Source organism: Tumebacillus lipolyticus (assembly GCF_042682745.1).
GTDB classification, from domain to species: Bacteria; Bacillota; Bacilli; order Tumebacillales; family Tumebacillaceae; genus Tumebacillus_A; species Tumebacillus_A lipolyticus.
In genome coordinates, this window is sequence record NZ_JBHUIO010000002.1 from 973,065 (window position 1) to 1,376,953 (window position 403,889).

A 403,889-nucleotide genomic window follows, 5' to 3' on the forward strand; every position below is an offset into this window, starting at 1 on the left:
TGTACAACATTCGTAACCTTCACGATTTTTCTGACCACGATTTCGCCGCATTAGTGCCTCCCCCCCTGCTCGAAACAGCAATCCTCTTTTTGGTATGTAGTGATTTCGTGTATAATAAGTGGGAGAGTACATAAGGAAAGGTCGTGACCACGTCATGAAAAAAGCGATTATCGAGCTCGAAAAAGGCGGCGTGATGGAGTTTGAAATGTTTGATCAACACGCTCCAGGCACCGTTGGTAACTTTGAAAAACTGTCGAACGAAGGCTTCTATGACGGCCTGGCGTTCCACCGCGTCATCCCGGGCTTCGTCGCTCAAGGCGGCTGCCCGCACGGAACTGGCACCGGCGGCCCTGGCTACACCATCAAGTGCGAAGTCGTCGACAACCCGAACCAACATAAGCGCGGTGCGCTCTCCATGGCACACGCAGGCCGCAACACCGGCGGTTCCCAGTTCTTCATCGTCCATGATCGCAACTCGACCGCTCACCTCGACGGCAACCATACCGTATTCGGTCAAATCATCTCTGGCGAAGAGTTTATCGACAGCATCGCACAAGGCGATAAGATGAAGAGCGTAAAAGTGGTAGAAGCGTAAGCATGAAAATGAACCCCTGATCGAGAGGATCGGGGGTTTTTCTATCTGCTACCCACGCTTTACATCGCGCGCAGTGCTCGCACTTTGGCTACCTTACGCTTGTGCGCATGCAATTTGGCTACTTTCCAACAGCGATCACAAAGGATAAACCCTTTTGTCAAAAATGTCGTGCTCGCAGCATTCGATTGGCTGTTGCGGAAGGATAAAATAGACCTCACTCGGTAGCGATCGTCGCATGACCCTCTCGCGATGCACAGATCGTCTCTTTTCTCCCGCCTGTACGCGATCACGAGCTTCTCTCACTTAAAAACCAGGTATAGTGCAAAAACATATGCTCCGAGTCTCGCGAACCGACTACAAAATAGCGCAGATACAAGTCGCGCCCTCGATACTCTCCCACCTCCAACAACTTTTTCTTATTGCCCTGTCCATTCGGATCATCAAAGTTGAAGAACGTAAGCCGGACATCCTGTTCATCCAGCTCCTCATACTCCACCGCCGTCTCAGCGTTTCGCTTGTCTTGAAAGCGCAATCGAACGGTCAACTCGCCTGCTCCGTCATCGAAAGCAAAAACAGCCGTCTCCCCATGCAATACATGCATCGACCCGCTCTCCAACACCTCCAGCCCATCAACCGTCAAAAGCATGCAACCATTCGCCCCTTTCTCCCAATCTATCACTCTCGTAAGGTTATTCCCCGCTCCTGCTATGTATGACAACCTTACACCGTTTGCAATGGAGGAACATTTTCACGTAAAATAGGAATAATTCCTATTTTTGAGGAGATGAGCGATGATGTTGACGACGATCCCTGTTTACATATTGACCGGATACCTGGGCGCGGGTAAAACCACGCTGCTGAAGACGCTGTTGCGCCAGATCAAGGAAGATGGCCGGACACCTGCGGTGCTGATGAACGAGTTTGGTTCGGAGAGCGTCGACACCCTGTTGCTACAGAACTCGGCAGTTCCTGTGCTTGACCTGTTGGAAGGATGTGTCTGCTGTACCTTGCGCGGCAGTCTCTCCTCGACACTGCTCCAGATGGTCGAGCAGTACAAGCCAGATGTGATCTTCTTGGAGACGACGGGGGTCGCCTCTCCGGTCGATCTCGTCGAAGCGTTTCTTGAGCCGGAGCTTGAAGAGCGAGTCAAGCTGGCGGGCATCTACACGCTGGTGAGCGCCAAGCGCTTCCCGCTCGATCTCTCGCCGCATGCGCTCGATGCGAACGAGCGGACGATGGTCCAGCAAGTCCAATATGCGGATGCGCTCCTCGTCTCCAAAGCGGACCTGGTATCGGAGGAGCGGATGGAGTCTTTGCAAAAGGTGCTGACCGAGTTGAACGGCAACGCCCCGCTGTACCGTGTACTGAAAGGCAATGTGGATGTTTCAGCCTTGCTCGCAACGCCTACTGCTTTGAAACAACAACGGGTGCAGAAGCCAAAAAGCTTCACTCGCCGCCAAGCGGGACAAGTGAAGCCAGAGTTGCGCGAGCGAACCAGTTTTGGCAACTTGCAAACGATGACCTATGAGCTGGAGGTACCTGTCGACAAAGAGAAGTTTATGAACTTCCTGCGCTCTTTACCTCCAACGATTCTGCGCGCCAAAGGCTTTTTTAAGGATGCAGAGCATGGGATGCTTTATGAGTTTCACTACGAACCGGGCGCTCCGATGGCAGCGATCGTCGATGTGGACGGGAACGGAAGAGCGTTTGCTGTGTTTATCGGGGAGCGATTGGACGTTGAGGGGCTGGGTCGAGAGTTGAAGGGTTGTGGGGGATGATGAAAAGGGAATCCTTTCTGACATGTTAGTTCGGAAAGGGTTCCTTTTTATTTGCTTTGCTCCTGACTGAAAAGATGTCACGGAAGGACTAAACGACCAATGATTTGGTAGAGCATGAACATCAAATAAAAATTCAATCAGACCATGTTATCTGCTCAGACAACAACTTTCAAAAAAGGAAATATTGAAAGGAAATCATCGAAAAGTTAATCTAATTAGGCACGCAAGCCGATGAATATTTTGTAGTAACCATTGTTTTACTTATAATAAATGCAAGACGTTTCTAAAAGTTATCAAAAATAATCTGTCTACTAGAGGGGTGCGTCATATGACTTCCCAAAATAATAACGGTATTTTCGAAGAGTTACTAGTTTATAGAAAATCCTATCCTCCCAATGCTCATACAACACCTCTACATCCGAATGATTATGCAAACGCTCTAATCCAACACGTATCCAAAGAGGTCGGAAATCGAATTGCTCAATTAGCTATGGAAGGTCGATTTGAGGATATCCAAAAGTTAATCGAACCATTTCTGGATCAGAAGGATTCGCTGACAAGTTACTTCGAAATGCCTTTCAAAGCGATTCACTATAGTTACCTAAATCGTTTTATACCTAATTACTCGAATATGTTCCTGACCGCTCCGAACCTGATAACCAATTATGGGATTGGTAAACAAAATTTGTACAAGACCATTAAGCATGAAATGCAATCTGCAGATGGTGCAGACTTTATGGTCAGTTTTATTCGCTGGAAAGGTCTACAACTTCTACTTCAATCTTTTGATGAATTATTGAAACATCGCAAGCCCATTCGTGTACTAACATCAACGTATTTGAATTATACCGAACCTAAAGCACTTCAAAGACTTTTCGAGCTAGAGAATGTCGAGGTTAAGATTTTCAATTCAGGTAATAAATCGTTCCACACTAAGGCATATCTTTTTAGTCGCGATTCAAAATTAAACACAGGCATCATCGGCTCCTCAAATATCTCACGTGCTGCTTTTGTAGACGGTTATGAGTGGAATGTAAAATTGCCTGATGTACCCCATATTCCTGTTTACGCTCAAGCATCGCAATTATTTGAAGAAATGTGGAGTGATCCTAAAGCAATTCCATTATCCAAGGAACTACTTGAGGACTACAAAATCACGTACGAAGCAAAAAAAATTGGCGAACCAAAGAGACCATCTTTCGTTCCCATTAACGGATTGGGTACCGTTGCAGAGTCGAAAACAGAATATGGGTCGAACCAGCAAAGAAAAATTGAACCAAACTTTATGCAACAAGAGGCCTTAACCTCACTCCAACACACTCGTGAAGAGGGCTATCAAAAAGGTGTTGTCATCGCCGCAACAGGGACTGGTAAAACATATCTTTCTGCTTTTGACGTTCATTCATTCGATCCAGAGAAATTGCTTTTTCTCGCCCATCGAGATGAACTATTAAGCAATGCACAAAAAACGTTTGCCGAAGTTTTCGGCACACAAGATAAGATGGGCAAATTAACAGGCACAGACAAAGACTGGGAGAAAGCATTTTTATTTAGTACTGTCCAAACGATGCATCGAGAAGAAACTCTTTATCAATTTTCAAGGGACCATTTCGATTACATCATTGTCGACGAGTTTCATCATGCGCACGCAACTACCTACCAAAAAATCCTTGAGTACTTTAGGCCTAAATTTTTGCTAGGATTAACTGCCACTCCCGAAAGAATGGATGGTCGAGATGTTCTTGCTTTATGCGACTTTAATGTAGTGTATGAGATACGATTACATAAAGCTTTGGAGCTGGAACTCCTTGCACCTTTTCATTACTTTGGACTTCACGACCCTACGGTCGACTACAATGAGATCAGTATGCAAAACGGGTACTTTGTAGAAAAATCACTTGTAAAAGCTCTGAATACGAACAATCGAGTCGACTACATTATCGAAATGATTGAAAAATACGGATATGATGGTGATCGGCTAATCTCTCTTGGCTTTTGCAGCTCAATTGAACACGCAAGCTTTATGACAAAAGAGTTTAATAAAAGAGGGTATAGTTCCACTTTCCTAACTGGGGAAGATTCGCCAAAAGTTAGGCAAGAGACGGTTGCCCGCTTGCAAAATGAGGACGACTCGCTTCAGGTGATTTTCACAGTAGACATTTTTAATGAGGGAATTGATATTCCTGAGCTAAACCTACTGCTTTTTTTACGTCCCACCGAATCCGCAACAGTTTTTATTCAACAACTCGGTCGTGGATTACGGAAAACGGACAGCAAACAATTTGTAACCATCCTTGATTTCATTGGAAACTACAGAAAATCTTTTGTTGTTCCTCTTGCATTAACAGGTCAAACAAATCATCATGCGTTCGACCGAGATTCATTGCGTAAAGCGATTGAAACCGATTTTTCAGAACTACCCGACGGTTGCAACGTTGAGCTAGAGGAAATATCCCGTTTGCAGATCATGGACAAATTAGATCAAATTCGGATGGATAGTGTGAAAATGCTATCAGATTTGTATATGCAGTTCAGGAAGGAACTGGGACGCACTCCTGAAATTAATGACTTTCTATATCATGAGCAAGCGCCAAGCCTTTTCTACTTCATTAGAAAGTTCGGATCATGGGTTGAGACAAAGGAAAAAATGAACGATTTAAATGAGTTCGATTCCTCTCTGCTACTTAATCAAACCAAGCTTGAATTTGTTCGATCCCTTGAAAAGATGCTGCCAATCAAATGGCCATACGAATATCTGATTTTAGACTTGGCACTGCGTAATGATGTCGTCGATGAATCTTTGGTATTATCGGAACTGCAAAACCGATTTCATATTCACGCTTCTGCCGAAAGACATAGTTCATTCATTCATCGGGCTATGATTCGTCTGTCTGATCACTGTGGAATAACCAACAAATCTCTGATAAAAATGAGAGAGCGACAATTTTCTTTAGATCCTGAGAAAAAAGCATTTTTAAGTGAGGATCACTACAGAAAATACATTGTAGAACGAGTGGAGTTTGGACTTACAGAGTTCCGTCGTACCCATCGTACAGAACTTGCTTTTAATAATCAGCACGGTATCTCACTCTACCAAAACTACACAAGAAACGATCTACAGTTCCTATTTCAATCAGAGGCGAAAGAAGGATCATGGCGCGAGGGAGTCAGTCGTGTAGGTGACCATTATTTGTTATTCATCAATCTTAATAAGGATGAAGACGTCAAAGATCACTTACGGTACCATGATTATTTCATCGATAACCAGCATTTTCACTGGCAAAGTCAAACAAGCACATCTCACTCATCACCAAGAGGAAAGGATTTTATCAATAGCAAAGAGAGAGGGAAACACATTCATCTCTTCGTCAGGAAATTCGAAAAGATGTATGGTATGTCCCTCCCCTTTATGTATCTTGGCGAAGTCGAGTATGTCCGAAGCCACGGAGACAAACCTATGAATATAACCTGGCGTCTCTCTGCTCCCTTGCCACAAGATATCTTTAATGATTTTCTTATTCGATAAGAAAACTAAAGAATATCTTCATTCAGAAGTCGATCTAATGTCGGCAAATCTGCAGGAGCCCAATTAAGTGAACTCAACTTATCTTTCGGAAGCCATGTGAGCGTTTCATGCTCACTGGCTTTCGGTTCACCTTCTACTACTTTTGCCAAATAGGTGATCAATCGAACTACCACATTAGTGTACTCGTATGTCGCATCAGCAACCAGATCTCCTACCTCAATACCGCAGTCTAACTCTTCTTTGATCTCTCTCATTAAGGAATCTTTCGGATCTTCGCCTTTCTCAATTTTCCCTCCCGGGAATTCCCATAATCCAGGAAGCGACATATCTTGAGAACGAAGCGCACATAATACTTCGTTATTTTCATTCACAATAACTGCGCCAACCACATCAACTTTTTTCAAAATAGCAATCCCCTCTCTGACTCATTCGAAGTATCTTCTTATTTGTATCACACTTGCCACTCTAATTCCATTTGCTCAAACGACTCCCTATCCTGCTCGTCCTTTGCTAAACTGGTATTCAGGTATATGATCAGGAGGCCCCCCTACATGGACACAATCACACACACCCTTTTCGGAATCGTGCTCTACCGTTCCATAAACAAGCAAGACGTGCCACCTAAGCTGCGCCACTCCTTCCTGTTCACCTCGCTGGTCGGAAGCCAGATCCCCGACATCGACGTGATCTCCCAGTTTTGGGACACGACGGGGCAGTATCTGATGTGGCACCGTGGGCTGACCCACTCGCTCTTCTTGGTGCCGATCTGGGCACTTCTGCTCTCCCTGGTCTGCTCTCTGCTCTGGCGGACCAAGGACAGGCGCATCTTCTACCTCGGCCTGCTCGCCGTCTTCATACACGATACGAGCGACATATTCAACGCGTGGGGCACCGGCTATTTCGAGCCGCTGTTTAACACGCGGCTCACCTTTGGCACGATCCCGATCGTCGACCTGGCCGTCTGGGCGATCATCCTCGGCGCCTTCCTCTTCGCCAAGCTTCGCAAGCAGGTTGCCGCGCACAAAGTGTTCAAAGCGGCCGGATGCCTGATCGCAGCTCACTTCCTGATCCAATCGGTGCAAGGCTATGCGATCTATCAATCGGTCGAAGATCGCTATGAGCAGGTCGCCCTCTCTGCCAGCTTCGTCCCCTGGCACTATCAGGTGATCGGCAAGCGCGGCGACGTGGTGGAAATCTCCGATGCGACCGTCTGGGGTGACCCGGAGCTGGTTCAGACGCTACCTACCGCGACGAACGCGGACCTCGACACTCTGTTCAGCCAAAACCCTGCTGCCAAGACGCTGCTGCAGTGGTCGCCTTTTGTGGTCGTGGTCGACGACGAGACGCGCCTCGGCATCTATGATCCGCGCTTCTTCCGCGACGGGCAGTCGTTTCTGTTCGAGTACATCGAGAAACTCCCCAACTAACGACCAAGACGAGCCCACAGCAGGCTCGTCTTTTTTATATACTGGTACTAGAGGTGATGATCCACATGACAGCAAAATCTGCCCTGCTCGTCGGTGCGAGCGGTCTGGTCGGCGGCGAGTTGCTGCGCCAACTGCTCGACAGCGATCGATACAAAAAAGTGACGCTTTTCGTCCGCCAACCGCTCCCGCACGATCATCCGAAGCTTGAACAAATCGTCGTCGATTTTGAAAACCTCACCGCTTATCGCGAGCACGTTCAAGTCGACGACCTGTTCTGCTGCCTCGGCACGACGATCAAAAAGGCGCGATCGAAAGAAGCGTTTCGCCGTGTTGACTATGCCTATCCGTTGCAGTTGGCGCAGATCGCGAACGAACAGGGAGTAAAAAACTTCCTCCTCATCACGGCGATGGGTGCAAACGCCGCGTCGAACATCTTCTACAGCCGAGTGAAAGGCGAAGTGGAGGCTGACATCCGCTCTCTCAATCTGCCTGCTCTGCACATCTTCCGCCCGTCCCTGTTGCTCGGCGAGCGCAACGAGTTTCGCTTCGGTGAGCAGGTCGGCGCGGTGTTCTCCAAGCTGCTCGCTCCGCTGATGCCGCGCAAATACAGACCGATTCAAGGCAAAACGGTAGCTGCAGCGATGATCCGTGCCGCGCAATCAGAGCAAAGCGGCACGCAGATCTATCCCTCCGATCGCATCGCCGCTTTCGCTTCCCCGCGCAACTGAGCGCATAAAAAGCCGAATCGCATGCCCGATGCGAAGCTCGGCTTTTTCTTTTTCCCTGACCTCCTCCCATCGAGTTGAACCACCTGAACACCTCGTTGGCGATGGTAAATTTGGTCAAATCCCCCTCCTTCACCGCAATCTTCTTCTCCCACCAACATTTACACCGACTGCGCACGTTTACATATGCCCCGCGAGTTGTTAGGATGAGTTTTGCTCCAAATCATTCGCTTCACCCCGAGAGGAGAATCTCCATATATGGCAAAGAATCGCATCAAGTTGATCACATCCGCTCTTACCACAGCAGCTCTCGTCAGCACGCTGGTCGCTCCCGCGCTGGCAAGTGACAAAGCTCCGTTTCAAGACATCTCCGGAAGCTATGCAGAAGAAGCGATCACCTTTCTGAATGCGCATGGCATTCTAAACGGTGTCGATGAGAAAACGTTTGCTCCGAACGGTCTGATGAACCGTGAACAGTTTGCCACGATGCTGGTCCTCACCAAAGAGGTCGAGCTACAATCGACTGGCGACTTGCAGTTTGCAGATAACCGTGCCGGCGCTTGGTACCACGACTTTGTGCAAACGGCTGCCAACGAGAAGATCATGAGCGGTGAAGGCGGCGGTCTCTTTGGCATCGGCAAGCCGATGAAGCGGGAAGAGGCGATCGTCGCGATCCTCAACATGCTCGGCATGGAGCAGCTTGTCGATCCGAACGCAACTCCCGATTTTAAAGATGCGGTAGACATCGCACCGTGGGCAAAAGGGTATGTGGCGCTCGCGCAAAAGCTCGGCATCGTCGTCGGAACGGGTGAAGGGTTTCAACCGAAGGTGAAAACCACCCGCGCGATGGGCGCACAGATGCTCTATCTCTCGTTGAAAGAGTACGCCAATCATGCGACGATGATCGGCTTTGATTTTCAAGGGTTCGATAAGATGATCGCCGGACAGGAGTCGACGTTCACCATCTCGGCGCTTGCGATCAACGTGCCGCAAGAGCTGTCCCTGCGCTACAAAGCGACCCTCACTGGTGAAAACGGCACCCCGCTCGCCAACCAAACGATCTCCTACGAGTCGCCACTCGGCTGGCAGACGTTTACCACCGACGAGAACGGCGTTGCCTATTTTGGACCGGCTGAAGGGTTCAAGCCGGCGGAGATCGACCTGGAGAAAGGCATCTCGACCCAGTTTAAAACGAAGATCGCAAACGCTGGCAACTACAGCTTACAAGTTTCGTTCGTGCAGGCGTCCGATCTGCAACCGTTCGGCAGAGCTTTTGAGCAGCGCTTCACGGTCGCACCCGCGCAAAACTAAACAATGACTCCTCGCCCGCCCTTGAACTTCAAGGGTGGGTTTTTTCTTCGCTTCATGCTACTCTTAAAGCATTGACTATTTTTTGTGATGCGGAGGATGAACATGAAACAACCTGTACGTATTGCCCTCTTGCAGATGGACATCGCGCTGGGCGATCCGACTGCCAACTTTGCCAAAGCGGCAGATTGGATCGAACAGGCCGCTCAATCTGGCACCGATCTGATCGTCTTGCCCGAGATGTGGAACACCGCCTACTCGCTGGACAACATCCGCGAGATCGCCGACCAGAACGGCGCGAAGACGCGCGAGGTGATCGGCGCGCTCGCCGCCAAGCACGGGGTGAACATTCTCGCAGGCTCTGTCGCCGACGTCCGCGGCGAAGCGGTTTACAACACCACCTATCTGTTCGACCGCACAGGCGCTGTCTGCGGGGAGTATTCGAAAACGCACCTGTTCCGCCTGATGGACGAGGAAAAATATTTGCACGCTGGCGATCAGGTCGGACGATTTGCCCTCGACGATGTGCAGATCGGATCGATCATCTGCTATGACCTGCGCTTCCCTGAACTGACTCGCACACTTTCGCTCTCCGGTGCGCAGGTGGTCTTCGTGCCCGCCCAGTGGCCGCATCCGCGCTTGAACCATTGGCGTCACCTGCAGATCGCACGTGCTATTGAAAACCAGATGTTTGTCGTCTCCTGCAACCGCGTCGGCCGCGCCGGCGACACCGAATTTTTCGGCCATTCGATGGTGATCGACCCGTGGGGAGAGATCCTGTTGGAGACGGATGACACCGAAGGGATTCATCATGTGCAGATCGACCTCGGCGTCGTTCCGGAGATTCGCAGCCGCATTCCGATCTTCGAAGACCGCCGTCCTGAACTGTATCGTTTGAAATAGGCGATTCCCGCAGCGGAGTTCACGATGTGGCCGTCAAAGCGATCGACGAACACGCGGTGCTCATTCATCAATAAAAAGCGCAAAAAGAGCGCAAAGGTTTGTTCGCTTACGACCTTGCGCTCTTTTTGTGTTGGATGGGGGTTTCGCTCTTGGCGCGGCTTGCGTCCCTACATAAGGTTGTGCCACTCCTTGTTCTTGGCGATCTCCTGGTAGCATTCCGGGCAGAGTTGGCCTGCCGTGTCGATGTAGTTGCTGCGCTTGTAGGTCGGGGTTTCCGATTCGGTATCGGTTTCCGCTTGGCAGAGCACACAGGCGTCATGATGTTCAGACATGGGTAAGACCTCCCTTTCATATCATTAAATGTTATTACCGATTATACCGAAATCTCAATGAAAAACAAGCGGAATTTTCTGAACATTATGAGAAGATTTCGGTAACTTTTTGTGAAAACCCTCGTTCCGCCCGCATCTATACTATTTGCCAGCCAGCTCCTAAGTATGTAAGAAAACTTGGCGACGCCAAGCCTTTGGCGTAGAAGGAGCGATGGTTGCACATCTACAAACGAAAAGCATCCGTAATTCCTTCCGAAATCGGATGTTCTCATTTGGGTACATAGCTGCGCCCTCTCCCCTGAAGTGACAGGGCGCACAGGTTCAGATACACTATTTATTTCTTCTCGGCAATCTCAGCTTTCACATCAGCCAAGAACTGATCTACCAGTTGCGATCCCAGATCTCCTGCGCCACGCTTTCGCACAGACAGTGCGCCGTCTGCCACTTCTTTTTCGCCGATCACCAGCATGTATGGGATTTTTGCCAGTTGAGCTTCGCGAATTTTGTAACCCACCTTTTCATTGCGTGCATCCAGCTCTACACGTATCCCAGCCTGCTGCATTTTGTCCTTTACCTCTTGGGCATAGGCGACATGCACCTCATTGATCGTCATCAGGCGAACCTGAACAGGAGCCAGCCAAGTCGGGAACGCACCCGCGTAATGTTCGATCAGAATCGCGATAAAACGCTCCATGGAACCATACATCACGCGATGCAGAATGACTGGGCGATGTTTCTCATTGTCCTGCCCGATATAGCTCAGATCAAATTTCTCCGGCATCTGGAAATCGAGTTGGATTGATCCGCACTGATGGCGGCGTTTCAGAGCATCTGTGATCTGGAAGTCAATTTTGGGACCGTAGAAAGCACCGTCGCCTTCGTTAATTTCGTACGGCATGCCCAGTTCATCCAACACGCTTTTCAAAGAGTTTTCCGCAACCTCCCACAGCTCGTCAGATCCCATGGAATCCTCTGGACGTGTAGACAGATTTACAGAGTAAGAGAAGTCGAGCACCTTGTAAACACTATCGATCAAACGAATCATCGACTTGATTTCCGCTTGAATCTGGTCTGGGCGAGCAAACACATGCGCATCATCCTGGCAGAACGTACGCACCCTGGTCATCCCGCTCAACGCCCCTGAATACTCGTGACGGTGAACCTGACCGAACTCCGAGTAGCGTATTGGCAGATCTCGATAAGAGTGCATCTTATTTTTGTAAATCAGCATATGTCCCGGACAGTTCATTGGCTTTAACGCAAACTTTGTATTGTCCACTTCAGAGAAATACATATTTTCATGGTAATGATCCCAGTGTCCAGATTGTTCCCAGATGCGCTGGTTCATCATGAAAGGCGTACGCACTTCTGTAAAGCCTGCTCGCTCTTGAAGCTGACGCGAGAATACCTCCAATTGATTGCGCAGCGTTATCCCGTGCGGCAGATAAAACGGCATTCCTGGCGCCTCTTCCGAAAACATGAACAGCTCCAGTTCTTTTCCCAACTTACGATGATCGCGTTTCTTTGCCTCTTCGATAAAGTGCAGATACTCATCCTGATCTGCTTTTTTCGGCCAAGCTGTGCCGTATACGCGTTGCAGCATCTGGTTTTCAGAATTACCGCGCCAGTAAGCACCGGCTACGCTCATCAGCTTGAACGCTTTAATTCGTCCCGTTGATGGCAGATGAGGGCCGCGACACAAGTCAAAGAATTCTCCCTGCTCGTAGATTGTAATCGGTGCATCCTCGGGAAGATCGCGAATCAGCTCCAGTTTCAGATGGTCGTTCAGATCTTGGAAAATCGTGAACGCTTCCTCGCGTGTTACTTCTTTGCGGCGAATCGGCAGATCTTCCTCGACCACTTTCTCCATCTCAGCTTCCAATTTACTTAAATCTTCTGGGGAAAGGCTAACCGGGATCTCCATATCGTAGTAAAAACCATCTTCAATCACCGGACCGATCCCCAGCTTCACTTCATTTCCAAAAACGCGCTTGACCGCTTGGGCCAAAAGATGCGCGGTGCTGTGACGGTATACTTCCAGACCTTCTGCTGTATCTAAGGTGACGATGGCTACCTGAGCGTCTTGTTCAATCGATGCGTTCAGATCAACTACTTTGCCGTCCAATTTTCCGGCTACCGCTTTTTTCTTGAGACTGGGACTGATCGTCGCCGCGACATCCTCGATTGTACTTCCCGCTGCAAATTCCCGAACAGCTCCGTCTGGTAAAGTAACTTTTACTTGTGCCACTTGGTTCCTTCCTCTCTTTTAAAAATAAAAAAACACCCATCCCAAAAGGGACGAGTGTTATAACTCGTGGTACCACCCTACTTCAGATCAACAGTTGTTGATCCCTCGTAAAAAGATAACGGCTTAGCCGGCATGTCGTTACTGATGGAGCACCCATGTTCCCGACAGCTACTCAAAGGGGGTAGAGATATACGTGCACGTAGCAGGCTCCCAGCCTAGGCCTACTTCTCTGTAACGGCAGATGTAAACTCCATATCCTTCTCACAGTATTTCGAAACGCTATTTTAGTTATGTATTATAGTGAGCAGGTTTTAGTAAGTCAAGCGATTTTCCGTTTGTTAGGCAAAATGGACGAGAGCAACGAACCAATAGACGAGACGAAAAAAGGGCTGATCAAGGTCAGCCCTTTCGTTAGATCATCCCTTTGAGTCGTGCCAACAGGATGCCGTGCGACAGCTCCGGGTCGCACCACGTCCCGTTTTCAATCGCCGCAAACACCGACTCCACCTCGTGGAACTCGACGCTGATCGACTCGTCCGCATCCAAGTTCTGCTCACGCTGTTCCAAGATATCGCGGGTGAAGAACAGGTGGGTTCTGCTGTCGACCAAGCAGGCATAGCTGTTGGCGGTGCCAAGAAAGTGGAGCTCCCCGCAGATCAATCCGGTCTCTTCGAGCAACTCGCGGCGCGCCGCCTGCTCATAGCTCTCTCCCTCGTCGATCTTGCCGCCAGGAAGCTCGTAGGAGATGCTGTCGATCGCCTTTCGATACTGGGCGATCACAACCAGTTTTCCCGCACAGAGCGCGACGACCGTCGCATAGTTGGGGTGCTTATGGCGCAGGTACAGCCCGTTGTGCTCATCGCTGTACACTTCATACTTGTGATTCTCATATACGAGCGGAGTGCTCATCGCTTGAAAACCTCCTCGTTTCGAGACGTTCCGAAAAGGCCGGAGGTTATCTCGTCAGATCTTTCATCACATCGGCTGCTGTCTGGATGCCTTGTCCGATGCAATCGGGGATGCCAAGCCCGGTAAAGCCAGCTCCAGCAAAGTGGATGCCTGGCAGGTCAGCTTTTGCCTGCTCGACAAAGCTCTGGACGCGATCGAGGTGCCCGACCGTGTACTGCGGCATCGAGCGCCGCCAGCGACTGACCAGCGAGAACATCGGTTCTGCGGTGACGCCCATCGTCTCCTGCAGATCCTTTTGCACACGGCGGATGATCTCCTCATCCGGCTGGTCGACGATCGCTTCGTCACCGCCGCGCCCGACGTAGAAACGCATCAGCACGCGACCATCCTGTGCAGTGTGCAACCATTTGGCAGACGTCCAAGTGGCGGCCGTGATCGTACGGCCTTCTTTTTTCGGAACGACAAACCCGCTTGCATCCAGTGGGAAATCGATCACGCCCTGCTCAAACGCGAACACGACGGTCGCCACCGAGACGTAGGGGATCTGGGTCAACTGCGCTTTCGGTGCAAAGGAGTCGGGCAGGAGTTTGGCCGCCTCAAAGGTCGGCGTGGTCAGCACGACCGCATCCGCTTCGAGATCGTCGCCATTTTGCAAGCGGACGTGATAGCCGCCCCCGTCCCGCGCCTCGATCTTTTCTACCGCCGTTTGTTTGCGTACTTCCGTCTGTTGGAAGGACGCTTCGATGCTTTCGATCAGGCGGCGCAGTCCTGTGCGGAAGGTGAGAAACACGCTGTTCGGCAGCTTGCGCGACGCCTCGCCCTGCTCCTGCTTGGCAGGGGCGGTCGCTTGTACCTTCGCCTGTTTCGCCTGTGCGACCATCCCGCGGATCAAGCTGCCGTGCTTCTGTTCGAGCTGCTCATACTGTGGGAAGGTGGCGCGCATCGACAGCTTGCGCAAGTCGCCCGCATAGATGCCAGCCAACAGCGGTTCGGCGAGGCGATCGACCACTTCCGATCCCAGTCGACGCTCCAAAAAGGCGCCGAGCGACTGATCGCCTTGGTGTTCGCTCTTCGGCTTGATCAGGTCGAGGCCGGCGCGCAGCTTCCCGCCGAATGACAGCAAGCTGGTGGTCGCAAACGGCATAAACTGTGTCGGCACTCCGATGTTCAAGCCTTGCGGAATGCGGTGCAGCTTGTCCTGGTACAAGATGTAGGTCTTGCGCGCATTCGGGTTGGTGCCGACCAGCTCATCATCGATGCCAAGCTCGCGACAGAGGTTGACAGCCGCCACCTTGCGTGCGAGGAAGGAGTCAGGTCCCGCTTCGATCACAAATCCGTCGCGATGGATCGTCTGCACTTTGCCGCCGAGCTTATCATCCGCTTCACAGAGGCAGATGCGCAGGTCGATGCCTTTTTCGCGAGCGCTCTTTTCAAGGTAATAGGCGGTGCTAAGTCCTGTGATGCCCCCACCGATCACCACAACCGTTTTCACCTGTTGTTCCATCTGCTTCATCCCTTTTTGGCTTGTTCGAGCACGGCGGTCGCCACCGCTTTCAAGAACAGCGGCTCGTCGTTCGGGCTGGCGACGCGCACCAGCTTCATGCCGAGTTCGTCAGCCAGTTGTTTCGCTTCGATGTCGATATCATATTGCACTTCCAGATGATCCGAAACAAATCCGACCGGGCAGACGACCAACGCCTGCACACCCTGTTCATGCTGCGTGCGAATCACGTCCAAGATGTCTGGGCCAAGCCACGGCTCCGGGGTGCGGCCAGCGCTCTGCCAGCCGGTGAACCATTCATGATGCCCAATCTGCTCCGTGACCGCTCTCCCCGTCTCTTCGATCTGTTCAGGGTACGGATCGCCAAGCTGCATGATGCGCTCCGGAAGCGAGTGGGCGGTGAAGACGACCGGCACCGAAGCGCTTTCATCAGCGGGAAACTGCGCCAACGCGCTCGCCACCCGGGCTGCTGTCGATTCGACAAACAGCGGCTGCAGATGCCAGCTTTCCACATAGCTGATTCGCGCAGGCCCGCCCCACTTTTCCCGCGCCTCTTCTGCGCTTTTGATGTAGGTGCCGATGCTCATCGTCGAGTAATGTGGCGCCCAGACGACACCAACCGCCTCTTCGATGCCATCTTCGACCATCTTCTGCACCGTTTCTTCAATAAATGGATGCGCGTGCTTCATTCCGGTGTACACGCGGTACTGCACATCTTGATCCAGCTCGTTCAGCGTGCGCTCAAGGCCTGCCGCCTGGGCTGCCGTGATCTCGTTGAGCGGTGAGAGACCGCCGATCGCCTCATAGCGCTCGGTCAGCTCTTGCAGTTGCGCAGACTCCGGCTTGCGACCGCGACGGATGTGCGTGTAATACGGCTCGATCTCCTCGACGGAGGACGGGGTGCCGTACGCCATCGCTAAGATTCCGATCACCCGCTTGCTCATCCACGCAGCCTCCCTGCCGAATACTCGTGGATGAACGCGGTCAAGCGGGTCACCACATCTTCTGGCACTTCTGGGAACAGGCCGTGACCGAGGTTGAACACATAGCCGCCGCCATGTTGCAGGCCGAGGTCGATGATGCGCTTCACCTCTTCTTGCAACACTTCAAACGGTGCCAGCAGGTAGACCGGATCGAGGTTGCCCTGCAGTGCGAAGCTGTTGCCGACGCGCTCGCTCGCCAGGTTCAGCGGCACGCGCCAATCCACGCCGATCACGTCGATCGGCAGCTCTTTCCACAGGTTGAGCAGATGGCCGGTGTTCACACCGAAGTAGATCTTCGGCACCGGAACGTCGCGCAGCCCTTCGAAGATGCGCTTCATCACCGGAAACACATAATGTTCGTAGTCGCGCGGGGACAGTGCGCCGATCCACGAGTCGAAGATCTGAATCGCCTGCGCACCTGCTGCCACTTGCGCTTTCATATAGGTCACGACCATCTCGCCCAGCTTGTCCATCAGCGCAAACCAGACTTCGGGCGCTCCATACATCATGCGCTTCGTCTTGTGGTAGTCGCGCGACGGACGGCCTTCCACCATGTAGGAAGCGAGCGTAAACGGAGCGCCAGCGAAGCAGATCAGCGGCACTTTCAGCTCTTTGCGCAAGATGCGAATCGTCTCCATCGTGTTCGGCAGATCTGCTTCCGGCTCGATCGGGCGCAGGCGCTCAACGTCTGCCAGCTCGCGAATCGGATTGTCGATCACCGGACCGATGCCAGCCACGATGTCCACATCGACGCCCATCGGCTTGACCGGGATCATGATGTCCGAGTAGAGGATCGCCGCATCAACATTGTGATCGCGCACCGGGGAGATCGTGACTTCAGCGCACAGATCGGGAATCTCGCAGATCTGCATCAGCGAGTGCTTCTCTTTGATCTTGCGGTAAGACGCTTGGTAACGCCCAGCTTGACGCATGTACCAGACAGGCACATGGTCGACTTTTTCATTGCGAATCGCTCGCAGGAACGTATCGTGATAGGTCATGTTTGTCACCCTGTTCATCAGTGATATGTATAGGTAGATTCAGCATAATTTGGTCATTGTCATTCTAGCGCACTAGGCAAGGAGAATCAAATGAAGGAATTGTGTCACAAAAAAACAGGCACTGCTGAACAGATCAGAGTGCCTGCTTGAACATGGTAGAATGCGTCGATTAGTAGCGCTCTACCACAAGTTTTGCTTGCGTGAATTGCAACAGGTAGTCGTAACCGCCCGCTTTGGAGTCGGTACCCGACATGTTGAAGCCGCCAAACGGTTGAACACCGACCAGCGCGCCGGTGATCTTGCGGTTGAAGTACAGGTTGCCGACGTGGAACTGCTCACGAGCTTTCGCCAGGTTGAAGCGGTCGTTGGAGAACACGCCACCTGTCAGACCAAACTCGGTGCCGTTGGCGATCGCCAGCGCATCGTCAAAGTCTTTCGCTTTGATCACAGCGAGCACCGGACCAAAGATCTCCTCTTGCGCGATGCGCGCGTTGCGGTCGATGTCAGCGATGACGGTCGGCTGGATGAAGAAGCCGTTGCCTTCCGCTTTCTCGCCGCCGACCATCAGACGGCCTTCGCCTTTGCCGATCTCGATGTAGTTCAAGATGTTGTTGTAAGCAGACTCGTCGACGACCGGGCCGAGGGATACGCCATATTCGTGCGCTTGGCCTACGGTCAGCTTCTTGGTCAGCTCGACCACTTCTGCCAGCACATCATCATAGATCTCTTCATGCAGGATCGCGCGGGAGCACGCGGAGCACTTTTGGCCGGAGAAGCCGAAAGCGGACGTGACGATCGCTTGTGCCGCCTCTTTTACATCGACGCCCTTGTCGACGACGAGCGCATCCTTGCCGCCCATCTCCGCGATGACGCGCTTGAGCCAGATTTGGCCCGGATGAACTTTTGCTGCGCGCTCGTAGATGCGGATCCCGACTTCCTTCGAACCGGTGAAGGAGATGAAGCGGGTCTTCGGATGGTCGACCAAGTAGTCGCCGATGACCGCGCCGGAGCCCGGAACGTAGTTGACAACGCCAGCCGGCAGACCTGCTTCTTCGAGCAGCTCAACAAACTTCGCCGCGATGACCGGAGTCGGAGTCGCCGGCTTCAGGACGACCGTGTTACCAGCTACGATCGCAGCTGCGGTCATGCCTGCCATGATCGCCAGCGGGAAGTTCCACGGCGGGATGACGATGCCGACGCCCAGCGGAATGTAGGACAGCTCGTTGTCTTCCCCTTCGAGACGGGTCAAGTTTTGGTCTTCGGAGAGGCGAACCATCTCGCGCGCATAAAATTCGAGGAAGTCGATCGCTTCTGCAGTATCCGCATCCGCCTCGCCCCAGTTCTTACCTGCTTCATATACCAGCCATGCGGAAAACTCATCCTTGCGACGGCGCATGATCGCCGATGCGCGCAACAGGACGCGAGCGCGCTCTTTCGCCGGTACGTTTTTCCACCATGCGAATGCGGACAGCGCTGCTTGCATCGCGTCTTCCGCCTGCGATTGGTCAGCTTTGGCGACGCGTCCGATCACTTGGTCTTTGTTTGACGGGTTGATCGAGACCGACTTTCCTTCGGTGGAAATTCGCTTGCCGTCGATAAAGAGGTCATAGTCGCGACCGAGTTGGGAAGCGACCAGTTCAAGAGCAGCCTCCATCTGTTGCTTGCGCTCAGGTTGGCTAAAATCGCTAAATGGTTCGTTTTTGAAAACGTTAACTCCCATCCTCAATTCCCCCATATGTATGTATTGTTGGTTTCATGCCATTAACAATTGTACCGAAGATGGGTAGGGGAAGCAAGTTCTTGCTTTCCCCCGTTGACGCAATTTAGAAGAGGATCGGATAGGGGTAGGGCGGGTACGGAAAGACCGGCGGAATGACGGGCGGAAGCAAGGGCGGCACGAGACCTACAGGCGGAAACAGCGGCGGGATCGGCGGCGGAAAGAACCGGACAAGTCGATATTCGATCTCGTTGCCCGCCCCGTCGATCATCGTGCGGGACAACGGAAGCTTCGAAAAGACGATCGGCGGAACTGCGCCTGGCGCTGTGGTGATCACCGGGCCCGGATAGACGCTGCGCGGGTCTTGGTAGGAGTTCACAGAAACGGTCCCCTTTCGTTGGAAAAATCACGGCTTCCATATCCTATGAAACGAAGCGCCACACGGTCCATCCGCCTAAAAAATCGGTCGACACAGATTCGACAAATCTTGCTTTACTCGTCCCAATTTGTGCTATACTGATAAAGGACATTTGTCTACTATGATTTCTTACATAAATCTTTTTAACCTTTGGGAAAAGTGGGGCGATTTTTTTGTCACTGAGCCGTAAGATCGTACTCTCAGTCGCCGGCAACAAGCTGGTGAGCGGCTTTATCAAAAAATACGGCATGAAAATGGGGGCAGCCCGCTTCGTAGCAGGTGAAACGCTGAAAGAAGCGATCGATCAGGTTCGCTTGCTGAACAAGGACGGCCTTGTGGTCACGCTCGATCATCTGGGCGAGTTTGTCTTTGAGGAGAGCGAAGCGCTGGCTTCGACGCAAGCCTGCTTGGACGTGCTGGACGCGATTCACGAAAGTGGTGTGACCTCCAACCTGTCCTTGAAGATGACCTCGCTCGGTCTCGACCTGAGCAAGGAGATGTGCCTGAAGCACATGCGAATGATCTTGGACAAAGCTCGAGAGTATGACAATTTCGTTCGGATCGACATGGAGGATTATGCTCATATCGATGTGACGATGGAGATCTTCGACGAGCTGAAGCGCGAGTATGGCAAGCACGTCGGCCTGGTCATCCAAGCCTACCTGTTCCGCACGGTGGAAGATATGAAACGCTTGGAGAGCGAGTACGAGCACTGCAACCTGCGTCTCGTCAAAGGCGCCTACATGGAATCCCCGAGCGTCGCGTTCCCAAACAAGGCGGATGTGGATCAGAATTACTTGAAGATCATCGACATGCACCTGCTCTCCGGTCACTTTTCGGCGGTGGCAACGCATGATGACATGGTCATCCAGCACACGAAAGAGTTTGTCAAGCAACACAACATCTCCCACGATCAGTTCGAGTTCCAGATGCTCTACGGCGTCCGTCCGGAGACACAGCGCGCACTGGTCAAAGAAGGGTACGCGATGCGCGTCTACGTCCCTTACGGCAATGACTGGTACGGCTACTTCTCTCGCCGTATCGCAGAGCGTCCTGCCAACGCGTTCTTCATCCTGAAGAACATGTTCCGCAAATAGCAGCTGGGTCGCAACTGAAAAATAGAGAGCCTGTCCTCCGTGGACAGGCTCTTTTTGTTGCAGCTGCACAACTGCTCTTCTCTTGCTTCGCACAGGAAGGCCGCTCGCCTCACCTTTCTTCCTGCGCGAGGATCAGTTCGACCGCATCGACGAGGGTGGGGGCGCGGTGATCCGCCTTGACGACCGCATCATCCTTCGTGCCCGGCGGTCCGATATAGATCGTCGTCACGCCCGCCTTCTGCCCAGCCAGCACATCTGTCTCGCGGTCGCCGACCATGTAGCTCTGCGCGAGGTCGACCTGATGGTTGGAGGCGAGATCGAGAATCATCTTCGCCTCCGGTTTGCGGCAGGCACAGCCAGCTTTCGGCTTATGCGGACAATAGGCGATCTCATCGAGGATCGCGCCATCTCGCTTCAGTTCCCGCTCCAGCTTGTCATGCACCGCGTGCAGATGCTCCTCTTGCATAAATCCTAAGCCGACGCCCCCCTGATTGGTCACGACGAACACTTTGTAGCCCGCATCATTTAGCCTTTTGATCGCCTTGCCAACTCCCGGAAACAAGATCAGGTCATCCGGTGTGTTCACATACCGCACATGATCGTTGATCACACCATCGCGATCGAGAAAGACCGCCTTGTTTGCCATCGACACCAGCCTCCTTCCGCCCGTAGTTTCCCCCGCCCGCAGATGCGTAGTCTCACCGTCGCTTGGGCACGCTATGGCTGACAGATTCGACCAAAGGAGGAAAGAACGCCAGATGGCCACACGCAGAAAACGTTTGATCGTCGCCTCCCTCGCGCTCGCCATGCTCCTCAACCCCTTGAGCGCTTCAGCTGAGCAGGAGAAGCTGAGCGCGAGCGAGCATCGCCAGCTGCAGGAGCTCACCCAGCAGAGCGGCGGCACGCTCCAGATCCAGTGGGATCAAAAGCGCGGCACTCCGAGCTACATCTCCGGTACCCTTTCCAAACCGCTGCGCGGAGAGCCGATCCAACAGGCGTTAAAGTTTCTCGACAGCATCAAAGCGCTCTATCATTTTGATTCTGCGAAAAAAACGTTCCAGCTAAAAAGCGTTCACACAGATGAGCTCGGGATGAAGCATGTTCGACTCACCCACATCTGCAACAGCATTCCCGTCTGGGGCGATGAGCTGATCGTTCACATCGACAAAAATGGGGTGGTGCGCTCCGTCAACGGTGAATTTACGCCCGATCTGACAAAAAATACGGAGCGACTCCGCCAGCCGAAGCTCAATTCGGACGATGCGATCAAACGGGCGCTCGAAGATGTGCTGCCCAAGCAGGTAGAGGGCAAGCCGACAGCCGCGCTCTACTATTTTCCCTACCCAGAACCTGATGTGGTGACGCTCGCCTATGTGGTGACCATCCTCGACATGAGCGTTCCTGCAGAGTGGAAAGTGTTTGTCGATGCGATCTCCGGCGATGTGGTGCACAAATATAACAACATCAAGTTTAAGAAATGATCGGCGATACAAGCCTGGCCGAAGAAGACCAGCATCCTCGCGCCGGTCTTCTTTGCTGTGCGCGCTTGTGATCGACGCTTATCTTACGCATCAACACTTCAGATGCAAAACACAGATCAGACCAACCGCTTGTCCAAAAAGACGCGATCATAGCGAAGCCCGAACCGTTCGACCTCTTCGCGGCGGTACTCGTGAAAGCCGTTCCTTTTATAGAAAGCGACCAATGTGGTCAAGAGGCTTGAGGTGAACAGCGTCAACCTTCCGTTTCCTTCCTCGCGCGCGATCTGCTCAGCCCGCTCGATCAACAGCGTTCCCAGACTCTTCCCCTGCTGATCGGGCAACACGCCGAGCATGCGCAGCATCACCGCCCGCTCTCCCTCTTCTTGAATCTCCTCCAACAAGACGGCTGCCACACAGCGGCCGTCCTCAAGACCGAGCAGCCAGCGGTTCCCAGCTGCCAGCTCCTTTTCGATCATCGGTGCGCCCCAAAAAGATGTATCCTGCTCGTAGGACTCTTCATATACGTCTAAGTTCCGATAAAGTTTGCGCCATGACTCTTTGATCACCAGCGCGATTTCATCCAATAGCTGATCACTCAGCTGAGCAGACCGCTCGATCACCCGATATTCCATTCTGTGACACATCCTTTTGCAGTTGAATTCGTTTGAAGTAGATGGGATGTAACCACTCGTTCACGTTGATCTCCAAGCTGATCCCCGTGCATTCGCACGCGATCACGATCACGCTCCCGAGCGAGTATGTCAAGATCTTAATCTTACCACAGTCCTCCTCGATCAACGCTTTCAGTTTGCGCACCATGCCGTCGCGCACAGCCTGCCGAATCGCAAAAAGCTTTGACGATTGATCGCTCGACGTGTAGATTGAGCAGCGCATGAACGTAACTCCGCGAATACTTTCTATATTTTCCACCTTCGTATCACGTATAAAGTGTTTGATCAGGGAATATCAGGAAATAAAAAAAGTCCTCAAGAAAGAGGACATCTCACAGCAAACCTTCGGTCAGCACATAGGCCAACCTGTCTGCTCGGCGAGAAACTTCCTCTTCTTCAGGACTTTTCGAGCGCAAAAGACTTTTCAAGCTGATCAGGCTTGCAAAGCTCAGTTGCTAGTTGCGGTTGCCATCCTTGTTGTCCGGCTCGGTCAACCGCGTGCAGATGTCATCTGCACGCGGCAGCTTGTCGTCAACAGATCGGCCGCCATAACGCTCTTCCATATAATAGCGGGTCAGCTCCTCCATCGATTCGATCCGATCAGGCTGAACTTTGGCGATCTGCTCCACATATTCATTGGCCGTCTGGCCGATCCCTCGTTCGAAGCCTGCCTTCTTCATCGCGAACAGGAAGCGGCGGTAGGTCTTGCGCATCTCGGTGAGCGGTCCGAGCGCGCGCACCTCTTGTCGCTCTGCGCGGGCAGGCTTCTCCGCATGGATAAACTCGCGCATCTCGACGATGCCATCTGCCGCCCGCAGCTGCTGGGCCCGCTTCATGTTCCTGTAGAAATACCAGATCAGGCAGAGGAAGAGAACGGCGAAGATGACGAAGAGCGTGGTCTCATTAAAGATGTGCGATCCGTCGTCGACAAATTCAAATCGATCCGGCTCCGGCTGGGACTCTTTCATCCCGTCGATCGCCTGCTCGATCCCCTCCGCATCCTTATGACCTTTGAGCCAGTTGACCAAATACTCGACCACATAGCCCACCGCATAAAAGACGGGGAGCAAAAGTTTCGACAGCGCATCGATCGCCCATTTGAACACCGGGACGCCGAGCGAGTTAAAGATCCAACCGGCAAACACGACGACCCCGACGAAGATCAAGGGCAAGTTGTTTTGCAGCTTTTCCATCTTGGAAGCTGTGCCTTTCATCCCTCGCTGCATCTTCGATGCCATCGACAGTGCGGTCATGCGCAGGAAGAGGAAGAGGACGAAAAACGGCACCATCTGCGCCTGCCAAGCGGGATCTTTTTGAAAGAGAATCGCCCATACGATAAAGAAAACGATCAATTGCAGATCCAACTTATATTGGTCGAGCAACGATTGACGGATATATCTCATATCATCGACAGTCTGGCTCATCCGAAAGATCATAAACGCGCTCAATCCCGCATAGATGAGCAGCGGCACGAGCAATCTGGAGGAATCGATCCAGACCATCCCAGCCACCCCAAGCCCGAGCACCACGGTGCCTGCGATCAAAAAGGTGCGTCGCTCCGCCATGTTGTTGCGCCGATAGACGAAAAAAGCGAGCAGAAGGAGTGCGACCGCCGCCCCGGCAAAAGCAGGAACGTAGCGAGTGCCTTCTGTCAGCAAGCCGCACAGGATGATAAACATGGTCGTCATCGCAAACGCTTGGCTGGATAAGCTAAACCAGATCACGTTTCGCAGCGCTCTGTTCATGCTGACTCCTCCTTCCCTTTGCCCTCCTCATCCAACTGATCCACTTCTGTCGCTTCCACCAACAGCGGCACGACCGGAATCGAAGGCGACAGACCGTGCAGTTGGTCGGCGATGCGCTCCAGCGCGATCAGGATCAGCCGATGGCCGTCTGCGCGCAACAGCTCCACTTCCAGCGCGATCTTGTCATCCCAGTACGGGGTGAACAGCACCAGGGTCGAGCGGTTGTGCAGACGAATCCGCACACTCTGCAAAAGCTCGTAGAACGTGGTGTTCGGCTTGTACGACAGGTCGCCGAGCGCGGAGAGCATCGAATCTAACTGCCCGGGCAGATTGGAGATCGGGACGGTGAGCGGGCCTGCTCCCGACCAGGAGGCGTTGCTGTACAATCCGTACGGAAACGATTCCGCTTCTGCCAGCTGGAACAGCTTGGCTGCTGCCCGGCATTGCGCTTCGACCACCTCTTTGATCGTCCCCCACCAGAACGTCTTGAAGAACTGCACATTCATCACCACATAAAAGTCGGTCTCCGAGGTGGTGTCAAACTGTTTGACCATCAGCTCCCCCGCTCGGGCGGTCGCCCGCCAGTGGATCATCTTGTAGGGATCGCCCCGCATGTAAGAGCGGATGCCGATCAGTCGCGAGCTGTCCTCCTGATACCAGCGCAACACCGACTTCTCGCCGACCAGCTCCTGCAGGCGCAGGTCGAGGTCGAACTCCTCCGCAACGCGCGGGCGCACCATGATCCGCCCAAACCAGTGCAACTCTTCAAACAAACCTTTCAGCCCGATGCCATCGCCATACTGAATCTCCGCTTTCGACAGGCGGTGCGTGCCCCGCTTGACGAGGATCTTGTGCATCCGCTGCACGCGTTGACGCGGCAGCAGGAAGGTGCGATAGGAGATCTCCTCCCGCCACTCCTCTCCCTCTTTCACGCGCAGCGAGGAGGGCAGTCCCATCAAAAATTCTACCCACGGGATCGGCAGCCACGAACTGTTTTCCAGCACGGTCCACACTTCGATCTCCTCCCCGTCATAGATCACCTCCTGGTCGATTCGCAACGTCAGCTTGATCTTACCAGCCGCGTATCGCTCCCACACTTTGGAATAGCCGTAGACCACGGCGACCAGCGCGACGACCCAGATCAGCGCACTCATCTGGCCGCCTGAGCCGCATCATCTTCGACCGGCACGGTGGAGTCGTTTAAGATCTCATCCAACAGATCGCGCGCCGTCTTTTGTTTTAATCGCATCGACGAATCGAGGACCAGCCGATGCGTGAGCACTTTTGGTGCCAGGTATTTGATGTCATCAGGAATGACGTAGTCGCGCCCGCGAATCACAGCCAGCGCTTGAGCGGCCGCCCCCAGCGCGATCAGCCCGCGCGGCGAGACCCCGATTGCGATGCCGTCCCACTCGCGCGTCTTGCGGACCAGCTGAATCAGGTAGTCCTCTACCTCTTGGGTCATCTTGACCTGCCGCACCGCATTTTGCACCTCGATCACATCTTCCGGCGAGACGACCGCTTCGATCTGCAACGCTTTTGCATCTTGGCGGGAGAGGCGGAAGATCCTGCGCTCCTCTTCGTGAGAGGGATAGCCGAGCGAAATCCGCATCAGAAAGCGGTCGAGCTGCGCTTCTGGCAAGGGGAACGTGCCGTGCGACTCGATCGGGTTTTGCGTCGCCATCACGAAGAAAGGACGCTCAAGGGCGCGCGTGACGCCATCTGTGGTGATCTGCCCTTCTGCCATCGCTTCGAGCAAGGATGACTGCGTGCGGGGAATCGCGCGATTGATCTCATCGGCCAACACCAGCTGAGCGAACAGCGGTCCTTCGCGGAACTCGAACTCGCCCGACTTCTGATTGAACACGGTCGTGCCGATCACATCGGAAGGCAGCAGGTCGGGCGTGCATTGGACGCGTGAGAAATCGGCGCCGATGCTCGCTGCAAGCGCCTTCGCCAACACCGTTTTGCCCACGCCGGGCACGTCCTCCAACAGGATGTGTCCGCCCGAAAACAGACCGACGAGCAACAGGTTGATCGTCTCTTCCTGGCCGACGATCACTCGACCGACCTCTTTTCGAATCCGTTGTGCAACTTCATAATTTTTTTCTGTAGTCATTTGACGGAACCCCCTCAAGTATCTGGATACTTCTATCTGTTTGGATTATACAAAATTAAGCGAATATTCCGCCACCATATTTTCCATTTTGTTACTCAAACGTTATCTAACGTCATCATTCCGCAAAAAAGGGCGGCATTTTTGGCCGCCCTCCTGTTGTGCGGTCGAAAACTCTAGCGCAGACCGCTCATCTGTTCCAGCTGCAAAAGAATCGCCATGATGTCTTCTTCTCCATGTCCGTTCGCTTTGGCGGCGACAAACGTCTGATGGGCTGCTGCTGTCGCGGGCAAAGCGGTTTCGCTCTTGCGGGCCGCTTCGAGAGCCAGCCCAAAATCTTTCTCCATGTGCTTGAGCGCAAAAGCTGCCTGATACTGATCTGCCAAGATGTTTTGCGTTTTGAGCGCGACGATCGGTGACGCACAGGCGGTTGTGCCGATCATCTCCAGCAGCGTCGCGCGATCGAGCCCCGCTTTCGCTCCGAGCACCAGCGCTTCGGAGAGGCCTTGCAAGCTGATGCCGAGCAGCATGTTGATCGCCAGCTTCGCGCTCGCTCCTGCCCCGTTCGGGCCGAAGTAGAACGCTTTTTTCCCGAGCACCTCAAAGATCGGCACGTGCTGATCGAACGAGTTGCGATCACCGCCGACGAGGATGACCAGCGTCCCATCGGTGGCCGGTTTGACCGAACCTGAGACGGGCGCATCGAGGAACTGAACCCCTTTTTCCAAAAGCTGCGCCGCCGCGTTGCGCGACATGTCTGGTGCGACCGTGCTCATGTCGATCACCGTCTGTCCTGCGCGAACGCCTGCCAACACGCCAGACTCGCCTGCCAACACCGCCTGAAGCGCATCAGCATCGGACACCATCGTGATGACCAGCTCAACCTGTTCGGCCAGCTCTTTCGGGGAGCTGGCCAGCTTCGCCCCCTGCTCGACCAAAGGAGCTGCATTGCCCGCCGTGCGGTTGTACACCGTGACCTCATATCCTGCCTTCAGCAGGTTGCTGACCATCGGTCGACCCATGTTGCCGAGGCCGATCCAGCCAATCGTTGGTTTCATCTCAGTTCGTACCTCCCGGATAGACAGGCTGTCGCAACATCGGCATCAGATTGCGCTTGTGGGCGCTGAGCTTGTACAGGCGATCGATCTTCGCGATCGTCTCCAGGTCGCCTTCTCCCGTGCAGAGGTACGTGTCCAGATCGCGATAGGTGAGGCCGAGCTCCGCTTCGTCTGTGTGACCCTCCCACAGGTCGGCACTCGGCGGCTTGATCAGCAACGGTTCTGGCATGCTGAGGTGCTTGGCCAGCAGATAGATCTCCGCTTTGACCAGATCGCCGAGCACCGAAAAATCACCAGCCGCATCGCCATATTTCGTCTCATAGCCGACCGCCGTCTCCGACCAGTTGCATGTATTGGCGACGCGATAGCCGAGCAAGGCTGCCATCCAATATTCGGCGTTCTTGCGAAAGCGCGGCTTGAGGTTGCCCTTGACCAGCGGGTTGTCCTGTCCAATCTGCAGCTCTGCTGGCAGCGCGTCCGCACAGCGGGTCATCTCGATGTGGAACTGGTTGACGATCGCGGAGAAGTCGACTTCTAGCAGCCTGATTCCATATGTATCGGCGACAAGCTTGGCATCTCGATGGTGCACAGAGCTCGATTCTGCGCCCATCCACAGGGCGACCACGCGCTCTGAGCCCAATGCGCGAGCAGCGAGCGCGGCTGTCACAGCCGAGTCGATCCCACCGGACAGGCCGAGCACGACGCCCTGCCCACCTGTGCCGATCACCTGCTCGCGAACGAACGCTTCTCGCTTGCCGATCTCTTCTTGTATTCTCACTTCAAACTGCTGTAGGTGCTGCTCCATGCGCAAACTCATCTTCTGCACTGTCTCCTTTACGCAAACGTGTTGGCTTTATTGTATCACAGTGCAACAAAAATGGCTGTCGCATTTACGACAGCCATCTGCGGGCCACAAGCCCATCGCGAGGTGAAAAAAGGATGATGAGCAAAAACTGCAGACCGGCGACAGACACCATCGCACCGGCGATCGAAGCGTTGAGCGCAGCCGCCAGATAATAGCCGAGCACCGCAGACAACACCCCGAAGAGCATCGACAGCAGAAGCATCGCGACCAAGCGATCGGTCAAAAGATAGTTAGCAAAAAAATCATTGTTTCCCACATCTAAAAAAGTTTCCTTATAACAACTTTGGTATATGATGTGTTTGTTGGGCACAGTCACTACTTTTCAAAAAAAACCGCCGACCCTTTCAGGCCAGCGGTTTTGTCTGTTCGATTAGTCTTCCCACTTAACGGATTCGGTCGGGCAGCCGTCTTTCGCATCGAGAGCGTCAGACAGGAACTCTTCCGGAACATCAACGTAGCCTTCAAGGCCGCCTTCCAGCTTTACGAATGCGTAGCCGTCGTCATCAGACTCGTATACATCCGGGCAAGTGCTGTAGCAAGCACCGCAAGCGATGCAGGTATCTTTGTCAACAAAAGTTTTAGCCATGACAATACACACTCCTTCTTATCTTCTGTGGTAGATTATAAACCAAATCTGAGCAACGTGCAATCCAAACCAACACAGAAATCCCCTTTCCTAGTGTGTCACAAATAGGCAGGAGTGAAACCTAGTAAGGAGTAGGTCTTGAAAACTTCTATTTTCAGCATTTTTTAGCAGTTTCGGAGTGTGTAGTTGTAGTATAACACATAATACAGAGATTGAGAATCATTTTCAACGAAAAAATTTGTCCATCCCCCTTCCACTTTTCTACAAGTCTTGGTTTGTCCAAGCGTTCAAGCGGTAGGTCCCATCCTTGAGCACTTCCACCTCATACGTGGAGATGTGCGCACCGTACAATTGATCTTCCAGATGTTTCTGAACGATCTGCCAGGCCCATCTGTTGATCTTCGTAAACGTTGCCTCTGCCGTCCCCGCGAACTGTCCCTTATAGCCGCCTTTGGCAATCAGCATCACTTTTTTTGCGCCGCTCGCTCCCTGCTCCTTGTAAAACTCTGCTGTCAACGCCTTGGCCAGCGGCAGCGAATAGCCTTTCTTCCGCAGTCGCTCGGTCACTTCTGCAAGCGACGACACATCTTGTACCACCCCATCGTCGCTGGTTGGCAGCACATAGCCTGCTTTCGGTTCGGTCAGACGAGTGAGCTTTTCACGAATTTCCTGCTTCGTCTCCTCATCCGTTTTGACCGCATCCTGCGGTGGATTGGACGTTTCGCCTCCCACCTGCGCTTTCGTCTCCTGTGGTGGTGTTGGTGGTGTTGGTGGTGTCACAGGCTGTTCGACCTGTTGTGAACATCCGACGAACAGCAGGGACGCCACCGACAAGGCGAGGATATTGATGCGCATGATCCAGCCCCCTTCTGTTTTTAGTACATACTTATGCAAGGCTGTACAAAAAAGAGTACATGCACATCAAAAGAGACCACAGCTCGAAAGCGGCAGTCTCTTCATCATGTTTCGTATCGGTCATCGATGCATCTGCAGGCGTTTGATCGTCTGCCATTGATCAAAATTGTGGTGCTTCCCTGCCGTCTGCCCATTTTCTTGGTTCGGTTGATCGGCGAGCGCCGGGGTTGCGGGCGCGAGGAGCAGGACAAAAGCGGCGAGCGGCAACAGTCTTTTTTTCATCGGCGTCATCCTCCGGATGGTTTCTGCTCTTAGCATGCCCAACATCGCATGACAAAAAACACCATCCTCTTCCCTATCAGGGGAGAGCTTTCACCTTGACCTGATCGCCGAGACGCACGTCTCCTGTACTGGAGCGAATCACCTGAAACTCGTAGCTCGATCGCTCGACGAGGATCGCGCCACTCTGATCTTTGCGCTCCACACGGACCATGATCTTGAGCAGGTCATCCCTGCGCTCCATCAGATAGACCTCACCAAAATTGTGGATCGCACCTTTCGCTTTCTGATCGGCCAGATAGGCGATCGCCTTCCGCTCGATCAGTTCGGCGTTGTGCGGCTGGATCACCCGCGAGATCTGTGTCGGCTGCCAAAAACCATCGCTCGACTCCTTCAACAGGATCTGATATTTGTGATCATCCTGCGTGACGGTCACCACGCTCAGCTCGTTCGATTGGGAGACGATCGCAGTCGGTGCAAAGCCCAACTCCTTGAGCGAGTGCACGACCACCTGATAAGGATCTTTCGCCCACGTCTGGCTGCTCGGGTCCGCCTTGTGCGCATTGGTGATCGCCCGGCTGATGTTCAGATCGAGCGGGCCGGAGATCGGCGTGAGGTTGACCTTCGCCCTTTCGATCACATTCCCCTGTTCGTCTGTGAACGTGACCGTCTTCTCGCCACCGCCCTGATCGCCGAGACCTGCGATCCCATAGATGCGAACATCGCTCCCGTCCCGCTTCTCCACCTGTCGATCTGGGGCGACGACGACCGTCACGTTGTCACCATCCACCTTCACATCGGTCGGCCTGGAGTCGACCGTCACGACGACAACCCCGTTCTGCGCCGAGCTGAGGGTGGCATCGCCCACCTTGGTCGCCTCGACTTTGACCCCCGTCTGATCCCGCACTTTGTCCAGCTCGTTCTTCGAGACGGCGACGACCTGTACAGCAGGCTTTTCCTTGACCGTCTCCTGCGTGATCAGCTTCGTCTCCGGGCGATTGCCTTCCGCTGTGATCGCCAGCCGCTCCTCCGGTGCCGGCTGTTGCACGACCGGACTCTGCTCCACTTCGATGTTCTCCGGTCGGCTGGGGCTGAACAGACCCCAGAAGTCAGACAGGCTGACCGCCAGAACCAGCGCTGCGGCCGCCGTGATCCCCGGCCAGAAAAACCGGGGCAGCCTACGCTTTTTCTCCAACACCTGTGGTAAATCTGGCTCCATCAGCTTCACAAAGCTCTTCTCTGGCATCGCTTTCGGCAGGTTGCCAAACAGGTCTGCCAATCGTTTATAATCTTCCCATTCCCGGCGGCAATCGTCACATGAAGCGATGTGCGACTTCAAAAGCACAAGCTCTTGTGAAGTGAGATCCCCGTCGATCTCGCGCTGAATCAGCTCGCGAAAGCTATCATGCGTCATCTTGATCACCTCCATAGAACAGCGTTTTCAGCTTCTCTCGTCCTCGAAACAGTCGCGTCTTCACCTGCGCTTCTGTCAGTTCCAAAACTTCTGCAATCTCCAAATAGGACATCTCATGAACATGGCGCAACACGACCACCTCCCGATAATTGCTCGGCAGGGCGGCGATCGCCTTCTGCAGATGTTCCTCTGTCAGCTTCCATTCGATCTGCTGTTCGACCGACGATTCGCTCGACTGCATCGCTTCGTCCAGTTCCACGACGGTCAACCGCTTCTTGCGGAGCTGTTGACGGAACGTGTTGACGACGACGCGGTGAATCCAGCCGCGCAGCGACCCTTGTCCTTGGTACTGTCCTAGCGAACGGCAGACTTTCCAAAGGCTTTCTTGCGTGATGTCTTCGGCGTCCGCCTTTTTGCCGGTCAGGTAGTATGCCGTCTGATAGATAAACGGTTCGACCGTACGCAAAAACCGGGACAGCGCATCCGGGCTACTGAGCGCGTCTGCCACGATATCCTTATCTTGCATACGTCTTCCTCCTCATATAGTACGATGTCTCAACTCGGATAAAAGTTTCGCTTGATGTATCAATTCCGCACGACCGATCGTTCTCCTGCCAAGTTATAACAATGCAAAAACCCTCCGGTCGAAAACGCGGAGGGTCATCTATCGCTCGATCAATGCAATTGTTGGTTCGATTCGGCAAGCAGCTCTTGAATGCGCTTCGTCTCCGCGTCAACCGGGTTGTAGCCGGTTGGGCGAATCACTTCCCAGCGTGGAAAGAGCTCCCGCCGCACCATCTGCCCGTGCGTCAGATGTTCAGGCTGCATCCGAAACAGCTGATGCAGCGCCGATTCGTCGAAGTGACTAGGCGTTCGTTCCGGCGGCAGCTTGCTCATGCGCCACCCCAGGTGACCAGATCATCCGCTTCGCTGTCGCTCGCCGCTTCACGATCATACCCGCCCACTCGCATCAGCGTGACCAGCAGTTCGGCCAGGTCGTGCGTCGCCGAGTTCGGATTGTCTGTCGGGTGATCGAGCGGCAGCCGGCGCTCCCCTCTGATCACATACGTTTCCCTTCCGGCATGACCGACCGGCGTCAGCAGCGAGATCGAGTGTACATGACCTGTTCCCTGCACATCGCGCACGATCTCTTCGTCTCGACGCTTGTTCAAGTTCGGCACATGAACCAAAAAGGAGATGTGCACCTCTTCGCCCGCCTGTTCGATGTCCAGATCGCACCACGGGCTGGACTCATCGAGCAGATCGAGGCGCGAGCGGATCAGCGTGCTCAAGTCGCCGCTCACCGAGCCGAGCGGCATCTCCAGCCGAGAGCGAACGATGGTGACAGGGGCCAGCTCATCGAGGATATCGATCATCATCTTGACCCAAGTTTCATACATGAAAGAAAGCTCCCCCTTTTCAACCCAGATAGGTATAGCCTCAGTATCTTTCTTGGCGATCCCCTCTATGCGAAGAAATGGGCGGGACTTTCTGGATCGACTGCGATCCGATCTATTTGCGGCTGTGCACCAACTTGAAACGCTCTTTGCGCAGTTTGCGCTCCGTGTCCTCCTGATTGCTGATCAGCTGATCGGCTCGCCCGCGCAACAGCTCTCTGATTCCGTCGATCTGCTCGACAGCGACTGTCAAGTCTACAAACGACCGAATAAACTTGCCAGTCTCAAGCTTCAGAACCTCATGGCGCTGTTCGGCGATCCGTTTTGTCAGCTCTTGCAGCTCTGTGATCTGCTGTTCGACGCTCTGTTTCATCGCGGCACCCTTCCCCAGTCTCCGATCTTTCCTGTTAGCGTACGACGATTCCGCCTGTCGATCAATCCTCTATTATTTCCAGAGCGAGGAGCGGCGCAGCGACCCTGCTCCCTCGCGCAACTCCTCCACCCCGAGCCAAGATCTGATCGTCAGCGCGCGACCATCTGTCGTGCACTCGACAGCGCCCGCTCGATCGGTGCGCCAGATGTGCGCACCTTTCTGCTCCAAGCGCTCGATGGTGGAAGGAGCGGGATGACCGTAGCTGTTGCGCGCACCGACAGACAAGATCGCATGGTCGAGCGAGAAGTTGATATCTCGATCTGTTCGGCTTCCATGATGTGGAACTTTGAGGACGTCCACATGAGGAAGCGTTGTGCTGTACCCTTCCGCATCGCCGGTGAAGAGAAACGTCCGCTCCTTGTACTGCAGGGAGAAGACGAGCGAGTTCTCATTGCTGTCGTCCTCGCTGCTGAGCTGACGCTTGGGCGGGTTCCAGAAGGTGATGCGCAAGCGATCCTCCAGACTGATCGACCAGCCTGCTCTCGGCTCATAGATCGGGATCTGCCGCGCTCCGATCTCGCGCAACAGGTCTTGGAAAAACGGGCTTGGATCTTGCCGATTGGACAGCCAGACCTGACCGATCGAAAAGTGCTGCAGGACCGCTTTCATCCCTTTGATGTGGTCTTCATCCGCATGCGTGAGCACGAGCACATCGATCCTGTCGATGCCGTAGGAGGAAAGCGCCGGGACGACGATGCGCGCCCCGACATCGAAATCGCTCTTTGCAAAGCTGGGAATGCCGCCGCTGTCGACCAGCATCACCTGCCCGCTCGGCGTTCTGATCAGCGCCGCATCGCCCTGCCCCACATCGAGAAACAGGACGGACAGCTGTTGCGGGACAAGCTGGGGCAGCAAGTGCGTCAGGAGGAGGAAGATCGAGAGCAGCGCCACGGCTGGTTTGCGCCAAGCAGCATACCAGGTGGCGAGCTTCGCCGATCCGGGAAAGCTTCGGCAGGCAACGCCACACCAGCCTGCGTAGTAGCAGCAGAGCCACCATGCTGCAGGCGCACGATAATGCTGCGCGAACCACGCTTCCCTCCCTGCGAAGAGCAGCGGCTGCAGCAGCATGTCGAGCAACATCCTGGCCGCACAGGCGGGAAGGAAGCCCGCAAGCGGATGGAGCAGGCCGAGCAGAATCGTCAGGACGGAGAGCGGCAACAGCAGGATGAGAATCGGCACGATCAAGAGGTTGGCAAAAAAGGAGATCGGGGTGAAGGTGGGGGTTACTGTGAGGACGAGCGGGACGGAGAGCAGCTCCGCCGCCAGCGTGATCGCGAAGAGCGACGCCAGCCGGTCGGGGAGCGCGTGAAACAGGTGGCGCAATGGGGCTGTCAGCGTGAAGAGTCCGAGCGTCAGGATCATCGTCAGCTGAAAGCCGAGGTCTTGGAGCGAAAGCGGATTGATCAGCAGGGCGATCCATCCGGCAAGCGCCCACGAGGTGAGCAGGTCGCTGTCCCGGCTGACGATGCGCGAGATGCACCAGACGACAGCCATCACACATGCTCTGACGACAGAAGGGCCGCCTGCGGTGACCCCACCGTAGAGCAGAACGAGCACGATGCCGAGCGCAAAGCGCTTGCGCTCCGAGATGTTCAATCGTTTCAGCAGGGCGAGAAAGGGCACCAGCAGCATCGCCACATTTGCACCCGATACGGCCAAGATGTGCACCACCCCCATCACCCGAAACGAGTCGATCGTCTCCTCGTCGATCTCAGAGGTGATGCCAAACAGCAGCCCGGCGATCACATCGCCCCCTTCACCAGGGAAATGTTGCGCGACGACACCGATCAGTTTCTGTCGGAGCGGCACGAGCAGCCGTCCGTGCAAGCCTCGATCCGCTCTGCCGATCTTCTGATGCGCCTGAGCGGACAACGAATAGTGGATGCCAAGCCGCCCGTAGTAGGCGCGGGCATCAAACCCGCCCGGATTTTTCGGTGGCGACAGGCGCTCCAACACGCCTTCGATTCGCAGGAGGTCGCCATCGTCGACCTTTTGCTCTCGGCTCTGTTTCAGACGGACGACCGCGCGCTCCCCTCCTGCGCTCCGCAAGTGAAAGCTCCACGTTCCCCCTTTCCATGTCGGCTCTGAGACCACCGTCCCTTCGATCGTCACCTGCTGCCCGACATACGCTTCGAGCGACGGTCGATGCGCCCACTCGTAGCTGCTCGCATAAAAGGTGCCGACAGCAAACGCCAGCACGAGCAACCACTTCCTGGTGACGAGCAGCATGCAGAAGCTGACAACCACGACGATCCAGGAATGGCCTGCCATCGCGATTCCGAAAGCAAAAAAGAGACCTAGCGTAAACACTGGTCGGCGCATTGTAGTTCCTCTCCGCTTCCTCTTGAGCTTCCTCTCGATGATTCGTTTGAGAATGTGTGTAGATCGATCTGTGGACCCTCATGCTTGCGCGTTGCAGCGAGGGAAATGGTGGAGTGTGAGGGGGAAAATGAAGGGGTTCGGTTGTGGAAACTGCAAGCTGTCACGCGGCAGCTCCAAGTCTGCCCGCGCAGCTCGTCGATCATTCCACATAGACTTTGTCGCGCAGCCCGTCGATCAGCTTTTTGCTGATCCCGGAGATTTGCTTCAGATCATCGACCTGAAAAAAGCGTCCATGCGTTTGCCGATGCTCCACGATCGCTTGGGCGCGAATCGAGCCGATGCCCGGCAGCGTGTCCAACTGTTCGGCGGTGGCCGTGTTGAGGTTGAGCTTGCCCGCCTGCTGCGGTGGCTGCGGCTGGGTCGCTTGCGCAGACGCCGCTTCGGACGGCACGACGATCTGGCCGCCATCCTCGATCACCTGTGCGAGATTGATCCCTGCTAAATCTGCGCCTTCTGTGGAACCGCCTGCCGCCTGAATCGCGTCGACGACGCGGGAATCGGTCGGCAGCTGGTAGACGCCAGGATGGTGAACTTCCCCTTTGACATGGACTTTGATCTTGTCCAGCACAGGGGTGCGCTGCATGTTTTGTTCCAGTTCGATGCCCGCCTCCTTTGCCGTTCCCTGCTTGCCACCATACAGATACACACTGCCGGCGAGCAGGATGCCGAATAGAAACACCAAGAGAATCAGTCGCTCTTTCTTCTGCATGCGCATCGATCGCGCCTCCTCTCCAACAGAGTTCCCGACTACAGTTCGCTTTGCAGGAATTGTTTTCCTCCCCCTAGACAAAGGTAGTCACCAACTGACAAAAAATTACCTGCATCCTCCTCACCGCTCCCGCCAACCCTACCGATAACCGATCAATGCTGAGGAGGTCTCCGAGATGTTTTTTGAAAAGTTTGTGCCCAGCCTCCACCTGCACTCGATCTACGACATTCAGTTGGATCAACTGCAAGCGCGAGGGATCAAAGGCGTGATCACCAACCTCGACAACACGCTCGTCGAGCTGAACAGCTCCAAGCTGACAGCAGACTTGACCGGCTGGCTGCGCGCGATTCATCAGCACGGCATGAAAGTGGTGATCGTCTCCAACAACCGAGAGCTTCGCGTCGCCTCGTTCGCCCGCCCGCTCGGCATCCCGTTCGTCTACGAAGCGCGCAAGCCTTGGGGGCATCCGTTCGACAGAGCGCTGCGACTGCTGCACACCACTTCCCGCGACACGGTGGTGATCGGAGATCAACTGCTGACCGACATCGTCGGCGGCAACCGATTCGGATTTTATACGATCTGGGTGGATCCGATCTCCGCCAAAGAGGATTGGCGCACGAAGATCAATCGCTTTTTCGAGCGCATTCTGTACCGCTACCTGAAGCGCAAAGGGTATATGCCGTGGGACGATCGCTTGTAAGCGCTGTCCAGATGGTGTAGAATGGTATGTGCCATTGATAGGGAAAGTGAGGATTAGAGATGCTGACATCGAGCATGGAGGATTACCTTGAAAAAATCTATGAGCTGATGAAAGACAAAGGGTATGCCCGCGTCTCAGACATCGCCTCCTCGCTGTCTGTACAGCCGTCCTCCGTCACCAAGATGATTCAGAAGTTGGACGAGAAGAAGTTGGTCACCTATGAGAAGTACCGCGGGATCGTGCTCACTCCAAGAGGGGAGCAGCTCGGCAAGCTGATGAAACAGCGCCACAAGATGCTGGAAGAGTTTTTGCGCATCCTCGGCGTCTCAGAGGAGACGATTCAAAACGATGTGGAGGGCATCGAGCATCACGTTTCGCCTTCCACAATGGATGCGTTAAACAACCTCGTGCTGTTCTTCCACCAAAACCAAGAATGTCTGGATGAATTTAACGAGTTCTGCATCGAACTCGAAGAGCTCAAACAGGTAGATCGCGATAAAAAATGACCCTGGACTTCGATCCAGGGTTTTTTCGTCTGGACACACGCCTAGACCTTTTGCATAATAAAGTGGTTACAAGGAAAGGAGTGAGAGGATGAACCGGAAGATCAGAGTCGGAGTTGTCTTTGGCGGCAAATCTGGCGAACATGAGGTATCCATCCAATCTGCTCGATCTGTCATCGAGAATTTAGACCCAGCAAAATTTGACGTACTGCCGATCGGCATCGATAAGAAAGGAACGTGGCACGTAGGCCTCGGCGCCTACAATGCGCTGGGAGCGCCGATTCCCACGCAGCTGCTCACAGACGAGGTAGAAGCGGAAGCGGTCACCGAGCTCACCCCGCTCGCGCAGGGCGCGATCATGCCCCTGTCATCTGTCGGTGACATCGATGTGATTTTACCCATTCTGCACGGTCCGTTTGGTGAAGATGGAACGGTGCAGGGTTTGTTTGAACTGTTGAACCTCCCCTATGTCGGAGCTGGCGTGCTCGCCTCTTCTGTCGGCATGGACAAAGCGATGATGAAAAAGGTGTTTGCCGAAGAAGGACTGAAGCAGGCGCGCTATGAAGTGGTGTTGCGCTCTCGCTTTGAGCGCGAGCCGGAGCTTGTCACCGAGCGGGTGGAAGCTTCGATCGGCTATCCGTGCTTCATCAAGCCGGCCAACCTCGGCTCCTCTGTCGGCATTTCGAAAGCGAAAAACAGAGAGGAGCTGCATCTCGCCCTGCAGCTCGCTGCAAAATATGACCGCAAGATCATCATCGAAGAGGCGGTCGACGGTCGCGAGATCGAAGTCGCCGTGCTCGGCAACGAGGAACCGGCAGCTTCTGTCGCTGGCGAGATCGTCTCGTCGAGCGAAGATTTTTATGACTATCAAGCGAAATATTTGGATGGCGAATCGGTGATGATCATTCCTGCCGATCTGACACCTGAACAGTCTGACGAGGTGCGCCAACTGGCGATCCAAGCGTTCCTAGCGATCGACGGTTCCGGCCTCTCCCGCGTCGATTTTTTCCTCTGCCGCAAAACCGGACAGTTCTTGATCAATGAGATCAACACGTTCCCCGGCTTCACCATCTTCTCGATGTATCCGAAGCTTTGGGAAGTCACCGGCCTCCCCTACGACCAACTGCTGGAAAAGCTGATTGAACTGGCGATCGAACGCCACGAAGATAAAAATAGAGAGCGGTAAGCAACCGACAAAAAAACCGGGCTGGAATGCATCTTCCAGCCCGGTTTTTTACGTATATAAGATCACAGACCCAAGAAATGTTGAATGACTTTCCCCTCTGTCGAATACAGGGTGCCATCAAGGCTCAAGACATGGTGACCGAGATCGCCGCTGAGCTCGATCGCATCATATGGATGCGGCAAGCTTGCGGTCGATGCGAACGCCGCTTGGGCGGCAGGAATCTGCACGCTCGAATATTTGCCTTCGCCGACCAGCTTGGCGACCAGCTTGATCACGTTCAGGTAGCGCGTCGACGAACCTCCCGCCGCCGCCGCTTCGCGTGCTGCCGCATCGAGCTCCGCGTGGCCAGCGCCGCGCAGGTACTCACCGATCGCCGCCTGCAAGCGATCGAGATCATCATCTTGACGCAGCGCTGCCGGATAAGCGTCCACCTTGCCCGCTGCGATCACCACGCGCAGATCGGGTCGCTCTTGCAGCAGCGATACCGCCCCGTTTAACGCTGCGAGCAATCGAGCGTCCGCCTTCCGATCAGGTTGAGCTGCTGTGACCGCCTGTTGTGCGACATCAGCTTTTGCGAGCGGCTGCTCCGCCTGAACAGCTTGATCGGCTGGCAGCGATGCTTGGGCACCCCGCTCGTTCAACAGCGCCGCCAGCTGCTGATACTCGCTCTCCCCGATCTCGTACAGCCCGCCCTTGACCTGCGGAGTGAACTTCTGTCCGGTCAGCTCCTGCAGCTCCTCGCGTGTAATCCCGTCCTGCTTGTTCTCCAATGCAACCGTATAGGTAAATGGAACATGATAGAAAAACTCACCCGTCTGTCCTGGGTAAGTCATCTCTTCTTCAATGACAACCGGCTCTGACACGCGGCCAATCGCAAACACAGCATTGGAGCCGCCGTTGGCCTTCGTCTCCAGCAACAGAACAGGACGAGTCGTCTGGCTGAGTTCCTGTGCTTTGTTCGCTTCTTTGAACGAAATGCGATCGAACAAAGCGTCCCCCTTCTTGCGCCAGACTTGTTTGATGTAATAGGTGTTCGATTCACTCATCTCTGCGTATTCCTCCCGACTTTGATTCCATAGCCTACACTATTTCTCTATCTGACTACAAATTCCTTCAGGTAAATTTCTCCCGACCAAAAGAAGAGCCCTTGCAGAATCGCTCTGCAGGGGCTTCCTCCCAACTAGCCGATCACCAGATTGACCAGTTTGCTCGGCACCACGATCACCTTTTTGATCGTCTTGCCCTCGATCAGCGCATGAACCTTTTCCGATTCGATGACCGCCTTTTCGACCTCTTCGCGAGTGGCGCTCGCCGGGAAGACGATCTTGTCGCGAACTTTCCCGTTGATCTGCACCACATATTCGATCTCATCGAGCACGAGCGCCGACTGATCGTACACAGGCCACGCAACTTCGATCAGCGACTTCGCCTTGCCCATCGCTTCCCACAGTTCGGACGCGATGTGCGGTGCGGCCGGATAGAGCAGGCGAACGGCCGTTTCGATCGCTTCCGCCTTCAGCGCCGCATTCGCCTGTTCCGGATACGAATAGATCGCGTTGACCAGCTCCATGATCGCCGAGATGGCGGTGTTGAACTGATAGCGCTCCCCGATGTCCTCGGTGACCTTTTTGATCGCCGCATGCATCGCCATGCGCATCTTTTTCTCCGCATCGCCCGCAATGTTTGGCGTGCCACCCCGTCTGATGATCGCCATGTTCGACTCGACCATCCGCCAGACGCGCCCCAAGAAGCGATGCGCGCCCTCGATGCCTTGATCGCTCCACTCCAAGTCGCGATCCGGCGGAGCTGCGAACAGCATGAACACGCGAGCCGTATCGGCACCATATTTTGCGATGATGTCTTCCGGCGAGACGACATTGCCTTTCGACTTGGACATCTTCGCGCCGTTGAGCACGACCATGCCTTGCGTCAGCAGGCTTTCGAACGGTTCTGTAAAGTTGACCATCCCCGCGTCATACAGCACTTTGGTGAAGAAGCGGGAGTACAGCAGGTGCAAGACCGCATGCTCGATGCCCCCGATATATTTGTCGACCGGCAGCCAGTTGTTGACCGCCTCTGTGTCGAAAACTTTCGTCTCATCCTGTGCGGAGATGTAGCGCAGGTAGTACCAAGAGGAGTCGATAAACGTATCCATCGTATCTGTCTCGCGAGTCGCATGTCCGCCGCAGGACGGGCAGGTCGTGTTGACAAACTCATCGTTGGTCGCGAGCGGCGACTTGCCTTTCACCCCGAAGTCAACCTGTTCTGGCAACAGGACGGGCAGCTGATCTTTCGGCACCGGAACTGTTCCGCAAGCGGAGCACTGGATCATCGGGATCGGCGCCCCCCAGTAGCGTTGACGCGAGATCAACCAGTCGCGCAGGCGGAACGAGGTGGTCATCGAGCCCGCGCCCATCCCGGACAGTTTTTCCACGATCTTGACCAGCGCCTCGCGGTTGTGCAGGCCATCGAACTCGCCCGAGTTGACCATCGTGCCATCCTCGGTGATCGCAGCGTTCAGCTCGCCGATCTCGCCCGCGGCAGGCTGGATGACGACTTGCTTCGGCAGCTGGTACTTGCTGGCAAATTCGAAGTCGCGCTCATCGTGCGCCGGCACGCCCATCACCGCACCTGTCCCGTAATCGGGCAGCACGTAGTTGGCGATCCAGATCGGCACTTGCTCCCCGGTCAGCGGATGAACGGCGAACGCATCGATCGAGACGCCCTGCTTCTCCGCATCGGTGGAGGTGCGCTCGATCTCCGACGCCTTGCGCACCGCGTCGACAAACGCCTTGATCTCCTGCTCGCGCGGCGTTCCGGCGATCAGCTTGCCGACCAGCTCATGCTCCGGTGCGAGCACCAGATAGGAGACTCCGAACAGCGTGTCCGGTCTGGTGGTGAAGACGGTGACCGTCTCGTCCGTTCCGGCGATCGCGAAGGTGACGTCTGCGCCTGTGCTCTTGCCGATCCAGTTGCGCTGCATCGTCTTGACTTTGTCCGGCCAGCCAGGCAGGTTGTCAAGATCGTCCAGCAGGCGATCCGCATAGTCGGTGATGCGGAAGAACCATTGCTCCAGATCCTTTTTCACCACTTCGGTGCCACAGCGCCAGCAACCGCCATCTTCTACCTGCTCGTTGGCCAGCACCGTCGAGCATTCGGGACACCAGTTGACCGCCGCCTTCTTCTTGTATGCGAGGTCTCGTTCATAGAACAGCTGGAACAGCCACTGCGTCCATCTGTAGTAGTCTGGCGAACAGGTGGCAAGCTCGCGGGACCAGTCGTAGGAGATGCCCAGTTCCTTTTGCTGTTTTTTCATAAAGTCGATGTTCTCGTAGGTGGAGACGTTCGGATGAACACCATGCTTGATCGCATAGTTCTCCGCCGGCATCCCAAACGCATCCCAGCCCATCGGGTGCAGCACGTTGTATCCTTGCTGCTTTTTGAAGCGGGCAACCACATCGCCGATCGTGTAGACCCTAACGTGGCCCATATGCAGGCGCCCCGACGGATAGGGGAATTGCTCCAGCGTGTAATAGTACGGTTTGTTCGGGTCGCTTCCTGTCGCAAAAGCGCGCGTCTCTTCCCAATGAGTTTGCCACTTTTGTTCGATCTGTGCAGGTTCATAGCGTCGTTCGCTCATGAGGAAAACCTCCTTTGATGATGGAAGTAGCGCAAGAGTGCGGAGACATAATAAAACCTCCCACCCCCAGCGCTCGGTTCGCTAGGGACGAGAGGTTGAGTAAACATTCCCGTGGTACCACCCTAATTCAGCACCTGTCACAAACGGAGGACAGGAGCTCTCATTACGTCCGATAACGTGGACGAAACGGCAACGAGTACTCGATTCCCCGCTGCGGCTCTGAGGCGAGTTCATTCGACAAATCTTTACCGACTCTCACCGACCGTCGGCTCTCTGAAAAGTCGGTCGAATTACTGCTCCTCTTCAACGCCAGCTCATCTAACATGATGTGCAACTTGTTGTTAGTAGTATACGCATTTGAAAAACGTTTTGTCAACACGAACAATCAGATCATTTTGTGTTTTCTCAGGAGACATAAGTCCGTTCATTGCGCATCTCTGTGAATGGAATAGGTGTCCTTTAGCAATCGCCATTTTGACTCCAGCGTGCTGCCATGCACGAGGCAGGAGATCCCAGCCAGCTTAAGCTGGGTGACAAGATGCAGTTTTGCAGCAAGGCTGCGAACATCTTCATACCAGACTTCCCGTTTTTCTCCGTCCTCATTCCTGTAGTGAAACATCGGCGACATCGCTCGATCATCCCAGCAGATCTGCTTCGGCTGCAGGACTTCATCGTCACAGTGACCATGCAAGATCAAGGTCGGCAACCGATCGAGTCGATAGGGGATCGGCCAATCATAACCGAAAAACGGGAGTCCGAGCAGCAATTTTTGCCGGGGGACGACGGTCAGCGCATAGCGCAGTGACCGCTCGATCAGATGCAGGGGCGCGACCGCCATCGGCGGACCTTCCAACCTCCCGAACACTTCGTCCGCCTTCCAGACGAGGCGATCGACATGCTGACAGAGAAACTGCAGATCATAAGCGCCGAAGCGCAGATGCTCAGGGTTATCCTCCGCATGCGCTGGCACGCTGAGGTAGAGCTTGCAATCGATCCGTTTGAGCCGCAGGGACAGTTCACGGACAAAGCCATTGAACAGCGGCCGGAGTTGCGGGCTCATCTCCGGCATCTCCAGATGCAGCCCGATCAAACCGTTCTCGCTGATCTTCGACCGCAGCGCCGAAAAAAAGGCGCGCCTGCTCGGCAGATGGCTGAGCAATCGGTCGACACAGTCCCCATCGGCCATCGTGAGCAGGAGCAACCCGCACGTCTGCGCTCTGCTCAGCTCCTCGACCAACTGCGGCGAGAGGAAGGGCGGCATGCGCAGAGCACCGTCCTCCTCCGCCAGCGCATAGGCGATCGAAACGGAGGAGATGCTGTCTTTCGCCTCTTCTAGCGTCTGCAGATCATGCGCCTCTTCCTGCACTTCCCAGCGCATGTGCACTTCCATCCTGTGCTTCGCAAACAGCGGCACTGGCAAGGTGAGCCGCTGACCAGGCACGACCGTTTCGGCTGTGATCAGATTGGAGGCCAACACCATCTTCTCCGGCATGTGAAATCGGTTAGCGATTTTGCGTAAGGTGTCGCCCGCGCGAATCGGATAGGTCAGCAAGGTGGTGGGAACTGGCGACGGTACGAGCAGGGAACAGCCAGACACCAAGCTGTCATCCAGCCAGCCATTGAGCTGTTCGATCTCCGCACCGCTCACCCCGTACGCACGGCCGATGCTCGCGATCGTCTCCCCCGCTTTGACGAGGTGCACAAACATATCTGGCCCTTCACCTTCTCTCCCGTGGAGTACCATAAGGTATTCGATCCACAAAAGATGGGTGAAAGCGCAGCTCGTCCAAGCTGTGCGCCCCCCTGCCGCAACAAAAAACCGCTCGATCGCTCAAGCGGTTCCCCTCTCTGCTGCCAAAGCGTGCAAGCTTCCCCGCAGGATCGCCTCGCCTGCAACAGGACGAATGATGCGACCACTAGGGTGCAGCCAGCAAAAAAGCGCCCGAATCGTTCGGGCGCTCTGCCTATCTCGCGAGAAAAAAGTAGCGTTCTGTCGATTCTGTTGGCACGTCCCAACCAAAGTCAGCATATACTTGTACTGTTTGAAAGCCTGCATCGGTCAAAAGTTGCTCGACTGTCGACCGCTCATAGGCACGCTGGACGTGACGCTCGTGAAATCTTCGATACAGCTGCTCTTCCTCATCCTCGATCGCAAAAAACGTGATGTCATACTCGACGGTCGCCGTCTCCTGCTCATAGCGACTCTGCCACAGGTAGGTCACTTCTTCGCCCACCTCATAAAATACATTTTGACCGAGCTTTTCACGCAGTTTGTAGATCGTATGCATGTCGAAGAGAAACATTCCTCCCGGCCGCAACTGCGATTTTACTCGCGCGAACGCTTGGCCGAGCGAATCTTCGTCGAGAATGTAGTTGAGCCCGTCGCAAAAGGCGATCGCCACGTCGCATTTCTCAGGCAGGATCAGCTCGCGAACATCTTGGCAAAGAAAGCGAAGCCGAGGAGAATGCGCCTGTAGCTTCGCTTCCGCCTGTGCGAGCATGTCCTCCGACAGATCGACGCCGGTCACCTTATACCCTCGCTCATGCAGCATCAGCGAGATCGTCCCTGTACCGCAGCCAAGATCGGCGATATGTCGCGGCGACAGACCGTTTCTGGTCAGCGCCTCTTCCAAAAAAACCATCCAGGACTGGTACGGTGCATCTGCCATCAGCTGGTCGTAAAACAGGGCAAACTCTCCGTAACTGCCTTGATTTTGATCGCTCACTTCGAAAAACCTTCCTTATACGAGGCTCAGCTGTTTCGCGTCCCCCCAGACGCGCTCCAGGTTGTAAAACTCTCGTTCTTCTTGGCGGAACACATGAACCACAACATCACCAAAGTCAAGCAAAACCCAACGCGCTTCGTCATACCCTTCCATCGATTTGATGACATAACCTTGTTTGGCAAGTTTATCGCGCACGCCATTTGCGATTGCTTGTACTTGAGTGTTGGAATTCCCGCTGCAGATGATAAAATAGTCGGCGATCACCGAAAGTCCTTGAATGTCGAGGACCACCACATCGTTCGCTTTTTTATCTGCCACAGCGTCCGCAGCAGTATACGCCAATTCCAATACTCGATCGCTCATTTGCATGCCTCCTAATCAAAAGTGGGACTACAGGTAGTACATCATATTCGATGCGTTCCGTTAAAGTGTCCGCCTGTCCGAAACTGTGCGCCAGAGGTCGTTGCGCGCATAGATCGTCAGCGGAAAGATCGGCTTGTTCTTGTCGAGCAGGAAGCGAATCGTGTTATCGAACGCAGAAGCCAATGCCAGATCAAGATCTGCCTTCGCTTTTTCCCGCAGTTCCTCCACAGCCGGAAAAGATCGGCCCGCTTCGATGTAGTCTGCCAAACAAACCACTTTTTCAAGCTGTGACATCCCGATCCGGCCGGAGGTGTGATAGCGAATCGCGTCTGCGATCTCCTTGTCGTCAATGCCGAACACATCGGACAGCATCGAAGCTGCGATCGGGCCGTGCAGCATCTCCGCCACATCGAAAAACTCAGGGTTCACGCCCCGCTCCTTCGCCACTTCATACCACCGATCGACCGGCCACTCGCGCACATAATCGTGAATCCATCCAGCGATGCGCGCTTTTTTTGGATCGACACCAAAACGGCTCGCCAGCTCCTCTGCCGCTTCCACCACGCCGCAGACATGTTGAAAGCGGCGCGGACTTAGCGTTTCGCGAATCAGCTCTTTAATCTCCAATTCGTTCATATAGGCTGTTCTCCTTACTGTACCGTATGACCTTAGAGGGAACGAGATGCTCAACAGATAGATTCTTCAACATTCGCTCACGGATCCACGTGGAGGAGATGTTCAACCCCGGGATGTCCACATAGCGAACGCGATCGCTCAGATCTGTGCGCAAGGCGAGCACCGTTTCGGCGCTGGTCGTCAGGTCAAAGCCGGGGCGTGTCACCGCCAAGATGGTCGCGATCTCCAAGATGCGATCGACAGCGCGCCATTTCGGCAGGATCTGCAGATTGTCCGCCCCGATGATCAAAAACAGTTCCGCCTGCGGATAGAGCTGCTGAAAATGCTCAAGGGTGTCGACCGTAAACGAGGGACCCGGTCTGGTCAGCTCCCAATCGCACGCTTCGAACTTCGGCGCACCTTCGATCGCCAAGCGCACCATCGCCAGGCGATCCTTTCCCTCGCGGATCGATCTGCCCACTTTCAGCGGGTTCACCCCTGCCGGCATGAACAGCACCTTGTCCAGCCCCGCTTGCTCAAGCGACACTTGCGCTGCGACGAGGTGCCCGATATGCACCGGGTCGAAGGTGCCGCCGAAGATGCCAAGGCGCATCGTCAGCACCTCCTCCTCATTTTCCAGTTCAGATCCAACTAGTTCGGCAATTGGATCTGCTTGTCCTCCGCAGACTCCTTGTAGAGAACGACCGTCTTGCCGATCAGTTGGACGAGCTCAGCGCCTGAGCGCTCAGCAAGTGCTCTGGCCACCACATCTTTCTCCTCTTCGCAGTTTTGCAAGATGGAGATTTTGATCAGTTCATGCGTTTCAAAAGTCAGGTTGATCTGCTCGATCATGTTGTCAGAAACGCCACCTTTGCCCACCTGTGTCACCGGATTGAGGTGATGTGCGAGCGAGCGCAAGTAGCGCTTTTGTTTCCCAGTCAGCATACTATTTCATACTCCTTCACAGTCTGTCGCTTACTATTAAAGATTGAGTATAGCACGTCTACAAGCAGGTTTCCACCGTTCGCCTCATCACATCCACCGGAGCGTCCACTCCGGTCCAGTGAGCAAACGCGTGTGCACCTTGGTGGATAAACATCCCAAGCCCGCCGACGGTGATGCAACCGCGCGCCTTCGCCTCCTGCAACAAGCGCGTGTGCAGCGGATTGTAGATCAGGTCGCTCACCACCTGCCCAGGGCGCAATCGCTCCACTTGAATCGGCAACGCACCATCATCAGGGTGCATGCCCACCGGGGTGGTGTTGATGATCAGATCGTACGCGTCGAGCTGTGCGGCCGCCGCTTCCCAAGAGAGGGCAGCCGATCGAGTGAGCGCCTGGAGCTCATCGACCAACCCTGCCGCCTTTTCTGCTGTGCGCGCTGCGACCACCAGCTCGGAAGTCCCCCGCAGTGCGAGCTGCACGGTGACCGCGCGGGCTGCACCGCCCGCGCCCAACACCAGCACGCGCTGTCCGCTGACATTGAATCCAGTCTCCTCCTCCAGAGCGGAGAGATATCCGATCCCGTCTGTGTTGTAGCCGGTCAACACGCCTTGATCATTGACGACCGTGTTCACCGCCCCGATCAATTCTGCCTCCCTGCTCAGCCGATCCAAGTAGGGGATGATCGCCACCTTGTGCGGGATCGTCACATTCACGCCGCGCATCCGGAGGGTGCGAATCGATTCGACTGCGCTCTGCAACCTCTTCGGCTCCACATCGAATGCCAGATAGGAGTAGTCGAGCGAGAGGTGCGCAAACGCCGCATTGTGCATCTGCGGGGACTTGGAGTGCGCGACCGGATGCCCAAAAAGTCCAACCAAGCGAGTTGCGCTGGTAGGCATGTCCATCTCCCCTTTTCCTTCAGTGTAAAGCAAAGAAAGCGTAAAGCAAAGAAAAAAGACCCGCAACATCGGGCCTTCCGCTCATTTTCGAAATTCCATCTGCACCAGCATGCCGCCTTCCCGCAAGGCGAAAGTCAGGTCGTACAGCTGATAGTCGAGCAGTTCAGGCTCTTCTTCGCGAACCTCCTGCACCGCTCGGCGCAGTTTGCTCATCAGCTGCTCTAGGCGCAACCCTTCCCCTTCCGATCGGGCCACTACATATCGCTTGACCAATCGGCGGCGCTCTGTCGTCATCGTCTCCACCTACATCCCCTCGCCCCTATATCATCTGTATCTAAAATGTATGGGGGCGAAAGGGGAAATATGACTGCTGAGCGCGGAAAGGCTTAGATCAGGGCGCGTCTCGTATGCACTTCGACGCCTCTTGGCGCGTGGACGACCACCGTTGTGTAATGCATCCCGCGCACGGTGATCCAACCGAGCCCGGAGATCACGATGTCTTGGGGATGTCCCGACTTGAGCGTGATCTTGTGCGGCACCAGCTCCCGCAGATGATCGGGACATTTTTCACACGGTGGCACCAGCAGGGTGCCGAGGTGTTTGCTGTAGATCTCGTCTGCGTTCTCAAGCTTCGTGCGATGAACGCTCAACTGGTTGGCCGAATAGATCGTAAACCCTTGCTTCTCACCTGCCAGATAATCAAAACGGCACAGCCCGCCGAAGAACAGCGTCTGCTTGTCGTTCAATTGATACGTTTTCGGATTGATGTACGTCTCCGGCGTGATCGTGCGCAGACATTTCGGGCAGACCAGATCGGTCAGCCGATGCGTCGTCATGATCCCCGGCGTATCGATGATCGAACCGCTGTGACCGGGCAAGTCCATCTTAATCGTCGAGAGCGTCGTACCAGGATAGCGGGAGGTGGTGATCTCCGCCCCTTCCTCCTGTCCGTAGAGGTTGAGCAACCCGTTGATCAGGGTCGATTTCCCCACATTGGCGGTGCCGACCACGTAGACGTCACGATTCCCCACGCGCTCTTCGATCGCTTCTTTCACAAATTCGATGTTGATTCGCTTCTTCGCGGAGATGAGGATCGTGTCTGCAACCTTGACTCCCTGCTTCTCCACCTCTTTTTGCAACCAATGCTCCACCTTTTCAAAGTTGGTGACTTTCGGCAGCAAGTCCGCTTTGTTGGCGACGAGGATGATCGGATTTTGGCCCACATATCTGTTGATCTCTTTCACCCAAGAGCCGGCGAAATCGAACAGATCGACCACTTTCACGACCAATGCTGGCCGCTTGCCGATGTCGCGAAGAATCTTTTGAAAGCCTGCGTTGTCGAGCGTGACCGGCGCGACATCGCTGTAATGTTTGATCCGATAGCATCGCTGACAAACCGGATATTCTCGTTCGATCACCGAGTTTAACGGGGCATACCCCGGCTGCTCTTTCTCTTCTGTCTGGATGCCAATGCCGCAGCCAGTACAAATCAAATCCATCTCGGACATCTGTTCATTCACTCCCAAGGAATCATTCCGCGGCGGCGCAGGATCGAGAAGGCGATGCGCTCCATCATCCGCAACACTTTCGTGCCGATCCACTCTTTCTCTGCCACCGGCATGACGAGGATCGTATACATGTTCATCCGGTTGCCACCGAGCACGTCGGTGAACAGCTGATCGCCGATCATCACCGTCTCCTCGCGCCGGGTGCCCAGCATGTCGAGCGCGCGCAGAAAAGGAGCGCGCTTCGGCTTGCGCGCACGACCGATAAAGGGGATGTTCAACGGCTTGGAAAACCGCTCCACCCGATGATCTTTGTTGTTCGAAACGATGCACACTTTGATCCCGCGCGTATCGCGCACATGGTCGAGCCATTCGATCAGCTTAGGCGTGGCATCCGGTTCATCCCAGCGAACCAACGTGTTGTCAAGGTCGGTGATGATCGCCTTCACCCCGCGCTGTTCCAGCTGATCGAGATCGATGTCGAAAACCGATTCTACATAGAGATCGGGTATCAATTGAGTCAACATTTTCTTTTCACCTCAAAAGGTATCCGGTTGTACTAGCATTCCTTTCATCTGTAGAGAATATCACAGATGGAAACGTTTCAACAATTTGTTAACACAGTGATCGTGCAGTTCCCTATCGCTTTGCCTTAGGCAATAGTACCATGAAACATCAGGATGTATTACATTATTTTTCCCAAGCCCAAACGGATCGACAAGCGATCAGGAATAGAGACGATCTCGCGCTCCATATGCATAATCAAACCTCTAGGAGCAAAGGAGGGATTCCTGTAGGTCGCATCGATCTAACTGGCAGCGTTCACCTGCTCGATCTGCTGTTGGAAAACCAGATCGCACGCTGCGCAGCAAACCAGCTCAAACGTCGCATAGCGGTAAAAAGGTCGTACATCGTTCGCATCGCAGATCAGTAAGCGCGCCATACATGCGCTTAGATCCTAATGGCACCTACGGCTGGCTGGAACAGTACGAATCGATCTTAGACGAGCATCCTCATCTGGTCGAATGGGAGGAATCATGAGAAATGAAAAAACCTCTGTTCCCGGCTCGAGGGTAGGACAGAGGTTTTTTCGTATGTTTCTTTACTGTTGTATTGATGTAATTAGACAGAAGTAGATAAATTCCTTTTCGACATCTCTGGTAATTTTTGAGGAATCCACACTTTATTGTCAAAGGAATCGATCAGATTAGAGGTATGAACGTGCGCCGATATAGCGCGCGCCCCAATAGCCGCCACTTAGCGTGTCCACCTTCACTCCGTACGTCGAGTCGGCCGAGATAAACTGACCATTGCCGAGATAGATCCCGACATGAGTCGCCCCTGGGCCATACGTGGAGAAAAAGACCAGATCGCCCGCTTTGGGAGAGGTCGTCTGCGTGCCGCCTTTGTACATATCGGTGGAGATGCGCGGCAGATGCACGCCTTGCTGTGCCATCACATAGGAGACATATCCAGAGCAGTCAAAGCCGCTCGGCGTGTTGCCCGCCCATTTGTAAGGCACTCCCACATATTTCATCGCAGTCTCGACCACCTGAGGGGTGGCGGGACGGAGCTTCGCCGCCGCTTGGTCGATCAGCGGACCGGTCGTGGCACCGACCTTACCATTTTGCTCCAATCCGTGAGCAGCCTGAAATTTCTTGACTGCAGTCGCCGTGATCTCCCCATAGTAGCCGGTGTTTTCCGGATAGGAGAAGTATCCGAGCAGTCGCAGATCCTGTTGAAGCTTCGTCACATTCGAACCGGTGGAGCCGATCACGAGCATATGATCCCCATACGCATCCGGCGCCGCTTGAACTGCAGACGCCGCCACTGGAGACGCGATCATGATCATCGCAAGCATGCAAACTCTCAGCTGACGTTTCATAAAATGATTGACCTCCCGCAAGGCCTCCGAGGTTAGTTGACGGGTTCGGGTCGAGAGCAACCCTCCGCCAGATGGCGGTTCACCCCAAAATTCTAAAATATCCCCCGTACTGAAAATTTTTCAGATTCGGCCAAAACTCAACAAAAAAAATTCTATCATACGAATTGTCAGATTTCAATAAAAACAAGAGTGTCATCTCTGACAAAACTGTGATCATGTCTCTGTTTGACACCGATCAGCGAGCGGTCGCCGCATAGAGCAGTCGCCCGATGTCCCCCATCAGCTGATGCGCGTCTTTGCGCTCGGCGATCTCTTTGCCAAAGACGGAGACGGCAAACGTATTGCGCGGGAAATAAAGCAATCCCATATCATGGTCGGTGCCGTTGATCCAGCCGGTCTTATGCGCACACTCCCAGAGCGGTAGTTCACCGATCGGCCCATCCTGTGTCGGCAGTTGGCTGGGCAGACCTTCGTTATGCTTTTGCATCTTCATGATCTTGATCATCTCCGAACAGGCTCGCCAGGAGACCACTTTTCCGGTTGCGATCAGCTTCAACAGCTCGGTCATCTCGCGAGGAGTGATCGTGTTGTAATGTTCAACCTTTGCCGGAATCACCGAAAGCTTGTTATAAAAGCGGCTGTTTTGCAGCCCCCACTCGGCCATCGCCGCCTGAATCGCCTCCGTGCCGATCTGATCGATCAGAACGTTGGTCGCCGTGTTGTCGCTGTCGATGATCATCAGCACCGTGTAATCATAGATCGGCAGTTGCAGGCCGGGGCTTACGTTTTGCAAAAGACCTGAGCCTGGCACCATGTCTTCCGCCCGCAAAGCAAGCGTATCGGAAAAGCTGAATTTGCCTTTCGCAACCTGATCGAATACGGCCGCCATGATCGGTACTTTGATGATGCTCGCCGCGTAAAACCACTCATCCGCTTGCGATTGAAACTCGCTTTGCGATTCGAAATGATAGATCGACACCCCGTACGTTCCCTTCGCGTCATCGATCATCTTTTGCAACGCAGGCTGTAATTCTGTCAGCATTTCCTTCACTCCTCTCCCCTTTTCCTTTCGGCAGCGGAGCGACTTCATCCTGCTTTTGGTCGATCGGTCGCTTTTTGACCGATTTTTGACTAGAGTTCATATGATTCTGTCGATTATACTTATTTCATTGGAGGTGTTTTGCATGGAAGTTTCCAGCGTCTCACAAGCGGTCAATCTGTGGGCTCTGAAACAGGCGATGAACATGGGCCAGTCCCAAGCTCCCGCCCAGCTGCAGATCGTCAACCAACTGGCATCCCTCGACCCGATGCGCGGTCAGATGATCGACATTCGGGTCTGACAGCAGCAGAAAGCCTGTCGCTCTTCAGGAGCGACAGGCTTTCTGCGTTTTCGATACCCTACCATTTGAAAAGGTGTATTCAGACGAGGGGAGTACCCGTATGTCCAGGTTCTCCCACCGCCGACTCTAAGATCTGTTCCTCTGTAGAAGCTCTGCGATGTGCTGCACCTGAGGAGCGCGAATGATCGAATGGTGCGTCGCTCGCACCTCAACCGTTCCGATGTTTGTCAAAACTGCTTCCCACCCGTTGTGCTCCCGCCGCTCTCGACTCATAGAACTGTCTGCCCGAAACAGCATGACCGGTCTGTCATACCCTTTCGGACTGTACCTGCGCAGGGCGCGAAGGTTGGCACGGAAGACGGCGATCCAAGGTTTGATCTGCTCCAGCTTATATTCGGCTGGGATCAACTCCAACTCGGCGAGCTGTTCAAGAAGGAATCGCAAGCGTTCGCCCTCCGTTTGTAACATGTTGTATTGAGCGAGCTTCTCAGAGGAAATCTGTTTGCCGTATCGACTCGCAAGATCGTGTGCAAACATGGCGAGCTCATCCATTTCTGACTTATCTTCTCGCAACTGCGAATCGATCAAGATCACCGACTCCACCTCTTCACCTGCCTGTTCGAGCTGCCTTGCCATCTCGATGGCGACAACCCCGCCGAACGACCACCCGCCAACACAGTACGGACCGTATGGTTGCACCTCCTGCATCGCTTGCACATATCGAGCGGCGAAATCTTCTACCCGATCGAGCGGTTCACATTCTCCCTCCAAACCGGGAGATTGGAACGCATAGACAGGCTGGTCGTCGCCAAGCGCTTTCGCCAATTCGAGGTAGCAGATCGCATGTCCGCCGATCGGATGGACGAAGAAAATCGGCGTGCGCGCGCCGCTTGCTCGAAGCGTCAGCAAAGGTGTCACTCGATTGGGTGACTCTCCTTTTCGCAACAGAGAGGCGAGCTGTTCGATCGTTCCGCTCCGGATCAGGTCGGTCAGCGATAGTCTCTGCTCCAACCGCACTTCGATCTCCCTGAGCATCTGCAGCGCTAACAGCGAATGTCCGCCAAGCTCGAAAAAGTTATCGGCCACCCCGATGTTCGACCTTCCAAGCACAGCTTCCCAAATGCGAACCAGCTGCATCTCCAAGCGGTCGCGCGGAGCCCCATCCTGCTCCTCGCGCTTCACCTCGGCAGTCGGAGTCGGCAGCGCTTTGTGATCGATCTTGCCGTTTGAGGTGAGCGGGATCTCCTCCAGCCAGACGAAGTCGGAAGGAATCATATACTCGGTGAGGAAACGCTTGAGAAACGCCCTGATCTCCCGCACTGCCACCCGCTTCTCGCTCGCCACCAGATAGGCGACCAAACGGTGGTTCCTAAGCCCTTCCTCGCGGACGACCACCAGCGCCTCTCGCACCGCCGGGTGCTGATACAACGTCGCTTCCACCTCACCGGGCTCGATCCGAAACCCTCTGATCTTCACTTGACTGTCGATCCGCCCGACATATTCGATCACACCGTCCGCTCGGAAGCGTGCCAAGTCTCCCGTTCGGTACATCCGCGCATTCGCCTCCGCTCGGAACGGATCGGGCAGGAAGCGCTCCCTCTGAAGCTCCTCTCGATTTCGATAACCTTTGGCGACACCCTGACCGCCGATGTAGATCTCGCCGATCACGCCGATCGGCACCGGCTCTTGCCGCCCGTCGAGGATGTACATCGCCATGTTGGCGATCGGGCGCCCGATCGGAATCGCGCCGCCTCGCCCCTCTTCGTCCACCTCGTGCACGCAGCAGCCGACGACCGTCTCCGTCGGGCCGTACTCGTTGATCAGCATCGTCTTCGAAGCCCGCTCCTGCCACGGGGCGATATGCTCCGGCATCAGCGCTTCGCCGCCGATGACCAGCACGCGCACCAGCCCCTGTAGCTCCTCACCTTCTAGCTCTCGGTTCAACAGCTGCAGGTGGGCAGGCGTCAATTTCACCAATGAGAAATCCTGTCTCGTCAACAGCAGCTCGCCAAGCGCTCCCGCCCCGTTCGACTCCTGTGGCGTGAACACCACTTTCTTGCCCGTCAACAGCGGGGGGAACAAAGAGGTGATCGGCATGTCAAACGCGACGGACGAATGCACGATCGACCCCACCCCTTCCTGCAGTCGATAGGCGTCGACCGCCCACAGCAGGTAGTTTGTCAAACCGCGATGCTCGATCATCGTCCCTTTTGGCTGTCCGGTCGATCCGGACGTGTAGATCAGGTAGGCGAGGCTCAACAGATCGGCAGAGCGCGCCAAGTTGTCCGCGCGCTGCCTTGCGATCGCTTCCGCCTGCTCGTCCAGCACGATCTGCTGCAGCGCGCTCACCTGCATTCGATCGCGCAGAGAGGAGGTCGTCAACACCAGCATCGCGCCCGCATCCTGCAACATGAAGGACATCCGCTCCGGAGGTGTCGAAGGATCGAGCGGCAAGTAGGCGCCGCCCGCCTTGAACACCGCTAAGAAAGCGGCCATCATCTCAAGCGATCGATCGAGGTAGATGCAGACGATCGCATCCGGTCCGACACCGTAGCTCTTCAGCAGATGCGCCAACCGATTGGCTTGCTCATTTAGCTCGCGGTAGGTCCAGCTCACCGCGCCCAGTTCGACCGCCACCGCATCGGGTGTCTTTTCCACCTGCGCTTCAAACAGGTGGTGAAAAGGTGCTGCGCCATCATGAACCAGTCTCGTATCGTTCCAGTCGAGGAGCAGACTCGCTCGTTCGCGATCACTGAGCAACGAATACTCGGCGATCGATCGTTCCGGGTTGCGCACGATCTCGTGCAACAGGTTGCAGAAATGGTCTGCCATTCGATAAATGGTGCTCGTCTCGAACAGATCGGTGTTGTATTCAAACGTCGCCGCGAGCTCGTCGCGCTCCTCTTGCACAAACAGCGTCAAGTCAAATTTGGCTGTGCCAAACGATACGTCGAGCGGTTCGATCAAAAGCTCTTCCAGCTCCACCATCTGCGTCGCATAGTTTTGCAGGACAAGCATCGCTTGAAACAGCGGCGTTCTGCTCGTATCGCGGTTGGGCTGCAGCTCTTCGACCAGCTTCTCAAAAGGCACATCTTGGTTCGCGTACGCCTCAAGCGCGATCTCCCGCACTCGCCGAAGCACCTCGTTGAACGTCGGCGCTCCCGACAGATCGACTCTCATCGCCAGCGTGTTGAGAAAACAGCCGATCAGCCCTTCCGTCTCTTGTTGTTGGCGACCTGCGATCGGAGTGCCGACCACCACATCCTCCTGCCCCGTATAGCGGAAGAGCAGCGTTTGAAACGCCCCGAGCAATGTCATGAACAGGGAAACACCGCTTTCGTTGCTCAAGCGATTCATTCCCATTGTCAACTCCTTCGACAGCACAAAGCGCATCACCGCCCCCCGTTGCGTCTGCACCGTCGGGCGCGGATGATCGGTCGGCAACTGCAAGGCCGGCACCTCGCCGCCCAAGCGCTTTTTCCAATAGGCGAGTTGCTCCTGCAAGGTGTCGTGGCGCATCCACCGCCTCTGCCAGACAGCATAATCTGCATATTGCAACGGAAGCGGTGCGAGCGGTGACACCATGCCTGCCGCAAACGATCTGTACAGCCGGCTCAGCTCATCGAGAAAAATGCCCATCGACCAGCCATCGGAGATGATATGGTGCATGTTGACGATCAGCACATGCTCCTCATCTGCAAGCTTGATCAACCTCCCTCTGAGAAGCGGTCCCTGCTCCAGATCGAACGGGCGGTTTGCCTCCTCGGAAAACAGGCGAGCCACCTCCGCTTCCCCATCTGGCAGATCGCACAGGTCGTGCAGGGGTAACGATGTGTGAAAATGCCCTTCTGTCACCACCTGCACCACCACATCCTCGCGTTCTGCAAACACGGTGCGGAGCACTTCATGCCGCGAGACGATCTCTCCAATCGCTCGCTCCAACTCGCCCTCCCTCAGCGATCCTTTAAGGCGCACGGCAAACGGCATGCTGTATGCCGTCCGATCGCCGACGATTCGGTCGAGCACCCAGAGGCGCTGCTGAGCAAAGGAGAGCGGCAACGGCTCCTCGCGCGACGCACAGGTGATCGCAGGCAGGCTTGGGTGCCCCTCACGCTCTTGCAGTTGCTCTACCTGCGCTGCCAGCGAAGCGACAGTCGGTGCTTCAAAGAGCAGTTTCAGTGGTACCTGCACGCCAAACGAACGACCGATCCGCGAAGCGACCTGTGTCGCCAACAGCGAATGACCCCCCAGTTCAAAAAAGTTGTCTTCAGCACCCACTTGGTCGGCGCGAAGAACTTCTGACCATATCTGCGCGATTCTCACTTCTGACGAAGTGCGCGGCAGTTTGTACACCCGCTCCAGCTGCTGGCCGAAATCTGGCGCAGGAAGTTGGCCGACATCCAGCTTGAGGCTCGGCGTAAGCGGCATGCGCTTGAGCATCACGCATGCGGACGGCACCATGTGATCTGGAAGCTTTTGTTGAAGGAACGACTTCCACTCTTTTCGCAAGTCGGTCGCATCCTGTTTTGCCACAAGATAAGCGATCAACCGTGGATCTCCCGGCACATCTTCGCGCAAGAGCACCGCCGCCTGACTGACGCCCGGATGTTCGAGGAGAGCCGCTTCAATCTCACCGAGCTCAATCCGTATCCCGCGCAGTTTTACCTGATGATCGGAGCGACCAACATATTCGATCAGGCCATCTTCACGATAGCGTACCAAGTCGCCCGTCCTGTACAACCGCGCCTGCGAATCAAGCTGAAAGGGGTCGGGAATAAATTTCTCTTCTGTCAGGTCAGGACGATTCCAATACCCTCTCGCCACACCCGCTCCTCCGATGTGCAACTCGCCGACCACGCCAAACGGAACGGGACGGGATTTGCGATCGAGCACATAGGCGAACACATTTTGAATCGGACGACCGATCGGAACAAATCCTCGCGCGTCATCCTTCTCACAAGCCCAAGCGGTCGCGTTGATCGTCGTCTCTGTCGGCCCGTAACGGTTGACCAAATTTGCAGAGAGACGTCGGAAAAAGCGTTGCTGAACTTCATCGCTGAGCTTTTCACCCCCGCTGAACACCAGACGAAGTGTAGAACAGCGCTCGATGTCCGGCTCTTCGAGAAACAGAGTGAGGACAGAAGGCACAAAATGCATCACGCTGATCTGCTCTTCGACGACCAGTTGGGTGAGATAAGAGACATCCCGATGGCCGTCCGGTCGGGCGATGACCAGACGCGCCCCTTTCGTCAGCGGCCAGAAAATCTCAAAGACAGATGCGTCAAACGAGATCGGAGCTTTGTGCAACACGGTGTCCTGCTCTGTCAATCGGTACACATCTCGCGACAGGAGTTCGTTGACCACCGAACGGTGTTCGATCATCACGCCCTTCGGCCGCCCTGTCGAGCCTGACGTATACATCAGATAGGCCAATCGGTCAGGAGAGGAGAACCGCTCTAACTGCGCGTGCGGATGTTGTCCGATTCGCGCCTCTTCCTGATCGAGACAAAGCACCGAATGGACGAAGCGCGGCAGCCGCTCCGCAAGTGGAGCGGTGGTCAGCAACATGTGGGGATTGGCATCCTCTAACATATCGGCAAGCCGAGCGGACGGATAGGATGGGTCGAGTGGCAGGTAGGCTGCCCCCGCCTTCCAAACCCCGAGCATCGCAGAGATCAGTTCGACAGATCGCTCCAAACAGAGCGCCACCACGCTCTCCTTGCTGACCCCGCTCGACCGGAGTTCAAATGCCAGCCGATTGGCCCGCTCCTCCAGCTCGCGATAGGTGACAGATCGCCCTTCAAACGTGATCGCCACCGCATCAGGCGTGCGGATCACTTGCTCTTCAAACAGCTCGTGCACACAGAGAGCGGGCAACTCCGATCGCGATCCGCTCCCCGCCCTGAGCAGTTTCTGTCGCTCTTCCTCTGAAAGCAACGGCAATTCGGACAACGGGCACTCAGGAGCGGCAGCGATCCCTTGCAACAGATTTTGAAAATGACCGATCATGCGGCAGATCGTCGAGGCGTCAAAAAGATCGGTGTTATATTGGAAACTACCGGACACGACCTCTCCTCGCTCCTCAAGAGAGAGGGTTAGATCAAACTTGGCGGTGCTGATCTGCGGCGGCGTCGATTCCGCATGCAATCCGACGAGGCTCAGCTCATGCATCGGTTGACTTTGAAGCAGGAACATCACTTGGAAGAATGGCGCTCTGCTCAAATCCCGCTCCGGCTGTAGCTCCTGCACCAGCATCTCAAATGGCACATCTTGATGCTCGTACGCTTCGAGTGCCGTTTTCCGAACTCTCTCGATCAGCTCAAGAAAGGAAGGATCTCCAGACAGGTCGTTGCGCATGACCAGCGTGTTGACAAAAAAGCCGATCAAATTTTCGATCTCTCGACGCTGCCGTCCCGCGATTGACGTTCCGACCGAGATGTCTTCGTCGCCTGAATAGCGGGACAGGAGAATATTGAATGCGGCCAGCAACGTCATGAACAGGGTGGCACCCAAACGATGGCTGAGCGATCGGAGCGACTCGCTCACCTCGTTCGACAGCTCAAAGCGTTCTGTTGCTCCCAAGTGACGATTTTGAGCTGGGCGAGGGCGATCGGTCGGCAATCGAAGCACCGTCCGTTCTCCACCAAGCTGCTCTTTCCAATAGTCCAACTGCGCTTGCAATACGTCACCCGTCAGCCAGTTGCGCTGCCAGACCGCATAATCGGCATATTGGATCGCAAGCTCCGGCAACGGCGAGGGCAAGCCAGCCCTGTACGCTTCATAGAGTGCAGCAAACTCTTGGATGAACACGCCCATCGACCAGCCGTCGGAGACGATGTGGTGCATGTTCAGGAGCAACACATGATCGTCCTGATTCAATCTCAACAGGGTAAAGCGCACCAGGGGACCTTCCTGCAGATCGAACGGACGCACCGCTTCCGCCTGCATGTGTCGTCTCATCTCAAGCTCCTGCTGTTTCGCAGAGAGCCCGCCTATTTCGAGGATCGGCAAAGGTTGCCATACAGGCTCTGCGATCACCTGCATCGGCTGGTCGTCCACCTCGGCAAACGTCGTGCGCAAGATCTCATGTCGCCTGATGATCTCGCTTAGGCTTCGCTCCATCTCCGCCTGTTGCAAAGCGCCTTTCAACCGCACCGCAAACGGCATGTTGTAGACGGCAGTGTCTGGCAGCAGTCGGTCGACTACCCACAGGCGCTGTTGGGCGAAAGAGAGAGGGACTGGTTTCCCTCGATCAATCTGCGTGATCGGCGTCGCCACAGCTCGCCCTTCGCTTCGTTTCATCTGCTCGACACGTATAGCCAACTCTTCTGCGCTCGATGTTTCAAAGAGCGCCCGCAACTGAATCTCCACGCCGCATTCTGACTGCAGGCGGGAAACAACCTGCGTCGCCAAAAGCGAATGTCCGCCCAGATCGAAGAAATTGTCCTGCATGCTGATCTGCGGCACTCGCAGCACGTCCGCCCAGATCGAGGCGATCTTCTCTTCAAGCTCTGTGCGCGGCGCGATGTAATGAGCGTCTGCTCCCATCTGCAAATCATCCGGTATGGGGAGCCTGCGCCGATCCACCTTTCCATTTGGGTTCAGCGGCAGTTCATCCAGTTGAACGAAGGCGGACGGGATCATGTAGTCGGGCAACCGCTCCTTGAGGAATGCGCGAATCTCGCTCCGCTCCACCTCCGCCTGCTCCTGCACCACCAGATAGGCGACCAGTCGCTTGTCCCCCGGCACATCTTCCCGCACCATCGCACAGCTGTCCTGCACCGCCGGGTGCTGACCGATCATCGTTTCGATCTCCCCGAGCTCGATGCGGAACCCACGGATCTTCACTTGGCTGTCGATCCGTCCGAGGAAGTCGATCGTTGCATCCGGCAGATAGCGCACCAGATCGCCCGACTGGTACAGGCGCTCTCCTTCTGCAAAGGGGCTTTCGATAAACGTCTTGGCGGTCAGCTCCGGCTGGTTGAGGTACTCGCGGGCAAGTCCCGCCCCCCCGATGTACAGCTCGCCTGCCACCCCGATCGGAACGGGTTGCAGATGACGATCCAGCACGTAGACGGTCGTGTTTGAGATCGGTCGGCCGATCGGCACAGAACCTTCGAGATCGCTCGCAGACGTCACTTGATAGCATGTGGTGAACGTCGTGTTCTCCGTCGGCCCATACCCGTTGATCAAGCGGCAGTTCGGCCAGCGCTCGGCCACCTTTTTCACGTGCGTCACCGACAGCACATCCCCGCCAGCGAGCAGTTGACGGACACCCCCCAAGTCGTCCAGATGCTCGTCCACCATCTGGTGGAACAGCCCGGCTGTCAGCCACAGCGTGCTGACCTGATGCTCGCAGATCACATCGCGCAGCTCCGACAGCGACAGTTGCCCCGCTGGGCAGAGAACAAGGCGGGCGCCGTTTAGCAGACTGCCCCAGATCTCAAACGTCGAGAGGTCGAAAGCGACCGGCGCGAATTGCAGGAACACTTCGTCGGGTGAAAAGCTTACATAGTCGGTCTCCTTCACCAAGCGGACGACGCCGCGATGCGGCACACAGACACCCTTCGGCCGTCCGGTCGAGCCGGACGTGTAGAGCACGTAGGCCAAGTGGTCGAGCGTGATCGCACAGGTCGGCTCCGTTACGCTCTCTGCTCCGATCCGCTCTGCATCGCGGTCGAAGAGCACCACGTGCGCAGGGTGGGGCGGCAGTTGCTCCGCAAACTCCTGGTTGGTCAACAGCGTGTGAATGTTCGCGTCTTCCAACTGATAGAGAATCCGCTCCACCGGGTCGTTCTGGTTGATCGGGACATAGACGCCACCCGCCTTCAAGATGGCCAGCAGACCGATGATCAGGGAAAGCGACCGCTCGGTGGTGATGCCGACAAACGTCTCCGCACCCACGCCCTGTTGCTGCAGATAGTGGGCGAGCTGGTTGGCGTGGGCGTTCAGCTCGCGATAGGTCATCTGCTGCTCTTTGTAAACGACCGCCACCACGTCTGGCGTGCGCGCCGCCTGCTGCTCAAACAGCTGATGCAAACAGAGCGAGTCTGGCAAGGGCACCTCCGTCCGATTCCACTCCACCACGACCTGCTGAAACTCTGCGTCTGACAGCATCTGTAGCTTCATGACGCTCTGCTCCGGATGTGACGTGATCGATTCGATCAAGCGTATGAAATGATCGCTCATCCGCTTGATCGTCGATCGGTTGAACAGATCGGTGTTGTACTCAAAAGAAGCTTGAAGAACCCCTTCTTCTTCTCGCATCAACAGCGACAGGTCAAATTTGGCGATCTGACCCTCATACTCGACAGGCTGGATCGTAAGTTCGGGGAGTTCGATGGTGGTCATCGGCGCATTTTGCAAGGCGAACAGCACTTGAAACAGAGGGGACCGACTGGGATCTCGCTTCGGCTGCATCTCCTCGACCAGCTTTTCGAACGGCAGATCCTGATGCGCATACGCCCCGAGGGCGACCTTTTTGACACGGCTGAGCAGTTCGAGAAACGAAGGCTGTCCCGACAGATCGGTGCGCAACACCAGCGTGTTGACAAAAAAGCCGATCAGCTCTTCCGTCTCTCTGCGCGTCCTACCTGCGATCGCAGTGCCGACACAGATGTCCTCCTGTCCGCTATAGCGGGAGAGGAATGTTTGAAATGCTCCGAGCAACGTCATGAACAGGGTAACCCCCTGCTGCTGGCTGAGCTGATGTAGCGCATCGGTCAACCGACTTGGGAGTGTAAACGGTTCGATCGCGCCCACATGCGTCTGCACAGGAGGACGAGGATGATCGGTCGGCAGTTGCAAGACGGGCAATTCACCGTTCAACTGCTCTCTCCAGTAGGCGATCTGTCCTGCTAGTCCCTCTCCTGTCAACGTGTCCCGCTGCCAAGCCGCATAGTCCACATATTGAATCGCAAGCTCGGGAAGCAAAGAGGGTTCCCCTTTGACAGACGATTGATAGAGAGCTGCAAACTCGTTGACGAATACGCCCATCGACCAACCGTCGGAGATGATGTGGTGCATGTTCAGGAGCAGAACATGATCGTTCTGATTCAATCTCAAAAGCGTAAAGCGCACCAGAGGGCCTTCCTGCAGATCGAACGGCCGCGCCGCTTCCGCCTGCAGGTGTCGTCTCATCTCAAGCTCCTGCTGATTCGCAGAGAGCCCACCTATTTCGAGGATCGGCAATGGTTGCCATGCAGGCTCTGCGATCACCTGCACCGGCTGGCCGCCCACCTCGGCAAACGTCGTGCGCAAGATCTCATGTCGCCTGATGATCTCGCTTAAGCTCCGCTCCATCTCCGCTTGTCGCAAGACGCCTTGCAGTCGCACCGCGAACGGCATGTTGTAGACGGCAGTGTCTGACAGCAGTCGATCGACGACCCACAGGCGCTGTTGGGCAAAGGAGAGCGGGAGTGGAGCATTGCGAGAGGTGCGGACGATCGCAGGCAAGCTCCGATTTGTCTCCTGCTTTTGCAGGCGCTCCACCCGTGTGGCGAGGGAGGCGACGGTCGGCGCTTCAAAGAGCACCTTCAGCTGCATCTGCACATCAAATGTGCGGTCGATCCGCGAAACGACCTGCGTCGCAAGCAGCGAATGTCCGCCCAGCTCGAAGAAATTGTCCTGCATGCTGACCTGCGGCACTCGCAGCACTTCTGCCCAGATCGAGGCGATCTTCTCTTCGAGCTCTGTGCGCGGCGCGATATAGTGAGCGTCTGCTCCCATCTGCAAATCATCCGGTACGGGGATCTTGCGCCGATCCACCTTGCCGTTTGGGTTCAGCGGCAGTTCATCCAGTTGAACGAAGGCGGACGGGATCATGTAGTCGGGCAACCGCTCCTTGAGGAATGCGCGAATCTCGCTCCGCTCCACCTCCGCCTGCACCACCAGATAGGCGACCAGTCGCTTGTCCCCCGGCACATCTTCCCGCACCATCGCACAGCTGTCCTGCACCATCGGGTGCTGACCGATCATCGCTTCGATCTCCCCGAGCTCAATGCGGAACCCGCGGATCTTCACTTGGCTGTCAATCCGCCCGACATACTCGATCACGCCGTCCGCCCGGTTTCGCGCTAGGTCTCCCGTCCGATACATCCTCGCATGTTCCTCCGCTCGGAACGGATCGGGCAGGAAACACTCCGCCTCTAGCTCCTCTCGGTTTCGATACCCTCTCGCAACGCCTAGGCCGCCGATATAGATCTCCCCTACCACGCCGATCGGCACCGGCTGCTGGTGTCCGTCGAGGATATACATCGCCATGTTGGCGATCGGTCGCCCGATCGGAATCACGCCCTCGCTGTCCCCTTCGCTCACCTCATGCACGCAGCAGCCGACGACCGTCTCCGTCGGACCGTACTCGTTGATCAGCATCGTCTTCGGCGCTCGCTCCTGCCACGGTGCGACCTGCTCCGGCATCAGCGCTTCGCCGCCAATGACCAGCGTGCGCACCAGCCCCTGCCAGTCCTCGCCTTCCAATTCTCGGTTTACCAGCTGCAGGTGGGCCGGCGTCAGCTTGACCAGCGAGAAATCCTGTCTCGTTAGCAGCAGTTGACAAAGTGCCTCCACCCCGTTCGCTTCCGGTGGGGTGAACACCACTTTCTTGCCCGTCAACAGCGGCGGGAACAGGGAGGTGATCGGCATGTCAAACGCGACTGAAGAATGCACGATCGACCCGACCCCTCCCTGCAAACGATAGGCGTCGACCGCCCACAGCAGGTAGTTGGTCAAGCCCCGATGCTCGATCATCGTCCCCTTTGGCTGTCCGGTCGAACCGGACGTGTAGATCAGGTAGGCGAGGTTCTTCGGTTCGGCAGCAGGTGCCAGATTATCTGCGCGCTGCCCTGCGATCACGTCCGCCTGCTCGTCCAAAACGATCTGCGGCAGATCGCTCTCCGGCATTCGGTCGCGCAGCGAGGAGGTCGTCAACACCAGCATCGCTCCCGCATCCTGCAACAGGAACGACATTCGCTCTGGAGGCGTCGAAGGATCGAGCGGCAGGTAGGCGCCTCCCGCCTTGAACACCGCCAAGAAAGCAGCCATCATCTCAAGCGATCGGTCGAGGAGGAGGCAGACGATCACATCCGGTCCGACGCCATAGCTCTTCAGCAGATGTGCCATCCGATTGGCATGCTCGTTCAGCTCGCGGTAGGTCCAGCTCACCGCGCCCAGCTCGACCGCCACCGCATCGGGCGTGCGCGCCGCCTGCTCGGTGAACAGCTGATGGACGCACACCTCCGGGTAAGGTGTTGCGGTATCATTCCAGTCGACGAGCATCGTTTCTCGCTCATGCTCATCGAGCAATCGGATGTCATCGATCAGCACGTCCGGATCCTCGGCCACCCGCTCCACCAGCCGCAAAAAATGTTGTCCGATTCGCTCGATCGTCGCTTTCTCAAAAAGGGCGGTGCTATACTCCAACTTTCCGACCACCCTGTCCTGCTCTTCTGTCATCAACAGGCTGAGGTCGAACTTGGCCGTGTCGGTGCTCCAAGGATGAAACTCCATCGTCAACCCGCTCAGCTCCACCGAGGTGTCGAGCGCATTGTTCAGAGCAAACATCGTTTGAAAGAGAACCGATCGATTGAGCTGCCGATCAGGCGCCAATTCGGCCACCAGCGTTTCAAATGGCAGATCCTGATGCGCATACGCCTCCAGGCAGACATCGCGAACTTGGCGAACAAACTCGCGAAAGGGAAGTTCTGATGACAGGCTGTTGCGAATGACCAGTGTGTTGACAAAAAAACCGACCAGCCCTTCGATTTCTTCTCGGTTGCGGTTGGCGACTGGCGTGCCGATCAGCAGTTCGCGTTGTCCGCTATAGCGATACAATAGGGCATGAAAGGCAGCCAAAAGCGTCATAAAAAGCGTTCCGCCCTCTTGGCGCGAAAACTCTTTTAACTTCTCGATCTGCCGCTTGGGGATTGTGAGCGCTTCGCTTGCACCTTGATAGCTGGTCACCTTCGGACGCGGATGGTCGGTCGGCAGCATGAGCACAGGAAGCTCTCCTGCCAACTGTCGCTTCCAATAGTCGAGCTGTTTTTGTAGCGCCGGACCTTCGAGCCACTTCCGCTGCCAGGCCGCATAATCGGCATACTGAATCTCCAGCGGAGCGAGCGGTGACGGCTGTCCGCTAGAAAACGCTTGATACAACATCCCGATCTCTCGGATCAACACGTTGGTCGACCAGCCATCACATGCGATGTGATGCATGTTCAGCAAGAGGAGAAATTGTCGCTCTTCAAGCTGCCACACGGTCGCTCTCAACAACAGATCCTCTGTCAAATCGAACGGGCGGGACACCGCTTCGCTCATCTGGCGCTCACAGACGGCTCGCACCTCATCTGGGGGGAGCGATCGAAGGTCGATGCGTTCAATTTGAATGGATCGTGAAGGGGCGATGGTCAAAGCAGGAATGCCGTTTGCGGCAGAAAAGTTGGTGCGCAAGACCTCATGTCGATCCAACACTTCATTCAAGCACATTTCCAATCGATCAAGATCAACGTCGCCCTGTAAAGCAACTGAAAAAGGCGTGTTGTAGATCGGAAGGCCCGGCTCAAACTGCTCAAACAACCAGAGCCGTTGTTGAGCGAAGGATAAAACTGCTTCTTCTTGCGGCTCGCGTCGGGGAATCCGTTTCTTCGCTTGCAACTTTTGCTCCAAAAACGCGCGCTTCTCCGGGGAGAGCGTCGCCAATTTTGCATGCAAATCCTTTTTCGTACTCATGGAACACCTCCAAGGGAAGAAGGGGAGCGCAGCCGCTTTCAGCTGCTCACCTCCCCTTCATGATCACACATCGTTCGCCTATTCCGCTTCGTCCCCGCCGAGCAGGAGCAGCGCCTCTTCATCAGACAGCCCTTCCAACTCCTCAAGCAACGCTTTCATCTCATCGTCTTCGCCAAGATCGACTTGTGATTGAACTGCAGCCGCCAACCCTTCTACCGTCGATGCTTCAAACAGAGTGCGCAAGGGCAGCTCGATCGAAAAGCGCTTGCGAAGCAACGAGATCAGACGGGTGGCCAAGATTGACTCGCCACCGACTTCAAAAAAGTTGTCGGTCAAGCTCACCGGGTCATAGCTGAGAACACTCTGCCAGATCTCCGCCACCGCTCGCTGCACTTCCGTCTCCGGAGCTTTGTATTCACGCTCTTCTTGTTGGATGGAGGGAGTCGGCAATCGCTTGCGATCCACTTTGCCGTTGAGCGTCATCGGGAATTCTTCGAGCATGATGAAAAAGGACGGCACCATATGTTCAGGCACCGATTTCCGCATGTAGTCGCGCAGTTCTGCTGTGGACAGCAAACTTTCTGGCGCGAGCGTCAGATAGGCGACCAGTCGACTGTTGCCCCTGTCATCCCGATGCGCAGTCGCAACAACTTGCAAAACATCCGGATGATGATTGATCACCGCTTCGACTTCACCAAGCTCGATGCGGAAGCCGCGGATCTTTACCTGATGATCGATGCGACCGAGGAACTCCAAAACTCCATCGTTGCGCAAGCGCACCAGGTCGCCGGAGCGATAAAGACGCGCGCCCGGAACCTGTGAAAAAGGGTCCGCTTGGAACGCCCGATTCGTTTTTTCCTCATCGTTCAAGTACCCTCTTCCCACGCAGATGCCGCCGTAGCACAGCTCCCCTGGCACGCCAAAAGGTACAGGCTGCATCGCTCGATCGAGCACGTACAAGGTGCAGTTGGCAATCACTTCCCCGATCGGCATCACCGTCACTTCCTCTGCCGGCGGACCGGAGATCACATAGTGCGTCACATCATCTGAACACTCGGTAGCACCGCAAGCGTTGATCATCCGAATCTGCGGGAAAAGCTGGAACCAGAGTCGGCACAAGGCGGGAGGCAACGCCTCCCCGCTGACAAAGAGCCATCTGAGCTGCGCAAATGTTGGGCGCGCCTCGCGGAACAGCGAAATCGACTCAAGCGTCGCTTGCAAGACGGTCGGCACCGTCTCCCAGATGGTGATTCCAGCCTCGTCCATCTCCCCGAGCAGACGAACAGGATCTGTCTCCGCCTCATCGGGCAAGATCACCGTCTTGCCACCGACGAGCAAGGCGACGAGCAGCTGCCAGACGGATACATCAAAACACTGGGAAGCATTTTGGGCGACGACGTCCTCCTCGGTCAAGCGGAGCACTTCCATTTTTGCATACAGATGGTTGACCATTCCGATATGTTCAACCATCGCGCCCTTCGGAAGCCCGGTCGATCCGGACGTGTAGATCACATAGGCCAAATCGGTCGGTGTTATCGCTCGATCGACAAACGCTTCATCCATCTGGGCGATCCGCTCTTGATCACGATCCAAACTGACGATCTTCATCCCATCTTGCACCACTCGGTCGGACAGCTCTTCGGAGGTCAACAAGACCGCCATGTTGGAATGGCTCGCCATATAGCGAAGCCGATCGTTCGGATACTTCGGATCGAGCGGAATGTAAACAGCCCCCAGCTTGAAGATCGCGATCATCGAGATGGCCCAATCGATGTTGCGCTCGCCGAGATGTCCGACAAACATGCCCGGTGCGATGCCAAGCGTCAGCAGATAGTTTGCCAAGCGATTCGATCGGCGCTCCAGCTCCTCATAGCGAATGCTCTTCTCGCGGCAGATCAATGCGGTGCGCGCAGGCGTCTTGTCAGCTTGTGTGCGGAAGAGCTCTGGGAAGCAACGATCCAAAGGATAATCTGCTCGCTTTCGATCGTCCTCGCCAAGAAGCAGGCGCAGCTCTTCCTCTGCGAGCAAACGGTGCGCTTCATGCTTGGAGGTAGGGGATTTTACCATCGCTTCTAACGTCTTCGCGTAATATTCAGCGATGTAGCCCACCTGCTCACGACACAGGTCTTCCGGGTAGTAGTCGAGCACGCAGAGCAGTTGTGACGACTGTGGATCGACCGAAAACTGGGTGGTCAGCGGCACGTAGGCCGACTCGCGGTGCCAACCGTCCAGAATTTCGATCTCCCCGCTCTCGGTCACACCTTGATAAACATGAAAGTGCGTGTAGTTGAAAATCGTCTCGAACAGCCGCTGACCGCCGCTAAACTGCCTTTGCAAATCGACGAGCGGATAGCGGCGATGAGGAAGCGACTCGCGCTCCTTTTCGAACGTCTGACGCACGAGCTCCTCCCACGTAGATCCGGCGAGATGCAATCGAAACGGCATGGTGTTCACCATCGCGCCGAGCACTTTTTCGCCATCTTCCTCCTCTGGACGCCCACCGCTGACAATCCCTGTCACCACATCGTCTTGACCGCTCAAGAGGCTGACAACCTTGAGATGTGCGGCCAACACGACGTCCTTTAGGGGGACAGACAGCGAGCGCGACAAGGAGAGCAATCCTTCCGACACCTCCTGGGAGATCGGCACGATCACGCGGTCCTCTTTATCGGACGCGAACGTTGCATTCGGCCCCGTCCAGCGCGGGATGCGAGTCGTCAAAACATCGTGGAGCTCCCTTTCCCAAAACGCTTGCGATTCGGGCGACCGTTTGGTCTGCAGCTCCCTCTGCACAAAGCGACTAAACTTTGCCTTCAGCATCGGCTCTTCTGGTGCGTCATGATCTTTCAGCACTTTGAGATATTCGGTAAACAGCCCGGTCATCGTCGAAGCGGCACTCCAACCGTCTAGCAATGGTTCGCACATCGTAAATTGGAAAGTCTCGTCGCTTAAGCGGTGAGCGTGGAAGCGGATCAGCCCTGGTTGCGACCAGTCAAATCGCCTGCGCTCTTCCTCGTAGACAAACTCCTTGATCGCATGTTCTTGCTCGGCCGAATGCAGATGGCGCAAATCGTAAACAGCGAGCGTCACTTCTGCACGAATGTGCACCAACTGCAAGGGCATGCTGAACGTCGACAGATCAAACGAAGTACGGAAGATCTCATGTCGCTTGACCATTCGGCGAATCGCTTCACGAAACGCCGGCTCATGAAACGGTCCGCGCAGTCGATAGGTGCCCAAGTACGCTTTGTACACCTCGGAAGACTCGCTATGGAAAAAGTATGACATTTGGATCGCGGGCACCGGGTAGGCATCTTCGATCCCCTCCGGAAGCTGTGCTCGATCCTGATCAGAAATCAGTTCAAACGGCGCGATCGGCTCCACGCGCTCTTCTGGCTGATGCGACGTTTTGATCGAGCAGGCGAGCTCTCGCACCGTCTGGTGCTGATAGATCTGCTCAAGCGAAACGTCGAGCTTCTGATCTTTCGCGAGCGATGCGACTTTAATACTGCGTATCGAATCGCCGCCCAGAAGGAAAAAGTTATCATCCGCTCCGATCGGATGGACATCCAAGACCCGCTCCCAGATCGAGATCAACACTTCCTCCTCAAAAGAGCTGGGCGGTGCATATCGGGCTCGCTCAAACGCGAACAGATCTGGGGCCGGCAGCGATTTGCGATCCACCTTGCCGTTTGCGGTAAGCGGAATCTCATCGATCAAGACAAAGGAATGCGGAACCATATGATCTGGTAGCCGATTGCCCAAAAAGGTGCGCAGCTCTCGTACTGTGGGCGGCTGCTTGTGCTTTGCCACCACGTAGGCCACCAGTTTTTTCTCATCAGGATCATCCTCGCGCACCATCGCCACCGCTTCGTCGACTTCCTCATGTTGAATCAGCGCCGATTCGATTTCACCGAGCTCGATCCGATAGCCGCGGAGCTTCACCTGATGGTCGATCCGCCCCCAATATTCGAGATCGCCATTCGCCAGATAGCGCGCCAAGTCACCAGAGCGATAGAGGAGCTCGCCTGACAGAGCTGGCAAGGTGACAAAGCGATCGCTCGTCAGTTCCGGACGATTGAAATACCCTCTCGTCACGCCCGCACCTCCGATGTACATCTCGCCGGGCACACCGATCGGCACCTGCTGCTGATTGCGATCGAGCAAGAGGACTTGCAAATCGGGAATCGCGCTGCCGATCACACTGCTCGCCCGATGCGCATCAGCAGCTCGCAGCGGTCGATAAGTAACATGGACGGTCGTCTCGGTGATCCCATACATGTTGATCAATTGCGGCTTGCTGTCACCATGACGCGCAAACCAGGGCTGCAAGCTTTGCACGTCCAGCGCCTCTCCCCCAAAGACCACATAGCGAAGGTCGATCTCCCCGCCAGAGCCTGACTGCTCCTCCACGCGCATCAGCTGACGAAACGCAGAAGGCGTCTGGTTGAGCACAGTAACGCGCTCGTTTTGCAACAGGCGATAAAACTCCTCCGGCGTTCGGCTGACCCAATAGGGGACGACCACCAACTTGCCGCCGAAAAGTAGCGCCCCCCACATCTCCCAGACGGAAAAGTCGAACGCATAGGAGTGAAACAAGGTCCACACATCATGATGATCAAATTGAAACCACGCATCCGTCTCGGTGAACAGGCGCACCACATTTCGATGGGTGACCATCACGCCCTTCGGATTGCCGGTCGAACCTGACGTATAGATCACATACGCCAGCCGATCGGGGCTCCGTTCCCCTTCTATATTCGCATCGTTCAGCGCGTCGATCTGCACCCAATCCCGATCGATGCAGATCGTCTGCACATCTGCACGCGAAAGCTTGCCGAGCATCCGTTCCTGCGTCAAGACCAGCTCCGCCTGCGAATCATCCAGCATGTACTGCAATCGCTCCATCGGGTAGGCCGGATCGAGTGGCAGATAGGCACCGCCCGCCTTTAGAATCGCCACGATGCCGACCAGCAGATCTACGGAGCGCTCCATGCTGATGCCGACCAGCATCCCATCGCTGACCCCGCGCTGCCGGAGATAGCGAGCCAATCGGTTGGCTCGGCTGTTCAATTCCCCATAGGTGAGACTTTGATTCTCAAACGTCACCGCATGTGCATCTGGACGTTCCATAGCTCGTTGCTCAAAAATGGTGCACAGCGTCTCATCGACCTTTTCCGACTTTGCGAGGGCACGCCATGCGGACAATTGCACGATTTCAGCATCGGTGATCAGTCGCAGGCTCGAAACTGATCGATTCGAATCCGCAGCGATGTCGGCGAGCAGCGTCTGCCAATGACCCATCATCCGACATATGGTCGCCTCTGCAAACAGTGCGGTATCGTACTGAAATTTCACCAGCAGTTCGCCATCCGATTCAGCAACCGTGACCGTCAGATCGAACAGAGACGATTTTTCTTCGAGCGTACGCGAACGCAAGAGGAGGTCGTCCAAATGTCCTGTCGCCCCCTCACAGCCCAGGGCAAACGGGGCCAACATCTGCCGCTGCGCTCCGACGTTCTGCATGACAAACGCCGTCTGAAACAGCGGGGATCGGCTCGGATCTCGCTCAATCCGCATCTTTTCCACCAGCAGGTCGAACGGATAGTCCTGATGGGCCAGCGCTTCCACCACCGTCTTGCGCACTTGCGACAGGAAGGTTGAAAAGGTCGGCTGATTCGAAAAATCGAATCGCAGCGGCAACGCATTGGTCAAGTAGCCGACCAGCTCCGCATGAGACGATCTGCTTCTGCCCGCCATATAGGTGCCGACGATCAAATCTTCTTGCTCCGAATAGCGATGCATCAAAACACCATAGGCGCCCAAAAGCAGTTGGTACAGCGTCACCTCCTGCTCATGCGCCGTTTGTTTCAACCTCGCGGTCAGCCCGGCGCCGACGCGCACATGCAGCGATGCACCGCTTTGTTTCCGTTCGGCAGGGCGCGGAAAGTCGAGCGGAATGTGCAGTGCTGGCAGCTCGCCCGACAGCTTCTCCTGCCAATAGGCAAGCTTGCGATTTCCCGCATCGGAAGCGACGAAAGCGTGCTGCCAATTGATAAAGGAGATCGCGGAAGCACTCTCCTCGACCGCTGTTGCCGCATGCCCCGACCTCAACTGCGCGTACAGAGCGGAGAGATCGCGGAACAGCAGATTGAACGACCAGAAATCGACCACGATGTGATGAAGTGCCCACAGCATCACCACTTCCTGATCGGAGCGACGGAACAGGTGGATGCGCATCGACCGACCCTTTTCCAAATCGAACGGTCTGTCCGCTTCCTCTTGCAAGCGCGCATTTAGCCGCTCGTCGCCCCACGTCGCCGCCTCTTCAACCTGGAACGAGACCTCCTGCTCGTTGTGAACGCGCTGAAGCAGCTGTCCCTCACGCTCAAAGAACGAAGTGCGAAGCGCAGGATGACGATCAACCAGCGCTTGAAACGCCCCCTGTAGCGCTCGCTCGTCAACCGCTCCCTCCAAGTGAAACGCACGGGAAATGTTGTAAGCTGGACTTTGCGGGAAGCGCTTGTACCAAAACCACAATCCTTGTTGAGCGCGGGACATCTCACATTCTGACAGCCGATCGTGATCGCATTCGCTCTCATCTGATGTGGAAGCATCTGACCCCTCGATCAGTTGATCGATCAGCGTTGCCAACTCGATCAGATGAATGCCCTCCAGCAAGCGGCTCGAATCGATGTCGATCCCGAAATCGCGCTCGATGTCATGTTGCAATTGCACAGCCATCAGCGAATCGAGACCGAGACTGCTCAGCGACAAAGCGGGGTCCAGCTTGGCGGGCAATATTTTGAGCACATGTGCTGCCTGATGGCGCAGATAGGCAAGCAAACGGGAATGGCGCTCCTCGACAGACAACGACCGCAATTCAGCGCGACTCATCAGGAGCGGTTCCGACAAAAATGACTCCTCCATCTCCCTGTCAAAAGCGTTGTGCACATCGCTCCCGATCAGGACAAGCGAACCGTTCAAGTAGCCCTCCCGACAAGCATGGCGCTGCACCTTTCCGCTCGAAGTCATCGGAATGCCGCCAAACTTGAGCAACAAAACCGCATACACTTGAACGCCATGCGCTTCTGCCACCAGCTGACGGATTGCGCTCGCAATTTCATCCACTTGGACGTTGCGATGATGGCGATCGACCTCTTGCGCCACCACCAGCCGCTCCTCTCCCTCGACCGTCACCGAAAAGGCGGAACCCGCCCCCTTTCGCAGTGCCAGATGAGCGTTTTCCACCGTCGCTTCAATGTCTTGCGGGTAGTGATTGCGACCACGAATGATGATCAAGTCTTTGATTCTGCCGGTCACGAAGAGCTGTCCGCCCTTGAGGAAGCCTAGATCGCCCGTCCGCAAAAAAGGTCCGTCCCCGTTTGACAAGCACGCACGAAACGTCGCCTCCGATTGTTCAGGGCGCCCGAAGTATCCTTGCGCAACGCTCGCTCCTGCCACCCAGATCTCACCGATCTCATCAGGGGCGCATTCGACGCCGCTTTCTGCATGCACGATTCGCACATCCTGACCGACTGCGACTTCACCGCAGCCGACCAACTCTCGCGCTTCCGACTCTGTCCGATCGCTCGCCTCTTCGATCCGATTTTGCGTCAGCGCATCGGCAGCGAACTTTTGGGCGACCGGCGATGATAACCCTTTTGCCCCCGAGACGAGCAGCGTTCCTTCCGCCAATCCATAGCAGGGGTAAAATGCATCGTCAGCAAATCCTGCGGCGGAAAATGCATCTGCAAACCGCTTCATCGTCTCGGCTCGAATCGGTTCCGCTCCGTTAAACGCAATGCGCCAACTGCTCAGATCGAGTGACGCCCGCTGCGCTTCGGTGCTCTTTTCCACCGCAAGATCGTACGCAAAATTAGGTGCGCCGCTCACCGTCGCTTTCGTTTTAGCGATCATCTCCAGCCAGCGGAGCGGACGCTGAATAAAATCGGCCGGCGCCATCAGGGTGACCGAAAACCCTGCCAGCACAGGCTGGAGCAGGCCACCGATCAACCCCATATCATGGTAGGGCGGCAACCAGATCACCCCATGATCGTCCGCGTCGGTGCCAAACGATCGTTGAATCAATGCGGAGTTGTGGAGCAAGTTGCCATGCGTCACCATCACGCCTTTTGGAGCGGAGGTGGAGCCTGATGTATATTGGAGAAAGGCAAGGCTCTCCCCGCCAATGTGCGGAGAATTCCAACTATCTTCCATACCTTCCGCATCGCCTGTCAGCAGCCAATCCAAATTGGACAAGCTGTCCGCTTTGGCTAAATGCACTTGAAACCTTTGGAACGATTCTTTCGTTGTCAGCGCAAATCGCGCCTGCGAATCCGCCACGATCGTCTGCAAGCGTGGCAACAAGCGGCTCGAAGTGGGTGGATAGGCTGGCACAGCAACCGCGCCAGCAAAGAGACAGCCAAAGAAGGCGGTCAGATAGTCCAGACCGGGAGGAAAAAGCAACAGTACTCGCTCCCCTGCCGCCCCCTTTTCTTGCAGGTAAGCGGCGATGGAGCGAGCGCGGCGCTCCGCCTCCCCCCAAGTCAGTTCTTCAAACATCTCCTCACCGTCACGGCTAAAACGGTAGGCCAACTGCTCAGGTTGACTTTCAGCCCGAGCGCGAAGAAGCTCGACAAAAGATGCTGTCTCTGTGAAGGACACCGATTGTTTCAGGTTCATCTTCTCCATCTCCTTTGACGATCGCTAGTCTGGATGCAGCACGAGCAGGTGCGCTCCAGCTCTGTATTGTTCTTTGTTGAACTGTTGCGAGGCGGGGGAATTTTCAACAAAAAGACCGGATTGATCATCATACCAGCGGCTGAGCGGATCACCAGACTGTCCGGGAGCATTGAGGTCGAGCGCTGACATGTCCTGCAGGTCGACGACCATGCGCCAGGGAGCTGCTTGCAACACCGTGCCGCTCTCTCGCTGAAACGTCATCAGACAGACTGTCGTGTTGCTGCCCCCGATCGGAAAATGACGCCTCGGATCGATCAGCTTTCCGAGCAGGGAAACCTGACGCCCGATCGGGTGTTGAGGATCGAAGCGGTGAAACGCACCCCATCTCCACTTCGAGGTTAGCTCGCCGAACTTCTGTACCAACTGGTCTACCGCGATCTTGAAACTCTCCTGCACGAGCGCCTCAAAACCGCCCGCCGCAAGCACCCATCCGTTTTCGAGTCCGCTTGCCGCTTTCAGCAACGTTTCGTCAGTCACGTTGATGCGGTCGACCATTTTTCGAAACAAGGACGTGCCCATCTTCGGTTCAAACATCCGTTTGCTGATCTGCCACCAAAAGAAATGGTAGACCAGCGGTGCAGCCGCATCCTGATCATCATAAAAATTCCAATCTTCCAGCAAGCGAACGGATCGCTGCTCCACTTCTGTCCATTCGGCCCGCTTTAGGACGGGCAACAGGTGGGGCAACAGTCGACGCGCCTGCAAGTTCAAAATATCGCCTTGCATGCGCGACATCTCCTGCAAACTGAAAGGTTGCTCTTCGCTCAGCATCTCTTCGATGCGCCAAGCTCTGTACGGTGCGTCCCAAGAACGGGTCAGCAGATAAGGATACTGCTCCTCAACAATCTGCTGATTGGCCGCCACAATAAAGCCCGATTCTGGATTGACCAGCTCGGGGAGTTCCTCAAATGGGATGAACCCTGTCCATTCATATTGGTTTGTCCAACCAGGAACCGGGTGCTCCCCCTCCCCATCCTGACGAATGGGGATGCTCCCGCCGACTCGACAGGCGATCGTCCCATCGCTCCCAGCGAACAAAAAGGTGAGAACTGGCGAGCGATACTCTCGCAGTGCCTCGCGAAATGTGTTCCAGTCGGTTGCGCAGTTGATCGCAAAAAACGCTTCCAAATCGGCAGAGGGGAGCAAAGCGGACCACTGCAAAGCTAACACCTCTTCCGCTTGCCCCTCCTCAGCGACGATCACATCTGATACCACCGGTCCGTGCCGAGTGGTGTACACCGCAAACACTACATCCGCTTTTCCCTTCACTCGGATGATCTCGCGCCTCACCTCTGCATGCTCCCAATGTTGCTCATATTGAAACTGTGCCGGGTCGGAAGGGTGCCTCCGTTCCACAAACAGGTCTTGTACATCCGCTCGGCTGTTGGTCACGCCCCATGCGATCTGCTCGTTGTGGCCAATTAAAATGCCTGGCACCCCCGGCAGAGAGACGCCGATCACGTTGAGTTTCTCCAACTCCCCTTCCACGATCAGATGGGTCTGGTACCAAGTGGAGGGCGTCTGCAGATCGATGTGCGGGTCGTTGGCCAGCAAGGGCTTTCCCGAAACGGTTCGCTCTCCCGCCACGACCCAGCCGTTTGAACCTTTCGTCACATCGCCCGCTGTGGTGAGCAGATCGAGCAGTTCCTCTGCCAACGCATCGCTTTCGAGTGCGCCCTTCACCTCCTGCTCTGACCGAGCGCCCACAGGTACACCTGCCTGCCACTTGCCTCTCGGGATGGTCAGCGGACCATCTTCCGGATAGGCGGGCCTGATTTCTCGTCGCAGCTCTTCACCAACGCGCTTGCCGACCTCATGATGAAACAGTTCATTCCCCATGTTTTGCGACAGGCTATACGAGAGCAACCTACCGATGCACAGGACTTCAAAAGGCGTCCACTCCTGTGGTTCATAGCCGAGCAAAGCAAACTCGATCGGCAATCTGCCATTTTTCTTCGCGTCTGCAACATATGCGTTTACACCCGCACAATAGCTCTCCAGATGCTGCAAGGTGTTGGCAGAGTAGGCCGCGATCGATCGCTCCGCCGCCTTGTGCATGGAAAGTGTGCGAAAGAGTCGGTCCGATTGCTCCAATCCTGCCCCCAATACTTCTGCCAACCGCCCAGAGACCATTCGAAAACTCATGTCCATCTGCCACAGCCGATCTTGGGCGGTCACATATCCCTGCGCCATGTACACATCGTGGAGCGACTGCGCCTCGATGTGCGGAACTCCACGCCAATCCCGGTAGATGCTGACCTTTGAGCGAAGACCCTCCAAATGCAAGATTTTACGTGACGGGCGCCTCGCAAGTCGCTGGTGCAGGCCGCGGCTCACTCGCTTTGCCACCGACAACACCCCAAACCTTGCAAAGCTCAACAATCTTTTTTGCTTACTCCCCTTCAAAAAGCTCTCCTCCTCTTCCTCACCTTCATGCGGATGAAACGCTGGAGACTGCTCGTTGCCGTTCCCGCTTGGCATAGACCGACTGCCCGCGCCAGAAGAAGAGAGTGCTCACCAGCGCGATCGAGCCAAACATGATGAACATGATGCTGCCGCCAAAGCTTCCCAGCACCATCCCGCCAATCCAAGGTCCCATAAAGTTCCCAAGTTCGGTAAATGTCTGCGTGCCATAATAGGTGCCGCGCATCCCCTCTGGTGTAATTCGATCGAGCAGCACATATTCGGAAGGGATGATGAAGATCTCGCCGATTGTAAAGATCACCATCGACATGATGAAGAGAACCCATCCGGTCGAGAAAGCAAACCCGAGATCGCCGAGCGCAAACAGCAAAGCACCGAGCACGACGCCGAACAGCGGGGTGCGTTTCTCAATCCATTTCGCCAGCGGTATCTGGCAGACGATCACGACAAACGCGTTGATGCTGAGCAGCGTGGAGAACATGAGAATTCCATTCGTAAACTCTCGCTCCAGATGCTGTCCAAGCGTGACCGACATCTGTCCATGCACCATGATGCCAAGCGTTCCGCCGAGCACAAACCAGCGCAACACCCGATCCTGCACCACCACTTTTAAGACTTCTTTCAGCTTGAAGGACTCCCCGCGCGTCTGGGTGATCTCGCCGACTTTAAAGCGGCGCATCAGCATGAGCAAGAAGAGTGGGTAGACAAAATAGACGATCGCTGCGATCAAAAAGGTCTGCGAACTTCCCGACAACCCGGCCAGCGCGCCAAGCATCGGACCCATCACGAAACCGATGTTTACCGTCCAGTAGCGCAAAGAGAAGATGCGCATTCTTCTTGACTCTTCGGTCAAGTCTGCCATCAGCGCTTTCGAAACAGGTGCGAAGAACGAGCCGCTCAGCCCATTTGTGACAGACAACACCGCTAACAACCACGGAGTTGTCGTGTATGTGAAGCCGACAAATGACAACGAGATGCCGAGCAGAGCGAAAACCACCACTTTTTTGCGCCCTACAAAGTCGGATAGCGCCCCCCCGATAAACCCGCCAAATGTACCGGCAAGCGGACCTAAGCCGATAATGCTGCCGATCACACCAGGGCTCAGCTCTGTGTTTTGCGTCAGGTAGATGGCCAGAAAGGGAAAGCTCATCGAGCGCGCGATCGTCGTGATGATCGTTCCGATCAATAATGTGTAAACGACCGGGTGAAAGCCACCAAAATAGCTACTTTTAAATCGCTGGAGAAACATTGCCAACACCACCTCTTATCAATAGATCAAGGAGATAAAGTATTCATTTATTTTTTCATTTCATACCATTCTATACCTATTATTTTTATTTTTCAATGATAATAATTATATTATCTTCTAAATATCGTACTTGACAGTTTGCCAAAGACTGTCCTGCTCTCCTCTGCAACAAAAAAACCAGCACCCATTGGATGCTGGTTGTCAAATCTTGATTCATGACTCGCACTTCTCGCACGCGTCCTTCTCTTTTCTCATCGCCCGCAAGCGGTGTTCACTACCTTCTCTTCACAGCTCCGGCCCGTTCGCGGCGCTGGATCTGCGGTGTCTCGATGCGCTCCGCCGCTTCGATCGCCATCGCCAGCTCTGCGATCGTCGTCTTTTCAAACAGCTCCCGCAGCGACAACTCCACTTGGAACTCAAGCTGCACGCTGGCGATCAGCTGTGTTGCCAAGAGCGAATGACCGCCGATCTCAAAGAAGTTGTCGTGGATGCCGATCTGCTCGACCTGCAAGAACTTCGACCACAGCTCGGCCAGCTTCTGCTCGGTCGGCGTGCTGGGCGCCACATACTCCCTTTCTTTGCCCGCACTGGAAAAGTCGGGCTCTGGCAGCGCCTTTCTGTCGATCTTGCCGTTTGGCGTGAGCGGCAAGGCGTCGAGCTGGAGGAAGGCGGCTGGCATCATGTGGCTGGGCAGGTGCTCGCTGAGCAGCGCTCGCAGTTCGGGCACCAGCTCCTCCTGCGGAGCGGAGGCGACCAGATAGGCGATCAACCGCTTGTCGTCCGGGTTGATCTCCTTGACGATCACGACCGCTTCCCGCACGGACGGGTGGCCGATCAGCTGCGCTTCGATCTCGCCGAGTTCGACGCGGAAGCCGCGAATCTTCACCTGGCTGTCCATCCGCCCGAGGAACATGATGTTGCCGTCTGGCAGCCGGCGGGCCAAGTCTCCCGTCCGATACATCCGAGCGTCCGCCTGCTCCGCGAACGGATCGGCGACAAATCGCTCGGCGGTCAGCTCCGGCCGGTTCAGATAGCCGCGCACCACCAGGTCACCACCGATGCAAAGCTCACCGGCGATGCCGTTTGGCACCAGCTGTCCGTGCGCGTCGAGCAGGTAGATCGCCGTGTTTGCCATCGGCTTGCCGATCGGCGTCTGCCGCTCTTCAGCATGCTCCGGATCGATCTGGTAGGCGGTCGCAAAGATCGTCGTCTCCGTCGGCCCGTAGCCGTTAAAGATCGCAAGTCCCGGAACGCGCTTGGCGATCGTCGCCAGCAGTTTTTCAGAAAGCGGCTCCACGCCGACCAGCAAGCGGTGCAGCGAAAGCGCCCCGTTCCCCGCTTCCAGCCAAGAAGCGAGGTCTTTCACCATGTACGGCGGCAGGTAGGCGGAGGTGATCTCCTGCTCAACCAGCCATCCGATAAACGTCTCGCTGTCATAGCGCACCTCATCGGATGCCAGGCAGACGGCCGCCCCGTACAGCAGCGCCGTAAACATCTCATAGACGGAGACGTCAAATCCAAAGCTCGTCCAGACGCTGCTCCGATCGCCCACCTGCAACGGTTTGCGGTTGTGCATGTCGGTCAGCAGGCTGACCACCCCGCGGTGCGGCACCAGCACGCCCTTCGGCTTGCCGGTCGTGCCGGACGTGTAGATGATGTAGGCCAAGCCTGTCGAATCGGTGCCTGCGTCGAGGTCAGCTGCCGAACAGCCGCTCCAAGCTGGGTTCGCTTGGTCGACCGCCAGCACCTGCCTGCCCGCTGCCGACAGTCGCTCTGTCAGCGCGCTCTTGGTGAGCACGACCGGCGCCTGCGCATCTTCCAGCATGAACTGCATGCGCTCGTTCGGGTAGGTCGGATCGAGCGGCAGGTACGCGCCGCCCGCCTTCAGCACCGCCAGGATGCTGACCAGCCATTCGTGCGAGCGCTCCATGAAGATGCCGATCGGCACGTCAGGGCCTGCTCCAAGCGTCAGCAGGTGGTGCGCCAAACGGTTCGCCTGCTCATTCAGCTCGCGATAGGTCCGCACCTGATCCTCATACACGACAGCGGTCGCGTCTGGCGTCTTGGCGACCTGCCGCTCGAACAGGCTGTGCAGCGTCGCCTCGCGATCATAGTCGCCCGCCTGATAGCTGCCGGCCAGCACGGCGAGGTGCTCCGCTTCGGACAGGAAGGCCAGCTCATCGATGCGCTGATCCGGATCGGATACGATCGCGGCGAGCAGGTTGCAGAAGTGCACGCCCATCCGCTCGATCGTTTCCGCCGCGAACAGGTCGGTGCTGTATTCGAATTCTGCCTGCAAGCGATCGCCATCTTCGACCAGCGTCAAGGTGAGGTCAAACTTGGCCGTCCCGCTCTCAAGCGGCTCTGGTGTCAGCGTCAAGCCCTGTACGTCCAGCTTCCCTTTCGGCGCGTTTTGCAGCGTGAACATCACTTGGAACAGCGGCGATTGGTTCAGGTTGCGCTCCGGTTGCAGCACTTCGACCAGCTTCTCAAACGGCACCTCTTGATGCACATACGCTTCGAGCGCCGTCTGGCGAACGCGAGCCAGCAGTTCGCGGAATGTCGGCGCACCCGACAGATCGGTGCGCAACACCAGCGTGTTGACGAACAGGCCGATCATCCCTTCCAGCTCTTCGCGCATCCGCCCTGCGATCGGCGAGCCGACCAAGATGTCCTCCTGACGGCTGTAGCGATGGAGCAGGAGGTTGAAGGCGGACAGCAGCGTCATGTACAGCGTCGCACCTTCGGCACTGCTCAGCGCGCTCAGCTTTTCGGTCAGCCCGCTGTCGAGCGAGAAGTTCGTCTGCGCACCGCGCAGCGTCGGCAGGTCAGGGCGCGGATAGTCGGTCGGCAATTGGAGCAGCGGCAGCTTGCCGCCCAACTTTTGCTTCCAATATTGCAACTGACCCTGCAGCACATCCCCTTGCAACCATTCTCGCTGCCAAGCAGAGTAGTCAACATACTGCAGCGGCAACGCCGGGAGCTGCTGTTCAGCCGAGCCGGCCGCATAGCCGCGATAGAGCTCGACCATCTCGTCGACGAGGATGCCCATCGACCATTCGTCGGTGACGATATGATGCATCGTCAACAACAGCAGGTGCTCGTCAGGGCGAATTCGGAGCAGTGTAGCGCGCACCAGCGGACCTTGCGCGAGATCGAACGGTTTTCGCGCCTCCTCGATCGCCAGCGCCTTCATCTGCTCTTCGCGAGTTTGCTCCGGCAGATCTTGGAGATCGAGCGTCGACATCTCCAGCGTCAGATCGCTTTGAATGATCTGGATCGGCTGCCCTTCCTCGCTGACAAACACGGTGCGCAGCGATTCGTGTCGCTCGACCAGCGCGCGGAAACTCTTCGCCAAAGCTACCGCGTCCAGCTCACCCTGCAGTCGCAAGGAGACCGGAATGTTGTAGGCGGAAGAGGCCGGGTCGAACTGATCGAGGAACCACAAGCGCTCCTGCGCAAAGGAGAGCGGAAGCTGCCCCTCGCGTCCTACTGCGGTGATCGGCAGCACCTTCAGCACCGGCTCACCTTGTCTGTTCGCTTCGATCAGCGCCGCGAGCTCCGCGATCGTCGGCGCGTCAAACAAGCTTTTTAGCGGCATCTGAACGGACAGCTGCTGGTTGAGGCGCGACATCGCGCGCGTCGCCAACAGCGAGTGACCGCCCAGCACGAAGAAATTGTCACGTACCCCCACCTTCTCCAGATCGAGCACGTCGCGCCAGATGCCGGTCAGCGCCAGCTCCAGCGGCGAGGACGGCGGAACGTAGCTCGCCTCTGAGGTCAGGTCGATGCCCTCAGGCGTTGGCAACGCTTTGCGATCCACCTTCCCGTTCGGGGTGAGCGGCAGCGCGTCCAACCGCACGAATGCGGAAGGCACCATGTAGTCGGGCAAGCTTTTTCGCAAGAAGCTGCGCAGTTCCCCCAGCTCGGGCAGCTCGTCCGCCAGACAGACGGCGTAGGCGATCAGCGCATTGTTGCGGCTGATGACGACCGCTTGGCGGATCGCATCGTGCGTTTCCAGCTTCGTTTCAATCTCCCCGAGCTCGATGCGGTGTCCGCGCACTTTGACTTGATGGTCGAGGCGACCGAGGAACTTGACCGTTCCATCTGGCGAGTAGCTTGCCAGATCGCCCGTCTTGTAGAGCTTTCCTTCTGCAAACGGATTGTTGAGGAAGCGCTCCTCCGTCAAGTCGGGGCGATTCAAGTACCCGCGCGCAACGCTCGCACCGCCGATGTAGAGTTCACCCGCCACGCCAACCGGCACCGGTTGGAAGTGGTTGTCGAGGATGTAGAGCTTGTAATTGGCGAGCGGCCTGCCGAGCGGGATCGGAGCTTGCTCAACCTCCCGCACTTCCTGCACCGTCGCCCAGACGGTCGCTTCGGTCGGGCCGTACATGTTGAACAGCTGCGCATCGGTGCACGCTCGCAGCTGGCGAGCCAAGGCGAGCGGCAACTCTTCACCGCCGAGCAGGATCTTCTGCAGCTTCTGCAGCCCTGCGCCGCTCTGCTCACTGGCGAGGAGCATGCTCATCAGCGAAGGGGTGCATTGCAGCATCGTCACCTGATGGCGATCTGCTTGCGCCCAGAAGGAATAGGAGCTTGTGCTCATGCCCGCTTCGATCACTTCCTGTTCGGAGAGCAGGACGACTTGCGTTCCTCGCGTCAACGTCCAGAACAGCTCCAGCACCGAGATGTCAAAGCCGATCGAGGTGACGGCGAGCATCACATCCTGTTCGGCAAGGCGGATGCGCTCGTCCATCGCCGCCATGAAATTGACGACGTTTCTGTGTTCGATCATCACGCCTTTTGGCTTCCCGGTGGAACCGGAAGTGAAGATGACGTACGCTAGATGCTCCGGTTTCGCCTGGCTGACCGGATTGCTCAGGATCTCGACCTGCTCGCCCTCGGACAGCATGATCAGTTCCGCCTCGTGTGGCGGCAGCGCATCGGCAAGCGATGCTTGTGTCAAGATCACCGCCAGCTTCGCGTCCTCGATCATGTGCTGCAAGCGGTCTTGCGGATAGCTCGGATCGAGCGGCAGATAGGCACCGCCAGCTTTCAGCGTGGCGAGAAGTGCGACCACCATCTCCAAAGAGCGATCGAGGAAGATCCCGACCAGCTGGTCCGTTCCTACGCCGTGCGCCTGCAGCTGGTGCGCCAGCTGGTTGGCTCGGTTGTTCAGCTCGCGGAAGGTCAAACGCTCCGCCTCAAACACGACTGCTGTCGCCTCTGGGGTGCGCTCCACCTGCTCTTCGAACAGCTGGTGGATCAGCAGGTCTTCACGATGATCGACCTGCGTATCGTTCCACTCGAACAGCATCTGCTCCTGCTCCTCAACTGAGGCGAGCGGCAGTTCATGGAGCTTTTGTCCAGGATCTGCCACGATCGCCCGCAACAGGTTGTCAAAATGGGCGATCATCTGTTCGATCGTGCTCTCATCGTACAGATCGGTGTTGTACTCCCAGCTGGTGAGCAGCCCGTGATCCGTCTCGCGCACCAGCAGCGTGATATCGAATTTGGCGGTGCCATCGTCGAGCATCTCCGACTCGATCTCAAGGCCCGGCATCGACAGCGACACCGATGTGCTCTGCATGATGAACATCACTTGGAACAGCAGGGAGAACGACATGTTGCGATCAGGCTTCAGCTCTTGAACGAGCTTCTCAAACGGCAGCTCTTGGTTGGCAAACGCATCGAGGGTGGTCAAGCGCACCTGCTGCAACAGCTCGCGGAACGTCATCTCGCTGGTCACCTGGTTGCGCAGCACCAACGTGTTGATGAAGACGCCGATCAGATCTTCCACCTCGCGACGCTTGCGGTTCGCCATCGGCGTGCCGACCATGATGTCCGTCTGTCCGGAGTAGCGCGCCAAAAAGGTGTTGAACGCGGACAGCAGCGTCATGTAGAGCGTCGTGCCCTCGCGAGTGCTCAACTGCTGCAGCTCTTCGCTAAACTCGGGGGACAGCAGGTGCATCTTCATCGCGCCATTGTAAGTTTGATAGACGGGGCGCGGTCTGTCGGTCGGCAACATCAGCGTCTCCAACTGGCCGCTCATCCGCTCTTTCCAGTAGCTCAGCTGCCCGTCGAGCAAGCCTTCCTCGTTGTTTTTCTCCAGCCAGTGCGCATAGTCCCCATACTGGATGGCAAGCGGTGAGAGCGGCGATGGCTCGCCGTGGTAAAACGCGCTGTAGAGAGCGCCGATCTCGCGGATCAGCAGGCCGAGCGACCAGCCGTCCGCCACGATGTGATGGATGATCAGCGCCAGCACATGCTCTTCCTCGCCCAGGCGGAACACGGTGGCGCGGATCAGCGGGCCTTGATGCAGATCGAACGGCTCGCGGGCGAGCTGGCTCACCAAGCGGTTCGCTTCCTCATTGCGATCGGAGGCGTCATGGGAGGAGATGTCCTCTTCGGCGATCGCGATGCGAAGCTCCGGAAGGATCTCGGCGATCGGCTGACCGTCGACCGTCTTGACGATGGTGCGCAGCGTCTCATGGCGGGAGATGATCTCATTGATGCTCTTGGTCAACAGGTCGAGGTTGAGCTTCCCTTTCATCCGCACGGCGGTCGGGATGTTGTAGACCGGCTCGCCTGGTGCCAACTGTTCCATAAACCAGATGCGCTCCTGCGAGGAGGACAGCGTATGCCTTCCTTCTGGGCGCGGGGTGATCACCGCTTCCATCTGCGTGGGCACTTCGCCCTTCTCTGCGATCTTCTCCTGCACCGTCACCGCCAGCTCCGCTGCGGTCAGCGCTTCGAACAGCGCGCTGAGCGGCAGTTCGATCTCATATTCACCCCGCAGGCGGGAGATCAGCTGCATGCCGATCAGCGAGTTGCCGCCGAGCTGGAAGAAGTTGTCGTGCACACCAACGCCGTCGATGCCGAGCAGCTCTTGATACATCCTGACGATGGTCGCCTCCTGCTCGTTGGTTGGCGTGGCAAAAGGAGTCGACAGATGCGGGCGCGCATGCAGTTGTAGCGAGCCCTCCTCCTCCTCCTGATGTTGATCTGCGACAGACGCAACAGGTGTGACGGAGCGAACCGATTTCGCTTCGATCCAATAACGCTTGCGCTCAAACGGATAGGTTGGCAACGGCACGCGCAGTCGTCGCTCTTGCTGGTGCATCCCTTGCCACTCCATCGTGCCACCCGAAATCCAGAGCTGCCCGATCGACCCGAGCAAGAACTGGAGATCGCCTCGCTTCTCATAGGAGGGGCGAAGGGTCGGCAGCGCGATCAATCCCGCCTGTTGCCCTTGCAGCGCAAAGCTGCAGAGCGTCTGCCCAGGACCTACCTCTAGCAGCACGAGCTCTTCGTCTTGGCAAAGCGCTTGCAAGCCGTCCGCCAAGCGAACCGTCTGGCAGAGATGACGCGCCCAGTACATCGGGTCGGAAGCCTGTTCTGCTGTGATCCATTCACCTGTCACGTTGGACACGAACGGGATGCGCGGCGCGTTCGGGCGGAAGCTGCCGATCAGCTCTGCAAAGCGATCGACGATCGGCTCCATCATCTGCGAATGAAACGCATGCGAGTTTTGGACGCGCATACAAGCGATCCCTTGCGCCAACAGCTGTTGTTCCAGCTCGTCCATCGCGTCCGCTTCGCCAGATACGACACAGTGATGAGGGGTGTTGATCGCAGCGAGCGACAGTCGATCACCGAGCAGCGGCAGGATGTCAGCCGCGCTCATCGACACGCCGAGCATAGCACCTGCAGGCAACTGTTGAATCAGCTGTGCGCGCTTGGCGACGATCGTCAGCGCATCTTCTAACGAGAAGACGCCGGCGAGACATGCAGCCACATATTCACCCAACGAGTATCCGATCATCGCCTTCGGGCGAATCCCCCATTCGAGCAGCAGTTGCGCCAGCGCATACTCGATCACAAACAGCGCGGGATGAAGGTACTCCGTTCTCGCCAGCGGATCGTTCTCCGATTGGGTCTCGCCGTCTCTGCGGAGCAGCTTGCGCAGATCGAACGCCTGATCCGTTCCGCCATCTGCCGTCACGCTCACCGGCTCGACGCTCGCCTCCGGATACAGGAGGTCGCGCAGGTCGATGTTGATCTGCGGCTTCAACAGCTCGCAACAGGTGTCGACATGCGTTTTAAAGGTCGGTTCTGTCCGATACAGCTCTTGTGCCATGTTGACATACTGATCGCCTGTGCCGGGGAAGAGGAAGGCGATCGAACGATCATCGCGCTTCGACTGACCGCTCTGCATCCGGCGCGGATGCAGCGAGCTGAGCACTTCCAGCGCATCTTCGCGGTCTGTGACGACAAAAGTGCGACGATGTTCAAAGGCGCGACGACCGACTTGCAGGGTATAGGCGATATCGTCCAGCGCTTGCTCCGGGTGGTGCAGCAGGTGCTCCTTTAAGTTGGCGGTCGCCGTTTCCAGCGCCGTGGCCGTCTTCGCTGACAACACCAAGAGCTGAGCGCCCCGCGCAGAAGGGGTGCTCACCTGCTGCGGTGCCTCCTCCAGGATCGCGTGGACGTTGTTTCCGCCCAAGCCAAACGAAGAGACGCCGGCACGGCGGGGCGAATCGCCTCGCTGCCATTGCTTCAGCTCGGTATTGACGTAAAACGGCGAGGATCTCCAATCCACTTTTGGCGTGGGAGCCTCAAAGTGCAGGCTGGGCGGCAGTTGCTGATGATAGAGGGCGAGCACCGTCTTCATAAAGCCTGCCGCTCCTGCCGCCGCATCGAGATGTCCGATATTCGATTTGACGGAGCCGATCGCACAGAAGTTGGTCGCATCTGTCTGCGTCCGGTACGCTTGCGTCAGCGCCGTCAGCTCGATCGGGTCGCCGAGCGGCGTCGCAGTGCCATGCCCCTCGACGTAGGAGACGCTCTCCGGGTGGACGTCTGCCGCATCCAACGCCTTGGCGATCACCTGCGCTTGACCTTCGACGCTCGGAGCGGTGTAGCCGACCTTCTGCGAGCCGTCGTTGTTGACAGCCGAACCTTTGACAACCGCCATGATGTGATCGCCATCGCGAAGGGCGTCATCAAGGCGCTTGAGCACGACCACCCCAGTTCCGCTGCCCGGCACCGTCCCCTGTGCGTTCGCATCGAAGGCGCGACAGTGTCCGTCGGGCGACATGATGCCGCCTTCCACATGATGATAGCCGGTCTTCTGCGGCACTCCGACCGAGATGCCCCCAGCGATCGCCATGTCGCAATCGCCATTTCGCAAATTTTGGCTGGCGAGATGAATCGACAGCAGGGCGGTCGAACAGGCGGACGCCACCCCGTGGCTGACCCCTTTGAGGTTGAGCTTGTAGGCGACGCGGGCTGCCAGATGATCATTTTCATTGCCCAGCGCGACAGTCAGCTCACCGACCGATGCGATCAGCTCTTGGTTGGGCAGCAGGTTGAACATCAGATAGCGGCTGAGCCCAGTGCCCGCGAAGACGGAAATGACACCCTCGTAGTTTTCCGAGTCGTACCCTGCCACTTCCAGGGCTTCCCAAGCGGTCTCCAAAAAGATCCGGTGCTGCGGGTCCATCACTTCCGCTTCCCGCGGGTTGATCCCGAAGAAGCCAGCATCAAACCATTCGATGTCCTCCAAGATGCCGGCCGCTCGCACATAGTTCGACGCCTCGACAGCTTTTGGATCATGTCCGACTTCGAGCAACTCCTCTTTGCTGAACTGCTCGATCGACTCCACTCCATCGCGAAGATTGTGCCAGAATTCCTCCACGTTTTTCGCACCTGGAAAACGTCCGGCCATCCCGATGACCGCGATGTCTGTTCGCGATCGATCGCTCACGTTTTGCTGCGGCTTGACGCGAGGTTGCTTCGACTCGCTCGGTTGGCTGTTGCCGAAAAGGTGGTTTGCCAGCATGCTCACCGTCGGGTACTTGAACATTTCGACGACAGAAAGCCCGATATCATAGCGCTCCTTCAGCTGGCGATGAACTTGGATGAGCAATAGCGAATGTCCGCCCAAGTCAAAAAAGTTGTCGTTGAGTCCCACCTTCTTCACGCCGAGCACCTCTTGCCAGATCAGGGCGATCTCCCGCTCCAATTCGCTTTGCGGCGGCAGGTAGGTTTCCTGCACCGCCTCTTCCACCTTCAGTTCGAGCAGCGCCCGGCGATCGACCTTGCCGTTTGGCGACAGGGGAAGCGCAGCGAGGAAGGAGAACGTGTTCGGCACCATATAGCTGGGCAGCTTTTCCAGCAGAAAACGGCGCAGTTCTTTGGCGGTCACTGTCTGTTTTGCCACGATGAACGCGCTCAGCGCATCCCCCTTTTGCAACACCACCGCCTCTTTTACGCTCGGATGTTCGACGAGCGGCGATTCAACCTCGCCGAGCTCGATGCGGTAACCGCGAATTTTCACCTGATCATCGAGCCGCCCGCGATACTCGATCACACCGTCTGAAGCGAGCCGCACCAGATCGCCCGTCTTGTAGAGCTTCCCTTCGCCAAACGGGTTGGCGATAAAGCGCGAAGCTGTCAGCTCTTCGCGGTTGTGATAGCCGCGCGCCAAGCAGACCCCGGCGACGTGCAGCTCTCCCGTCGCGCCGAGCGGCACCGGATTGAGGTGAGCGTCGAGCACGTAGAGCTTCGTGTTGGCGAGCGGACGGCCGATCGGGATCGTCGGGCGCTCGCTATGCTGCTCACAGCGCCAGTAGCTGACGTCGATCGTCGCTTCGGTCGGTCCGTACAGATTGTGCAACTGCGCGTGGGGCAAGCGCGAATAGAATCGGTCTCGCTGCTCCGGCAACATCGCCTCACCGCCACAATAGACGTGTCGAAGGGACTTGCATCGCTCTACCCCTTTTTCTTCTAGGAAGATCTGGAACATCGACGGAACAAAATGCACGGTGGTCACCTGCTGCTCGATGATCAGATCGCGCAGATAGGCGCTGTCTTTGTGCCCGTCTGCTCGTGCCACGACCAGCGTGGAACCTGCAGCGAGCGTCCAGAAGAGCTCCCAGACGGAGACGTCGAAGGAGATCGGCGTTTTCTGCAGCACGCGATCCGCCTCGGTCAGCCCGTACTCTTCCTGCCGCCACAGCATGTGGTTGACAGCCGCTCGGTGCGTGATCATCGCGCCCTTCGGCTGACCGGTCGACCCGGACGTGTAGAGCATGTACGCCAGATGATCAGGCGTGATCTCCGCTTCCAGATCGCTCGCTTCCTCCGCGGCGTAACTGTCTCCATCTACGCAAATCACCGCAGCTTGCTGCTCAGAAATGCGCTCTGCGAGCTGCCCGTGCGTCAACAGCACGCGCACCTGCGAATCTGCTAACAGGCAGTCGACCCGCTCGGCAGGCAGGGCAGGATCGATCGGCACATACGCACCGCCCGCTTTTAACACCCCGCACACGGCGACGACCAGCTCGATCGAGCGCTCCATGAAGATGCCGACGAATGAATCGCCGCGCACCCCTTCTCGCCGCAAGCGAGCAGCCAAGCGGTTGGCCCGCTCGTTCAACTCTCGGTAGGAGATCGATTCCCCTTCGAACACGACTGCCGCGCGGTCTGGTGTCCGCTCCGCCTGACGCTCGAAAAACTGATGGAGCAGCATGTCTTGCGGGTAGTCCCGCTCCGTTCGATTCAAGCGATCGACCACCAGCTCATACTCATCAGCTGACAACAAAGGCAACGCCGAGACAGAGGCGCTCGGATCGTGCACAATCCCCTGCAAAAGAACTTCGAAGTTGCTCGCCATCCGCTCGATCGTCTCGCGATCGAACAGGTCGGTCTTATATTCCCATTTGCAGACCAGCCCGTCTGCCTCTTCGACCATCTCCAAGAGCAAATCATACTTGGCTGCTCGCGTCTCCTGTTCGAGCAGTCGCATCGAGAGCCCGGGCAGTTCAATTTTTGCAAGGGGCGAATTTAAGGTGAACATCGTCTGAAACAGCGGCGACACGTTCATATGCCGCTCCGGCTGCAATTCCTGCACCAGCTTTTCAAACGGCACTTCCTGATGTCGATATGCTTGCAGCGCCGTCAACCGCACCTGAACCAGAAAATCTTCAAACGATGGATTGTTTGCCAGATTCCCGCGCAAAACCAGATTGTTGACGAAAAATCCGATCAGCGGTTCCACCTCTTGGAGATACCTTCCCGCGATCGGGGAACCGACCAGCACATCTTCCTGTCCAGAATAGCGCGACAAAAATACCTGATAGGCTGCCAACAGCGTCATGAACAGGGTGGCCTGCTCCTTGCGGCCCACCTCCTTGAGCTGCTCGGTCAGCTCCTTCGAAAGCTGCCTCTTCACCGCACCTCCGCGATCGGTCAGCGCCAGATGGCGCGGGCGATCGAACGGAAGTTGCAAGAGGGGCAACTCTCCGGCCAGCCTGTCCCGCCAATAGTCGATCGACTGCGCGAGCTCTTCGCCGCGCATCGCCTCATGCTGCCACTCCGAAAAGTCCGCATATTGAAAAGGCAGCTCCGGAAGCGGTGAGCGCTTTCCTTCAACGAATGCGCCATAGAGCGCAGACAGTTCCTCGATCAAAATCCCTGTCGACCAACCGTCGGAGATAATATGATGCATCGTGATCAAGAGCAGGTGCTCACGCTCGGCGAGCTTTAACAAGGTCGTACGCAAAAGCGACCCGCGCTCCAGATCGAACGGACGAACCGCTTCCTCCGCGACCAGCTTCTCCGCCCGTTCGCGGCGCATCGCTTCTGGCAGCTGGTGAAGTTCGATCACAGGCAGTTCTTGCACCCGCTGTTCGGAGACCAGCTGAACAGGTTGACCCTCCCGTAATCCGAACGTGGTGCGCAACGATTCGTGCCGGTTCACAATCTCAGCTAAGGCACGCTTTAGCGCCTCCACCTGAAGCTCGCCTTCCAACAATAGCGCAGCCGGCATCAGATAGGCCGGGCTCCCAGCTAACAGCTGATCGGCCACCCACAGCCGCTGCTGGGAGAACGATACTGGAAATGCGTACAGATCTGTCATTTCACACTCATTCCTCTCGACAACTTATGATGAACTTCAATGGATAAGCTATATTTATCATTTTTACTTATTACACGCAAAATCGCAAGTGTGCGCCACAAAAAAGCAAGAGGCCGCTCTTTTAGAAAGAGCGCCTCTTGCACAGATGCAGGAAACGGCGTTTACTATTTAATTATTTTGCCTAGCGCTTGTTTTTGGTGCCGGTCCGTTCACGGCGTTGAATCAGCGGAGCCTCGATCTTTTCTGCCACCTCGATCGCTGCGGCCAGTTCGGCGATCGTCGTCTTCTCAAACAGATCGCGCAGCGGCAGATCCACTTCAAACTCGATCTGCACGCGAGAGATCAGCTGGGTCGCCAAGAGCGAATGTCCGCCGAGTTGGAAGAAGTTGTCGTAGATCGAAATCTCCTCTCGATGCAACAGCTCCGACCAGATCGTCGCCAGCCGCTCTTCCGTCTCGGTGCGCGGGGCGACATACTCTCGCTCCGCCCTTCCACCAGCAGGCTCAGGCAGTGCGCGGCGATCGATTTTGCCATTCGGAGAGAGCGGCAGTTGCTCAAGCCACATGTAGTGCACAGGCACCATGTAGCCAGGCAAGCGCTCTTTCAGATAGCTGTGCAACAGCTCCGCTCTGCTCTCCTCGCCGATGTAGTAGGCGACAAGCTCGTCCTCCCACACGTTCAACACCGACTTCTCAACGGCCGGATGTTCGTTGAGCACCGCTTCGATCTCGCTCAGCTCCACGCGGAAGCCGCGCAGTTTGACCTGATGGTCGATGCGCCCTAAATACTGCACCGTTCCATCCACGAGCCAGCGCGCGAGGTCGCCCGCCTTGTACATCCGCTCGCCTGGCACGAACGGATTGTCCACGAAGCGCTCCGCCGTCAGATCGGGGCGATTGTAATAGCCTCGACCCACTCCGAAGCCGCCGATGTACAGTTCGCCGACGATGCCGATCGGCTGTGGGTTCAGCTGCGCATCCAAGATGTACATCCGCGTGTTCGACATCGGACGCCCGATCGGCACCGTGCCCGACAGGCGCGGGTCGTACTCCCCTGGGATCGCTTCAAAGTTGCTCGAATCGATCGTCGTCTCGGTGATGCCGTAGCAGTTGACGATCCGCAGCTGCGACCCATAGCGCTCAAGCAGCGTCACACAGTCGGTGCTGGCAAACGCGTCCGCGCCGACCATCAGCAGTTTGAGGTGATCGAGCGGCCACCCGTTTTGCCAGATGTGATCCATCAGCGGCACGACCAGACCTGGCGTGGCGTTGAGCAGATCGATTCGCTCCGCTTGCAGCAAGCGATACAGCCCGTTCAGATCCAGCCTCGTCTCCGTCGGACAGATCACCAGCGCCCCTCCGGTGAAGAGGGAGAAGATGATGTCGGCGACAAAGACGTCGAAGGAAAGCGAGGCGATCTGCACAGTTCGCACCGGGTACGCATCCATGCCGTACATCCCTCTCCAGCTCATGCTGACGCTGTACAGCGTGTCATGTTGGATCATGACGCCTTTGGGCACGCCGGTCGTGCCGGAGGTGAAGATGATGTAGGCCAGATGATGCGGCTCGACCCCGCTGTTCGGGTTGGTGGTCGGCTCTGCCGCCCGCTCGCGTCTGACCTCGTCGATCGACAGGATGCGAGCTGACGTTTGCACCTCCAGCTCCTGATCGGTCAGCATCAGTTGCGGACTGCAGACGCCGAGCATCGTCGCGATGCGCTCGCTCGGATACTCCGGGTCGATCGGCACGTACGCTCCGCCCGCCTTGAGCACCCCGAGCACCGCGACGATCATCTCCTCGCTTCGTCCCAAGCACAGCGCGACGAGCGACTCTGGCACCACACCTTGCTTCTGCAGATAGTGCGCCAACTGGTTCGCCCTCTCGTTCAGCTGACGATAGGTCAAGCGCTCTTCTCCATAGACCAGCGCTTCCGCATCTGGCGTACGCTCCGCTTGCGCTTCGAAGAGCTGATGGAAGCACTTCACCTCTGCAGACGGCGCTTTGGCATCCGCCCACTCCTGCAGCAGTTGCCGCTCCTCAGACTCGGTCAGCAGGCGCAGGTCGAACAGTTGCGCTTGCGGGCGCTCGACGATCGCTTGCAACAGCGTGACAAAATGTCCAGCCATCCGCTCGACCGTCTCCGCTGCGAACAGGTCGGTGTTGTACTCAAGCTCTGCCTGCAGGCGCTCCCCATCCTCGACCACCGTCAAGGTGAGGTCAAACTTGGCCGTCCCGCTGTCGAGCGGCTCTGGCGTCAGCGTCAAGCCCTGCACGTCCAGCTTCCCTTTCGGTGCGTTTTGCAGGGCAAACATCACCTGGAACAGCGGCGACTGGTTCAAGTTGCGATCCGGTTGCAGCTCTTCGACCAGCTTCTCAAACGGCACCTCTTGATGCGCGTAAGCTTCGAGCGCCGTCTGTCGCACGCGAGCCAGCAGTTCGCGGAATGTCGGCGCGCCCGACAGATCGGTGCGCAACACCAGCGTGTTGACGAACAGGCCGATCATCCCTTCCAGCTCTTCGCGCATCCGCCCTGCGATCGGCGAGCCGATCAGGATGTCCTCCTGACCGCTGTAGCGATGGAGCAGGAGGTTGAAGGCGGACAGGAGCGTCATGTACAGCGTCGCGCCTTCTGCACTGCTCAGCGCGTTCAGCTTCGCGGCGAGCACAGGCTCGATCGCAAACGGCTGGCTGGCTCCGCGGTTGTTCGGAACAGCAGGGCGCAGATAGTCGGTCGGCAGTTGGATCTGCGGCAGCTCGCCGCTCAGCTTTTGCTTCCAGTACTGCAATTGGCTTTGCAACACTTCCCCTTGCAACCAATTTCTCTGCCACGCGGAGTAGTCCGCATATTGAACGGGAAGCTCCGGCAGATTGGGCAACGCGCCTGCGGCGTACCCGCTGTACAGCTCGACCATCTCGTCGACCAAGATCCCCATCGACCATTCGTCAGTGACGATATGGTGCATCGCAAGCACCAGCAGATGCTCATCAGGACGGCAGCGCAGCAAGGTCGCGCGCACCAGCGGGCCGTAGGACAGGTCGAACGGCCGCCCCGCTTCGCGGATCGCCAGCGCTCGCACCTGCTCTTCGCGAGCGTGCTCTGGCAACTCCTGCAAGTCGTGCAACGTCAGCTCAAGCTCATGCTGATGGTGGATGATCTGTTGCGGCTGGCCGTTAGCACGGTCAAACGTAGTGCGCAGCGACTCGTGGCGCCGCACGATCTCTTGGAAGCTCGACACCAACGCCTCGCGATCGAGCGTCCCTTTCAGGCGCAGCGAGACTGCGATGTTGTAGGCGGCAGATCCCGGATCGAACTGATCGAGGAACCATAAGCGCTCCTGTGCGAACGACAGCGGCAAGCTCTGTTCGCGCGACACCGGGAAGACGGGTGGCACATGCGGTGTGTGCTCATCTTGCTCCCCTGCCATGATCAGCTCTGCCAGCTCGGCGATCGTCGGCGATTCGAACAGGCTCCGCAGCGGCAACCGGACAGAAAACGCCTGATTGATCCGCGACATCGCCCGCGTTGCTAAGAGCGAGTGCCCGCCGAGATCGAAAAAGTTATCGTGAACCCCGATCGAGGCAAAACCGAAGACGGAGGTAAAGATTTCGGCCAACTCCGCTTCCAGCGGAGTGCGCGGCGCGAGAAAGACCGGCTTGATCGACGATCGCTCCTCCTCTGCCGGAAGTTGAATCTGGCGCTTGGCGAACAGGCGCTTCGCCTCATCCTCTGCAAACGGGTGCAGATGGGCGAGCTGCGCATTCGGCGCTTCGACAATGTGTTCGAGCAAGGTCTGGAAGTGCTCCGCCATGCGAACGATCGTCGACCGATCGAACAGATCGGTGTTGTATTCGATCTCCCCTCTGATGCCTTCCGCACTGTCCGCCATGACGAACTGCAGGTCGAACTGTGCCGAATTTTTCTTCACGCCGAGGCGGGTGAGCTTCATCCCAGCCGCCTCCATCGACATCCCCGGCAGTTGCATGCCGACGTTCGGTTGGAAGTCTTGGCCGGCACGCGGCGTGTTTTGCTGCAGCGTGAACATCGTCTGGAACAGCGGAGTGTGGCTCAAGCTGCGCTTCGGTGCGACCTTTTCGACCAGTTTTTCGAACGGCACGTCCTGATGTGCATAGGCGTCAAGCGCCGTCTGGCGCACCTTGTGCAACAGATCGTGGAAGGTCATTTTCGAGTCGATGCCATCGGTGCGCAACACCAGCGTGTTGACGAAGAAGCCGATCAACTCCTCGATCTCTTTGCGCTGACGGTTGGCGATCGGGGAGCCGACCAAGATGTCCGATTGACCAGAATACAGGTGCAGCAGCGTTTTGTAAGCTGCCAACAAGGTCATGTACAGCGTGGTGCCCTCTCGCTGGCAGAGCGCATGAACCCGCTTCGACAGCGCGATCGGCAGGTGCAGGGCGAAGCGACTGCCCTTGTGCGAGCGAACCGCCTGCCGCGGGCGATCGGTCGGAAGTTGCAAGACGGGCAGATCCCCTTGCAGCTTGTCCACCCAATAGTCGAGCTGTTCGGTCAAGCTGTCCCCAGCCAACCATTCACGTTGCCAGACCGCGTAATCGGAGAATTGGATCTCCATCGCCGGAAGCGTCGGCTCTGCTCCTGTCGCATACGCCTCATAGTGCATCTGCAGCTCGTAGAAGAAGACGCCCATCGACCACGCATCGGTGATGATGTGGTGGAATACCGGTGTGGCAATATAGTGATCCTCGTCGATCTTGACCACCTTCAATCGCATCAGCAACTCCGAGCTGAGATCGAACGGCTTGTTGGTGACCGCTTCGGTGATCAGCGTCGCCTGCGCCTCGCGCTCCTCGCTCGGCAGATGCGTCAGATCGATCACATCGAGCTCGTAGCGGAACGACTCTGTCGGTTCGACCACCTGCATCGCCTGACCATCGCGATCGGCAAAGGTGGTGCGCAGGATGTCGTGACGCTCGAACATCGTCTGCAGGCTTCGCTCGACCGCTTGGAGGTCGAGCGGGCCGATGATGCGCATGATCTCCGGCACGTTGTGCGCAACGTTGCCTGGATCGAGCTGTTCGAGGAACCAGAGGCGTTCCTGCGAGTAGGAGGCGAGCCGCTCCCGTTCGCGCGAGCCCGGCTCGATCGGCGTTCCTGCCGATTCTGCCGCGCCGCTTCTCTCCGCAACCGCAGCTGCCAGCTCGCGGATAGTCGGTCGGTTGAACACGTCGCGCAGCGCGATGTTCAGTTTCAGATCGGATACCAAGCGGGAGACCAGCTGCGTCGCCAGCAGCGAATGTCCGCCCAGCGTGAAGAAATTGTCGTGTACCCCCACTTTTTCCACGCGCAGCACGTCGCTCCAGATCGTGGTCAGCGCCAGTTCGAGCGGAGTGGACGGCGGTACGTAGTTCTGCTGTTGCGCTTGCCCAATCCCCTCAGGTGTCGGCAGCGCCTTGCGATCGATTTTGCCGTTCGGGGTGAGCGGCATGGCGTCAAGCTGCACAAAGGCGGAGGGCACCATGTAATCGGGCAGATGCTCCCGCAGATAATCGCGCAGCTCGGTCGCCTCCGGCAGATCAGCTCCTGCGCTCACCGCATAGGCGACGAGCATGTTGTCGCGGGCGACGACGACCGCTTCTCGAATCTCCTCATGCGCTGACAACCGCGTCTCGATCTCGCCGAGCTCGATGCGATGTCCCCGCACTTTGACCTGATGATCGAGACGGCCGAGGAATTTTACCGAACTGTCGCCGAGATAACAGGCGAGGTCACCCGTCTTGTACAGCCTGCCTTCGCCAAACGGATTGGCGATAAAGCGCTCCTCCGTCAGCTCCGGTCGGCCCAGATAGCCGCGGGTGACACCTGCGCCACCGATGTGCAGCTCTCCGGCCACTCCGATCGGAACGGGCTGCAGGTGCTGATCCAAGATGTAGAGCGAGTAAGAATCGATCGGTCTGCCGAGCGGGATCGCGCTGACGCCGCCCAAGTCTGTCACCTCGTAGACGGTCGCCCAGACGGTCGCTTCGGTCGGACCGTACATGTTGAACAGACGAGCGGAGGTGTGCTGCTTGATCTGTTGCGCCAGCGCAAGCGGCATCGCTTCGCCGCCGAGCAAAATTTTCTGAACGCCTTCCAGCATGGAGAATCCTGCTTCGTTGGCAGTGATCATCCCCATCAGCGAAGGGGTGCACTGCAACATCGTCGCACGATGGCGCCTCGCTTGATTGCGCAGGGAGTGATCGCTATAGCTCACCCCTACCTCCAGCACTTCCTGTTCGGACATCAGGACGACCGACGCGCCCCGCGAGAGCGTCCAGAACAGTTCGAGCACGGAGATGTCAAACCCGATCGAGGTGACGGCGAGCATCGTGTCAGACTGCTCACAGCCGATCGCTCCATCCATCCCGGTGAAAAAGTGGAAGGCGTTGCGATGCTCGACCAAAACGCCTTTTGGCTTGCCCGTCGAACCTGATGTGTAGATGATGTACGCCGCATGCTCCGGCATGACAGCAGTCGTCAGGTTAGGCAGCGTTTCCCCAGGCTCATCTCCCGTCACGCACAGCACGCGAGCGCCATCGGTCGGCAGTCGATCTTGCAAAGCCGGCTGGGTCAGGATGACTTTGGGACTCGCATCCTCCACCATGAAGGCGACGCGATCTGACGGATAGCTCGGATCGAGCGGCAGGTAGCAGCCTCCCGCCTTCAGCGCCGCCAGCAGCGCGACCATCATTTCCAGCGATCGCTCCATGTAGATCCCGACAGGCTGATCTGGGCCGATCCCAAACGTTTGCAATTGCACCGCCAAGCGGTTGGCACGGTCGTTCAGCTCGCGGAAGGTCATCTGCTGCTCTTCAAAGATCACAGCAGTCCGATCGGGCGTGCGCTCCACCTGTCGCTCAAACAGCTGGTGGATGCAGAGCTCTTCCCGGTCTGCATCTCCCGTCCGATTCCATTCGATCAACATCTGCTGCCGCTCCGCTTCGCCAAGCAACGGCAGTGTGCAGATCGGTTGTTCCGGCTGTTCCACGATACCCCACAGCAGCGTTTCGAAGTGTGCGATCATCCGCGTGATCGTCGACGCATCAAAAAGGTCGGTGTTGTATTCCCACTCCCCATACAGCCCTCTTTCCGTCTCGCGCATCTGCAGGGTGATGTCAAACTTGGCCGTGCCAGAATCGAGCTCTTTCGCCTGCAGAGCAAGCCCTGGCAACGAGAGCGACATCGGAGCGTTCAGCATGTTGAACATCGCTTGGAACAGCGGCGAGTAAGCGGTGTTCCGCTCCGGTTGCAGCTCCTCGACCAATTTTTCAAACGGGACATCCTGATGAGCGAACGCATCGAGCGTCGTTCGCTTCACCTGCTGAAGCAGCTGACGGAAGTTCTGCTCACCTGTCACTTCGCTCCGCAGCACCAATGTGTTGATGAACACGCCGATCAGCGGTTCAACCTCACGACGGTTGCGGTTGGCGATCGGGGAGCCTACGAGGATGTCAGTCTGTCCGGTGTAGCGAGCGAGCAACGCTTGGAAGGCGCTGACCAGCGTCATGTACAGCGTCGCTCCCTCTTGCGCGCTCAGGCTATGCAGCGCTTCGGTCAAGCGGTTGGACAGCAGAAACGTCTCGGTCGCCCCATTGTATGTCTGGTTGACCGGGCGCGGGCGATCGGTCGGCAGCGCCAGCGGCTCCAGCGAGCCGCCCAACTGCGCTCTCCAATAGTTCAGATGTTCGTCCAGCGCGGCCTGATGCTCCAAAGAGCGTTGCCAGCAAGCGAAGTCCCCATATTGAATCGGGAGCTCCGCAAGCGTCGAGCGCCTTTCTTCAACCTGTGCGGCGTAAAACTCGGCGATCTCCCCGATCATCACGCCGAGCGACCAGCCGTCAGCGATGATATGGTGAATGATCAGGACGAGCTGGTGCACATCCTCGTTGAAGCGAATCGCCGTCGCCCGAAGCAGCGGCCCACGCTCCAAGTCGAACGGCCGGCGCGCCTCGATCGTCGCGATGCCTTTCGCTTCCGCTTCTTGCTCGCTTTCGCTCAGGTGTGAGATGTCTGCCAGCTCCAGGGAAATGGTGAGCTCAGCCGCAAATTGGACGACCGGCCTGCCCCCCACCAATCGATAGGTGGTGCGCAGCGCTTCGTGGCGGGCGATCACCTCGTTCACGCTCTTTGCCAACACGTCCAGATCGAGCTTGCCTGTAAGCTCGACAGCGATCGGGATGTTGTAGGCGGCACCGCCTGGCTCCAACTGCTCCATCACCCAGATCCGCTCTTGGGCGAACGTGAGCGGCACCACTTCGTCGTTGCGGCGCGGAAGCTGCCGCTCTTGCTCACCAGCTGGATCTGCGCTCTGCGGCGCTTTGCTCGCGATAAAGCTGGCCAGCTCGGCTGCCGTCTCCGACTCAAACAGCGCGCTGAGCGGCAGTTCGATCGCAAAGGAGCTGCGCAGGCGAGAGATCAGCTGCGTACCGAGCAGGGAGTTGCCACCCAGCTGGAAGAAGCTGTCATGAATGCCGACGCCTTGAATGCCGAGCAGGTCTTGGAACAGCCCGACGATCACCCGCTCGTTGTCGTTTGTCGGCTCGACAAACGAGTTCTGCAAGTTCGGGCGCAGATGACCGACCGAGCGATTCCCCGGTTCCTGCGCAAGCACAGGCAGCTCGGCTGCCGGAGATTTCATCGGCAACTGCTTCGCTTCGATCCAGTATCGCTTCCGCTCAAACGGATAGGTCGGCAACGGCACCCGCAGGCGCTGCTCATGCTGATACATGCCCTGCCAGTTCAGCGATACACCTGCCAGCCAGAGCCCGGCGATAGCAGCTTGTAAAAATTGGGTGTCGCTGCGCTTCTCGTAGGAAGGGCGCACGGTCGGCACGACGATCCGGTTCGCCTGCTGTTGCAGTGCGTACCCGCTCAGCGTCTGACCGGGGCCGATCTCGACCAGCACCAGCTCAGGATCTGCACACAGCTCGCGCACCCCTTCGGCAAAACGAACGGTCTGGCAGAGGTGTCGCGCCCAGTAGCTCGGGTCGGTCGCCTCTTCAGCGGTGATCCACGTGCCGGTGACGTTGGAGAGGAACGGCGTGTGCGGCGCTTGCGGGCGATAGCTTCTGACCAGTTGCTCAAATCGCTCGGCGATCGGCTCCATCATCTGCGAGTGGAAGGCGTGAGACGACTGCACGCGCAGGCAGGCGACACCTTGTTCCAGCAACGTGCGCTCCAACTCTGCCACCGCATCTGGCGCGCCCGAAACGACGCACTGCGACGCGGTGTTGACCGTCGCAACAGACAGTCGCGCATCGAGCAGCGGACGAATCGACTCCTCGCCCATCGGCACGGCGAGCATCGCCCCCTGTGGAAGCTCTTGGATCATCTGGGCGCGCTTGGCGACGAGCGCAAGCGCATCCTCCAGCGAAAAGACTCCGGCAACGCAGGCTGCCACATACTCGCCAAGCGAATAACCGATCAGCGATTGCGGGCGGACTCCCCATTCCAGCAGGAGCTGCGTCACCGCATATTCGATCACAAACAGCGCCGGATGAGCATATTCGGTGCGGGAGAGCAGGTCGGTTCGCGAGTCGGTCGCCCCATCTCGCCGCAGCATCTTCCGCAGGTCGAACGCTTGCTCCGCTCGATCTTGCGGTTCCTGTTCAGCAGCCGGATATAAAATGCTGCGCAAGTCGATCTCCATGTGGGTCTGCAACCATTTGAAGCAGTGATCCACATGCTTTTGGAATGTCGGCTCCGTCCGATACAGCTCAGACGCCATCTGCACATAGTGGTCGCCCGTGCCGGCGAACAGGAAGGCGACAGGGCGTGGCCCTTTTTCCGAACGATACCCTTGCAGGATGCGGCGCGGGTGCATCTCCTCCAGCGCTTGCACCGCATCTTCTCGATCCGATACGATCAGCGCGCGGCGATGTTCGAACGGACGGCGACCGACCTGCAGCGTGTAGGCGATATCTGCCAGCGATTGCTCAGGATGCAGGCGCAGATGATCTTTCAGTTGGGACGTCGCCGCTGCGAGCGCCCCTTCTGTCTTGGCTGACAACAGGAGCAATTGAGCAGGACGGGCTGATGCGCTGCTCGTCTGCAGCGGAGCTTCTTCGAGCACCACGTGCGCGTTGTTGCCGCCGAGGCCGAAGGAAGAGACGCCTGCGCGGCGCGGCTCCTCGCCTCTGCCCCACTCGGTCAACCTGCTGTTGACAAAGAAGGGAGAGGATTGCCAATCGATCTTCGGATTGGGCGCTTGGAAGTGCAAGCTGGGCGGCAACTGCTCATGGTAGAGCGAGAGCACCGCTTTCATAAAACCGGCTGCACCTGCTGCGGCGTCCAGATGTCCGATGTTCGATTTGACCGAGCCGATCGCACAGTAGTTCGTCGCGGTCGTGCGCGCGCGGTACGCTTGGGTCAGCGCGGTGAGCTCGATCGGATCGCCGAGCGGCGTTGCGGTGCCGTGCGCTTCCACGTAGGACACCGTCTCTGGATGGACGTCTGCCATCTCCAGCGCCTCGCTGATCACCGCCGATTGCCCTTCGACGCTCGGAGCGGTATAGCCGACTTTTTGTGAACCGTCGTTGTTGACCGCCGAGCCTTTGACCACCGCCATGATGTGATCACCATCGCGCAGCGCGTCCTCAAGCCGTTTGAGCACGACCACGCCGGTTCCGCTCCCCGGCACTGTGCCCTCCGCATCCGCATCGAATGTGCGACAATGCCCATCGGGTGAAGAGATGCCGCCCTCGACGTAAAAATAGCCGTTCTTTTGCGGCACCGCGACGGAGACACCGCCTGCGAGCGCCATCTCGCACTCTCCGTTTTGCAAGCTTTGGCAGGCGAGATGGATCGAAACCAAAGCGGTCGAACAAGCGGTCGAGACGCCGAGGCTCGCCCCTTTGAGGTTGAGCTTGTACGCGATGCGCGCCGCCAGATGATCGGTGCCGTTGCCGATCAGAATCGGCAGCTGCCCCATCGAAGCGAGAATGTCGCGGTTGGGCACCAAGTTGAACAGGAGATAGTGGCTGAGCCCCGTGCCGGCGAAGACGGAGATCGCTCCCTCATACGACTCCGAATCATATCCGGCCCGCTCCAGCGCCTGCCATGCCGTCTCCAAGAAGATGCGGTGCTGCGGGTCCATGATCTCCGCCTCGCGCGGATTGATGCCAAAAAAGTCGGCGTCAAACCATTCGATATCTTCCAGCACACCTGCCGCTTTTACATAGTTGGGCGCTTGGAGCATCTGCAGATCGTGCCCTTCTGCCAACAGCTCCTCCTCGGTGAAATGGGTGATCGACTCCACCCCTTCGCGCAGGTTTTGCCAAAATTGATCCACATCTTGCGCGCCAGGAAAGCGTCCCGCCATTCCGATGACCGCGATGTCCGTTCGGTCATTGCCCCTCGCTGCCTTGCGCAGCTTGGCGCGGACGAGCTTGTCCTCACCGCCTGCCACACTTTGACTGCTCAGCGCGTCAGACAGCTGGCTGACCGTCGGATATTGGAACATCTGCACGACTGTGATCTCAAAATCGAACTGCTCTTGCAGCTTGCGATGCACTTGCATCAGCGCGATCGAGTGGCCGCCCAGATCGAAGAAATTGTCATGCAGTCCGACCTTCTCGATGTTGAGCACCTCTTGCCAGACGGAGGCGATCGCGCGTTCCAACTCGCTTTGCGGCGGTAGGTATTCCTTTTGTTCTGCCGCGCTCGAATCGAGCGCCAACAGCGCTTTGCGGTCCGCCTTGCCATTTGGCGTGATCGGCAGCTCCGGCAGGAAAGTGAACGTGTTCGGCACCATGTAGCTCGGCAATTTTTCTTGCAGGAACGGCCGCAGCACTTTTGCCGTCGCCCGCTCATCCCCGACCACAAAGGCGATCAGGCGATCCGCTTTCGGCATCACCACCGCTTCGCGAACGCCCTCATGTTGCCCGAGCAGCGCTTCGATCTCGCCGAGCTCGATGCGGAAGCCGCGAATTTTCACCTGATGGTCGAGTCTCCCTAAGTATTCGATCACACCGTCCGGCATGAGGCGCACAAGGTCGCCCGTCTTGTACAGCCTGCCTGCCGCAAACGGGTTCTCGATAAACTTCTCCGCCGAAAGCTCTGGGCGATTGTGATAGCCGCGCGCAAGTCCCACACCGCCGATGTGCAGTTCGCCCGCCACCCCGATCGGCACCGGCTGCAACTCCGCATCGAGGACATAGAGCTTTGTGTTGGCGATCGGACGACCGATCGGAACGGTCAAGCGGTCGCTATCACGCTCACAAGCCCAGTAGGTCACATCGATCGAAGCTTCGGTCGGTCCGTAGAGGTTGTGCAGTTCGACGTGCGGCAGACGCGCATAGCATCTCTTTTGCAGTTCCAGCGGCAACGCTTCGCCGCTGCAGAAGACGCGAAGCAGCGACTGGCAGCGCTCCACCCCTTTTTCTTCGACGAAGATCTGAAACATCGAGGGAACAAAGTGCAGGGTGGTGACCCCTTGCTCAATGATCAGATCGCGCAGGTAGGCCGCATCTTTATGCCCTTCCGGACGCGCCAAAACCATGCCCGCCCCGAAGAGCAGCGGCCAGAAAAATTCCCAGACGGATACGTCGAACGACATCGGCGTCTTTTGCAACACGATGTCGCGCTCGGTCAGCCGATATTCCTCCTGCATCCAGATCAGCCGGTTGACGATGCCCTTGTGCGGGATCATCGCGCCCTTTGGCAGCCCGGTCGAGCCTGACGTATAGATCATGTAGGCGAGATGGTCGGAGCTGATCGCAACTTGCGGATTCTCCGCGCTTTCCTGTGAGAAATCCTCTGTGTCCACACAGATCACCTTCGCCCCCTGCACGGCGAGTTCGGAAAGAATCGCCTGCTGGGTCAACAGCACGCCCACCTGCGCATCTTCCAACAGGAAGGACACGCGCTCAGCGGGGAGCGTCGGGTCGATCGGCACATAGGCACCGCCCGCCTTGAGCACCGCATAGAGCGAGACGATCAGTTCGAGCGAGCGCTCCATGCAGACGCCGACAAAGCGATCCGGCTCCACGCCCTGCTTGATCAGGGCGGCTGCCAGCCGGTTGGCGCGCTCGTTCAACTCCCGATAGGTCAGCGTCTCCCCTTCATAGCGGACGGCGATCTGATCGGGCGTTTTGGCGACCTGTTGCTCAAACAGCTCGTGCAGCAAGGTGTGGAGCGGATATTCCTGATCGGTCTGGTTCCAGCCCTCGATCACCTGCAGCTTTTCTTTTTCGGTCAGCAGGGGAAGTGCGGAGATGTTGGCGCTAGAGTCTGTTGCGATCGCCTGCAACAGCACCTCAAAGTTGTCTGCCATCCGCTCGATCGTCTCCCGATCGAACAGGTCAGATTTATACTCCCACAGACAGACGAGCCCCTCATCCTCTTCGGCGATCTCCAAGAGCAGATCGAATTTGGCCGCTTTGCTCTCCCGCTCTTGAAAGGTCATCGAAAGCCCGAGCATATCAAACTCGGCGAGCGGAGTGTTCAGCGCAAACATCGTCTGAAACAGCGGGGTCACATTGACATTCCGCTCCGGCTGCAGTTCTTTGACCAGCATCTCGAAGGGAATTTTTTGATGCGAATAGGCGTCGAGCGCCGTCTGTCGAACCTGTTGCAAAAACTGTGAAAACGTGGGGTTGTCAGCCAGATCGGCCCGAAACACCAGATTGTTCACAAAAAAGCCGATCAGGCTTTCCACCTCTTCTAGATAGCGCCCGGCGATCGGCGATCCGACCAGCACGTCCGTCTGTCCAGAATAGCGATGCAACAGCACCTGATAGGCGGCGAGCAGCGTCATGAACAGAGTGGCTCGCTCCTGGCGCCCCGTCTCTTTCAGCTGCTCGGTCAGCCGTTTGGAGATCTTCGTTTTCAAAAGTGATCCGCTGTCGGTCAATTGCGCGGATCGTGGGCGATCGGTCGGCAGCTGGAGCACCGCGAGATCCCCCGCCAACTTCTCCCGCCAATAGGACAGCTCTTCCTCCAGAAACTCCTCTTGCATCGCCTCATGTTGCCACTGCGAAAAGTCCGCATATTGAAATTCCAGTTCGGGAAGCGGTGAAGGCTGACCTTGAACGTATGCTCCGTAGAGCGCTGACAGCTCATTGATCAAGAGGGCGATCGACCAACCGTCCGAAATGATATGATGCATCGTGATCAACAGCAGATGTTCGCGCTCAGAAAGCTTCAGCAAAGTAGAGCGCAAGAGCGGGCCTTCCTCCAGATCGAACGGTCGCACCGCTTCCTCTGCCACCAGCCGATCTGCTTCCGCTTGGCGAGTCGCTTCTGGCAGCAGATGCAACTCCACCACCACCAGCTCATGCTCGCGCTCCGAGCAGATCTTTTGCACAGGTTGTCCATCCTGCATCCCAAAGGTGGTGCGAAGCGATTCATGGCGGTTCACAATCTCCGCGAGCGCTCGCTTCAGCGCCTCCACCTGTACCTCCCCTTCCATCTTGAGCGCTGCCGATATGTGATATGCCGAGCTTCCGGGCATTAACCTATCCAAAAACCACAGCCGCTGCTGGGAGAACGATACAGGAAAAACGTATACGTCTGCCATTTCATCCCTCTTCCCTTCATCAGTTCAAATAACATCCTGAAATGTGTTCTAATTTTTTGCTTTTCAACAGATATGATTTCATTTTATATTTTTACTACGAATCCGACAATCTAAAATCAACCTCTTCTCGCGCCGATCATCGCTGAACCTCCTTCCGCACTTCGTCCTGTCCAGAGAAGTTGCTCATCAGCAATTCAGATCGGCAGATTCAACGCGAACCCAGTCACGGCAGGCGTTGAAAGCTGCAAGCTTTTCCAGCTTGGCCTGCTGTACAAGACCGCTGAAGATCCCTTCGTCCGATCACCCTCCATATATTCCCTACAATTCGATATGGTCACTTGGAAATCTGAACGGTTTGATAAAAATCAGCATCTTATCTGCCGAAAAGTTAGACATGAGCAGGAATGATTTAGCCCCTCGACTCGACAAGAGCGAAAAATAGGGGAGCGCTCGCGCTCATGCGTTAAAAAGATATTGCGGACAGCGAAAAAACAACCGACCGCTCACCGGGGAGCGGTCGATTGCCTCCTCACCTTGCCACATATTCTTGAAGAAACGTCACTTTTTCTAGCTGCAAACTTCACATTCTAACTGCAAACTTCGCAGGCAGATCGCGTCACCACAGCAGCAGTCAGGCGGGCTTCCCTACTTTCTCCTGCCTGCGCGCACCCGTTCTTGGCGCTGTATCGTCGGTTGATCGCTCGTCGCTGCCGCTTCGATCAGGGCGGCCAGCTCGGCGACCGTCGTTTTTTCGAACATGTCGCGCAACGGCAATTCAACCTGAAACTCCTTTTGAACGCGCACGACCAGCTGCGTCGCCAACAGCGAATGCCCGCCGATGTGGAAGAAGTTGTCGTGGACGGAGATCGTCTCCCTGCGCAACATTTCTGACCAGATTTCGACCAGCCGCGCTTCGATCGGCGTGCGCGGGTCGACGTGCTCCATGCGCTCATCAGAAGCTGCTGGCGCGGGCAACGCCCGGCGGTCGACCTTGCCGTTCGGCTGAAGCGGCAGTTGCGGCAGACCGATAAACTGACCTGGCACCATGTAGGGCGGCAACGTCACACGCAAGAAGCTCTGCAGTTCGGACGAATCTGGCAGCGCATCCCCTTCCGCCACCACATAGGCGATCAGCGCATCCTCTCTGGTGATGATGATCGCCTCGCGGATCTGTTCATGTTGCGTCAACCTCGATTCGATCTCACCCGGCTCGATCCTGAATCCGCGCACTTTGAGCTGATCGTCGATGCGCCCCCCATATTTGACCGATCCGTCTGGCAGATAGGCGGCGAGGTCGCCCGTCTTGTACAACCTCCCCTCGCTGAACGGATTGTCCAGAAAGCGCGATTCGTTCAGCTCTTGGCGGCCCCGATACCCTCTGCTGACCCCTTTTCCGCCGATGTGCAGTTCACCGACCACCCCGACCGGAACCGGCTGCAGATGCGAATCGAGGATGTACAGTTCGCAGTTGGCCATCGGGCGGCCGAGCGGAATCGATCCCTCGCCCACCTCGGTCACCTCATAGCTGGTGGCGCAGACGGTCGTTTCGGTCGGCCCGTAGAGGTTGAACAGGCGAGCGGACGTGCTCTGCAAGAGGAGAGCGGCCAGCGCTGGGGGCAGCGCCTCGCCTCCTGTCATCACTTTTTCCAATCTCCCCAAGCTGGCGAGCCCTTCAGCGCTCGATGCGAGCATCGCCAAGAACAGCGGTGTGCCGAACATCATCGTCACACGATGCTGCTGCAGCTGCGCACAGAACGAGTAGGGGCTCGTGCTGACCGCCGCTTCGACGATCTCCGCTTCGGAGAGCAGCACGACTTTCGCCCCTCTCGTCAGCGTCCAAAACAGCTCGATGATCGACACGTCGAAGCTGATCGATCCGACGGCGAGCAAGCTGTCATCCGGCGTGCATCCAACGCTAAGGTCCAGACCTGTGAGCAGGTTGACCGCGTTTCGATGCTCGACCATCACGCCTTTGGGAAGCCCGGTCGAGCCGGACGTGTAGATCATGTAGGCGAGATGGTGCGGCTGAACATCGCTCACCAGATTGGGATGCTGATCATCCAACCGCTCAGCATCCACGTACAACACAGGAATGTCGAGGGACGGCCAGTCCTGTTCGATCGCAGCTCGGGTCAGGATCGCTTTCGGTTTCGCATCTTGCACCATCAGCGCGAGCCGATCTTGCGGATAGGCCGGATCGAGCGGCAGGTAGGCACCGCCTGCCTTGTGCACCGCAAGCAAAGAGATGATCAGTTCGAGCGAGCGCCCCATGTAGATGCCGACCAGATCGTCCGGTCGAACTCCTCGCTGTTGCAACTGGCTGGCGAGGTCGTTGGCACGGCTGTTCAGCTCGCCAAAGGTCAGCTCCCGATCCTCGAAGACGATCGCCGTCTCATCGGACCGTCGCTCCGCCTGCTCCTCGAACAGATGGTGCAGACATGCGTCCTCACGAAGCGCTGCCTGCGTGCTGTTCCAGCCTTCGAGCAGCAATTTCCGCTCAGCGGGGTCGAGGAGCTGAATGTCCTGCCAAAGCTGATCTGGCTGCTCGACGATGCTTTCGAGCAAGATCCTGAAATGATCATTGATCCGCGCGATCGTCTGCTCGTCGAAAAGGTCGGTGTTGTACTCCCACTCCCCGATCAGAGCGCCCTCCCGTTCGGTCATCTGGAGGATGAGATCATACTTGGCTGTGCCCGAATGCAACTCTCTCGTCTGCAAGCTCAAGTCGCCTGGCATCGTCAGCCGAAGCGGAGCGTTCAACAGGTTGAACATCGTTTGAAACAGCGGCGAATGGCTCATGTCGCGATCTGGCTGCAGCTCGGCGACCAACCGCTCAAACGGCAAGTCTTGATGGGCAAAAGCGTCGAGCGACGTTTGGCGCACCTGATGCAACAGGTCGCGGAACGTCATGCCTTCCTGCAGCGTGCTTCTGATCACCAGCGTGTTGACAAACGCCCCGATCAACCCTTCCGTCTCGCGAAGCCCCCGTCCGGCGATCGGCGATCCGACAAGAATGTCCGCTTGCCCCGAATAGCGAGCGAGCAGTGTTTGGTAAGCGCTCAACAGCGTCATGAAGAGCGTGGCGCCCTCCTGCTCGCCCAGCCGCTTCAAGCGATCGGTGAGCCCGGCAGACAAGTCAAATCGCTTCCGTGCACCCTGGAAGGTCTGAACGGCCGGTCGCGGTCGATCGGTCGGCAACGCGAGCGGTTCTACCACCCCGCCCAACTGCTGCTTCCAATAGGCCAGCTGCAGATCGAGCTGCGCCTGCCCCCGCTCCGACTTTTGCCAATCGGCGTAATCACCATATTGTATCGGCAGTGCTGGCAGCGGCGATCGCTCTCCTTCGGCGAAGGCGGTGTAGAGCGTCGCCAGCTCCTCGATCAGCACGCCGAGCGACCAACCGTCGGCGACGAGATGGTGGATGACCAGCACCAGCAGATGCTCCTCGGCTGTAAAGCGGATCGCGGTTGCCCGCAGGAGCGGATCTGACTCCAGATCGAACGGCCGCTTCGCCAACGAGTCTGCAAGCAGACTTGCCTCCCTGCTCCGCTCGACGTCAGATAGCTGGCTGTAGTCGACCAGATCGAGTGCGAGCGTCCGCACCGATTCGTATTGGACGATCGGCTCGCCCTCCCCGGAGTGGATCGTGGAGCGCAACACCTCATGCCGGGCGACCACTTCGTTCAGACTTTTCGCCAAAATGTCCAGATCGAGCGGCCCGCTCAGCTCAACAGCTGCCGGAATGTTGTAGACCGCCTGATCGGGAGCCAATCGCTCCATGATCCAGATGCGCTCTTGCGAGAAGGAGAGCGGACTCGTCGATCCAGGTCGGCGTGCGATGCGCTGCTCCTGCTGTTGGGCGCTCTCTCGTGCGACCTGTTTGCCAAGTTCGGCTGCCGTCTCCGCTTCGAAGATGACGCGCAGGGGCAAGTTCACGCCGAACGCACCGCGCAGGCGGGAGATCAGCTGTGTGCCCATCAAAGAGTTGCCGCCAAGCTGGAAGAAGCTATCATAGATTCCGACCTGATCGATGCCGAGCAGCTCCTCGAAGATGCTGACGATCGCCCGTTCCTGCTCGGTGGTCGGCGCGACAAACTGCGTGGACAAGCGCGGTCGCTGATGTCCCGCTTGCAGCTTGCCTCCCGCGCCGTTCGAATCAGATTGTTCGGAGGTGACAGGCTGGGACAGATGCGGTTGCTTCGCTTCGATCCAATAGCGCTTGCGTTCGAACGGATAGGTGGGCAGGGGCACGCGAAGTCGCTTTTCCTGACGGTGCAAACCCTGCCAGTCGACCGCAGCCCCCGCGAGCCAAAGCTGTCCGATCGCGCTGAACAAAAACTGCAGATCGCCACGCTGTTCATAAAATGGGCGCAAAGTTGGCAAGGCGACACGGTCAGCCTGCGATTGCAAAGCAAAGCTGGTCAGCGTCTGACCTGGGCCGACTTCGAGCAAAAGCAGATCTGGATTTTCACACAGCGCCTGTAACCCGCTGGCAAACTGAACCGTTTCACAAAGGTGGCGCGTCCAGTAGTTTGGATCTGTCGCCTGTTCCGCTGTGATCCAAGTGCCCGTCACGTTGGAGACGAACGGAATCTGCGGCGCTTTCGGCGCAAAGCTTTTGACCAGCTCCGCAAACTGTTCTGCGATCGGCTCCATCATCTGCGAGTGGAAGGCGTGGGACGATCGCACAGGCAGGCAGGCGATGCCCTGTGCGAGCAGGCTCTGCTCCAATTCGGCAACCGCCTCCTGCTCGCCTGAGACGACACAATGATTGGCCGTGTTGACAGTCGAAATCGCCAGGCGATCGGACAGCAGCGGGCGCAGCGACGCCTCGCTGATCGGCACGGCGAGCATCGCACCGCGCGGGAGCTGTTCGATCAGTTGAGCCCGCTTGGCGACGAGCGCCAGCGCATCCTCCAGCGAAAAGACGCCTGCGACGCAAGCTGCCACATACTCGCCCAACGAATAGCCGATCATCGCCTGTGGCGCGATGCCCCATTCCAGCAAAAGCTTGCTAAGCGCATACTCGATCACAAACAGCGCAGGGTGCGCATATTCGGTGCGAGCGAGCTTTTCTGCGCGAGGATTGGTCTCGCGGTCACGGCGCAGCATCTGGCGCAGATCGAACGCAGCGCCCGACGAGCCTTTGCCTTCCTTCTCGGTCACACCTTGTGCGGATGCTGAGCCCTCTGCCGAATCAGCCCCCCGCTCTGCGGTGACATGTTCGAACAGAATGTCGCGCAAATCCACACCGAGATGCGGTCGCAACAGCTCACAGCAGCTGTCGACCTGCGCTTGGAAGATCGGTTCGGTCTTGTACAGCTCAGACCCCATCTCCAGATAGTGGTCTCCCGTCCCGCTGAACAGGAATGCGACGGGGCGCGAACGATGATCATCCGCATCGACATACCCTTGCAGGAGGCGGCGCGGATGACGCGCATCGAGCACCTCGATCGCATCGCTCCTGTCGCTTACGACCAGCGCGCGACGGTGCGGAAACTCGCGACGGCCGATCTGCAACGTATAGGCAACATCGGCCAGCTCCTGTTCGGTGCGCTGTGCCAAATGCGCTTTCAGCCGCGCGGTGGCAGCCGCGAGCGCCGTCTCCGTCTTCGCCGAGATCAACAGCAACTGCGCCGATCGACGAGAGGGCGTTGCCGCTTGGAGCGGCGCCTCTTCAAGGATCGCATGCGCGTTGATGCCCCCGAGTCCGAAGGAGGACACGCCAGCTCGCCGGGGAATGGCGCCCCGATTCCACTCCTTCAGCTCCGTATTGACGTAGAAGGGGGAGCGCTGCCAGTCGATCTTTCGATTGGGCGTTTTAAAATGCAAGCTCGGCGGCAGCTGCTGATGGTGCAGCGCGAGCACCGTCTTGATAAATCCTGCCGCGCCCGCAGCCGCATCGAGATGGCCGATGTTGCTCTTCACCGAGCCGATCGCACAAAAGCGCTCTGCCGACGAATGCGTGCGAAACGCCTGACTCAACGCGGTCAGCTCGATCGGGTCGCCGAGCGGCGTGGCGGTGCCGTGCGCCTCGACATAGGCGATCGTCTCCGGCTCCACCTGAGCGCGCTCCAGCGCTTTTAAGATCACCTTCTTCTGCCCTTCGACGCTCGGTGCGGTGTACCCGACCTTTCCCGAACCGTCGTTGTTGACTGCCGAACCTTTGACCACCGCCAGGATGTGGTCGCCGTCCGCCAGCGCATCCTCCAGCCGCTTGAGCACGACGATTCCGATCCCGCTGCCGGGGACGGTGCCCTGCGCCTCCTCATCAAAGGCGCGACAGTGACCATCTGGTGACGCGATGCCGCCCTCCACATGAAAATAGCCGTTCTTCTGCGGCACCCCGATGCCGACGCCGCCGGCCAGCGCCATATCGCAGTCGCCGTTGCGCAGACTGCGGCAGGCGAGATGGATCGCCACCATCCCGGTCGAACAGGTGGCCGAAACGCCGTGGCTCATGCCCTTCAAATCGAGCTTGTACGCAGCGCGGGCGACCATATGATCCGACCCGTTGCCGATCAGCACCGTGTGCTCGCCGACCGAAGCGGAGAGGTGCCGATTGGGCACCAGGTTGAGCAGCAGATAGCGGCTCAACCCCGCCCCCGCGAAGATGGAGATCTCCCCTTCGTATCGCTCCGTATCGTATCCGGCTCCTTCCAGCGCCTGCCACGCGGTTTCCAAAAAGATGCGATGCTGCGGGTCCATCACTTCCGCCTCGCGCGGATTGATTCCAAAAAAGTCAGCATCAAACCATTCGATGTCGTCGAGCATGCCGGCCGCCTTGACAAAGTTGGGCTGTGCGAGCACATCCGGATCATGTCCCAGCTCCAACAGCTCTTCATCGGAGAACTGTCTGATCGACTCCACGCCCGCCTGCAGGTTGCGCCAAAACGCATCCACATCTTCCGCCCCCGGAAAGCGGCCTGCCATGCTGATGACGGCGATGTCCCCCTCTGTGCGATCCTGCGCGTCACGGCGCACTGCGCTCAGCTGTGGTCTGCTCTCTTCCCGACGTGTGCCCACCTCGTGAAAATGAGCGGCCAGCTGGCTGATCGTCGGATATTGAAACAGCTCGACAACGCTCGTCTCAAACGGATACGCTTCCTGCAGCCGGCGGTGAACATGCATCAGCGCAAGCGAGTGGCCGCCCAGTTCAAAGAAGTTGTCATGCAACCCCACCCGCTCGACGGCGAGCACCTCTTGCCAGATCGCGGCGATCCCCTTTTCCAACTCACTCTGCGGCGGCACATAGGAATCGTCAGAGACTGCGCTTTTCGTTTCCAGCTTCTGCAGCGCTCGGCGATCCGCTTTGCCGTTTGGCGTCAGCGGCAAGCGCGAAAGAAAGGCAAAGCTGCTCGGCACCATATAGCTCGGCAACTTCCCCTGCAGATCGCGGCGCAAGTCTTGTGCACTCAGCCTCTCATCGCCGACCACATAAGCGGCGAGCGCATTCTCCTTCGGCATGACCACCGCCTCCGTCACGCCCGGATACTGAGTGAGCAACGCTTCGATCTCGCCGAGCTCGACGCGGAAGCCGCGAACTTTCACCTGATGATCGAGACGGCCCAGATATTCGAACACGCCGTTTGGCATTAGGCGCAACAGATCGCCCGATTTGTACAGCTTGCCTTCACCAAACGGATTGGGGATGAACTTCTCTTCCGTCAATTCCTTGCGATTGTGATATCCGTATGACAGCTGCACACCGCCGATGTGCAACTCGCCCGCCGCTCCGAACGGCAAAGGCTGCAGGTGCTTGTCCAGCACGTACAGCTTCGTATTGTCGATGTGGCGTCCCACCGGCACGGTCGCGCCAACGCTCTCCCGTTCACAGACCCAGTAGGTGACGTCGACCGCCGCCTCCGTCGGGCCGTACAGGTTGTGAACCTCCACATGCGGCAGGCGGCTGAAGATGCGCGCGGTCAGATCGGTCGGCAGCGCTTCCCCGCCGCAGAGGATGCGCCGGAGCGACGTGCAGTCTTCGATCCCTTTTTGCTCCGCAAAGATCTGGAGCATCGAAGGGACAAAGTGCAGGGTGGTCACGCGCTGCTCGATGATCACATCGCGCAGATAGGCGCTGTCCTTGTGACCTTCTGAGCGCGCCATGACGATGCTCGCACCGACAAAGAGCGCCCAGAACAGCTCCCAGACCGAGGCGTCAAACGAGACGGGCGTCTTTTGCAAGATGCGATCCGACTCGGTGAGCCGATACGTATGTTGTCGCCAGAGGATCTGGTTGACGATCGCCTTGTGTGGGAGCATCGCCCCTTTCGGCTGCCCGGTCGAACCGGACGTATAGATCATGTAGGCGAGATGATCTGTCGTCATCGGCACTAGCGGATTGTCGGCGCTCTCCGCCGAAAAATCTTCCCGATCCAAAACGATCACCTGCGCCTCGGTCGCAGGCAGCCTGTCGAGCAGATGCGCTTGGGTCAGCAGCACGCCCACCTGCGCATCCTGAAGCATATAGGCCACCCGCTCCAGCGGGTTGGTCGGATCGATCGGCACATAGGCGCCGCCCGCTTTGACCACACCGTACACGGCGACCAGCATGTCGATCGAGCGCTCCATCGACACGCCGACAAACGTGTTCGGGCGCACGCCCAGCTTGAGCAAGCGCGACGCTACCCGGTTCGCCCGCTCATTAAACTCGCGATAGGTCACCTGCTCCCCTTCAAACAGCACCGCCACCCGATCGGGCGTCCGCTCCACCTGCGCTTCAAACAGCTGGTGCAACGTTTGATCCGGGTACGATCGCTCCGTTTCATTCCAAACTTCGACCACCTGCTGCCGCTCCCATTCGGTCAACAGCGGAAGTTTGGAGATCACCATCTCTGGCTCGGCCACAATTCCTTCGAGCAGCACTTCAAAGTTGGCGGTGAGCCGCTCGATCGTCGTTCGATCGAACAGGTCGGTCTTGTACCGCCAGATCAGGACAAGCCCCTCCTGCTCTTCGATCGCCTCAAGCGACAGATCATATTTGACAGACCGTATCTCCTGCTCGACCATGCGCATCGCAAGCCCTGGCATCTCAAACTTCTCCAGCGGATCGTTCAGCACGAGCAACGTCTGAAACAGCGGGGACACGTTCAGATTTCGGTTCGGCTGCAACTCCTTGACCAGCAGTTCGAACGGCACTTCTGCATGCTGATACGCTTCGAGCGCCGTCTGCCTGACCTGTGCGAGCAGCTTCACAAACGAGGGATCGCCGCTCAGATCGGTGCGCAATACCAGATTGTTCAGGAAAAAGCCGATCAGCTCTTGCACATCCTCCTGATTGCGCCCTGCGATCGGCGTTCCGACCAGCACATCATCCTGTCCCGAATAGCGATGCAACAGGACCTGATAGGCGGCGAGCAACGTCATAAACAGGGTCGCCTGCGCGTGGCGGCCCGTCTCCTTCAGGCGTTCGGTCAGCGATTTCGACAGCTGGGCGATCACCGTGTCCCCGCGATCGGTGAGCTGTTGCGGGCGCGGGCGGTCTGTCGGCAACAGCAGCTGCGGCAGTTCGCCCGACAGTCGCTCCCGCCAATAGGACAGCTGTTCCTCCCACACCCCCGACTGCCAATCATCCTGTTGCCATTGCGAATAATCTGCATATTGAACGGCCAGCGGAGGCAATGGAGACTCCTCCTCCCCCGCTGCAAAAACTGTATAGAGCACCGAAAGCTCTTTGATTAAAATTCCGGTCGACCAGCCGTCCGCCACGATGTGATGCATGACGATCACCAGCAGGTGCTCCTGTTCGTCAAGCGTGATCAGCGTCGTGCGCACCAGCGGGCCCTGCTTCAGATCGAACGTTCGCTCAAGCTCTTCGGTGACCAAGCGCTGCGCATGCTCTCTACGCTCCGCTTCCGGCACGTCCTGTACATCGATCACCACCAGTTCCTGCTTCTGCTCGACATGCACCTTTTGCATCAGGTCGCCGTCGAGCAAACCAAACGAGGTGCGCAGCACTTCATGCCGGTCGACAATCTCCGAAAGTGCCCGTTTCAGCGCATCCAGATGCAGTTCTCCTGCGATCGATAGCACAGCGGGCATATGATAGGCAGAACTTCCTGGCACGACCTGATCGGCCACCCAAATCCTCTGCTGTGAAAACGAAACTGGAAACGCATACAATACTGCCATCTCGATCTCCGCCTCTCGAAATCTTATCTGTTAAATGAAAGTCCATTATTTATATTTTAGGGTTTCAGAAGACAAAAAAGCAACCGACCGACCCGGCGAACGGGTGGCGATTGCTTTAGATGTTGATTTTTTTCGAGCAGATTTCAGATTGCTTTTGTCAAAATTCGTGAAGCAGGTGGGCCAGCGCGAGATCGATCAGCTTTTCAGCTCGACGCTAGTTCTTTTTTTCATCCTCATACCAGGGGTTCACGTGAACCAAAACCTCATGGACATTCTCATCTGTCTCCATGATCTTGTGCTTGATCTGGCGGGAGATGTCATGACCCTCTTGCACGCTAAGGCTGCCTAAGATGCCGACTCGAACGTCGACCAAAATATAATGACCATGCTCGCGCGCCCGCAAGCGGTCGATTCGCTCCACCCCGTCGACCGTCGAGATCAGCAGGCTGTATTCATCCAGCTTTTCCTGCGGCAGATTCTTCTCCATCAGCGTATCGAACGATTCCTTGCCCATGTTGACCGCCAATTTCATCACCAGGATCGCGACGACGATTCCGGCGAGCGGATCCCCATATTCGGTATACGGAATGTCGTAATGTTTCCCCAAGATCGCGGCGCCGATCCCGACAACTGCGGCAAGCGACGCATACACATCTGCCAGATGGTCGTAAGCTGTGGCGATCAGGCCCTTGCTGTTGATCTTCTTGCCCTCGCGCATCGTGTAGATGTAGAGCCAATGCTTCCAGATATAGGAGATCACTGCCGCGATCAGGGCGATCAGGTGCGCTTCCGGAGCCGGCTCAAACAGAGTTTCAACCGATTTGTATCCGATCCAGAGCGCTGCTACCGCCATGATTCCAGCGACCAGCACGGCGGCGATCACCTCCGCTTTGCCATGACCGTATGGATGATCGTCGTCCGCCGGTTTTTTCGAAATTCGCATCGCGACAAACGCCGAGACGGACGCGATAAAATCACCCGCATTATGAATGCCATCCGCGATGAGCACCTGACTGTTGAAGAGGAACCCCACTATGATTTTGAGCAGTGTAAGCAAGAAGTTGCTCACGATACTGAGCCAAGCTGCGATCGTTTCTTTATTCATCATGTTTCCCCTTCCCTACTTTATTTCCCTAGGGAAACTAAAAAGGGCTCTGACCGAATTTCGGTCAAAGCCCATCATTTTATCGTGATCCCTAGTTATTCTCTCCATCATCACTCACCACTTTCAAAGACAACCAATTTTTATTGTAGCGCATTGTGGTCATCGTGTCCACGGCTTGTGCTTTTTTATATCGCCAAAAAAAGTGACCGTTTTCCTCTCGAAATTGTCTAAATCGCCGATTAGTTAGACTCGCTCTCCAACTGTCGTTGCTGCATAAAAAGACCGATTGCCCTCCGAGATCATCCGATCACTTGCAAACGGTCGATAAGAGTATGCGATCAGAAACAGCGATTCACGTTCCGATCAATCCTCATCGTTCGATTGGAAAAAGATCAGCACATATTTGATCAGCTCAAACAGCGCCATCAAGGCGGCCGCTACATAGGTGAGCGCCGCCGCGCCAAGCACTTTGTTCACACCCTGCTCTTCGTCTTGGCGAATGAATCCTTCTGACACCATCAGCGCCTTCGCCCTTGCGCTCGCATTGAACTCGACGGGAAGCGTGATCAGTTGGAACGCAACGGCAACCGAGAAGAACAGGATGCCCAGCCCAATCAAGCTCGTCGCGTGAAAGAAAAAGCCTCCGAGCAGGAGAAACGGTGCCACTCCTGAGGCAAGGTTGGTGATCGGAAACAGACGATGTCTGGTGACCAGCATCGGATAGGACACTTTGTGCTGAATCGCATGCCCCACCTCATGACAAGCAACCGATAGCGCTGAGATCGAAGTTCCGTAGTAAACCGGCTCCGACAACCGGACGACTCGCTGGATCGGGTCATAGTGGTCGGACAGCGTTCCCGGCACAAGTTCGACCGGTACGCTGGTCAACCCTTGGCGGTTCAACAACTCGCGAGCCGCCTGCTCACCCGTCATGCCAGAAGACGCGTGAACTTCAGACCACTTCTTGAAGTTCCCCTTTACCTTAAACTGTGCCCAAAGCGATAAGCCGAAAGCGATTAGGACAATAAAGTCCATCGGATGAAAAAACATCAGGTATCCACCTCTTCTTTCTCAAGGTATCGTCCTTGTATATCTGACAGCCACATGGTTGTTTCGCTGACTTCTACCGATGTGGATGATCATGAGTTTGACCAATATTCTGCTTACCTTTTTCGATTAATAAGTGGATCATGAACGGCTGGCAGCAACATTACGCCAGCCAGATCGTCTTCTTTCCCATTAGTATTTTCATGCTCTGAGCTGCGAAATATGCCCGTTACCCTTGTACGTGGTTACTAAGATAACGCTCTTATGAGACGAGTGGATGAAAAAGGCAACCGACCGCTCAGGTACTGAGTAGGCGATTGCTCAACTGCACTTCGTTGATCACATCATCGGTGTCTGTGCATGAAGAACATCGATCAATGTAATTTCGTTGCCTTCATAATATTGTACGTTCTCTACAGCTTTGGGAACAGTTCAAGCTCAAACTGATCCTCGACCGCGCCATCCTCCTTGTAATACGTCACCTTCTCGATCTCTTGCTTAAGAAGCTGGTTCTTCTTCCGTTGAGTCGTATACGTCTAGAATATACCGAACCAGAGGGATAATGTTGGCCTTTACCTCCTCGGTCTTTTCTTGACGACCAAACTCATCGATCAGGGCCTTGTGCTTTTCCTTCAGCTCCGAAAGCTGTTTGGCGATCGCCTGGTTTCGTTCCATAAAAGTCTAAACGTCGTATACTCCGCGCTCGACAAGCGTGTTCAGGTTGTCTTTCTGTTGTTGTGTGACTGCGATCTCTTCCTCAAGATCCGCGAGTAGTTTGGTTGGAAGGTTTTTTTGCTTCTTTTGCTTCTTTTGCTTCTGGCTTTTGAGTTGCTTCTCCAGTTTTGAATAGTTGATTTTATATTGATCGTACCAGTCTCTGAGAGATTCGATCAATTTCCGCTCAACAAATGCAAACTGGCTGCTTCGGATACAGCCCTTGGTTGGGCAGATCAGATGAGGAGCTTGTTTATTGTAGGGGCGTCTTTGCATTTTCGAGTTGCAGATCCTGCACCGAATCAGTCCGCTAAGTGGATTTTGCGGCTTTTTGTTTTGTTGGTACTCTCGATTACTCCTGTCGTTCATGATTTCCTGAGCAGCCGCAAACACTTCCTGATCGATCAGCGGTTCGTGCTTCCCTTCCCGCTCCAACCACTCCTCACGAGGCCGATCTACACTTTTGATTATGCGGTATCTCCCCGTCTCGGTGCGTCGGCGTACCGTTTATCGGATAATGGGATGATTTCTAAAAAACTATTACAGGGCTTAATAGATAGTTAGTTTTGAATTTCTTGTTGACGATGCGGGAACGGGACTATGATCGCGCTAGAGATGTGTGATCGAACCGGAGATTCGCCGCCGACTTCCTTCAGATTCCGCCTCACGGCAGACACCCTTGCCTTACTGTTGCCTTCGCCATACGGGACTCGCACCCTATAGACAGCGCCCATGCTGGGCGCACGGAAAAAAGCCATCCCGGCGTGTACCGAAATGGCTTTTCGAGTTTCGTCTGCGTCCTATCCGGCGATCTTCACATGATATTTCAAATTATCGAACAACCGGTCAAAATCGGTCGCAGAATCCATTAATAGTACGTTACCATCTCCGCCCACCAACACATACTCGGGGACTTTTCGAATATAGTAATTTTCAAAAATTTCATCAGATCGCAACAAATGGATTCCTCCCGGAAGTTCAAACGACGGCCCATCAGCATCGGTTCCTGTGATCACAATGATGCGCAAACTTTTCATGCTCGTCGCTAGTACGGATAGCTCCGGCAGTACTCGCTTACATACATTGCATGACTCACGGACAAATAGCAACATAGTTGGTCTTCCTTGAAGATCTGACAGCTTAATCAGGTTGCCATGCTGATCTTTTTCCCGAAACATCGGTGCCTGTTGGCCAATGCCTATTTTCAAATACTCAACTTCGGGTTGAATGAGTCGAAAGCGATTGAGAAAGCCAGCCACCAACTTAGCAAGGAAGTAGATCACCACCATCTGAGCGATCATAAATACCCATAACAGGATTATTGAAATTGTTACAAACGTATCCATCTAACCCCTCCTCACCATTTCCAACATCCCCTTATTCATTTCATCCATCCGCCTCCATACCTCATACAGTTTCATCGCAGTTGTACAGGTCATCAGTGTAAGTAATGCAACGAGATGGAGTTGTAGCACTTGGATCGACAGAACCTCCGACCATTCAGCACCTGCCAATACAGCATCCAAACAGCCGAGCGACACAGGAACTGTGATCAACCATCCTGATACGAAGGCTAGTAAAACATTTCGCACAACTAGACTCCAAGACAGATGGTGATCGCCCATCACACCGCCGCAACCGCAAGAGATCTCACGCCTTCCACGCCACATATTCACGCTGATCGCAGTTGCATACAACAGCAAGAGTACGGTCACTATTCCAAGCGCTGCCTGTCGAAACAGCCCCAGTAAAAGTAGTACGCTGACGAGGAGTTGAAACCATACATCCACCTTGGCAAATACACTCGCCATCCTGCTGGGCAAAATCTTATATGCCATGATGATTCCAGTGTGTTCCTCCAGCTTCTTAAAGTTCGACCAACCTGTACTCATGAAGATCATTCCGATCACCACAGACCCATAAAACGCAATTTCCTCCATCTTCACACCTCCACATAGTCCTGTTTATCCGTAAACCACTGTGCTTGCATACGATACATCCGTGCATATTCACCATCAAGCATAGTCAACTCAAGATGTGTCCCCATCTCAGCCACTCTGCCGTCTTTCATCACGATGATTCGGTCAGCCATTCTGGCAGCGGCCATTCGGTGAGAAATGAAGATCGTAGTTTTGTTTTGCGTCAACTGTTGAAACTGTCGGAACACTTCCATTTCCGCATCTGGGTCGAGCGCAGCCGTTGGCTCGTCGAGCACCATGATCTGCCCGCTCGCGAACATCGCCCGAGCCAATGCGATTTTTTGCCATTGCCCACCTGACAAGTCTTCTCCGTCTGCCAAAAATCGCCCCAGCATGGTGTCGTACCCTTTTTCAAAACGCTGCACAAACGAAGCCGCACCGGTCTGCACAGATGCGGCTTCCATACGCTCACTCTCAGAGATTTTCTCAATATCTCCAAATACGATATTCTCACGAATCGTATAAGCGTACTTCATAAAATCTTGGAAAATGACCGTAATGTTTTTGTAAATCTCCTGATTCGCCAATTCGTCACTGGGAGATTGATCGAAGTAAATCTGCCCACCCGAAACGGGATATAAACCCATCAAACATTTGACTAGAGTGGTCTTCCCCGATCCATTTTCACCTACGATCGCCACCTTCTCCCCTGCGTGAATCATAAATGATACCTCTCGCAACGTATCCCGCTCACTGTTTACATAGCGGTATGATACATTGTCGAAGCAAATCCCCTGCTCTAAAGGAACGGGAAATGGGCGTGTTCCTTTCTGTTTGTCATGTCCAGGAACCTCATATTCAAGAAATCGGAAAAAGTCCCCAATAAACAATGATTCCTGATAAATCGAGGCAAACAGTCCGGCAGTCTGATTAATCGCACCTTGTGTGCCCTGGACGGCTTGACCAACAGCGACAAAGTCTCCGATCTTCAAAGAGGTCGTCCGAATCAGCCAGACAATGATCCCGGCCGCCCCTCCATAAAACAGTGCAGTCACCGCATCTAGGCCAATATTAGCAGAATGCTGTCTTCGGGAAAGTTTGATGACTTCCTTTATATTCTTTATATACTTTTCAGACCATCGCCTGCGCAGATGCTCGCCCAACGAAAACAATCTAATTTCTTTCGCAGACTGACGATCCCATAACAAACTAGCCGTATATTTCGCATCCCTTGCCATCGGCGTTTGCTGGTAAATTAAATGAAACCGTTCGACCCCAAACTTCGACTGGACAAGCAAAATCGGCACGGCAGCCAAACTGCTAAGCAGGACCAAGCTCCAGTGAATACTGAACAAGAATGTCAAATAGGAAAATAAGGTAATTAATGACTTCCCAATTAGAAAAAGATTACTCACCGGAGAAAGGAAACGTGTTCCCTGATTCCCACTGATGCGGTTAAGATGATGATAAAAGTCCGGCAAATCAAAATATGTAAGTGGAACAGAAATCGTTTTTCCAATCATTGCATTCTGCAGGTGATGATCCAAGCGAAACTCAAACGTCTGGTCGATCAAACGTTGCACATTTTGCAACAACGAAGCGCTAACGGTAATGGCGAACTGCAGAATTAACAGCCACAATGCCTGCGAATAGGCTTGTGGCTGATATTGTATCAAACCTGCCACAGTGTTGATCAGTTCTTTCATCACCCACAGCGTAGCAATAGGAACTATTCCGAGTAGCATCATGAACAGCACCGAAGCAGTTACCCACATCTTCCCATGCTGCCACACAAAGCGCATCGCTTTCCCTAAATCGGTAAATAGTATCGTCATCACCTACTCGTATATGATGAAGAGAGGAAACCACCAAAATGATGGCCTCCTCTTACCACAAATATTACTGGCCTGGCAGACAACACATGCCTTGATCCACTTTAGAGCAGACAGTCCCTACAACTTCGTCACGTCCTACCAAGAATTTTCGACCACGTGATCCAGATAGGCTGTTGCAGTAGGAATCATAGTAGCATTCCATGTTGTATTCCACTCGGTCGCATCTAGCTTCAGGTTGTATACCGAGCATCTTCGAGAGTTTTTCAAGCATTTCTTTCACCTCCTTTCAATGGAGAAATACTACGGGAGTCTCCATAAATGCGAACTGATGTATTTTCGAGCCCCTTTGACCTCTACAACCTTTCCATCAGCTTCTACCACTATAAACGTAGGGGAGGACACAATGCCCATCTGTCGGCGAACAGAATCTGAAAGACGAAGCTGAGGCACCGTTGCACCATATCTTTCCGTAAATATCTGATACTCCTCGTCGTCCCCTGTCACCAAGCAAATGAACGGAACAGTGTGCTCCCCTCCGTGAAAGTACAAGACTTCCTCCAACTGTTTAAAACAGGACGAACAGGCTGGCGAAATAACCATGAACACAGCTCTTCTTCGTTGCAAGTTCTTCGGAAGATTCACATACCTCTCAAACATTTGCCCTAATAAGACCGGCTGTTCCTCCTTGCCGTCGTTCGAGTTCATTACATTCCTTGGTAAAAACGAAAGTTCATACTTCAAGATACGAAGCAGCCGTCCATTCATCCATAGCCATGCAATAGCTGCTAGTGCAAAAGCAACCATTAAATATTCTAACATTCTCCACCTCGCAATGAATGATCAGCTAGATTTCTAGAAGTTCATTGCATTTATAAATGATAATACTTTATAACATTTTTTATTATAACTCTATTTTCATTCAAAATCAATATTTATATAAAAATCTGTTCTGTTTTTATTTTTATACATATGAAAATATAGTGGAAGTAGGCACATCCTCAGTCATTCGGGAATCCATTCGTCCAGTCTCTGGAGTGTGCCATTCATCAAATCTGCAATTCCACACGCTACGTATCCGCCAAGGATTTGAAGAAGGTATCAGCGGATCTAAAACCGATCTACACAGCAGCGACCGAAGAGATGGCGTGAGCCGAGTTGGATCAGTTCGAGGTGAAATGGTACAAATAATACCCCTGACCGTCCGTTCTTGGCGAGCGAAATGGGAGGAACTCTCTACCTTTTTCAAGTACTCTCCCGAGATCCGCAAGATCATTTACACCACCAATATCATCGAAAGTTATCACCGCCAACTGCGTAAGGCGACCAAAAGCAAAAGCATCTTTCCCAGCGACGAGTCACTGCTCAAGATGCTTTATCTGGCCACGATGGATGTCGTACGCAAATGGACGGTACGGGTGCAGCACTGGGGCCAAACCCTCCCACAGCTCGCCATCCACTTCCCGGATCGTGTTGATCTCGAACTTCAATAGTTACGAATTTCGGTAGTTTACACAAAATTATTGACAGACTCCAAATGCGACACGGCTTACACCCTGATCCTCCAGTTGTATGATGTACCTCTGGTCATCTTTTAAATGATTCACAGTCATGATGAAGTGCACCAACTCCCCTTCGTACGCCTACATTACCCATCCTTTCTCATCCTGAAACGACACTTGGGTAGGCAAAGTTTCCTTTGCGACAACCTCCGTTTCATTCATGAATGTCTCATAGCTGATGAGCACGGCAATACAGACCACCAAGGCTCCGATTGACACGTTTCTCTTGAGATTTGACGTGACAACTCCTCTTTTCCTTATTACAAGTGCGAACTCCGGAAAGGTACATGTTAAAAATTTTAAAAATCCAAGTTTTCACGCCTAATATCTTTGTAAAAAACACCGCCCACACATGTTTTCGCGGGCGGTGACAACTATCTGATTCGTTTTATGGGTCAATCCTCACGCTTCGGCCGCAGCTCATGCAGCAGCTTCGTCAGTGCCCGCTTTTCAATCCGCGACACATACGAACGCGAAATCCCCAGCTCCTCCGCGATCTCACGCTGGGTCTTCTCCTCCCCGTCTGGCAGTCCGAAACGTCCGCGAATCACCTCTTGCTCTCGCTCGTCAAGGAGGTTCATCCGAGAGTAGATCTTCATCTTCTCCAGCTTCAATTGAACTTCGTCGATCACATCGTCGGTGTCGGTACCGAGGACATCGATCAGCGTGATTTCGTTGCCCTCCTTGTCCGTGCCGATCGGATCGTGCAAAGAAACATCTTTGCGCGTCTTTTTCAGCGACCTTAGGTGCATGAGGATTTCATTCTCGATACAACGAGCCGCATACGTCGCCAACTTCGTCCCTTTGTTGACCGAATAGCTTTCGATCGCTTTGATCAACCCGATCGTGCCGATCGAGATCAAGTCTTCGCTGTCTTCTCCGGTGTTTTCGAACTTTTTGACGATGTGGGCGACTAGACGCAAATTGTGTTCCACAAGCACGTTGCGTGCATTTTCATCTCCGTCAGCCATCCGCAGCAGATTCTTTCGCTCATCCTCTTCCGAAAGGGGTTGCGGGAACGCATTATTCTTGATGTACGATACGAAGAGCGTAATCTCCCTCAACAACAACGCAACCGCAGTCAAAAACCCAGGCATCAGTCTGTCACCTCCCACTTAGGTTCACCGATTCCGCTTCCGCTCGGCGAGTGTGATTCAATATATGTGAGGGTGCTCGTTCACTGTGCCTGTACTTGGTGCATCAAAGCTGAAGAAAGCTCATTCTTCCCCCAACTCTATTGGAAGAACTCATCTTCGACGCTCTCTCTGACGAAGTGGTTGCTAAGGGTACGTCTCACCGAAACGGGAGCATGCACAAACTGACATCCCCCATCCGCGACTACTCACCACATGCACATCTTAAATTACGCGAGGACTGCTACCGCATGTGTAAGGAGTGTAACCCTGATGCGAATCGATGAACTGCTGGCTATTATTTGTCCCCTCTTGTCAAATTCAAACTTGCCATTGGCATCTGTCTACATACATAGAATTCGAGCTATTAAGGCGAATGTACGAAAAGATACGTGGAAAAGAAATAAGCCGCTCTGGATTCGAAACGAATCGCAGAACGACTTCACCAATTTGCATCATCAGTACGAGCAAAGACAGTGCATTAATTCGCAACCACGATATGAGTCACAATAATATGTTGCAGTATAACCCCAATTGGAGCACTCCTCAACATCGTAGGCACAATACGAATACGGAAATTCCGGTGCAACAACGGAATCAGTTACACCAATCATTTTCGAAAAAAAATTGGACATCACAGTCACCTCCTTTTTATGTAATTATTTTATAATAATTATTATATTATTTCAAGTTAAAATTTAAAAACAATACGAGTGTCATATTGATTGCACAGATTTTGAACGATCTGTCTCAAAGATGGGAATATCGCTAGAACTTCTTTACAGACTCCATGATATCCGCCAAGAAGCTCCTCAAACTGTACCCGTTGAAGCTTCTAATCAGCGGAAACTTGAAATCCTAGATGGTCGGTCCGACAAAAGATGCATGACTTGTCCTGAGCGAAATTGCTCGCCTTGAAGAGCTTAATGATTTAAAATCGTAATAACTAATATCAAAAAAGGAGATCCTTTTCTTATGCAGAAGAAAATTCCCAAATTACTCCTAACACTTCCGTTGGTCGCTCTCTTAACAGGTTGCGGTTCCTCTGCTCCTCCTGATGTCGAGATTCATGTTCAACAGCAACCGATTCCTGTTGTCCAAGGCTCCTATTGCTGGTCAGACAAATGTGTCGATAAAATTGACTACGTAAGTTTGCTGAAGGAAACCAACTACAACACACCTACTGTATCTACAGGCTCAAAACTTTCCTTCGACTTTGCCGCTCAGCCGAAGAAAGATGTTGCACTCCATCTGGTTCAGAATCATGAACTTACAGAAGTAGATATTCAGCAGAACTCGTTCACAGTTCCAAAACAGACTGGTACGTATCTTTATGTTCTAAGCGGCAGGTGGAATCAGGGAAGCTCCGATTATGTGTTCCAAATCAAAGTTCAATAAGCAAAGGCTACTCTCTTGCAATCTTTGCTTATCAAAGTCTTGGTGACTTTGAGAGTGCGCTATAGCGGTTTCAAAACGATGCAATCGACTCCTACTACCTGATGACTCAAGGGGGATTTAATAATGAAGGTAAGGATTAGTGCCGTTGTTTTGTTGCTTGCATTAGGATTTTTCACACAGTCAATCGACACTGCTTCTGTCGCGATCTGAGATACTCCCGATCCGCACAGAATGAGCAAGCTTTTTAACTAATCGCACCTTCGAGGTGCATTTTTATGTGGATCATGATGGAAATCAATAGGGATAACTGTCTCAAATTTGATTCCAAAATCATTAGGAAAAATGCTCTTGAAGAGCCCAGCACCTATTTTATCCTCCCCCCTGCTCGCAGGGTCTTCCTTCCACCCAAAAAGCCTGAGTTTGGTTGATACCGAACTCAGGCTTTTATCTGCGATCTTTAATGCCACCTTCACCATTTTCATCCTCACGATTGGGAAACCGCTCTATCATTCCAATCTTTGCTCGACCCTTCCGAAATCATTTCAACAAATCTTGTAAAACAATTGGAGTCTCGCTATAATCGTAGAAATATCTCCCCCCTTATCTGAAAAGGTGAAAAAGATGCTCTCATTTACCAGATTGATCAAGTGCAAGCCCCCGATTCCGTAATCCCCCTTTAATCGAGTTGAGATTCGAACGATAAGGGGGTTTCGCTGTGAAAAGAAAAATCTCAACACCATCATTGTTGCTGTTCATCATCCTTGTGGGTTTCCCACAAATTAGTGAAACGATTTACACACCTTCGCTGCCGGATATCGCCAACTCCTTACAGGCGAGCAGCAACGCGATCCAACTGACGCTGAGCATTTACTTCTTAGGTTTCGCTCTCGGTGTCTTTTGCTGGGGAAGGCTTTCCGATTCTATCGGACGACGACCCGCCTTGCTCTGGGGGATCTTCGTCTATGGAGCCGGAAGCATCGGGTGCTTCCTGTCCGATTCGGCCGAATGGCTGCTGGTGTGCCGATTCATTCAAGCTTTTGGCGCGAGTGCCGGCTCTGTGGTCACACAGACCATTCTGCGCGAGAGCATCGACGGAGCCAAACGTCACGCTGTGTTTGCGCAGATCTCTGCAGCGCTTGCCTTCACTCCGGCAGTCGGGCCTTTACTTGGCGGTTGGATTGATCAGACTCTCGGTTTTCGAGCTGTTTTTCTCACTCTCGTAGTGATGAGCGTTGCGATTTTTATGTACACGTTCGTTTCGTTACCTGAGACAAGGGTGCGCAAAACCTCAAACATCAACACACTTGCTGTGGCGAAGCGACTCATTTCGGATCGGAGAGTATGGGCATTTGGTTTCCTCATCGGCACAACCAATGGCATACTTTTTAGCTACTACGGAGAAGCTCCTTTCATTTTTATTGAGTTTTTCCAGATGCGACCTGGGATGTATGGGTTTTTCGGTATTTTTGTAGCGCTGTCTTCCATATTGGGAGCAATGCTGTCAAAAAAACTGTTGACCAGATTCTCAGCGGAAAAGATCATCCTTTTTGGCTCGATGGTGACAACTGTGGGAGCCATATGCCTCACAGGTCTTGCTCTTTATGGGATGAGCCCTTCCACGCCATTTTTAGCTTTGCTGGTAGCTTGCATCTTTCTCCTCTTGCTCGGGATTGGGATGGCGATTCCGAACTGCCTAAGTTTAGCGCTCGTCCACTATGGCGATGTCCTGGGCACTGCCGGCGCCATTTTCGGCTTGGGTTACTACATCGTTGTCAGCCTGATTACCAGTGGCATGAGTTACCTGCACAACGATTCATTGGTCACGATGCCGATGTACTTTCTCGTGTTGGCGGTACTCATGACCTTGGTGAGCCAAATGATTGTGCGGCATGAAACTAGATAATCTGTTCCCGTGAACAGAGTATGGTTGTAACGTGGAATGTCCGTTTCGTGGTACTCGTTTTCATGTATCAGAAGCAGTGCAATGAAGCCTGTAGCGTCCATAAATGCATTGAGAAGCCGATTTTCTGTTTACAGAAAATCGGCTTCTTCAAGAGTAAATGAAACATCGCCTTTGCCTTCCCCAGATGTGTGTGATTCCATAGGACAAGAAGCTATCCACTTTCCCTACTTCGATGGGAACGCTGATCCTTCCCCAACCTCCCACGTTACCGCCGGCTTGTTCATCTGCACAGGCACCTGCAGTTCTTGTCCTGCGGCGAGCAATAGCTCTTTGCAGAAGTAGTAACTCTTGTGCAGAACCAGTTTGCCATCGTCGAACTGCTGCAAGCTGATGTCATGCAATTGCCATTGATCGCCTTCCGTTTGGGCGAGCACAACGATGACCTCGCGTCCCCAAAGTGTGCGCAGGGTCGCTTGCAGGCTGAGCTCGGCGAAACCTTTCATCGAACCGCTGTACATGTCGTCTTTGTTGTACTCTTGGAAGCCAGGCGCTGCGTCGCTGTGCATCTGCTCGCTCATCAAAGGAAGCATACCCGTCAGGTCGCCAGTGTTAAGCGCGTGGATGATCTGCTCGACGATCGCTTTCCGATCTCCTGAGGCAGATGTAGCCGTGGCAGCAGTCTGGCCGTCTTGCTGCAGCAGTTTCACGTTTGCCCGCGCGCGATGCAGAGTCGCGTACACGGAACCAACGGTGGCGTGGATCATGCCTGCGACTTCAGGTGCGGTAAATTGGAACACTTCGATCAGGAGAAATACGACCAACTGCTTGGGCGGCAACTGCTGGATCAGGGACTCCAGGGCCTCCTTAACTTCCAGCGTGTCGGGCTGCTCGGGGGCAGTCAGTTCTGGCTCTTCTGAATCATCCAGTTGTAGCTTATTTTTGCGGCATTGGTCGATCCATGCATTGCTGGCGATGCGGAACAGATATGCTTTGGGCACCAACGGATGCCACAGCTGAGCGAGCGAAGCAAACGCTTTTAGCATCGTCTCTTGAAACAAATCCTCTCCATCCCAAGGCGAGCCAGTCAACATCTTGCAGTATCGCCACAAGTCAGTGCGGTATTGCTCAATCACCTGTTCAAATTGGTTGCGCAGTTCGCGCGATGCGGCGAGCAAAGAATCTGTCATGCGTATTTCCTCCGATCTCATGATGTGGTCTACACCATATAAAACGAGAAAATAGACCAAATCCATACTGTGCTCCTAAAAAATCTTACTTATGCGCAATATAATTACTTGTGGGCGGTAAAATCGAATGCAGTTGAGAACAGCACCGATGTTATCAGCCTCTTCTTTGGATCGGATGATGCGAACTGAAACCAAATAAACTGGCGCCTGTAGATTACAGCCGCCAGTTTTCTGCTTAGACCAGTTTACCCAATAGGGTCTTGACCAACCAATCTACTTCATTCATTGTTCTCGATTGCTTCTTCCAATACTCCATCCAAAGAGAAAGCAGATGACCGCTAACACAGTGATCAGGTGTGAAGTCCTTACCTCCAAACCCTTGCTCGTAAAGTAATCATTGAGGAAATACTCAACTAGAAAAGTGGTCAAAATCAAACACAGCATCGGGAGAATTTTAGAAAAATACCTTTTGGTCACCACTTCGATTCCCCTCCACTTCAATCGCAGATTCTCCAACAATCACTTACAATAAAACCTCTTATTTCCTGCATTCTTCCAGATATGCTTTCTATCCTATCTTTCGAAAACCTCTCTTAGCTACAAAATTAACATACATAAAATGATCGCTACTATGAATAATATACCTCCCGACAAGAAGGTATCTCCATTTACTTTTCGTATATCTCAATAGATCACGGACACAATTTTTTCGCTAGATTGATTGAGCCTACTGAACATACAGCGACTTTTATCACCTTCAGGCACTGCCATACCTCCTTTCATGAATTCGATTTTTCACCACCCAGCCGATCCCCAACACACAAAAAAGGAACGGCAACCAGCCGCTCCCTTGCTCAATAGGCTTCCATGCCCTCCTCTTCCACCTGTAGCCGCTTTTTCTAACGGACAGAGCACTCAGCCCTCATCCAAACCACTAAGCGCTACAATCTAACGCTGACCCTCTCCCTCCCACTTGTACACCTTGCCTCTTCTCAATACCCCTTGCCTCTTGATCCGCATTTCTCACGAAACCTCAAAACAACCACGACTTCGCCTGCGATCTACTACGCCCCCGCCCACATCACCTACTCCTTCGGCAACGCCTTCAAAATCTGCAACCCGATCTGTTCGGTCACGCGGCTGCCTGTCGTCGATTCGGTCATGACGACGATCACATATTTCGGCTGTTCGACCGGGGCGAATCCGGCAAACCAGTGATGGTTCGCGTTCGGATCACCTGTCTGCGCAGTGCCCGTCTTCCCTGCGACCGAGACGGGAGCTTGGGCGAGCAGGTGCGCAGTGCCCGCATCGGAGGAGACGACTTCGCTCATCCACTGCTTCAGCTGAAAAGCGGCCTGTCGCTCGATCACCTGCTTGCGCTCCGCCAGCTCAAAGTCTTTATACAGCAACCCATCAGGCGTGTGAAACGACTGCACAAGGCGCGGCTCGCGGGCAAGTCCGCCGTTCGCCACCGTCGCCATCAGGTGTGCCGCCTGCAAGGGGGTCATCCGCACATCCTCCTGGCCGATCCCCGTGTTCGCGAGGAAGCGATCGGACGAGCCCTCTTTTAAGAAAATGCTCCCCGGATCTTCCCCGTAAAACGATGACTTCTCCCCGCTCTTCATGCCGACCGCGGCGCCTAAGCCAAATTTTTTCGCGTACGTTTCGATCGTCTCCCGTCCCAGCTTCATCGCGATCTGGGCGAACGCGACGTTGCATGATTCGGCGAACGCTTCTTCTGCTGTGATCTTGCCATGCTTGCTCCAGCAGTTCAACCTGCCATCGCCGATGTCGAGGTAGCCTGGACAGTCAAATTGATCGTCTGCCGAGATCACTCCCGTCTCCAGCGCCGCTTGGGCGATGACCGCTTTGAAGATCGAGCCGGGGAAGTAGGCGGTCACCGCGCGATTGACCGGATATTGACCTCCTTCGAGCGGCTTGGTCTGGTCATAGTTGGGACGGGAGGCCATCGCCAGCACATCTTCTGTCTGCGCATCGAGGATGACGACCGCCCCCTTCTCCACATGGTAGCGATCCATCGCCTGTTCGACAGAGCTCTGGAGATCGTGGTCGAGCGTCGTTTTGATCGAGAGGGCATGGTTCTCCTCAGTCGATTCGCGGATGCCCAGCCCGTTGATCGGGCGGTCGCTGTTGTCCGAATAGTAGGCGAGGGTGTGCGCGATGCCCAAGCCCCGCAGCTCCTCTTGAAACTGAAATTCGAGACCCATCTTCCCGATCTTTTCATTCAGCGGGTATTTCCCACCCCACGTCTCGGCCACAAGATTGGGATCTTCCCCTAAGAAGCCGATCGCATGCCGGGCGAGCGACAGATCGTCATAGCGCACTTTGACCTCTTTGGCATAGATGCCGGTCAGTTCGAGCTTGCGCACCGCTTCGACCTGCTCTGCGGTCAGGTTGACCATGCGCAGCTTGCCGCTCATGTCGGGGAGGCGCAGCAGGAACGGCTCCACTTTTTCTTGCAGCGTGGTCAGCAGGTACTCAGTGTTCGTGTTCAACAGCAAGGCGAGATCGTTGATCTTCCCGCGGTCGAGATGCGCTTGCCAGACCGGCAGGACGACCACCCCGTTCAGAACGCTTCCGGTCAGCGATGCGCCCGTTCGATCGAGGATGTCCCCGCGTCCCGAATCGAGCTCAAACTTCTCCCGCCGCTGCTCGATCGCCGAGGCGACCAGGTCGTGCCCTTGCATGTTGTGCGGGGCGGCCACCTGAATATAAAACAGGCGCCCACCCAAGGCGAGGATCGCACAGGTGCTCAAGGTGAGCAGGATGGCCGTGCGGCGCTGTATTTTGCGATGCATGATTTCCATGGCGGTGTCACCTTCCTTATCTCCTTCCAGTGTGACCGCCGCGAGAAATCTCTAAACTGTCGCAAAACAAAAAGAAACAACCCGAAGATCGGGTTGTTCAAGTGGTGAGCACACATTTGACGATGTCGTTCACTTTGGCGACGAGGATGTCGATCGCCACGCGGTTCTGTCCACCTTCAGGGATGATCAGATCCGCATATTTTTTCGTCGGTTCGATAAACTGCATATGCATCGGGCGAACGATCCCCATATACTGCTCGACGACCGATTCGATCGAGCGCCCACGCTCTTTGATGTCGCGCAGGATGCGGCGGATGATCCGCACGTCCGCATCGGTGTCGACGAAGATCTTGATATCCATCAGATCGCGCAATCGCTCATCTTCGAGCACCATGATCCCTTCCAACACCACCACTTGCTTCGGTTCCACGCGTTCGGTGTAGGTGGAGCGCGTGTGCTCCGCAAAGTTGTAGATCGGCTTGTCGATCCCCTCACCGTTCAACAGCGTGTGCAGATGTGCGAGCAGCAGGTCGTTGTCAAACGCGTTCGGGTGATCATAGTTGGTCAGCACGCGCTCCGCCATCGACAGGTGCGTCTGGTCTTTGTAATAGTTGTCCTGCTCGATCAGAACGATGTTCTCCGGATCGATGTTGCGTGTGATCTCACGGGCGACCGAAGTTTTGCCAGAACCTGTCCCCCCTGCGATCCCTATCAGCACCGGTCTGTGCATCTGTTCGTACCCCTTTCCTCCGCCCTGCAGACCGCTCGATCAGGTCTGGCAGATGCGGCGCTCTCTACTTTTTCACCGAAAGGGACACTCCATCCCCTAGCGGAAGAAATGTCGTCTCATAGCCTGGATGATGTGCGAGCAACTCGTTATATTCTCGCAGGCGACCGACCATCGTGCGCAGCTTGTGCTTCACCTGCTCCTGCCCGCTGACCATCCCTTGAAAGAGGATGTTGTCAGACAGCAGGACGCCACCGCGCTCAAGATGAGGGTCGATCAACTCTAAAAACTTCGGATATTGCCCTTTTGCCGCATCGAGAAATATAAAATCGAACATGCCGAGCGACTCGATCAGTTCGAGCGCATCGCCTTCGACCAGAGAAATCCGCTCGGTCAGTCCGGCGCGCTCAAAATTGGTTCGCGCTTCCTCCGCGCGCACCGGGTCGCGCTCAAGCGTGGTGATCTCCGCCTCGCAAGCCTGTCCCATCACGATCGCCGAATACCCGATCGCCGTCCCAAGCTCCAAGATTCGGCGGGGCTTTGCGATCTTGAGCAGCACTTGCAGCAGGCTGACCGTCTCCAAATCTAAGATCGGGATATACCCTTCCTCCGCACGGCGTTCGATCTCCTGCAGGAGCGGCTCGCGCTGTGGAGCCAAGCTGCGCAGGTAGGTCACCAATGTTGGGTCGATCATCATGTCAAAGCTCCTTTTTCGTACACAAACAGGTTCATGTTATCATAAAACCCATTCTCCTGCATAGGGAAAATGGGTTCTGACGCTCTGCATAACTCTGCCATCCTGTAGTGTAACCAGATGGCGAAAAAATAGGTCGGCGCGCACTTACTGACTTTTCGCGATGTTTTGCTGATGCTCCGCAAAGGTGGTCGCAAAATAGTGCTCACCCGAACCATCGTTTTTCGTCACATAAAAAAAGTAGTTGTGCTCCTCCGGGAACAGCGCAGCGCGAACCGCATCCTGACCGGATGTCGAGATCGGTCCTGGCGGCAGTCCATCGATCAGATAGGTGTTGTAGGGCGATTCCACCTTCAGATCTTCGTACAGCAGCAACTCTTTCGTCTTGCCGAGCGCGTACTGGACGGTCGCATCGATCTGCAGCTTCATCGGCGGGTTGCCTTTGATCCGATTTTCGATGACGCCTGCGATCAGCGGTCGTTCCTTCGCCACGCGCGCTTCCCGCTCGATCAGCGAAGCGATCGTCAGCGTTTGGTGCAAGGTCAGATTTTTCTTTTTCATCTGCTCTTGCCACTCGGGGGTCAACAGCTGTTCGGTCTGCTTGAGCATCAGGTCGATCACCTGGTGGGGCGTCGCACTTTGGAACGTCTCGTACGTATCCGGGAACAGATAGCCCTCAAGACGATGCTTCATGCCTTCCACCTGTGGAATGTCTTTTAAAAATGCGTACTCAAACTGTCCATTTTGCACTTCATCTAAAAACGCCTGCTTGTCGACGATCTTCTGTTCGGCTAAGCTGTCGGCGATCTGCTCGATCGTCAACCCTTCCGGCACGGTAAACTTGGTCGTGCCATACTTGGCATCCCCATCGACCAGAACGTGGACGATCTCCTCCATCGTCATCCCGGGCTGAAGGTAGTATTTTCCCGCCTTCAGTTGGCTTGAAGTCCCTTCATAGGCGAGATACCACTTGAAAAAGTTCGCGTTTTTGATCAGTTCTTTCTCCTGCAGCATCACGCCGATCTCATAGGGCGATGCTCCAGTCGGAATCTCGACATCGACAGCAGGACCGCTTTCCTTCGGCGGTTGAAACTGTGTCTCCACATAGAAAATGCCTCCCCCGATCAACAGGATGCAAGCGGCGAAGATCAGCCACCACTTGTTCCCGCGCGACGGCGCCTGTTCGGGCAGCTTCGGGGATTGTTTGTTGGTCATGAAAACCCTGCACCTCCACTCATTCCCCACTATTATACTGAAATCATGAAAAGCGGAAAAGCCCACACCTGTATCGGCATGAGCTTTCTGACGCTATTCTGACTGTTGGTTGATGTTTGACGCAAGCGCTTCATACCCTTCTGCCATCACTTGCCCCACCTGTGCCGCCTGCTCAGCGCTCAGCGAATCGATCCCTTCTCGACTCACCTGATCTGCCAGTCCCAACTGTTCAAGTGCCTGTGCTTGCACTTCTGCAAGATGCAGATCGACCTGGTTGGGATGATAGAGGTTGCCAGCCCGCTCTTCTTGGCTCATGCATGTCCACCTCCCTCTCGCTAGCGTACCCCGAGCGATGTTAAGGCAATCTGGAAATGAAAAACAGGCGCCCGAAAGGGACGCCTGCCACCATTATGACTGAAGATCTTCGTCGCTGCCGCCTTGCTCTTCGTAAAGCAGAGTGTCATACGCTTCTGCCACCCGATCCCACTCCGCATCATCTTCGATGTAGGCGAGGAGATCGCTGCCATCCTGATCTTTTTCCAGGCGCAAAATGACCGCTTCTTCGTCCTGTGCGTCGATCGGTTGGAGGATCGCATACATCTGCTCCTCCACTTCCAGCATCTCCAGCACTTCAAACTCGTGCTCGCCACCCTCTTCGTCGGTCAGAGTGATTCGTTGATTGAGATCCGTTTCGCTCATCTGTAGCACCTACTTCCCATTTTGTTGTCGATCTAAATAGTTCTGCAGGATGATCGCCGCCGCCATTTTGTCGACGACCTGCTTGCGCTTCTTACGACTCACATCCGCTGATACAAGCATACGCTCGGCAGCCATCGTTGATAACCGCTCGTCCCACAATACAACCGGCAAGTGGAAGGTCGTTTCTAGTATCTCGGCAAACTGTTGGCTCAATTCGCCCCGCGGACCGATCGTCCCATTCATATTTTTCGGCAGACCGAGCACGATCGTGCTCACCTCATACTTTTCGATCAGTTCCTTGAGGCGCGCTAAATCATCCTCTAATGTCTTGCGCGTGATCGTCTCCACGCCTTGTGCTGTCCAGCCCATCGCATCGCTGACCGCGATGCCGATGCGCACATCTCCATAGTCGATCCCGAGCACTCTCGTAACGTTCATCCTCGATCCCTCATATAGGCGCGCACCAGTTCTTCGATCAGTTCATCCCGCTCCAGGCTGCGGATCAGGTTGCGCGCATTGTTGTGGTTGGTAATATACGCCGGGTCTCCAGAGATCAGGTAGCCGGAGATCTGGTTGATCGGGTTGTACCCTTTGACCCGCAAAGCTTCAAACGCGATCAAGAGCGCCCGTCTCGCCTCGCTGTCTTCCTCGCGCCCGCTGAACTTGATCGTGCGGTCAAACGACATTTGCAACACCTCATCACGACTTCTTGATTTGCCTCTACAGGCAAGTATTACCGCTATCATGAATCGGGACAATTATACGTCAATGCTTCATGTAGTGCAACACCACGTGCTGAACGATCACCTTTCCTACCGCCACCAGCGGGATCGCGAGGATCAGACCGACGATGCCAAACACCTCGCCGCCAAGCAGCAGAGCGAAGATGATCAGCATCGGATGCAGCTTGAGCGAGCGCCCGATCAGGTAGGGCCCGACCAAGTTGCCTTCCAGCTGTTGGATGATCAGGTTGACGATCAACACTTTCAGCGCCATCAGCGGCGATACGGTAAAGGCGAGCAAGATCGCGGGCGCCGCCCCGAAAAAAGGGCCGATGTAGGGGATGATGTTGGTGATCGCGACGATCAGCGACAGGATGATCGCATAGGGCATCCCGACGATCAGATAGCCGACATACGCCATGCCCCCCACCACCATCGCGATCAACAGCTGTCCCCTGATATAGTTGCCGAGCGCCTCGTCGATCGAGCGCGAGAGTCGGATGATCGCCTGTCGGTTCCGGCGGGGGAAGAAGGTGACGACCGCTCGCTCGATCAGCTTGAGGTCTTTGAGCATGTAGAACACCAGAAACGGTATGACAAACCAAGAGATCGCCCCCTCGATCGTGTGGCCGGCCGATTCGAGCGTCTTGGTGATCAGCGCCGTCACTCTGCCCTCCAGGTTGCCGAGATTTTCGTCCACCGCTTTTCGCACCGCATCTGGCAGTCGCTTCTTGTCTTCGTTAAAGCTGTCCATCCATCTGTCCGCCTGTTCGACCAACTTCGGCAGATGCTCGCTCAAGTCGCGCAGCTGATCGATAAACAGCGGGATCGCTTTGAGCAGAAGCACCGTGAGCAACAGAAAGAACAGGACGTAGATGATCAGGATGCTCGCTCCTCGCGGCACTCCGCGCTGGTGCAGGCGGGTGACCAGCGGATGCAGCAGGTAGGCGATGATCACCGAGATCAAAAATGGGGTCAACACGGCGCTTACGATCATCCAGATGTCCATTACGACATCGCGCAGCTCGTAGAGCAGATAGATGCATGCGAGCGCAAGCAAGGAGAGCACGAGCACCTGCAGCGCACGCCCCTGTTGCCGAAAATCCATGATCAGGCCACCTCCTGCATCGGTCAGGTACGCTTAGCCTTCCCAAAAATAGCAAAAAGCCCTCCAACTGGAGAGCTTTTTGCCGTTGCAAAGTTGCTTACCAAAGCGAGATCGCGATGTCTGCCAAGGTGAAGACAAACGCGACAGAGGCCACATACGAGTTGACCGTAAAAAATGCGACATCGATGCGGCTCATATCGTGCGGCGAGATGATCCGATGCTCATACCACAGGAGCAGGGCGACTGCCGCAACGCCGATCCAATAGACGATGCCAAGATCGACATACAGTGGGACCAGCGCGAACAGCACGATGGTCAGCACATGCATCAGGCGCGAAAGGAGCAGTCCTCCGCCGATGCCAAAGCGGACAGGGATCGAATGCAGGCCGTGCCGCTTGTCAAACTCGACATCTTGACAGGCGTAGATGATGTCAAAGGCGGCGATCCAGACCGCGACAGCACCTGCGAGCAACAGCGCCGGGATGTCGATCTGTCCGGTCACCGCGATCCACCCGCCGAGCGGGGCGAACGAATCGGCAAGCCCGAGCACCAGATGGCACGCCCAGGTAAAGCGCTTGCAGTACGGGTAGAGGACGAGCACGAAGACGGCCAGCGGCAAGAGCTTGAAGCAGAGCGGGTTCAGCATGTACGCTGAGACGCCGAGCAACGCCAGCGAGCCGATGATGAACAGCCACGCCTCGACGCTCTTGATCGCACCGCGCGGGATCTCCCGACTGGCCGTGCGCGGATTTCTCGCATCGATCGCCGCATCGATCACCCGGTTCAGCCCCATCGCAGCGCTGCGTGCGCCGACCATCGCCAAGGTCACCCAGACGAACGTCATCAGGCTCGGCCAAGCGTTTGACGTGTAGTACGAAGCCATCACCATGCCGATATAGGCGTACGGCAGAGCAAAGATCGTATGTTCAAATTTGATCATCTCCAGAAAGAGACGAATCTTAGACATGAGAAAGCCCCCTATAAGATCACATAACATACCTCTCTATTACAGCGATCAAACGGGGGGCTTGTCAACCCATTTATGACTTCTATCCCTTGATCAATTCAGTTTCCACCTGTTTGATCAGCTCTTTGCCAAGGTACATGCGAATCGCATTTTCCATCTCGACCATGTTGATGTTCGTGTTGCGACAAGGCCCTTCGGGCCGTTTGTTGGCGATGGCGATGACCGGGACGGCCGCCTTGACATCTTGCACGCCAGCCATCAGATCGCGCTCACAGGCGACGGCGATCACACCTTTTGGCGCTTTTTCGGCAAGCAGCTGTCGCGCCATCTGGCCGCCCGCGCAGATGTGAAAATCGATATCGTACTTGGCGGTCACCGCCTTGATCTGATCGCGCGTCTCTTTGTCCAGACAGCGCGGCAACAGGATCAACAGCTCGTCGCGCTCGATCTGAGCCTGATTGACAGCGGTCAGCCGATTGCCCACCTGCAGGATCGAATTGGCCATCCGATCTTTGGAGATGCCAAACAGGCTGGAAACTTTCACCGTCCAGGGGATGATGTTGGAGAGCGCGATGTGCCGCCCTTTGAAAAAGGGAACGAAGTTTTTGCCGGTCAACACGGTCAACCCGACCAGCGCAAACATCAGATCGATCGCGCACAGCACACCGCCAGACCCCATCACGATGGTGCGCATCAACCACTCGGGCAGCTCCATCAGGCGAGGCTGAACCAAGAAGTACACCAGCCATGCTCCGACATTGAGCAGCACGAGCGTGCACGAGGTAAACCCGAGAAACACCCACGGCGTGGTCTCCAGATCCCCGTTGTTTTCCTCCACTTGCCCAGACCAACCGTCCCACGTATCCCCCAGCTTTCGAGGCGCCACCTTCGTTTCTTCCGCTTCTGCTGTCGTCGTTTCAATGTTTGCCATCCGTATCCCTCCTACCACGCATTTCCATAGCACTAGCATGCCCGAAGCGCTGGCAAGTTATTACATCGATGGAACCAACCGGGCGAATGTCGCATATCGTGTGAGCAGTGTACATGTCGAAGGAGGGAGCGACTACGGTGCATCTCTATCACGTAAAACCTGGGGATACGCTGCAGAGCGTCGCGCATCAACACCGCATCACGACAGCTGCACTCCGCGCGTTCAACAGCCTTCCCCAAGCATCGTACCTGTTGCCAGGGCATGCGCTTCTCATTCCCTCTCGATTGACCGCCTCCGATCTCGCCGATGATGTCGACTCGGGCGCGGACAGCTACGCGACCTATGTCGCCACAGACACGGACAGCTACGCGACCTATCGGGTGCAAGCGGGTGATACGCTTCGCTCGATCGGCGAGCGCTTTCGCGTGCCGCTGACCTGGATTGCGCTGTGCAACCACCTGAGCGATCGCAGTTTGGAAGCGGGAGAGCTGCTCTTGATCCCTGCGAGCTCCTCGCAAGCGCGCGGGACGAAAAAAAAACTGGGTCTGCTCTGCTTGTCGCCATCTCGGCTGCCAGAGGACACCTCCCGCCCGATCACCTTTCAGGGCCGCTCAGGGCTGCGCGTCGACGCGGCGGGCAATCTGCACCTCCCAGCGCTCCCCGACCGTCAGGACGGTGACGAGAAGCTCCTCCTGCTCTGCTCGCTGGATGGTGCGGCAAACATCTTGGCAGATGTCGCCAAAGCGATCCTGACCAGCGAAGAGGCGCAAGCGCGCCTGCTCGACCGTCTGGGCACCTGCTTGCGCCTCGCAGACGCACATGGCGTGATCTTCGACTGGCAGTCGGTGCGCCGCGAAGACGAGCCTGCCTATCTGCGATTCGTCAAGGAGGCGGGGCGCAGGCTCCGTCCGATCGGTCACCGCACAGGCCTTCTGCTCTTTGCCTCCTCCACCTGTTTCAGACGAGCCTCGCTGCTGGCTGAGCTCGGACGGCAGATCGACCTCCTGCTTGTCGAACCGGTCGCCAACAGCTCGGCCGAATCGCCGCCCCCGCCGCTGATCGGGACGGAGGACACCCGCCGCGCCCTGCAGACAGCGACGGCGACGTTTCCAGCGGAGAAGACCTGGTTGGTGCTGCGACCGTCAGCAGTGTTCGTCCAGCGAGGGCAAGCGGTGCAACATCTCTCACAGCAACAAGCGATTGACGTCGCCTACCTCCACGGGTCGCCCTTGATCCGGGATGAGGCAAGCGAGCTAACGTGGTATCGCTTTCCGAACATAGAGGAGGGACACTCCGTGTGGCTCGAAGACATTCAAAGTTTCGTCCGCAAGCTGGAGATCTTGGAGCAGATGAAACTGCAAGGGATCGCACTCTGGGAAGTGGGCGGATATTTTCCCGATGCTTGGCGCTATCTCTACGAACAGTATGAGGTGCTGATGGACGAAGCGGAAGGACACAAATAAGAAAGCTCTGTCTCTCCTAGAAGAGACAGAGCTTTCTGTTGTGAGCTACGCTTGCGAAAGTCCGAGAACCTGTTCGATCTTCGGCTGCAGCTTCTCAAAACCGCGGTCGCCCGCCGTGCGGAAGAACAGTTTGCCTTCTTTGTCAAACAGGAAGAATGCGGGAACGTACTCGTTTTGATACGCTTCTGCAATCTTGTGCAGGTTGTCGATCGCGACAGGATGCGTGATCCCGTACTTCGCGATGTCTTCCTTTACCTTCTCGATGTCGGTGTCCGCTTCATAGCGGGGAAAGTGAATCCCGACCATCTGCAGACCGTGCTCTTTGTACTGATCGCGATATTTGATGAGATCGTTCATCGTCTCGTGGCAGATATGACAAGATACCGCCCAGAAGTGAACGAGCACATACTTATCGGACAGATCGGTCGGAAGCTGATCCTGATGGAACCATTCTGTAGCTCCTGCGAGCTCCGGACGTTCCGATCCTAGGCGCATCGGCATGAGAGATTACCTCTTTCCGATTAGAGAGTCGATTGACCCGGTTTCCAGTTCGCCGGGCACAGACCGCCAGTTTGCAACGCTTCCAGAACGCGCAGCGTCTCATCGACAGAACGGCCAACGTTCAGGCTGTTGATCGTCGCATGTTGAACAAGACCTTCCGGATCGATGATGAAGAGACCGCGCAGCGCGATGCCTTTATCTTCGAGCAGCACGCCGAAAGCGCGAGCGCATTCTTTGGTGATGTCAGCAGCCAGCGGGTAGTTCAGCTCGCCCAGGCCGTTTTTCTCGCGCGGAGTGTTGATCCATGCGCGGTGGGAATGGATGGAGTCTACCGAAACGCCGAGGATTTCAGCGTCCAGATCTGCGAACTCCTGAGCGCGATCGCTCATCGCGGTGATCTCAGTCGGGCAAACGAAAGTGAAGTCGAGCGGATAGAAGAAGAGAACCAACCACTTGCCACGGTAGTCGTCAAGAGTTACCGAAACATCGAGGGTCTCCAAGTTTTTAGTGGAGAGCATGTTAAAGTTAGGTGCTTTGGATCCAACCAACGGCATAAAAATACCTCCTCTGGATATGTATGCTACGACATTATTGTAGACATACCTACCTGATTTCGCAAGGACTCGCGACTCAATTTGTAATCTTGATTACTGGAATCTGCCCGTCCTCTCACAAATTCTCTCGTTTTCTTCGTTTTTAATCAGCTTGGATCTGATGGTGTTGCGCAGGTGCTTTCACATGCCGAGTTGCAGGTCGGTCGCATCCAGTTGCAGGGCGGGCAGATCATCGTAGGCGATCAGCGACCCGTCCTCTTCCACCTGGTACAGCTTGACCTCTTCGCCAGAGACGCAAAACTCCATGAAGCATCCCCAGCAGTAAAACTGGTTGGTGCCGATCTTTCCAATATCACGGCAGTTGCAGTGCGGGCAGCGAGTCATCGAGGCGTACCTCCTTATAATTCCTCCGCCAGCTCCGTGTCGGTCGGAACCAGCAAAGTATCTTGCCCGACCATGATCGCCGGGTGAGCAGGCAAGACTTTTCGACCCTCTTTCAGATCGGTCAAAAAACCTTCCGATACCTCATACCCCGCTATTGTATACAGTTCTTGATCCAAGTAAACATCTGCCACCGTTCCCAGATAGTTGCCATCTTGAGTCAGCACCTCTTTGCCGACCATCTGAACATCGCCTTGGATCAGGCTGCGAACCAGACCGGTCTCATCGCGAAACTCCTCGATCGCATCCTGCTTCTCGATCGTGACCGCATCTTGCCCAACTCCGTGCAACTTCTCTTTCGGCACGATCTTGCTGGCAGAGAGCATCGTCCCTTTGGCGAGCAGCAGCGAATGGACCCCCCCATCGGAAGAGAAGAGCACATCCCGAACTTCGCCGACATGCTCTCCGCCCGTCAGTTCGACGACAGGCAGTCCGATCAGGTCTCTCGCTCTTCGCATACAAAACCTCCTCTCGCAGCCTAGCGTCGTGACAAGCGCTCCACAACTTGCACCACTTTTTGCGCCGCTTCTGCCACCTCTTCTCTCGTATTCTGTCCCGAAAAGGAGAAACGAACCGCAGCGCGCACAGACTGCTCTGCAAGCCCCATCGCCATCAGCACATGAGAGGGCAACAGCGAGCCTGACGTGCAGGCGGAACCGCTCGCCGCCATGATGCCCAACATGTCGAGGTTCATCAGCAGGCGCTCTGCCGATACGCCCGGAATGGTCAGATTTAAGATCGAAGGCACCGAGTCGGGTGCGGAGTTGACCACCAGCTGATCCACCCCTGCTCGCAGAGCGGAAAGCATCGTTTCCCGCAGCGCTTGCAAATGCTCCCAGCTCGCTTCGCGACTGCCTGCCGCTCGTTCGATCGCCACGCCCAGACCGACGATGCCCGGCAGATTTTCGGTGCCCGCCCGACGATTGAACTCCTGAGCGCCGCCATGCTGCGTCGGCTTCCAATGCGTTCCGCGCCGAACGAACAGAGCTCCGACCCCTTTGGGGCCGTGCAACTTGTGGCCCGAGATCGACAGCAGGTCGATCGACATCCGCTCCACATCCAGTTCGAGCAAGCCCACAGCTTGCACCGCATCGGTGTGAAAGAGCACGCTCTTTCGCTTGGCCAACTCTCCGATCTCCGCGATCGGTTGAATCGCGCCCGTCTCGTTGTTGACCGCCATCACCGAGATCAGGATAGTGTCTTCGCGCATCGCCTGTTCGATCGCCTCCACCCGCACGATCCCATCGCTTTCCGGCGCGATGTAGGTGACCTCATAGCCGATCTCCTCCAGATATTCGAAAGCGTGCAAGACCGCATGATGTTCGATCTTGGTCGTGATCAAGTGCTTGCCGCGGTCGCGATAGCCAAGCGCTGTGCCGATGATCGCCGCGTTGTCCGCCTCTGTGCCGCCGCTGGTGAAGACGATCTCGTTCGGCTTGGCGTTGATCGCGGACGCCACCTGTTCTCTGGCGCGCTCGATCGCACCTTTCGCCTGTCGCCCAGACGCGTGAACGCTCGACGGATTGCCGTAGACTTGGCTGTAATAGGGCATCATCGCTTGCAGCACCTCGTCCGCGACGGGCGTTGTGGCTGCGTTATCAAGATAGATCACTGTAGCTCCTCCTCGCTAGCACAGATGACAAAGGGTATGTGGATTCCACATACCCGCTTTGCTCCGGAAAATTAGATATAGAACATGATGTTGTCTTTGCCAAACCGCTTTTTGTCGATCAGGTCGAGCAAAGTCGTACCGTCGAGCACTTCGTTGATCGAGCTGCGCACCTTTTCCCACAGTTCGGCCAGCTCTTCCTCCGGATCATCCACGATCGTGATCGGACCTTCCAGCACGCGAATGATATCGCCGACGGTGATCTCATGCGGCGCTTTGGCCAACACATACCCGCCGTACGCCCCGCGGATCGAGCGAACCAGACCGGCGTTGCGCAGCGGTGCGATCAGCTGTTCCAAATAATGCTCGGAGAGCGATTGGCGCTCTGCGACCGATTTTAATGATACCGGGCCTTCCCCGAAAAACATGCCCAAGTCGATCATCAAAGTGATTCCATAACGTCCTTTAGTCGATAATTTCATGATTGCATATCTCCTCTCTACAAGCGGGCTTCCTCTCCCGCACTCCTGCACAGAACACGATCATAAAGTCTGCCTGACCAGGAGAACAGGTCAGCACCGTTCCCACACAAACTGCCGATCGATCGCTGTGAGAACCTCTCTAAGCGCTGGCCAGATCGGCAGGTGATAGATATTCTGAATCTCGAATGCAAGGCGAATCGGATAATGGTCAGAACTCGCTTAGTGTTTGTTTCTGCCATCCTACCCTATCCTCCGTTTCGCCTGCCTTTCCAGTTGGCGAGCCGCTCGGAGATGATCTGCTCATATCCGTTGCGGGTCGGCGCGTACAGGTTCATCCCGGTCAACTCTGCCGGCAAGTATGGCTGTTCCACATAATTCCCCGGGAAATCGTGCGGGTACTGATACCCTTTGCCATGTCCCAAACGAGCCGCGCCTTTATAATGCGCATCGCGCAGATGGAGCGGCACTTCGAGCGAGCCTCCCTCATGAATCACTTGCAGCGCTTTGTTGATGCCGAGATAGGATGCGTTCGACTTCGGCGCAGTCGCCAGATAGGTGACCGCCTGGGCCAAGATGATCCTTCCCTCCGGCATCCCGATCATCTCCAGCGCCTGCATCGCCGAGACGGCAACCTGCAAGGCGCGAGGGTCAGCATTTCCGATATCTTCTGAGGCGGAGATGATGATCCGGCGAGCGATAAACTTCGGGTCCTCCCCCGCATCGATCATCTTTGCCAACCAGTAGAGCGCCGCATCCGGATCGGAGCCGCGGATCGACTTGATGAAAGCGGAGACGGTGTCATAGTGCGCATCCGCGTTTTTGTCATAGCGCACCACGCGGCGCTGAATCGATTCGGCCGCCTCTTCGACCGTGACATGGATCACCCCTTGCGCGTCGGGCGGCGTGGAGAGGACGGCAAGCTCAAGCGCGTTGTACATCCTGCGCGCATCGCCGTCCGCATAGCGCGCGAGATGCCTGATCGCCTCTTCCTCCATCTGAACGTTCAAATGACCCAGACCGCGATTGGGCAGGGAGAGCGCCCGCTCGGCCATCCGGATCAGATCTTCCTCGCGATGCGATTGCAGACGGAAGAGCTGAGAACGCGACAGCAGCGCGGGATTCACCTCGAAGAAAGGGTTTTCTGTCGTCGCACCGATCAGCAGGATCAGCCCTTCCTCCACATGCGGCAACAGGGCGTCCTGTTGCGCCTTGTTAAAGCGATGGATCTCATCGACGAAGAGAACGGTGCGCTGGCTGTACATCGCCAGCGCATTTTTCGCCTCCTCGACCACTTTCCGAATGTCGCCGATGCCCGCCGTGACCGCATTGATCGAGCGAAACATCGACTTGGTGTGCCCGGCGATAATTTTCGCGATCGTCGTCTTGCCCGTTCCGGGCGGCCCGAAAAAGATCAGCGAGGTGAGCTTGTCCGCCTCGATCGCACGGCGCAACAGCTTGCCATGTCCGATGATCTCCTCCTGACCGATCAATTCCTCCAAGTTTTGCGGGCGCATTCGAGCGGCGAGCGGCGCGTTCTGCTTCTGCTCCTCCTGCGCTTGATATCCGAACAGATCCACAGCTATGCCACACCTCGCACGACGCGATGGATGATGGCCAGCGCCTCCTGCACCTGCGCTCGATCGACATCTTTATGCGTGACAAACCGCACCAGCCCCGGCCCAAAATCGGCACACCACACGCCCTCTGTGCGCAGTCGATCCACCAACTCGACCGAGCTGATGCCCGTCTTGGTCACGTCGATGATGACGATGTTCGTCTCCACCGTGCTGACATCGAGCTGAACGCTGTCGATCTCCGCCAAGCCGGTCGCCAGAATCTTGGCGTTCTGATGATCTTCTGCCAACCGCTCGACCATCTGAGTCAGCGCGATCAGTGCGGGTGCTGCGATCACGCCGACTTGGCGCATGCCGCCCCCCATGCGCTTGCGGATATAGCGAGCGCGCTCGATCACCTCTTGGCTGCCCGCCAAGATCGAGCCGACCGGAGCGGAGAGCCCTTTTGATAAGCAGACCTGCACGGTGTCCACATGCTGGGTGAACGCAGGCGCTTTGTGACCAGATGCGACCACCGCGTTGAACAGCCGTGCGCCATCCATGTGGATCGGAATCTGGTGCTCGTGGGCGATGCTCGCCAGCTCGCGCAGATGATCGAGCCCGAGGATCGTTCCGCCCGCCTTGTTGTGCGTGTTTTCCACGCAGATCAGTCCGGTGCGCGGGTGGTGAATGTTCGGCTCGCGAATCGCCTCGCGCACGTCCGCCAAGCTCATCGCGCCGCGCACGCCTGGCAATGTCTGCGTCTGCACCCCCGCGTAGACAGCATGGCCAGCCCCTTCGTACAGATAGATGTGCGATTGCTGTTCCAGGATGATCTCATCGCCCGGGCGGGTCAGCGTTTGAATGGCGATCTGATTGCCGAGCGTGCCAGAGGAGACGTACAGCGCAGCCTCCTTGCCAAGCATCTCGGCGGCCGTCTCCTCCAATCGATTCACCGTAGGATCATCGCCAAACACATCATCCCCAACTTCAGCATCGTACATCGCTTTGCGCATCTCAGCGGTCGGCTTAGTGACCGTATCGCTTCGCAAATCTATCGGCATTTCGCACACTCCATTTCCGAGAAAATTACTCTGATTTTATTATAAAGGAATGAACCGAAAAAGCCACCTCTTTTCATAAAAAAAGCCACCCCGTCTAAGGATGGCTTGACTGTACTCACGATGCGGTAACCTTTTCTTTCATCAGGCGGCTGACCACCTGAAGCGCCTGTTGAATCTCTTCGCGGTTGACATCTTTATGTGTGACGAAGCGGATCGACCCCGGTGCCAACATGCCGCCCAACACCCCTTCATGGTAGCAGGCGACCAGCAGATCCATCTCGGTCATACCTTCTTTCGAAACTTTAAAATAGACCATGTTCGTATCGATCTGGCTCGCGTCGATGTCGATCCCTTCGATGTTGGCAAGACCTTCGGCCAGAAACTTCGCATTGGCATGATCTTCTGCCAGACGATCGACCATCTCGTTGAGCGCCACCACCATCGGCGCTGCGACGATGCCCGCTTGGCGCAGCGTCCCGCCCAAGCGCTTGCGCCAGTGGCGCGCCGTGTTGATCGTCTCCGCATCGCCAGCCAAGATCGAGCCGACCGGTGCGCCGAGACCTTTGGTGAAGCAGACCTGAACGGTGTCCACATATTGAGTGATCTCACTTGCTGGAATCCCGCTGGCGATCGCTGCGTTAAACACGCGCGCTCCGTCCATATGCATCCGAATGCCCTTTTCTTGCGCGATCTCCCGCAATGCTTTCAGGTTGTCCTGCGGCACGATGCAACCCCCGTGGAAGTTGTGCGTGTTCTCCACACAGATCATCGCCGTCTTCGGGTAGTGCGGATCGATGAACGGGCGGATCGCAGCCCGCACATCGTCCGGGTTCATCACGCCGCGCTTGCCGGGGACTTGACGAGGTTGCACGCCTGCCAACACCGCATGCGCCGCCCCCTCCAGCATCACGATGTGCGACTCCGCTTCGACGATGATCTCATCACCGCGACCGGTCTGCGAGAGGATCGCCACCTGATTGCCCTGTGTTCCAGATGTGACAAGAATCGCCGCTTCCTTGCCCAAGCGTTCCGCTGCCATCTCTTCAAGCTTCAGCACAGTCGGGTCTTCGCGCGGGTTGTCATCCCCCACTTCCGCCTCGTACATCGCTTTTCGCATCGCCTCTGTCGGCTTGGTTACGGTATCACTGCGCATATCGATTCTCATCGTCTCCAAAACTCCTTTGCCGGAAAATTTAATCTATTTTTGTTACACCTATTATATCGGAAATACGATTAAAAACATATAGTAAAATGAAAAATGAGTGATGGTATTTACCATCACTCAAACTATCACTATAAAACAGTCAAAATCTGCGGACCATCTGCGGTGATTGCGAGCGTATGCTCATACTGCGTGGTCAGCGACCCATCTGCGGTGCGCACCGTCCAACCGTCCTTCTGATCCAGTGTGACCTGATACTTGCCGATGTTGATCATCGGCTCGATGGTGAAGACCATCCCTTCGCGCAGGCGCGGGCCGCGTCCTGCCGGACCATAGTGGGGCACCTGCGGCTCTTCGTGCATCTTGCGCCCGATCCCATGACCGATATAGTCGCGCACCACCGAATAGCCGAACCCTTCCGCATAGACTTGGATCGCGTGCGAGATGTCGCCGATGCGGTTGCCGACCACCGCTTGCTCGATCCCTTTGAACAGGCTGTCGTGCGTGACCTGCAACAGCCGGTTCGCCTCCTCCGACACCTCACCGACCGCATAGCTCCACGCCGAGTCTGCATGCAGACCGTCGAGCAGCGCAACCATGTCGATCGTGACGATATCGCCCTCTTTCAACACATATTTGGAAGGAAAACCGTGGCAGACCACATCGTTGACTGAAGCGCATGTTGCATATTGGTAGCCGTTGTAGCCGATCTGTGCGGGCACGGCGTTTCTGCTGCGCATGTGAGCATCGACAACATCGTTGATCTCCATCGTCGTGATGCCCGGTCGGATGATCTTGGCGACCTCGCGATGACATTCGGCGACGATGCGACCCGCCTCGCGCATCACTTCGATCTCAGCTTGACTTTTTAGTTCGATCACTCATAACACTTCCCCGTTTTTGATTTACTACTCGTAACTATACCATATGCGAAGAAGCAGAAAAACCCGACTCGCTCAGGAGTCAGGTTTCGCATGCATGGAAGTCAAAGAACCCCTCGCAGCCGTGTTACTAGTGTTTTGAACCCGCTCGCGCAGGTGGGTTGCAAGTTCTGATCTCGGTAATCCGCCTCGGCTCGCATGCCAGCGGCTCGCACGCCCATCAGCGACTCTCGTGCATCCCTTGTTGATACTGTTGGATCAAAACTGAAAAGCAATCACCAACATTGGAGGGTCCTTTGAATTAACAAATTGAAACTTCTTGACTCGATGTTAGCACAAGCGGTGATTAATTGCAAGAAAATTCAATTAGTGCCGGAGAACTATTTTTTTCCTACTGCCGATTTACAGCTTTTCGCTGTCGGACAACGCTTTCCCACCCAGAGCGATATGCAGCGTTTCCAACTGCTCGGTGACGACTGGCGACGGCGCTTCGGTCATCAGATCGGATGCGGAAGACGTTTTCGGGAAGGCGATGGTGTCGCGCAGCGATTGGCGGCCCGCCATGATCATGATCATCCGGTCGAGGCCGAGCGCGATGCCGCCGTGTGGCGGTGTGCCGTACTCGAACGCGTCGAGCAGGAAGCCGAACTGCTCTTGCGCCTCTTCGGCCGAAAAGCCGAGCGCTTGGAACATCTGCTCTTGGATCTCTCGGCGGTAGATCCGCATCGAGCCGCCGCCGAGCTCATATCCGTTCAGCGCGAGATCGTACGCTTTGGCGCGCACATGGGCCGGATCGGTCGCAAGCTCCGGCAGATCCTCTTCCATCGGCATCGTGAACGGATGGTGGGCCGCCACATAGCGGTTCGCCTCTTCATCATGTTCGAGCAGCGGGAACTCGGTCACCCAGATGAACTTGAACTGGCTTTCATCGATCAGGTTGAGCTCTTTGCCCAGCTTGCTGCGCAGTGCGCCGAGCGAGTCGGCGACCACTTTTTTGCTGTCTGCCGCAAAGAGGAGCAAGTCGCCTTTTTCGGCGCCCGCCTTGCTGATGATCGCGCTCATCTCCTCTTCGGAGAAGAACTTGGCGATCGGCGATTTCACGCCCTCTTCCTGCACGGCGATCCACGCCATCCCTTTTGCGCCATAGCGCTTGACGAACGCTTCGAGCTCGTCGATCTGCTTGCGGGAATAGATCGCGCATCCTGGGGCGACCAAGCATTTGACTTCGCCGCCGTTTTCGATCGCCATGTTGAACACTTTGAACCCACAGCCGCGCACTTGCTCTGTCAGATCTTGCAGCTCAAGGCCGAAGCGAATGTCCGGCTTGTCCGAACCGAAGCGGGCCATCGCATCCTGATAGGTGATGCGCGGGAACGGACGAGGTATCTCCACATCGATCGTCGCTTGGAACAGGCCGACCATCATCTCTTCGATCATCGCTTGGAATTGCGCCATCGACATGAACGACTGCTCGATGTCCACCTGCGTAAACTCCGGCTGGCGGTCGGCGCGCAAATCTTCGTCGCGGAAGCAACGAGCGATCTGATAGTAGCGCTCAAAGCCGGACACCATCAGCAGCTGCTTGAACAGCTGCGGAGATTGCGGCAGCGCGTAAAACTCGCCCGGATGCACGCGGGATGGCACGAGGTAGTCGCGCGCTCCCTCCGGCGTCGACTTGGTGAGGATCGGCGTCTCCACCTCGATAAACGCGTTTTGATCCAAGAAGTTGCGCATGTGCGTGGTCACCTTGGAGCGCAGCAGGAAGATCTTTTGCATCTCCGGGCGGCGCAGGTCGAGATAGCGATATTTCAAGCGCAGGTTTTCATCCACATCGACGTTGTCCTGAATGTAGAACGGCGTGTTTTTCGCCGCGTTGAGGATCTCGATCTTCTCGACCTTCACCTCGATCTCCCCGGTTGGAATCTTGCTGTTGATCGCACCCGCTTCGCGAAGTGCCACCGTGCCTTCCAGCGCGATCACATATTCGTTGCGCAGCTTATCCCCTTGCGCCATCAGCGCATCGCTGTCCGCTTGCTCGCCCGGTTGAAACACCGCTTGCACGAAGCCTGAGCGGTCGCGCAGGTCGATAAAGATCAGGTTGCCCAGATCGCGGCGGCGCTGCACCCAGCCGGTGAGAACCACCTTTTGACCCGCATGCTCTTTGCGCAGTTCGCCCGCTTGGTGCGTGCGATACAATGTTTGTTGTTCACTCATCGTTTGTCCCTCCCGTATTGACTACCGCTTGCTCTGTACGACTTCGATCAGTTCGGAGAGCGCGACGGTCGTCTGCTCCCCCGTCTCCATATCCTTGAGGTTGGCCACTCCTTGTGCCAGCTCGTCATCGCCGAGGATGACCACCTGCCGCGCTTTCAGGCGATCGGCCGCTTTCATCTGCGCCTTCATGCTCTTGCCGAGATAGTCTTTGTCGGCGATCAGGCCGGCACGGCGCATCTCGTGCAACAGCTTGACCGAATGCTTTTGCGCCGCTTCGCCGAGGGCGACGAAGAAGATGTCGATGCCTTTGGCGATCGGAAGTTCTACGTTCTGGTTGGCAAGCGCGATCATGACGCGCTCGATGCCGACCGCAAAGCCGATGCCCGGCATCTCCGGTCCGCCGAGCTGTTCGACGAGCCCGTTGTAGCGACCCCCGCCGGAGAGCGTGGAGCCGTTTTCGATAAACTCAAACGCCGTCTGCGTGTAGTAGTCGAGTCCGCGCACCATGCGCGGGTTGACAGTAAACGGGATGCCAAACGATTCGAGATAGGAGCAGACCGCTTGGAAATGGGTGCGATCCTCTTCTGACAGATGATCGAGCATCTCCGGCGCGCCCTGTGTGAGCTCCTTGCACGTTTCGTTTTTGCAATCGAGGATGCGCATCGGATTGCGATCATAGCGGCTTTGGCAGTCTTTGCACAGCTGCTCTTTGACCGGCGACAGGTGCTCGCGCAGGATGTCGCGATACGCTGTCCGGCTTTGCGCAGAGCCGACCGAGTTGATCTCCAAGCTGATGTCGGTCAGGCCGAGCTCGGTAAAGAAGGTCATCGCCAGCGCGATCACTTCCGCATCGATGCTCGGGTCGTTCACGCCGAGCACCTCAGCGCCAAACTGATGAAACTGACGATAGCGGCCCGACTGCGGACGCTCATAGCGAAACATCGGTCCCATGTAATACAGCTTGGTCGGCTGCGGCTGCGCGTAGAGCTTGCTTTCCACAAAGGAGCGCACCACCGACGCGGTGCCTTCTGGACGCAGGGTCAACGAGCGCTCCCCGCGGTCTTGAAAGGTGTACATCTCCTTTTCGACGATGTCTGTCGTCTCGCCGACACCGCGCGCGAACAGCTCGGTGTGCTCAAAGATCGGAGTCCGAACTTCTGCTACGTTGAAGCGACGGCAGACCTCGCGTGCTGTCTGCTCGATCAGATGCCATCTCTCCACATCTCCGGGGAGAATGTCGTTTGTGCCACGTGGGCGGTTGATTAACATTTTGGATCTGCCTCCTCCAAATAATCAGCAAAATAAAAAGCCCCCGCCCCTAAGCGAACATCGCTTAGGGACGAGAGCTGTGACTTCCCGTGGTACCACCCTATTTGAAGTTGCAGATGCAACTTCCACTCGCCGGGTAACGTCCGGTCACGCCTCCCTGCTACCGATCATGCACGCACGATTTTCGCAAGGGGTCCTCCAGGGTGTCTTTCATCAAGGGTGCGCTAGAGAGACACTTTCAGCCGCGGTGTCTCCTCTCTGACTAGGCCAGTCCTTCACTACTGGGCCCTTTCATCGGATCTCGTTTCGATTGAATTAAGAGTAATCTTACTCAGCGCAAGTTCGTCTGTCAAGTTTATTTTGTCCACTTTTGCGAAGTATTATCAGCGGCAACAGCCCGAGCGCCACCATCGCACCACCGCCCAGCGCAAAGCAGGCGGTGACGGAGAGCGATGCGAGCACCGGGCCTGCGATCGCCACCCCGATCGATTCGGAGCCGAACGATGCGGTCGCCCAGATGCTCTGGCAAGAAGACATGCGCCCAAGCGGCATCTTCTGCTGAATGATCGTCGTCACCGGAATGTCGGTCAAAAAATGGGCGCATCCGATGATGCCGACCGCCAGACAGGCGATCAGCAGCTGTGGCGAAAGGGCGAGCAATCCGAACATGATCCCGTAGACCGACCAGCCGATCCCGACCATCGTCAAGATGTGCAGGCGCGCCAGCTTTTTCATCAGGGCGGCAGACGCGAACATGCCGACCGAGAAGCAGGCCATCAACAGCCCGTAGGTGTCGCCTTCGCCACCTAGCCTTTCGCCTGCGAGCAAGGGCAGGCCGACCTTGATCATGCCAGCAGACGCGACCAGCCCGAGCGAAGAGAGCAGGATCGAAAACGTGACCGCCCGCTCCTTGCGGATCTCCTTGCCCGCCATCAGCAGATCGGCAAAGATCGTCTGATCGCTGCGCTCCGAACGCTCCGCATGCTCTGCTCGCTCCGCTCGTTTCAGCGCGATCTGCCAGACGGTCCACAGCGACAGGAAGAAGCTGATGCAATTGATCCAGAGCATCCACTCCACCTGTTCAGCAGCCATCAGCACGCCGCCGAGCAGCATGCCCCCCACCTTGCAGATGCGCTTAGCGCTCTCCGAGAGCGAGTTGGCGAGCAACAGCTCTTCACGGCGCACGATCTGCGGCAGGACGGCGCGCAGCGAGGGGTGGAAAAAGGCGCGGGCCGATGTGAGCACCACCGCCACCAGACAGACTTCCCAAAGCGTCAGCCCCCCTGCCAGGTAGCGCAACACCAGATAGAGCATCGCAGCTCCCCGCAGCGCGTCGGTCACGATCATCGTCAGCCGACGGTTCCAGCGGTCTGCAAATGCGCCTGCGATCAGCCCGAGCACGAGAAACGGCACCGTCTGGCAGAGCACCAGCATCCCGATCGCCGCCGGGGAACCTGTCATCCGATAGACCAGCCAGACGATGCCGACCTCATAGATCGCATCGCCCAGCTGTGAGAGCAATTGCCCGGAGAAGAGCAGCCTGTAGTTGCGGTTTTTCAGCAGATCCGAATAGCTAGCGGACAAAGCGCTTCACTCCTGGCAAGCGGCGCAGCTCGTCTTTGCTGACCCCTTTTTGCAAGATCATCAGCGCGCCGAACACTGCCGCCCCCACCGATCCTGCCAAGATCAGCACGATCAGGTTTTCCACGCGCGGCCACGGGATGATCACGTCGAGCGGAATCTTCGTGATCGTCCAGACGACGCCCCCCATCACCAGCGAGGCGAACAGCGGCTTGATGATCAGCGATCGGTAGGACATCGGAATTTCGGCCAGCCGTCGCACCGCCGCGAAGTTGAGGCCGGAAGACAGGATGTAGCCGATCACCGCAGCGATCCCCGCCCCCAAGATGCCAAACTTCGGAACGAGCAGCAGCAACAGCACAAGCTTGAGGCCAAGCCCGGCAAACATGTTGCGGATCGGCAAGTACATAAAGCCCATCGCCTGCAAAATATAGCAACAGACCAGCTCATAGGAGGAGAAGATCGCCATCCAGGAGATCGCCGCGATCGTATCCGCTCCCTTCAGGTCGGTAAACAGGGCGATGTCGATCGGCCCTGCCAACACGTAGAGCCCGACTGCAGTCGGAAAGGCGAAGAGCGAAGTCAAGCGAAACGCGGTGATCACACGATCGTTTCGCAGCTTGATGTTCTTCTGGGCGATCGCCTCCGAGATGGCGGGCATCAGCGAGAGACCGACGGCGACGGCGAGCGACAGCGGAAGCGCGATCAGGCGCAGCGCCCGCGCCGTGTAGACGCCAAACTCGGAGGTGGCGACCTCCTTGGTCCAATCAAAACCGAACATCAGCAAATTGGTGATCGTAAACGAATCCATCATCTGAGAGAGCGGAAGCACGATCGAGGACAGCGAGATCGGAATCGAAATTTTTAAGATTTTGCGCAGCACCACTTTGTTCGGCACGGTGGATGGTCGGATGTACTTCTTGCGGTTTTCCCGCCGCTGCTTGACCACATGTCTGCCGAGATAGAACAGGGAGGCCAGCGCGCCGAGCACAGAGGAGAACGTCGCGACAGCTGCGACCGTCCTCGGCTCCGCGTTCAGGCTGACGGAGATGTAGACCCCGACCAAGATCACCGTCACCCGCACCAGCTGTTCGACCACCTGTGAATTGCCTGAGATCGCCATCGATTGATGGCCTTGTATATACCCGCGCATCGCGGCGAGCAGCGGCACGATCAACAGCGCAAACGCCAGAGCGCGGATCGCCGTCGAGCTGTTGTAGTCGCCCATCATCACCCCGATGGTGCCGCCGAGCAGCATCAGCAGCACGAAGACGACGACGCCCGCCACCGCTAAAAACCGCGCCCCCACACGGTACAGCTGATCGGCGCCCGCAAAGTCGCGCAATGCGCTTCTCTCCGCGACCAGCTTGGAGATCGCGAGCGGAATGCCAGCGGTCGCGAGCGTCAGCATCACCACATAGATCGCATAGGCGTTCTGGTACAACCCCATTGCGTAATCCTTCGCCATATTCTGAAACGGTACGATGTATACAACCCCGAGAATCTTCGAGATCAAACCAGCTGCAGCCAAAGACAGAGCGCCGGCTGCCAAACCCTTTTTTGCTGACATAAACGGTCCCCTACTCGTCCAGTATTTTGCCTACCTTCCACTGTAACACAAAAGAAAACCCCGTTCCATCACGAACGGGGCATCGCGGTCTCGGTAAACAGTTCGCGGAGTTTCGCAAGCTTTTTGTGGGTCGTCGCGTCAACAGAGTCCACGTACGCTTTCGGCTCTTTCGCGTTGTAGATGTGACCGAGAAACTCGCCTTTTTTATACAGCTTGGTCGAAGCGCCGCCGCCAAGCCCGATGATCGTCTGGCGCTCCTCCATGATCGCGATGTTGTAGACCGAATCTTTCCCCGGCATCGCATAGCCGACGTTTTCCAGGTTGCCCAAGATGTCCTTCTGGCGATACACGTAGTAGGGGTGGTAGCCGAGCCCGCTTGCCCAATCGGCCGTCTCCGCCATCATCTGCCGAACGACCTGCGTGTGCGGAATCTCGTACGCATCCTTCTCTTTCGTCACATTGGACGTGCGCTTAAAGGACATCGTGTGCACCGTGACCGAATCGGGCATCAGCGCTTCGATGCGCTCCCTCGTATGGCGGACATCGTCGACCGTCTCCCCCGGCAGTCCGAGGATCATGTCCATGTTGATGTTCTCAAATCCGGCCTCTCTGACCAGATGAAACCGCTTGTCGACGATGTTTGGCGTGTGTCCGCGGCCGATCACCTTCAGCGTCTCCGCTTTGAACGTCTGCGGATTGACCGAGACGCGGTTGACTCCGTATTTGCGCATCACCTCGACGCGCTCCGGCGTGATCGTGTCCGGGCGGCCCGCTTCGACCGTAAACTCGCGCCATCTGTCCGCATCGGGGATCTGGCGGTAGAGCGCTTCAAAGACGCGGGTCAGCTCTTTCGCCTGCAGGGAGGTCGGCGTGCCGCCGCCGAGGTAGACGCTGGTCACGCCGATCGACTCCTCCTGCAAAAATTGGCCGATCGCTGCAAACTCGCGCTCCAGCGCATCGAGGAAAGCGGGCGCATAGGTCGCCTTGTCCTCCATCGAATAGGCGGGAAACGTGCAGTACGCGCAGTGTGTCGGACAGAACGGAATCCCGATGTAGAGCGAGACCTGCTTGTCGATCTGATAGAGATCGGGCACCGCGCGCAGCTGCACGTCGGCGATCTGAAGCAACAGGTCGATGCGCTCCTGCGAGATCAAATACTGGTCGCGCATGATCGCGCGAATCTGGTCGAAGCTCGTCCCCGCTTCGATCAGGTTGTGGACGAGCTTCAGCGGTCGCACGCCGGTCAGGATTCCCCACGGTTGCCCCTGTCCGGTCAACCGTTCGAGCACTTCGTGCAAGACGAAGAGCACCGCTTGCTTGCTCCGCTTCTTGCGCTGCGCCTCCACCGGCGGTTCTACCACCCGCCCCTGCACGCACTCTTCGCGCTGCCCGCTTCGGCGGTCGTACAGTTCTGCGCGAGCGACCACATAGTCGTCTCGCTGCTCGATCAGGGATAGCTTTATATGGAGTAACGCTTCCTCCTGCTCGTCGAAGACCACCACTGCATCTTCTAAAAACAGGTGGGTCAGCCGCTCTGTTTCACGTTGGTAGTTCAGGTTGCCAAGATCGATGCGAATCTGCATGGATCGTCACCTCCAGATACCAGTGTACCCATCCCCCCTCGCACCGTCCACTATTTTTGCATCTTTGCCCGCAGATGCTGCACCTCGCGGGAGGTCAGCGAAAATTCGGTCGCCAGCTCCACATCTTCCATGTACTGCGACTTTTGCAAAAAATCGTGAAAATCGACGTTCATCAGCCGCCGATTCGTAAAGGTCGCTACTTGTTGATGGATCGTTTTCCGCATGGATGTGCCCTCCTCGACTGTCGCTTTTTGCCTGTCTTTAGTCTTCCCTGTCGCTTTCGAATCTAACGGTGTCGAAGGGGAGGATTTTAGAAAAAAGGTCGCGAAATGATCGTCAAAGTCAGCGAGTAGAGGGGGCCGAGGAAGTGATGAAAAAACGAAATCAACTGCTCGTGCTGGTGCTTTTGTTCACGCTGATCCTCTCCTTGGCCGCCTTTGCGGAAGAGGGGCGATTTCTGAAAGTCACCGCCTATGGGGTCAACATTCGCGCCGGAGCGGGGACCGATACGGATGTGATCGGGAGGGCAGACTTTGGCGACTCCTTTGAAGTGCTGCAAGTGGCCGATGACTGGTATCAGGTGCGCTTGGCCAAAGGGGAAGTTGGGTGGATTCACGCATCGCTCGTCCAAGAAGGCGCGAGGTTTGCTGCTGCCGATCGGTCGATCGAAGAGGTGGAGGCCAAAGAGCCGGGCGTAAACGTCAGGGGTGGCGCTTCGACCTCTTTTGAAGTGGTGACCACGATCGGGCCGGGCACGCGCTATCTGCTGCTGCAAAAGAGCGGTGATTGGGTGCAGATCCGCCTGCCCGATGAGCGCACCGGCTGGGTCGCCGCCTGGTTGGTCAACCTGTCGGAGAACAAGGTGAAATCGACAGCGAGCTCCGAGCGACAGCAGGCGACCGTCATCGCAAGCCAGCTCAACGTGCGTCGAGCAGCGTCGCTCAGCTCCGAGGTGATCGGCACGTTGCAACAAAATGAGATCGTGCAGGTGCGCACCGTTCGGGAGGAAGGATGGCTTCAGATCGAATACGGGGAAGGCGTCGGGTACATTGCTTCCGAATATGTGCGGCTGCCCGGACAGAGCGTTCAAAGCGCGACCACCTCCCCGCTCGACAGCTCACAGCCGACGCTGACCTTAAAGGCACAGGTCAATCTGCGCACCGGGCCGGGCACCAATTTTCCGGTGATCGAGACGGCGCGCACCGGCAGTCAGTTTTCCATCCTCGCCAAGTCGGGCGCTTGGTATCAGATCGCAGCGGGCAGTGAGCAGAAAGCTTGGGTGGCCGGCTGGCTGGTCGAAGTGAACGGATCGCTGAGCGGCATTCGCGAGGAGCAGCCGACGCTCGACAGCAGCTTGCGGGGAACGACGATCGTCTTGGATGCGGGCCACGGGGGGATCGATGTCGGGGCGATCGGTCGAGCGAGCGGGGCGTTCGAAAAGGATCTCAACCTGTCGCTCGCGCAGATGCTGGCGAACAAGCTGATCACGACAGGCGCTCATGTGGTGATGACGCGGGCAGACGACCGCTTCCTCTCCCTGCAAGGGCGCGTTGAGATCGCCGAGGACAATCGGGCAGACCTGTTCGTCTCGCTTCATTACAACACGCACCAAGATCCTTCGCTGTCCGGATCGATCACCTTTTACCACAGCGAAGCAGGCGAAGACCGGCGAGCGGCAGAGCGGGTGCAGCAGGAGTTGGTCAGATCGCTCGGCCTGCCCGACTTGGGCGCAAGATTTGGCGATTATTATGTGCTGCGGGAAAACCAGACGCCGGCGATCCTCGTGGAAACCGCCTTTTTGACCCATGTGGAAGATGAGCGCCATGCGACCGATCTCGCCGCGCAGGAGAAGGCGGCCGAAGGGATCTTTCGCGGAATCGTAGCTGTGTTCGAGGAATAGCAGCGTTCGAGGGGGTGCTGTATTTGAGGGGTCGATCAGATAAAAAAACGTCCTGCCTCGGTGGAGGTCAGGACGTTTTGCTTGCGTTCGCCTTACTTGTCGAGATTAGCAAGCTGTTCGAGGAACAGCGGATTGAGCACCTTGATGTACGTGCCCTTCATCCCGAGCGAGCGGGATTCGATCACACCTGCCGACTCCAGCTTGCGGATCGCGTTGACGATCACCGAACGGGTGATGCCGACGCGGTCAGCGATCTTCGATGCGACGAGCAGACCTTCGGAGCCTTCCAGCTCTTTGAAGATGTGTTGGATCGCCTCCTGCTCGGAGAAGGACAGCGATTCGAGCGCCATCATCACCATCGCGCGCTGGCGAGCCTTTTCATGAATCTCCTCTTGCTCGGCGCGGATGATCTCCATGCCGACCACAGTGGCGCCGTACTCGGAGAGGATCAGGTCCTCATCGGTAAACTGCTTGTTCAGGCGAGCCAGCACCAAGGTGCCAAGTCGCGAACCGCCGCCGATGATCGGAACGATCGTGATGTTCTTCCGCTTGAACACTTCGTTCTCCTCGGTGGAGAAGACGTAAAACGCCTCTTTCGTCTCGACGTTCTTCTGCGTCTCGGTGATCTTGAGCAGCGTTTCATTAAAGTCGCCAGGGAAGCGCTGTTCGACCGTCATGATCTGGTTCCATTCGAGGGTGAGCTCATACTCAGCCAGTCCAAAACCGAGGATCTTGCCTGTATTCGATACGACATAGACGTTCGAATCCACCATGTCGCTGAGCAGTTTCGCCAGCTCCATAAAGTCCACGCCATTGATGGCCGATTTCTGCAAAAGACGGTTAAAACGCTGTATTTTTTCCAACAAAACCATGGGTTCACCCGCTATCTTATATTCTTAGATTTTCGCTAATACTATGCGATTTTGATTGATTCTTAACTGAGCAACAACTATACAGTAGTCGAAGTTGTGCGCATTTTCAAGCATACAACATAAAAACTACGAAAATATCATAGAACTGTAACAATTCGCCCTCGTTCTCCAAGATTGCCCATTTTGACAAAGTTCATACCTGCAAAATTCTGCTTGCGAAAAGTTTGACACTTTTACGAAGAAAATTCTGATAATTCGCGAATCCTGTTCAAATATATCAGGTATTGGAACTTTTTGCAATCTAATTGTGGAAAAACCATGAAAAAAACGATGATTCTGCGATCATCGCTCTTTTAAAGGATGAGGAAAGTCCTCATAGACTATGTAAGATCATAGCACAAGTATTATATTGGACTGAAATCATGTTGTCAACATTTTTTTCTATACTTATAATACTCGCAGTGGATATGATGCGGGGAGGACAACAGATGGGTCGCAGAATGAGAGGATTGTGGTTGGCAGGGGCATTCGGGCTGTTGCTCCTGCTGACCGAACTGTTTTTGGTGCGGGCAGAACAGCACGCTTCCCTGCCGATCGCCGTGCTGCCGGAGCAAGCGAAGATGACCGCAGCAAAATGGCTTGGCGATGTGCGGATGACCGTCCGCCAGGAAGAGAATCTGGACGTCTCGCGCTACTTGCACCAGCAGGGCTTGACAGATCAGCTGCGGGCAACGCTTGCGACAGACATGCCGCTCTTGGTCTGGAAGGTGACCAGCAGGGACGCAGAAGCATCGATCAACAGGCAGAGCGGGCGCATCGAAGGGCTGCGCGGAATCACCATCGCGCAAGGAGAAGAATTGCGCACCCGCAGAGCAGATGCGGTTCGCGAGATCCTGGAGCAGACGTTCGGTCAGAAAAGCCTCGTGCTCACGTCGATCGACGAGCAGGAGCGAGGCAGAGCGCTGCTCACCTTCCACACCAGCTTTTCGGTCGACAGCCTGACCGATCGGGTCGAGGCGGAGGTGGTGGACGATCGACTGGTCGCCTTCACCCATCGACTGCAGGCACCTCTGCCAACCGATCGGACGAGCTCACCGATCGCCGAGACGGTGCAAAGATGGGCTGGGTGGTTCCAGCTGGCCGTGCTGATCTTGCCGCTGGTCGGGATGTGGCGCTTGATGCGCGGGGACGGCGGCGCTCGTCGCTGGTACGGGGAGCTCGCCTTGAGCGGCGCGGTCGCGATCGCCTTCTGGCTCAAAGGGCTGTCTGCCGACTACCTGCTCCAAGGGGTCGTCTACGGCGCGATCGTCTTTGGGGTCTTGGCGATTGTAAAGGAGTCGAAGTGGCCTGCAGATAACAAGCGCCAATCTGCCAGATCGCTGCACGATCAAATTCTGGCTGGCTACTGCATCTTCGGAGTGCTCACAGGGTGCAGCGTGCTGTTCAGCTGGGGAGCCGACCTGCTTGGCGCTTGGTCGTCCGACCTGCAGGCGCAAGAGGCGGTGGCGCTCGCCCCTCTGCCGTTCCTGTTGCCGCTCATCGCTGCCGGAACGGCAGCCGTCTACGAGGAGCTAGTCTATCGGAAGCTCGGCGACCTGTGGCTGAGCCGCCTGTTCAAGCCGGGAGCTGTCGTCGCGCTGCTCTGCTCGCTGATCTGGTCGACCGCCCACCTCCAGTATGGCGTGTGGCCGTGGTATCTGCGGATCATCGAACTCGGATTGATCATCGGCCCGCTGCTGTTCTTCCTCTATCGGCGATACGGGTTGGTCGCGGTGATCACAGGCCATTTCCTGTACAACGCCTGTCTGATCAGCCTCGCTGTGACAAGCGCTTTTGGCAATGGTTGGAGCTTCGTCTGGCTGGCCGCTCCCCTCCTGTTGCTCTGCTGGAAAAGAAAGGGACCCCTCGCTTAGAGGAGTCCCTTTTCTGCTATTTCGCTTGGCGCACCAAGATCTTTCCGGGATGATCGGCGATCGCTTCGCCGACGATCGAAGCGGCGTGGATGCCGCGCTCCTGCAGCTTGGCGAGCAGCTCCTCCGCCTGGTCAGGCGGGATGGCGAGCAACAGTCCCCCGGAGGTGACCGCATCGCAGAGGATGATCTGCGTCGTCTCATCCACGCCTTCGTCGTAGATCGCATCGTCTTTCACCCAGTCGATGTTGCGAACCGTGCCGCCGGGGAACACTTTCTGTTCCACCAGATCGCGCGTGCCCGGCAAGAGCGGCACCTGCGATGCGTACAGCACGATGCCGACTTGAGCGCCGCGCGCCATCTCCAGCGCATGTCCTGCCAAACCGAATCCGGTGACATCTGTGCAGGCGTGCACGGTAAACTCTTTCGCCGTCTCAGCCGGCACTCTGTTCAGGGCGGCCATCGTCTGCTCCACCAGCGCGATCAGCTCTGCAGACGCTTTGCCTCGCTTGATCGCCGTGGTGACGATTCCCACGCCGATCGGCTTGGTCAAGATCAGCACATCGCCCGGCTTGGCACCGGCGTTCGTCCACACCCGATCGGGGTGCACGATTCCGGTCACCGCCATGCCGTACTTCGGGTCGCGGTCATCGATCGAATGACCGCCGACGATCATGGCACCCGCTTCCCGCGCTTTGTCCGCACCGCCGCGCAGGATTTCGGCCAAGATCTTCTTGTCGAGCGTCGCGATGGGAAACCCGACAATATTTAAGGCGGTGAGCGGCGTACCGCCCATCGCGTATACGTCAGACAAAGCGTTGGCAGCTGCGATCGCACCGAACATGTAGGGATCGTCCACCACCGGAGTGAAATAGTCGACCGTCTGGACGAGCGCCGTCTCGTCGTTCAGCCTGTATACACCAGCATCGTCCGATGTGTCGATCCCGACGATCAGGTTCGCATCGGGCACTTCATTTCTAGGCAGATGGCACAAAACTTGTGCCAGGTCGGCTGGGCCGATTTTGCAGCCTCAGCCGGCCTTTTCGGTCAGCAGCGTCAATCGCACTTGCTCGCTGGGCAGCACCGCATCACCCGATCCTTGCGAAGGCGTCACGGACGCTGTCGATAACTCTTTCGATCTCTCTTGGGAAGATTGTTCGGACATCGAAATGCATGGCCTCCTTTCTCATCGTCGTCATCACCGGCAAGCGGACATGACGAAGTTCCTGTTCCAATCTGGTGAGCGAAAACTGATCGGTTCGCACCGCCACCCGCAGGGTGGGCAGCTCTTCGGTCGGCAACGAGCCTCCGCCAACCTGAGACAGGCCTGGCTCGATCGCCACCTCTGCCCGATCGCTAAACACGGTGCGAAGACCCTCGCACAGACGCTCCGCCTCTTGCTCCATCGAGTCTGGGGTCCGCAGCAGCATCCACAGCGTCGGGTTCTCGCGCTTTGCCAGCTCATCGTCCAGATATAGTCGCAACGTGGCTTCCAGAGCGGCCAGCGTCAGCTTGTCCACGCGAAGAGCTCGCGTCAGTTGGTTTTTCTTTAATCGCTGGATATATTCCTGCTTCCCGACGATAATTCCCGCCTGTGTCGCACCGAGCAGCTTATCGCCGGAGAACGAGCAGAGATCGACACCCGCCTGCACCGTCTCTCGCACCGTCGGCTCATCTCCGATGCTGTGCGCTTGCAGATCGAACAGCGACCCGCTGCCGAGATCCTCATAGACGGGGATGTTGTGCGCATGGGCCAGCGCCACCAAGTCGGACATCTGCGGTTGGTAGGTAAAGCCGACCACGCGGAAGTTGCTGGTGTGCACGCGCATGATCAGCGCCGTGTCTTCGGCGATCGCTCGCTCATAGTCGCTCTCGCGCGTCTTGTTCGTCGTGCCGACCTCGACCAGCTGGGCACCGCTCGCCTGCATCACCTCGGAGACGCGAAACGATCCGCCGATCTCCACCAGCTGCCCGCGAGAGATGATCACGCTCTTCCCTTTCGCCATCTCGGTCAGCACCAGCAGGACGGCAGCCGCGTTGTTGTTGACGACAAGCGCCGCCTCGGCGCCAGTCAGGTCACAGATCAGCCGCTCCACATGCTGGTAGCGGGACCCGCGCTCCCCCGTGCTCAGATCCAGCTCCAGATTGGTATATCCTCTGGCAGTCGCCTCGATCGCCTCGATCGCAGCCTCGGCGAGCGGAGCCCGCCCCAAGTTGGTGTGCAGCACGACGCCCGTCGCGTTGATCACCGCCCGGTAGTTCAGATCGAACTGCCGATTCACTCGCTCGGCCACGCGGTCTGCCAACAGATCGAGGTCTGCCTCCACCGCCTGATCCCCTTGCAGGATCTTGGCCCGCACCTCGGCGATCACATCGCCGCAAGCGCTCGACACCAGCTTGTGCCCACGCCGGTCGGCCAGCTGCTTGCACAGCGGGTGGGAAAGCAACAGATGAACGGCTGGCAGACGGCGCAATCGCTCCGCTTCGCTCTTTTCGATTCGCATAACGCCCCTCCCCATCTCAGTTCCATGCTACCATCTTACCTGATCCTGACAGGTTTTAAAACGCAAAACAGCGCATCCCCCACCTGCCAATCAGGTATGACGGCTCCTGATTTTTTTGGTACGATAGGAAATGGTAAAAGAAAGGTGGAGATTCTAGGTGACTACACATGATCGTTCCACATCGGAACGTTACTATGAAGAAGCGCAACAGGTGATCGTCGGCGGCGTCAACTCGCCCTCTCGCTCCTACAAAGCGGTCGGCGGCGGTGCGCCTGTGTTTATGGAGCGCGGCGAAGGCGCCTACCTGTACGATGTGGACGGCAACCGCTACATCGACTATCTGGCCGCCTACGGTCCGCTGATTCACGGACATGGCAACAAACACGTGGCAGAAGCGATCTCTTGCGCCGCTCACAACGGTGTTCTGTACGGAACGCCGACCAAGCTGGAGATTGAGCTGGCGACGATGCTCCAAGCGGCGATTCCATCGCTTGAGAAAGTTCGCTTCGTCAACTCGGGAACGGAAGCGGTGATGACCTGCATCCGCGTCGCCCGCGCGTATACGGGCCGCACGAAGATCATGAAGTTTGCCGGCTGTTACCACGGCCATTCTGACCTCGTGCTCGTCGCAGCAGGCTCTGGGCCTTCGACGCTCGGCATCCCCGATTCGGCGGGCATCCCCCAGTCGATCGCAGACGATATGATCACCGTGCCGTTCAACGACCTGTCAGCTTTTGAAGCGGCGCTGGAAAAGTGGGGCGATCAGACGGCTGCCGTCTTGGTCGAGCCGATCGTCGGCAACTTCGGCATCGTCGCACCCGAGTCTGGATTCCTGAAAGGGATCAACGATCTCGCGCACAAACATGGCGTGCTGGTCGTCTACGATGAGGTGATCACCGCCTTCCGCTTCCAATATGGCGGCGCACAAAATCTGCTCGGAGTGACACCCGACATGACGGCGCTCGGCAAGATCATCGGCGGCGGTTTGCCGATCGGCGCATACGGCGGCCGCGTCGACATCATGGAGCAGGTCGCACCGCTCGGCCCTGCTTACCAAGCGGGCACGATGGCGGGCAACCCAGCCTCGATCGCCGCAGGGATCGCCTGCCTCGAAGAGCTGCAAAAGCCGGGCACCTATGAGCGGATGGGCGATCTGGGCCGATTGCTCGCCGAGGGTCTGCTGCAATCGGCGCGCAAATATGGGCACAAGGTGACGCTCAATCGCATCGGCGGCGCGTTCGCCCTGTACTTCACCGAGCAGCCGGTGACAAATTATGAGGATGCGCAAGCGGCAGACGGTGAGAAGTTCGCCCGCTTTTTCCACCTGTTGCTCGACGAGGGAATTCTGCTTGCACCCTCCAAGTATGAAGCTTGGTTTGTCTCCACAGCGCATACGCCGGAGGACATCGCCTTCACGCTGGTCGCTGCCGACCGCGCTTTTTCCAAACTGTAGACGTCAAAAGCACCGCTGCCGAGATCTTCCCGATCTGTCAGCGGTGCTTTTTCGTGTCAGATGCAATTCGATCAAAAAGAAGGCACCGCCTCGGGGGTGCCTTCATCAGTTCTCGCTTACAGAACGCCGGACAGTTCACTCAGCAGATCGTTTTTGGACTTGTAGCCCACGATCGTCTTCACAACCTCGCCCTTTTGGAACACGAGCATGGTCGGGATGGACATCACGCCGAACTTCTGCGTGGTCACTTGGTTTTCGTCGATGTTCAGCTTGCCGATCGCCAGCTTGCCAGCCGTCTCGGAAGCAACATCTTCGAGAACGGGAGCGAGCATGCGGCACGGGCCACACCAAGTTGCCCAGAAATCGACGAGGATCGGAGTTTCCGAATCCTTGATCGACTGTTCAAAGTTTGCATCGGTGATCGTCAAGATTGCTTCAGATGCCATGGGTTCATACCTCCGTACAAAAAGGAAATTATACTGCGACTACTTCTCTGATCTCAGGAACAGATGCGCGGATCGTGCGCTCGATGCCCATCTTCAGGGTCATCGTGCTCATCGGGCAACCGCCGCAAGCGCCAGTCATGCGGATTTGCGCGATGCCAGTCTCACCGTCTACTTCAACCAGTTCAGCATCGCCGCCGTCCGCTTGCAGACCTGGGCGAATCTTGTCGAGTGCTTCTTGAACGCGTGTGCGAAGATCTTCCATCGTGAATGCCTCCATTTCGTTCTTCCAATTGTCATTCTGTGCATACGCAACTAGTATAGGCGGAAGAAATACCGCTCATTCGATGCGCCGCACCTTGTTTTTATTTTACCCTAGTATAGAAAACGTGGGAAGGATTGTATGTGACCTGTGTTACATCTCTTTTTCTATTCTATTCGCACCGAACGCGATTGTTCACCGTTTTCCTTCCCATTCCTCATAAAATTGTTCCAAGAAAGCTTCCATCACCTGATGTCGCCCCTCCGCCATCCGCTTGGCATACGGCGTGTTCATCAGCTCTTTGAGCTTGAGCAGCTTTTCATAAAAATGGTTGATCGCGGTCGACTTGCCCTTGCGGTACTCCTCGCGGGTCATGGCGGTGCGCGGCTTCAGATGCGGATCGTGCGCCAGCTGTCCCTTTGCCCCCGAATAGGCGAACGTGCGGGCGATTCCGACCGCCCCGAGCGCATCGAGACGATCCGCATCCTGCACGACCGCACCTTCCAGCGTGCGCATGCCTGAACGGTCGCCCCCTTTGAACGACATCGTCGAGATGATCTCCATCACGTGCTCGATCACCGCTTCGTCTGCGCCCTGTCGCGCCAGCCATCCCCGCACCTTGGCCAATCCGACCGCTTCGCTCTCGTTCAGCTTCTCATCGGCGATGTCGTGCAGGAGCGCCGCCAACTCGACGACCAAAAGGTCGGCACCCTCCGCTTCGCCAATTTTTTTGGCCGTCTGCCACACTCGATAGATATGCCAGTAATCATGACCTGAGCTATCCTGCCCCAATTCTTCCTGCACATACCGCTCGGCTGCTAAGATGATCTCTCTTTGCTTCATCGCTCTTCCTCCTGCGTGCGTCTGCTGTGATTTCGTCTCCGATCGCGAGCGCTCTCCGCTACCAGTTTACCAGTTTTTGTGCAGGGTGCAACATTCACTGCCGCCGAAGAACGACAGCGGTCATTCCCCCTCCCCGCTCGCCTCCGCGTCCTTGTCTCCTTCCCCCTCCTCATCTTTCAGCTTGGGCAGGGTGATCGACGGCAGCGGCATCTGCTGGCTCGACGTGGTGGAACCGACCGTCTCCCCTTTGGCGTTAAACACCATCTGCGGCACATCGCCGACCAAAAAGAGATAGGCGATCGGCACTTTCGTCCGCACTTCTGACGGGGTGGTCGCAAACGGGACGATCACCGACGTATGGACATCGATATCAAGATAGAGGATGTGCACCGTCTGGTTGATCCCCTCCTCCTTCGTCTCCCATCCGATCTCCGACTTGACGTTGCCGACCGGCTCGATCGTCACCGGGATGTCTGGGCCAAACTGGGACAGAAAGGGCGAGCCGACCGCCTGCCCGACCGGGATGTACATCTTTTTCTCCTGCAGGTTCTGCAAGACGCCCTGAATGCTTTTCGTCACTTCGTTTTGAATGCGCGACGCTTCGACCATATTAAAGTATCCGGCCGTCACCTTGCCGCCGCTATTCGTCTTCAAATCGATCAGCTTGCTGTAGTTCGTCTCCTCGGAGATCCGCTCGACGATCGAGTTGTTGATCGCCTCTGTCGCGATGTGCCGCGAGTTCTCCTCCGCCACTTTGATAAAGGTGGGACGCAGGTTGTGCTCCACAAAATAGATGCTCTGCAAGATGAAGAACACGAACAGGACGAGCAGGGAGAACAGGATCAAGCGCCAGTTGAGTCGCTTCTTCGCACCTCTGATCTTCATCGCCATCCCGCTTCCTCCTCTCCTCGTACTCATCTCTATGCGGACGATCATCAAACAATCCATTGACACATCCCTTTCAAAGGTGATAGTATCAGTCCAACAACATAAGGAACTCTTATCCAGAGAGGCGGAGGGAACTGGCCCTGTGAAGCCTCGGCAACCTTTTTGATCAGGTGCTAATTCCAGCAAAGCAATTCGCTTTGGCAGATAAGAGAGGACTCGTAGGAAAACGTACACTACCCTCTTCTTGGCAGCCGAGAAGAGGTTTTTTTATGCCCGAATCAGAGGAGGAACCACCAGTATGAGCTCAGTGCCGATACAGACCCAACTCACCCGCAAGATCCTCATCCTCGATGGAGCGATGGGAACGATGCTACAGCAGGAAAACTTGACCCCCGACGACTTTGGCGGCGACGAATTAGACGGGTGCAACGAGAATCTCGTCCTGACGCGTCCCGATGTGATTCAGAAAATTCATGAAGCATACTTAGAAGCGGGCGCCGACATCATCGAGACCAACACGTTCGGCGCTACCTCGCTCGTGCTGGCCGAATACGATCTCGCCGCCAAGACGGACGAGATCAACCGCGAGGCTGTTCGACTCGCCAGAGCGGCGGTCGCCAACTACTCGACACCAGAATGGCCGCGCTATGTGGCCGGCGCGATCGGTCCGACGACCAAGTCGCTGTCGGTGACCGGAGGGGTCACGTTCGACGAGTTGGTCGCGACCTATTATCAACAGGCGCGAGCGCTGGTGGAGGCGGGCGCAGACGTGCTGCTCTTGGAGACGATCCAGGACACGCTGAACGTCAAGGCGGCCAGCATCGGCGTGCGCCGCGCCTTCGAGGAGCTCGGGCAGGAACTTCCGGTGATGATCTCCGGCACGATCGAGCCGATGGGCACGACGCTCGCCGGGCAGAACATCGAATCGTTCTACATCTCCTTGGAGCACCTGCGCCCGATCTCGATCGGCCTGAACTGCGCGACCGGACCGGAGTTTATGCGCGATCATCTGCGCTCCCTGTCGGAGCTCGCCCAGTGTGCCGTCTCCTGCTATCCGAACGCCGGGCTGCCCGACGAGGACGGTCACTACCATGAGACGCCGCAAGGGTTGGCCAAAAAGCTGCGCGGCTTTGCGGAAAAGGGCTGGCTGAACATCGCCGGGGGCTGTTGTGGCACCACGCCCGCCCACATCCGCGCGCTTCACGAAGAGTTGAGCACCGTGACCCCGCGCACCGCGCAACAGTCGCACGCGCCTGCCGTCTCCGGCATCGAGACGGTGTTTGTCGAGCCGGACAACCGTCCGCTGATCGTCGGCGAGCGAACCAACGTGCTCGGCTCGCGCAAGTTTCGCAACCTGATCGTCGAAGGCAAATATGAGGAAGCGTCCGAGGTTGCCCGCGCCCAGGTGAAGAAAGGTGCTCACGTGATCGACGTCTGTCTGCAGGACCCGGACAGAGACGAGCATCAGGACATGGAGTCGTTCCTCAACTTCGTAACCAAAAAGATCAAGACGCCGCTGATGATCGACTCGACCGATCCGACCGTCTTCGATCTGGCGCTCAAACATGTGCAAGGCAAAGCGATCCTCAACTCGATCAACCTAGAGGATGGCGAAGAGAAGTTTGCCGAGGTCGTTCCGTTGATCAAGCGCTATGGCGCCGCTGTGGTCGTCGGCACGATCGACGAGCAGGGCATGGCGGTCACTCGCGAACGCAAGCTGGAAGTGGCCAAGCGCTCCTACGATCTGCTGGTCGGCAAATACGGAATGAATCCTCAAGATCTGATCTTCGACCCGCTGGTCTTCCCCTGCGGCACTGGCGATGAGCAGTACATCGGGTCCGCCCCCGAGACGATCGAGGGCATTCGCCTGATCAAAGAAGCGCTGCCCGAATGTCAGACGATCCTCGGGGTCTCCAACGTTTCTTTCGGCTTGCCGGGCGCCGGCCGCGAAGTGCTGAACGCGGTGTTCCTCTATCACTGCACCAAGGCGGGGCTCGACTATGCGATCGTCAACTCCGAGAAGCTGGAGCGCTACGCCTCGATCCCGGAAGAAGAGCGCAAGATGTCTGAGGAGTTGCTCTTCCAGATCGACGATGAGAAATTGGCCCGCTTCACCGCGTTCTACCGCGAGAAAAAGGTGACGACGACCGTCGCCGTCTCCACGATGACGCTTGAAGAGCGGCTGGCCAACTACGTGGTGGAGGGGAGCAAAGAGGGGCTGATCCCAGACCTCGAAGCGGCGCTCGCCACCTATGCGCCGCTCGACATCATCAACGGGCCGCTGATGACGGGGATGGAAGAGGTAGGTCGGCTGTTCAACCTGAACGAGCTGATCGTCGCCGAAGTCCTGCAGAGCGCCGAGGTGATGAAAGCGGCCGTCGCGTTCCTCGAACCGTTTATGGAGAAGCAAGACGGTTCGCGAAAAGGAAAGATTCTGCTCGCCACCGTCAAAGGCGATGTGCACGACATCGGGAAAAACCTGGTCGAGATCATCCTGTCCAACAACGGATTTGAAGTGGTCAACCTCGGCATCAAAGTTCCGCCCGATCAGCTGATCAAAGCTTGTCGCGAAGAGCGTCCCGATGCGATCGGCCTCTCCGGTCTGCTCGTCAAGTCGGCCCAACAGATGGTGATCACCGCCCAGGACCTGCGAGCAGCAGGCATCGACGTCCCCCTGCTCGTCGGGGGCGCTGCGCTGACCCGGAAGTTTACGTCCAACCGCATCATGCCGGAGTACCGCGGGCTTGTGCTCTATGCGAAAGACGCGATGGACGGGCTCGACCTGGCCAACCGCCTGACCAAGCCGGAAGAGCGCGAACTGTTGGCCCAGAAGCAATTGGAAGCGCAGGATGCGCAGAGCTTGACGACGGCCGAACCGGAAGTGTCGAGCGAGCCGCTCACGAAGGAGGTGCGCTCCTCGATCCAGCATGTAGGACCGGTGCTTCCCGCACCAGACTTTGAGCGCCACGTGTTGCGCGACTATCCGATCTCCCACCTGCACCCCTACCTGAACATGAGGATGCTGCTCGGCAAGCATCTCGGGCTGAAGGGCAATGTGGAGCAGCTGCTCGCAAGCGGTGATCCGAAAGCGACAGAGCTGCAGGCGGTGGTCGAGGAGCTGTTGGCGCTGGCCAAGTCGGAGGGCATCATCCGTCCTCAGGGCATGTACCGCTTCTTCCCTGCCCAATCGGCAGGCGACGAGATTCGCATCTATGACCCAGCAGACACTTCAAAAGTGTTGGAGACGTTCCGCTTTCCGCGTCAGCAACAGGAGCCTCATCTGTGCCTGAGCGATTTTCTCCGCCCGGTGGAGAGCGGTGAGATGGATGCGGTCGGCTTCCTCGTCGTCACCGCTGGGGAAGGCATTCATCGCCTGGCGAACGAGTGGAAAGAAGCGGGCAACTATCTCCGCTCACACTGCCTGCAAGCGCTCGCCCTCGAACTGGCAGAAGCGTTTGCGGAGCGCGTGCATCATATGATGCGCGACGCTTGGGGCATTTCAGATGCGCCCGACATGACGATGCAGGAGCGGTTTGGCGCTCGCTACCAAGGCATCCGAGTATCGTTCGGCTATCCAGCCTGTCCCAACTTGGAAGATCAAGCGCCGCTCTTCCGCCTGCTTCGCCCGCAGGACATCGGCGTTGAGCTGACAGAGGGATGCATGATGGACCCGGAAGCGAGCGTTTCGGCGATGGTCTTCTCCCACCCGCAAGCGCGGTATTTTAACGCGTAATGATCGACTCAAAACAACACAAGGCACTCCCTCGTTATTGCGAAGGAGTGCCTTGTTTCATTCTCGCGCCTGCCTCTCCTTTATCCCGAACGCTTCACATACAGAGCGACAAAAGAGTGACCGCTTCACTGATCGACTTGTATGATGCGAACAACGATGGGATGGATACACGAAGTTATGCTTTCTCTGATCTTTACAAGGCGATGTATGCGAATTATAATAGCAACTTCAGTGAATATTGGACAAAGTGGAAATTCTTGGGTTCCGACTATAATGCGAGATATTCGCTAAGTCAAAATTCGGTCAACTATTACTAGTCAATCGTTCGGAGGTGCGGTATGAAAAGTCGAAATCGTATGATTTTATGGGGAGTAGGCGTTCTATTCATCGGAGTTCTGTTGATCGTCTTTACGACCTATAACCAAAAATCTAGACCCGTTGTACCGCCAACACCTCCTGAGTTCTTCAAGCTGCAAGCGGCGATGCAGAATTCGGTAGTAACAGAAGGAAAAGCTGATGGAACGATTCAAGTTATTTTGCAGTTGCTCCAACCGACTGAAAAAGAGATTGTACTGAACGCGAGCCTATCAAGTGATCAGATTGATCCCATCGAGGAGAAACGTTTATATCAGGGGATGATGGACCCGATGCAAAGTTTGCAGTTCAGTTTCCCATTTGAGGATCTCCCCATCGGCAAATACAAACTGTATGTGCAAGCTCTCTCTAATTTCTCAGACGTGCAAAGATGGGGTGGAGATCATACCTATTACTTCCAAGTTACTGACAATAATGTCGTAACGGGATGGTGACCGTTTCTTCCAGTAGGCGCAAGAACAAAACAAGGCACTCCCTCGATCTAGCGAAGGAGTGCCTTGTTTTGTTCTACCCCCTGCCTCTCCCCCATCCCGAACGAGCGGAAGGCAGTAGCAGGTGCAGGTGAGGAGTATCCGTTCCCGCTCAGTAGTTCTGACTTGCGAACATCTGTTGCTGGAAGGCCGGCTGCTGCGCACTCGGCTGGCCATACGCTTGGAGCATCGAGTTCATCGTGTGGTTCGCCAATTGCGGCACCTGATAGTAGCCTTTGTAATTGGCGAACTGGAACAGTTCGTACGCCATCTCCTGACAGGTGTTCGCAGATGTTGCATGGAACTGGCGAAGGGCTGGATTGGCACTTTCCAGCGCGGCGTTCATGCAGGTGAGCGCCCCCAGCTTGTGCACGTTGAGCGCGACAGAGGCGATCGCCTGGTCGGAGAGGCGAGTCGTCTGCGGATTGGGCGGTTGAAACTGCGGATTGTGCAGACCGATCTGCAGCTGCTCATAGACGTTCGTCTGCGGCGTATGCGGTACGCTTGGCTGATAGCCGTGGCTGATCAACACGTTGACGCCCTGCTGATAACACTGCACCATGCGACGTTGCTGGTTGCTCAAAATATCGCGAAGGTGCGCATCTTGACACATGTTGATCAAGACGCCGTACAGTTCGATGTTCGTACACTCGGCGGACAGTGTCTCCTGTGTCGCTAAAAACTCATGTGCGCCATAGCGCATCCCCTGTTGTTGTCCCTGTTGTTGTCCCTGTGATTGACCTTGTTGCTGAAAGCGGTTCATTCTTGGAAAGCACCTCCAAACAGATTCGACCCTTTCCTAGAATGCCAGATCTCACCCTTCCTTATGCGAATAAAAAACACCTTGTGCCGATCGAATCGACACAAGGTGTTCGCGATTACTTCGTCGCCTTTTTGCCTGCGGTCAAGCGCAGGAACTCTTCCGCATCGGCCACGGTGATATCGACTGCGCCCTGCCAGAACTCCGGCTGGGTCAGGTCGACGCCGAGGTGCTTTTTCGCCAGCTCCTCGACAGTCATGCTCGCCGTGTCGCGGAGCAGCGCCACATATTTGTCCGCAAAGGACGATCCTTCCTGAAGCGCCAGCGCATAGACGCCTGTCGAGAACAGGTATCCGAACGTGTAGGGGAAGTTGTAGAACGGCACCGTCGTCGAATAGAAATGCAGTTTCGATGCCCAGAAGCGCGGATGGTACAGTTCGAGCGAATCGCGATACGCCTTCTTCTGCGCCTCCACCATCAGCTCGTTCAGTCGCTCTGCGCTGACCAGCCCTTTTTTGCGCTCATCATAGAAGTTGTTTTCGAACATGAAGCGCGAATGGATGTCCATGTACATCGCGATCGAACCGGACACCTTCTCCTCAAGCAGCGCGATCTTCTCGTCATCAGACTTCGCATTGCGCACCGCGGCCGACGTGACCAGCGTTTCAGCAAACGTCGAAGCGGTCTCCGCCACGTTCATCGCGTACAGGCGGGAGAAGTACGGCATGTCGCCCATCACATGCGAATGGTAGGCATGGCCGAGCTCATGCGCCAGCGTCGAAACGGCGCCCATCGAGTCATCGTAGGTCATGAAGATGCGGGTCTCATTTTTGCCGGGGAACGACGTGCAGAATCCACCTGGGCGTTTGCCAGGGCGATCTTCCGCCTCGATCCAACGGTTCTCAAACGCCTTTCTGGCGAACTCCGCAAAGTCGGGCGAGAACTGTTCGAACTGGTCGACGATAAATTGCGCTCCCTCGTCGTACGTATAGGAGGTGTTCGAAGAGGAGGTCGGCGCGTACAGGTCGTAGTAGCTCAGCTTCTCAACGCCGATCAGCTCCGCTTTGCGTTCGAGGAACTTGACGAACACGTCTTTGTTCTTGTCGATCACATCCCACATCACATCGAGCGTAGCCCGAGACATGCGGTTGATGTCACACGGCTCCTTCAAGATCGAATCCCAGCCGCGCGACTTGTACAGCGCCCAGCGGAAGCCGCCGAGATGGTTCAAATTGCTGGCAAAGAGCTCTTCGCTCGCCGCAAACGCTTCTTCCCAAGCGGCAAACGCCTTTTCGCGCACCGCGCGGTCAGGCGTGCCGGAGTACATGTTCTGCGCCTGCCCGACCGACAGTTCCTTCACTTCGCCGTCCATCTCCACCTTGATCGCCATGCGGCCGATCAGCGTGTTGTACAGCGTGCCCCACGCCTGATAGCCATCGACGCCGAGAACGCCAGCCAGAGCTTCCATCTCCGGTGCCATCTTCTCCTTGGCGCGCAGGCGGCGCTCCTCCAGCCAGAAGGCGAAAGGCTGTACCGCCTCAGATGCCAGCAGCTGTTGCCATGCGCTCTCCTCGGCGTCCAAGATCTGCTTGTCGAGCACAGTCATCGCCGCGCCGAGCGCAGCAGACAGCTTGGTGATGCGACCACTCACGATCTTCGCCTGCAGGTCTTTCACATCTTGCGCCAACAGGCAGCTGGCAAAGCTGGTCGCATAGCGCAGCGCAGAGTTAACTTCCTGCGTGGTCGCCAGAACTTCAATCCACGCTTCAACGCTGTCCGACTTCTGAAGCGATGCGATCTTTGCAGGCAATGCTTCGATCCGCCCCTCGACCTGATCGAGGTGGGCAACAAGCGCCGGAGACTCCGAACCGCCTGCAAAAATCGGTTCCAAGTTCCATGTTGGATTCAATTTTTCCATCAAAAAAACCTCACTTTGTTGGCTATGTAATTCTTCTTCTCATCATAACACAGTTCACCGCACAGGCGATCATGAATCTGCATACTTTTCAAATAATTCCCTGTTAACACGTTCAGCACCGCCGCTTTCCGCCCAGCCAGCTCCCTGTTGATCAGACGAGCAGCAGCTCCTTCTCCTCCTCAAGCGACAGCGGCAGCAGCACATCGATCGTCGTGCCAACGCCGACCGTGCTGTGAATCTCCAACTGTCCGCCGTGGTCTTCGATGATTTTGTGTGACACCATCAGCCCGAGCCCGGTGCCCTTTTCTTTCGTCGTAAAAAACGGATCGCCGACCTTATGCAATTGCTCTTCGGGAATGCCACACCCTTGATCGATAAAGCGGATGCGCAGCAGCCCTTCCTCCTCTTGCCTGAGCTCGATGATCAGATCCCCTCCGTCTGGCATCGCTTCGATCGCATTTTTCAACAGGTTGATCAACACCTGCTTGATCTGGTTTTCCTCGATCTCGATCTGATCGATTCCAGCCGCGATCGTGGGAAGGATGCGCACATTCTGCAAGATCGCCTGTGGTTCGAGCAGCGTGATGATCGCAAGCAGCATCTGTTCTACGTTGCACGAGCGAAACATCGAGGGGCTCGGCTTCGCTAACAGCAGGAACTCATCGACGATCAGATTGACTCGGTCGAGCTCGGAGAGGATCACTTGATAATATTGCACATCTCGCTGCGCCCCCTCCTGCAACAGCTGGGTGAATCCTTTGATCGCCGTCAGCGGATTGCGAATCTCATGGGCGATGCCAGCTGCCAGCTGACCGACTGCGGACAGCTTGTCGGAGCGATGCACGAGCTCCTCCGCGCGCTTTTGCTCCGAGATGTCTTTGGCGATCAGATAGGCGCCGTCGATCTGATCGTCGATCAGCACCGGCACGTTGGTGATCTGCAGGTTGAGCAACGCACCGCTCGGCTGTTGCAGGCAAATCTCATAGGTCGGCGTCGCCCCGGCGATCGCCTGCTGAAAAAAGCGCTCCATCAGCTCCACCTGCTCCTGCTGCAAGATCGGAGAGAGCGATCGAAAGGAGCGGTCGAGCAGTTGATCGCGACGATCGTTAAGCAGCCGCTCTGCCGCTCGGTTGACGTCGAGCATCCGACCGTTCAGATCAAACAGGCAGACGGCGAATGGACTGTGCGCAAACAGCGATTGAAAGCGCTGATCGGACCGTTTGGCGATCATCAGCGCCTGTCGACGATCGAGCAGCGCCCCGAGCAGGACGAGAAGTTGAATCATGATCGCCCCGATCCCGATCGAGACGGAGAGCATCTCCGCATCGCGGATCAAGCGCGACTCTGGAACGAACTGCTCGATTTGGACGACGACCTTTCCATACATCCACCCGTAATGCAACAGGCTGACCGACAAGCCGAGCGAAATCGCCACGATCAGTCGCCCCCAAAAGCGTGGCGCACACCGCCTTCCACCGATTCGCTTGCTCAAATAGACGGCCGCATAGGTCGCGATCAAAGCGATCAGAACAGAAAAAGCTATCAAAGACAGGTCGTACATGCTGAGCTCCTCTTGCATAGAACCGATCCTCCACTACGATCCAGATTAGAACTATTCCCCTATTCTCCAAAACACAGATCAACACCTCCTTATTTTTAAAATCATGATTAATAACGAAAGAAATATAAACTCGATCTTTCAACAAGAATCACCTCGCACAAGCGCGATCTTGCAAAGCGCTTCCCTGCTGTCTTTCGTCAAAAATATCTGCCTTTGTCAAACATGCAGGAGTTATTGAAGCCGCCAAGAACATTGATTGTATGTACTGATCATGCTGAGGAGGTAATTTTGATGGCGATAGGTTTTATCAACGGACAGTGGATTCCGGTCGAACAGGCGGTGCTCCCGATCGATGAGCGCGGTCATAACTTTGGTGATGGCGTGTACGAAGTGATCCGCGTTTACCAAGGCGTCCCCTTTAAAATGCGCGAGCATCTTGAGCGGCTGCTGAAAAGTGCAGAAGCGATTCTGCTCAAGCTCCCCTACACGATCGAGGAGTTAGAAGCGCTGATCGCAGAGGGGCTGGCCAAGACGGAGCTGCAAGAAGCTGCTGTCTACATGCAGATCACGCGCGGGATCGCCACACGCGTGCACCTGTTCCCAGATGTTCCAGCTTCGACGACCATGACGATTCGCCCGGCTGCAGACATTCCATCCAACGTGCGAGAGGCGGGCATCAACGTTACCCTGGTCGAGGACGAGCGCTGGAAAAACTGCTACATCAAGTCGCTCAACCTGCTTCCGAATGTGATCGCGAAGCAAAAGGCGAAAGATCAAGGCTTCTACGAGGCTGTCTTCGTTCGTGACGGCATCGTGCTGGAAGGGTCGAGCTGCAACATCTTTTTGGTCAAAGATGGCGTGTTGATCACCCCGCCTGCCAACCGTTTCATCCTGCATGGGATCACGCGTGCCACCTTGCTCGACATCGCAAGCAGCCTGCAGATCCCAGTCGAGGAGAAAGAGTTCGGGCCGGACTTGCTCCTGTCGGCCGATGAAGCGTTCCTGACCTCCACTTCGATGGAAGTGATGCCGATCATCGCAGTTGACAACCAGCCGATCGGCACTGGCAAGCCGGGGGAGATCTCCCTGAAACTGCACGCCCACTATCGCGACAGCTACAAACGAGTCGGTGTGTGAACAGCTTGAACAAACGACTGCGCGATTACGGCCTGACGATCGGCTCGCTGCCGACCGGGCCGAACAATTCGATCACCGACGTGACGGGCGTCAAGGTGGGACATTGCACGCTCGATGATGGGCCGATCAAGACGGGCGTGACGGCGATCCTGCCCCACGCTGGCAATCTCTTCACAGACAAGGTGATGGCCGTCTCGCATGTGATCAACGGGTTCGGCAAGACGACAGGCACGATTCAGATCGAGGAGCTGGGCACGATCGAGACGCCGATCTTGCTGACCAACACGCTGTCTGTCGGACAGGCGAGCGACGCGCTCGTCCAGTACATGCTCGAACAGAATCCTGACATCGGCCTGACGACAGGTACGGTCAACCCGGTGGTCGGGGAGTGCAACGATGGATATTTAAACGATATCCGCGGCCAGCACGTGCGGGCAGAACATGTGCTGACCGCGCTGTCTAGCGCAGACAGTTCATTTGCTGAAGGCGCGGTCGGCGCTGGCACAGGCATGAGCTGCTATGGGGTAAAAGGGGGGATCGGCTCCTCCTCCCGCACGATCGAACTGGATGGCACCACCTACACGCTCGGCGTGCTCGTCCTGTCCAATTTCGGGCTGCAACAGGATCTGGTGATCGACGGGATGCGAGTTGGCGAGCAGATCGCCCAGATTGAGCGCACCAGCCGCTCCGCATCAGATCGGACCGCCGCCGTGCCGTTGACAGAGGAGCGGGAAAAAGGATCGATCATCTTCGTGCTCGCCACCGACCTGCCGCTGACCGAACGACAGCTGAAGCGGATCTGCAAGCGCTGTGCGGTCGGCCTTTCCCGAACCGGCTCCTTCATCGGCAATGGCAGCGGCGATGTGGTGATCGGCTTCTCCACAGCCAACCGCGTCCAGCATGAGCCGACCGCCTCGATCGTCCCGCTGCGGATGGTTCATGAAACGAGTATCGACTTGGCGTTTCGAGCCTGTGCAGAAGCGTCAGAAGAGGCGATCTTAAACTCGATGGTCGCAGCCAAGACGACCGTAGGGCGCGACGGGCATCTGCGGGTCGGCCTGCAGGAGTACCTGGAAGAGATTCTCGAACAAACAAGAGCCTGATTGGTATCAGGCTCTTGTTTCGTGTCACACTATCAGCAAAGACATGCGCAAGGAGACGACATCATGAATCTACATAACGAATATCAAAGCAAACTACGCACCGCAGAAGCGGCGATCGAGCTGATCGAGCCGGGCGACGACATCATCGCGCCGATCGCCGCTGGCGAGCCACCGCTTTTGCTCAAGACGCTCCCGCAAAATACTAGACTGCGCGGCAACCGATTGTACCAGATGCTCTCGCCCAATCCAGCCCTGGAGATCGAGCGCGAGCGCGTGCAGATCGTCTCGATGTTCCTCGGTGCGAGCGACCGCCCCGGGTTTCGCAGAGGGGAGATCGACCTGCTGCCCAACCATTTTTCGGACGTGCCCGCCCTGCTCGAACAGATCACCAGCAACCGGGCGCTGATCATCGCCGTCTCACCGATGGACGAGAACGGCAATTTCTCATTGGGCACCAACTGCGACTACATCAGCTCGCTGCTCGACAAATCGAAGCTGATCTTGCTGGAAGTGAACGAAAACATGCCGCGGACGTGCGGCGACAACTCGATTCACCTCTCGCAAGCGACCGCCGTGGTCGAACACCATGTGGAGCTGCCCCTCCTCGCCGAGCCGGTCATCTCCGCCGACGATGAAAAGATCGGCCGGCAGATCGCTGAGATCATCCGCGATGGCGACAATCTGCAGATCGGCTTCGGCGCGATTCCTAGCGCGGTGATGAGCTTTCTGCAAGGCCACAAAAACCTCGGCATCTTCACCGAGATGCTGCCCGACGCCGTCGTCGATCTGTACAAAGCGGGCATCATCACCAACAGCAACAAAACGCTGCACCCGGGCAAGATGACCACCACCTTCGCCTTGGGCAGCCGCAAACTATACGATTTTCTGCACGAGAATCAAGATGTGCTGTTTCTTCCGGTCACCTGGACGAACGACATCCGCATCATCGCGCAGATCGAGCAGTTGGTGTCGATCAACGCTACGGTGGAGGTCGATTTTCTCGGCCAGTGCAACTCGGAGACGATCGGGGGCAACTACTATTCTTCCACAGGCGGGCAGTCAGACTTTGCGAAAGGGGCTCGCCTGGCCAAAGATGGGCGCGGCATCATCTGCCTGCACTCCACCGCCAAAGGTGGCACGATCTCCAAAATTGTGCCGACGCTTCCGCCAGGCGCGGTCGCCTCGACCTCCAAAAACGATGTGGACATGATCGTCACCGAATTTGGTGTCGCCTCGCTGAAAGGGAAAACGATCCGCGAGCGCACCTGCGCCCTGATCGACATCGCCCATCCGAAGTTTCGCGAAGTGCTGGAGTTTCAAGCGCGAAAAATGGGCTACCTGGTCTGATCGCCAGTGCAAAAGGGAAGCTACCTGTCAGCGCTCGCTTTTGCCCGATCGAAAAAAGAGAGCATCCTGCGCGGACGCTCTCTTTTTCTATGTGGTGAGACGCTCCAGAATCCGCCGTTTTTTATACAGCATCATGCCGGTCTCCGCCACATCTTCGATCGTTTTTTTATTCAGAAATGCGCCGAAGAGAATCCCGGCGATCGGAATCAGTTGGAACAGCTTTTTCCAGCCCAGATTGTCGGTCATCGTCAGCACCACCTCGCGCCAGCCTTGCAGCTGTGCGATCACCTGATCGCGCTTGGCCGGTTCGCTGTAGGCGGCGAGCTCTTCGAGAATCGCCTTTTTGCCGACGATGTCAGACGAGGAGAACTGCAAACATTTGATGATGAACAGCCGCTCTTCTCTGCTGCTCGGATCATACCCATAGGAGATCGCCATCTCCTGCAGCACTTTTAGCGAAAGGCCGAGCAAGAGCGGAATGTCGATCGCCAGCGTAAAAATTCCACCGATCCCGGTCGTCGCCCCTTGCCATTTGGCAAAGTTGGAGCGGGTGGTTCGCAATTCGCCTGCCACCCGATCCATCGTGCCTATCGGCAAAGTGGCGATCTCCTCCGTTGTTAACGATCTGTCGGTCACCTTTTCAAATCGCTTGCAGATGCTGTCCGGCTGGATCAGATATTGGCCGCCCGTATCCACGTAGGACATCATCTCATCGAGCGCTTGCCCCATCTTCTCGCGCAAAAAGCGCGGGGTCAGCTTGTCCAACAGCACGAAGGGCAGCCGCCCGATCTTCTCCCAAAACCACAGGTCTTTCTGTTCGCTCTCCCACGCCTCCACCTGTTGCAAGAGCAGCGTCAGTTCAGCTTTTGATTCCACGGCAGTCTACCCCCTCCCGCTCTATTTTCGCCGATTTGCCCGCGCTTGTCTTCTCTCGCGCAAAGATTGGCGGGTATCCGCCCGATTTTTGCCCGAATCGACGATCGAGGTGTCGTGCGTGCCGGCGATAAATTGGGCGAGGGAGCGCACCGTCGGGTATTGAAACAGCTGCACGACAGCAAGTTGCACGTCTAACTGCTCCTGCAGCATGCGGTGGAGCTGGACGATCATGATCGATTGGCCACCGAGTTCAAAGAAGTTGTCGTGCACGCCCACCTTCTCGACGCGCAACACTTCCTGCCACAAGCTGGCGATCCGCTTCTCCAGGTCGCTCTGCGGGGCGACATAGACGTGGCCGAGCTCGGGGCGCTCGCCCTCCGGCTTGGGCAGGGCGTTCCGATCGACCTTGCCGTTCGGTGTGAGCGGCAACTTGTCGAGGAAGAGGAACAGCGACGGCACCATGTACTCAGGCAGCATTTCCTGTAAAAAGAGGCGCAGGTCTCCGCTCGACGGCGCTTCCCCCTCGACGACCAGATAGGCGGCGAGCATGCGGTTATCCGGCGCGGTGACGACCGCCTCCTTGACTGCCCGATGCTTGGTCAGCGCGCTCTCAATCTCGCCGAGCTCGATGCGGAACCCGCGCAGTTTGACTTGGTGATCGAGGCGGCCGAGAAACTTGACGGTGCCATCTGCCAGCCAGCAGGCGAGATCGCCCGTCTTGTACAGTCGACCTTCGCTGTATGGGTTGTCGAGAAAGCGCTCCGCCGTCAGCTCCTCCCGCCCCAGATACCCGCGGGCGACCCCGGCACCGCCGATGTGCAGTTCTCCGGCGACGCCGATCGGCACCGGGTTGAGCTGCGGGTCAAGGACGTAAAACTTCGCATTAGCAAGTGGGCGTCCGAGCGGGATGATCCCTGCTGCCGCCTCGACTTCCTGCACGCTCGTCCAGACGGTCGCCTCGGTCGGGCCGTACATGTTGAACAGGCGAGCGGGCAGGTCGCGCTTGATCTCGGCAGCCAGCGCGGTCGGCATCGCTTCACCGCCGAGCATGATCTTCTGCAAAGCTTGCAAGGCGGGACGTGCCGCTTCGTTCCCCAGCAGCATGCCCATCAGCGAAGGGGTACATTGCAGCAGGGTGGCCCCTTGCTGCAGATCGCCGTTCAGGACGGCCGCCTCCGACAAGAGGATCACTTTGCAGCCGTTGACCAGCGTCCAGAAGAGCTCAAGCACGGAGATGTCAAAGCCGATCGAGGTGACGGCCGCCACCGCGTCGCCCGCCTGACAGCCGATCCGCTCATCCATGCCGGCAAAAAAATTGACCACGTTGCGATGTTCGACCAGCACGCCTTTTGGCTTGCCGGTCGAGCCTGACGTGTAGATCACATAGGCGGTGTTCTGCGCGGTGACCGCAGCGACTGTGCGCTCATGCTCGCCAGCCACCGCCCGCTCAAACTCCGCCCCCCGCACATAGATGCTGTCCAGAGCAAAGAGCGGCTGCCCGAACTCGATCGGCCCCTGCAGATGGTTCGCTTCATCTGCTAACAAAATGCGCACCTGTGCGTCTTCCAGCATAAAGGCGAGCCGCTCCGCCGGATAGCTCGGGTCGAGCGGCAGATAGGCGCCGCCCGCTTTTAAAATGCCGAGCAGCGCGACGATCATCGCTGGCGTTCGCGCCATGCAGACGCCGACGATTCCCTCCGCCCCCACGCCAAAGCGCTGCAGTTCGGAGGCGAGCAGGTTGGCTCGTTCCTCAAGCTCGGCGAACGTGATCGCCTCACCTGCAAACTCGATCGCCACCGCTTCGGGCGTTCGCTGCACCTGCTCGGCAAACAGCTGATGGATCACCGCCTCTTCGCGATAGGGGGCTGCTGTGCGGTTCCAATCGAACAGCAACCGCTCGCGCTCGCCTGCCGAAAGCATCGGCAAGGCGGCGATCTTTTCACCAGGGTTTTCCCCGATCGAGCGCAACAGATGTTCAAAATGTGCGATCAGCCGCTCGATCGTCTCCGGCTGGAACAGGTCGGTGCTGTATTCGACAGTCCCTGCGATGCGATCTTCCGTCTCGGTCAGATACAGCGAGAGGTCAAACTTGGACGTGCCCGTATCCACCTGCATCGTCCGCATCGACAGACCTGGCAGGTCTGCACCGCTGCCCGGAGTGTTTTGCAGGACGAACAGCACTTGAAACAAGGGCGATCGGCTGAGATCCCGCTCTGGGGACACCTCTTCCACCAAGCGCTCGAACGGCACGTCCTGATGGGCGTACGCTTCGAACGCCGAGTCGCGCACCCGCGCCAAAACGTCCAGAAATGTCGGCTGGCCGGACAGGTCGGTGCGCACCGCCAGCGTGTTGACGAACAGGCCGATCAGACCTTCGATCTCCTCGCGCGTGCGGTTGGCGATCGGTGTGCCGACGATCAGATCCTCTTGGCCGGTGTAGCGGTGGAGCAACACGTTGAACGCGGCGAGCAGCGTCATGAACAGGGACACGCCCTCGCGCTGGCTGAGCGCTCTGATCTGCTCGGTCACTTCCCGATCCAGCTCGATCTCAGCAAACGTCCCCTTCAGCGACTGAATGCTCGGTCGAATCCCATCGGTCGGCAGGTCGAGCACCGGCAGCGGCCCCTGAAGCTTCTGCTTCCAATAGAGCAGCTGCTCGTCCAACACGCCACTGTCCAAATATTCTTTTTGCCAGTCCGCATAGTCTGCATACTGGATCGGCAGCTCGGGCAATCGATCAGGCTCGCCCTTCAGCTGGCCCGCGTAGAGCAGGCCGAGCTCCTGCATCAGCACCCCCATCGACCAGCCGTCGGAGATGATATGATGCATCGTCAGCAGCAGCACATGCTCCTCTTCCGCCAGCTTGAGCAGGATGGTGCGCAGAAGCGGAGCGGTGTGCAGCTCAAACGGCTGGCGCGACACTTCCTGTGCCAAGCGCTGCACTTCCGCCTCTCGCTCCGCTGCGAGCAGCCCGCTCAGATCGATCAGCGGCACCTCCTGCTCGACAGCCGGATCGATCACCTGCATCAGCTCACCGTCCACTTCTCGAAACGATGTTTGCAGCGTTTCATGACGGCGCGCGATGGTGCGCAAGCTGTCGACCAGAGCCTGTCGCTCCAACCGCCCCTTCATTCGCACCGCGCCGGAGATGTTGTACGCCGCTCGATCCGGTACAAATTTATCTAGAAACCACATTCTTTGCTGCGCATAGGACAGCGGAAAGAGGTAGACGCCCGTTGATGTCATGTTGATCGCTCCTTATGCGGCCGTGTTGTTCGGCTGTTTTTTTGACGAAAGTGCAACGGTGCGAGCGACAGCCCAGATCGTCGCGGCGATCACCGCGCCCTGACAGACCCAGATCGTCTGCGACATGGTAAGCCCCTTCATGATCAGCGGTACCAACACAAACCCGCTGGCAAAACCGAGTCGGTTGAGCAGCGCAGATACACCGAACACGCGCCCGCGCACCTTGTTGTCACACTTCTGCATCAAAACGCTAAACGTCGTGCCGCACACCGCTTCGCTCACCCCGACCAGAAAGACGACCGGGAAGATCAACCACGGATTTTCACTCGACAAAAAGGTGATAAAACCGAGCCCGGCGATCACGGTGGAGCCGTAATAGAACCCGTGCAGATGGTTTTTGACAATCTCGCGACGCGCGATCAAAAAGGAGGCGATGACGCTCCCGATGCCCCAAGTGCCCCAGATAAAGCCATACATCTTGGCCTGTCCGCTCGGATCGAGCGCTTCTGCGAGCAGCGGAATCCCGACATTGTGGCCGCTCGCGCCTGCCGTCTGCACCAGGTAGACGGTAAAGACGGTGAGCAACATCGGCTGCAGCCACAGATAGCGCTTCACCTCGCGCAAGTCTTCGATGATCGAGGCGATCTTGCCTTTCGCTTGAGCAGTGTGCTCCGCAAGCTTCGGCGCGGAGCTCTCCCATTTCATCATCAGCAGCGCGATCGCTGACAGCACAAAGGAGAGCGCGTCGAACGCCAACACGGTCTTAAACCCGAACGTTTCGGTGACCACGCCGGAGGAGAAAAAGCCGATGACCATCGCGATCGAGCTCAGGCGCATGATCAGCGCATTGACTTCCAACACCCGGTCCTCGCCAAAGATCTGCGGAACTTCGGCAGAAAAGGCGACTTGGAAGAACGAGGCGAGGAAGCCGACGCAGAAGGAGATGATCAGGATCATCACCGGATCGGGAAAGGGAATCAGCACCAAGATCAGCGCGGCGCGAGCAAAGTCGGTAAACAGCATGATCTTCTTGCGATCAAACCGATCGGCGAGCACTCCCGAATAGAGAGAGGACAGCAATCCTCCGAGAACGCGAATCCCCAGGCAGGCGGAGAGCCAAAGCGCGCTGCCGTTTGTGGCGACGAAGATCATCGAGTTGACGACGATCATGTCCATCATCGTGCCGAGATGGGAAAACGCGTTCACATAGAGGTAAAACTTACGGTTCATGATCTAACTCCCTTCTCAGCATCTAGGATCGCTTGCGCCACCCTCCCGACATTCGGAGCTTGCAACAGGCTGAAATGATCGCCGGGAACCGCTTGTGTCCAAAGCGTTTTGCTCGCCAGCGCTCGCCATCCTTCCACGTTTTCGGCGTCTTCCGCATGCAGGAGCATCAGATCACCCGCATAGGCGGTCGCCCGATAGGCGGCGTACGCTTGACGATTGGCACAGAAGACGCGGAACAGCCGCTCAAACTGCGCGGCGTTCAGCTCGGCCGGCACCAGCCCTCTGCGCTGTGCCGCTAGGAACGCTTGCGGCAGATCGGAAAGCGACAGCGCTTCCTCCGCACCGACCAGCTGTGCCAGATCTGCACCTTGCTGTCCGGCGATATCTGCAAAAAAGGCGGCCAGCAGATCCTCTTCTTTCAGTTCCTGCTGCTGCAGCGCCGGATAGGAATCGAGCAGCAGCAGCGGGGCGACCTCCTCCCCTTGCGCTTGCAATCGCTTTGCCATCTCCACGGCGACCACACCGCCGAACGACCAGCCGCCGAGCTGATAAGGCCCCGATTGTTGCACAGAGGCGATCGCTGTCAAATAGTGTGTCGCCATGCTCTCCACAGAGGTGAGCAGCTCCTCGCCAGGCTCCAGGCCGGACGATTGAAGTGCGTACAGCGGCCGATCCTCGCCGAGCTCTTTGGCGAGCGCCGCATAGCAGAACACGCTTCCACCGATCGGATGCACCAAGAACAGCGGAGACCGCTCCCCTTTCGGCTGCAGGCAGACGAGCGACGAAACGGTCGATCTCCCCTCGCTCAGCAGCTCTTCTGCCAGCCCTTCGATCGTCGGGCTGTGGAACAGGGCGGACATCGGCAGCGCCTTCGCAAACGCCGCTTCGACCTGAGCTAACATGCGCACCGCGAGCAGAGAGTGCCCGCCCAGCTCAAAGAAGTTGTCCTGCACGCCGACCTCTTGCACAGTGAGCAGTTCCTGCCAGATCCGGACGAGCGTTTGCTCGGCCGGGTTGCGCGGTGCGAGATACGCCTGCTCGCGGACTCCGCTGCCCTCCGGTTCGGGCAGGGCGAAGCTGTCCACTTTTCCATTTGGCGTCAGCGGCAATCGCTCTAACAGCACGAAGGCGGACGGGATCATGTACTCGGGCAGTCGCTCCTTCAGCAGGAGGCGCAGATCGCTCGCCTTCAGCTGGTGCGAGCCGATCGCCACATAGGCGACCAACCGCTTGTCGCCGGCGGCGATCTCTCGAACTTGCACATAGGCGGCCACGACTGACGGATGCTTCAAGATCGCCTCTTCGATCTCCCCCTGCTCGATGCGGAAACCGCGCACCTTGATCTGGCGGTCGATGCGGCCCAAATATTCTAAGCTGCCATCGGCGAGCCAGCGAACCGAATCGCCTGTCGCATACATCCGCGCAGTCGGATCGTCGGAGAACGGATTGGCGATAAACTTTTCTGCTGTCAATGCTTCCTGCCCCAGATAGCCGCGCGCAAGGCCATCGCCGCTCAAGAAGAGCTGGCCTGGCACCCCGATCGGCACGAGTTGCCTATGTTGATCCAATACATACCCGGTCGTGTTCGGAAGCGGTCTGCCGATCACCGGCGGCGTATCTGCATCGCGGTCGATCAGCGCATAGGTCGAATAGGTGGTATCTTCGGACGGTCCATAGAGGTTGTACACCTTTTCGACATGCGGAAGCTGATACAATTTTTCCACCAGGTGCAGCGGCAGCGCTTCTCCGGCCAGGTTTACCGTGCGCACCGATCGCGGGACTCCGCCCGTGCGCAAAAGCTCGGCGATCGCCGAGGGGACGGTGTTGATCAGCGTGACTTCCTCCCGCGCGGGGAGCTGCGGCAGATGGAGTGCGTTTTCGGCGAGGATCACGCGTCCGCCCGCTGCCAGCGTCACAAACAGCTCGTAGATCGAAAGGTCAAAGCAGATCGAAGTGGAGAACAGCACGCCGGCTAGCTCTGCGGGCGAATATTCTGCCAGCGCCCAGCGAATCATCGTCACCGCACTGCGATGTTCGATCGCCACCCCTTTTGGCCGTCCGGTCGAGCCGGACGTGTAGATCACATAGGCCAACTGGCGGGCGTTTGCGATCGAGATCGGGCGATCGGCCGTCCCCGCCTCCGCAAGCGGCAGATAGAGTGCGCGTCCGCGATGCTCGGGCAGTTGACGATGCAATCGCTCCGTCGTCAGCAGCACAGACAGCTTCGCATCCTCCATCGTGTACAGCACGCGATCTTTTGGATAGGCAGGGTCGAGCGGCACATAGGCGCCCCCCGCTTTCAGCACGCCGAGGATGCTGACCACCATCTCGATGCCGCGCTCCAGATAGATGCCGACGAGCGACTCCGGACCGATCCCTTCCGCCTGCAACCTGCTGGCCACCGCGTTGGCGCGCATGTCCAGCTCTCGATAGGTCAAGCGCGCCGCGCCTGCGATCAGCGCGATGCGCTCCGGGTGTTGCTCTGCCGTGCGTTCGAACAGGTGGTGCATGCAGACATCTTCTGGCACACCGCCTGTCAGCTCGTGGAAGTCGTTCAGCAGTTGCCCCTGCTCCCGCTCGCTCAGGAATGGCACTTCGCCGACCGGAAGATGCGGCGCTTGCACCAGCTCGGTCAACAAGGCGATGTAATGGTCTGCCATCCGCTCGATCGTGCTCGCTTCGAACAGGTCGCTGCTGTACTCAAAATGCGCCTGCACCTCGCTCGCCCGCTCGGCGATGTAGAGCGACAGATCGCACTTGCTCCCTCCTGTGTCGAGCACGATGCTCTCCGCGGTCAGCCCGCCGAAGCTCGCTTGCGAGCGGGGCTTGTTCTGCATGGAGAACATCACCTGGAACAGCGGTGTATGGCTCATGCTGCGCTTGGGCTGCAGCTCTTCGACCAGCTTTTCGAACGGGACATCCTGATAGGTGAACGCGTCGAGCGAAGTGCTCTTCACCTGCTTGAGCAGTTGGTCAAACGTCAGGTTCTCCCCGAGGTTGGCGCGGATCACCAGCGTGTTGACAAAAAAGCCGATCAGGTTTTCAACCTCGCTGCGATTGCGGCCAGCGATCGGGGTGCCGACCAGCAGATCGGTCTGTCCGGTATAGCGGTACAACAGCACTTGAAACGCGCTGAGCAACACCATGTTCAGCGTGATGCCCTGCTCGCGCCAGCTCATCCCTTCCAAGCGACCGACCAGCTCGGATGGCAGGTCGAAATGCCAGCGTCGACCTAAGCCCGTCCGCACCGCTGGGCGCGGGTGGTCACCGGGCAGTTCGAGGATCGGCAATTCCCCCCCGAGCTGTTGCTTCCAGTAATCCACCTGTTTTTGCATCGCCTCGCCCTTCATCCACTCGCGCTGCCAATGCGCGAAATCGTGGTACTGGATTTCCAGCGGCGGCAGGTCCTGACCTGCATACAGCGCACAGAGCTCCGTGACGAACAGCTCGTTTGACCAACCGTCTGTGATGATGTGATGCAAGGTGATCAAACAGATGTGCTCTTCATCGTGCAGGCGGAGCAGCACCGTTCGAAGCAGCGAATCGCGCTGCAGATCGAACGGCTTGCGAGCCTCTTGGCTCATCAAGCGCTGCGCTTCACTCTCCTGCAACTCTTGCGGCAGGCGAGACAGGTCGAGGATCGGCAGCGCAGACTGCACCTCTTGGCGGATCACCTGTTCTGCCTCCCCGTTCACTTCGCGGAAATTGGTGCGCAGCGACTCGTGCCGCTCGACGACGGCGAGCAGCGCCTGTTGAAGCTGCGGCAGGTTCAAGCGCCCTTTGAGCCGCACGGCGGACGAGAGCGAGTAGGCGGTCGACTCGGGCATCAGCTTGTCGAGCACCCAGAGCCTGCTTTGCGCGAACGACAGCGGGTTTTTCTTGCCGCGGCGAAGCATCATCATCGTCGAGATCTGCATCTCTTCACTCGTCTCAATCCAGGCGGACATCCCCGCCACCGTCGGATTTTCAAACAGTTCGCGCAGAGGGATATCGCGCTTGAACTCGCGGTTGAGCCGCGTGATCACCTGCGTCGCTAACAGCGAGTGCCCACCGAGGTCGAAAAAGTTGTCCTCCACACCGACCTGCGGCACGCTCAGCACCTCGCTCCAAACTTCTGCCACCTTCGCTTCCGTCCCGGTGCGAGGCGCGACAAAACTGGAGCGATCGACCTGCGACCAGTCGGGCGCAGGCAACCCCAAGCGGTTGATCTTGCCGCTCGGCGTCAGCGGCATCCGCTCAAGATACACGGCGAGCGTCGGCACCATGTAGTCGGGCAGCCGCTCCAACAGCCAGCTTTTGACCTCCGCATAGGAGACGTCAGGCTGCTCGGGCACGAGGTAGGCGACCAATCGCTTCTCGGCGAGGATCACCGCCGCCTCTCGCACGAGCGGATGCTGGCGGACGACCGCCTCCACCTCGCCGAGCTCCACGCGGAATCCGCGAATTTTCACCTGATAGTCGGCGCGGCCCATAAATTCGAGATTACCATCCGGCTGAAAGCGGCAGAGGTCGCCCGTCTTGTAGATGCGAGCGCCCGCTTCCTGCGAAAACGGATGGGGGATAAATCGCTCATCTGTCAGGTCGGGGCGGCCGAGATATCCTGCGGCGAGCGGAGTTCCCCCGATGTACAGCTCCCCGCTCACGCCGATCGGCACCGGGCGCAGCTCGCGGTCGAGCACGTACAGCTCCGCGTTGGCGATCGGCTTGCCGATCGAAGGGAGCGTCGGCCAGCCGGCCGGATCTCCTTCCAGCTTGTAGGAGGAGACGACATGGCTCTCCGTCGGTCCATACTGGTTGTACACGACCACACCTTCCATCGCCGACAGCCAGGCCGCGATGTGACGGGTGATCTGCAACTGCTCACCTGCAGTCACCACTTCGAGCAGCTGAGTGGCCGCGCTCGACGTCTCCGCAGCTTCGGCGAGATGCTGCATCGCGATAAACGGCATGAACGCCCGCTCGATCTTCTCCTCCGCCAGATAGTGAAGCAGTCGATGCGAGTCGCGCCGCAAGCTTTCATCCAGCACATAGAGCGTCCCACCGGAAGCGAGGGTGGTGAACACCTCTTGAAAGCCGACATCAAAATTGATCGAATAAAACATCGTCGTTCGGCGCGGGCCGCCGTGCACAAAATCTTGCAGCTGCCACAGATGCAGGTTGCAGAGCGCGCGATGCCCCATCGCCACGCCTTTTGGACGGCCGGTAGAACCTGATGTGAAGATCAAAAAGGCAAGATCGTCAGGTGTTGCACCCGCCTGCACGTTTTCCGTGCTGTAGCGATCGAAGGCGGACAGGTCGTCGATCAGCACGAGCTGGGCCTGATGTGGCGGAAGCTCGTCGATCAACCCTGCCTCGGTCAAGATCACCGGCGCTTGCGTGTCTTCGATCATAAAGGCGAGGCGATCCTTCGGATAGGCCGGGTCGAGCGGCAGGTACGGCCCTCCCGCTTTCAAAATTGCCAACAGTCCGACAATCATCTCAGCAGATCGGTTGAGGCAGAGGCCGACCGGAACGTTCGCTCCCACGCCAAGCTCGCGCAGTCGGTGCGCCAACCGGTTGGCCTGCTCGTTCAGCTCGCGGTAGGTGTAGGCCTGCTGATGGAACACGAGCGCGATCCGGTCTGGCGTTTGTTCGGCTTGTCGTTCGAACAGCTGATGCGTGCAGAGAGACGCTTCGTCGTAGATCACCGCCGTGTCGTTCCACTCGACGAGCAGTTGCTGCCGCTCCTCAGCGGGGACGAGTTGCAACTCGCCGATCGTCTGCGCAGGATCGGCTGCGATGCTCGTCAAAAGCGTCTCCAGATGGAGCAGCAACCGCTCGATCGTCGCTCGATCGAACAGGTCGGTGTTGTACATCAAAAGCCCGGTCAATCCTTCGTCGCTCTCCGACAACCACAGCATCTGATCATATTTGACCGCCTCTTGATCGGACCACACCGGCAGGAAGCGCAGGCCCCCCACATCGACTTGGGTGGTGTTGACCATCGGCTGGAGCAAAAACAGCACCTGAAACAGCGGCGTGTATCCCATGTTTCGCTCCGGCTGCACCGCTTCGATCACCTTTTCAAACGGCACATCCTGATTGGAAAACGCTTCGAGCGCCGTCGCTTTGACCGAGCGAAGCAGGTCGGTAAACGGCAGATTCCCGCTCAGCTCAGAGCGCAGCACCAGCGTGTTGACAAAGTTGCCGACCACATTTTCGATCTCGACGCGATTTCGTCCGGCCACCGCCGTCCCGACCAGCAGTTCTTCCTGCGCGGTGTAGCGGTAAAGCAGCGCTTTGTAGGCGGCGATCAGCAGCATGAACATTGTCACGCCTTCCGCTTCGCAGATCTTCTGCAAGCGAACTTGCAACGAGAGCGGATAGGAGATCGGCAGCTGCGAGCCCTTGGTGGTCATCATCGCCGGGCGCGGGCGGTCGGTCGGCAGCTGCAGGACGGGCAGCGGCGCTTTTAGCTGCTCCTGCCAATAGTTCAACTGCTGCTGCGACGCTTCCCCTGTCATCCACTCGTTCTGCCAATGCGCATAATCGGCAAACTGGATCTCCTGCTCCGGCAGCTCGACCCGATTCCCCTCCGCAAACGCTTTGTAAAACATCATCACTTCGCGCAGGATCACATCGATCGACCAGCCGTCCGCGATGATGTGGTGCAAGGTCATCAGCATCAGGTGCTCTTCGTCTGCAAACTTTAACACCGAACAGCGGATCAGCGGGTCTGCTGTCAGATCGAACGGCTTTCTCGCCTCTTCTCCGCTCAACCGATCCATCGTCGATTCTCGCTCCGCTGGCGGCACTTCGGTCAAATCGATCACAGTCAGGGGGACGATCAGCTCTTGGTGAACGATCTGCTTCGGCTGATCATCGATCAAGCGCACGTTGGTGCGCAGCGCTTCATGTCGCTTGACCACCTCGCAGAAGCTGCGCTGCATCGCCTCCAGATGCAACCGCCCGCTCAAGCGCACCGCATACGGGATGTTGTCAGAAGCGTCCGCTGGCTGAAACTGATGGAAAAACCACAGCCGTTGTTGCCCGATCGACAGGTTGGCAGGCCCCGCTTCGTTGCGCTTCGGGATGCCTTGTTTGACCGGGATGTTCAGCTGTCCCTTTAAACGTCGCTCCAGCAGGGCGCGCTTCTCGGCCGACAGGTTGGACTTGCGTTGTGTGACATCCTGTTTGTTCGACATCGCAGATTCCTCCGTGAAAAGGAAAAGGAACGAAGCTCCATCAGGAAGCTTCGATTCCTCCATTCCTCGCCAATTTAACCGATTTGAACGTTCACATACTCTGGGAACGGCTGAAGACGGGTGAGATCGTTTTCGAAGATGATCAGGTCACCCTGCTTGTCCACCTCTTTAAAATCTGCAAACTTGTAGGTGATGTACATCATCCGGTTGCGATCTGTCTGCAAAAACTCTGCCTGCAACCGCTTGCCAGCCGCCTTTGCCGATTGCAAAATGTGGTTGATCAAAATCGATCCGACCCCGCGGGACATCACCCGGCAAGAGAGCAGCAGCAGCTTGATCTTCCAGACTTCCTCGCCCGTCTCCACCAGCGCCAGCCCAATCTTGCCGTACGTGCCATACTTGTCTTCGAGGCCGGCGATCAAGAGCAGGTGGTCATCCGATTGGCGGAACTCATCGAGCTCATCGTAGTTGTACGTATAGCCTGTCGTGTTCAGCTGGTTGGTGCGCTGGGTCAGCTCCTCCGCGCGCTTCAGGTCTTCCTCTTTGGCAGGATCGATCGTAAAGGTCATATCCAGCGAAGCCAAAAACTCATCGGTCGGTCCGACAAACTCCTCTTCCACCTTCTTGCGCTCGATGTCTGCCATGTACATCTGACGACGCTTTTTCGAATCGTCGGTGATAAAGCGCGGGATCATCACATCGAGGTCTAACATCCCGTCCAGGTTGAGCGCGTCGAGGCACAACACCTGCGGATGGTTGAACGCAACCTCCTCGCGCTCGAACGGCTGGTCATCCACAAAGGCGAACGTGTCGATGCCGATGTTGATCAGCTTGGCGATCTGCTCGCACGAGGACGCTTTCGAATTCCAGTTGATCTGCGGGTAGAGAAAGTAATCGGCGATGCCGAACTCTTCCAGCTTGCGCATCGCATCGTCATGGTTGTTCTTCGACGCGATCGATTGCAGGATACCGCGCTCGTCGAGCTCCTTGATGATCTCGACCACATCCGCTTTCAGAATGACGTTTTCATCTTCGAGCAGCACCCCGTCCCAGACGGTGTTGTCCAGATCCCAAACCACGCATTTGATCGTCTTTTTGTCGTCTTTCTTCTTGACTTTTTGCGTTGCTTCCATCCACGATCTCCTCCAATTCTCTTCGATTTAAAGGCGCTTGGTCAGGTGTTAGGCAGCTTTCTTCTCGACGAGCGTTGCGATCGCATCCACCGTGCGGAAGTTGGCCAAATCGAGGTCTTCATTCTCCACGCGAATGCCGAACTCACCTTCGACAAACATCACCAGCTGCATCGCAAAGAGAGAGTTGACAAAGCCGAGTGCAAAGATATCTTCGTCATCCTTCAAATCGTGGTTTTTAAAATGACGGGAAAGAAATTCGCGGATTTTTACTTTGTTTGCTTCCATGGTTGAAAACCTCCTAGTTTTGTTCTTGCAGATTGGCAACTTCTTCATCGCTCATCGCTTCGAGCTCGGCGATCATGATATCTTCGACCACGATCGCCATTTCGGCGACGGTGTTGGCCTCAAATAGCACGCGCAGGGGCAGGTCGACTTGGAAGGTTGTGCGCAGGCGCGAAACCACTTGGGTGCCGAGCAGCGAGTTGCCACCGAGTTGGAAAAAGTTATCATGAATCCCGATCTGTTCGATGCCGAGCAGATCCTGTAAGATCTCGGCGACCATCTCTTCAAGCTCGTTCGTCGGCTCCACATACGCGTTTTTCAAGTTCGGGCGCGGATGTCGGGCTCCACTGCCGGCCGTAACGGTCGCGCTTGCCGCCCGCTCCCCCTGCTGGTGGATAAATCTCTCCACGCTCAGGTTCAGATCTTGATTGGACAGCACCAGCGGCAAGACGGGATCGATCGACAGCGCTCTGTTCAGCGCTTGCGCGACCTCATCCGCTTCCAAGCGGTCGAAGGCGAGGCTGATCCACGGCGTATCGCTGCGCTGCCCGATCTGCTCGACCGCGCTGTCCATGTAGAGGTGGCCAGCAGCAGGTCCGACAAACCCCCATCCGCCGAGCACTGTCGCCAGCGTCGAGACGATGAACACAAAGTCGAGCTCGTGGCCTGCAAGCGCTCGCTCCAGCGCGTGCAACCCGTGCACTCGGCCGGCAAAATGAGCTTCCAAGTCCGATTCGGTCGTCTCTGCGATCACCGAGATCGTGTTCGCATCGGCGGCGGCCGCCGCATGGAGCACACCGTCTAACTTGCCGAATCGGGACTTGGTGACCTCCACCGCTCGCTTGATCGCCTCCTGATCGGCGACGTCCGCTTGCAGAAAGAGCACCTCCGCCCCCTGGGCTTCGAGCTCCAGTGCTGCCGACAGGTACTGCACCGTCTTTTCATCTGTCGCACCGCTGTCGATCCGCGCTTGCCACTCTTCGCGAGCGGGCAGATCTTGGCGGGTGACGATGGCCAGCTTTGCTTCTGGTGTTGCGGCGAGCGCTTGGGCGAGCTGCCTGCCCATGATGCCGAAGCCGGTCAGCAGGTAGACGCCGCCATCGCGCAGGCGCGGCTCGCCCGCGGCGCTGACAGACTGGTAGGACTCGATCCATCGCTTGTTGTCGCGGTAGGCGACGAGTCGTTCCTTCTGCTCGCCGAGCAGGTCGCAGGCCAGCGTTTCGATCAGGCGAGCTTCCGCTTTTGTCCCCGGCTTGGGCAGCAGGATGTCGTACGTGCTGGTTCTGACGCTCTGCATCTCTTGTGGCAGGACGCGTGGCACGGCGAGCAGCGTCGTCTTGACCGGATGCACCTCATCGCGGCTCTCCACTTGGAACAGCCCGTTGGAGATCGTCACCAGCTCAAGCGGCGCTGTCAGCTCCAGCTTGGCAAGCGCCTTCGCCACCTGCAGGAGCGAGTAGAGACCTATTTGTTGCGCCTCCTCGAAGGATGGCTCCGACTCGGTCAGGCTCCACAGGTGCAAGATGTGCGTCGGCAGCTCCTCCCGGTGCAGTATCGCTTCCATCTCTTCGCGGGTCACGGCCAGCTCCGCCTCATGTCCTCTCGATCGGAACGAACGGATCAGCCCTTCGGTGAAGGAAGAGGAATCGCCGAGCACGAGCAGGCGTTTCGCCGCTCCTGCCTGTTCCGCAACCGGCGGGAGCGCCTGTTTCCAAGTTGGCGTATAGAACCGCTCTGCCACCTCGCGCACCGTCGCTTGCGAGGAGGCTTCAAGGATCGGCGCCGGAGTGGCGACAGAAGCTGCCTGCGCATCCACCCAGTAGCGCTGGCGATCCCACGCATAGGTCGGGAGCGGAACGCGCAGGCGGTCTTCCCCTTCGCTCATCTGCGCAAAATCGACCTCGACTCCAGACAGCCACAGGTTGGCCAGCGTGTTCAGCAGAAACGCCGTGTCAGACTGACCATCATAGGACGCTCTGATCGTCGGCAGCACGGTCAGACCGCCTTTCGCTTGCAGCGCAAACGAGGAGAGCGTAGTGCCTGGCCCGACTTCGAGCAGCGCGATGTTTTCCTCTTGGACGAGCTGAGCGATCCCCTCTGCGAAGCACACCGTCTGGCAGAGGTGCTTCACCCAATACTCCGGATCGACCGCTTCCTCCGCTTCGATCCAAGCGCCCGTCACGTTCGAGACGAACGGGATCTCTGGCGCTTGTAGGTTGAACGATGCGATCAGCGCTTTAAACTCCTGTGCGATCGGCTCCATCATCTTCGAGTGGAACGCGTGCGTGGAAGCGACGCGGATCGAAGTGATGCCCTTTTCGCGCAACGCTGTTTCCAGCGCTGTCACCGCTTCGATCGTGCCGGAGACGACCAGATGTTCTGCCGTGTTGATCGTCGCGATCTGCACCTGGTCGGAGAGCATCGGTCTGATCGCTTCTGCCGCGAGCGGCACGGCGAGCATCGCGCCGTTTGGCAGGTCCCCGATCAGCTGTGCCCGCTTGGCGACCAGCTTGAGCGCATCTTCCAGCGAGAACACACCAGCGACTGTCGCCGCCACATATTCGCCTAACGAGTAGCCGATCAGCGAGGATGGTTTGATGCCCCAGGCGATCAGCAGCTCGGCCAGCGCATATTCGATCGCAAAGACGATCGGGTGCAGATATTCGGTCTTGTTCAGTTCGAGCGATGTTGGGTCATTTGCGGATGCGTCGCGGCGAAGCATTCTCCGCAGGTCGAGGCCCTGCGTCTTCATCGCCTGCGGCGCTGCGTCCGCTGCGGGGAACAGCACCTCGTGCAGATCGCGGCCGACGAACTTCTTCAGCGCGTCGAAGCAGCTGTCCAAGCGCTCTTTAAACACCGCTTCCGTTTGATACAGCTCCTGCACCATGTTCACATACTGATCGCCGACACCCGGAAACAGAAAGGCTACCGGACGGTTTTCCGCATCGTTGACCGCGGTGAGCAATCGCCGCGGATCGCGAGTCTTTAGCGTGTTGGCGGCATCGATCGCATCGGTTGCCACCACAGCGCGTCGATGATGGAACGCTTTGCGGCCGACCTGAAGCGTATAGGCCACATCGGCGATGTTCTGCTCAGGATGCTGTTGCAGGTGGGTGGCCAAATTGTCTGTCATCCGCTCAAGCGACGCTTCGCTCTTCGCCGAAAGGACGAACAGCTGGCTCGTGCGCGCAGACGAACCGCTCGTGCGCTCAGGGAACTCTTCGAGCACCACGTGCGCGTTCGTTCCACCGATGCCAAACGAGGAGACGCCCGCTCGGCGCGGCGTGTCTGTCGCCGTCCACTCTTTCAACTCTGTATTCACATAAAACGGGCTGTTGTCCCAGTCATCAAACTTCGGATTCGGCTTTTCAAAATAGAGGCTCGGGACGAGCTCTTTGTTTTTCAGCTGGAAGATCGTCTTGATCAGTCCGGTGACGCCTGCCGCCGCATCTGTGTGACCGACATTTGTCTTCACCGATCCGATCGCGCAGAACTTCGCCTCTTCTGTCGCATCGCGAAACACCTGTGTCAGCGCCGCGACCTCGATCGGATCGCCCAGCTCTGTCGCCGTGCCGTGCGTCTCGACATAGGAGATCGTATCCGCTTCGATGTCGGCGATCGCCAAAGCTTCAGAGATGGCAGACGATTGACCGTTGATGCTCGGAGCGGTGTAGCCGACCTTCTGCTCCCCGTCATTGTTGACCGCCGACCCTTTGATCACCGCATAGATCGTATCGCCATCGGCGAGCGCATCCTCAATTCGCTTCAGCACGACGATCCCGACGCCAGACCCTTGCGTGCTGCCCTGCGCCTGTTCGTCAAACGCACGACAATGGCCATCGGGCGACATCACGCTTCCTTTGGTGTAGGTGTAGCCGGTCTTCGGATGGATCACCGACACACCGCCTGCCATCGCCATGTCGCATTCGCCGTTGAGCAGCGCTTGTGCTGCCATGTGCACCGCGACCAACGAGGTCGAGCAGGCCGTTTGAACGTTGACGCTCGCCCCTTTTAAATTCAGCTTGTAGGAGGCGCGAGTGGTCAGAAAGTCCTTCTCGTTCCCCATCATGATCTGCAGTTCCCCAACGCCTGCGATCGCCGCGCGATTCGGCAGCAAGTTCAGCAGCAGGTAGCGGTTCATCGCCTGTCCGCCATAGATGGAGATCGCACCCGGATAGGTGTCCGGGTTGTAGCCCGCGTTCTCCAGCGCTTCCCAACACGCTTCGAGGAAGAAGCGATGGTTCGGATCGAGGATCTCCGCCTCGCGCGGGTTGAAGCCGAAGAAGTTGGCGTCAAACTGGTCGACATCCTTCAGGATCGCTGCCGCCTTGACATAGTTTGGCTGCGCGATCATCTCCGGATCGTGTCCCGCTGCGATCAGCTCTTCATCGGTGAAAAACTGTACCAGTTCCTTTCCCTGCCGCAGATGCTGCCAGAACTCTTCCAGATTGTTCGAGTCCGGATAGCGGCCCGCAAGGCCGACAACCGCTATTTCATCGACGCGGTCAGAATAATCTTGATGGCTCATCTTGCCAATCCCCCTACTCTCTTCGATTCTTCGCCCGCGCCGCTCGTCTCGCCTTTAGATCCTTCCGGCGATCGGCGCGAACTTGCCCCTGTTTGACAGACAGCTCTTCCTCTTCTTCTCCGAGGAATCGGGCGAGCGCTCCGACCGTCGGGTACTGGAACAACTGGACGACCGAGATCTCGCGGTCGAGCTGTTCCTTCAGCTTGCGGTGCACCTGCAGGATCAAAAGCGATCCGCCGCCCAGTTCGAAGAAGTTGTCGTTGACGCCGACGCGGCTGACTCCGAGCACCTCCTGCCAGATCTCCGCGACCAGTTGCTCCAGCTCACCGCTCGGCGCGATGAAGGCGACGCCCAACTCGGGCCGCTCGTCGTCCGGCTTGGGCAATTCGCTGCGGTTCACCTTCCCGTTTGGCGTCAGCGGCATCTCGTCGAGGATGACAAAGGCGGACGGGATCATGTAGTCGGGCAAGCTCTGTCCGAGGTGTTTGCGCAGGTCGCCTGTCGACGGCGCGTCTGGACTGACCGTCACATAGGCGGCCAGATATTTGACCCCAGGCGTTTCCTCGCGGGCGATGACTGCCGCCTCCCGCACGCCCGGCGCTTTGACCAGCACGTTCTCGATCTCGCCCACCTCGATGCGGTAGCCGCGAATCTTGACCTGTCCGTCTGCGCGCCCGAGAAACTGCAGGTTGCCATCTGGCAGATAGCGAACGATGTCGCCCGTTCTGTACATCCGCTCCCCCGGACGAAACGCGTTGGGCAAAAAGCGCTCGGCGGTCAACTCCTCACGCCCGAGATAGCCGCGTCCAACACCCTTCCCGCCGACATACAGCTCGCCTGGCACCCCGATCGGAACCGGCTGCATCAGTGCATCCAAGACATAAGATTGCGTGTTCATAAGCGGCCGTCCGATCGGCACATCTCCATCTGGCAGCGCTTCGTCATACACGGTCGCCGTCACCGTCGTTTCGGTCGGCCCGTATGCGTTGTACAGCGTGTTGTGCTCGCTGGCGACTTCTCGCCAGGCGCGGATCATCGAGGGCATCGCCCGCTCGCCGCCTGTGACCACCAGCCGAAGCGCCGGTGGCAAAGTCAGCTTTTGCTCCGCAAGATCTTGGAGAAAAGCGTGCAGGTAAGCGGTCGGCGGATTGAACTTGGTGATCTTCTGCTCCGCCAGCCAGTCGAGGAACTGGTCGCTGGCCATGATCGACTTGCCGGGTCGAAGCACGAGCGTCGCCCCGGCGGCGAGCGTCGGAGAGATCTCCTCCATCGAAACGTCGAAGGAGATCGAGGCGAACTGAACGATCCGATCGCTCGGGTTCACCTGATAGTGATCGATGATCGCATGATGATGGGCGACTGCGTTTTTGTGCTCCAGCATCGCGCCTTTCGGGGCGCCCGTCGAGCCCGATGTGTAGATCACGTAGGCGAGATTGTCTTCTGTCGCATCGCTGATCGGTTTGTCGGTCGGACATGCTGCGATCAGCTCCGCATCTCGATCGAAGCACACGGTCGTCGCGCTCGTCTCCGGCAGGTTGGGCAACAGGTGCTCGTGGGTCAGCAAGACGGCCACCTTCGCATCTGTCAGCAGATACTTGAGGCGCTCCACCGGATAGTCCGGATCGAGCGGCAGGTAGGCCCCGCCCGCCTTCTGAACGCCGATCATACCGACGATCAGATCGATCGATCGATCGACGCACAGGCCGACCAAGCTCTCCGGCCCCACACCGAGCCCTTGCAGATAGTGGGCAAGCTGGTTGGCACGAGCGTTCAACTCAGCATAGGTCAGCGTCTGATCGAGGTGCTCGACAGCCGTCTTGTCTGGACGAACTGCCACCTGCTGTTCGAACAGCTGATGCATGAGGCCGGTCGGAAACTCGATCTGCTTTTGGTTGAACGTTTCGACGACCTGCTTTCGCTCCGCTTCGGTGAGCAGCGGGAGGCTGGCCAAGCGCTCATCCGGCCGCTCGACCACCCCGTGCAGCAAGGTGATCAAGTGCGTGATCATCCGCTCGATCGTCGTCTGATCGAACAGGTCGGAGCTGTATTCGAAGCGACCTGCGAGGCCCCGTTTGCTCTCGGTCAGACCGAGCGTCAGATCGAAGCTGGCCGATCCTGTGTCGGCGACCATCTCCTCCAGCTGCAAGCCGGTCAGCGACAGGTTTTCCACCGACGCGTTCTGCAGGTTGAACATCACCTGGAACAGCGGCGTATGGCTCAAGTTGCGCTCAGGTGCAAGCTCGTCGACCAGCTTTTCAAACGGGACGTCCTGATTGGCATACGCTTCAAACGAGGTGTCCTTCACCCGCTGCAGCAACTCGCGGAAGCTGATGTCTCCTTGCAGCTCAGTGCGCATGACCAACGTGTTGACAAAAAAGCCGATCAAAGGCTCGATCTCCTCGCGCGTACGCCCGGCGATCGGCGTGCCGATGAGCAGATCGCTCTGCCCGGTGTAGCGAAAGAGCAGCGTTTTGAAGGCGGCGAGCAACGTCATGAACAGCGACACGCCTTCCTTTTGGCTCAGCGCTTTCAGCTTTTCCGTCAGATCGCTCGGCACGAGGAAGCTTTCGATTCCACCTGCGTAAGACTGAACGGCAGGTCGATTGCGATCGGTCGGCAATTGCAGGACGGGGAGCTTGCCGCCGAGCTTCTGCCGCCAATAGGTCAACTGCTCTTCGAGGACGCCGCTCTCCAAATACTCTTTCTGCCAGTCGGTGAAGTCTGCATACTGGATCGCAAGCTCTGGCAGCACCGCCTCCACGCCTTCCAGTTCGGCGTTGTAGAGCAGGGACAGCTCTTGGATCAGCACGCCCATCGACCAGCCGTCGGAGATGATATGGTGCATCGTCATCAGCAGGACATGTTCCTCGTCGCCAAGCTGCAGCAGCGTGAGGCGAAGCAGCGGCGCCTGTTGCAAAATGAACGGTTTTCTCGATTGGACAGCGATCTGCTCGCTCACCTGCACTCGCTGCTCCTCCGCGGGGAGATCGCGCAGGTCGAGCAGCGGCAGGTCGATCGTCACCAGCGGGTCGATCACCTGCATCGGCTCGCCGTCCACCTCGCGAAACGAGGTGTGCAGCGTCTCATGGCGAGCGGCGATCGCGCGCAGGCTGCTGTGCAGCGCCTCACGGTGCAAGCGCCCGGTCAGCCTGACCGCAGTCGAGATGTTGTAAGCGGGATTCCCTGGCAGAAACTGGTCAAGAAACCACAATCGCTGTTGGGCAAAGGAGAGGGGGAAGAGATAGACCCCCTCCTCCTGCACCTGAAGATCATCGGGTGAATCGGTCAAAAGAAACATCTCCTTTTGCTCATTACTTGCTCCGCTCATCTCCAACTGTTCCTACAGCTTTCTTCGCTCCCGCGTCAGCCGCTTCATCGCAGGCGGCTTGGGCGCAGAGGTCGCCTTTTGCTGCAGCCCTTCGACCATCGAGGACAGCTCGGCGATCGTCGCGACTTCAAACAGGGAACGCACCGGCAGTTCGACCGAGAAGACATTGCGCACGCGGGTGACCAGCTGCGTCGCCAACAGCGAGTGGCCGCCCAAGTCGAAAAAGTTATCATGGATGCCGACTTTCTCAACGCCGAGCACGTTCGCCCAGATCTCCGCCATCTGCTCTTCGATCTCGCTGCGCGGCGCCACATATTCGACAGCGGCGCCCTGCACCGGCACAGGCAGCGCTTTGCGATCCACCTTGCCGTTGGTGGTCAGCGGAATCGCCTCCAGCGTGACAAAGGCGCTGGGAATCATGTAGATCGGGAGTTTTCCTTTCAGATCGGCCCGCAGTTCGGCGCTGGTCAGGCTTGCTTCGCCATTTGGCACCACGTAGGCTGCCAAATATTTGTTGCCTTGATCAACGCGTGCGATCACCACCGCTTGCAGCACTTTTTCATGTGCGATCAAGGCAGCTTCGATTTCGCCCAGCTCGATGCGATAGCCGCGAACTTTCACCTGATGATCGATCCGGCTGATATATTCGATGTTGCCGTCCGGCAGGTAGCGCACCACATCGCCCGTGCGATACAGACGCTTGTCCGGTGCGAACGGATGCGAGACGAAGCGCTCCTCGTTCAGCTCCGGACGATTCAGATAGCCGCGTGCAAGTCCGATCCCGCCGACATACAGTTCGCCAGGCACGCCGATCGGAACCGGCTGTCGATTGCGGTCGAGGATGAACAGCTCGGTGTTCTGCACAGCGGAGCCGATCGGCAGGTTGCGCGCTCCCACCTTGGCCGGATCGAACGAGTACAGCGTCGAGCAGATCGAAGCTTCGGTCGGACCGTACCCGTTGATGATAAACATCTCCGGGAGTCGTTCGCTGATCGCCAGCACATGCGGTTCGTGCACCGATTCGACACCGATCAAAATCCTGCGCAGCGCCATCTGCCTCGGCTGCTCGTCCAACCATTGGATCAGATCCTTCACCACGAACGGTGGGATGAAGCCGCTTTGAATCGCGTTGTCTTCCAACCACTTGAAGTAGGCATGGCTGTCGCTGCGATCGACATCTGGCAAGATGTGCAGCTCGCCACCCTCCATAAAGCAGGAGAAGATCTCCAGCACAGACAGGTCAAACCCATAGTTTGCCCACAGGGCGAACGGTGCGCCCGGCGCAAGCGGCTTGCGACCGACAAAATCGCTCAGCATGTTGACGACGCCTCGATGCTTGACCAGCGCGCCTTTTGGCAACCCGGTCGTCCCCGACGTGTAGAGCATATAGCCCAGATCATCTGGCGTGATGCTCTGCGGCAAGTTCGCTGCGCTCTCCTCGCCAAACTCGCCTTCCGCTGCGTCGAGCATCACTTTGCACACATCCGCATCGGCAAACAGCTCGGCCAGATGTTGCTGCGTCAACAGGACGCGCGGCGATGAATCAGCGAGAATGAAGCCAAGACGCTCTTTCGGATGCGCCGGATCGAGCGGAACATACGCGCCGCCCGCTTTCAAGGTCGCAAGGATCGCCACGATCAACGACTCGGAGCGCTCCATGCAGATTCCGACAAACACGTCTGGCCCTACGCCCTGCTTCTGCAGGAAATGTGCCAAGCGGTTGGCTCGCCCATTCAGCTCGGCGTAGCTCAAACGTCGATCCTGATAGACCACTGCGGTCGTCTCCGGCTGTCTGCTCACCCACGTTTCAAACAGGCCGTGCAGCGTCGCCTCGCTCGGATAGACAGCATTGGTCCGATTCCACATGTCGAGCAGCAGCGCCCGCTCCGCTTCGGGGAGGATCGGCAGGTCGATCAGCTTTTGCTCAGGTGCGGCGACCGCGCCTGCCAGCAGCGTCGCATAGTGTGCGAGCATTCGTTCGATCGTCGACGACTCGTACAGATCGGTGTTGTATTCCAGCTTGAGGGTGATGCCCGACTCCGTCTCTTGCGCCTGCAAGGTCAGATCGAACTTGGCGGTCGCGCTGTCGCCCTCGATCGCCTGCACCAGCAAGCCTTCCAACTGCGGATCGACCTGTTGGTTCTGCAGGACAAACATCACTTGGAACAGCGGGGTGTGGCTCAAATCCCGCTCCGGTTGCAGACGATCGAGCAGCCGTTCGAACGGCACGTCTTGATGGGCGAACGCATCGAGCGCCGTGTCGCGGACGCGGTGCAACAGCTTGTTAAACGACAGTTCGCCATCTTCCAACTGGGTGCAGATGACCAACGTGTTGACGAAGAAGCCGATCAGCTGCTCCAATTCCTCGCGGTTGCGTCCTGCGGTCGGCGTGCCGACTAAGATGTCATCCTGCCCGGTGTAGCGGTAGAGCATCGTTTTAAACGCTGCGAGCAGCGTCATGTACAGCGTGACTCCCTCCAAGCGCGACAGGTGGTTGATCCCCTCGCTCAGCTCTTTGGACAGCTGCAAACTGCAAGCAGCACCGTTGAACGTTTTGACAGCCGGACGCGGCTTGTCGGTCGGCAGCTGCAAGACGGCCAGATCGCCGCCGAGCTGCTGCTCCCAATAGGCCATCTGCCGATCGAAGAGGCTCTCCAGCCCTTTTTGCCACTGTGCGTAATCCGCATAGTGAATCGGCAGCTCGGCAAACGGTACCGGCTGTTCTGCCGTATACGCCGAGTAAAAAGCGGTCAGCTCGCGAACCAGAACGCCGAGCGACCAGCCGTCTGCCACCAGATGGTGCATGGTGAGCAGGAGCACATGATCTTCCTCGCCCAGCACGAGCAGCGTCGCTCTGATCAGCGGAGCGATGCTCAGATCGAACGGCTTGCGCGCTTCCGCATCGGTGAGGCGCACCGCCTCCGCTTCCCGTTCCGCTGCTGGCACCCCTTGCAGATCGATCACCGCAAACGGCATCGACAGACCGTGCTCGATCACCTGCTCCGGCTGACCGTCACGCGTGCGGAAGCTCGTTCGCAGCGCTTCATGGCGGTCGAGAATGCTCTGCAAGCTCCGCTGAAGCGCGGAGATGTCCAGACGTCCGGTCAAGCGCAGTCCGCCCGGAATGTTGTACGTGGCCGTCCCGCTCTGCAGCTCTTCGAAGAACCAGAGGCGCTCCTGCGCATAGGACAAGGGGAGCTTGTCAGCGCGAACGGAAGCTGCGATCGGCGGAATGTCTGTCTGCGCGGTCTGCTCGATCAGCTGTGCGAGACGCTCCACCGTCGGCGCTTCAAAGATGCTGCGCAGGGAGAGCTCCGTCTGGAACGCGTTCCCGATGCGCGAGACCACCTGAATCGCCAAGAGCGAATGCCCGCCGAGGTCAAAGAAATTGTCTGTCACGCTCACTTGCGTAAGCCCTAACAGCTCGGCGAAAATATCGGCCAACTTCGCTTCCGCCTCGTTGCGCGGCGCGACATATTCGCCAACGTTTCGCACGACGTCTGGACGAGGCAGTGCGCGTCGATCCACCTTGCCGTTTGGCAGCAGCGGAAAGCTGTCCAGCAGGACGAAGGCGGACGGCACCATGTAGTCGGGCAGGATGCGCTGCGCATGTGCGCGCAAGTCGTCCTCCGCAAGCTCCGCTTTCGCCACCACGTAGGCGACGAGGCGTTGATCGCCCGCCGCGGTCAGCGCGACGACGACCACCTCAGTCACCAGCTCGTGGCGACTGAGAACCGACTCGATTTCACCAAGTTCGATGCGGTAGCCGCGCAGTTTGACCTGATCGTCAAGACGACCGAGGTAGCCGAGGCTGCCGTCTGGCAACCAGCGCACCAAGTCACCCGTCTTGTACAAGCGACCGTAGAGGCTGTCAACAAACCGTTCGGCTGTCAGATCAGGTCGACCCACATAGCCGCGCGCAAGCCCTGCACCTCCGATGTACAGCTCGCCCGCCACACCGATCGGGGTCGGCTGACCGCTCGCATCCAGCACGTATGTTTTGGCGTTGGCGATCGGCCGTCCGATCGGGATCAGCGCCGTGTTCGGCTCGCTCGTCCACGCGGTCGTGTCGATACACGCTTCGGTCGGTCCGTACAGGTTGACCAGCTTCGCCTGCGCCTTCTGTGCGTGGAACAGATCGACCAGTTGGGCTGACAACGCCTCGCCGCCACAGAACACATAGCGAAGGGCAGACTGCCGTTCCAACAGCTTCTCCCGCAAGAGGACATAGAGCAAGGAAGGGACGAGCTGCAAGATCGTCACACCGTGTTTGACCATCGCATCGACCAAGTAGGCAGCATCCTGATGCCCGCCCGGTCTGGCGAGGATCAGCTGTCCGCCAGACAAAAGCGGCGCCCAGAACTCCCAGACGGATGCGTCAAATCCGAACGGCGTTTTTTGCAACACCCGATCGCTTGCGTCGATACCGTAGCTGGCGATCATCCACAGCATGTGATTGCAGATCGCGCGGTGTGTGAGCATCGCACCTTTTGGACGTCCGGTCGAGCCGGAAGTGAAGATCACATAGGCGAGATGTTCCATCTCGGTCAAATCGCGCAGATTCTCCACCATTTCCCCGGAAATATCGACTCGATCGACTGCGATCACATTCTGTGCGGAAAACTCCAGCCGATCCTGCAGATGCGCTTGTGTCAGCAACACTTCCGGCTTCGCATCTTCGACGATAAAGGTCAGCCGCTCTTGTGGATAGCTCGGATCGAGCGGCACATACGCCCCGCCCGCCTTCAGCGTCGCCAGCAGGGCGACCACCATCTCCACCGAGCGCTCCATGCAGATGCCGACCAGCGCATCCGGCCTGACACCCGACCTTTGCAGCAGGTGTGCCAGACGGTTTGCCGCCTCGTTCAGCTGGCGATAGGTGCGCACTTCCTCTTCAAACCGCACGGCGATCGCATCGGGAGTTCGCTCCACCTGTTCCTCAAACATTCGATGCAGCGGAGCTTTCGTGCCAAAATCGACATCTGTCTCGTTCCAATCATGAAGCACTCGCTTCTGCTCCTCTGCCGAAAGCAGGTTCACCTCGCCGACCGCGATCTTTGGATCGCGCACCAGCTCCTGCAGCAGCGTGGCAAAATGTGTCGCCATCCGCTCCATCGTCGTCCGATCGAACATGTTGATGTCATATTCGAACGATGTGACAAACTCGCCGTTCACCTCTGCCATCATCAGGGTGAGATCAAACTGTGCGGAGCGACGCTCCAGCGCTCTTGAGGTGAGCGGCAGGTCGCCGAGCAACATCTGCGCTCCCGCATCGTTGAGGGCGAACCCGGTCAGGCCATCCTGATCGAGATGCGACTTTTGCAAGACGAACATCGCCTGGAAGATCGGTGAGTAGCTCTGGTCGCGCTTGGGTGCCAGCTTTTCGACCAGCAAGGGGAACGGATAGTCCTGATGGGCGAGTGCGCCGCGCACCTTCTGCGTCGAAGCTCGCAACAGCTCCGCAAACGGAAGGTCGCCTGACAGGTCGGCGCGAAGCACCACCGGATTGACAAAATAACCGACCGAATCTGCATATTTCGCCTTGCTGCGACCGACTGTCGGCGTGCCGACCAAGATGTCATCCTGGCCGGTATAGCGATGAAGCAGCACTTGAAACGCGGTCAGCAAAGTGGTGAAGACGGTCGTACCCTGCGCTTGCGAAAGCTCTTTGATCTGCGCGGTCAACGCGCTCCCCAGCTTCTGCGAACAGGTGGCGCCGAGATACGACTTTTCGCTCGGGCGGGGACGGTCGGTCGGCAAGTTCAACACAGGAAGTTCCCCTGCCAACTCGCCCTGCCAGTAGGACAGCAGCTCCTCTCCCGTCCGGCCTGTGACCAACTGCGCCTGCCAGTCGGCAAAATCTCCGTAGGCGGTGCCGGGCGCCGGAAGCGTCTGCCCCGCATAGAGGGCGGACAGCTCCTTCACGATCAGACCGAGCGACCAGAAGTCGACGATCAGGTGGTGCAGCGTGAGCAACAGCAGATGCTCTCCGCTCGGGCGCGCGTACAGATGCACGCGGATCAGCGGACCGCGCTCCAGATCGAACTGCAAGTCCACCGCGTCGGTCATCCGCTCCTGCACGAGCTCCTCGCTCCAGGCGGTCGCATCTTCCACCATCAGCGGTACAGAAAGCTGCGGGTGCACCAGCTGGATCGGCTCGCCGTCTCGCTCGACAAACGTGGTGCGCAACAGCGGGTGACGCTCGACCAATGTGGCGAGCGACTCGCGCAATTTTTCCAGATCGAGCCCCGCGCCGACGGTCACCGCGCTGGCGATGTGATAGGCGGTGTTGCTCGGCTGTAGCCGCTGCAGGAAGTACAGCGCCCGCTGCCCGTGTGACAGTCGATACTCGCCCGGCAGCATCGCGGTCGTCTCTTCCGGCGCACCGATCTCCTGCTCATCAAACTGCTGCAGCACATCGGCGGCGAGCGTCTGCACGCTCGGCCCTTCGAGCAGTGCGGACAGCGGCAGGTCAACGCCCAAGCTCTCTTCGATCTCATGCTTGAGCTCGACTGCGGTCAGCGAGTCGAGTCCCAGCGTCCCCAGCGGCTTGTCCAAGCCGACCTGTGCGACCGACACTTTTAACGACTCGGCAGCCCGGCGCTGCAAAAACGATTCGAGCAGGCCCTTGCGCATCTCGCCATCTGCCGCAAACAGCTCCGCTCGGCTCAGCTGGATGTCGGACGAATCGTCTGACAATTCATCCACCACCGAACTGTTCAACACATCTGTCTTCAGCGCTTGCAGGCCGCCGTGCAAGAAGCGGTCTTTGCAGGCATGGCGCTGAATCTTCCCCGAAGAGGTCTTGGGGATGCTCGCCGGCTTGAGCAACACGATGCCGTACACCTGCAGTTCGTGCGCTTCTGCCACCGCAAGGCGCACAGCAGACACCACTTCGTCCAGATCGGCTTTGCGGTAGGCGCGCTCCACTTCGGCTGTGATCACCAGCCGCTCCTCCTCATCCGCCTCGACCGAGAAGGCGGCGAGGTTGCCCGTCGCGATCGCCGGGTGGCACTCCTGCACCGTAAACTCGATGTCCTGCGGATAATGGTTGCGCCCGCGGATGATGATCAGATCTTTCATCCGCCCGGTCACGTACAGTTCCCCATCTTTTAAAAACCCGAGATCTCCCGTGCGCAAAAAGGGTCCCTCACCCGTTTCGGACAGCCTGGCGCCAAACGTCTCCTGCGACTGTTCAGGGCGCTTCCAATAGCCTTGTGCCACCGAAGAGCCTGCTACCCAGATCTCCCCGACCTGCGTTTCCGCACAGACGGCAAACGTCTCCTGATTGACCACCACCACCTGCTGCGCGAGCGATCTGCCGGAGGAGACCAGCGTGCGAGCATCAGCGCCTTCCGCGGTGACGACTGCGACGTTTTGCTCCAGCAGATCGGCGTCAAACGCATGGGTGATCGGCAGTTCCGCCTTATTGCCTCCTGTGACGAACAGCGTCCCTTCCGCCAGACCGTAGCACGGGTAGAACGCCTCCTTGCGAAAGCCGCAGGGTGCAAAATATTCGGCAAAGCGATCCAACGTCTCTTTTCGCACCGGCTCAGCACCGGTGAAGGCGACGCTCCAAGCGGAGAGGTCGAGCTGATCGCGCTGTTCAGGCGTGATCTTGTCGAGGCAGAGCTCGTAGGCGAAGTTCGGCCCGCCGGAGACGGAAGCGCCGGTGCGCGAGATCGTCTGCAACCAGAGCAGCGGACGCTGCACAAACGCGACCGGAGCCATCAAGGTGGTGAAGAATCCTGCATAGATCGGCTGCAAAACCCCGCCGATCAAGCCCATATCATGATAGGGAGGCAGCCAGATCACCGCGCGATCTCGATCGGACGTCTCAAAGCTGCTCTGGATCAATTCCAAGTTGGCCAGCAGGTTGCCATGTGTCAGCATGACCCCTTTCGGCGCCGAGGTCGAGCCGGACGTGTACTGCAGAAATGCCAGCGTATCGCTGTCGATCTCAGGCATCTGCCAGCTATCTGCCAGCTCATCGCCGATCAGATCGGTGTTGACCCACTCCAGTTGGCTCAAGCCTTCCGCATCGCCAAATCGCTTCTCGATGCCTGCCATCACCGCAGTCGCCGTCAAGGCGAACTTCGCTTCCGAATCTTTGACGACCGCCTGCAGGCGATCCAAATTCCCGTTTTGTCGCGGCGGATACGCCGGAACGGCCAGCACGTCCGCATACAGACAGCCGAAGAATGCGATGATGTACGGAAGCCCCGGCTGGTAGAGCAACAGCGCTCGCTCTCCTGCCGCCCCCGCCGCCTGAAGCGCAGCTCCGACAGCGCGCGCCTTGCGATCCAGCTCTTCAAACGTGATCCGCTCTTCCAACTCATCAGTCAAAAAGGCAAATGCGTCTCGGCCTGCATATTCTTGCGTTCTCGCTCGCAATAAATCGACCAACGTCGCAACTTCTGTCCTATTTACACCCATCTTTCGTATCCCCCAATCTGGTACTACTTTCAGAACGTTCAACCAGATTTAAATCCGCAAAATCTCATAAAGGTATATTTCTTCATCTATAAGTGTTCCCCTTCCTAACAAACATAAATTTTCTAAGCATCTTCACTCCAGATTTTAGTTTTACATAGTAAAAACCTGATTCCGCTTGATGCGAAACCAGGTTTACCCAACAGATTATTTTGGCTGTAAGACGAGCGTCCGTTCGCCATTTTCCTTCACGTCTTGCTCGGTAAAATGCATCGTCTTGTAACGCCCTTCCAGCCACATTTCGGTCTGATCCTGATAATGATCGCTGCCGAGCTGCGCAGAGGCGCCCATCGTCAGAACATCTTTCGCCCCATCGATCTTATTCATATCGATGACGAAGCGCCACGGAGCGCCGAGCACGATGCTAAACGGCTTTCCTCGCGAGTAGCTGGCCGCCCCGACGGTGACATTGCTGCCGCCGTATGCGTACGGGCCGTTGTTGTACAGCAGATTGAGCGGTTTGATGCTGCCGAGCGGATGCGCGAGCGTGATCGTGTGCACCTTGCCCCACTGCCACTTTTCCGGATTCTTGCCCAGCTCATCTTTCATCCACGCCACCGCTTGCTTGAAGGAATCGACGATCGCCTTTTCCTTCGTGTCATCAGTTCCCTGGAACCATTTCGGATTCGGATCGCGCAGGATCATCTCCAAGCCGTAGCTCGGCAGAGATGTGCGGTTGAAATGGTAGAAATACTCTTCGGTCAAGTGCGGTTCATAAAAGCGTGTGAACATCTTGTTGTACATCGAATGGTAGACCACCGGGCCTGCGAGCTCCGGATCGTCGATCGGATCTTTGAACCATTCCTTGAGCACGTCGAACGCCTTCTGCTCCGTCTCGTTCAGCTCGGCCGAGGAGAGCGCAGAGATGAACACCTGCGCGTGCTGCTTCGCTTGCAAGTTCGCCCAGTCAGACTGCATGCGCTCCATATCTTCGAGCGACAGCTTGTCCTTCTCCTCAAGCATCTGCCCGATGCGAATCGCGCGGTAGGGAAGGTCGTAGTCGTAGGTGATGTGATAGGGATAGGTATCATCGACGACCTTGTTGTTCGCCGAGGCGATATACCCTTTTTCCGGATTGAACGTGTGCGGCAGCTCTTCCCACGGGATGTAGCCTTGCCACTCGTTCTCGCTGGTCCAACCTGGCACCGGCGTCAGTCCATCGCTCTTCGGTCTGATCGGGATCGAGCCCATCGCATGGTAGGCGATGTTGCCTTCAACGTCCGCGTAGACCACATTTTGTGAAGGCGCTTGAAACAGCTTCATCGCCGCTTCGAACTCTTTGTAGTTGGTCGCTCGATCGAAGCCGAGCATCGCCGTGATCTCGTCGGTCGCATCGTGCGCCGTCCAGCGCAGGGCGAGCGGCTGTCCCACTTCGACCGCCGTGCGAATCGTCTGCGCCGGCGCTTGGTCGGCCGACTTGTACGAATCGAGCATGTTGGTGATCACCGGACCGTGACGGGTGATCACCACCTCCGTCTTCACCGGTTCTCCGCCCTTCACTTTGATCTCCTCTTCGATCACGCGGGCATCATACCATTTCCCGTCATATTCGAACTGATGCGGATTGTTCGGGTTTTGCTTCTCGATGAACAGGTCTTGCACATCGGGCGCGAGGTTGGTGAAGCCCCAAGCCACCTTGTCATTGTGCCCGACGATCACGCCCGGAACGCCCGGGAAGATCGCGCCTGTCACATTGTATTTGCCAGGCAACACGAGGTGGTTCTGATAGAAGGTCGACGGTGCGCCGAGGCCGAGGTGCATATCGTTTGCGAGCAACGGTTTGCCCGACTCGGTCTTCTTGCCCGACACGACCCAGTTGTTGCTGCCCAAGCCTTCGCCGGGCAACACTTGCGGGCCACCATGATCGAGCGCCGCCAAAATGTTGTCCAGCGCCTCCTGGGAGATGGCAACTTGTGCGCGCTCAACAGGGGTCGCCTGCTCCTGCTCCGACTTGTTGAGGATCGTCGGATCTGTGGGCTGGTAGTCGTACAAGAGCGACCTCAGCTTCGCTTCGTCCAACTTCGGCAGCGCCACGCCCATGAACAGCTCGTTGCGCATGTTGGTGCCGAGCTCCCACGCCATGTACTTGCCGATCGACAGCGAATCGAGCGGCGTCCACGGCTCCGGTTTAAAGCCGAGCATCGTATATTCGACAGGCAGGTTGTCCGCATGATCTTCCAGATAGGAGTTGACCCCGTCGGCGAACGCCTGCAGAGCTTTCATCGTCTCCGGGTTGACTTTGGACATCCCCTCTTCTGCCGCGCGTCTAAAGCCGATCGTGCGGTTAAACGCGTCGATCTTCACCATGCTGTCGCCCATGATCTCCGCCAGTCGTCCACCGATGCTTCGGCGCGACAGCTCCAGCTGAAACATGCGATCCTGAGCTTGTACATAACCTTGGGCGAAGAACAGATCATTTTCTGTCTCCGCATAGATGTGCGGCACACCGTACTGATCGCGCACGATGCGAACCGGCTTTTCCACCTTCGTCGTAAGTTCGCCTTCCACTGTCGGCAATGCGCTCTGCACCAGATAGTAGCTGCCCCCACCGGCAGCCAGCACGAGCAAGAGCACGAGCGACAGGGAGACGATCAATATTTTCTTAAACAAAAGAAAGCCCCCTCACTACTCATAAAAGGTTTACGATTCGATTGAGCTCAGCGGTCACGTCGAGCAAGAGCTCTTTGCGGATCGTCAGATTGTTTAGAAAGAAGTGGTTGCCCTCGAACATCTTCAGCTTGAACGCTTCGGTGGTATGATCGCGCCATGCATCGTGGTTCGCTTCTGGGATGTCCACATCGCCCGTGCCCCCATAGCAGTGAATGGGAATTGGAAACGGGCTTTCCTCCTGATACTGATACGTCTCGTTCACCGCAAAGTCTGCGCGGAGGATCGGCAAGAGCAGCTCCATCAGCTCCTCGTTTTGCAAGACCGCTTCCGGGGTGCCGTTTAGCTTGCGCAAGCGCTGGATGAACTGGTCGTGCGGCAGTTGATGCACCGGATCGCGATCGATCTTGCGATGCGGCGCAGACTTTCCGGAGACGAACAGGTGCACCGGCTCAAGACCAAGCTTTTGCCTGCGCAGTTCGCGGGTCAGCTCAAAGGCGATCAATGCGCCCATCGAGTGGCCGAAAAATACGAACGGACGATCCATGTGCGGCTTGAGAGCTTCGACCAGCTCTTTGACCATCGGATCGATGTGGGTGAACGGCTGTTCGAGCAGTCTGCTCTCCCGCCCAGGCAGTTGCACCGGACAGACATCGATCGTCGATGGCAGTTCCTCCTGCCAACCTCGATAGATCGCCGCGCTTCCGCCCGCGTACGGAAAACAGAACATCTTCAGTCGGGCATTCGGCTTCTGTTTCTGGCGTGCCACCCACTTATCAGTCGTACGCATCGTCATCTGCAATTCTCCTCTTTCAGTGTGCGTTTTGCTGTTTATTCACTTGATTCAGGAACAACAGTAATTATTTCTATATTCAACTATTTCGATATTGAACTACACAACCCTTCATGAAAAGCATAACTTTTCTCGAACCTTTTCAATGTAATTTCCGTCAAATGTGAAAAGGGGCTAAGGAGGAAATATTTTGAAAAACAGATGGATCAGCTGGTCGATCATGCTCTGCCTACTCGTGGTCGGAATCATTTTTACGGTTGAAAGAATGAATGGTAGCGGAGGGTTGCAAACCATTCGAACGGAAGATGAGGTGGTGAACAATGTGGGATACGATCGCCCGGAAAAGGTGATCCAGTTTTTATCAAACGTAGATCAAGGCAAGAAAGATCAAATCCGGTTGACCAACTATACGATCGAAGGAGATCCGATCATCACCGAGATGATCTATGATGGGAAGGTCATTCATTTCAAATACGATACGAGAAAAGATGCTTTTGGGACTCAAAAACTTTACGAGAAAACATGTGAAGCCAAATTCACCAAAAAGGTCGGCCCAAAATCTGAATCATACCTGCTGGGAAATTGTGATGGTGCGCGAGGGATGGTTGAAATCTTCCACTTGCCGATCAAGTAGAGCACAACTCGCACTTCTGTAACTACTATGTGAAAAATGTATTGAAGTGAAACATAAGTGTAAAATAGAAATAGCAGGAAACGGATCAACTTGCATAGAATAAAAACCACAAACTTCCAAAGGAGGGATCATATTGCTGGTCGTCTATTTGATCATCATCGGCGTGCTCGTTCTCTTCTTGCTCATCGACAATTATCTCGAAGTGCTCTGGGAAAACTTTCATGTTTATGGAGCGTATATGTTCGTTCGCGAAGAGAACAAAGAACATGTGTCCGAATCGATCTTCGGCGAACAGATCTCCTCAGCAAACATTAGCCATCAGATTAAACAGAATATTTTAAAAAACAAATAGAAGCCCCGATCGGGGCTTCTATTTTTGTGCTGTCAGTCACGCTTGCGGCGCGCCGATCGCGAGAGTGCGACGATCTCCGGCTTGGCAGAGCCATCGATCCGCTCCGCCTGCTCGATCATCTGCGCAAGGCCGCCCAACGTTGGGTCGTCAAACAGGTTGCGCACTTCCAGCGAGATCTGAAAATCGCTCTGCACCTGCGCGATCATCTGCATCGCCAGGAGCGAGTGACCGCCGATCTCAAAGAAGTTGTCGTGGATGCCGATCTGCTCGACCTGCAGGAACTTCGACCACAGCTCGGCCAGCTTCTGCTCGGTCGGCGTGCTGGGCGCCACATACTCTCTTTCTTTGCTCGCGCTGGAAAAGTCGGGCGCTGGCAGCGCCTTTCTGTCGATCTTGCCGTTTGGCGTGAGCGGCAAGGCGTCGAGCAGGAAGAAGGCGGCTGGCATCATCTGGCTGGGCAGGTGCTCGCTGAGCTGCTTGCGCAATTCGGGCACCAGCTCCTCCTGCGGAGCGGAGGCGACCAGGTAGGCGACCAACCGCTTGTCGTCCGGGTTGATCTCCTTGACGATGACCACCGCTTCCCGCACGGACGGGTGGCCGATCAGCTGCGCTTCGATCTCGCCGAGCTCGACGCGGAAGCCGCGAATCTTCACCTGGCTGTCCATCCGCCCGAGGAACATGATGTTGCCGTCTGGCAGGCGGCGGGCCAAGTCTCCCGTCCGATACATCCGAGCGTCCGCCTGCTCCGCGAACGGATCGGCGACAAACCGCTCGGCGGTCAGCTCCGGTCGGTTCAGATAGCCGCGCACCACCATCTCCCCCCCGATGTATACCTCACCGGCAATGCCGTTTGGCACCAGCTGCCTGTTCGCATCGAGCAGGTAGATCGGAGTGTTGGCGACCTGCTTGCCGATCGGCGTCTGCCGCTCCGGCGCATACTCCGCATCCACCTGATAGAAGGTCGCAAAGATCGTCGTCTCCGTCGGTCCGTAGCCGTTGAAGATCGTAAGCCCCGGAACGCGCTTGGCGATCGTCGCCAGCAGTTTTTCAGAAAGCGGCTCCACGCCGACCAGCAAGCTGTGCAGCGGAAGCGCCCGATTTTCTTTTTCCAGCCACGTAGCGAGGTCTTTCACCATGAACGGCGGCAGGTAGGCGGAGGTGATCTGGTGCTCGATCAGCCACCCGATAAACTTTTCGCTATCATAGCGCACCGCATCGGGTGCGGGGCAGACGGCCGCCCCGTACAGCAGCGCCGTAAACATCTCATAGACCGAGACGTCAAACCCGAAGCTCGTCCAGACGCTGCTCCGATCGCCCACCTGCAAGGGCTTGCGGTTGTGCATGTCGGTCAGCAGGCTGATCACCCCGCGATGCGGAACCAGCACGCCCTTCGGCTTGCCGGTCGTACCGGACGTGTAGATGATATAGGCCAAGCCTGTCGACCCTGTGCCCGCGTTGATGTCACTCGCCTGACAATCGCTCCATGCTGGGTTCGCTTGGTCGATCGCCAGCACCTGTCTGCCCGCTGCCGACAGCCGCTTTGCAAGCGCGCTCTGGGTGAGCACCACCGGCGCCTGCGCATCTTCCAGCATGAACTGCAAGCGCTCGTTCGGGTAGGTCGGATCGAGCGGCACATACGCGCTGCCCGTCTTCAGCACCGCCAAGATGCTGACCAGCAGTTCGTGCGAGCGCTCCATGAAGATGCCGATCGGCACGTCAGGGCCTGCTCCGAGCGTCAGCAGGTGGTGCCCCAAGCGGTTCGCCCGCTCGTTCAGCTCGCGATAGGTCAGCACCTGATCCCCATCCACGACAGCGGTCGCGTCTGGCGTCTTGGCGACCTGCCGCTCGAACAGGCTGTGCAGCGTCGCCTCGCGATCATAGTCGCCCGCCTGATAGCTGCCGGCCAGCACGGCGAGGCGCTCCGCTTCGGACAGGAAGGCCAGCTCGTCGATGCGCCGATCCGGATCGGCTGCGATCGCGGCGAGCAGGTTGCAGTAGTGCACGCCCATCCGCTCGATCGTCTGCGCATCGAACAGGTCGGTGTTGTACTCGAAAACGCCTTCGAGCCCGTGCTCATCTTCTGTCAAAAAGAGCGAAAGATCGAACTTGGCCGTCTTGCTCTCGATGCCCATCATCTTGACGGTCATCCCGCTCAACGAAACTTCTGGCATCGGCGCGTTTTGCAGGACGAACATCGCTTGGATCAGCGGGGAGACGTTCACATCGCGGTCAGGCTGCACCTCTTCGACCAGTTTGACAAACGGCATATCCTGATGTTCGTACGCGTCGAGCGCCATCTGCCGCACGCGGCGGAGCAGCTCGCGAAATGTCGGTCGACCGGAGAGGTCTGTGCGCAGCACGAGCGTGTTGGCGAGAAACCCGATCAACCCTTCCAGCTCCGGCCTGCCCCGGTTGGCGATCGGCGTGCCGAGGATCAGATCTTCCTGCCCGGAGTAGCGATGCAAAAGCGATTTGTACGACGCGAGCAACGTCATGTACAGCGACGCCTCTTCCTGTTGACCGAGCGAGAGGATCTGCTGCTTCAGCCCTTTGTCGATGCGAAACTTGTGCATCTTGCCGCGCATCGTCTTCACCGTCGGATGCGGACGATCTGCCGGAAGCTGAAGCACCGGCAGCTCTCCCCCTAACTGATCGACCCAATAGTTGCGCAGCTTCTCATACGTTTCACCACGCATGATCTCACGCTGCCAAGCGGCAAAGTCTGCATACTGAATCGGCAGGGCGGGGAGCGGTGCATCTTTTCCGCTCAAAAATGCCTCATAGAGCGCTGCGACCTCGCCGGTGAACACGCCCATCGACCAGCCGTCTGAGACGATGTGGTGGATGGTCAGACACATCGTGTAATCGCGCGGGCTCGTCTTGATCAACACGGCGCGAATCAGCGGCTCGCCATCCAGTTGAAACGGCTTGACCGACTCTTCGGTGAGCAGGTGATCCACCTCCGATTCGCGTGCCTGCTCATCCAATTCGGTCATATCGACCACCTGCAGCGCAAACTCGCCGGCGTTGTCGATCTGTTGCACCGGTTGCCCGTTCACCGTCAAGAAGCGGGTGCGCAGCGCTTCGTGTCGATCGATGATCGCCGCGAAGCAGCGCTCCAGCACCTGGATGTTCAACTCACCTGCAAATTGCACGGCTGCTGAGATGTTGTAGGACGGATCGCTCGCGTCCAACTGATAGAGGAACCACAGCCGCTGTTGGGCAAACGACAGCTCAGGCTCGGCGGATGGGTCGCGGGGGCTGATCGATTCGATCGCCTCCAGACCATACCCTTCTTCCTCCAGCAACAGCGCCAACAGCTCATCCGCTTCGCTTTGAAATCCCATCTTCCGTCTACCCCCTGACCTTTTTCTTCGCTTCGAGCATCGCACTTCTCTCTTCTTCTGTCATGTTGGCGAGCTTTTTCCGCAACCGCGCGATCGCTTGCGCTTGGCCCGGCTTCGCTTCATACTCGGTCAGCAGTTCGGCAAGACCTGCGACTGTGGTCACGGAGAACAGCTTGGTGACAGGCACTTCGATCTGGAACATCTCCCGAACGCGTCCGATCATCTGCATCGCGTTTAACGACTGTCCGCCCAGTTCAAAGAAATTGCTCTCCACGCCCACCTTCGGCAAGTTGAGCACCTCCACCCAGATGCCTGCCAGCAACTCCTCCAGCTCATTGCGCGGCGCGACAAAATCGCGCTCGTACACCGCCTGATCCGCTTCTGGCACCGGCAATGCTCGGCGATCGAGCTTGCCGTTTGGCGAAAGCGGGAAGCGATCGAGGAACAGATAGGCGGTCGGAATCATCGCATCGGGCAGGAGCGGCTTCAAATACTCGCGCAGCTCTTGGCTTGCGGTCACATCCCCGATCAGATAGGCGACCAGTCGCTTTTGACCTGGCACATCCTCGCGGACGATCACCGACGCCTCTCGGATCGCCGGATGCAGGTGCAGAGCACCTTCCACTTCCCCCGTCTCGATCCGCACGCCGCTGATCTTCACCTGATTGTCGATCCGACCCTGATATTCGAGCGTGCCGTCTGGCAACCAGCGGACGATGTCGCCCGTCCGATACAGTCGCCCACCCTCTTGATGGAAGCGATCTTGTATAAAGCGCTCTGCGTTGAGCTCAGGGCGATTGAGGTAACCTCTCGTCACACCTGTACCCCCGATGTACAGCTCGCCGTACACGCCCACCGGCACAGGATTATGGTGGCTGTCGAGCACATAGACGCGCGTGTTGAAGATCGGACGCCCGATCGGGACCACCTGGCTGCCATCCCCGCTGGTGAAGGTGTGGACGGTGGAATAGACGGTCGCCTCCGCCGGGCCGTAGATGTTGTGCAGCAGCACATGCGGCATGCGCTCGAAGATGCGCTCTTTCAGCGAGCGCGAGACCGCCTCACCGCCGAGCACCAGATGTTTGAGCGAGGTGACCTCCTCGATTCCAGACGTCTCGATCAGCAGATGCATCACCGAGGGGATCATCTGGATGAGCGTGACGTTTTTCTCCTTCATCTCGCGGATCAGATAGTTCATGTCATAATGCCCGCCCGGTTCGGCGAGCAGGATGGAAGCGCCCGACAGCAGAGGTGCATAATACTCCAGGACAGTTCCGTCAAATCCGATCAGCGACTTGAAGAAAAACACGTCGCTCTGCTCGATGCCGAAGCTCTCGTTTAGGTGCAGCATCGTGTTGACCAGCGAGCGATGCTCGATCATCGCCCCTTTCGGTCGACCGGTCGAGCCCGATGTGTACATCACATAGGCCAAGCTGTGTTCGCTGACCTGCGCCTCCGGCTTCGTCGCAGGCTCTGCTGCGATCTGTGCCCACTGGCTGTCCACCGCGATCTCTTCCGCCCCGTGTGCGGGCAGCGTGCCGAGCATCGCCTGCTGGGTCAGCACGCAGGTCATCTTCGCATCTTCGATCATCGAAGCGAGCCGCTCCTCCGGATAGCTCGGCTCCAGCATGATATGCGCGCCGCCCGCCTTCAGCACGGCGAGCATGGAGATGATCATCTCAAACGCGCGCTCCATGTGGATGCCGACGAACGATTCGTGCGCGACACCGCGCTTTTGCAAATGGTGAGCCAGACGGTTGGCACGCTCGTCCAACTCGCGATAGGTCATGCGCTCCTCACCGCAGATCACCGCAGTCGCCTCTGGCGTCTTCGCCGCCTGCGCTTCAAACAGCTCGTGCATGATCGGACGCGCTGGCAGCGGGTGCGCCGTGTCATTCCACTCGACCAGCATCTGCTGCTCTTCCGCCGGTGTGAACAGCGGCATGTCGACCACCTTCAGCTCCGGGTTCTCAATCACCGCGAGGATCAGGTTGAGCCAGTGGCGATTGATCTGCTCGATCGTCTCTTTGCGGAACATCGCCGGCGCGTATTCGAAGAAGCCGGTGATCCCCTCCTCCACTTCCATCAGCCCGATCGTCAGGTCGTACTTCGCCGTCTCCGCATCGGTCAGCTCATATTTCAGCTCCAGATGCGGCAATTCCAGCTTGTCTTCCATCACGTCCACATAGACGAAGCACGCTTGGAAGATCGGGTTGCGCGACGCATCGCGCGGCGGCTTCAGCTCATCGAGCAACAGGCCGAAGGGAATGTCGTTGTTCGCATAGGCGGCCAACGATACATCTTTGACGCGGCGGAGCAACTCGGTGAAGGTCATGTCAGCTTCCACCTGCGTTCTCAGCACGACAGAGGTCAGGAAGTAGCCGATCACCCCTTCCATCTCCCCGCGGTTGCGGTTGGCAAACGGGGTGCCGACCAGCAGATCCTCTTGTCCCGTATAGCGATAGAGCAGCGCATAGTAGACGGCGAGCAAGGTCATGAAGGCGGAAGCGCCTTCCTTTTTCCCGATCTCCTTCAGGCGATTGGCCACATCCATCGGGATGTCGAGAAACACCCGCGCCCCTTTAAAATCCTGCTGTGCGGGGCGGGGGTAATCGGTCGGGATGTTCAAGACGAAGTCGGAGCCGTCAAGCGTCCGCTTCCAGTAGTCGACTAGGTTGTCTTTCACCGCTCCGGTCAGGTAGCTTCGCTGCCACTCCGAAAAGTCGGCGTAGGAGATCTGCGGCTCGGGCAAGAGCGACGGCTGACCGTTCAAAAACGCTTTGTAGTGCGCCATCATCTCATGGAAGAAGATCGAGAACGTGACGCGGTCGGTGACGATATGGTGGACGGTCAAGACGAACAGCCACTCGTCCTCATGCTTCCGAATCAGGTTGGTGCGCACCAGCGGCGGCACTTCCAGATCGAACGGAACTTGAATGTATTCGGACATCGCCTGCTTGGCCGCCTCTTCCCGCTCCGCTCGCGGCAGATGCGTCAGGTCAAGCAGCTCCATCGGCACGAACAGCTGATCGTGCACCAGCTGCATCGGCTGGCCGTCCAGCATCTCAAACGTGGTCCGCCACGCTTCATGACGGCGCACGATCTCGTTGAAGCTTTGCTCGAACACCGCTTGATCTAACGTCCCCTTCATGTTGATCGCACCATAGACGTTGTAGGTCGGCTCATCCGGGTTCATCATGTGGAAAAACCACAGGCGCTCCTGGTCGATCGCCAGCGGGCTCGGATTTTTATGACCGCGCTGTGGAATCTTGTCCTGTTTTTTCATCAGCTTTTCCGCGCTCAGGTTTTTTGCCTTTGCACGCTTCTCAAAGATGGCACGCTGCTCGGGAGTGAGCGCCGCCAAACGTTCGGACAGACTGTTTTTCATCAGAAGACCTCCTCGCCACCCTACCGCGTGTACTTTTCTTTCAATTGACCCAGATAGTTCATGCTGCTCATCACCGAATCGATGTCGATACCAAAGTCGATCAGACAGGCGACCTCGTCAACCCCGATGTCGATCAGATCCTCGATCAGGCCTGAACATTTTTCCACCGTTCCAAACAGGCTGCTCTCCGCAAAATATTTATCGAACGCATAGGAGACGATCGCATCCTGATCCGCTTCGGAAAATTCCTCATAGTTGCTCATCACATTTTTCTGCTGTTTGATGAACGTTTTCAGGTAGTCTTTCAGCGGATCGCGCACTTTGTCTTTGATCTCTTCGTTGGTCTCCCCGACACAGCTGTGCAGCATGACCGTGATTTTGCCCTGCTCCGGGTCATAGCCGTTTTTCGCCAGCGTCTCGCGATAGATCTTGATCTTTTCCTCAAACTCGTCGAGCGTCTGATTGGTCAGCCCGGTCAGGATGTGACAGCCCGTCTCCGCCGCTTTGATGTACGTGTCGATCGCGCCGTTGGTGGCGACCCAGATCTCCAGTTCATCCTGCAAGGGGCGCGGCAGGATCTTCACCTGTTGTTCCCCTCCGTCGATACCGATCATCGTGACCGTCTCGCCCGCCCAGAGCTTGCGGATCGTCTTGATGTTCTCGATCATCACCTCTTTGCGCTGGTCGTAATACGCCCGCGTCGGCGTCGGCGCGATCAAAAAGTCGGACGGATGCCAACCTGAGGCGAACGACACCGCTGTGCGCCCGCCTGAGAGGTTATCGACGACCGCCCACTCTTCGACAAAGCGGATCGGATGATGCAGCGGGAGGGCGACCGAACCTGCGCGGATCTGAATGTTTTCGGTGATCATCGCCAAGGCGGCAGACAGGACGGACGGGTTGGGATACAGCCCGCCAAAATCTTCAAAATGGCGCTCCGGCGTCCAGACCGCTTTGAAGCCGTGGCTGTCCGCATAGCGAACCGAATCGATCAGCATGCGGTACTTGTCCGGCTCTTCGGTCGAGCCGTCGCCGGAGAAGAAGAAGATGGAGAACTCCATCCCCTTCTCCGTCAGCCGCGGGCGCTGCTTCTTGGCGGCGGCAGGTTGGCCGCCAGCAAACGATTGCATCATCTGCTCCGGGATGGCGTTCTGCTCCTTGGCCGCCGTGACGACCGCAGTGTTCATCCCCTTCTCTTTCATTCGCTTCTCTAAGATGGCGCGCTGTTCCGGTGTGAGGTTGCGCAACCGATCGTTCAGACTGCTCATTCGATGCCCTCCTCCGCAAGCTCCGCTTCGATGTCATCTTCGGTCAGACCTTCGATCTCGGCGAGCAGCGCTTCCAGCTCGTCGAGCTCCTCCGGCTGCAGCTGATGATCGGAGATATACTGCGCCAGCTCTGCCACGCTGGCAGATTCGAACAGGGCGCTCATCGGCAGGTCGATCTCAAACTCGTTGCGGATGCGCGTCACCAACTGCACGCCGAGCAGCGAGTTCCCGCCGAGGTCGAAGAAGTTGTCATAGATCGATACTTGATCGACGCCGAACAGATCTTGCCAGATCGCGGTCACCCGCACCTCCACATCGTTTCGCGGGGCGACAAAGGGCCGGTTCGCATCGACGGTGCGCGATCCTTTCAAGCCCTCCAAATACGAGGAGGCGTTCAGCGAGTTGGTCTCTTCGATCACCGTCTGCAGATCTTGCGTTGAAACGATGCAGTGGTTCAGCCCGCTCTGCAGCGCCCGGGCAAACGCCTCGATCCCATCCTCGGCGGAGATGCCGTAGAGATTCTGCATCTGCTGCAGCTGTGCCACCATCTCCGGCAAGATCGGCTGGCCTTGCAGCAGGTTGTCAAATTGCCACATGCCCCAGTCGATCGCCAGCGTATGGATGCCGCTGTCCGCCTGGTGGGCGCGGGCAAACGCATCGAGGAAGGCGTTGGCTGCCGTGTTGTCCACTTGGCCAAAACCGCCCGTGACCGACAGCATCCGCGAGAACAGCGCCAAGAAGTCGAGCTCCATGCCGGTCAGCGCTTCTGCCAAAGCGAGCGTGCCCTGCACTTTCGGGGCGAACACGCTCTCCATCGCCTCTTTCGACTTGAGTTGAATCAACCCGGAGCCCATCAGCTCTTCCGCATGGAACACACCGTGGATCGCGCCAAACTTTTCGCGCGCCGCTTCCAGCACCTCGCGCAGTGCGCACGCATCGGTGATGTCCACGCTGTGGTAGGCAAGCTCTGCCACCTTGCCGAGCGCAAGCAGCTTCTCGATCTGCTGGGCGGTCACATCCTCCTCCGACCGATTGGCGGCAAGGTATGTCTGCCAGTCTGCGCTCGCCGGGAAATCGGGGCGGCCGACCAGCACCAGCTTCGCCTCGTAGCGGCTGGCGAGATGGTTCGCCAGGTGGATCGCCACCTCTCCGGTCGCTCCGGTCAACAGGTAGACGCCCCGCTCGCGAATGCGCAGCCCTTCGCCCTGCTCCGCTTCCAGCTTGACTCGTTCGAACGATTGGACGAAGCGGTGAGCACCGCGATAGGCGATCACCGACTCTTCGGCGATCGGGGTGGCGATCTCCGCCAGCAGGCGGTCGATCAGCTTGCTCGCCTTGGACAGCTCGATGTCGATCAGGCGGGTGGTGATGTTGGCAAACTCCTGCGGGATCACTTTGACCGCCCCAAGGAGGGTCGCCCGCTCCGGTGCAACGATCGGCTCGCTCGTCACCTCGTGCAAAGCGTTGGTGATGACGGAGAGATGGAAAGATTCGGCGCGGTTTTGTTCGCCGAGCGCCTGAACCAGGTTGATCAGCGCATAGAAGCCCCGATCCTGCGCCGTTTGATACGCCTGTGCCCCCTCGGTCAGCGACCAGAGATGCACGATGCGCGTCGGGACTTGCTCCCCTGCGATCAGCTCGTTCAGCAGTTCGCTGTACGCGCTGCGCTCCTGCGGATCGAGCGTGTACGCCCCTTCCTCCAGCCGCGCGAACTGATCGCCGAGCGAGACGGAGATCACCTGATGCCCGCGCTGTTTCAATCTCTCCGCCAGCGTGGCGCCGACGCCGAGCTCATCCTGCAAGAGCAGATAGACTTCTGCGCCGTTCGCCTTGCCAGCTCGCGGTGCGGTCTGCTTCCAAGCGGGGATGTGGAACCAGTCGGCGAGGTTGGCAAGTCGCCCGACCGGGCGCTGCCGGTCGCGGGCTCGCTTGTTCAGCTCAACAAAATAGCGCTGTTTTTCAAACGGATAGGTGGGCAGGTGCAAGCGTTGGCGCTCAGGGCGCGCATCCAGCTTGTCCAGATCGAGATCGACGCCCTGCAGCCAGAGCTGTCCAAGCGCTGTCGTGAAGAACAGAGCGTCAGACTGCGCCTCGTCGCGATGCCGCGTGGAAGACAGCACGACCGCATCCGACTCGGTGCCTTGCAAAGACTGCTTGACGACAGTGCCGAGCGATCGCCCAGGGCCCACTTCGAGCAGAATGCGACCCGGCTGTTTGACCAGCTCTGCCACGTTGTCGCCGAAGCGCACCGCTTGGCGCAAGTGACGCACATAGTACATCGGATCTGTCGCCTCTTCTGCTGTGATCCAAGTCCCAGACAGGTTGGAAAGGTACGGCATGTTGGGCGCAGAAAGGGCAACCTGACCAACTTCGGCAGCAAACTGGTCGAGCATCGGCTCCATCATCGCCGAGTGAAACGCATGGGACGTGTCGAGCCGCTTAAAGTGAAGCTCCTCGCTCTGCAAGCGCGCTTCCAACTGTTCGATCACCGCAGTCGGGCCGGCGACGACTGTCGAGTGAGGCCCGTTGACGCCTGCGATCGACAGCTCCTCCCCGATCATCGCGGCCACATCCGCTTCGGGGAGCGGGATGGCGAGCATCGAGCCGGGCACCATCGCCTGCATCAGGCGACCGCGGGCTGCGACGAGCGGAAGCGCCTGCTCAAGCGTCATCACGCCTGCGAGCACAGCGGCCACATATTCGCCGATCGAATGGCCGATCATCGCATCGGGCCGCACACCGTGGAACAGCCAGAGCTGTGCCAGCGCGTATTCGAACAGGAAGAGCGAGGGCTGCGTGTACTGAGTTTGGTTGAGCAGTTCCCCCGCCTCCTCTTCACTGCCTGCGGGCGGGAAGAACAGATCGCGCAGGTCGAGGCCGAGATGCGGCTTCAACAGCTGCGCACCGCGGTCGATCTCCTGCTTGAACAGAGGTTCTGTCTCGTACAGCTCCTGTCCCATGCGCGCATACTGCGAGCCTTGACCGGAGAAGAGGAAGGCGACAGACGGCGTCCGGTTGCTGCTCAGCGAATGGCTGTGCACCCGCTTTGGATCGAGCTCGCGCAGCGCCTGCACCGCATCTGCCGCCCGATCGGCGACGACGATGCGGCGATGCGCATGCGCAGCCCGGCCTGACCGCAAGGTGTGGGCCACATCGGACAGGTTGATCTCGGCGTTTTGCTCCAGATGAGCTGCCAGATTTTCGGTCGCTCTGTCCAGCGCAGATGCGCTCTTGGCGGAGAGAACGAGCAGGTTGCGCTCCTCCGCCGCTTTAGACGGCGCGATCGCCGGCGCCTCTTCGAGGATCAGGTGCGCGTTGGTGCCGCCGATCCCAAACGATGAAACACCTGCGCGGCGGGGCATGCCGGCCGGAACGCTCCAGTCGCGCAGCTCTTGGTTGACGAAGAACGGCGAGCTTGGAAAGTCGATCTTCGGGTTGGGCGACGTGTAGTGCAAGCTCGGAGGAATCTGTTTGTTCGAAAGCGCGAGCACCGTCTTGATCAGGCCGGTCACGCCTGCAGCCGCATCGAGGTGACCGACGTTCGTCTTGACCGAGCCGATCGCGCAATAGCCCGCCTTGTCGGTGCTCATCCGAAACGCCTGCGTCAGGGCGGTGACCTCGATCGGATCGCCGATCGCAGTCCCGGTGCCGTGCGCCTCGACGTAGGTGATCGTCTCCGGATCGACGTCTGCCAGCGCGATCGCCTGTGAGATCACATGCTCTTGGCGATCCACGCTCGGTGCGGTATAGCCGACTTTGTTCGATCCATCGTTGTTGATCGCCGAAGCTCTGATCACCGCATAGATCGAGTCGCCATCCTCAAGCGCATCTTCCAAGCGCTTCAGCAGCACGATGCCGCCGCCGTTGCCGACTACCATCCCGGCCGACTGCTCGTCAAAGGCGCGACAATGCCCATCTGGCGAAAAGATGCCGCCCTCCTGCCACAGATAGCCCGCATTTTGCGGAAACTTGACCGACACGCCGCCTGCGAGCGCCATGTCCGACTCGTAGGTGAGCAAGCTCTGGCAGGCGAGGTGCACCGCCACGAGCGATGTGGAGCAGGCGGTCTGCACCGTCACCGCCGGTCCTTGCAGGTTCAGCTTGTAGGCGACGCGGGTCGCCAAAAAGTCGTGATCGTTGCCGATCCCCGCCTGATAGGAGCCGACCGCGCTGATGATCTCCGGGTTGGAGAGCAGATTTTGCAGATAGGTATTGCGCCCGACACCGCCGAAGACAGCCACTCGGCCCGCATAGGAGCGCCCCTCATATCCGCCATCTTCGAGCGCCTCATGCGCGCATTCGAGAAAGATGCGCTGCTGCGGGTCGGTCGTCTCCGCCTCGCGTTTGATCATGTCAAAAAAGGCGGCGTCGAACAGCTCTGCATCCTCAAGCGGCGCTCCCGCCTGCACGTAGTTCGCATCTTCGCGGTCGAGGTTCGATTCCTCGACCTCCTCATCGGCAAAAGGGCGGATCGACTCCACGCCATCCTTTAGGTTCTGCCAAAACTCGCGCGTGTTCTTCGCCCCTGGAAAGCGGCCCGACATGCCGATGATCGCAATCCCTTGCAACTCTTGAAACTCGCTCATCCTCTTACTTCCTCCTATCTTTTAGCAGCTGTTTGCGCCTGTTCAAAGCGTCGCGCTGCTTGCTCGCTTCATCTCGGATCTCCTGTATAGAAGGCTTTTCTGCTACATCCTGCGTCAAATATTTGACCAGGGCTGCGATGGTCGGATATTTGAACATCTCGACCACAGAAAACTGTCGCTGCAACTTCGCTTGCAGCTCTTCATGCACTCTGCTCATCAGCAGCGAATGGCCGCCGAGGTCAAAAAAGTTGTCATGCACGCCCACCTGCGCAACGCCCAGCACGCTCTGCCAGATGGCAGATACTTGACGCTCCAGCTCGGAAGTCGGCGCCACATACGCGTTTGCAAGGTCGCGCGCCCCGTCCGGTGCGGGCAATGCCTGACGGTCGATCTTGCCGTTTGGCGTTAGCGGAAAGGCTGGCAGCAGGACAAAGGCGGACGGGATCATGTAGTCGGGCAGCGACTCTTTTAACGTCTGCCGCAAGTCTGACGCTTGCAGGGCATGCCCTTCTTTTGCGGTGACATAGGCGACGATGCGCTTCTGTCCCGGCTGATCCTCGCGCACGAGCACCACGCCGGTCTCCACGCCAATAGTGCCGGTCAACCGCGCTTCCACCTCTTCCAACTCGATGCGGAACCCGCGCACTTTCACTTGGTTGTCGATCCGCCCGAGATACTCCAGCTCGCCATCCTGCCGCCAGCGCACCAGATCGCCGGAGCGGTAGAGCCGCCGATCGGGGTCGGCCGCAAACGGATGGGGGACGAATTTCTCGCGGGTCAGCTCCGGGCGGTTGAGATAGCCGCGGGCAAGCCCCGCTCCACCGATGTAGAGCTCGCCCGACACGCCGATCGGCACCGGTTGACCCTGCGGATCGAACACGTAGACCTCAACATTTTGATTCGGGCGGCCGATGTGAACCTTCGACTCTGGAGTCAGCACCGCGTGGGTGGTGCAGACTGTGTTTTCGGTCGGCCCGTAGCCGTTCACAAAGCGCCTGCCCCCCACCGCCCAGCGATCGACGATCTCTTTGGAGCAGGGCTCGCCGGCCGATACGACAGTGAGCAGGTCGGGCAACCGCTCGCTCGGCAGCATCGCCAGCACCGAGGGCGGCAAGGTCACGTGGTTGACCCGCTTTTCGGTCAGCAGCCCGATCAGCCCAGGCCCCGGTATCCGCTCGTTCGCGCTGGCGAGGATCAGCGTTCCGCCTGTGGTCAGCACGGTGAACACCTCTGCGACAGACGCGTCAAAGGAGAAGGAGGCAAACTGCAGCAGGCGCGTCTGTTCGCCGATCTCGTAGGCGCGATGCAGGACATGCATCAGGTTGAACAGCCCGCCATGTTCGAGCAACACCCCTTTCGGCCTGCCTGTCGAACCGGACGTGTAGATCACATAGGCGAGATGCGCCGGTTCAACTGCCACGGCTAGGTTGTCATCGCTCTCCTTGGCGATCTGCTCCGCTTCCTGATCGAGCAAGATCGCCCGCGCTCGGTGCGGGGGCAGCTTGGCGGCCAGATGCTGTTCGATCACAACCACCGAGACGTTCGCATCCTCCAGCATGAAGGCAAGCCGCTCCTGCGGATAGGACGGGTCGAGCGGCAGGTAGGCTCCTCCCGCCTTCAAGATGGCGAGCATGCTGATCACCATCTCCAACCCGGGCTCGATGCAGAGCCCAACCAGCGTCTCCGGCATGACACCCGCCTTTTTTAAATAGCCTGCCAGCCGGTTGGCTCGCCGATTGAGCTCCGCATAGGTCATCGTCGCAGTTCCATGCTCCAGCGCAATGCGATGCGGATGGTCCGCCGATACGCGTTCGACAATCTGATGGACGGGAAGCGGCCTGCCATAATCGGCGCTGGCGTGGTTCCACTCGGTCAGCAGCGTCTGCGCTTCTCGTTCGGAGAGCAGCTGCATTTCGCAAAGCTTCCGCTCCGGCGCGCCGATCAGCCCGCGCAGGAGGGTGGTGTAATGACCGCTCATCCGCTCGACCGTCGCCAAGTCGAACAGATCGGCATTGTATTCGAACGATGCTGCGAGCTCCTCATGCGCTTCGGCGAGCGTCAGGATCAGGTCATACTGCACGCTGTTCTGCTCGATCGACATCGATTCGAGCGGCAGATCTCCCGACAGCTGCGCCTTTAGCCCGCTGATCGCAAACGCGGTCAGCCCTTCCTGATCGAGCAGATGCGACTTTTGCAGGACGAAAAATGTTTGAAAGAGCGGCGAGATGCTCGGATCGCGCTTCGGCTGCAGCTTTTCCACCAGCAGGGCGAACGGATAGTCCTGATGATCGAGCGCCCCGAGCACCGTCTGGCGCATCTGCGCAGCAAAGTCGGCAAACGTCAGCTCGGGGTGCAGCTGGCCGCGCAAGACGATCGGATTGACAAAATAGCCGAGTGTCGAAGCATCGCGGGCAGACGTTCGCCCAGCTGCTGGCGAGCCGACCAAGATGTCCTCCTGCCCGGTGTAGCGGAAGAGCAGCACTTGATAAGCGGCGAGCAAGAGCGTATAAAGCGTGAGATTGTGCGCTTTTGCGTACGCTTTGACCTGCTCTGTCAACTCTGTTCCCAACCGGAACGGGTGTACATCTCCGCGGAACGATTGAACTGGCGGCCGCGGGCGGTCGGTCGGCAGATTGAGCACGGGCAGTTGGCCGGACAGCCGATCTTGCCAATAGCGCCACAGCCGCTCCCCTTTTGCCCCCTGCAGCAGTTCCGCTTGCCGCTGCACGTACTCCGCATAGCGGTCAGGCTCGCCAACCGCCGGCACCTGTTCTCCGCGAGCATGCGCTGCGTAAAGCTCGCGCAGCTCGCGAACGAGCAGGCCGAGCGACCAGAAATCGGTGATGATGTGGTGCATGGTCAGCACCAGCACATGGTCTAAACGCGTGCGTGAGAAAACGGAAACCCGCCACAGCGGCCCCGCTTCCAGATCGAACGACAAGTTCGCCTCTGCCACCAGACGCTGCTTGAGCTGATCTTCACTCCAGGCGGACGCATCCACAGCGGCAAAAGCAAACTGCTGCTCTGTTCGCACCGCTTGGCGCGGATCGCCTGCGCTACGCACGATCGAAGTGCGAAGCTGCGGATGGCGCAGGGCAAGCGTGGTGAAAGCTGCCTGTAAGGCGGCAAGGTTCAGTTCGGCCGGCACGCGCACCGCGCGAGACACGTTGTACGCTGCGCTCTCTGCGGCGAAGCGCTGCATGAACCACAAGGAGCGCTGCCCGTAGGAGAGCGGAGCGTCCGCTCCTGTTGCACCAACCGCTCGGCTCGGCACGATCTCCGTCGCGGTCTCCAGCTGAAGCATGACCTCCGCCGCAAGCTCGGTGATGCTCGGGCCGTCGAGCAGAAGCGTCAGCGAGAGTTCCGTGCCAAACGTCTCCTCCACTTCGTTTTTCAACTCGATCGCCATCAGCGAGTCGAGCCCCATCTCATGGAGCGATCGGCTGCAGTCGATCGCTGCTGCGCTCACTTTCAGCACGTCTGCCGCCTTTGCTTGCAGATGGCGCTCCAGGGCGATCAGCTTCTCGCTCTCCCCCAGACTGCGGAGCGCTTCGATGTCGAGCTGCCCAAGATCAGAGCCTGCTTCCTGTTCGCGATCGGTGCGCACCGACCGTTGGTCGCGCACATCGGAAGCGAGCACTTCCAGCGTCCCTTCGAGGAAGCGCTGACGGCAAGCATGGCGCTGAATCTTGCCGCTCGACGTCTTGGGGATGCTGGCCGGCTTGATCAGGACGACGCCGTGCACCTGGAGACCGTGCTGCTCTGACACCTGTTTGCGAATGCTGGTCACCACATCTTCCAGATTGCCTTTGCGGAACGCTCGCTCCACCTCGGTCACGATGACGAGGCGCTCCTCGCCCTCCACCTCGACTGAGAAAGCGGCACCAGCACCTGTCGGGATCGCTCGGTGCGATTCGGACACGGTGAACTCGATGTCCTGCGGGTAGTGGTTGCGACCGCGGATGAGGATCATATCTTTTAATCGTCCGGTGACAAACAGCTCGCCGTCGAAGAGGAACCCGAGATCGCCAGTTCGCAAAAACGGTCCTTCTCCAGAAGCTAGATGCGCGTCAAAAACTTCTACCGTCTTTTCCGGCGCTTCCCAATAGCCTTGGGCGATGCTCGGACCGCCCACCCAGATTTCGCCGACCTCCTCCTCCGCACAGACCGCTTTCGTCTCCGGATGCACGATGCGAACGCTCTGATCGGTGCGATCGGGACTGCCGCAGCCGACGAGCACGTTCGAGTGGTCTGCGCCGTCTGCCACAACGCGCACCTTGTTTTGTTTCAGCTCTTCCGCATCGAAGGAGCGGATGATCGGCAGTTGCTGCTTGAGGCCGCCGGTGACAAAAAGAGTCGCCTCGGCCAGACCGTAACAGGGGTAAAACGCCTCCTGTCTGAACCCGCAAGGAGCAAAATATTCGCTAAAGCGCGCAAGCGTCTCCTGGCGGATCGGTTCCGCCCCGCTAAACGCCGTCTCCCAGGTCGAGAGGTCGAGCGCGTCCCGCTGTTCCGGCGTGATCTTTTGCAGGCAAAGATCGTAAGCGAAATTGGGACCGCCGCCGAGCGTCGCGCCGAGGCGGGAAATCGTCTCCAACCAGCGCAACGGCTTTTGAATGAAGGCGACTGGCGGCATCAGCGTCATCTCGTAGCCGCCGAACAGCGGTTGCAGCACCCCGCCGATCAGCCCCATATCATGAAAGGGTGGCAGCCACAGCACGCCTTTGGTGCCCGGAACGATTCCGAAGCTGTTGTGGATCAGCCCGAGGTTGTGCATCAGGTTGCCGTGGCTTAACATTACACCTTTCGGAGCTGAAGTTGAGCCTGACGTATACTGGAGAAAGGCGAGCGTCGAGCTGTCGATCTGCGGTGCCCGCCACGCGCTGGCAAGACCTGCGTCGATGCTGTCTGTCGCCAGCAGGCGGAGCGTCTGCAGGGCGGGTGTTTCTGTGGAGCGACGCTCGATGCTGGTCAATATTTCATCGGTGGTCAGCGCGATCGTCGCCCTTGCGTCGCTGGCCACAGCAACAAGCCGATTCAGATTGCCATTTTGACGGGGCGGATAGGCGGGAACTGCGACCACGCCGCCATAGAGGCAGCCAAAAAAAGCGACCGCATAGTCTGGCCCGGGCGGATACAAGAGCAGGGCGCGCTCCCCAGCTGCGCCGATCTGTTGCAAATAGGCACCTAGCGCGCGCGCTTTTTGATCGAGCAAGGCGTACGAATACTCCAGTTCTTGCTCTTCAATCAGAAAGCGGTACGAAAGTTGGCCGGGTTGCTCCTGCGCTCTGTAGCGCAGAAGGTCCACTAGCGTCGCAGACTTTACCGGCGTTTCGAGCATGAGTTCTTCCTCCAGTCATGAAATGTTCATTGTTTTTTAAACCACTGTACTAAATCGATTCAGTTTCAATCTGTAATTCCATATTCGATAATATCAGTAACAATCCTGCTTATTTTTGTAGAGTTGTATCGAGAATGATTTATTACGATTTTATAAATATTGAGGAAATTTACGAATATTAAAGAAAAGGTTGTGCGAACAGGTTGGAGAATTAGAAATTGGTGAGGTGATGTTCGATGAATCGATTTCATTGCTGTGCGACCTGCCAGCATTACGAAGTGAGCAAAGCGGATGGCAAACAGGTGAGCCGATGTGCCCGCTTAGGATTTGCCACCGATCCCAAGTATCAATTCAACTGCTGGAACCCGAAGCAACATGTGCGAAGGCTGATGGAGAAAGAAGGGCTCGCCGCGCCGGGCGATGCTCCTACACCGTGAGCGATCCACACGAGGCGCACAACTCCGCTCGTGCAGAGCGGCGCTTGTCCGCCCTCGACGATCGTCGATCTGCCGAGATCGCTTCTTCGCCGCATCGCTGCATCGAACGGATCGAGATCGCAGTTTACACGAGCTGACCTCTCCCGCAGATCAGCTCACACTCGTCCATACAAAAAACGCCCTTGTCACCGATCGCCTCGTTTTGAACGGGCGATCGGTGCAAGGGCGTTTCTCGTTTCTGTCCGCTTCCGAAGAACAGCTTCCGTTTTTTAACAACTGCTACAGCTTTTTAACCCCGGTTGCTCAGCTGAAAGCGCAGCGGTCAAGCGTTGCGGGAGACGACCTGAAACGCTTCCTGCATCGACTTGGCGAGCGCTTCCACCTGTCCGCGTCTTAACATCGTGAAATGATCGCCCGCCACCTGCCGCACGTCCACGTTTGGCAACAGGTCGTCCCAGCCAAGCGTCGGAGCGAGCGGATGCAGGGCGCTCTTCTCGCTGAGGAACAGCGCGGTCGCCAGATCTGTCACGCCGTCCGGTTGATAGCAGGCGAGCGCTGCTCGATTCGCCTTGAACACGCTGTAGAGCCGATTCAATCGCTCCAAGCCGAGCCCGGAGGAGAGATGGCGATCCAAGCTCTTCAGCCCTTCCAGCTCATCCGCAGCGTCGAGCTCCGCCAGCTCTTCAGGAAGCGGGACATTGCCCAACTGCCCGGCGAGGTCGACAGCAAAGGCGGACAGCGCATCCCCTTCCTCTGTCATCAGCGTCGGAGCAAAACTGTCGATCAACAGCAGCGTGGACACTTCGCGCCCTCGTGCCTGCAATTGGCGAGCCATCGCATAGGCGACCGCCCCGCCGAACGACCAGCCGGCGAGTCGGAACGCACCTTCTTGCTGAACGGCGATGATCGCTTGCACATAGTCGGCTGCCATCTGATCGATGCTCGCGATCGGCGCTTCCCCCGCCTCAAGCCCACGCGCTTGTAGCGCATAGAGCGGTTCCTCACCATCCCACGCGTCGGCCAACTCCAGATAGGACAGGGCGCTGCCACCGATCGCATGGACGAAGAAGATCGGCGTCCCCTCCCCTTTTTTCAACTGGACGAGCGGCGAATCGCTCGCCTGCCCATCTTCGCGCAACGCACGGGCGATGCCTGCTACTGTCGCCTGTTGGAACAGGGAGGAGAGCGCAAGTTCGCGGCCGAACTGTTGGCGAATCTGCGCGGTCAGGCGCACCGCCAGCAGCGAATGGCCGCCGAGCGCAAAGAAATTGTCGTTCACCCCGACCTGTGCCAGGCCGAGCAGATCGGCAAAGATCTGGGACACCGAAAGCTCGATCGCATCCCGCGGGGCCACATATTCTGCCGCAAGCGCTGCGCGTTGCTCCGCAGGAGCAGGAAGCGCTCGCCGGTCGATCTTGCCGTTTGCTGTGATCGGCAGCGCGTCGAGCACGACGATCGCGGACGGCACCATGAAGGCGGGAAGCTGTGCCAGCAGGTGTTCGCGCAGCTCTTCAGCGCCGAGTTGCGCCGCGTCCCCTGCCACATATCCCACCAAACGGGGGTCGCCCGGCAGATCTTCGCGCAGGAGCACCGTCGCGTCGCGAACGAGCGGATGGTTCCGCAGCACCGCCTCCACCTCACCGAGCTCGATGCGGAAGCCGCGCAGTTTTACCTGATCATCGATCCTGCCGAGGAATTCGAGGTTGCCGTCTGGCAGCCAGCGCACGCGGTCGCCCGTCTTGTACATCCGCTCGCCGCCGATCTGCAGGAATTTTTCGCTCGTCAGCTCCGGCCGGTTGAGATAGCCTCGCGCCAAGCTGATGCCCGCCAGATACAGTTCGCCCGGCACGCCGATCGGCACCTGTTGCATCCGCTCGTCGAGCACGTACAACCTCGCGTTTTGGATCGGATAGCCGAGCAGGCCGCTGCGATCGCCAGCGCTTGCTTGCATGCTCGTAACGGCGACTGTCGCCTCTGTCGGCCCGTATTCGATAAACAGGTCGTGCGCGCTGGCAAAGCGTTCGATCAGCTCTTGTCCGATCGCTTCGCCGCCGGCGACGATCGTGCGCAAGAGCGGCAGTTCGTACGGCGGGAGCATCGCCAGCGCCGCGGGTGACAGGCAGATGGCGGTGATTCGCTCCGCTCGCAATTGGTCGATCAACTCAGGCCCTGGCAATCGATGTTCAGCAAAGCAGACGGTCGCGCCGGTCACCAAAGGAACGAGCAGATCACAGGCGGACGCATCGAAGGAGAAGGAGATATATTTTAACACGCGATCCCCCTGCTTCCATCCGAAGCGACGCTGATGATCTTCCACGAAGTTCACCGCGCCGCGATGCATCAACATCGTGCCTTTCGGTTGACCTGTCGAGCCTGACGTATAGATCACATAGGCGAGGCTGTCAGGAGTCGCACCACCGTTCACCGGCTCTTCGCTGACGGCAGACCAATCCCCGTCGAGCAACAGCACATCCTGATCGCCAACGGGCAAACTCGGACGCAGCAGTTCGGTCGTCAGCAGCCAGCTCGCCTGCGAATCGTCCAGCATGTAGCGCAGGCGGTCGCTCGGGTAGGTCGGGTCGAGCGGCAGATAGGCACCGCCCGCTTTCAGCACCGCCAGCACTCCGATCGCCATCTCCGGCGTGCGCTCTGTCGCGATCGCCACCAGCCGATCCGGTCCGACGCCTTTCGCTTGCAGGGCGTTCGCGATCCGATTGGCGCGCAGATCCAGCTCGCGATAGGTCAGCGTCATCCCTTGATGCTCGACTGCGATCGCATCTGGCGTCCGCTCCACCTGCGCCTCGAACAGCTGGTGCAAGCATGCGTCTGCCGAGTAGGGAGCATCTGTCGCTCGCCAGCTGGCGAGCAGGCTCCGCTCGCGTTCGGTCAACAGCGACAGTTCGGACAGCGAGCGGTCAGGATCGCTCACCACCTCTGTCAGCACCACGTTCAGCCGTTCGACCAGCCGCTGCACCGTCTCCTCATCGAACAGGTCGGTGTTGTACTGCACATGGCCGCGCAGACCATCGCCCGCCTCAAAGAACGAGAAGGTCAGGTCGAACAGCGAGGTTCCTTTTTCGATCGGAAGCGATGTCAAGCTGAGACCCGGCAGTTCGAGGTCGCCCCGCGGCGCATTTTGCAGCGCGAACATCACTTGGAACAGCGCCGGATAGCTCATGTCGCGATCTGGCTGAACCTCCCGAACCAAGCGCTCAAACGGCAAATCTTGATGCGCGTACGCACCGAGCGTCGTCTCGCGCACCCGCGCCACCAGCTCGCGGAAGCTCGGATCGCCCGACAGATCGGTCCGCAGCGCCAACGTGTTGACGAAAAAGCCGATCATCGCCTCTGTCTCCTGGCGCGTCCTTCCGGCGATCGGCGTTCCGATCACCAGATCTTCCTGCCCGGACGTGCGGGCGAGCATGGTGGAGAAGGCTGCCAGCAATGTCATGAACAGGGTTGCGCTCTCGCTGTGGCTCAGCTCTTTCAGCGCGGGCAACAGCCCATCGCCGAGCTCCACTTCCAGCAGCGTGCCATTGTATGTCTGCACCGCCGCTCGCGGTCGATCTGTCGGCAGCTGCAGCACGAACGGCGCATCTGCCAACTGCTCGCGCCAATAGTCAAGCTGTCGCGCAAGCTCCTCACCCTGCAACCATTTCCGCTGCCAGCTCGCATAGTCTGCATACTGGATGGCAAGCGGCGGGAGCGGGGATGGCTCCGCTTTCGCAAACGCCGAGTAGAGCGTCGACCACTCCTCGATAAAAATCCCCATCGACCATCCATCGGAGACGATGTGATGCATCGTCAGCAGCAGGATGTGCTCCTCTTCCGCCAACTTCAAAAGCGTCGCCCGCACCAGATGCTCGCGCGTCAGGTCGAACGGTCTGTCCCCTTCTTCCATCGCGGTGAGCAGCGCCTGCATCTCGCGCTCAACGGCGGACAGCTCGGTCAGATCGATCTTTTCGAACGGCATTTCCGCCTCCTGCAAGATCTGCTGTTCCGCCTCCCCGTCCACCGTCAGGAACACGGTGCGGAGAACTTCATGGCGATGCACGATCTCATCGAACGCCCGCTTGAGCGCTTCAGCATCTAAACGCCCGGTGAGCCGAAGCGCGATCGGCATATTGTAGGTCGAGCTCGCTCCCTGAAACTGCTCAAAAAACCATAAGCGCTCCTGGGCGAATGACAGCGGGAGCCGTTCGGTGCGCGGGGCAGTGGTGATCGGCACAAGATGGGTCGCCCCCTCTTCACGCAGCTTTTGCCCAACGCGGGCTGCCAATCCCTCCACCGTCGGCGCCTCGAACAGATCGCGCAGCGGCAGTTCGACGCGCACCAGCTGAGTCAGATGCGCCATCACTTGCGTCGCCAACAGCGAGTGGCCGCCCAGCTCGAAGAAATTGTCGTACACGCCGACCTGATCCAGTCGAAGCACGTTTCGCCAGACGGTGGCGACCGCATCTTCCAGCGTCGTGCGCGGCAGGACGACCTCCGCGTCCCCGCTGCTGAAGACGGGAGCGGGCAAGGCGCTGCGATCCACTTTGCGGTTGACCGTCAGCGGAAACTCGTCGAGGATGACGAACAGCGCGGGCACCATAAATTCGGGCAGTGTCGATTTCAGATGATGGCGCAGGTCGGCGATCTGCGGCGCTTCTGCCCCGCCGGTCGCCACATAGCCGACCAGCCGCTTGTCGCCCGTCTCATCCTGATGGGCGATGACGACCGCGTCGATCACCTGCTGATGTTGGCGCAGCGCCGATTCGATCTCTCCGAGCTCCACGCGGAAGCCGCGAATTTTCACTTGGCTGTCGACCCGTCCCAAATACTCGACCGAACCGTCTGGCAACCAGCGCGCCAGATCGCCCGTCTTGTACACGCGCCCATACTCGCTGTCGACAAACTTTTCTGCCGTCAGATCGGGGCGCTGCAGGTAGCCTCGCGCCACTCCGACACCGCCGACGTGCAACTCGCCGGGCACGCCGATCGGCACCGGTTGCATCAGGCTGTCCAAAATGTACACTTCTGTGTTCGGCAGCACTTGGCCGATCGAGGGATGCTCGCTTCCGACACACTCCGCAAACGTCACCGCGACGGTGATCTCAGTCGGCCCATACACGTTGAGGAAGCGGCGTCCTGCCTGCTCCCAATGCTGGACAACCTCTTGGGACAGCATCTCGCCGCCTGCGATCACCCGCTTCAGCTCCGGCAGATCATCGCTCGGCAAGATGGCGAGCACTGAAGGTGTGCAATGGATGGTGGTGATCCGTTTGTCGCGCATGATGCGCTGCAGGTGCGGCCCTGGCAGCAGATCATCCTGCCGGATCATCACCACCGTTCCTCCTGTCAACAGCGTCGGGTAGATGTCGATCACCGAAGCGTCGAAGGAGAACGAGGGGAACTGCAGCACCCGATCGCTCTCGTCCATCCCCAGCTTTTCGATCATCGCTTGGACGAAGTTGAGCAGTCCGCGATGGCGGATCATCACCCCTTTGGGTCGCCCGGTCGAACCGGAGGTGAAGATCGAGTAGGCCAGCTGTTCGGAGGAGATCGCGCCGGTCAGGTTGGTGCTCGGCGCATCTGCCAGCTCGTCTCGATCGAGCAAAATTTGATGCGCGGTGTGCGGCAGTCTGTCCGCCAGCCACGATTGGGTGAGCAGAACGTCAGCCTGACTGTCTTCCAGCATGAATTCGATCCGCTCTTTCGGATAGGTCGGATCGATCGGCACATAAGCGCCGCCCGCTTTCAGTACGCCGAGCAAGCCGACGATCATCTCCAGCCCCCGCTCGACCGCCACGCCGACCAGCTTCTCCGCTCCGACGCCGATCTGCTGCAGTCGATGCGCGAGGCGATTCGCCCGCTCGTTCAGCTGGCGGTAGGTCAGGTGATCCCCAGCAAACTCCACCGCCGGATGGTCGGGCGTGCGCATCGCCTGCTCTTCGAACAGATGATGGACAGACACCCCTTCTGGTCGTGCAACTTTTGGCCCTTGAAACTTATGCAGGACAAGCTGCTTCTCTTCTGCCGTCAAGATCGGCGCAGCGTACACCGATCGATCCGGCTCTGCGACCAGCCCTTCCAAGAGCAAGGAGAAACGCTCGACCAACTGCTCCATCGTCCGCTCTTCGAACAGATCGGTGTTGTAGGTCAGATTGCCTGCCAGCCCATCCTCCACCTCGTAAAGCGACAGGGTCAGGTCGAACATCGACGTCACTTTTTGCACCGGGAAGTCGGTCAGCGTGAGCCCTGGCAATTCGAGCGCCTCTCGCGGCGCGTTCTGCAAGGCGAACATCACTTGGAACAGCGGTGCATAGCTCAGGTCGCGCTCCGCCTGCACTTCCCGCACGAGGCGTTCAAACGGCAGATCTTGGTGCGCATAGGCGCCGAGCGTCGTTTCGCGAACGCGAGTCAACAGCTCGTGGAAGCTCGGATCTCCAGACAGGTCGGTGCGCAGCGCGAGCGTGTTGACAAAAAATCCGATCAGCCCATCTGTCTCCTGGCGTGTGCGCCCGGCGATCGGGGAACCGACGATCAGATCCTGCTGCCCGGTCATCCGGCTGAGCAGGACGTTGAAGGCGGCAAGCAACGTCATGAACAGCGTGGTCCCCGCCTGCTGGCTCAACTCCTGCAAGCGCGGCAGCAGCCCTTTTGCCACCAACACCTCGCGCAACGCCCCGTTGTGCGTCTGCACGGTCGGCCGCGGCTTGTCGGTCGGCAAGCGCAGGATGAACGGCGCTTGGCGCAACTGCTCTTTCCAATAGCTGACCTGCGCTTCCAGCACTTCGCCTTGGAACCACTCCCGCTGCCAGTTGGCATAATCGACATACTGGATCGGCAACGGCACAAGCGGTGACGACTCCCCGTTTGCATAGGCGGCATAGAGCGTGGACAGCTCATGCACCAACACGCCCATCGACCAGCCGTCTGAGATGATGTGATGCATCGTCAGCAGCAGGATATGATCCTCATCAGAAAGGCGCAACAGCTTCGCCCGCAGCAGTGCGCCCGCTGTCAGATCGAACGGTTGCTCACCTTCCTCCACCGCTTCCAGCGCGGCCTGAATCTCGGCGATCTCCGGCATCAGCGACAGATCGACCACGGTGAACGGCATCTTCCCTTCACTTGCGATCTCCTGTCTCGCTTCGCCTTGCACCGAGAGGAACGCCGTGCGCAACACTTCATGTCGGCTGACGATCTCATCGAACGCCTGCCGAAGCGCCGGCTCGTTCAAGCGCCCGTTCAGGCGCAGGGCAAACGGCATGTTATAGGTGGACGTGTGGCGGTGATACTGTTCAAAAAACCACAGGCGCTCCTGGGCAAACGACAGCGGAAGCACGCCGTCTCGCGGCACCGGCAAGATCGGCAACACGCTCGATACGCCCTCTTCTCGCCGCTTTTTCTCGATCGCTGCTGCCAGCCCTTCTACCGTCGGCGATTCGAACAGGGTGCGCAGCGGCAGTTCGACAGACAGCGCGGTCGCCAGGTGTGCCATCACCTGCGTCGCCAGCAGCGAATGGCCGCCGAGTTCGAAAAATTGATCCTGTACGCCAACTTGGGGCACGCGCAACACTTTTTGCCACACTTCCGCCACAGCCGCTTCGATCGGCGTGCGGGGCAAGAGCGTCTCCTGTCCGCCGCTTTGCGAGCGGTCAGGTGCGGGCAGCGCATCGCGATCCACCTTTCCATTGACGGACAAGGGGAACGCGTCCAACATCACGTACAGGGCGGGTACCATAAACTCTGGCAGCGCTTGGGTCAGATAGCTGCGCAGCTCGCTGGTCGAAGGCGGGTTCTGCTCATCGATCACAAGATAGCCGACCAGCTGTTGATCGCCCGTCTCTTCTCGGCGAGCGATGACCAGCGCCTCCTGCACCGCCGGGTGCTGGCGCAGAATCGCCTCGATCTCTCCCAGTTCGATGCGGAAGCCGCGAACTTTCACCTGCTGGTCGATCCGTCCCAAATATTCGATCGTGCCATTTGGCAGCCAGCGTGCTAAGTCGCCCGTCTTGTACAAGCGCCCATAGGAGCTCTCCACAAACTTTTCGGCGGTCAGCTCCGGTCGATTCAGATAGCCGCGAGCCAAGCTGACCCCGCCGACGTGCAGTTCGCCCGCCACCCCGATCGGCACCGGTTGCATCTGCGGGTCGAGGAGGTGAATCTCCACATTGGGCAGGGGACGACCGATCGTCGGCGCGCGTTCACCGGTGCAGAGCTCGCTGGTCACGATGACAGTCGTCTCCGTCGGACCGTACACGTTGTAAAAGCGCCTGCCCGCCTGTTGCCAACGCCTGAACACCGCGTCGGGCAGCACCTCGCCGCCGGCGAGCACCGTCGTCAGCTCGGGCAGATCTTCACAGGGTAGCAACGCTAGCATCGACGGCGTGCCGAACAGCTGGTTGATGCGCAGTTCCCGCAGCAGCGCCTGCAGTTGCGGGCCAGGGATCAGGTCGCCGCGATTGACCATGACGACCGTACCGCCTGCGATCAGCGTCGGGAAGATGTCGATCACCGAGGCGTCGAACGAGAAAGAGGCGAATTGCAAGACGCGAACTCCCTCGCCGATCGTAAGCTCCGCGACCAACGACTGGGCAAAGTTGACCAGCCCGCGATGGGGCACCAATACCCCTTTCGGTCGTCCGGTCGAGCCAGAGGTGTAGATCACGTAGGCGAGATCGGACGGGCTTGCGCTTTCGAGCAGATCGTCCGCCCGCTCCGCTTCGAACAGCTCTTGATCCAAGCGGATGAGCAGAGCGTTCCCCTGCGGCAAGTCGGGTGCAAGCTCTGACAAGGTCAGCAACACCTCGATCTGCGCGTCCTCCAACATGTAGGCGATCCGCTCCTGCGGATAGGCAGGATCGATCGGCACATAGGCACCGCCCGCCTTCAGCACGCCGAGCAGGCCGACGATCATCTCAATCCCCCGCTCGACGGCGATCCCCACCAGCTTGTCCCGCCCGACGCCGAGCGCTCGCAAGCGATGCGCAAGCCGGTTGGCGCGCTCGTTCAGCTCGCGGTAGGTCAGCGCAGTCGAACCGTGCTCGACCGCCACCCGATCGGGTGTGCGAACCACCTGCGCTTCGAACAGGCGCGTGGCTGGCAGATCGTCGCGGAACGGCACTTTCTGGCCTTGAAACGAAGCGAAGACCTGCTGTTCCTCTGCGAGCAACAGCGGCAGGTCGAACACCGGACGGTCTGGCGCTTCGACCATGCGTTCGATCAGCACCTGATAATGCCGCATCATCTGGTCGATCGTCTCCCCGTCGAACAGGTCGGTGTTGTACTCGACAAAGCCGATCAGCCCGCCGTTCTCCTCCTGCAGCGACACGGTGATATCAAACTTGGCGGTGCCTCGCTCCAGAGGGAAATCGCTCCAGGTCAGCCCAGACAGGCTCAGATCGTCCATCGGCGCATTTTGCAGCGCGAACATCACCTGGAACAAGGGCGGATGGCTCATATCCCGCTCCGGTCGCAGCTCCTTCACCAAGCGCTCAAAGGGCAGGTCTTGGTGTGCGTACGCCGCAAGCGTTACCTCCCGCACCCGGTGCAGAAGTTCGAAAAAGCTCGGATGGCCAGAAAGATCGGTGCGCAGGACGAGCGTGTTGACAAAAAATCCGATCAGCCCATGCGTCTCAGGGCGAGTGCGCCCGGCGATCGGCGATCCGATCGAGATGTCATCCTGACCGGAATAGCGTGCCATCAGCACGTTGAACGCCGCGAGCAGCGACATGAACAGCGTCGTGCCCTCCGCTTGGCTGCACGCCTTCAACCGCTCGGTGATCGCTTTATCGAGGACGATCTCGCGCGTCGAACCGACGAACGTCTGCACAGCAGGGCGCGGTCGATCGGTCGGCAAGCGCAGCAGGGACGGAGCGCCTTGCAGCTTTTGTTTCCAATAGGATAGCTGGCTGTCGAGCACCTCGCCTTGCAACCACTCGCGCTGCCAGCTGGCAAAGTCAGCATATTGCAGCGGGAGCTCCGGAAGCGGTGACTCCGCTCCGCTGCGAAATGCGCCGTACAGCTTGGACAGCTCATCGATCAAAACGCCCATCGACCAACCGTCGGAGATGATGTGATGCATCGTCAGGAGCAAAAGATGCTCCTCCGCTGCCAGCTTGAGCAGTTGAGTGCGCACCAGCGCATCGCGCGTTAGATCGAACGGTTTGTTTCCTTCTTCCACCGCCGCAAGCGCCGCCTGAAGCTCTGCCGATTCGAAAGGCATGTCGGTCAGATCGATCTGTTCAAACGGCATCTCCCGCTCGTCGGCGATCACCTGCTCCGGCTGGCCGTTCACCACGACAAACGTGGTTCGCAGCGTCTCATGCCGAGCCATCAGCTGGTCAAAACTGCGCTTGAGCGCCTCGACATCCAGTTGGCCCGACAAGCGAAGCGCCATCGGGATGTTGTAGGCGGCCGACTCGGTGTTCAGCTGTTCCAAGAACCACAGCCGCTCCTGGGCAAACGACAGGGGAAGCCGCTCGTTGCGATCGACCGGCTGCAAGGTGGTCTGCTCGCTTGGCGTTTTCTGCAGTCCTTCGATGATCTTGGCCAGCTCTTCGATCGTCGGCGATTCGAACAGCGCGCGCAGCGGCAGTTCGACCCCGAGCGCGCTGAGGATCGCTCCGGTCACCTGGGTCGCCAAGAGCGAATGCCCGCCGAGCGAGAAAAAGTTGTCTGTCACGCCCACCCCTTCGAGGCGGAGCACTTTTTTCCAGATGGAGACGAGCTCCGCTTCCACCTGCGTGCGGGCCGAGACGATCTCTTCCGCGCCTGCCGCATGTTCTCGCGTTGGCGCAGGCAGTCCGCGGCGGTTGATCTTGCCGTTCGGCGTCACCGGCAGCGCGTCCAAGCAGACAAAGTAGGCGGGCAGCATGAACGCGGGCAGTTCCCCCTGTAAAAAGAGGCGAAGTTCATGCGGTGTCGGCACACCCTGTCCGGCGACATAGGCGATGATCTGCCCATCGTTCGCCAGAGCTGCCGCCTGCTTGATGCTCGCATGGCTCAGCAGAGCAGCTTCGATCTCGCCGAGCTCGATCCGGAAGCCGCGAATTTTCACCTGCTGATCTAAGCGGCCCAAATATTGCAGGTTGCCATCGGGCAGCCAGCGGGCTTTGTCACCCGTCTTGTACAGCCTGCCAAACGGGCTCTCGATAAACTTTTCGCTCGTCAGGTCAGGACGGCGCAAATACCCGCGCCCCACCCCGGTTCCTGCCGCGTGCAGCTGACCGGGCATCCCGATCGGCAACGGCTGCAACCGCTCATCTAACACATAGACGCGCATGTTGGCCAGCGGCCTGCCGATCGGCGGCATGCTCAGCGCTGCTGACGTTTGAGCCGGCATTTCGAAGATCGTGGTGAGGACGGTCGCCTCCGACGGCCCGTAGCCGTTGACCACGCGAAAAGGCAGGTCGGGCCGCGGGTAGATTTTCAGCGCCTCGCCGCCTGTGGTCAACTGCTGCAGCGCAGTCTCCGCCGGCCAGCGCTGTTGCATCAGCGCTTCGGTGAGCGCCGTCGTCGCGAAGCTTTTCGTCACCGCCTGCTCGACCATCCAGTCCTTGAGCTGCTCTGGGGCGAGCATCACCTCCCGCTCCGGCTGGAAGATGGCGCATCCGGTGATCAAGGAGGGGAACAGATCGAGGATGGTGACGTCAAAGCCTGGCCCGGTCAGGTGTGTCGTGCGGTCGTCCGCAGTCAGGCCCGCATCGTTTTTGTACCAATGCGCGAAGTTGAGCAAGCTTTTGTGCAGCAGCTCCACGCCTTTCGGTGTGCCGGTCGAACCGGACGTGTAGAGCACGCAGGCGAGGTGATCAGGCTGGTTGCGAACGAGGAGATCGTCTGCGCTTTCCTTTTCGAACAAATGCGCGTCCGCATCGACACAGACGGTCAAGCAATCCGCTCCTCCCACCTGGTCGCGCAGGCTCTCCGCCGTCAGCACCACGTCAGCTCCGGCGTCCTCGATCATAAAGCGAATCCGCTCCGGCGGGTAGTTTGGATCGATCATCAGGAAAGCGCCGCCCGCCTTCCAGATCGCGAGGTAAGCGCCAACCTGTTCGGGCGAGCGCTCCAAGCAGACGCCGACCACCCGCTCAGGCCCAACCCCTTGCGCCTGGAGAAAGCGAGCGAGCCGATTGGCAAACGAGTTCAATTCCCCATAGCTCCACCGCTTGTGCGGCGCCGCGATCGCCAGCGCTTCGGAGCGCTCCTTCGCCTGTTCTTCTACGTAGTCGAGCAACTGTTTGTCGAGCGGGAATTCCACTTCGGTTCGATTCCACTCCTCGATCACGCGCTGCTGTTCAGCGCGAGGCAGCAGCGGGATCTCCCACAGCTGCTGATCACCCTTGCTGGCCACCGCCTGCAACATCACAGACAGCTGATCGAGCATCTGGCGAACGGTCTGCAGCTCATAGCGAGTCGTCTCATACATCAGGCGCAAGATCAGTTGGCGGCCAGGGATACCGGTCAAGGTCAGCGGAAAGGAAGTCTGCTCCTCCGAAGTGCCATCGATGATCTTCAAGCTCTGCGGCTCCCCGCTCTCCGCCCCCTCCTCATCGAGGAAATTCTCGAAGACGAACAGCGTTTCAAACAGCGACAGACCGCGCGGCACTTCGCTCCACTCCTGCACTTTCGACAGCGGGCTGTGCTCAAACTGTCGCGCTTCTAGCTGTGCGGACTGCAGCGCTTGCAGCCACGGCCCAAGCTCCGCTTCGAGCGGAACGCGCGCTCGCACCGGCAGCGTGTTGATGAACATGCCCGCCATCGACTCGACGCCCTGCAGCTCGGCAGGGCGGCCAGACACCGTGCAGCCAAAAACGACCTCTTCCTCCCCGGAAGCCCGCCCGAGATAGAGCGCCCAAATGCCTTGAAACACAGTGTTCAGCGTCACCTGATGTTGCCGTGCCAACCGCTGCAATCCTGCTTGCACCTCGGCGGGCAAGGCGATCTCCTCGACCGCATAGCGCTGCTCGCCCGGCGCGAGCGTCCGCGCTCCGTAGTCGAGCGGCAGCGGTGTCGGCTCGGAAAACCCTTGCAGCGCCTCGCGCCAAAACGATTCTGCTCGCGCCATATCCTGCCCTTGCAGCCAGGCGAGATAATCTCGAAACGGCCGGGCGGGGCGCAGGTTGAGCTCACGGCCGGCACGATACGCCTCATAATGCTGCCAGACTTCTTGCAACACCAACTGCAGCGACCAGCCGTCGAGCAGCAGGTGATGAAACGTCCAGACGAAGCGGTGCGTCCGCTCCCCCAATCGAATGAGGGAGAGCCGCATCACCGGAGCTTCTGTAAACTGGAAGGGGAGGTGCCGATCTTGCTGGAAAAACGCTTGCAAGTCGCGCTCCTGCTCCGCTGCTGAAAGCGATCGCCAATCGAGTTCCTGCAGCGGAAGTTCGACCGTTCGATACACCACCTGCAGCGGTTTTTCTAACTCTTGCCAATAAAAGGCTGTGCGCAAGATCGGATGTCGCTCCATCACCTGTTGAAACGCGCGGACAAACGCCGCTCGATTCAATTCGCCTTCCAACGTCATGTTCAACTGTACCGCGTACACGCCCGAGTCGGGCGCGTACAGCGTATGGAACAGCATCCCTTGCTGTAATGGGGTCAGCTCGTATAGCGACTCGATGTTTTCGCGCTTCATTGTGCGCCTCCCAGCTTGCCGAGCGTGCTCAAAAATTTATCGAGATCCTGCTGATTGATGTTCGCCTCTGGGAAGTCGGATGGTGTAAAGCCCCCCGCGTTCGGATCGAGGCAATGCTGAATCAGCGCGCGCAGCTCGTCCACAAAATCTTGGGCGACCCGCTCGACCGTCTCGCGATGGTGGATGCTGGTGGAGAACTCCCAGCACACTTCCAGCTCGCCGTTGATCACGGTGGCGGAGAGCTGCAAGCTGTGCGGGCGGCTGCCGCTCAGCGCGCGCGGCGATCCGATCGCCTCTTTGGCAAAGCCGAACAGCGCGTCACCTGAGACTTGCTGATCGAACTGACCGAGGTAGTTGAACGAAACGTCAGCTTGCGGCAACGCTTGCAAGCGCTGCGCCACATCTCCCTGTTTGCACAGGCGGCGGAGCACGCCATAGCCGATCCCTTTGTTCGGGATGGCGCGCAGTTGCTCTTTGACCCGCTTCAGCTGTTCGCCCGGATGCTTGTCCAACCCGAGATCGACCAAGACCGGATAGATCGAAGTGAAGAAGCCGACGGTGCGCGAATGATCGACATCCTCCATCAGATCTTCCCGTCCATGCGCCTCGATGTTGACCAGCAGTCGGCGCTCCTGCGTCCAGTTGGCAAACGATTTGGCCAGCGCGGTGAGCAGCACATCGTTGATCTGCGTGTGGTACGCCTTCGGAACTTCCTGCAGCAGTTGCTGCGTCTCCGCTTTGGAGAGCGTGACATAGACGTTGTTGACAGACGACTCGACATTCTCGCCCGCCAGATCGGTCGGCAGCCCTTTGACCTGCTGCCAGCGCTCATCCAGCCAGTACGGCGCCTCTTGCATCGCTCGCTCGCTCTGCGCATACTCGTGCAAACGCTCCGCCCAATAGCGGTAGGAAGTGGTCTTCGGCGGCAGGGAGACCTTTTGGCCGGAGACGAGCTGCGTGTAGACGGTGCGGACATCTTCGATCAGCAGTCGCCAGGAAATGCCGTCGATCACGATGTGGTGCAGGGCGAACAGCAGACGTCCCGTATGCGCAGGGCCGAAATCGAAGTAGGCGAAGCGCACCAGCGGACCGTCGGTCAAGCTGAGGCTCGCTTGCAGTTCGGTCGCCGCCTCCTCCAGCGCAGATGCGTGCTGTTCCTGCGGCAGATGGCTCAGATCGATGCTGACAAACGGCACATCATCGCTCAGGTCGGCGTTGTATTGCGTCCAACCGTCCTCCTCGCGCACAAAGCGCATGCGCAGCGCGTCATGATGTTTCATCAGCTCATGCAACGACTCTTTCAGCAGATCGAGGTCGACCCGCTGGCGCACTTCCAACAAAAACGGCATGTTCCAATAGTGCGGTTCTGGCAGGTTTTGATCGAGCAGCCAATGCTGCATCGGCGTCAGCGGCGCAGAGCCTGTCACCACGCCCTGCTCGCTTTGCACGACAGCCGCTTTGCCCGCGACTGCGGCGAGCTCGGCGATCGTCTGATATTTGAACATATCTTTTGGCGTCAAGCGCAATCCGGCTTGTCCGGCGCGGGTGATGATCTGAATCGACAGGATCGAATCGCCGCCAAGATCGAAGAAGTTGTCATAAATGCCCACCTGCTCCAAGCGGAGCACCTCCGCGAAGATGGTGGAAAGCACCGCTTCTACCTCGTTGGTCGGCATCGCATCGGTCGCTGTCAGCGACTGCAGGTCTGGCGCCGGCAGCTTTTTGCGATCCACCTTGCCGTTTGCGGTCAGCTCGATCTGATCGACCAGCACAAACAGGGCGGGCACCATATACTCGGGTAGGCGCTCTTTCAAGAAGTGGCGGAGGTCTGCCGAGGTGATCGACCCTTCCGCCTTCGGAACCACATAGCCGACCAGTCGCTTATGCCCCGGTTCGTCCTCGCGGTCGATCACCACCGCGGCGCGCACGTCCGGGTGCTTGGCGACCACCGCTTCGATCTCGCCCAGCTCGATGCGGAAACCGCGAATCTTCACCTGCTGGTCGATTCTCCCGAGGTATTCGAGCTCCCCGCTCGACAGGTAGCGACCCAGGTCGCCGGAGCGGTAGAGGCGCACCGTCTTGCCGTCGATCTCCTTTTGCACAAAGCGCTCGCTCGTCAGCTCGGCACGGTTTAAGTAGCCACGAGCGAGACCGGCACCGCCGACGCAGATCTCGCCAGGCACGCCGATCGGCACCGGCTGGCCGTACGCATCGAACAGAAAGACTTGCAGATCGCCGATCGGTCGACCGATCACAGATGCGGAGGAGTTCAGGTCATCGCGGTACAGCGGGCGGTAGGTGACATGGACGGTCGTCTCGGTGATGCCGTACATGTTGACCAGCTGCGGCTTCGAATCGCCATGTCGATCAAACCAGCTGCTGAGCCCTTGGATCTCTAACGCCTCACCGCCGAAGATCACATAGCGCAGTCGCAGGTCGGGGGATTGACCCACTCGCTCCTCTGCGTGCGTCAGCTGGCGGAACGCAGATGGCGTTTGGTTGAGCACCGTGACGCCCTCGCGGACGAGCAGCTCGTAAAACGCATCCGGCTCGCGGGAGATGAGGTAGGGCACCACGACCAGCTTGCCACCGTAGAGCAGCCCGCCCCACAATTCCCAGACGGAAAAGTCGAACGCATAGGAGTGGAACATCGTCCAGACATCCTGTTCCTGAAAGCGATACAGATGTTCCGTTTCCCCGAACAGGCGAATCACGTTGCGGTGCGGCACGAGAACCCCTTTTGGCGTTCCGGTCGAGCCGGACGTGTAGATCACATAGGCGAGCGTGTCGCCGTCCGCACCGCTCGCCAAGTCTTCCGCACTCTCCGCTGCGATCTCCGCCGCATCGCGATCGAGGCAGACCACTTTCGCGCTGTGTGGCGGCAAGTTGTCCAGCAGCCCTTCCTCCGTCACCAGCACAGCAGCTTGCGAGTCTTCCAGCATGAAGGCGATGCGATCTGACGGATAGGTCGGATCGAGCGGAACGTACGCACCGCCCGCCTTGAGAATCCCCAAGATGCTGACCACCATCCGCTCCGAACGCTCCACGCAAAGCCCGACCAGCGTCTCCGGCCCTACGCCCGAGCGGCGCAGATGGTGTGCCAAGCGGTTGGCGCGAGCGTTCAGCTCCGCATAGGTGAGCGCCCTGTTTTCATACGTGACAGCCACGCGATCGGGAGACGCTTTGACGCGCTGTTCGAACAGCTGATGCAGAGCGGGGGAAACCTCCTGTGCACCCGACTCCTGCCACTCGCCAAACAGCTGTTTGCGCTCGGCTGCGCTCATCATCGCCAACTCAGAGATCTTCAAGTCGGGCTGTTCCACAATCTCGTGCAGCAGGTTCATATAATGGTCGGCCATCCGCACGATCGTGCTGTGCTCAAACAGGTCGGCCCGATATTCGAACAGGCTCAGCCCGCCATCGTTTTCCACGATCGCAAGCGTCAGATCATACTTGGCCGTCTGGTTGTCGATCCATTCTCCATCCACTTCGATGCCCGGCAGGGTGAACTTTTCCTCCGGCACATCGACATAGACGAACACCGCCTGATAGATCGGGTTGCGGCTCGCATCTCGCTCCGGCTTGATGTCGTCCAAGATCAGACCGAACGGCGTGGTCTTGTAGTCATAGGCGCCGAAGGATGTGTTTTTCACGCGGCGCAACACTTCGCGGAAGGACAGATCGCCGGTGATCTCGGTGCGCAGCGGAATCGTCGTCAAGAAATAGCCGAAGATGTTCTCCGTCTCCACTTTGTCGCGGTTGGCGAGCGGCGTGCCGACGATGATGTCCGGTTGCCCCGTATAGCGATAGAGCAAAACTTTGAACGCTGCCATCGCGATCATGTTCGCCGTCGCATTCTCTTGACGAGCCAGCGCCTTCAGCCGGTTGAACAGCTCCTGGGGAATCACAAAGTTGTGGCGCGCCCCCTTGTAGTCCTGATCCGCTTGGCGCGGATAATCGGTCGGCAGATCGAGGACGAGCGATGCCCCTTCCAGATGCTTGCGCCAGTAGCTCAGCTGCTTCTCCAGCTCCGCGCCCTGAATCGTCTGGCGCTGATGCTCCGCATAGTCCGCATATTGGATCGGGAGCGGCGCGTGCTCCGGCTCTTCCCCGTTCAGATAGGCGGTGTAGTTGACCTTCAGCTCATGGAAGAACATCGAGAAGGTCACGCGGTCCATCACGATATGGTGGACGGAGAAGACGAAGACGGTGTCCGTATCTGACATCCGAATCAGCATCGCGCGCAGCAGCGGGCCGTTTTCCAGATCGAACAGGCGGTTGGACTCGCGGAACTTCTCCGCTTCCATCGCCTCTTCGCGCTCCGCCGCTGGGAGATGGCGCAGGTCGATCACCGTCAGCTTGATCTCCACCTTCGGCTGAACGATCTGTACGACTTGGCCCTCCTGCATCCTAAACGTGGTGCGCCACGCCTCATGGCGGGCGACGATCGTGTTAAAGGCGCGCTCTAACGCCTCGATGTGCAAAATGCCGTGGAAGCGCAACGCGGTGTACACGTTGTAGGTCGATTTGTCCGGTTCCATCTGCTGGAAAAACCACAGGCGCTCTTGGTCGTAGGACAGCGGGCTCGGACGGTCGTGCCCACGCGGCGGAATCGTCTCCTCCTCTTTTTGCTCTTGCGGAAGTTCGATACCCATCTTTTTGAGCTGGGCTTCAAACACCTTGCGCTGCTCTGGCGACAAGGATTTGATGCGTTCCTGTAAGTCCTTCATGTCCGAACCCCCTAGACGGTTTGTTTGACGCGATATCGATCTTTCAATTCGTTCAGATGCGTGAGACCTTCTAACACCGTCTGGTGTTCGAGCCCAAAATCGACGAGGCAAGCGACTTCGGTGACGCCGACCTCGATCAGGTTGTTGATCAGGTTTTCACACTTGTCGACCGTGCCGAGCAACGTGCTCTCTTCAAAATAGCGCTCATAGGCGAAGGAGACCAACGCGTCTTTGTCCGCTTCGGTGGCGAGGTCGAAATCGCTCTTGAAGTTGTCCTGTTGGCGCAGGAAGGTGCGCAGGTAGTTGGTCAGCGGTTTGCGCGCCTGCTCTTTGACCACGCTGTTGTCTGTGCCGAGGAAGGTGTGCAGCATGACGGACACCTTGCCCTTCGCCGGGTCGTGGCCCGCCTTTTCCCGCGCCTCCCGATAGAGCTTGATCTTCTGTTCCAGCTCATGAAGCGGCTGGTTGACCAGACCGGTCAGGATGTGCCCGCCCATCTCGCCCGCTTTGATCAGCGTTTCGGGCGCTCCCTGGGAGGCGAACCAAAATTCGAGCTCCGGTTGGATCGGGCGAGGCAGCATGCGCGTCTGCACAGGCTCGCCGTCGATCCCCTCCATCGTGACCGTCTCGCCTTTCCAGAGGCGCTGAATGATGTCGAGCGAATCGATCATCTCATTGCGCCTGTTTTTGTAATACGCGGGCGTCGGCTTCGGCGCGAGAATAAAGTCGTTCGGATGCCAGCCGGATGCTGCGCAGATGGCGATGCGCCCGCCGGAGAGGTTGTCGACGACCGACCACTCTTCGGCGACGCGGATCGGATGGTGCAGCGGCACCGCGACCGAGCCTGCGCGCAGTTCGATCTCCTTCGTCATCATCGCAAGCGCTGCGGAGAGCACCGCCGGATTCGGGTAGAGCCCGCCAAAATCTTGGAAATGGCGCTCTGGCGTCCAGACGGCCGCATAGTCGTGCTCATCACCATGTTTGGCGCAATCGAGCAACAGCTTGTACTTGTCGCGGCTGGCCGTGCTGCCATCGCCGGAGAAAAAGTACAGGGAGAAGTCCATACCCTTGTTCGGATCGCGCTCTTTCTTCTCCAATCCTGTACCTTTGAAGGCGGGGGAGGCTCCCTCACCGCTAATCGAGACGGCCATGTTGCCATCCTCTTTTTTGACCAATGCGTCGAGTCCTTGCTTTTTCAACTGCTTTTCCAGCAGGGCGCGCTGTTCGGGTGACAGGGCGGCGAGTCGTTTATTCAGATCGTTCATCTGGACTTCACTCCTTACTTCGTCTCTTCTTCCAACATTTTGGCGAGCAGTTCATCGCCAGACATGCCTTCGATCTGCTTGAGCAACTCATCGAGCGCATCGAGCTTCTCCTGCCCGAGTTGGTTGGCCTCGACCATCTGTGCGAGCGATTCGATCGTCGGCGATTCGAAGATCGTGTTGATCGGAAACTCCATGCCGAACTGTTTGCGCATCCGGGTGACCAGTTGGATCGCCACGAGCGAGTTGCCGCCCAGATCGAAGAAGTCTGCATGAACGCTCGGCTGCTTGACGCCGAACAGCTCCGACCAGAAGCCGGCGATCACCGATTCGAGGTCGCTTCGAGGTGCCACATAATCGGCAGCCTGATCGGCGTTCGCAAGCGCCGCCTGACGCGACTCTTCCAACGCTTGCAGGAAGCCTGCCGCGGTGAAGCTCTTCGAGGCGAGCAGCACTTGGTGGAAATCCTGCGTGGAGACGACCGTCTGCGGCAGTCGGTAGGCGAGCGCGCGGGAGAGCGCCTCCATCCCTTCCTCCACCGTCATGCCGAACGTCTCGCGCGCCGCTCGCAGCTGTTGGTGAAGCTCAGCGACGCCTGCCAGCTGTTGCTCTTGCCAGTCATCCCACTGCCAGATCCCCCAGTTGATCGAATAAGCATCCGGTCGAGCGCTGGCGAACGCGTCGAGAAATGTTCCGGCCGCACAGTTGTCAGACTGGCCGAACCCGCCCGTCGCGGCGACCGTCGAGTTGAACAGCAGGAAAAAGTCGAGCGTGCGATCGGCGAGCGCCTCGGCTAACACGAGTGCGCCCTTTACCTTGCGATCTAAGACCGAGGCGATCGTCTCCTTCGTCTTCAGCTGCAGCATCCCGGTGCCGCGCGGATCTTCCGCATGAACCACCGCTGTGATCTCCCCGAAGTGATCGGTCGCCAGCTGAACGACCTGCTGGATCTGTTCGAGGTCGGTGATGTCCGCGCGGAAAGACATCCGATCGGATGCGATCTGCAACGCTTGCGGTTGTGCCGAGCTGTTGCTCGCCTCCCCGTCTGACAGTCCCGCGCCGCCTTCGATCAGGACGAGCTTGCTCTCGGCAGTCTGCGCCAGATAGTCGGCGACCGCTCTGCCGTTTGGCGTATCAGCGCCACTGATCAGAACGACCCCCTGTTTGCGAATGGATACGTCTCGCTTCGGCAGACGCACTTCCTCATAGACTTGCACGAAGCGCAAGCCCTGACGGTAGGCGACGATCGTCTCTTCGCTCTCCGCCGACAGCTCTTCGATCAGGTCGATCGACCGCGTCTGCTCGTCGATGTCGATGCTCAGGGTGGTCACACCGCCGATCTCCTGCGGGATGACTTTGCTCAAGCCGAGCACGGTGGCGCGAGCGGGAGCGATCACCCGCTCTGCCAACACCTCTTGCAAGCGGTTGGTGATGACGCCCAGCTGGATCGATCCGCTGAGATTTTGCTCGCCCAACGCTTGCGCCAAGCACAGCAAGGAGTAAAATCCGTTCGCTTGCGCCCGCTCATACTCCAGCTCCTCCGCTGCGGTCACAGCAAACAGGTGCGCAATTTGCTCCGGCGCTCGACCTGCCTCGACCAGCTCATCGAGCAGGCGGCTGTAATCTTCGCGCTCCGCCGGGCGCACCGTATAGGCCTCCTCCGCCGTCTTGGCAAAAGAGTCGCCTGCCGACACTGTCACCACGCTGCTTCCCGATTCGGCAAGCGACGCTGCCATCGCAGTTCCGACACCTGTGTCGTCGATGAACAGCAGCCAGTTTTGATTCGCTTTCTCCTGAGCGGGCAGCAAGCGCGATCTCTTCCACGTCGGCGCGTAGAACCAATCGGCGATGTCCGCTCGCTTGCGCTCCACCTTGACCTGAGTCGGCTGCTGAAGCTCCATCCAGTAGCGCTTGCGCTCGAACGGATAGGTCGGCAGCGACAGCCGCATCCGCTGCTCGCCCTCGTACAGCTTCGACCAGTCGAGGGGCAACCCGGAGATCCAGAGCTTGCCGAATGCGGTCAGCAGGCACGAAACATCGGACACCTGCTCATCGCGATGGCGCATCGAGGACAGGAGCACCTCTTGGGCACCTTCTGTCGCCACCTGTTGGCGGGTCAGGCTGATCAGCGAACGCCCTGGTCCCGCTTCGAGGAACACGCGACCCGGCTCTTGGAGCAGTTCCCGCACATTGTCAGCAAAGCGCACCGTGCCGCGCAGATGGCGCACCCAGTAGAGGGGGTCGGTCGCCTCCGCTGCGGTGATCCACGTGCCAGACACGTTGGAGAGGTAGTCCAGCTGCGGCGAATGCAGTTCGACCGTCCGCACCTGCTCTTCAAACGCGGCTAAGATCGGGTCCATCATCGCCGAGTGGAACGCATGTGAGGTGACCAAGCGACGGCATTCCACACCGTTTGCTGCCAGCTTCGCTTCCAGCGCGACCACCGCGTCAGTCTCGCCAGCTACCACACAGGCGCGGGGGCCGTTGACAGCTGCCAGCGATAGGCGCTCCTCCAGCAGTTCCATCACCTCTTGCTCGGGCAGCGGAACGGCCAGCATCGTGCCGCTCGGCAACCCTTGCATCAGCTTGCCGCGCACCGCGACCAGCTTCAGCGCATCCTCGGCAGACATCACGCCCGCAAGGACTGCTGCCACATACTCGCCGATCGAATGGCCGAGCATCGCCTGCGGTCGCACGCCCAGCTCCATCCACAGCGAGGCGAGCGCATATTCGATCACAAACAGCGCGGGCTGCGTGATAAACGTTTGGCTCAGCCGCTCGCTCGCCGCGTCGGACGCACCTGCTGGCGGATACAGCACCTCTCGCAGATCGAGCCCGAGGTGCGGCACGAGGTAGGCGGAGCAGAAATCGACCGTTTCGCGGAACACAGACTCTTCGCGATACAGGTCAAGCCCCATGTTCACATGCTGCGCACCCTGACCGGGGAAGAGGAAGACGACAGAGCGGTCGCGAGTTTCCGACTCGCCGGTCACCACCCGCTTGCTCACTTGCGCTCGCAGCGCCTCCACCGCATCCGCATGGCCCTGCACCGCCACGATGCGACGGTGGCGGAACGCCCGGCGCCCCGTCTGCAGCGTATGCGCCACATCGGCCAGCTCCACATCTTGTCGTTCGCTCAGATAGGCGGCGATGTTTTGCGTGGCCGTCTCCAGCGCTGTCGCCGTCTTGGCGGAGAGCACCAGAAGTTGCCACGCTCTGGACGCAGAGGCAGACCTGTCGAGGACAGGCGCTTCCTCCAGCACCAGATGCGCGTTTGTACCTCCCATGCCAAACGAGGAGATGCCCGCACGCAGAGGTTGATCGTCCGCGCTCCACGCTCGGTGCTCCGTGTTCACATAGAACGGTGAGGATTCGAGCGCGAGCTTGGCGTTCGCCCGATCAAAGTGCAAGCTTGGCACCAGCTGCTTGTGCTTGAGCATCAGCGCCGTCTTGATCAGCCCGCTGACACCGGCAGCCGCATCGAGGTGTCCGATGTTCGTCTTCAGCGAGCCGAGCGCACAATAGCCCACGCGGTCGGTGCTCTCTCGGTACGCCTGCGTCAAGGCCATGATCTCGATCGGGTCGCCGAGCTGCGTCCCCGTGCCGTGCGTCTCGATGTAGGAGATCGAATCCGGCTCCACGCCTGCGACAGCCAGCGCATCGAAGATCACCTGCGCCTGCCCGTCGACGCTCGGCGCGGTAAACCCGATCTTGCTCGCCCCGTCGTTGTTGACCGCCGAGCCTCTGATCACCGCATAGATCTGATCGCCATCTGCCAGCGCGTCCTCCAACCGCTTCAAGATGACGACGCCGACACCGTCGCCGCCAACCGTGCCTTGCGCCTGCTCATCAAACGCTCGGCAATGTCCATCTGGGGAGAGAATACCACCTTCCTGATAGAGATAGCCCTCCGGCTGCAGCAGCTTGATCGCCACACCGCCAGCCATCGCCATGTCGCACTCGTGCATCAGCAGATGCTGGCACGCCTGATGCACGGCGACCAGCGAGGTGGAGCAAGCGCTCTGCACCGTCATCGCCGGCCCGGTCAGGTTCAGCTTGTAGGCGACCCGCGTCGCGAGGAAGTCATACGAGGTGGACAAGGTCGCCTGAAGCGCGCCGATCTGTCCGAACAGCGGCTGATTGCCATAGAGGTGGTAGGAAAAACTGTTGTGCCCCACACCGCCGTACACCCCGATGCGCCCCTGATATTGCTCCGCATCATAGCCTGCGCTTTCCAGCGCCTCCCAAGCGACTTCGAGAAACAGCCGGTGTTGCGGGTCGGTCACTTCCGCCTCTTTTGCCGTGTAGTCGAAAAAGTTGGCATCGAACAGCTCGCGATCCTGCAGCAGACCGCCCCGTTTCACATAGTGAGGATCTTGCAAGAGGTCAGGATCAACACCTGCCGCTTTCAGTTCCTCATCGCTAAACTGAGTGAGCGTCTCATCGCCGTTTTTCAGATGCTCCCAAAACTGGTCGATGTTGTTGCTGCCCGGAAAGCGTCCGGACATCCCGACGATCGCGATCCCTTCCAGCTCCAGATTGTCCTTCTCGTGGCTCATCTGTTACTTCCCCCTGCCTTTTGATAGTTGCTTGCGGCGGTTGATCACATCTTTTTTCGAGCTGGCTCGCGTTTGCGACTCTTCCGCTCGCGCAGAATTGTTCGCCACTCCCTTGCTCTCTGTCAACCATTTGGTCAGCGTGTAGACGGTCGTGTGACGGAACAGCTCGACGATCGAAAACTGCGCGTCCAGCTTTTCCTGCAATCTTTCATGCACTTTGATCAGGAGCAATGAATGCCCGCCGAGGTCGAAGAAATTATCATGAATCCCGATGCGCTCCACCTGCAAGACGTCCTGCCAGATGGCGAGCACATGCTCCTCCGCCTCTGTGCGCGGCGCCGCATACTCGTCGTCGCTCTGTGCGCTGCCCGATGGCCGCGGCAACGCCTGACGATCCAGCTTGCCGTTGACGGTCAGCGGCATCGCTTCCAGCGTGACGATCGCCGAGGGAAGCATGTATTCGGGCAAGCTTTCTTTCAGCTTCCCGCGCAGCTCCTGCACCGAGAATGAATCTGCCCGTTTGGGCACCACATAGGCGACGATCCGCTTGTCTCCCGGCTCCTCTTCACGCACGATGGCGACCGCATCCAAAACGTCTTCCCGCGTCGCGATCGCCTGTTCGATCTCGCCGAGCTCGATCCGAAAGCCGCGCACTTTCACCTGGCTGTCGAGCCGTCCGATATACTCGATCGAACCGTCTGGCAGACGGCGCACCAGATCGCCCGTCCGATAGAGCATCCCTTCGCCAAACGGGTGTTGCAAAAAGCGCTCCGCCGTAAGCTCTGGCCGGTTTAAATACCCTCTCGCCACACCGTCTCCGCCGAGATACAGCTCGCCTGGCACGCCGATCGGCAACAGCTGCAGCTGCCCGTCCAGCACATAGGCTGTCGTGTTGGCGATCGGCCTGCCGATCGGGATGTTGGTCGTATCCTCCTCAATCTCCTCGATGAGATGGTAGGTGGCGAACGTCGTGCTCTCCGTCGGGCCGTAGCCGTTTAACAAGCGCTTGGGGCGACCTCCGCGGATCGCTGCCCGAACCCAGCGCGGATCGAGCGCTTCGCCGCCGACCAGCAGATGGCGCAGCTCTGAGAAAGCGTCAGGCACCGCTGCCACGATCTGGTTGAACAGCGCGGCCGTCACGAACATCGCGGTGACCCCGTGCTCCTTGATCGCTCCGGCAAACGCTTTTGGCGTCAGCGCCATCTCTTTCGTCACGCCGACCAGCTTGCCGCCGTTGATCAGCGCGCCCCAGACTTCGAATGTGGCCGCATCGAACGAGGAGTTGGACACCTGCCCCACCACGTCCGTCTCGTCTAACTGCACGTAGTCGGTGTTGCACACCAATCGGTTGACCGCTCGGTGTGGCACAAGTACCCCTTTGGGGGTTCCGGTCGAGCCTGACGTGTACACCACGTAGGCGAGGTGAGTCGCTTCGGTCAAGCTGATCAGATTCTGATCGCTCTCCCGCTCGATCTCCGCAAGATCGCTGTCGAGGCAGATCAGCCTCCTCGCGCGCTGCGGCAGCCCCGCCGTCAGATGCGATTGCGTGACGATCACCTGCAGGTCTGCATCGTCCGCCATGAAGGCGAGCCGCTCCGCCGGATAGGCAGGATCGAGCGGCACATAGGCACCGCCCGCTTTTAAAATGCCGAGCATGCCGACCACCATCTCGTGCGACCGCTCCACACACAGCCCGACCAGCACATCTGGTGCCACGCCCTGTTTGCGCAACAGGTGCGCCAGACGGTTCGCTCGACCGTTCAGTTCCGCATAGGTCAGCTCCGTCCCGTCAAACAGGGTCGCCACCGCATCCGGCCGGACTGCTGCCTGCCGTTCGACCAGCTGATGAATGCAGAGGTCGCGCGGGTACTCCGTTCTCGTCTCGTTCCAAGCGAAGAGCGCCTGGTCTCGTTCCGCATCTGTGATCAGCGGCAGGTGGGACAGCGGGAGGTGTGGATGCGTCAGGACGCTTTCCAACAGCGTTTGCAAATGGTCGGCCATCCGCGCCACCGTCGCCTCGGCGAACAGATCGCGATTGTACTCAAAGTTGCCTTTGATCCCGTCCGGCCCATCCTCCACATACAGGGTCAGGTCAAATTTGGCTGTCCCGTTCAACACCTCGCCGTGCGTAAGCGACAGGCCGCTAAACTTTCGCTCCTCGTGCGGGGATTCAAGAAAGTTGAACATCACCTGAAACAGCGGGCTCCTGCTCGGATCGCGCACCGGCTGCAGGTGCTCGACCAGCTTGTCAAACGGCAGCTCCTGATGCGACAGAGCTTCTGTCGTCATCCCCTTGACGCGATGCAACAGCTCAGCAAACGTCGGATCTTCCGTCAGGTCAGCGCGCAGCACCAACGTGTTGACGAAAAAGCCGATCAGCCCTTCCGTCTCGCGCAGATTGCGACCTGCCACCGGCGCTCCGATCAGCAGATCGGACTGCCCCGTATAGCGGTAGAGCAGCGCGGCGAAAGCGCCAAACATCGTCATGAACAGCGTGGCACCCACGCCCTGACTCCAGCTTTTCAGCTCCGTCGCAAGTACGCTCGGCAGCGAAAACGAGCGGTTGCCGCCCCGATAGGATGGCAAGAGCGGACGGGGTTGGTCGGTCGGCAGGTCGAGCACGACCGGCGCTCCGGCGAGCGACGTTTGCCAGTAGCTGAGCTGTTTTTGAAACTCCTCGCCCTGCAGCCACTCCTGTTGCCAGTGCGCATAGTCGCTGTACTGCAGAGGAAGTTCTGCGAGCGGCGACGGTCTGTGCTCAACAAACGCCTCATACAGCGTGGTCAGCTCTTGGAACAGCACGCCCATCGACCAGCCGTCGAACACGATGTGGTGCAGGGTGAGCAACAGCGTGTGCTCGCGCTCCCCCGTCTGCACCAGCGTCGCTCGCATCAGGGGGCCTGCGCTCAGATCGAACGGCCGCTGCGCTTCTTGCAGCGCCAGCCGATCCAGCTCTTCCTTCGACAGCATCAGGCGCTCGATCTGCACCGCCTGCCGCGCTTGCACGATCTGTTGCACCTCGCCGTCCTGTCTGCGAAACACGGTGCGCAAGATCTCGTGGCGCTCGACGATCTCATTCAGCGCAGCTTCCAGCGCCGTCAGCTGCAGGTCTCCGCGCAGATCGATCTTGTAGGGCATGTTGTACGTCGTGCTGCCCGATTCCATCCGATCGAGAAACCACAGCCGCTGCTGGCTCGATGACAGGTTGGCTGGCCCTTGCTCCGCTCGCTTTTCAATGCGAGCGAGGCTGACGGCGACCATCCCTTCCTCCTGCAGCATCTTTTCCAGCAAGGCGCGCTTCTCTTTCGACATCGAAAATTTTGAAAAACGGCTCATCTCTTTGCCTCCATCATCATTTGCGCTTCTTCTTCTGACATCTCCGACAATTGGAGCAGAAGCTCCGCCGTTTTCTCAAGGCGCTGACTTGCTTCCTGATCGCCTTGCATCGCGCTTGCCAGACCTGCCACGGTCGGCGCGTCAAACAGCGCTTTGATCGCCACATCCACCTCTAGCACCTCGCGAATCTGCGAGATGATCTGCATCCCGAGCAACGAATGACCGCCGAGCGCAAAAAAGTTGCTCGTCACGCCGACTTGCTCAAGTTCGAGCGCTTCAGCAAAGATCACCGCCAGCACCGTCTCCACCGCAGTTCGCGGTTGGACGAACTCGTCTTCCCCTTCGGTGATCACCGGCTGCGGCAACGCCTTTCGGTCGACCTTGCCGTTTGCAGTCTGCGGCAGCGCATCCAGCCGCACAAACTGGGCGGGCACCATATAGTCGGGCAGACGGTTCTTCACAAACGCCCGCAGCTCTTCATCCGCCACGCTCGCTCGCTCCACCAGATAGCCGATGACGCGGCTGTCGTGCACGGTGACGACCGCTTCGCCGATCGCCGGGTGCGCAGTCAGCGCCCCCTCGATCTCGCCGAGCTCGATCCGGAAGCCGCGCAGCTTCACTTGGCTGTCGATCCGCCCCGCATAATGCAGCAGACCATCTGCCGACTTGCGCACGAGGTCGCCCGTCTTGTACAGTCGGCCAAACTGGGTCTCCACAAATCGCTCCGCCGTGAGCTCGGGGCGATGCAGGTAGCCGAGCGCAAGGCCAGCTCCCCCGATGTGCAGCTCACCGGGCACGCCGTACGGCACGAGCTCCTGATGTTCATCCAGCACGTAGGTGTGAACGTTGGCGATCGGACGCCCGATCGGCACCGCGACCGCCTCCGCGCGTGGACAGCGATAAAAAGTGGCATCGATGCACGCTTCGGTCGGCCCGTAGAGGTTGACCAGCTCCGCTTCCATCAGCGAATAGAAGCGAGCGACCAGCTCTGGCGACAGCGCCTCGCCGCCGCAAAACACTCGCTTGAGGCTGTGGCAGTCGGTGAAGCTCGATTCGGACAGCAACATCGAGAGCATCGTCGGCACGACCTGCAAGACAGTCACTTTTTCCTCTTGAATCACCTGCGCCAGGTACCGCCCGTCGAGGTGGCCGAGCGGTTCGGCCAACACCAAGCGCCCGCCGGCGAGCAGCGGCGCGTAAAACTCCCAGACGGATGCATCGAACGAGAAGGACGTCTTCTGCAAAACCGCATCCTCGCAGCCCAGCGGAAACTCATCCTGCATCCACAGCATGTGGTTGCAGATCGCACCGTGCGGCACGACCACCCCTTTCGGCTGACCTGTCGAACCGGAGGTGTAGATCACGTAGGCCGGATCGGTAGCTGCCACCTCGACTTCGCAGTCGGAGCGATCATCGCTTGCGCTGATCGACGCAACCGCATCGAGCTCGACCAACTGCGCGCTCGCTGCTGCAAACAGGTGGCGCAACTCCGCTCCGGTGAGCAACACGCTCGCCTGCGAATCTTCCAGCATGAAGAGCAGGCGCTCCTGCGGATACTCAGGGTCGAGCGGCAGGTAGGCCGCCCCCGCCTTTAGCACTGCGAGCAGGCTTACGACCATCGCGACCGACCGCTCCAAACAGACGCCGACGACCGAACCGACGCTGACGCCTCGCCGTCTCAGCTCGCGCGCCATCAGATCGGCACGCTCGCTCAACTGGCGATAGGTCAATCGCTGTTCTCCGGCGACCAGAGCGATCGCGTCAGGTGTGCGCGCAGCTTGTGACTCGAACAGCCGGAAGAGCGATCGCGATCGCTCACCATACTCGCGTCCGGTCTGCTGCCGCTCTGCCAACAGCTGCTCGCGCTCCTCTTCGCCGAGCAGTGGCAGCTGCGCGACCGACCGCTCTGGCGCTTCGACGATCCCAGCGAGCAGGGTAAGGTAGTGGCCCATCAGCCGCTCGATCGTCCGCTCGTCAAACAGGTCGCTGCTGTATTCGAACACGGCGGCCAGACCGTCCGTCTCCTGCATCAGCAGCAGGGAGAGGTCAAACTTGGCCGTCCCGTTGTCCAGCTCGACCAGCTCCTGCACGAGCCCAGGCAGCGTGATCGCCTGCTTCGGCGTGCTTTCGAACACGAACATCGTTTGGAAAAACGGCGAATGCGAGCCATCGCGCTCAGGCTGAAGCTCGGCGACGAGCGTGTCGAACGGCACATCCTGATGAGCGAACGCGCCGAGCGCAGTCTCCCGCACTCGTGCGAGCAGCTCCCGAAACGGCATCTCCCCCGCCACCTGCGTCCGCAGCACCAGCGTGTTGACGAAAAAGCCGATCAGCCCTTCCACTTCCGCTCGGTTGCGCCCTGAGATCGGGGTGCCGACGATCACATCTCGCAACTCCGCATAGCGGTGCAGCAGCGCCTTGAACGCCGAAAGCATCGTCATGTACAGCGTGGCGCCCTCTTGCCGGCTCAGCTCCTTCAGCGCTTCGACCAGCTGGCTCGGCAACATCATCCGCTTGCTGCCGCCGCGAAACGAGTTCACCGCCGGCCGGGGCCGATCTGACGGCAGCTGCAGCACAGGCAGTTCTCCGCTGAGCTGCTCTTTCCAATAGGCGATCTGCGCTTCCAGCACGCCATCGGACAGCCAGCTTTGCTGCCAGCTCGTATAATCGCCATATTGAACGGGCAGCTCGTCCAACGGAGCGGGCTTCCGCTCGACAAACGACGCATAGAGGGTGGCAAACTCGCGGCGCAACACTTCGAGCGACCAGCCGTCCGAGACGATGTGGTGCATGTTGAGCAACAGCACATGCTCCTCCGCCCGCTCCTGCAGGAGCGTCGCCCGAAACAGCGGCCCGGCTGTCAGATCGAACGGCTCGCCAGCCGCTTCCTGCAACTGCTGCCAAGTCTCGCATCGGGTCAAGCGCACAGGCTCTGCTTCTCGCACCACCTGCACAGCATGACCATCCACTTCCGCAAACACCGTCCTGAGCGCCTGATGACGCCTGACCACTTCGGTCAGCGCATCTGTCACCGCATCGTGGTCAAGCTTCCCCTTCAAACGCATCGCAAGCGGCAGGTTGTACAGCGAGCTTCCCGCCTCCAGCCGATCTAAAAACCACAGCCGCCGCTGGGCGAACGATGCGGGCACCGGCTCGGTTCGATCGGCAGGCGGAAGCCCGCTCAGCGGGAGGCCATCCTTTGTTGCGTCTCGCTTTTTCTCCGCAGCAAAATCGTTTGCATCGCTCGCAGGAGCGGCGGAGACAGCGTGCGCCAAGCTGCGCACCGATCGCGCTTCCAGCACATCGCGGAGCGTCACCTCCACGCCGAGCTCGCTCCGAATCCGCGAAAGGATCTGCGTCGCCAAAAGCGAGTGTCCGCCCAGCTCATAAAAGTCATCGTGCACGCCGACTCGCTCCAGCCGGAACACTTGCGCCCAGATCGTTGCGATCGCCTCCTCCACCCTGCCTTGCGGGGCGACATAAGCTTCGGAGAGCGAAGATCGACTTGGATCGGGGGCGGGCAATCGCCGCTTGTCCACTTTGCCGTTTGGCGTGAGCGGAAGCGCATCCAAGCGGACAAACGCGGCCGGAATCATATAGGCTGGCAGCCGTTCCGCCAAAAAGGCACGCCACTCGGCAACCTGGAAGCGCTCCTCTGCCAGAACCAGATAGGCGACAAGCTGCTTGTCCCCTGGGCGATCCTCCCGAACTGCGACCACGCATTCCTGCACCGCCTGATGCTGGCTCAGGGCAGCTTCGATCTCCCCGACCTCGATGCGGTAGCCGCGAATTTTGACCTGGCTGTCGATCCGACCTAAAAACTGCAGATTGCCGTCTGGCAGGTAGCGAACCAGATCGCCCGTTCTGTACAGCCGTTCGCCCGGCACGAACGGGCTCGGCAGGAAAGCTGCTGCTGTCAGCTCATCTCGCTTCCAATAACCTCTCGCCAGCCCGTCACCACCCGCGTATAGCTCGCCGGGCACTCCGATCGGAACGGGTTGCATCCCCGCATCCAGCACATACGCTTTCGTGTTGCTGATCGGGCGGCCGATCAGCACAGACGACCCGACATCCTCGACCGATCGCATCGCGTAACAGCAGGTGAAAGTCGTGTTCTCCGTCGGGCCATATCCGTTGATCAGGCAGACGCCCTCCAGCTCGCGAAGCGCCTTTTGCACATGAGCAGGAGACAATACATCGCCGCCCGCCAGCAGGTAGCGCACACCGCGCAGATCGTCCAAGCGATGCTCGACCATCTGATGAAAAAGACCTGCCGTCAGCCAGAGCACGCTCACGCCGTGCGCCTTGATCGCGCGTCCGATCTCCTCCAGCGAGGAAGCGCCGTGCGGCAGCAGGACTACGCGCGCACCGTTCAGCAGCGCCCCCCAGATCTCCAGCGTCGCCGCATCGAAAGACACGGCGGCCGCCTGCAAAAACACTTGCTCCGGCCCAAAGGGCAGATAGTTCGCATCGCGCACCAGCCGGATGACGCCGCGCTGGGGGATCATCACCCCTTTGGGCAAGCCGGTCGAGCCGGACGTGTACATCACATAGGCCAGATTATCAGCGGTGGTGACGCACGCCAGGTTGGACGCTTCCCCCTCAGGCAGCTCATCGAGGCACACCACCTGCGCGTCATGCGCCGGCAGAGCGTCTTGCAGCTGCGATCGGGTGACCAGCGCGCGCACCTCCGTATCGGCGAGCATGAACGCCAAGCGCTCCTGCGGATAGCTGAGATCGAACGGCACATACGCCCCGCCCGCCTTGAGGATGCCGAGCAACCCCACCACGAGATCGACCGACCGCTCCACACAGATGCCGACGAGCACGTCCGGACCGACCCCGCTGCTCCGCAAGCGCCTCGCCAGCCGGTTGGCGCGCAGATTGAGCTCCTGATAGGTCAGCTGCAGATCTGCATCGACCACCGCAACGCGATCGGGAAACAGCACCACCTGCTCTTCAAACAGCTCCGGAATCGACATTTCCCGCGGGTAGTCGCTCGCGGTCAGGTTCCAGGTCACCACCAGCTGTTCGCGCTCCTGCTCCGAAAGCCACAGCGCAGACAAGCTCTCTTTCCATCTGGCGCTCATCAGGCTCGACTTGCCCGCAGAGAGCTCCGACTCATAGCCAGCTGCTGTCATCAGCAACAGATCGCGCAGTCGATCATGCGCCTGCAGCGGCAACGCCAGATCGAGTCGATATTCCGCCTCGCCCACTCGGAACAAGCACGCTTGCAGACGGTCAGCCATCCGCCCGCTTGCGACGATCTGTTCACGCTTTTTATTTTGTTCATCAGCTGACAGTTCACGCAGGTCCAGTGTGGTCAGCACCATTCTTTCATCTGGCAACAGCTGGCACTCCAAGGCAGCCTTATGCAGATTTGTCTGAAAACAATCGAGGTGGAGAAAGCCCTTGAGCAACATCGTCACAGGAAGGATCAAGCGAGGTGTGAGAGATGAGTGAGAGAAGGACAATTGAGAGAGTTCAACAGGAGTAAACATTCTAAGCTCGACCCTCTTTCAATCGAAATAATCAACTGCCAGCAGTTTGATTGCTTGCAGTTTGATAGAATCATCAATACTTTTTCAGTGAATCTGATCCACGAAGATTGCGCTATCTTTAGCATACTTCACTTATTTATTAAATAACAGAATTGTAGCACATACGACGAAGCTTATCAATTAACATTTCGTTATCATTTGAAAAGATAAAATCAGACTAAATGAAAAGCAGGAACAGCTCAATAGCTGCTCCTGCTCGCTCTTTTCATTATTTCGGATGCGGATCGCCCACCAAAAAGCGACAGGTGATCGAAAATCCCCACTCTTTCAACTTGGCTTCCGCTTCGGCGATCCGCTCGTCGAGCGCATCCTGCCCCGGCTTGAACAGAAAGCCTCCGACCGTTCCGCTGTGCGCCACCTGCAGGCCGAGGGAACCGATCTGCATCGTCAATTTTTGCAGGTCTGCAAAGCGCAGTTTGGGCAGGTAGTGCTGGTTGATCTCCGAGCTCTCCGTCGCGACCTGCCCGACCAGGCTCGCATCCTGAAGCTGCACGGCGCGGCGCATGATATCGCGCAGCTTGACAAACCGGTCGATCTCTTCGAGGTTGTAGTTGGCAGGTTCGAACGCGAGCGTATCCACCCCGTTCGAATGGGGCTCCGTGTTAAAACCGAGCACTTCAAACGATGGGAAGGGCCCGCCAAAATCTTCGATCACAACACCGTCGCGCTGGGCGAACAGAACCGCTTGGTCGATAAACATGATCGAATCGGCAGCAGTCTCCGATTCGACCGCCAGCGCCCCGATCTGCTCCTCTGGCAGCTCGATCTCCAGCGCATCTGCCACCGCCATGATCGCAGCCACCACGTCGCCCGTCGATGACCCGAGCCCCCAGCCTTCCGGGATGTCGCTCTCCACGATCAGCCGCCCGCCGACCTGCTGTGCTCGCAGGTTGGAAAGCGTCACCTCAACCGCCCGCAACGCCTTTTTCTTAAACTCCGGTTCGACGACCAACCGCCCGCTTCGATCGGGGATAAAATGCGCTCCCGCCTGATAGCGATCACAGGGCAGCGTGACCAATCCGCGCCGCAAAGAGCCATCCGACCGATAGAACATCCCTTGCAAGATCTCCCCGTGATGGCAGATCGCTAGCCCATAGCCCGCCTTTGTATAAGTTTTTTGCCCCGCACTTGCCAAATCCACAAACCGCGCATCCCGCATACTCTACCTCCACCGCAGACTTGGTCTTCCGCTACACGATCCTGCTCCACTGTTAATCTATTCCATACGATCGAGTGATCTCGATATGTATTTTATTATTGAGTAATTGAAAAATAGTTTCTCTCATATATATATTACACTAACTTTATACTTGTAAAGCTAATATTGGAACATTTTTAGTGAATCATTTCAACATTTTTAGAATTCTGAAACGTTTCGCGCGCATTTTCGACTATAATACTAGAAAGGGGGATCGTTCATGTCACAACCCAACAACGCCAATCCGATTCAACCGAATGAACGGATGTTGGAACTGGATGTGCTTCGCGGATTTGCCATCTTCGGCATTCTGATCGTCAACATGCAATTTTTCTCCACAGCATTTCAATATCTGAGTCGCGTGCGAGCCAACATGTGGACCGAAGAGGGGGACAAGCTGGCCAAGCTGTTGATCGACAGCTTCGCATCCGGCAATTTCTACACGATGTTTTCCTTTCTTTTCGGCATCGGCATGATCATCTTTCTCGATCGCGCCCGCGCGAAAGGAATCAGGGCGGTACCGCTCTTTTTGCGCCGGGTCACCATCTTGCTCTTGATCGGTCTCGTTCATGCGCTGCTGATCTGGTACGGGGACATTCTGGTCGAGTATGCGGTGCTCTCCTTTTTCCTCATCCTGTTCGCCCGAGCAAAGCCTCGGCTCGTGCTCGCTTCCGCCTTTTTCTTTCTCCTGCTTCGCCCGGTCTTGACCTACTTCGGCGCCTATCAGAAGATCACCGTGCCGCTTTACAGCGCATCGGGGCTCGGCAACCAACTTTGTGACGTTAACGGGCTGCTCGATCGGGCCAACGCAGCGTATCAGTATGGCACATACGGAGATCAGGTCGGGCAACGGCTCGTCGATTTTGTCTATCAATACGGCACGTTCTGGGCGCTCTTCCCCGTCGTGTTCGCCATGTTCCTCTTTGGCGTCTATGCGGCGAAGAAACGCATCTTTCACGATGTGGAAGGCAACATCAAGCTGATTCGCCTCGTCTGGCTCGGCTCCTTGATCGTGGCGTTGCTCACCACGTTCTTCAAATCGGATCTGACAGCGGTCAACACGATCTCGTTCAAATACGTCTACAGCCAATGGTTTCTCTCGCTGCGCAATCCGGCGATCTGCTTCTTCTATGTGACCTCGATCATTCAGCTGCTGCGACTGCCCGCCTTGCGAGCTGCCAGCCTGCCGATCGCGACGGTCGGGCGGATGGCACTGTCCAACTACCTCGCCTCTTCGCTGATCTGCACCACGCTGTTCTACTCCTTTGGATTCGGCCTGTTCAACAAGGTGGGGCCAGGCACCGGGCTGTTGATCAGCTTGCTGATCTATCCGCTGCTGGTCGTGTTTTCGATCCTCTGGCTCAGGCATTTCCGCTACGGCCCTGTCGAATGGATCTGGCGAACGCTCACCTATGGCAAGCTGCAAAGCATGCGGCTTCCGGCGAGCAAAGCGACCTCAACAGCTGCCGAATAAGCTCCTTTTAACACCATTAGGAAGAAAAACTGATAAGTCCTTTGCATTTGATTATAACATGAAATGAATAAAATAGGTCTCACTTTCAATTTATTCTTCTTATTATTTTCAACAGTTGATCGTTTCGATCCAAACGTTGAAAACACATCGGCAATCCGAATCGAAAAAGCCCGACCTCTCGCGACAAGCGAAGAGGTCGGGCCTTTTTATGCCTCAAAGTACAGCTGCCGAATCTGATCTGCCACTTCCCCGATCCGATCGGCCACCTGCGGGATCGAAAAGCCGATATAGATCGGAGAGGCGATAAACCTCGGCATGATCTTCACACAGATCTGCTCATGAAAGCGGTAGAAGAACAGGTTGTACGAATTGCACGCTCGATGAAAATTGTGCATCAGATAATGGGCGGCGATCTGAACATAGTCGGCCATCACGTCGACCTTTTCCCCGTCTTTCAAGATGGCGTTCAGCTCGTAAAATCCGACGCGCGGCGCCGTCGAGATGTTCAGTTCAACCCCTGGCTCTCCTGCGATCAACAGCCCTTGAAACTGCTCCTCCTGCACGTCAGCCAGATAATCGATCTGCTTGAGTCCCACGATCTGCATGTGCGGATGGCGGATCGTTCCGCCAGATTGCGGCCCGTGGCTTTTGAACATCACAACAGAGCGAAACTCGCCGCTGCGCTCCATCTGGTCCCACTCGCGCAGGGCAAAGCGCATCAGGCGATGCAGATGATCTTTGCGATATGTAGAAAACTCAGCCAAACACTCGTCCGTTTCGATCAACACAGTCTGCAGCGTATCCTGGAGGACAGGATACTTGTTTTTCAGCAACAGAAGCGGGCCATCCTCTGCTAAGATATCGGTCAATGACTCTCGCGCACAGAACGGGCAGGCCGTCTCTCGATTGATGATGCTCTCCGGCTTTTGCTGCCCGATATTCATCACAAATTGCAAATGCGTGTCTGTCGAATAGGACATCTCGATCCACCCGATTCCCTCTTTTCCCTTCATTCTACCCTGTCCCTCCCGCTCGGACAAGCCTCGTTGCCCGGTCGGTAAACATTTGGTGTCGAGATGAATATCCAGATAGGAGCCTCGACTGCACAGCGAAAGGGAGGGGATGAGACGTGCTGACTGTGACGACCGACAAGACGCACTATCGGCTCGGCGAGCCTGTTCAAATCACGCTGACGCTCTCCAATCGGAGCGATCAGCAAGTCGTTTGCTATTTTAACACTGCACAGCGATATGATATCGTGGTGAGCCAAGCAGGGCGCGAAGTCTGGCGTTGGTCAAACGACCGCTCCTTCGCACAGGTGACCGGCAGTTTGACCCTGAGCCCCGGTCAATCGGTCGAATACACGGAGCGGTGGAACGGGCAGGACAATCAAGGAACTCCCGTCACACCTGGCACCTACACGATCACCGCGCAGATCACTTCGATCGGTCGGTCTGCCCATTTTGCCCAAGAGGACGATCGATCGTCTCCGTTGCATTAAGCTGAGGAAACATCGCGCCCGCTGTTCCTCACAGCTCGCCAGCGCCCTGTTGCAGGCGGCTCGCCAGCGTCGCCCGTGTGACCACCTCGTCGATCTGCTCTTCCTGCGCGCTCTGCAGGTCGGCACGATCTACACCCAGGTAATAGGAGAGAAAAGCGGTCGTGCGCACCAGATATTCATTCGTCTCTTTCAAATAAGTGCCGACATGCTGCTCGGCGGGTGAGATCCAAAGCACCGTGTTCCGCGAACCGGACGCTTCTGCCAGCTGCCTGCTCTCCTCTGCTGGGATGATGTCATCCCCTGCCGCGTGAATCAAAAACACACCCCGATCGCGAACATTTTGGATCGATTCGATCGGCTGTACCGTTTGGGGCTCGATCCCGGTCAACAGGCTGGTCTCCCAAAGCGCCAACTGCGGCATAAACCCGATGTCGGCGATCGGGTGCAATTTCGGCAGGTTGCCCGCTAAATATTCGCTCAGATCGGTGAAGGCGGAGTCGGCGATGACCGCTTTCACCTCCGGCACTTCTGGCGCCACATCTAAGGCGGTAGCAGCCCCCATCGAAAACCCGACCAGTCCGATCTGCTGATAGCCGAGCGATTTTACATATTCGATCGCACCGATCAGATCCTGTTTTTCATAATAGCCGAGCGAAGTCATCGTGCCGTCCGACTCGCCCGCCCCGCGAAAATCGAACATCAGCGACGCGATATCGCGCCGGTGCAAGACGTTCGCCATATGCAAGGCCACATTGGCGCTCGCCCTGTTTTCCGAATAGCCGTGCGCAAAAATCACGATGCGCTCCTGCTGCTCCGCTGCCGGAATCAACCAGCCTTTTAACGTGATGTCCTGCTCTTGGCTGGAAAAAGAAACATCTTGGTAGTCGAGATAAAACGCTTTCGGCGACCCCTCGACCCGTTTCTTTTCCGGATGCAAATAGCTCCAGCCGATATATCCGACGCTTGCGCACGGCAGCAGGACGAACAGCATCACCATCAAAAAGGACAGCCAGATCCAGACTCGCCTTTTTCGCTTCATCTCGCTCCTCCCCTTTCTATACATCCATTTATCTCCAAGCTTCAGCAAAAAAAAACAAGCGGATGTCTGAACATTCCAGACATCCGCTTGTCGTCACGTGCAAAGCGACTCGCCGTCCTAACAGCCGCAGCCGCCAGCAGCACCGCCAGCGCCGTACCCAAACGGGACGACGAGGATAAACAATACGAAGATGATCAGAAACACAACCGCCCATCGGGTGTATGCACCGAACGCACCATCCATCAAAGATACCCCCTCTCTGCTCTACTAAGATACGGAACAGCGCGGGGTCAAGACACGGACACCCGTCCCGCCTCAGCAAAAACGGGCAGACAAAAGGTGAAGGCAGTTTGCCTTCACCTTTTGTCGAGCACAAGCTAGATCTGCTGACCTGGCTCGCCTGCACCATCCTCTTGCCGGTATTCGTCATACGCGACCAGCACGAGGCCGAGCTGCGACTCCAATCGGTTGATCGCCTGATGCTGTTCCTGAGTCAGATGGGCTAGTTGGTTCGTCATGTCGATCCCTCCTTTGCGAGTGACTCAACATGTAGTTTGCACTAGCTCGTCTCCGTTATGACTTCCTTTTGCGCGTGGTGCGCGAAAGGGGCTTGATCTCGGTCAACTGCACCTGACCGCTCTCCAGAAACTGTTTCGCTCGCGCTTCCAGATCGCCCGCGTCGCTGGCGAGGCGCGTCAATTCTGCTTCGAGCTGCAAGATCGTCGCCAGATCGAACAGCCGATACATCGGGATCTCCTGGGCGAAGACGCCGTTGATTTGAGTCGCCAGCTGTGTCGCCCGCAGCGAATGCCCGCCGATCTCAAAGAAATTGGCGTTCAGCGATACTCGCTCCAAGCCGAGCAGCTCGCAATAAAAGCGTGCGAGCACCTCCTGGACCGCATTTTGCGGCGCGAAGTCCTCCGCTTCATTCATCTGTCCATCAGGCATCGGCAGCGCTTTGCGATCGAGCTTGCCGTTCGGTGTCAGCGGCAGTTGCTCAAGCATCACAAACGCGGTCGGAACCATAAAATTGGGCAGGCGCTCGCCCACAAAGGCGCGCAGATCGCCGCTGGTCGGCAATTCTCCCGCTCTGGGCACCACATATCCGACCAATCGAAGATCGCCTTGCGGGTCGGGCACTGCCGCCGCCGTCGCTTCCTTCAACTGCGGATGGGAGGTGAGCACCGCCTCCACCTCGCCAAGCTCGATGCGGAAACCGCGCACTTTCACCTGCTGGTCCAGCCTGCCTTCATATTCGATCTGACCATCGCGCCTTCTGCGCACCTGATCTCCCGTCCGATACATGCTGCCCTCGCCGCGGAAGCGATTCGCCAAAAAGCGCTCCGCCGTGAGCTCAGGGCGTTGCCAATAGCCTCGCGCCACACCTGCTCCCCCGATGTACAGCTCGCCGAACACGCCGTCAGGAACCGGTTGACCGTGAGCGTCGAGCACATAGAATTCCGTGTTGAGGATCGGGCTGCCGATCGGTACCGCTCCCTTTTCGCCCTTGACCACCTCATAGATGGACGACCAGACGGTCGTCTCTGTCGGCCCGTACATGTTGAACAGGCGACAGGACAGCTTTTCCTGCAAGCGCTCCACCAACGATCGGCTCAGCGCTTCACCGCCGAGCATCAGCAGGCGCAAGCTTTGCAGCGCACCTGCTGCCGCCTCCTGTTCAAGCGCCATCTTCATCAGCGAGGGCGTCCCTTGCAACAGCGTCGCCCCGTGCTTTTTCGCCTGCTGGAGCAGATCGGCCGGGCTTTCGACGATCACCGTCTTGATGCCTCGGGTCAGCGTCCAGAACAGCTCCAGCACGGAGATATCGAACGCATAGCTGTTCGAAGTCAACAGCACATCTTCCGGCTGATGACCGATGCGCTCATCAATGCCGCAGAAGAAGTTGGCAAGGTTTCCGTGTTCGACCATCACCCCTTTGGGCTTGCCGGTCGAGCCTGAGGTGTAGATCAGGTAGGCGAGATCGCTCAGGCTCGCCTCCACCTGCAGATCGGACTCGTCATCCCCCGCTGCGAGCAGATCGTTCGCATCGAGCGCGATGACCGCCAGATCGTCGAGCGCAGGCAAGCGCATCTGCAGCTTTTTAAGCGTCACCACCGCCGCCACCTGCGCGTCGTGCAGCACGCTGAACACCCGCTCGTCCGGATAAGCAGGATCGAGCGGAACATAGGCGGCACCCGACTTTAAGATGCCGATCAGCCCGACGATCATCTCAAGCGATCGCTCGACAAAGATCCCCACCCGCTGCGAAGGGCCGATTCCATGCTCGGCTCGCAACAGATGGGCCACCCGATTGGCGCGCCTGTTCAGCTCGCGATAGGTCAGCTCCTGCTCTTGGAAGACGACCGCCACCCGATCGGGAGTGCGCGCTACCTGTCGCGCAAACAGCTCCTGCACACAGAGGTTTTGCTCAGCGGGCAGAACTGCGCTCGTCGCCTTCCAGCCGGCCAGCACCTGCTGGCGCTCGCCTTCGGTCAACAGGGGCAGATCGGCCACCTTCCGCTCCGGATTCGCCACCAGACCGGCGAGCAGCAGCAGATAGTGTTCGGCCATCCGCTCGATCGTCTCGCCATGAAAGAGGTCGGTCGCATATTCGAAGAGCAGTTCAGAACCAGCCTCCGATTCGGACAGGGTGATCGAAAGGTCGCACTTGGCCGTCTGACCGTCAAATTCGACCGGCTCCAAGATCAGCCCTTCCGCTTCTTGCAGACCTCCCGCCCCTTCGACATAGGTGAACATCGCCTGAAAGATCGGGCTTCTGCTCAGGTCGCGCTTCGGCTTGATCTCCTCCAGCAGCAGGCCGAATGGCATCTCCCCGTGGGAAAAGGCACCGGAGCTCGCCTCTTTTGTCCGCTCAAGCAGTTCCGTGCCGCTCATCTCCCCCGCCACTTGAGTTCGAATCACCAGCGTGTTCAAGAAGTAGCCGAACACCATCTGCGTCTGCTCTTGCTTGCGGAGCGTGACCGGCGTTCCGACCAGCACGTCTTCCTGACCGGTGTAGCGATGAAGCAGCGCTTGGTAGGCGGCGAGCGTGACCATGAAGGGAGAAAGGCCCGATTTGCCTCCGAGCGCCTTCACCTCCGCCATCAGCTTGGCGGACACCTGTCTTGTGATCCTCCCCCCGCGATAGGTCTGCACAGCAGGACGCGGCTCGTCTGTCGGCAGGTTGAGCACAAACTCGCTGCCCGCCAGTCGGTTCTGCCAATAGGAGACCAGATTCTCCAAGACCGCTCCTTGCAAGCGCTCCCGCTGCCACTCCGCAAAGTCGGAGTATTGAAGCGTCAGAGGTGGCAGAGCCACACCCTGATAGTGCATCAACAGCTCGTTAAAAAAGATCCCGAGCGACACATGATCGCTTGCGATATGGTGGACGATCAGCAAAAACAGATGCTCTTGGTCGCCCGTCTGCCAGCAGGCAACGCGAAGCAACGGCCCTTGGCGCAGATCGAAGGGAACTTTGACGCTCGCCAGCACCTCTTGCAGCGTCTCTTCTTCCGAACGCCCCCGTCGATCGTTCAGTTGGAGCGGGACCGTCGCTTCTGCGCTGATGACCGCTCGCGGCTCTCCTGCAAACTGCTCAAACGAGGTGCGCAGCGATTCGTGCCGCCGCACGATCTCGTTTACGCTTCGCTCCAAGCGCGGGAGATCGAGCTCCCCTTTGATCTTGACCAAGCTGTACATGTTGTAAGCCGGGTCGTCAGGCTCCATCTGTTGGAACACCCAGATGCGCTCCTGATCGACAGACAGCTGGGCAGGGCCCTCTTCCTCCCGGGGCACGATCACCGGTTCGACTTTGGCGAGCTTCGTGCTGTCGATATTTTTCTCTTGCAGTTTCTTTTCTAATAGCGCGCGCTGCTCTGGCGAAAGCGCGGCTAATCGATCGCTCAAGCTTTTCATCACAACTGCGCCTCCTCGACCTGGAGCAACAGATCGGACAGCTTCTGCTCCGGTTTGCTCAATACAGACTCCAACAGCCGTTCCATGCTCTGCACGATCTGATCGATCGTCTCCTGTTCGAACAGATCCCCGTTGAACTCCCAAAAACCTTTCGGCTCCTCGTTCGCATCGAGCACCGCAAAGACGATATCATATTTCGATGTCGAGCCGTCGATATCCAGATCGACGATCGACAGCGGCATGCCTTCGAGCACCTGCACAGTCGGAACATCCACATGGACAAACATCGCTTGGAAGATCGGGTGGCGGCTCTCATCGGGCGGCAACTCCATCAGATCGACGAGCAGGCCGAAGGGGATGTCCGCATGTTTGTGCACCGCCACATTGACCTCCTTCACTTTGTGGAGCAGGTCGGTAAAGGTCATCTCGCCGGTTACATCGAGGCGGAAGACGATCGGGGTCAGGAAATAGCCGACCGTGCTTTTGATCTCCAGGCGAGAGCGATTGAGATACGGCGTGCCGACCACGATGTCCTCCTGCTTTGAGAAGAGGTGCAACAGCGCATCATAGGCGGCGAGCAACACCATAAACGGCGTCACGCCTTCTCGCTTCGCCAGCTCATTGATGCCGCGGAACAGGTCGCTCCGCAGGCGAAAATGTTTTCGCTTGCCCACAAAGCTCATCTGCGCGGGGCGCGGGTGGTCGGTCGGCAGGTCGAGCTTGAGCGATGCCCCTGCGAGCTGACCTTTCCAAAAGGAGGTCAGCTCGGCGAGCACCTCCCCTTGCAGATGGTTCACCTGCCACTCCGCCCAGTCTGCATACTGGACATCTGGCAGCGGAAGGTGGATCGGCTGCTCGGTGACGATGCTCATATAGAGCTGCAAAAGCTCCTTGTCGGTGACCATGTAGGTGATTCGGTCGGTGATCAGGTGATGCGTCACCCAGAGCTTGATGTGCTCCTCATCATCGATCTGCAGGAGCAAGATGCGAAACAGCGGCGGCTCCGCAAGATCGAACGGGATGCGCGTCCGCTCCCACATCAGGCGATCTGCCTCCTTGCGGCGCTCCTCCTGGGGCAGGTGGCGCAGATCGATCCGCTCCATCGTCACGTCAAGCTCGGGCAGGACGACCTGCATCGGCTTGCCCTCGATCGCCCGAAAGGCGGTGCGCCACGCTTCATGGCGGCGCACGATCTCCCGGTAGGCGTTCTCCAGCGCATCAGGATCGAGCGGCCCCTTGATGTGCTGAGCGTTGTAATTGTTGTGACGCGGGTCCTCAGGCGTCTGTTGGTAGCTGTCCCACAAGCGCATCTGGTCGATCGACAGCGGGCTCGGGCCGTCATGGCCGCGCTTGGGGATGCTGTCTTTTTGTGCGTCTGCAATCGGCGGCACCGCAATGCCCTTTTGCTTTAAGGCGAGCTCAAGCAACTTGCGCTTCTCAGGCGGAAGAGCTGCCAAACGCTTTGCAATATCATCCATCTCGAATCCTCCTCGCAGCCTACTGATCTCCGTTTAATCGAGCGGCGACCTCTTCCAGATCGAGGTCTTCGATCTCTCCGAGCAGGCGCTCTAGCTCATCGAGCTCCTCCTGCGCCAATCCGGTCTGCGAGACGCGCTCCGCAAGACCGGCGATGGTCGGCGCTTGGAAGAACTCATCCATCGGCAGCTCGACCATAAACTCCTGACGAATCCTCGCCACCAGTTGAATGGCGAGCAGCGAGTTGCCACCCAGCTCAAAGAAATTGTCGAGCACCGACACTTGACCGACACCGAACAGCTCGCCGAGGATGCCTGCAATCTTCTCTTCTGTCTCGTTGCGAGGTGCAACGTAGTCCGCATCTCCCTCTTTGCGAAGCGATGCGTCCGCACCGCCTTGCGCAAGCGCCCCCATCGTGTACGCCTGCTGGTTCTCCAAGACCGCTTGCAGGTCTTGCGTCGAGATGATCACCTGCGACAGGCTGCTGTTCAGCACAGCTGTCAGCGCCGCCATGCCCTCGCTCTGCGTCATCCCGTTCTCTTCGCGCATCTGCTTCATGTGCGCGAACACGTTCGGATTGCCCACCATCTGCTCTTCCTGCCAGGTCTCCCACTTCCAAATGCTGAAGTCGAGCGAAAACGCCCGTCTGCCGCTCGCCGTCTTCGTGCGGGCAAGCGTGTCGAGGAAGAGGCTGGCAGCCGCGTTTTCCAGAGCGCCCAAGCCACCTGTCTGCCCAAAGGTGGAGGAGAACAGGACGAACAGTTCGAGCTCGAACTCCTGAAGCGCAGCATCGAGGACGAGCGCTCCTCGCACCTTCTGGTCGATCGCTTGGTGAATCACCTCAGGGGTCTTAAATTGCATCATGCCCATCCCTCTGTTCTCCACCGCGTGGAATGCACCGTCGATCGCGCCGAAATGAGCGTGTGCCTGCGCGACCGCCGCCTGCATCTCCGCGAGGTCGGTGAGGTCTGCAACCAGATAGAGAATGTCTGAACGGTCGCCAAACCGGGCTTGGAGCAACTCCTGCCCAGCTGCCGAACCGATCAGCACGAGCTTCGCCCCCACCTGCTGTTGCAGATGGTCGGCCAGATACAAGCCGGTGTCCGCGTCCGCACCGGTGATCAGGTAGACAGCACCTTCGCGCAGTCGCCGTCCGCGAGTGACAGACTTGGACAGGCTGAGCTGTTCGAACGTCTGCACAAAGCGTGATTGCCCGCGGTAGGCGATGTTGTCAGCCCCCGATGCACACAGCAGCTCTTCCGCCACCAGATCGGCACAGCCTTCCGCAAGCGGCGCGCTCCGATCAGGCAAGTGCAGGTCGACCGTCCTGACCGAGATCGCCGGATACTCCTGCGGGATCACTTTGCACGCGCCGAGCAAGGTGGCGCGCTCCGGCGCGAACAGTTCACCGCCGACCACCTCTTGGAGGTTGTTGGTGATGACAGTCAGGTCGATCGGCGCGGCCAGCCCTTGATCGGTGATCGCCTGCGCGAGATAGAGCAGACCGTGCAGACCGTGCTCCTGCGCCGCTTCCAATCGTTCGAGCGCCGTATCGCTCTCATCCTGATCGGTCAGGCTGCCAAAGTGAACGATCCGCTCCGGCGACTTGCCCGCTTGCGCCAACTCCTTGAACAGCTCGCCATACTCAGCTCTGTTTCTCAGGTCGATGCCATAGAGGTTCTCCTCAAGGCGCGAGAGATGATCATCCGCCACGACCGATACGACCTCGTGCCCAGCTGCGGTCAGGCGCTCGACCACCTTTTTGGCAAAGCTTGCATCATCCTGAAAGACCAGCCAGCGCTTCGGCTCTTCGATCGCTTCGCCAGACAGGAATCCCTGCTTCCAGACCGGGGCGTAGTACCAGTCTGCCACATCCCGATTTTTTGCCAGCGACCGCTTGGTCACCCCTGGCAGACTCGGCTTCAACAGGTATGGTTTGCGCTCAAACGGGTAGGTTGGCAGGGGAACGCGCAGGCGCGCTTCGCCTTCGCCGTACAGCCCGTTCCAGTCGATGGCAACACCTGACGCCCAAAGCTGACCGAGCGCCCGCAACCATGTCGCGCGGTCGTGCAGTTCCTCGCTGCGAGGGGGCAGCGTGACGATCGTCTCCGCCTTGGTCTGAAGCGCTGTCGCCACCTGTTTGACCATCTTGCCGAGCGCATGTCCCGGCCCCACTTCCAGATAGAGGCGCGACTCTGACTGCAGCAGCTCTTTGACCCCGTCTGCAAAGCGAACCGCCTCGCGCAGATGGGTGACCCAATAGTTCGGGTCGCAGGCGAGCTCCGCCGTGATCCAGCCACCGCTCACGTTGGAGAGATAGGGGAGCTCCGGTGCGCCCAACGTCACCGCGCTCACCCGCTCGAAGAATCGCTCCAAGATCTCATCCATCATCGCTGAGTGGAACGCATGCGAAGTTTCCAGCTGGCGCGAGGAGATCTGATGACCTTCCAACAGCTGCTCAAACTTGGCCACCGCTTCCTTGCTGCCAGACACCACGCAGGAGTTCGGACCGTTGACCGCCGCAAGCGATAGGTCGGACGGCAAGAGTTCGCGGATCGCCGCTTCCGCGGCGATCACCGCGAGCATCGATCCTGCTGGCAGATCCTGCATCAGCGCTCCGCGTGCGGCTACCAGCTGCAGCGCGTCTTCGAACGAAAACACTCCGGCCAGACAGGCGGCCACATATTCGCCGATCGAATGACCGATCATCGCCGCAGGCGAGATTCCCTTCGACAGCCAGAGCTGAGCCAGCGCATATTCGATCACAAACAGCGCGGGCTGAGTCAAGCGCGTCTGCTTGAGCAGTTCGCGCGCGCTCGCCTCCTCCCCGTGCGGCGGATAGAGCACACCGCGCAGATCGAGCCCGAGCGCAGGTTGCAGCAGCTCCGCCCCGCGATCGACATGCTGGCGGAACACCGCTTCCTCCTGGTAAAGATCGCGACCCATGTTCACATCTTGCGCACCCTGTCCGGGGAAAAGGAAGACGACAGATGGCTCGATCTCCTCAGCACCCGCTGCCAGAACGCCTGTCCCCGCCAGCGCCGCTTTCTCCGCGGCAAGGGCCTGAATCGCCTCCTGATGGTCGCGAGCGACGACAAAACGGCGATGGGAGAACTCTTTGCGCCCGTTTTGCAGCGTATAGGCCACATCGGCCAGCGCCTGTTCCGGGTGTGCAGACAGATGTGCTTGCAGGTTGGCGCTCGCACGCTCCAGCGCGCCCTCCGTCTTCGCCGACAGCACGAGCAGATGATGATCTGCAGACTGCCCAGCCGACGCGACTGCCGGCGCTTCTTCCAGCACGACGTGCGCGTTGGTGCCACCGATGCCAAACGAGGAGACGCCCGCGCGGCGTGGGCCTTGCGCCTTCCACTCCTGCAACGTGTGATTCACATAGAAGGGAGACGTTTCGAACGGAATGCCCGGATTGCCCTTTTCAAAATGAAGCGAAGGCGGCAGCTGCCTGTGCTTGAGCGCCATCACCGTCTTGATCAGACCGGCCACCCCAGCGGCAGCGTCGGCGTGGCCGATGTTCGATTTTACCGAGCCGAGCGCACAGAAACCCTCCCGATCGGTCTTGTTGCGAAACACTTGCGTCAGCGCGGCCACTTCGATCGGATCGCCGAGGACGGTCGCCGTCCCGTGCGCTTCCACATAGCCGATGCTGTCAGGCTCGACGCCTGCCATCAGCTGCGCTTGGGCGATCGCCTTGGCTTGCCCGTCGGTGCTCGGCGCCGTGTAGCCCACTTTGAGCGCACCGTCGTTGTTGATCGCCGTCCCTTTGATCACCGCATGGATCGTATCGCCATCGGCCAGCGCATCTTCCAGCCGCTTCAGGATGACGACGCCAACCCCTTCGCCCGGCACCGTCCCTTTCGCCTGCGCATCGAACGTGCGGCAGTGACCGTCTGGAGACATGATGCCGCCATCCTGATAGAGATAGCCCTGTCGCTGCGGCAACGATACCGCCACACCGCCTGCCAGCGCCATATCGCACTCGTACATCAGCAGGCTGGTGCACGCTTGATGCACGGCGACCAACCCGGTCGAGCAGGCGGTGAGCACCGTCGTGGCCGGCCCGGTCAGGTTGAGCTTGTACGACACGCGCGTCGCCAAAAAGTCGCGCGACACGCCCATCAGCGCTTGCAGCGGCCCCATCGCCGCCACCACGTCCTGATTGGCTGCCAGATACATCGTCTCGTGGCGGTTGCTCGCCGCCCCGCCAAAGACGCCGACCGCGCCCGCATAGCGCTCCGCATCATATCCCGCATGCTCAAGCGCCGCCCATGCTGTCTCCAAAAAGAGGCGTTGCTGCGGATCGGTGATCTCCGCCTCGCGCGGTGTATAGCCGAAGAAATCAGCATCGAAGCGGTCTGCCCCTTCGAGCACCCCACCGCGCTTGACATAGTTTGGATGGGCGAGCAGCTTCTCGTCGACCAGCGCTGCCTTCAACTCCTCATCCGTAAATGTGGAGATCGACTCCACGCCATTTTTCAAGTTCTCCCAAAATGAATCCACATCGTCAGCACCGGGAAAACGCCCCGCCATGCCGATAATCGCAATCCCTTCCATCAACGCATCGCTCATCGCTTATGATCTCCTGCCCTTCATCATCTGTTTGCGTCGCTCCAACATCTCTTTTTGCTTCTCTACGCGAGTCTCGACCTGCTCAAACGACGGCTGTTCGGTCGTCGTCTGGGCCAAAAAGGTCGCCAGCGTGTGAATCGTCGGGTGCCTGAACAGTTCGACCACCGTCACCTCTTGGTCGGGAAACTGTTCGCTAAGCCGTTTGTGCAGCTGCAAGATCAACATCGAGTCGCCGCCCAAATCGAAAAAGTTATCATGAATGCCGACCTGCTCGATGCGGAGGAGATCGGACCACACCCCGACCAATTGCCGCTCGATCTCATTTTGTGGCGCTTGATACCCCTCATCGCTTTCCAGCGTCGTGACCGGCGAGGGAAGCGATTTGCGATCGACCTTGCCGTTTGGCATCAGCGGCAAGCTCGCAAGCGCCATAAACGCCGATGGCACCATGTAGTCGGGCAGCTTGTCGCGCAGGAAGCTCCGCCACTGGGCGGCCCCGCTGGTCGCCCCCTCCTGGGGAACGACATAGGCGGCCAAGCGCCTGCCGCCCGGCATGTCATCGCGCGGCGTGACGACCGCCTCGCGGACGTCCGGATGCGAGGAGAGCGCCGATTCGACCTCGCCGAGCTCGATCCGAAAGCCTCTGATCTTCACCTGATCGTCCAAGCGGCCTAAAAACTCGACCGTCCCGTCGGGCAGTTGTCGAGCGAGGTCGCCCGTCTTGTACAAGCGTCCGTACTCGCTGTCCACAAAGCGCTGGGCCGTCAGATCATCGCGCTGCAAATACCCGACCGCAAGCGTTCTGCCCCCGATGAAGAGCTCCCCTTTGACCCCGAGCGGCACCGGCCGCATCTGCGCATCGAGGATCAGCAGGATCACGCCGGGGATCGGATAGCCGAGCGAAGGCAGCTGCGGCCAGCGTTCCGTATTTCCTTCCAAACGCAGGCTGGTCACCACGTGCGTCTCGGTCGGACCGTACTGGTTGTAGAGCACACAATGCGGGTGACGATCGAAAAAGGCGCGGACTTTCGGGGTGATCTGCAGCTGTTCGCCCGCTGTCATCACCTCTTGGAGCTCCGGCAGATGCATGCCTTTTTCCACCGCGACTTCCAGCACGTGCTGGAGCACCACAAACGGCATGAACATCCGCTCCACCCGCATATCGCGCACGATGCTCGGCAACAGCGACAGGTTTTTGCGCTCCGCATCGGAGAGCAACACCAGCGTCCCACCTGCGCTCAGCGTCGAAAAGATCTCTTGGAATGAGACATCAAAATTGAGCGAGGTAAACTGCAGAGTGCGCCCTTCCGGTGCACGCGAATCGCCCTTCTGCCAACCAATCAGGTGCACGACCGCTCCACCGCGCATCGCCACCCCTTTCGGCACGCCGGTCGAGCCGGACGTGTACAGCACATAGGCCAGATGGTCGGCAGTCACCGTCAGCGGCAGGTTGTCAGCAGCGACCGTATCCCAGAGGCGATGATCGCGCTCGACGTCGACCACCGTCGCGACAGACGCCTCCCACTCCCTGCCGCTCATGTTGGTCACCAGAATCGAAAGGCCCGACTCCTGCACGATGCGCTCCAGGCGCTCTCGTGGATACTGCGGGTCGAGCGGCACATAGCAGCTCCCCGCCTTTAAGATCGCCAGCAGCACGATGATCATCTCCGGCGAGCGCTCCATCGAGATCCCGATCGGCACATCTGGCCCCGCCCCGATCGTCTGCAGATATCTCGCCAACCGGTTCGCCTCTTCGTTGACTTCGCGATAGGTGAGCGATCGCTGATCGAACATCAGAGCGATCCGCTCCGGCGTCTTCGCCACCTGTTCTTCCACCATCACCTGCACCAGCCGAATCTCCTGCTCCTCGCCGATCGAGCCGATCACCGCCTCCGCCCGCTCCGCCGTGGAGAGCAGGTCGATCGCTCCGATCGGCAAGCTCGGCTCATCCATCGCAGCTCGCAACAGCGTTTGAAAATGTCCGATCATCTGGCGCACCGTCGATTCATCGAACAGATCGGTGTTGTACTCCCACGTTCCGACCAGCCGATCCTCCGCCTCTGCCATCGACAACAACAGGTCAAATTTGGAGGTGGTGCTCTCCTGCTCCAGCGGTTCCAGCACGATCTCGGGCAACTTCACCGTCTCCAAGTGCGCATTCTGCAAAACGAACATCGCTTGGAACAGCGGAGAAGCGCTCACATTTCGCTCCGGCTGCAGCTCCTTGACCAGCATCTCAAACGGCACATCTTGATGCGCGTAGGCGCGCAGGGAAGTCTGGCGCATCTGCGCCACCAATTCGGTAAAGTTCACATCGCCAGACAGATCACATCGCAACACGAGCGTATTGACAAAAAAGCCGATCATCGCTTCGAGCTCTTCGCGGTTGCGCCCGGCGATCGGAGTGCCCACACAGAGGTCTTCCTGCCCAGAATAGCGGTGCAGCAAGGCGGCAAATCCGCTGATCAGCGTCATGAACAGCGAGGCGTGCTGCTGATGGCTGAACGCTTTCAGATCGGCTGTCAGCGCTTGATCCATTTCGAAATGAGCCAGCGCTCCCCGATAGGTCTGCACCGGCGGGCGCGGTCGATCGGTCGGAAGTTCTAAGAGCGGCAGTTCGCCGCCGAGCTGCCCCTTCCAATAGTCGAGCTGCTCCTGCAAGACCGCGCCGGTCAGCCATTCCCGCTGCCACGCCGCATAATCTGCATACTGCACCGGCAAGCTCGGCAGCTCGCCGCCCGCATAGAGCGCCGTCAGCTCGCGAATGAACACGCCTGCCGACCAGCCGTCAAACACGATGTGATGAAAGCTGAGCATCAGCACATGCTCGACTGCGCTTCGCTTGACCAGCAAAGCTCGCATCAGCGGCCCCTTCTGCAGATCGAACGGACGCTCCGCCTCTTCCTGCACGAGCCGCTTCAGCTCGCCCCCTTTTTCCGCCTCTGGCAGGCCGCTCAGGTCGATCAGAGTCAACCGCTTCCACGCGGCAGGCGCAATCGATTGCATCGGCTGCCCGTCGCGCTCCAGAAACGTGGTTCGCAGCGCCTCATGCCTGCTGACGATCTGCTCGATGCTTCGCTCAAGGGCGTCCACGTCGAGCAATCCGGTCAGGCGCACCGCATACGGCATGTTGTACGCCGTCTTGTCGCTCATGATCTGATCCATCACATACAGCCGCTGTTGCGCAAACGAGAGCGCCAGATCTTCATCGCGCGGCACGGTGACGATCGGCTGTGCCTGCGATGCGGAAGAGGTGTGCATCAAGTTTTCCACCTGCAGTGCCAGGTCGGCGACCCGCGGCGATTCGAACAGCACGTCGAGCGGCAGTTGAACGCCGAAGGAGGACCGGATTCTCGACATCGCCTGCGCGCCGAGCAACGAGTGGCCTCCGCGCTCGAAAAAGTCGTCGTGGATTCCGACTCGCTCGACGCGCAGCAGCTCGGCAAAGATCGCGGCGATCCGCTCCTGCACAGGCGTTTGTGGCGCCGCATATTCGCGAGCTTCTGCCCGCGCTTGGCGCAGTTCATGCCGCACCAGCCCGACGGGCACCTCTTCTCCCGGCAGCTGTTGCCAGCCGGTGTCTGGCGCTTCTGCGATGCCGTAGAGCAATGTCGTGAAGTGTCCGGCCATCCGCTCCACCGTCTCCTGCTCATAGAGGTCTGCGCTGTACTCCAACAGGCAGTGGAGTTGCCCGCCCTTTTCGGTCACATCGAGCAGCAGGTCAAATTTCGCCCGATGGCGCGCAAGCTCCACTTCCTCCGTGACGAGGCCCGGCAGTACCAGCTGTTGACCTGCGTCGCTCTGCAGCGAGAACATCACCTGAAAGACGGGTGAAACGCTCAGGTCGCGCGTCGGTTGCAGCTCCTCGACCAACCGTTCAAAAGGAAGCTCCTGATTCGCATAGACGGTGAGCGCCGTCCGTCTTACATCCTGCAAGAGCGCCGCGAAGCTCAGCTCGTCAGGCAGCTGGGTGCGGATCACGACCGAATTGACAAAAAGTCCGACGATCGACTCCACCTCTTCCAGCGTCCGCCCAGCGACCGGCGTTCCGACCAGCACGTCCCGCTCCCCCGAATAGCGCGCGAGCAACACGTTAAAGGCGGTGAGCAGCATCATGAACATCGTCGCGCCTTCTCGCTGAGCCACCTGGCGCAGCGCTGCTGTCAGGTCGACCGGCAGTGCAAACGAAACGGCGCCGCCGCGCCCGCTCGGGTGAGCCGGACGCTGATGATCGGTCGGCAACGGCAGATAGAACTTATGTCCATCGAGCGCCTGCTGCCAAAAGGCGAGTTGCTCCTGACATTCCTCCCCTTCCATCCACTCCTGCTGATAGGTGGCAAACTCCACATACTGCAACTCCAGCGGTGGCAGCGCCGACTCCTCCCCGCTGGCATACTGCCCATAAAGCGCAGACAGCTCACGAGCGATCAACCCGTTCGACCAGCCGTCCGACACGATGTGATGCAAGACGAACAACAGCACATGCTCGTTTGGTTGAAGCTGAAACAAAGTGGCTCGAAACGACAGCTCCTGCTCCAAACGAAAGGGTCGCTCACACTCCGCACGAATCAGCTCCGCGACCTGTTGCTCGCGCTCCGTTTGCGGCTGCTGTTGCAAATCAACTCTCGAAAGCGACCAGTCCACCTGCTCGCGGACGATCTGCATCGGCCGACCGTCCACCTCCCGAAATGTCGTCCGCAAAGTTTCATGCCTGCGAACGATCTCCAGCAATGCACGATCTAATGCATTCGCATCCAATTCTCCCGACATTCGCAGCGCAAACGGCATATGATATGCCGCATTCCCCGGCGTAAGTTGATCTAAGAACCAAAGCCTGCGCTGAGCATACGACGCGGGAAATGCATATACACTCATCCTAAATCGCCCTTTCAATATTGGTATCATTAAGAGTTACGAATTTATCTGTTAATTATATTCGTTCTTAGGCCTGATAACCCTTGTAAAGAGAGCATAAAAAAACAACTTACTTTGCTCGAACAACAACTTCTCACTTTTAAGCCGGAATTGTAACGCTCAGGCTAGACCGCGACTTATTTTTACTAAATAAACATATATTCATTGATGATAAGGACATTCTACCTATTACAATTTCATTTGTATTCACTTACTATATGACTGATTAGAGGAATACCGCCTTTATCCATCTAATATATGGAAATGTGAAAGCAGAAAAGGAGAGATAACGATGCGGCACAAGCGATATGCCTATCTGACCCTTGCCTTGGCAGCAGTCTTCACCTGTCTGCCCAGCACGGCAGCCGAGGCGGCATCCAAGCGGATCTGGGGAGTTCCCGTCTATGGGCAATACCCAGAGCTTCCTGCAGGATGCGAAGCAACAGCTGTTGCGATGATCATGAATTGGGCGGGTTCTAACGTCTCCAAGTCGACCGTCGCGGCCGCCATCCCGCGCCAACCGATGATGTGGCGCACCGATAGCTGGCTCTACGGGGGCGATCCGCATGTCGGGTTTGTCGGCGATCCGTTCGTCAAGGAGGGAAGCTTTGGCGTTTTCGCCGAACCGATGGTTCAGGTTGTCGACCGCTACCTGCCCGGCCGCGGCGTCGATCTGAGCGGCAAGACGTTCGATGAGCTGTTGCGCGTCGTCGACAGCAACCAACCGGTGGCCGCTTGGGTGACCAACTATCTGACCGAGCCGACGATCAACGCCAATTGGCGCACCCGCTATGGCCGATCGATCACCTGGCGCTCGCCTGAGCATGTGATGACGATCGTCGGATACAACGACAAGGAGATCATCGTCAACGACCCGGCCAACGGCACCGTTCGCACCTACGCGCGCGATCGCTTCCGCTACATCTGGGAGACGATGGGACGACATGCGCTGACCATCGCGCATCAGCCACAGCCCAAATTTACCGTCTATCAATATAGCCGGGCGCTGCAAGAGTTCCCCACCTATGAACAGGGCGTCGCCTATGCAAAAAAGTGGGATCATTCAAAAGTGGTCGAAAAAAGCACGGGGGATACGAAATGGGATAACTATCCGACCCGCGTTTTCCAATACAGCACCTATTTGAACGACTTTGCCTCTCAGACGGGCGCGATCGGCTATGCGAAAGGATGGGATCACGCAAAGGTGGTGGACGTCTCCACCGGCAAGGTGATCTGGAACAACTGGCCGCTCCACGTCTATCAGGGGAGCCGATTGATCAAAACATACCCGTGGTACGAGACGGACGCGGCGATCTCCTATGGCAAGCTGTACGCCAATTCCCGTGTCGTCGACAGCTGCACGCTCAACGTGCTGTGGAAGCTTTAGGGCGACCGCGCTGCCACAATCATCCGAAATTCGTGTCACGGCGAAAGTTCTGCGCTATAATGGCTCATACATACATCTAGTTTGAGGTGAAAGAGTCATGAAAAAGCTCGTCTTGACTGGCGGAGGATCGGCCGGGCACGTCACGGGGAACCTTGCGCTGCTGTCGACCTTGAAGCAAGCCGGTTGGGAAATCGAATACATCGGATCAAAAGATGGCATCGAAAGCACGATCATCGCCGAGACCGGCCTGCCCTATCACAGCATCGCCGTCGGCAAACTGCGCCGCTACTTCGATCTGAAAAACTTCAAAGACCCGTTTCGCGTCCTGCAAGGCACTTTTCAAGCGTTTCGTCTGCTGCGCAAAATCAAGCCCAAGGCCGTTTTTTCCAAAGGGGGCTTCGTCGCCGTCCCCGTGGTGATCGCCGCCTGGATCAATCGGATTCCGGTGGTCATCCACGAGTCTGACTTGACCCCTGGCTTGGCAAACAAGCTCTCCGTTCCGTTTGCGAACAAAGTGTGCGTCACCTTCCCGGAGACGGTGCAACATCTCGACCGGCAAAAGGCGAACCACACAGGCTCGCCGATTCGCAGCGAGATCTTGCGGGGCTCAGCGGAGGCAGGCCGCGCATTTTGCGGCTTCACCACCGACAAGCCGATCATCCTCGCGATGGGCGGCTCGCTCGGATCGGTCGCGATCAACAACGCGCTGCGCCAAAACTTGGACGCCCTGCTGCAACAGTTTCAGATCGTCCATCTCTGCGGCAAAGACAACCTCGACCCGCGATTGGAAGGCTTGTCCGGCTACCGGCAGTTCGAGTATGTCAGCCATGAGCTGCCCGACCTGTTTGCGATGACCGACCTGTTCATCTCCCGCGCTGGATCGAACGCGATCTTCGAGTTTCTGGCGCTGAAGAAGCCCAACTTGCTCATCCCGCTCACCAGAGCGCAGAGCCGCGGCGATCAGATTTTGAACGCCCGCTCTTTCGAAAAGCAGGGGTACAGCCACGTGCTCTTCGAAGAGGATCTCACGTCCGCATCGCTGCTGGCGGCGGTGCGCGAAACTCACGACAACAGAGAGCGCTACATCGCCGCGATGGAGCAGAGCACGAGCGGTCACGCGGTCGAGCAGATCGTCAGCCTGATTCAACAGGTCGCCAAAAAATAGGCCGCAAAAATAAAAGAGAGTGCCAAACGCATGCGCGTCGGTGCTCTCTTCTTTTGCGCTTGCGGATCGCAGCGGTGCTCACCGTCGCACAGAGGCGGCTTCACTTTTGGTGCCAATTGGCTCTTTTCAACTTTCTGTCGATTGATTATAAAGAGAGGAGAAGAGTTTGTAGAACGGAGGAACGGGATGACTATGCGGCGCAAAACACTGTATCACACCGTCACGCAACAGCTGCGCTACCAGATCTTGAGCGGAGAGTGGCCGATCGGCAGCAAGCTGCCTCCCGAGCGCAGATTGGCGGAGGAGTGGGGCGTCTCGCGCAACACGATCGTCCACGCCTATGCCGACTTGGAGGCCGAAGGGTTGATCTTTTCCAAAGTTGGCAGCGGTCGCTATGTACAGCCTTTGCCGCCGCCGTCCGCCCTGCAGCCGCTCGATTGGAAAGACCAGCTGCACGGGGGAGCCAACCTCACCTTGCCCTGCTTGATGACAGAGTTGCACTCTCTGGTCGGCGCTCGATCGGCGATCAACTTCGCATTTGGCGAGGGCGGCAATCACACCTGTCTGAAGAGCGAGTTCGCCAAAGGGATCGATCCGCAAAAAATTCTCGAAACTTCAGAAGCGGACTACCTGTTCCCCGTGCAAGGTCATCTTGAGCTGCGCCAGTGGATCACCGAATGGATGGGCTGTCAACAGATCACCTCGCCCTCGCAGGTGATGATCACCAGCGGATCGCAGGAAGCTCTGCAGATGACCACGGCGATCCTCGCCCAGCCGGGCGACTCGATCGCCGTCGAGATGCCGACCTACTTCGGCGCGTTGCATCTGTTTCAATCGCTCGGCCTGCACCTGATCCCGATCCCGGTCGATCAGGAGGGGATGCGCGTCGACGTGCTGGAAGGCATCCTCTCCCGCTCCCGTCCGCGCTTTATCTACACGGTGCCCACCTTTCACAACCCGACTGGCACCACGCTCTCTGAAGCGCGCCGCAGTCAGCTGCTCGCGCTCAGCGACAAGCACGGCATTCCGATCGTCGAAGATGATGCGTATCGCCACCTGCACTTCGATCAGGAGCCGCCGCCACCGCTGAAGGCGCTTGATCGCGGGGGAAATGTCATCTACATCAACACGTTCTCCAAAGTGCTGTTCCCCGGCCTCCGCCTCGGTTTTGTGGCGGCCAACCGCCCGTTTATGGAGCGGCTGATGCGCTACAAGGAGCTGTCGATCTCCACCAACACGTTCGTGCAGCACGCCCTGTGGTCCTATCTGCAAAAAGGATCGTTCGAAGCGCATCTCGATCGGGCGCGCAAGGTATACCAACGCCAAGCGACCGTGATGGAAAAGCACCTGCGCAACTTGCTGCCTAAAGGCATCTCCTACGCGATGCCCACCGGCGGCTTCTACTTTTGGGTCTCCCTGCCGGAGCAGGTCAGCCCCCAAGAGCTGCTCGGTCGCGCGATCATGCAAAACGTCGTCTTCGCGACGGGCGACATGTTTCTCTCCCGTCAGACCGAACAGCCGTACATCAGGCTCTGCTACAGCCATGAGACCGAGTCGGGAATTGAAAAGGGGATGCAGATCCTCTCCTCCCTGCTCTAACCAAGAAGGACCGATGCTCCGCTGAGCATCGGTCCTTTTCTGCGATCAGGAGATCAGTGCCATCTCGACCGCTTTTTTTGCATGCAAGTAGGTGGTATCGAACAGCGGTACGGATGCATCTTCCGCCCGCACCAGCAGCGGAATCTCGGTGCAGCCCAAGATGATGCCTTCCGCCCCCTGCTGCTCGGCCAACTGCGACATGATCTGGCGGTAGCGATCGCGAGACCCTTCGGTGAACACCCCTTGGCACAGCTCGTCAAAGATGATGTTGTGCACGCACTGCCGCTCTTCCACGCTCGGCACGATCACGTCCACACCGTGTTTGTTCAGGCGCTCGCGATAAAAGTCCTGCTCCATCGTGTAGAGCGTGCCGAGCAGCGCCGCTTTTCGCACACCTTTTTCCTGCATCGCCTCTGCTGTCACATCGGCGATGTGCACGAGCGGAATGTTGATCCCCGCCTCGATCTCCGGTGCGAGCGTGTGCATCGTGTTGGTGCAGATCAACAGCAGCTCGGCGCCGCTAGCTTCCATTTTCCGAGCCGCATCGAGCAGGATGGCGGTCGCCTTGTCCCATTCGCCCGCCTTCTGACAGGCTACGATCTCATCAAAGTTAAAGCTGTGCATGATCACTTTTGCCGAGTGCAAGCCACCCAGCTTCTCACGCACCAGCTGGTTGAGCAACTGGTAATATACGGCGGTCGATTCCCAGCTCATGCCGCCAAGCAATCCGATCGTCTTCATCTTGATCCCCCATCTCTCTATGATCATGCTCTCATCATACGGAGTGGGCGAGCGATTCAAAAGAGCCAATTGGCCGCTTGGACAAAGCCACCTTCAAGATCGCTTCATTTTTTTCGCAACATTTTAAAGATTTTGCTAGAAAAACCCAGATCATGCCCTTATACTGGAGAAAGCGAATCTGAAGAGGAGGGATGACCGATGCGAAAGGAACGTCCGGCTGAGAAAGGGTCAATTTTGCATCAAACACATCTACGTTGGAGGAGGTTTCATGAATGACATTTCATGAAGCATTGCAAACCCATTTGAAAGCGCTGACCGAGAAAGATCTGACAAACTTTTTGCCCACCGTGCATGAGGAGAACCTCTCGCTGATCCTGCCGACAGGATCCTATCTGAACAACCGCCAAGAGTTCGAATCGTTTCATCAGGGCTGGTTTTCCGATCCCGATTGGTCGATGCACTATGAAGTGGTCAAGACGGTCGTCACAGCTGAGATGGGACTGGCATTGCTGAACGTGCTGTACAACGATCTCGACCCGCAGGGTCAACCTTACGAGAAGCGTTACTACCTCACGCTCGTCTTTCAGAAACAGGGCGAGGACTGGCTGCTCGTCCACGACCAGAACACATTTCAAAACTGATCGGATAAAAAGGCTCTCCCAGAGATGGGAGAGCCTTTTTATCCGAGCAACACCCGATCGCTCGACAGCTTCACACCGCGGATTCGTTCAAACTCGGCGAGCAGGTCGGGCACGGACAGCTTTTGTTTTTGCAGATCGGGCAGATCGAGAATGATGCGCCCCTGATCCATCATCAGCAGCCGGTTGCCCAGGTCGATCGCCTGCTGCATGTTGTGCGTGACCATCAGCGCGGTCAGCTTTTTCTGCTCGACGATCCGTTTGGTCAGATCGGTGATCGATTGCGCGCGCGCCGGGTCGAGCGCCGCCGTATGCTCATCGAGCAGCAGCACAGCCGGATCGGTAAACGAGGCCATCAGCAGGCTCAGCGCTTGGCGCTCACCGCCGGAGAGCAGGCCGACCTTCGCCGTCAGCCGATGTTCGAGACCGAGGTTGAGCTCAGCCAACCGTTCGTAAAACAGCTGCTTGCGCTGCTTGCTCACGCCGATTCGCAGCGTGCGTCGTCTGCTGCGCGAATAGGCGATCGCCATGTTTTCTTCGATCGTCAGCGTTGGTGCGGTGCCCGCCATCGGGTCTTGAAAGACGCGACCGATCTTCTGGGCGCGCTTGTGCGCTGGAAGCGACGTGAAGCTCTTGCCCTCGATCTCGATCGTCCCCTGATCTGGCGCGATCGCGCCCGAGATGATGTTCATCAGCGTCGATTTTCCCGCGCCGTTGCTGCCGATGATCGTGACAAAATCGCCGGCGCGCAAGGTGAGGTCGATGCTGTCCAGCGCGACCTTCTGATCGGGCGAACCTGGATTGAACAGTTTGCGAATGCCCTCAAGCTTTAACATGTCGATTCCCTCCCGACCGCTTTTGTTTCCCGATGCTTCGCTTCCACGATTGCAAAGTTTTCGGCGAGACCAGCGCCGCGATGACGATCAGCGCGGTGATCAGCTTCAGGTCGGAAGGATTGACCCCGATCCGCAGCGCAAAGGCGACGATCAGCTTGTACAGGATCGCCCCACCGATCACCGCAGCGGTCGCACGAGCGACCGTCGAGCGGCCGAAGACCGCTTCCCCGATGATCACCGAGGCGAGCCCGATCACGATCATCCCGATGCCCATCGATACGTCGGCAAACCCTTGGTACTGCGCCATCCACGCGCCGGCCAGCGCGACGAGACCGTTGGAGAGCGCAAGGCCGATCACCTTCGCCAGATCTGTATTGGCACCAAAGCTGCCGATCATCTGCTCATTATCGCCTGTCGCGCGCAGCGACAGCCCCGTCTCGGTGCGCAAAAACCAATCCATCCCCAGCTTGAAACAGATGACCAACACCGCCAAGACGGCCATCAGCGCCAGGTCGCCAAGCCACGGCTCAAGCGCTGTGTTCACCTGCGTCACCAGCGTCTCCTCGCTGAGCAAGGGCACATTGGCGCGCCCCATGATGCGCAGGTTGACCGAGTACAGGGCGATCATCGTCAAGATCCCCGCCAGCAACGCGTTGATCTTGCCCTTCGTGTGCAACAGCCCGGTGATGCTGCCGGCCAAACAGCCGACCACGAAGGCAGCTCCTGTCGCCACCAGCGGATGATTGCCAGAAGCGATCAGCGTGGCTGCAGTCGCACCGCCAGCCGTAAAGCTGCCATCCACCGTCAAGTCTGGAAAGTTGAGCACTCGAAACGTCAGGTATACGCCGAGCGCCAAAAGTGCAAAGATAAGACCAGATTCTACAGAGCCGAGCATTGCCCAAATCATCTTCGAGACCTCATTTCTCTTCTGGATTCGAACCGCCAAGCAGCTTGGCAGCTTGCTTCATCTGTTCGGTGATCGCAATCCCTTGCGCCGCCGCCGTCCGCTCATTGATCGCCAGCGTCAACTCGCCGGGGATGCCGACCGGAAGATCTTTTGGCTGTTTGCCATTTTTCAAAATCTCCACCGCCATCCGTCCGGTCTGCTTGCCGAGCTGATGATAATCGACCACATATCCGGCAAACCCTCCGCGCTGCAGCGAATCTGACTCGCTGACGAACAGGGGGAGCTTTTGCTCATCGGCCACCTTGATCATCGATTCTAACGCCGTTACCACCGTGTTGTCTTTCGGCACGAAGAGCAGGTCGCATCTCCCGACCAGCGAATCGACCGCCTGCTTGACTTCCGAGCTGTTCGAAACGCTGACTTCCACCGCGCGCAGCCCTGACGCCGCAAGCGCTTGCCTGACCTCCTGCACGGAGACCACCGAGTTTTGTTCCCCCGAATTGTAGACGATGCCCACCGCTTTTGCCTGCGGGAAAAATTCGCGCATCGACTGCACCATCCGCTTTGCCGCTTCTGGATGCGTATCCGAAGTGCCGGTCACATTGCGGCTTGGATTGTCCAAGCTTTTGACCAGCTTCGCCCCGAGAGGATCGGTGACCGCCGTAAACAGCACCGGAATGTCTTTGATCGCCATCGCCGCAGCTTGTGTGCTCGGCGTCGAGATCGCAAAGACGAGATCTTCCCCCTCCATCGCGAACTTCTGGGCGATCATCGCGTTGTTGGAAAGGTCCCCCTGTGCGTTTTGCACATCGAGTTCCAAATTGACCCCTTCGCGGTAGCCCGCTTCCTGCAGCGCCTCGACAAATCCAGCTCGCGTCGCATCGAGCGATGGGTGTTCGATCAGCTGTGTGATTCCCACCTTGACGACTCCCCCTCCGCTTCCCGGAGCAGAGCAGGCGGTCAGCATCAGCAAACTCCCCGTCATCAGCAACAACTTCTTCCACACGTCCCTAACCTCCATTCCTCAATCTCACCGTTCGCTTTAGCGCTTAAAAGCACATATGCATAAAAGCGTTGAAGTGATCATATTGAAAAAGAATCTTTCTGTCAACAGGTAAACGAAATATCCGCAACAATTCCACTACTCAAAAAATTTGATCGATCCGCTCTCCACGTTTGGATGAAAGTCTGCTTGCTCACAGCGAAAGAACCCCCTTCCGTCGATCGAACACGATCTGTAGAAAAGGGGTTCTTTCGCTGTTCAGATCAGATTGCAACTCAGTGCGGAAGTGCCGGCCTCGTCTGCATTTGGAGCAGTTCCGATACGGTGACAAATCGGTACCCCTCCTGCTCCAGTTTGATCAAAATCTGTTCTAAAGCTGCGACAGTCTGCGAGCGGTTGCCTCCCGTATCATGAAACAGCACGATTCCTCCATTGTGCGCATTTTTGACCACCCGATCGACAATCCGGCGAACGCCCGGGTTGCTCCAATCGCGCGTGTCCTGATTCCAGGACCACATGACGACAATATAGCCTGCCGCTTTCGCCGTATTCACAACCTTTTCGTTATAAACACCGCCAGGCGGACGAAAGATGTTGAGCTTTTTGCCAGACACCGCCTTGATGATCTTGTGCGCCTTCTCGATCTCCCCCAGCAGGTTTTGCTCAGAGATCTGGCGCATCCCCGGGTGTCCGTATGTATGATTGGCTAGCTCATGCCCTTCCAACACCTCTCGCTTCGCAACGTCCGGATATTGCTCGACCCGCGATCCGAGCACAAAAAAAGTTGCCTTCGCCCGATGCTGCTTGAGCAAATCTAAGATCTGCGGCGTGTACACAGGGTCGGGCCCATCGTCGAAAGTCAAGGCGATCACTTTTTGTTCTGTCGCCACTTCCCACACCACATCGCCGCGTTTTTCATAGTAAAAACGCCCCTTGTCTTCAGCATGAACGAAGTTCATGCCCGAGATGAACAAGATGATCAAACAGCAACTGAACAAGAGAAATCTTCCAACTACGCCTCTTATCGTCATACCCTCCCTCCATCGCCATCGGTAGTATGCCCAATCGATGTGGAAAGATTGATCCTTGACAGGAAGAAGAAAGGAAGAATATTATATAACCAACGGTTAGTAACCAATGGTTATGAATCACGAAACCTGCGGAAGGAGTGTTTCCCCCATGCCGAGCAATCGAAAAGAACTGCGTGCCGAAGAAACGAAACGGGCGATACTATCCGCTTCCAGACAACTTTTTACCGAGCGCGGATTCGATGCGGTCACGATGCGCGAGATCGCCAAAGCGGCCGGATGTTCACATACGACGATTTATATTTATTTCAAAGACAAAGAGGCGTTGCTGCACCAACTGGCGATGAGCCCGCTGCAAACTCTGCAGCAGCAGATCGAGTCTGAGCTGATCGACGAAACGACCTCCCCCGATCGGCGGTTGCAGCGCATCGCCCATCTGTTCCTCACCTTTTGCTTCACCAACCGCAACCTGTACAAGATCCTCTTCCTGACCAAAGCGACGCGCGTCGATCTGGAAGAGCCGGAGCTTGAGGTGCAAAAATTGCGCAATCAGCTGTTCGCCTTGCTGCAGCGATCGGTGCAGGCAACCTTGCCACCCGCGCAGAACGCTGACCAAGCGCTAGCCTACACGCGCATCCTCTTCTATATGCTGCACGGAATCATCAGCACCTATCTACACTCTGATGAACCATATGACATGCTGATCGCTCGATTGGCACCGACATTCGAGCTTGCGGTCGAAGTGGTGCTGACAGGAATCAAACAAACGGTTGAACAAGGAGTTGAGGAAAAATGAAAATCGAACAAATTTCCGAACACATCTGGAGCATTCAAACTTGGCTGTTGATTCCGGTGCGCGTCTGGGCAGTCCTTGAGGAAGATGGTGTCACGCTGGTCGATGCTGGCATCCCGTCGATGGCAAATGGAATTCTTAAACACATTGAGCGCATGCATCGGGCACCGCTGAAACGAATCCTGCTCACGCACGGCCATTCTGATCATGTCGGCTCTGTCAAACGGATCGTCGAGCGCACAGCTGCACCTGTGTTCGCCCATGCGAAAGAGATTCCGTACCTGCAAGGGGATGCGCTCTATCCTCGCCGCAAAAAATTGGAGCAAAACATCCGCAAAGGATTGACCCAGCCGCTCGCTGAACAGGAGGACGGCACGCTGCAGCCGGTCGGCAGTCTGCAACCCTATTTCACTCCCGGTCATTCGCCCGGCCATGTGGTCTACTACCATGCAGAGGATCGCGTTCTGCTCTCCGGCGATCTGTGGACTTCCAAGCGCGGGAAGCTGCACCGGCCGATGCCGATGTTCACCGCCGATCTGGCAGAAGCGGTGCGCAGTTCGCAGATCCTTCGTCAGATCAGCCCGCAGCGCGTCGAAGTGTGTCATGGCGGCCCCGTCTTTCAGCCCGCCGATCAGTTGGACGAATACATCCGCACGACGACAGCAGCCTATTCGCTCCCAGCGATTGCAAAAGGACTGGCTTTGTAAAACTGTGCGTGCACAGCAAAAGGGATTGGCCGGTACTGTACCGGCCAACCCCTTTTCCACGTTATTGTGCGACCTGCTTGGTCGAGAGATGGTTCAAATCCACATGCTTCCCTCGCATCGCGACGATGCCGAGCAGCACGCAGAGGAACAGCAGCCCCCCGCCTGCCGCATAGCTCGCCTTCGCACCGATCACTTCTGCCAGCCACCCGACACCACCATAGGTGATCGGGATCGCCATACTGAAGCCGAGCGATGACAAGCTGTTGACACGCCCTCGCATTCCGGAAGGCGTCATCGTCTGGATCATCGTTCCCAGCGGAATGCTCGAAACCATCACCCCGAGCCCCAACACGACATTTCCGATGCAGGCGACAAGCAGGTTCGGTGCGATCGAGACGAGCAACATGCCCACGCCTTCTGTCGCCAGCCCCGCCGTAAACCAGAGCCCGATCCGCTTCGGAGCGACTGCGCCTACGAAGAGCCCGCCTGCCAGCAATCCGATCGCGATCGCCGCATCAAAGATTCCCAAAGCTTCCGCATTCTGCTGCAAATCCTCTTTGATATACATGGCGGGCAAAACGTTGGTCGGGCCGAGCGCGATGTTGGACAGCGTACCGATGACGATCAAGAGCAGCAGAACCCGAAAGTTCAAGATCCAGCGGAATCCTTCTCCGACATCGGCAAAAATAGATTTTCTGGCACTCGCTTCCGCCGGTGCATCGAACAGCTTTAGATTCGGAATCAGTTGAATAAAGACTAAAGAGATCAAAAACGTCACCGCATTGATCGTGATCGAGCCGGTCGCTCCCATCCAGGCGACAAGCACACCGCCGACAGCCGACCCGAGCAGACGAGTCACTTGCCGCGAGGAGCTGAACAGCGAGTTCGCTTGGATCAGGTGATCCGATCCGACAAGATCGGGAAGCATCGCACCTCGCGCCATCCCGAACAGCAGATTCGACAGCGAGAGGCCGATGGTGATCACATATAATTGCCAGATCGCGAACCAATCGAACGCGAACAAAAGCGCGAGCGCTCCCAGCAGCAGAGCTCGAAACAGGTCGGAAAGCTGCATCAACAGCTTGCGGTTGAAACGATCCACAATCGCACCGAGCAGCATGCCAAACAATACCTCCGGAAGAAATCCGGCGACAAAGATCAGTCCGACGAGGACGGAAGAGCCAGTCTCCACAAAGACAAACCACATCAGCGCGATGTTGTAGATCGAATCGCCCATATAGGAGATGGTCTGTCCTAACCAAAGGTTGCGCAACGGTGCGTTGCGCAACAGCAGATCACGCATGATACAAAACCCCTTCTACAACGCCATTCATGGCAGACGAATGATGAGCAGATCTCCCGTCAACAAACGCTTCGCGCAAAAAGTGATGGCGAATGCTGTGAGCGATCAACTTTCGAATTGAATCATGATCAGACTCCTGCCTGCCCGCCAAACAAGCTTGTACGGTCCGTCCCTCTGCAAACGATGCGAGAAAGTCGAGCATCTCCTGTGGAAACGGATAGGCCATCCCATCTGTCCGAATAAAGTATTGCCGCCTCGCACCTGCATGTTGGCTCGCTTCTCGTGTGAACTTCTGCATGCGCTCCTGCAAAATCGAAGCGGTGAGACCGTTCTTTTCGGAGAGCGCCTCTCGGTGCCATTCTGACAGCTGTTTTTCTGACAACAACGAATCGACCGGATATTCGCCAAAGTCCTCGGCGATCCGACCGTTGAGCACCCACACTGCGTCGCTCTCATCCGCTAGCCCATTTTCATAAGGCCGCAGAGCGCGGAGAATGTTCGTGCCGTATCGGTCATGATAAAACATCGTATGGCCCGTATCGACTCCGCCGACGAAAGGCCGATTGAAATCGGAGGCTGACAGCCCTCGCTTGGCATTTTCAAGCTTGGTGGTCTCATCAGCTGAGAGCGAGTTCCCCGCGACGGTGAAGGACAGGCTCCGCACGATCGTTTCATTTTGGTTCGCGCTGACATCTTCCACCTGAAAGCGCTCCGGCTCTTTGGCGACGATCGCACCTGGCGTGAGCGTAAATTCGCCCAGCCCGCCAAACGTCCAGTTACTGCGTGAATTTTTCAAAAAATCTACCGACTGCATCGCATCTTCGAACGTCTCCGTGGGGAAGCCGGTAAAGCCCATCATCTGCACCCCGATGCCAGCATCAGCAAAGTTTTGCATCGTCTCCTTGATCTGTTCCACCTTCGTTCCTTTGTTGATCAGATCGAGGATGCGTTGATTGCCCGATTCGTAGCCGACAGAAATATCGGTGCAACCCGCCTGTTTCAAAGTTTGACAGCGCTCAGGTGACCAGTAGGTCTCCAAGCGAATTTCGGCTCCCCAGCGAATGTCGAGGCGCTCCGCTTCAGGAATCGAGACGATCTTCTCCGACAGTTTTAAGAGCAGGCTCGGCGCGAGAACATCGACTGAGAAATATATATATTTATGCCCTTGTGCAGCGATCGCTTGCAAGTCCTCGTAGATCTTGTCGACCGGATTTTGACGCCACGGTGATGTCGGGGATTCGAAATTTAACCCGTAATCACAGAATGTGCATTTGTTCCAGTAACACCCGCGCGATGGCGAGTAGTACACATACGAGTACGGCGCGAGGTACTTTTCCCAAGACAGCTTTTGATAATCGGGGGTTGGCAGATCGACGATCGGAAAATACTGGATCTCCGGTTCGCCCACCCCGAATCCGTATTTCGGGTGGAAAAGAACATTCGGAATCGGTGCATCGAACGCAAAACCTGTTTCGACCCCGCGCAAAAGCGTCAGAAATGCTTGTTCGCCCTCGCCTACCACACAAGCGTCCGCAACATCGAAAATGTCAAAGAAATCGCTTTTCTGATTCAAATATTTCCAGACGTCTGCCACTTCGGTGCCGCCGAATAAGATCTTGATCTCCGGGCAGTGCTTTCGCACGATTCGAGCGATCGACAAGGCGAAAGGCAGTTGGGCGCAATATGTAATATTAACCCCCAACACCCGATATCCTTCCTTTACAATTTGAGCGATCAGTTCATTCTGCACATAGTCGAGAAATGGTGCCGCGATGCGATCGCACACTTCGTGATCTGCCATATCGCTTGTGCTCAGCAGATTGAACATGTGCCGCACAGGTAGGGTGAATCCGGGGAACTGCCCTGGATAGGCGAGCAGCGACAAGATGTTCAACCAGCGGTGCAATACCTCGCCCGCATATCGATATTGGCGATAATCGAAGAAGCGATCCTGATCGCGCATGATGTGGATCGCATTATGTACATGCATTTCTTCGATTCCTTCCGATCGCCACAGGAGATTCAGCTCAAGCTGTTCCAGTCCGTTCAGCTCCGGCTGAGCAAGCAGTTGCGCACGCCTCTTGGCACAATGAGATTTAATCTTCGCAAACTGATCGGGGCGCATCGTGTACAGCAGCGATTCGATGTTTACGTCGATGATATCGATCTGCTCAAACCCATGTTTCCTCGCATACGTCTCAAGGTAGCAGAGGCTGTGATAACCAGAAGTCGGGTCGGTGATCGGCGGATAAACGAGTAACGCTTTCATCAGTGAAGCCTCCTTTTGTGGGGGATGGAAAGGAATGCCTTCTCGTGAAATGAACGAAAAGGCATCCTCTTTACGATTGCTAGTTTTGGTTGTTGTTGTTGTTGTTCGTGTCAAAAATCTCACGATGCTGCTCAGCTGTGATCGTCTCGACCGCTTCCAACAATTGTGATAGTTCCATCGTAATTCCCCTCCCCTTGTTAGGATCTGAATTAGGGTGGTGACGCTCTGCGTCCTCACGTATCTAATTATATAAAAATTTTATAATGAAGTAAACAGATTGTTCCGTTTGTTGATCTACAAATTTATTATATTAAGTAACTATATGAGTAAATCATCCTAACTAAACAAACCACTTATCATCATTCCATTCGCCATTCGCCATTCGCCATTCGCCATTCGCCATTCGCCATTCGCCATTCGCCATTCGCCATTCGCCATTCGCCATTCGCCATTCGCCATTCGCCATGCATCGCCCGCTTGTCAGCTCAGCTGTTGAACGCAAAAGACCCCGCCTGTCGAAAGCGGGATCTATCGGTCTTCATCTGTGGATCGCTTAGTTACAATGCAGTTCAAACTGGTAGATGATGTAGTTCCACTGGTCGTACACATACGCGTTTGCCGTTCCGCCGGGGATCAGGCAGGTCACCCATCCAGTTCGCGGATGAAACGTCCAATCACCGCTTTGTTTGATCACATCATACGAATATCCATTTTGATAGGGCAGGTAGTAAGGCACATTTGCCGTTACCCCTTTCACGATGACTGGATATTCTGGCTCGATCAACACATGTCCGATCGCAGTTTGCTCACTTTCACTCGCCGCCAAAGCTCCTTGAGCACCTACCGCAAGTGAAGCCAATAGGGCGATTGGAAAGAGGAAACTAGATACCTTCATAAAATAACCACCTTTTATTATTTTAAAATAAAGATATCATATCTCCCAGAATTTGTTCTTGTCGATAACAAAGATCGCTCATCGCCATCCCTAATGAAGTCCATCACTATCCGAATTTGACCGTAATCTGCCTACTGATCGAAAGGCTGTCCCCCATCCGTCAGCTTGATCACATCGATTCCGCGCTTTCCGTTCATGTCATCCCTTCTTCTCTCCCAGGCATCTCGAAATCGCGCTCACTCCGTTCGATCTGAGAGCAAAACAGACCCGACCATTTTCTCGCAGAGAGGAATTGACAACACCTCCTCCGCGCATATATGATTGTCTCTAACGCGAAGAGCTGGAAGAGTCATCCGCATGCGACATCCACAGAGAGCTGTCCCTTGGCTGTGAGGACGGTGATGATCTGCCGATGAGAGACACCCAGTGAGCGCCGCATGAAAAGTGCGGCCGGTCCTCCCACCGTTATCGGGACTCATGAGTGGTCGCCATGCGAGCAGTAGGGCGACAATGAGGGTGGCACCGCGAGTAGAACCTCGTCCCTTTTTCCGAAGGGATGAGGTTTTTTTGTTGGCAATTATCGTATTGAGAGGAGGTGGTCAAGATGGACGACGGCGATGATGATGACGATTTCAACATGATGAGGAGGAGCTCCGATGAGAATTTTATCAACCGAACTTCCGCAACACGTAGGCAATCAGATCATGATCTCCGGCTGGGTACACAGCATTCGCCAGCTTGGCCACCTTGCGTTCGTCCATCTGCGCGACCGCAGCGGCATCGTCCAGATCGTCTTGGAAGGTGAGCTGGCAACGCTTGCGCTCACCCCAGAGTCGGTGATCACCGTGCACGGGCAGGTCGTCCAGTCCAAATATGGCGCAGAACTGCACGGCACACAGGTTGAGGTGCTATCGCCCGCACAGGCTCCCTTGCCGATCGAAGTGAACAAAAAAGAGATCCCAGCCAGCTTGGACACGATCCTCAACCACCGCGCGCTCGCACTGCGCAATCCGAAAGTCCACGCGACCTTCACCATTCAGTCGGTGCTCGCTGGAGCATTTCGTGATTTTTTCTCCGCGCGCGGGTTCACACAGATCTTTACACCGAAGATCGTAGCGTCTGGCACAGAGGGCGGTTCCAACCTGTTCGCCATCCAATATTTTGAGAAACAGGCCTACCTCGCCCAATCTCCACAGTTTTACAAACAGATGATGGTCGGGGCCGGCTATGAGCGCGTGTTTGAGATCGCGCCCGTGTATCGTGCAGAAGAGCACAACACGTCGCGCCATCTGAACGAATACACGTCGCTCGACGTTGAAATGGGATTCATCCGGTCGTTCGAAGAGCTGATGGACTTGGAGACAGAACTGTTGCAGTATCTGTTTCACCGAGTGGCTGAGACTTGTCCCGAGGAGCTCGCCCTGCTTGGCGCAGAAGTTCCAGTGATTGAGCAGATTCCCCGACTGACCGTCCAGCAGGCGCAACAAATCCTGCTCGAACAGTACAGCAAAACTTCCCCGGAGGGCGACCTCGACCCTGAAGGCGAGCGCTTGATCTGCCAATACTATGCTGATCAAGGCAAGCCAGCACTTGTTTTTCTAACGCACTATCCGCGTGAAGTTCGCCCGATGTACGCGATGCCTGCACCCGATCATCCGGCGTTGACCGCCTCTTTCGACTTGCTGTTTAACGGGTTGGAGATCACGACGGGAGGGCAGCGGATTCATCGGCTGGAAATGTTGGAAGAATCGATGCGGAGTCGCAGCTTGAACCTGGAGGCGTTTGCAGATTATCTCAATCTGTTTCGCTATGGGATGCCGCCACATGGAGGATTTGCGATCGGCTTGGAGCGCTTGACCGCTCGCCTGTTAGGGCACAACAACGTGCGAGAAGCGACCGCATTTCCTCGGGACCGCAATCGTCTGACCCCGTAATACAGAAACTGCGCGATCGCAGTCGGGCACTCTCAGACCGCGATCGCGAGCGGATCATCACTTCAGGAAAGAAGCGGGTCGCAGCTGTGCATCCCTGCTCTTTCCTGAAGATCACCCGCTAGTGACAGTCTTTTGACAGAAAAAAAGCACCCGATCCGGGTGCTATCCTTTCTGTTCTTTGCGCCTTCGCAACATGATGATCAACTCCACTAACATCGCCAGCACGACGATGCTGATGGCGACCTTCCCGACGATCTCCCCACGATACAGATAGGCGATCAGGAGGAAAACGATCTGCACGAGCATCATGATCGCATCGCTTTTCCCATATTTCCGTTTCCACAGTCCATAAAATGTAAAAATAATGCCCACAGCACCGATCACAAACAGCAGGATGTTTTCCATCTGTCACCTCTCGCTTCGATGCGACTTCTCCAAGCGCTCACGACCGCACTAAGCGGTCACCTCGATCGGCTCCGCCACCTCATAGATCGCCCTGCTCGGCAGCTCGATCATCGTCAACTTGTTCCCATAGACGCTTCCCGTGTCGATAAACAGCTGATCAAACACTTGCTCCACTTCATCGACCGACGTGTGCCCGTGGACGATCAATTTCCCTAGCCCACATTCTTCGCGATGCCGAATCCAGATGAGATCATATTCGAGCTGTTCTTCCATCGGAATGCCGGGACGCACTCCTGCGTGAACGAAGATATACTGAGCCGTTTCGTGATAGAGTTTCAGATTGTCGCGCATCCAGCAGGCATGCTCAACATACAGCTCCTCTTCATCGGCGTATGATTGGAGAGTAGCTGCTCCTCCGTTGATCTGCTCCCACTTCTGGCGCTTCTCCTCCGCCATCTGTCCGAGGCTGTCGATCATCATCTGATCATGATTGCCCTTCAGTGCCAGCGCGCCATCTCGCTCGACCAGTTCGATCACCTTTTCGATCACCTGTCGCGATTTCGGCCCGCGATCGATATAATCTCCCAAGAGGATGAGCTGATCTTGCGCTGGGTCATAGCTTGCCTTGTCCAGCAGTTCGATAAACTGATCGTACTGCCCGTGGATATCACTACAAACGAGTAGTCGCTTTTCCATTCTGTCTCCCTCCTCCGCTGTAGTCAAAGAAGCTCGCCACATTTGTGATGAGCTTCATCAGTAAGAATCCTCTAGCAATCTGTCAGCTTGAAACGATTCAATCGAATGAAGTTTATCAAAATTATACCGAGTGGAATCATGATCGTAAAGTCGGCTTGCCAATCTGCACCATCTGTCCCGACTTCATTCTCAACCACAGAGACGAAAAACGCCGAAAACCGCACCTGACCGCTCGAAAACATACGAAAAAACCCACTCCGGCGAACGCGGAGTGAGAATGGGGGCGGGATCGAATCGATCGTCTGAACGACTAGATAAACCGTCTTCTGCTCAGCGTCAATGCAAGCAATAGAGCAAATGGGATGAAGAAAAGGGATCTTGGAAAAAACGGTCGAAAAAACACAGTTTCACTGTTCTGAATCGTCAGCTTATCTGCATGCTCCGCTTCCAAATCGTTGTTCCCACTCACCACACCTGTTGATTGAGGCACGGCGAGCACGATCCCATCAGGTCGCACTTCTTGCAAGATTCCAGTTTGGACGCCATAGGGTGTATGGCAGTCTACCATTTTTCCGAGGAGTGCACGCGCGTTCACTGGCACATTTCTCACCTCCTCTACCTAGGTGCTTCAGCATGCGGGAGCTTGTATGTTCTGTGATCGATTGGCTGTCCAATTTTAGCTCGCTCACCGTTCTTCATGCATCTTATGCAAGTCCAAACGGAAAGTAACCTGCACAACTCCTCATAGTCTCGTTGAAGCTCCTATGGTACGATAAAGGTCATCCAGCAAAAGGAGGGGCTGACTTGAACCGAACACAACTTCAACCGAATGATCGTCCGGGCATTCGCAGTTCGTTTTTCCTGCTGAACCTCGTGTTGCTCGCGCTTGCAATCGCGATCTTTCTCACAAATGAGTACCTGATCAAAACGTACACGACCAACAATTTCGTCCACGGACACCTAAACGATATCCTGATCATTTGGGTATATATTCCGTTTCTCAACGTGCTGCTCTCCTGCTTACCGTTTTTCCGCAGATTTCAGATCAAATCCCTGCTTGCCTGCACCTTGTTGACCTTGCTTACCGGAATCGTCTGGGAATATCTGATTCCGCTCTTTTTCGCCAACGGTACGAGCGATCCGATCGATCTGCTCATGTATCTGCTCGGCGGCATCACGATATGGCTGATTTTGCGCACGCTTGCGAACCCTCGGCGCTAAAGGCTGTGGTTCGCTTCGTGTACAAATGCCCACTTCCCGATCGCCGCTATTCTGATCGGTTGCCGCCCTGCGCGATGATCGAAAACGACCCCATTCACACGAATGGGGTCGTTGCTATTTTCCGTTTGGGGCGAACAAGAAACCATTCCGTATAAGGACTATACGCATCCACAGTGAGTAAACTCGCAGAAACCGTTGTCGCGACAGTAGTATTCTGCAAAGTAATTCCAATCTGCGCATGACCTTGTGTTGGCATCACACATGTAATAGCCTTCCGGTTCAACAACACCGATCATTTTCGAAAAAAGTTTAGCGATCATTCTATCACCTCCTTCTGTATATACACAATATCACAGGATCGTTAACAATTCAATGAAAAAATAAATAAAAAGTACATATTCATCTATATTAATTAAATGTTGTAATATAGCTCCACATGGTATCACCTTCGCGAAACGGTACCTTTCCCCGGTGTTCTCACCTATTTCAATTAAAAAAACCGCTTGCTTAGATCGAAAAGATCTACAAGCGGTCCATTCCTTTTTCTTCGCTGAAAAACGATAGTTCTAATTTCGTTCTGCAGCAGGTTTTAGAGTCAAAGCGATTCGCTATGGTTGAGCTGGCAAATCGATCAGCATGAAGTGAGCACCGCTTTCAGCTGCGAGATCGAGCTTGGTCACATCGCTGATCCGCGCTGCGTCTCGCTTGCCCATCGATTCGCCGTTCAGCGTCAATTCGCCTTCGATCACAAACAGGTAGATCAAACGGCCAGGCGCTTGTTCAAACGTGAGCGACCGCTTCTCTCCCAGCTTGGAGAGATAGATCGTCAAGTCCTGATGAATCAGGGCGACTTGCTCAGAGGACGGCCGGTTGGAAACGACGGGCAACAGCCGATCGTTCATCGCTTCCACATCATAGGCGAGCTGTTCATAGGAAGGCTCCAACCCTCGTGTGCTCGGCAGAAACCACAGTTGCAAGAAGCTGAGCTCCTCCGTCGCTGACGGGTTAACTTCAGAATGAACGATCCCAGTGCCGGCAGTCATCCGTTGCACCTCACCAGGGCGGAGAATTTCGGTATTCCCCATGCTGTCTTGGTGTTGCAACTCGCCTTGGAGGACGATCGAGACGATCTCCATCTCATGGTGTGGGTGTTCGCCAAATCCGTTGCCAGGTTGCACGACATCATCGTTGAACACGCGAAGCGGGCCGAATAATTTATTGTCTGGATCATAATACTCTGCAAAGGAAAAGCTGAAGTTGCTTTTCAACCAGCCGTGATCGGCGGTAAAACGGGATGCTGCTGGGTAGATCTCGATCATCGAAATCCCCTCCTTTTTCTAAAGCATTTCCATCAGGCTTAGAACAATACGTAAGCGCCAGGACCGATCAGAGCGACACCAACCGCGATTGCAATCAGCACCAAGTTGTATTCAATACCGTTCGCAGTCACCCACAGACCGTTTTTGCCGTGGACGGTGATGATCGCGACCAACATGGTGATGATGATCAACGCGGCGCCGACCGGCGTAAAGACGCCTGCAGCGAACAGCGCTCCGCCGATCAGTTCGGCAAGGCCAGCCACCAGAGCTGCCAGCACGCCCGGTTTCACACCGATCGATTCCAGCCAGCCACCTGTGCCTTTCAGCCCATAGCCACCAAACCAGCCAAACAGTTTTTGCGCACCGTGCCCCATGAAGAGCAATCCTACAACGAGACGAATGATCAAAAGTCCAAGATTCATGATAAAGTACCTTCCCCTCAGTTATTTTTTGTTCGTTAGTTACTTTATGTAAGTATATTACGATAGGTAACCCAAGATGTCAACAAAAACAAAAAAGCCAATTCCTGTTACGGAATTGGCTGACCAACGATGTGATTCAATTTTCTTTCTTCATGCCGACCCAAGCTTCGGACCACTTTTCAAGATCGCGAATGATCGATTCTAAGGCGCGGCCTTTATCTGTCAACGCGTATTCAACTCGCACCGGAACTTCCGGAAACATCTCGCGGGTGACAATGCCCTCCTCCTCCAGATCTTTGAGCCGCTCAGACAATAACCGCCCACTGATCGGAAGCGCATTCTGTATCTCACCAAACCGTTGAGGGCCGGAAAGGAGTTGGTAGATGATAAAACCGTTCCAACGTTTGCTAAGTAGTTGCATCCCTTTTTCAAACTTTGGACAGAGCTCTGCATGGGCCATAACTATCACCTCAACGTAAAAACCAAGGAGTGAGCTTGCTCCTTGGTTTTTGCTATATTATATCACACAAATGGAAGTTAGCTTCGTATTCGAATCTTGCGTGAGCTTTCCTTCTTTCGCAAATGATGTGTACAGAATCCACTTCCTCACTTTACAACTATGTTACTATAGATATACCCTTCTCATAAAAAGGAAATTGCAATCGATCCGATCAGCTTTACAATCGTCTTTCCTCCCTCAAAACTACCACCTATTCGACTGGTCGGACAGGTTTGTAAAACTTGATGAGTCAATCGTACACTCGATCACACTGAATCCAGAGCTGGATTCCCACCAAACGTCCTAGTAGGAGGATCCAAATGTCTGAGAATCACAATAATACGGGACTTTTTCCCGACAGACATCGTCTCAATCTGCGAGACGAATGTGAAAACTGCTTTGGCCTGTGCTGTGTCGCCCTGCCCTTCGCAGCTTCGAGCGACTTCGCGATCGACAAAAATGCCGGTCAGCCCTGCCGCAACCTGCAAGCCGACTTCCGCTGCGGCGTTCACACCACCCTCAGAAAGCGTGGCTTTCGAGGTTGTACAGTCTATGAGTGCTTCGGCGCAGGGCAAAAGGTTGCCCGCGTCACCTTTGATGGGCAAGATTGGAGACAAGTCCCCGAGTCTGCGCAGCAGATGTTCGAGGTGTTCCCCATCATGCGACAACTCCATGAGCTCCTCTGGTATCTGACCGAAGCGCTGACGCTGCAGCCAGCCCGTTCGATCCACGACGAGCTGAAGGTTGCGCTTGACGAGACAGAACGCCTCACACACCTCCGTCCCGACGCACTTCTGCAACTGGACGTGACGGCACACCGAGCGGACATCAATGCTCTGCTGCTGCGGACAAGCGAACTTGTGCGAGCAGAAGCCAAGCGCCAGCAGTCAGGCGCGCGAGGGCGTCAGAAAACATACGGCCGAGGGGCTGACCTCATCGGGGCCAAGCTTCGCGGCGCCGACCTTCGGGGCGCCAACTTGAGAGGAGCGTACCTGATCGCTGCTGACCTCCGAGATGCCGATCTGAGAATGGCCGACCTCATCGGGGCCGATTTCCGAGATGCTGATCTCCGTGGTGCCGACCTCACCGGAAGCATCTTTCTCACACAGTCTCAACTCAACGCGGCGAAAGGCGATGCTGCTACGAAGTTACCGCCGGCTTTCGCGCGCCCGACACATTGGTCGGGGAGCAACAAGCAGCAAGCCTCTTGGGATTCCCATCGTATGCCGTAGAAGGAAGTTACATGGCGCTGAGTGAGACCGATCAGATGCGCTAGTTAAGTAGCCCCTGCCTTTTAAGCAATGGAAAATCGCGCTTGGAGGATTGCTCATATGAAACAGAACAAATATGATGATCTCGATTTTTTCGAGAAATACAGTCGGATGCCTCGTTCAACCGATGGACTGAAAGCTGCTGGCGAATGGCACGCTCTCCGCGAGTTGCTTCCCGATCTGCGTGATAAACGAGTTCTCGATCTTGGTTGTGGGTTCGGCTGGCACTGCCGGTATGCGCGTGAACAACAAGCAAGGTCTGTCGTGGGTGTTGATCTTTCGGAAAAAATGTTAGAGCGCGCCCGAGAGATGACCGACGACTTCGCGATCGAATATCGTCGGCTGGCGATTGAAGACATCGACTTTCCCGAAAATGATTTCGACGTGGTAATCAGCTCACTTGCGCTTCATTATGTCGAGCGCTTCGACATCGTCTGCCAGAAAATTTATCGCTGCCTTGCACCGGGTGGTACGTTTGTGCTCTCCTTCGAACACCCGGTCTTCACTGCGATCGCTGCGCAAGACTGGCATTATGGCCCACAGGGTGAGCGATTGCATTGGCCTGTCGACAACTACCAGAATGAAGGCCCAAGGCTGGCAAGATTTCTGGACAATGATGTTGTCAAATATCACCGCACAGTCGCCACCCATATCAATGCGCTACTCGATTCTGGCTTCAGGATTACGAAGCTTTCCGAACCTCAACCTACTCAAGAGGTGCTTGCAAAATATCCCGAAATGCGCGATGAAACTCGTCGTCCCATCTTTCTCTTGATCTCAGCGATCAAAAATGGTTGATGTGTTGCATGATAACTCCTCAATGCCTTTAACGTTGTGTCCGATTGCATCGTGACGAGCGGGGAGAAGACTTGCTGAGCAACTTGCTGCTCAGTCATCGGAGCTTACTTCTTACCAAAAGGCCATTCCGCCAAGGATGGCCTTTTCCAATTGTTTAGTTGACATCCTCATCTGACCGATGCATCTTGCGCTTCTTCGCTTCCAGTCGCTCCGATTTCATAACCTTCCAGTTCCAGCTCAAGACTTGGCGGATCACTTCAAAAATGGTAAGTGAACCGTCCACTGTCCCTCAGCGGTCAGTCCGCTCTTGGCTCAGGCTGGAAGAGAACAGCTCCTGAGCGCTTGGGCTGAGCTTCGGGTACATGATCGTCACGCGGCGCTGCTGACCATTTTCCCGAAACACCACCACGACGCCAGACCCCTTTACTTCCTTTGCCTCGATCAGCAAATTGTGCTCGCGAAGCTCATTCAACAGTTTTACCTTTTCATTTTCCACCTGCTCCTCAAGCATTTGCAGCAGGATCATTTTTCGCAGGAGAGCGGTTGCTCGCATACTCACACCTCGAACATACGTTCTGTTTTTGTTAGTATACTCCGCCACGCGGCAGATATGCAAAGGGGATTTATGGCAGTTGAACTATGGTGCAACGTGCATGGGTCACGAGTCGCTCTTCACCACAAGATCGCAGAAGTCAATTTTTCAACAAAGGATTTTTCTTTCACATCAAGAATTTGAATTTATAAACATTTCAAATTGGCCTCATCAAAGGAGGACGCGATTGTGGAAGTTTCTCCCTCTCTACAAAATGTTTCTCTCGTCGAGCAAAATACGAAAGACACATCGAAGCATTCACAAAAAACAAGCCAGGCAGTAGCCCCTTATTCGGCTGGACACATCTTGCAATTGCAAAAAGCGCTCGGCAACCGAGCTGTTGTGCATCTGTTGAGTGCGCAGATGCGCTCAAAGCAAGCTGTGCAGCTCAAGATCGGGCATGATGGCACCTCCTTTACCACCGATGGAAAGAGACCCGGATGGCGAAGCTTTTTGAAAAAGAGCACAGCGGATGAACTGAAAGTCTCTGCCTCCAGCAATTTTGCCAAATTGGGATACGACCGCGCCCATCGAATTCCTTTTTCTGCCATCGAGCATTTGCTCTGTGATTTCTGTAACGGCGATGCGACAGAAAGGGAATTTACCGAGCTGACCGATGCGATGTATGATGGTGGCGACGAGGAATACGAAAACATGAACAGTGCGCGTGACACGCTGATCGAATCTATTAAGGCGGGAGCTACGCCTTCCAATATCAGATTGGAAGCGAACTTTTTGCTCGGGTTACTGAACAGCGCGACCAAGAATGTATCGCCTGGCGATGCCTCTGAGAACCGCGGAATCCAAGACCGCGCAGACTATGGTTATGTTGCTTCACCTGGTGGTACAACGTTTGATCTTTCCCCACGAAGCGCCGATCTCCACTCTGCGTGGTCTAGCTGGGATCGGGAGCCAGAATTGCCGATGACACCGGGCGGCGAGCACGTGCGCTCTTCGCAGATCAGTTCGGAGCAACAGCAAAGCGGCACTGCCGTCTCGTTGGATCAGATCAACGACTTATAGCCTGATCTCCTGTAAGTTGAAGGTGTGTTGACAGCATGAGCCGCACCATTCAGCGGTGTCACGCGTCATGACGACTCTTCAGCCCCCGATCGACGACTTTTCCGCCCCCGTTCAATGCTAGGCGTTGAGGCCGTTCAATTTGTGATGAACTTCGCAATAATCTCCTGGAGAAAAGAGTAGAAGAATGTGAGCAGAAAGCAAGAAAAAGGGCTCGTCGCGCATTTTCGAGGTTGACCTCAAAGCGCGTCGAGCCCTTGTTATATTTAGGCTGACGGGAGTGCTTGGGAGTCGAATCCCCCCACCGCATCTACCGACCGCACATCGTTTTCAAGACTGCATGCGTATGCGATAGCTCGATACTTCTTATGTGCTTTACAGCTCCCGCCCCGATCATCCTACGTTGTAGGAGTCTGTTGGACGCTTGTTCTCTCTGGAGATCGAACTGTGAGCAAAAGTTGAGGTAAACACCGATCCTTTTTCTTTGCTCTTGCGAACAGCCTTGCGACCAACACCTCTTCTTAATACCTTCGACTCTTTGATAACAGGAAAATAACGAAGTATCTCCACCCATTTCTTATACATTAGAAAATTCATAATTATAGCACTTTAAAAAATCCTTCATATCATAGTGACTGATCACCAGAAGACGGTCATACTTGAGAGGGGAATCATAAAGCTGTGCTTGACCCCCTATTTCGAGCTATTGGCCGCAAAAAGGCACAAGCATCCATTCGCCAAAGACATTCTCCAGCAGGGTACAAAGGAACATGCTGCCATTTCCCCCACTACATGATTCGCATCGCTGCGGTTCGTTATGACGCAGCGACCATTGGAGAAAGTAAGCTGAGTCATTTTTTTCAATGTAACAAAACTATCACTATAATTTTAGCTGATTTTTTGGCATTATAGATGAATATGGCTGTATCGTAAAAAACTGCCTATTTTGTTCGCAATTTGTAGTCGAGGCACACAAGAGGAATAGTATACCTTTATAGGATCGTCCTTCAGCTCTCGTACCGCCGGATGACTTTCTGCCACTCCGACTCCGATCGAGTTGGTATACGATGATAACAATACGATGGTCCGTTACTCCGCAAAGAGAAATAAATCGAGACCAATTCGGGTTACGGAATTAACCACGTGAGGAGAGAGCTAACGGAATGATAGATGCGACTTTAAACTTTCTAAAAGACTTTGGCGCTTGGGGATTGTTTTTCCATTCTTTTATCGATGCGATCATTTTCCCTGTTCCCGCCTTTTTCACTCAGGTGTCCCTGAGCATGATCAATCCTTCCAACGCTCTTTGGCTGGCAACGGTCGGGTTTTTCGGCTGTTTATTAGGTACCCCGATCGGATATTGGATCGGCAAAGTGGCAGGAAGGTCATTTCTGAAAAAAATACTCAAAAAAAGCTGGGTCGATTCTGCCACGGAGATGTTTAACCGTCATGGGGCAGCAGCGATATTACTAGGGGCATTCACACCCATTCCCTTCAAGATCTTCACCATCCTTTCCGGGAGCGCCAATTACTCGCTCTGGAAATTGATCGGGTACGCAGCGATCGGACGTGCTGCCAAATTTTACACCGTCGGGGCATTGTTCTATTGCTACGGCACATTTGCGGACAAGGTGATCGATAAATATTTTACCCTCATCTTTTTAGGGATCTTCATCATACTTGCCGTTGGCTGGTTCCTGATCAGCAAGCTTCGAAGCAGAAAGAACACAAAATCAAAAGATGGCGGAGAATCCAACCCTTCCTAGGCGATCAATATTTGCGCAGACCGAAGTTGCCGATATACAAAAAAGCCCCGCCATTCAGCGGGGCGATGCGTCGATTCAACTCTTCAGTCCCAGCCCATGTGGGGTCGCTATAACGAACGTATCATTTGACAAGAGAGGGTCATAAATCCGTTCATTACTGAACTCATTAAAAAGCAGTGGCAGTCTAGGAACCAGAAAGTCCTAGACTTGCCACTGCTTTTATTCTGCGATCGTAATTCGTTAGCGTAACGTTCATGTATCAGGTGCTAGTATGATCAGCCGAGTTGTATTGGTAAGCGAACTACTGCTCCCGCCCTTGCGGCAAACGCACTTCAAACAGCGTGCGAATGACACTGCTTTCGGCCGAAATCGTGCCTTGATGCTGCGCTACAATATTTTTGGCGATGAACAAGCCGAGGCCGGTGCCCTCTTCACGATGAGTTCGTGCCTTGTCGCCAGTGAAAAACATATCGAAAATATGAGGCAGTTCCTCCTGTGGAATGCAATTTCCGTAATTGATGATTTGAATCACCGCATCTTCGTCTTCAAGATGACAATGAATATCGATATACTGACCGTCTTGGCCATAGCGAATGGCGTTCGTCAGAAGATTTTCAAATACGCGTGCCAGCAGCTCCCCATCCCCCCGAATCGTCAAATGAGGAGTGATGTCCAATCGGGTGGTCAAGTTATTTTTCTCAAGCAAAGGGTACAACTCCTCGTTTAATTGGATGAGGAGCTCGTGTAGATCGATCGGTTGGATCTCAAGCGTAAGTTTGCCGTAGTTCATTCGGGTGATTTCGAACAGTTCGTCAATCAGCTTCTCCAGGCGTTGTGACTTGGTGAATGCAATGCTCGTATAGTGTTTGATTTGTTCCTTCGTCAGCTCGTCGCCCTGAAGAATGAAATCCAGATAACCTAATACAGAAGTGAGCGGGGTGCGCAGATCATGGGCCAAATTCAAGACCAACTGCTCCTTGCTGTTTTCTGCAAAATCGCCTCTTTCCATCGCTTGCTGCAATTTTTCACTCGCCAGATTGATGTCTCTCGCAATGAGTCCAAACTCGTCGTTAGATCGAATGAGCAAACGACCATTGAAGTCGCCGTTCGCCAGGCGATGAATTCCGCGCGAAATCTCATCGAAATAAGCTACATACTGCTTGGTGAAGAGCAAGAAAAACAAGATCGAGAGCGGGATAAAGATAAGCAGAAAGAAGTTGATATCCCCGATATCTTTGATAAAGTAGCGAAATTTAGTCAACGGATCCTCGAACTTCGTCGTATGATAATAGAGCCGGAGAACCGTATAGAGCGCAAAGGTAATCAGGCCGGAACAGAGCATACTCAAGCCGAACAGCAGAATCATGTTAAACCGAAAGCCTCGGATTTTTTTAGCCATTGAACGAATACCCTACTCCCCAGACGGTCTTGATCAATTTGTTTTTATTCATATCTTCGCCGAGCTTTTTCCGCAATGTGCGAATGTGCACCATCACCGTATTGCCTCCTTCGTAGTAAGTCTCGCCCCACACGTGTTCGAAAATATTCTCAGAGCTGTAGACCTTCTTCGGATGACTGGCCAGCAGGCACAAAATATCAAATTCTTTCGGAGTCAGCTTAATCGGGTTGCCATATAGAAATACGGTTCGTTGTTCCGGATAGATGACCAAGCCGCCCCGCTCCAAAACCGAGCTGTTCGCCGGCGCCAATTGATTGAATTGCATCGAACGCCGCAGCTGCGCATTCACGCGAGCGACCAATTCCATCGGGTTGAACGGTTTGGTCACATAATCATCCGCTCCCTGTACCAGCCCTGCAATTTTATCGAGGTCGGTCGTTTTGGCGCTTAAAAAGATGATCGGCAGATGATGCTGCTCCCGAATTCGTCGCGTCACCTCGTAGCCGTCCAGCTTGGGCATCATAATATCCAAAATTGCCAAATCGATAGGATGTGTCATCATCGCAGCTACAGCTTCCTGCCCGTCAGCCACTTTTATGCAGCGGTAGCCTTCTTTTTGCAAATGCAGTTCGACCAAATCGGCGATTTCTGTCTCATCGTCAGCTATCAAAATGGTGATCGGCTTCATTCGTTCCCCCTGTAAAACGTCAGTATCCTGCTATTATATCTGATTTATTTCAAATTCGGTTGATCGTACACGGTCACGATGACACCATCTATATTATTGCCTGAAATTTCATAGCGGCCATTCGCTGGGACATGGATCGTTGTATCTGTGGAAACAGGGTAGTAAAAGACTTCATAAGCATGATGATCTACTGTAGCCGTGACGGTCTTCTGTTCTTTCAAGAATTTCAAATACTCCTCTAAAACGAAGCCCTTTTTCTGCATGATCGCACTGTGCGGCAGCCCAACATAGCGAAAATGCCACGGCTCATATCGAATGCCGGTGATCGCCTCTTTGTTCTGCGGATAGCGTAAAACGAAGCCGTATCTCCATGCATTTTGGATCAGCCACTTTCCTTCCGGCGCACGATTCATATCGCCTTGCGTTGATCCGATATCGATCGACAGGCCGAGATTATGTTCGCTATAACCTGCCGGCATCGCATATTCGGCTCCCATCTGCTGATACAGTTGATCTTGTTCTTGATCGTCCCGATAACCGCTGCTGATTAAAAAATGGTTGACCCCTTTTTGTTCCGCAGCTCTGATCATGGTTGAAAATTTCTCCAACAAGCTGGGCGACAGCTGAATCGTATTGTCCAGCATACCGAATCCCTGCACAAGCTCCTGGTGTTGAGACAGATTGATCGCTTCCGACTCTTCACCCCCCGCAGGTACAGGATGATCTTTGTTGACAAGCAGTAGATCACCTTTGTAAATCTGGTCTTTCGTAACTTTTATCGTAGGCTCGTCCTTCTGGGAAACTTCCGTCTGGACTTGAACATCTACTTTCGGTTGTTTGACGTCTTCCAGTTTGTCTTGAGCAATTCCATATCCAATCAGCAAAAGGATCGCAAGCCAAAAAAGCCGCTTCTTCATCGTTCGTTTCCTCCTATCGGTTCATCGAACTTCAGGATAAGGAAAACTTCTAAAGAAGAAGTGGGGTGAATGATAAAATTTTTCTTAAATCACTGCATCATTGTGGAGATTCGATCATTCCTCTACGGAGCTCTGCTGAGCAATCTCTGGTGAGAACATAAAAAGTCCCGCCATTCTAGCGAGGCTTTGCATCGGTACGACTCTTCAGCCCTCGCGTAACGTTGAGGGGCTATGTTCAACAGCAAGAAGAGTGAAACATGAAGAATCGAGATGAACTTCGATATGATCTTTCATCGAAAAGGTATCAAACGGGTAGCAGCATGCACAAAAAAGGGCTCGTGGCGCATGGTCGAGAATCGACCTCAACATGCCACGAGCCCTTGCTGTATCTAAGTTGGCGGGAGTGCGTGGGAATCGAACCCACCCAGCCGGGTCCACCGGCCGCACATAGTTTTGAAGACTAGGAAGGACACCAGTACCCCATCCACCCCCGAAAAAGTATGAACCTCATTATACCCTATTTTCTCAGGAGTTCAAACGCCCGACTTGTAGAGCGCGTCAGATGTTCAAACTTTTTAGCTCGCCTTCCAAAAATCCACTCTTCATAAAGCAACTTTCCCTGCCCCCTGTCGACCTCCCCTTCGATCATCGCGCAACCTATCTGCGCCGAACTCCTCCCCCCTGATAATAATCTCCCCCTCTTAGCAACCAGTCTCGAAGCTTGCCCGCTTTCAACTGTCCACCAAAAGGGGGAGTCGATCAATTTGTTCGAAGTGCTCGCATCATTTTAGCGCTTGCTGACTAGTAGCGAGCACGTTTTGCACCTCTTCTGCGAAGATCTCTTCCAAGCGATCGATCTGTGCTTGTTCAAACTGACGAGTGCAGTAATGCACTTGCAGGGTCAACTCTCCACCCTGCACGGCACCGACCAAGTTCAGCTTGTACTGCGCTTCCTGTTCCATCGGCTGCTCCAAATGGCCCGCCCGTCCAGCACGCCAAGCGGTATCGATGTCTGTTGCGTCCCGCAGTTCGCCTTGGTAGTTGAACAGAATCTGCGGATCGCGGTAGCTCCCCATCTGTTCCCGAACGCTCCGATCATCGCTCAGGTAACGCAACATGTTGAAAGATGCCCCGCCATGCGGCAACGATTGCAGCAGTCTGCGGGCATTGAGAATTGTTCGCTCGATCGGCTCCCTCGCCACCACCTGCAAGCAGAACGGGTACGTGTTGATAAAATATCCGACCGTTCGGCTCAGATCGAGCGGCCGATCTTGACCCAACTCATCGCGTCCGTGTCCGTTGATCGCAAAGCAGACCTGTTCCCGTGAAAGCCAGCTGGAAAGAACGCGCGCAACCACTCCTGTCAGCACCTCTTTGATGGTGACGCCGAGCTCCGCTGGTACGTTTGTGCGCAGCCTGTCTGTGTCGGCCGCCTGCACCTTGATCAGGCGAATGGACATGTCGGCGTTTGTGCTGCGCTGACCATCGGCAGTTTCAAACTCAACTCGCCCTGCCTCGATCTTCTCCAAGAACGGCTCCCAAAAGCGAGCGACGCCTTCCCCCTGCTCCGAGTTGATCAAGTGGTGACAGGATGCGACCCACTCTCGATAGGAAGAGCCGCTTTCGTCAAAAATTGCGCGCTCTCCCTCCGCCAAGCGCTCATACGTCTCGATCAAATCTTGCATCAGAATCGCACCGCTCACGCTGTCGCTGTACAGGTGGGAGACGATCCACAGCACGCGGTGTCGTCCTGCTCCAAGGTCGAACAGCGCCGCGCGGTTCATCAGCTCCTCGCCGAACTTGATCCCTTTCGCAAGTTCCAACTCTACGCGATCATACTCAGCCTCCTGGGCGCTCGTCTCCCGCATGTCGGAGAGGTCAAAGCGGTGCAACTCGACTTTCGCTTTTTCCGCAGGCAAGAGAATTTGCTTGATCTGCCCCGCCTCACTGTGATAGGTCGCGCGCAACATCTCATGGTGTTCATGCAGCAGTTGCAACGCTTGCAGCAGCAGTTCCGCCTTAATGTTCTGCTTTTCGATCACGATCGGCAGGAAATAAAACTCGGGGTTCATCTTCGAATCGAACAGCCATCTCTGGATGTGGGACAGCGGGACTTCGCCTGCAATCTGCCGCACTTTTTTACCCGAGCTGATCGATTCGGTCGCTTCCCGCATTCGCTCTTCCACAAATGCCACCTGAGCGCCAAACACAGCATGAGCGTACAGATCGCTCAGCTGAAGGCGCAGGCGAAACGCTCTGTTCAGACGCGACTGCACTTGAATCATGTTGAGCGATTCCCCGCCAAGGGTCAGGAAATTGTCGTCCGCCGCAAATTCGCCAATCCCCAAGACTTCGCGCCAGATCGCCCGCATGCGTTCCTCAGTCGTTTGTGTCTGCGTCATCGCTTCTGCTTGGACGGTTGCAGGTTGAACTGGCAACATCGAGGTAGGCAGCTCCCGTTTTACCTGCTTGACTGGCTCATTCTGCTCGACCCAGCAGGAGCTGAGATCAAACGCATAGGTCGGCCCGTGGACGCGGCGACGCTGCCACTCGCGGTCGAACGCGTGCCAATCGATTTCGACACCACGTTCCCACAATCTCCCAATACTCGCTTGGATCGTTTTCCATGCGTGCTCTTTGCGACTTAGCGACGGCACGGCCAACACTTTCTCATCTTGCGCCTGCGACTCGATCAGCGCGGTCAGCACCGGATGAGGCCCGATTTCAAGAAAAATAGCATTTCCCTCCTGCAGGATCCTCTCCACGCCTTTTCCAAACTGCACCGTCTCCCGAAGATGACGACACCAATAGTCTGCATCCAAGGTCACCTCTTGCATGAGTTCCCCGCTCAGGTTGGAGAGGAGGGGAAGCCGCAGTGGAAAAAAGGTGATCGTCTCCTGCATGAAGCGCGTAAACGGCTCCAAGATCGATTCGGTCAACACCGTGTGATAGGCGGTCGAGATCGGCAACAGGCGATGAACAACACCGTCTTGCGTCAAGCGAGCATCCAACGATTCGATCGCTTCTCTGCGCCCGCCGAGCACAACCTGCTGGGGACTGTTGACGATCGCAAGCGATAGATCTGTTGGAAACTGGTCGAGATAGAACTGCACCCGTTCAGGACTCGCACTGATCGCGATCATCCCCGCGCTTTCGACGCCCTCTTGGATCAAAGCTCCGCGCTTGCTGACGATCAACAGCGCATCCTGAAGCGACAAGCCTCCCGCGATGCAGGCTGCCACATATTCGCCGAGCGAGTGGCCGAACACGCAGTCCGGCCGAATCCCCCACGACATCCAGAGTTGTGACAGCGCGTATTCGATGATAAACATCGCCACCGGGCTGATCTGCACCTCGTCTAAGGCAGCGCGATGAGCTGGGTTAAACAGATACTCGCGAAATGGCAACGGGTACAGCCGATCAACGATCGCAAAACAGTCTTCACAAGCCTGACGAAAGACTGCTGACGTTTCATAGAATGTCTGACCCATGCCGACAAACTGCGAGCCTTGACCGCTGAAGAGAAAGACGATCTTCTGTCGTCCTTCCCTCACCGTTTCCACATCCCCCGCTGCCATCGCTTGACGGCACAGTTCTTTTAACTCTGCACGACTCTCTGCGATCAGCGCCAGCCGATGGTCGAACGGTTCGCGACCGACGTGTAACGTATAGGCAAGATCGCCGAGCGATTGGTCAGGCTCCACCTTGAGGTGGGTCAAAAGTTTCCCAGCTGCTTGGCGGACCGCTTGCCGACTTCGCGCCGAGAGGGTGAACAGATGATGCGACCGCTCTTTTCGATCGTTCATGCGAAAACACCTCCTGCTGATTCGATGATCATGTTTGGCGCGGAGCTTCTTCTAAGATCACATGGGCGTTCGTGCCGCCGATGCCAAACGCGCTGACTCCGGCGCGAAGCGGTCCTCGATCTCGCGACCACCGCTTGTGCTCCGTGTTGACATAGAAAGGGCTGTCCTCCAAACCACAGGCTGGATTCGGCTTGGTGTAATGCAGGCTCGGAACCAGCTCGCCATGCTTCATGCAGAGCGCCACTTTGATCAGCCCGGCCAATCCTGCCGCAGCATCGGTGTGCCCGATGTTGCTCTTCACCGAGCCGATGGCGCAGAATCGCTTGTCCTCCTGCGGGCCGAACGCCGCTTTGAGCGCCGCGATCTCGATCGGGTCGCCCAGATGCGTGCCTGTGCCGTGCGCTTCGATGTAGGTGATCGATCGCGGGTCGACTCCGGCGCTATGCTGCGCTTTGGCGATCACATCCGCCTGCCCCTGCTGGCTTGGCGCCGTATAGCCGATCTTCTGATTTCCATCATTGTTCAGCGCCGATCCTTTGATCACCGCATAGATCGGGTCACCATCCCGCTTTGCATCGCTGAGGCGCTTGAGCAACACGACGCCGACACCGTTTCCAAACACGGTACCACCCGCCGCTTGGTCAAACGCTCGGCAGTGCCCATCTGGAGAGGTGATGAAGCCGGGCTCGTATACATAGCCGACCTTTTGTGGCGTCTGCACCGATACGCCGCCAGCCAGCGCATAGTCGGTCTGCCCGGTCAACAGGCTTTGACAGGCCAGGTGCACAGCGGTCAGCGATGTTGAGCACGCCGAATCGACGACGACGCTCTCCCCTTTCAGGTTGAGCTTGTACGACAGCCGCGTCGCAATAAATTTGCCGTTGGTCAGAAGTTCCGATTGGAAATCATCTGCCGCTCCCTCACCCACCTCTTGCAAACCATACTGCGTATCGGAAACGCCGACATAGACAGAGGTGGCGCTGTTGATCTCGCTCACACGGTAGCCCGCATTTTCGATCGCCTCCCACGCGGTGAGCATGAACAGCCGTTGCTGAGGATCTGTATGGCTCGCCTCTTGGTGCGTCATCTGGAAGAAGTCAGGATCGAACAGGTCGATGTCGTCCAGATACCCGTCGCGCAGCACATAGCGCTCGCGGATGTCCTCCTCCAACTCTTCCCACGCAAACGGCAAGTCTTCAAGCGCCACGTCGCGGATCAGCTCTTTTCCTCTGCGGAGATTATGCCAATATTCATAAGGGGTGACGGCGCCGGGAAAGCGAAGTCCGATCCCGATGATCGCGACCGCATCATCCTGCGCGGGGTGTGACGCTTCTCGCTCCGCCGAAGCATAGCTCGTCACCGCGCTCGCTTCTGTCCGATCCAAAGCGGCTGCCAGCTTGCGCACCGTCGTGTGCATCAACAGGTCGAGGATCGGCAGTTTGACGTCCAGCTTTTGCTCAAGTTGATTCTGCACGTTCATCAGAAGCAACGAGTGTCCGCCGATGTCAAAAAAGTTGTCGTCCAAGCGGATCGCTTCTCTTGCACAGTCTAAAACGTCCGCCCAGATCGCCGCGATCTCCTCTTGTCGAGATGTTTGGTTGGCTCCAGTCGAGTCGGCCGCCGACGCAAGTCTGCTCTCTGCACCTTGCGCAGCGTTCAGTCGAGACAGCGCTTGGCGATCCACTTTCCCGGCGGGGGACAGCGGCATCTCCGCAAGTCGGGTCAGGCGAGCGGGCACCATGAACGCGGGCAGTTTCGCTGCCAGCCAGCCGCGCAGATCAGGTTGGCCTTCATTCGTCTGGGTCGTATAGAAGCCATGCAGTGCTTGGCTGCCGTCTGGGCCTCGTTCGACGACCACGACGGCGTGCTGAACAGCGGGGGAGGCGATCATTGCCGCTTCGACCTCGCCAAGCTCGATGCGGAACCCGCGCACTTTCACCTGGTTGTCCACGCGGCCCACGATCTCAAGCGTTCCGTCTGGCAGCAGACGTCCGCGGTCGCCCGTCCTGTAGATCTGCTCATGAACGAATCGGCCAAATCGCTTCTGGAACGGATTGGGCACGAATGCGTCTGCCGTTTTTGCAGGCTGGTTCAGATAACCTGTCGACATCGCCAGCGTCTCGATGCAGACTTCGCCGATCACGTTGATCGGGCTGAGCGTATTGCGGCTGTTGACCACGTACATCCTGTAGTTGGCGAGCGGCGTTCCGACCGGCACATTCATCGCGCCTGCAGCAAGCTCGCTTGGGATCTCGTATGCTGAACAGTAGACGGTCGTTTCGGTCGGGCCACAGGCGTTTACAAGCTGCAGATCGCAGCCAAACTTGCGCTGCCATTTTCGAATCGCATCGCTCGGCAAGATTTCGCCCGCGATCTGGATCATCCGCAAGGAGGACAGCTTAGCGCGGTCCGCTTCCGACAGATAGGTCGTCAGATGAGTGAAGAAGGTGACCGTCAGGATCACACAGGTCGCTTTGCACCGTTCAACTTCGCGGGCAAACTCTTCGGCAGACAGCCTTCCCGCTTTGGACAAGAGGTGGACGCGCCCTCCGAGCAGAAGCCCTACATACGTGTCCCAGACAGACACGTCGAAGCTATAGGAGGAAAATTCGAGCATCACATCGTCCGGCCCGAAGCCGTATCGATCTCGTCCCCACTCGACGAGGTTGAGGACGCCGCGCTGTGCGATCTGCACGCCTTTTGGCTGACCTGTCGAACCGGACGTATAGATGACGTACGCCAGATCGTCCGCTGTGCTCAGGACAGGCAGGTCGTGCGTCTCGGGAACTTCAATCGCCGCTTCGAGCAACAGGATTTCTGTCTGCCGCTCGCTCCCCGCCTCTCTGACCAGCAGATCAACCAGTCGGTTCGCGTTCGCTCGATCGGTCAGCAGGTAAGGGCTTTGGCTGTCAGCGATCATATAGCGGATGCGCTCTTCCGGGTACTCTGCATCGATCGGCACATAGACACCGCCCGCTTTCAGAACGCCGAGCATCGCCACCACCGTCTCGATGCTTCGATCGAGGATGATGCTGACAAAGTCGCCGCTTCGAATGCCCCGGCTGACCAGCAGATGAGCGACTTGGTTGGATCGCTCGTTCAGCTCGGCATAGGTCAGAGCGCCATGCTCCGAGCTGAGCGCAATTTTAGATCGATCAGCAGCAGCCGCTTCGTAAAACCGCTCGACGATGGTGCGGTCAAGATCGTAGTCCCGCACCGTATCGTTAAACTGCGCATAGATCGAGCGGTCTTCGGCTGTCAACAGCTCGACGTGCGCAAGCGGCGTGGTCAACCGTTTGACAAAGGCGTGCAAGATCTCCTGATACAGGGCGGAAAAACGAGCGATGCTCTCCGGCAGGAACAGGTCGGTGTTGTATTCGAAGGCCAGCCAGAGACTGTCAACGCCGTCCATCGCGAACAGGGAGAGATCCACTTTGGCGGTCGTATGCGGCAAGTCCCGTTCGACGCTTTCGAAGTGAAGCGCGCCCGCTTTTTCTGATGACGATTCTGAGTTGGATTCTGCCTTGTAGGTGAACATCGTCGAATAGATCGGCGAGCGGCTCGCATCTCGCTCCGGATTGATTTTCAACACCAGCCGATCGAACGAGTACGCTTGGTGCTCGTACGCTCTCAGAAACTGATCTTTGACGCGGTGAAGCAGCTCTTGCAGCGTCGCGATGCCCCTTGTGCGCGTGCGCACCGCCAACATGTTGACGAAAAAGCCGATCACGCTTTCCAGCGCTTGGTCGGTGCGGCCTGCGACCGGCGTGCCGACGATCAGATCCTCCTCATCGGTCAGCTGTTGCAAGAGCATCACAAAGGCGGCGAACATCAGCTGGTACATCGAAACGTCTTCGCGCTTCGCAACTTCGCGCAGCTTTTCTGCCAGCTCACAAGACAAGCTCGCCTGATGCATCGCGCCGTTAAAGGTCATCACATCGGGGCGCGGGAAATCGGTCGGCAAGTTTAACACGGGAAGCGGCTTGGCGAGTTCCTCGATCCAGAACGATTCATGAGCTTCCATCTCCCCGTCCTGCCAGGCCGCATAGTCGACATAGCGCACCGTCTGCTCCGGCAAAGCTGGCAGATGCCCGTTTTGCAAGGAGGTGTACACGTCGACCAACTCGCCGAACAGCAGGTCGTGACTCCAGCCGTCATAGACGATGTGATGGATGTTCAGGTAGAACCTGAACTCGCCTGCTCCCAGCTTGAACAGAATCGACTTCACCAGAGGCCCCGTCGTCAAATCGAACGGACGGGCGTTGATCCGCTCCAGCTTCATGTCGAGATATTCGGCTTGCTCCTGCGCATCAAGACCGCTGAGATCGCGGAATTCAAACGGGAAGACCACATCTGACAGCACGCGCTGACACGGCTCGCCGTCCACTTCGAAAAAGATGGTGCGCAGTGATTCGTGTCGATCCATCAAGCATTGCAAGGCCGTTTTGAAAATCGTCACATCGAGCGCCCCCTGATGGGCGACCATCGTCGGCACCTCGTAGACGCGGCTGCTCGGATCGATCCGATATAAAAACCAGAGCCGCTTCTGCGCGTGAGACAGCGGGTAGTGCGCTCGCTCCGGCAAGCGCGGAATCGATGCGGATCGACCGATCGATCGAGAAGCGGACAGGCTTTCCAAGTGATCGGCCATCGCTTTAAGCGTCGGGTTCAGGAAGACGTCTTTCATCAGCAGCGTAAGCCCGAGCTCCTTTTTCACCCGATTGAGGAACTGGATGGCGAGCAAGGAGTGTCCGCCGAGATCGAAGAAATGATCGTCGACAGAAATCTGCTCGCGGTGGAAGATGCCCGCCCAGATCGAGGCGATCTGGCGCTCGATCGGAGTTGTCGGTGCGACCATCTCCCGCCGCTCGTCACCTCGCTGCAAAACCAGTTCGCGCAACGCTTTCCGATCGATCTTCCCGCTTGGCAACAGCGGCATCGCTTCCAGCAGGATGATCTGAGATGGGATCAAGTAGGCGGGGAGCTGCTGTTGCAGATGAGCGCGCACATCTTCTGCTGTTACCGCACCGCCTCCAGCGGTGCAAAACGCCCTCAGCTCGGTCTGCCCCGCCACATCCTCGCTGACGACGACGGCGGTCGCCCTCACCGACCGGTGTTGGAGCAGGCACGCTTCGATCTCGCCGATCTCGATCCGGTGTCCACGCACCTTCACCTGCCCATCGCGGCGCCCGATAAACTCGATCTCCCCACTCGGCAACAGGCGCACCGTATCGCCCGTTTTGTAAATGCGCACCTCAGGCCTTGCTGGATGTTGCAGGAACGCCTCAGCCGTCCTCTCCGGCTGGTTGAGATAGCCGCGCGCCAATCCGACCCCTTCGATGTACAGCTCGCCTGGCACGTTGACTGGGCAAGGTTGCAGATGCTGATTCAAGATGTGAACGGCCGTATTGGCGATCGGGCGGCCGATCGGCACGGTCGTCCAGTTCGGATCGACAAGCTCCCGCAGGTGGTAGGAGGTCGCAAAGACGGTCACCTCGGTCGGCCCGTATGCGTTGACGATCTCGACCTGCGTCCCAAACCGCGCTTGGAATTGGCGCACGCTCTCCGCATGAAGCGCCTCCCCAGCGAGCACGATGCATTTGAGCGTACGGAAAGGGCGGATGTCCTCTGGCAGATGGCAGGCGAACTGATGGAAGATCGCAGGTGGCAGGAAGCAGATCGTCGCCGAAACGCGCTGTACCGCTTCTCCAAACGCCTCTACCGACTGGCGCTCCAGATCGGAGAGGATGTGCAGGTGCGACCCGTTAAGCAGGGCGCTGTAGATCTCCCAGACGGACACATCGAAGCTGTGCGCCGAAAATTGGACCCAGGTCTCCCGCTCCGCAAACGGGTATCGCTCCCTCGTCCACGCCGCCAGATTCACCACCCCGCGGTGTGGAACCACCGTCCCCTTTGGCAGGCCGGTCGAGCCTGACGTGTAGATCAGATAGGCGGGGTCGTCAGGCCCGCTCGTCTCCTGCTGCTCTTCTCCGCTCCACGCGGCTGGCGCTTCTGACAGGCACAGCGTCAAGAGCGATCCGCTGGGCACGCTCGTGCGCAAATGCTCGTCTGCCAGCACGATCACCGCGCCGCTATCTTCGAGCATGTAGCGAATGCGCGCAGGCGGGTAGGTCGGATCGATCGGCACATAGGCGCCGCCCGCTTTCAGCACGGAGAGCATCGCGATGACCACATCGCGACTGCGCTCCATCAGGATGCCGACCACTCGGCCCTTTTTGACCCCTTTGTCCTGCAGAAGGCGCGCCATCCGGCTCGTCCGCTCGTGCAAGTCCGCATAGGTCAGCACACCGCTTTTTCCATCGGAGAGCGCGGGGCTATCCGGGGTGGCGGAAGCTTGACGTGCGAACGCCTCTTGAATCGTCGAGGTTGGCAGCGCGATGGCGCCGGTGTCGTTGATCCGCTCATACAAAGCTCGGTCTTCGGGAAGCGACAGGTCGATTCGGGCGAACGACTCGCTCGTTTTGGCGGCGATCGCTTCCACCGCCAGCAGGAAGAGCGCTTGGAATCGCGCAGCCGTCTCGCGCTTGAACAGGTCGCTGTTGTACTCAAAGCGCAACCGGATGCGCTCACCAGCATCGACCGCCAAGAGCGACAGATCAAACTTGGCCACTTTGTACGGCAGCAGCCCCTCCTCCGCGCGGAACTGTAAGCGGCGCTCCGCCGATTCTCCGCTCTCCTCTGTGAGCAGGGTGAACATCGTGGAGAACAGCGGAGAACGGCTCGTATCGCGCTCTGGGTTCAATTTTTCGATCAGCAGGTCGAACGGGTAGTCCCGATGTTCATGCGCGCTTAAAAACTGTGCCTTCACCTTCTGCAACAGCTGCTTGGGCGAGTGAATCCCCTCCCAGCGCAGGCGCAGAGAGAGCGTGTTCAAGAAGATGCCGACCACGCTTTCCAGCTCTGCGTGGTCATGTCCGTCGACCGGTGTGCCGACGATGATGTCCTCATCGCCAGTCAGCTGGTGCAAGAGCAGGAAGTAAGCGGCAAACAGCGCCATGTACAGCGAGACACCCTCTTGCTTGCACAGCGCGCGCAAGCTCGCGGTCAACCTTTCGGACAACGCGCTCTCCAAGAGGTCGCCATGGAACATCATCACCTCGGGGCGCTGAAAATCGGTCGGCAGATCGAGCACCGGAAGCGGCTTCGAAAAAACGTCCAACCAATACTGCTCCTGCTCTTGCCAAGCACCTGCTCGCAGCTGTTCGTTCTGCCAGGCGGCATACTCCACATAGCGGATCTGTCCCACATCGCGCTGTGCGCTCGCTCCCCTTGGCAGCTCTTCGTACAGGTCTGCCAGATCGCGGAACAATGTCTCTAAGCTCCAGCCGTCGACCACGATATGGTGGATGTTCAAGTAGAAGATGTGATCATCTGTTCCCCGCTTGAACAGGATCGTCCTCAGCAAAGGGCCATCCGCAAGGTCGAACGGCCGTTCTTCCATCGCCTCGACCAAGGCGCGAATCATTGCTGTTTGCTCATCGGTCGCAAGCGAGCTCAGGTCGTGGAACTCCAGCTGGAACGCGACCTGCTCCAGCACCTTTTGGCGGGGGAGATCATCCACTTCGCGAAACACCGTCCGCAGGACATCATGGCGCTCGATCAGCAGTTGCAGCGCTCGCTCGAACTGCGCGACATCGACTTCTGCCTCGATTCGCTTGACGAGCGGAACATCGTACACGCGGCTCTCCGCATGGAACTTGTCGAGGATGTACATCCGCGTCTGCGCAGGGGAGAGCTCATAGTGTTCCTGCTCTGGCAAGCGCATGATCTCCGCCCGCCTGCTCCTGCGTTCCTCAGCGACCTGTTTGTCCAGATAGCTCGCCAAGTCGCGCAGCGTGGCATGTTGGAACACGTCTTTCAAGTCGATCGTCATGCCCATTTCCTTGCCGATGCGGTTGAGCACCTGAATCGCCAACAGCGAGTGTCCGCCCAGATCGAAAAAGTGGTCGTTGACCGACACCGCTTCCCGCTGCAACACCCGCTCCCAGATCCCTGCCAACAACGCTTCCGTCTCGGTCGATGGGGCGACAAACTCGCGCGCTTCTTCCAATTCATCAGACTGCGCCATCTGTTCGAGCAGTTTGCGATCCACCTTCCCGTTCGGCGTCAGCGGCATCTCGCTCAGCCTGACCAGACGGGCGGGCACCATATAGTTCGGAAGCTGCACACCGATAAACTCCTTGAGCTCTTCCTGCTCCACATCCTCTCGCCAAGCGGTGTAGAAGCCGAACAGCATGTTGTTGCCATCTCGGCCCTTCTTGACGATGACAGCGACCATCTCCGTGTCCGGGTGCTGAGAAAACACCTCTTCGATCTCGCCCAGCTCGATGCGATAGCCGCGCACTTTCACTTGGTTGTCCACTCGTCCGAGACACTCGATCGTGCCGTCCGCCAAAATGCGGCCCAAGTCGCCCGTCCGGTACAGGCGATCTCCTCCCGGTTGACCAGGAAGGCTGTTGGGAATAAACTGCTCCGCCGTCTTCTCCGGCTTGTTGTGATACCCGTCTGCAAGCTGCAGACCTCCGAGGATGATCTCCCCCTTCACGCCGACCGGGCAGATCTTTCCTGCGCGGTTGAACACATAGACTTGGGAGTTGGCGATCGGTGTGCCGACATGCACAAAATCGAGCGGCCCTTCGATCAGGAACGCTGTCGAGTCGACCGCCGCTTCTGTCGCGCCATAAAGGTTGCCGATGCGAACGCCCGTCGGATACATCTCATACCATTGGTTGACCAGCTTGCTCGGCAGCGGCTCCCCTGACACGATAAAATCGCGCAGTTTGAGCGGTGGGCGCTCCGCCTCTGGCAGGCTGAGCAGATGTGCGACCAAAATGCTGAGCAAGGAGGGGACAAACTGCATGTAGGTGACATCGTAGCGCACCATCTGTTCGACCAGACGCTCCGGATCGGTGTAGACCGAATTGGGCAGAATCAGCAGCTTCGCCCCGTAGCGCAGCGGCCAGAAAAACTCGATGATCGAATCGTCAAAGCAGTGCGTCGTGCGCTGGATCACACAGTCTTCCGCCGTCGCTTGAAAGACAGACTGGTGCCAGAGGATGCGGTTGACGATCGCCTCGTGGCGGATGACCACGCCCTTCGGCTTCCCTGTCGAGCCGGACGTGTAGATCAGGTAGGCCACGTCGCTCGGCTCGTTGACCCGCTCTGGACTGCGCGAGGGCGAGCGCTCCACATCGCTCCACGAGTAAGATTTGACACCCGCACCGATGGTTTCTTCCACCGCGCCGCGCGCATCCAGATAGAGCACGGTCGCAAGCGGCAATCCTTCCCCGCTTGCGATCTCCCGAATCTGCTCCGCATAGGCCCGCTTGGTCAACAGCACGGGAGATGAGGAGTCGGTCAGCATGTACTGAATGCGGTTGATCGGGTAGTCTGGGTCGATCGGCACATAGGCTGCCCCCGCTTTCAATACCCCGTAGAGCGCCACCATCAGCTCGAACGAGCGCTCCATCTGCACACCGATCAGCTGGTTGCGCTGTACCCCCTGCGCTCGCAAAAAGTGAGCGAGGCGGTTGGCGCGCGCCTCCAGCTCGCCATAAGTCATCTCCTTCCCTTCGCAGAGCAGCGCAATCCGATTCGGATGCGCCTTTGCATATCGGCCAAACTCTTCGTGCAACAGCTGATCGAGATCAAAATCGACTGCGGTGTCGTTCATGCTGGCATAGACGGCTCGGTCCCACTCGGTCATGATCTCCATCCGATCGAGCGGCATCTCAAGATCATCGCCAAACGCGGTCAGCATCATCACCATCCTTTCGGCAAAGCGATTCACCGTCTCTTCGCCGAACAGATCGGTGTTGTACTCCAAATTGAGCAGCAGCTGTCCGCCTTTCTCCCCTGCATACAACGAGAGATCGAACTTGCTGGTCTTCGTTTCAAAATCGACACCGACCAGCCACTCTGTGCGTTCATCCACCTGCTGCCTGTTTTCGTGCCAGCCGAACACGGTGGAAAAGATCGGCGGACGGCTCATGTCGCGATCGGGGTTCAATTTCTCCACCAGCAGATCGAACGGATACGACTGATGCTCAAAGGCGAGCAGCGATTGACGCTTCACTTCGCGCACCAGCTCAAGCGGCGTTGTGATCGCTTCGGAGAATTGCACGCGAATCGCCAGCGTGTTGGCCACAAAGCCGATCAACGGCTCCAGCGCCTTCATCGTGCGCCCGGCGATCGGCAGGCCGATGATGATGTCCTCTTCTTGTGACAGATGGCGCATCAAAGCGAAGTAGGCGGCGAGCACCAGCATGTTCATCGACACTTCTTCTCGCTTCGCCACTCGTTGCAAGCGTTCATACTGTTCCGTTTGCAAAGCGGTCAACAGGTTGCTCCCATGAAATGTCTGCCGTTTCGGTCGCTCAAAATCGGTCGGCAACTCCAGCAGAGGGAGCGGTTTGGAAAGCGTCCGCAGCCAGTAGGACTCCGCTTCCCTCCACACGCCTGTCGCCACCTGCTGTTCGGTCCACTCCGCATAGTCCACATATTGCAAATCGTTCGGTGGCAACGCACCCTCTTGCCCATTGAGGAAAGCGCGGTACAGGGTCATCCACTCTTGAAACAGCAGGCTGCTGCTCCATCCATCGGTGATGATATGATGCATGTTCACATGCAGGTAGGCGCGCTCTTCTGCCAATTTGAACAGCAACACGCGCAGGAGCGGCCCGCTGGTCAGATCGAAGGGAGAACGGTTCGCCGCCTCGACCTCCCGATCGATTCGCTCTTGCTGACGCTCCGCTTCCCATCCGCTCAGATCGACATACTGCGCTTGTACATCGCTCTTCTCCTGCACCACTTGGCGCGGCACACCCTCCAGATCGACAAAGGTGGTGCGCAACACGGAGTGGCGTTCGATCAGCGCCGACAGCGCCAGTTCAAAGGCGCTCCGCTCAACTCGCTCCTTCACGATCAGGCTGAGCGGCACATGATACACGGTGCTGGTCGGATCGAACTTGTACAGAAACCAGAGACGCTTTTGCGCATGGGACAGCGCATAGTGATCTTTCGGCAGCGCGCGCTGAATCACCATCTCTTCAGCGGTCGCTCCCAGATCGAGCAACCCGGCTACCCGTTTGGCAAACTGCTCCAAGTTGGCCGCAACAAACAGGTCTTTGACCTCCACCTTCACGCCAAACTGTTGCTGCACTCGATTGAGCACCTGCATGGCGAGCAGCGAGTGACCCCCGAGCATAAAAAAGTTATCGTACAATCCGACGCGCGGCACCCCGAGCAGCTCTGCCCAGATGTTGGCCACCTGCTCTTCCGTCTCGCCGCTCGGCGCGACATACTCCTCCGGCGCCTCCTCAAAACGGATCTCAGGTGCGGGCAACTGCTTGCGATCCACTTTGCCGTTCTGGTTGAGCGGCATCTCGTCGAGGAAGACGATCGCCGACGGCACCATGTAGTCGGGGAGTTTTTGCTGTAGGAAGGCGCGCAGCTGTTCGACCTCTCGCTCCTCACCACGCCCTGTCACCACATAGGCGGCCAGGCGCTTATCCCCTGCGCTCGCCTCAAAGGCGATCACGACCGCCTCCTCCACCGCTTCGTGTGCGACCAGCGCCGTCTCGATCTCCCCGAGCTCAATTCGGAAGCCGCGAATTTTTACCTGATGGTCGATTCGCCCCATGAACTCGATCATCCCGGCTGCCGACAGCCGCACCAAGTCGCCCGTCTTATACCAGCGCTGACCGTCGATCACAACGTAGCGCTCGGCGGTCAGCTCTTCCTGACGATAGTAGCCGCGCGTCACACCTGGCCCGCCTACATAAAGTTCGCCTGGCACTCCGCGCGGGACGAGCTGTTGCTTCGAATCAGAGATGCGCAGCGATGCATGATTCATCCTCCCCCCGATCAGCGAGCGATCCGACCTTTCGTCGCGAGGCACCAGGTAGTGCGTGCAGATGATCGTGCCTTCTGTCGGCCCGTACAGCACATGAATCTCTGTCCGTCTGAAAACGGCATACATCGCGTCGAGCAGATCGGGCGCTACTGTGTCACCCCCGATAAAGATCGTGCGCAGCCGATCGAATCGCGACCTGTCGATAGCTCCGCTTTCGATGTGATCGACGATCTGGCGCATCAAGCTCGGCACCGCATGAAACATCGTATATCCTTCCAGATCGGAGACGAGCGCAGACAGATCGAGCAAACGCTCCTTCGTCATCAAGGCGGAAGTTCCGCCTGCGATCAGCGGATTTAAAAGCTCAAAGTATGCGATGTCAAACGTGAACGACGCGATCCACGGCAACACATCCTCCTGCGAAAACGCAAAATGCGCTTGGCTCGACAGCAGAGTCGCGATCAGGTTGCGATGTTCGACCATGACCGCCTTCGGACGGCCGGTCGAGCCTGACGTATAGATCAGATAGGACAGATTGTCGGGTCGTACCTGCGATCGCACATTTTGATCGGGTCGCTTTGCAATCTGATCATGATCCGCATCGAGAAGCACGACCTGTGCCTGATGCGACGGCAAGATGAATGACAGAGCGCTTGTCGTCACCAAAAACGGCAAGTTCGCATCTTCCAAAATCAGCGACAACCGCTCTTGCGGATGGGTGGGATCGAGCGGGACGAACGCGCCGCCCGCTTTCAGAACGCCTAGGATCGCGATCGGCAAGTCGAACGTGCGCTCCAAGCAGAGGCCGACCAACGCTTCAGGACCTACGCCCAGCTTCTGCAGATGGCTCGCCAATCGGTTTGCCCGGCCGTTCAGCTCCTCATAGGTCATCTGGCGATCGCCATCGATCAAGGCGACCGCATGCGGCGTCTTCATCACCTGCTCTTCAAACAGATGTTGTATGCATATCGCTGGATCATCGCCAGCTGTGCAGTCCCACTCTCTTTTTAGCTGCTCCGTCTCTTCAGCAGACAACAGCGGTAGTTCCCAAAGGCGAGCGTTCGGGTTGTCCACGATCCCTGCCAGCAACGCGGAGAAGTTACCAGCCAATCGCTCGATCGTCGAATCATCGAACAGGTCGGTGTTGTACTCCAAGCGCCCGACCAGCCTGCCGTCCATCTCTGTCATCGACAGCGCCAGATCAAACTTCGCCGATCCATTGTCGATCTCCACCGGCTGCACGAGCAGGTCGTCCAGTTGAAACTCCCAAGTCGGGGTCAGCTGAAACGAGACTTGAAAGAGTGGCATGTAGCTCAAGTTGCGGTCCGGCTGCAGCGTCTCCACCAGCTTTTCAAACGGATACTCCTGGTTGATGTTCGCATCGATCACCGTCGTGCGCACGCGATCGAGCAATTGACGAAACGTCAGATCGCCCGACAGATCGGTTCGCAGCACCAGCATGTTGACAAAAAAGCCGATCAGCCGCTCAATCTCCTTCCGGTTGCGGTTGCTGCTCGGGGTGCCGACCAGCAGATCGTCCTGCCCGGTCAAACGCTGTAGCCACGTGTTAAAGGCTGCGAGCAGCGTCATGAACAAGGTGGTGTTCTCCGCCCTGCTCAGCAGACGCAAGCGCTCGGTGAGACTCTCCGGCACATGCAGCAGATAGATGGCACCGCGGTGCCGATTGACCCGCGGACGAGGGCGGTCTGTCGGCAGCTGCATCACCGGCAGATGACCGGACAACCGCTTGTGCCAGTACTCAAACTGCATCTGCATCGCGTCGCTTTTTATCCACTGCTGTTGCCAATGGGCAAAGTCTGCATATTGGATGTCAAGTTCGGCGAGCGGTGACGGTCGTCCCCGCACAAATGCCCGATAGAGCGGCGCCAACTCTTCTGCGAACACGCCCATCGACCAACCATCGCCGACGATATGATGAATGTTCAGAAACAGGATGTGCTCCTGCTCACCCAAGCGCAGCAGGGCAAAGCGAATCGGCAAATCCTGTGCCAGTTCGAACGGACGACGCGCTTCTTCTTGTAACCAGTTGCGCACCAGCAGTTCGCGAGACTCCGCCGAGGCAGATGAGAAATCGAACAGGTGAAGCGGCTCCTCCTCCCAACCTGCAAGGCGCTGCATCGGCATTCCGTCCACTTCGACAAAGCGCGTCCGAAGCGCCTGATGGCGGCGCACGATCTCCTGCAAGCTCCGCTCAAGCGCTCGTTCGTTCAGCATCCCGTCGATGCGCAGAGCAAACGGCATGTTATAAACATAGTCCCCCTCGGTCAGCCGATCGAAAAACCAGAGCCGCTGCTGGGCGAACGATGCGGGCATACGTCCCTCTCGCTCCACAGGGAGGATTGGCAAGGCTGCCTGCCCCTGCGCGCCTCTCCGCGCCTGTTCGATCCGCAGAGCAAGCTCTGCTACACTCGGCGCTTCGAAGAGCGAGCGAAGTTTGATCTCGACGCCAAACCGATCTTGCACTCGTGTCAGCAGTTGCATCGCCAACAGCGAATGGCCGCCGAGATCGAAAAAGCTCGCCTCGATGCTCACCGGCTCGACCCGAAGCACCTGCTCGTACAGGCTGACCAACAGCTTCTCACTCTCGTTGCGCGGCGGCACATGCGTCAGATCGAACGCATGTTGTGAAAAATCGGGGGCGGGCAGGGCATGCGTATCCACCTTGCCGTTTGCGGTCAGCGGCAAGGCGGGCAGCGATAAAAATACGGACGGGATCATATGCTCGGGCAGCTTGGCTCGCAAACTGTGCCGAATCTCCTGCATCAGCGCATCTCGAAACACAGTCTGGCGCGGGATGTTCGCATACTGATGCCAATCTTTTGGCTGTCCATTCGAAGCCTTGCTCTTCGAGATGGCAGTCAACTGCACATCTGTGACGCCATGCCGTGTAAACACCACATCAAAACTGCCCGCAGCATCTGTCGTAAGCCAGCTGACATCAGGCTCATAGGGCAGGCCATCACAGAGCGCCCACAATTCCTCGGGGAACACCCCGACATGCTCGTCAGCAAGCGCTCGCAACTCCCCTACCGTGCTCGGCATCACGCCTTGATCGATCAGGGAAAGCATGCGAGCTTCCTTTGCGATGCGCCCATTCGGAACCTGTTTGATACCGATCCTGTCCGGCTCCACCGCGACGAGCATCCTGCGCACCTCCGCAAGCGTCAAGCCGTCCGCTCGCCAGTCGAGCCAGAGCATGTCCACCCGCTCTTCCGCTCGCTCGCCGATGTGAAGCGTCACATCATAGCGAAACATCGTCATCTCGTTGATCGCATTCCCCCGCTTGGGACGAACCTCCACCTGGCAGATCTGCGGCAAATGCTTCTGCAACGCCAGAAAAAACTGCGGATCGATCAGCAGTTCACGCTCATTTTTCATCGCGAGCCTCGCGCGGCGAACCACGTCAGCAAGGGGCGCAGCATCCTCCTCCTGAAACAGTTCGACCGCCAGATGAAACGCCCCCAGCAGTGCATGGCTGCGCACATCTCCGACGAAGACCGTTCCTCGATCTCCAACCGCGCTGACTGCGCGCTCAAGGACGCCCACAAAATACTCGACGGTCGGAAAATATTGAATGACCGAATTCATGATCACCATGTCAAACTGATCGGCAAAGTCGGGGAGCTCGTCCGCCCGGCTGTGGAGCAACTGCACATGCGGCAGGTCGAACCGCTTGAGATCGCGCTGCAACTTTTGCACCCCCGACTGGGAGATGTCGGTGCCGAGATAAGATTCGCTAAGCGGTGCCACACGATAGAGAATCATGCCTGATCCTGAACCGATCTCAAGCACTCGACCTGAGTCGTTATCTAAAATTCGCCCGATCGTGTGGTCGAGCCACTCGCGCATCTCTTCGGTAGGGATCTGCTTTTTCCGCAGGCTGCAATGCCAGCCGACCAGATGAAACGTCGGGTCGTACTCCGCGGTTTCCTCTTCATAAAAGTCGTCAAACAGCGTCTCCCACTGCTCCGTCTTCTGCCCTTGCTCATCGGGCACCACATAGGCGACCAGACGTCTATCGCCCGTTTCATCCTCATGGGCGATGACCGAACATTCCTTCACCGCAGGAAGCTCACCAAGCACCGCTTCGATCTCCCCAAGCTCGATGCGAAATCCCCGAATCTTCACCTGATTGTCGATCCTGCCCAAAAAGTCCAGCCTGCCGTCAGCCAGAATCCGCACCAAGTCGCCCGTCCTGTACATCTTCGCACCCGTCTTGGCGAACGGATTGGGCACAAAGCGCTCCGCCGTCAACTCTGGACGGTTCAGATACGCGGTCGCCAATCCATCCCCGCCGATGTACAGCTCACCTGGCACCCCGATCGGGACAGGTTGCAGCTTTTGATCCAACACATAGACGGTCGTGTTGGCGATCGGCTTGCCGATCGGCACAGACTGCTCCAACAAGCTGGCACCGTCCATCGGGCAGCAGGTCGTAAAGGTGGTGCTTTCTGTCGGGCCGTAGACGTGGAAAAATCGCCAATCGGTCAATCTTTGAAACAGGTCACGCACATGTCGAATGGACATCTGCTCGCCGCCGACCAACAGTTGACGCACGCTCCCCAAAGTTTCCCAATGGTGATCTGCCATCTTGTGGAACAGGGCGGTGGTCAAAAACATCGTCGAGATTTGATACTTGCTGATCACGTCGCCCAGCTCTTCTAACGACAGCTTGTCGGCGGGGCAGACGACCAAGCGTGCCCCGTTTAACAGCGCACCCCATATTTCAAAAGTTGCCGCATCAAACGAGATCGGCGCGTACTGAAGAAATACTTCATCAGCGCTCAAGCTCACATAGTCGGTCTCTTTGACCAGCCGAACCACCCCGCGCTGCGGCACGCAGACGCCTTTCGGTTTGCCAGTCGATCCAGACGTGTAGATGACATAGGCCAGATCGTCGGTCCTCGCCACAGAGGGGAGATTTTCCTCGCTCGCATCCGCATGCTCCGCCAGCGTCTCCTCCAGCAGAACGATCTGCACGTCCCCGATCGGGAGCTTGTCCAACAGCGCACGCTGCGTCAGGAGCACCGACACTTGAGAATCTTCGAACAGATATTGCAATCGCTCTTCCGGATAGTTGGCGTCAAACGGCACATATGCGCCACCCGCCTTGACGATCGCAAGCAGCCCGATCACCATCTCGACCGACCGTTCCGCACAGATGCCGACCAACACATCCCGCCCGACGCCAAGCTGTTTTAACCGTTGGGCCAGACGGTTAGCTTGACCGTTCAGCTCGCCGTAGGTCAGAGATTGGCTTTCGAAAACGACAGCGATCTCATCGGGCACCTGTTGTGCCTGCTCCTCAAACAGTTGTTTCATGCTCCGTTCCGGATAGTGAGTCTCTGTCCGATTCCACTCCACGAGCAGTCTGTTTTTTTCATCGTCTGTTAGCAGCGGCAGTTCTGAGAGACCGCTTGTCGGCTGCTCGGCGATGCCCCGCAACAAGGTCAGGTAATGACCGGCCATCCGCTCGATCGACTCCGCCTTCCACAGAGCAGCCTGATAGGTAAACTGTCCGATCAGGCCGGAGGGACCCTCCTCGATCATCAGATGCAGTTCACAATCATCTTTCGTTGCGATGCCAAAAGAGGCGGCATTCATCTCAAACGCCGCCTGAACGCGCACCTTTCTCACGTCGTCAGGATCGGTCATCGCTTTATCAAAATCGGACCAGCTTGATACTTTCCATTCGTCAGAACGAACTTCTGCTCGCTGAACAAGACGGATCAGCTCCCCTACCGAATGAATATCCGACAGGTCAACTCGCACCAAGCAAGGGCGTCTTTCATCCTGAGCGCCCGATCGGGAGGAACCGATCAGGATGTCTTTCTGCCCCGTATATCGGTGAAGCAAGAGGCAGAATCCAGCCATCAGTGACGTTTCGATCGTTTTGTCAGCATCCTGGATGATCGCTTCAAGCTGTGCGCTCAACTCCCTTGCAACACCGAACTGATAGACAGCGCGCCGCTCGTTCGTAGCAGCATGGCGCGGGTGATCTGTCGGCATTTGGAGAACGGGCAGCGTATCCGCCTGTGACAAGTCAAGTTTGTTCATGTTTCAAGTTCCCTCCTCAGGTAAGCTCGATCTTCTCGATCATCATGACTCGTTTTGAAAACCAATTTCCGTGTAAAAAAGGGACTAATTTCCACAGGTAAACGTGACAATACCAACATTATATCAACACATTATTTCTGTCAATTTATATCATTTTATTTTTATAACATAGAAAAAGTAACATTTTACCCTCCCGCTTGTACGCTCCACGCGCATCCCAACTAAAAAAACGGTAAAACCGCAGCAGCATCTTGAGCCGCACCAAAATGAAAAAAGCGCTTGGCCCAAGGAAGGCTCATAGCGCTTTTTTCACATGAAGGGGTACATCCAAGCACCTTTGAAAATCGGTTTTTACAAAAAATGTATGACTTTTGCAGCGCCGCCTAAGGAACAGGCTTATTTTTCAACCCGCACCATTCGCCAGTAGCACAAGATGGCGCACAGCTCTAACAAAGCGATCAAAATTCCCATCGGCAGAGCGCTGTCAGATCCTGCGATTCCGACGAGCGGAGCGACGATCCCACCGATGATAAAGGTGAGCACGCCGAGCAAACCGGATGCGGTGCCCGCCGATTGGCCTTGACTTTGCATCGCCAGCGAAAAGCTGGTCGCACCGACGATCCCAACGCTTGAGACGACGAAGAACAACGGGATCAGCACGGCGAGCAGGCTCGCTTCGAGCAGCAGAGCGATCAGCAGCGTGACGCCCCCCAGTGCGGCGATAATAAGTCCGCTGATCAGCAGCGCGGTGTCGCTCACCTTCCCAGAAAGCCGTCCGGTCACCTGGCCTGCGATGATGATGCCTACGCCGTTCATCGCGAAGATCATCGAGTAGGTCTGCGCAGACACCTCGTAGATGCCTTGCAGAACGAACGGAGAGCCGGAGATATAGGCGAACATCGCCCCTGTCACCAGACCGGATGACAGCGCATACCCCATAAATTTACGGTCTTTGAGCAGCCCGCGGAAGATGATCCACGTGTTGGCAAGACCGCCCGGTGTACGCTTTTCGGGCGGAAGCGTCTCCGGCAGGCGAATCGATACGAGCACCAACATCAGCGCCCCGATCAGCGCGAGCACGATAAACACGCCTTCCCAAGTGGTGAACCGCATCAGCTGTCCGCCGAAGATCGGCGCTAAGATCGGAGCGGCACCGTTGATCAGCATCAACAGCGTGACAAACTTGGTCAGCTCCGACCCCGAATAGAGATCGCGTACGATCGCGCGGGAGATGACGATGCCCGCCGCCCCTGCCAACCCTTGAATGAAGCGCAAGATCACCAACCCCCAGATCGAAGGAGCCAGCGCGCAGAGCAACGAAGCTGCTGCATAGGCGATCAACCCGATCACCAGCGGCTTGCGACGACCGCGGACATCGCTGAGCGGGCCCACGAACAGCTGCCCGAGCGCAAGCCCGAGCAGGCAGGCGGTCAAGCTGAGCTGCGCCATCGAGGCGGTCGTGTGCATGTCGTCCGCGAGAATTGGCAGAGCGGGTAAATACATATCGAGTGACAAGGGTCCGAAAGCGGACAGAGCTCCCAAGATGACCGCCATCCAAAAACGGCCCGTTCGCGCTGGCGCCTTGGAAGTGGTCTTACGTTCGTTCATCGATGATCAAAACCCCTTTTCCTAGAAATGACTTCTCCCGATCAAAAGGTAACTAGCACGTGCTGCACCGATATTTCGAAGTCCGTTAGTTCTAAAGTAGCAGAACATCGATCATAGTCAAGCTGTTTCGGTCGCTCCTCCCGCGATGGGTTTCTTTCCCACGACGAAGCCCCATCGAGAACCTAAGCTCGATGGGGCTTCCTTTGCTTATTGTGAAACGGTGAGGGCGAGCAAGCTTTCGACCTCGGTTGCAAACAACCGCTCCAATCGATCGAGAGCGACCTTGTCGAACTGTCGTGCCGAATAGTTCGCCTGCACGACCCACTCCCCTTGTTGGATGCTGCTGACCAGAATCAGCGAATAGGGGGTTGGCCGTTCCATCGGCTGTTCGACATTGCCATGAAATCCAGCGCTCCACCTTGCATCGGAGCTGCCAGCCGCGTGAATCTCCCCTTGGTGGTTGAACAGAATCTGCGGTTCGCGATACCTGCTCATCCGCTCGCCGAGCGAACCGTTTTCGCTCAGGTAGCGCAACATGTTGAACGTGGCACCGCCATGCGGCATCGCTTGTAAGCGATCGCCCGCCTTGCGGATCGTCTGCTCGATCGATTCGCCAGCCGCCACCGACAGAGCGAATGGATGCGTATTGACAAAATACCCCACCGTGCGGCTGAGATCGAGCATCGCCTCACCGCCCAGCTCATCGCGACCATGACCGTTGATCGCAAAACTGATCAGCTCCTCGTCACTCCAGATCGAGAGCACGCGAGCGACAATTCCGGTCAGCACGTCTTTGAGCTGGACATCGAGATCGGCCGGGACGGTGGAACGAAGCTTCGCGGTGCTCGGTCCGTCCAATCGGAACTCACGGACGCGCATGTCCGCTTGGGTGCTCAGCTCCTGCTGTGGATCGACCAACCGCCTGCTGGCAGACTCGATCTCTTCCAACACCGGCTCCCAGAAGCGATCCAACTCGGCACTCTGTTCAGAGTCGATATACGCTTGGCAAGCGTCGACCCACTCCTGATAGGAGGAGCTGCTATCCGCAGAGGTCGCTTGCTCGCCCCGATCCAACGATTCATACGCTTCAATAAAATCTTCAATCAGGATCGCACCGGACACTCGATCGCTGTACAGATGCGAGACGACCCACAGCAGACGGTATCGATCCGCCCCAAGATCGAAGAGCGCCGCGCGATTCATCAGCCCCTGATCGAAGGTGATGCTTTTGGCAAGCTCCAGCTCCAATCGCAAATATTCAGCATCTTGTGCCTCTCCGTCCGCAAATGAAGAGAGGTCGTAGCGCAGCAGTTCGATCTGCACATCTTGCATCGGCAAGATCACCTGTCTGATCTGCTTCCCCTCTCGATGATAGGTGGCGCGCAGCATATCATGGCGCTCATGCAGCGCATCGAGCGCACGTTGCACCACATCCCCGCGGATGTGCGTCGCCTCAAGGCTGATCGGAAGGAAGTAGAACTCCGGGTCGAGCACCGAGTCGAAAACCCACCGCTGAATGTGCGACAGCTGCACTTCGCCCTCGACCGCGCGCTCTTTTTTGACAGGCAACTCGCGACCCGCCTCCGTTGCCTTTTGCTCGATGAAGCGGACAAGATCGTCAAACTGCGCATGGCGATAGAGGTCGCTCAACTGGAGGCGGAGTTGAAACGCTTTGTTCAAGCGCGACTGTACCTGAATCATGTTCAGCGATTCGCCACCGAGCGTTAAAAAGTTGTCATCGCCCGCAATCTCTCGAACGCCTAGCACTTCGCGCCAGATGATGCGCACCCACTCTTCTGGCGATCGCGTCACCATCGCCTCATCCGTTGTCGAATCGGTCGACATCGGCTCGCGCACATCCGCTTCCGCCCCGCGCCTTTGCTTGCTGTATTCCGCCTGCTGCTCGATCCAGCAGGATTTGAGATCGAAGCCGTAAGTCGGGCCGTGCACGCGTCGGTACGAGTATTCTTTGTCGACCGCTTGCCAATCGATGTTCGCCCCATCGCACCAGATGCGCCCGAGGCTGTCCTGAATCGTTTTCCACTGCGGCTCTTTGCGGTTCAGCGAAGGCACGGCGATCAGGCTGTCATCTGTCGCCATCGTTCCGATCAGCGCGGTGAGCACCGGATGGGGCCCCATCTCGATAAAGACGTTCGCTCCATCCGCAAAAAGCGCTTCCGCCGATGCGGCAAACTGCACCGTCTCCGCCAGATGGCGGCACCAATAGTCTGCTTGCAGCGCCCTGCCTTGCACCATCTCGCCATCCAGATTGCTGACGAGCGGAATCTGCAGCGGGTGAAGTTCGATCTCCCGTTCCACAAACTGTCGGAACGGCTCGACGATCGGCTCAGACAGCATCGTGTGTGTCGCAGTGGACATCTTCACACGGCGATGCATCACATCATCCTGCTCCAAGCGGGCGGCCAGCAGATCGATCTGCTCCCTTCGACCGCCGATCACAAACTGCTGCGGCGAGTTGATCGTCGCGATCGCCACATCGTTCGGATAGAGCGCGACATACTGCTCCACCTGCTCACGCGTGCTGCTGATCGAGAGCATCGCGGTGTCTTTGATCCCCTCATAGATCAGCTGTCCTCGCTTGGCTACCAGTCGCAGCGCATCCCGCAGCGTCAGACCTCCCGCGATGCAGGCGGCGACATACTCGCCTAGACTGTGGCCAAACACATAGTCTGGACGAACGCCCCACGACATCCAAAGCTGCGCCAGCGCATACTCGACGATAAACAGCGCGACAGAGGTCACATGAAATTGATCGAGTTCCGCTCGGTAGGCAGGGTCGAACATGTACTCCTGCATCGTCCGTGGAAAAAGCGGGTTGGCGATCGCAAAGCATTCCTCACACGCCGTTTTGAAAACGGACGACGTTTGATACAGGGTTTGTCCCATCCCTGTGTATTGCGAGCCCTGCCCGCTGAATAGAAAGACGATCTTGCGCTCCTGCTCTCGCGTCCTGCCCGAGAGCTGCTCTGCCAGCTGTTGCTGGCAGAGCGCCTTCAGTTCCTCCCTGTCTTGCGCGACCAACGTCACCCGATGGTCAAAGGCAACCCGTCCGACGTGCAGCGTATGCGCGAGGTCGCCCAGCTGCTGATCCGGTTCGTAATCGAGATGGTGCAAGAGCTTCTCGACAGCGTTTCGCGCCGCCTGCCGACTGTGCCCAGAGAGGGTGAACAGATGATGCGTTCGTTCCCTTCCAATCGTGTTCACGCGAACACCTCCTGTATGTCTGATCCTTATTTGAGCGGCGCTTCTTCCATGATCACATGAGCGTTCGTTCCGCCGATGCCAAACGCGCTGACCCCCGCCCGAAGCGGTCCGTTTTTCCGCAACCACCGCTTGTGCTCGGTGTTGACGTAGAACGGGCTGTGTTCAAAACCGCAGGCTGGATTGGGGCTGTTAAAGTGCAGGCTCGGCACCAACTCGCCATACTTCATGCACAGCGCCACTTTGATCAGACCTGCTAAGCCTGCCGCAGCATCCGTATGCCCGATGTTGCTCTTGACCGACCCGATCGCGCAGTAGTGCGCCTCTTGCTGGTGACCGAACGCATGCTTCAGCGCCGCCAGCTCGATCGGATCGCCAAGGTTGGTGCCCGTGCCGTGCGCTTCGATATAGGTGATCGTCGACGGATCGACGCCTGCGATGCGCTGCGCTCTGGCGATCACTTCCGCTTGGCCCTGCTGGCTCGGTGCGGTATAGCCGATCTTGGCATGCCCGTCATTGTTGAGCGCCGACCCTTTGATCACCGCATAGATCGGGTCGCCGTCGCGCTTGGCGTCAGCGAGGCGTTTGAGCAGAACGACCCCCACGCCGTTGCCCGGCACGGTGCCCTCAGCAGACTGATCGAACGCTCGGCAATGCCCATCCGGCGAGAGGATAAAGCCCGGCTCGTACAGATAGCCCACCTTTTGCGGCGTCTGCACCGAGATTCCGCCCGCCAGCGCATAGTCTGACTGCCCGGAAAGCAAGCTTTGGCAGGCGAGATGGACAGCTGTCAGCGAGGAGGAGCAGGCAGAGTCGACGACGACGCTCTCTCCGCGCAGATCCAATTTGTACGACAGGCGCGTCGCCGTAAACTTGCGATTGGTCAGGATGTCGGAGCTGAATTCATCCGGCACGCCCGCACCTGCCGCTCCCCTTCCATATCGGGTGTCAGACACCCCGGCAAAGACAGATGTGGTCGCGTTGATCTCCGGCAGTCGATAGCCCGCGTTTTCGATCGCCTCCCAGGAGCAGAGCATGAACAGGCGCTGTTGCGGGTCTGTCTGGCTCGCTTCCCGATCGGTCATCTGGAAAAGCGCCGGATCGAACTGGTCGATCTCCTCCAGCCATCCTTCGCGCAGGACATAGCGGCTTCGCTCCGCTTCGTCCAGCTCGGCAAAAGAGTCGGGCAGGCTTTCCAGCGGAACATCGCGGATCAGCTCTTTCCCCTCGCGCAAGTTCTGCCAATATTCATACGGGTTCTTCGCCCCAGGGAAGCGCAAGCCGATGCCGATGATCGCCACCGCGTCTTCCTCAGCGCGCGCCGGAGTTGGCAGCGTGGGCGAGCGATCTTCTGGCTCGACCGATGCATCGTCGCCAAGCGCCACCGCGAGCTCGCGCACCGTGGTGTGCTGGAACAGTTCGAGGATCGGCAGCTTGATGTCCAGCTGCTGCTGCAACGCTTTCTGCACTTTCGTCAGCAGCAGAGAATGCCCACCGATGTCAAAAAAGTTGTCATCCGAGCCGATCTCGCTGCGGTCGCACTCCAATACGTCCGCCCAGATCGCCGCGATCTGCTCTTGGAGCTTCGAGGTGCTGACCTGCGCCTGCCCAGTGTCAACAGATCGCCCGATCGGCGATCCTGTTGGCACAGCATGCGAGCGTGCGCTGAGCGATCGACGATCCACTTTGCCGGTCGGTGAGAGCGGCATGCTGGCGAGCTGGGTCAGGCGAGCAGGCACCATCCAACTCGGCAGCGCTTGGCCGAGGAAGCTTCGCAAGTCGAGCTCCCCCGCTCCCCCGGCGCTCGTGTAAAACCCGTGGAGCGCGTTGCTGCCATCTGGCGCTTGTTCCACGATCACGCCTGCCAGCTCAACAGCAGGATGGCGCAAGATCGCCGCTTCGATTTCACCGATCTCGATGCGGTACCCGCGCACCTTCACCTGGTCGTCAATCCGTCCGACCACCTCCAGCGTACCGTCTGGCAACAGGCGACCGCGATCTCCCGACCGGTAGACTTTGCTGTTTACAGCCGGGCCAAATCGGTCGCGGAACGGATGGTCGACAAACGATCTGGCCGACGTTTCCGGCTGGTTCAGATAGCCTTTTGACATCGCGACCGACTCGATGATGATCTCGCCTGGCACGTTGACCGGACAGAGCGTTCCGTGCGGGCCGACCACGAAGAGCTTGTAGTTGGCCAGCGGCTTCCCGATCGGTACGCGGAGCATTTCATCGGGGATCTTGCTTACGATCTCGTGTGTCGCGCAGTAGACGGTGGTCTCGGTCGGCCCGCAGACGTTGATCACCTGCACCTCCGTCCCGAACTTCCGCTGCCACTTGCGCAACACATCCCCGGTCAGCAGTTCGCCCCCGACATGCATCATCCGCAGCGTTTTGAGCTTGGAAACGTCTTCTGCGCTCAGATGATCGGCCAAGTGTTTGAAGAACGTGACCATCAGCATCACGCAGGTCGCTTTGCTGTGTTGCACTTCTTCGGCAAACTTCGCTGCCGAGAGCCGCCCTTCTTTTGACAGCAGATGGACGCGCCCGCCGAGCAGCAGCCCGACAAACGTGTCCCAGACGGATGCATCGAAGCTGAACGAAGAAAATTCGAGCATCACATCATCCGCTCCGAAGCGGTAGTGCTCCTGCGCCCACAGGACGAGGTTGATCACACCGCGGTGGGCCATCTGCGCCCCTTTCGGCTGTCCGGTCGACCCGGAGGTGTAGATCAGATAGGCCAGATCGTCCGCTTCGCTCTGTGGCGGCAGATCGCTCGTATCAGCGAGGGCGCTCGCCTCCTCGATCTGCAAGATCTGCACGCGCAGCTCAGGCTCCGTTTCCAGCAATGTCTGCAACTGATCTGCATGCGCAAGATCGGTCAGCAGATAGGGCGCCCGACAATCGCCGAGCATATAGCGGATGCGCGCTTCCGGATAGTCTGGATCGATCGGCACGTAGACGCCGCCCGCTTTCAGCACGCCGAGCAGCGCGATGACCGTCTCGATGCTCCGCTCCATGACGATGCTGACGAACTGCCCGCGCACAAGCCCCCGCTCGCGCAACAGATGGGCCACCTGATTGGAGCGCTCGTTCAGCTCCCGATAGGTGAGTTCGCCATGCTCCGAGGAGAGGGCGATCTTCGATCCGTGCAGATGAGCCGAGCGGTAGAACATCTCCGGCAGCGTTCGGTCGAGATCATACGCTCTGTTCGTATCGTTCAGTCGCGCGTACAGTTCAACATCTTTCGCCGTCAGCAATTCGAGCTCGCCGAGCGGCGCTGTCAATCGATCCGCATAGGCTGCCAGCACTTGCTGATACAGAGCGGCAAACTGTTCGACCGTCTCCGCTGCAAACAGGTCGGTGTTATATTCGAACGCGATCTCCATGCCTGCCGCCTGCTCGATCGCAAACAGCGAGAGATCCACCTTCGCACTCTTGTGTTCCATCTCTGCCGATAAGTTGACAAATCGCAACTGCTCATTCCCAACCGCCTCTTCATCCCCCGCATGCAACGTGAACATGGTCGAGAAGATCGGCGAGCGGCTCGCATCGCGATCCGGGTTCACTTTTTCCACCAGCAGGTCGAACGAGTACGCCTGGTGCTCATAGGCGCGAAGAAACCGCTCTTTCACTTCGGCCAGCACATCTTGCAGTGTTGAAACGCTCTCCGTGCGCGTGCGGATCGCCAACATGTTGACGAAGAAGCCGACCAAAGGTTCGATGCTTTCATCGATGCGCCCGGCGACCGGCGTGCCGACGATGATGTCATCCGCATGAGTCAGCCGGTTCAACAGCGTGACGTAGGCGGCGAACATCAGCATAAACATCGAGGTCTCTTCCCGTTTTGCCACCTCGCGCAACTTCACTTCCAACTCGCGCGGCAAGGCGATCTTCTGCAGGGCTCCGTGAAACGTCATCACCTCTGGGCGCGGGAAGTCGGTCGGCAGTTCTAGCACCGGCAGCGGCTTGTTCAGCTCCTCCAGCCAAAATAGCTCGTGCGCTCGCCAGCTGCCCGCCGCAAGCTCGCGGTTCTGCCATGCTGCATACTCCACATAGCGCACGTCAAGCGGCGTCCATTCTGGCGTGTCTCCGCCCAAGAGCGCCTGATACGCTTCAGCCAGGTCGGAGAACAGCACCTCATAGCTCCATCCGTCATAGACGATGTGGTGAATGTTCAAGTAGAGCTGGTATTCTTCTTCCCCGCGCTTGAACAGGATCGCGCGCACCAACGGGCCGCTGGTGAGATCGAACGGATCGGCGTTGATCTCTTCCACCTTCAACCGCAAAAACTCATCCTGCATCGGTCGATCGAGCGCGCTCAGGTCGCGATAGGCGAGCGGAATCTCCCGATCGATCACTTTCTGGCGCGGCTCGCCCTCCCGTTCGAACACGATCGTGCGAAGCGATTCATGCCGTTGCACCACGAGCTGCCAAGCGGCTGCAAACGTCGCCACTTCTAACGAACCATAGTGGGCGACCATCGTCGGCACATCATAGACGCGGTTGTGCGGGTCGATCTGGTAGATAAACCAAAGGCGCTTTTGCGCATGCGAGAGCTGATAATCCTCCTGTTCAGGCAAGCGCTGAATCGCTTTTTGCAGCCCCGCCTGCTCCTCGCCTGACAGCGAGGCGAGGTGGGCGGCCATCTCACGCAGCGATCCGTACAGGAAGACATCTTTCATTTCGATCGGCAGCCCAAGCCCTCGCTTCACACGGTTCAAAAACTGGATCGCCAACAGCGAATGCCCGCCCAGCTCGAAGAAATGGTCATGTCTGGAGATTTGCTCGCGGTGGAAGATGCCCGACCAGATGGCAGCCACCTTCTGCTCCCACTCCGTCTCCGGCGCAACATATGCTTGCGCTGGCGCTTCCTCACAGGTCAAGGCGAGCTCCATCAGCGCTTTGCGATCCACCTTGCCGTTTGCAAGCATCGGCAGCTCCGCAAGCTCCACCAGCTGTGACGGAATCATATAGGCGGGCAATTTTTCTTCCAGGCTGCTGCGCAAGTCGCGCGCAGAAGTGCCCAGCTCGCTCGGCACGTAGAAAGCGACCAAGTCGTTGCGACCTGACTCGTCGGGTCGCACCACCACCATCGCCGAGCGGACGGCCGGCTGTTGCAACAGCGCTTCTTCAATCTCGCCCAATTCGACGCGGTAGCCGCGCACTTTCACCTGCGAGTCGCGGCGACCGATAAACTGAATCTCGCCGCTCCGCAGCAGGCGCACGATGTCGCCCGTCTTGTACATCCGCTGTTCCGCATGATGCGGATGGCGGAGGAACGCCTCTTCCGTTCGCTCCGGTTGATTCAAATACCCTTTTGCCAAGCCCACCCCTTCGATGTACAGCTCGCCAGGCACATTGATCGGGCAGAGCTGGAAGTGTTTGTTTCGCACCGAGACTTGCATGTTGGCCAGCGGGCGCCCGATCGGCACAGACGATCCTTCTGGATCGAGCTGCTCACAGATGCGATAGATCGTCGTGAAGACGGTCGCTTCGGTCGGGCCGTACATGTGTGCCAACTCGATCTCCGTTCCGAAACGCTCTTGCCACAGGCGCACGCTTTCCGCTTGGATCGCCTCGCCCCCAAAGAAGATCGACCTAAACTTCGTCTCCGCAAAATCGTCTGGGAGCGCCATCGCAAACTCGCGGAAGATCGCAGTCGGCAAGAAGACCAGCTTCGCATCTGTGCGCTTCACCGCCTCGGCGAACAGCTCTGCCGATTGGCGCTCGCGCTCCGAGAGCACGTACAGGTGGGAGCCGTGCAACAGCGCAGCATAGATCTCCCAGACGGAGCCGTCAAAGCTGTGCGTCGCATAGTTTAAGAACGTCTTGCGATCTTCCTCCGCATACTGCTCTTTGGTCCACTGCGCCAGGCTGACCACACCGCGATGGCTGATCATCGTGCCTTTGGGCAGACCGGTCGAACCGGACGTGTAGATCATGTACGCCAGATCGTCGGGCGACATCTGCACCTCTATCGGTTCGGCGCTCGTGCTGATCGGGATCTCTTTCAGCTCAAAGCTGTCGATCTGCAGCGATTGCAATCGATCGCGCAGATGCGATTCGGTCAACACCAGTTGCGCCGCGCTGTCGTTTAGCACATACTCGATTCGCTCCTGCGGATAGTTCGGGTCGATCGGCACATAGGCGGCTCCCGCTTTCATCACACCGAGCATGGCGATGACCACATCTCGGCTGCGCTCCATCATGATCAGCACCGCGCTGCCGACGCCGACGCCTCGCTCGCGCAAGAAATGTGCCACTCGGTTCGACTGCGCCTGCAGTTGCTCATAGCTGATCGCATCGTGCTCCTCATCGGACAGCGCGGGTCGCTCCGGCGTCGCCGCCGCTTGCAGCGCAAACGCTTGATGAATCGTCAGCTCCGGGTAGGGTAGAGCTGTATCATTTAGGCGCTCATACGCCAACCGATCTTCAGCGGACAGCAGGTCGAGCTCACCGATGTCAGCCTGATACTGTGTCGCCATTCCCTTCAGCGCTTGCAAGAAGATCGCATGGAAGCGCTCCACCGACTCGCGGGCAAAAAGGTCGGTGTTGTATTCGAGGCGCAGTTTGATCGCATCGGCCGTATCGACCGCCAGCAGGATCAGGTCAAAGCGCGCGACATCGAACTTCAGCAGCCCGTCTTCCGCCTGGAATTTTAGCGCGTTGCCCGCCGTCTCCACTTCCCCTTCTGTCAGCAGGGCGAACATCGTCGAGAACAGCGGCGTGCGGGACGTGTCGCGCTCCGGGTTCAGCTTTTCGATCAACAGGTCGAACGGGTAGGACTGGTGCTCATGCGCCGCCAGAAATTCGCGCTTCACCTGCTGCAAGAGGTCTTGCGGCGTCTGTACGCCTTCCCATCTGACGCGAATCGCCAGCGTGTTGAGGAAGAAGCCGACGATCTCCTCCAGCGCCTTCTGGTTGCGCCCGGAGACGGGAGTGCCGACGATCAGATCTTCATCGCCGGTCAGCTGGTGCAAGAGCAGGAAGAAACCTGCCATCAGCGCCATGTACATCGAGACATCTTCGCGTTTGCACAGGGTGCGCAACCGCTCCACAAGCTCTGCTGGCAATGCGCTTTCGATCAGCGCCCCATTGGCTGTCATCTCTGCTGGACGCTCATAGTCGGTCGGCAGATGCAGCACCGGATGAGGCTTGGCCAGTTGGTTGAGCCAGTACGATTCATGCTCCTGCCAACTGCCAGCTTCCAGCTCCGCATGCTGCCATGCTGCATAGTCCACATAGCGCATCCCATCCGCTTTCGCCGGTGGCACCTCTCCCCGAAGCAGTGCTTCATACAAATTGGACAGGTCGCGGAACAGCACGTCGAAGCTCCAGCCGTCGATGATGATGTGATGGATGTTCAAGTAGAGCGAATGCTCCTCTTGCGCTCGCTTGAACAGGAGCGCCCGCACCAGCGGCCCCCGCTCCAGGTCGAACGGCACCTCCTCTTTCGCCTCGACAATCTGGCGAATCGCGTCTTGCTGCTCTGATCCTGTGAGCGAAGCTAGATCATGCATGTCGAGCGGGATCTCCATCTGCTCGCTGATCGCTTGGCGAGGTAGATCATCGACCTCAAAGAACACGGTTCGCAGCGCATCATGGCGCCGTACCAACAGTTCGAACGCCCGCCGGAGCAGTTGCTCGTCCAGCATCCCGCGCATCGTCTTGACGATCTGCACATTGTACAGCTTGCTGCTCTGGTGAAATTTGTACAGGATGTACATCCGCTTTTGCGCATGGGACAGCTCATAGTCGGAGCGGTCGGCCACGCGGGCGATCTCCACCGCCTCACCCGCTTTCCCCGCTGCGAGCAACCGATCGAGGTGCGCCGCCATGTCTTGCAACATCGCGAACTGAAACACATCTTTGAGCGGGAGGGTCACACCGAACTGCTTGTCGATGCGGTTGAGCACTTGGATCGCCAGCAGCGAATGTCCGCCCAGATCGAAGAAGTGATCGCTTGCGGAGACCGCTTCTCGCTGCAGGACGGCGCCCCAGATCTGACAGAGCGACTCTTCGGTCGGTGTGGAGGGAGCGACAAACTCCTGCTCCTCCTCCCACTGCTCCGACTGCGCCATCTGTTCCAACAGCTTGCGATCCACTTTGCCGTTCGGCGTCAGCGGCATCTCGTCCAGCTGGATCAGCTTGGCCGGCACCATGTAGTTGGGCAACTGCACACCGATAAACTCTTTCAGCTCCGCCTGTTCCAGATCAGCAGATGTCGCCGAGTAGAACCCGACCAGCATGTTGTTGCCATCTCGCCCCTTTTTGACGATCACGGCGACCATCTCCGTGTCTGGGTGCTGGGAGAACACCTCTTCGATCTCGCCGAGCTCGATGCGGTACCCGCGCACTTTTACCTGATTGTCGACGCGCCCCGAGCATTCGATGGTGCCATCTGGCAAGATCCGCCCCAAGTCGCCCGTCTTGTACAGGCGCGCTCCGCCCGGCTGTCCGGGCAGGTGGTTGGGAATGAACTGCTCTGCCGTCTTCTCCGGCTTGTTGTGGTAGCCTTCTGCCAGCTGCAGCCCGCCGAGGATGATCTCCCCTTTGACGCCGATCGGACAGAGCTTGCCACGGCGGTTGAACACGTACACCTGCGAGTTGGCGATCGGTACGCCAACATGGACGAACTGCAGCGGCCCGGTGATGAAAAACGCTGTCGAGTCGACCGCTGCCTCTGTCGCACCGTACAGATTCCCGATCCGCGCACCGTTCGGGTACATCTCATACCACTGGTTGACCAGCTTGCTCGGGAGCGGTTCCCCGGAGACGATAAAGTCGCGCAGCTTGAGCGCTGGACGCTCCGCCTCCGGCAGTCCGAGCAGATAGGCGACCAGGATCGAGAGCAGCGACGGCACAAACTGCATGTAGGTCACATCGTGACTCACCATCTGCTCGACCAGCCGCTCCGGGTCGGTGTAGACCGCGTTTGGCAGGATCAACAGGCGCGCTCCATAGCGCAGCGGCCAGAAAAATTCGATGATCGAATCGTCGAAGCAGTGCGTCGTCCGCTGAATCACGCAGTCTTCTGGCGTCGTCTGAAAGGCAGATTGGTGCCAGAGGATGCGGTTGACGATCGCTTCGTGGCGGATGACCACGCCTTTCGGTTTTCCGGTCGACCCGGAGGTGTAGATCAGATAGGCCACATCGCTGTTCTCGTTGATCGCCTCAGGCGTCGTCGAAGGATATTCCAGCACATCGCGCCACGAATAGGAGCCGACTCCCTCGCCGAGCGATTCCTGCACCGCTTCATGCGCATCCATGTACAGGACGGTGGTCAGCGGCAGCTCTTCGCCTTGGGCGATCTCGCCGATCTGCTCCGCATAGGCAAGCTTGGTGATCAGCACGGGGGACGACGAGTCGGTCAGCATGTACTGCACGCGCGAAGTCGGATAGTCGGGGTCGATCGGCACATAGGCGGCGCCCGCCTTCAAGACGCCGTAGAGCGCAATCATCAGCTCAAACGAACGCTCCATCTGAATCCCGATCAGCTGATTGCGGGAAACGCCCTGTGCGCGCAGGAAGTGCGCAAGCGAGTTGGATCGCGCGTGCAGTTCGCCATATGTCATCGTCTCGCCTTCATAGATCAAGGCGATGCGATCCGGATGTTCGTCCGCATAGCGGCAAAACTCTTCGTGCAACAGCTGGTTTAGATCCCAATCGACATCTGTGTCGTTCATCTGCGCATAGACGGCCAGATCCCAATCGGTCAGGATCTGCAGCTCGTCGAGCTGAACGTCAAGATCCCCGCCGAACGCTTCCAACATCTGCACCATCATCTCGCCAAAGCGACCGATCGTCTCCGCCTTGAACAGGTCGGTGTTGTACTCGAAGTTCAGCAGCAGCTGGCCGTCCTTCTCGCCAGCATACAGCGACAGGTCGAACTTGCTCGTCCGCGTCTGAAAATCGACACCGAACAGCCAGGTGGCGCGCTCGTCCAGTTCCAACAGCCCCTCGTGATAGCCAAACACGGTCGAGAAGATCGGCGGGCGGCTCATGTCGCGCTCCGGATTGATTTTTTCCACCAGCAGATCGAACGGGTAGGACTGATGTTGGTACGCGGTGAGCGACTGGCGTTTTACCTCTTCCAACAGCTGGCGAACGGTGGTCACCTCGTCGCCAAAGCGAACGCGGATCGCCAGCGTGTTTGCCAAAAATCCGACCAGCGGTTCAAGCGCTTCCATCGTGCGACCGGCGATCGGCATGCCGATGATGATGTCCTCCTCTTTGGACAGGTGGCGCATCAGCCCAAAGTAGGCGGCGAACAGCAGCATGTTCATCGACACTTGCTCCGCTTTCGCCACCTGCTGCAAGCGCTGGTGCAGCGTTTCCGGCAGCGCGGTCAGCCTTGTCGAGCCTGCGAACGTCTGCTGTTTCGGGCGCTCATGATCGAGCGGCAGTTCGAGCAGCGGCAACGGTTTGGCGAGCGTCTTCAGCCAGTGCTCCTCCGCGCTCGACCAAGCGCCGCGCTCCGCCTCCCGCTCGGTCCACTCCGCATAGTCCACATAACGCAGCGTCTGAGCAGCGAGCTCCGCCGTTTGCCCAGCCAATTCGGCGCGGTAGAGCGTCAGCAGCTCTTTGAACAGGATATTCGTGCTCCAGCCGTCGGTGATGATGTGATGGAGGTTGAGATGCACGTGAGCCTGTTCGACTCCCAGCTTGAACAGCATGACGCGCATCAGCGGCCCTGCTGTCAGGTCGAACGGCTCGTCGTTGCAGGCATGCTCGGCGCGCTCGATATGCGCTTGCTGCTCCGCTTTGTTCAGCGCGGTCAGATCTTCGTACCGCACCCCGATCGAGCTGCTCGGCTGAACGACTTGGCGCGGGACTCCCTCCACCTCGACAAAGCGGGTGCGCAAGATCGCATGTCGCTCGATCAGCTTGGTCACCGCTGCTTCAAATGCGGGCAGTTCCACCTGCTCGTTCAAAATCAAGCTCAGCGGCACATGATACACGTTGGTGCTCGGATCGAGCTTGTACAGCACCCACAGGCGTTTTTGCGCATGCGACAGCGCGTAGTGCTCCTGAATCGCCGCTTGCGGGATCTCCGCCCCCACCTCGTCCAACAGGTTGGCGCCAAGCTCGGCGACGCGGGCGGTGAACCGCTCAAGCGTCGAGGCGCCGAACAGGTCTTGCACTTCCGCTTTCACGCCGAACTGCTTGTGTACGCGGTTGAGCACCTGCATCGCCAGCAGCGAATGTCCGCCCCGCTCGAAGAAATTGTCGGTCATCCCCACTTGTGACGTGCCGAGCAGTTCCGCCCAGATGTCTGCCATCTGCTCTTCAAGAGCGGTGCGCGGCGCGACATATTCCATATCGGAGTCGAACGATTCTGGTGCGGGCAAACGCTTGCGATCAACCTTGCCATTTGTGGTGAGCGGCAGTTCGTCCAGCAGGAGCAACGCGGACGGTATCATGTAAGTGGGCAGCTTTTCGCTCAGGTAGTCGCGCAGCTCGCCAGCTGTGTGCGCACTATCTTTCGCCAGCGCCACATAAGCGACCAAGCGCTTGTCACCTACTCGATCCTCGCGCGCGAGGACGGCAGCCGCTTCGACCGCCTCATGCTGTGTCAGGATGCCTTCGATCTCCCCAAGCTCGATGCGGAAGCCGCGAATCTTCACCTGATCGTCGATGCGACCGACAAAATCGAGGTTGCCATCTGCCATCCAGCGCACGAGATCTCCCGTCTTGTACAGCCGCGCAGCCGCATCTGCGGAGAACGGATCGGCGATAAATTTCTCCTCGGTCAGCTCAGGACGGTTCAGATAGCCGCGAGCCAAGCCGTCGCCTCCGATGTGCAGCTCGCCAGGAACACCGACCGGAACCGGTTGCAGGTGATCGTCCAACACATAGACGGTCGTGTTGCCGATCGGACCGCCGATCGGCACCGCACCTACGATCTGCTCGACGCCTTGCATCGAATAGGCGGTCGTAAACGTCGTGCTTTCTGTCGGTCCATATACATTGAACAGCGTGACATCTGGCAGCTGACGCAACACTTTGTTCACATGCGAAGGCGAGATCACTTCACCACCGGTGAGCAGGTGGCGCAGGCAGGACAGGTCGTTCAGTCGGTGCTCGACCATCTGATGGAACAGGCCGGCCGTCAAAAAGAGCGTGGACACCCCCTGGTTTTGCAACACCTCGCCCAAGCGATCGAGCGTCAGCGCCCCAGCAGGGAAAACGACCAGCTTCGCACCGTTCAGCAGAGCGCCCCAGATTTCAAACGTCGCCGCATCGAACGAGATCGGCGCAACATGCAAAAACACTTCATCTTCCGCAAAGCGGAGATAGTCGGTTCCTTTGACCAGCCGAACCACACCGCGATGGTTGATCATCACGCCCTTTGGCATGCCGGTCGAGCCGGACGTGTAGTTGAGATAGGCGAGATGATCTGGCGTGATCGCGAGAATTGGGTTTTCGTCGCTTTCCTGTGCGATCAGCATCTGGTCGCGATCGAAGCAGATCACCGAAAGCGAGTGCGCTGGCAGTGCGGACAGCATCGCCTCTTGGGTCAGCAAGATGCTCACCGCGCTGTCTTTGATCAGGAAGGACAGCCGCTCTTCTGGATAGGAGGCGTCAAACGGCACATAAGCTCCCCCCGCCTTGACGATCCCGAGCACCGCGACGATCAACTCCACGGAGCGCTCCATGCACAGCCCGACGAAAGAGTCGGCACCCACACCTCGTCTGATCAGCAGGTGCGCCACGCGGTTTGCCTGGCTGTTCAGCTCGCGGTAGGTCAGACTCTGATCGCCATAGCTCACAGCGATCGCATCTGGAGTTGCCTGCACTTGCGCTGCGAACAGCTGCGGGATCGTCAGATGTTTCGGATAGTCGGTCTCCGTCCTGTCACCAAGCTGCAGAACGCTGTCCCGCTCCGCAGCGGTGAGCAACGGCAACTGCCAGAGCAAGGCGTCCGGCTGGGCGACGATTCCTTCCAGCAAGGTGATGAAATGAAGGGCCATGCGGGAAATCGTTGCTGCATCGAAGATGTCGGTGTTGTATTCGAAACGCCCGACCAGCTTGTCCCCATGATCGCGAATCGGCAGATAGAGATCAAATTTCGCAGTGCCGTTGTGCACATCCCACTGCTCGATCGTCACATCTTCGAGCGCAAACGGTGCGGGCGGCTCGATTTGGAACATCGCCTGAACGAGCGGTGAGAAGCTCTGGTCACGCCCTGGTTGGAGTTCTGCGACCACCTTTTCAAACGGCACATCCTGATGCGCGTACGCATCGAGCGCCGTTTCTCGCACTCGTTTGACCAGCTCGCGGAAGGAGAGCTCGCCCGACAGATCGCTGCGCAGCACCACCGTGTTGACGAAGCAACCGATCAAGCTTTCTAGCTCAGGTCGCGGCCGGCCTGCGACTGGCGATCCGACGGCGATGTCGTCCGCGCCCGACAAGCGATACAGCAATGTTTTAAAGGCGGCGAGCAACGTCATGTTCAGCGTGACGCCCTCTCGGCGCGAGAAGGTGCGCAGCGCTTCTGTCAGGCGATCTGACAGCTCAAACGCATGCACGGCGCCCGCCAAGCTCGGCACTGCCGGCCGAGGGCGATCGGTCGGCAATTGCAGCGCTTGCATCCCGGCCAATCGCTCTTTCCAATAGCGGAGCTGTCGGTCGATCAGGTCGGCGGTCAGATGTTGGCGTTGCCAGCGTGCGAAGTCAGCATATTGGATCGACATGTCCTCAAGCGGCGATAGACTGCCTTCTAAAAAGGCACTGTAGATCGCCGACAGTTCGCCAGCGAACACCTCCATCGACCAGCCGTCCAGGACGATGTGATGCAGGTTGAGCAAAAGCACATATTCGTCTCGATCGATCAGGAGCAGAGCGGCGCGGATCAGTGAATCTTCATCCAGTTGAAAGGGGCGCTTCGCTTCCGCTTCCGCAAGCTCGATCGCACGGTCGATGCGCTCTTCTGCCGGCCACTCTTGCAGATCGATCACATCGAACGGCAACGACCAGAGCGGTTCGATCTTCTGCATCGGCACACCGTCCACGTTGAGGAACGAAGTTCGAAGCGCTTCGTGGCGCGTGACCAGTTCGTTCAACGACCATTCGAGCGCATCCGGGTAGAGATCACCTGTGAGGTGCAGGGCGAAGGACAGGTTGTACGACGGGTTGCCCGGCTGATACTGATTTAAAAACCACATCCGCTGCTGCGAGAAGGACAGCGGCGCCACAGCGCTTCGCTCCGTTGCTGTCACCTGATGGATCGCGAGGCTCGTTCCGCTCGCTTGCATGCTTGCGATTCGCTCCGCCATCAACGTTACTGACGGTGCTTCGAACAGGTCGCGCAACGACAGATCGATCCTGAACGCAGCGCGGAGCCGCGAGATCGCTTGTGTCGCCAGCAGCGAATGGCCACCCAGTCCGAAGAAGTCATCCGCCAGCCCGACTCGCTGATAGCCGAGCACGCCGGCAAACAGCTCGCCCACCAGCTCTTCGATCGGCGTGCGCGACCGCTCCGCCTCTTCGCTCGAAGGTTGCTGTGGCTCCGGCAACGATTTGCGGTCGATCTTCCCGTTTGGCGTCAGCGGGATCGACTCGATCCGGATGAGCGCAGCTGGCACCATATATTCGGGCAACCGATCGCGCACATACGCGCGCAGCTCGGGGAGCGGAGTTGGGACGCCGCTGTCGCTCGGCACGAGATAGGCGAGCAAGCGCTTGTCTCCCGCCGCATATTCGCGAACGATGACCACCGCGTCTTGCACCGCCGCATGCGCTTTTAGCACCTCTTCGATCTCAGCGAGTTCGATGCGGTAGCCGCGCACTTTTACCTGCTGATCGATCCGTCCGAAAAATTCTATGTTGCCGTCCGGCAGATAGCGCACGCGATCTCCGGTGCGGTACAGGCGCTCGCCTGGCACCTGCGAAAACGGATGCATCACAAAACGATCTGCCGTCATCTCCGGCAGATGTAGATAGCCGGCAGCCAAGCCAGGTCCGCCCACATACAGCTCGCCGGCCACACCGATCGGCACCGGCTGGAGCTGCTGATCGAGCACGTAGAGCTCCGTGTTGGCGATCGGGCGTCCGATGCGAGCCGTCTCCGCCAGCTCGTCCGCACTCGGCATGCGATAGACGCTTGCAAGCATCGTCACCTCGGTCGGCCCGTAGCAGTTGGAGATCGCGCAGTTCGGCAAGGCGCGCAGCGCCCGTCGCGCATGAGGAACGGACAGCGCATCACCGCCGGTCAACAGCTGACGGACATGCACCAACCGATCCAGATGTTCGTCCACCATCTGGTTGAACAGACCGGCCGTCAGATGCAAGACGGTCAGGCGCGTCGATTCCACCAGTTGGCTCAACTCGACCAAATCGATCTTGCTCGGCGGATAGACGAGCAGTGCCGCCCCGTTTAGCAGGCTGCCCCAGATCTCGAAGGTCGCCGCGTCAAAAGAGATCGGCGCGATCTGCAAGAAAAGATCTTCGCTCGATGCGGTAAAAAAGTTGGTCTCCTTCACCAAGCGCACAACGCCGCGATGCTTGATGCAGATCCCCTTCGGTCTGCCGGTCGTGCCAGATGTGTAGATCACATAGACCAGATCGTCTGCTGTCGTCTCCGTCTGCAGATCGTCTGTCCGCTCTTGGGCAAGCAGCTCGCGATCCGCATCGAGGCGCACCACATGCGTCGCCTGCTCCGGAAGCTTGTCCAAAAGGTGATCTTGTGCCACCAGAATGTCGAGCTCCGTATCTTGCATCATGAAAGCTAAGCGCTCAGTCGGATATTCTGCATCGAGCGGCACATACGCCCCGCCCGCCTTGACGATGCCCAGCAGGCCGACCACCAGCTCCACCGAGCGCTCCACACAGATTCCAACCAGCACGTTCGGGCCGACGCCAAGCTTGCGCAGATGATGGGCCAAGCGGTTAGCACGAGCGTTCAGTTCTGCATAGCTGACCACCTGATCCAAAAAGCGCACCGCCACACCATCCGGCTGAAGTTTTGCCTGCTCTTCGAAAAGCGTTTTGAGCGTGCTGTTCTGCGGATATGCGCTCGCCGTTCGGTTCCACTCCACCAGCAGTTGGCTGCGCTCTTGCTCAGAAAGCATCGGCAAGCGCGAAACTTCCGCGTTCGCATCGGAAGCGGCAGCTGCGAGCAGCTGGTTAAAGTGACCGATCATCCGCTCGATCGTCGACGATTCGAACAGTTCAGCCTGATATTCGAACGACACGGTCATACCAACCGACTCGTCAGCAATCGTCACGAGCAGCTCAAAGCTTTCTGGAACATCTGCAGTTTGATCTGTCTTCCACCAGACGGGAAGCATTTCTACTTCCACACCGTTAGAAAATATATCATGCGCACGCTTTGCGTTTAGTAGCGCCGCTGTCGTGCGGGTGACCGACTCGACAAATGTCAGCTCCCCGGCATACGCTACTGGGAGTGCCAACCTCTCTCCGCCATGCAAAGCTCCGATCACAAATTCCTCTTGGCCTGCATATCGAGCCAACAGCGTCTGGAACGCGGTCAGCAACAGGCTGATCCGATCCACTTGTAAAGTCCTGCACAGACGATCCAATCGATCGCACAGCACAGACGTCAGAATCTCACGCCGTAGGATGTGCGTCTGACCTCGCCCTGTCTGACGAGCTCGATCGACCGGCAATTGCAACGGAGAAAAGCTCTCGTCCAACCTGCTTTTCTCAACAGTTTCTCGCGTCATTCCTTCCCCTCCATCGAAGCTCATCTGCTTTAATATTGATTAGTCATACTAAAATAGTTATCACATTAGAATAGGACTGTCAAATCTTGAAATTTATATTTAATTACCACTTGGATAAACAAGAATTTTCAATAAATAATTTCTCTTCCCTCGCTTCAGGCAGATCGTTCACCCTTTTTGCCAAGAAATTAAAAAGACCTCGTAGTAGCGATCTGCTAAAACGAGGTCTTTTCGATGATCGAACCGTTTCCTGTACTGCGATCACACCTTGGTAACCGGACAACACAAAAACTCTCGATTTCATCTTGATCTTGGCGTGCTTTACAGCCGCTTGATAAAATGGTAGTGCGTATGCCCGGTGGGAAAGTTGTCAACCTGACCAAACTTCTGATAACCCTGCTTTTGGTAAAATTCGGGCGCTTGAAAGGAAAACGTATCGAGCTCGATCAGGCGCGCGCCCTTCTCTTTGGCGATCGCTTCCATCTCTTGGAGCAAGCGGCTTCCCCATCCTCGTCCGCGCATCTGCTCGTCCACCCAGAAGATCTCAATCTTCAAGCGATGCCAGAACAGATGGGCGACAATCCCACCTACGATCTGGTTCGATTCATCGCGAAGCACCAAAGAAAAGTTTTCTTCCGCCCCGTTTTGATCCGCTTCTGCAACATGCTGGTTGTTATAGGCGACCAGATTGCGGATCACTTCACGCGCCGCCTCTTTGTCCCACTTTGTTTCCAGCGAAATTTTCGACAGCTCTGACATCGCGCATCCCTTCCTTCTCTTCACTCGCTGTTTCCGCCGCAAGCGCAGCATCCTGTCGATCGGTTTAGCGCCTGTTCAACGGTGATTTTCATTATAGACACACCCTCCACAGCCAGCAAGGAGATCTGATGATCAATCGCCACACTTCGTTTGATCGATTCGCCCTCTATTCGGTATAATCCCAATATAGATCGTAAACTGTAAACTGATTCTCGCCTCTGTGATACGAGAGAAAGGAGAGTAGGGTATTCATGAACGAAAAGCGATATTTTACTCTTGCAGAAGCAAACGCACTGGTTTCGGAGTTAGAGCCGCTGTTGCGCGACCTGCAAGCGATGAAGTGCGAGATCCAGCGCAAATATCAAAAGCTTCAAGAAGCCAAATTGGCGGTGGTCGGGGCAGCAATCGTTCCTGACGATCTGTTTTTTACGGAAGAGGCGGAACTTGAGTTCCTCGTCTTCAGCGCCAACTCGCTGTTGCGGCAAATTCAAAGCACCGGCGTGGAGATCAAGGACATCGATACGGGGCTCTGTGATTTTTATTCGATTCAAAACGGAGAAGAAGTTCTGCTTTGCTGGCGGCTTGGCGAACCGGAGATTCTCTACTGGCACGGTGTCTATGAAGGATTTATCGGCCGAAAACCTTTGGACTGATCAGCTGTACAGCCGGGCCTCCCGTTTGGAAGCCCGGCTTTTTCATCAATTGCGGGCAGCTTTGATCTTCAGCTTGCTGATGCGCCCAACCGGAATTTTCACTTGCGAAACGCGAATGCCTTCATGTTTCAACTCCTCGACATGCAGGTGGCGAAAATAGACAAAATCAACCTCCACCGAGTCTTTGCGACCATCCAGCAGCTCTTGTAACCCCAGTCGCAACGCATCGTCCAGATACAGCTCCACCTTCAACTCATTGATCTTCGTCTTGCCCGTCCGATCTGCCACCCTTCCTCCTCCTTCGTCATCCTGTCTCCTTTCTACCATACGTACACCGAGCGACAATAAAAAAGACCGCCGATTTCGGCAGTCCGATCTTGATGCAAATAGGAATTGATTAAAAGGTGCGCTTGCTCTCCAGCAGCAGCGTGACCGGGCCGTCATTGACCAGCTCGACATCCATCATCGCGCCGAACTCGCCCGTCTCCACCTGCACACCGCAGTTGCGCGCTCGATCATTAAAAGCTTCATATAGTTGATTGGCGACATCCGGCTTGGCAGCGTCCATAAAGTTGGGACGTCGACCTTTGCGACAATCGCCATAAAGTGTAAACTGTGATACGGACAGCAGCGCTCCACCGATGTCCTTGACCGATCGATTCATCTTGCCAGCTTCATCTTCGAAGACGCGCAGGTTGATCACCTTGTCCACCAGATACTCCACATCCTGCATCGTGTCATCATGAGTGACACCGACGAGCAGAACGAAACCGCGGCCAATCTCCCCGGTCGTACGCCCTTCGACGGTGACTTTGCCGGAGGAAACCCGCTGTACGACGATCCTCATCTCTCTTTCCCCCTACTGCATGATCCGGCGCACGGTGTAGATGTCCTTGACCCGTTTGATGCGCTCCACGACCAGATGAAGATGATCGACATTATGAATGTTGATCGTCAGCGAAATCGTCGCGATCTTGCGCTTGTCCGCCCGTCCAGAGACGGCGGTGATGTCTGTCTTCGTCTCCGCAACAGCCATCATCACCTCGTTGATCAGGCCGCGACGATCCAGGCCGGTGACCTCGATCTCCACGCTGTAGGAGACGGTCGATGCGCTCTCCCACTCCACCTCGATCAGTCGGTTCTCATCATCCTGTTCGACCACATGTAAGTTCGGACAGTTTTTGCGGTGGACCGACACCCCGCGACCTTTGGTCACGAAGCCCTGAATTTCATCGCCAGGCACAGGATTGCAACAGCGAGAAAAGCGAATCAGCATGTTGTCGATGCCTTTGACCCGCACGCCGAGGTTGCTCTTCTTCAGCTTTTTCGGCTCCTGCTTCACCTCGGGAATCTTCTCGATCTCCGCAGGCGGCATCTCGCGCTTGATCTTTTCCACCAAGCGGGTGATCACCTGATGCGCCGAAAACCCGCCATAACCGACAGCAGCCAGCAGATCATCGATCTTTTGGAAATTGAACTTGTTGGCCACTTCTTCGATGTTTTTGTCTGTTAACCACTCAAGGTTCAAGTTGTGTTTGCGCGCTTCCTTCTCGATGTTCTCACGGCCTTTGGCCACGTTTTCATCGCGCTTTTCCTTCTTGAACCACTGGCGGATTTTCGACTTGGCTTGTGACGACTTGACCACTTTGATCCAGTCGAAGCTTGGCCCATACGAATGCTTGCTCGTCATCACCTCGACGATATCGCCCGTCTTCAACTTGTAATCGAGCGGGACGATCTTGCCGTTGATCTTCGCTCCGATCGTCCGGTTGCCAACATCTGTGTGGATGCGATAGGCAAAGTCGATCGGGACAGAGCCTGCTGGCAACTGAAAGACATCGCCTTTTGGGGTGAAGACGAACACTTCATCAGCAAACAGGTCAAATTTTAGCGTTTCCATAAACTCTTGCGCATCTTTGAAATCCTGCTGCCATTCGAGGATTTCGCGGAACCAAGCCAGCTTTTGCTGGAACGATGCGTCTTTCGCCTGCGCGCCGCCTGCAGGTGCGCCCGACTCTTTCGACGTCGCGCCCTGCGCGTTCGCCTGCTCCTTGTACAGCCAATGGGCCGCGATGCCATACTCGGCAGTGCGGTGCATCTCCCAAGTGCGGATCTGGATCTCCAGCGGCTCTCCGCGCGGTCCGATCACAGTCGTGTGCAGAGACTGATACATGTTCGCTTTCGGCATGGCGATAAAATCTTTGAAGCGGCCTGGCATCGGCTTCCACATCGTGTGCACGATGCCCAAAATCGCATAGCAGTCTTTGATCGAGTCGACGATGATGCGAACGGCAAGCAGGTCGTAGATCTCGTTGAACTGCTTGTTGAAGTTGACCATCTTCCGATAGATCGAATACAGGTGCTTGGCGCGCCCGGAGATCTCCGCCTTCAGATCGAGCTCATTAAACTTGACCCGCAGTCCGGCGATGACCTCCTGCACATACTCTTCGCGCTCCTGACGCTTCTTCGCCATCAGGTTGACGATGCGGTAGTATTGCTGTGGGTTCATGTAGCGAAGCGCGATGTCTTCCAGCTCCCACTTGATCGTCGAGATGCCCAGGCGGTGGGCGAGCGGTGCGTAGATCTCCAACGTCTCCGTCGCCGTCTTCACCTGCTTTTCGACCGGCTGATGCTTCAGCGTGCGCATGTTGTGCAAGCGATCGGCCAGCTTGATCAGGATGACGCGAATGTCCTTAGCCATCGCCATGAACATCTTGCGCAGATTTTCCGCCTGAGCTTCCTCTTTGGAGTTGAACTTGATGCGCTCAAGCTTAGTGACGCCGTCCACCAGCGCCGCAACTTCCGAACCGAACTGCGCGAGAAGCTCCTCTTCTGTGACGTTCGTATCTTCGACGACGTCGTGCAGAAGAGCTGCCGAGAGGGTGACCGCATCCAGTTCGAGGCCGGCGAGAATCTCGGCGACAGCGACCGGATGCATGATGTACGGCTCGCCCGAAGAGCGCGTCTGGCCTTTGTGCGCTCGCTCGGACATCTCATAGGCGCGACGAACCATCGCCACATCCGCTTCCGAAAGATAGTTGCTGATCTTCTCGATCAACCGCCCTATGCCCACGAGATCGCCCCCTCCCAAAGATTTGTCGGTGCTAGTACTGGACGAGCGAGAAGACGTCATACCCTTCCAGTTTCTCCCGTCCGTTTAGATAGGTCAGTTCGACCAAGAAACAGATGCCGACCACTTCTGCGCCGAGCTGTTCGATCAGCTTGATCGCCGCTTTGATCGTTCCGCCGGTCGCCAGCAGGTCGTCCGCCAAGATCACGCGCTGACCGGGTTGCACCGCATCTTTATGAATCTCAAGCGAATCCTTGCCATATTCGAGCGCGTAGTCGACCGACAGCGTTTCATGTGGCAGCTTGCCCGGCTTTCGGATCGGGACAAAGCCTTTGGACAGCCCATAGGCCATCGGCGCTGCCAGCAAAAACCCGCGAGATTCTGGGCCTGCGATGACATCAGCATCGCGCTGTGCAGCAAAATCTTTAAACTGCTCGATCGCCGCACGGAACGCTTCTCCATCCTTGAGCAGGGTGGTGATATCTTTAAACCGGATTCCCGGAGAGGGAAAATCGGGGATTACTCGGATCGTGTCTTTAAAGTTCATCAGTTTGTCCTCCTACTTTCGCGCTTGTATTCGTTGCGCGAGCCATTCTCTCATAGTTTCAGCAGAAGCGGTGAGCATCAGATCCCCCACTTGGCGCAGGGCGAGCTCCCGCCTCCTCAGCTCCTGATAATAGACCGAATCGGATAAAGGCCGCTTGGGAGCGTCACGTATCACATCATACGTCTCATCCTCGCAAATCGCAAACCCTAAATCAGCAAAAACTTGCAAGATGTGCGTCAAGCTGTTGTGGTTGAGCGGGCTTTGCATCTGTGCGAGCAGTTCTGTCACCGTGCCTCGCCCAACCTGGCGCAAAATCCGGTAGGCGTACGCGAACGCTTCACGCTCAGGCAGTTGGTCGAACAGCGATTGTTTGAGCCAGATCTCATCCGACTGCCCTTGGATGAAATAGAGGCTTTGGGTTGGAATCAGCCCGTCCAGCGAGCGCTCAAACGTTTCCACCTGCAGCGGCAGATCATAGTAGACGATGCAAGCGGTCGGCTCATCCTCCCCCGCCACATGCAACCATTCGCCAGAAGGCTGCACATGATACAACCGATACTTGCCTTCATTCCAAGGATATCCAAACAGCCGTTTTTCGATCTCTTCCACGTTGCTTTTTTGAAAGCAGAGCACCGTCAGCGCTTCCTTGTGCACCTCAAGCCAGGCGAACTTATCGCGACAGCCCCGCGCGTCGAACGACTGCAGCGGGCATGGCTGCCAATCGCCGAGCACCAGCTGCAGACTCTGTCGCCCGCGCCACTCGTTGATCGCAAGCTCGCCGGCGATATCGACAGTCGCCAACCCGTCGAGCAAGCGCTGATCCTCGCTGCGGCGAAAGGCGATGCAATCGAGTTGCCGCCCCGACTTGCGCACCCGCACCTGCAGATGAGCCGCATCCTTGCCGACCGCACGCGTGCTCTCCAGCGCCAGACCGCGCAGCGCGAAGCGCGGCGAAGGATTGCCGAAGCCGAACGGTGCGAGCGCCTGCATCTGCTCGACGAGCGATAGATCGACCTCCAGCAGGTCGACTTCCATGTCGATCTCAAGCGCTGGGATCAGATCCTCTGCGGTCAGCACTTCCTCCGCAATCTCGTTGAGCCGCTCCCGCAGGCGATCGAGGTTCTCCTCCGCAAGCGACAGCCCTGCCGCCATCTTGTGCCCGCCATAATGGCCGAGCAGATCGGCACAGCGGGTGAGCGCCTGATATAAGTCAAATCCGGCGATGCTGCGAGCAGACGCTTTGCACGACGTTTCACCGATCGAAAAGACCAGCGTGGGTCGATGATAGCGTTCGACTAGGCGCGATGCCACGATGCCGATCACGCCTTCGTTCCAACCGCGGTTCGCCACGACGAGCACGCGGCCGTCAAGCCACGACGGGTTCGCATCGACCAGTTCGATCGCTTCCGCAAAGATCATCTCGCACAGCTCTTGGCGTTCGCGGTTGCGCTCCTCTAAAAATTGTGCCAACTTTTCTGCCTGAAGCGGATCCTCGCAGGTCAGCAACTCTACCGCATAGGTCGCCGAGTCGAGTCGTCCGCTCGCATTGATCCGCGGGCCAAACGAAAAGCCGATATGTCCAGCTGTGATCTTTTTATCCTCCAGACCTGCCGCTTCGATCAGCGCCTTGATGCCAAGCCGCGGGGATTCGTTCATCGCTTGCAAGCCGAACGCCGTGATCAGGCGGTTCTCATCCTGCAGCGGGGCTAAGTCGGCCACAGTGCCCAGCGCGGCGAGATCGAAAAACTCGTGCGGCAAGCGTCCATACAGCGCCTGCACCAGCTTGAACACGACGCCAACGCCTGCCAGCATCCGATCGGGATACTGACATCCGGGCTGCTTCGGGTTGAGGATCGCATATGCATCTGGCAGAACCTCTGGCGGCGTATGGTGATCGGTGATGATCAGGTCAAGGCCGAGGCGATTGGCGAGCGCCACCTGCTCGACTGCCGAGATCCCGTTGTCGACGGTGATCACCAAGCGATAGCCGTCAGCGCTCGCCTGTTCGATCGCCGGCCCGTTCAGCCCATACCCTTCCGAAAAGCGGTCAGGAATATAGTAATCAACTCGGGCGCCAAGCTCGCGCAAGGCCAGGTACAGCACGGAGGTCGCAGTCGCTCCGTCCGCATCATAGTCGCCATAGACCATCACCTGCTCCTGCTGCTCGATCGCCCGCCGAATCCGTTCCACCGTCTTGTCCATATCTTTCATCAAGTGTGGGTCGTAGAAGTTTTGAAGAGACGGTTTCAAAAAACGCTGCGCTTCCTCTCTGGATCGAACGCCTCGGCGCCACAACAACCGAGCGAGAATCGTCGAGACGCCCATCGCCTCAGCAAACTCCTGCACGTCCGTCTCTGCCGCATCCGACATCACCCAGCGTTTCCTCAGTTGCATAGTAAAAAATCCTTTCTCTCATGACAGATACATGTAACTTTCATTATACTTCTCCGCTCAAAAGCTAGCAAGAAAGCCGCAGGGTTCTCCCCGCGGCTTTTGAAAGTTGTACACAACTATGCTTTTTTCAGCTCGCGACTCTTCCACGTCACCCACAGCTGAGAGGCGATGAAGATGGACGAGTATGCGCCGGTGACCAGACCGATCAGGAGTGCCAGCGAGAAGTGCTTGATCGCTTCTCCCCCCATCAAAAAGAGCATACCGGCCGAGAACACGACCGTCAGGACGGTGTTGATCGAGCGCGCCATCGTCTGCCAGATCGAGTCGTTGACCAGTTTCTCCAGATCAGCAACCGTCTTGACCTTGTAGTGCTTCAAGTTCTCGCGAATGCGGTCGAAGATGACGATCGTATCGTGAATCGAGTACCCGACGATCGTCAGAATCGCCGCGATGAAGGTGATGTCGATCTCCAGTCGCAACAGGGCGAACAGCGAGACGACGACGAGCACCACCTGCAGGACGGACAGAACGCCAGAGATCGCAAAGCGATACTCGAAGCGGAACGCCATGTAGAGGATGATCCCGATCGAAGCGTACAAGATCGCCCAGATCGCCTTCTCTGCCAGCTCGCGCGCGACGACCGGGTCGATCGAGGAGATCTGCGGATCTGCGTTCGGATACTTGCTCAGCAGATAATCAGAAATCTGCTTCTCCTCTTCGGGCGTGATCTTCTCCGCGATGCGGATGACCGCGCCTTCCCCTTCCTGGATCTGTTGTACAGATGAGACTTCGACCGTCTTGACGTTGTCTTGCAGCTCGCGGGCGAGCACATCCTCATCAAACGATTGACCGACCGTAAATTGCACCCTCGATCCCGCTTGGAAGTCCGTGCCTAAGTTCAGCCCCATCACGAGCATGATCACGATCCCCACCACCGAGATCAGGAGGGAGAACGCGTAATACCATTTGCGGTTTTTTACGATGTCAAATCTCACTTCGAAGTCCCCCCTCGCTTACTCGGAGCAGCCAGCCACCAAGGATTTTTGATGATGTTGGAACGCACGAGCAGCTGCAACATCAGACGAGAGATCAGGACTGCGGTGATGAACGTCACGAGGACGGAGATGATATGCGCGACCGCAAAGCTCTTGATCGCACCAGTACCGAACCAGTACATCAGGATGCCGGCGATGATCGAGGTGATGTTCGCATCGATGATCGTCGGCATCGAGCGCTTCTTGCCCATGATCACAGCGGAGAGCATCGACTTGCCGTGGCGGAACTCGTCTTTCATCCGCTCGATCGCGATGATGTTCACGTCGACCGCCATCCCGATCCCGAGCACCAGGGCGGCAAGTCCTGGCAGCGTCAAGGTGACGCCCAAGAAATCCACGATCGCAAACAGCAGGTAGGTGTACATCACCAGCGCGATCATCGCGATCAGACCTGGCAAGCGATAGACGACGACCATGAACACGAAGATCAGCGCATAGGCGATCAAGCCGGCCCACAGCGTTTTGGTCAGCGCCGATTCACCTAAAGACGGCGAGACGGAGAACGAGGAGATCTCTTTCATCGGAAACGGCAGCGAACCTGCGTTCAGGTAGTTCGCCATCTGCATGGCTTCCTTCGCATCAGATTGTCCGATGACCGCCTTCCCGTTGTAAATGACATCGTCAATTACTGGGTTTTGCAACATTTGACCGTCCAAAACGATCGCCATGTTCTGCTTATAGTACTTCTCGGTTATTTCTTTAAATTTCTGTGCTTCCTTAAATTCGATTGCAACTTGTGGGCGACCTGTCTGCGAGTTTGTTTCATACTTCGCATTGGCCTTCAAATCTTTCCCCGTTGCGAGGACAGTCTTTTGGTCAGGGCCAACAAACTCCAACTGAGCCGATTGGACGAGCAACTTTTTGGCGTCATCCTGGTTGAATACGCCGGCAAGTTGAACACGAATCCGGTTGGTGCCTTCCTTTTGCAACACCGGCTCCGCAATTCCGGCCGAGTCAATTCTTTTTTCAATGGCTTTGATTGTCGCGCTGATCCCTTCCGGCGTGACCTTTTCATCTGGTGTATCTTGTACTTCGTACAGTACGTCAAAGCCGCCCTTCAGATCGAGTCCGAGCGTGATGCCGCCCCAGATTCCTTTGTAGGTAGGAATCGCGAGGGCAAAAAACAGGACCACGATCAACAGGAAGCCAACGAAACGACTCCACTTGATCATGACAATCCTCCCATTATTCGTTGGAATAGCTCTCTTAGTATAGCCCTTCTCCTATTAAATGGTCAATGAAGAATGGGGAGGAGCAAAACGGTTGCGAAAGCGAAATAGGGCTATTAACTTTTAAACGCGACCGCCTTCTCTCCACATCCTCCAGCCCTACAGCCGCTCTGTGATCGCTCGATCATCATTTCAACGACCGAACTGTCCATTCAATCATACCTGTGCGAAAAAAGACCTCTCCAGATCGAGGGAGAGGAAGATTCCGAAACTTGTCACTCTTTTAACGAGCGCATCATCAACCAGTTCATAAAGATGTGCGCTTTCAAAGTAAGAATGTCATTGACGAGCTTGTGCAGGGGAGGAAAGCTGTCTTGCTTGTACTTGCTGGACACGCAGGCCCACACGTCCTCGCCAGTCACCTGTTCATAGCCGAGCAGGTTCAGCTCTTCCGCTTTGCTGATGCACATGTTTCGCACGACCTCTTCCAAATGATCCTCTTCCCTGTCAGGCGCTTCTCGTTCCTCGCTCATCTTGCGCCCTCCTCCCCCGATATTCTTAAAGAGCTTGTGTGTCTATTCGTTTTGCACAATTTCGCGAAGCTCTGTCCGAAATCCTGCTTGTTGGACTACTCCCTGCCCGTCAGGCATAGAAGTTAGAAAAGACAACCTGTCCGGAGAAGGAGCGAGACCATTGAGCAAACAATCCTTTTTAAAAGGGGCTGTCATCCTCGTCGCCGCAAGCCTGATCACCCGCGTCCTCGGCTTCGTCTACAAGATCTTTCTCTCTCGTCTGATCGGGGCTGAAGGAATCGGCCTGTTCTATACTGTCTTTCCCATTTTGATGTTCCTGATCACCCTGACGACAGCAGGTCTGCCTGTCGCGATCTCCAAACTGGTCGCCGAAGCGTTGGTCGAAGAGGATACGAAGCGCGTCAAGCGCATCGTCAGCGTCTCGATGAAGGCGGTGGTCACGCTCTCGCTGATCTTCACCACCCTCCTGCTCTTCTTGGCGCCAGTGATCACCGATCACATTCTGACCGACACGCGCGCTTACTACACGCTGCTCGCGATGTCTCCGATCATCCTGATCATCGCCATCTCGTCGATTTTGCGCGGCTATTTTCAAGGGTTGCAAAACATGACGCCCAACGCGATCGCTTCGATCGTCGAGCAGTTGGCCCGCATCGCCACCGTTTTGTTTTTCGCCACCTATCTGTTGCCCTACGGCCTTGAGTATGCGGCCGCCGGCGCGATGATCGGCATGGTGATCGGGGAGTTGGTCGGCCTGCTCTACCTCGTGTTCAAATACTACACAGCGTTTTCGCTCAAAAAGATGCATGACGGCTCGCCGAACAAGCCGCTGGAGCCCTTTCGGAAGATGCTCTCCTCAGTGCTGGAGATCGCCCTGCCGATCACCATGTCCCGCATCGTCGGGTCGATCGCCTACACTTTGGAGCCGATCCTCGTCACCCGCTGTCTGGTGATGATCGGTCTGACGGCTGCGGTGGCGACCACTCAGTACGGCCAATACTCAGGGATGGCGATCTCGCTGTTGTACCTGCCGACCGTCTTCACCTACTCGTTGCAGACGACGCTCGTCCCGGCGATCTCCGAAGCGGTGGCAGCCGGCGCTCATTCGATCGTTCAGCGCCGCCTGTACCAGACATTTCGCCTGACCGCGATGATCGGCTTTCCCACCTCCGCCCTGCTCTCCCTGTATGCGAACGAACTGTCAAACGCCATCTTCCACGACCGGGCGGTCGGCCCGATCTTGGCGATCATGGCGCCTGTCGGTTTCCTCCTCTATCTGCAGGGCCCGCTCTCCGGCATCCTGCAAGGGTTAAACCGCGCGGGGGAGGCGATGCGCAATTCGATCATCGGATCGATCGTCAAGCTTGTGATCATCTACTACCTCGTCTCCGATCCGCGGTTTGGCATCTCAGGTGTCGCCTGGTCGGTGGTCATCTCAGTCACCGTCGTCACCATCCTGCACTTTCTATCGGTGACGCGCTTGCTCGGATTTTATGTCAATCTGGTGGACACGTTCAAGCTGATCATCGCATCCTCGCTGCTCTGCGTCTGGCTGCTCGAATTTCGCCGTTGGTTTCCCACGCTATCTGACAGCTCGCTCGTCCTGCTCGGCTCGCTGTCCGGCTTTGTCATCTATTTTCTGTTGCTCAATCTGATGGGAGCCCTCACCTTGCACACGATCGCCAAGCTGCCTCGCGTCGGGCCGACGCTCGCGGGGATCTTGCGCGCCGTTCCGTTTTTGCGCTAGGGGCGTCCGCTCTGCTACCGATCAAGCCGATCAAGCCGATCAAGCCGATCAAGCCGATCAAATGCAGCTGATCATTCGAACGGATCGACAAACAGGCTCCCCTGATTGTCGATCGCGCAATAAAACACCTGCTGGAACTGTTGATACCCTTGCTTTCGCAGCTCCCGTTTCAGCCAATCACGATCCTTGCCCAGCCGTTCCAGGTTGGTGTCCATCACCGTGCCGTCGACGACCAAAGGCAGCGGCAACCCCGTTTTCGGCACGATGATCCCGAGGTCTTCCGGCGTGACCGGCCGCTTGCTCGCTTTCGCAAAGACGCTCAGCTTCCCTGACGTCTCCAGAATGGCAAACTCAACATCGGAGACGGTCGCCACATCCTTTTCCCTCAGCTGTGTCATCAGATCGCTCATCGAATAGCGAGTGCGGCGCATCTCATCTTCACGAATCTTCCCGTTGGCGATCAGCAAGGTCGGCCTTCCTTCGAGCAGACTGCGCAGGGAGATCGACTTTAAGGTCAGATAGGACATCAGCACCTGCAAGAGCACCAGCGTGACGATGATAAACAGCCCGGTGGAGATCGTCATGTCCGTATCGGCTAACGACATCGCCGAAACTTCGGCGATCATGATCGAGATCACCAGGTCGAAGATCGACAGCTTGCCGATCTCTCGCTTCCCCATCAGCCGCATCGAAGCGAGGGTGACAAAATAGAACAGGATGATCCGCAAGATCAGCCCGCCGAAATATTCCACCGCTACCTCACACCTTTCGCACTCGCCTCATTTCTCGTTAGTATGAACAGAAGCACCCCTCCATACCCGGAGAGGTGCTTCTGTTCAAGCTTTCGTTCAAGCTTGTGTCTGCTCGTGTTCGATCCAGTTGGTCGACAAGTGCAAAAACGTTTCGGCGATCTTCGACACCAACTGCTGACCATCTGGCACATCGTCAGGGTAGACGATCACCTCAGAGCGGGACATGACCTTGACCAGCACGTTGTCCCCCACGCGAAACTTATGACTGGAGATCGCCGCTTGCAGACGATGTTGAATCCGCTGGGCATCCTCTTGATCGACGCGCGGCACCAGCAGCAAAAATTCATCGCCGCCATAGCGAGCCGCGATCTCCTCGTTGCGGACATTCTCCTTGATCAACAAGGCGATCTCACGCAATACTTTGTTCCCGACTTCAAAGCCAAAGGTGCGGTTGATCTTATCAAATTCGACGATGTTGATAAAGAGCAAGGCGAACGGCTGATCGCTTTCCTTGCTCTGCTGCAAATGTTCCTCGACCAACTTGATCCGCAAGTAATGGTAGGTGTAGAGACCGGTCAGCTTATCGACAAACAGATGGGCGTCAAATTCTGGCGTATAGACGGCCACCTTGTCCCGCCCGCGCTGCTTGGCTCCCCAATACATCGCTTGATCCGCTTTCTCCAGCAGCTCCTGCTCGTTCTGATCATGGTCTGGATAGGCGGCGACGCCAGCCGAGACGGTCACCCCTTGCACCACATAGCCTTGATATTCGAGTCGCGCAAAGGAGATCGCTTTGCGGATCTCCTCGACGATCGACCGCGCTTCGTCAAGCGGTGCGTCGAGCAGGAGAGCAAATTCCTCACCGCCATAGCGCGCCACCACCCCACGGCTCCCCACTTCCTTCTGGATCACCTGCGCCGTTTGACGCAGCACCTCATCGCCGACCACATGCCCGTACGTATCGTTATATTTTTTGAAATGATCGATATCGAGGATGGCGATCGACATCGGCAACGCATCCGCTTTTGCCAGTGCAAACTTTCGCGAAAGCTCCTGATAAAAGAAGCGATAGTTGTAGAGCCCTGTGCCAGGATCGCGCAAAGTCGCCTCCTGTAGCTCTCGGTACAGGTTGGCGTTGTCGATCAACACGCCAACCTGAGCGGCCAAGACGGCGATCAGCTCAACCTGCTCCACCGTGTAGGCATACGGGCGCGACCCAAAGCAGGTGAGCACGCCGACCACCTTGTCGCGGGCAAGCAGCGGCACGGCGAGAAAGGAGCGAAACCCTTCATACTGGTCGTGGACGCGCTTGTCTTTCAACATGTCGGGCACCGACTGGGTCTGCTTGGTCTGCACCGCTTGCGAGATGACTTTCGCCTTCACCAGATAGAACCCGTCCTTTGGCATCACGATCGGATGTTGCATCCCTTCGATCCAGATCGGCATCACCCGCTCGCCTTCAATCATCCAGACGGCTGCCGACACGGTGGGAGTGAGCTGTCTGACAAACTCGGTGATCTGACGAGAGATCAGCTTCAGATCAAACTCGCTCTGCAAGCGATTGACCACTTCGTGCGCCTTGTGAATCATCTTGATCTTTCGATAGAGCTTCAGCACCTGTCCAAACAGGACCAGCGGGATGAAGGTGAGCAAAAAGATGGACGAAAACCCGTGAAACACCAGCATCAGCACCGCGAACGGCAAGGCGATCAAGTAGTTGAGCGAATCGTTGACAAACAGCTTCATCGCTTCCTGCCACGTGACTTCGTCTCTGCGCAAGATGAACAGCGCCTGCACAAACAGGTGGTTCATCACCATGTAGATCAGCGTGATCGGGAGGAGCATCAGAAAATCGAACGTTTGCAGCCCATCCTGAAAAAAAGACCATTCTCCCACATACCAGCGCAAGGCCGATTCGGCCACAAACACAGCGATCGCGTGCTGCGCCCCATTAAAGACATGCAGCAAAGTCCCTCGCTTGCTGCGCTTGATCAACGGTGTGACCATCACAGCGAGCGCAACGAACGGTGCTGCCACATGAGGTCCGAACAGGATCATCGTACCGAGCGTCACACCATATGTCAGCGACCCATATCCGCGTCCAAGCGGAATCTGAATCGATTCCACCAAAAGGAAAAGCAGCAGAAGTGGTATCAGTCGAGGTTGGAGGAACGATTCATAATGATTCAGCGCTGAGGTCAGGATCAACAGGGCGGCCAAAAGCACCACCGCATATTGATACAGTTTGACCCTCGACAATCTCACATCCAACTACTCCTCTCCTACCTCACAAATTCATCTGAGTAAAAACTAGTTCACGATGCGATCGAAGATTCCTTCTTCGCCAGTCGAGAGTGTTTGCAGATTCATAACAAAACAGCCCCCTGCAGCGAGCGGGGGCTGTGCCAAGGACTGCGATCGTTGCCACGTTGATTGCTGCGGATAGAACGCGAAGCCTGCAAGTCGCTTCCTACAACTTCGGTCACTTTCCATCATGTCCTGTCGTACGAGCGAATATACATAGAACGAATATTTTGGATCAGGAGGTGCTCCATCTATGAAAAGCAAACCACTTGCCGATTATGCGCCAAACTTTGGCGGAATGCCTGTGCTTTACGGTCTGGTCGCTTCGTTTATCACCGCGTTTATTTCCATTCTGCTCACCACGTTCGTCATGGGCTGGACGTCGGTAGCCGAGGCCAATCTTTCGTCGATCACCTATGTGCTGAACATGATCTCTGTGCTCGTCGGCTCGATGATGGCGGCGAAGCAGGCTGGCAATCGAGGTTGGTACTACGGAGGGCTGACCGGTCTCTGCTATGCGATTCTGATCACGCTGCTCGGGCTGATCGTCGTCAGCGGTCCCGCTTTCTCCTTCAACACGATCGTGCAGGACATCCTGATGGCCTTGGTCGGTGGATTCGGCGGCATGATCGGGGTCAACCTGCGAAAATAGCGCACATACCGGAGAATGTAGAAAAGCCCCCTCGACTGAGGAGGCTTTTTATGTACCTGGCAGAATTCTAGCAGAACTAGTCTGCCTTGACGATCTGGTTGATCGCCGAACGTTCAAATACGACCTTGTTGTTCTCGTTGAGGCGCAGGGTGACCGTCTTATCGTCGATCGCTTCGACAGTGCCGTGCACGCCGCCGATGGTGATCACGCGATCCTCGCGCTTGACAGCATCTAACATCGCCACACGCTCGCGCTGGCGCTTCTGCTGCGGGCGAATGATGAACAGCCAGAACACCACGAAGATCAGCAAAATGGGAGCTAATTGGGCCAATAGTTCCATTCTCTTTTATCCCTCCAATCTTTCTATCATTACATATTATAGCCGTAAGACTCATAAAATGCATGCTTATACTCCAAAAGTCTGTCTTCGTCGATCGCCTGTCTAATATTTTCCATCATTTTTACCAGGAAATGCACATTATGGATGGAAGTCAGCCGGATGCCGAACACCTCATCGCATTTGATCAGATGGCGGATATAGGCGCGGCTGTAGTTTTTGCAGGTATAGCAATCGCAGTTCGGATCGATCGGACCGAACTCTTTCGCATAGGTCGCGTTGCGAACGACCACCTTGCCGACAGACGTCATGCAGGTTCCGTTGCGAGCGATCCGCGTCGGCAGCACGCAGTCGAACATGTCGATGCCGCGAATCACACCTTCGAACAGGTCGTCGGGCGAACCGACGCCCATCAGATAGCGCGGTTTGTCCTTCGGCATCAGCGGGGTCGTGTATTCGAGCACTTCGTTCATGATCTCCTTGGGCTCGCCGACCGACAGGCCGCCGACCGCATAGCCCGGGAAGTCGAGCTCCAGCAGCTCTTCTGCGCTCTGTCTGCGCAGCTCTTTGTCCATCCCGCCCTGAATGATGCCGAAGAGCGCCTGCTCATCTGGACGCGCATGCGCCGCCTTGCAGCGCTTCGCCCAGCGCGTGGTGCGCTCCAGCGAGTCTTTCAGGTACTGGCGATCTGCTGGATAGGGAGGGCATTCATCGAACGCCATGATGATGTCAGCGCCGAGCGCGTTTTCGATCTCGATCGCCTTTTCCGGCGAAAGGAACAGCTTCTCACCGTTCAGATGGTTGCGGAAGTGCACGCCTTCCTCGGTGATCTTGCGCAGATCGGAGAGCGAGAAGACCTGAAAGCCGCCGCTGTCGGTGAGAATCGGGCGATCCCAGTTCATAAACTTGTGCAGGCCGCCCGCCTCTTTGACGATCTCATGGCCAGGCCGCAACCACAGATGATATGTATTGCTCAAGATGATCTGCGCCCCGACCTCTTTCAGCTCTTCCGGGCTCATCGTCTTGACGGTCGCCAGCGTTCCGACCGGCATGAAGATCGGGGTTTCGATCACACCGTGCGGTGTGTGCAGACGCCCGCGGCGGGCACCCGTATGTTTTTCCGTTTTCAATAGCTCATAGCGAATTGCTGACATGTTGCTGTACATCCCCCTCAATAAATAAACATCGCGTCTCCAAACGAGAAGAAGCGGTAGCCTGCGCGAACAGCCTCTTCATAGGCGTGCAACACCTGCTCTCGTCCGGCCAGCGCCGAGACGAGCATCACAAGCGACGATTTCGGCAAGTGAAAATTGGTGATCAGCGCGTCGACCACACGGAACGTGACGCCCGGATAGATAAAGATGTCCGTCCAGCCGCTCGCCGCCTTCCATTCGCCGCGTCCGACCGTCTCCAGCGTCCGGCAGGCGGTGGTGCCGACGGCGATCACACGATGCCCCTGCGCTTTCACTTCGGAGATCAGATCGGCCGTCTCCTGAGGTAGATCATACCATTCGGCGTGCATCTTGTGCTCATCGATCGTCTCTGCCGCCACCGGGCGGAATGTGCCCAGCCCTACGTGCAGCGTGACAAAGCCGATGCGCACCCCCTTGTCTGCGATCTGCTGGAGAAACTCCTCCGTAAAGTGCAGGCCTGCCGTCGGTGCTGCTGCCGACCCTCGATGCTTGCTGAAGACCGTCTGATAGCGCTCCTTGTCATCGAGCTGTGCGGTGATGTAGGGAGGCAGCGGCATTTGACCGAGCTGATCGAGAATCTCGTAGAAAAGGCCTTCATAGGAAAAGCGGACGATCCGTCCGCCCTCCTCCGTCGTATCGAGCACTTCAGCGGTCAGCAACCCATCGCCAAATGTGACCTCCGCACCTGGGCGCAGCTTCTTGCCCGGGCGCACCAGCACTTCCCAAACGCTCGGTTCAAGCTCTTTTAACAGCAGGAATTCGATCTTGGCACCCGTATCAGATTTGACCCCGAATAGACGCGCTGGCAACACGCGCGTGTCGTTCAAGATCAGCGCATCCCCCGGTTGCAGATAGTCGAGCAGGTCTTGGAAGCGATGATGCCCGATCTCGCCTGTGCGCTTGTTCAGCGTCATCAGCCGCGAGGATGTGCGCTCCTCAAGCGGGTGCTGAGCGATCAGCTCTTCTGGCAGTTCAAAATCAAATTGATCAACACGCATGCTCTGGTTCACCTTTCAAGTCTATTTCTCGTTGCCCGTCATTGTTTGTCGGTCAAGGAAACTCCTGGATAATAGTGTTTCAAAATCTTGTCGTACGTATACCCGTTCACCGCGGCGCCGTTCGCGCCCCACTGCGACATTCCGAGCGCGTGACCCCAACCTCCACCGTGGAAGATGTACGACTGGTTCTTCGTCACGACGCGGCTCTGCCCACCTGCGCCGAGCAAAACGAACTGCTCATTGGAACCGTTGATCGCCTTCGTCGCGGCGCCGGATGCGGAGACCACGTGCAGCTCCTTGCCCTGTAGCTTGGCGTTCGGATACTCGCTGACCGTACCGCCAGCGCCTTGCACCGAATATGTGCCCTGCTGTTCGATCGTCGCCCGCGTGCTCCACAGGTCGTTAAACAGATAGCGATAATAGTCTGCGTTCGGCACGGTGATCGCCTTGCCGTTTGCGCTGACCTCAAGCATATGCTGGCCCTGCCCGTATTTGGAAACGCGCAAATCGTAGACGGGACCAGAGACGGTCGGATATCCGCCGCGCTGATTTTGATTGATCATGTTCATCATCTCGTTCGGAGAGAAAGGGCCTTTCTGCCAATTGTACGTGTTGTACTCGATCTCCTCGTCCAAGATGACCACGCGAGTTCCTTTGCTCGCATTCATCAGGATGCTCGCATAGTAGTTCGGCACCGGACGGACCGCCTGCGCGTCCGCATTGACCACTCCGGTGGCAAATCCGGCCGCGTTGTTCCCGCCTTTGGTCACGCCGCTCGCTCGCATCCAGCCGATCATGCCGTTTGGCAACTGCACGCGGTAGCAGAGCGGCTCCCGACGCGCCGCTTCCTGATCCCACGGACTCTCGACCGCCTTGAGATAATCGATGCCCTGGCTTCCCCAGATCTCCGCCACATCTCCCGAATAGCCACCGTGGTTGGACGAATAGAGCGCTTCGATCAAGGCGCCATTTTTCATCAGCACCTGACCCATCGTCTCCTCGACCGCCCGGTTGGTGTCCTGCGCCTCGCGACCATAGCCGCGGTACGCCTGATCCCATACATCGTCCGAGATGTCGGCGACTCCCCAGCGGTTGCCGCCGATCTTGCGCACCGCATAGGTGCGCGCAGCCACCGCCTGCGCCTTGAGCGCTTCGAGCGGCCAGCCTGATGCCATCTCTTGCGGCAAGACGCCGTACAGGTACTCATCGAGCGGCACATAGTTGATCACGTGCGGCTTCTCATTGTAGCCCTGAATCAAGATCGCGCCTCGATATTCGCGCGCCTTTTCCATCACCTTCATCACCGCAGGGGTGCCTGTCGGGACAAACGCCGTCTCCGCGACGGATGAATTCTGAATAAAATGGGGGATCTCCATCCCGGAATAGGCGCTCCGCTTGATCATCAGGTAGTCGGCAGGCGCATAATCCGCCTTGCCATATCCCCCGCCCAACCGAGCGTTTAAGCTGTCCAGCTCCGCAGCTGATCCCTCATTGCCGATCCACACTTCCCACGAACCGTCTTTGCGCACGAGCGGGTAGGCGTCAAACCCTTTGCCGCGCAGTTCGCTCGCCTTCGCCTCCGCCGCGCTCTGACCGGCCAGCTTGCCGGTCGTCAGGCGATTGTAACCGCGAACTTGAGGGGAGCCGATGCTGGCAAGCCTCGCCTTGGCAGCGTCCGCCTGCGTCCGATATTCATAGTAGCCGCTGATCACCTGATAGCGCTTCTGTCCGGAACGAGTCTCGACAAAGATGTCATATGAGAGTCCAAGCCCATCGATGCGATCTGCCACGCCTTGAGCTTCCCCCAAGGTGCCATACTCGCCGACCTGCACAAAATAGTTATCCAAAGAGTCCTTCACCACGCCTTGCGCCGTATAGCGGGCTGTGAACTTACCACCCGTATAAAAGCCCACCTGCAAGCCGCCTCGGCCCTGCAAGGTCACAGTGTCGGTCGTCGTGTTAAACGTACTGTTCTTCATCATCAGCCCCACACGAATCGGGGTCGAACCGCTCACCGCTTCTGCGGATTGCATCATCGGCGTCTGAATCAAGCCGCCTGCCATCGTGACAGCGACCAGACAGACGGAAACCTTTTTCCAAGCAGCATAGATTTTCGAGGTGCTCATGATCGTCTCCTCACAATAGAAATCTGGTTCTTGCATTGCACGTTAAGGTACTATCGTTCGACATTTGGTGCGCTTTTCCTGCCCTCTGTCCAAAAGCTTGCCAGATTCGTCCCGCTCGAAAGCGGCAGTTTGGAAGAATTAAATTGTTTGAGAAGATGATAGACACTGAGCTGTCAATAAGTCTATAATACTAATGTAAAATCTAAATTTTCAGGGAGACGGTGCTGCATGCGATTAGCCCCCGTATCACTGAGTCTGGCAGATGCGGTTCTCGCCAAGCCAGTGCTCGATGAAAAAGGTATGATCCTCGTCGGTGCTGGGGTCAAGCTCTCCGAACGCATGATCACGCGTTTGAAACAGCTTGGAGTCTCCAGCCTTTATATTGAAGATAAGCGTACAGACGACATCGTGATCGTCGATGCGGTGTCTGATGAAACCCGCAGACATGCGGTCAACACCGTTTACAACTCGATGTTGCAGATGATCGATTCGGAGCGAGGCGCTCGTCGCGCTTCCCGCCCGCAGATCGGACGCGAAGTATCGAAAGTGTTCCAAGACATCCTCGCCGATTTGAAAGCGAACTCGACCGGCCTGATCAACCTGGCGAGCATCTTTACGGTGGACGGCTACCTCTATCATCACTCGGTCAATGTCGCCATCCTCTCCACCGCTGTCGGCCTGGCCAAAGGCTATGGGCAAAAGGAGATCACCGAGATCGGCATCGGCGCTCTGCTGCATGATATCGGCTGTACAAAAGTTCCACAGGAAATCCTCAACAAGCCTGGCCGCTACTCCGATCTCGAATATGAGATGATGAAGAAGCACTCCGAGTGGGGATTTGAGATGTTGCGCGAACAGGATGGCATCTCACTGCTGTCTGCGCACATCGCCTATCAGCACCATGAGCGCCTCGACGGCTCTGGATACCCCCGCGGATTGCAGGGCGAGGAGATTCACGAGTATTCGCGGATCGTCGGCATGTGCGACGTATATGAAGCGCTGACCTCCAAGCGCTTTCATCGAGATGCTTTCTTGCCGCATGAAGCGCTGGAATTTATCTTGGGCGGCGGCACCGGGCTGTTCGACCTGTCATTGGTGCGCCTGTTTGCGAAAAACGTCGCCGTCTACCCGATCGGCATGACGGTCAAGCTCAACACAGATGAGACGGCCGTCGTGGTCAGCCTCAACCCCGAATACCCGCAGCGCCCGGTCGTTCGTCTGCTCAGCGACGAATATGGCCGTCGCTTGGACAGCCCCTACGATATCGACCTGACCAAAGAGCTCACGATGATGATCGTCAGCTATAACGAATGACGAGACAAAACCCCGAAGCGAACGCTTCGGGGTTTGTCTTGACCACAAGCAAAAACTAACGCCTCTGCTCTTTTTGGTCGTTGTTCTTGCGATCTTGATTATTGGGCGGGTCAACCTTGCTCTTCTTGTCGTTCCCACCCTGATTGCGTGACGTTCCTTGCTTCCACTCGCCCGCTCTGCCATCCCACTTCTTCGGCTGAGGGGACTGTGTCTTCCAATCCTTTTCACGCTGTTGCTTCTGATCGCCTTTTTCCAGATTGTTCTTGTTGCTGTTCTTCCACTCCTGCTGTTTGCCAACCTGCCACTCTTGCTTGCCGTTCTGCTTCGAACTTTTTTGCTCCTGCTGGCGGTTGTTCACATTGCTCGGAACGACGTTCGGCACTCCCTGTGACGTCCCTTTCGCCTTGTCTTTCACTTGGCGGTTCCAGTCGTCCAGTTGCTTGCCGCCCTTGAGGTCGCGCAACACCTCGCCAAGCTTTTGACCGCGCTGATCGACCAACTTGCTGATCGACTTGTTTTTCATCTCTTCAAGATCGACCTGAATCCCGCTTTGCATCGCTGCCAAGTAGAGCGCATATTTGCCTGCAGACAGGCCTGCGCTCTGTGCGGATTCGCGCACATCTTTGGAGACGACGATGCCGCCTACCTCCACCTGGTCGCCAGCGCTCTTCATGATCGATTCCACATGTGCGACCAGCTCGCTCTCCACCTTGTTCAAGTTGAGATCTTCAGTCAGCAAATCATCTGCCACCGCCGGAGATGCAGTGATGATCACTTCCGTCTTCTCCTTGAGGTATCCTCGCGAGCGAGCGATTTCGGCCAGCTTCCCAACCGCATCTTCAACCGCCATGCTCTTGAGCGTCTGCCCTTCGAGAATCTCCTTCGCCTCATCGTTCAACGGAACTGCTGCGACCACCCGTCTGTGATTGTCAATCGAAAGTTCAATGCTCGGATTGATGTCAACCGTCACATACGCATATGCGGTTGGCTCCGAAAAGAGCGCGGTGCTCGTCCAAACGCTCGCAGCGAGCAATACGGTTGCGGCGATCACGCCCGTACGCTTCCAAGCCGTGTTCCAAGTTCGCTTGTACCAGGGGAGCGGCGTCAGGTTGCGAGCGCTCGCACTTCGGTTCACCACCGCTTCCGGAACATCGATCTCCTGCCCCACGACCATCCCGTCCGCCCACGGAATTTTTAAAAACTGGCGATCCTTCGTCATCACGATGACCAGATCGCCTGCCACTTGCATGACAATCCCTTTCCTCTGCATCAACGGCCCCCCTTACGTAAAACCGTACGAACTACATCTACACGATGTAGTCTTGCAACATATCAAATTCGCCGATCAGAATGATCGAGACGGCGATGATATACTTTCGCTGTCGCTCGATCGTCTTGCGGCTGACTCTGACATGTTTCATCAATGATTTGAGCGGCAGCGATTTCTTCGTCATCAGGTAGTCGCAAAACTCCTGTTGCGAGGCGATCACCTTGGCGACCTCCATCGCGTTCTCACGAGCGTCCTGATGCTTGGGCGACAGATCGACCAGCTCTTCCATCGAGATATCAAACTCCATCAACAGTTGGGCAAACTTGAGGATTTCGTCTCGTCTGGCCTCGCTCTCGATCGATCTTTGGTGTTCTTCGACAGACTTTTGCACCTCGACATAGTTGATCACGTTCTCCTCTTCATCCTGCACTTCAAAGTCGGAAAACGGCACATCGCGATGCTTGGCCTGCTTCGAGCGAAAATAGTCGATCAAACGCCGTTTGATCACCGTGTCAGCAAAGCTGAGAAAACTGGTGCCACGATCCAAGTCGAAACGTTCGATCGCCTCATTAAATGCGGCAAGCGCAATGCTGAACTCATCATCCTGTCCACGGCGAATATACCGTCCCGTCGCTTGGGAGGCGCTTTTTGCTACAAAAGGAATGTACTCCCGCAGCAATTGGTTCCTTGCCTCTTCATTCCCGTCGCGTGCCTTCATCAACAACTGATTGAGATCTGATGTCTCCTCCGATTTTTTGCGTCGGAACGGTAAAATCCCCACCCATTCCACCTCGCTTGTTATAGGATTCGTACACCTTGTTGCTTTTGAGGGCATCGAAAGAAACTTCAACAAATCTGTTGTGGAATCGTCACTCCGGATAGCTCAGTCCAAAATGGTGATACCCGTGTGGCGAGACGATTCTGCCTCTAGGTGTACGTTGAATAAACCCGATCTGCAGCAGGTATGGCTCATATAGATCTTCGATCGTATCCGATTCCTCGCCGATCGTAGCGGAGATCGTGTCCAGCCCGACCGGTCCGCCGCCAAACTTCTCGATGATCGTCAGCAACAGCTTGTGATCGACCTCATCAAGCCCTTTGCTGTCCACCTGAATGAGCCGGAGCGCATGATCGGCCAACTCTGCTGTGATCACTCCGTCGCCTCGCACCATCGCAAAGTCGCGCACTCGCTTGAGCAGTCTGTTGGCGATCCGCGGAGTTCCTCGCGATCGCTTCGCCAGCTCCGCCGCACCATCCGGCACGATCGGCACGCCCAGAATCTCCGCTGTGCGCGAGATGATTTTTTGCAAGTCAGATTCATCATAATATTCGAGGTGGCAGACGACGCCAAACCGATCGCGCAGTGGAAGCGAGAGCATCCCCGCGCGGGTGGTGGCTCCGACGAGAGTAAATGGCGGCAGATCGAGGCGCACAGAGCGCGCTGCCGGCCCTTTGCCGATGATGATATCAAGGGCGAAATCCTCCATCGCCGGGTAGAGCACTTCCTCGACGCTTCTGTTCAAGCGATGAATCTCATCGATAAAGAGCACATCGCCTTCCTGGAGATTGGTCAAAAGCGCAGCCAAGTCGCCCGGTCGTTCGATCGCAGGTCCAGAGGTCACGCGGACATGGACGCCCATCTCGTTGGCGATGATGTTGGATAGCGTCGTCTTGCCGAGGCCGGGGGGGCCATACAACAGCACATGATCGAGCGCTTCCCTGCGCATCTTCGCCGCTTCAATATATACTTTCATGTTGTCACGCACTTTGCGTTGCCCGATCATCTCGTGCAAATAACGCGGGCGCAGTGTTTCCTGATCGCCATCTTCGTGCAGTGGCTGCGAGGTCACGAACCGATCTTCCACGAAATCTCTCTCCTTATTGGCGCATCATTTGCTTCAGAGCGAGCTTAATCAGGCTTTCGAGAGGAGCACCTTCAGTAATCTCATCCGCAAGGCTGCGGACAGCCTCATGCGCTTCTTTTTCAGTATAGCCAAGACTTCTCAACGCTTCATGCAACTCGACGCCCAGGCCTTTTGGAGCAGTCGCCTTGGCGAGCGCCTGATGATCGGCAAGCGGCGCAACTTGCAAAAGTCCTGCTAGATCGTCCAGTTTCTCCTTGAGATCTAGGATCAATCGCTGTGCCGTCTTCTTGCCGATCCCTGGCAGCTTGGTCAGGTAGTTGACATCCTCTGCGCGAATGGCAAAGATCAGCTGGTCGGGAGTGCCCGCGCCGAGAATCGCCAGTGCTACTTTCGGCCCAATCCCGTTCACCTGGTTGAGCCTTGTGAACAGTTCGCGCTCTTCTCTCGTGCGAAACCCGTATAAAAGGTGAGCGTCTTCCCGAACATGATGGTAGGTGAACAGGCGATGTTTCTCCCCTTCTTTCAACTGAAACGCTGTCGTTCCTGTCACAAACACCCGATAGCCGACTCCGTTCACATCGACGACGAGATGATCGAGTTCCGCAATCGCGATCGTTCCTTCCACAAATGCGATCAATGCCCCATCTTCCTTTCCACAATGCTTTTCAGCGGAGCTGTGTGCGCATGGGTGATCGCCACCGCCAACGCATCTGCCGCATCATCAGGCTTGGGAGGTTTGGCGAGCCCGAGCAACATGCGGACCATCTCTTGAATCTGCTTCTTCTCCGCCTTGCCGTATCCGACGACAGATTGTTTGACTTGCATCGGGGTATATTCGGCGACTGCAAGCCCTGCTTCGCGAGCGGCGAGCAACACCACCCCGCGCGCTTGTGCCACATCGAGCGCAGTTGTCACACTCTTGGCGAAAAAAATCTGTTCGATCGCCAGCTGATCCGGCTGATGCCTGCTGATGATCTCGCGAATCGCGCCATATATTTCGACCAGCCGATCGGGAATCGGCGTGTTCGGTTTCGTCTCCACACATCCGTACTCCACAGGTTTTAATCGGTTGCCGATCAGATCGACCACTCCGAACCCGGTTCTCCCGTATCCGGGGTCGATTCCAAGTATCCGCATGCTGGCAATTCCTCCTTCTAAGTTCGGTAGGAATGTATTCGATGCCGAACATACATTTCCTTTTTAACATAGAACCATGCAGAAAGCTATGGCAGTATCAGGTAGACATAATGTTTTTGCATCTATTTTCTTTCTCTCGATCCTCTCATTTTGCACCAAGATTTGGATCTCCTTTTTTTCAAATATTTTCTAATGAAGTTGAAACTTTTGATCCGCTTCATCCGTCTATATAAGTGAAGCGACTTTTGAAAGGGGCGATGGTGTCTTGGTTGCTGAGGTGATCGCTTTAGTTCTGTTAGTAGGGGCTCTCGGTTTTGGGTTGACGATGATCGCATCGATCGAAGAGGAGAATATCAGCGACGACTCAGACCAGGTCACCAACGTGTGATAGACAGGATGACCGCGCAGGTTTTCCAGCGTGAAAGTGTTGCGCGACAGCATCAAATGAAAGAAAACGCCAGGGAATCTTCGGGGACATGCCCTAGATTCTCTGGCGTTTTTTGTTTCTTGAGATGATCGATCCAGACTCACTCCACCCCTACTCTTCTTTCCAATAGATACAAGCTCCCCCCGAAGAACAGGAGGCACAGCAGCAGGATGACAAGAGATGTCAGATTGCTAGAAAGAGCTAAGATCGATGCGAACAACCCGACAAGGAAGATGAAAAATGTCATCAACAGAGAATGCTTGCGGAAGTATTTCCCGAGAAATGAGCCCAAGCTTCCCCAAAATAGCAGCAGGCACACCAAGATCAAGAGCAGAGAGATCAGCAGATTGGACAACGCCAAGATCGATGCGGTCAACCCGACAAGAAAGATAAAAAATGTCATCAAGAGCGAGTACCGTTTGAAGCATTTCCCGAGCAATGAACTGAAGAAACATAAAAAGATCAGACAGGTGGTGAAGAGAAGCAACCCTCCGACAAACAGAATGTTCGACCAATTGAAAGCGATCAGCGGTTCGGCACGAAACAGCAGCCCTTCACTCAACCAGTTTTGAATGCTCAAACCGATCAGCATGATCGCAGCGATCAGCAGCGCCTCCACGAAGATCGAGATGTATTTGGCGAGCAGCAGTTGGGCTCGCGATACGGGGAGCGACAACAGATGATAGATCGTGCGATGTTTCCATTCTTCCCGCCACACTGAGAAGCAGTTCAGCAAAGGAATGAGCAGCACAGCAACAAAAACGGCGATATTCAGAGACAGCACAAACTGGAGCCCATCTTGCGGAATGTTGAAGAGAGCAGGCAGAAGAGCAAGCACTGCGTTTAGGAGCACGATCGTTCCCAGCGTGACGAAGATCGTATTTCTGCGATTTCGCAAGTCTGTTTTTACTAAACGTCTAAAGGCGAGCATGATGATACACCTCTTTCAAGATTTCGAGCAATGACTTGCTTTCCGCCAGTTTTAAAGTCTCCACATTTCCTTTGAGCAAGAGCTTTCCATCGTCTAAAAACAAAATTTCATCGAGCAGGGCTTCCACTTCTGACACTTCATGCGTCGCGATCAGGATCGTTTGCTCTTCTTCTAAAAAATCTTCCATGATCGCATGGGCGATCTGCTCTCTCGCAAAAGGATCAATTCCGGAAAACGGCTCATCTAAAAGCAAATATTTCGCTTGTCTGCTCAAAACCAAAAGTAATTTGATCTTGGCCCTCGTGCCTTTCGAAGCCACTTTGATCAACGAATCTCGCTTCAAGTGTAAATAATCGAGCAGATGATCCGCCTTTTTCCCATCCCAATCTGGATAAAGATCTTGCATATAGCGCATGATGTCAGATAGTTTCATCCAAGGGTACCAAGCATCGAGATCGGGGAGAAAAGCGAGCCGCTCTCTCGTCGAACGACAGGGTGATTTCCCGTCGATGGTGATCTTTCCACGATCCAAATGCAAAAGTCCAGCCATCGCTTTCAGCATCGTCGATTTCCCAGCGCCGTTCGCTCCTACCAGCCCGACGATCTGTCCGGCCTCGACAGAAAATGATAGATCATCTAAGGCGATCTTGCTTCCGAACATTTTTGCAGCTTGCTCGACTTTGATCATCTTGACGCTCCCCTTTCCAGATACTTTTTCATCGCCGCTAAGATTTCGCGATCCGATTTGCCGAACGATCGCAGCGTTTCGATACTTTGGCTAACAGCATGATGCAACGCTTCTTCCCGCAAGGATTCGAGCAGTTCCACATCGCTCGTCATAAAGCTCCCCTGCCCTCTCGCAGTGACGATCAACCTCATCTCCTCCATCTCCCGATACGCCCGTTGAATGGTATTTGGATTGACCCCCAGCTGTTTGGCAAGCTCGCGTCGTGAAGGGATCTCTTGGCCTAATTTATAGGTGCCATTGATGAACTTCAATTTGATGTCTGCAATAATTTGGGTATAGATCGGTTCCTTTTGATTAAATTCCATCGCGTCCTCCATGTTGAAAAACCGTGTTACTGTATTAGACATCTAATACAGTAACACGGTGACTTTTTCCTGTCAAACCACAGATCAGCAAGAAGAGATAGAGCTACAGCAGAGATCCATTGATCATCTTGATAAAGCATTTAGGGGATTCGGTGAATTTATCGGTGAATCCAGCTGTTCAATTAACAAAACAGCAGCACGGCAATTTTTTCATATCAAACTTTAGCAGCTTTGCGCCTTTGCGAGAATCGACCTGAAATCGACAAGGTCGCTTTAGCAAAAAATAAACAGACCCAAGCGATCTTCTGCGCGATCGCTTGGGTCTGCCGTCGAGGCACGATCTGTCTATCGAAGCTTGGCAAGCCGTCTCTCCTCCTGAGCGGCCGCCCAGCGCAGGCGAGTGAACAGCGCCTTTTTGTCGCCGCTCTTGCCAAACTCGTACCATTCGCGAACCACGAGCGAAGGATAGTTCATCAGGACATCCAACACGCGTCGATTGTCTTGACAAAGCGGCATCCTGCGGTCATACCGCTCGACGATCTCTTCGATCAATCCCGGCTCATATCCGTTCACATAGAGCGCATGATTGATCATCTGATAGAGGTCGTGCACCCGAACGTCTGTCCCCGCGAGATCAAAGTCGATGATGGCAGCCGATCCGCCCTGCCAGATAAAATTGTGCGGGGCCGGATCGCGATGACAGAGCACGCCTCGCCTTCGATCTCGCTCCAACGCCTGCAGACTCGGTTCTGCCAAGTCGCTGACCGCCTGCAGCGCCCGCTCTTCAAAAGGGCGCCACAGATCGCGCAACGAGGTCGCGCGCAACGAGGCTGCCCGCGCCCGCTCCAAGCGGTGGCGATACTTATCGGAAAGCGAAGGCACGCGCAGCAAAGACGGCCGTTCCACCTGTTTCGTGATCGACACGCGGTGCAGCTCGGCCAGCGCTTCGGCGGCCGCCAAGCGCTCCTTGCCGCCCTGCAGCGACACATGTCTGCCGCGAAGCCACGGCTGCAGCGTCCACAGCGAGCCTCGATGTTCGAAATAGGTGCTGTTCGCTCTCGTCTTTAAAAAGGGGGCGATCTCGACACCCGCGCAGATGACCGCATCGAGCGCTTGGCCGAGCGCATCGAGCCGTCGTTTCATCCCTTCGCCTTGATAGCGCTTGAGAATCATCGCCCCACCGCTCGTATGAATCCCCGTCACGGTCCGAAGTTTGACTCCGTGTGAAAATGAAAGGCCGTATGCCCGTTCCAGTTCTGGCAGCAATCCTTCTGTCAGCAGCGTCCCAAGGCATTCCCTCCCATCGCAAGAAAAAAGGGAAGCCGGACGGGCCCCCCATCTCCTGACATCAATCTTCCTCGCGATAGAACGTCTTCGGCATCATCCCCATCCCACCGCCATGCATCACATTCATGTGCTGTTGCAGCACCAATTCATGATGCGGGTGGTACATCGGGTGCACATGGTGCATGTGCATGTGACCGCATTTGCAATGCTTTTTCGGACGGCAGCACTTGTGATGCTTTTTGCACTTATGCTTTTTCTTCTTGTACGAGACCGGGATGTACATCATCATCGGATAGTGATGAGCCGGCTGTGGCATCTGCACCTGTTGCACCTGCACATTCTCTTCATGCGGCGCATAGTTCATATGCGGAGCGTACTGAATGTTCATCTCGATCGGAGAGATCGGAGCCGGTTGCGGTGGAACTACCACCGGGGCGGTGATCATCGGTTTTTCCACAGGCGTCATCTCCTTAGGTAGAGTCAAAATTTCCTTCGGCATCATCGGCTGACCTGCGAACGGAGCGGTGAGCTGCTCCTTGCTCATCGGAGCGGTGAACTGCTCCTTGCTCATCGGAGCGGTGAGCTGTTCTTTGCTCATCGGAGCAGAATGTCCGGGGTTGCTGTGCTTGGGCTTTAGTCCCGCGGACGGGATATTGAGAACTTGACCGGAGTAGATCGCATCAGGATTGGAAACTTGTGGATTCGCAGCTTTTAACTGGTCAAGAGTTACCCCCACTTGCTTGGCGATTTTGAACATGCTATCGCCATGTTTAACCACATATTTCCACAGCCCTCCCCATTTCGGAACAGAGGGATAGGCAGGTGCGGAAACGCTCGGTTGGGATGGTGCGGCAGGAAGCGGCGTGTCACCTACGGATGCTGGAGTACCATGAGTTTGAACAGACGGGCTAGGCGGTTGGATCGCGATGCTCGTGCTCGCTTCCTCATTCCCTGTCATCGCGTTGCCAGAAACCGCTCCGCCCGACCCCATCGCATGATCGGGGATCGTGACCAGCGTGCCGACATCGATCTGATCGGGGTTGGCAATCTGCTTGTTCGCAGCGATCAACTCATCGAGAGTAACTCCAAACTTTTTTGAAATTTTCCATAGGGAGTCTCCCTTTTGGACGGTGTAAACCTTCAATCCGGTCGACCTCCTTAGTCGTATGTCACTGGCAGTATATGCGCCTGCCCGCCATGTGTCCTTGTTCCGAGAAAATTGGGCTGGTCTGTCAGCGCAGAAAAAAAGAGCGTCCGCCATCGGACGGACCGCTCAAGAATCTTTGAGAAACGACTTCAACTCTTCGACCAGATAGATCGTGATCTGTCCCCGCGAGACGTCGAGAATCCCCGCTTTTTTCAGCTGGCTCATCATCCGGTTGACCCCTTCTCTCGTCGATCCGATCATCTTGGCCAACTCCTGATGCGACAGCGCGAGATCGAGCACAACTCCATGCGGCGTCTGCCTTCCATACTCCTCATAGAGCCTGAGCAGCGTGGAGATCAACGCGCCCCATTTATCCTGCAGGGCCAGATCGCGCATCTGCGCTTGCGTCTGCAGCAGACGCTCTCCCAGCAGGCGGATGATCGCGATCGACAGGTCCGGATTTTCCCGAACGAGCGCTTCCAGCTCCCCGTGCGGGATCATCCAGATCTCAGCCGCTTCGATCGCCTGCGCTGTCGCCGGATAGGGCTGATCCAAAAACAGCATCGCAGCCCCGATCGGCTCACCGCCTTGGCGGATATACAGGATGATCTCTCGCCCTTCTGGCGTCGTTTTGGTCAGCCTCACCTTTCCTGTGCGCACCACATACATCGCCACATATGGATCGCCCTCAAAAAAGAGGATCTCCCCACGCTTGACCCGCTTCAGCTGCGCGATGCTATAGATCAGCTGCAAAAACTCGTCTGACAGATCGCGAAACAAACTGATGCCGCGCAACTCTTTCCACATCTTTTGACCTCCACACGTTCTGAAAAATAGGGCTATTCTTCCTTCGAATACTTCGAGTATACTTAAAAGATAAATTCTGCTGTAGAATCGAGGTGACCTCTCATGAACTGGCTTCAAAAAATCTATCAGCGCTACGACCAGACGATTTGGATTCGAGCACTTGGCGGAGTATTGACCACCATCGCTACCTTTATGCTCCGTCCTTTTCTGGCCTTGTATCTCTATGATAAGCTGGATGGCGACCTCTTTGTCACCACCCTGATCGTCGCGCTGCAGCCTGGGACCTCGATCATCGCGTCCCTTTATGCGGGAGGTTTCTCCGATCGCTATGGACGCAAACCGGTGATGGTGATCTCGCTGCTGATCTCCGTGCTGACGATGGCCGGCTTCGCCTTCGCCGAATCGCTGATCGCTTTTGCGATCCTCTCGATCATCAACGGGATCGGCTCTTCCCTGTTCGCCCCAGCCGCCAACGCGCAGATCGCCGACGTGGTGCCGGAGGAGCGGCGCGCCGAAGTGTTCGCGCTGATGCACACCTCGTTTAATGTAGGCGTTGCGATCGGTCCGCTGGTCGGCGTCTTGATGTACAAGCTCAATCCGGGCTACGTCTTCCTCTTCTCAGCAGCTGTGATGACGCTCTATGCCCTTTTGATTTTGACGAAAATTCCTGAAACCCTGCCGGAAGAAGTTCGGGAGAAGATGCGCCATGCGAAAGGCACCAACAAACAAGCGCTGCCGAGGATGCGATTTAAAGAGCATAAGCTGCTTTGGTGGGTGACGATCGGCATCCTGCCTTTCACCTTGCTCTATTCGCAGGTGGAGATCATCTTGCCACAGCATTTAAAGTCCAACTTCTCCAACTATGTGGAGACGTTCGCTTTGCTGATGACATTTAACGGCATTCTGGTGATGTGCTTCCAGATTCTCACCGCTCGCATCGCTGAAAAATTTCCGATGCACCGCGTGATGTCTGTCGGTCTGTTGCTCTGTGCTGTCACCTCGTTCGGTTATGGCTGGTCGTACATGCTCGCGCTGCTCTTGCTGACCGAGTTTATCTTTACGATCGGTGAGATGCTGCTGATGCCACAGGCGCAAAAGGCGGTCTCGATCCTCGCGCCGATCGAGTTGCGCGCTCGCTACTTTGCTGTCTACGGGCTGAGTTGGAACTTGACGCGCACGTTCGGGCCATTCCTCGGCGCGTTCGGCTTCTCCTATTTCGGAGGCCAGCACTGGTTTTCGATCATCTCCCTGCTCTTGGTAGCTGCTGCCATCTTCCTGCATCAGCTCGTCTATCGCTCGATCTACCTGCCGCGACAATCTTCGCTTTCCGCTTAAATATTGCTTAGAGAACCCACCGCTGGTGGGTTCTCTTTCATTAAACAGAATATTTAATCTTTATAAAATCCTCTATCCATTCTGTCACTTCTTCTTGTATACTGTCGGAATACAGACTTGGAGGTGACGGGATGAATGTTGTGCAGAAGTTGATCGGCCGCTATGATACGGCGATCTGGATTCGCGTCATCGGAACTATTTTGACTACGTTTGCAGGTTTTATGATTCGTCCTTTTCTTGCGCTCTACCTGTTTGACAAACTAGAGGGGAACTTGCTGCTCACCGCGGTGATCGTCGGCTTGCAGCCGCTGACCAGCATGATCGCCGGCATCTTCTCCGGCAGTTTGGCCGACCGTTACGGTCGCAAGCCGATGATGGTCGCTTCGCTGGTCATTCAGTCGGTCACGATGTTCGGTTATATTTTCGCCGAGTCGCTGCTTGAGTTTTCTGTGCTGACGATTATCAACGGGTTGGGTCAGTCGCTGTTCTGGCCAGCTGCATCCGCGCAGATCACCGACCTGGTGCCGGAGGAGAAGCGCTCCGAAGTGTTCGCTGTGATGCATACCGCCTTGAACGTCGGCGCGGCGCTCGGCCCGCTGATCGGGGTGATGATCTACAAGGTCAACCCGGGCATCGCCTTTGGTCTCTGTGCGATCGCCGAGCTGATCTATATGATCCTGCTGATCTGGAAAGTTCCAGAAACGCTGCCGAAAGAGCTGCGCGAGCGAGCTCGCAAAGCCAGCAAGGGTGAAAAAGGCGGCTTGCCGAAGCTGAAGCTTCGCCACGCGAGCATGCTGATCTGGATCACGATCGCGATGGTGCCCTGTTCGCTCCTTTATTCGCAAGTAGAATCGATATTGCCTCAACATTTGAAAGTCAATTTTGACGATTATTTGGACGCATTTGCCACATTGCTCGCGATCAACGGGACGATGGTCGTCGCCACCCAGATCTTGATCGCAAAGTTCGCAGATCGGTTCCCGATCCGCAACGTGATCTTTGTCGCCTTTCTCTTTCTCGCCGCGACCGCTTTCGGATACGGGTGGGGCACGGCGTTTTGGGTGCTGATCTTAGCAGAGATCTCCTTTACGATCGGCGAGATGTTAAACGGGCCACAGATCCAAAAGGCGGTTTCGATCATCGCACCACCGGAGCTTCGCGGACGCTATTTTGCGATCTTCGGCGCTCATTGGGGGGTGACCGGGACCGTGGCACCGATTATCGGTGCGCTCACCTTTCAAGCGTACGGCGGTGGCGTCTGGTTCTCCGTCGTCGGCGTGCTGCTGATCATCGCAGCGTTCGCCCATTACTTTCTGCTCGGTCGAGCGCTTGGGAAAAAGCCCTCGGTGCAGACTGCCGCACAGACGAGCTGATCATACAAAAAAGTTGAGTCGCTATCGACTCAACTTTTTTTGTGCGTTGCGGTAGATCAGATAGACTAAAGCAAGAAAGATCGCATAGATGGCGACGACGACCAACAGGTTGCGCCAAGAGGTTAACGCCTGATCACCCACCGTCGCAAAAACGATCATCGTCGGCAATTTCCCCAGCGCCGTCGCCGTCAGAAAGATCCAAAGCGGGGTTCGCACCAGCCCCGAATAGATGTTGACCACCGCAGCCGGAATGATCGGAATCAACCGAGCGAACAGAATCGCCAAAAAGGAGTTGCGCTCAAACAGCTTGGTCAGCCGTTCGATTTGTTGATGGCGTTGTAGATAGCCGCTCATCTGCTCTGCAAACAGCCTTCGCGCGAAGAAAAACATGATCAGTGCGGCTGTCGTCGAGGCGCTCCAAACGATCAGCCCGCCGACGACAGGCCCATAGATCGCTCCGGTGACAGCGCCGATCAGCCCATATGGAAACACAGGTACCAAAGCGAACAGAATGGCCAGTCCGAAGACCAGCCAAGGCATGTCCGCCCCTTTGTCCATCGCATCCAGCAGGATATCTTGCTTCCATACGAGCAACAGGATCAGCAGCAAATATCCGCAGAGCGCGATCAGTTTTTTTGCAATCGATCTATTCAAGAAAAGGCCATCTCCTGTCACCATCGACAAGCACCTTGCGACCGACAGCGGGAAGCGCTGCTACTTCATTCCGCTCACTTCGATGCTGCCGCGATGCGTTTCCACATCGATCAGATGCTTACCCTCGCCATTTTTTATCGAAAAGTTGTTGACGATTCCTCTCGATTGAATCTGCAGCAGATCGCCGGTCACCTTCCCTGCCGATGTCTTCAATCGAAATGTCGCATCGACGTTCTGAGGCAGCAACAGTTCGATGCTTCCGTTATGCGTCATCACACGCCAGTCGCCAGCGACGTCACACTTATTTTTCACGCGAACGGAGCCGTTGTGCGTATGCAGGATGGCGTTCTGCTGACAATTTTCAACCACGATCTTGCCATTGTGCGTCTCCGCCTTCAGGTTGCCCGTCACATTTTCCACCCGCAAGGAGCCGTTGCGGGAGAGCAGGTGCAACCGCCCATCCACATGTCTAGCATCCACGCTTCCATGGCGAGTGTCCAATTCTACATGTGCGACCACCGTCTCCAGCTCAATGCTTCCGTTTGCCGTCTCCGCCGTCAAACGATCCGCTTTGATCCCCTTCAGCTGCAAGGAACCATGATGCGAGCGCACTTTGACCGACCCGTTCTCGCTTTTCACATGCGAGATATCGACCGACCCGTTATGCGTATGGGCATCGAGCGCACCGACAATATCCTGCGCCTCGATCGAACCGTTATGGCTGATCAGCTCAACCTTGCAGACGCTTCTCGGCAAGATCAGATCAACGCTCACGCTGATCGACGATCCGGAAAACAGCTGTGTGCATTCAAGCTGTTCAAAGAGTATCGTATCGCCTCGCTGCTCCAATGTCCAGAAGCGTTCCACATCTGACATGTCGCGAATATCCTCTGCCAGTTCTCCTTTGACGACCACGCGGACGAGAGCTCGTACCGTCTCCTGTTCCGCTTGCTTGATCCGAATGCGCCCGTTGTGGACTTTTACGCGCGCCTTGTGCGCATCCCCTTCGAGTGAACGGGTGACCTCTTGCGAACCTTCAAATTTTGCTCTGGAGCCGAGCAGGAAACTAAACATTGGTAAAATCCCCCTCATCTGTGGCTTGTTGACTAGATCGTACCATAATCTCGTAACAAAAAGACTCGGTCTATAGACCGAGTCTTCATCCACCTGCAGAAGTTTTCTGTCCGCTTAGAATGCGGGAACGATAGCGCCTTTATAGTTTTGCTCGATAAACTTTTTCAGATCGTCAGAGTTGAGCGCCTTGACCAATTTTTGCAGCGCCTCTTTGTCCTTATCTGCGGTGCGAACGGCGAGTACGTTCGCATACGGAGAGTCTTTGTCTTCGAGGAACAGCGCGTCTTTCGTCGGTACCAGCTTCGCCTCCAGCGCATAGTTGGTGTTGATCACCGCAAGGTCAACCTCTGGCAGCACGCGCGGCAGCATCGCAGCTTCCAACTCTTTAAATTGGTACTCTTGCTTGTTTTCCACGATATCTTTGATCGTGCCAGCGATGCCGACGCCCTCTTTCAGCTTGATCAAACCGTTTTTCTCAAGCAATGCCAAGACGCGGCCAACTTGCGTCACATCGTTCGGGATGGCGATCTGTGCGCCTTTCGGAAGCTCTTCCACTTTTTTATATTTCTGCGAGTAGGCGCCCATCGGCTCGATGTGCACGCTGGCAATATGAGTCAGATCCAGATTGTGCTTTTTCGCGAAATCCTCTAGGTAGGGGATGTGCTGGAAAAAGTTCGCATCCAGCTGGCCTTCGCCAAGCTGCAGGTTGGGCTGCACATAGTCGGTGAACGGAACGATCTCCAGCTTGACGCCTTCCTGTTCCAGCTTCGGTGCAACTTGCTTGAGAATTTCTTCGTGCGGCACAGGTGACGCGCCCACTTTTAAGGTGACCACTTTCGAACCATCTTTCGCACCAGATGTGCCATCTTCTTTCGCGTTGTCTGTGCCGCATCCGATCAGAGAGGCGGTGAGCAGGAGGGTCATCGCGCCGAGCAACAATTTTTTCATGATTGAATCATCCTTTCTGGATTGGGTTTTATTTTCGTCTGAAGTAGGCGACAAGCTTGTCACCGAACAGCTGAAACACTTGAACTAACAGGATCATGATGATCGTGGCGACGATCGTCACATCGTTTTGGAAGCGCTGATAGCCGTAGCGAAGCGCGAGGTCGCCGAGACCTCCACCGCCGATCGCGCCTGACATCGCCGAGTAGCCGACCAGCGTGACCAAGGTGATCGTCAGGCCTGCGAGAATGCCCGGTCGAGCTTCCGGGATCAACACCCGGGTGATGATCTGCAAGGTCGAAGCGCCCATCGACTGGGCCATCTCGATCACACCCCGATCCACTTCACGCAGAGAAGTTTCGACAAGCCGCGCGAAAAAGGGGGCGGTGCCGATCACCAGCGGCGGAATCGCAGCTGACACGCCGATCGATGTGCCGACCAGCAGTTTGGTAAACGGAATGATCAAGATCAGCAAGATGATAAAGGGTATCGAACGAAAAACGTTGATCACCGTAGACAGCACTTGATAGGCAAATCGATTGTGCAGGAGCTGGCCTGGGGCGGTCAGGTAGACCAAGACTCCGAGCGGGAGACCGATCAGCGCGGTAAACAGCGTGGCGATCCCGACCATGTACAGCGTTTCGAGCAGCGTTTTCCAGATCTCCGGCCATACCACATTGGGGAACAGCTCGATCAATAGCGCCTCCATCACCCGATCACCTCCACGTCGAGCCCTCGCGCCTGCATCGTCGCTACAGCTCGGTCAACATCCGCCCTGATGCCGCTCAGCTCCAGCTCCAGCTGTCCGTACGGGGTATCTTTCATTCGCGAGATCGTGCCATGCAGGATGTTAAATGCGACCGACTCTCGCTGTAACACCTCAAACATGATCGGCTGGAAGGTCACTTCGCCCAGAAACGTCACCCGCACGATACATCGCGTCTCCTTTCCGGTCGCTTGCGAAGAGAAATTTTGGCGGAGCAGCCCATCCGACCATTCAAAGCGGCTGACCTGCGCGACAAACTCTTGGGTAATTTCCTGTTGCGGCCGCAGAAACACTTCTGCCACCTTGCCCGCTTCGACGATCTCCCCATTGTCGATGACAGCCACCCGATCACAGATCTCCTGGATGACCTGCATTTCGTGTGTGATCAAGATGATGGTGATGCCCGTCTTCCGGTTGATGTCTGCCAGCAGGCGCAAGATCGACTGCGTCGTCATCGGATCGAGCGCTGATGTCGCTTCATCGCAGAGCAAAACTTTTGGATCGTTCGCCAGCGCTCTGGCAATCCCGACGCGCTGCTTCTGCCCGCCTGAAAGCTGGCTCGGATACTTTTTCGCATGTTCGGAAAGTCCGACCAGTTTCAGCAGTTCATTCACTCTGCTGTCCACTTCCGCTTTTGACTTTTTGGCGAGTCGAAGGGGAAACGCTACGTTTTCAAAGATCGTGCTCGAAGAGATCAGATTAAAATGTTGGAAGATCATGCCGATGTCTTGGCGCGCCTTTTGCAGCTCGCGTTTGCTCAGCGTGGTCAGATCGACTCCGTCGATGATCACAGAGCCTTGCGTGGGGCGTTCAAGCAGGTTGATACAGCGGATCAAAGTGGATTTGCCCGCACCGCTGTGGCCGATCACTCCAAATATTTCACCCTGTTCGATCGTGATATCGATTCGTTTGAGAGCGGTGACCGCTTTCTTGTTTACAACGTAGTCCTTGCGAAGATTTTGCAACTTGATCATGGTCTCGCTCTCCTCCTGTCTTCGTAGAATTCTTACCATTTTCATAAAAAACGTCATAAAAAACGTCATAAAAAAATGCCCTTCCGCAAACGAAGGACACAAGGCGATCAACTCTTGCATCTTTCATCTGCCGAAACAACGTTTCGCAGGAATTGGCACCATTTCAGCTCGTTGCCACACGAACTGACGGTTGCCGGGTTTCACAGGGCCAGACCCTCCACCTCTCTTGATGAAAGCACGAAAGTATTAAGTTATCAGATCGGGATTCTTGGTTTAGTGCTGGACTATGAATTGGAGTATAGCACGTTGTTTCTTCTGGTGTCAACAACCCTATGAGAAAAAGTATTGCACATTTGGTAGTTTCCTTTGCCTGCACCAATCTTTGCTTCGTGTAGAGCGGAGATCGATCGGTGACAATAGAATCGCGGGTTGATCACATCTCCGCCAATCTGACGTGCTGAGGAGGCTGACACATTGAAAAAGTTTACTGCCCTCGCAGGTGTACTTTTGCTCTCGTCATCCCTGCTCGCTGCTTGTACGCCAAATGCTGCTCCGAACGTGAAAGATCGAGTCGGCAGCTATAGTACGGACCGTGGTGGCCGTATTATGGACAACAACAGAATCGGCGTTCGCAACACCCCATATGACCAAGACCGCCTGGGGGTCAGAGACAACATCGGGCCGGATCGAGGCCCGAACGTGTTGACCAATGATGCTCGCACTCGACAGGATGCTGCCTTCCGCAATATGCGCACCGACCAGTCGTTGAAAGCGCGGGTGGAATCGATCCCTGGCATCCGCACTGCTCACGTGCTGGTTGCGGGCAACGTTGCCTATGTCGGTATCAACCAAGGCACCGCTTTGCGCGGTGACGGCAACCGCGCCGGCACGCTCACCCGTGACATGCCGCCGATGGCAGCTCGCGATCAAACGATGCACGACGTGAACCGCAACATCCGCGGCGGCACTGTGACACCGTACGGCGATGGGCGCAACATCGGATTGAGCGGCTTGACGCCCCAAACGCCTACCACTCCGAGCAACTATGGGACAAACATCATGGGAGCGACTGATGGGACGCGGAATCTGAATCGGGCAGGCACGTACACCGCACCGGCTCAGTCTGATGTTTCCAACGATGTGAAACAGCGTGTCGTCGCCGCTGTCAAGCAGGCGAACCCGTCGATCACGACCGTCTACGTGTCGGCAAACCCAGGGCTGTATAACCGGATGGACGCGTTTGTTCGCGATACAGTCTCAGGTCATCCGATCCGTGGACTTGGCGATCTTGGCGATATGTTGCGTCGTATGTTCCCCACCACCGGAGGAACTGGAGTCGGCACCGCTGGCACTCCGGGCACTCCTGGTCCAACGACAGGCGGCACCGCACCTGGTGTCACCAACGTGACGCGCTAGCAAGCATGATCAGAGTGATGAACCTCGTCTGCGGACGAGGTTTTTCTTTGCCTTTGCCGTTTTTCATTTCCGCTGCCTTTGCTCAGAAAAACCTCTGCTCGACGAGCAGAGGTTAAAGGGTTTGATCGATATCGGGAAAGCTACAAGGCTACATCAGATCACGGCGTTCCAGCTGAAAGTCGCCGACATGCTCATCTTGATAGTTCATCGTAAAGGAGATGCATTCCGCATCTGTCTCCGAAAACTCTCGCGCCAAGCATCGCGCAACATCTGTCGTCTCATCCTCATCCATATCGCTCCACAGGTCGACTCTCCCCGACACATTGCTGCCGATCTCGTCAACTGAGACGAGTCCATACGTGCGATGCTCTTCATCGTGCAGCTGATATTTTGTGTGCTCGCCATCTTGAAAGACGACAGACAGGTGAAAAGGCTCCTCATCAGCAAGCGCACCATCGATGATGTATCCCTGATCATCATCGTAGAGCAAGTCAGCTTCTTCGGCTGCTGTGATCTGGAAGTCTTCTTCGAAGCCTTCCGCTTCGTAAATGTCTTCCTCGTCTAACAACAGATCTGCATTTTCCTCATCTGCGATGTCGATCGGCTCCATCTCCACGATCGATGAAATATCCCCATACATCATCACGACTGAGCTATCTTGGACATTCAGTGCGGAGCCGAGATGATGGATGTAGGTGCGCACTTCGTCGGTGACGTGCTCCAGCTGCTCCTCATCCACACGGCGGGTGTCGATCTGAATCGTGCCAGTCATGCTGTCACCTTCCCTGTAGATGAGATACAGGTCTCCTGCCCACTCACCGTTGAAATAGATGCTCGTTGTCTCGCCACCGATTGTGCGCAGTTCTGGCTTCATCACAACGTCCATTTGATCTCCTCCCTTTTGACAAAGAGTCGTAACTAGTATGTGATCACGGAGATCAAACTACGTTGGTAATGATAGCAATCTCGCCTCGCTCGGTGGCGTCCTAGTGGATGAGCCGTAGAAAATAAAAAAACTCGATTCTAGGAATCGAGTTCAAAAAGACGATTGGAGCGGAAGACGGGATTCGAACCCGCGACCCTCGCCTTGGCAAGGCGATGCTCTACCCCTGAGCCACTTCCGCATACAGGATGTATGCGTCCAACGTTGCGACAGGACGTCGCGCCCTTAGTTGGACTACCTTTTTGCAATACACCGCGTCCAACGTTGCGACACATAATTAAATGGTTGCGGGGACAGGACTCGAACCTGCGACCTTCGGGTTATGAGCCCGACGAGCTGCCAACTGCTCCACCCCGCGACGACAATATGTTGGAGTTCCCGCATTGCGAAACTACTCGCTTCGCTCAATCAGGCCTCACAGATAAAACATTGAAAATGGTGGAGGTTGACGGGATCGAACCGCCGACCCTCTGCTTGTAAGGCAGATGCTCTCCCAGCTGAGCTAAACCTCCGCGTGAATGGCGTGCCCTGAGAGATTCGAACTCCCGGCCTTTTGATTCGTAGTCAAACGCTCTATCCAGCTGAGCTAAGGGCACGTATTGAATTAAAGTGGTGAGCCATGAAGGACTCGAACCTTCGACCCACTGATTAAAAGTCAGTTGCTCTACCAACTGAGCTAATGGCTCATGAAAACTGGCTGGGGAGGAAGGGATCGAACCTTCGCATGACGGAGTCAAAGTCCGTTGCCTTACCGCTTGGCGACTCCCCAATCTTGGGGCGACCGATGGGAATCGAACCCACGAGTGCCAGAGCCACAATCTGGTGCGTTAACCACTTCGCCACGGCCGCCATGATGGTGGAGAGAGAAGGATTCGAACCTTCGAAGCTTTCGCAACGGATTTACAGTCCGCCCCATTTGGCCACTTTGGTATCTCTCCACAAGTACAATTTTCGATTCACTGTTGCGCCGCTCTGCAAGCGACAGGTCTTATCTTATCATGGTCGTCCACACATCTCAACTTGGCTTCACCTACAAACTGAATCAAAACGATCCATGACGGCGTATTGGGCGGGCAAATCAACTCGATACTGCTTATCTTAGCATAATACTCACGTTTCTATACCTCTACAGATTAGATCCTGCTAAAAGAAAACATGCAACTCGATCACCAGGATCGAGTTGCATGTTTTCCACTTATCATACGACAAAAGCTGATCACTTGTGAGAATTTGACCATTGGTAGCAATTCATTCTCATCGCAGTTCACTCACTCGTAGCCATTCACTCACTCGTAGCCATTCACTCACTCATAGCCATCCACTCTCGTAGCCATTCACTCACGCAAAAAAATAAAACCCGATCTGGATGTCTCCAGATCGGGTTTTTCTTGGTGCGGTCGAGAAGACTCGAACTTCCACGGGTAACCCCACACGCCCCTCAAGCGTGCGCGTCTGCCATTCCGCCACGACCGCAATATTTAATAAAGTGTTCCCTGAAAACCGGATGCGAATGTGAGTCGAAGAAAAAGAACTTAGGATAAGCCCTCGACCGATT

The 403,889-nt window shown here is 57.0% G+C and carries 233 protein-coding genes, 10 tRNA genes, 1 other RNA gene, 1 pseudogene, 3 riboswitches and 4 other annotated features; of the genes and pseudogenes, 50 read left to right on the forward strand and 195 right to left on the reverse strand.

The window, feature by feature from the left end:
* Positions 1-154: 154 nt before the first annotated feature.
* Complete coding sequence (locus tag ACFSOY_RS03850; protein WP_386044201.1) at positions 155-595, forward strand: peptidylprolyl isomerase; 441 nt, start codon at positions 155-157, stop codon at positions 593-595.
* Between the two features lie 286 nt (positions 596-881).
* Here ACFSOY_RS03850 and ACFSOY_RS03855 read toward each other — a convergent pair whose 3' ends face one another.
* Complete coding sequence (locus ACFSOY_RS03855; RefSeq protein WP_386044202.1) at positions 882-1,241, reverse strand: DUF6864 domain-containing function; 360 nt, start codon at positions 1,239-1,241, stop codon at positions 882-884.
* Between the two features lie 148 nt (positions 1,242-1,389).
* Here ACFSOY_RS03855 and ACFSOY_RS03860 point away from each other — a divergent pair, with 148 nt between their 5' ends.
* Positions 1,390-2,373: a CobW family GTP-binding protein gene (locus ACFSOY_RS03860; protein WP_386044203.1), complete on the forward strand. Its 984-nt coding sequence runs from the start codon at positions 1,390-1,392 to the stop codon at positions 2,371-2,373.
* 328 nt (positions 2,374-2,701) lie between these two features.
* Positions 2,702-5,899 carry a DUF3427 domain-containing protein gene (locus ACFSOY_RS03865; RefSeq protein ID WP_386044204.1) on the forward strand — a complete coding sequence of 1,066 codons (3,198 nt, stop codon included), beginning with the start codon at positions 2,702-2,704 and terminating at the stop codon, positions 5,897-5,899.
* A gap of 5 nt (positions 5,900-5,904) precedes the next feature.
* On the opposite strand, the gene ACFSOY_RS03870 is transcribed toward ACFSOY_RS03865, so the two are convergent.
* Positions 5,905-6,306 carry a (deoxy)nucleoside triphosphate pyrophosphohydrolase gene (locus ACFSOY_RS03870; RefSeq protein ID WP_386044481.1) on the reverse strand — a complete coding sequence of 134 codons (402 nt, stop codon included), beginning with the start codon at positions 6,304-6,306 and terminating at the stop codon, positions 5,905-5,907.
* Between the two features lie 144 nt (positions 6,307-6,450).
* On the opposite strand from ACFSOY_RS03870, the gene ACFSOY_RS03875 reads away from it, so the two are divergent.
* From ACFSOY_RS03875 to ACFSOY_RS03890, 4 genes are all read left to right on the forward strand, one after another.
* Entirely contained in the window at positions 6,451-7,326 is an 876-nt protein-coding gene (locus tag ACFSOY_RS03875; RefSeq protein WP_386044205.1) for a metal-dependent hydrolase, read from the forward strand.
* A 65-nt stretch (positions 7,327-7,391) separates the two neighbouring features.
* A complete protein-coding gene (locus ACFSOY_RS03880) occupies positions 7,392-8,054 on the forward strand; it encodes an oxidoreductase (RefSeq protein ID WP_386044206.1) in 663 nt (220 codons plus the stop codon).
* Between the two features lie 255 nt (positions 8,055-8,309).
* Entirely contained in the window at positions 8,310-9,362 is a 1,053-nt protein-coding gene (locus ACFSOY_RS03885; protein ID WP_386044207.1) for an S-layer homology domain-containing protein, read from the forward strand.
* A 102-nt stretch (positions 9,363-9,464) separates the two neighbouring features.
* Positions 9,465-10,262 (forward strand): carbon-nitrogen family hydrolase, encoded by a 798-nt coding sequence (locus ACFSOY_RS03890; RefSeq protein ID WP_386044208.1) that lies wholly within the window; start codon positions 9,465-9,467, stop codon positions 10,260-10,262.
* A 167-nt stretch (positions 10,263-10,429) separates the two neighbouring features.
* Here the strand turns inward: ACFSOY_RS03890 and ACFSOY_RS03895 are convergent, their stop codons facing one another.
* The 8 genes from ACFSOY_RS03895 to ACFSOY_RS03930 form a co-directional block, all read right to left on the reverse strand.
* Entirely contained in the window at positions 10,430-10,594 is a 165-nt protein-coding gene (locus ACFSOY_RS03895) for a hypothetical protein (protein WP_386044209.1), read from the reverse strand.
* Between the two features lie 334 nt (positions 10,595-10,928).
* Positions 10,929-12,842 (reverse strand): threonine--tRNA ligase, encoded by a 1,914-nt coding sequence (gene thrS, locus ACFSOY_RS03900; RefSeq protein ID WP_386044210.1) that lies wholly within the window; start codon positions 12,840-12,842, stop codon positions 10,929-10,931.
* A 43-nt stretch (positions 12,843-12,885) separates the two neighbouring features.
* Positions 12,886-13,116: a binding site (T-box leader), on the reverse strand.
* A 137-nt stretch (positions 13,117-13,253) separates the two neighbouring features.
* A complete protein-coding gene (locus ACFSOY_RS03905) occupies positions 13,254-13,751 on the reverse strand; it encodes an NUDIX hydrolase (RefSeq protein ID WP_386044211.1) in 498 nt (165 codons plus the stop codon).
* A gap of 46 nt (positions 13,752-13,797) precedes the next feature.
* Positions 13,798-15,255 carry a protoporphyrinogen oxidase gene (hemY, locus tag ACFSOY_RS03910; protein WP_386044212.1) on the reverse strand — a complete coding sequence of 486 codons (1,458 nt, stop codon included), beginning with the start codon at positions 15,253-15,255 and terminating at the stop codon, positions 13,798-13,800.
* Positions 15,256-15,260: 5 nt separating this feature from the next.
* The gene (gene hemH / locus ACFSOY_RS03915) at positions 15,261-16,196 is read right to left on the reverse strand and encodes a ferrochelatase (protein WP_386044213.1); all 936 of its coding nucleotides are present in this window, start codon (positions 16,194-16,196) and stop codon (positions 15,261-15,263) included.
* Positions 16,193-17,236 (reverse strand): uroporphyrinogen decarboxylase, encoded by a 1,044-nt coding sequence (gene hemE, locus ACFSOY_RS03920; protein ID WP_386044214.1) that lies wholly within the window; start codon positions 17,234-17,236, stop codon positions 16,193-16,195. The genes hemH and hemE overlap by 4 nt, the downstream gene beginning before the upstream one ends.
* Before the next feature lie 169 nt (positions 17,237-17,405).
* A complete protein-coding gene (pruA, locus tag ACFSOY_RS03925) occupies positions 17,406-18,956 on the reverse strand; it encodes an L-glutamate gamma-semialdehyde dehydrogenase (protein WP_386044215.1) in 1,551 nt (516 codons plus the stop codon).
* Positions 18,957-19,059: 103 nt separating this feature from the next.
* Complete coding sequence (locus ACFSOY_RS03930) at positions 19,060-19,332, reverse strand: hypothetical protein (RefSeq protein WP_386044216.1); 273 nt, start codon at positions 19,330-19,332, stop codon at positions 19,060-19,062.
* Positions 19,333-19,544: 212 nt separating this feature from the next.
* On the opposite strand from ACFSOY_RS03930, the gene ACFSOY_RS03935 reads away from it, so the two are divergent.
* Positions 19,545-20,468 (forward strand): proline dehydrogenase family protein, encoded by a 924-nt coding sequence (locus tag ACFSOY_RS03935; RefSeq protein ID WP_386044217.1) that lies wholly within the window; start codon positions 19,545-19,547, stop codon positions 20,466-20,468.
* 109 nt (positions 20,469-20,577) lie between these two features.
* On the opposite strand, the gene ACFSOY_RS03940 is transcribed toward ACFSOY_RS03935, so the two are convergent.
* Positions 20,578-21,114 (reverse strand): D-glycero-alpha-D-manno-heptose-1,7-bisphosphate 7-phosphatase, encoded by a 537-nt coding sequence (locus ACFSOY_RS03940; protein ID WP_386044218.1) that lies wholly within the window; start codon positions 21,112-21,114, stop codon positions 20,578-20,580.
* A gap of 112 nt (positions 21,115-21,226) precedes the next feature.
* Between ACFSOY_RS03940 and ACFSOY_RS03945 the strand changes: the two genes are divergently transcribed.
* Positions 21,227-21,949: a hypothetical protein gene (locus tag ACFSOY_RS03945; protein WP_386044219.1), complete on the forward strand. Its 723-nt coding sequence runs from the start codon at positions 21,227-21,229 to the stop codon at positions 21,947-21,949.
* 116 nt (positions 21,950-22,065) lie between these two features.
* Here ACFSOY_RS03945 and ACFSOY_RS03950 read toward each other — a convergent pair whose 3' ends face one another.
* The 18 genes from ACFSOY_RS03950 to ACFSOY_RS04035 form a co-directional block, all read right to left on the reverse strand.
* The gene (locus ACFSOY_RS03950; RefSeq protein WP_386044220.1) at positions 22,066-22,581 is read right to left on the reverse strand and encodes a GNAT family N-acetyltransferase; all 516 of its coding nucleotides are present in this window, start codon (positions 22,579-22,581) and stop codon (positions 22,066-22,068) included.
* A complete protein-coding gene (locus ACFSOY_RS03955) occupies positions 22,541-22,843 on the reverse strand; it encodes a hypothetical protein (protein WP_386044221.1) in 303 nt (100 codons plus the stop codon). Before ACFSOY_RS03955 ends, ACFSOY_RS03950 begins: the two co-directional genes overlap by 41 nt.
* A 232-nt stretch (positions 22,844-23,075) precedes the next feature.
* Positions 23,076-24,365, reverse strand: coding sequence for a DUF4129 domain-containing protein (locus tag ACFSOY_RS03960; protein WP_386044222.1), 1,290 nt, complete (start codon positions 24,363-24,365; stop codon positions 23,076-23,078).
* Complete coding sequence (locus ACFSOY_RS03965; protein ID WP_386044223.1) at positions 24,362-25,519, reverse strand: DUF58 domain-containing protein; 1,158 nt, start codon at positions 25,517-25,519, stop codon at positions 24,362-24,364. Before ACFSOY_RS03965 ends, ACFSOY_RS03960 begins: the two co-directional genes overlap by 4 nt.
* Positions 25,516-26,484, reverse strand: coding sequence for an AAA family ATPase (locus ACFSOY_RS03970; RefSeq protein ID WP_386044224.1), 969 nt, complete (start codon positions 26,482-26,484; stop codon positions 25,516-25,518). The genes ACFSOY_RS03965 and ACFSOY_RS03970 overlap by 4 nt, the downstream gene beginning before the upstream one ends.
* A gap of 173 nt (positions 26,485-26,657) precedes the next feature.
* Positions 26,658-27,539: an NAD(P)-dependent oxidoreductase gene (locus ACFSOY_RS03975; protein ID WP_386044225.1), complete on the reverse strand. Its 882-nt coding sequence runs from the start codon at positions 27,537-27,539 to the stop codon at positions 26,658-26,660.
* 1 nt (position 27,540) lies between these two features.
* Positions 27,541-28,356 carry an NAD(+) synthase gene (nadE, locus tag ACFSOY_RS03980; RefSeq protein WP_386044226.1) on the reverse strand — a complete coding sequence of 272 codons (816 nt, stop codon included), beginning with the start codon at positions 28,354-28,356 and terminating at the stop codon, positions 27,541-27,543.
* A gap of 73 nt (positions 28,357-28,429) precedes the next feature.
* Complete coding sequence (locus ACFSOY_RS03985; RefSeq protein ID WP_386044227.1) at positions 28,430-28,660, reverse strand: ABC transporter permease family protein; 231 nt, start codon at positions 28,658-28,660, stop codon at positions 28,430-28,432.
* 114 nt (positions 28,661-28,774) lie between these two features.
* Positions 28,775-28,990, reverse strand: a complete 216-nt coding sequence (locus tag ACFSOY_RS03990) for a ferredoxin (RefSeq protein ID WP_386044228.1) — start codon at positions 28,988-28,990, stop codon at positions 28,775-28,777.
* Between the two features lie 261 nt (positions 28,991-29,251).
* Positions 29,252-29,845: a hypothetical protein gene (locus tag ACFSOY_RS03995; protein ID WP_386044229.1), complete on the reverse strand. Its 594-nt coding sequence runs from the start codon at positions 29,843-29,845 to the stop codon at positions 29,252-29,254.
* A gap of 120 nt (positions 29,846-29,965) precedes the next feature.
* The gene (locus tag ACFSOY_RS04000; RefSeq protein WP_386044230.1) at positions 29,966-30,127 is read right to left on the reverse strand and encodes a hypothetical protein; all 162 of its coding nucleotides are present in this window, start codon (positions 30,125-30,127) and stop codon (positions 29,966-29,968) included.
* 76 nt (positions 30,128-30,203) lie between these two features.
* Entirely contained in the window at positions 30,204-31,538 is a 1,335-nt protein-coding gene (locus ACFSOY_RS04005; protein WP_386044231.1) for an anti-sigma factor family protein, read from the reverse strand.
* The gene (locus ACFSOY_RS04010; RefSeq protein ID WP_386044232.1) at positions 31,528-32,064 is read right to left on the reverse strand and encodes an RNA polymerase sigma factor; all 537 of its coding nucleotides are present in this window, start codon (positions 32,062-32,064) and stop codon (positions 31,528-31,530) included. The genes ACFSOY_RS04005 and ACFSOY_RS04010 overlap by 11 nt, the downstream gene beginning before the upstream one ends.
* A 149-nt stretch (positions 32,065-32,213) precedes the next feature.
* The gene (locus ACFSOY_RS04015) at positions 32,214-32,435 is read right to left on the reverse strand and encodes a hypothetical protein (protein WP_386044233.1); all 222 of its coding nucleotides are present in this window, start codon (positions 32,433-32,435) and stop codon (positions 32,214-32,216) included.
* On the reverse strand, positions 32,432-32,938 hold the full coding sequence (locus tag ACFSOY_RS04020) for a hypothetical protein (RefSeq protein ID WP_386044234.1): 507 nt from the start codon (positions 32,936-32,938) through the stop codon (positions 32,432-32,434). Before ACFSOY_RS04020 ends, ACFSOY_RS04015 begins: the two co-directional genes overlap by 4 nt.
* Before the next feature lie 112 nt (positions 32,939-33,050).
* Positions 33,051-33,308, reverse strand: coding sequence for a hypothetical protein (locus ACFSOY_RS04025; RefSeq protein WP_386044235.1), 258 nt, complete (start codon positions 33,306-33,308; stop codon positions 33,051-33,053).
* Between the two features lie 72 nt (positions 33,309-33,380).
* The gene (locus ACFSOY_RS04030; RefSeq protein WP_386044236.1) at positions 33,381-35,690 is read right to left on the reverse strand and encodes a DNA internalization-related competence protein ComEC/Rec2; all 2,310 of its coding nucleotides are present in this window, start codon (positions 35,688-35,690) and stop codon (positions 33,381-33,383) included.
* A 199-nt stretch (positions 35,691-35,889) separates the two neighbouring features.
* Positions 35,890-36,465, reverse strand: a complete 576-nt coding sequence (locus ACFSOY_RS04035) for a helix-hairpin-helix domain-containing protein (RefSeq protein WP_386044237.1) — start codon at positions 36,463-36,465, stop codon at positions 35,890-35,892.
* Between the two features lie 169 nt (positions 36,466-36,634).
* Here ACFSOY_RS04035 and ACFSOY_RS04040 point away from each other — a divergent pair, with 169 nt between their 5' ends.
* The 3 genes from ACFSOY_RS04040 (at position 36,635) to ACFSOY_RS04050 (ending at position 38,848) form a co-directional block, all read left to right on the forward strand.
* A complete protein-coding gene (locus ACFSOY_RS04040) occupies positions 36,635-37,159 on the forward strand; it encodes a YqeG family HAD IIIA-type phosphatase (protein WP_386044238.1) in 525 nt (174 codons plus the stop codon).
* 59 nt (positions 37,160-37,218) lie between these two features.
* Positions 37,219-37,665: a transcriptional regulator MntR gene (gene mntR, locus ACFSOY_RS04045; protein ID WP_386044239.1), complete on the forward strand. Its 447-nt coding sequence runs from the start codon at positions 37,219-37,221 to the stop codon at positions 37,663-37,665.
* A gap of 88 nt (positions 37,666-37,753) precedes the next feature.
* Positions 37,754-38,848 (forward strand): D-alanine--D-alanine ligase, encoded by a 1,095-nt coding sequence (locus ACFSOY_RS04050; protein WP_386044240.1) that lies wholly within the window; start codon positions 37,754-37,756, stop codon positions 38,846-38,848.
* A gap of 62 nt (positions 38,849-38,910) precedes the next feature.
* Here ACFSOY_RS04050 and ACFSOY_RS04055 read toward each other — a convergent pair whose 3' ends face one another.
* From ACFSOY_RS04055 to ACFSOY_RS04125, 15 genes are all read right to left on the reverse strand, one after another.
* Positions 38,911-39,894 carry a hypothetical protein gene (locus ACFSOY_RS04055; protein WP_386044241.1) on the reverse strand — a complete coding sequence of 328 codons (984 nt, stop codon included), beginning with the start codon at positions 39,892-39,894 and terminating at the stop codon, positions 38,911-38,913.
* A gap of 134 nt (positions 39,895-40,028) precedes the next feature.
* Positions 40,029-42,488 (reverse strand): leucine--tRNA ligase, encoded by a 2,460-nt coding sequence (gene leuS / locus ACFSOY_RS04060; RefSeq protein ID WP_386044242.1) that lies wholly within the window; start codon positions 42,486-42,488, stop codon positions 40,029-40,031.
* An 80-nt stretch (positions 42,489-42,568) separates the two neighbouring features.
* Positions 42,569-42,804 (reverse strand) — a binding site (T-box leader).
* A 108-nt stretch (positions 42,805-42,912) separates the two neighbouring features.
* A complete protein-coding gene (locus tag ACFSOY_RS04065) occupies positions 42,913-44,196 on the reverse strand; it encodes a LysM peptidoglycan-binding domain-containing protein (protein WP_386044243.1) in 1,284 nt (427 codons plus the stop codon).
* A 256-nt stretch (positions 44,197-44,452) separates the two neighbouring features.
* Entirely contained in the window at positions 44,453-45,214 is a 762-nt protein-coding gene (locus tag ACFSOY_RS04070; RefSeq protein ID WP_386044244.1) for a class I SAM-dependent DNA methyltransferase, read from the reverse strand.
* A 15-nt stretch (positions 45,215-45,229) separates the two neighbouring features.
* A complete protein-coding gene (gene rsfS / locus ACFSOY_RS04075; protein ID WP_386044245.1) occupies positions 45,230-45,577 on the reverse strand; it encodes a ribosome silencing factor in 348 nt (115 codons plus the stop codon).
* A 60-nt stretch (positions 45,578-45,637) separates the two neighbouring features.
* Positions 45,638-46,213: a bis(5'-nucleosyl)-tetraphosphatase (symmetrical) YqeK gene (gene yqeK, locus ACFSOY_RS04080; protein WP_386044246.1), complete on the reverse strand. Its 576-nt coding sequence runs from the start codon at positions 46,211-46,213 to the stop codon at positions 45,638-45,640.
* On the reverse strand, positions 46,194-46,805 hold the full coding sequence (nadD, locus tag ACFSOY_RS04085) for a nicotinate-nucleotide adenylyltransferase (RefSeq protein WP_386044247.1): 612 nt from the start codon (positions 46,803-46,805) through the stop codon (positions 46,194-46,196). Before nadD ends, yqeK begins: the two co-directional genes overlap by 20 nt.
* Positions 46,806-46,843: 38 nt before the next feature.
* The gene (gene yhbY, locus ACFSOY_RS04090; RefSeq protein WP_386044248.1) at positions 46,844-47,137 is read right to left on the reverse strand and encodes a ribosome assembly RNA-binding protein YhbY; all 294 of its coding nucleotides are present in this window, start codon (positions 47,135-47,137) and stop codon (positions 46,844-46,846) included.
* Between the two features lie 58 nt (positions 47,138-47,195).
* The gene (gene aroE / locus ACFSOY_RS04095; RefSeq protein ID WP_386044249.1) at positions 47,196-48,035 is read right to left on the reverse strand and encodes a shikimate dehydrogenase; all 840 of its coding nucleotides are present in this window, start codon (positions 48,033-48,035) and stop codon (positions 47,196-47,198) included.
* 81 nt (positions 48,036-48,116) lie between these two features.
* Positions 48,117-48,338, reverse strand: a complete 222-nt coding sequence (locus ACFSOY_RS04100) for a hypothetical protein (protein WP_386044250.1) — start codon at positions 48,336-48,338, stop codon at positions 48,117-48,119.
* 83 nt (positions 48,339-48,421) lie between these two features.
* Complete coding sequence (gene yqeH / locus ACFSOY_RS04105; RefSeq protein WP_386044251.1) at positions 48,422-49,543, reverse strand: ribosome biogenesis GTPase YqeH; 1,122 nt, start codon at positions 49,541-49,543, stop codon at positions 48,422-48,424.
* An 8-nt stretch (positions 49,544-49,551) separates the two neighbouring features.
* Positions 49,552-50,067: a YqeG family HAD IIIA-type phosphatase gene (locus tag ACFSOY_RS04110; protein ID WP_386044252.1), complete on the reverse strand. Its 516-nt coding sequence runs from the start codon at positions 50,065-50,067 to the stop codon at positions 49,552-49,554.
* A 281-nt stretch (positions 50,068-50,348) separates the two neighbouring features.
* Complete coding sequence (locus ACFSOY_RS04115; protein ID WP_386044253.1) at positions 50,349-50,483, reverse strand: hypothetical protein; 135 nt, start codon at positions 50,481-50,483, stop codon at positions 50,349-50,351.
* Between the two features lie 264 nt (positions 50,484-50,747).
* Positions 50,748-51,425 carry a C40 family peptidase gene (locus ACFSOY_RS04120; protein WP_386044254.1) on the reverse strand — a complete coding sequence of 226 codons (678 nt, stop codon included), beginning with the start codon at positions 51,423-51,425 and terminating at the stop codon, positions 50,748-50,750.
* A 7-nt stretch (positions 51,426-51,432) separates the two neighbouring features.
* A riboswitch (cyclic di-AMP (ydaO/yuaA leader) is annotated at positions 51,433-51,567 on the reverse strand.
* A gap of 93 nt (positions 51,568-51,660) precedes the next feature.
* The gene (locus tag ACFSOY_RS04125; protein WP_386044255.1) at positions 51,661-52,467 is read right to left on the reverse strand and encodes a serine hydrolase; all 807 of its coding nucleotides are present in this window, start codon (positions 52,465-52,467) and stop codon (positions 51,661-51,663) included.
* A 142-nt stretch (positions 52,468-52,609) separates the two neighbouring features.
* On the opposite strand from ACFSOY_RS04125, the gene ACFSOY_RS04130 reads away from it, so the two are divergent.
* Positions 52,610-52,765: a putative motility protein gene (locus tag ACFSOY_RS04130; protein WP_386044256.1), complete on the forward strand. Its 156-nt coding sequence runs from the start codon at positions 52,610-52,612 to the stop codon at positions 52,763-52,765.
* Positions 52,766-52,891: 126 nt separating this feature from the next.
* On the opposite strand, the gene ACFSOY_RS04135 is transcribed toward ACFSOY_RS04130, so the two are convergent.
* The 14 genes from ACFSOY_RS04135 to ACFSOY_RS04200 form a co-directional block, all read right to left on the reverse strand.
* Entirely contained in the window at positions 52,892-66,490 is a 13,599-nt protein-coding gene (locus ACFSOY_RS04135) for a non-ribosomal peptide synthetase (RefSeq protein WP_386044257.1), read from the reverse strand.
* A 78-nt stretch (positions 66,491-66,568) separates the two neighbouring features.
* Positions 66,569-75,175, reverse strand: a complete 8,607-nt coding sequence (locus tag ACFSOY_RS04140; protein WP_386044258.1) for an amino acid adenylation domain-containing protein — start codon at positions 75,173-75,175, stop codon at positions 66,569-66,571.
* 24 nt (positions 75,176-75,199) lie between these two features.
* Positions 75,200-77,584 carry a penicillin acylase family protein gene (locus ACFSOY_RS04145; protein WP_386044259.1) on the reverse strand — a complete coding sequence of 795 codons (2,385 nt, stop codon included), beginning with the start codon at positions 77,582-77,584 and terminating at the stop codon, positions 75,200-75,202.
* 82 nt (positions 77,585-77,666) lie between these two features.
* Entirely contained in the window at positions 77,667-78,908 is a 1,242-nt protein-coding gene (locus tag ACFSOY_RS04150) for an MDR family MFS transporter (protein WP_386044260.1), read from the reverse strand.
* Positions 78,909-79,182: 274 nt separating this feature from the next.
* A complete protein-coding gene (locus tag ACFSOY_RS04155; protein WP_386044261.1) occupies positions 79,183-91,836 on the reverse strand; it encodes an amino acid adenylation domain-containing protein in 12,654 nt (4,217 codons plus the stop codon).
* A gap of 181 nt (positions 91,837-92,017) precedes the next feature.
* Entirely contained in the window at positions 92,018-106,369 is a 14,352-nt protein-coding gene (locus ACFSOY_RS04160) for an amino acid adenylation domain-containing protein (RefSeq protein ID WP_386044262.1), read from the reverse strand.
* A gap of 645 nt (positions 106,370-107,014) precedes the next feature.
* Positions 107,015-116,503, reverse strand: coding sequence for an amino acid adenylation domain-containing protein (locus ACFSOY_RS04165; protein WP_386044263.1), 9,489 nt, complete (start codon positions 116,501-116,503; stop codon positions 107,015-107,017).
* A 214-nt stretch (positions 116,504-116,717) separates the two neighbouring features.
* Positions 116,718-117,611 (reverse strand): cation diffusion facilitator family transporter, encoded by an 894-nt coding sequence (locus tag ACFSOY_RS04170; RefSeq protein ID WP_386044264.1) that lies wholly within the window; start codon positions 117,609-117,611, stop codon positions 116,718-116,720.
* Positions 117,612-117,971: 360 nt separating this feature from the next.
* Positions 117,972-118,658, reverse strand: coding sequence for a zinc metallopeptidase (locus tag ACFSOY_RS04175; protein WP_386044265.1), 687 nt, complete (start codon positions 118,656-118,658; stop codon positions 117,972-117,974).
* Between the two features lie 495 nt (positions 118,659-119,153).
* On the reverse strand, positions 119,154-119,330 hold the full coding sequence (locus ACFSOY_RS04180; protein WP_386044266.1) for a hypothetical protein: 177 nt from the start codon (positions 119,328-119,330) through the stop codon (positions 119,154-119,156).
* 6 nt (positions 119,331-119,336) lie between these two features.
* A complete protein-coding gene (locus tag ACFSOY_RS04185; protein ID WP_386044483.1) occupies positions 119,337-119,840 on the reverse strand; it encodes a recombinase zinc beta ribbon domain-containing protein in 504 nt (167 codons plus the stop codon).
* Between the two features lie 329 nt (positions 119,841-120,169).
* Positions 120,170-120,715, reverse strand: coding sequence for a TlpA family protein disulfide reductase (locus ACFSOY_RS04190; protein ID WP_386044267.1), 546 nt, complete (start codon positions 120,713-120,715; stop codon positions 120,170-120,172).
* Positions 120,716-121,309, reverse strand: a complete 594-nt coding sequence (locus tag ACFSOY_RS04195) for a MauE/DoxX family redox-associated membrane protein (protein WP_386044268.1) — start codon at positions 121,307-121,309, stop codon at positions 120,716-120,718.
* A gap of 2 nt (positions 121,310-121,311) precedes the next feature.
* A complete protein-coding gene (locus ACFSOY_RS04200) occupies positions 121,312-123,123 on the reverse strand; it encodes an ABC transporter ATP-binding protein (RefSeq protein ID WP_386044269.1) in 1,812 nt (603 codons plus the stop codon).
* 1,035 nt (positions 123,124-124,158) lie between these two features.
* On the opposite strand from ACFSOY_RS04200, the pseudogene ACFSOY_RS04205 reads away from it, so the two are divergent.
* Positions 124,159-124,613 (forward strand): annotated as a pseudogene (locus ACFSOY_RS04205) (transposase); the annotation flags it as partial.
* Between the two features lie 464 nt (positions 124,614-125,077).
* On the opposite strand, the gene sigK reads toward ACFSOY_RS04205, so the two are convergent.
* Positions 125,078-125,779: an RNA polymerase sporulation sigma factor SigK gene (gene sigK, locus ACFSOY_RS04210; protein ID WP_386044270.1), complete on the reverse strand. Its 702-nt coding sequence runs from the start codon at positions 125,777-125,779 to the stop codon at positions 125,078-125,080.
* Between the two features lie 1,011 nt (positions 125,780-126,790).
* Between sigK and ACFSOY_RS04215 the strand changes: the two genes are divergently transcribed.
* Both ACFSOY_RS04215 and ACFSOY_RS04220 read left to right on the forward strand, forming a co-directional pair.
* Positions 126,791-127,213 carry a hypothetical protein gene (locus ACFSOY_RS04215; protein ID WP_386044271.1) on the forward strand — a complete coding sequence of 141 codons (423 nt, stop codon included), beginning with the start codon at positions 126,791-126,793 and terminating at the stop codon, positions 127,211-127,213.
* 715 nt (positions 127,214-127,928) lie between these two features.
* A complete protein-coding gene (locus ACFSOY_RS04220; RefSeq protein ID WP_386044272.1) occupies positions 127,929-129,116 on the forward strand; it encodes a multidrug effflux MFS transporter in 1,188 nt (395 codons plus the stop codon).
* Positions 129,117-129,340: 224 nt separating this feature from the next.
* Here ACFSOY_RS04220 and ACFSOY_RS04225 read toward each other — a convergent pair whose 3' ends face one another.
* The 12 genes from ACFSOY_RS04225 to ACFSOY_RS04280 form a co-directional block, all read right to left on the reverse strand.
* Positions 129,341-130,303: a sigma-70 family RNA polymerase sigma factor gene (locus tag ACFSOY_RS04225; protein ID WP_386044273.1), complete on the reverse strand. Its 963-nt coding sequence runs from the start codon at positions 130,301-130,303 to the stop codon at positions 129,341-129,343.
* 1,085 nt (positions 130,304-131,388) lie between these two features.
* Positions 131,389-133,131, reverse strand: coding sequence for a peptidoglycan D,D-transpeptidase FtsI family protein (locus ACFSOY_RS04230; RefSeq protein ID WP_386044274.1), 1,743 nt, complete (start codon positions 133,129-133,131; stop codon positions 131,389-131,391).
* A 97-nt stretch (positions 133,132-133,228) separates the two neighbouring features.
* Positions 133,229-133,861 (reverse strand): uridine kinase, encoded by a 633-nt coding sequence (udk, locus tag ACFSOY_RS04235; RefSeq protein WP_386044275.1) that lies wholly within the window; start codon positions 133,859-133,861, stop codon positions 133,229-133,231.
* A 64-nt stretch (positions 133,862-133,925) separates the two neighbouring features.
* Positions 133,926-134,552 carry an O-methyltransferase gene (locus ACFSOY_RS04240; protein ID WP_386044276.1) on the reverse strand — a complete coding sequence of 209 codons (627 nt, stop codon included), beginning with the start codon at positions 134,550-134,552 and terminating at the stop codon, positions 133,926-133,928.
* A gap of 147 nt (positions 134,553-134,699) precedes the next feature.
* The gene (gene mltG, locus ACFSOY_RS04245) at positions 134,700-135,767 is read right to left on the reverse strand and encodes an endolytic transglycosylase MltG (protein WP_386044277.1); all 1,068 of its coding nucleotides are present in this window, start codon (positions 135,765-135,767) and stop codon (positions 134,700-134,702) included.
* Positions 135,768-135,860: 93 nt separating this feature from the next.
* Complete coding sequence (locus tag ACFSOY_RS04250) at positions 135,861-136,082, reverse strand: hypothetical protein (protein WP_386044278.1); 222 nt, start codon at positions 136,080-136,082, stop codon at positions 135,861-135,863.
* A gap of 93 nt (positions 136,083-136,175) precedes the next feature.
* Positions 136,176-136,466 (reverse strand): DUF1292 domain-containing protein, encoded by a 291-nt coding sequence (locus ACFSOY_RS04255; RefSeq protein ID WP_386044279.1) that lies wholly within the window; start codon positions 136,464-136,466, stop codon positions 136,176-136,178.
* Positions 136,467-136,475: 9 nt separating this feature from the next.
* Entirely contained in the window at positions 136,476-136,904 is a 429-nt protein-coding gene (gene ruvX, locus ACFSOY_RS04260; protein WP_386044280.1) for a Holliday junction resolvase RuvX, read from the reverse strand.
* The gene (locus ACFSOY_RS04265; protein ID WP_386044281.1) at positions 136,901-137,152 is read right to left on the reverse strand and encodes an IreB family regulatory phosphoprotein; all 252 of its coding nucleotides are present in this window, start codon (positions 137,150-137,152) and stop codon (positions 136,901-136,903) included. The genes ruvX and ACFSOY_RS04265 overlap by 4 nt, the downstream gene beginning before the upstream one ends.
* Before the next feature lie 79 nt (positions 137,153-137,231).
* A complete protein-coding gene (locus ACFSOY_RS04270) occupies positions 137,232-138,296 on the reverse strand; it encodes an AI-2E family transporter (RefSeq protein ID WP_386044282.1) in 1,065 nt (354 codons plus the stop codon).
* A 97-nt stretch (positions 138,297-138,393) separates the two neighbouring features.
* The gene (locus ACFSOY_RS04275) at positions 138,394-139,263 is read right to left on the reverse strand and encodes a UbiA-like polyprenyltransferase (RefSeq protein ID WP_386044283.1); all 870 of its coding nucleotides are present in this window, start codon (positions 139,261-139,263) and stop codon (positions 138,394-138,396) included.
* An 82-nt stretch (positions 139,264-139,345) separates the two neighbouring features.
* Positions 139,346-140,194, reverse strand: coding sequence for a DUF116 domain-containing protein (locus ACFSOY_RS04280; RefSeq protein WP_386044284.1), 849 nt, complete (start codon positions 140,192-140,194; stop codon positions 139,346-139,348).
* Positions 140,195-140,331: 137 nt separating this feature from the next.
* Here ACFSOY_RS04280 and ACFSOY_RS04285 point away from each other — a divergent pair, with 137 nt between their 5' ends.
* Positions 140,332-141,657 (forward strand): LysM peptidoglycan-binding domain-containing protein, encoded by a 1,326-nt coding sequence (locus ACFSOY_RS04285; protein ID WP_386044285.1) that lies wholly within the window; start codon positions 140,332-140,334, stop codon positions 141,655-141,657.
* A 45-nt stretch (positions 141,658-141,702) separates the two neighbouring features.
* Here the strand turns inward: ACFSOY_RS04285 and ACFSOY_RS04290 are convergent, their stop codons facing one another.
* The 17 genes from ACFSOY_RS04290 to ACFSOY_RS04370 form a co-directional block, all read right to left on the reverse strand.
* Positions 141,703-142,158 (reverse strand): TlpA family protein disulfide reductase, encoded by a 456-nt coding sequence (locus ACFSOY_RS04290; protein WP_386044286.1) that lies wholly within the window; start codon positions 142,156-142,158, stop codon positions 141,703-141,705.
* A gap of 20 nt (positions 142,159-142,178) precedes the next feature.
* Positions 142,179-142,712: a peroxiredoxin gene (locus ACFSOY_RS04295; protein ID WP_386044287.1), complete on the reverse strand. Its 534-nt coding sequence runs from the start codon at positions 142,710-142,712 to the stop codon at positions 142,179-142,181.
* A 180-nt stretch (positions 142,713-142,892) separates the two neighbouring features.
* Positions 142,893-143,096, reverse strand: coding sequence for a hypothetical protein (locus ACFSOY_RS04300; protein WP_386044288.1), 204 nt, complete (start codon positions 143,094-143,096; stop codon positions 142,893-142,895).
* 14 nt (positions 143,097-143,110) lie between these two features.
* Positions 143,111-143,611, reverse strand: coding sequence for a PRC-barrel domain-containing protein (locus ACFSOY_RS04305; protein ID WP_386044289.1), 501 nt, complete (start codon positions 143,609-143,611; stop codon positions 143,111-143,113).
* 20 nt (positions 143,612-143,631) lie between these two features.
* Positions 143,632-144,765 carry a cysteine desulfurase family protein gene (locus tag ACFSOY_RS04310; RefSeq protein ID WP_386044290.1) on the reverse strand — a complete coding sequence of 378 codons (1,134 nt, stop codon included), beginning with the start codon at positions 144,763-144,765 and terminating at the stop codon, positions 143,632-143,634.
* Between the two features lie 71 nt (positions 144,766-144,836).
* Positions 144,837-145,244, reverse strand: coding sequence for a cysteine metabolism transcriptional regulator CymR (gene cymR / locus ACFSOY_RS04315; protein ID WP_386044291.1), 408 nt, complete (start codon positions 145,242-145,244; stop codon positions 144,837-144,839).
* Between the two features lie 245 nt (positions 145,245-145,489).
* Entirely contained in the window at positions 145,490-146,821 is a 1,332-nt protein-coding gene (locus tag ACFSOY_RS04320) for a replication-associated recombination protein A (RefSeq protein WP_386044292.1), read from the reverse strand.
* Positions 146,822-146,823: 2 nt separating this feature from the next.
* Positions 146,824-147,861 carry a threonine aldolase family protein gene (locus tag ACFSOY_RS04325; protein WP_386044293.1) on the reverse strand — a complete coding sequence of 346 codons (1,038 nt, stop codon included), beginning with the start codon at positions 147,859-147,861 and terminating at the stop codon, positions 146,824-146,826.
* Between the two features lie 115 nt (positions 147,862-147,976).
* On the reverse strand, positions 147,977-149,026 hold the full coding sequence (locus ACFSOY_RS04330; protein WP_386044294.1) for a threonine aldolase family protein: 1,050 nt from the start codon (positions 149,024-149,026) through the stop codon (positions 147,977-147,979).
* A 128-nt stretch (positions 149,027-149,154) separates the two neighbouring features.
* Complete coding sequence (gene map, locus ACFSOY_RS04335; RefSeq protein WP_386044295.1) at positions 149,155-149,904, reverse strand: type I methionyl aminopeptidase; 750 nt, start codon at positions 149,902-149,904, stop codon at positions 149,155-149,157.
* 107 nt (positions 149,905-150,011) lie between these two features.
* Positions 150,012-150,200: non-coding RNA, 6S RNA (gene ssrS / locus ACFSOY_RS04340), on the reverse strand.
* A gap of 106 nt (positions 150,201-150,306) precedes the next feature.
* Positions 150,307-152,118 (reverse strand): aspartate--tRNA ligase, encoded by a 1,812-nt coding sequence (gene aspS, locus ACFSOY_RS04345; protein WP_386044296.1) that lies wholly within the window; start codon positions 152,116-152,118, stop codon positions 150,307-150,309.
* A 21-nt stretch (positions 152,119-152,139) separates the two neighbouring features.
* Positions 152,140-153,387: a histidine--tRNA ligase gene (hisS, locus tag ACFSOY_RS04350; protein WP_386044297.1), complete on the reverse strand. Its 1,248-nt coding sequence runs from the start codon at positions 153,385-153,387 to the stop codon at positions 152,140-152,142.
* 63 nt (positions 153,388-153,450) lie between these two features.
* Positions 153,451-153,691 (reverse strand) — a binding site (T-box leader).
* 23 nt (positions 153,692-153,714) lie between these two features.
* Positions 153,715-154,971 (reverse strand): MFS transporter, encoded by a 1,257-nt coding sequence (locus ACFSOY_RS04355; RefSeq protein ID WP_386044298.1) that lies wholly within the window; start codon positions 154,969-154,971, stop codon positions 153,715-153,717.
* Positions 154,961-156,538, reverse strand: coding sequence for a putative polysaccharide biosynthesis protein (locus tag ACFSOY_RS04360; protein ID WP_386044299.1), 1,578 nt, complete (start codon positions 156,536-156,538; stop codon positions 154,961-154,963). Before ACFSOY_RS04360 ends, ACFSOY_RS04355 begins: the two co-directional genes overlap by 11 nt.
* 68 nt (positions 156,539-156,606) lie before the next feature.
* A complete protein-coding gene (gene hemZ / locus ACFSOY_RS04365) occupies positions 156,607-158,121 on the reverse strand; it encodes a coproporphyrinogen dehydrogenase HemZ (protein ID WP_386044300.1) in 1,515 nt (504 codons plus the stop codon).
* Positions 158,122-158,171: 50 nt separating this feature from the next.
* Positions 158,172-158,345: a hypothetical protein gene (locus ACFSOY_RS04370; RefSeq protein ID WP_386044301.1), complete on the reverse strand. Its 174-nt coding sequence runs from the start codon at positions 158,343-158,345 to the stop codon at positions 158,172-158,174.
* Between the two features lie 146 nt (positions 158,346-158,491).
* Here ACFSOY_RS04370 and ACFSOY_RS04375 point away from each other — a divergent pair, with 146 nt between their 5' ends.
* Positions 158,492-160,021 (forward strand): SH3 domain-containing protein, encoded by a 1,530-nt coding sequence (locus tag ACFSOY_RS04375; RefSeq protein WP_386044302.1) that lies wholly within the window; start codon positions 158,492-158,494, stop codon positions 160,019-160,021.
* A 92-nt stretch (positions 160,022-160,113) separates the two neighbouring features.
* On the opposite strand, the gene codY is transcribed toward ACFSOY_RS04375, so the two are convergent.
* Complete coding sequence (codY, locus tag ACFSOY_RS04380) at positions 160,114-160,893, reverse strand: GTP-sensing pleiotropic transcriptional regulator CodY (RefSeq protein ID WP_386044303.1); 780 nt, start codon at positions 160,891-160,893, stop codon at positions 160,114-160,116.
* A gap of 488 nt (positions 160,894-161,381) precedes the next feature.
* On the opposite strand from codY, the gene ACFSOY_RS04385 reads away from it, so the two are divergent.
* Entirely contained in the window at positions 161,382-162,806 is a 1,425-nt protein-coding gene (locus tag ACFSOY_RS04385; protein WP_386044304.1) for a CPBP family intramembrane glutamic endopeptidase, read from the forward strand.
* 16 nt (positions 162,807-162,822) lie between these two features.
* Here ACFSOY_RS04385 and selD read toward each other — a convergent pair whose 3' ends face one another.
* Both selD and selA read right to left on the reverse strand, forming a co-directional pair.
* Positions 162,823-163,884, reverse strand: a complete 1,062-nt coding sequence (gene selD, locus ACFSOY_RS04390) for a selenide, water dikinase SelD (RefSeq protein ID WP_386044485.1) — start codon at positions 163,882-163,884, stop codon at positions 162,823-162,825.
* A 7-nt stretch (positions 163,885-163,891) separates the two neighbouring features.
* On the reverse strand, positions 163,892-165,307 hold the full coding sequence (gene selA, locus ACFSOY_RS04395; RefSeq protein WP_386044305.1) for an L-seryl-tRNA(Sec) selenium transferase: 1,416 nt from the start codon (positions 165,305-165,307) through the stop codon (positions 163,892-163,894).
* 157 nt (positions 165,308-165,464) lie between these two features.
* On the opposite strand from selA, the gene ACFSOY_RS04400 reads away from it, so the two are divergent.
* On the forward strand, positions 165,465-166,760 hold the full coding sequence (locus ACFSOY_RS04400) for a glutamate-1-semialdehyde 2,1-aminomutase (RefSeq protein ID WP_386044306.1): 1,296 nt from the start codon (positions 165,465-165,467) through the stop codon (positions 166,758-166,760).
* 116 nt (positions 166,761-166,876) lie between these two features.
* Here ACFSOY_RS04400 and trxA read toward each other — a convergent pair whose 3' ends face one another.
* The 4 genes from trxA to yunB all read right to left on the reverse strand — a co-directional run bounded on the left by trxA (position 166,877) and on the right by yunB (position 169,199).
* The gene (trxA, locus tag ACFSOY_RS04405; protein WP_386044307.1) at positions 166,877-167,206 is read right to left on the reverse strand and encodes a thioredoxin; all 330 of its coding nucleotides are present in this window, start codon (positions 167,204-167,206) and stop codon (positions 166,877-166,879) included.
* A gap of 28 nt (positions 167,207-167,234) precedes the next feature.
* Entirely contained in the window at positions 167,235-167,468 is a 234-nt protein-coding gene (locus ACFSOY_RS04410; RefSeq protein ID WP_386044308.1) for a NifU family protein, read from the reverse strand.
* 192 nt (positions 167,469-167,660) lie between these two features.
* Entirely contained in the window at positions 167,661-168,308 is a 648-nt protein-coding gene (locus ACFSOY_RS04415; RefSeq protein ID WP_386044309.1) for an HD domain-containing protein, read from the reverse strand.
* Between the two features lie 120 nt (positions 168,309-168,428).
* Positions 168,429-169,199, reverse strand: a complete 771-nt coding sequence (yunB, locus tag ACFSOY_RS04420) for a sporulation protein YunB (protein ID WP_386044310.1) — start codon at positions 169,197-169,199, stop codon at positions 168,429-168,431.
* A 106-nt stretch (positions 169,200-169,305) separates the two neighbouring features.
* A riboswitch (SAM riboswitch) is annotated at positions 169,306-169,407 on the forward strand.
* 87 nt (positions 169,408-169,494) lie between these two features.
* On the opposite strand from yunB, the gene metH reads away from it, so the two are divergent.
* Both metH and ACFSOY_RS04430 read left to right on the forward strand, forming a co-directional pair.
* Positions 169,495-172,929 (forward strand): methionine synthase, encoded by a 3,435-nt coding sequence (gene metH, locus ACFSOY_RS04425; protein WP_386044311.1) that lies wholly within the window; start codon positions 169,495-169,497, stop codon positions 172,927-172,929.
* Positions 172,930-173,267: 338 nt separating this feature from the next.
* Positions 173,268-173,738 carry a hypothetical protein gene (locus ACFSOY_RS04430; RefSeq protein WP_386044312.1) on the forward strand — a complete coding sequence of 157 codons (471 nt, stop codon included), beginning with the start codon at positions 173,268-173,270 and terminating at the stop codon, positions 173,736-173,738.
* Between the two features lie 148 nt (positions 173,739-173,886).
* Here the strand turns inward: ACFSOY_RS04430 and ACFSOY_RS04435 are convergent, their stop codons facing one another.
* The 3 genes from ACFSOY_RS04435 to ACFSOY_RS04445 all read right to left on the reverse strand — a co-directional run bounded on the left by ACFSOY_RS04435 (position 173,887) and on the right by ACFSOY_RS04445 (position 178,031).
* Positions 173,887-174,537, reverse strand: a complete 651-nt coding sequence (locus tag ACFSOY_RS04435; RefSeq protein WP_386044313.1) for a spore coat protein — start codon at positions 174,535-174,537, stop codon at positions 173,887-173,889.
* A 115-nt stretch (positions 174,538-174,652) separates the two neighbouring features.
* Positions 174,653-176,452, reverse strand: a complete 1,800-nt coding sequence (locus ACFSOY_RS04440) for a M3 family oligoendopeptidase (protein ID WP_386044314.1) — start codon at positions 176,450-176,452, stop codon at positions 174,653-174,655.
* A gap of 151 nt (positions 176,453-176,603) precedes the next feature.
* Positions 176,604-178,031 (reverse strand): ATP-binding protein, encoded by a 1,428-nt coding sequence (locus ACFSOY_RS04445; RefSeq protein WP_386044315.1) that lies wholly within the window; start codon positions 178,029-178,031, stop codon positions 176,604-176,606.
* Between the two features lie 273 nt (positions 178,032-178,304).
* Between ACFSOY_RS04445 and dat the strand changes: the two genes are divergently transcribed.
* The 3 genes from dat (at position 178,305) to ACFSOY_RS04460 (ending at position 181,600) form a co-directional block, all read left to right on the forward strand.
* On the forward strand, positions 178,305-179,150 hold the full coding sequence (gene dat / locus ACFSOY_RS04450; RefSeq protein ID WP_386044316.1) for a D-amino-acid transaminase: 846 nt from the start codon (positions 178,305-178,307) through the stop codon (positions 179,148-179,150).
* Complete coding sequence (locus tag ACFSOY_RS04455; RefSeq protein ID WP_465336008.1) at positions 179,147-180,253, forward strand: DmpA family aminopeptidase; 1,107 nt, start codon at positions 179,147-179,149, stop codon at positions 180,251-180,253. The genes dat and ACFSOY_RS04455 overlap by 4 nt, the downstream gene beginning before the upstream one ends.
* A gap of 63 nt (positions 180,254-180,316) precedes the next feature.
* Positions 180,317-181,600 carry an acetyl-CoA hydrolase/transferase family protein gene (locus ACFSOY_RS04460; protein ID WP_386044317.1) on the forward strand — a complete coding sequence of 428 codons (1,284 nt, stop codon included), beginning with the start codon at positions 180,317-180,319 and terminating at the stop codon, positions 181,598-181,600.
* An 87-nt stretch (positions 181,601-181,687) separates the two neighbouring features.
* On the opposite strand, the gene ACFSOY_RS04465 is transcribed toward ACFSOY_RS04460, so the two are convergent.
* The 11 genes from ACFSOY_RS04465 to ACFSOY_RS04515 form a co-directional block, all read right to left on the reverse strand.
* Positions 181,688-182,476 carry an EcsC family protein gene (locus ACFSOY_RS04465; protein ID WP_386044318.1) on the reverse strand — a complete coding sequence of 263 codons (789 nt, stop codon included), beginning with the start codon at positions 182,474-182,476 and terminating at the stop codon, positions 181,688-181,690.
* Positions 182,477-182,497: 21 nt separating this feature from the next.
* The gene (locus ACFSOY_RS04470; protein WP_386044319.1) at positions 182,498-185,722 is read right to left on the reverse strand and encodes a non-ribosomal peptide synthetase; all 3,225 of its coding nucleotides are present in this window, start codon (positions 185,720-185,722) and stop codon (positions 182,498-182,500) included.
* Between the two features lie 12 nt (positions 185,723-185,734).
* On the reverse strand, positions 185,735-186,952 hold the full coding sequence (locus tag ACFSOY_RS04475) for an MFS transporter (RefSeq protein ID WP_386044320.1): 1,218 nt from the start codon (positions 186,950-186,952) through the stop codon (positions 185,735-185,737).
* Positions 186,949-194,136: an amino acid adenylation domain-containing protein gene (locus tag ACFSOY_RS04480; RefSeq protein WP_386044321.1), complete on the reverse strand. Its 7,188-nt coding sequence runs from the start codon at positions 194,134-194,136 to the stop codon at positions 186,949-186,951. Before ACFSOY_RS04480 ends, ACFSOY_RS04475 begins: the two co-directional genes overlap by 4 nt.
* Before the next feature lie 74 nt (positions 194,137-194,210).
* Positions 194,211-195,269 carry an HAD-IIIC family phosphatase gene (locus tag ACFSOY_RS04485; RefSeq protein WP_386044322.1) on the reverse strand — a complete coding sequence of 353 codons (1,059 nt, stop codon included), beginning with the start codon at positions 195,267-195,269 and terminating at the stop codon, positions 194,211-194,213.
* A 48-nt stretch (positions 195,270-195,317) separates the two neighbouring features.
* Positions 195,318-195,554, reverse strand: a complete 237-nt coding sequence (locus tag ACFSOY_RS04490) for an acyl carrier protein (protein WP_386044323.1) — start codon at positions 195,552-195,554, stop codon at positions 195,318-195,320.
* Between the two features lie 13 nt (positions 195,555-195,567).
* Positions 195,568-200,079, reverse strand: a complete 4,512-nt coding sequence (locus ACFSOY_RS04495; RefSeq protein ID WP_386044324.1) for a type I polyketide synthase — start codon at positions 200,077-200,079, stop codon at positions 195,568-195,570.
* 13 nt (positions 200,080-200,092) lie between these two features.
* Positions 200,093-203,407: a non-ribosomal peptide synthetase gene (locus ACFSOY_RS04500; RefSeq protein WP_386044325.1), complete on the reverse strand. Its 3,315-nt coding sequence runs from the start codon at positions 203,405-203,407 to the stop codon at positions 200,093-200,095.
* 12 nt (positions 203,408-203,419) lie between these two features.
* Positions 203,420-211,843, reverse strand: coding sequence for an amino acid adenylation domain-containing protein (locus tag ACFSOY_RS04505; protein WP_386044326.1), 8,424 nt, complete (start codon positions 211,841-211,843; stop codon positions 203,420-203,422).
* Positions 211,844-212,047: 204 nt separating this feature from the next.
* Positions 212,048-214,510, reverse strand: a complete 2,463-nt coding sequence (locus ACFSOY_RS04510; protein ID WP_386044327.1) for a penicillin acylase family protein — start codon at positions 214,508-214,510, stop codon at positions 212,048-212,050.
* Between the two features lie 19 nt (positions 214,511-214,529).
* On the reverse strand, positions 214,530-215,303 hold the full coding sequence (locus ACFSOY_RS04515) for a thioesterase II family protein (protein ID WP_386044328.1): 774 nt from the start codon (positions 215,301-215,303) through the stop codon (positions 214,530-214,532).
* Positions 215,304-215,490: 187 nt separating this feature from the next.
* On the opposite strand from ACFSOY_RS04515, the gene ACFSOY_RS04520 reads away from it, so the two are divergent.
* Together ACFSOY_RS04520 and ACFSOY_RS04525 are read left to right on the forward strand one after the other, a co-directional pair.
* A complete protein-coding gene (locus ACFSOY_RS04520; RefSeq protein WP_386044329.1) occupies positions 215,491-215,934 on the forward strand; it encodes a DUF4362 domain-containing protein in 444 nt (147 codons plus the stop codon).
* Positions 215,935-216,067: 133 nt separating this feature from the next.
* On the forward strand, positions 216,068-216,286 hold the full coding sequence (locus ACFSOY_RS04525) for a hypothetical protein (RefSeq protein WP_386044330.1): 219 nt from the start codon (positions 216,068-216,070) through the stop codon (positions 216,284-216,286).
* A gap of 32 nt (positions 216,287-216,318) precedes the next feature.
* Here the strand turns inward: ACFSOY_RS04525 and ACFSOY_RS04530 are convergent, their stop codons facing one another.
* From ACFSOY_RS04530 to ACFSOY_RS04550, 5 genes are read right to left on the reverse strand one after another with little or no spacing between them, the layout of a single operon-like run.
* Positions 216,319-219,633 (reverse strand): non-ribosomal peptide synthetase, encoded by a 3,315-nt coding sequence (locus tag ACFSOY_RS04530; protein ID WP_386044331.1) that lies wholly within the window; start codon positions 219,631-219,633, stop codon positions 216,319-216,321.
* A gap of 7 nt (positions 219,634-219,640) precedes the next feature.
* Positions 219,641-223,021 carry a non-ribosomal peptide synthetase gene (locus ACFSOY_RS04535; RefSeq protein ID WP_386044332.1) on the reverse strand — a complete coding sequence of 1,127 codons (3,381 nt, stop codon included), beginning with the start codon at positions 223,019-223,021 and terminating at the stop codon, positions 219,641-219,643.
* Between the two features lie 20 nt (positions 223,022-223,041).
* Positions 223,042-224,289, reverse strand: a complete 1,248-nt coding sequence (locus ACFSOY_RS04540) for a MupA/Atu3671 family FMN-dependent luciferase-like monooxygenase (RefSeq protein ID WP_386044333.1) — start codon at positions 224,287-224,289, stop codon at positions 223,042-223,044.
* Positions 224,286-228,875: a type I polyketide synthase gene (locus ACFSOY_RS04545; RefSeq protein ID WP_386044334.1), complete on the reverse strand. Its 4,590-nt coding sequence runs from the start codon at positions 228,873-228,875 to the stop codon at positions 224,286-224,288. The genes ACFSOY_RS04540 and ACFSOY_RS04545 overlap by 4 nt, the downstream gene beginning before the upstream one ends.
* Before the next feature lie 4 nt (positions 228,876-228,879).
* Positions 228,880-234,216 (reverse strand): amino acid adenylation domain-containing protein, encoded by a 5,337-nt coding sequence (locus ACFSOY_RS04550; protein ID WP_386044335.1) that lies wholly within the window; start codon positions 234,214-234,216, stop codon positions 228,880-228,882.
* A 236-nt stretch (positions 234,217-234,452) separates the two neighbouring features.
* Between ACFSOY_RS04550 and ACFSOY_RS04555 the strand changes: the two genes are divergently transcribed.
* Both ACFSOY_RS04555 and ACFSOY_RS04560 read left to right on the forward strand, forming a co-directional pair.
* Positions 234,453-234,653: a hypothetical protein gene (locus ACFSOY_RS04555; RefSeq protein WP_386044336.1), complete on the forward strand. Its 201-nt coding sequence runs from the start codon at positions 234,453-234,455 to the stop codon at positions 234,651-234,653.
* On the forward strand, positions 234,650-234,790 hold the full coding sequence (locus tag ACFSOY_RS04560) for a hypothetical protein (protein ID WP_386044337.1): 141 nt from the start codon (positions 234,650-234,652) through the stop codon (positions 234,788-234,790). The genes ACFSOY_RS04555 and ACFSOY_RS04560 overlap by 4 nt, the downstream gene beginning before the upstream one ends.
* A gap of 185 nt (positions 234,791-234,975) precedes the next feature.
* On the opposite strand, the gene ACFSOY_RS04565 is transcribed toward ACFSOY_RS04560, so the two are convergent.
* The 7 genes from ACFSOY_RS04565 to ACFSOY_RS04595 all read right to left on the reverse strand — a co-directional run bounded on the left by ACFSOY_RS04565 (position 234,976) and on the right by ACFSOY_RS04595 (position 268,869).
* Positions 234,976-248,280 carry a non-ribosomal peptide synthetase gene (locus tag ACFSOY_RS04565; RefSeq protein WP_386044338.1) on the reverse strand — a complete coding sequence of 4,435 codons (13,305 nt, stop codon included), beginning with the start codon at positions 248,278-248,280 and terminating at the stop codon, positions 234,976-234,978.
* The gene (locus ACFSOY_RS21250; RefSeq protein WP_386044339.1) at positions 248,277-253,010 is read right to left on the reverse strand and encodes an amino acid adenylation domain-containing protein; all 4,734 of its coding nucleotides are present in this window, start codon (positions 253,008-253,010) and stop codon (positions 248,277-248,279) included. The genes ACFSOY_RS04565 and ACFSOY_RS21250 overlap by 4 nt, the downstream gene beginning before the upstream one ends.
* Before the next feature lie 11 nt (positions 253,011-253,021).
* Positions 253,022-254,275, reverse strand: coding sequence for a MupA/Atu3671 family FMN-dependent luciferase-like monooxygenase (locus ACFSOY_RS04575; protein WP_386044340.1), 1,254 nt, complete (start codon positions 254,273-254,275; stop codon positions 253,022-253,024).
* A gap of 14 nt (positions 254,276-254,289) precedes the next feature.
* Positions 254,290-258,831: a type I polyketide synthase gene (locus tag ACFSOY_RS04580; protein WP_386044341.1), complete on the reverse strand. Its 4,542-nt coding sequence runs from the start codon at positions 258,829-258,831 to the stop codon at positions 254,290-254,292.
* 3 nt (positions 258,832-258,834) lie between these two features.
* Positions 258,835-262,167, reverse strand: a complete 3,333-nt coding sequence (locus tag ACFSOY_RS04585) for a non-ribosomal peptide synthetase (RefSeq protein ID WP_386044342.1) — start codon at positions 262,165-262,167, stop codon at positions 258,835-258,837.
* Entirely contained in the window at positions 262,164-267,515 is a 5,352-nt protein-coding gene (locus ACFSOY_RS04590; RefSeq protein WP_386044343.1) for an amino acid adenylation domain-containing protein, read from the reverse strand. The genes ACFSOY_RS04585 and ACFSOY_RS04590 overlap by 4 nt, the downstream gene beginning before the upstream one ends.
* A gap of 421 nt (positions 267,516-267,936) precedes the next feature.
* Positions 267,937-268,869 carry a GHMP family kinase ATP-binding protein gene (locus tag ACFSOY_RS04595; protein ID WP_386044344.1) on the reverse strand — a complete coding sequence of 311 codons (933 nt, stop codon included), beginning with the start codon at positions 268,867-268,869 and terminating at the stop codon, positions 267,937-267,939.
* 277 nt (positions 268,870-269,146) lie between these two features.
* Here ACFSOY_RS04595 and ACFSOY_RS04600 point away from each other — a divergent pair, with 277 nt between their 5' ends.
* Positions 269,147-270,400, forward strand: coding sequence for a DUF418 domain-containing protein (locus tag ACFSOY_RS04600; RefSeq protein ID WP_386044345.1), 1,254 nt, complete (start codon positions 269,147-269,149; stop codon positions 270,398-270,400).
* A gap of 206 nt (positions 270,401-270,606) precedes the next feature.
* Here the strand turns inward: ACFSOY_RS04600 and ACFSOY_RS04605 are convergent, their stop codons facing one another.
* Positions 270,607-271,413 (reverse strand): DUF4931 domain-containing protein, encoded by an 807-nt coding sequence (locus ACFSOY_RS04605; protein WP_386044346.1) that lies wholly within the window; start codon positions 271,411-271,413, stop codon positions 270,607-270,609.
* A gap of 116 nt (positions 271,414-271,529) precedes the next feature.
* Here ACFSOY_RS04605 and ACFSOY_RS04610 point away from each other — a divergent pair, with 116 nt between their 5' ends.
* Entirely contained in the window at positions 271,530-271,901 is a 372-nt protein-coding gene (locus ACFSOY_RS04610; protein ID WP_386044347.1) for a DUF7974 family protein, read from the forward strand.
* 28 nt (positions 271,902-271,929) lie between these two features.
* Here the strand turns inward: ACFSOY_RS04610 and ACFSOY_RS04615 are convergent, their stop codons facing one another.
* The 7 genes from ACFSOY_RS04615 to ACFSOY_RS04645 form a co-directional block, all read right to left on the reverse strand.
* Positions 271,930-272,940 carry an alpha/beta hydrolase gene (locus tag ACFSOY_RS04615; protein WP_386044348.1) on the reverse strand — a complete coding sequence of 337 codons (1,011 nt, stop codon included), beginning with the start codon at positions 272,938-272,940 and terminating at the stop codon, positions 271,930-271,932.
* Between the two features lie 117 nt (positions 272,941-273,057).
* Complete coding sequence (locus ACFSOY_RS04620) at positions 273,058-273,183, reverse strand: hypothetical protein (protein ID WP_386044349.1); 126 nt, start codon at positions 273,181-273,183, stop codon at positions 273,058-273,060.
* Between the two features lie 134 nt (positions 273,184-273,317).
* Positions 273,318-273,458: a hypothetical protein gene (locus ACFSOY_RS04625; RefSeq protein WP_386044350.1), complete on the reverse strand. Its 141-nt coding sequence runs from the start codon at positions 273,456-273,458 to the stop codon at positions 273,318-273,320.
* A gap of 55 nt (positions 273,459-273,513) precedes the next feature.
* Positions 273,514-276,855 carry a non-ribosomal peptide synthetase gene (locus ACFSOY_RS04630; RefSeq protein WP_386044351.1) on the reverse strand — a complete coding sequence of 1,114 codons (3,342 nt, stop codon included), beginning with the start codon at positions 276,853-276,855 and terminating at the stop codon, positions 273,514-273,516.
* Entirely contained in the window at positions 276,855-278,333 is a 1,479-nt protein-coding gene (locus ACFSOY_RS04635) for a condensation domain-containing protein (protein ID WP_386044352.1), read from the reverse strand. The genes ACFSOY_RS04630 and ACFSOY_RS04635 overlap by 1 nt, the downstream gene beginning before the upstream one ends.
* A 19-nt stretch (positions 278,334-278,352) precedes the next feature.
* Complete coding sequence (locus tag ACFSOY_RS04640) at positions 278,353-282,915, reverse strand: type I polyketide synthase (RefSeq protein ID WP_386044353.1); 4,563 nt, start codon at positions 282,913-282,915, stop codon at positions 278,353-278,355.
* A 3-nt stretch (positions 282,916-282,918) separates the two neighbouring features.
* On the reverse strand, positions 282,919-287,790 hold the full coding sequence (locus tag ACFSOY_RS04645) for an amino acid adenylation domain-containing protein (protein ID WP_386044354.1): 4,872 nt from the start codon (positions 287,788-287,790) through the stop codon (positions 282,919-282,921).
* A 331-nt stretch (positions 287,791-288,121) separates the two neighbouring features.
* Here ACFSOY_RS04645 and ACFSOY_RS04650 point away from each other — a divergent pair, with 331 nt between their 5' ends.
* The 3 genes from ACFSOY_RS04650 to pdxR all read left to right on the forward strand — a co-directional run bounded on the left by ACFSOY_RS04650 (position 288,122) and on the right by pdxR (position 291,980).
* Positions 288,122-289,216 (forward strand): C39 family peptidase, encoded by a 1,095-nt coding sequence (locus tag ACFSOY_RS04650; protein ID WP_386044355.1) that lies wholly within the window; start codon positions 288,122-288,124, stop codon positions 289,214-289,216.
* Positions 289,217-289,313: 97 nt separating this feature from the next.
* Positions 289,314-290,381: an undecaprenyldiphospho-muramoylpentapeptide beta-N-acetylglucosaminyltransferase gene (locus tag ACFSOY_RS04655; RefSeq protein WP_386044356.1), complete on the forward strand. Its 1,068-nt coding sequence runs from the start codon at positions 289,314-289,316 to the stop codon at positions 290,379-290,381.
* Positions 290,382-290,567: 186 nt separating this feature from the next.
* Positions 290,568-291,980: a MocR-like pyridoxine biosynthesis transcription factor PdxR gene (gene pdxR, locus ACFSOY_RS04660; protein ID WP_386044357.1), complete on the forward strand. Its 1,413-nt coding sequence runs from the start codon at positions 290,568-290,570 to the stop codon at positions 291,978-291,980.
* Between the two features lie 45 nt (positions 291,981-292,025).
* Here the strand turns inward: pdxR and ACFSOY_RS04665 are convergent, their stop codons facing one another.
* Positions 292,026-292,721, reverse strand: a complete 696-nt coding sequence (locus tag ACFSOY_RS04665; RefSeq protein WP_386044358.1) for an aspartate/glutamate racemase family protein — start codon at positions 292,719-292,721, stop codon at positions 292,026-292,028.
* A 272-nt stretch (positions 292,722-292,993) separates the two neighbouring features.
* Here ACFSOY_RS04665 and ACFSOY_RS04670 point away from each other — a divergent pair, with 272 nt between their 5' ends.
* Entirely contained in the window at positions 292,994-293,362 is a 369-nt protein-coding gene (locus ACFSOY_RS04670; RefSeq protein WP_386044359.1) for a YybH family protein, read from the forward strand.
* Between the two features lie 38 nt (positions 293,363-293,400).
* Here ACFSOY_RS04670 and ACFSOY_RS04675 read toward each other — a convergent pair whose 3' ends face one another.
* The 4 genes from ACFSOY_RS04675 to ACFSOY_RS04690 form a co-directional block, all read right to left on the reverse strand.
* Positions 293,401-294,195, reverse strand: coding sequence for an ABC transporter ATP-binding protein (locus ACFSOY_RS04675; RefSeq protein WP_386044360.1), 795 nt, complete (start codon positions 294,193-294,195; stop codon positions 293,401-293,403).
* A complete protein-coding gene (locus ACFSOY_RS04680; RefSeq protein WP_386044361.1) occupies positions 294,182-295,102 on the reverse strand; it encodes an ABC transporter permease in 921 nt (306 codons plus the stop codon). The genes ACFSOY_RS04675 and ACFSOY_RS04680 overlap by 14 nt, the downstream gene beginning before the upstream one ends.
* Before the next feature lie 10 nt (positions 295,103-295,112).
* The gene (locus ACFSOY_RS04685) at positions 295,113-296,108 is read right to left on the reverse strand and encodes an ABC transporter substrate-binding protein (RefSeq protein WP_386044362.1); all 996 of its coding nucleotides are present in this window, start codon (positions 296,106-296,108) and stop codon (positions 295,113-295,115) included.
* Positions 296,109-296,380: 272 nt separating this feature from the next.
* Positions 296,381-297,136 (reverse strand): polysaccharide deacetylase family protein, encoded by a 756-nt coding sequence (locus tag ACFSOY_RS04690; protein ID WP_465336027.1) that lies wholly within the window; start codon positions 297,134-297,136, stop codon positions 296,381-296,383.
* Between the two features lie 148 nt (positions 297,137-297,284).
* On the opposite strand from ACFSOY_RS04690, the gene ACFSOY_RS04695 reads away from it, so the two are divergent.
* A complete protein-coding gene (locus tag ACFSOY_RS04695; protein WP_386044363.1) occupies positions 297,285-297,929 on the forward strand; it encodes a TetR/AcrR family transcriptional regulator in 645 nt (214 codons plus the stop codon).
* On the forward strand, positions 297,926-298,633 hold the full coding sequence (locus ACFSOY_RS04700; RefSeq protein ID WP_386044364.1) for an MBL fold metallo-hydrolase: 708 nt from the start codon (positions 297,926-297,928) through the stop codon (positions 298,631-298,633). The genes ACFSOY_RS04695 and ACFSOY_RS04700 overlap by 4 nt, the downstream gene beginning before the upstream one ends.
* 61 nt (positions 298,634-298,694) lie before the next feature.
* On the opposite strand, the gene ACFSOY_RS04705 is transcribed toward ACFSOY_RS04700, so the two are convergent.
* The 4 genes from ACFSOY_RS04705 to ACFSOY_RS04720 form a co-directional block, all read right to left on the reverse strand.
* Positions 298,695-299,936: an MFS transporter gene (locus tag ACFSOY_RS04705; RefSeq protein WP_386044365.1), complete on the reverse strand. Its 1,242-nt coding sequence runs from the start codon at positions 299,934-299,936 to the stop codon at positions 298,695-298,697.
* Positions 299,929-302,205, reverse strand: a complete 2,277-nt coding sequence (locus tag ACFSOY_RS04710) for a B12-binding domain-containing radical SAM protein (RefSeq protein ID WP_386044366.1) — start codon at positions 302,203-302,205, stop codon at positions 299,929-299,931. The genes ACFSOY_RS04705 and ACFSOY_RS04710 overlap by 8 nt, the downstream gene beginning before the upstream one ends.
* Before the next feature lie 340 nt (positions 302,206-302,545).
* Entirely contained in the window at positions 302,546-302,707 is a 162-nt protein-coding gene (locus ACFSOY_RS04715; RefSeq protein ID WP_386044367.1) for a hypothetical protein, read from the reverse strand.
* A 51-nt stretch (positions 302,708-302,758) separates the two neighbouring features.
* Positions 302,759-303,100, reverse strand: coding sequence for a hypothetical protein (locus tag ACFSOY_RS04720; protein WP_386044368.1), 342 nt, complete (start codon positions 303,098-303,100; stop codon positions 302,759-302,761).
* 326 nt (positions 303,101-303,426) lie between these two features.
* Positions 303,427-303,647, forward strand: a binding site (T-box leader).
* A 109-nt stretch (positions 303,648-303,756) separates the two neighbouring features.
* Between ACFSOY_RS04720 and aspS (ACFSOY_RS04725) the strand changes: the two genes are divergently transcribed.
* Positions 303,757-305,034 carry an aspartate--tRNA(Asn) ligase gene (aspS, locus tag ACFSOY_RS04725; protein ID WP_386044369.1) on the forward strand — a complete coding sequence of 426 codons (1,278 nt, stop codon included), beginning with the start codon at positions 303,757-303,759 and terminating at the stop codon, positions 305,032-305,034.
* Between the two features lie 162 nt (positions 305,035-305,196).
* Here aspS (ACFSOY_RS04725) and ACFSOY_RS04730 read toward each other — a convergent pair whose 3' ends face one another.
* From ACFSOY_RS04730 to ACFSOY_RS04740, 3 genes are all read right to left on the reverse strand, one after another.
* Positions 305,197-305,439 (reverse strand): hypothetical protein, encoded by a 243-nt coding sequence (locus ACFSOY_RS04730; RefSeq protein WP_386044370.1) that lies wholly within the window; start codon positions 305,437-305,439, stop codon positions 305,197-305,199.
* Positions 305,440-305,487: 48 nt separating this feature from the next.
* Positions 305,488-306,135, reverse strand: coding sequence for a metallophosphoesterase family protein (locus ACFSOY_RS04735; protein ID WP_386044371.1), 648 nt, complete (start codon positions 306,133-306,135; stop codon positions 305,488-305,490).
* A gap of 310 nt (positions 306,136-306,445) precedes the next feature.
* The gene (locus ACFSOY_RS04740) at positions 306,446-306,736 is read right to left on the reverse strand and encodes a hypothetical protein (RefSeq protein ID WP_386044372.1); all 291 of its coding nucleotides are present in this window, start codon (positions 306,734-306,736) and stop codon (positions 306,446-306,448) included.
* 203 nt (positions 306,737-306,939) lie between these two features.
* Here ACFSOY_RS04740 and ACFSOY_RS04745 point away from each other — a divergent pair, with 203 nt between their 5' ends.
* Positions 306,940-307,356, forward strand: coding sequence for a hypothetical protein (locus ACFSOY_RS04745; RefSeq protein ID WP_386044373.1), 417 nt, complete (start codon positions 306,940-306,942; stop codon positions 307,354-307,356).
* Between the two features lie 608 nt (positions 307,357-307,964).
* On the opposite strand, the gene ACFSOY_RS04750 is transcribed toward ACFSOY_RS04745, so the two are convergent.
* The 3 genes from ACFSOY_RS04750 to ACFSOY_RS04760 all read right to left on the reverse strand — a co-directional run bounded on the left by ACFSOY_RS04750 (position 307,965) and on the right by ACFSOY_RS04760 (position 309,557).
* Complete coding sequence (locus ACFSOY_RS04750; RefSeq protein WP_386044374.1) at positions 307,965-308,675, reverse strand: pirin family protein; 711 nt, start codon at positions 308,673-308,675, stop codon at positions 307,965-307,967.
* A gap of 38 nt (positions 308,676-308,713) precedes the next feature.
* On the reverse strand, positions 308,714-309,100 hold the full coding sequence (locus ACFSOY_RS04755) for a DoxX family protein (protein WP_386044491.1): 387 nt from the start codon (positions 309,098-309,100) through the stop codon (positions 308,714-308,716).
* Between the two features lie 133 nt (positions 309,101-309,233).
* Complete coding sequence (locus tag ACFSOY_RS04760) at positions 309,234-309,557, reverse strand: winged helix-turn-helix transcriptional regulator (protein WP_386044375.1); 324 nt, start codon at positions 309,555-309,557, stop codon at positions 309,234-309,236.
* A gap of 359 nt (positions 309,558-309,916) precedes the next feature.
* Here ACFSOY_RS04760 and ACFSOY_RS04765 point away from each other — a divergent pair, with 359 nt between their 5' ends.
* Both ACFSOY_RS04765 and ACFSOY_RS04770 read left to right on the forward strand, forming a co-directional pair.
* Positions 309,917-310,828: a pentapeptide repeat-containing protein gene (locus ACFSOY_RS04765; RefSeq protein ID WP_386044376.1), complete on the forward strand. Its 912-nt coding sequence runs from the start codon at positions 309,917-309,919 to the stop codon at positions 310,826-310,828.
* Between the two features lie 99 nt (positions 310,829-310,927).
* Positions 310,928-311,665 (forward strand): class I SAM-dependent methyltransferase, encoded by a 738-nt coding sequence (locus ACFSOY_RS04770; RefSeq protein WP_386044377.1) that lies wholly within the window; start codon positions 310,928-310,930, stop codon positions 311,663-311,665.
* 289 nt (positions 311,666-311,954) lie between these two features.
* On the opposite strand, the gene ACFSOY_RS04775 is transcribed toward ACFSOY_RS04770, so the two are convergent.
* The gene (locus ACFSOY_RS04775) at positions 311,955-312,218 is read right to left on the reverse strand and encodes a hypothetical protein (protein WP_386044378.1); all 264 of its coding nucleotides are present in this window, start codon (positions 312,216-312,218) and stop codon (positions 311,955-311,957) included.
* A gap of 228 nt (positions 312,219-312,446) precedes the next feature.
* Here ACFSOY_RS04775 and ACFSOY_RS04780 point away from each other — a divergent pair, with 228 nt between their 5' ends.
* Together ACFSOY_RS04780 and ACFSOY_RS04785 are read left to right on the forward strand one after the other, a co-directional pair.
* Entirely contained in the window at positions 312,447-313,280 is an 834-nt protein-coding gene (locus ACFSOY_RS04780) for a hypothetical protein (protein WP_386044379.1), read from the forward strand.
* Positions 313,281-314,440: 1,160 nt separating this feature from the next.
* Positions 314,441-315,043 carry a YqaA family protein gene (locus ACFSOY_RS04785; protein ID WP_386044380.1) on the forward strand — a complete coding sequence of 201 codons (603 nt, stop codon included), beginning with the start codon at positions 314,441-314,443 and terminating at the stop codon, positions 315,041-315,043.
* Between the two features lie 301 nt (positions 315,044-315,344).
* Here ACFSOY_RS04785 and ACFSOY_RS04790 read toward each other — a convergent pair whose 3' ends face one another.
* The 10 genes from ACFSOY_RS04790 to ACFSOY_RS04835 all read right to left on the reverse strand — a co-directional run bounded on the left by ACFSOY_RS04790 (position 315,345) and on the right by ACFSOY_RS04835 (position 362,086).
* On the reverse strand, positions 315,345-316,442 hold the full coding sequence (locus tag ACFSOY_RS04790) for a sensor histidine kinase (protein ID WP_386044381.1): 1,098 nt from the start codon (positions 316,440-316,442) through the stop codon (positions 315,345-315,347).
* A complete protein-coding gene (locus ACFSOY_RS04795) occupies positions 316,435-317,130 on the reverse strand; it encodes a response regulator transcription factor (protein ID WP_386044382.1) in 696 nt (231 codons plus the stop codon). The genes ACFSOY_RS04790 and ACFSOY_RS04795 overlap by 8 nt, the downstream gene beginning before the upstream one ends.
* A gap of 44 nt (positions 317,131-317,174) precedes the next feature.
* Complete coding sequence (locus ACFSOY_RS04800) at positions 317,175-318,047, reverse strand: M15 family metallopeptidase (RefSeq protein ID WP_386044383.1); 873 nt, start codon at positions 318,045-318,047, stop codon at positions 317,175-317,177.
* Between the two features lie 395 nt (positions 318,048-318,442).
* A tRNA-Sec gene (locus ACFSOY_RS04805) sits at positions 318,443-318,539 on the reverse strand.
* A 290-nt stretch (positions 318,540-318,829) separates the two neighbouring features.
* Positions 318,830-321,853 (reverse strand): condensation domain-containing protein, encoded by a 3,024-nt coding sequence (locus ACFSOY_RS04810; protein WP_386044384.1) that lies wholly within the window; start codon positions 321,851-321,853, stop codon positions 318,830-318,832.
* A gap of 28 nt (positions 321,854-321,881) precedes the next feature.
* Positions 321,882-339,806 (reverse strand): amino acid adenylation domain-containing protein, encoded by a 17,925-nt coding sequence (locus tag ACFSOY_RS21255; protein WP_386044386.1) that lies wholly within the window; start codon positions 339,804-339,806, stop codon positions 321,882-321,884.
* A 396-nt stretch (positions 339,807-340,202) separates the two neighbouring features.
* Positions 340,203-341,414 (reverse strand): multidrug effflux MFS transporter, encoded by a 1,212-nt coding sequence (locus ACFSOY_RS04820; protein ID WP_386044387.1) that lies wholly within the window; start codon positions 341,412-341,414, stop codon positions 340,203-340,205.
* Positions 341,415-341,621: 207 nt separating this feature from the next.
* Positions 341,622-344,639, reverse strand: a complete 3,018-nt coding sequence (locus tag ACFSOY_RS04825; RefSeq protein WP_386044388.1) for an acyltransferase domain-containing protein — start codon at positions 344,637-344,639, stop codon at positions 341,622-341,624.
* A 26-nt stretch (positions 344,640-344,665) separates the two neighbouring features.
* Positions 344,666-361,327 (reverse strand): non-ribosomal peptide synthase/polyketide synthase, encoded by a 16,662-nt coding sequence (locus tag ACFSOY_RS04830; RefSeq protein WP_386044389.1) that lies wholly within the window; start codon positions 361,325-361,327, stop codon positions 344,666-344,668.
* Positions 361,328-361,648: 321 nt separating this feature from the next.
* The gene (locus ACFSOY_RS04835; protein WP_386044390.1) at positions 361,649-362,086 is read right to left on the reverse strand and encodes a GNAT family N-acetyltransferase; all 438 of its coding nucleotides are present in this window, start codon (positions 362,084-362,086) and stop codon (positions 361,649-361,651) included.
* 251 nt (positions 362,087-362,337) lie between these two features.
* Here ACFSOY_RS04835 and ACFSOY_RS04840 point away from each other — a divergent pair, with 251 nt between their 5' ends.
* On the forward strand, positions 362,338-362,739 hold the full coding sequence (locus ACFSOY_RS04840) for a DUF2203 domain-containing protein (RefSeq protein ID WP_386044391.1): 402 nt from the start codon (positions 362,338-362,340) through the stop codon (positions 362,737-362,739).
* A gap of 45 nt (positions 362,740-362,784) precedes the next feature.
* Here ACFSOY_RS04840 and ACFSOY_RS04845 read toward each other — a convergent pair whose 3' ends face one another.
* From ACFSOY_RS04845 to ACFSOY_RS04880, 8 genes are all read right to left on the reverse strand, one after another.
* Entirely contained in the window at positions 362,785-363,027 is a 243-nt protein-coding gene (locus ACFSOY_RS04845) for a hypothetical protein (protein WP_386044392.1), read from the reverse strand.
* 109 nt (positions 363,028-363,136) lie between these two features.
* On the reverse strand, positions 363,137-363,586 hold the full coding sequence (dtd, locus tag ACFSOY_RS04850; protein ID WP_386044393.1) for a D-aminoacyl-tRNA deacylase: 450 nt from the start codon (positions 363,584-363,586) through the stop codon (positions 363,137-363,139).
* 12 nt (positions 363,587-363,598) lie between these two features.
* Positions 363,599-365,752 carry a RelA/SpoT family protein gene (locus ACFSOY_RS04855; RefSeq protein ID WP_386044493.1) on the reverse strand — a complete coding sequence of 718 codons (2,154 nt, stop codon included), beginning with the start codon at positions 365,750-365,752 and terminating at the stop codon, positions 363,599-363,601.
* A 91-nt stretch (positions 365,753-365,843) separates the two neighbouring features.
* Entirely contained in the window at positions 365,844-366,356 is a 513-nt protein-coding gene (locus ACFSOY_RS04860; protein ID WP_386044394.1) for an adenine phosphoribosyltransferase, read from the reverse strand.
* Between the two features lie 12 nt (positions 366,357-366,368).
* The gene (recJ, locus tag ACFSOY_RS04865) at positions 366,369-368,750 is read right to left on the reverse strand and encodes a single-stranded-DNA-specific exonuclease RecJ (RefSeq protein ID WP_386044395.1); all 2,382 of its coding nucleotides are present in this window, start codon (positions 368,748-368,750) and stop codon (positions 366,369-366,371) included.
* 116 nt (positions 368,751-368,866) lie between these two features.
* The gene (gene secF / locus ACFSOY_RS04870; protein ID WP_386044396.1) at positions 368,867-369,745 is read right to left on the reverse strand and encodes a protein translocase subunit SecF; all 879 of its coding nucleotides are present in this window, start codon (positions 369,743-369,745) and stop codon (positions 368,867-368,869) included.
* Positions 369,742-370,977: a protein translocase subunit SecD gene (gene secD / locus ACFSOY_RS04875; RefSeq protein WP_386044397.1), complete on the reverse strand. Its 1,236-nt coding sequence runs from the start codon at positions 370,975-370,977 to the stop codon at positions 369,742-369,744. The genes secF and secD overlap by 4 nt, the downstream gene beginning before the upstream one ends.
* A gap of 272 nt (positions 370,978-371,249) precedes the next feature.
* A complete protein-coding gene (locus tag ACFSOY_RS04880; RefSeq protein ID WP_386044398.1) occupies positions 371,250-371,507 on the reverse strand; it encodes a post-transcriptional regulator in 258 nt (85 codons plus the stop codon).
* Between the two features lie 160 nt (positions 371,508-371,667).
* Between ACFSOY_RS04880 and spoVB the strand changes: the two genes are divergently transcribed.
* Positions 371,668-373,254 carry a stage V sporulation protein B gene (gene spoVB, locus ACFSOY_RS04885; protein ID WP_386044399.1) on the forward strand — a complete coding sequence of 529 codons (1,587 nt, stop codon included), beginning with the start codon at positions 371,668-371,670 and terminating at the stop codon, positions 373,252-373,254.
* A 71-nt stretch (positions 373,255-373,325) separates the two neighbouring features.
* Here spoVB and ACFSOY_RS04890 read toward each other — a convergent pair whose 3' ends face one another.
* Both ACFSOY_RS04890 and ACFSOY_RS04895 read right to left on the reverse strand, forming a co-directional pair.
* Positions 373,326-374,006: a DUF421 domain-containing protein gene (locus ACFSOY_RS04890; RefSeq protein WP_386044400.1), complete on the reverse strand. Its 681-nt coding sequence runs from the start codon at positions 374,004-374,006 to the stop codon at positions 373,326-373,328.
* 96 nt (positions 374,007-374,102) lie between these two features.
* Complete coding sequence (locus ACFSOY_RS04895) at positions 374,103-376,271, reverse strand: diguanylate cyclase (protein ID WP_386044401.1); 2,169 nt, start codon at positions 376,269-376,271, stop codon at positions 374,103-374,105.
* A gap of 292 nt (positions 376,272-376,563) precedes the next feature.
* On the opposite strand from ACFSOY_RS04895, the gene ACFSOY_RS04900 reads away from it, so the two are divergent.
* Positions 376,564-376,962 carry a TIGR04086 family membrane protein gene (locus tag ACFSOY_RS04900; RefSeq protein ID WP_386044402.1) on the forward strand — a complete coding sequence of 133 codons (399 nt, stop codon included), beginning with the start codon at positions 376,564-376,566 and terminating at the stop codon, positions 376,960-376,962.
* A 76-nt stretch (positions 376,963-377,038) separates the two neighbouring features.
* On the opposite strand, the gene yajC is transcribed toward ACFSOY_RS04900, so the two are convergent.
* The 4 genes from yajC to ACFSOY_RS04920 are packed head-to-tail and all read right to left on the reverse strand — an operon-like array spanning position 377,039 to position 381,616.
* Positions 377,039-377,302 carry a preprotein translocase subunit YajC gene (gene yajC, locus ACFSOY_RS04905; RefSeq protein ID WP_386044403.1) on the reverse strand — a complete coding sequence of 88 codons (264 nt, stop codon included), beginning with the start codon at positions 377,300-377,302 and terminating at the stop codon, positions 377,039-377,041.
* A gap of 29 nt (positions 377,303-377,331) precedes the next feature.
* Positions 377,332-378,453: a tRNA guanosine(34) transglycosylase Tgt gene (tgt, locus tag ACFSOY_RS04910; RefSeq protein WP_386044404.1), complete on the reverse strand. Its 1,122-nt coding sequence runs from the start codon at positions 378,451-378,453 to the stop codon at positions 377,332-377,334.
* Positions 378,454-378,470: 17 nt separating this feature from the next.
* On the reverse strand, positions 378,471-379,490 hold the full coding sequence (queA, locus tag ACFSOY_RS04915; RefSeq protein ID WP_386044405.1) for a tRNA preQ1(34) S-adenosylmethionine ribosyltransferase-isomerase QueA: 1,020 nt from the start codon (positions 379,488-379,490) through the stop codon (positions 378,471-378,473).
* A gap of 38 nt (positions 379,491-379,528) precedes the next feature.
* The gene (locus ACFSOY_RS04920) at positions 379,529-381,616 is read right to left on the reverse strand and encodes a SpoIID/LytB domain-containing protein (RefSeq protein WP_386044406.1); all 2,088 of its coding nucleotides are present in this window, start codon (positions 381,614-381,616) and stop codon (positions 379,529-379,531) included.
* Between the two features lie 228 nt (positions 381,617-381,844).
* Here ACFSOY_RS04920 and ACFSOY_RS04925 point away from each other — a divergent pair, with 228 nt between their 5' ends.
* Positions 381,845-382,930, forward strand: coding sequence for an HD-GYP domain-containing protein (locus ACFSOY_RS04925; protein WP_386044407.1), 1,086 nt, complete (start codon positions 381,845-381,847; stop codon positions 382,928-382,930).
* A 55-nt stretch (positions 382,931-382,985) separates the two neighbouring features.
* On the opposite strand, the gene ACFSOY_RS04930 is transcribed toward ACFSOY_RS04925, so the two are convergent.
* The 11 genes from ACFSOY_RS04930 to ACFSOY_RS04980 form a co-directional block, all read right to left on the reverse strand.
* Complete coding sequence (locus ACFSOY_RS04930; RefSeq protein WP_386044408.1) at positions 382,986-384,200, reverse strand: anti-sigma factor domain-containing protein; 1,215 nt, start codon at positions 384,198-384,200, stop codon at positions 382,986-382,988.
* 37 nt (positions 384,201-384,237) lie between these two features.
* The gene (sigI, locus tag ACFSOY_RS04935) at positions 384,238-384,981 is read right to left on the reverse strand and encodes an RNA polymerase sigma factor SigI (RefSeq protein WP_386044409.1); all 744 of its coding nucleotides are present in this window, start codon (positions 384,979-384,981) and stop codon (positions 384,238-384,240) included.
* Between the two features lie 88 nt (positions 384,982-385,069).
* Positions 385,070-386,065, reverse strand: coding sequence for a Holliday junction branch migration DNA helicase RuvB (ruvB, locus tag ACFSOY_RS04940; RefSeq protein ID WP_386044410.1), 996 nt, complete (start codon positions 386,063-386,065; stop codon positions 385,070-385,072).
* A gap of 13 nt (positions 386,066-386,078) precedes the next feature.
* Positions 386,079-386,702 carry a Holliday junction branch migration protein RuvA gene (gene ruvA / locus ACFSOY_RS04945; protein WP_386044411.1) on the reverse strand — a complete coding sequence of 208 codons (624 nt, stop codon included), beginning with the start codon at positions 386,700-386,702 and terminating at the stop codon, positions 386,079-386,081.
* On the reverse strand, positions 386,699-387,202 hold the full coding sequence (gene ruvC, locus ACFSOY_RS04950; RefSeq protein WP_386044412.1) for a crossover junction endodeoxyribonuclease RuvC: 504 nt from the start codon (positions 387,200-387,202) through the stop codon (positions 386,699-386,701). The genes ruvA and ruvC overlap by 4 nt, the downstream gene beginning before the upstream one ends.
* A gap of 527 nt (positions 387,203-387,729) precedes the next feature.
* The gene (locus ACFSOY_RS04955; protein ID WP_386044413.1) at positions 387,730-388,560 is read right to left on the reverse strand and encodes an ABC transporter permease; all 831 of its coding nucleotides are present in this window, start codon (positions 388,558-388,560) and stop codon (positions 387,730-387,732) included.
* Positions 388,547-389,248: an ABC transporter ATP-binding protein gene (locus tag ACFSOY_RS04960; RefSeq protein ID WP_386044414.1), complete on the reverse strand. Its 702-nt coding sequence runs from the start codon at positions 389,246-389,248 to the stop codon at positions 388,547-388,549. The genes ACFSOY_RS04955 and ACFSOY_RS04960 overlap by 14 nt, the downstream gene beginning before the upstream one ends.
* Positions 389,245-389,613, reverse strand: coding sequence for a GntR family transcriptional regulator (locus ACFSOY_RS04965; RefSeq protein WP_386044415.1), 369 nt, complete (start codon positions 389,611-389,613; stop codon positions 389,245-389,247). The genes ACFSOY_RS04960 and ACFSOY_RS04965 overlap by 4 nt, the downstream gene beginning before the upstream one ends.
* A gap of 345 nt (positions 389,614-389,958) precedes the next feature.
* Positions 389,959-390,816, reverse strand: a complete 858-nt coding sequence (locus ACFSOY_RS04970) for a phosphotransferase (RefSeq protein WP_386044416.1) — start codon at positions 390,814-390,816, stop codon at positions 389,959-389,961.
* A gap of 145 nt (positions 390,817-390,961) precedes the next feature.
* Positions 390,962-392,044: a LysM peptidoglycan-binding domain-containing protein gene (locus tag ACFSOY_RS04975; RefSeq protein ID WP_386044417.1), complete on the reverse strand. Its 1,083-nt coding sequence runs from the start codon at positions 392,042-392,044 to the stop codon at positions 390,962-390,964.
* 129 nt (positions 392,045-392,173) lie between these two features.
* The gene (locus tag ACFSOY_RS04980) at positions 392,174-392,854 is read right to left on the reverse strand and encodes a Crp/Fnr family transcriptional regulator (RefSeq protein WP_386044418.1); all 681 of its coding nucleotides are present in this window, start codon (positions 392,852-392,854) and stop codon (positions 392,174-392,176) included.
* Between the two features lie 102 nt (positions 392,855-392,956).
* Between ACFSOY_RS04980 and ACFSOY_RS04985 the strand changes: the two genes are divergently transcribed.
* Positions 392,957-394,189, forward strand: a complete 1,233-nt coding sequence (locus tag ACFSOY_RS04985; protein ID WP_386044419.1) for an MDR family MFS transporter — start codon at positions 392,957-392,959, stop codon at positions 394,187-394,189.
* Positions 394,190-394,320: 131 nt separating this feature from the next.
* A complete protein-coding gene (locus ACFSOY_RS04990) occupies positions 394,321-395,562 on the forward strand; it encodes an MDR family MFS transporter (RefSeq protein ID WP_386044420.1) in 1,242 nt (413 codons plus the stop codon).
* A 21-nt stretch (positions 395,563-395,583) separates the two neighbouring features.
* Here the strand turns inward: ACFSOY_RS04990 and ACFSOY_RS04995 are convergent, their stop codons facing one another.
* The 5 genes from ACFSOY_RS04995 to ACFSOY_RS05015 form a co-directional block, all read right to left on the reverse strand.
* Entirely contained in the window at positions 395,584-396,216 is a 633-nt protein-coding gene (locus tag ACFSOY_RS04995; RefSeq protein WP_386044421.1) for a TVP38/TMEM64 family protein, read from the reverse strand.
* A gap of 60 nt (positions 396,217-396,276) precedes the next feature.
* Positions 396,277-397,290, reverse strand: a complete 1,014-nt coding sequence (locus ACFSOY_RS05000; protein WP_386044422.1) for a DUF4097 family beta strand repeat-containing protein — start codon at positions 397,288-397,290, stop codon at positions 396,277-396,279.
* Between the two features lie 114 nt (positions 397,291-397,404).
* Positions 397,405-398,238, reverse strand: a complete 834-nt coding sequence (locus ACFSOY_RS05005; protein ID WP_386044423.1) for a MetQ/NlpA family ABC transporter substrate-binding protein — start codon at positions 398,236-398,238, stop codon at positions 397,405-397,407.
* A 28-nt stretch (positions 398,239-398,266) separates the two neighbouring features.
* Positions 398,267-398,944, reverse strand: a complete 678-nt coding sequence (locus tag ACFSOY_RS05010; RefSeq protein ID WP_386044425.1) for a methionine ABC transporter permease — start codon at positions 398,942-398,944, stop codon at positions 398,267-398,269.
* Positions 398,944-399,975, reverse strand: a complete 1,032-nt coding sequence (locus ACFSOY_RS05015) for a methionine ABC transporter ATP-binding protein (protein ID WP_386044427.1) — start codon at positions 399,973-399,975, stop codon at positions 398,944-398,946. Before ACFSOY_RS05015 ends, ACFSOY_RS05010 begins: the two co-directional genes overlap by 1 nt.
* Positions 399,976-400,095: 120 nt before the next feature.
* Positions 400,096-400,211: riboswitch (SAM riboswitch) on the reverse strand.
* Between the two features lie 238 nt (positions 400,212-400,449).
* Between ACFSOY_RS05015 and ACFSOY_RS05020 the strand changes: the two genes are divergently transcribed.
* The gene (locus tag ACFSOY_RS05020; RefSeq protein ID WP_386044429.1) at positions 400,450-401,391 is read left to right on the forward strand and encodes a YhcN/YlaJ family sporulation lipoprotein; all 942 of its coding nucleotides are present in this window, start codon (positions 400,450-400,452) and stop codon (positions 401,389-401,391) included.
* Positions 401,392-401,539: 148 nt separating this feature from the next.
* Here the strand turns inward: ACFSOY_RS05020 and ACFSOY_RS05025 are convergent, their stop codons facing one another.
* From ACFSOY_RS05025 to ACFSOY_RS05070, 10 genes are all read right to left on the reverse strand, one after another.
* On the reverse strand, positions 401,540-402,277 hold the full coding sequence (locus ACFSOY_RS05025) for a hypothetical protein (protein ID WP_386044431.1): 738 nt from the start codon (positions 402,275-402,277) through the stop codon (positions 401,540-401,542).
* A gap of 163 nt (positions 402,278-402,440) precedes the next feature.
* Positions 402,441-402,515: transfer RNA gene (locus ACFSOY_RS05030), tRNA-Gly, on the reverse strand.
* A 101-nt stretch (positions 402,516-402,616) separates the two neighbouring features.
* Positions 402,617-402,692, reverse strand: a tRNA-Met gene (locus tag ACFSOY_RS05035).
* Between the two features lie 78 nt (positions 402,693-402,770).
* Positions 402,771-402,846: transfer RNA gene (locus ACFSOY_RS05040), tRNA-Val, on the reverse strand.
* A 7-nt stretch (positions 402,847-402,853) separates the two neighbouring features.
* Positions 402,854-402,930, reverse strand: a tRNA-Arg gene (locus ACFSOY_RS05045).
* A 14-nt stretch (positions 402,931-402,944) separates the two neighbouring features.
* Positions 402,945-403,020, reverse strand: a tRNA-Lys gene (locus ACFSOY_RS05050).
* Positions 403,021-403,028: 8 nt separating this feature from the next.
* Positions 403,029-403,103, reverse strand: a tRNA-Gln gene (locus tag ACFSOY_RS05055).
* A gap of 4 nt (positions 403,104-403,107) precedes the next feature.
* Positions 403,108-403,183: transfer RNA gene (locus ACFSOY_RS05060), tRNA-His, on the reverse strand.
* 5 nt (positions 403,184-403,188) lie between these two features.
* Positions 403,189-403,272, reverse strand: a tRNA-Tyr gene (locus tag ACFSOY_RS05065).
* A gap of 451 nt (positions 403,273-403,723) precedes the next feature.
* Positions 403,724-403,807: transfer RNA gene (locus ACFSOY_RS05070), tRNA-Leu, on the reverse strand.
* Positions 403,808-403,889 lie beyond the last annotated feature (82 nt).

Coding starts and splice junctions, on each gene's coding strand:
- ACFSOY_RS04010 (WP_386044232.1), bottom strand. CDS start 32,064: ATGCAAGATAAGGATATCGTGGCAGACGCGCTCAGTAGCCCGGATGCG.
- ACFSOY_RS04625 (WP_386044350.1), bottom strand. CDS start 273,458: ATGACGAACCAACTAGCCCATCTGACTCAGGAACAGCATCAGGCGATC.
- ACFSOY_RS03885 (WP_386044207.1), top strand. CDS start 8,310: ATGGCAAAGAATCGCATCAAGTTGATCACATCCGCTCTTACCACAGCA.
- ACFSOY_RS04860 (WP_386044394.1), bottom strand. CDS start 366,356: ATGAACTTTAAAGACACGATCCGAGTAATCCCCGATTTTCCCTCTCCG.
- ACFSOY_RS04325 (WP_386044293.1), bottom strand. CDS start 147,861: ATGCCGATAGATTTGCGAAGCGATACGGTCACTAAGCCGACCGCTGAG.
- ACFSOY_RS04270 (WP_386044282.1), bottom strand. CDS start 138,296: ATGGATTTTCGGCAACAGGGGCGTGCGCTGCAGGTGCTCGTGCTCTCC.
- ACFSOY_RS04000 (WP_386044230.1), bottom strand. CDS start 30,127: ATGAAAAAAAGACTGTTGCCGCTCGCCGCTTTTGTCCTGCTCCTCGCG.
- ruvX (WP_386044280.1), bottom strand. CDS start 136,904: ATGAACGTTACGAGAGTGCTCGGGATCGACTATGGAGATGTGCGCATC.
- trxA (WP_386044307.1), bottom strand. CDS start 167,206: ATGGCATCTGAAGCAATCTTGACGATCACCGATGCAAACTTTGAACAG.
- ACFSOY_RS04765 (WP_386044376.1), top strand. CDS start 309,917: ATGTCTGAGAATCACAATAATACGGGACTTTTTCCCGACAGACATCGT.
- ACFSOY_RS04530 (WP_386044331.1), bottom strand. CDS start 219,633: ATGGGATTTCAAAGCGAAGCGGATGAGCTGTTGGCGCTGTTGCTGGAG.
- recJ (WP_386044395.1), bottom strand. CDS start 368,750: ATGCAACTGAGGAAACGCTGGGTGATGTCGGATGCGGCAGAGACGGAC.
- ACFSOY_RS04300 (WP_386044288.1), bottom strand. CDS start 143,096: ATGACTCGCTGCCCGCACTGCAACTGCCGTGATATTGGAAAGATCGGC.
- mltG (WP_386044277.1), bottom strand. CDS start 135,767: ATGACCAACAAACAATCCCCGAAGCTGCCCGAACAGGCGCCGTCGCGC.
- ACFSOY_RS04540 (WP_386044333.1), bottom strand. CDS start 224,289: ATGAGCAGTCTGAACGATCGGTTGCGCAACCTCACACCGGAACAGCGC.
- ACFSOY_RS04990 (WP_386044420.1), top strand. CDS start 394,321: ATGAATGTTGTGCAGAAGTTGATCGGCCGCTATGATACGGCGATCTGG.
- ACFSOY_RS04170 (WP_386044264.1), bottom strand. CDS start 117,611: ATGATGAATAAAGAAACGATCGCAGCTTGGCTCAGTATCGTGAGCAAC.
- ACFSOY_RS04175 (WP_386044265.1), bottom strand. CDS start 118,658: ATGTTTTTTCATCCGATGGACTTTATTGTCCTAATCGCTTTCGGCTTA.
- hemE (WP_386044214.1), bottom strand. CDS start 17,236: ATGACCTATCACGATACGTTCCTGCGAGCGATTCGCAATGAAAAAGTC.
- ACFSOY_RS04730 (WP_386044370.1), bottom strand. CDS start 305,439: ATGGAAAACATCCTGCTGTTTGTGATCGGTGCTGTGGGCATTATTTTT.
- ACFSOY_RS04670 (WP_386044359.1), top strand. CDS start 292,994: ATGACATTTCATGAAGCATTGCAAACCCATTTGAAAGCGCTGACCGAG.
- ACFSOY_RS04585 (WP_386044342.1), bottom strand. CDS start 262,167: ATGAGCCGTTTTTCAAAATTTTCGATGTCGAAAGAGAAGCGCGCCTTG.
- ACFSOY_RS03905 (WP_386044211.1), bottom strand. CDS start 13,751: ATGAGCACTCCGCTCGTATATGAGAATCACAAGTATGAAGTGTACAGC.
- ACFSOY_RS03890 (WP_386044208.1), top strand. CDS start 9,465: ATGAAACAACCTGTACGTATTGCCCTCTTGCAGATGGACATCGCGCTG.
- yajC (WP_386044403.1), bottom strand. CDS start 377,302: ATGGAACTATTGGCCCAATTAGCTCCCATTTTGCTGATCTTCGTGGTG.
- ACFSOY_RS04065 (WP_386044243.1), bottom strand. CDS start 44,196: ATGTTTGTGCACCTCGTCAAAGCGGGGGAGACGATCGCGAGCATCGGC.
- ACFSOY_RS04415 (WP_386044309.1), bottom strand. CDS start 168,308: ATGAAGCAAAGAGAGATCATCTTAGCAGCCGAGCGGTATGTGCAGGAA.
- metH (WP_386044311.1), top strand. CDS start 169,495: ATGAGCTCAGTGCCGATACAGACCCAACTCACCCGCAAGATCCTCATC.
- ACFSOY_RS04295 (WP_386044287.1), bottom strand. CDS start 142,712: ATGCCGTTGGTTGGATCCAAAGCACCTAACTTTAACATGCTCTCCACT.
- leuS (WP_386044242.1), bottom strand. CDS start 42,488: ATGAGCGAACGACGCTATGAACCTGCACAGATCGAACAAAAGTGGCAA.
- aspS (WP_386044296.1), bottom strand. CDS start 152,118: ATGAGTGAACAACAAACATTGTATCGCACGCACCAAGCGGGCGAACTG.
- ACFSOY_RS04690 (WP_465336027.1), bottom strand. CDS start 297,136: ATGACGATAAGAGGCGTAGTTGGAAGATTTCTCTTGTTCAGTTGCTGT.
- ACFSOY_RS04190 (WP_386044267.1), bottom strand. CDS start 120,715: ATGGATACGTTTGTAACAATTTCAATAATCCTGTTATGGGTATTTATG.
- ACFSOY_RS04290 (WP_386044286.1), bottom strand. CDS start 142,158: ATGCCGATGCGCCTAGGATCGGAACGTCCGGAGCTCGCAGGAGCTACA.
- ACFSOY_RS04675 (WP_386044360.1), bottom strand. CDS start 294,195: ATGTTAAAGCTTGAGGGCATTCGCAAACTGTTCAATCCAGGTTCGCCC.
- ACFSOY_RS04470 (WP_386044319.1), bottom strand. CDS start 185,722: ATGACATCAACGGGCGTCTACCTCTTTCCGCTGTCCTATGCGCAGCAA.
- ACFSOY_RS04475 (WP_386044320.1), bottom strand. CDS start 186,952: ATGAACCGTAAGTTTTACCTCTATGTGAACGCGTTTTCCCATCTCGGC.
- ACFSOY_RS04370 (WP_386044301.1), bottom strand. CDS start 158,345: ATGCGGAAAACGATCCATCAACAAGTAGCGACCTTTACGAATCGGCGG.
- ACFSOY_RS04490 (WP_386044323.1), bottom strand. CDS start 195,554: ATGGAAGCAAACAAAGTAAAAATCCGCGAATTTCTTTCCCGTCATTTT.
- ACFSOY_RS04225 (WP_386044273.1), bottom strand. CDS start 130,303: ATGACAGATTCTTTGCTCGCCGCATCGCGCGAACTGCGCAACCAATTT.
- ACFSOY_RS04515 (WP_386044328.1), bottom strand. CDS start 215,303: ATGACGATGCGTACGACTGATAAGTGGGTGGCACGCCAGAAACAGAAG.
- ACFSOY_RS05015 (WP_386044427.1), bottom strand. CDS start 399,975: ATGATCAAGTTGCAAAATCTTCGCAAGGACTACGTTGTAAACAAGAAA.
- ACFSOY_RS04480 (WP_386044321.1), bottom strand. CDS start 194,136: ATGTCGAACAAACAGGATGTCACACAACGCAAGTCCAACCTGTCGGCC.
- ACFSOY_RS03865 (WP_386044204.1), top strand. CDS start 2,702: ATGACTTCCCAAAATAATAACGGTATTTTCGAAGAGTTACTAGTTTAT.
- ACFSOY_RS04800 (WP_386044383.1), bottom strand. CDS start 318,047: ATGAAGAAGCGGCTTTTTTGGCTTGCGATCCTTTTGCTGATTGGATAT.
- ACFSOY_RS04680 (WP_386044361.1), bottom strand. CDS start 295,102: ATGATTTGGGCAATGCTCGGCTCTGTAGAATCTGGTCTTATCTTTGCA.
- ACFSOY_RS04125 (WP_386044255.1), bottom strand. CDS start 52,467: ATGCTGACAGAATTACAGCCTGCGTTGCAAAAGATGATCGATGACGCG.
- udk (WP_386044275.1), bottom strand. CDS start 133,861: ATGCACAGACCGGTGCTGATAGGGATCGCAGGGGGGACAGGTTCTGGC.
- ACFSOY_RS05000 (WP_386044422.1), bottom strand. CDS start 397,290: ATGTTTAGTTTCCTGCTCGGCTCCAGAGCAAAATTTGAAGGTTCGCAA.
- ACFSOY_RS04985 (WP_386044419.1), top strand. CDS start 392,957: ATGAACTGGCTTCAAAAAATCTATCAGCGCTACGACCAGACGATTTGG.
- ACFSOY_RS04195 (WP_386044268.1), bottom strand. CDS start 121,309: ATGGAGGAAATTGCGTTTTATGGGTCTGTGGTGATCGGAATGATCTTC.
- ACFSOY_RS04705 (WP_386044365.1), bottom strand. CDS start 299,936: ATGCGTGATCTGCTGTTGCGCAACGCACCGTTGCGCAACCTTTGGTTA.
- ACFSOY_RS03855 (WP_386044202.1), bottom strand. CDS start 1,241: ATGCTTTTGACGGTTGATGGGCTGGAGGTGTTGGAGAGCGGGTCGATG.
- ACFSOY_RS04735 (WP_386044371.1), bottom strand. CDS start 306,135: ATGGAAAAGCGACTACTCGTTTGTAGTGATATCCACGGGCAGTACGAT.
- ACFSOY_RS04555 (WP_386044336.1), top strand. CDS start 234,453: ATGAATCGATTTCATTGCTGTGCGACCTGCCAGCATTACGAAGTGAGC.
- ACFSOY_RS05005 (WP_386044423.1), bottom strand. CDS start 398,238: ATGAAAAAATTGTTGCTCGGCGCGATGACCCTCCTGCTCACCGCCTCT.
- ACFSOY_RS04430 (WP_386044312.1), top strand. CDS start 173,268: ATGAAAAGTCGAAATCGTATGATTTTATGGGGAGTAGGCGTTCTATTC.
- ACFSOY_RS04135 (WP_386044257.1), bottom strand. CDS start 66,490: ATGAGTACGAAAAAGGATTTGCATGCAAAATTGGCGACGCTCTCCCCG.
- ACFSOY_RS03995 (WP_386044229.1), bottom strand. CDS start 29,845: ATGCGCATCAATATCCTCGCCTTGTCGGTGGCGTCCCTGCTGTTCGTC.
- ACFSOY_RS04760 (WP_386044375.1), bottom strand. CDS start 309,557: ATGGCCCATGCAGAGCTCTGTCCAAAGTTTGAAAAAGGGATGCAACTA.
- ACFSOY_RS04920 (WP_386044406.1), bottom strand. CDS start 381,616: ATGAGCACCTCGAAAATCTATGCTGCTTGGAAAAAGGTTTCCGTCTGT.
- ACFSOY_RS04650 (WP_386044355.1), top strand. CDS start 288,122: ATGCGGCACAAGCGATATGCCTATCTGACCCTTGCCTTGGCAGCAGTC.
- ACFSOY_RS04330 (WP_386044294.1), bottom strand. CDS start 149,026: ATGAGAATCGATATGCGCAGTGATACCGTAACCAAGCCGACAGAGGCG.
- ACFSOY_RS04655 (WP_386044356.1), top strand. CDS start 289,314: ATGAAAAAGCTCGTCTTGACTGGCGGAGGATCGGCCGGGCACGTCACG.
- ACFSOY_RS04855 (WP_386044493.1), bottom strand. CDS start 365,752: ATGGTTCGTCGCGCCTATGAGATGTCCGAGCGAGCGCACAAAGGCCAG.
- ACFSOY_RS03990 (WP_386044228.1), bottom strand. CDS start 28,990: ATGGCTAAAACTTTTGTTGACAAAGATACCTGCATCGCTTGCGGTGCT.
- ACFSOY_RS04615 (WP_386044348.1), bottom strand. CDS start 272,940: ATGAAGCGAAAAAGGCGAGTCTGGATCTGGCTGTCCTTTTTGATGGTG.
- ACFSOY_RS04200 (WP_386044269.1), bottom strand. CDS start 123,123: ATGACGATACTATTTACCGATTTAGGGAAAGCGATGCGCTTTGTGTGG.
- ACFSOY_RS04140 (WP_386044258.1), bottom strand. CDS start 75,175: ATGAACCTGAAACAATCGGTGTCCTTCACAGAGACAGCATCTTTTGTC.
- queA (WP_386044405.1), bottom strand. CDS start 379,490: ATGCGTGTTGATCAATTTGATTTTGAACTGCCAGAAGAGCTGATCGCT.
- ACFSOY_RS04820 (WP_386044387.1), bottom strand. CDS start 341,414: ATGAACGAACGTAAGACCACTTCCAAGGCGCCAGCGCGAACGGGCCGT.
- ACFSOY_RS04565 (WP_386044338.1), bottom strand. CDS start 248,280: ATGAAGCGCGAAAACATCGAGTCGCTATACGAGCTGACCCCATTACAG.
- nadD (WP_386044247.1), bottom strand. CDS start 46,805: ATGCGCCTTGGCATCTTCGGCGGCACCTTCGACCCGGTGCATATCGGG.
- ACFSOY_RS04375 (WP_386044302.1), top strand. CDS start 158,492: ATGAAAAAACGAAATCAACTGCTCGTGCTGGTGCTTTTGTTCACGCTG.
- ACFSOY_RS04445 (WP_386044315.1), bottom strand. CDS start 178,031: ATGCAAGAGGAGCTCAGCATGTACGACCTGTCTTTGATAGCTTTTTCT.
- ACFSOY_RS04965 (WP_386044415.1), bottom strand. CDS start 389,613: ATGGAATTTAATCAAAAGGAACCGATCTATACCCAAATTATTGCAGAC.
- ACFSOY_RS04775 (WP_386044378.1), bottom strand. CDS start 312,218: ATGCGAGCAACCGCTCTCCTGCGAAAAATGATCCTGCTGCAAATGCTT.
- ACFSOY_RS04645 (WP_386044354.1), bottom strand. CDS start 287,790: ATGAGTGTATATGCATTTCCCGCGTCGTATGCTCAGCGCAGGCTTTGG.
- ACFSOY_RS04695 (WP_386044363.1), top strand. CDS start 297,285: ATGCCGAGCAATCGAAAAGAACTGCGTGCCGAAGAAACGAAACGGGCG.
- yqeK (WP_386044246.1), bottom strand. CDS start 46,213: ATGAACGAATTGGAGATTAAAGAGCTGATTCGCGAAACGCTAAGTCCG.
- ACFSOY_RS04460 (WP_386044317.1), top strand. CDS start 180,317: ATGAATCTACATAACGAATATCAAAGCAAACTACGCACCGCAGAAGCG.
- ACFSOY_RS04275 (WP_386044283.1), bottom strand. CDS start 139,263: ATGTCTAAGATTCGTCTCTTTCTGGAGATGATCAAATTTGAACATACG.
- ACFSOY_RS04665 (WP_386044358.1), bottom strand. CDS start 292,721: ATGAAGACGATCGGATTGCTTGGCGGCATGAGCTGGGAATCGACCGCC.
- ACFSOY_RS04240 (WP_386044276.1), bottom strand. CDS start 134,552: ATGATCGACCCAACATTGGTGACCTACCTGCGCAGCTTGGCTCCACAG.
- mntR (WP_386044239.1), top strand. CDS start 37,219: ATGCTGACATCGAGCATGGAGGATTACCTTGAAAAAATCTATGAGCTG.
- ACFSOY_RS04785 (WP_386044380.1), top strand. CDS start 314,441: ATGATAGATGCGACTTTAAACTTTCTAAAAGACTTTGGCGCTTGGGGA.
- ACFSOY_RS03895 (WP_386044209.1), bottom strand. CDS start 10,594: ATGTCTGAACATCATGACGCCTGTGTGCTCTGCCAAGCGGAAACCGAT.
- ACFSOY_RS04880 (WP_386044398.1), bottom strand. CDS start 371,507: ATGAGCGAGGAACGAGAAGCGCCTGACAGGGAAGAGGATCATTTGGAA.
- yhbY (WP_386044248.1), bottom strand. CDS start 47,137: ATGCTGACTGGGAAACAAAAGCGCTACTTGCGCTCGCTCGCACATCAC.
- ACFSOY_RS04955 (WP_386044413.1), bottom strand. CDS start 388,560: ATGCTCGCCTTTAGACGTTTAGTAAAAACAGACTTGCGAAATCGCAGA.
- ACFSOY_RS04795 (WP_386044382.1), bottom strand. CDS start 317,130: ATGAAGCCGATCACCATTTTGATAGCTGACGATGAGACAGAAATCGCC.
- ACFSOY_RS04155 (WP_386044261.1), bottom strand. CDS start 91,836: ATGACAGATCTGTACGCATTTCCAGTATCGTTCTCCCAGCAGCGGCTG.
- ACFSOY_RS04710 (WP_386044366.1), bottom strand. CDS start 302,205: ATGAAAGCGTTACTCGTTTATCCGCCGATCACCGACCCGACTTCTGGT.
- codY (WP_386044303.1), bottom strand. CDS start 160,893: ATGGTTTTGTTGGAAAAAATACAGCGTTTTAACCGTCTTTTGCAGAAA.
- sigK (WP_386044270.1), bottom strand. CDS start 125,779: ATGCCTGGGTTTTTGACTGCGGTTGCGTTGTTGTTGAGGGAGATTACG.
- ACFSOY_RS03950 (WP_386044220.1), bottom strand. CDS start 22,581: ATGGAATATCGGGTGATCGAGCGGTCTGCTCAGCTGAGTGATCAGCTA.
- ACFSOY_RS03880 (WP_386044206.1), top strand. CDS start 7,392: ATGACAGCAAAATCTGCCCTGCTCGTCGGTGCGAGCGGTCTGGTCGGC.
- ACFSOY_RS04150 (WP_386044260.1), bottom strand. CDS start 78,908: ATGTTTCTCCAGCGATTTAAAAGTAGCTATTTTGGTGGCTTTCACCCG.
- dtd (WP_386044393.1), bottom strand. CDS start 363,586: ATGAGGATCGTCGTACAGCGGGTTTCCTCCGGCAAAGTCACCGTCGAA.
- ACFSOY_RS04790 (WP_386044381.1), bottom strand. CDS start 316,442: ATGGCTAAAAAAATCCGAGGCTTTCGGTTTAACATGATTCTGCTGTTC.
- ACFSOY_RS04600 (WP_386044345.1), top strand. CDS start 269,147: ATGTCACAACCCAACAACGCCAATCCGATTCAACCGAATGAACGGATG.
- ACFSOY_RS04545 (WP_386044334.1), bottom strand. CDS start 228,875: ATGAGCGAGTTTCAAGAGTTGCAAGGGATTGCGATCATCGGCATGTCG.
- ACFSOY_RS03970 (WP_386044224.1), bottom strand. CDS start 26,484: ATGACTACAGAAAAAAATTATGAAGTTGCACAACGGATTCGAAAAGAG.
- aroE (WP_386044249.1), bottom strand. CDS start 48,035: ATGCCTACCAGCGCAACTCGCTTGGTTGGACTTTTTGGGCATCCGGTC.
- yunB (WP_386044310.1), bottom strand. CDS start 169,199: ATGGCGATGAAGATCAGAGGTGCGAAGAAGCGACTCAACTGGCGCTTG.
- aspS (WP_386044369.1), top strand. CDS start 303,757: ATGAGAATTTTATCAACCGAACTTCCGCAACACGTAGGCAATCAGATC.
- cymR (WP_386044291.1), bottom strand. CDS start 145,244: ATGAAATTATCGACTAAAGGACGTTATGGAATCACTTTGATGATCGAC.
- pdxR (WP_386044357.1), top strand. CDS start 290,568: ATGACTATGCGGCGCAAAACACTGTATCACACCGTCACGCAACAGCTG.
- ACFSOY_RS04720 (WP_386044368.1), bottom strand. CDS start 303,100: ATGAAGGTATCTAGTTTCCTCTTTCCAATCGCCCTATTGGCTTCACTT.
- ACFSOY_RS04280 (WP_386044284.1), bottom strand. CDS start 140,194: ATGGCAAACATTGAAACGACGACAGCAGAAGCGGAAGAAACGAAGGTG.
- ACFSOY_RS04980 (WP_386044418.1), bottom strand. CDS start 392,854: ATGTGGAAAGAGTTGCGCGGCATCAGTTTGTTTCGCGATCTGTCAGAC.
- ACFSOY_RS04485 (WP_386044322.1), bottom strand. CDS start 195,269: ATGGAAGCAACGCAAAAAGTCAAGAAGAAAGACGACAAAAAGACGATC.
- tgt (WP_386044404.1), bottom strand. CDS start 378,453: ATGTCAGCAATTCGCTATGAGCTATTGAAAACGGAAAAACATACGGGT.
- ACFSOY_RS03850 (WP_386044201.1), top strand. CDS start 155: ATGAAAAAAGCGATTATCGAGCTCGAAAAAGGCGGCGTGATGGAGTTT.
- ACFSOY_RS03955 (WP_386044221.1), bottom strand. CDS start 22,843: ATGCGCTGCTCAATCTACACGTCGAGCGATCAATCGTCAAAGCTTTTT.
- ACFSOY_RS04505 (WP_386044326.1), bottom strand. CDS start 211,843: ATGGGTGTAAATAGGACAGAAGTTGCGACGTTGGTCGATTTATTGCGA.
- ACFSOY_RS04495 (WP_386044324.1), bottom strand. CDS start 200,079: ATGAGCCATCAAGATTATTCTGACCGCGTCGATGAAATAGCGGTTGTC.
- ACFSOY_RS04440 (WP_386044314.1), bottom strand. CDS start 176,452: ATGGAAAAATTGAATCCAACATGGAACTTGGAACCGATTTTTGCAGGC.
- selA (WP_386044305.1), bottom strand. CDS start 165,307: ATGCGAATCGAAAAGAGCGAAGCGGAGCGATTGCGCCGTCTGCCAGCC.
- ACFSOY_RS04635 (WP_386044352.1), bottom strand. CDS start 278,333: ATGGATGATATTGCAAAGCGTTTGGCAGCTCTTCCGCCTGAGAAGCGC.
- ACFSOY_RS04770 (WP_386044377.1), top strand. CDS start 310,928: ATGAAACAGAACAAATATGATGATCTCGATTTTTTCGAGAAATACAGT.
- ACFSOY_RS04360 (WP_386044299.1), bottom strand. CDS start 156,538: ATGTCAGCAAAAAAGGGTTTGGCAGCCGGCGCTCTGTCTTTGGCTGCA.
- ACFSOY_RS04830 (WP_386044389.1), bottom strand. CDS start 361,327: ATGACGCGAGAAACTGTTGAGAAAAGCAGGTTGGACGAGAGCTTTTCT.
- ACFSOY_RS03860 (WP_386044203.1), top strand. CDS start 1,390: ATGTTGACGACGATCCCTGTTTACATATTGACCGGATACCTGGGCGCG.
- pruA (WP_386044215.1), bottom strand. CDS start 18,956: ATGGGAGTTAACGTTTTCAAAAACGAACCATTTAGCGATTTTAGCCAA.
- secD (WP_386044397.1), bottom strand. CDS start 370,977: ATGATCAAGTGGAGTCGTTTCGTTGGCTTCCTGTTGATCGTGGTCCTG.
- ACFSOY_RS04840 (WP_386044391.1), top strand. CDS start 362,338: ATGAACGAAAAGCGATATTTTACTCTTGCAGAAGCAAACGCACTGGTT.
- ACFSOY_RS04230 (WP_386044274.1), bottom strand. CDS start 133,131: ATGGAAATCATGCATCGCAAAATACAGCGCCGCACGGCCATCCTGCTC.
- ACFSOY_RS04035 (WP_386044237.1), bottom strand. CDS start 36,465: ATGCGCATGCAGAAGAAAGAGCGACTGATTCTCTTGGTGTTTCTATTC.
- ACFSOY_RS04050 (WP_386044240.1), top strand. CDS start 37,754: ATGAACCGGAAGATCAGAGTCGGAGTTGTCTTTGGCGGCAAATCTGGC.
- dat (WP_386044316.1), top strand. CDS start 178,305: ATGGCGATAGGTTTTATCAACGGACAGTGGATTCCGGTCGAACAGGCG.
- ACFSOY_RS05010 (WP_386044425.1), bottom strand. CDS start 398,944: ATGGAGGCGCTATTGATCGAGCTGTTCCCCAATGTGGTATGGCCGGAG.
- ACFSOY_RS04025 (WP_386044235.1), bottom strand. CDS start 33,308: ATGAAACAGAGCGTCGAACAGCAGATCACAGAGCTGCAAGAGCTGACA.
- ACFSOY_RS04410 (WP_386044308.1), bottom strand. CDS start 167,468: ATGGAAGATCTTCGCACACGCGTTCAAGAAGCACTCGACAAGATTCGC.
- ACFSOY_RS04040 (WP_386044238.1), top strand. CDS start 36,635: ATGTTTTTTGAAAAGTTTGTGCCCAGCCTCCACCTGCACTCGATCTAC.
- ACFSOY_RS04535 (WP_386044332.1), bottom strand. CDS start 223,021: ATGAAAAACAGTCTGTCCGAACGTTTGGCGGCGCTCACTCCCGAGCAG.
- ACFSOY_RS04930 (WP_386044408.1), bottom strand. CDS start 384,200: ATGCAGAGGAAAGGGATTGTCATGCAAGTGGCAGGCGATCTGGTCATC.
- ACFSOY_RS03940 (WP_386044218.1), bottom strand. CDS start 21,114: ATGGCAAACAAGGCGGTCTTTCTCGATCGCGATGGTGTGATCAACGAT.
- ACFSOY_RS21250 (WP_386044339.1), bottom strand. CDS start 253,010: ATGAAGGACTTACAGGAACGCATCAAATCCTTGTCGCCAGAGCAGCGC.
- ACFSOY_RS04620 (WP_386044349.1), bottom strand. CDS start 273,183: ATGGATGGTGCGTTCGGTGCATACACCCGATGGGCGGTTGTGTTTCTG.
- ACFSOY_RS04180 (WP_386044266.1), bottom strand. CDS start 119,330: ATGGAACGAAACCAGGCGATCGCCAAACAGCTTTCGGAGCTGAAGGAA.
- hisS (WP_386044297.1), bottom strand. CDS start 153,387: ATGTTAATCAACCGCCCACGTGGCACAAACGACATTCTCCCCGGAGAT.
- ACFSOY_RS04265 (WP_386044281.1), bottom strand. CDS start 137,152: ATGTCGTTTGACCGCACGATCAAGTTCAGCGGGCGCGAGGAAGACAGC.
- ACFSOY_RS04500 (WP_386044325.1), bottom strand. CDS start 203,407: ATGAGCGGAGCAAGTAATGAGCAAAAGGAGATGTTTCTTTTGACCGAT.
- yqeH (WP_386044251.1), bottom strand. CDS start 49,543: ATGTCCGAGATGGATTTGATTTGTACTGGCTGCGGCATTGGCATCCAG.
- hemY (WP_386044212.1), bottom strand. CDS start 15,255: ATGGAACAACAGGTGAAAACGGTTGTGGTGATCGGTGGGGGCATCACA.
- ACFSOY_RS05025 (WP_386044431.1), bottom strand. CDS start 402,277: ATGGACGTTGTGATGAAGCCAGAACTGCGCACAATCGGTGGCGAGACA.
- ACFSOY_RS04750 (WP_386044374.1), bottom strand. CDS start 308,675: ATGATCGAGATCTACCCAGCAGCATCCCGTTTTACCGCCGATCACGGC.
- ACFSOY_RS04900 (WP_386044402.1), top strand. CDS start 376,564: ATGAAAAGCAAACCACTTGCCGATTATGCGCCAAACTTTGGCGGAATG.
- ACFSOY_RS04020 (WP_386044234.1), bottom strand. CDS start 32,938: ATGTATGAAACTTGGGTCAAGATGATGATCGATATCCTCGATGAGCTG.
- ACFSOY_RS04110 (WP_386044252.1), bottom strand. CDS start 50,067: ATGTTGACTCAATTGATACCCGATCTCTATGTAGAATCGGTTTTCGAC.
- ACFSOY_RS04810 (WP_386044384.1), bottom strand. CDS start 321,853: ATGAACGATCGAAAAGAGCGGTCGCATCATCTGTTCACCCTCTCGGCG.
- ACFSOY_RS04160 (WP_386044262.1), bottom strand. CDS start 106,369: ATGGCAGACGTATACGTTTTTCCTGTATCGTTCTCCCAGCAGCGGCTG.
- ACFSOY_RS04580 (WP_386044341.1), bottom strand. CDS start 258,831: ATGAGCCACGAGAAGGACAATCTGGAGCTGGAAGGGATCGCGATCGTC.
- ACFSOY_RS04055 (WP_386044241.1), bottom strand. CDS start 39,894: ATGAGTGAATCGAACACCTATTACATCAAACAAGTCTGGCGCAAGAAG.
- ACFSOY_RS04130 (WP_386044256.1), top strand. CDS start 52,610: ATGGAAGTTTCCAGCGTCTCACAAGCGGTCAATCTGTGGGCTCTGAAA.
- ACFSOY_RS04575 (WP_386044340.1), bottom strand. CDS start 254,275: ATGAACGATCTGAATAAACGACTCGCCGCCCTGTCACCCGAACAGCGC.
- ACFSOY_RS03960 (WP_386044222.1), bottom strand. CDS start 24,365: ATGAACAGAGCGCTGCGAAACGTGATCTGGTTTAGCTTATCCAGCCAA.
- ACFSOY_RS03965 (WP_386044223.1), bottom strand. CDS start 25,519: ATGAGTGCGCTGATCTGGGTCGTCGCGCTGGTCGCCGTGGTCTACGGC.
- ACFSOY_RS04250 (WP_386044278.1), bottom strand. CDS start 136,082: ATGAGCCAAGAAGAGCGGGCTGGCAACCTCTATCATCCCAACCAGGTC.
- ACFSOY_RS04305 (WP_386044289.1), bottom strand. CDS start 143,611: ATGCGAAGAGCGAGAGACCTGATCGGACTGCCTGTCGTCGAACTGACG.
- ACFSOY_RS03945 (WP_386044219.1), top strand. CDS start 21,227: ATGGCCACACGCAGAAAACGTTTGATCGTCGCCTCCCTCGCGCTCGCC.
- ACFSOY_RS04005 (WP_386044231.1), bottom strand. CDS start 31,538: ATGACGCATGATAGCTTTCGCGAGCTGATTCAGCGCGAGATCGACGGG.
- ACFSOY_RS04165 (WP_386044263.1), bottom strand. CDS start 116,503: ATGGCAGTATTGTATGCGTTTCCAGTTTCGTTTTCACAGCAGAGGATT.
- ACFSOY_RS03875 (WP_386044205.1), top strand. CDS start 6,451: ATGGACACAATCACACACACCCTTTTCGGAATCGTGCTCTACCGTTCC.
- ACFSOY_RS04700 (WP_386044364.1), top strand. CDS start 297,926: ATGAAAATCGAACAAATTTCCGAACACATCTGGAGCATTCAAACTTGG.
- ACFSOY_RS04435 (WP_386044313.1), bottom strand. CDS start 174,537: ATGAACCGCTTTCAGCAACAAGGTCAATCACAGGGACAACAACAGGGA.
- ACFSOY_RS04115 (WP_386044253.1), bottom strand. CDS start 50,483: ATGGCGCGCTTACTGATCTGCGATGCGAACGATGTACGACCTTTTTAC.
- ACFSOY_RS04605 (WP_386044346.1), bottom strand. CDS start 271,413: ATGAAGGGAAAAGAGGGAATCGGGTGGATCGAGATGTCCTATTCGACA.
- ACFSOY_RS04030 (WP_386044236.1), bottom strand. CDS start 35,690: ATGCGCCGACCAGTGTTTACGCTAGGTCTCTTTTTTGCTTTCGGAATC.
- ACFSOY_RS03975 (WP_386044225.1), bottom strand. CDS start 27,539: ATGAAACCAACGATTGGCTGGATCGGCCTCGGCAACATGGGTCGACCG.
- ACFSOY_RS04120 (WP_386044254.1), bottom strand. CDS start 51,425: ATGAAACGTCAGCTGAGAGTTTGCATGCTTGCGATGATCATGATCGCG.
- nadE (WP_386044226.1), bottom strand. CDS start 28,356: ATGAGTTTGCGCATGGAGCAGCACCTACAGCAGTTTGAAGTGAGAATA.
- ruvC (WP_386044412.1), bottom strand. CDS start 387,202: ATGCGGATACTTGGAATCGACCCCGGATACGGGAGAACCGGGTTCGGA.
- ACFSOY_RS04015 (WP_386044233.1), bottom strand. CDS start 32,435: ATGAGCAAGCTGCCGCCGGAACGAACGCCTAGTCACTTCGACGAATCG.
- ACFSOY_RS04255 (WP_386044279.1), bottom strand. CDS start 136,466: ATGAGCGAAACGGATCTCAATCAACGAATCACTCTGACCGACGAAGAG.
- ACFSOY_RS21255 (WP_386044386.1), bottom strand. CDS start 339,806: ATGAACAAACTTGACTTGTCACAGGCGGATACGCTGCCCGTTCTCCAA.
- ACFSOY_RS04550 (WP_386044335.1), bottom strand. CDS start 234,216: ATGCTCGAAACGCCGGTAAAGTCTGCGACGCTAGTGGACCTTCTGCGC.
- ACFSOY_RS04925 (WP_386044407.1), top strand. CDS start 381,845: ATGCGATTAGCCCCCGTATCACTGAGTCTGGCAGATGCGGTTCTCGCC.
- rsfS (WP_386044245.1), bottom strand. CDS start 45,577: ATGAGCGATCGAGTATTGGAATTGGCGTATACTGCTGCGGACGCTGTG.
- ACFSOY_RS04960 (WP_386044414.1), bottom strand. CDS start 389,248: ATGATCAAAGTCGAGCAAGCTGCAAAAATGTTCGGAAGCAAGATCGCC.
- hemH (WP_386044213.1), bottom strand. CDS start 16,196: ATGAGCAAGCGGGTGATCGGAATCTTAGCGATGGCGTACGGCACCCCG.
- ACFSOY_RS04385 (WP_386044304.1), top strand. CDS start 161,382: ATGGGTCGCAGAATGAGAGGATTGTGGTTGGCAGGGGCATTCGGGCTG.
- ACFSOY_RS04215 (WP_386044271.1), top strand. CDS start 126,791: ATGCAGAAGAAAATTCCCAAATTACTCCTAACACTTCCGTTGGTCGCT.
- ACFSOY_RS04630 (WP_386044351.1), bottom strand. CDS start 276,855: ATGAAAAGCTTGAGCGATCGATTAGCCGCGCTTTCGCCAGAGCAGCGC.
- ACFSOY_RS04640 (WP_386044353.1), bottom strand. CDS start 282,915: ATGAGCGATGCGTTGATGGAAGGGATTGCGATTATCGGCATGGCGGGG.
- hemZ (WP_386044300.1), bottom strand. CDS start 158,121: ATGCAGATTCGCATCGATCTTGGCAACCTGAACTACCAACGTGAAACA.
- ACFSOY_RS04835 (WP_386044390.1), bottom strand. CDS start 362,086: ATGTCAGAGCTGTCGAAAATTTCGCTGGAAACAAAGTGGGACAAAGAG.